The sequence below is a fragment of the Microcystis sp. MC19 genome (genome assembly GCF_003019735.1).
Classification (GTDB): Bacteria; Cyanobacteriota; Cyanobacteriia; order Cyanobacteriales; family Microcystaceae; genus Microcystis.
In genome coordinates, this window is record NZ_CP020664.1 from 1143450 (window position 1) to 1604822 (window position 461373).

General features: G+C 42.5%; 405 protein-coding genes, 2 tRNA genes, 37 pseudogenes and 2 CRISPR repeat arrays (2 of these 446 running past the window's edge). Of the genes and pseudogenes, 239 read left to right on the forward strand and 205 right to left on the reverse strand.

Annotation, left to right across the window (positions count from 1 at the left end; all coding sequences use genetic code 11):
- Both B5D77_RS05905 and B5D77_RS05910 read right to left on the reverse strand, forming a co-directional pair.
- Nucleotides 1–32, reverse strand: partial view of a response regulator transcription factor gene (locus B5D77_RS05905; protein ID WP_008205394.1) — the 5' portion only. 601 nt of this gene lie to the left of the window's left edge; the window shows 32 of its 633 coding nt (coding positions 1–32); the start codon lies at nucleotides 30–32; its stop codon lies off the left edge, out of view.
- Nucleotides 33–159: 127 nt separating this feature from the next.
- On the reverse strand, nucleotides 160–357 hold the full coding sequence (locus B5D77_RS05910; RefSeq protein WP_106908460.1) for a hypothetical protein: 198 nt from the start codon (nucleotides 355–357) through the stop codon (nucleotides 160–162).
- Here B5D77_RS05910 and B5D77_RS05915 point away from each other — a divergent pair.
- From B5D77_RS05915 to B5D77_RS05925, 3 genes are all read left to right on the forward strand, one after another.
- Nucleotides 342–2576: an MASE1 domain-containing protein gene (locus B5D77_RS05915; RefSeq protein WP_106908461.1), complete on the forward strand. Its 2235-nt coding sequence runs from the start codon at nucleotides 342–344 to the stop codon at nucleotides 2574–2576. The two genes, B5D77_RS05910 and B5D77_RS05915, sit on opposite strands and share 16 nt — an antisense overlap.
- A gap of 26 nt (nucleotides 2577–2602) precedes the next feature.
- Entirely contained in the window at nucleotides 2603–4114 is a 1512-nt protein-coding gene (locus B5D77_RS05920; RefSeq protein WP_106908462.1) for a glycosyltransferase family 39 protein, read from the forward strand.
- 549 nt (nucleotides 4115–4663) lie between these two features.
- Nucleotides 4664–5665 carry a pentapeptide repeat-containing protein gene (locus B5D77_RS05925; RefSeq protein WP_008205466.1) on the forward strand — a complete coding sequence of 334 codons (1002 nt, stop codon included), beginning with the start codon at nucleotides 4664–4666 and terminating at the stop codon, nucleotides 5663–5665.
- Between the two features lie 328 nt (nucleotides 5666–5993).
- Here the strand turns inward: B5D77_RS05925 and fabD are convergent, their stop codons facing one another.
- From fabD to plsX, 3 genes are all read right to left on the reverse strand, one after another.
- Nucleotides 5994–6917, reverse strand: coding sequence for an ACP S-malonyltransferase (gene fabD, locus B5D77_RS05930; RefSeq protein WP_106908463.1), 924 nt, complete (start codon nucleotides 6915–6917; stop codon nucleotides 5994–5996).
- A gap of 183 nt (nucleotides 6918–7100) precedes the next feature.
- Nucleotides 7101–8102, reverse strand: a complete 1002-nt coding sequence (locus B5D77_RS05935; protein WP_008205471.1) for a beta-ketoacyl-ACP synthase 3 — start codon at nucleotides 8100–8102, stop codon at nucleotides 7101–7103.
- 623 nt (nucleotides 8103–8725) lie between these two features.
- Nucleotides 8726–9781, reverse strand: coding sequence for a phosphate acyltransferase PlsX (gene plsX, locus B5D77_RS05945; RefSeq protein WP_008205473.1), 1056 nt, complete (start codon nucleotides 9779–9781; stop codon nucleotides 8726–8728).
- A gap of 149 nt (nucleotides 9782–9930) precedes the next feature.
- Between plsX and B5D77_RS05950 the strand changes: the two genes are divergently transcribed.
- A complete protein-coding gene (locus B5D77_RS05950; RefSeq protein ID WP_008205475.1) occupies nucleotides 9931–11223 on the forward strand; it encodes a D-alanyl-D-alanine carboxypeptidase in 1293 nt (430 codons plus the stop codon).
- 181 nt (nucleotides 11224–11404) lie between these two features.
- Here B5D77_RS05950 and B5D77_RS27645 read toward each other — a convergent pair whose 3' ends face one another.
- The 4 genes from B5D77_RS27645 to B5D77_RS05965 all read right to left on the reverse strand — a co-directional run bounded on the left by B5D77_RS27645 (nucleotide 11405) and on the right by B5D77_RS05965 (nucleotide 14213).
- Nucleotides 11405–11527, reverse strand: a complete 123-nt coding sequence (locus B5D77_RS27645) for a hypothetical protein (protein WP_256386916.1) — start codon at nucleotides 11525–11527, stop codon at nucleotides 11405–11407.
- A 10-nt stretch (nucleotides 11528–11537) separates the two neighbouring features.
- Nucleotides 11538–12599, reverse strand: a complete 1062-nt coding sequence (gene argC / locus B5D77_RS05955; RefSeq protein ID WP_106908464.1) for an N-acetyl-gamma-glutamyl-phosphate reductase — start codon at nucleotides 12597–12599, stop codon at nucleotides 11538–11540.
- 274 nt (nucleotides 12600–12873) lie between these two features.
- Nucleotides 12874–13137, reverse strand: coding sequence for a DUF3146 family protein (locus B5D77_RS05960; protein ID WP_008205480.1), 264 nt, complete (start codon nucleotides 13135–13137; stop codon nucleotides 12874–12876).
- An 86-nt stretch (nucleotides 13138–13223) separates the two neighbouring features.
- Nucleotides 13224–14213 carry a DUF389 domain-containing protein gene (locus tag B5D77_RS05965; protein ID WP_008205482.1) on the reverse strand — a complete coding sequence of 330 codons (990 nt, stop codon included), beginning with the start codon at nucleotides 14211–14213 and terminating at the stop codon, nucleotides 13224–13226.
- Between the two features lie 302 nt (nucleotides 14214–14515).
- On the opposite strand from B5D77_RS05965, the gene B5D77_RS27980 reads away from it, so the two are divergent.
- The gene (locus B5D77_RS27980; protein WP_371515158.1) at nucleotides 14516–14836 is read left to right on the forward strand and encodes a hypothetical protein; all 321 of its coding nucleotides are present in this window, start codon (nucleotides 14516–14518) and stop codon (nucleotides 14834–14836) included.
- Here the strand turns inward: B5D77_RS27980 and B5D77_RS27985 are convergent.
- From B5D77_RS27985 to B5D77_RS05990, 5 genes are all read right to left on the reverse strand, one after another.
- Nucleotides 14801–15016, reverse strand: a complete 216-nt coding sequence (locus tag B5D77_RS27985; protein WP_106908465.1) for a hypothetical protein — start codon at nucleotides 15014–15016, stop codon at nucleotides 14801–14803. The genes B5D77_RS27980 and B5D77_RS27985 overlap by 36 nt on opposite strands.
- A 407-nt stretch (nucleotides 15017–15423) precedes the next feature.
- Entirely contained in the window at nucleotides 15424–15981 is a 558-nt protein-coding gene (locus B5D77_RS05980) for a 50S ribosomal protein L25/general stress protein Ctc (protein ID WP_002781534.1), read from the reverse strand.
- Nucleotides 15982–16008: 27 nt separating this feature from the next.
- Nucleotides 16009–17352: an adenylosuccinate synthase gene (locus tag B5D77_RS05985; protein WP_106908466.1), complete on the reverse strand. Its 1344-nt coding sequence runs from the start codon at nucleotides 17350–17352 to the stop codon at nucleotides 16009–16011.
- Nucleotides 17353–17479: 127 nt separating this feature from the next.
- Complete coding sequence (locus tag B5D77_RS26165; protein WP_008205493.1) at nucleotides 17480–17647, reverse strand: hypothetical protein; 168 nt, start codon at nucleotides 17645–17647, stop codon at nucleotides 17480–17482.
- A 61-nt stretch (nucleotides 17648–17708) separates the two neighbouring features.
- Nucleotides 17709–18872: an LptF/LptG family permease gene (locus B5D77_RS05990; protein ID WP_106908467.1), complete on the reverse strand. Its 1164-nt coding sequence runs from the start codon at nucleotides 18870–18872 to the stop codon at nucleotides 17709–17711.
- A 207-nt stretch (nucleotides 18873–19079) separates the two neighbouring features.
- On the opposite strand from B5D77_RS05990, the gene B5D77_RS05995 reads away from it, so the two are divergent.
- From B5D77_RS05995 to B5D77_RS26170, 3 genes are all read left to right on the forward strand, one after another.
- Nucleotides 19080–20132: a dipeptide epimerase gene (locus tag B5D77_RS05995; RefSeq protein WP_106908468.1), complete on the forward strand. Its 1053-nt coding sequence runs from the start codon at nucleotides 19080–19082 to the stop codon at nucleotides 20130–20132.
- Nucleotides 20125–21168, forward strand: coding sequence for a DUF1611 domain-containing protein (locus B5D77_RS06000; RefSeq protein WP_106908469.1), 1044 nt, complete (start codon nucleotides 20125–20127; stop codon nucleotides 21166–21168). The genes B5D77_RS05995 and B5D77_RS06000 overlap by 8 nt, the downstream gene beginning before the upstream one ends.
- Before the next feature lie 100 nt (nucleotides 21169–21268).
- On the forward strand, nucleotides 21269–21442 hold the full coding sequence (locus B5D77_RS26170) for a hypothetical protein (protein WP_173915181.1): 174 nt from the start codon (nucleotides 21269–21271) through the stop codon (nucleotides 21440–21442).
- 243 nt (nucleotides 21443–21685) lie between these two features.
- Here B5D77_RS26170 and B5D77_RS06005 read toward each other — a convergent pair whose 3' ends face one another.
- The 5 genes from B5D77_RS06005 to B5D77_RS25740 form a co-directional block, all read right to left on the reverse strand.
- The gene (locus B5D77_RS06005; protein WP_254053082.1) at nucleotides 21686–23578 is read right to left on the reverse strand and encodes a tetratricopeptide repeat protein; all 1893 of its coding nucleotides are present in this window, start codon (nucleotides 23576–23578) and stop codon (nucleotides 21686–21688) included.
- A 135-nt stretch (nucleotides 23579–23713) separates the two neighbouring features.
- The gene (locus tag B5D77_RS06010) at nucleotides 23714–24106 is read right to left on the reverse strand and encodes a hypothetical protein (protein WP_106909961.1); all 393 of its coding nucleotides are present in this window, start codon (nucleotides 24104–24106) and stop codon (nucleotides 23714–23716) included.
- A gap of 107 nt (nucleotides 24107–24213) precedes the next feature.
- The gene (locus tag B5D77_RS06015; protein ID WP_069475262.1) at nucleotides 24214–26019 is read right to left on the reverse strand and encodes an aspartate kinase; all 1806 of its coding nucleotides are present in this window, start codon (nucleotides 26017–26019) and stop codon (nucleotides 24214–24216) included.
- Between the two features lie 493 nt (nucleotides 26020–26512).
- Nucleotides 26513–28081 (reverse strand): NAD(P)H-hydrate dehydratase, encoded by a 1569-nt coding sequence (locus tag B5D77_RS06025; RefSeq protein ID WP_106908472.1) that lies wholly within the window; start codon nucleotides 28079–28081, stop codon nucleotides 26513–26515.
- A 79-nt stretch (nucleotides 28082–28160) separates the two neighbouring features.
- Complete coding sequence (locus tag B5D77_RS25740) at nucleotides 28161–28301, reverse strand: hypothetical protein (protein ID WP_159036944.1); 141 nt, start codon at nucleotides 28299–28301, stop codon at nucleotides 28161–28163.
- A 242-nt stretch (nucleotides 28302–28543) separates the two neighbouring features.
- On the opposite strand from B5D77_RS25740, the gene B5D77_RS06030 reads away from it, so the two are divergent.
- From B5D77_RS06030 to B5D77_RS06105, 17 genes and pseudogenes are all read left to right on the forward strand, one after another.
- Nucleotides 28544–30547, forward strand: a complete 2004-nt coding sequence (locus B5D77_RS06030) for an N-6 DNA methylase (protein ID WP_106908473.1) — start codon at nucleotides 28544–28546, stop codon at nucleotides 30545–30547.
- A gap of 3 nt (nucleotides 30548–30550) precedes the next feature.
- Nucleotides 30551–30878, forward strand: a pseudogene (locus tag B5D77_RS06035) (DUF6883 domain-containing protein).
- A gap of 3 nt (nucleotides 30879–30881) precedes the next feature.
- The gene (locus tag B5D77_RS06040; RefSeq protein ID WP_002735184.1) at nucleotides 30882–31106 is read left to right on the forward strand and encodes a DUF4926 domain-containing protein; all 225 of its coding nucleotides are present in this window, start codon (nucleotides 30882–30884) and stop codon (nucleotides 31104–31106) included.
- 63 nt (nucleotides 31107–31169) lie between these two features.
- Nucleotides 31170–31454, forward strand: a complete 285-nt coding sequence (locus B5D77_RS06045; RefSeq protein ID WP_106908474.1) for a nucleotidyltransferase family protein — start codon at nucleotides 31170–31172, stop codon at nucleotides 31452–31454.
- 33 nt (nucleotides 31455–31487) lie between these two features.
- Nucleotides 31488–31792, forward strand: a pseudogene (locus B5D77_RS27990) (helicase); the annotation flags it as partial.
- 135 nt (nucleotides 31793–31927) lie between these two features.
- Entirely contained in the window at nucleotides 31928–32155 is a 228-nt protein-coding gene (locus B5D77_RS06055; RefSeq protein WP_002742618.1) for a type II toxin-antitoxin system Phd/YefM family antitoxin, read from the forward strand.
- A 2-nt stretch (nucleotides 32156–32157) separates the two neighbouring features.
- Complete coding sequence (locus B5D77_RS06060) at nucleotides 32158–32544, forward strand: type II toxin-antitoxin system VapC family toxin (RefSeq protein ID WP_002754453.1); 387 nt, start codon at nucleotides 32158–32160, stop codon at nucleotides 32542–32544.
- 17 nt (nucleotides 32545–32561) lie between these two features.
- Nucleotides 32562–33644, forward strand: coding sequence for a type ISP restriction/modification enzyme (locus B5D77_RS06065; protein ID WP_254053042.1), 1083 nt, complete (start codon nucleotides 32562–32564; stop codon nucleotides 33642–33644).
- 19 nt (nucleotides 33645–33663) lie between these two features.
- The gene (locus B5D77_RS06070; RefSeq protein ID WP_106909948.1) at nucleotides 33664–35073 is read left to right on the forward strand and encodes an IS4 family transposase; all 1410 of its coding nucleotides are present in this window, start codon (nucleotides 33664–33666) and stop codon (nucleotides 35071–35073) included.
- Between the two features lie 98 nt (nucleotides 35074–35171).
- Nucleotides 35172–35456: a type ISP restriction/modification enzyme gene (locus tag B5D77_RS06075; RefSeq protein ID WP_254053043.1), complete on the forward strand. Its 285-nt coding sequence runs from the start codon at nucleotides 35172–35174 to the stop codon at nucleotides 35454–35456.
- Between the two features lie 25 nt (nucleotides 35457–35481).
- Nucleotides 35482–35730 carry a hypothetical protein gene (locus tag B5D77_RS06080; protein WP_002737385.1) on the forward strand — a complete coding sequence of 83 codons (249 nt, stop codon included), beginning with the start codon at nucleotides 35482–35484 and terminating at the stop codon, nucleotides 35728–35730.
- The gene (locus B5D77_RS06085) at nucleotides 35723–36133 is read left to right on the forward strand and encodes a type II toxin-antitoxin system VapC family toxin (RefSeq protein ID WP_016516241.1); all 411 of its coding nucleotides are present in this window, start codon (nucleotides 35723–35725) and stop codon (nucleotides 36131–36133) included. Before B5D77_RS06080 ends, B5D77_RS06085 begins: the two co-directional genes overlap by 8 nt.
- 62 nt (nucleotides 36134–36195) lie before the next feature.
- Nucleotides 36196–36384 (forward strand): type ISP restriction/modification enzyme, encoded by a 189-nt coding sequence (locus tag B5D77_RS25745; protein WP_071784033.1) that lies wholly within the window; start codon nucleotides 36196–36198, stop codon nucleotides 36382–36384.
- Nucleotides 36385–36402: 18 nt separating this feature from the next.
- Nucleotides 36403–40632, forward strand: a complete 4230-nt coding sequence (locus B5D77_RS06090) for a helicase-related protein (RefSeq protein ID WP_106908475.1) — start codon at nucleotides 36403–36405, stop codon at nucleotides 40630–40632.
- A gap of 303 nt (nucleotides 40633–40935) precedes the next feature.
- Nucleotides 40936–41529 carry an alpha/beta hydrolase gene (locus B5D77_RS06095; protein WP_306342206.1) on the forward strand — a complete coding sequence of 198 codons (594 nt, stop codon included), beginning with the start codon at nucleotides 40936–40938 and terminating at the stop codon, nucleotides 41527–41529.
- Nucleotides 41526–42866, forward strand: a complete 1341-nt coding sequence (locus B5D77_RS06100) for a 16S rRNA (cytosine(967)-C(5))-methyltransferase (RefSeq protein ID WP_008202146.1) — start codon at nucleotides 41526–41528, stop codon at nucleotides 42864–42866. The genes B5D77_RS06095 and B5D77_RS06100 overlap by 4 nt, the downstream gene beginning before the upstream one ends.
- Nucleotide 42867: 1 nt before the next feature.
- Complete coding sequence (locus B5D77_RS06105; protein ID WP_008202144.1) at nucleotides 42868–43278, forward strand: TerB family tellurite resistance protein; 411 nt, start codon at nucleotides 42868–42870, stop codon at nucleotides 43276–43278.
- Nucleotides 43279–43346: 68 nt separating this feature from the next.
- On the opposite strand, the gene B5D77_RS06110 is transcribed toward B5D77_RS06105, so the two are convergent.
- Together B5D77_RS06110 and pruA are read right to left on the reverse strand one after the other, a co-directional pair.
- Nucleotides 43347–44981, reverse strand: coding sequence for an alpha-D-glucose phosphate-specific phosphoglucomutase (locus B5D77_RS06110; RefSeq protein WP_106908476.1), 1635 nt, complete (start codon nucleotides 44979–44981; stop codon nucleotides 43347–43349).
- A 316-nt stretch (nucleotides 44982–45297) separates the two neighbouring features.
- Nucleotides 45298–48267 (reverse strand): L-glutamate gamma-semialdehyde dehydrogenase, encoded by a 2970-nt coding sequence (pruA, locus tag B5D77_RS06115; protein WP_106908477.1) that lies wholly within the window; start codon nucleotides 48265–48267, stop codon nucleotides 45298–45300.
- Between the two features lie 863 nt (nucleotides 48268–49130).
- Here pruA and B5D77_RS06120 point away from each other — a divergent pair.
- Entirely contained in the window at nucleotides 49131–50315 is a 1185-nt protein-coding gene (locus tag B5D77_RS06120) for an NAD(P)H-quinone oxidoreductase subunit H (protein WP_002754423.1), read from the forward strand.
- Between the two features lie 280 nt (nucleotides 50316–50595).
- Here B5D77_RS06120 and B5D77_RS26175 read toward each other — a convergent pair whose 3' ends face one another.
- Nucleotides 50596–50763 (reverse strand): hypothetical protein, encoded by a 168-nt coding sequence (locus B5D77_RS26175; RefSeq protein ID WP_008202135.1) that lies wholly within the window; start codon nucleotides 50761–50763, stop codon nucleotides 50596–50598.
- Between the two features lie 126 nt (nucleotides 50764–50889).
- On the opposite strand from B5D77_RS26175, the gene B5D77_RS06125 reads away from it, so the two are divergent.
- The 10 genes from B5D77_RS06125 to B5D77_RS06175 all read left to right on the forward strand — a co-directional run bounded on the left by B5D77_RS06125 (nucleotide 50890) and on the right by B5D77_RS06175 (nucleotide 61427).
- Complete coding sequence (locus B5D77_RS06125; protein ID WP_106908478.1) at nucleotides 50890–52269, forward strand: hypothetical protein; 1380 nt, start codon at nucleotides 50890–50892, stop codon at nucleotides 52267–52269.
- Nucleotides 52251–53222 carry a MoxR family ATPase gene (locus B5D77_RS06130; protein WP_106908479.1) on the forward strand — a complete coding sequence of 324 codons (972 nt, stop codon included), beginning with the start codon at nucleotides 52251–52253 and terminating at the stop codon, nucleotides 53220–53222. Before B5D77_RS06125 ends, B5D77_RS06130 begins: the two co-directional genes overlap by 19 nt.
- Nucleotides 53223–53230: 8 nt before the next feature.
- Nucleotides 53231–55948, forward strand: a complete 2718-nt coding sequence (locus B5D77_RS06135; protein WP_106908480.1) for a formylglycine-generating enzyme family protein — start codon at nucleotides 53231–53233, stop codon at nucleotides 55946–55948.
- 478 nt (nucleotides 55949–56426) lie between these two features.
- Complete coding sequence (locus B5D77_RS06140; protein WP_253852119.1) at nucleotides 56427–56642, forward strand: hypothetical protein; 216 nt, start codon at nucleotides 56427–56429, stop codon at nucleotides 56640–56642.
- Nucleotides 56630–56845, forward strand: coding sequence for a DUF2283 domain-containing protein (locus B5D77_RS06145; RefSeq protein WP_002800147.1), 216 nt, complete (start codon nucleotides 56630–56632; stop codon nucleotides 56843–56845). Before B5D77_RS06140 ends, B5D77_RS06145 begins: the two co-directional genes overlap by 13 nt.
- A 106-nt stretch (nucleotides 56846–56951) precedes the next feature.
- Nucleotides 56952–57197, forward strand: coding sequence for a hypothetical protein (locus B5D77_RS06150; protein WP_253852118.1), 246 nt, complete (start codon nucleotides 56952–56954; stop codon nucleotides 57195–57197).
- A complete protein-coding gene (locus B5D77_RS06155) occupies nucleotides 57184–57594 on the forward strand; it encodes a hypothetical protein (RefSeq protein WP_235614777.1) in 411 nt (136 codons plus the stop codon). The genes B5D77_RS06150 and B5D77_RS06155 overlap by 14 nt, the downstream gene beginning before the upstream one ends.
- Before the next feature lie 334 nt (nucleotides 57595–57928).
- Nucleotides 57929–60277: an HD family phosphohydrolase gene (locus B5D77_RS06165; protein ID WP_106908482.1), complete on the forward strand. Its 2349-nt coding sequence runs from the start codon at nucleotides 57929–57931 to the stop codon at nucleotides 60275–60277.
- Nucleotides 60274–60741, forward strand: a complete 468-nt coding sequence (locus tag B5D77_RS06170) for a DUF29 domain-containing protein (protein WP_008201672.1) — start codon at nucleotides 60274–60276, stop codon at nucleotides 60739–60741. The genes B5D77_RS06165 and B5D77_RS06170 overlap by 4 nt, the downstream gene beginning before the upstream one ends.
- 38 nt (nucleotides 60742–60779) lie before the next feature.
- Nucleotides 60780–61427, forward strand: coding sequence for a Uma2 family endonuclease (locus B5D77_RS06175; RefSeq protein ID WP_106908483.1), 648 nt, complete (start codon nucleotides 60780–60782; stop codon nucleotides 61425–61427).
- A 279-nt stretch (nucleotides 61428–61706) separates the two neighbouring features.
- Here B5D77_RS06175 and B5D77_RS06180 read toward each other — a convergent pair.
- From B5D77_RS06180 to B5D77_RS06195, 3 genes and pseudogenes are all read right to left on the reverse strand, one after another.
- Nucleotides 61707–62717: pseudogene (locus B5D77_RS06180) on the reverse strand (ISAs1 family transposase); the annotation flags it as partial.
- A gap of 15 nt (nucleotides 62718–62732) precedes the next feature.
- Nucleotides 62733–63083 (reverse strand): hypothetical protein, encoded by a 351-nt coding sequence (locus B5D77_RS27995; RefSeq protein WP_044034792.1) that lies wholly within the window; start codon nucleotides 63081–63083, stop codon nucleotides 62733–62735.
- 216 nt (nucleotides 63084–63299) lie between these two features.
- Nucleotides 63300–64082 (reverse strand): IS4 family transposase, encoded by a 783-nt coding sequence (locus tag B5D77_RS06195; protein ID WP_254053045.1) that lies wholly within the window; start codon nucleotides 64080–64082, stop codon nucleotides 63300–63302.
- Between the two features lie 371 nt (nucleotides 64083–64453).
- Here B5D77_RS06195 and B5D77_RS06205 point away from each other — a divergent pair, with 371 nt between their 5' ends.
- The gene (locus B5D77_RS06205; protein ID WP_106908486.1) at nucleotides 64454–65101 is read left to right on the forward strand and encodes a Uma2 family endonuclease; all 648 of its coding nucleotides are present in this window, start codon (nucleotides 64454–64456) and stop codon (nucleotides 65099–65101) included.
- A 294-nt stretch (nucleotides 65102–65395) separates the two neighbouring features.
- A complete protein-coding gene (locus tag B5D77_RS06210) occupies nucleotides 65396–67024 on the forward strand; it encodes a sodium:proton antiporter (RefSeq protein WP_106908487.1) in 1629 nt (542 codons plus the stop codon).
- On the opposite strand, the gene B5D77_RS06215 is transcribed toward B5D77_RS06210, so the two are convergent.
- From B5D77_RS06215 to B5D77_RS06230, 4 genes are all read right to left on the reverse strand, one after another.
- Nucleotides 66981–67697 carry a TrkA family potassium uptake protein gene (locus B5D77_RS06215; RefSeq protein WP_008197682.1) on the reverse strand — a complete coding sequence of 239 codons (717 nt, stop codon included), beginning with the start codon at nucleotides 67695–67697 and terminating at the stop codon, nucleotides 66981–66983. The genes B5D77_RS06210 and B5D77_RS06215 overlap by 44 nt on opposite strands.
- A 68-nt stretch (nucleotides 67698–67765) precedes the next feature.
- On the reverse strand, nucleotides 67766–68173 hold the full coding sequence (locus B5D77_RS06220; RefSeq protein WP_002784283.1) for a ferredoxin: 408 nt from the start codon (nucleotides 68171–68173) through the stop codon (nucleotides 67766–67768).
- A complete protein-coding gene (locus B5D77_RS06225; RefSeq protein ID WP_002762644.1) occupies nucleotides 68173–68559 on the reverse strand; it encodes a DUF1257 domain-containing protein in 387 nt (128 codons plus the stop codon). The genes B5D77_RS06220 and B5D77_RS06225 overlap by 1 nt, the downstream gene beginning before the upstream one ends.
- Nucleotides 68560–68603: 44 nt before the next feature.
- Nucleotides 68604–68819: a DUF2997 domain-containing protein gene (locus B5D77_RS06230; protein WP_002752708.1), complete on the reverse strand. Its 216-nt coding sequence runs from the start codon at nucleotides 68817–68819 to the stop codon at nucleotides 68604–68606.
- 310 nt (nucleotides 68820–69129) lie between these two features.
- Here B5D77_RS06230 and B5D77_RS06235 point away from each other — a divergent pair, with 310 nt between their 5' ends.
- Nucleotides 69130–70131 (forward strand): hypothetical protein, encoded by a 1002-nt coding sequence (locus tag B5D77_RS06235; RefSeq protein ID WP_008197692.1) that lies wholly within the window; start codon nucleotides 69130–69132, stop codon nucleotides 70129–70131.
- On the opposite strand, the gene B5D77_RS06240 is transcribed toward B5D77_RS06235, so the two are convergent.
- Both B5D77_RS06240 and B5D77_RS06245 read right to left on the reverse strand, forming a co-directional pair.
- Nucleotides 70128–71054: an RluA family pseudouridine synthase gene (locus B5D77_RS06240; RefSeq protein ID WP_008197695.1), complete on the reverse strand. Its 927-nt coding sequence runs from the start codon at nucleotides 71052–71054 to the stop codon at nucleotides 70128–70130. The two genes, B5D77_RS06235 and B5D77_RS06240, sit on opposite strands and share 4 nt — an antisense overlap.
- Before the next feature lie 301 nt (nucleotides 71055–71355).
- Complete coding sequence (locus tag B5D77_RS06245) at nucleotides 71356–71697, reverse strand: phage holin family protein (protein WP_008197697.1); 342 nt, start codon at nucleotides 71695–71697, stop codon at nucleotides 71356–71358.
- 198 nt (nucleotides 71698–71895) lie between these two features.
- Here B5D77_RS06245 and B5D77_RS06250 point away from each other — a divergent pair, with 198 nt between their 5' ends.
- The 8 genes and pseudogenes from B5D77_RS06250 to B5D77_RS06285 all read left to right on the forward strand — a co-directional run bounded on the left by B5D77_RS06250 (nucleotide 71896) and on the right by B5D77_RS06285 (nucleotide 77146).
- A complete protein-coding gene (locus tag B5D77_RS06250) occupies nucleotides 71896–72063 on the forward strand; it encodes a hypothetical protein (RefSeq protein WP_253257777.1) in 168 nt (55 codons plus the stop codon).
- Nucleotides 72063–73287: pseudogene (locus tag B5D77_RS25750) on the forward strand (RNA-guided endonuclease InsQ/TnpB family protein). The gene B5D77_RS06250 and the pseudogene B5D77_RS25750 overlap by 1 nt, the downstream one beginning before the upstream one ends.
- A gap of 134 nt (nucleotides 73288–73421) precedes the next feature.
- On the forward strand, nucleotides 73422–73811 hold the full coding sequence (locus tag B5D77_RS06265) for a hypothetical protein (RefSeq protein ID WP_008197928.1): 390 nt from the start codon (nucleotides 73422–73424) through the stop codon (nucleotides 73809–73811).
- A 320-nt stretch (nucleotides 73812–74131) separates the two neighbouring features.
- Complete coding sequence (locus B5D77_RS06270; RefSeq protein WP_106908489.1) at nucleotides 74132–74488, forward strand: iron-sulfur cluster assembly accessory protein; 357 nt, start codon at nucleotides 74132–74134, stop codon at nucleotides 74486–74488.
- 50 nt (nucleotides 74489–74538) lie between these two features.
- Nucleotides 74539–74766: a hypothetical protein gene (locus B5D77_RS25755; RefSeq protein ID WP_008197932.1), complete on the forward strand. Its 228-nt coding sequence runs from the start codon at nucleotides 74539–74541 to the stop codon at nucleotides 74764–74766.
- Between the two features lie 267 nt (nucleotides 74767–75033).
- On the forward strand, nucleotides 75034–75219 hold the full coding sequence (locus B5D77_RS06275) for a hypothetical protein (RefSeq protein WP_008197934.1): 186 nt from the start codon (nucleotides 75034–75036) through the stop codon (nucleotides 75217–75219).
- Between the two features lie 257 nt (nucleotides 75220–75476).
- Nucleotides 75477–76079 (forward strand): J domain-containing protein, encoded by a 603-nt coding sequence (locus B5D77_RS06280; protein ID WP_002737920.1) that lies wholly within the window; start codon nucleotides 75477–75479, stop codon nucleotides 76077–76079.
- Between the two features lie 2 nt (nucleotides 76080–76081).
- Complete coding sequence (locus B5D77_RS06285) at nucleotides 76082–77146, forward strand: hypothetical protein (RefSeq protein WP_106908490.1); 1065 nt, start codon at nucleotides 76082–76084, stop codon at nucleotides 77144–77146.
- Here the strand turns inward: B5D77_RS06285 and B5D77_RS26180 are convergent, their stop codons facing one another.
- Nucleotides 77147–77311 (reverse strand): hypothetical protein, encoded by a 165-nt coding sequence (locus B5D77_RS26180; RefSeq protein WP_173915182.1) that lies wholly within the window; start codon nucleotides 77309–77311, stop codon nucleotides 77147–77149.
- Nucleotides 77312–77378: 67 nt separating this feature from the next.
- Between B5D77_RS26180 and B5D77_RS06290 the strand changes: the two genes are divergently transcribed.
- The gene (locus B5D77_RS06290) at nucleotides 77379–78437 is read left to right on the forward strand and encodes a D-alanine--D-alanine ligase family protein (RefSeq protein WP_106908491.1); all 1059 of its coding nucleotides are present in this window, start codon (nucleotides 77379–77381) and stop codon (nucleotides 78435–78437) included.
- 516 nt (nucleotides 78438–78953) lie between these two features.
- Here the strand turns inward: B5D77_RS06290 and B5D77_RS06295 are convergent.
- Both B5D77_RS06295 and B5D77_RS06300 read right to left on the reverse strand, forming a co-directional pair.
- Nucleotides 78954–79436, reverse strand: a pseudogene (locus B5D77_RS06295) (ISAs1 family transposase); the annotation flags it as partial.
- Nucleotides 79437–79610: 174 nt separating this feature from the next.
- A pseudogene (locus B5D77_RS06300) lies at nucleotides 79611–79796 on the reverse strand (transposase); the annotation flags it as partial.
- Between the two features lie 326 nt (nucleotides 79797–80122).
- Here B5D77_RS06300 and argH point away from each other — a divergent pair.
- From argH to B5D77_RS06325, 4 genes are all read left to right on the forward strand, one after another.
- Nucleotides 80123–81538, forward strand: a complete 1416-nt coding sequence (gene argH, locus B5D77_RS06305; protein WP_008198273.1) for an argininosuccinate lyase — start codon at nucleotides 80123–80125, stop codon at nucleotides 81536–81538.
- A gap of 57 nt (nucleotides 81539–81595) precedes the next feature.
- Nucleotides 81596–82834, forward strand: coding sequence for an RNA-guided endonuclease TnpB family protein (locus tag B5D77_RS06310; protein WP_106908492.1), 1239 nt, complete (start codon nucleotides 81596–81598; stop codon nucleotides 82832–82834).
- Nucleotides 82835–82975: 141 nt separating this feature from the next.
- Nucleotides 82976–83431 (forward strand): NUDIX hydrolase, encoded by a 456-nt coding sequence (locus B5D77_RS06320; RefSeq protein WP_106908493.1) that lies wholly within the window; start codon nucleotides 82976–82978, stop codon nucleotides 83429–83431.
- A 349-nt stretch (nucleotides 83432–83780) separates the two neighbouring features.
- Nucleotides 83781–85178 carry an SUMF1/EgtB/PvdO family nonheme iron enzyme gene (locus B5D77_RS06325; RefSeq protein ID WP_106908494.1) on the forward strand — a complete coding sequence of 466 codons (1398 nt, stop codon included), beginning with the start codon at nucleotides 83781–83783 and terminating at the stop codon, nucleotides 85176–85178.
- Between the two features lie 600 nt (nucleotides 85179–85778).
- Here B5D77_RS06325 and B5D77_RS06335 read toward each other — a convergent pair.
- The 4 genes from B5D77_RS06335 to B5D77_RS06355 form a co-directional block, all read right to left on the reverse strand.
- On the reverse strand, nucleotides 85779–86081 hold the full coding sequence (locus B5D77_RS06335) for a hypothetical protein (RefSeq protein ID WP_008198589.1): 303 nt from the start codon (nucleotides 86079–86081) through the stop codon (nucleotides 85779–85781).
- Between the two features lie 293 nt (nucleotides 86082–86374).
- The gene (locus B5D77_RS06340) at nucleotides 86375–88897 is read right to left on the reverse strand and encodes a glycogen/starch/alpha-glucan phosphorylase (RefSeq protein ID WP_106908495.1); all 2523 of its coding nucleotides are present in this window, start codon (nucleotides 88895–88897) and stop codon (nucleotides 86375–86377) included.
- A 198-nt stretch (nucleotides 88898–89095) separates the two neighbouring features.
- Complete coding sequence (locus B5D77_RS06350; protein WP_008198592.1) at nucleotides 89096–89389, reverse strand: RNA-binding protein; 294 nt, start codon at nucleotides 89387–89389, stop codon at nucleotides 89096–89098.
- A 221-nt stretch (nucleotides 89390–89610) separates the two neighbouring features.
- Nucleotides 89611–89865 carry a DUF3493 domain-containing protein gene (locus B5D77_RS06355; RefSeq protein ID WP_008198594.1) on the reverse strand — a complete coding sequence of 85 codons (255 nt, stop codon included), beginning with the start codon at nucleotides 89863–89865 and terminating at the stop codon, nucleotides 89611–89613.
- 59 nt (nucleotides 89866–89924) lie between these two features.
- Between B5D77_RS06355 and B5D77_RS06360 the strand changes: the two genes are divergently transcribed.
- Nucleotides 89925–89996, forward strand: a tRNA-Thr gene (locus B5D77_RS06360).
- Nucleotides 89997–90213: 217 nt separating this feature from the next.
- On the opposite strand, the gene B5D77_RS06365 is transcribed toward B5D77_RS06360, so the two are convergent.
- The 3 genes and pseudogenes from B5D77_RS06365 to B5D77_RS06375 form a co-directional block, all read right to left on the reverse strand.
- The gene (locus B5D77_RS06365; RefSeq protein ID WP_106908496.1) at nucleotides 90214–90717 is read right to left on the reverse strand and encodes a hypothetical protein; all 504 of its coding nucleotides are present in this window, start codon (nucleotides 90715–90717) and stop codon (nucleotides 90214–90216) included.
- A 39-nt stretch (nucleotides 90718–90756) separates the two neighbouring features.
- A pseudogene (locus B5D77_RS06370) lies at nucleotides 90757–91233 on the reverse strand (DUF4351 domain-containing protein); the annotation flags it as partial.
- Nucleotides 91234–91383: 150 nt separating this feature from the next.
- Nucleotides 91384–92376, reverse strand: coding sequence for a DUF4351 domain-containing protein (locus tag B5D77_RS06375; RefSeq protein WP_106908497.1), 993 nt, complete (start codon nucleotides 92374–92376; stop codon nucleotides 91384–91386).
- Nucleotides 92377–92709: 333 nt separating this feature from the next.
- On the opposite strand from B5D77_RS06375, the gene B5D77_RS06380 reads away from it, so the two are divergent.
- Both B5D77_RS06380 and B5D77_RS06385 read left to right on the forward strand, forming a co-directional pair.
- A complete protein-coding gene (locus B5D77_RS06380; protein WP_008198959.1) occupies nucleotides 92710–94215 on the forward strand; it encodes an AAA family ATPase in 1506 nt (501 codons plus the stop codon).
- Nucleotides 94216–94227: 12 nt separating this feature from the next.
- Nucleotides 94228–94737, forward strand: a complete 510-nt coding sequence (locus B5D77_RS06385; protein ID WP_008198962.1) for an SH3 domain-containing protein — start codon at nucleotides 94228–94230, stop codon at nucleotides 94735–94737.
- Between the two features lie 159 nt (nucleotides 94738–94896).
- On the opposite strand, the gene B5D77_RS06390 is transcribed toward B5D77_RS06385, so the two are convergent.
- From B5D77_RS06390 to B5D77_RS06410, 5 genes are all read right to left on the reverse strand, one after another.
- Entirely contained in the window at nucleotides 94897–95370 is a 474-nt protein-coding gene (locus B5D77_RS06390; protein WP_002800917.1) for a phosphate-starvation-inducible PsiE family protein, read from the reverse strand.
- 325 nt (nucleotides 95371–95695) lie between these two features.
- Entirely contained in the window at nucleotides 95696–96535 is an 840-nt protein-coding gene (locus B5D77_RS06395) for a nitrate ABC transporter ATP-binding protein (RefSeq protein WP_106908498.1), read from the reverse strand.
- A 79-nt stretch (nucleotides 96536–96614) separates the two neighbouring features.
- Entirely contained in the window at nucleotides 96615–98633 is a 2019-nt protein-coding gene (locus B5D77_RS06400) for a nitrate ABC transporter ATP-binding protein (RefSeq protein ID WP_106908499.1), read from the reverse strand.
- Between the two features lie 70 nt (nucleotides 98634–98703).
- Nucleotides 98704–99534 (reverse strand): nitrate ABC transporter permease, encoded by an 831-nt coding sequence (gene ntrB, locus B5D77_RS06405; protein WP_106909962.1) that lies wholly within the window; start codon nucleotides 99532–99534, stop codon nucleotides 98704–98706.
- 112 nt (nucleotides 99535–99646) lie between these two features.
- Nucleotides 99647–101005, reverse strand: a complete 1359-nt coding sequence (locus B5D77_RS06410; RefSeq protein ID WP_106908500.1) for a CmpA/NrtA family ABC transporter substrate-binding protein — start codon at nucleotides 101003–101005, stop codon at nucleotides 99647–99649.
- Between the two features lie 456 nt (nucleotides 101006–101461).
- Here B5D77_RS06410 and B5D77_RS06415 point away from each other — a divergent pair, with 456 nt between their 5' ends.
- The 6 genes and pseudogenes from B5D77_RS06415 to B5D77_RS06445 all read left to right on the forward strand — a co-directional run bounded on the left by B5D77_RS06415 (nucleotide 101462) and on the right by B5D77_RS06445 (nucleotide 105899).
- Nucleotides 101462–102544: a molecular chaperone DnaJ gene (locus B5D77_RS06415; protein ID WP_106909963.1), complete on the forward strand. Its 1083-nt coding sequence runs from the start codon at nucleotides 101462–101464 to the stop codon at nucleotides 102542–102544.
- 695 nt (nucleotides 102545–103239) lie between these two features.
- The gene (psbA, locus tag B5D77_RS06420; RefSeq protein ID WP_002731626.1) at nucleotides 103240–104322 is read left to right on the forward strand and encodes a photosystem II q(b) protein; all 1083 of its coding nucleotides are present in this window, start codon (nucleotides 103240–103242) and stop codon (nucleotides 104320–104322) included.
- 135 nt (nucleotides 104323–104457) lie between these two features.
- Nucleotides 104458–104805, forward strand: coding sequence for a DUF433 domain-containing protein (locus tag B5D77_RS06425; RefSeq protein WP_045358164.1), 348 nt, complete (start codon nucleotides 104458–104460; stop codon nucleotides 104803–104805).
- Nucleotides 104783–105142 (forward strand): DUF5615 family PIN-like protein, encoded by a 360-nt coding sequence (locus B5D77_RS06430; protein WP_106908501.1) that lies wholly within the window; start codon nucleotides 104783–104785, stop codon nucleotides 105140–105142. The genes B5D77_RS06425 and B5D77_RS06430 overlap by 23 nt, the downstream gene beginning before the upstream one ends.
- A gap of 47 nt (nucleotides 105143–105189) precedes the next feature.
- Nucleotides 105190–105378 (forward strand): annotated as a pseudogene (locus B5D77_RS28000) (hypothetical protein).
- Nucleotides 105379–105569: 191 nt separating this feature from the next.
- Nucleotides 105570–105899, forward strand: a complete 330-nt coding sequence (locus tag B5D77_RS06445) for a type II toxin-antitoxin system PemK/MazF family toxin (RefSeq protein ID WP_106908502.1) — start codon at nucleotides 105570–105572, stop codon at nucleotides 105897–105899.
- A 397-nt stretch (nucleotides 105900–106296) separates the two neighbouring features.
- Here B5D77_RS06445 and frr read toward each other — a convergent pair whose 3' ends face one another.
- Both frr and pyrH read right to left on the reverse strand, forming a co-directional pair.
- Nucleotides 106297–106818 (reverse strand): ribosome recycling factor, encoded by a 522-nt coding sequence (gene frr / locus B5D77_RS06450; RefSeq protein ID WP_371413461.1) that lies wholly within the window; start codon nucleotides 106816–106818, stop codon nucleotides 106297–106299.
- A 13-nt stretch (nucleotides 106819–106831) separates the two neighbouring features.
- Nucleotides 106832–107554 carry a UMP kinase gene (pyrH, locus tag B5D77_RS06455; RefSeq protein ID WP_002732255.1) on the reverse strand — a complete coding sequence of 241 codons (723 nt, stop codon included), beginning with the start codon at nucleotides 107552–107554 and terminating at the stop codon, nucleotides 106832–106834.
- 205 nt (nucleotides 107555–107759) lie between these two features.
- Between pyrH and B5D77_RS06460 the strand changes: the two genes are divergently transcribed.
- A complete protein-coding gene (locus tag B5D77_RS06460; RefSeq protein WP_008199312.1) occupies nucleotides 107760–108341 on the forward strand; it encodes a hypothetical protein in 582 nt (193 codons plus the stop codon).
- 204 nt (nucleotides 108342–108545) lie between these two features.
- Here the strand turns inward: B5D77_RS06460 and aroQ are convergent, their stop codons facing one another.
- Nucleotides 108546–109001: a type II 3-dehydroquinate dehydratase gene (gene aroQ, locus B5D77_RS06465; protein WP_008199320.1), complete on the reverse strand. Its 456-nt coding sequence runs from the start codon at nucleotides 108999–109001 to the stop codon at nucleotides 108546–108548.
- Between the two features lie 42 nt (nucleotides 109002–109043).
- The gene (locus B5D77_RS06470) at nucleotides 109044–109487 is read right to left on the reverse strand and encodes a hypothetical protein (RefSeq protein ID WP_008199325.1); all 444 of its coding nucleotides are present in this window, start codon (nucleotides 109485–109487) and stop codon (nucleotides 109044–109046) included.
- 193 nt (nucleotides 109488–109680) lie between these two features.
- On the opposite strand from B5D77_RS06470, the gene B5D77_RS06475 reads away from it, so the two are divergent.
- Nucleotides 109681–111060, forward strand: a complete 1380-nt coding sequence (locus B5D77_RS06475) for a Rieske 2Fe-2S domain-containing protein (protein ID WP_008199331.1) — start codon at nucleotides 109681–109683, stop codon at nucleotides 111058–111060.
- A gap of 25 nt (nucleotides 111061–111085) precedes the next feature.
- Here B5D77_RS06475 and B5D77_RS06480 read toward each other — a convergent pair whose 3' ends face one another.
- Nucleotides 111086–113206 (reverse strand): serine/threonine-protein kinase, encoded by a 2121-nt coding sequence (locus tag B5D77_RS06480; RefSeq protein WP_106908504.1) that lies wholly within the window; start codon nucleotides 113204–113206, stop codon nucleotides 111086–111088.
- Between the two features lie 208 nt (nucleotides 113207–113414).
- Here B5D77_RS06480 and B5D77_RS06485 point away from each other — a divergent pair, with 208 nt between their 5' ends.
- From B5D77_RS06485 to B5D77_RS06510, 7 genes are all read left to right on the forward strand, one after another.
- Nucleotides 113415–114083 carry a hypothetical protein gene (locus B5D77_RS06485; protein ID WP_008199333.1) on the forward strand — a complete coding sequence of 223 codons (669 nt, stop codon included), beginning with the start codon at nucleotides 113415–113417 and terminating at the stop codon, nucleotides 114081–114083.
- 273 nt (nucleotides 114084–114356) lie between these two features.
- The gene (locus tag B5D77_RS06490) at nucleotides 114357–115526 is read left to right on the forward strand and encodes an HhoA/HhoB/HtrA family serine endopeptidase (protein ID WP_106908505.1); all 1170 of its coding nucleotides are present in this window, start codon (nucleotides 114357–114359) and stop codon (nucleotides 115524–115526) included.
- Between the two features lie 318 nt (nucleotides 115527–115844).
- Nucleotides 115845–116051, forward strand: a complete 207-nt coding sequence (locus B5D77_RS26975) for a hypothetical protein (protein WP_008199341.1) — start codon at nucleotides 115845–115847, stop codon at nucleotides 116049–116051.
- Nucleotides 116021–116515: a mechanosensitive ion channel family protein gene (locus B5D77_RS26980; RefSeq protein WP_232306150.1), complete on the forward strand. Its 495-nt coding sequence runs from the start codon at nucleotides 116021–116023 to the stop codon at nucleotides 116513–116515. The genes B5D77_RS26975 and B5D77_RS26980 overlap by 31 nt, the downstream gene beginning before the upstream one ends.
- Nucleotides 116516–116980: 465 nt before the next feature.
- On the forward strand, nucleotides 116981–117277 hold the full coding sequence (locus B5D77_RS06500; protein ID WP_253257654.1) for a nucleotidyltransferase domain-containing protein: 297 nt from the start codon (nucleotides 116981–116983) through the stop codon (nucleotides 117275–117277).
- Between the two features lie 43 nt (nucleotides 117278–117320).
- Nucleotides 117321–117554, forward strand: a complete 234-nt coding sequence (locus B5D77_RS26985; protein WP_081504687.1) for a hypothetical protein — start codon at nucleotides 117321–117323, stop codon at nucleotides 117552–117554.
- Nucleotides 117555–117595: 41 nt separating this feature from the next.
- Nucleotides 117596–117748 (forward strand): hypothetical protein, encoded by a 153-nt coding sequence (locus B5D77_RS06510; protein WP_253257657.1) that lies wholly within the window; start codon nucleotides 117596–117598, stop codon nucleotides 117746–117748.
- Here B5D77_RS06510 and B5D77_RS06515 read toward each other — a convergent pair.
- Nucleotides 117689–118014, reverse strand: a pseudogene (locus tag B5D77_RS06515) (IS1 family transposase); the annotation flags it as partial. The gene B5D77_RS06510 and the pseudogene B5D77_RS06515 overlap by 60 nt on opposite strands.
- A 112-nt stretch (nucleotides 118015–118126) precedes the next feature.
- On the opposite strand from B5D77_RS06515, the gene B5D77_RS06520 reads away from it, so the two are divergent.
- Both B5D77_RS06520 and B5D77_RS06525 read left to right on the forward strand, forming a co-directional pair.
- Nucleotides 118127–118399 carry a hypothetical protein gene (locus B5D77_RS06520; RefSeq protein WP_039899771.1) on the forward strand — a complete coding sequence of 91 codons (273 nt, stop codon included), beginning with the start codon at nucleotides 118127–118129 and terminating at the stop codon, nucleotides 118397–118399.
- Nucleotides 118400–118504: 105 nt separating this feature from the next.
- Complete coding sequence (locus B5D77_RS06525; protein WP_008199704.1) at nucleotides 118505–119857, forward strand: TIGR03279 family radical SAM protein; 1353 nt, start codon at nucleotides 118505–118507, stop codon at nucleotides 119855–119857.
- A gap of 486 nt (nucleotides 119858–120343) precedes the next feature.
- On the opposite strand, the gene B5D77_RS25760 is transcribed toward B5D77_RS06525, so the two are convergent.
- The 5 genes and pseudogenes from B5D77_RS25760 to B5D77_RS06545 form a co-directional block, all read right to left on the reverse strand.
- Nucleotides 120344–120514 (reverse strand): hypothetical protein, encoded by a 171-nt coding sequence (locus B5D77_RS25760; RefSeq protein WP_157221736.1) that lies wholly within the window; start codon nucleotides 120512–120514, stop codon nucleotides 120344–120346.
- 61 nt (nucleotides 120515–120575) lie between these two features.
- Nucleotides 120576–120944 carry an STAS/SEC14 domain-containing protein gene (locus B5D77_RS06530; protein WP_008199706.1) on the reverse strand — a complete coding sequence of 123 codons (369 nt, stop codon included), beginning with the start codon at nucleotides 120942–120944 and terminating at the stop codon, nucleotides 120576–120578.
- 240 nt (nucleotides 120945–121184) lie between these two features.
- Nucleotides 121185–121481 (reverse strand): annotated as a pseudogene (locus B5D77_RS06535) (AvaI/BsoBI family type II restriction endonuclease); the annotation flags it as partial.
- A 67-nt stretch (nucleotides 121482–121548) separates the two neighbouring features.
- A complete protein-coding gene (locus B5D77_RS06540) occupies nucleotides 121549–121806 on the reverse strand; it encodes a hypothetical protein (protein ID WP_079209336.1) in 258 nt (85 codons plus the stop codon).
- Nucleotides 121787–122062 (reverse strand): hypothetical protein, encoded by a 276-nt coding sequence (locus B5D77_RS06545; RefSeq protein ID WP_052275984.1) that lies wholly within the window; start codon nucleotides 122060–122062, stop codon nucleotides 121787–121789. Before B5D77_RS06545 ends, B5D77_RS06540 begins: the two co-directional genes overlap by 20 nt.
- A 249-nt stretch (nucleotides 122063–122311) precedes the next feature.
- Between B5D77_RS06545 and B5D77_RS26990 the strand changes: the two genes are divergently transcribed.
- Nucleotides 122312–123160, forward strand: a complete 849-nt coding sequence (locus B5D77_RS26990) for a PEP-CTERM sorting domain-containing protein (protein WP_253882651.1) — start codon at nucleotides 122312–122314, stop codon at nucleotides 123158–123160.
- A gap of 310 nt (nucleotides 123161–123470) precedes the next feature.
- Here B5D77_RS26990 and B5D77_RS06560 read toward each other — a convergent pair whose 3' ends face one another.
- Both B5D77_RS06560 and gltX read right to left on the reverse strand, forming a co-directional pair.
- Complete coding sequence (locus tag B5D77_RS06560; protein ID WP_008199715.1) at nucleotides 123471–124553, reverse strand: ATP-dependent 6-phosphofructokinase; 1083 nt, start codon at nucleotides 124551–124553, stop codon at nucleotides 123471–123473.
- A gap of 247 nt (nucleotides 124554–124800) precedes the next feature.
- Nucleotides 124801–126243 (reverse strand): glutamate--tRNA ligase, encoded by a 1443-nt coding sequence (gltX, locus tag B5D77_RS06565; RefSeq protein ID WP_008199717.1) that lies wholly within the window; start codon nucleotides 126241–126243, stop codon nucleotides 124801–124803.
- Between the two features lie 296 nt (nucleotides 126244–126539).
- Here gltX and B5D77_RS06570 point away from each other — a divergent pair, with 296 nt between their 5' ends.
- The gene (locus B5D77_RS06570) at nucleotides 126540–126827 is read left to right on the forward strand and encodes a hypothetical protein (RefSeq protein ID WP_106908506.1); all 288 of its coding nucleotides are present in this window, start codon (nucleotides 126540–126542) and stop codon (nucleotides 126825–126827) included.
- 146 nt (nucleotides 126828–126973) lie between these two features.
- Here the strand turns inward: B5D77_RS06570 and B5D77_RS06575 are convergent, their stop codons facing one another.
- On the reverse strand, nucleotides 126974–127450 hold the full coding sequence (locus B5D77_RS06575) for an NAD(P)H-quinone oxidoreductase subunit N (RefSeq protein WP_008199720.1): 477 nt from the start codon (nucleotides 127448–127450) through the stop codon (nucleotides 126974–126976).
- A 313-nt stretch (nucleotides 127451–127763) separates the two neighbouring features.
- Here B5D77_RS06575 and B5D77_RS06580 point away from each other — a divergent pair, with 313 nt between their 5' ends.
- Nucleotides 127764–128633 carry an ABC transporter permease gene (locus B5D77_RS06580; protein ID WP_008199722.1) on the forward strand — a complete coding sequence of 290 codons (870 nt, stop codon included), beginning with the start codon at nucleotides 127764–127766 and terminating at the stop codon, nucleotides 128631–128633.
- A 47-nt stretch (nucleotides 128634–128680) separates the two neighbouring features.
- Here the strand turns inward: B5D77_RS06580 and phoU are convergent, their stop codons facing one another.
- From phoU to B5D77_RS06595, 3 genes are all read right to left on the reverse strand, one after another.
- The gene (gene phoU, locus B5D77_RS06585; RefSeq protein ID WP_002776122.1) at nucleotides 128681–129349 is read right to left on the reverse strand and encodes a phosphate signaling complex protein PhoU; all 669 of its coding nucleotides are present in this window, start codon (nucleotides 129347–129349) and stop codon (nucleotides 128681–128683) included.
- A gap of 557 nt (nucleotides 129350–129906) precedes the next feature.
- Nucleotides 129907–131199 (reverse strand): cell wall metabolism sensor histidine kinase WalK, encoded by a 1293-nt coding sequence (locus B5D77_RS06590; protein WP_008199727.1) that lies wholly within the window; start codon nucleotides 131197–131199, stop codon nucleotides 129907–129909.
- 47 nt (nucleotides 131200–131246) lie between these two features.
- Nucleotides 131247–131999, reverse strand: a complete 753-nt coding sequence (locus tag B5D77_RS06595; protein ID WP_008199730.1) for a response regulator transcription factor — start codon at nucleotides 131997–131999, stop codon at nucleotides 131247–131249.
- A gap of 72 nt (nucleotides 132000–132071) precedes the next feature.
- On the opposite strand from B5D77_RS06595, the gene B5D77_RS06600 reads away from it, so the two are divergent.
- Together B5D77_RS06600 and B5D77_RS06605 are read left to right on the forward strand one after the other, a co-directional pair.
- On the forward strand, nucleotides 132072–132794 hold the full coding sequence (locus tag B5D77_RS06600) for a creatininase family protein (RefSeq protein ID WP_106908507.1): 723 nt from the start codon (nucleotides 132072–132074) through the stop codon (nucleotides 132792–132794).
- Nucleotides 132795–133108: 314 nt separating this feature from the next.
- The gene (locus B5D77_RS06605; RefSeq protein ID WP_008199733.1) at nucleotides 133109–133855 is read left to right on the forward strand and encodes a hypothetical protein; all 747 of its coding nucleotides are present in this window, start codon (nucleotides 133109–133111) and stop codon (nucleotides 133853–133855) included.
- Nucleotides 133856–133901: 46 nt separating this feature from the next.
- On the opposite strand, the gene glcD is transcribed toward B5D77_RS06605, so the two are convergent.
- Nucleotides 133902–135368 (reverse strand): glycolate oxidase subunit GlcD, encoded by a 1467-nt coding sequence (glcD, locus tag B5D77_RS06610; protein WP_008199735.1) that lies wholly within the window; start codon nucleotides 135366–135368, stop codon nucleotides 133902–133904.
- A gap of 734 nt (nucleotides 135369–136102) precedes the next feature.
- A complete protein-coding gene (locus tag B5D77_RS06620) occupies nucleotides 136103–136738 on the reverse strand; it encodes a 2'-5' RNA ligase family protein (protein ID WP_253852089.1) in 636 nt (211 codons plus the stop codon).
- 160 nt (nucleotides 136739–136898) lie between these two features.
- On the opposite strand from B5D77_RS06620, the gene B5D77_RS06625 reads away from it, so the two are divergent.
- From B5D77_RS06625 to B5D77_RS27000, 13 genes are all read left to right on the forward strand, one after another.
- Nucleotides 136899–137165, forward strand: a complete 267-nt coding sequence (locus B5D77_RS06625; RefSeq protein WP_002736524.1) for a YciI family protein — start codon at nucleotides 136899–136901, stop codon at nucleotides 137163–137165.
- A gap of 463 nt (nucleotides 137166–137628) precedes the next feature.
- Nucleotides 137629–137859 carry a translation initiation factor IF-1 gene (gene infA / locus B5D77_RS06630; RefSeq protein WP_002737109.1) on the forward strand — a complete coding sequence of 77 codons (231 nt, stop codon included), beginning with the start codon at nucleotides 137629–137631 and terminating at the stop codon, nucleotides 137857–137859.
- A 127-nt stretch (nucleotides 137860–137986) separates the two neighbouring features.
- Complete coding sequence (gene rpmJ, locus B5D77_RS06635; RefSeq protein ID WP_012593611.1) at nucleotides 137987–138100, forward strand: 50S ribosomal protein L36; 114 nt, start codon at nucleotides 137987–137989, stop codon at nucleotides 138098–138100.
- A gap of 93 nt (nucleotides 138101–138193) precedes the next feature.
- Nucleotides 138194–138577: a 30S ribosomal protein S13 gene (gene rpsM, locus B5D77_RS06640; protein ID WP_002735415.1), complete on the forward strand. Its 384-nt coding sequence runs from the start codon at nucleotides 138194–138196 to the stop codon at nucleotides 138575–138577.
- Between the two features lie 39 nt (nucleotides 138578–138616).
- Complete coding sequence (gene rpsK, locus B5D77_RS06645) at nucleotides 138617–139009, forward strand: 30S ribosomal protein S11 (RefSeq protein ID WP_002735413.1); 393 nt, start codon at nucleotides 138617–138619, stop codon at nucleotides 139007–139009.
- 193 nt (nucleotides 139010–139202) lie between these two features.
- Nucleotides 139203–140144, forward strand: a complete 942-nt coding sequence (locus tag B5D77_RS06650; RefSeq protein WP_008199744.1) for a DNA-directed RNA polymerase subunit alpha — start codon at nucleotides 139203–139205, stop codon at nucleotides 140142–140144.
- Nucleotides 140145–140165: 21 nt separating this feature from the next.
- On the forward strand, nucleotides 140166–140516 hold the full coding sequence (gene rplQ, locus B5D77_RS06655; RefSeq protein ID WP_002736334.1) for a 50S ribosomal protein L17: 351 nt from the start codon (nucleotides 140166–140168) through the stop codon (nucleotides 140514–140516).
- A gap of 2 nt (nucleotides 140517–140518) precedes the next feature.
- Nucleotides 140519–141349, forward strand: coding sequence for a tRNA pseudouridine(38-40) synthase TruA (truA, locus tag B5D77_RS06660; RefSeq protein WP_008199747.1), 831 nt, complete (start codon nucleotides 140519–140521; stop codon nucleotides 141347–141349).
- 123 nt (nucleotides 141350–141472) lie between these two features.
- Nucleotides 141473–141928, forward strand: a complete 456-nt coding sequence (rplM, locus tag B5D77_RS06665) for a 50S ribosomal protein L13 (RefSeq protein ID WP_002735375.1) — start codon at nucleotides 141473–141475, stop codon at nucleotides 141926–141928.
- A 4-nt stretch (nucleotides 141929–141932) separates the two neighbouring features.
- Nucleotides 141933–142346, forward strand: a complete 414-nt coding sequence (gene rpsI / locus B5D77_RS06670; protein WP_002737094.1) for a 30S ribosomal protein S9 — start codon at nucleotides 141933–141935, stop codon at nucleotides 142344–142346.
- Nucleotides 142347–142365: 19 nt separating this feature from the next.
- Entirely contained in the window at nucleotides 142366–142599 is a 234-nt protein-coding gene (rpmE, locus tag B5D77_RS06675) for a 50S ribosomal protein L31 (protein ID WP_008199752.1), read from the forward strand.
- A gap of 210 nt (nucleotides 142600–142809) precedes the next feature.
- Complete coding sequence (locus B5D77_RS26995) at nucleotides 142810–143301, forward strand: helix-turn-helix domain-containing protein (RefSeq protein WP_253257658.1); 492 nt, start codon at nucleotides 142810–142812, stop codon at nucleotides 143299–143301.
- A 35-nt stretch (nucleotides 143302–143336) separates the two neighbouring features.
- Nucleotides 143337–143879 (forward strand): IS630 family transposase, encoded by a 543-nt coding sequence (locus B5D77_RS27000; protein WP_254053046.1) that lies wholly within the window; start codon nucleotides 143337–143339, stop codon nucleotides 143877–143879.
- 949 nt (nucleotides 143880–144828) lie between these two features.
- Here B5D77_RS27000 and B5D77_RS06690 read toward each other — a convergent pair.
- The gene (locus B5D77_RS06690) at nucleotides 144829–145440 is read right to left on the reverse strand and encodes a DUF4231 domain-containing protein (protein WP_008200145.1); all 612 of its coding nucleotides are present in this window, start codon (nucleotides 145438–145440) and stop codon (nucleotides 144829–144831) included.
- Nucleotides 145441–145485: 45 nt separating this feature from the next.
- Nucleotides 145486–147663 (reverse strand): TRAFs-binding domain-containing protein, encoded by a 2178-nt coding sequence (locus tag B5D77_RS06695; protein WP_106908508.1) that lies wholly within the window; start codon nucleotides 147661–147663, stop codon nucleotides 145486–145488.
- Nucleotides 147664–148425: 762 nt separating this feature from the next.
- Here B5D77_RS06695 and B5D77_RS27650 point away from each other — a divergent pair.
- Nucleotides 148426–148551, forward strand: coding sequence for a hypothetical protein (locus B5D77_RS27650; RefSeq protein ID WP_256386917.1), 126 nt, complete (start codon nucleotides 148426–148428; stop codon nucleotides 148549–148551).
- 413 nt (nucleotides 148552–148964) lie between these two features.
- Here B5D77_RS27650 and B5D77_RS06705 read toward each other — a convergent pair whose 3' ends face one another.
- Both B5D77_RS06705 and B5D77_RS06710 read right to left on the reverse strand, forming a co-directional pair.
- On the reverse strand, nucleotides 148965–149384 hold the full coding sequence (locus B5D77_RS06705) for a putative toxin-antitoxin system toxin component, PIN family (RefSeq protein ID WP_106908509.1): 420 nt from the start codon (nucleotides 149382–149384) through the stop codon (nucleotides 148965–148967).
- Nucleotides 149381–149749 carry a type II toxin-antitoxin system ParD family antitoxin gene (locus B5D77_RS06710; protein ID WP_002803329.1) on the reverse strand — a complete coding sequence of 123 codons (369 nt, stop codon included), beginning with the start codon at nucleotides 149747–149749 and terminating at the stop codon, nucleotides 149381–149383. The genes B5D77_RS06705 and B5D77_RS06710 overlap by 4 nt, the downstream gene beginning before the upstream one ends.
- 980 nt (nucleotides 149750–150729) lie before the next feature.
- Here B5D77_RS06710 and B5D77_RS25765 point away from each other — a divergent pair.
- The 3 genes from B5D77_RS25765 (at nucleotide 150730) to adhE (ending at nucleotide 157812) form a co-directional block, all read left to right on the forward strand.
- Nucleotides 150730–150897, forward strand: coding sequence for a hypothetical protein (locus tag B5D77_RS25765; RefSeq protein ID WP_159036945.1), 168 nt, complete (start codon nucleotides 150730–150732; stop codon nucleotides 150895–150897).
- 127 nt (nucleotides 150898–151024) lie between these two features.
- Complete coding sequence (locus tag B5D77_RS06730) at nucleotides 151025–154654, forward strand: Eco57I restriction-modification methylase domain-containing protein (protein ID WP_106908511.1); 3630 nt, start codon at nucleotides 151025–151027, stop codon at nucleotides 154652–154654.
- A 491-nt stretch (nucleotides 154655–155145) separates the two neighbouring features.
- On the forward strand, nucleotides 155146–157812 hold the full coding sequence (gene adhE / locus B5D77_RS06735) for a bifunctional acetaldehyde-CoA/alcohol dehydrogenase (RefSeq protein WP_002802302.1): 2667 nt from the start codon (nucleotides 155146–155148) through the stop codon (nucleotides 157810–157812).
- Between the two features lie 125 nt (nucleotides 157813–157937).
- On the opposite strand, the gene gloB is transcribed toward adhE, so the two are convergent.
- A complete protein-coding gene (gene gloB / locus B5D77_RS06740; RefSeq protein ID WP_106908512.1) occupies nucleotides 157938–158711 on the reverse strand; it encodes a hydroxyacylglutathione hydrolase in 774 nt (257 codons plus the stop codon).
- Between the two features lie 163 nt (nucleotides 158712–158874).
- On the opposite strand from gloB, the gene B5D77_RS06745 reads away from it, so the two are divergent.
- On the forward strand, nucleotides 158875–159432 hold the full coding sequence (locus tag B5D77_RS06745) for a Panacea domain-containing protein (protein WP_008200530.1): 558 nt from the start codon (nucleotides 158875–158877) through the stop codon (nucleotides 159430–159432).
- On the forward strand, nucleotides 159425–159814 hold the full coding sequence (locus tag B5D77_RS06750) for a hypothetical protein (protein WP_008200532.1): 390 nt from the start codon (nucleotides 159425–159427) through the stop codon (nucleotides 159812–159814). Before B5D77_RS06745 ends, B5D77_RS06750 begins: the two co-directional genes overlap by 8 nt.
- A gap of 35 nt (nucleotides 159815–159849) precedes the next feature.
- On the opposite strand, the gene B5D77_RS06755 is transcribed toward B5D77_RS06750, so the two are convergent.
- Nucleotides 159850–161700 (reverse strand): polysaccharide deacetylase family protein, encoded by a 1851-nt coding sequence (locus tag B5D77_RS06755; RefSeq protein ID WP_106908513.1) that lies wholly within the window; start codon nucleotides 161698–161700, stop codon nucleotides 159850–159852.
- A gap of 738 nt (nucleotides 161701–162438) precedes the next feature.
- Here B5D77_RS06755 and B5D77_RS06765 point away from each other — a divergent pair.
- Nucleotides 162439–163590, forward strand: a complete 1152-nt coding sequence (locus tag B5D77_RS06765; RefSeq protein WP_106908515.1) for an NAD-dependent epimerase/dehydratase family protein — start codon at nucleotides 162439–162441, stop codon at nucleotides 163588–163590.
- Between the two features lie 104 nt (nucleotides 163591–163694).
- Here B5D77_RS06765 and B5D77_RS06770 read toward each other — a convergent pair whose 3' ends face one another.
- From B5D77_RS06770 to glmM, 9 genes and pseudogenes are all read right to left on the reverse strand, one after another.
- The gene (locus B5D77_RS06770) at nucleotides 163695–164192 is read right to left on the reverse strand and encodes a Spy/CpxP family protein refolding chaperone (RefSeq protein ID WP_106908516.1); all 498 of its coding nucleotides are present in this window, start codon (nucleotides 164190–164192) and stop codon (nucleotides 163695–163697) included.
- A 20-nt stretch (nucleotides 164193–164212) separates the two neighbouring features.
- Nucleotides 164213–164587 (reverse strand): hypothetical protein, encoded by a 375-nt coding sequence (locus tag B5D77_RS06775; protein ID WP_008200540.1) that lies wholly within the window; start codon nucleotides 164585–164587, stop codon nucleotides 164213–164215.
- Nucleotides 164587–165171, reverse strand: coding sequence for a sigma-70 family RNA polymerase sigma factor (locus B5D77_RS06780; protein WP_008200543.1), 585 nt, complete (start codon nucleotides 165169–165171; stop codon nucleotides 164587–164589). Before B5D77_RS06780 ends, B5D77_RS06775 begins: the two co-directional genes overlap by 1 nt.
- 560 nt (nucleotides 165172–165731) lie before the next feature.
- Nucleotides 165732–165962 carry a hypothetical protein gene (locus tag B5D77_RS26500; RefSeq protein ID WP_008200545.1) on the reverse strand — a complete coding sequence of 77 codons (231 nt, stop codon included), beginning with the start codon at nucleotides 165960–165962 and terminating at the stop codon, nucleotides 165732–165734.
- An 87-nt stretch (nucleotides 165963–166049) separates the two neighbouring features.
- Nucleotides 166050–167219, reverse strand: a complete 1170-nt coding sequence (gene hpsO, locus B5D77_RS06790) for a hormogonium polysaccharide biosynthesis glycosyltransferase HpsO (RefSeq protein ID WP_008200546.1) — start codon at nucleotides 167217–167219, stop codon at nucleotides 166050–166052.
- Nucleotides 167216–167416: pseudogene (locus B5D77_RS06795) on the reverse strand (glycosyltransferase family 2 protein); the annotation flags it as partial. The gene hpsO and the pseudogene B5D77_RS06795, both read right to left, overlap by 4 nt.
- Before the next feature lie 292 nt (nucleotides 167417–167708).
- On the reverse strand, nucleotides 167709–169436 hold the full coding sequence (gene hpsL, locus B5D77_RS06800; protein WP_106908517.1) for a hormogonium polysaccharide biosynthesis protein HpsL: 1728 nt from the start codon (nucleotides 169434–169436) through the stop codon (nucleotides 167709–167711).
- Between the two features lie 59 nt (nucleotides 169437–169495).
- A complete protein-coding gene (locus B5D77_RS06805; protein ID WP_106908518.1) occupies nucleotides 169496–170509 on the reverse strand; it encodes an RRXRR domain-containing protein in 1014 nt (337 codons plus the stop codon).
- A gap of 272 nt (nucleotides 170510–170781) precedes the next feature.
- A complete protein-coding gene (gene glmM / locus B5D77_RS06810) occupies nucleotides 170782–172221 on the reverse strand; it encodes a phosphoglucosamine mutase (protein WP_106908519.1) in 1440 nt (479 codons plus the stop codon).
- 543 nt (nucleotides 172222–172764) lie between these two features.
- On the opposite strand from glmM, the gene B5D77_RS06825 reads away from it, so the two are divergent.
- A complete protein-coding gene (locus tag B5D77_RS06825) occupies nucleotides 172765–173706 on the forward strand; it encodes a glycosyltransferase family 2 protein (protein WP_008200556.1) in 942 nt (313 codons plus the stop codon).
- 63 nt (nucleotides 173707–173769) lie between these two features.
- Here B5D77_RS06825 and B5D77_RS25770 read toward each other — a convergent pair whose 3' ends face one another.
- Nucleotides 173770–173916 carry a hypothetical protein gene (locus B5D77_RS25770; protein ID WP_157221738.1) on the reverse strand — a complete coding sequence of 49 codons (147 nt, stop codon included), beginning with the start codon at nucleotides 173914–173916 and terminating at the stop codon, nucleotides 173770–173772.
- Nucleotides 173917–173989: 73 nt separating this feature from the next.
- Between B5D77_RS25770 and B5D77_RS06830 the strand changes: the two genes are divergently transcribed.
- From B5D77_RS06830 to lepB, 8 genes are all read left to right on the forward strand, one after another.
- Nucleotides 173990–175390: a hypothetical protein gene (locus B5D77_RS06830; RefSeq protein WP_008200558.1), complete on the forward strand. Its 1401-nt coding sequence runs from the start codon at nucleotides 173990–173992 to the stop codon at nucleotides 175388–175390.
- Between the two features lie 284 nt (nucleotides 175391–175674).
- A complete protein-coding gene (locus B5D77_RS06835) occupies nucleotides 175675–176337 on the forward strand; it encodes a discoidin domain-containing protein (RefSeq protein ID WP_253882587.1) in 663 nt (220 codons plus the stop codon).
- A gap of 389 nt (nucleotides 176338–176726) precedes the next feature.
- On the forward strand, nucleotides 176727–177248 hold the full coding sequence (locus tag B5D77_RS06840) for a photosystem I assembly protein Ycf3 (RefSeq protein ID WP_002803355.1): 522 nt from the start codon (nucleotides 176727–176729) through the stop codon (nucleotides 177246–177248).
- Nucleotides 177249–177396: 148 nt separating this feature from the next.
- The gene (gene gatC / locus B5D77_RS06845; protein WP_002803357.1) at nucleotides 177397–177693 is read left to right on the forward strand and encodes an Asp-tRNA(Asn)/Glu-tRNA(Gln) amidotransferase subunit GatC; all 297 of its coding nucleotides are present in this window, start codon (nucleotides 177397–177399) and stop codon (nucleotides 177691–177693) included.
- 107 nt (nucleotides 177694–177800) lie between these two features.
- Entirely contained in the window at nucleotides 177801–178202 is a 402-nt protein-coding gene (locus tag B5D77_RS06850; protein WP_002803359.1) for a phosphomannose isomerase type II C-terminal cupin domain, read from the forward strand.
- A 1073-nt stretch (nucleotides 178203–179275) separates the two neighbouring features.
- Nucleotides 179276–179647, forward strand: coding sequence for a hypothetical protein (locus tag B5D77_RS06865; protein ID WP_106908523.1), 372 nt, complete (start codon nucleotides 179276–179278; stop codon nucleotides 179645–179647).
- A gap of 565 nt (nucleotides 179648–180212) precedes the next feature.
- Complete coding sequence (gene mazG / locus B5D77_RS06880; protein WP_106908524.1) at nucleotides 180213–181046, forward strand: nucleoside triphosphate pyrophosphohydrolase; 834 nt, start codon at nucleotides 180213–180215, stop codon at nucleotides 181044–181046.
- A complete protein-coding gene (gene lepB / locus B5D77_RS06885; RefSeq protein ID WP_008200573.1) occupies nucleotides 181046–181621 on the forward strand; it encodes a signal peptidase I in 576 nt (191 codons plus the stop codon). The genes mazG and lepB overlap by 1 nt, the downstream gene beginning before the upstream one ends.
- A gap of 10 nt (nucleotides 181622–181631) precedes the next feature.
- On the opposite strand, the gene B5D77_RS06890 is transcribed toward lepB, so the two are convergent.
- Entirely contained in the window at nucleotides 181632–182120 is a 489-nt protein-coding gene (locus B5D77_RS06890) for a universal stress protein (protein WP_008200576.1), read from the reverse strand.
- Nucleotides 182121–182138: 18 nt separating this feature from the next.
- Between B5D77_RS06890 and B5D77_RS06895 the strand changes: the two genes are divergently transcribed.
- Nucleotides 182139–183056: a ribonuclease D gene (locus B5D77_RS06895; protein ID WP_106909967.1), complete on the forward strand. Its 918-nt coding sequence runs from the start codon at nucleotides 182139–182141 to the stop codon at nucleotides 183054–183056.
- 98 nt (nucleotides 183057–183154) lie between these two features.
- Entirely contained in the window at nucleotides 183155–184009 is an 855-nt protein-coding gene (gene pheA / locus B5D77_RS06900; protein ID WP_008200581.1) for a prephenate dehydratase, read from the forward strand.
- A 49-nt stretch (nucleotides 184010–184058) separates the two neighbouring features.
- Here the strand turns inward: pheA and B5D77_RS06905 are convergent, their stop codons facing one another.
- Nucleotides 184059–185978 carry an ATP-binding protein gene (locus B5D77_RS06905; protein WP_106908525.1) on the reverse strand — a complete coding sequence of 640 codons (1920 nt, stop codon included), beginning with the start codon at nucleotides 185976–185978 and terminating at the stop codon, nucleotides 184059–184061.
- A 91-nt stretch (nucleotides 185979–186069) separates the two neighbouring features.
- Here B5D77_RS06905 and B5D77_RS06910 point away from each other — a divergent pair, with 91 nt between their 5' ends.
- Entirely contained in the window at nucleotides 186070–186750 is a 681-nt protein-coding gene (locus B5D77_RS06910; RefSeq protein WP_008200585.1) for a RibD family protein, read from the forward strand.
- A 36-nt stretch (nucleotides 186751–186786) separates the two neighbouring features.
- Complete coding sequence (locus B5D77_RS06915; protein ID WP_106908526.1) at nucleotides 186787–187977, forward strand: GNAT family N-acetyltransferase; 1191 nt, start codon at nucleotides 186787–186789, stop codon at nucleotides 187975–187977.
- A gap of 152 nt (nucleotides 187978–188129) precedes the next feature.
- On the opposite strand, the gene B5D77_RS06920 is transcribed toward B5D77_RS06915, so the two are convergent.
- Nucleotides 188130–189626 (reverse strand): IS5-like element ISMae6 family transposase, encoded by a 1497-nt coding sequence (locus B5D77_RS06920; RefSeq protein WP_106908527.1) that lies wholly within the window; start codon nucleotides 189624–189626, stop codon nucleotides 188130–188132.
- A 461-nt stretch (nucleotides 189627–190087) separates the two neighbouring features.
- Nucleotides 190088–190672: a tRNA-(ms[2]io[6]A)-hydroxylase gene (locus B5D77_RS06930; protein ID WP_008200590.1), complete on the reverse strand. Its 585-nt coding sequence runs from the start codon at nucleotides 190670–190672 to the stop codon at nucleotides 190088–190090.
- 132 nt (nucleotides 190673–190804) lie between these two features.
- Here B5D77_RS06930 and glyS point away from each other — a divergent pair, with 132 nt between their 5' ends.
- The 8 genes from glyS (at nucleotide 190805) to B5D77_RS06965 (ending at nucleotide 200359) form a co-directional block, all read left to right on the forward strand.
- Nucleotides 190805–192937: a glycine--tRNA ligase subunit beta gene (gene glyS, locus B5D77_RS06935; protein ID WP_008200592.1), complete on the forward strand. Its 2133-nt coding sequence runs from the start codon at nucleotides 190805–190807 to the stop codon at nucleotides 192935–192937.
- Nucleotides 192924–193067 carry a hypothetical protein gene (locus B5D77_RS25775; RefSeq protein WP_159036946.1) on the forward strand — a complete coding sequence of 48 codons (144 nt, stop codon included), beginning with the start codon at nucleotides 192924–192926 and terminating at the stop codon, nucleotides 193065–193067. The genes glyS and B5D77_RS25775 overlap by 14 nt, the downstream gene beginning before the upstream one ends.
- 288 nt (nucleotides 193068–193355) lie before the next feature.
- The gene (locus tag B5D77_RS06940) at nucleotides 193356–193745 is read left to right on the forward strand and encodes a hypothetical protein (RefSeq protein WP_008200595.1); all 390 of its coding nucleotides are present in this window, start codon (nucleotides 193356–193358) and stop codon (nucleotides 193743–193745) included.
- Between the two features lie 80 nt (nucleotides 193746–193825).
- Nucleotides 193826–194899 (forward strand): magnesium chelatase ATPase subunit I, encoded by a 1074-nt coding sequence (gene bchI / locus B5D77_RS06945; RefSeq protein ID WP_008200597.1) that lies wholly within the window; start codon nucleotides 193826–193828, stop codon nucleotides 194897–194899.
- Between the two features lie 70 nt (nucleotides 194900–194969).
- Nucleotides 194970–196394 (forward strand): AAA family ATPase, encoded by a 1425-nt coding sequence (locus B5D77_RS06950; protein WP_232306169.1) that lies wholly within the window; start codon nucleotides 194970–194972, stop codon nucleotides 196392–196394.
- A complete protein-coding gene (locus tag B5D77_RS06955; protein ID WP_002797229.1) occupies nucleotides 196391–197080 on the forward strand; it encodes an HNH endonuclease in 690 nt (229 codons plus the stop codon). The genes B5D77_RS06950 and B5D77_RS06955 overlap by 4 nt, the downstream gene beginning before the upstream one ends.
- A gap of 74 nt (nucleotides 197081–197154) precedes the next feature.
- Complete coding sequence (locus B5D77_RS06960) at nucleotides 197155–198246, forward strand: glycosyl transferase (protein WP_106908528.1); 1092 nt, start codon at nucleotides 197155–197157, stop codon at nucleotides 198244–198246.
- A 121-nt stretch (nucleotides 198247–198367) separates the two neighbouring features.
- Nucleotides 198368–200359: an AarF/ABC1/UbiB kinase family protein gene (locus B5D77_RS06965; protein ID WP_106908529.1), complete on the forward strand. Its 1992-nt coding sequence runs from the start codon at nucleotides 198368–198370 to the stop codon at nucleotides 200357–200359.
- Between the two features lie 89 nt (nucleotides 200360–200448).
- Here the strand turns inward: B5D77_RS06965 and B5D77_RS06970 are convergent, their stop codons facing one another.
- Nucleotides 200449–201753 (reverse strand): cytochrome P450, encoded by a 1305-nt coding sequence (locus B5D77_RS06970; protein WP_106909968.1) that lies wholly within the window; start codon nucleotides 201751–201753, stop codon nucleotides 200449–200451.
- Nucleotides 201754–201962: 209 nt separating this feature from the next.
- Nucleotides 201963–203159 (reverse strand): alanine racemase, encoded by a 1197-nt coding sequence (gene alr, locus B5D77_RS06975; protein WP_106908530.1) that lies wholly within the window; start codon nucleotides 203157–203159, stop codon nucleotides 201963–201965.
- Between the two features lie 744 nt (nucleotides 203160–203903).
- Here alr and ltrA (B5D77_RS06980) point away from each other — a divergent pair.
- The 6 genes and pseudogenes from ltrA (B5D77_RS06980) to B5D77_RS27005 form a co-directional block, all read left to right on the forward strand.
- Nucleotides 203904–205421 (forward strand): group II intron reverse transcriptase/maturase, encoded by a 1518-nt coding sequence (gene ltrA / locus B5D77_RS06980; protein ID WP_371515160.1) that lies wholly within the window; start codon nucleotides 203904–203906, stop codon nucleotides 205419–205421.
- A 739-nt stretch (nucleotides 205422–206160) separates the two neighbouring features.
- Nucleotides 206161–207933: a group II intron reverse transcriptase/maturase gene (gene ltrA, locus B5D77_RS06990; RefSeq protein ID WP_254053083.1), complete on the forward strand. Its 1773-nt coding sequence runs from the start codon at nucleotides 206161–206163 to the stop codon at nucleotides 207931–207933.
- A gap of 77 nt (nucleotides 207934–208010) precedes the next feature.
- Nucleotides 208011–208268, forward strand: a pseudogene (locus B5D77_RS06995) (HNH endonuclease); the annotation flags it as partial.
- Between the two features lie 46 nt (nucleotides 208269–208314).
- Nucleotides 208315–209484: an RNA-guided endonuclease TnpB family protein gene (locus B5D77_RS07000; protein WP_039899900.1), complete on the forward strand. Its 1170-nt coding sequence runs from the start codon at nucleotides 208315–208317 to the stop codon at nucleotides 209482–209484.
- Nucleotides 209485–209915: 431 nt separating this feature from the next.
- Complete coding sequence (locus B5D77_RS07010) at nucleotides 209916–210191, forward strand: polyhydroxyalkanoate biosynthesis repressor PhaR (protein ID WP_106908531.1); 276 nt, start codon at nucleotides 209916–209918, stop codon at nucleotides 210189–210191.
- Nucleotides 210192–210303: 112 nt separating this feature from the next.
- Nucleotides 210304–210609: pseudogene (locus B5D77_RS27005) on the forward strand (polyhydroxyalkanoate biosynthesis repressor PhaR); the annotation flags it as partial.
- Between the two features lie 18 nt (nucleotides 210610–210627).
- Here the strand turns inward: B5D77_RS27005 and B5D77_RS07025 are convergent.
- The 6 genes and pseudogenes from B5D77_RS07025 to B5D77_RS07050 form a co-directional block, all read right to left on the reverse strand.
- Nucleotides 210628–211512, reverse strand: a pseudogene (locus tag B5D77_RS07025) (ISAs1 family transposase).
- Nucleotides 211513–211788: 276 nt separating this feature from the next.
- Nucleotides 211789–212985: a glycosyltransferase gene (locus B5D77_RS07030; protein WP_008200970.1), complete on the reverse strand. Its 1197-nt coding sequence runs from the start codon at nucleotides 212983–212985 to the stop codon at nucleotides 211789–211791.
- Between the two features lie 20 nt (nucleotides 212986–213005).
- A complete protein-coding gene (locus B5D77_RS07035) occupies nucleotides 213006–213536 on the reverse strand; it encodes a hypothetical protein (protein ID WP_008200972.1) in 531 nt (176 codons plus the stop codon).
- A 602-nt stretch (nucleotides 213537–214138) separates the two neighbouring features.
- Entirely contained in the window at nucleotides 214139–214627 is a 489-nt protein-coding gene (locus B5D77_RS07040) for a hypothetical protein (RefSeq protein ID WP_157221745.1), read from the reverse strand.
- A 534-nt stretch (nucleotides 214628–215161) separates the two neighbouring features.
- A complete protein-coding gene (locus B5D77_RS07045; RefSeq protein WP_008201197.1) occupies nucleotides 215162–215491 on the reverse strand; it encodes a BrnT family toxin in 330 nt (109 codons plus the stop codon).
- 30 nt (nucleotides 215492–215521) lie between these two features.
- Entirely contained in the window at nucleotides 215522–216736 is a 1215-nt protein-coding gene (locus B5D77_RS07050) for an aminotransferase class V-fold PLP-dependent enzyme (RefSeq protein ID WP_106908534.1), read from the reverse strand.
- A gap of 10 nt (nucleotides 216737–216746) precedes the next feature.
- Between B5D77_RS07050 and B5D77_RS27655 the strand changes: the two genes are divergently transcribed.
- The 3 genes from B5D77_RS27655 (at nucleotide 216747) to B5D77_RS28005 (ending at nucleotide 219224) form a co-directional block, all read left to right on the forward strand.
- A complete protein-coding gene (locus tag B5D77_RS27655) occupies nucleotides 216747–216869 on the forward strand; it encodes a hypothetical protein (protein WP_256386918.1) in 123 nt (40 codons plus the stop codon).
- Between the two features lie 180 nt (nucleotides 216870–217049).
- A complete protein-coding gene (locus B5D77_RS07055) occupies nucleotides 217050–218486 on the forward strand; it encodes a TM0106 family RecB-like putative nuclease (RefSeq protein ID WP_106909969.1) in 1437 nt (478 codons plus the stop codon).
- Between the two features lie 495 nt (nucleotides 218487–218981).
- Complete coding sequence (locus B5D77_RS28005; RefSeq protein WP_106908535.1) at nucleotides 218982–219224, forward strand: hypothetical protein; 243 nt, start codon at nucleotides 218982–218984, stop codon at nucleotides 219222–219224.
- Between the two features lie 10 nt (nucleotides 219225–219234).
- On the opposite strand, the gene B5D77_RS07070 is transcribed toward B5D77_RS28005, so the two are convergent.
- A complete protein-coding gene (locus tag B5D77_RS07070) occupies nucleotides 219235–219615 on the reverse strand; it encodes a hypothetical protein (RefSeq protein ID WP_008201204.1) in 381 nt (126 codons plus the stop codon).
- A 238-nt stretch (nucleotides 219616–219853) separates the two neighbouring features.
- Between B5D77_RS07070 and mtnB the strand changes: the two genes are divergently transcribed.
- Nucleotides 219854–220462 (forward strand): methylthioribulose 1-phosphate dehydratase, encoded by a 609-nt coding sequence (gene mtnB / locus B5D77_RS07075; protein ID WP_106908536.1) that lies wholly within the window; start codon nucleotides 219854–219856, stop codon nucleotides 220460–220462.
- 313 nt (nucleotides 220463–220775) lie between these two features.
- On the opposite strand, the gene B5D77_RS07080 is transcribed toward mtnB, so the two are convergent.
- A tRNA-Cys gene (locus tag B5D77_RS07080) sits at nucleotides 220776–220846 on the reverse strand.
- Between the two features lie 134 nt (nucleotides 220847–220980).
- On the opposite strand from B5D77_RS07080, the gene B5D77_RS07085 reads away from it, so the two are divergent.
- The 4 genes from B5D77_RS07085 (at nucleotide 220981) to B5D77_RS07100 (ending at nucleotide 224285) form a co-directional block, all read left to right on the forward strand.
- Nucleotides 220981–221316 carry a hypothetical protein gene (locus B5D77_RS07085; protein WP_106909970.1) on the forward strand — a complete coding sequence of 112 codons (336 nt, stop codon included), beginning with the start codon at nucleotides 220981–220983 and terminating at the stop codon, nucleotides 221314–221316.
- A 268-nt stretch (nucleotides 221317–221584) separates the two neighbouring features.
- The gene (locus B5D77_RS07090; protein WP_106908537.1) at nucleotides 221585–222508 is read left to right on the forward strand and encodes a restriction endonuclease; all 924 of its coding nucleotides are present in this window, start codon (nucleotides 221585–221587) and stop codon (nucleotides 222506–222508) included.
- A 240-nt stretch (nucleotides 222509–222748) separates the two neighbouring features.
- The gene (locus B5D77_RS07095; protein WP_002737859.1) at nucleotides 222749–223330 is read left to right on the forward strand and encodes a phycobiliprotein lyase; all 582 of its coding nucleotides are present in this window, start codon (nucleotides 222749–222751) and stop codon (nucleotides 223328–223330) included.
- A 202-nt stretch (nucleotides 223331–223532) separates the two neighbouring features.
- Nucleotides 223533–224285, forward strand: coding sequence for a phycobilisome rod-core linker polypeptide (locus B5D77_RS07100; protein WP_045359953.1), 753 nt, complete (start codon nucleotides 223533–223535; stop codon nucleotides 224283–224285).
- Between the two features lie 89 nt (nucleotides 224286–224374).
- Here B5D77_RS07100 and B5D77_RS07105 read toward each other — a convergent pair.
- From B5D77_RS07105 to B5D77_RS07115, 4 genes and pseudogenes are all read right to left on the reverse strand, one after another.
- Nucleotides 224375–224737, reverse strand: a pseudogene (locus B5D77_RS07105) (aminomethyltransferase beta-barrel domain-containing protein); the annotation flags it as partial.
- A 210-nt stretch (nucleotides 224738–224947) separates the two neighbouring features.
- Entirely contained in the window at nucleotides 224948–225736 is a 789-nt protein-coding gene (locus B5D77_RS27010; protein WP_254053048.1) for a transposase, read from the reverse strand.
- A 198-nt stretch (nucleotides 225737–225934) separates the two neighbouring features.
- Nucleotides 225935–226186, reverse strand: a complete 252-nt coding sequence (locus tag B5D77_RS27015) for a hypothetical protein (RefSeq protein WP_008203365.1) — start codon at nucleotides 226184–226186, stop codon at nucleotides 225935–225937.
- 199 nt (nucleotides 226187–226385) lie between these two features.
- Nucleotides 226386–228203, reverse strand: coding sequence for a tetratricopeptide repeat protein (locus tag B5D77_RS07115; protein ID WP_106908538.1), 1818 nt, complete (start codon nucleotides 228201–228203; stop codon nucleotides 226386–226388).
- 303 nt (nucleotides 228204–228506) lie between these two features.
- Between B5D77_RS07115 and B5D77_RS26195 the strand changes: the two genes are divergently transcribed.
- Together B5D77_RS26195 and B5D77_RS26200 are read left to right on the forward strand one after the other, a co-directional pair.
- Nucleotides 228507–228653 carry a hypothetical protein gene (locus B5D77_RS26195; protein WP_172969728.1) on the forward strand — a complete coding sequence of 49 codons (147 nt, stop codon included), beginning with the start codon at nucleotides 228507–228509 and terminating at the stop codon, nucleotides 228651–228653.
- 2 nt (nucleotides 228654–228655) lie between these two features.
- On the forward strand, nucleotides 228656–228823 hold the full coding sequence (locus B5D77_RS26200) for a hypothetical protein (protein WP_172969729.1): 168 nt from the start codon (nucleotides 228656–228658) through the stop codon (nucleotides 228821–228823).
- Nucleotides 228824–228825: 2 nt separating this feature from the next.
- Here B5D77_RS26200 and B5D77_RS07120 read toward each other — a convergent pair whose 3' ends face one another.
- From B5D77_RS07120 to B5D77_RS07130, 3 genes and pseudogenes are all read right to left on the reverse strand, one after another.
- Nucleotides 228826–229443 carry a COP23 domain-containing protein gene (locus tag B5D77_RS07120; protein ID WP_106908539.1) on the reverse strand — a complete coding sequence of 206 codons (618 nt, stop codon included), beginning with the start codon at nucleotides 229441–229443 and terminating at the stop codon, nucleotides 228826–228828.
- A 46-nt stretch (nucleotides 229444–229489) separates the two neighbouring features.
- On the reverse strand, nucleotides 229490–230479 hold the full coding sequence (locus B5D77_RS07125; RefSeq protein ID WP_106908540.1) for a serine/threonine-protein kinase: 990 nt from the start codon (nucleotides 230477–230479) through the stop codon (nucleotides 229490–229492).
- Between the two features lie 129 nt (nucleotides 230480–230608).
- Nucleotides 230609–230758, reverse strand: a pseudogene (locus tag B5D77_RS07130) (IS630 family transposase); the annotation flags it as partial.
- Nucleotide 230759: 1 nt separating this feature from the next.
- Here B5D77_RS07130 and B5D77_RS27020 point away from each other — a divergent pair.
- A pseudogene (locus B5D77_RS27020) lies at nucleotides 230760–230885 on the forward strand (phycobilisome rod-core linker polypeptide CpcG); the annotation flags it as partial.
- An 89-nt stretch (nucleotides 230886–230974) separates the two neighbouring features.
- Here the strand turns inward: B5D77_RS27020 and mnmA are convergent.
- Nucleotides 230975–232033, reverse strand: a complete 1059-nt coding sequence (gene mnmA / locus B5D77_RS07140; protein ID WP_106908541.1) for a tRNA 2-thiouridine(34) synthase MnmA — start codon at nucleotides 232031–232033, stop codon at nucleotides 230975–230977.
- Nucleotides 232034–232135: 102 nt separating this feature from the next.
- Here mnmA and B5D77_RS07145 point away from each other — a divergent pair, with 102 nt between their 5' ends.
- Complete coding sequence (locus B5D77_RS07145) at nucleotides 232136–232771, forward strand: hypothetical protein (RefSeq protein WP_106908542.1); 636 nt, start codon at nucleotides 232136–232138, stop codon at nucleotides 232769–232771.
- 429 nt (nucleotides 232772–233200) lie between these two features.
- Here B5D77_RS07145 and B5D77_RS07150 read toward each other — a convergent pair whose 3' ends face one another.
- On the reverse strand, nucleotides 233201–234178 hold the full coding sequence (locus tag B5D77_RS07150) for an alpha/beta fold hydrolase (RefSeq protein ID WP_106908543.1): 978 nt from the start codon (nucleotides 234176–234178) through the stop codon (nucleotides 233201–233203).
- A 454-nt stretch (nucleotides 234179–234632) separates the two neighbouring features.
- Here B5D77_RS07150 and B5D77_RS07155 point away from each other — a divergent pair, with 454 nt between their 5' ends.
- Nucleotides 234633–235487 (forward strand): universal stress protein, encoded by an 855-nt coding sequence (locus B5D77_RS07155; protein ID WP_002735121.1) that lies wholly within the window; start codon nucleotides 234633–234635, stop codon nucleotides 235485–235487.
- 3 nt (nucleotides 235488–235490) lie between these two features.
- Here the strand turns inward: B5D77_RS07155 and B5D77_RS07160 are convergent, their stop codons facing one another.
- Nucleotides 235491–235664 carry a hypothetical protein gene (locus B5D77_RS07160; RefSeq protein ID WP_194032337.1) on the reverse strand — a complete coding sequence of 58 codons (174 nt, stop codon included), beginning with the start codon at nucleotides 235662–235664 and terminating at the stop codon, nucleotides 235491–235493.
- Nucleotides 235645–236085 (reverse strand): phage integrase N-terminal SAM-like domain-containing protein, encoded by a 441-nt coding sequence (locus B5D77_RS07165; RefSeq protein ID WP_106908545.1) that lies wholly within the window; start codon nucleotides 236083–236085, stop codon nucleotides 235645–235647. Before B5D77_RS07165 ends, B5D77_RS07160 begins: the two co-directional genes overlap by 20 nt.
- Before the next feature lie 99 nt (nucleotides 236086–236184).
- On the opposite strand from B5D77_RS07165, the gene B5D77_RS07170 reads away from it, so the two are divergent.
- Together B5D77_RS07170 and B5D77_RS07175 are read left to right on the forward strand one after the other, a co-directional pair.
- On the forward strand, nucleotides 236185–237342 hold the full coding sequence (locus B5D77_RS07170) for an IS630 family transposase (protein ID WP_106908546.1): 1158 nt from the start codon (nucleotides 236185–236187) through the stop codon (nucleotides 237340–237342).
- Between the two features lie 280 nt (nucleotides 237343–237622).
- Nucleotides 237623–237889: a hypothetical protein gene (locus B5D77_RS07175; RefSeq protein ID WP_106908547.1), complete on the forward strand. Its 267-nt coding sequence runs from the start codon at nucleotides 237623–237625 to the stop codon at nucleotides 237887–237889.
- A 113-nt stretch (nucleotides 237890–238002) separates the two neighbouring features.
- On the opposite strand, the gene B5D77_RS25780 is transcribed toward B5D77_RS07175, so the two are convergent.
- Nucleotides 238003–239141, reverse strand: a protein-coding gene (locus B5D77_RS25780; protein ID WP_159036943.1) for an IS630-like element ISMae29 family transposase whose coding sequence is annotated in 2 segments (ribosomal slippage) — nucleotides 238003–238709 and nucleotides 238709–239141 — 1140 coding nt in all. Because the reading frame shifts where the segments join, the coding sequence is not laid out codon by codon here.
- 158 nt (nucleotides 239142–239299) lie between these two features.
- Nucleotides 239300–239818: pseudogene (locus B5D77_RS07190) on the reverse strand (tail length tape measure protein); the annotation flags it as partial.
- Between the two features lie 182 nt (nucleotides 239819–240000).
- Here B5D77_RS07190 and B5D77_RS07195 point away from each other — a divergent pair.
- Nucleotides 240001–241219, forward strand: a pseudogene (locus B5D77_RS07195) (ISAs1 family transposase).
- Here B5D77_RS07195 and B5D77_RS27025 read toward each other — a convergent pair.
- From B5D77_RS27025 to B5D77_RS07210, 4 genes and pseudogenes are all read right to left on the reverse strand, one after another.
- Nucleotides 241208–242467, reverse strand: a pseudogene (locus B5D77_RS27025) (IS1634 family transposase); the annotation flags it as partial. The pseudogenes B5D77_RS07195 and B5D77_RS27025 overlap by 12 nt on opposite strands.
- 463 nt (nucleotides 242468–242930) lie before the next feature.
- Nucleotides 242931–245141, reverse strand: coding sequence for an FUSC family protein (locus B5D77_RS07205; protein WP_106908548.1), 2211 nt, complete (start codon nucleotides 245139–245141; stop codon nucleotides 242931–242933).
- A 54-nt stretch (nucleotides 245142–245195) separates the two neighbouring features.
- Entirely contained in the window at nucleotides 245196–245372 is a 177-nt protein-coding gene (locus tag B5D77_RS26205) for a hypothetical protein (protein WP_002735384.1), read from the reverse strand.
- Between the two features lie 64 nt (nucleotides 245373–245436).
- Nucleotides 245437–246969 (reverse strand): NHLP bacteriocin system secretion protein, encoded by a 1533-nt coding sequence (locus B5D77_RS07210; protein ID WP_106908549.1) that lies wholly within the window; start codon nucleotides 246967–246969, stop codon nucleotides 245437–245439.
- A gap of 600 nt (nucleotides 246970–247569) precedes the next feature.
- On the opposite strand from B5D77_RS07210, the gene B5D77_RS07215 reads away from it, so the two are divergent.
- From B5D77_RS07215 to B5D77_RS07275, 12 genes are all read left to right on the forward strand, one after another.
- Nucleotides 247570–248109: a DUF3782 domain-containing protein gene (locus B5D77_RS07215; RefSeq protein WP_008197327.1), complete on the forward strand. Its 540-nt coding sequence runs from the start codon at nucleotides 247570–247572 to the stop codon at nucleotides 248107–248109.
- Between the two features lie 245 nt (nucleotides 248110–248354).
- Nucleotides 248355–248957 (forward strand): DUF3782 domain-containing protein, encoded by a 603-nt coding sequence (locus B5D77_RS07220; RefSeq protein WP_106909971.1) that lies wholly within the window; start codon nucleotides 248355–248357, stop codon nucleotides 248955–248957.
- A gap of 246 nt (nucleotides 248958–249203) precedes the next feature.
- A complete protein-coding gene (locus tag B5D77_RS07225) occupies nucleotides 249204–249785 on the forward strand; it encodes a DUF3782 domain-containing protein (RefSeq protein ID WP_008197328.1) in 582 nt (193 codons plus the stop codon).
- 241 nt (nucleotides 249786–250026) lie between these two features.
- The gene (locus B5D77_RS07235; protein ID WP_002803400.1) at nucleotides 250027–250371 is read left to right on the forward strand and encodes a hypothetical protein; all 345 of its coding nucleotides are present in this window, start codon (nucleotides 250027–250029) and stop codon (nucleotides 250369–250371) included.
- Nucleotides 250372–250426: 55 nt separating this feature from the next.
- Nucleotides 250427–252895 carry a tetratricopeptide repeat protein gene (locus B5D77_RS07240; protein ID WP_254053050.1) on the forward strand — a complete coding sequence of 823 codons (2469 nt, stop codon included), beginning with the start codon at nucleotides 250427–250429 and terminating at the stop codon, nucleotides 252893–252895.
- 72 nt (nucleotides 252896–252967) lie between these two features.
- A complete protein-coding gene (locus B5D77_RS07245) occupies nucleotides 252968–253189 on the forward strand; it encodes a hypothetical protein (RefSeq protein WP_002736659.1) in 222 nt (73 codons plus the stop codon).
- Nucleotides 253167–253424 (forward strand): hypothetical protein, encoded by a 258-nt coding sequence (locus tag B5D77_RS07250; RefSeq protein ID WP_069475699.1) that lies wholly within the window; start codon nucleotides 253167–253169, stop codon nucleotides 253422–253424. The genes B5D77_RS07245 and B5D77_RS07250 overlap by 23 nt, the downstream gene beginning before the upstream one ends.
- A gap of 16 nt (nucleotides 253425–253440) precedes the next feature.
- Nucleotides 253441–253752 carry a tetratricopeptide repeat protein gene (locus B5D77_RS07255; protein WP_106908551.1) on the forward strand — a complete coding sequence of 104 codons (312 nt, stop codon included), beginning with the start codon at nucleotides 253441–253443 and terminating at the stop codon, nucleotides 253750–253752.
- A 93-nt stretch (nucleotides 253753–253845) separates the two neighbouring features.
- Nucleotides 253846–254088, forward strand: a complete 243-nt coding sequence (locus B5D77_RS07260; protein WP_002735297.1) for a hypothetical protein — start codon at nucleotides 253846–253848, stop codon at nucleotides 254086–254088.
- A 2-nt stretch (nucleotides 254089–254090) separates the two neighbouring features.
- A complete protein-coding gene (locus tag B5D77_RS07265) occupies nucleotides 254091–254498 on the forward strand; it encodes a type II toxin-antitoxin system VapC family toxin (RefSeq protein ID WP_008197333.1) in 408 nt (135 codons plus the stop codon).
- Nucleotides 254499–254892: 394 nt separating this feature from the next.
- Nucleotides 254893–255207 (forward strand): nucleotidyltransferase domain-containing protein, encoded by a 315-nt coding sequence (locus tag B5D77_RS07270; protein WP_002737075.1) that lies wholly within the window; start codon nucleotides 254893–254895, stop codon nucleotides 255205–255207.
- A complete protein-coding gene (locus B5D77_RS07275) occupies nucleotides 255204–255602 on the forward strand; it encodes a HEPN domain-containing protein (protein ID WP_002736237.1) in 399 nt (132 codons plus the stop codon). Before B5D77_RS07270 ends, B5D77_RS07275 begins: the two co-directional genes overlap by 4 nt.
- Nucleotides 255603–255897: 295 nt before the next feature.
- Here the strand turns inward: B5D77_RS07275 and B5D77_RS07280 are convergent, their stop codons facing one another.
- Nucleotides 255898–256431 (reverse strand): DUF2062 domain-containing protein, encoded by a 534-nt coding sequence (locus tag B5D77_RS07280; RefSeq protein ID WP_008197338.1) that lies wholly within the window; start codon nucleotides 256429–256431, stop codon nucleotides 255898–255900.
- Between the two features lie 53 nt (nucleotides 256432–256484).
- Here B5D77_RS07280 and mnmE point away from each other — a divergent pair, with 53 nt between their 5' ends.
- From mnmE to B5D77_RS07305, 5 genes and pseudogenes are all read left to right on the forward strand, one after another.
- Nucleotides 256485–257858, forward strand: a complete 1374-nt coding sequence (mnmE, locus tag B5D77_RS07285; RefSeq protein WP_106908552.1) for a tRNA uridine-5-carboxymethylaminomethyl(34) synthesis GTPase MnmE — start codon at nucleotides 256485–256487, stop codon at nucleotides 257856–257858.
- Between the two features lie 280 nt (nucleotides 257859–258138).
- Nucleotides 258139–258461 (forward strand): annotated as a pseudogene (locus tag B5D77_RS27030) (transposase family protein); the annotation flags it as partial.
- A gap of 266 nt (nucleotides 258462–258727) precedes the next feature.
- Complete coding sequence (locus tag B5D77_RS07295) at nucleotides 258728–259114, forward strand: PspA/IM30 family protein (protein WP_253257662.1); 387 nt, start codon at nucleotides 258728–258730, stop codon at nucleotides 259112–259114.
- A 164-nt stretch (nucleotides 259115–259278) separates the two neighbouring features.
- Nucleotides 259279–260535, forward strand: a complete 1257-nt coding sequence (locus B5D77_RS07300) for an ABC transporter substrate-binding protein (protein WP_232306108.1) — start codon at nucleotides 259279–259281, stop codon at nucleotides 260533–260535.
- 262 nt (nucleotides 260536–260797) lie between these two features.
- Nucleotides 260798–261508 carry a response regulator transcription factor gene (locus B5D77_RS07305; protein ID WP_106909972.1) on the forward strand — a complete coding sequence of 237 codons (711 nt, stop codon included), beginning with the start codon at nucleotides 260798–260800 and terminating at the stop codon, nucleotides 261506–261508.
- On the opposite strand, the gene B5D77_RS07310 is transcribed toward B5D77_RS07305, so the two are convergent.
- From B5D77_RS07310 to B5D77_RS07325, 4 genes are all read right to left on the reverse strand, one after another.
- On the reverse strand, nucleotides 261505–263199 hold the full coding sequence (locus B5D77_RS07310; RefSeq protein ID WP_106908553.1) for an iron uptake porin: 1695 nt from the start codon (nucleotides 263197–263199) through the stop codon (nucleotides 261505–261507). The two genes, B5D77_RS07305 and B5D77_RS07310, sit on opposite strands and share 4 nt — an antisense overlap.
- A 383-nt stretch (nucleotides 263200–263582) precedes the next feature.
- Nucleotides 263583–267182, reverse strand: coding sequence for a tubulin-like doman-containing protein (locus tag B5D77_RS07315; RefSeq protein WP_106908554.1), 3600 nt, complete (start codon nucleotides 267180–267182; stop codon nucleotides 263583–263585).
- Nucleotides 267183–267200: 18 nt separating this feature from the next.
- Nucleotides 267201–267884: a VWA domain-containing protein gene (locus B5D77_RS07320; RefSeq protein WP_253860430.1), complete on the reverse strand. Its 684-nt coding sequence runs from the start codon at nucleotides 267882–267884 to the stop codon at nucleotides 267201–267203.
- 204 nt (nucleotides 267885–268088) lie between these two features.
- The gene (locus tag B5D77_RS07325) at nucleotides 268089–269681 is read right to left on the reverse strand and encodes an ABC transporter substrate-binding protein (RefSeq protein ID WP_106908556.1); all 1593 of its coding nucleotides are present in this window, start codon (nucleotides 269679–269681) and stop codon (nucleotides 268089–268091) included.
- A gap of 722 nt (nucleotides 269682–270403) precedes the next feature.
- Here B5D77_RS07325 and gyrB point away from each other — a divergent pair.
- The gene (gyrB, locus tag B5D77_RS07335; RefSeq protein ID WP_008197359.1) at nucleotides 270404–272326 is read left to right on the forward strand and encodes a DNA topoisomerase (ATP-hydrolyzing) subunit B; all 1923 of its coding nucleotides are present in this window, start codon (nucleotides 270404–270406) and stop codon (nucleotides 272324–272326) included.
- A gap of 401 nt (nucleotides 272327–272727) precedes the next feature.
- Here gyrB and B5D77_RS07340 read toward each other — a convergent pair whose 3' ends face one another.
- The 7 genes and pseudogenes from B5D77_RS07340 to ccsB all read right to left on the reverse strand — a co-directional run bounded on the left by B5D77_RS07340 (nucleotide 272728) and on the right by ccsB (nucleotide 280042).
- Nucleotides 272728–272901 (reverse strand): Rpn family recombination-promoting nuclease/putative transposase, encoded by a 174-nt coding sequence (locus B5D77_RS07340; protein ID WP_232306109.1) that lies wholly within the window; start codon nucleotides 272899–272901, stop codon nucleotides 272728–272730.
- Nucleotides 272902–273201: 300 nt separating this feature from the next.
- Nucleotides 273202–274164, reverse strand: a complete 963-nt coding sequence (gene hpsN / locus B5D77_RS07350) for a hormogonium polysaccharide biosynthesis glycosyltransferase HpsN (RefSeq protein ID WP_198285274.1) — start codon at nucleotides 274162–274164, stop codon at nucleotides 273202–273204.
- A 262-nt stretch (nucleotides 274165–274426) separates the two neighbouring features.
- A pseudogene (locus B5D77_RS27035) lies at nucleotides 274427–274738 on the reverse strand (transposase); the annotation flags it as partial.
- Nucleotides 274739–274820: 82 nt separating this feature from the next.
- Nucleotides 274821–276065: an ATP-binding protein gene (locus B5D77_RS07360; protein WP_106908558.1), complete on the reverse strand. Its 1245-nt coding sequence runs from the start codon at nucleotides 276063–276065 to the stop codon at nucleotides 274821–274823.
- Nucleotides 276066–276329: 264 nt separating this feature from the next.
- Nucleotides 276330–277652: a serine/threonine-protein kinase gene (locus B5D77_RS07365; protein WP_008197367.1), complete on the reverse strand. Its 1323-nt coding sequence runs from the start codon at nucleotides 277650–277652 to the stop codon at nucleotides 276330–276332.
- Nucleotides 277653–277922: 270 nt separating this feature from the next.
- Nucleotides 277923–278816: an aspartoacylase gene (locus B5D77_RS07370; RefSeq protein ID WP_008197369.1), complete on the reverse strand. Its 894-nt coding sequence runs from the start codon at nucleotides 278814–278816 to the stop codon at nucleotides 277923–277925.
- A gap of 239 nt (nucleotides 278817–279055) precedes the next feature.
- Nucleotides 279056–280042, reverse strand: a complete 987-nt coding sequence (gene ccsB / locus B5D77_RS07375; protein ID WP_106908559.1) for a c-type cytochrome biogenesis protein CcsB — start codon at nucleotides 280040–280042, stop codon at nucleotides 279056–279058.
- 181 nt (nucleotides 280043–280223) lie between these two features.
- Between ccsB and ftsH the strand changes: the two genes are divergently transcribed.
- The gene (gene ftsH / locus B5D77_RS07380) at nucleotides 280224–282188 is read left to right on the forward strand and encodes an ATP-dependent zinc metalloprotease FtsH (protein WP_106908560.1); all 1965 of its coding nucleotides are present in this window, start codon (nucleotides 280224–280226) and stop codon (nucleotides 282186–282188) included.
- 186 nt (nucleotides 282189–282374) lie between these two features.
- Here the strand turns inward: ftsH and B5D77_RS07385 are convergent, their stop codons facing one another.
- The 3 genes from B5D77_RS07385 to B5D77_RS07395 form a co-directional block, all read right to left on the reverse strand.
- Nucleotides 282375–282794, reverse strand: coding sequence for a hypothetical protein (locus B5D77_RS07385; protein WP_254053051.1), 420 nt, complete (start codon nucleotides 282792–282794; stop codon nucleotides 282375–282377).
- Between the two features lie 177 nt (nucleotides 282795–282971).
- Complete coding sequence (locus B5D77_RS07390; RefSeq protein WP_008197377.1) at nucleotides 282972–283325, reverse strand: hypothetical protein; 354 nt, start codon at nucleotides 283323–283325, stop codon at nucleotides 282972–282974.
- Nucleotides 283326–283675: 350 nt separating this feature from the next.
- Nucleotides 283676–284227 carry a thioredoxin family protein gene (locus B5D77_RS07395; protein WP_106908561.1) on the reverse strand — a complete coding sequence of 184 codons (552 nt, stop codon included), beginning with the start codon at nucleotides 284225–284227 and terminating at the stop codon, nucleotides 283676–283678.
- 36 nt (nucleotides 284228–284263) lie between these two features.
- Between B5D77_RS07395 and B5D77_RS07400 the strand changes: the two genes are divergently transcribed.
- Both B5D77_RS07400 and B5D77_RS07405 read left to right on the forward strand, forming a co-directional pair.
- Complete coding sequence (locus B5D77_RS07400) at nucleotides 284264–284668, forward strand: NIL domain-containing protein (protein ID WP_004163818.1); 405 nt, start codon at nucleotides 284264–284266, stop codon at nucleotides 284666–284668.
- Nucleotides 284669–284903: 235 nt separating this feature from the next.
- Complete coding sequence (locus tag B5D77_RS07405) at nucleotides 284904–286313, forward strand: isochorismate synthase MenF (RefSeq protein ID WP_008197383.1); 1410 nt, start codon at nucleotides 284904–284906, stop codon at nucleotides 286311–286313.
- A gap of 11 nt (nucleotides 286314–286324) precedes the next feature.
- Here B5D77_RS07405 and B5D77_RS07410 read toward each other — a convergent pair whose 3' ends face one another.
- From B5D77_RS07410 to B5D77_RS27660, 15 genes and pseudogenes are all read right to left on the reverse strand, one after another.
- The gene (locus tag B5D77_RS07410) at nucleotides 286325–287701 is read right to left on the reverse strand and encodes an aldehyde dehydrogenase (RefSeq protein WP_008197385.1); all 1377 of its coding nucleotides are present in this window, start codon (nucleotides 287699–287701) and stop codon (nucleotides 286325–286327) included.
- Nucleotides 287702–287731: 30 nt separating this feature from the next.
- Nucleotides 287732–289210, reverse strand: coding sequence for a hypothetical protein (locus B5D77_RS07415; RefSeq protein ID WP_106908562.1), 1479 nt, complete (start codon nucleotides 289208–289210; stop codon nucleotides 287732–287734).
- Nucleotides 289211–289249: 39 nt separating this feature from the next.
- Nucleotides 289250–290041: a TIGR03943 family protein gene (locus tag B5D77_RS07420; protein WP_106908563.1), complete on the reverse strand. Its 792-nt coding sequence runs from the start codon at nucleotides 290039–290041 to the stop codon at nucleotides 289250–289252.
- A gap of 24 nt (nucleotides 290042–290065) precedes the next feature.
- Entirely contained in the window at nucleotides 290066–291076 is a 1011-nt protein-coding gene (locus B5D77_RS07425) for a permease (RefSeq protein ID WP_002780568.1), read from the reverse strand.
- A gap of 444 nt (nucleotides 291077–291520) precedes the next feature.
- Nucleotides 291521–292330, reverse strand: a complete 810-nt coding sequence (gene larE / locus B5D77_RS07430) for an ATP-dependent sacrificial sulfur transferase LarE (protein WP_106909973.1) — start codon at nucleotides 292328–292330, stop codon at nucleotides 291521–291523.
- 215 nt (nucleotides 292331–292545) lie between these two features.
- The gene (locus B5D77_RS07435; protein ID WP_371515164.1) at nucleotides 292546–292830 is read right to left on the reverse strand and encodes a type II toxin-antitoxin system RelE/ParE family toxin; all 285 of its coding nucleotides are present in this window, start codon (nucleotides 292828–292830) and stop codon (nucleotides 292546–292548) included.
- A gap of 94 nt (nucleotides 292831–292924) precedes the next feature.
- Complete coding sequence (locus B5D77_RS07445) at nucleotides 292925–293140, reverse strand: hypothetical protein (RefSeq protein WP_045359291.1); 216 nt, start codon at nucleotides 293138–293140, stop codon at nucleotides 292925–292927.
- A gap of 96 nt (nucleotides 293141–293236) precedes the next feature.
- Nucleotides 293237–293914, reverse strand: a complete 678-nt coding sequence (locus B5D77_RS07450; protein ID WP_106908564.1) for a PEP-CTERM sorting domain-containing protein — start codon at nucleotides 293912–293914, stop codon at nucleotides 293237–293239.
- Nucleotides 293915–294387: 473 nt separating this feature from the next.
- Nucleotides 294388–294774 (reverse strand): hypothetical protein, encoded by a 387-nt coding sequence (locus tag B5D77_RS07455; RefSeq protein ID WP_045359286.1) that lies wholly within the window; start codon nucleotides 294772–294774, stop codon nucleotides 294388–294390.
- Nucleotides 294775–295039: 265 nt separating this feature from the next.
- A protein-coding gene (locus B5D77_RS07460; protein ID WP_106908108.1) for an ISKra4 family transposase occupies nucleotides 295040–296103 on the reverse strand; the annotation gives its coding sequence in 2 pieces (ribosomal slippage) (nucleotides 295040–295947 and nucleotides 295947–296103; 1065 coding nt in all).
- A 57-nt stretch (nucleotides 296104–296160) separates the two neighbouring features.
- Nucleotides 296161–296535, reverse strand: coding sequence for a XisI protein (locus B5D77_RS07465; RefSeq protein ID WP_254053052.1), 375 nt, complete (start codon nucleotides 296533–296535; stop codon nucleotides 296161–296163).
- A gap of 161 nt (nucleotides 296536–296696) precedes the next feature.
- Nucleotides 296697–297058 (reverse strand): annotated as a pseudogene (locus B5D77_RS07475) (XisH family protein).
- A gap of 287 nt (nucleotides 297059–297345) precedes the next feature.
- Nucleotides 297346–298551, reverse strand: coding sequence for an argininosuccinate synthase (locus B5D77_RS07485; protein WP_106908565.1), 1206 nt, complete (start codon nucleotides 298549–298551; stop codon nucleotides 297346–297348).
- 270 nt (nucleotides 298552–298821) lie between these two features.
- Nucleotides 298822–300813 carry a DICT sensory domain-containing protein gene (locus B5D77_RS07490; protein ID WP_106908566.1) on the reverse strand — a complete coding sequence of 664 codons (1992 nt, stop codon included), beginning with the start codon at nucleotides 300811–300813 and terminating at the stop codon, nucleotides 298822–298824.
- Between the two features lie 406 nt (nucleotides 300814–301219).
- A complete protein-coding gene (locus B5D77_RS27660; RefSeq protein ID WP_008197421.1) occupies nucleotides 301220–301354 on the reverse strand; it encodes a hypothetical protein in 135 nt (44 codons plus the stop codon).
- Nucleotides 301355–301436: 82 nt separating this feature from the next.
- Between B5D77_RS27660 and B5D77_RS07495 the strand changes: the two genes are divergently transcribed.
- A complete protein-coding gene (locus tag B5D77_RS07495) occupies nucleotides 301437–302375 on the forward strand; it encodes an SGNH/GDSL hydrolase family protein (protein ID WP_008197422.1) in 939 nt (312 codons plus the stop codon).
- Nucleotides 302376–302707: 332 nt separating this feature from the next.
- On the opposite strand, the gene B5D77_RS07505 is transcribed toward B5D77_RS07495, so the two are convergent.
- Nucleotides 302708–303835 carry a 5-(carboxyamino)imidazole ribonucleotide synthase gene (locus tag B5D77_RS07505; RefSeq protein WP_008197424.1) on the reverse strand — a complete coding sequence of 376 codons (1128 nt, stop codon included), beginning with the start codon at nucleotides 303833–303835 and terminating at the stop codon, nucleotides 302708–302710.
- Nucleotides 303832–304341 (reverse strand): pentapeptide repeat-containing protein, encoded by a 510-nt coding sequence (locus tag B5D77_RS07510; RefSeq protein ID WP_106908567.1) that lies wholly within the window; start codon nucleotides 304339–304341, stop codon nucleotides 303832–303834. Before B5D77_RS07510 ends, B5D77_RS07505 begins: the two co-directional genes overlap by 4 nt.
- A gap of 270 nt (nucleotides 304342–304611) precedes the next feature.
- Here B5D77_RS07510 and B5D77_RS07515 point away from each other — a divergent pair, with 270 nt between their 5' ends.
- On the forward strand, nucleotides 304612–305475 hold the full coding sequence (locus B5D77_RS07515) for a branched-chain amino acid ABC transporter permease (RefSeq protein WP_008197425.1): 864 nt from the start codon (nucleotides 304612–304614) through the stop codon (nucleotides 305473–305475).
- Nucleotides 305476–305610: 135 nt separating this feature from the next.
- Here B5D77_RS07515 and B5D77_RS07520 read toward each other — a convergent pair whose 3' ends face one another.
- From B5D77_RS07520 to B5D77_RS28010, 4 genes and pseudogenes are all read right to left on the reverse strand, one after another.
- The gene (locus B5D77_RS07520) at nucleotides 305611–305994 is read right to left on the reverse strand and encodes a DUF4346 domain-containing protein (protein ID WP_008197426.1); all 384 of its coding nucleotides are present in this window, start codon (nucleotides 305992–305994) and stop codon (nucleotides 305611–305613) included.
- A 527-nt stretch (nucleotides 305995–306521) separates the two neighbouring features.
- Nucleotides 306522–307916, reverse strand: a complete 1395-nt coding sequence (locus B5D77_RS07525; protein WP_008197427.1) for a DUF2252 domain-containing protein — start codon at nucleotides 307914–307916, stop codon at nucleotides 306522–306524.
- Nucleotides 307917–308832: 916 nt separating this feature from the next.
- Nucleotides 308833–310536, reverse strand: a complete 1704-nt coding sequence (locus B5D77_RS07530; RefSeq protein ID WP_106908568.1) for a solute carrier family 26 protein — start codon at nucleotides 310534–310536, stop codon at nucleotides 308833–308835.
- A 359-nt stretch (nucleotides 310537–310895) separates the two neighbouring features.
- Nucleotides 310896–311597, reverse strand: a pseudogene (locus B5D77_RS28010) (RNA-guided endonuclease InsQ/TnpB family protein); the annotation flags it as partial.
- A gap of 554 nt (nucleotides 311598–312151) precedes the next feature.
- Here B5D77_RS28010 and B5D77_RS26515 point away from each other — a divergent pair.
- The 8 genes and pseudogenes from B5D77_RS26515 (at nucleotide 312152) to B5D77_RS07570 (ending at nucleotide 320557) form a co-directional block, all read left to right on the forward strand.
- Nucleotides 312152–313109, forward strand: a pseudogene (locus B5D77_RS26515) (IS110 family transposase).
- Nucleotides 313110–313814: 705 nt separating this feature from the next.
- Entirely contained in the window at nucleotides 313815–314669 is an 855-nt protein-coding gene (locus B5D77_RS07540) for a type 1 glutamine amidotransferase domain-containing protein (RefSeq protein ID WP_008197433.1), read from the forward strand.
- Nucleotides 314670–314708: 39 nt separating this feature from the next.
- Nucleotides 314709–316406, forward strand: coding sequence for a thiamine pyrophosphate-binding protein (locus B5D77_RS07545; RefSeq protein ID WP_106908569.1), 1698 nt, complete (start codon nucleotides 314709–314711; stop codon nucleotides 316404–316406).
- A gap of 25 nt (nucleotides 316407–316431) precedes the next feature.
- Nucleotides 316432–316626, forward strand: a complete 195-nt coding sequence (locus B5D77_RS27050; RefSeq protein ID WP_157221712.1) for an aldo/keto reductase — start codon at nucleotides 316432–316434, stop codon at nucleotides 316624–316626.
- An 82-nt stretch (nucleotides 316627–316708) separates the two neighbouring features.
- A complete protein-coding gene (locus tag B5D77_RS07555) occupies nucleotides 316709–317050 on the forward strand; it encodes a hypothetical protein (protein ID WP_106908571.1) in 342 nt (113 codons plus the stop codon).
- A gap of 11 nt (nucleotides 317051–317061) precedes the next feature.
- A complete protein-coding gene (locus B5D77_RS07560; RefSeq protein ID WP_008197439.1) occupies nucleotides 317062–317373 on the forward strand; it encodes a Nif11-like leader peptide family natural product precursor in 312 nt (103 codons plus the stop codon).
- A 3-nt stretch (nucleotides 317374–317376) separates the two neighbouring features.
- The gene (locus B5D77_RS07565; RefSeq protein ID WP_008197440.1) at nucleotides 317377–318924 is read left to right on the forward strand and encodes a GMC family oxidoreductase; all 1548 of its coding nucleotides are present in this window, start codon (nucleotides 317377–317379) and stop codon (nucleotides 318922–318924) included.
- 52 nt (nucleotides 318925–318976) lie between these two features.
- Nucleotides 318977–320557: a GMC family oxidoreductase gene (locus tag B5D77_RS07570; RefSeq protein ID WP_008197442.1), complete on the forward strand. Its 1581-nt coding sequence runs from the start codon at nucleotides 318977–318979 to the stop codon at nucleotides 320555–320557.
- Between the two features lie 133 nt (nucleotides 320558–320690).
- Here B5D77_RS07570 and B5D77_RS27055 read toward each other — a convergent pair whose 3' ends face one another.
- Complete coding sequence (locus B5D77_RS27055; RefSeq protein ID WP_039899517.1) at nucleotides 320691–320879, reverse strand: hypothetical protein; 189 nt, start codon at nucleotides 320877–320879, stop codon at nucleotides 320691–320693.
- A 371-nt stretch (nucleotides 320880–321250) separates the two neighbouring features.
- On the opposite strand from B5D77_RS27055, the gene B5D77_RS07590 reads away from it, so the two are divergent.
- The 22 genes and pseudogenes from B5D77_RS07590 (at nucleotide 321251) to B5D77_RS07695 (ending at nucleotide 355961) form a co-directional block, all read left to right on the forward strand.
- Entirely contained in the window at nucleotides 321251–321949 is a 699-nt protein-coding gene (locus tag B5D77_RS07590) for an EthD domain-containing protein (protein ID WP_008197446.1), read from the forward strand.
- A gap of 92 nt (nucleotides 321950–322041) precedes the next feature.
- The gene (locus B5D77_RS07595; protein ID WP_106908572.1) at nucleotides 322042–324249 is read left to right on the forward strand and encodes an AGE family epimerase/isomerase; all 2208 of its coding nucleotides are present in this window, start codon (nucleotides 322042–322044) and stop codon (nucleotides 324247–324249) included.
- A gap of 33 nt (nucleotides 324250–324282) precedes the next feature.
- The gene (locus tag B5D77_RS07600) at nucleotides 324283–326649 is read left to right on the forward strand and encodes an isoamylase (RefSeq protein ID WP_081504646.1); all 2367 of its coding nucleotides are present in this window, start codon (nucleotides 324283–324285) and stop codon (nucleotides 326647–326649) included.
- Between the two features lie 104 nt (nucleotides 326650–326753).
- Nucleotides 326754–327398 carry a DJ-1/PfpI family protein gene (locus B5D77_RS07605; protein WP_216362923.1) on the forward strand — a complete coding sequence of 215 codons (645 nt, stop codon included), beginning with the start codon at nucleotides 326754–326756 and terminating at the stop codon, nucleotides 327396–327398.
- An 85-nt stretch (nucleotides 327399–327483) separates the two neighbouring features.
- A complete protein-coding gene (locus B5D77_RS07610; RefSeq protein ID WP_008197454.1) occupies nucleotides 327484–329076 on the forward strand; it encodes an AGE family epimerase/isomerase in 1593 nt (530 codons plus the stop codon).
- A 28-nt stretch (nucleotides 329077–329104) separates the two neighbouring features.
- Nucleotides 329105–330472 (forward strand): alpha-amylase family protein, encoded by a 1368-nt coding sequence (locus tag B5D77_RS07615; protein WP_039899515.1) that lies wholly within the window; start codon nucleotides 329105–329107, stop codon nucleotides 330470–330472.
- A 90-nt stretch (nucleotides 330473–330562) separates the two neighbouring features.
- On the forward strand, nucleotides 330563–332239 hold the full coding sequence (locus B5D77_RS07620) for a hypothetical protein (protein WP_008197457.1): 1677 nt from the start codon (nucleotides 330563–330565) through the stop codon (nucleotides 332237–332239).
- A gap of 123 nt (nucleotides 332240–332362) precedes the next feature.
- Entirely contained in the window at nucleotides 332363–336556 is a 4194-nt protein-coding gene (locus B5D77_RS07625; RefSeq protein ID WP_106908573.1) for a TIR domain-containing protein, read from the forward strand.
- A gap of 22 nt (nucleotides 336557–336578) precedes the next feature.
- Nucleotides 336579–338711 (forward strand): cache domain-containing protein, encoded by a 2133-nt coding sequence (locus B5D77_RS07630; RefSeq protein ID WP_106908574.1) that lies wholly within the window; start codon nucleotides 336579–336581, stop codon nucleotides 338709–338711.
- A gap of 273 nt (nucleotides 338712–338984) precedes the next feature.
- Nucleotides 338985–339416: pseudogene (locus tag B5D77_RS07635) on the forward strand (IS630 family transposase); the annotation flags it as partial.
- Nucleotides 339417–339728: 312 nt separating this feature from the next.
- Entirely contained in the window at nucleotides 339729–342704 is a 2976-nt protein-coding gene (cas10, locus tag B5D77_RS07640; RefSeq protein WP_254053053.1) for a type III-B CRISPR-associated protein Cas10/Cmr2, read from the forward strand.
- A 6-nt stretch (nucleotides 342705–342710) separates the two neighbouring features.
- Nucleotides 342711–343952, forward strand: coding sequence for a type III-B CRISPR module-associated Cmr3 family protein (locus tag B5D77_RS07645; protein ID WP_008197471.1), 1242 nt, complete (start codon nucleotides 342711–342713; stop codon nucleotides 343950–343952).
- Nucleotides 343949–344866 carry a type III-B CRISPR module RAMP protein Cmr4 gene (gene cmr4 / locus B5D77_RS07650; protein WP_008197473.1) on the forward strand — a complete coding sequence of 306 codons (918 nt, stop codon included), beginning with the start codon at nucleotides 343949–343951 and terminating at the stop codon, nucleotides 344864–344866. Before B5D77_RS07645 ends, cmr4 begins: the two co-directional genes overlap by 4 nt.
- Nucleotides 344863–345258, forward strand: a complete 396-nt coding sequence (locus B5D77_RS07655) for a hypothetical protein (RefSeq protein WP_106908576.1) — start codon at nucleotides 344863–344865, stop codon at nucleotides 345256–345258. Before cmr4 ends, B5D77_RS07655 begins: the two co-directional genes overlap by 4 nt.
- Complete coding sequence (locus B5D77_RS07660) at nucleotides 345255–347141, forward strand: RAMP superfamily CRISPR-associated protein (protein WP_106908577.1); 1887 nt, start codon at nucleotides 345255–345257, stop codon at nucleotides 347139–347141. Before B5D77_RS07655 ends, B5D77_RS07660 begins: the two co-directional genes overlap by 4 nt.
- 322 nt (nucleotides 347142–347463) lie before the next feature.
- A CRISPR array of direct repeats spans nucleotides 347464–350646; the repeat unit is 35 nt; unit sequence GTTTCCATTAATTAAACTTGCTAAGAAGTTAAAAG.
- 84 nt (nucleotides 350647–350730) lie between these two features.
- Nucleotides 350731–352073: a CRISPR direct-repeat array (repeat unit 35 nt; unit sequence GTTTCCATTAATTAAACTTGCTAAGAAGTTAAAAG).
- Between the two features lie 612 nt (nucleotides 352074–352685).
- A complete protein-coding gene (locus B5D77_RS07665) occupies nucleotides 352686–353294 on the forward strand; it encodes a hypothetical protein (RefSeq protein WP_106908578.1) in 609 nt (202 codons plus the stop codon).
- The gene (locus B5D77_RS07670; RefSeq protein ID WP_106908579.1) at nucleotides 353291–353587 is read left to right on the forward strand and encodes a hypothetical protein; all 297 of its coding nucleotides are present in this window, start codon (nucleotides 353291–353293) and stop codon (nucleotides 353585–353587) included. Before B5D77_RS07665 ends, B5D77_RS07670 begins: the two co-directional genes overlap by 4 nt.
- 9 nt (nucleotides 353588–353596) lie before the next feature.
- Nucleotides 353597–354178, forward strand: coding sequence for a hypothetical protein (locus B5D77_RS07675; protein ID WP_106908580.1), 582 nt, complete (start codon nucleotides 353597–353599; stop codon nucleotides 354176–354178).
- A 1-nt stretch (nucleotide 354179) separates the two neighbouring features.
- Nucleotides 354180–354827, forward strand: a complete 648-nt coding sequence (locus B5D77_RS07680) for a hypothetical protein (protein WP_106908581.1) — start codon at nucleotides 354180–354182, stop codon at nucleotides 354825–354827.
- Nucleotides 354799–355281 (forward strand): PH domain-containing protein, encoded by a 483-nt coding sequence (locus B5D77_RS07685; protein WP_228021201.1) that lies wholly within the window; start codon nucleotides 354799–354801, stop codon nucleotides 355279–355281. The genes B5D77_RS07680 and B5D77_RS07685 overlap by 29 nt, the downstream gene beginning before the upstream one ends.
- Nucleotides 355282–355311: 30 nt before the next feature.
- On the forward strand, nucleotides 355312–355764 hold the full coding sequence (locus tag B5D77_RS07690) for a hypothetical protein (protein ID WP_106908583.1): 453 nt from the start codon (nucleotides 355312–355314) through the stop codon (nucleotides 355762–355764).
- A complete protein-coding gene (locus tag B5D77_RS07695) occupies nucleotides 355761–355961 on the forward strand; it encodes a hypothetical protein (protein WP_106908584.1) in 201 nt (66 codons plus the stop codon). Before B5D77_RS07690 ends, B5D77_RS07695 begins: the two co-directional genes overlap by 4 nt.
- Nucleotides 355962–356216: 255 nt before the next feature.
- Here the strand turns inward: B5D77_RS07695 and B5D77_RS07700 are convergent, their stop codons facing one another.
- Nucleotides 356217–358661 (reverse strand): WYL domain-containing protein, encoded by a 2445-nt coding sequence (locus tag B5D77_RS07700; RefSeq protein ID WP_106908585.1) that lies wholly within the window; start codon nucleotides 358659–358661, stop codon nucleotides 356217–356219.
- Nucleotides 358662–359014: 353 nt separating this feature from the next.
- Nucleotides 359015–359215: a hypothetical protein gene (locus B5D77_RS07705; protein ID WP_008197491.1), complete on the reverse strand. Its 201-nt coding sequence runs from the start codon at nucleotides 359213–359215 to the stop codon at nucleotides 359015–359017.
- Between the two features lie 424 nt (nucleotides 359216–359639).
- On the opposite strand from B5D77_RS07705, the gene B5D77_RS07710 reads away from it, so the two are divergent.
- Nucleotides 359640–361340 carry a hypothetical protein gene (locus tag B5D77_RS07710; protein WP_106908586.1) on the forward strand — a complete coding sequence of 567 codons (1701 nt, stop codon included), beginning with the start codon at nucleotides 359640–359642 and terminating at the stop codon, nucleotides 361338–361340.
- A gap of 74 nt (nucleotides 361341–361414) precedes the next feature.
- Here B5D77_RS07710 and B5D77_RS07715 read toward each other — a convergent pair whose 3' ends face one another.
- Nucleotides 361415–362377, reverse strand: a complete 963-nt coding sequence (locus B5D77_RS07715) for an NYN domain-containing protein (RefSeq protein ID WP_106908587.1) — start codon at nucleotides 362375–362377, stop codon at nucleotides 361415–361417.
- Between the two features lie 183 nt (nucleotides 362378–362560).
- On the opposite strand from B5D77_RS07715, the gene B5D77_RS07720 reads away from it, so the two are divergent.
- The 4 genes from B5D77_RS07720 (at nucleotide 362561) to psbM (ending at nucleotide 364928) form a co-directional block, all read left to right on the forward strand.
- Nucleotides 362561–363001 carry a hypothetical protein gene (locus tag B5D77_RS07720; protein WP_253852088.1) on the forward strand — a complete coding sequence of 147 codons (441 nt, stop codon included), beginning with the start codon at nucleotides 362561–362563 and terminating at the stop codon, nucleotides 362999–363001.
- A 40-nt stretch (nucleotides 363002–363041) separates the two neighbouring features.
- Nucleotides 363042–363245 carry a hypothetical protein gene (locus B5D77_RS25790; protein ID WP_149979568.1) on the forward strand — a complete coding sequence of 68 codons (204 nt, stop codon included), beginning with the start codon at nucleotides 363042–363044 and terminating at the stop codon, nucleotides 363243–363245.
- Nucleotides 363246–363522: 277 nt separating this feature from the next.
- Nucleotides 363523–364641, forward strand: a complete 1119-nt coding sequence (locus B5D77_RS07730) for a universal stress protein (RefSeq protein WP_106908589.1) — start codon at nucleotides 363523–363525, stop codon at nucleotides 364639–364641.
- Between the two features lie 179 nt (nucleotides 364642–364820).
- Nucleotides 364821–364928, forward strand: coding sequence for a photosystem II reaction center protein PsbM (gene psbM / locus B5D77_RS07735; protein WP_002745897.1), 108 nt, complete (start codon nucleotides 364821–364823; stop codon nucleotides 364926–364928).
- A 276-nt stretch (nucleotides 364929–365204) separates the two neighbouring features.
- On the opposite strand, the gene B5D77_RS07740 is transcribed toward psbM, so the two are convergent.
- From B5D77_RS07740 to prfA, 3 genes are all read right to left on the reverse strand, one after another.
- Nucleotides 365205–366674 (reverse strand): pentapeptide repeat-containing protein, encoded by a 1470-nt coding sequence (locus B5D77_RS07740; protein ID WP_106908590.1) that lies wholly within the window; start codon nucleotides 366672–366674, stop codon nucleotides 365205–365207.
- 485 nt (nucleotides 366675–367159) lie between these two features.
- Nucleotides 367160–368401, reverse strand: a complete 1242-nt coding sequence (gene argJ / locus B5D77_RS07745) for a bifunctional ornithine acetyltransferase/N-acetylglutamate synthase (RefSeq protein WP_002736235.1) — start codon at nucleotides 368399–368401, stop codon at nucleotides 367160–367162.
- A 343-nt stretch (nucleotides 368402–368744) separates the two neighbouring features.
- Nucleotides 368745–369845: a peptide chain release factor 1 gene (prfA, locus tag B5D77_RS07750; RefSeq protein WP_008197495.1), complete on the reverse strand. Its 1101-nt coding sequence runs from the start codon at nucleotides 369843–369845 to the stop codon at nucleotides 368745–368747.
- Between the two features lie 591 nt (nucleotides 369846–370436).
- Here prfA and B5D77_RS07755 point away from each other — a divergent pair.
- Nucleotides 370437–372590, forward strand: a complete 2154-nt coding sequence (locus B5D77_RS07755) for a polyribonucleotide nucleotidyltransferase (protein WP_106908591.1) — start codon at nucleotides 370437–370439, stop codon at nucleotides 372588–372590.
- A 342-nt stretch (nucleotides 372591–372932) separates the two neighbouring features.
- On the opposite strand, the gene rpsN is transcribed toward B5D77_RS07755, so the two are convergent.
- Nucleotides 372933–373235 carry a 30S ribosomal protein S14 gene (rpsN, locus tag B5D77_RS07760; protein WP_002740009.1) on the reverse strand — a complete coding sequence of 101 codons (303 nt, stop codon included), beginning with the start codon at nucleotides 373233–373235 and terminating at the stop codon, nucleotides 372933–372935.
- Between the two features lie 121 nt (nucleotides 373236–373356).
- Here rpsN and B5D77_RS07765 point away from each other — a divergent pair, with 121 nt between their 5' ends.
- The gene (locus tag B5D77_RS07765) at nucleotides 373357–373896 is read left to right on the forward strand and encodes an NUDIX hydrolase (protein ID WP_004268241.1); all 540 of its coding nucleotides are present in this window, start codon (nucleotides 373357–373359) and stop codon (nucleotides 373894–373896) included.
- Here B5D77_RS07765 and B5D77_RS07770 read toward each other — a convergent pair.
- On the reverse strand, nucleotides 373889–374071 hold the full coding sequence (locus B5D77_RS07770) for a hypothetical protein (protein ID WP_002769951.1): 183 nt from the start codon (nucleotides 374069–374071) through the stop codon (nucleotides 373889–373891). The two genes, B5D77_RS07765 and B5D77_RS07770, sit on opposite strands and share 8 nt — an antisense overlap.
- A gap of 186 nt (nucleotides 374072–374257) precedes the next feature.
- On the opposite strand from B5D77_RS07770, the gene B5D77_RS07775 reads away from it, so the two are divergent.
- Entirely contained in the window at nucleotides 374258–376483 is a 2226-nt protein-coding gene (locus B5D77_RS07775) for a glycosyltransferase (protein WP_106908592.1), read from the forward strand.
- A gap of 159 nt (nucleotides 376484–376642) precedes the next feature.
- On the opposite strand, the gene B5D77_RS07780 is transcribed toward B5D77_RS07775, so the two are convergent.
- The 4 genes and pseudogenes from B5D77_RS07780 to B5D77_RS07795 form a co-directional block, all read right to left on the reverse strand.
- Entirely contained in the window at nucleotides 376643–376897 is a 255-nt protein-coding gene (locus B5D77_RS07780) for an IS4 family transposase (protein WP_371515161.1), read from the reverse strand.
- A gap of 120 nt (nucleotides 376898–377017) precedes the next feature.
- Complete coding sequence (locus tag B5D77_RS07785; RefSeq protein WP_371515162.1) at nucleotides 377018–377341, reverse strand: transposase; 324 nt, start codon at nucleotides 377339–377341, stop codon at nucleotides 377018–377020.
- 311 nt (nucleotides 377342–377652) lie between these two features.
- A pseudogene (locus B5D77_RS07790) lies at nucleotides 377653–378901 on the reverse strand (ISNCY family transposase).
- Between the two features lie 262 nt (nucleotides 378902–379163).
- A pseudogene (locus B5D77_RS07795) lies at nucleotides 379164–380039 on the reverse strand (IS4 family transposase); the annotation flags it as partial.
- Between the two features lie 1074 nt (nucleotides 380040–381113).
- Between B5D77_RS07795 and B5D77_RS27060 the strand changes: the two are divergent.
- The 9 genes and pseudogenes from B5D77_RS27060 to B5D77_RS07840 all read left to right on the forward strand — a co-directional run.
- A pseudogene (locus B5D77_RS27060) lies at nucleotides 381114–381447 on the forward strand (RNA-guided endonuclease TnpB family protein); the annotation flags it as partial.
- Nucleotides 381448–381486: 39 nt separating this feature from the next.
- The gene (locus B5D77_RS07805; protein WP_002740183.1) at nucleotides 381487–382080 is read left to right on the forward strand and encodes a DUF3177 family protein; all 594 of its coding nucleotides are present in this window, start codon (nucleotides 381487–381489) and stop codon (nucleotides 382078–382080) included.
- A 32-nt stretch (nucleotides 382081–382112) separates the two neighbouring features.
- Nucleotides 382113–382397 (forward strand): hypothetical protein, encoded by a 285-nt coding sequence (locus tag B5D77_RS07810; RefSeq protein ID WP_008197515.1) that lies wholly within the window; start codon nucleotides 382113–382115, stop codon nucleotides 382395–382397.
- 228 nt (nucleotides 382398–382625) lie between these two features.
- On the forward strand, nucleotides 382626–383636 hold the full coding sequence (gene egtD, locus B5D77_RS07815; protein WP_008197517.1) for an L-histidine N(alpha)-methyltransferase: 1011 nt from the start codon (nucleotides 382626–382628) through the stop codon (nucleotides 383634–383636).
- A gap of 40 nt (nucleotides 383637–383676) precedes the next feature.
- Nucleotides 383677–385032, forward strand: a complete 1356-nt coding sequence (gene ovoA / locus B5D77_RS07820; RefSeq protein ID WP_106908594.1) for a 5-histidylcysteine sulfoxide synthase — start codon at nucleotides 383677–383679, stop codon at nucleotides 385030–385032.
- Nucleotides 385033–385269: 237 nt separating this feature from the next.
- Nucleotides 385270–385704 (forward strand): VOC family protein, encoded by a 435-nt coding sequence (locus B5D77_RS07825; RefSeq protein WP_039899529.1) that lies wholly within the window; start codon nucleotides 385270–385272, stop codon nucleotides 385702–385704.
- 101 nt (nucleotides 385705–385805) lie between these two features.
- Nucleotides 385806–387584: a S8 family peptidase gene (locus B5D77_RS07830; protein WP_008197523.1), complete on the forward strand. Its 1779-nt coding sequence runs from the start codon at nucleotides 385806–385808 to the stop codon at nucleotides 387582–387584.
- 250 nt (nucleotides 387585–387834) lie between these two features.
- Nucleotides 387835–388383, forward strand: coding sequence for a response regulator (locus B5D77_RS07835; RefSeq protein ID WP_039899531.1), 549 nt, complete (start codon nucleotides 387835–387837; stop codon nucleotides 388381–388383).
- Nucleotides 388384–388545: 162 nt separating this feature from the next.
- Entirely contained in the window at nucleotides 388546–389325 is a 780-nt protein-coding gene (locus B5D77_RS07840) for a DUF1350 family protein (protein WP_008197527.1), read from the forward strand.
- On the opposite strand, the gene B5D77_RS07845 is transcribed toward B5D77_RS07840, so the two are convergent.
- The 4 genes from B5D77_RS07845 to B5D77_RS07860 all read right to left on the reverse strand — a co-directional run bounded on the left by B5D77_RS07845 (nucleotide 389322) and on the right by B5D77_RS07860 (nucleotide 392361).
- Nucleotides 389322–390035 carry a Uma2 family endonuclease gene (locus B5D77_RS07845; protein WP_008197529.1) on the reverse strand — a complete coding sequence of 238 codons (714 nt, stop codon included), beginning with the start codon at nucleotides 390033–390035 and terminating at the stop codon, nucleotides 389322–389324. The two genes, B5D77_RS07840 and B5D77_RS07845, sit on opposite strands and share 4 nt — an antisense overlap.
- A gap of 38 nt (nucleotides 390036–390073) precedes the next feature.
- Complete coding sequence (locus B5D77_RS07850; protein WP_106908595.1) at nucleotides 390074–391327, reverse strand: FIST N-terminal domain-containing protein; 1254 nt, start codon at nucleotides 391325–391327, stop codon at nucleotides 390074–390076.
- A gap of 153 nt (nucleotides 391328–391480) precedes the next feature.
- Nucleotides 391481–391735, reverse strand: coding sequence for a SemiSWEET transporter (locus B5D77_RS07855; RefSeq protein WP_008197533.1), 255 nt, complete (start codon nucleotides 391733–391735; stop codon nucleotides 391481–391483).
- A gap of 125 nt (nucleotides 391736–391860) precedes the next feature.
- Nucleotides 391861–392361 carry a L,D-transpeptidase gene (locus B5D77_RS07860; protein WP_008197539.1) on the reverse strand — a complete coding sequence of 167 codons (501 nt, stop codon included), beginning with the start codon at nucleotides 392359–392361 and terminating at the stop codon, nucleotides 391861–391863.
- 164 nt (nucleotides 392362–392525) lie between these two features.
- On the opposite strand from B5D77_RS07860, the gene B5D77_RS07865 reads away from it, so the two are divergent.
- The 5 genes from B5D77_RS07865 (at nucleotide 392526) to B5D77_RS07895 (ending at nucleotide 398458) form a co-directional block, all read left to right on the forward strand.
- Nucleotides 392526–393401, forward strand: a complete 876-nt coding sequence (locus tag B5D77_RS07865; RefSeq protein WP_008197541.1) for an ABC transporter ATP-binding protein — start codon at nucleotides 392526–392528, stop codon at nucleotides 393399–393401.
- 457 nt (nucleotides 393402–393858) lie between these two features.
- Nucleotides 393859–394662 (forward strand): ABC transporter permease, encoded by an 804-nt coding sequence (locus B5D77_RS07870; RefSeq protein ID WP_172969317.1) that lies wholly within the window; start codon nucleotides 393859–393861, stop codon nucleotides 394660–394662.
- On the forward strand, nucleotides 394663–395418 hold the full coding sequence (locus B5D77_RS07875) for an ABC transporter ATP-binding protein (RefSeq protein ID WP_106908597.1): 756 nt from the start codon (nucleotides 394663–394665) through the stop codon (nucleotides 395416–395418).
- Between the two features lie 617 nt (nucleotides 395419–396035).
- On the forward strand, nucleotides 396036–396467 hold the full coding sequence (locus tag B5D77_RS07885; protein WP_008197548.1) for a DUF4278 domain-containing protein: 432 nt from the start codon (nucleotides 396036–396038) through the stop codon (nucleotides 396465–396467).
- A 950-nt stretch (nucleotides 396468–397417) separates the two neighbouring features.
- Nucleotides 397418–398458, forward strand: coding sequence for a fatty acid desaturase (locus B5D77_RS07895; RefSeq protein ID WP_008197550.1), 1041 nt, complete (start codon nucleotides 397418–397420; stop codon nucleotides 398456–398458).
- A gap of 438 nt (nucleotides 398459–398896) precedes the next feature.
- Here B5D77_RS07895 and B5D77_RS07905 read toward each other — a convergent pair whose 3' ends face one another.
- Complete coding sequence (locus B5D77_RS07905; RefSeq protein ID WP_106908599.1) at nucleotides 398897–400483, reverse strand: serine/threonine-protein kinase; 1587 nt, start codon at nucleotides 400481–400483, stop codon at nucleotides 398897–398899.
- 460 nt (nucleotides 400484–400943) lie between these two features.
- Nucleotides 400944–402434 carry a UDP-N-acetylmuramoyl-L-alanyl-D-glutamate--2,6-diaminopimelate ligase gene (locus B5D77_RS07910; RefSeq protein WP_106908600.1) on the reverse strand — a complete coding sequence of 497 codons (1491 nt, stop codon included), beginning with the start codon at nucleotides 402432–402434 and terminating at the stop codon, nucleotides 400944–400946.
- Between the two features lie 759 nt (nucleotides 402435–403193).
- On the opposite strand from B5D77_RS07910, the gene B5D77_RS07920 reads away from it, so the two are divergent.
- The gene (locus B5D77_RS07920) at nucleotides 403194–403940 is read left to right on the forward strand and encodes a DUF4079 domain-containing protein (RefSeq protein ID WP_008197555.1); all 747 of its coding nucleotides are present in this window, start codon (nucleotides 403194–403196) and stop codon (nucleotides 403938–403940) included.
- A gap of 40 nt (nucleotides 403941–403980) precedes the next feature.
- Here B5D77_RS07920 and B5D77_RS07925 read toward each other — a convergent pair whose 3' ends face one another.
- From B5D77_RS07925 to B5D77_RS07935, 3 genes and pseudogenes are all read right to left on the reverse strand, one after another.
- Entirely contained in the window at nucleotides 403981–405399 is a 1419-nt protein-coding gene (locus B5D77_RS07925; protein WP_106908602.1) for a hypothetical protein, read from the reverse strand.
- A 372-nt stretch (nucleotides 405400–405771) separates the two neighbouring features.
- Nucleotides 405772–406096: pseudogene (locus B5D77_RS07930) on the reverse strand (IS4 family transposase); the annotation flags it as partial.
- Nucleotides 406097–406228: 132 nt separating this feature from the next.
- Nucleotides 406229–406435: pseudogene (locus tag B5D77_RS07935) on the reverse strand (transposase); the annotation flags it as partial.
- A 137-nt stretch (nucleotides 406436–406572) separates the two neighbouring features.
- Between B5D77_RS07935 and B5D77_RS07940 the strand changes: the two are divergent.
- The 4 genes and pseudogenes from B5D77_RS07940 to hsdR all read left to right on the forward strand — a co-directional run bounded on the left by B5D77_RS07940 (nucleotide 406573) and on the right by hsdR (nucleotide 409615).
- Nucleotides 406573–406806 (forward strand): hypothetical protein, encoded by a 234-nt coding sequence (locus B5D77_RS07940; protein WP_008197566.1) that lies wholly within the window; start codon nucleotides 406573–406575, stop codon nucleotides 406804–406806.
- A pseudogene (locus B5D77_RS07945) lies at nucleotides 406796–407020 on the forward strand (type II toxin-antitoxin system RelE/ParE family toxin); the annotation flags it as partial. The gene B5D77_RS07940 and the pseudogene B5D77_RS07945, both read left to right, overlap by 11 nt.
- Before the next feature lie 105 nt (nucleotides 407021–407125).
- Nucleotides 407126–407299, forward strand: a complete 174-nt coding sequence (locus tag B5D77_RS25795; protein WP_157221716.1) for a hypothetical protein — start codon at nucleotides 407126–407128, stop codon at nucleotides 407297–407299.
- Nucleotides 407300–407302: 3 nt separating this feature from the next.
- On the forward strand, nucleotides 407303–409615 hold the full coding sequence (gene hsdR / locus B5D77_RS07950) for an EcoAI/FtnUII family type I restriction enzme subunit R (protein ID WP_106908603.1): 2313 nt from the start codon (nucleotides 407303–407305) through the stop codon (nucleotides 409613–409615).
- 35 nt (nucleotides 409616–409650) lie between these two features.
- Here the strand turns inward: hsdR and B5D77_RS28015 are convergent.
- From B5D77_RS28015 to B5D77_RS07960, 3 genes and pseudogenes are all read right to left on the reverse strand, one after another.
- Nucleotides 409651–409752: pseudogene (locus B5D77_RS28015) on the reverse strand (DUF4926 domain-containing protein); the annotation flags it as partial.
- 98 nt (nucleotides 409753–409850) lie between these two features.
- Nucleotides 409851–410076 (reverse strand): annotated as a pseudogene (locus tag B5D77_RS27065) (DUF4926 domain-containing protein); the annotation flags it as partial.
- The gene (locus B5D77_RS07960; RefSeq protein WP_008197578.1) at nucleotides 410073–410423 is read right to left on the reverse strand and encodes a DUF6883 domain-containing protein; all 351 of its coding nucleotides are present in this window, start codon (nucleotides 410421–410423) and stop codon (nucleotides 410073–410075) included. The pseudogene B5D77_RS27065 and the gene B5D77_RS07960, both read right to left, overlap by 4 nt.
- Before the next feature lie 316 nt (nucleotides 410424–410739).
- Between B5D77_RS07960 and B5D77_RS07965 the strand changes: the two genes are divergently transcribed.
- Nucleotides 410740–411186 (forward strand): ubiquitin-like protein, encoded by a 447-nt coding sequence (locus B5D77_RS07965; protein WP_106908604.1) that lies wholly within the window; start codon nucleotides 410740–410742, stop codon nucleotides 411184–411186.
- A gap of 59 nt (nucleotides 411187–411245) precedes the next feature.
- A complete protein-coding gene (locus tag B5D77_RS07970) occupies nucleotides 411246–411953 on the forward strand; it encodes a hypothetical protein (RefSeq protein ID WP_106908605.1) in 708 nt (235 codons plus the stop codon).
- Between the two features lie 297 nt (nucleotides 411954–412250).
- Here B5D77_RS07970 and B5D77_RS27070 read toward each other — a convergent pair.
- The 5 genes and pseudogenes from B5D77_RS27070 to B5D77_RS08005 form a co-directional block, all read right to left on the reverse strand.
- Nucleotides 412251–412352 (reverse strand): annotated as a pseudogene (locus B5D77_RS27070) (transposase); the annotation flags it as partial.
- Nucleotides 412353–412560: 208 nt separating this feature from the next.
- Nucleotides 412561–412785 carry a Calvin cycle protein CP12 gene (locus B5D77_RS07985; protein ID WP_008197591.1) on the reverse strand — a complete coding sequence of 75 codons (225 nt, stop codon included), beginning with the start codon at nucleotides 412783–412785 and terminating at the stop codon, nucleotides 412561–412563.
- Nucleotides 412786–413031: 246 nt separating this feature from the next.
- Nucleotides 413032–413337 (reverse strand): hypothetical protein, encoded by a 306-nt coding sequence (locus B5D77_RS07990; protein WP_008197592.1) that lies wholly within the window; start codon nucleotides 413335–413337, stop codon nucleotides 413032–413034.
- Between the two features lie 291 nt (nucleotides 413338–413628).
- Nucleotides 413629–414042, reverse strand: a pseudogene (locus tag B5D77_RS08000) (RNA-guided endonuclease InsQ/TnpB family protein); the annotation flags it as partial.
- A gap of 344 nt (nucleotides 414043–414386) precedes the next feature.
- A pseudogene (locus B5D77_RS08005) lies at nucleotides 414387–415154 on the reverse strand (RNA-guided endonuclease InsQ/TnpB family protein); the annotation flags it as partial.
- Between the two features lie 152 nt (nucleotides 415155–415306).
- Here B5D77_RS08005 and B5D77_RS08010 point away from each other — a divergent pair.
- Together B5D77_RS08010 and mutL are read left to right on the forward strand one after the other, a co-directional pair.
- Nucleotides 415307–415435, forward strand: a complete 129-nt coding sequence (locus tag B5D77_RS08010) for an element excision factor XisI family protein (RefSeq protein WP_081504647.1) — start codon at nucleotides 415307–415309, stop codon at nucleotides 415433–415435.
- 12 nt (nucleotides 415436–415447) lie between these two features.
- Nucleotides 415448–417100, forward strand: a complete 1653-nt coding sequence (gene mutL, locus B5D77_RS08015; protein ID WP_106908606.1) for a DNA mismatch repair endonuclease MutL — start codon at nucleotides 415448–415450, stop codon at nucleotides 417098–417100.
- Nucleotides 417101–417161: 61 nt separating this feature from the next.
- Here mutL and B5D77_RS08020 read toward each other — a convergent pair whose 3' ends face one another.
- On the reverse strand, nucleotides 417162–418274 hold the full coding sequence (locus B5D77_RS08020; protein WP_008197605.1) for a cell wall metabolism sensor histidine kinase WalK: 1113 nt from the start codon (nucleotides 418272–418274) through the stop codon (nucleotides 417162–417164).
- Between the two features lie 365 nt (nucleotides 418275–418639).
- On the opposite strand from B5D77_RS08020, the gene B5D77_RS08025 reads away from it, so the two are divergent.
- Complete coding sequence (locus tag B5D77_RS08025) at nucleotides 418640–419056, forward strand: DUF1816 domain-containing protein (protein WP_039899537.1); 417 nt, start codon at nucleotides 418640–418642, stop codon at nucleotides 419054–419056.
- A 25-nt stretch (nucleotides 419057–419081) separates the two neighbouring features.
- On the opposite strand, the gene B5D77_RS08030 is transcribed toward B5D77_RS08025, so the two are convergent.
- From B5D77_RS08030 to B5D77_RS08045, 4 genes are all read right to left on the reverse strand, one after another.
- A complete protein-coding gene (locus B5D77_RS08030) occupies nucleotides 419082–419276 on the reverse strand; it encodes a hypothetical protein (RefSeq protein WP_008197609.1) in 195 nt (64 codons plus the stop codon).
- A gap of 762 nt (nucleotides 419277–420038) precedes the next feature.
- The gene (locus B5D77_RS08035) at nucleotides 420039–421700 is read right to left on the reverse strand and encodes an NAD(P)H-quinone oxidoreductase subunit 4 (protein ID WP_008197612.1); all 1662 of its coding nucleotides are present in this window, start codon (nucleotides 421698–421700) and stop codon (nucleotides 420039–420041) included.
- A 124-nt stretch (nucleotides 421701–421824) separates the two neighbouring features.
- Nucleotides 421825–422526 carry an ABC transporter ATP-binding protein gene (locus B5D77_RS08040; protein WP_008197614.1) on the reverse strand — a complete coding sequence of 234 codons (702 nt, stop codon included), beginning with the start codon at nucleotides 422524–422526 and terminating at the stop codon, nucleotides 421825–421827.
- 278 nt (nucleotides 422527–422804) lie between these two features.
- The gene (locus tag B5D77_RS08045; protein ID WP_008197615.1) at nucleotides 422805–423542 is read right to left on the reverse strand and encodes a septal ring lytic transglycosylase RlpA family protein; all 738 of its coding nucleotides are present in this window, start codon (nucleotides 423540–423542) and stop codon (nucleotides 422805–422807) included.
- Nucleotides 423543–424539: 997 nt separating this feature from the next.
- Here B5D77_RS08045 and B5D77_RS08055 point away from each other — a divergent pair.
- Entirely contained in the window at nucleotides 424540–424746 is a 207-nt protein-coding gene (locus B5D77_RS08055; RefSeq protein ID WP_008197619.1) for a type II toxin-antitoxin system HicB family antitoxin, read from the forward strand.
- Between the two features lie 310 nt (nucleotides 424747–425056).
- Here the strand turns inward: B5D77_RS08055 and B5D77_RS08060 are convergent, their stop codons facing one another.
- From B5D77_RS08060 to B5D77_RS27840, 3 genes are all read right to left on the reverse strand, one after another.
- Nucleotides 425057–425389, reverse strand: a complete 333-nt coding sequence (locus B5D77_RS08060; protein ID WP_106908607.1) for a DUF5615 family PIN-like protein — start codon at nucleotides 425387–425389, stop codon at nucleotides 425057–425059.
- Complete coding sequence (locus B5D77_RS08065) at nucleotides 425386–425610, reverse strand: DUF433 domain-containing protein (RefSeq protein ID WP_002745983.1); 225 nt, start codon at nucleotides 425608–425610, stop codon at nucleotides 425386–425388. The genes B5D77_RS08060 and B5D77_RS08065 overlap by 4 nt, the downstream gene beginning before the upstream one ends.
- A gap of 239 nt (nucleotides 425611–425849) precedes the next feature.
- Nucleotides 425850–426392 carry a hemolysin gene (locus tag B5D77_RS27840; RefSeq protein WP_106908608.1) on the reverse strand — a complete coding sequence of 181 codons (543 nt, stop codon included), beginning with the start codon at nucleotides 426390–426392 and terminating at the stop codon, nucleotides 425850–425852.
- 130 nt (nucleotides 426393–426522) lie between these two features.
- On the opposite strand from B5D77_RS27840, the gene B5D77_RS08075 reads away from it, so the two are divergent.
- Nucleotides 426523–427011 (forward strand): helix-turn-helix domain-containing protein, encoded by a 489-nt coding sequence (locus B5D77_RS08075; protein ID WP_106908609.1) that lies wholly within the window; start codon nucleotides 426523–426525, stop codon nucleotides 427009–427011.
- A 66-nt stretch (nucleotides 427012–427077) separates the two neighbouring features.
- Here the strand turns inward: B5D77_RS08075 and B5D77_RS08080 are convergent, their stop codons facing one another.
- From B5D77_RS08080 to B5D77_RS08085, 3 genes are read right to left on the reverse strand one after another with little or no spacing between them, the layout of a single operon-like run.
- A complete protein-coding gene (locus tag B5D77_RS08080; protein ID WP_106908610.1) occupies nucleotides 427078–427509 on the reverse strand; it encodes a DUF29 domain-containing protein in 432 nt (143 codons plus the stop codon).
- Nucleotides 427510–427539: 30 nt separating this feature from the next.
- Nucleotides 427540–427704, reverse strand: coding sequence for a hypothetical protein (locus B5D77_RS25805; protein WP_159036949.1), 165 nt, complete (start codon nucleotides 427702–427704; stop codon nucleotides 427540–427542).
- Nucleotides 427676–428383, reverse strand: coding sequence for a hypothetical protein (locus B5D77_RS08085; RefSeq protein ID WP_002740014.1), 708 nt, complete (start codon nucleotides 428381–428383; stop codon nucleotides 427676–427678). Before B5D77_RS08085 ends, B5D77_RS25805 begins: the two co-directional genes overlap by 29 nt.
- Nucleotides 428384–428754: 371 nt before the next feature.
- Between B5D77_RS08085 and B5D77_RS08090 the strand changes: the two genes are divergently transcribed.
- The 3 genes from B5D77_RS08090 to B5D77_RS08100 all read left to right on the forward strand — a co-directional run bounded on the left by B5D77_RS08090 (nucleotide 428755) and on the right by B5D77_RS08100 (nucleotide 431871).
- Entirely contained in the window at nucleotides 428755–429483 is a 729-nt protein-coding gene (locus B5D77_RS08090; protein WP_051011145.1) for a Uma2 family endonuclease, read from the forward strand.
- A complete protein-coding gene (gene cobJ, locus B5D77_RS08095) occupies nucleotides 429480–430925 on the forward strand; it encodes a precorrin-3B C(17)-methyltransferase (protein WP_106908611.1) in 1446 nt (481 codons plus the stop codon). The genes B5D77_RS08090 and cobJ overlap by 4 nt, the downstream gene beginning before the upstream one ends.
- A gap of 580 nt (nucleotides 430926–431505) precedes the next feature.
- Nucleotides 431506–431871, forward strand: coding sequence for a DUF1815 family protein (locus B5D77_RS08100; RefSeq protein ID WP_008197647.1), 366 nt, complete (start codon nucleotides 431506–431508; stop codon nucleotides 431869–431871).
- Nucleotides 431872–431915: 44 nt separating this feature from the next.
- On the opposite strand, the gene B5D77_RS08105 is transcribed toward B5D77_RS08100, so the two are convergent.
- From B5D77_RS08105 to B5D77_RS08120, 4 genes are all read right to left on the reverse strand, one after another.
- Complete coding sequence (locus tag B5D77_RS08105) at nucleotides 431916–432881, reverse strand: glycosyltransferase family 2 protein (RefSeq protein WP_106908612.1); 966 nt, start codon at nucleotides 432879–432881, stop codon at nucleotides 431916–431918.
- Nucleotides 432878–434536 carry a hypothetical protein gene (locus B5D77_RS08110; protein ID WP_106908613.1) on the reverse strand — a complete coding sequence of 553 codons (1659 nt, stop codon included), beginning with the start codon at nucleotides 434534–434536 and terminating at the stop codon, nucleotides 432878–432880. The genes B5D77_RS08105 and B5D77_RS08110 overlap by 4 nt, the downstream gene beginning before the upstream one ends.
- Nucleotides 434537–434624: 88 nt before the next feature.
- Entirely contained in the window at nucleotides 434625–435911 is a 1287-nt protein-coding gene (locus tag B5D77_RS08115; RefSeq protein ID WP_106908614.1) for a glycosyltransferase, read from the reverse strand.
- 137 nt (nucleotides 435912–436048) lie between these two features.
- Nucleotides 436049–437113, reverse strand: coding sequence for a formylglycine-generating enzyme family protein (locus B5D77_RS08120; protein ID WP_106908615.1), 1065 nt, complete (start codon nucleotides 437111–437113; stop codon nucleotides 436049–436051).
- Nucleotides 437114–437334: 221 nt separating this feature from the next.
- Between B5D77_RS08120 and B5D77_RS08125 the strand changes: the two genes are divergently transcribed.
- The 4 genes from B5D77_RS08125 (at nucleotide 437335) to B5D77_RS08140 (ending at nucleotide 441945) form a co-directional block, all read left to right on the forward strand.
- Nucleotides 437335–438705, forward strand: coding sequence for a glycosyltransferase family 39 protein (locus tag B5D77_RS08125; protein ID WP_106908616.1), 1371 nt, complete (start codon nucleotides 437335–437337; stop codon nucleotides 438703–438705).
- A 39-nt stretch (nucleotides 438706–438744) separates the two neighbouring features.
- Nucleotides 438745–440349 (forward strand): glycosyltransferase 87 family protein, encoded by a 1605-nt coding sequence (locus B5D77_RS08130; protein ID WP_106908617.1) that lies wholly within the window; start codon nucleotides 438745–438747, stop codon nucleotides 440347–440349.
- Between the two features lie 64 nt (nucleotides 440350–440413).
- Nucleotides 440414–441271: a glycosyltransferase gene (locus B5D77_RS08135; RefSeq protein WP_106909974.1), complete on the forward strand. Its 858-nt coding sequence runs from the start codon at nucleotides 440414–440416 to the stop codon at nucleotides 441269–441271.
- A 203-nt stretch (nucleotides 441272–441474) separates the two neighbouring features.
- On the forward strand, nucleotides 441475–441945 hold the full coding sequence (locus B5D77_RS08140) for a DUF4079 domain-containing protein (RefSeq protein WP_008197712.1): 471 nt from the start codon (nucleotides 441475–441477) through the stop codon (nucleotides 441943–441945).
- A gap of 191 nt (nucleotides 441946–442136) precedes the next feature.
- Here B5D77_RS08140 and B5D77_RS08145 read toward each other — a convergent pair whose 3' ends face one another.
- Both B5D77_RS08145 and B5D77_RS08150 read right to left on the reverse strand, forming a co-directional pair.
- Nucleotides 442137–442691, reverse strand: coding sequence for a hypothetical protein (locus B5D77_RS08145; RefSeq protein WP_008197714.1), 555 nt, complete (start codon nucleotides 442689–442691; stop codon nucleotides 442137–442139).
- Nucleotides 442692–442944: 253 nt separating this feature from the next.
- Nucleotides 442945–444213, reverse strand: coding sequence for an IS701 family transposase (locus B5D77_RS08150; RefSeq protein ID WP_106908618.1), 1269 nt, complete (start codon nucleotides 444211–444213; stop codon nucleotides 442945–442947).
- A 79-nt stretch (nucleotides 444214–444292) separates the two neighbouring features.
- Between B5D77_RS08150 and B5D77_RS08155 the strand changes: the two genes are divergently transcribed.
- The 3 genes from B5D77_RS08155 to B5D77_RS08165 all read left to right on the forward strand — a co-directional run bounded on the left by B5D77_RS08155 (nucleotide 444293) and on the right by B5D77_RS08165 (nucleotide 448632).
- Nucleotides 444293–446044: a mechanosensitive ion channel family protein gene (locus tag B5D77_RS08155; RefSeq protein WP_008197726.1), complete on the forward strand. Its 1752-nt coding sequence runs from the start codon at nucleotides 444293–444295 to the stop codon at nucleotides 446042–446044.
- 451 nt (nucleotides 446045–446495) lie between these two features.
- Nucleotides 446496–446600, forward strand: a complete 105-nt coding sequence (locus tag B5D77_RS27080; RefSeq protein WP_253852116.1) for a hypothetical protein — start codon at nucleotides 446496–446498, stop codon at nucleotides 446598–446600.
- Nucleotides 446601–447093: 493 nt separating this feature from the next.
- Nucleotides 447094–448632, forward strand: coding sequence for an SUMF1/EgtB/PvdO family nonheme iron enzyme (locus B5D77_RS08165; RefSeq protein WP_008197728.1), 1539 nt, complete (start codon nucleotides 447094–447096; stop codon nucleotides 448630–448632).
- 828 nt (nucleotides 448633–449460) lie between these two features.
- On the opposite strand, the gene hpsU is transcribed toward B5D77_RS08165, so the two are convergent.
- The 3 genes from hpsU to B5D77_RS08180 all read right to left on the reverse strand — a co-directional run bounded on the left by hpsU (nucleotide 449461) and on the right by B5D77_RS08180 (nucleotide 451822).
- The gene (gene hpsU, locus B5D77_RS08170) at nucleotides 449461–450051 is read right to left on the reverse strand and encodes a hormogonium polysaccharide biosynthesis acetyltransferase HpsU (RefSeq protein ID WP_106908619.1); all 591 of its coding nucleotides are present in this window, start codon (nucleotides 450049–450051) and stop codon (nucleotides 449461–449463) included.
- Nucleotides 450052–450056: 5 nt separating this feature from the next.
- Nucleotides 450057–451007 (reverse strand): glycosyltransferase family 2 protein, encoded by a 951-nt coding sequence (locus tag B5D77_RS08175; RefSeq protein WP_008197739.1) that lies wholly within the window; start codon nucleotides 451005–451007, stop codon nucleotides 450057–450059.
- Nucleotides 451008–451156: 149 nt separating this feature from the next.
- Nucleotides 451157–451822 carry an urease accessory protein UreF gene (locus B5D77_RS08180; RefSeq protein ID WP_106908620.1) on the reverse strand — a complete coding sequence of 222 codons (666 nt, stop codon included), beginning with the start codon at nucleotides 451820–451822 and terminating at the stop codon, nucleotides 451157–451159.
- A gap of 134 nt (nucleotides 451823–451956) precedes the next feature.
- Here B5D77_RS08180 and B5D77_RS08185 point away from each other — a divergent pair, with 134 nt between their 5' ends.
- Nucleotides 451957–452568 (forward strand): hypothetical protein, encoded by a 612-nt coding sequence (locus B5D77_RS08185; protein ID WP_106908621.1) that lies wholly within the window; start codon nucleotides 451957–451959, stop codon nucleotides 452566–452568.
- A 1-nt stretch (nucleotide 452569) separates the two neighbouring features.
- On the opposite strand, the gene B5D77_RS08190 is transcribed toward B5D77_RS08185, so the two are convergent.
- Nucleotides 452570–453073: a molybdenum cofactor biosynthesis protein B gene (locus B5D77_RS08190; protein ID WP_008197752.1), complete on the reverse strand. Its 504-nt coding sequence runs from the start codon at nucleotides 453071–453073 to the stop codon at nucleotides 452570–452572.
- Between the two features lie 476 nt (nucleotides 453074–453549).
- On the opposite strand from B5D77_RS08190, the gene B5D77_RS08195 reads away from it, so the two are divergent.
- On the forward strand, nucleotides 453550–454413 hold the full coding sequence (locus B5D77_RS08195) for a RodZ domain-containing protein (RefSeq protein WP_106908622.1): 864 nt from the start codon (nucleotides 453550–453552) through the stop codon (nucleotides 454411–454413).
- 128 nt (nucleotides 454414–454541) lie between these two features.
- On the opposite strand, the gene B5D77_RS27665 is transcribed toward B5D77_RS08195, so the two are convergent.
- From B5D77_RS27665 to B5D77_RS08220, 6 genes are all read right to left on the reverse strand, one after another.
- Entirely contained in the window at nucleotides 454542–454670 is a 129-nt protein-coding gene (locus tag B5D77_RS27665) for a hypothetical protein (RefSeq protein ID WP_256386921.1), read from the reverse strand.
- Nucleotides 454657–455169: a dihem cytochrome c family protein gene (locus B5D77_RS08200; protein WP_106908623.1), complete on the reverse strand. Its 513-nt coding sequence runs from the start codon at nucleotides 455167–455169 to the stop codon at nucleotides 454657–454659. The genes B5D77_RS27665 and B5D77_RS08200 overlap by 14 nt, the downstream gene beginning before the upstream one ends.
- A gap of 406 nt (nucleotides 455170–455575) precedes the next feature.
- The gene (locus B5D77_RS27085) at nucleotides 455576–458347 is read right to left on the reverse strand and encodes a bluetail domain-containing putative surface protein (protein WP_254053054.1); all 2772 of its coding nucleotides are present in this window, start codon (nucleotides 458345–458347) and stop codon (nucleotides 455576–455578) included.
- 537 nt (nucleotides 458348–458884) lie between these two features.
- Nucleotides 458885–460102, reverse strand: coding sequence for an ATP phosphoribosyltransferase regulatory subunit (locus B5D77_RS08210; RefSeq protein ID WP_106908624.1), 1218 nt, complete (start codon nucleotides 460100–460102; stop codon nucleotides 458885–458887).
- A 37-nt stretch (nucleotides 460103–460139) separates the two neighbouring features.
- A complete protein-coding gene (locus B5D77_RS08215) occupies nucleotides 460140–461081 on the reverse strand; it encodes a J domain-containing protein (RefSeq protein WP_008197777.1) in 942 nt (313 codons plus the stop codon).
- A 53-nt stretch (nucleotides 461082–461134) separates the two neighbouring features.
- Nucleotides 461135–461373, reverse strand: partial view of an inositol monophosphatase family protein gene (locus B5D77_RS08220; protein ID WP_106908625.1) — the 3' portion only. 583 nt of this gene lie beyond the right edge of the window; the window shows 239 of its 822 coding nt (coding positions 584–822); the start codon falls outside the window, past its right edge; it ends in the stop codon at nucleotides 461135–461137.

The window sequence follows — 461373 nt, forward strand, 5'->3', positions numbered from 1 at the left end:
AAAGGATCGTCTTCAACAATTAAAATCCGCATGATCTTTGATTCCTAACGGGAAAATGTACGGTTTTCACCCATCTGCATGAGGCAGAACTACTCCTAGTTTAGGCAATCTGGAGATGGATTAACAGTGATTTAGTGACCCATGACCAGTGACCAGTGATCAGTAAACAGTGACCAGTAACCAGTGACCAGTGACCAGTGACCAGTGAAAGATACTAAATTTATTGAAAATTGAAAACTTAAACCTAATAACTGATAACTGATAACTGATGACTGATAACTGATAACTGATAACTGATAACTGATGACTGATAACTGATAACTGATAACTGATAACTGAAAATGCTACGGATTTCATCAGATCGGTCTAAAATTGTGCTTGTTGCCCTGGTTTATCTGGGTGTTGGTTGGCTAGGCTATCTCTGCTTAAATTTAGGGTCGCGACCTGCCCCAATTTGGATGAGTGCTGGTATTGGCTTGACTGCTGTTTTTTTAGGGGGAAAAAGGCTAGTTTTAGGCGTTTTTATCGGGGATTTGCTTCTTACCTTCCTTTTAGGGGCCAGTTGGCCCATAGCTCTATTTTCGGCAATCGGGAGCAGTTTATCAGCCCTGTTAGGGGCGCAATTCTTGCATTATCTGAGATTTTCCGCCACTTTACAGCGTATTCGCGATATCCTTTTACTGGTATTTTTAGCGGCCCTATTAGCCTCGGCAGTCAATGCCACTATCGATACTTTTGCCCGTAGTTGGCTAAATACTTGGGATTGGCGGCAATTTGGACAGTCTTGGGGCATTATCTGGCTCGGAGATAGTACGGGGATCTTAATGACCACGCCGCTGCTGTTGCGTTTTTGCTTCCAGCGTCACTCCCTGCGGGAACCACGGCAACCCCAACGCCTTGGCGAGGCCTTACTTTGTCTGAGTTTGCTAACGGTGGTGACTTCCGTGGTTTTTGGTGGTCAACAGAATTTTCTTAACCCCGATTGGAGCATGGTGCAGTATCTTGAATATCTCCCTTTTCCCTTTGTGGTTTGGGCTGCTATGCGTTTTCAGACCTGGGGAGCGGTAATAGCCAATTTTTTAGTATCTATTTTAGCTTTGATGGGATTGGCCGGGGGAGTCAGCCCTTTTATCCTACAGGCTCCCGATTATACCAGAGGTGTCTTGATCTTACAAATCTTTTTAGTCATTGTCATGTCAACTTCGCTGTTTTTATCGGCGGCGATTAGCGAAAGACAACAGATCGATCGAGCTTTAAATGAAACTTTAGAACGAGAACATTTACTAACACAAGTTGCTTTAAAAGTCCATCAATCTTTAGATATAGATCAGGTTTTAAATACCATTGTTGAGGAAATCAGAAATTTTCTCGATGCCGATCAAGTCTATATCGGTCACTGTCAAGAGAGGGGGGGGTCTAAGGTAATCGCCGAGTCCCGTCGTCCCCAGATTCCCTCGCTCATGGGTTGGTTTCCCGAACCAGAATTACTGGAAGAATTGGGACAATTATTTTCTTTAGATAAGTTAATTATTGCTGATAATACCGCTAAGGTGCAAACGCTGCCCACTCTCAAGGGTTATTATGAATACCTGCAAGTTAAATCCTCTTTAGTTTTACCTCTAAAGGTTAATCATCAACATTTAGGCGCTTTAGTGGTTCATCAATATTCCCATCCTCGTCATTGGCAAAAAAGCGAGGTCAAATTATTAGAACAGTTAGCCACCCAAGTTTGTATCGCTATCGGCCAAGCGCAACTATATCAGAGGGTGCAAAGCTTGAATAATAATTTAGAACAGCAAGTAGCGGCCAGAACCCTGGAACTGCGGGAAAAAGTTCGGGAAATTCAGCGTTTATACGAAATGAAAACGGTTTTTTTACAGGCAGTATCCCACGATCTTCGCACCTCGATTATGGGATTAGTGATGTTATTAAAAAATTTACAGTGTCGGCAAACAGAAAAAGTAACTATCTCGCGAGCAATGCTCGATCAGGTGGTGCGTAGTTGCGATCGACAATTAACTTTAATTAATGCTTTATCAGAAAATCATTTTGCTGAAGAACGGCCTTTAATCTTGCATCGTCAACCTCTATCTCTAAAAAAACAGGTGGAAATTTGGCTGAAAGATTGGCAAAAAGATTTTGATTTATATCAAGCTACGTTTATTAATCTTCTCCCCGATGACTTACCCGCTATTGATGCCGATCCTTGTCAGCTAAGAAGTGTTTTTGAACAATTATTAAATAATGCCTTAAAACATAATCCTTCACCGATTCAATTAGCTTTAGATGCTCGTATTGACCAAGATATGCTCTACTGCACTTTAAGCGATAATGGCATTGGCATGGATGAGGAACAATGTCAACATCTTTTCCATTTATATGTAAGAAATCTTCATAATCAACACCTAACGGGAATCGGTTTAGGTTCCTACCAATGTCGGCAAATTATCGAGGCTCACTCTGGGAGAATTGGGGTAAAAAGTACCCCGCTGGTTGGCTCACAGTTTTGGTTTACCTTACCCCTTGCCCATCAAAATTCTAGAGTGATTAAGCAGGAGTTAGTCAACAGTAATTAGTGATTTTTAGCAGGATCGAGATAATTATGCTTACCCGTCAATCTGGGGTTATATTTGCTTTCGGTTTATTGATTATTGTCAATATTTTCTATTTTGTCCATCTCGCCTACTATAGCTATGTTTGGCACGATGAATCTTTGGTCTTACTACATCTTTCTGGTAACAGAACCGAACAGTTAATTAACTATCTCTTCGACGGACAAATTAAATCTACAGAACAACTCTGGCAATTTCAAGGGGTTAATTCTGTGAAAGGGTTTCCCGATACCTTAGCCTCTCTTTATACTAGCTCGAATTACGATCTACCTCTCTATTATATTTTCCTCTGGTTTTTAGCAAGATTATTGGGCAATTCTTATCTAGTATTAAGGGGATTTTCGGTAATTATTTGGTTTGGTATTTTATGGAGTTTTTACCATTTAGCTTTGACCTTATTTAAAAATAAAAACGCCGCTTTAATTGCCGCTACACTTATCTTCTTTTCCCCGCGGTTTACCGGTTATGCTCTAGGAATTTGGGAATACGGCCTATATGTTTTCTGTTCGATACTTTCTAGCTGGTTATTTCTCAAAGCTCTTGACTCTTCGCAACCGAAAAAAGATTGGTTTTTCTATAGTTTATCCCTAATCGCTGGTTTATACACCCATGTTTTCTTTATCTTTGTTCTAGTAGTTCATAGCCTATATTTTCTGCTACAGATGAATTCTTTTAACTCTTTAACCAAAAAACACTATAGCATCAGCTTACTTGCTTCCCTGTGCATTTATTCAATTTGGTTAACCCGGATTTTTACCAGTCGATTTACTGTTTTTGGATGGTCAGAAGGCAGTTTACCTCTAGGGGTACTTGGGCAAAGATGGGTAGGAATGATTGCTCGTTTATTTTATAATTTTAGTTTAGCCAATCCCACCATCACCCCGATTATTGAATACTGCCTAATTATCCTTGTCATCATCTCCTTTATTTATCTGGGCAAAAAAGCCGATAAAAAAGTTTTTACCCTGATCATTCTCCTGACAATTATCCCCTTTTTCTCTCTTTTAGCTTGGGATCTAATCCGAGGATTTCGCTACACGGCTGTGGGCAGATTTTACCTACCGAGTTTTCTCGGTGTGCTGCTGGCAGTTACCTTTTTACTAAGCAACGGATTACAGCAGCGCCAAGGCTGGGCAAAAATTCTCTTAATATTCTTGCTAGTTCTCGGATTAATTGCCAAAATTCCCTATCCACCGCCGGCAACTAGATATGTGGGCTATGGTAGCAATATTCCCAATGCTTATACAATGATTAATCGCAGTCAAAAACCTCTAATTATTTCAGAACATTGGTTAGATACCTTGCCCCTGATTCATACCACCGCTGCTAAGACAAAGTATTTATTTGTTCAGTCGGACCCTAGGGTTTCCATCCCATCCTTAAAAAATCAATTTACCGATATTTATCTCCTCAATCCTTCCCCCAGTCTCAGAAAATATTTAGATGACCGGTCTGTACAATTATCCCCTACGGAAAATCAAGCCTTTTGGCGAATTGATTAAAAAGCCATTAACCCCTCTTGCCAAAACGGACCACAACCTGATAGACTCAATAAATCAAGGCTTCGGGGAATAGGATCGGGCAGTTCATCCCTAAGAGGGATTGACTTTTACAAGGGTTTATGCTCGCTCCACTGGAGAGTCCCCGAAATCCGGTGATTAAGAGTTTTAGCCTCTCGGCTACTGGACTGACTAAGCAGACCTAACCAATTCAACTGTATGATACCGAGTCAAGACATCGGCGAGGCAGTAGATTCAGTCAGGAAAACTGACGCACAAGACTTCTCTAATTTAATGCCTAGACCTGGCTGGCAACAAGTGGCGGGTTTAGGTAGAGGCTGTTTGTGGTATTGAACCCCGATTCTTTTCGTTCTTTACCGGTTTTAGTGATTGCCAATAGGGATTTTAAGCCCGTAATTGGTTAAAAATTTCTATTTATTCGCAAAAATCCCCAGTCGCTCCCTGTACTAATCCTAGAGATCGACTTCATAATTAGTAATTTTCCCCAACCCATTCTCTGGAAATGACCTTCCAGAACAATTTAGTTATTTTATGAGTAGCAATGCTTTAACCGATCGTGAACATCTAATCGAACTGTATAATCGAGGTGAACGCAACTTTGCCGAAGTCAGACTTAGCGGAGTCAATTTAAAGAGACAGTGTTTAAACCAGATTAATCTAAGTCATAGTTACTTAAAACGGGCTAATTTAACCGAAGCTTGTTTAATTAACGCTAATTTTAGTGCTGCTTCCCTAGAAGAGGTTAATTTAAGCAAAGCTTGTCTTATCGATGCTAACCTAACCAAAGCCGAGCTTTCTGGGGCAAATTTGCGCCAAACTAACCTAAGCGGCGCAATTTTGAGTAATACCATTCTCAAAAAGGCTGATTTAAGTTCTGCCTGTTTAATTCACAGTAGCTTACTTTTTGCCCAACTATTCAAAGCAAATCTGGAAGCGGCTAATCTCACCTCAGCCACTTTAACCCATGCCATGGCGGTGAAAGTTAACCTAAAACGGGCTATTCTCACTCGTGCTATTCTTAGCTCTGCTAATCTTAGCCATGCTAACTTAAAAGAGGCTAACCTAATTCGAGCCTATCTCTATCAAGCTAATCTGGAAAACTGCCAGCTTCAATACGCCGACCTCAGCTATGCCGATTTGCGCGGAGCGGATTTACGGGGGGCGGATTTACGTTATGCTAACCTGGAAGGGGCTAATCTGACGGGAGCTAACCTCAATTGTAGTGATTTTGAGGGAGCTAACTTAACCGGTGCCGATTTAAGCAAAACTGACGCAAATAAAGCCAATTTTCGCCAGGCTAACTTAACCGGTTGTAATCTGCTCGGTGCTAATTTAGCCTCCGCTAACCTTTACGGTGCTAATCTACACCAAGCGGGATTACTCTTGAGTTATTTAGTGGGAAGCAATCTTAAACGAGCTAATCTCAAACGAGCTAACTTAATTGGGGCGATTTTAACCGAAAATAATCTTCTTTCCGCTTCCCTCGAAGAAACTATTCTTCCTAACGGTAGTCGCGGTAATCTCCTTTCCTAATATAGCAATTTCCATAGTTGTGAGGTACAGAGTCTTAGGTTTTGAGGAGTCAGGAGTTAAGATTTTGGTGTACCTCATGAGATTGGGAAACGCTATATTCCTAGAAAAACCTGGTTGTAGAGACTTTTCTGCCGAGGTTTCTATAACCGTGGGGAGTGGGGAGACCACTTCGTGCGCGTTGCGGGGGGGGAGATGGGAGAATAACTAGGGTCTGCTGAAAAAGTTTTTGCCGCAAACCCTATGATAGTTTTCTAAAAAAATACCTAACCAAATTTTTGGCTAGGTATCTATCAATTTACTTCCTTTGTCGAAAATGTTGCCAGATAATTTAACTAACACCAATTAGTGAAACCTGCAATTTAACATCGCCGCTACCTTTGTATATATCGGCTAATTGACTAATATTTTCTAACTCAATTGGAGCAGTTCGTTTAATTAAACCAGTTAAAACTTTACCCGGTCCCACTTCGATCGCTTTTTCCACACCCACATCTGGCAATTTTAACATGATTTCTCGCCAGCGAACCGAGCTAGTCATCTGCTGAATGAGATAACTTTTTAATTCCTCCGCATCGGTGATCGGTTGGCTAGGATTAACATTAGAAATAACGGGAACTTTTGCAGACCGAAAATTAACCAATTCTAAAATCTGCTGAAATTGAATAGCGGCATTTTCCATCAAGGGAGAGTGAAAAGCACCGGATACTTTTAATGGCATAACCCGCTTAACTTTCACTTGACCTAATACCAAATCCACCGCTTCAGGAGTCCCAGAAATCACCACTTGTTCGGCACTATTATCATTAGCAATAACTACATTTTCCGTCTGATTAACCACTGTCTCTAGACTGGTGCGATCAAATTTCATTAAGGCGGCCATTTTGCCACCTTCGGCCGCATCCATCAAAAGGGAACGGTTTTGAACTAGATGTAATCCTGTTTCAAAATTAAACACCCTGGCCGCATACAAAGCCGAATATTCACCGAGACTATGACCGGCAACTAGATCGGGAAAATGACCTTTTTCTTGCAACAAATCCGCTAAAATACTCTCCACCACAAATAAACAAGGTTGAGTATAAAGAGTACGAGATAGGGTTTCTTCATCCCCTTGACATTTTTCCAAGACCGACCAACCGAGGATTCTTTCTGCTATTTCTAATCTCTCTTGGCCAAGCGCGCTTTCCGCTAAATCTCCAATCATTCCTAACGCTTGCGATCCTTGTCCCGGGAATATCCACGCTGTTTTCATAAGTTCTTAAAATAGATAGATGTGTTTGGGTCAGTTATCAGTTATCAGTTATCAGTTATCAGTTATCAGTTATCAGTTATCAGTTATCAGTTATCAGTTATCAGTTATCAGTTATCAGATGTGAGTTTTTAGTTTACTGTTTACTGGTTACTGGTTACTGTTTACTGTTTACTGTTTACTGAATTAATCTCCCCAACGGAAGATAATCCCACCCCAGGTTAAACCGGCACCAAAGCCAGAAGAAGCAATAATATCACCTTTTTTGATCTTACCACTCCTGACCGCTTGATCGAGAGCTAGAGGAATCGAGGCCGCGGAGGTGTTGCCATACTCGCTGAGATTGCTGATCACTTTTTCTGGAGGCAGTTTCAGGCGCTCGCTCACCGCGTCCATAATTCTTTGATTAGCTTGGTGCAGAACTAACCAATCGATGTCACTGGTGGTTAAATTAGCCCGATAGAGAGCTTTTTCGATGACCTCTGGCACTTTCGCCACGGCAAAACGATAGACTTCCCGTCCGTTCATCCTTAGGGGCTTATAAGTCCCTTTTTGAACGCTTACCCCCTGCTTAAGGAGCAATTCCTCCCCCTGATATGCGAGATTAAGAGAACTATTCTGGCTGCCGTCGCTATGGAGTTCAAAACCGAGAATGTTATCTTTTGTATCATTTGCTTGACAAACCACAGCCCCTGCCCCATCCCCAAAGAGGACACAGGTAGCGCGATCGTTCCAATCCACCCAACGGGAGAGAACATCGGCCCCGATAACCAAGACATTGCGGTAAGTACCGGTACGGATAAACTGGGTGGCGGTGACTAATCCCACCAGAAAACCCGAACAGGCGGCGGTGAGATCAAAAGCGATCGCCCGATTGGCCCCGATCTGACCTTGAACTTGGGCGGCACTACCGAACAGATCATCGGGGGTAGAAGTAGCCAAGAGAATCAGATCGATGTCCCTAGGCGACACCTGAGCCATTTCCAGAGCCTTAATCGCCGCTTGGGCTGCTAATTGGCTCAAAGACACCGATCGATCGGCTAAATAGCGTTTACCGATGCCAGTACGACTTTTAATCCACTCATCGGAAGTCTCGACAATTTGGCTGAGTTCTTCATTACTGAGAAATTGCCCTGGTGTGGCCGATCCACAACCGGTAATGACGACTGCTGCCCCGAATCCGCTCAAAATATTCCCCCCCTTTTCAGTTATCAGTTATCAGTTATCAGTTATCAGTGGGTCAGTTATCAGTGGGTCAGTTATCAGTGACCAGATTTGAGTATTAAGTGAGCAGTATTAAATAGCAGTTTCCCACTGTCTTTTCACTGATTACTGATCACTGATCACTGAAAAGGCTCACAGCTTAATCTTCACTGTTCACCGACAACTTTTTTAATTGATGATGTCAGTTATTAGTTATCAGTTATCAGTGACCAGATTTGAGTATTAAGTGAGCAGTATTAAATAGCAGTTTCCCACTGTCTTTTCACTGATTACTGATCACTGATCACTGAAAAGGCTCACAGCTTAATCTTCACTGTTCACCGACAACTTTTTTAATTGATGATGTCAGTTATTAGTTAAGTAGGTAGGCACAATTATTTGTAGGATGGGTTAGCGGTAGCGTAACCCATGCGGGCGTTGGGTTTCATGCTTCAACCCAACCTACGTTCATTTTATACTTAATTCCACCCACCTACTTATCAGTTATCAGTGACCAGATTTGAGTATTAAGTGAGCAGTATTAAATAGCAGTTTCCCACTGTCTTTTCACTGATTACTGATCACTGATCACTGAAAAGGCTGACAGATTAATCTTCACTGTTCACCGACAACTTTTTTAATTGATGATGGTGGTCATTGTAGGCTTGAATGCGCTCAGAAACGCGATTATCAACGGCATTTTTCGCCTGTCGGATGGCGTTAAAAATTGAAGGCGCTTGGGAACTGCCGTGACTGATCACACAGACCCCATCGACTCCAAATAACAGCGCACCGCCGTGTTCCGCATGATCCATGCGTTGTTTGATCTGTTTCAGATTGGGTTTAATTAAAGCCGTCCCGACTTTACCCTGTATCCCCCTAGGTAATTCCTCTTTGAGAATTTGTAGGATAATTCCCCCCACCGCTTCGGCAAATTTTAACAGGACATTGCCGACAAAACCATCGCAGACGATCACATCAAATTGTCCCGATAGCACATCCCGGCCCTCAGCATTGCCGATAAAGGGTATTTGCTGGTTATTTTCTAACAATTCGTAGGTTTTTAGGGCGAGATCGTTACCTTTGCTGGCTTCTTCGCCGATATTGAGTAAACCGACTTGCGGTTCTTCAACACCCATAACGTATTTACTGTAAATTGTCCCCATTAGGGCAAACTGCTCTAAATATTTGGGTTTACAGTCCACATTCGCCCCGACATCGAGGATAATCACCGATTTACCTGCCAACATCGTCGGCAGCACCGCACCGATCGCCGGGCGATCGATTCCTTTTAAACGACCTAAACGCAGTAACGCTGCCGCCATGGCTGCCCCGGAGTGACCGGCGGACACCACCGCATCGGCGCGATTTTGTTTGACTAAATCCATGGCCACATTAATCGAGGCCGCTGGTTTGCGACGGATAGCGGTGATCGGTTCTTCGTCCATGGCCACCACTTCCTCTGCGTGGACGATGGTGAGATTCTTGGGACGGGGATGATGCTGGAAATAAGCCTCAATCCGTTCAGAATCGCCGACTAATAATACTTCTACATCTAATTCTTCGGAAGCTCGCATCGATCCCGCGATAATCTCGTTGGGAGCGTGGTCACCTCCCATCGCATCTACCGCGATTCTTGCCCGATTTAATGCCGTTTCTGCCATTGAGTCAGTGGGATAGAAATCTTTAATAAGTTGAGCGGCAGCTCTTGACAAAAGCTGGCCGATCGAGGATTAGTGTTTTCTGATCGAGCAATTGTTAAAAATTACCAATCATCTCTATACAATAAGGCATCATTGCGATTAAGGAAAAGATGTTCTCAGTTTTTAATTTGGCAGTTTTCGGCTTTCTCTTCGGTTGGCTGGGGGGGCAATCCCAACCGATCGCCAATATTCCCCTAATTTCTTGGCAAAATCAGCCTATTTTTGACCTTCCCACCGCTCCCGATCCCCGGGTGGCGGCGATCGTGGCCGATTATCTGCAAGACTTGAGGAAAAAAGGTTTAAACTCTGGTCAACAACGGGTCTTAATTGAGACGGAATGGGCTGATTTAGCTGACCATCAGGGTAATCTGCCCGCTTCGGGGGCTTCTTTAACTAAAATCGCCACTACTCTCGCCGCCGTGGAAACTTGGCCCCTCGATCATCGTTTTGCTACTCGTTTTTACAGCACGGGAGAGGTAAAAAACGGGGTGTTAGAGGGAGATTTAATTATTGAAGGGTCAGGGGATCCTCTCTTTGTCTGGGAAGAAGCGATCGCAGTGGGCAATGGCCTTGATCAATTAGGCATCCGTCAGGTCAAAGGCGATCTGATCATTACGGGTAAATTCGCCATGAATTTTCAAACCGATCCCCTCAAAGCGGGAGAATTGCTGATAATTGGGCTTGATCAATCGAAATGGTCAAAAGAAACCGAAAAAGCTTTTCAAAGCCTTCCTAGCGGCACACAAGCCCCACAGGTGAAGATTTTGGGCATGGTTCGAGCGAGTCAAATTCGCCCCGAAAATGCCCGATTATTGTTGGGTCATCAGTCCTTAACTTTAACGGAACTGTTGCGTCAGATGAATATTTATAGTAATAACGTCATGTCAGAAATGTTAGCGGAGTTGCTCGGTGGCCCGGCGGCAGTGGACGCAATTAATACTAAAATCACTGGGGTAGGAGCGGAAGAAATTCAATTAATTAATGGTTCGGGATTGGGGGTAGAAAATCGCTTGTCTCCCCGGGCAGTTATTGAGATTCTTAAAGCATTGGATCGCAAGTTAGCCAATCAACCGATCAAAGTAGCTGATTTATTTCCGGTGGGGGGACGCGATACCAAAGGAACTATGCAGTGGCGGGCCATTCCCAAAGGAGTAGTGATTAAAACTGGCACTTTAGCCCAAGTTAGTGCCTTAGCTGGAGAAATTCCCACCCAAGAAAGGGGTAAAGTTTGGTTTGTAATTATGAATGCTGGTAGTGGCAATATCGAGGGATTCAGAAATCAGCAGGATCGGGTGTTACAAGCTTTAGATCAACACTGGCAAATTCTCCCGGAAGCTACTAAAGGATCGATTCCTGAAAGGGCCTTTTTAGGTGATCCTAGTCGGGTAAGTCAGGGTTTCTAAGGGGTAGATATCAACTTGACAATCAAATTTAGTTTGATGGTGAGGAACTTTAGCAAGGTTTTATAGCGTTTCCTGTTCGCAAGAGGTACATTATCGATGTTGAAAAGCTTAATCAGCAAGGGTTAAACTGTGCCACACAGGTGTGAGAACAGCTATATATTCGCTTTTGCCGATAAACTGACTACTTTTCGGCCATTTTCTCCTTGTCTTTGCTGCCAATCGGTAAACATCGCATCTCAATCATAGTGACAAAATTTTGCCAGTTTTTCCCGAAATTGAGCAAAGGATGCGTGGTTAAACGCATCCAGGAATTTTTAAGGATAAAAACACATTTGCGGTAAACCAAGGGATTCTTCCCAACCCATCATGAGATTGAGACATTGTACCGCTTGTCCCGATTGTCCCTTAACTAAATTATCGATCGCTGACATCACGATCACTCGATCGGTTCTCGGATCCACTTCAATACCGAGATAACATAAATTAGTACCACAGGCCCATTTAGTTTGTGGATAGACTCCCCCGGGTAGGATTTTGACAAAGGGAGAAGCGCGATAAAAAGCATTGTAGATAGTGATTAAATCATCCCGCACCAGATTAGGATCCCGTAAAGTTGCGTAAACTGTGGACAGGATACCCCGAACCATGGGCATTAAATGGGGAGTAAACTGGACGCGCACCTCATGACCGGCTAAATCGCTGCAAATCTGCTCAATTTCGGGAGTATGACGGTGTTTTCCCGCTACATTATAGGCCCCGACCGAACTATCTGCTTCTGCCAATAACATATTAATTTTAGCTTGTCTTCCCCCTCCCGAAGTTCCCGATTTGGCATCGATAATCGTGGTTTCCGGGACAATTAAACCCTGTTTTAACAGGGGAGAAATCGCCATTAAACTAGCGGTAGGATAACATCCGGGGCAACCGATTAAAGAGGCATTTTTAATATCTTCCCGATAAAGTTCCGGTAAACCGTACACAGCCTTTGCTGCGATCGCTTGATCCTGACGTTCCTTGCCATACCATTTACTATAGGTTTCTAGGCTAGTAAAACGATAATCTGCCGACAGGTCTAACACTTTACAGCCTTTAGCGAGCAAAGGAGGGGCTAAATCACAGGCTAAACCATTGGGTAAACCCAAGAAAACCACTTGACAACGGGAGGCAATTGTGTCTAAATCGATCGCCTCCACATTAAGATTAATGCTATGTCCGAGATGGGGATATAAATCACTGTAGGGTTTCCCCGCGCTACTATCGCCCCCCAGATACGCTAATTCGACAAGGGGATGTTCTTTGAGCAAACGTACCAACTGTACGCCACCATATCCGGAAGCGCCGACAATACCCACTGAAACCTTCTGTCCTTGCGTCATTTCCCTTATTCCTAAAAATCCTTACCGTTAATATAACGTTTTGCTCTGGCTGAATTTTAGCCTAACCGACAGGATTTAAATCAAAAAACTTCCTGTAAAAATCTAGTATCTCGGCCGGGTTGTCCATAAACCGTCAATTTCTCTTGATCCCTAGGCGGTTATCTTAATGATGAAGTACAAAGTTTTCCTTTTAGGGAGTCGTTCATCGGCAGATGAGGCCAAATTAGGTTAAACTCCATCTTGAGGAGAAAAGCTCTAATTCAATCCCCCATATTTACAATTTTGATCGCACTGTAAATTGATAATCTCCTCCCGGTTCTAATTGATAATCGTAGCGTTCTAAAAACCGATTCAAGGGTTCAAAAATCAAAGCCCTACCTAGGGACGGTTGTACTAATAACTTACCTTGAAGAAAATGCCATTGAAACCGCCATTGATATTGTTCCGTCCGCACTTCTCCCTCTAATTTCCCCGTTTGCCAAGATTGCTTAATTATCCGCACATAAGCCGTACTTTCTGGTCGATTACCGCCACTCACCTGAATCCTACCTATAGATTAAATATCAAACATTAAGATAGCGAATTAATCCTTGTTTGTCATTACTTGAGCTAATTTTCTCGACTTTATTCTGGGGAAGTGACTTCATTAACCTTAGAAACCAAGACATTTAACTGAAAAGGTCGCCCCATTTCCTTAGTAATGAATTCTTCCAACAATTCCACCTGTCTGGGGGTAATGCTTTCGGCGGTTCTTACTACTAATCTCACCCGGGGAGGTTGCTTGAGCCAATTAATCGAAGATTCCAATAATTCTGCCCGTTGAAAAGTAATTGTTCGTTGTAATAAAGCTTTTTTGAGCAACCTTGCTAAACGAGCTTGATTGGCCAGAGTTGTAAAACTTATTCCTAAGGGAATTAGCAAAACTGCTGTCAGGATAGAAGTTAAAACTATCGCATTACGCGCCCGATGAAAATTAGAATAACCAGCCAGCAAAAAGACCAACAAACAGGAGAGAGCAATGCCTAATAAATTGGTAATATATAACAGAGTCGCCCCCAAACTTAGGACCCAATTGCCTTGGGATAATCCTAACCCGATCGTACAAACTGGCGGCATTAAAGCCACGGCGATTGCTGTTCCCGCTAAAGTACCTGAAATTTTCGGTTCTATTTTGGCATAACCACTGATTGCCCCCGCAGTAATTGCCACTCCTAAATCTAAAAGATTCGGTTGAGAACGAGCTTGAATTTCACTACCAAATTCGGAAATTCCGATCAATAATCCCAGCAACCAAGCTATCACTAAAGCGATGATCGTACCGACTAAAATTGCCAGGGCTGACTTACGAATTAATCGCCAACTGCCAATTAAACCACCAAAAGCTAGACTACGAATCGGCAACATTAAAGGGGCAATAATCATTGCCCCAATAATCACGGCTGCACTATTGGCAACTAAGCCTAAAGTAGCGATCGTACAAGAACTAACAATCAAAGCTAGATAGGGAAAATCGAGGGACGCTTCTGACCATAAATCGCGCCACATAGCCCTGGATTGTTGCCAGGCCAAAGGTTTTCTTGAGAACCACGAGTGGGGCTGTTCTTTTCTCGTCATTGTGCTGAGGAAGATAAACTTTTCTTTTACTTATAACTTTTTTTGTCTAATCAATGTATATTTGTATCATTTTCTTTAACTAATCTTACCATTTTTTTCTTCGCCTCGATCGATGAAACCTCCTGGCCTCTGCCGACCGCCTTCGTTAACGCTACTAGGCCGGGTAGAAGTTAGCCAAGAAATTACCGACGAAACCCGACAGATTGATCTATTTTTTTCGCCTCATCCAGCGGGGCAAATAACTGTCGATAATCTAGGATTATTAGGTCAAATTGCCCTAAATAGCACTCTCCTAGAACCCTGTGGAAATACAAAATATTTTAGAAGAAGAAGATCGAGAGGTGTTTATGATGTTATCGCAAACTTATCTGGAATGGAAAGAAGCAGTGAGACGACAGGCTAGACAAGAAGCTCTTGAAGAAGGTCTTCAAGCAGGTCTTCAAGAGACGCATCGGGGGATGATCGAAAATTTACTACAAGTGCGCTTTGGACAGTTAGATGATTCTTTTAATCTCGTGATTGAGGGATTGTTATCCTTATCCCCGGGCGAATCTAGCCGTTTATTAATCGAATCCGCCCGCGAGGACTTATTTAAGCGTTTTCACGCTATAACTCCCCAGTAGATGGAAGTAGGGGAGATGGGAGATGGGGGATGGGAGAGGGGAGAAAAAAGCTGACACTGATAACTGATGACTGATAACTGATAACTGACTCCTGACTTCTAACCCAATGTTGGACAAAGATAAACAAAAATTATCTATTGACTCCAAAAACTTGAGAATATTTAAATTAACATTTCGCAATATTTACAAATTCTTAAGAATTAATTGAGAAAGATTTTTATTTAACAACGATGTTGTAATGGTTACAGCGATTTGATAGAATTTCATAGTGGGTTATTCTGTGCTTTTTTGGACAGCAATGGTTGAAACCCTTGCTACACCTACAGGGTGATCTAATTAAGACGGGTAAATCGGTCAATTTTACCCACAACGATGATCTTTTTTTTGTGTAGTTTTATTGCAAAGAAAAAGTTTTTTTGACAAAAAGCGCAAAGTATGCAGTAGCAGTTATGGCAGAGTGGGGAAGTGGGGAAGTGGGGAAGTGGGGAAGTGGGGAAGTGGGGAAGTGGGGAAGTGGGGGAATTTCAACTAAAACCCTAAAACCCCAACACCCCAAAACCCTATCACCCGACCACTGATCACTGAATTTACCGTTTAGCGGCAACAATGGCAAAAACGGTGGTATGGGGATCGTCTTTTAAAGTCACCCCTTCCGGCATTTTTAAATCACCCACGAGCAAAGATTGCCCCACACCGATGCCCGACACATCAAATTCGATCACTTCCGGGATATTATCGGCAATACAGGAGACATTAACTTCGTTAACGAACTGTTCGATTAAACCGCCCTGTTTGGTTCCGATCGCTTCTCCAATGGCTTTAATGGGAACAACGATATCGAGCTTACCGTGAGCAGATACCGAGAAGAAACTGAGATGATAGAGATTTCTTTTCCAGGGATGAGATTGCACCTCTTGGATCAAAGCCTTTCCCGTCCAGGGCATTTCGGGAACATTCACATCCACCAGGGTATTATTTACCGAAGCCTTTTTAAGCAGGGTTAAGGCCGCTTTTTCTCCCACCACCAGAGAAACCGATTCCGTGCCGTTGTGGCCGTAGAGAACCGCCGGGATCAAACCCTGACGACGTAGGGCCCTGGGGTTAATATTTTCGGGTCTTTTTTGACATTCAACGCTAACTTGCATAGTTGACTAATCCTCTTTAGCAATGATTTAAAATTCGTAATTATCCCAAGGTGAGCCATTTTCGTCCAAAAGAGCGCGTTTTGGTCCGTGAATGGGATCTTCAACGATAATAGTTTGGTCGCGACTAGCTCCTAGGGAGATAATCGCGATCGGTACTTCCATAATCGCCCCTAGGAATTTTAGATAATCGAGGGCCTGTTTAGGCAGGTCTTCCAGACTGCGACAATCACTGGTGGGTTGTTGCCACCCCGGCATCGTTCGGTAAATCGGTTGACAACGGGCGAATTCCCCGGCACTACTGGGTAAATGGCGACAGGTTTTGCCGTCCAATTGGTAGGCCACACAGACTTTGATTTCCTCTAGGGTATCGAGAACATCCAACTTGGTGATCGCTAGACAGTCTAAACCATTGATTCGCACCGCATAACGACCGATCACCGCGTCAAACCAACCACAGCGACGACGACGGCCGGTGGTGGTCCCGAATTCCGCCCCCCGATCACACAATAACTGCTCGATCTCCCCCTCTAATTCCGTGGGAAATGGCCCTTCCCCCACCCTAGTGGTGTAAGCTTTGGCCACACCGATCACTCGATCGATTACCGTCGGACCGATACCAGAACCCACACAAGCACCCCCAGCGATCGGATTGGAGGAGGTAACGTAGGGATAGGTTCCGTGATCGAGGTCAAGTAGGGTGCCTTGGGCCCCTTCAAAAAGAATATTCTTACGCTTGCGGATTGCTTCGTAGATTTTTAGGGAACTATCGACCACATGGGGACGTAGTTTCTCGGCATATTCTAGATATTCCTCGATCACCGTCTTCGGATCTAAAGGCGGTAAGTTATATAACTTTTCTAAAATGACGTTTTTATAATTGGTCGTCCATTCTAGTTTTTGCCGCAGATTCTCGGTATTCATCAAGTCGATGACTCGAATGCCGATGCGCTCGGATTTGTCGGCATAGGTGGGGCCGATACCCCTTCCCGTGGTGCCGATTTTATATTTACCCCGTTTTTCCTCGGATGCTTGATCGAGCAGCCGGTGATAGGGCATAGTGACATGAGCCGTTTGCGAGATATAGAGATTGTCCGTGGTAACATTGAGGGCGTGTAATTGCGCCATCTCTTTTAGTAACACCGAGGGATCTATGACTGTTCCCGAGCCGATTATACATTCCGTATCCGGGTAGAGAATCCCGGAGGGAATTAGATGGAGTTTGAACGTTTGATCATCGACGACGACGGTATGACCCGCATTTACGCCACCTTGAGAACGCACCACCACATCCGCCGATCGACTCAGCAGATCCGTGATTTTTCCTTTTCCTTCGTCGCCCCATTGAGCGCCGATTACAATAACGTTAGCCAAGGTATTTTAGTCTAGCTAAAGTTCACACAAACTCCTATTATCTCTCTTGGCCAATACAACTGTCAAGTTATCTCTCTTCGCTAATTGCGGGGAGAAGGCGAGGGTAAAACTCGCCTATTTTCAGGGTTTATTGACCTTCCCGACTGATTTGACGCTCGATAGTTTCGATAGCGGCATTTAATCCCGCTAGACGGGTTTCGAGGTCGTCGCGCATCCATTTAAGGAATGTTAACTTACGCTCTTGATATTCTTGGCGGGAAGTGCTGCCACAAGTGTTAAAGAAAAAGGGAAACATAGATCTAAGGGGCCTGCTATAACTCTACGTCTCCTATCTTGACGAAAATTTCCCAAAAAGTCTAACCGTTAAGTCGCCATAATAACCATAGACCCAACCCAAAACCGAAAAAGTTAGGCAGCCAGGCAGCCAGGAAAGGGGAAAGGGTGGCGGTTAGTCCCAAGCTGCCCACTAAGAAGTTTAAAAGATAGTAGAGAAAAACAATAGCGACGCTGAGACCGAAACCGGTTCCCCGACCGATTCTTTGCGGTAGAGAACCCAAGGCACAGCCGATGGTAGCAAAGACGATGCAGACAAAGGGAAAGGCGATTTTTTGCTGGATTCGCACTTGAAAAAATCTGACTCTTTTATCATCGCCACTGAGTTTGAGCAGTTGCACATATTCGATCGCCTGTGGTATGTTCATCTCGTAGGGATCGCGGCTTTGACGAGCAAAATCGAAAGCGGAGCGAGATAAAGCGATTTTTTCGGCTTTAAAGGGGATAACTTGACTATAGGAGGCGTTAGGGGGGGTTAATTCATAGATAATGCCGTTAAAAAAGTCCCAGACGTTATCGACGGCATTCCAACGGGCCGAATCGGCGATAATAATTTGATTTAATTCTTGTTTTAGCCAACGGATAACGGTGACGGTTTTCATTTTTTCGCCGTCAAATTGTTCGGCATAAAATAAACTTCTTAAATTGCGATTAATCGTACCGTTCTCTAGGGTTTTTATTTCATAATCGGGATAATAAAAGTCTTTGTTTTGCCAAAAGCTTGCCTCTTTATTAATTTTCTGTACTAAAATTTCTGTAGCTCGATAATTAGCATTGGGAACCACATATTCATTTAATAAAAATGTCACCACTGTAACTATTAAACTCAGGCAAAAAGTTGGTATAAAAAGACGATAAAGAGTGACTCCACAGCTTTGCAGGGCAACGGTTTCGCTATCACTACTTAAACGTCCGTAGGTGATTAAAGTGGCCAATAAAAGAGAAACTGGCAGGGAATAGGTGACAAATTCTGGCACTTTTAACAGGAGAATTTCTAGGGCGGAAGCGAGGGGTAGATTGGCATCAACTACCTGATTAGCCAAATCGGAAAGATTGCCGATAGCTACTCCCAAAGAGGCAAATAAACCAACACTAAATAAAAATGGGGGTAGTAGTTGGCTGATCAGATAGCGATCAATGAGGGCAATACCTCCATTTACCCAGTAAGAAATCTTTTTCTTAATCATTGATTTTGGTTAACTCACTCCTCTTTTATCCCATTTCCTAACCCGCAGCCGTCTTGCCTATCCCTTCGGTTAGCCTATCATATTTTGTCTTTGACGAAAAACACCGCCGGAAGTTGTATGATTGCGGGGAGAGTGGACAGAAGTAAGGATTTGGGTAAGTGTAGATAATTTTTCTGTTCCTATTCCCCGATCATCCCCAGGTGAATTATGCTGCTAAACTGGCAAACTTTTACTATTCATAAACGAGTACCTTTAACGATTAGTCGCGGCACTACCAGCGAAAATACTAATATATGGCTGCAAATTAGCGAGGAAAATATCGAAGGGTGGGGAGAGGCATCTCCTTTTGATATTACCAGCGAGGAGAAAAAACCCGATAAAATCCTGCAAGAATTAAACTCGATCGCTCCTATTTTACAATCTTTTCACCCCTGTCAACGCCAAGAAATTGAAAAAATTTTATGGCAAAATCAGATATCTTCGGCTACTCGTGCCGCTATTGACACGGCACTGCACGACTGGTTAGGCAAAAAAGCTAATTTACCTCTCTGGCAAATTTTTGGACTCGATCGCTCTTTAATTCCGCCGGTTTCTGTTACTATCGGTTTAAATTCTCCAGAAAATGTGCAGAAAAGGCTGTTAGATTGGCTAGAAATTGGCGATTTTAGCTTATTAAAAATCAAATTAGGCTCACCGGACGGGATAGAAGCCGATCGAGCTATAATTCTGGCTATTAAAGCAATTGTCCCCCATTTGCCCCTAACTGTCGATGCTAATGGTGGTTGGACATTTAGGGATGCGGTGAAAATGTGCCAATGGTTAAAGGAAAAAGGCGTTATTTATGTGGAACAACCCCTATCCGCGGGACAAGAACGAGATTTAATTGATTTATACCAAAAATCGCCCCTACCTATCTTCGTCGATGAAAGCTGTTTTTCTAGTCAAGATATCCCGAAACTGGCCGATCGAGTCCACGGCATTAATATTAAACTAATGAAAGCTGGCGGATTAGCCGAAGTGCAGAGAATGATTCATATTGCCCAAGCTTGCCGACTGCAAATTATGTTCGGATGTTACTCTGATAGCAGTTTAGCCAATACTGCCCTAGCACATCTTGGCCCGCTTGTCAACTATCTTGACCTAGATAGTCATTTAAATTTACGCGATGATCCCTTTACGGGTTTAAGCTTGGAAAGGGGACATTTACAAACAAATAATTTGCCCGGTTTGGGTGTTAGTTTACGGATAAAAGATGACTAATTATTTGACTCCTGACAAGAAAGTAGCGATTCTTCTCCACGAAGGAATCAAAGGAACTCGCGGCAAAACTGGGTTAAGTTATCTGCGTTACGGAAAAGCGCAGGTAGTGGCGATTATTGACGCAGAAAGCGCCGGCAGTACCTTAAAAGAAGTGGCCGGAATCGATCGCCCCTTGCCGATTGTTGCTACTGTTAGGGAAGCTCTAACCTATCATCCCGATACCCTGTTAATTGGTATCGCACCCTCAGGAGGCATTTTACCACCCCATTGGCTAGAAGAAATCAAAGAGGCGGTAAATGCGGGGTTATCCCTCGTTAATGGTCTCCATACACCCCTAAAACCCCTTTTTTCTCAGCTTAAACCAGATCAATGGATTTGGGATATCCGTCTGGAACCCCAAGGCTTAAAAATTGGGCAAGCGCGGGCGAAAAATTTAACCTGTCAGCGTATTCTAACGGTAGGGACGGATATGAGTGTGGGCAAAATGTCCACTAGCATCGAATTACACCGATTTGCCCGAGAAAAAGGGCTAAAATCGCAATTTTTAGCCACTGGACAGGGGGGAATTATGATCGCGGGAAAAGGTGTACCCTTGGATGCAGTGCGCGTCGATTATGCTGCTGGTGCGATCGAGGCTTTGGTGTTAGAATCGGCAGAAAATAATGATATTCTGTTTATTGAGGGTCAAGGCTCCCTTTTACACCCTGGCTCCACCGCTACCTTACCCTTAATGCGTGGCACTCAACCAACGGGGTTAATTCTCGTCCATCGTGCCGGACAAATTCATATCAAAGATTTACCCGATATTCTCATCCCTCCCCTAACGGAAGTGATTAAACTCTACGAAATGACTGCCAGTGCTGGGGGAAGTTTCGGGGAGGTGAAGGTAAAAGGGATTAGTTTAAATACTTTTCATCTTAGTCCGGAGGCGGCAGTTAAAGCTATAGAAACTGTGCAGGAGGAAACGGGGTTATTTTGTACCGATGTTGTCCGTTTTGGCGGTCAAGGGTTATTATCAGTGATCAGTGATCAGTGAGCAGTGATTAATTCAATTATAGTCCATCATTCAATCATTCCAATCACTGTCAATGGTGGTGGTGGACTACTGGACTAGGTAATAGGTGTAGGGGTAATTCATGAATTACCCCTACAATAACGTTTGTCTGGATGTTGTTAAATTTTCTCTTGACAAAGGCGACTTGACAGGATACTATATTCATAATGGAAAATCCGTGCGCCTACAGACCCTATTTTCCAACGCTCTTAACTATGATTGGTTTATTCAAGGCTCTCTTGGATTTGGTGGGTAAAATGTATTCTAAGATACAGTCCTACTGGCGAGGGAATGGAAGGAACCACAAAGGCACAAAGGACACAAAGATCGATTATGTTGTAGGTTAAGCTTATCGCACAGAGTCTGGAAGATTCCTATAATAAGTCTAAGCTGTGATTTGAATGATTGAGTGAATACTATGATTGTGTTGTATTTGGCAAGTCTTTATCAATGATCAATTATAGTCTATCCCATAATCCCATAAATCACAGTTAAGACGCTATCTCCCACGACGAAGGCAGATAGCATAATTTCCTCGAACCGTCATTGTTTTTGGATGCGCTATTCCTAATGATTGTTCACAAATTTGTAATGCTTCAGAATAAAGAGGTTCCGCTTCTGTGTACCTGCCTTGGGATTCGTACAATAGTGCTAAATTGTTGAGGGATTGTGCCACATGGGGATGATTGTCTCCTAAGAGTCGTTTACACAAATCTAATGCTTCTAGATAGAGAGGTTCCGCTTCTGTGTACCTGCCTTGGGAACGGTACAATTCTGCTAAATTGTTGAGGGAAGTTGCCACATCGGGATGATTGTCTCCTAAGAGTCGTTTACACAAATCTAATGCTTCTAGATAGAGAGGTTCCGCTTCTGTGTACCTGCCTTGGGAATAGTACAATCCTGCTAAATTGTTGAGGGAAGTTGCCACATCGGGATGATTGTCTCCTAAGAGTCGTTTTCTCAAATCTAAAGCTTCTAGATAGAGAGGTTCCGCTTCTGTGTACCTGCCTTGGGAACGGTACAATTCTGCTAAATTGTTGAGGGAAGTTGCCACATCGGGATGATTGTCTCCTAAGAGTCGTTTTGTCAAATCTAATGCTTCTAGAAGGAGAGGTTCTGCTTCTGTGTACCTGCCTTGGGAATAGTACAATAGTGCTAAATTGTTGAGGGAAGTTGCCACATGGGGATGATTGTCTCCTAAGTGGGTTCGAGTTGCGGTTAAACAAGCTTGACAGTAAGGTTCAGCAATAGCATACAATCCTTGTCCGTTATAGTACCAAGCTAAACCCGTATAGGACCAAAATAAATCCTCATCAGCGATATATTGGGGATATTCCCCGACAGATGCTTGTAGATGGAGAAGGAAAGGTTTAAATTCTTTAACGATTTCTACAGTCGTATCCTGTGGCATTTCTGCCGATTTTTTGGCCATAATCCCACAATAACGGCGTTTTGCTGGTTCTGCGTGGGGTGATGCTTCTAACTTATCCCGAAAGTAGCGACGCAACAGGGGATGAATTTCATACCAACCATCACGATTATCCTGAACTAAACTCAGGTGAACTAAACTATCGGTTAACCATTCCTCCACTGTATCCCCATCCTCATCGGGAAATAAATCCAGAATCATCCCCTTGGGAAAGGGCGCAAGAGCGAATAAACTGAGGTAAAGTGCCAAAATTTGCGCTTCTGGTTCGCTATGCAACTCCTCCCAACTGAGATTAAAGGCAGCTTTTAACCCTCTTTCCGCAGTCATTTCCCCATGAAACTTGGGATTTTTGTCTAAAATTGGCTCATCTAAGCCTTTTTCGGCTAATTTCTGCCGTATTTTGCTAATTTTCCAATCCTGTCGTCGTACCAGTAACCTTGCCACCAATTCTAACCCTAAGGGTAAATAACCTAAATCCTGACATAATAATTTAGCTGCCTCGATTTGTGTGTCAATTCTGTTGTCTTCAAGGTAGGAACGCAATAAATCAAGTGCATCTTTTTCTTTTAATACTTCTACCCGAAAAGTCTCAATTGTCGCTGATAAATATTCCTTGCGAGTGGTAATTAAAACCTGAAAGCGTTTGTCTTCTTGCGGTGGTAAATAATCCCTAATTTGCTGATAATCCCGCACATCATCAAAAATAATTAGGACATTTCCCGCTAACCAATTTTGCCAACAATAACGAATTTTTACGTCTAATTCTCCCTCATCCGGTAAAGTTAATTTGAGATGTACCCGCGCAAAATCTAAAATAGAAGTACCGATAAAACCGCCGTCACTTTCTGCCACATTTAACCAACATATACCCCCCGGATAGGTTTTTTCCTGCCATTCTTGCCAGCCAAACTGTCTGGCTAGTTCGGTTTTACCTATGCCTCCCATTCCCGTTAAGGTAGATATAGCAAGCTTTTGGGATTGTTGTAATTGCTTTTTTAAGTCAATTAATTCCTGATCCCTACCAACAAATCTAGGGATATTACTATTAGATAAATTGTGAGGATGTTGTTTAACCTGTTCCTGAACAGGCGGCTGCAGTCAGGGTTTATTGATGTTTATAGTTGCTGCTTGATAAACTTCACCACCCTCAACCTTATTCTGGAAATTTGTCCCTCCATAATTAGTCTGGTTTATACTACTATTATCCTGAATTTTCAAGGATTGAATTTCTGTTGCTAAACCCTTGACTTTTTCGGCAAAATCTGCTTCATCATTCATGGCAACCTTTAAATAATCTGCTACTTTTTCTAGATCAGTTTTTGACCCTTTTTCAGCAGCTTGTAAAGCTTTTTCAGCATTAGGATTAGCTTTAAGTTTATTCCAGATGATTTGCCGCAAAGTATTAATTTTTTCTAGAGCAGCTTCGGTAAATTTTTCTACAGTAGTCTGAAATACCAAAGCAACAATTGTCGCCACTGTTATCGGTTCCATAGATAAAATCGGGGTGATGAGGGTTAACTTACTTAACTGGTTTTTGGGGGTTAAGTTGCCAACAATATAAACAACTCTTACCCCCATCATAGAACTTGTAATTTCATTTAGGCGGGTACTTCAATTTTACCCTGTCCGGCTAATCCAAAAGCGGCATGAACCACTTGTAGGGCCCTGACTCCATCTTCCTGATTCACCACACAACTGATTTTTATATCAGAAGTAGCAATCATCAAAATATTAATTTTCTCCTTTGCTAAAGCTTCAAAAAAGCGTGCTGCTACCCCCGGTTGTCCTTCCATTCCCGAACCAACAATGCTCACTTTGGCTACATCATTATTAACCACCACTTCCTGTAAACCCAAACTTTCCGATAGTTCTAAGAGGATTTTTTGGGCTAAATTAGCATCAGCTTGGGGTAAAGTAAAAGCGATATCTCGTCGGGGAATACCATCGACAATGCGACAGCGTTGGGATTGAATAATCATATCAACACTGACATTTTTTGCCGCTAAAACCGAGAAAATTCTCGCCGCCATCCCGGGGCGATCGGGGACGTTACGAATGGCCATTTGGGCCTGATTATTATCTAGGGCCACTCCCCTGACTGGGACTAAATTTTTAGGGATTTCGCAATGAGCAACTTTAGCAGAATACTCCACTTGAAAAGCATCACAAAGGACTTTAATTGCTTTTTCTCCGTCCGCTTCATCGATGACACAACTGACTTTTACTTCAGAAGTGGAGATCATTTCGATATTAATTGCCGCTGCGGCCAAAGTGCTAAATATTTGGGCAGCAATTCCCGGCCGGCCGATCATACCAGCGCCGGTAATGGCGATTTTAGCGGCCCCGGATTCGATGATCACTTCCGCTTCCTCTGTATTAGTGGGATGGGAACGTAAAACCGGCGCGATCGCTTCGGCCACGGATTGGGCTTTTTTTAAGGCATTTCCCATCACCGTAAAGGCGATATCGTTGCTGTCACCCTCGTGAATCGATTGAATAATTAAATCCACGTCCACCTGTTGATGGGCAATTTCCCCGAATAAACGGGCAGCGATACCCGGACGATCCGGAACCCGTAAAAGGGCGATTTTCGCCTGATTGCCCTCAAATTCCACCGCATCCACTGCTTTTGTCAATTCCAATCCTTGCAGGGTGCGCGGTTTCGGTGCCGGGGATGTCACCCAAGTACCCGGATCCTCTGTCCAACTGGAGCGGACAACCAAGGGAACCCCGAAGTTTTTAGCGATTTCCACCGCTCGCGGGTGGAGAACTTTCGCCCCTAAACTGGCTAATTCGAGCATCTCATCGCAGGTAATTTGGTCTAAAAGACGCGCTTCGGGGACTAAACGGGGGTCAGTGGTGAGAATACCGGGTACATCGGTGTAAATTTCGCAAAAATCGGCTTTTAAGGCGGCTGCTAGGGCCACGGCCGAGGTATCGGACCCACCGCGCCCCAAGGTGGTAATCTCTAGTTGATCACTATCGCTGACACCTTGAAAACCGGCGACAACAACTACTTTACCCTCCGATAGATGACGGGAAAGGCGATCGGTTTTAATTTCTAAGATACGGGCCCGACTATGTTCGGATTCCGTGACAATTCCCACCTGAGCGCCGGTTAGGGAGATGGCCGGTTGTCCGATTTCCTCTAGGGCCATACTCATCAAGGCGATTGTCACCTGTTCCCCCGTGGATAATAACATATCCATCTCCCGGCGCGAGGGTTCGGCGGCGATTTGTTTGGCTAAATTGACCAATCCATCGGTGGTTTTACCCATGGCAGAAACGACCACCACCACGGTGTTTCCTGCTATTACCGTATTTTTGACCCGTTGAGCTACCGATTGAATGCGTTCCACGGAACCTACCGATGTACCACCGTATTTTTGGACAATTACAGCCATAGTTGTCAGCGCCAGAGACTTTCTATCTTTGTTCAATCTCCAACTTATCAAAATTCCTAACGATAAGTGGTTTTGGTTAACATTCCTTATGTTTTATCAAATGCCGACTATCTGAATTAATCTTTAAGGAGGCAGTCCGAGCATTTGTACTAAAATGTCAATAGGCAGTTTAAATACAGTACATTTATGCTATTAATAATATTTTGGCTCTCTTAGGTTTGGTGGGTATTATGTATTCTAAGATATAGTCCTGCTGGCGAGTGAATGGAACGAACCACAAAGACACAGAGGACACAAAGATAGAACGCTACTTATTTCTGCGTTTCTTAGGTGGGTATTATGAAAGATATTTGAATGTTAGATACAGTAATAATTATCAATTCTGATCCCCCCGCCTATCGGCACCCCCCTTATCAAGGTGGGCAGGGGGGATCGAATCTAAAATCCATTTTTAATTTAATTATAACCAGCTATTTAGATACAGTAAAAATCATCAATTCTGATCCCCCCGCCTATCGGCACCCCCCTTATCAAGGGGGGCAGGGGGGATCAAATCTTTAAGGGCAGCAAATAAATAATTAGCTAAAGTCACTCCATCTACTCCTAATTCCGTCCTTTCTTTGGCCGCTAAAATGCCGGCTTGAGCGTGTAAATAAGCCGCTAATGCGGTTGCTTCCGGGGCATTATCCGGCATTTGGGTTAAGAATCCGCCGATTAATCCCGTTAAAACATCACCACTACCACCTCGCGCTAAAGCGGAGGTACTTTCGGGGATTATATACATTTTACCTTCCGGGGAGGCGATTATAGTTCTGGCTCCTTTTAATAAGACAATTGCACCACTTTGTTGAGATGCTTCTTGAGTGATATTAATCCTATCTTGAGAATCTGATAAGTTAGGAAATAAGCGTTTAAATTCTCCCCAATGAGGCGTTAAAATTGTCTTATTCTGGCGAGATGATAATTTTTCTATGCCCAGTTGAGCCAAAATATTTAAAGCATCGGCATCGAGTATAATCGGTTTATCACTATCTAAAACCTGTTCGATAATAGCGGGATTTTCTGTGGTTAATCCAGGACCACAGGCGAGGACATGATAATTATTTAATTCTAGGGGAAGTTCGGCAATAGCTCCCGTGGCAGTTTCGGGACAATCGATAATTAATGCTTCTGGTAAATGACTAATTAATAAAGATTTGAGGGCAGCAGGAACAGCAATAGAAAGCATTCCCACACCACTACCTCGCGCTCCTAATCCGGCGAGAATTGCCCCCCCCGCATAACGACGAGAACCACAGATAATTAATAAATGTCCCTGCTGATATTTATGGGTAAGGAGAGGACGGGGTAAGGGTAAATAAGGGCGAATTAGATCGGGATTAACCCTCAGAATTGGCGGTGAATCTTGTAAAATTGTTTCTAGGTCAAGGGGACTAATTCCTATATCAATTAACTCCACTTTACCCAGATAGGGTAAGGCCAAATCTTGGAAAAAAGCTCGCTTCCAGAGTCCCAAACAAAAGGTATGAGTGGCTTTAATTGCCGTGCCTAAAACCTCTCCGGTGTCGGTGTGAATTCCCGAAGCAATATCGATACTAATTATCGGTTTTTGCCAACTATTAATTTTATCGACTAATTCGGCAATCTCTCCCGATAAAGTCCTTTCTAAACCAAAACCGAAAAGACCATCGATAATTAACTGACAATCCCGCAAACATTCTAAAGTTTCCTGAAAAATTAAGCCTAAATGCTTGACATAATTCGCCTGTTGTGCTGTTAAATCCTTGAGTTTGGCGATCGGACAAAAAAGAGATACTTGATAACCAGCGAGATGTAATTCCCTAGCAATTACGAGAGCATCGCCGCCATTGTGACCAGGGCCAACTATAACGCCGATTTTGGGGAAATCAGCCAAAGAATAGGACTTTTTAAACTGTTGTGCCGTTAACAGGGCTGCCTTTTCCATCAAAGCGGCCACAGGCATACCGGAGGCAAAAATCGCCCCTTCAATGCGACGCATCTGCTCGCTATTAACCACGTTTAACCGATAATTGTAGCTCATTCGAGGGATAAATTGCCTGTTAACAGGTCTAGATAACTTTTTTGCCGAAAAACTGCCAATTAGCCCGCATTTTCACCAGCTAAAGGCTGGTTTGGCCAATAATAGCCAGATCATTCTGTCTAGTTTCCGCTTGACGGTGAGCGGGAGCATCCCACTTTTGCAATAAGAAATTGTACTTAGATGCGAAATGCTTAGATGGCAAGCCTTTTCGGGAGTTCATAGATTTTTAACGGTTCTCTAAATTGTGTGATTCAAACCAGAATCGTTACTACAAAAGCCTTCTCCCCCTTCCGAGCATTTATACTCATTACATAATTGGGATGCTCCCCGGTGAGCGGCGGATATATTAATTAATTTTAGTAGTTACTGACCGAAAATTTGGGCTTAAGGTTCCCCGTCATACTCGCGTAGGATCGGGCGATTTTAAGACATAATATTGTCATTTTATAGGATAATTGTCTTATGCCTATCACTACCGCCCAACTAAAAACTATTGTTACTGGCGATGAGTCCGCTAGAGCCGAATCTCTGCGAACGATCCTTAACTATCCCGTACTAGAAAGGGACTCCCAAGGGTCAAGGTTTTGGTATTTGCGTCCGGGGGGCAACCCAGAAGATGCCGCAGAAACTTGTCCTATTGCTGTTGGTTTTTATCAGGAATTAAATCGGGGGACAGACCAAGAAATTAAGCAGTTTCTCACTTCAGAGCCACAGCAACAGGAAATCTATGGTCACTATATTGGCAGAATTGCTGAGGATCAACCTGTCATGTATTTACTTTTCCCATTTTCGCCTTTTGAAGAGGAGTTAGGGGGAATTAAAAATCAAGCTAGAGTAGCTTTTATCTTACCCACTGAGGGGGGATTACGGCAGCGGGGGATTCAAACTTTTGCCTTTGAGGATGAGGATTTAATGGCGAGGTTAGCACGGTTACATTGGGATGAATTAGCAGATAAAATTCTTGAAAAAGCTCTTAATTTAATCCCGCAAGTTGATTGGATTTTCTATAAACCTGCTGAAACTGCTCAGGAGTTAGCCCACGAATTAGCCGCAGTTACCCAACGCATTGAACGGGCGATACCTGATGTTTATAGTCAGGAAAATCAAGGGGGTTATTTACATAAATTATTAGAGAGTTTTCAGAAAGAGTTATTGCCCAATCTCAAGCTAAATTCTGAGGATCAGAAAGATTATAGTTTTAGTGATATTTACGCTCAAACTATTGCTTATGGTTTGTTTACGGCGCGGGTATTTAGTTATGTCAAGAATCCGAAACGAGATTTTAATCGCTACCATACTTGGCAAGAATTACCAGAAACTAACCCTTTTTTAAGGCAGTTATTTAAAGATGTTTCCCAGCGTCCGGCGGCGGAGTTGGGGGATGAGTTAATTGATAGTATCGGTGAGGCGTTTGGCATCCTCAGAGCGGCAAAAATGGAGGCAATCTTAACGGATTTTCGCAATAAGATGAACCGCGAGGATATTGTTATTCGCTTTTATGAGGACTTTTTAGCAGCTTATAAGCCTCAAATGCGGGAGAAAAGGGGGGTTTATTATACTCCTGAACCTGTGGTGTCTTATATAGTGCGTTCCGTTGATGAGTTGATTAAGGATAAGTTTAATAAACCGTTGGGAATTGCGGACCCAGAGGTGATGATTCTTGACCCTGCTTGTGGGACGGGGACGTTTTTATTATGGGTATTTCAGTTGATTCATAAGCGGTTTGAGGAGAACCCAGTCGCGTTGACGGCAGGGTTAGCGAATAAGTCTTGGTCGGGGTATGTTTCGGAAAGGTTATTACCTCGGATTTTTGGCTTTGAATTGTTGATGGCTCCCTATGCAATTTGTCATCTAAAGTTGGGGTTATTTCTGGAGGAGACGGGTTATCAGTTTGCGAGTGGCAAGCGGTTAGGGGTTTATCTGATTAATACTTTAGAGGATATTAAGTTAAGGGAAGAAAAGCAGCAGTTAACTTTAGCTTTACCCCAAATGGAGGAGTTAATAGCAGAGGAAGCAAAAGCAGGTTCTCGGATTAAGAAAAATGAACCGATTATGGTTGTTATTGGCAATCCGCCTTATTCTGGTCATTCGGAAAATAATAATGAGTGGATCAAAAATTTAGTTAATGATTATTACTTTATTGATGGCAAGGGTTTAGGTGAGAAAAATACGAAATGGTTACAGGATGATTATGTTAAATTTATCAGGTTTGCACAGTGGCGAATTGATAAAAGTCAAAAGGGAATTTTAGCTTTTATTAATAATCATGGTTTTTTAGATAATCCTACTTTTCGAGGCATGAGACAACAGTTAATTAATACTTTTGATGAGATTTTTATTTATGATTTACATGGTAACAGTAAGAAAAAAGAAACCGCTTTAGACGGTAGTAAAGATGAAAATGTTTTTGATATTCAGCAGGGGGTTAGTATTGGTATAATGGTAAAAAGCATGGATGTAAGTTAACTCATGGCTTTGCTTGATCCTAAGACGGTTATTTCTCCAGCTAAATTGAAAGATTATCTTTTAGTGTTATTGCCTAAAGATGATAAATCACAATATTTAGCTCAAGCTGGTTATAATCAAGATAATTGGGTACAAGTTAGAAAAAGATTTAAGAGAGCAAATCCTTACTTTAGAAGCAACTCCTACCACTAAAACTAAATATGGTCAAAAATATGAAATTATTGGTAATTTAAGAGGAGTTAATAATAAGATTCTCTCAGTCAAAACCATTTGGATGGTTACACCTACTGAAACAAAATTTGTTACTTTATTTCCGTTTGAAGGAGGTTAGAGCATGAAATTTAGTTTATTTACCCAAGTTCGTTTAATTGAAGATTTACCTGAGTATGGTTTAAGTCAGGGTGATTTGGGTACTATTGTTGAACATTATCCCAATCCTGAAGGAGAAGATGGTTATAGTTTAGAGGGGTTAATTCCTCTAAATACGGTAGAAGTGTCTGAATCTCAAATTGAGTTGGTGTCCATGGGGATAACGAAAAAACAAGCAGTTTCTTTTTAGTGTTATTTTTGTATGACAAGTTCGGTAGAACCCAAATATGTTCTAATATAATGGAGTAAAAATATGAACAGAGAAAGTTTGATAAATTTCCTCAAGGTAAATAGAACAATTATAAAAAGTTATGGTATGACTTACTTAGCATTATTTGGCTCTTTTGCTAGAGATGAAGCAAAAGCAACAAGTGATTTAGATTTATTAGTAGAATTTCAAAGAAAAGTTACCTTTGATAAATATATGGAAGTTTTTTTAGAAGATAATTTGGGTTTGTCTGTAGATTTAGTAACAAAAAAAATGTTAAAAACCCAAGTTATTAACTCTATCAAAGAGGAGGCTATTTATGTCTCGTAGTTTAAAGCTATATTGTGATGATATCTTAATTAGCGGTTGGGGGTTTATTTAATTAACACTCTAGAGGATATTAAGTTAAGGGAAGAAAAGCAGCAGTTAACTTTAGCTTTACCCCAAATGGAGGAGTTAATAATAATCATGGCTTTTTAGATAATCCTACTTTTCGAGGCACGAAACAACAGTTAATTAACACTTTTGATGAGATTTTTATTTATGATTTACATGGTAACAGTAAGAAAAAAGAAATTTGTCCTGATGGTAGTAAGGATGAAAATGTCTTTGATATTCAGCAGGGGGTTAGTATTGGTATAATGGTAAAAAGCTTAATGACACCATGAAGCTACCAAACCCTGAAGGAGCTATACTAGGAGATAAGCTAGAATGTTATTGTTTGAATTTTCAGCATAGCGTAGGCAAGTATAAAGCCTTTCGGTTAAACTAATGTTTGTATTGTTTATCAGTGGGGTACACTAATGAATACAGTTGAATTAAAACAAGCAAAAAATCAATTTAATGATTTATTGGAAGCTGTCCTGAAAGGTGAAGAAATTATTATTACAGAAAATAATCAACCTGTAATTAAATTAAGTCCTGTCAAGTTAGCCAAGAAACCACCGCGTCAACCCGGAAGTGCTGCGGGAAAAGTTTGGATAGCCGATGATTTTGATGCTCCTTTAACTGATTTTGCGGATTATATGTAATTATGCTCAAAGTTTTAATAGATACTCATGTATTTCTTTGGTATGTCACTAATAATAAACAATTGCGAGATAACCATAAAATTATGATTAATGAAAGAGAAAATCTGGTTTATCTTAGTCAAGCTAGTATTTGGGAAATGGCTATCAAATATAGTCTAAGAAAATTAACTTTTGATTCGCCTTTTCGAGAATTTATTGAGTCACAAATTCAGATAAATGATTTTCAGATTTTGCCTCTTAATTTACTACATTTTGAACAAGTAGCTCAATTACCTTTTCAGCATCAAGATCCTTTTGACCGGATGATTATTGCTCAAGCAATAGCCGAAAATGTTCCTGTTATTAGTTATGATCAGGTATTTGATTGTTATATAGTTAAACGTTTATAAAAAGAGGAGGTTTAATCATGGCTAAAATCTATCACGCTCATTTATACGGTTTAAGAGAAGATAAATATCAAATATTAAAAGAAAATACGGTTAACTCTACTGATTTTCAGGAGGTTAACCCTCAATCTCCTTTTTATTTGTTGATTCCTCAAGATACTGATTTATTTGGTGAATATGAACAGTATTTTAAGATTACTGATATTATGCCTATTAATGGTGTAGGAATGACAACAGCTAGAGATCATGTAGTTATTGATTTTGAAAAAGAACCGATTTTAGAGAGAGCAACTATTTTTAGAAATTCTAATAATTCTGATGAGGAAGTTTGCCATCAATTAAATATTCCTTTAAAAAAAGGTTGGAATCTTGAAAAGTCTAGAAAACTAATTAGGAAAGAAGAGGATTTAGAACAATATATTACACCTGTTTTATATCGTCCTTTTGATAATAGATTTATTTTTTATCATGATTCTTTGGTTTGGCGAACTGTTAAAAAAGTTATGAAAAATATGTTGTTGGGAGATAATTTTGGGCTAATCGCACGTCGTCAAATGGTAGGAGATAAAATATCTTATTTTTATGCTAGTCAATATATTATTTCAGATGGAGCAATTAGATCAGATAATAAAGGAAGTGAGTCTTTATTTCCCCTCTACCTCTACCCCGACTCCGATAAAGCTCAAGAACTCCAACAAGAAAAACGTCCCAACTTCTCCCCAGACTTCCTCAAAACCCTAGAAACAAAACTCGGCTACTTACCCACACCAGAAACCATCTTTTACTACATCTACGCCGTCTTTCATTCTCCCACCTATCGCAGCCGTTACGCCGAATTTCTCAAGATAGACTTTCCCAGAGTACCCCTCACCAGCAACGATAACCTATTCCGTCAACTCGCAGAATACGGAGAACAACTGGTACAGCTTCACCTGATGACATCTCCTAAACTTGATCCTCCCTTAGCCCCCTCTTCAAAAAGGGGGGGAGTGGAAGCCCCCCTTATTAAGCTATCCATTAGTCAGATCTTTCTTAACAAAAAGAGAAGAAACTTAAAAAAAGGGGAAACGATTGATAGGTATAGTTTTGAAAGAAGGAATTAAGGTGGAGGTAAGCAAAAAAATGGAGAAATGGGCAGCCCAAGAATTACAGTATGCAGACCTAGGGGACACCAGAAGAAAGAAAAGGTTAATCAGTATCGTAGAAAACTTGGCCAGCCAACCTAGTACAAGTGTGCCACAAGCTTCGGGAAATCTAGCCGCCGCCAGTGCCACCTACGACTTTTGGAATTCCCCCTATTTTCACCCCTCAGATATAATTGCCGCCCAAGCTAAAAGTACAGTAGAAAGAATCAAAGAACATCCAATAGTTTTGGCAGTGCAAGACACAACAAGTTTAGACTTTACGACGCAAAAAGCCAAAAAAGGAATGGGTTATCTAGATTGTAAAACATCCTTTGGTCTCAAAGTTCATACCACCTTAGGAGTCTCAGCGCAAGGAGTACCTTTAGGACTGATTAATCAATATGTCTGGGCAAGAGAAGAAAAGAATTTAGGGATTGCCAAGCAAAGAAAAAAAAGAGAAACTCAAGAAAAAGAAAGTCAAAGATGGTTAGATTCTTTGTCAGAAACACAACAACAAATACCCGAAGAAATTCAAGTAGTAACAATCGGAGATTCTGAGGCAGACATATTTGATTTATTTGCCCAGTCAAGAAATCCTAACTCTCATTTATTAATTCGAGGAACTCATAACCGAAAAGTTAACTATCTCGAAGACAAGCAAAGGTCAGGGCATCCAGAGACTAAATATTTACATCAATCCATCAGAGAAATAAAAGCCTGTGGTAGCCTAGATGTGCAAGTAAAACGCAATCCTAATCACGAGGCTAGACTAGCTAAACTAACAGTTAGATTTGCCAGTTTTGAAATACAAGTACCTAAGCATCACTCGAAAGCGAACCCTCGTCAACCGGTCAAATTACAGGTAATTTTAGCTGAAGAAGAAAATCCGCGTCCTGGAGTTAATCCTATCAGTTGGCTCCTCTTAACTAGCCTAGACATTAGTAGCTTTGAATCAGCGATAACCTGTGTGCGCTGGTATAGTTATCGCTGGTTAATAGAACGCTATCATTTTGTTTTAAAAAGTGGTTGTGGATTAGAAAAACTGCAATTAGAAACGGGTCGGAGAATTGAGATGGCCTTAGCTACCTATTCAATTGTAGCTTGGAGATTACTTTGGTTAACCTATCAAGCACGCTTACACGGAGAGGAGAGTTGTGAAAGTTTTTTGGAAGAACATGAATGGCAATCTTTGTGTGCCACTATTCATAAAAAGAGTCCGCCACCTAAAAAGCCGCCCTCCTTTCGAGAAGCGGTCAGAATGATTGCTTCTCTTGGGGGGTTTTTAGGTAGAAAAGGTGACGGTGAACCAGGTGTTAAAACTATTTGGTTGGGACTGCGAAGGTTACATGATATCAGCGAGACTTGGAAACTGTCTCATCAAATTAGTTCCCCCATAGAACCCCCTTGAGCCATCTGGCACACTTTTCTCTTTTTGTCAAATTTTATGTTAAGAAAGATGTGACTAATGGATAGCTTATTAAGGGGGGTTGGGGGGATCTATCTTTTGTGAGTAAAAGCGATAGAATTGTAGCGGCAGGACATCCCAAATATAGCAAAGGAGAAGTCCACATTAACAAACAAGGAGACTGTTTTAGAGGAGTACCTGAAGCAGTTTGGAACTTCTATATTGGCGGTTATCAAGTTTGTCAGAAATGGTTAAAAGACAGAAAAGGACGCACCCTATCAGATGAGGATATACTGCACTATCATAAGATAGTAGTAGCCCTAGCCGAAACCATCAAATTAATGCAGTTAATCGATGCTGCGATTCCGGGTTTTCCTATTGAGTAAATTTAGATTGATAAAGGATAAAAAAATGACAAAACAATTAACCGTTATTTTTGATGGTAAAGTCTTTCATCCTGAGACAGATATAGACTTAAAATCTAATACCCGTTACCTTATTTCCATCGTCTCAGAAGCAGAAATACCAGAAAAACCTTCAGGAGATGCTTGGGACATTTTAGAAGATATGGCTGGAACTATTGAAGCTCCAGAAGACTGGTCAAAAGAACATGATCATTACCTTTATGGAACACCGAAACGAGAGGTAAATGATGAGTAAAGAAAGACTGTTTATCGACACAGCATTTATTCAAGCAGTTCTGAATAAGCAAGACCAATATCATGCCCAAGCATTAAAATTATTACCTAAGGTTAAAAATGCGTTAGAAGTTTGGACTACTGAGGCAGTTTTAATGGAGGTAGGGAATGCTTTAAGTACATTTAATCGTCAAAAAGCTGCTAATTTTATCAAACAATGTTACCATACACAAAACATGAGAGTTGTCAATATTAGTCCTCAACTTTTTCATCAAGGATTGACTCTTTATGAATCTCGATTAGATAAAAACTGGGGATTAGTTGATTGTATTTCTTTTGTTGTTATGGAGCAACAACATTTAACCGATGCTCTAACGACTGATCGTCATTTTATCCAAGCAGGGTTCCAAGTTTTATTAGTTTAGTAAACCTTTAATAATATTTCACATACCGAGGGAGATAAGGAGACATATCGATAATTTATTAAATCAGATTACCTCTTTTCTCATATCTTGGCGGTTATCAAGTTTGTCAGAAATGGTTAAAAGACAGAAAAGGACGCACCCTATCAGACGAGGATATACTGCACTATCATAAAATAGTAGTAGCCTTAGCCGAAACCATCAAGTTAATGCAGTTAATCGATGCTGCTATATCCAGTTTTCCCATCAAGTAAATATATCCAGCAAGATTTATGCTAGAAACCGTAATCCAAGACTTGATAAAAAAACAACGTCCCTACTACCACCCCGAAGGGGATTACATCAAAGGTGTCAATAATAACTATTGGCTGGTTTTTAAACATCGAGATGCGGAGAACCTCTTGCGAAATATAGTGAGTTTCTTGGGCCTACAAAAACATTCTACTCATAAGCTGTTCCGCATTGAACTCAACACCGCTCACATCTTTGAATATACCCCTAAACGAGAGGGGAATATCCCCAGCATTGCCTTACTCCGCACCAGTAACTTAACCATTATTGAACAATTCTTAAACCTCGAAAATGCCAGCAAAGAAGAAAGCTTAATTCGTGGAACATTTATCGAAATAGAACATAAAAAAAGACGTAGATTTAATTTACCCGAACAGCTAGACAAATACAATCAATTTATTGCCGCCTATTTAGAACGTACTAAAATCTATAGAAGAAGTACCGCCTACTTTAATAGTGGAGTTCTCAAACTTTATGAAGAACCTCTTTTTAATTTAGTCTTAAATGAAGGTCAGATTAAACTCTTAATGGACTGGCAAGGCTTCACCAATAAACGAGACGTTCAAGAATTAGAAAAACTCCACAACCCCGAATATCGTCAACAATATATTACCCGAACTTTAACCGAATGTTTACAAGGACTAGCTGATAAAACCTTTAGCAGTACCACTATTCTAGCGGAATTAGTTAGGTTGGGAATCCTTACCATAAAACTCATCAAAATGCAAGAAACTAGAGGTATTTATCATAAAAAAACAGGGATTTTAACCGATAGTTTAGGTAACTCTATTTTACATGAAGGCTCAGATAACTTCACTGGTGCTGCTCATAGTAGTAACGCCGAGAGTATCACCTTTTTATATTACTCAGACTCCTTAGATTTAGAGACAATTCAACAGTCAATAATCGAATTTGACCAAGAATGGCAAGAGCCAGAATTAAGCTTTGATTTAACTCAAGAATTTTTGCAACAAGTCTTAGCAGAAAAACAGCGCCGACAACAACAAATTCAACCTCAAATAGAGACAATTACTCCTGATGAATTTCCCGCAGGTGAAACGACCAGCCTAGAAATTCAGGGTAAAAACCTAGACAAAATTGAAGAAATTGAGGTTCCCGATAATCCCTTAATCGCAGTAGAAATAGAGGAAAAACAACCCCATCTCCTAACAGGAACTGTCACCGTTGATCCCGAACATCCCTCCACTTCTTTAAAAACTTTTAGAGTCAAAGAGAAACAGGTAACTTATCAGATTACGCCAACTCAAGCCCCAACTATTAAACAAGAAATAACCTTACCTGAATGGGAAGAAATAGCTGGATTTAAACAAGCGATTGAACTAATCCTACAGGGAAAACAGGGAACCCCCGATGATTTTCTCTACTGGTTAGCCCAACAACGCCCCCACCTGCTCAACATTCAATCCAGTAACATTTTAGATCGACTGGTTAATCAAGACATCCTGTTTGAACATCAAAAATCCGGCGCACAACATTGTTTGAGAGTCATGCAGAACTTTGGCGTAGTGGTTTGTGCCGATGCGGTAGGCTTAGGAAAAACCCGCCTTGCTGCTGCGGTAACAAAACTCTACCTAGAAGAAAATCCTCAAACTAAAATTGCCATTATTGCTGCCAAAAAACTCCACCCGAACTGGGAGAGAGAAATGGCAGAATTAGGATTGCTCGCCAAGAAACACTACGAACTCTACAATAAAAACCTAATGAGTCGTGGCGGCGATCGCTTTTATGATGAATTTACCCGCCATGGGGGTGCGGCAGATTTAGTCATCATCGATGAAGCTCATGAAGGCATCCGTAACTATAACAACCGCATCCATAAAACCTGCCTGCAAATTAAAGAACACGATCGCCAGATTGAAAGACAAAGATATTACCTGCTCCTGACGGCAACCCCTTGGAACAACCGCCGTGAAGACATCTATAACATCCTTTCTCCCTTTCTCACCCGTCCCGAAGGCTTCCAAGAATTAGGCTTTCCTCCCGAAGTCAAACAATGGTTTGCCAGCCGAGAAATAGGAATAGAAAACTTTACCGATACCACCAATATTTTCCGGCGCACCTATCGAGAACTCTTCTTACAGCGTACCCGCAAGATGTTGAGAGAAGCCACCCCAGACTTACAACTCTATGCCCAACGCCTTGCCCAATGGCTGCCCGTCCAATTTGAACCAGAAACCGAACAAGCATTAGAACGGATCTTCAGTCAGTTTGAAGATAATCTGTTTATTCCCTTTGCCGACCCGATCCGTTACTTAACCAGCACAGTGGAACAGCGTTCTTTACTGAAAAACCAGCGCCGGATGTTTTTACAACGGGCAGAGTCTAGTATGTATGCTCTAAGACGAACCATTAAAAACTTTAGCGATCGCATTTCCGTACTCAAACAGCAACTCGAACAAGTCACCCCGGATGCCGAAGGGTTAAAACAATTTCTCTTACAACATTACAAATTTCAAGCTGAAAAAACAGGAAGAGAAACCGACTGGTTGGGGATAGAAGAAAATGGGGATGAGGATTATTGGGAAGACGAAGAAGATGAAGAAGAAACTGACAGCAACAAAGGGGAAAAACGTCAACAGTTACGCCGCTCTATTGACCTGGCCACCGATAAACTGAAAAATAATCCCCTAGAAGCTAAAAATATCTATAACCGCATTCTCGCTGACTGTCATAGTGATTTAGAGCAACTACAGCAGATTTCAGTCCTCTTAGCCAATGAATTTGTCACCGACCACAAACGACAGCAAGTTAGCCGGAAAGTCATGGAATTAGTTGCTGATGGTCACAAAGTTTTACTAATTTCTACTTTCTCCGATACCGTCATTGATTACTACCGCTACATGAGCCAAAATCAGGTCATTGCCTCCAAAGGAATTGGCATGGCAATGGGCAGTCACAAACTTTACTACACCGATGAAAAAACCCCAGTTAAGATTGCACCAAACAACGCCCTCAGAGGAAACAATAAGCAAACCGGACTCCAGCGCCAACAATTATTCCGTTTATTTGCCCCCGAAGCCACTTGTAAAAACCCGAACGAACGCCCTTTACCAGAACAGGAAATAGCCGTCCTCATCGGTTCAGAAACCCTCTCCGTCGGTCAAAACCTGCAAGATGCCGACTATCTAATTAACATTGACCTCCCCTGGAATCCCATGGTCTTGGAACAGCGCATCGGCAGAATCGATCGCCCCAAATCCCATCCTTGCCAATATATTTACATCTATTACGCCAACAGTGAAAGTCAGCTACTCAGACAAGCTGGCCGACTGGCTAACCTGAATAAGAAACTAATTGGGGAACTGGCTAAAGATGACAAAATTCCCCATATCAGTAATGTAGAGGAGTTGGGCGCTTCCGTTTATGGCGATACCTACTTTGACGATGAAATTCTCCCCGGTTATATTGACTTCATCCACAGTCTAATTAAAGCCCGACAACTGGAACAAGAAAGTTTTCAAGAACAAACCTATCAAAAACAAGAAACTAGCCGCGACCTCTACAGTCAAAACGAGCTTTTGCATAGTGAAGAATTGCGGAAGCTCTACGAAAGATTAGGGAAAAACTATCAGCCCAATCCCCTAACTATCGGTCAATTTACTACCTGGGAATTGCCCACCAGTTTAGTCGCTTTAACTCTCGATTACTTTGACCCTAATGGTCAACCAATTCCCGAACAAAATCAACTAATTTATTGGAACAATCTAAGCAGAGAAAATGATGGTTTTGGAGTGGCAATCGCCACAGCTTTCAAAACTCCTCAAGCCAGCCAGATTGTCCCCGCTAAACGAATCATTAACCTAGCCCAACAGCTTTATGAACAACTGGTTCAAGTTAAACAACAATTAAGCCAAGACCTAGAAGAAACTGCTATTTTAGAAAATATCAAACTCAATTCAGAACGACTAAGTAGGATTCAAAAACGCATCCAAATTATGTCAGCTTTTCCTGCTGATGTTAACCGAAAAATAGTTAAGAATACCCTAAATAAATTGAGCCAAGCTAAAGAAACGAAGAAAGTGCAAAAACTGCTCAAAGATTACACTGACGGTGAACCAAGCCAACTCGATGATCAAAAATTTATTCTGGGGTTGATTCAGGGTACAGAACAGCTTAATTTACTGACCTTTGATACTGCTAAACCTTCCAGTTTCAAACTTTCTCTTTCAGCCATGTTACTGAGAATTTGAACAGATTAATTTTTCAGCAAACCCTATAGAGGAGCGATCTTTGTGTCCTTTGTGTCTCTGTGGTTCCTTCCACTCGGTCTCGCGTAGCGAGCGCGTTGCGACCGCCAGCAGAACTGTATCTTAGAATACATTTTACCCACCAAACCTAAGAGAGCCATGAGGCAAGGAGCAAGGTTTTCTTTTCACTGATTACTGGTTACTGAAAAGACTCCCCAACAGCCATCTCATCCCGGAGAAAACCGCTATAGAATAGAGAAAAAAGAGAATTGCGAGGAAAAAACCCTGTCTTTTAACCCGATTGTCATTCCCCCTTCCCCAGAAAATCCCGCTCGCTATCTAGTGATCATGCTGCACGGTTGGGGTGCGGATGCCATGGATCTGGCCCCCCTAGCATCGATGCTGGATCTGGCTGATTGTCAATTTTTGTTTCCTAATGCTCCCTTTGATCATCCCCAAGTGCCGGGGGGACGCGCCTGGTATGCGTTAGAAACCTCCGATTATCAAGGTTTAGTCGCTAGTCGTCAACAGTTGCAGGATTGGATTATTTCCCTAGAAGCAACTACCGGCATTCCCCTAGAGCGGACTTTTTTGACCGGTTTTTCCCAAGGAGGAGCGATGACGCTGGATGTGGGTTTATCCTTACCCTTGGCGGGATTGGGTTCCCTGAGTGGTTATCTGCACGGTGAACCCCATCCCCAAGGTCCACAAAATGTCTTAATTGTTCATGGTAAGCAGGATCCCGTCGTTCCTATTGCTGCCGCTCGTCAAGCCAGAGATTTACTGCTTGGTTTGGGGGTTAACGTCGAATATCACGAGTTAAATATGGGCCACGAAATCCCGATTCCGGCGCTGACTATATTACGCCAATTCCTCCGCAATCGTCTAGAAACCGCATGAATAATGCTCGTCAGCTGGCTTTGCTGATTTTACGCGATATCGATCGCTCCTCCGCCTATCCCGATCGCGCTCTTGATCGCCATTTGTCCGCTAGTTCCTTAAATTGTCTTGACAAAGCCTTGACAACGGAGATTGTTTATGGTATAATACGCCGCCAAAGAACTTTGGATGCGCTGCTCGATCGCCTGGGAAAAAAAACCGCGGCCCAGCAACCCCCGGATTTACGGCGAATTCTCCATATTGGTCTTTATCAACTGCGTTATCTCTCCCAGATTCCCCCATCGGCGGCGGTGAATACGGCGGTAGAATTAACTAAAATCAGTCATTTAGGCAAATTAGCGGCGGTGGTTAACGGAATGCTGCGGCAATATCTCCGTTTAACCGCTAATGGCGATGATCCTTTAATTTTGCCAGAAAATACCGCTTCTAGATTGGGTATTCTCCACAGTTTCCCCGATTGGTTGGTGCAATTGTGGTTAGATCGCTTTAGTGTTACGGAAACGGAACAACTGTGTCAATGGTTTAATCGCTCTCCTGACCTCGATATTCGGATTAATCCCCTGAAAACTAGCCGAGAAGCCCTAGAAAATGAGTTAGAATCAGCCAATATAACTTTTAATCATCTTAAATTACCTCTAGCTTGCCGTTTAACCTCTGGTTTAGGCAATATTGAGCGTTTAGAGGGATTTCGAGCCGGAAATTACACCCTACAGGATATTAGCGCCCAATTAGTCACTTATCTCCTCGATCCCCAGCCCGGAGAGACAATTATCGACGCTTGCGCGGCACCGGGGGGAAAAACCACTCATATTGCCGAATTAATGGGCGATCGGGGTAGAATATTAGCCTGTGATCAAACGGCATCCCGTTTACGACAGTTAGAAGCCAATATTAAAAGATTAGACTTAAAAGCGATCGAAATACATCTGGGGGATAGTCGCGATCGTCCCCAGTGGTGCGGCATCGCTGATCGTGTACTAATCGATGCTCCCTGTTCAGGATTGGGAACCCTGCACAAGCGTCCTGATATACGTTGGCGACAAACACCAGAAAATTTACCTGTACTAGCCAAACGACAGGGGGAACTTTTAGCCTCGGCTGCTACTTGGGTAAAACCGAAGGGAATCTTAGTTTATGCCACCTGTACTCTCGATCCGTTAGAAAATGAAAGAGTGATCGAGCAGTTTTTAGCGGCTCATCCCGATTGGAAAATGGCCCCTCCTGACTCTAATTCATCTTTCTCAGAATACTATACAGAAACGGGAGCGATCGAAGTGTTACCCCATCGGCATAATCAAGACGGTTTTTTTATGGCTAAGTTAGTCAAGGAAGTGTGAGATGAAAAATAAACAATTACTGAAAATTCTCATCGGTGTTGCCTGGATTGATGGTGTAATTCAACCATCAGAAAGAAGCTATTTAAGACAGGTAGCTGTGAGGGAAAAACTTGATGATGATCCGGAGATTAAACCACTATTATCCGAACTAAAACCAGTTAAAACTGGTGAATGTTATCGATGGTTAGAGTCCTATTTAGGCGATAATCCTAGTCCAGAAACCTATCAAGATCTAATAACATCGATTAGCACCTTAATCTATAGCGATGACGACGTGGATATACAGGAAGCGAAATTATTAACCAAAGTGCAGAGTCTTGATCCGACTCACGATAGCCATCGATCTATTTTAGATAAATTAGTGACGGGAATTCAAAAATTGTACCACAAAGCAATTACTGAAAGTAATTAAGGAGTAGCTATCAGTGGTCAGCAGGTCAAAAAATTCCCCGATAAAAACTGATAGCCGCTCCCTAGATTTTAGGTAATAACCGTGGGTTGTTCCCGTCCAGTAGATTGACGAATTTGACCGATTTCTTCGGCTAAATCAATTAACGGCTGTAGGGCCTTTTGGGTGTCGATATCGTGTTTACTTGCGTCCGGTTCATAACTTTCTAGATAAACCCGAAGAGTTGCCCCTTTAGTTCCCGTACCCGATAGACGGTAAATAATCCGAGAACCATCGGTAAAACCAATGCGAATGCCTTGATTTTTACTGACACTACCATCCACCGGATCTGTATAGCTAAAATCATCGGCATATTCCACTTCATAGTTACCAAATTGTTTACCCTTAAGGTCTAAAACCAGCTTCTGGAGACGTGCCATCATCTCTTTAGCCGGTTCTAAGGCGACTTCTTCATAGTCATGACGAGAATAGAAATTGCGGCCAAATTCTTGCCAATGACTGCGAACAATTTCCTCTACAGATTCCCCTTTAACTGCCAAAATATTTAACCAGAAAAGAACCGCCCATAAACCATCTTTTTCGCGAATATGATTGGAACCCGTGCCGAAACTTTCCTCACCGCAAAGGGTTGCTTTCCCCGCATCTAACAAATTACCGAAGAATTTCCAACCGGTGGGAGTTTCATAACAGTCAATTCCCAGTTTAGCTGCTACGCGATCGGCCGCCGCACTGGTGGGCATCGATCGCGCCACTCCCGTGATACCATTTTGATAGCCCGGTACTAGATGAGCGTTGGCAGTTAGTACCGCTAAACTATCACTGGGGGTGACAAAAAAATTCTGACCGAGGATCATATTGCGATCGCCATCTCCATCGGAAGCAGCCCCAAAATCCGGGGCCTCTTGACCGAAGAGAATTTCTACCAGATCATGGGCATAGACCAGGTTAGGATCGGGATGACCACCACCAAAGTCCTCTAGGGGAATACCATTTAATACTGTACCTTTGGGCGCGCCTAAACGCTGTTCAAATAGAGCATAAGCGTAGGGACCGGTTACCGCATGGAGAGAATCCATGCACATTTTAAACTTACCAGAAGTGAGTAGGGCTTGAATGCGATCGAAATCAAAAATCTTTTCCATCATTTTGACGTAGGGAGTAACCGCATCGATCACTTCCACATCCATAGTTCCCAGTTTAAAGGAACCGGGGCGATCGAGGTTAATATCGGCCCCTGAGAGGATTTTATAACTGCTAATCACCTTCGTCTCAGCATAAATTGCATCGGTGATATTTTCCGGTGCCGGTCCGCCGTTAGTAATATTGTACTTAATGCCAAAATCCCCCTCTGGACCGCCGGGGTTATGACTAGCAGAGAGAACAATACCGCCAAAAGCGTTATTTTCGCGAATTAACCCAGAAATAGCGGGAGTGGAGACAATACCATCGGTTCCCACGAGGATTCTACCGATACCGTTAGCGGCGGCGATTTTCAGGATAGTTTGAATAGCTTGACGGTTATAATAACGACCATCTCCACCGACAACTAGGGTTTGACCCTCGATACCGTCTAAAGTATTGAAGATAGCTTGAATAAAATTTTCCAGATAATGGGGTTGTTGAAAAACGGGAACGGATTTTCGCAATCCAGAAGTCCCCGGTTTTTGGTCACTAAAGGGTTTTGTGGCAACAGTTTCAATCGTCATAGTCTTTTCTTGATAGGCCGACGCAATTGTAAACTTAAGTATATAGCAGTAGGTTGACAGCCAAGAAATTGGGTAAGAAAGACAACGGTTCTCCCAGGTTTGGTGAGTGAGTGGAAGGAACCACAGAGACACAAAGGACACAGAGATCGATCGCTCCTATATAATTTAAACTGGTCGCAACGCGCTCGCTACGCGAGATCACACAAAGAATAAGAGAGCTAATCTAAGGATAGGGGGTTAAGATGAGTCTTAGCCAATAAATGAACCAGATTTGGGGGTATAAACCCCCAATAATAACCAATTTTAGCTATATCGCTTAATCGGCCCCTTCAATCGGTGCAAATCCCTGACGTTGAATATTCTCGCTGATGTGACGAGGTTCGAGGAATTGCAAGAGATAATCGGGACCCCCTGCTTTGGAACCTACCCCCGACATCTTGAAACCCCCGAAGGGTTGACGGGAGACAATCGCACCGGTGATTCCCCGGTTAATATAGAGGTTTCCCACTTCAAATTCCTGCATAGCTCGGTTAATATGGGCAGGAGTGCGAGAATATAAGCCACCAGTTAAAGCATAGTCGGTTCCGTTAGCTACAGCTAAAGCTTGCTCAAAATTGCTCACTTTGATAATCGCCACCACCGGACCAAAAATCTCCTCCATCGCTATTACCGCATCAGGGGGAACATTTTTAAAGACGGTGGGACTGACGAAGTAACCCACTTCTGGAATTGGCATCTCTAGAGCCAATTCTGCCTCTTTTTTACCAGTTTCGATATATTCCCGAATTCTTGCTTGAGCTTTCTCGTCGATAACCGGTCCTACTTCCGTACTCGGTAAATCCGTCGGCCCGATATTGAGGGACTTGGTAGCCTCAACAAAGCGATCTACAAAGCTATCATAGACGCTTTCCAGAACGATTATCCGCGAACAGGCCGAACATTTCTGGCCGGTGTAGCCAAAAGCGGACTTAACCGCACCGACAACGGCCTGATCTAAATCGGCACTCTCATCGACAATTAGGGCATTTTTGCCGCCCATTTCGGCGATAACTCGTTTTAGGTGTTTTTGACCCTTTTGCACGATAGAGGCATCTGTATAGATGCGACAGCCCACTTCTCGTGAACCGGTGAAGGCGATTAGGTGAACATCGGGATGGCTAACTAAATGCGCCCCCACTTGCGAACCTTTACCCGGGATATATTGGAAGACTCCGGCAGGAATACCCGCTTCTAGGAGAATCTCGGCAAATTTCGCCGTAATCACCGAGGAAGTCTCGGCAGGTTTCAATAGCGTACAGTTACCGGCTACTAAAGCTGCTACTGTCATCCCCACCGCAATGGCTAGGGGGAAATTCCAGGGAGAAATCACTAAAGTAATACCCCGTGGTTGGTAGAAATAACGATTATTCTCGCCTGCTACGTCGAAATTATGCCCTAAATCCAGTCTTTCCATCTCGGAGGCGTAATAACGGCAAAAATCGATCGCTTCTGACACTTCCGGATCCGCCTGTTGGATAACTTTGCCCACTTCCAAACAAATCCAGGCCGATAACTCGTGTCGTCGCGCTTCCATCAAATCTGCCGCTTTTCGCAGTATTTCGGCTCTTTTAGCCACTGGGGTGCGTTTCCAAGCAGGAAAAGCCTGTTTCGCCGCTATGATCGCTTTTTCTGCCTGTTCCACCTCAATTAAGCCCACTTTCCCCACTATTTCCTGCGGGTTACAGGGATTGACGGAATTAATTTGAACATTGGTGGCAACGTATTCGCCGTTAATTAAGGGTAAATAGGTCTTACCAAGGGAATTTTTGACAAAAGTAAGAGCTTGACTCGCTTTATTTCTTAATTGCTCGTTGGCATAATCTGTATCGGGGGCATTAGGAAAACCGGGGATAATCGGGTTATCATTGCCTAAAACCCGGGGGGCTGCGATTAAATCTTCCACGGGACGATCCTCCAAATTTTGCCGTAGGAAGGAACTATTAGCAGTATTTTCTAATAAACGGCGGATTAGGTAGGCCATACCGGGTAAAAGTTGTCCGTAGGGGGAATAAACCCGCACCCGATGACCCCGCTTCACTAAGGCTTTGGCTAATTGGTCGCCCATGCCGTACAATACCTGCATTTCAAAGCGACGACGGGGAATTTCTAAACTTTCTGCGATCGCACAGGCCAAGGCTTGCGATCGCACGTTATGACTACCGATGGCGGCGTATAAATATTGATGATTTTCCAATAATAACCGCGTCATCCGTTCATAATTGGCATCAGTGGCTGATTTTTCGTTATATACCGGCTGTGGCCAGTGATTTTGGCGAGATTTAATTGTTTCCTGATCCCAGTAAGCGCCTTTGACTAGCCGGACAGTAAGGGGATAACCGCGCTTTTTGGCCCAATTAATTAAATCTTGTAAATCTTGGGCAGAATCTCTTAAATATGCCTGTAGGGTGATGCCAATATCGGTACGACTGCGAAATTCTTCTTCTAGGAGTAATTCTTTCAGGATAGCCAGGGTGAGGTTTTTATAAACGTACTGTTCCATATCAAAATGGACTGCCACCCCTAACTCCTGAGCGCGTCGCAATAGTAGTCGAATGCGATCGCAAACTTTCTCCTTACTGCCAATGGGATCCATGGGATCAAACTGAGAATAAAAGGCAGTTAGCTTGACAGAAACCTGCACTTGTGGTAGTAACTCGCCGTCCGCTTCATCAATTTGGCTAACTTTATTCCATTTGCTCGCTTCTTGAGCCAAATGGGTCATTAAATCCAGATAACTTTGTAGATAAACTTGGGTTTCCGCTTCAGTAATTACCGCTTCACCGAGAAGATCTATGGTAAAAGCCATTTTTTCCTTCCGCAGACGGGTGACAGTGCGAGTAATTTGCTCTAGGTCTTCCCCGGCGATATACTTACGAGCTAAGGTTTCTACGGATTTACTGATCAGACTGGCGGCCGTTTGAGCGGGTAGGGAGTTAGGATCACTAAAGTTGAGGATACTTTTCAGCGCACTGGGCAGTTCTACGGAAGCATCACCGAGGTATTGTTGGAGATGATTAGCGATCTCGGCATTACTGCGTAAAGCGGGTAAACAGTCAATAAAACGGAATAATTGTACTCGTAAATTGGGGTTAGACATTGCCCAATCGAGTAATTTATCATCCCAACGCATTTGATCCTGTAAAGCAGACCAAAGACCTTTTTTTTCCCGAGTTTCGGCTAAAAGTTGTCTAGCGATCTCTTGGGTTTTAGTTTCGTAGTTTTGAGTTGATTCGATTTGGATAACCACGGCGATTCAAGTAAAAAAATTATCAACGGGATTCAGCTTTCAGCAAGCTAAGGTCAGCCTTCGGCCTAAAATTCAGTTTTTGAGCTTTTTCAGCTGATTGCCGCTCTTAATGGCTCTTTTCTCTGGTTTATAACTCTTACCGAAGGACTAATCAAAGCTAATAGCCGATCGCTTTTGCTGAACACTCTATTGTACTCGATCGAGCGGGGAGAGGGAATTATGAATTATGAATTATGAATTATGAATTAGGAAATGGGGAGAATAAATAAAAATAATCTCCTGACTTCAAAGAGGGTGTGGGGTGTGGGGTGTGGGGAAGTGGGAAGTATAAATAAAAATAATCTCCTAAATCCTGACTGACTGGAAAACAGAAGCTGAAATAACGCCAATTCGTCGATCATACTAAATCTGTTGAGTATAAGCTACATATCAGCAGAGACACTCCTGCAAGGGGAGTGACTCTCAAATCATTACAGATGTGTCAGCGGCTGCGTGTAAGCATCCCACCGAAAAACTAATGCGCTCCGGGGTTTGGGGGCGGCGCCACGCCCCCAACGGGGGGTTTGGGGGGTAGAACCCCCCAAAAGCTTGGATTGAGTAATCAGATCTCAAGTAATACTAAATCCCTTGAGTATAGGCTACATATCAGGAGAGGCACTCCTGCAAAAGGGGGAATAAATAATCAGTTTTTAATAACTGGATTTAGGATCAGAATATTTTCATGCTTGACAGTGTAACTTGTTGCATCGTGACTGCCTCCTAAATCCTGCCAGCCGCCTCCTGATACCCGATAGTCCTTGTGTATTGTCGAAGCGTTTACCTATAATAACTTTAAAAAGATTTTCGGGATCATCGGTAGCCCTATGGCAAAAATTGAAACGAGAACAGAACCCATGGTTTTAAACATGGGACCCCATCACCCTTCGATGCACGGAGTTTTGCGCTTAATCGTCACCCTTGACGGGGAAGACGTGATTGACTGTGAACCCGTAATCGGTTATCTTCATCGGGGCATGGAAAAAATTGCCGAAAATCGCACTAATGTCATGTACGTTCCCTACGTTAGTCGTTGGGATTACGCCGCAGGGATGTTTAATGAGGCGATTACGGTCAATGCTCCCGAAAAATTAGCCGATATCGCCGTTCCCAAACGAGCGCAATATATCCGGGTGATTATGTTGGAACTCAACCGCATCGCTAACCATTTACTCTGGTTAGGCCCCTTTATGGCGGATGTAGGCGCACAAACTCCCTTTTTCTACATTTTCCGGGAACGGGAGATGATTTATGACCTCTGGGAAGCTGCCACGGGAATGCGGTTAATTAATAACAATTATTTCCGTATTGGTGGCGTGGCGGTGGATTTACCCTACGGATGGGTGGATAAGTGCGAGGATTTCTGTGACTATTTTGACCCCAAAGTGGACGAATACGAGAAATTAATCACTAATAACCCGATTTTCCGCCGTCGTATTGAAGGGATAGGCTGCATTACCAGAGACGAAGCGATTAACTGGGGTTTATCCGGTCCGATGTTGCGCGCTTCCGGGGTGAAATGGGATTTAAGAAAAGTTGACCATTACGAGTGTTACGACGATTTTGACTGGGAAGTGCATTGGGAAACCGCCGGCGATTGTTTTGCTCGTTATCTGGTGCGGATTCGGGAAATGCGCGAATCGGTGAAAATTATCCGGCAAGCACTGAAAGGTTTACCCGGTGGTCCCTACGAAAATCTGGAAGCAAAACGGATGGCAGAAGGGAAAAAATCAGCTTGGAATGATTTTGACTATCAATATATCGCCAAAAAAGTCGCCCCCACTTTTAAGATTCCTAAAGGTGAACATTATGTGCGCTTGGAAAGCGGTAAAGGGGAATTAGGTATCTTTATCGTCGGTAATGATGATGTTTTCCCTTGGCGTTGGAAAATTCGGGCCGCCGATTTTAATAATCTTCAAATTCTGCCTCATATCCTCAAAGGGGTAAAAGTTGCCGATATTATGGCGATTTTAGGCAGTATTGATATTATTATGGGGTCAGTTGATCGCTAAATCTCTTTCAGGGTGGGTTATCTTAACTAACTCACCCTCGTTTTGGTCCAGTCTTATGAAAAAAGCTGTTCGTAATTTAAATTGCCTGTTGAGATGAGGCAAGAGGCAACCCCCCCAACCCCCCCGACATCGGGGGGGCAAGGGGGGAGGAGATTCGGCTAATCTAAGAATAAGCGATTTAAATACGTCTTAAGTAGGGAGGCAAAATTATTTGTAGGATGGGTTAGCGGTAGCGTAACCCATGCAGGAGTTGGGTTTCATGCTTCAACCCAACCTACGTTCATCTGATATTTAATTCCACCTGAACCTCAGGGATAGGGGGAAGAATCTTGCTTTCGGGAATCTTTAACTCCCCCACCTGAACACCCAAACTAGCCAAGGCGGTTAAAGTGGTGATGATGCGGCAAATCACGTCAATGTCCGCTTTATGTTTTTGCCAAAAATTCATAGATTTTGCTCCTGTCGCCTTAGGGCTTGTTTTTTGAGGACAAGTTGATTAAAATGCTTTCAGCAAATGCTGGCAAAAGGGGATCAAAAAGTGGATCAGATCGTAGGTTGACGTTTGACGAGATTTATGTTAAAGTCCGGCGAAATCAGATTATCGGATGAAGATGTAGAAACCCTTCGTAAGGCTAAAGATGCTTATGAGGGAGACTATTCTTGTGCTTCGGAGAAAACAGAGAAAATATTAATAGAAGCAAGTCGATGGTTACTTGAGGCATTTCTCGAAGAATACCGTAGTCGAACAAAAACTTCCAGTTATACCATTCCATTAAATGTCTTGAAAGCTTGGATGACATCATCGCCACAATCTGGAGCAACTAAAGAGGTTTTAGAACCAAAGGGTAAGAAATTGTACTTACAAAATAAATCTGATTTTAAAGGATTTGAAAATAAGAAGAAAAGGGAGTACATTACTCAAAATAAAATAAATACAACCAGAATTGAAGATATTAATGATAATTTAATTCATTTAACCTTTGATGAGGTTCTGAATTTTTTATTAGATTCGTCTATTTTAAAGGTAATTGGCATATCTGGAGATAGTTTGCGGTTTTGTACTGAACAAAAATATGGACTAGGAAAAAAAGGGCGAACCTCTAAACAGTCTTATATTGTTCAAGCTTATTGCGAAGTATTAGTCCTAGATTTTGAAAGCTTACAATGTTGTCAACTTCATCATCAAAACCCAAAAAATCAACAAACAAATAATGAAAAAATTTATCGTGTTTTGACAAAATTTAATTATACTAATCTAGTAAATTTTACCAGTTCAATAGCCGCTAAAACTTTACGAGAAGGCAGTATTTATATTCCGCCTTGTCCTCATCAATATCGTGTTTTGTGTTTGCGTCGTTTAGAAAAAGAAATCTTGATCACTAATAATTTGCCAGTTAAACCTATTGTTTTTAAATTTCAAGGAGATGGTCAGGAAGAATGGGATAGCTATAGTCTTCATGAACATTTTTTCGATAATTCTGGAGGAATTAAAAATTTAAAAGCTAATAATTTTTGTTTGATTTTTGAAGGAATTGATTGTGCAGACTTTTCCCGTTTAAAAGACATTGATTCATTTTGGCAAAACTTAATTACCAACGCTCGTAAAATACAAAATAGTCCCATTAAAGGCTTTTTATTAATGATTTGGTTAGATTATGGAAACAGTAATGATTGGAGAGATAAGGACAAATTATCAGAATTAAGTCCTATTCACCGCTTACAGATTGACTCTTGCTTTGAAAAACGGTCTTTTCAGGAAATTATTCCTACTTTTGCTCAACAACTTCAGTTAGGTTGTGACTTACAGGATGAAACCACAGACTTATTTAAATCTACCTTGCAGCAATTATGGAAAAATAGCGATCAAGGCAAGATAGAAGACACACTGAAAGCTTTTTATCAACAATTTCAAGGACAATTATCGAGGGAACATAGATGGCTAAACTATCCTTAACCTACAGGGGAAAAATTCAACCCAAATCGGATCTTTATTATGAACCGATTCAACAGAAAATTTATCCCTATGACGCAGGTGATGAGTTAATAGAAGTTGTTAACTTGGCTATTGAATTGGGAATGCCTTTGTTACTAGAAGGTGAGCCGGGATGTGGCAAAAGTCGTCTAGCTCATGCCTTAGTTTATGAATTTAATTATCGTCAGGAAAGTAATCCTATAAAATATTATGAGTGGATAGTTCAATCTACAAGTAAAGCGGAAGATAGTCTCTATCAATATGATTATATTGGCCGTTTACAAGCTGCTCAAATTAGCGGAATTTTAAGCCAAAAAGGAGCAGGAGAATCTTCTTCTGAGCAAAAAAATCCAGCTACTTCAAAAGATTGGGTTGATTTACAACCCTTGGGTAAAGCATTTAAACAAAGTCAAGATAAGCAAGAACAATCGGTAGTATTAATTGATGAAATAGATAAAGCGGATCGAGATTTTCCTAATGATTTACTTTTAGCCATTGAATCTCGTCGTTTTTTCATTAAAGAAACAGGAGAATTAATTCAAGCAAATGATCAAGCTTTTCCTCTGATTATAATTACCAGTAATCAAGAAAAAAACTTACCCAATGCTTTTCTGAGACGTTGCATTTATCACTATATTGAGCTACCCAACCAAGAAAGATTAAGAAAAATATTAACCGAACGGTTTACCGACGCTGAACAAGAGGTTATCATCAAAGCAGTGGACCGTTTTCTGGAAGTGAGAACATCACAAGACGAGACTAAATCTGAAGGGGAAAAAAAAGTTAGCACCAGTGAATTAATAGCCTGGTTTAAATCGTTGCTCAAGTACAAAACTGAAGAAATTATCGCCAAATTAAACGAGGACAAATTACCCCACGCTAGTGTTTTACTAAAAAGCCGTACCGATTTACAAGATTATGGAACAAGAGGTTAAAAAAGCCAATGACATCCCCCCTACTTGAGCTATTTTATCAACTCAGAGACGAACAAGGATTTCTGCTGTCTATTGAACAATATTATCGGGTGGAAAATTACCTAATTCAAAAACTCGCCAATGATTCTGATATTGCTATTCAAGAGAATCCCAACTTAGACAATCCTAAAATTAAACTTCTTTGTCAAGCTTTATGGGTTAAATCCCCGAAAGAAAAAGAAAAGTTTGATCAGGCCTGGACAGAGATGCTACAGTTACAACCAGAAATAAATATAGAAATAGCCAAAAAAACACCTATTCGCCATCCAGAAGAATCGATTAGCAAAATCATAAACCCGATGGATGATAGGGAATCTCCCTCATTAGAAATTACCCCTTCTGGGGATACACCAATAGCACCGGAGACTTCATTTCCACAAATTGCCACAGCTATTGAAAAGCGAAAAAAAATCACATCCCTAGATAATCCTGATTATTATCCTATTGGCATCGCTAAGTTACAAGAAAGTTGGCAGCAACTGCGTCCATTACCCCTAGAAAGTCCTCGACAAACTTGGGATCTAAAAGCCACGGTGATGGCAACGGCTAAACGAGGTTTTTTTGATCAAATAATTTACCAAAAGAAACAACTTTATCGCCGAGAAATTATAATTTTTATTGATTGTTCTGACTCGATGATTCCCTTTGCAGGATTTGGGCGAATAATGAAGCAAACTTGGGCAAATGTTCCCCATTTTTACTTTGATAATCTGATTAGAGACGAGGTTTTACGACAAGAAAACGGTTGGGAAAGTCAATCTTTAACCAAAGTTCTCTCTAACTATTCTCCTGAAGTAACCAGTTGTCTAATTCTTAGTGATGCGGGTGCCGCTAGAAAACGTTATGTAGAAGAGCGCTTGAGCGCAACAGAAACCCTTATCCGACGATTTAGCCGAAGATTTAGCCGAGTCGCATGGTTAAACCCCTTACCCTATCATCGATGGTATGGGACAACTGCGATCGATATTGCTGATTTAGCTGAAGATATACCCAATTTTTCCATGTTTGAACTAACCACAGAGGACTGGGAAAACTTGATAACATGGCTAAAAGAAGAAGCTATCCCACCCCGTCATTTTCCATTTAATCCTAATCAATTTCACCAAGGGGATAATTGGGATGAGGATGAAGATTTTTTTAGCGCAAAAAGCCGTTTAAGATTATTTGAAGAAGAAAACGAACCAAACACCAGAGAACTAGCGAAAAGAGCGGCATTTCCCCTTAGTTTATCCCCTAATTTACTTTATTATCTGCGTCAACATCAAGATAAAAATAATCAAGCTCCCTGGTATGCGATCGCTGATATTTTACTCTCCAGTTTAGTCCGCAAAATAGATCGAGAACTTTATGAAATGTCTCCCGATGTTCGTAAACTACTATTAGAAAAATTAACCCCAGAGGAACTTAAATCTCTGGCCTATCAGTTACAAACCTATATTCAGGAACAAATCGGTGATTATTGCTCAAAATCGGTTTATTGGCAAAATCAACAATGGTTAGCTCTTGCCTACCTAAAACCCAGTCAAGCAGTCAATGAAATCAAACAGGTACTAGCAGAAGCTATCAAAAATAATAACCGAGTGCGTCTTGTGAGATTGACAGCTTTATTAAAAAATATATCGGCTGCTTTAGCCGATTATGAACCCTTATTATTGCTTAATGAACCGATTGCCGCCTATTCTAGAGGGGATTTAAACACCGTTGGCAATGTCCTTCAACTTTCCCCAGAAGACGAAGGAACCCTACAAAAACGTTTAATAGACAAAGTAGCCGCTATTGTTCCCTACAATGAAAACCTTTTTACCGCAGAAACGGTATTGGTTAATAAAACAGGCCAAGTTATCGAGAGAAAACCTGTTAAAGCCTATTTTTACGATGAAAAGCTTGCAGAAGTTGGCAACCGGAAAAAAGCTCAAAACTATATCCGCATGATGTATATTCCCCAAGGAGAATTCTGGATGGGAACGGAAGATGAGGAAATCGAAAGACTGGTTAAAAAATTTGATTCGAAAGTATTTACAAGGGAAAGACCACAACACCTAGTCAAAGTCCCCGCTTTCTACATGAGTCAAACCCCGATTACCCAAGCTCAGTGGAGAGCGATTGCCGCAACCGCTAAAATAGACATCGACCTAGAGACAAACCCCTCTAGCTTCATAGGGGATGAGCTACCCGTAGAAAGAGTCAACTGGTATCAAGCAACAGAATTCTGTAAACGACTATCAAGGGAAACAAAACGGGAATACCGACTTCCCAGTGAGGCAGAATGGGAATACGCCTGTAGAGCGGGGACAAAAACACCCTTTCATTTTGGGGAAACCATTACCGGGGAATTGGCTAACTACAATGCTGGCTATACCTACGCAGGGGAAGCGAAGGGAGAATATCGACAACAAACGACTCCCGTGGGACAGTTTCCCCCAAACGCTTTTGGACTGTACGATATGCACGGCAATGTCTGGGAATGGTGCGCCGATACTTGGCACGATAATTATGACGGTGCGCCGACGGATGGCAGTGCTTGGATAGAAAATGGGAATGATAATCGTTCTCCGTTGCGGGGCGTTTCTTGGTACTACTATCCGTATTACTGCCGTTCTGCTTTCCGCGACGGCTACCACCGCCGCGGCAGCTACTACAACTACTACGGTTTTCGGGTGGTGTGCGGTGCTGGGAGGACTGTGTAACCCTTTTTCTCTTTTTTTCCCTTTTTTTTCCCTCATTCCCTTTTCCGGAATTTTTTGGGGCAAGCTATAGAACAAGTGTATTAGTTTAGGAGTTATACTAAATCTGGTTATTTGGGTTCGATCCCCCCTGCTCCCCTTGATAAGGGGGGTGTCGATCCCCCCTGCCCCCATTGATAAGGGGGGTGTCCATGAGTAGAAAACGGGTTTCTCGGAGAAACCCGTTTTCTGTGCTGAAAAAGTACGGGCGAAGCATTCGGATAGAAAATCTACGGTTTCAGCAATAGGTTATTGCCCGAATGCTTCGCCCCTACAGGATGCGGGCCGATGAAGACGCAGGGATAGGTTATACTAAATCCGGTTATTAAAGACTGATTATTTATTCCCCTTTTTGCCTTTTGCCTCTTGCATGAGTGCCTGTCTTCATAAGTAGCCTATACTCAAAGGATTTAGGATTATCACCCAGATAAAACATCCTATAATGAAAGGACAAGAAAAATTAGTCCAAGAAACCCTTAGCCAACCTGATGAAATTCGACGTAGCCGCAGTGACCCTAATGTTTATCTTTTTTATCAACTTCAACGACCAAAACGTTGGCTCTGTGCCATTATCCGAAAACTCAATGGTGATGGCTTCCTAATTACCACTTATCCCACCGATGCAATTAAAGAAGGGGAAATTTTATGGCAGAAGTAAACGTTTATTATGATCCGATGGGCAATACCTTAACCGTGTGGTTTGGCGATCGCTCTTCAGAATATCTCTGCGAAGAAACCGGCGACGAAGTTATTTTAATGAAAAATCAAAAAGGTGAAGTTATTGGTTTTGAAAAACTTAACTATAGGATTTCTGAGAACAGGAATCTTAAAATTTCCCTAGAAACTGCCATCCCTCTTTAAACAATAAAGGCGAAAAATAACACTTAAGTAGCTGGGTTATAATTAAATTAAAAATGGATTTTAAGTTCGATCCCCCCTGCCCCCCTTGATAAGGTAGGGTTGATTCATGAATCAACCCTACCTTATCAAGGGGTGTCTGATAGTTTTTAACGCCTACCTACTTAATCTCTCTATGAAAATCACTTATCAAAAAGTTAACTTAAAAGCTCCCAAAACGGAGACAGCTTATTGGCGTAGTCAATCGTACCAAACGAGACTATCGGCCTTAGAAGAAATTCGTCAAGAATATCATCAATATAAATATAATGCTGAACCAAGACTTCAAAGAGTTTATACAATTGTTAAACGATAATCAAGTGCGTTATCTCGTCTTAGGCGGCTATGCCGTTGCCTTACATGGCTATCCTCGTTATACTAAAGATATTGATATTTGGATAGAAATGAGTTCGTTAAATGCCTATAATCTAATCAAAGCCTTAGAAGGGTTCGGTTTTGGTTCTTTAGGATTAACAATTGATGACTTTTTAACGCCAGATCAAGTGATACAATTAGGTTATCCTCCTAACCGTATTGATTTAATTACAACCCCCGATGGGGTAGAGTTCCAAACTTGTTACTTATCCAGAATTGAGGTTAAAATTGACGATATTATTGTTAACTTTATTGACTTAGAAAATCTTAAAAAAAACAAAAAAGCATCAGGTAGATTACAAGATTTAGCCGATTTAGAAAATCTAGAAATAGATTAGAGCTATTGATAATTTACCTCGTACCTCGTTGCAAGGGTCTCCCTTGCAACGCATTTCTAGAGGTTCTACCTCTTGCTTAACCCATCAGGAAACGGAGAAAGACCCTCCCTTGTGTAGTTCCAAACCCTTGCCTTTTGCCTCTCTCTTCCCCGACCGGCGACCGACTCCTCACCCCACCAACAAACTTTTTCAGCCAACCCTAATCTAGATACCTTTCGAGAAAAAATTTTTTTGTACAGGGAGTCCTTAAAATAGAAGAGGGAACCCAAAACCAAGTTGCTGGTATTCTTCCTCTGGGCATGGTGGCGCAGTTTATAGAATTTAGCTGGAATTTATGAATCATTTTCTGCATTCTTTCACTGTTTTTCCTGATTCTGCCCGAAAATCTCGCTCTTACTCCCTGGGTAAACTGCGACGACCCTTAATCTTCCTGTTTACCGTCGGTTGTCTGACTAGCGTGGTCGGTTATCGTTTCTATAATCAGCCGAAATTGGCCGTCGGGACTATTTCCCCCGTCACGATTATCGCCCCCGAAGATGCCCGTTTTCAAGACCAAGAAACCACCGCCCTCAAACGCCAAAAAATTCGGGCTGGACTGCTTCCCCGGCTGAAAAGAGACCCCCAAACCACCGCCCAGATCGAGCGATCGCTGCAGGACACCTTAGGGCAATTAAGTCAAATTCGCCCAATTTTGCGAAGAAATTCCATTTTAATGGGCAGGACTATTTCCAACGCCACAATGGAAACGCTGCTCACCTTTTCTGCCCCTCAATGGTCAACTCTACAGAGCCGCCTCAACTATGAAGAATCTTTTACAAACCTCTTGACAAAAGAGCAGGAATATGCTGTTAGCGAAATCCAAGCCTATCGTCAGCGCGTGACGAAGGGAAGCTTTGAGCAATTTATCGATCGATTAGGGCAATTACGGCAAATAAAGGAGCAAACCAGCCAAAATTATCGGCATTCCAGCTTAAATAAACTCAAATACGCCGATCTGATCACAGTGGCCCAAATGGGCGATCGAGAGTGGCAAAACCTAGAAAAAGCCATCCTGCAAGCGGGGCGCCGGATTTGGGTGCAAGGCATTCCCCCGGGGATTTCCACCAGTCACCTACAGGATACCATCGCCGTGCAGATTAGCAGCGATCGCCTAACTGGTCGCCAGCAGTCTTTAGCCGAAAATATCCTTCTGGCAGCCCTGGAGGGACAAACGAACCTGATAGAAGATCGGGAGGCAACCAAAGAACAAGCCACTAAAGCGGTGGAAGCGGTAGATATGGTTATGTCTGACGCTCAAGCAGGTCAAATTATCGTTAAAGCAGGCGAAACAATTACTCAAGCTCAGTTTGTTCTCATCGATGGCTTTGGTTTGAGCGAACGGGGCATTAACTGGATGGGTTTAGGGTCAACGGCAATCCTTGTCACCAGCGCGATCGGGACTTTTTGCCTCGTTGCCCAGCGTCTCCATCGGCCTCTGCGTCACCGGGATTTTCTTCTCTTGGGTTTGCTAAGTTTTACCACACCGATCCTAGCGATCGCCAATATTCCCTTTACCAATCTGGCAGCCGTGGGTTTATTAGTCAGCAGTTTCTACGGCCCGACTCTGGCCGTCACCCAGGTCCTCTTAACTGCCGGTCTTTCCCTATTCAGCATCCAAGGTATCAGCGCCGATTTAATCGCCGGGACGATAGGGGGACTATTAGCGGCTATGATAGCGGCAAAATTGCGCTCCAGGGATGAATTATCGCTCCTAGGGATGGGAATCGGAGTCAGTCAAGGGGGTGTTTATCTGCTCACTTACCTAATCGTTAGCGCCACGGCCAGCACGATCATCTATACTCTACTACCCACGGCGCTCGTCTATGGTCTATCGGGAATAGCTTGGACGGTAATCGCCCTAGGATTATCCCCCTATTTGGAACGCTGTTTCGATGTGGTCACTCCCATTCGTCTGGTGGAGTTGTCCAATCCTAATTGTAGTTTGCTCAAACGTTTGGCCACGGAAGCACCGGGGACTTTTCAACATACCCTTTTTGTCGCCTGTTTAGCTGAAGCGGCCGCCCGAAAACTGCACTGTAATGTGGAATTAATTCGCACGGGAACCCTCTATCACGATATCGGGAAAATGCACGATCCTCTCGGTTTTATTGAAAATCAAATGGGTGGCCCGAATAAACACGATGAAATTAATGATCCCTATGTCAGCGCCGAGATTATTAAAAAGCACGTTAGCGAAGGGTTAGTCATGGCCCGCAGACACGGTTTACCGCGAGTCGTCCGCGATTTTATTCCCGAACACCAAGGTAATCTCTTAATTTCCTATTTTTATCAGCAAGCTTTGCAAAAATCCGCCCAAAATGGTCAAGAATTCGTCGATGAGGCGGTCTTTCGCTACGATGGTCCGATTCCCCAATCGCGAGAAACGGCGATCGTTATGTTAGCCGATAGTAGCGAGGCCGCTTTGCGATCGCTGAAGGAGGCATCCCCAGAACAAGCCATGGATATGATCAAAAAGATTTTTCAGGCCCGATGGCGCGATCAACAATTAGTAGATAGTGGTATTCGTCAGGAGGAATTACCAATTATTGCCGAGGTTTTTGTGCAGGTTTGGCAACAATTCCACCATCAACGCATTGCCTACCCGAAAGCAGTTTTAGAAGTCTCCTCAGCCAAAAAAATATGAAAAAAGATACTTGGCTAAATCAGTTACAATTTCTATACGAACAAGATGAACATCTCTGGTTAACTGAAACAATTAAACTTCTCAAGGAAAATCGTCTAGCTGAGTTGGATATTCAACATTTAATCGAGGAGTTGGAGGCTTTGAGCAAACTGGATAAAAATCGAGTTGAGAGTTTTTTAAGACAGATAATTATTCATCTTTTATTGTGGCAATATTGGTCAGAAGAATTTGAATTAAATCATCGCCATTGGCAAGGAGAAATAGCCACTTTTAGAGTTCAGCTAAATGGATATTTAAGCACAAATCTAGAAAAATATCTCCTAGATAACCAAGAAAAAATCTATCAAGATGCCGTTTTTATTGTCGGGCAAAAAACTGAAATATCTCCTCACAATTTCCCTCTAAATTGTCCCTATTCTCTCGAACAAATGCTTGATAGGCATTGGTTGCCAGAGCGAAATTAGTTAAATCCCACAGCTAAAAATCAAGGATAATTACCAAAATGCTCCTAATTACTCTCAACGAAAATACTTTATCTTTATCTCCGGGCAGTCAAGTAATTTTTCCGCATCAGACTTGGGAAGATTACGAAAGATTACTGAGTTTACGTCTCCAAAAAACCTATCCCAAACTCTGTTTTAATCGCAAAACGCAAGAAATTCGGCTTATGTCTCCCTTACCAAGTCATGGCAAACGTATCAATCTTTTAAGTGATTTAGTAAAAATTATCCTTCGTCGTCAAGGCAAAGACTGGGAATGTTTTGATCCGATTACCTTGAAAATTCCGGGGGAAGCAGGAGTAGAGCCAGATACTTGTTTTTATATTGATAATAGAGAGGCAATTTTAGGCAAAGAGAGAATTGATTTAACTGTCGATCCTCCTCCCGATTTAGCCATAGAAGTGGACTTTACTTCCCTGACTGATGTAGAGGCTTATCAATTGCTAAAAATACCCGAATTGTGGGTTTATCGTCGGGAAGAATTAAAAATATATCTGTTCAGAGAAGACGGTTATCAAGAAAGCGAAAATAGTCGTCTCTTTCCCGATATAAATATCAAGAAACTTTTCCCCTATTATGTTGAATTAGGCTGGAATCAAGGTTCTAGTCTTGCCTTACGTCAATTTGAAGCTTTAGAGAATTTTAGTTAAAACACTTTTTGTATAAAAGTGAGCTTAATCCCCCCTTGATCCCTAGGGTTGTTTCATTTAAATTAAGTACAGCTGATTTTGAGTCAATAAATTTGACTGAAAATTCTCAAATTTATCTTTTTCTAATCAAAAGAGTTAGTCACAATAACTAATCTTTAATCCCCTGCCAATATTTATTATGAATAAATTGATAAAGCTTGTTCCCAAGACACTAAAAGCTTATCTCTCTTGAAATTGTCTGAGAGTACATCCTGTTAATTTAGCTAATTTTTCTGCTTCTTACGTCGATAAAACTATCAGTTTTTCCCAACGTTCAGCTAACCACCTCTGTCCCTCTGTTATTGAGAGAAAACCCAAACCTCTGAAAAGATTCAATCCTATGGTTGTGAGAATTGACCAATTGCTGGCCGCTTGAAAATCACTTATCTCGCTTTTATCTTCCTCAAAAATTACATCTTTTACCCAATGTAACTGATTTTCTATTTTCCAGTGTCCTCGAATAATTTTAGCAAATACTTGAGCGGATTCAGTTAGGCTACTGATATAGTAAGCTGTTTCTTCATACGTTTTATCCCCGCGACTACCCCTTCTTTCTACTTTAATAACTCTTCGTAGATTTTCAAACCCTTGTCTTTCATTTTTACTCACTTTAAAAACTTCTATTTTTCTTGATATTTTTCGACCATGACCATTGTCTTGTTCAAGAAAGCAACTTTCTGCCTTTGAGGAATTACTTAGGTCTTGTATTCGCTGATAAAGATTTTTCTGATTTCCTTTAACGGTGATAACATAATCATTTTTACTCTTGGCTATTAAGCTGATTGTTTTTTTCTGACAATGTAAAGCATCGCCAGTAAAAACTTTATTTTGGAGAGAGCAATCTTCAATTATAGCTTGACCTTCCTCGATTTCAGACCCTTTTTTGTTTTCGATTCTTTTTAAGTGTAATACTAAGCCACTTTCTTGACTAAACAATGAAACAAACATAATAAAATTTTGTTGTTCATCATTAGGATTCTTTAGGGTGTTTTTGAGACTTTTTCCATCCATCCCTAGCCAATTTATATCATCTCTTTGTCCATATTCTTCTAATGCCCATTCATTAAACATTTTTAACAAAATCTGCCACTCAACTCCCATCATTACCCTTCTAATTGTTGAATAGGATGGGACTCTTTCTGGAATTATGTTAAATTCTTGACTGAGCCTGTGCCGATTATTTTTAGCAAACTCTCCTAGCTCTCTATAACCTGAGTATCCTAGCATTGTTCCCAGTATTATTACTCTGAGAGGGGGACAAGCGAGCTAGAAGGTAGATAGGGCAAGCGATATCGCTCTTTGTCCTTTGATGTAATCCTTCAACCGATAGCGGCTAATTTGCATTAGCTCTTCTATATTTTTTTGGAACATTTGATGTAGCTGGAGCCAATGATAGAGATGTTGACCCACATAAAAACTGCTGTGTCTGCGTTGACCTTTATATCTTTTTTCAGGTCTTGTGACATATTTTTGGATTCCCATATCCTTAATTTTTTTACCTTGTAGTGTGGCACTTGTATAGGCGATAGCTATAACAATTATCAGCTTTGATAGGTATTGCGGTGCTAATTGAGAACCTTCTAAGCTATAGCCTCCCGACTTAAAATCTCGAAACATCTCCTCAATATCAAATCTTTTTTGATAGGCAATTATTGCCGTCTCTAAATCTCCAAAGTTAGTCAGAATGGTTCTTCGTTACTTGGTATGATTCGATAGGGGGGCATAAATGGACTAAATCCTTATCTGGCAAGAGATTTAATTGATTAGTTCGTTCTAGATCAAAAATAATTGACAAAAATCTCCAAATGTCTTTATATATAATGGTTTCATCCCTTATAACCCCCGTCGATTGCATAAGACAAACCGAAGAACCGTCAGAATATACCAAGGTTCTTTTGTTTTAAAACCCCGATAGGTTTTTTTCCACTTACCAGCTAAGTTAAAGTTAAACTCTCCAAACCCCTGCTCTTTTGTAACATTGACATCATTCAAAAATAGTTTAGTTCCTCGACTTAAACCTAATGCTCTCATTTCTTGATAAATTCCTTCTTTTTTCTTCACATTTGTACTTTGTTTTTGTCTTAAACAAAAGTACAAACTCTCCTTCTGAAGCCACTTTCCAAGACTGACCGAGCAAAATTCTCTATCTCCTAACACCACTATTTTATGACCTGATAGCACCGTCAATATTTTCCCCAATACTCGCTGCTGTTCTTCGAGGTTACTACTTCCTTTTTTATCTAATATCTCCCAATAGATTGGTATGGCTCTCTTGTCATAAATTAGACTCACCATCAAGATATTTATTGCTCCCCAACTCGTCCGGTCTATGGCAATATATACTAATCCTTTTATTGTGAATCTCTCCTGCTGTTTTAACATCTCTTTTAGGCAGACAAACCAGATTTTTTCAATATTCAGAATTTCCAGCTTTAAAAATCTTTTTAGTTTTTTTCTCCGACTCTCAAACAGGATTGGTATTGGTAGTGCTTCTGCTAATATCTCTAACTTGGCTTGCTTTAGTATTTGCCAGGTTCCAACTATCACTAACAACAGTAGATATCTGGCTCGCCCCAGTTCATTCTCTAAGACTTTCTGGTATAGTTCACTTATCATTTTCGTTATCTAGGTTATATTTACTATATATGACTTATCTTTTTTTTGAGTCTGTATCTGTATTCCATGCTACATAAGCTTTTCAGCCTGCTTGTCCCCCTGTCAGATTATTACTACTAATACTATCCATAAAGGGTGTCTTTTTCCTTGATCTTTCCTAAAGTCCTTGACTTGTTTCAGTTTTTGTATTAAGCTCAACATATATTTCAAAAGTTGGCGGTCACTTCTCATTTTACCTGATAGTTATCGCTTTTACTTTTGATATTCTGATGGGAGAATGAAACAGCCCTACCCTTGATCCCCCCTGCCCCCCTTAATAAGGGGGATGCCGATAGGCGGGGGGATCTGACAAACTAAAAATAATTATCAAAATGCTACTAATTACTCTCAACGAAAATACTTTATCTTTATCTCCGGGCAGTCAAGTTATTTTTCCGCATCAGACTTGGGAAGATTACCAAAGATTGCTGAGTTTACGTCTCCAAAAAACCTATCCCAAACTCTATTTTAATCGCAAAACGCAAGAAATTCGGCTTATGTCTCCCCTACCAAGTCATGGCAATCGTGTTGATACATTAAGGGATTTAGTAAAAATTATCCTCCGTCGTCAAGGTAAAGACTGGCAATGTTTTGATCCGATTACCTTGAAAATGCCTGGAGAAGCGGGAGTAGAACCAGATACTTGTTTTTATATTGATAATAGACAGTCAATTTTAGGCAAAGAGAGAATTGATTTAACTGTCGATCCTCCTCCCGATTTAGCTATAGAAGTGGATTTTACTTCTCTGACTGATGTAGAGGCTTATCAATTGCTAAAAATCCCCGAATTGTGGGTTTATCGTCGGGAAGAATTAAAAATATATCTGTTCAGAGAAGACGGTTATCAAGAAAGCGAAAATAGTCGTCTCTTTCCCGATATAAATATCAAGAAACTTTTCCCCTATTATGTAGAATTAGGCTGGAATCAAGGTTCTAGTCTTGCTTTACGTCAGTTTGAAGCTTTAGAGAATTTTAGTTAATAAATATTACCAATTGTAAATTTAAATATTTTTAAGTATTGAAGGTATTTGCATATAAAATACTTATCATTTTGCCCCGATTGCCTCTAACTTTCCCCTCCCCACAGTAATCACCGGGTAAATAGAAAATTTCTCACTCTTTCTCCTAAAGATGAAGTACAAATTAATCCTTACTCATCAAGTATTTTAGCAACAATAACTAACCTCATCTTTCTGAGAAAGGCTCTAACTGCCATAACCTACCTTGTATTATGAACAATAGTCAAGTTCTTATATTCTCGGTAAAATCGTCTTATGAGGGGAGAATTATTAGTAGCCTGGGCAGCACAACAAAAATCCTTCGATAGCAATTCTGCTGTGAACAGCCAAACGGTGGGAGACATTCCTGAACTGGTTCTTGTCTTGATCCTGCTGCTACTGATTGCCACTGCTGTGGCTCTAGTAACCCAGCGATTACGCATTTCCTATGTGGCAGGTTTAGTCTTAGCAGGATTACCGATTACCGATCTGTTATCTCGTCGTATTGGCTTAGATCCGTTTTTAGTGCTTAACCTTTTTCTGCCGATTCTGATTTTTGAAGCGGCGATTAATACCGATATCAGCCGTCTTCGCAGCACCTTTAAACCGATCGCTCTGCTGGCAGGACCCGGCTCGGTTTTTTCTGCGGCGATTATTGCAGTTTTGGTAAAATTCGGGCTGGGGCTAGATTGGATTCCCGCCTTACTGGTGGGAGTGATTCTGGCAAATACCGATACTGTCTCGATGATTGCCGTCTTTAAAGAAATTCGGGTTCCCTCTAGGCTCTCGACTATTGTGGAAGGGGAAACACTATTTAATGATGCAGCCGCACTCGTCACCTTTAATTTGCTCTTGGTGATTTACGCGACTGGAACCATCAGCACCACACAAGTCATCAAGGAAGTGTTGATCGTTGCTCTGGGTGGGGGATTAGTGGGCGCTGTCCTAGGCTACCTGTGTCTGCCTATCTATGTGCGCTTACGGGATCCGCTTAGTAGCCTTTTGCTTACGGTTGCGCTTGCCTTGGGAGCTTTTCAACTCGGGCAGTTTTTGGGTGTATCGGGAGCGGTAGCGGTAGTTATTGCCGGACTTGTCTTTGGTAACTTGGGGCTGCCTCGCAGCGCCTCTGCATCCGATCGCATTACCCTGATCAGTTTTTGGGAATATGCCGGTTTTATCGTCAATACTTTTATTTTTCTGCTGATTGGCATTGAAATCAATCCCTTGACCCTATGGCAAACCTTGCCATCGATTGTGCTGGTCATTTTGGCTTATCAATTGGGGCGTATTCTGTCAGTATATTCGTTACTATCGGTACTTCGCTGGATCGATCGACCAATCCCCTTACGCTGGCAACATATTCTGATTTTGGGCAACATCAAGGGTTCACTCTCCATGGCCCTAGCGGTTGCCATTCCTTTGGCTCTAACAGGGAGGGAATTGATCATCGAGCTAGTCTTTGGCTCTGTGTTATTTTCTCTGGTTATCCAAGGATTAGCCTTACCCTGGTTAATTAAAAAGCTCAATATTAGTCAGGTTTCGGCAGTAACCCAGGAGATTGGCCAGTTGCAGCTGCAGTTGATCGCGTCGAAAGCGGCACAAGATGAGTTAGCCAATTTACTGAAATCTGGCGTTTTACCGAAAGCAGTGTACGAAGAACTGTGGGCATCTTATCAGGCAAAAGTGGCGGTATCGGAACGGGTGCTGCGGGATGCTTATAACCAGTCTCGATCGGGGCAAATGGAGCCTAACTACGGTCAGTTAGATGCCATTCGACGACGATTGTTCCTCGCCGAGAAGGCAGCCCTGGGGGATGCACTTCGCAAACGCATTGTACCAGAAGATTTGGTACAATCCTACGTTAAAGGTTTGGATGAGAAACTTCTATCGTTGGACGATGATTAGTTTGAATGCCGAGGTAATCGATCATAGGTTTGACGAATTCCGGACGAGTAACCACCAGAATAGTTGAGTCTGCTTCTAGGACGGTATTGCCGTTGGGAATCTCTAAACTGGCAGAAGGGTGACACTGATAGCCAATAATGAGCGAACCGGTCGGAAAGTTGGCATCTTGAGCAATTTGGGCAACGGTACGCCCAGCTACATAACAATCCTTGGGGACGGGCAGCTTTAGCACCTCCACTTGTCCCTGTTCAAAGTGCATCATCGATTCTACTTCGGGGTATTCGATCGCATTGGCCATGGTGACAACGGCTAAATCAATCGTGCTGATGATGTGACTAGCTCTAGCAAGACGATAGGCTTCGAGAAATTCGCGATCGCACATTCTCACCACAATATGGGAAATGCCATAACTTCTAGACAAGGTGACTAGGGCTAGATTCATCGCATCGTCCCTCAATGCGGCAACAACCGCCTTAGCTTGTCGAATCCCCGCCTCTAGCAGAACTTTCGTGCTGACAGCGCTCCCCTCAAAGGCCATGACACCAATTTTTTCCCGGGCAAACCGACAAGCTAAAGGGTCCACATCAACGATGGCGACGGTGTGTCCCAAGTCTAAAAGTTGTTGGGCTAAACCTAGCCCCATCATTCCCGCCCCACCAATTAAAACGTACATAGCGGCTCTTTACTTAACAAACTTGACTTCTAGGAAATAATGGATGGATGAGGCTGCACCTATCCACCCTAGATATCTAAATCTGCGGGGCTAAATTTCTTGTGAATCTGAGGAAAACCTAACTGTTTAATCACTTGATGTTTGCGTTCTTCCTCAAGGAATTGCAAATTATTATAATTAACCCAGTGAATACAGTTAACTGGACAAGTCTCGATCGCTTCTTGAATAATTTCTTCTTCGTCACCGTCCTGATTATAGACGCGAGAGCGACCGTATTCGCCTTCAATAAAAAAGGTATTGGGGGCAACGTGGGCGCAGTGTTTACAACCAATACAAGTGACCTCATCGACGTAAACCGCTTTCTGGCGCTGTAAACCACCCAATTCAGGCTCAAAACCAGTGCGATCGGGGGAATCTCTTAGGAATCCCCCTAACTCTGGTTCAAAACCAGAGCGTTCGGGAGAAAAATCAGCCATTAGGCACTCCAACGTTGTACCACTAGACGAATAGAACCATCAGTATTTTTTTCCTGTGCTGCCACCTGAAAACCCTGTTTAGCAGTTTCTGCCAGAATGGTGTGGTAGGCATAACCTTGATTTACTTTTCTTAAAAATCCTTCTACGGTTAGGGGTTGTTGCCAGTATTGCAAATCGGCAACTAACTCGTACTCGTTACCATTCCAGCGAAAACCGATATCGTAATTGTTATCTTGCTCGATTACCACCTCTGCGGTTAAAGTTTGACCTTGATAACCTTTGACGGGGTGGGAACCCTCTTTCCATTCCATCCCCATATCGCTCAGGGCGGCTTTTAGGTAGGATAGATCGCGGATTTTGGTTTTGATATTGCTAAAGTGTGACATGGTTTTTCAGTGGCTTAAATAAAGGGATCGGGAAAGATGAAAAATTACCAGTCGCTAAAAGTGGCCGCGTTGCTGACTTTCTCTGACTGGCTGACGGTTTGATGGTAATAATCCGAGGTTTTCTCTTGAGACATCAGCTGCCCGAGTTGTGCCTCGATCGCCGCCGTCACCTCTTGACAAGATGAACCGACTATGCCTGTCACCTTTTCCATGACGCGACCATCGGGATAGATGATAAACTCTAGGCTTTCCATGCTCATAGGTCTTCTCGGCGTAATCTGGGGTTTGCAAAGCTCCCTATCGTTTTAATTTACGATAGTTTGCTAATCGTAGCAATCTGGTTAAAATTTTAGCAAAACTTTATATTATCTCTACCAACCACTTTCATGTTTTGTAAGTTTCCCGTAACTTTTCTTTACCGTCAAGGGCGAACTTTAACCTAGTGGGCATAATTTAACAAAACTACACAAAAAAGACGACCTGAAGCGATAAATTGAAAATAAAGGAGATGCAACGGCGAACCACGACCGCCGAGATCATAGAATTTTGTCTATAGGAATCAGAAGAGATATGAATAAACAAACAGCCAGCGATCGCCTTCGGATTGGTGTTTTAGGTTTTGGTGGTTTGGGACAGGCTGCCGCTAGAATTCTCGCCCCCAAACAGGAAATGCTTTGGACTGCCGCCGCCGATAAAGCCGGTTTTGCATACCACAAAGACGGTCTAGATGTCAATACCTGTAACAAAATTTATCATGACCGGGGTTCGATCGGTTATCTGGAAAATTACGGCAGTCTCAGCGAGAACAGTATCGAGGAATTAATCAAAACTGCCGACGTAGAGGGCTATTTTCTCGCCTTGCCGAATTTACCTAACAATTTCATGGCCGATATCGCTAAAACTTTCATTCGCTTAGGTTGGCGCGGGGTTTTAGTCGATGCTCTCAAACGTACCAGCGCCATGGCACAAATCTTAGCACTACAAACAGACCTAGAAGCCGCCGGCATCACCTACATGACCGGCTGCGGTGCTACCCCCGGACTGTTAACTGCGGCCGCTGCCCTAGCTGCCCAGAGTTATGCAGAGATTCACAGCGTTAAAATCACCTTTGGCGTGGGAATCGCCAACTGGGAGGCTTATCGTGCCACTATTCGCGAAGATATCGCCCATTTACCCGGTTACGACCCAGAAACAGCCCACCAGATGAGTGACGCGGAAGTGGAAATGCTGTTAAATAAAACCAATGGCATTCTCAGCCTCGAAAATATGGAACACGCCGACGATATTATGCTGGAATTGGCTGGAATCTGTGGACGAGATCGGGTTTCCGTCGGCGGTGTGGTGGATACGCGCAACCCGAAAAAGCCCTTAAGTACCAATGTTAAGGTCACGGGGCGGACTTTTGAAGGCAAAATTTCCACCCATACCTTCACTTTAGGCGATGAAACCAGTATGGCGGCTAATGTCTGCGGGCCGGCTTTCGGTTATCTGAAAGCGGGGGTTTCCCTGCATCGTCGCGGTATCTACGGATTATGGACAGCAGCGGAGATTATGCCGCAATTTGTGCGCTAGGGGTTTCTCTGGCGTAAAATAGCTAAAACTTTCGGGAAAATAGCGGGTAAGGGAGCGATCGCTTCTAGGCTCTCTCCCGTGACCGGATGTATTAAAATTAAACGATGGGCGTGGAGTAATTGCCCGGGTAGATTAATCCCGATGGAACGACCAGAACTATAGAGGGGATCCCCAAGAATCGGATGACCAATGTGGCTGCTATGAACGCGAATTTGATGAGTTCTGCCAGTTTCTAGGCGAAATTCCATTAAGGTGTAGTTGCCTAGTCTTTCCTTGACTTGCCAGTGGGTGACGGCATTTCTACCGCCTTTTTCCACGGCAATAATAGCCATCTTTTGGCGATCGCTGCGGTGACGACCGATCGGCAGATCAATTGTACCTGTTTCGCTTTTGGGGACACCGTGGACGAGGGCCATGTATTCCCGGCGGGCAGTTTTGGTTTTTAATTGTGCCTGTAGGTGTTGATGGGCCTGGTCGGTTTTGGCAACAACGATCGCACCCGTGGTATCCTTATCTAGGCGGTGAACTATGCCGGGCCGTTGAACTCCACCGATTCCGGCTAAATTTGGGCAGTGATGTAGTAAAGCGTTGACCAAGGTTCCCGATTCGTGGCCGGGGGCCGGATGAACCACTAAATCGGCTGGTTTATTGATAATAATCAGATATTCGTCTTCGTAAAGAATATCAAGCTCGATCGCCTCGGCGGTTAATTCGAGGGGTTGACTGTCGGGAATGGTAATCTTTAGGCGATCCCCTTGAGCAACTTTAGTATTTTTATTAGTGCAAATTTGACCGTTTAACTGTATATATCCCTGTTCTATCAGTTTTTGCAGTCTCGATCTCGATAAATCGGGCAATTGTGACCCCATCCAAGCATCTAAACGTTCTTTTTTTCCCGCAACTTCTAAGTTTAATTGCTTCATCGATTTTTAGTGATCAGGGTGTAAGGTTTAGGAGAATCGAGAAAAACTGACTGGAGATTATTTAAACTTAGCTCAACAATTCCAGTTATTTTAACAGTAATTGAACTTGCTCTGGCTGCTTGAGATAGAAATCTTGGGATTAAATTTTCCTGATTTTTAACGACAAAAGCCAAAGCAAATCAGTAGAGATTTACTCATACCCAAAAAAATAGAGAGACGTTGATTATAGCAACGTCTCTAGATCAGAAATTAATCAATCAGAGTAAGCCAAGCTGTTTTAAACAAGCGAATTTTGCCCACTTTAGTCACTGAAAATGCTATTTAAAACTCCTGAAACGATCGAAACCACGATCGAACCGAATAAAGCAGCAAAGAATGATTCTACCTGAAAACCAGGGATAAAATAGGAGGCTAAAGAAAAGGAAATGGCATTAACCACAAAAATAAATAACCCTAGGGTCAAAATAGTTAAAGGCAGGGTAAAAAGAATCAACAGGGGTCTAACAATAGCATTAATTAAACCCAAGACGACAGCAGCTATCAAAGCCACGGTAAAATTTTTAATTTCTATACCTGGTACTATTTGCGCTGTAATCAATAAAGAGACGGCGGTAATCAACCAACGGAGGAAAAAAGATAACATAAGTCCATCCATCTAAGATAGTTCATCCTCATCCATTTTAATCGCCATCGCCCCTTAAAGAGACGGAAGTTTTCAGGAGATGACAACGAAAACCGACATTGACTGCTTCCGCTGCCCGAAAACCAGAGCGGGAACATAGTATTGTAAAGTTTCAATACAAATATAGTCAGATATAGTCAGGCATGGTAATATATAGACATGAAACTATCAGACTATGCAAAAAAAGCAGGAATAAGTTATCGAACGGCTTGGAGATGGTGGAAACAAGGAAATTTAACAGGCTATCAATTGCCTTCTGGTACAATTATCACAACGGATGACAACCCTTCAAAACCCGACGCTGAGTTAAAAGACAACGGACAATAATGTTAGTAGCAGAAAGACACATTATCAAGAAAGGACATCGATTTTGGGCTGAGATAGATAATTTATCTTGGCAGTCTAAAAATCTCTACAACTCAGCCAATTATTTTATCCGACAAAACTTCATTTATGGCCATGGCTATTTGACCTATAATCAGATGGCCTCTCTCATGAAAGAGACAGAACAGTATCAAGCTTTACCCGCTAAAGTTTCCCAACAAGTTTTAAGAGGATTAGACAAAAACTGGCAATCATTTTTTTGCCGCTTCATCGGAGTTTAAAAGTCACCCCGATAAATTTCTAGGAAAACCCAAAATTCCTGGCTATAAAGAGCCAAAAAAAGGAAGAAATCTCTTAGTTTACACGATTCAAGCTATAAGCAAAGTAGGTATTAGGCAAGGGTTAGTCAAACTATCAGGTACTTCAATTGCCTTGCCGACGAGAGTAGCAGAGCGCATAGCAGAAGTCAGAATAGTTCCTAAATGTGATTGTTATGTAATCGAGGTAATTTATGAGAAAACCGAACAGTTCTTAGCTCCTAATGAAAAGATAGCTGCGATAGATTTAGGCATAGATAATTTGATGGCTGTAACTTCAAATTAACCAGATTTTATCCCTTTGTTGATTAATGGCAGACCGTTAAAAAGCCTGAATCAATTTTATAACCAACGTCGAGCTAAGTTACAATCTCTGTTAAAAGGCAATCGTCAGAGTTCCCAGAGGATTCGCCGTTTAACCCGTTGCCGTAATCAGAAGATAGATAATTATCTTCACCGAGCTAGTCGTTATTTAGTCAATCTCTTAGTTGAGCAAGAGATAACAACTTTAGTAATTGGGAAAAATGACGGTTGGAAACAAGAAGTAAACTTAGGAAAAGTCAACAATCAAAAATTTGGGACCATCCCTCATGCTCGATTAATTGAGATGATTATTTATAAATGTCAATTAGAAGGAATCTCTGTGATTCTTCAAGAAGAATCCTATACCTCAGCTTCTAATTTTTTGCATGACGATCCTCTCCCCGTTTATGGACAGATAACTGAAAAGCCAGTGTTTTCAGGAAAAAGAATTTCGCGAGGGTTATATCGTACAGATAAGGGGATTCTGGTTCAATCTGATGTCATGGGTTCCTACAACATTTTGCGAAAAGCATTCCCAAATGCGTTTAACCGCTATGGGATAGAGAGGTGCGTAGTTCACCCAAGGAGAATCAATCTCTCGAAGTAAAAGTGAAGGGAATTTCTGAAATGGAATTCAGTCTGTCTATATTTGACTATACTTTTACTAACTATCGGTTACACTGATGATAAACAGGAAAATTTGCTCAGACTATCACCCCCCGGAAAGAGGCAGCACTAAAGATGATATCTAGAAAAAATTTTAGCCAAAGCCAGCAAGTACCAATCGGTAAAACGAGAATTATTCAGGGAGCAACTGGCACTTTAATGCTAATGACTCTGCTTTCTCTCCTCTTAGTGCCACCCAGTTTAGCATCTCCTGAGCCACCCAATTCGGTCATCGCCGCTACCCGTCAAGATTTGAGTCGGAAAACCAAGATATCCGTTAATCGCTTGCAAATTCAAGCAGCACAACCACAAACCTGGCCCGATGGTTGTTTAGGATTAGCTAAACCGGGAGAATTCTGTACTCAAGCACTGGTGCAAGGATGGCGAATTATTCTGACTGATAACCAAAAAACTTGGGTTTATCGCACCGATAGCAGCGGCACTAATCTCCGCTTAGAAAAGTGAATTTCTTTGGCTCTTTTCCGGCTGCTTTTTCGGCATCCCCAAAGTAGCGTTTTCCTGATTTGATTATCGTCCCCCCAGGGTTGGGTGATGAAAATCGGCTGAGAATGGCTCTAGGGTTTGTTTCAAGAATCTAGTCGTCTCTGGCAACCCTATTTAATTAATAATCCCAGTTTTTTGCTTCTTTTTGCTCTATAACTCCTGCGAGGCTGGAAAAAGTAAACAGTAATCCAGTCATCAGCCCTCAACTATCGTTAAGATGGATAGGAGAAGGTAAAGTTTTATATGTCCCCTTCAACTGCGTTTAGGAGTTCCTGCTAAAGATGACACAAGCTACTCAGATTCAAGGAAAAGGAATTTTACTCAGTGAGGCTGCCCTCAAACACCTTACCATGCTCAAAGAGCAACAGGGCAAGGATTTATGTTTGCGCGTGGGTGTGCGTCAGGGTGGTTGTTCGGGAATGTCCTATATGATGGATTTTGAGCATCCTGGCAATATTGGCCCCCAAGATGAGGTTTTCGATTACGATGGCTTTAAAATCGTCTCTGATAAAAAAAGTCTGCTCTATCTCTACGGTCTCATGTTAGATTACAGCAACGCGATGATCGGCGGTGGTTTCCAATTCACTAATCCCAACGCCAGTCAAACCTGTGGCTGTGGTAAGTCTTTTGGCGTTTAATATTTTCCCGGGGTGATACCTTTCACCCCCGCCTCCCAGAGGCGTTTTTTTTGGCCAAAACCCTTGACAAAATCGGAGACTTGCCTATCCCTCCAATATTTTACGAATGGGCAATTAATTTTGCACGACTACTTAATAATCAGGCGATGATAGTAATTAGTTTCCTGTATCGCCTTTTGTCAATTGTTTTCTATCTAGAACAAGCTCATCAATTATGTCTCTGGCCAGCTAAGGATTTAAAGGATTTAGTCGATTTATGCCCTCCTATCGAACCATAACAAGTAACGAAGAGCCTAAATTTTGAGATCACGGAGTAGGACGTTTAACCTGTTTCCTCTCGTTCTCACGGTCGGAACCACTGACAAGCATTCTAGCATCCAAGCCGTCCTTAAAGGACGGGGTTAAACCCAAATTTCCGGTAAGTTGTGTTGAGAAATGTGTAGAGTTGCCGCCGACCCTTGACTGGAACCTAAGCTCTCGTGATAACTTGTATAGGAGTTATCGACAAGACACCATCAGCTAGACAAGCCCCTTGCAGTTTCTCTATGTTTCACCCCAACCAATCGGAACCCCGTGAAGATATCCGCGAGTATGTAGCTCAACTACAACTTCACATGGCTTTACAAGCTCGTAATCTCGTGCCTAGTCTGACTAATACTAGAGATAGTCGCGAGAAACTGCTGCAGGATACCCAAGCAACCATCGAAAAAATCGTTTCCCGTCATTTCTAGTTGACTGATTTTACCATAGTCATTTGAGCCGCAGGACAGGCAAGACAATTGCCACTGCGGCAAGGGGTTATTGACTTAAATCTATAATATCCCAGCAATTTTTTTTATGATTACCCACTTGATAAAGTGGCCACAGCAGTGGTATTAATTTAAGATAGGAAGTTTTCGGGAGTCAGTCGTCGGTCGTTAATACCAAATTAGCCTACACTTCATCTTGATAAGAAAGGCTAGATTTTTTGCAGCTTCTTAGGGAAATTATGACCACTAATCCTCTTAACTCGCTCATTTTAGAGCAGATTAGTCATATCTGTGAGCAATACTCGATCGAAAGTCGTATTCTCGAAGATTTTGCCGATTTTGTCATCAAAAACCACCGTAAAAAGTCTCCTAAACCATCGTTAACTAAATCAAAAACTACAGCCACCACCACCACAAGCTCAAAAGTTAAACCTTTAACTCTAACGCAACTTAAACAGGCAGTTTATGCCTATTTTGAGGTTAGCAATACCACAGAATTAAAAAAATCGAGTATGTTTCAAATGGCTACTAGAGCCTTTGATAACATCAATTTATCTCAGCGAGAAAGTTGGGAAAAAATTTACAGAGAGTATGTAGGTATTTTACCAGAAGAAGATGGAGAAACTGGTAAGCATTGTATTAATGGTATTAATATATTTAAGTATTTTTATCCCTATCGTGTTTTCGAGCTTGATCCAAAAACTGCCAGCAAGGAAGACATTAAAAATGCCTATTATCGTCTTTCTAAAATCTATCATCCTGATAACCAAGAAACAGGAGACGCAGAAGTTTTTGATTGTTTAACTGTCATGTATAAGTCTATCACCACGGAGATAAAATAATCATGCCTCAGAAAGCAAATACCTTCCTGATCCGAGATACCGAATTAGCTCAATGGTTTTCTATTACTCTTGAAAAACTAGACAAAATTGTTGATATTTTTGATGCTGATCCTAATGATGATTGGGATTTAGTTGAAGGTGTCGATTATCAATTTGTCAACAAAAAAGATAAAGTTAGAGTGTTTTCTTTTGAAGGTGCTTTAAAAATTGCTTCCTATATTGATCAGCATGAAAAGCGAGGAATTATATACAGATTTAGAGAATTTTTTACTAAGCACGATCAAAAAATTCGTCGCTCTTTGGCACGAAAATTAATTTTTAATGAATTGGCTGACTCTGGCGAAATTAAAGTTTATCAAGGAGTGGCTATGATTCATAAACAGAGTTTGCGGCGAATTTTAAAAACTAATGGAGCCAAGCTAAATCAAACATTCAATAATCTTAAACTCCACGAATCTTCATCTTTGAAAGTTGATGATGAAGAACTTGCTAAGGTAATCAAAAATACTAAAACAGAAGTTCGTCCTTTAAAAATAGGAGTAGATTTTTACGAAGATGAAAAAAGAGAGTTTTGGTTCTCTGAAAGTGGAGTTGTTCGCATTTCTAAATCCATGAGTGAAACTTTGACGAATAAATCGCGCCAAGAAATGTGTAAAATGATTGAAATCGAGTTTCCTCTTGCCTTTAAAGAAATTCAGGAAAATCTAGATGACGATACCAAACAAAAAATCGAGATTGAAAAGGCTAAAAAACGAGCTAAAACTAGAGATAAAAACACTTGTCAGGTGACAGGGCAAAAACCGGATAGAAATAATAAATTTAATCTCGCTGTCCATCATCTTTACTCTGCCCAGAAATATCCCCATCTAGCGACATTAGATCTGAATTTGGTGACTATTAAAGAAGAAATTCACCAAGAATTCCACGGTAATTTAGGGGGATTTCATCAACCTTGTACAATCGAGGATTTTATCGAATTCTTGCACGTTTACTATCCCGAACATCATGGTAATTTAGCCTTAAAACTTCAGAAAACTAAGAAAAAACTGGAAAAATTAGCTAAATAATCATTCAATTTCGGGGGGTGAATAGCTCCAAGGTGATTCTCCATTTTTTGAGGGAAAGAACGACCACATCTCATCATGAGCGATAATTAATTTATCGAGAATTTGGGTTAAAACTCCTATCTGACGAGGGACAGCCGCATCTAAATCATTGGCAACTATTGTCAACTCCGCCCATAGTATATATGATAGTTGAACTCTAATTTAGGATCTAGCTGGGTCTAGAGAGGATAATATGGATAAGATCAAGGTAGGATTGTTGTTTGGTGGTCGATCGGGAGAACACGAGGTATCTATCAATTCGGCTCGATCGATCCTGCAAGCTTTTAATTATCCCGAAAATCTTGACAAATACGCCGTTATCCCCTTCTATATCGATAAAAATGGCTGTTGGCATTCGGCAGCAACTGCTAGACAAATTTTAACCTCTGGGCAACCCCTAGCTATTGAGAGTGATATAAAAGTCAATATCTGGCAATTTCCTCCAGAAGTGAGCGAAATTGAGGTTTGGTTTCCAATTCTCCACGGACCGAATGGAGAAGATGGAACTTTGCAAGGATTACTCACTCTCATGCGGGTTGCTTTTGTGGGTAGTGGGGTTCTGGGTTCATGCCTAGGCATGGATAAAATTGCCATGAAAACTGCTTTTGCAGCCGCTGGATTACCCCAAGTTAAGTATAAGGCCATAACCCGCTCGCAAGTGTGGTCAAATGCCTGTGTTTTTCCGCAATTGTGCGATCAAATCGCCGAGGAAATAGGTTATCCTTGTTTTATTAAACCGGCTAATTTAGGTTCTTCGGTGGGTATTAGTAAAGCACGCAACCGGCAAGAATTAGAGGCTGCTTTAGATAGCGCTGCTAGTTATGATCGACGGATTATTGTTGAAGCAGGAGTAACCGCAAGGGAAATCGAATGTGCAGTTTTAGGTAATGATAATCCCCAAGCTTCTTTGGTGGGAGAAATTACTTTTGATAGTGATTTTTATGACTATGAAACTAAATATACTGATGGGCGATCAAGTATGGTGATTCCCGCTAATATTCCTGATAAAATTGCTAATCAAGTGCGAGAAATGGCTGTAGAAGCATTTAAAGCTGTGGATGCTGCGGGATTGTCGCGGGTGGATTTTTTCTATGTGGAGAAGACTGGGGAAGTGTTGCTCAATGAAATTAATACTCTGCCGGGGTTTACTAATTTTAGTATGTATCCCCAACTCTGGAAAGCCACTGGTTTAGAGTTTGATAAATTGGTCGATAAGTTGGTACAATTAGCTTTAGAAAAACAGGAAAAATAAGGTTAATTTAACACCATTTCTAGGATAGTAATTACCTAGTCTAAGTAACTGGTTCTAATTAAGTAGAAGATAAATTTTGTCTTTGATCCCTCCTGCCTCCTAGGGCTGAGGCTCTTCTAGGTTCTGTGTGATAAGTTTAATTGACATAGGATCGATCGATCTTTGTGTCCTTTGTGTCTTTGTGGTTCGTTCCACCCCCTCGCTCTTGAGAAATGTATCTTAGAATACATTTTACCCACCAAACCTGGGAGAGCCGGGCTGATTCATTTAAATTAAGTACAGATGATCTTCAGTCAATAAATTTGACTGAAGATTCTCAAGTTTACCTTTTTCTAACCAAAAGAGTTAGCCACAATAATTAATCTTTAGTCTTCTGCCAATATTTATTATGAATAGATTGATAAAGCTTGTTCTCAAGCTACTAAAAGCCTATCTCTCCTGAAATTGTCTGAGAGTAAATTCTGTTAATTTAGCTAATTTTTCTGCTTCTTACGTCGATAAAACTATCAGTTTTTCCTAACGTTCAGCTAACCACCTCTGTCCCTCCGTTATTGAGAGAAAACCCAAACCTCTGAAAAGATTCAATCCTATAGTTGTGAGAATTGACCAATTGCTTGCTGCTTGAAAATCACTTATCTCGCTTTTATCTTCCTCAAAAATTACATCTTTTACCCAATGTAACTGATTTTCTATTTTCCAATGTCCTCGAATAATTTTAGCAAATACTTGGGCGGATTCGGTTAGGCTACTGATATAGTAAGCTGTTTCTTCATAAGTTTTATCCCCGCGACTACCCCTTCTTTCTACTTTAATAACTCTTCGTAGATTTTCAAACCCTTGTCTTTCATTTTTACTCACTTTAAAAACTTCTATTTTTCTTGATATTTTTCGTCCATGACTATTATCTTGTTCGATAAAGCAACTTTCTGCCTTTGAGGAATTACTTAGGTCTTGTATTCGCTGATAAAGATTTTTCTGATTTCCTTTAACGGTGATAAGCTAAGACGTATTTAGATCGCTTATCCTTAGATGAGCTACATCTCCCCCAATCCCTTTACTGTTACCTCTTGCAAGGGTGCCTATTGCCTCATCTCAACAAGCAATTTAAATACGCAGGCAGCTTATTCTGATGGGAGAATGAAACAGCCCTACCCTATCCATGAGTCACATTAAAGGTTGAAAATAGGGTGAATTCCAAAAGTCGGATGTGGCACTCGCTGCGGCTAGATTTCCCCAAGCTTGCCGAACTTTTGTACTAGATTGGCTGGCCAAGTTTTCCACGATACTGATTAACCTTTTCTTTCTTCTCGTGTCCCCTAGGTCTGCATACTGTAATTCTTGGGTTGCCCATTTCTCCATTTTTTTTGGCTCACCCCAACCTTGATTCCTTCTTTCAAAACTATACCTATCAATCGTTTCCCCTTTTTTTAAGTTTCTTCTCTTTTTGTTAAGAAATATCTGACTAATGGATAGGCAGGGGGGGATCGAAGGCAAAATCGATCTTCTTCATTATTAGCTTTTCGCCTATCGGCATTCAGCCAGAGTGAGCAATTCTTGCTATTCTTATGTTTGTAGGGTTGGAGATTTTTCTAACCTGAAGCGGTAATGCTATCAGCGCTGGATTATTCCCCAAAATTGTCCAGCATATTTTGGTTAACTTTATCCACAATCATCTAACGAAAACAGTGACAGCAAAGAAAACTTGGAGCGATCGCTTTGAAGGTAGCCTCCATCCTACGATCGTAGAATTTAACGCCAGTATTGGCTTTGATATCGAATTAATCGAGTATGATCTCACCGGATCGATCGCTCACGCTAAAATGCTCGCCTATACGGGTATTATCAGCCCCGAAGAAGCAGATAGTCTCGTCTCTGGATTGGAACAAATTCGTCAAGAATACCGCACCGGCAACTTTAACCCCGGCATCGATCAAGAGGACGTGCATTTTGCCGTAGAACGTCGTTTAACCGAGATTGTGGGAGATGTGGGCAAAAAACTGCACACGGCCCGTTCGCGGAATGATCAGGTAGGAACGGATATTCGTCTGTATCTTAGACAACAAATTGATGATATTAGGCAAGAAATTCGCAATTTTCAGCAAGCTTTAGTCAATCACGCCGAAAACCATCTGGAAACCCTGATCCCCGGTTATACCCACCTACAGCGCGCTCAACCGATTAGTTTAGCCCATCATCTCCTCGCTTATTTTCAAATGGCCGAACGGGATCACCAAAGATTAGGGCAAATTCGCGCCAGGACTAATATTTCGCCCCTAGGATGTGGCGCTTTAGCGGGGACGACTTTTCCGATTGATCGTCATTACAGTGCCAATTTACTCGATTTTGAGCAGGTGTATAACAATAGTCTCGATGGAGTTAGCGATCGAGATTTTGCCATTGAATTTATGACGGCCGCTAGTCTGATTATGGTCCACCTGAGCCGTTTGAGCGAAGAAATGATTCTCTGGTCTTCCCAAGAATTTAGTTTTATCACTCTCACCGATAGTTGTGCCACTGGATCCAGCATTATGCCCCAGAAAAAAAATCCCGATGTTCCCGAATTAGTGCGCGGCAAAACAGGGCGGGTTTTTGGGCATTTACAGGCGTTATTGACCTTAATGAAGGGTTTACCCCTGGCCTATAACAAAGACTTGCAGGAGGACAAGGAGGCGTTATTTGATGGCGTTAAAACCGTGCGGATTTGTTTGCAAGCGATGACGGTACTTTTAGCCACTGGGATTCAATTTAAAACTGACCGATTAGCTAATGCGGTGGCGGAAGATTTTTCTAATGCGACGGATGTGGCGGATTATTTAGCCAGTAAGGGAATTCCCTTCCGAGAAGCTTATAATTTAGTCGGGAAAGTCGTTAAAAGCAGTTTGGCAGCGGGTAAGTTATTAAAAGATTTAACCCTGACGGAATGGCAAGAATTACATCCAGCTTTTGAGGCCGATATCTATGACGCGATCGCTCCTCGTCAGGTGGTGGCGGCCCGTAATAGCTATGGTGGCACAGGTTTTGAACAAGTGCGATCGGCTTTAATTCAAGCTAAAGCCATTCTCGATCATCGAAAATTTGGGTCTGAAACCCCGTCGTTCTAGGTTGGCTTTCCTGTGAAATATTAGCGCATTTACACGATATATGCTAGAATGTGAGATATGGAGAAAGCCTATTCGTTTCGATTTTACCCCACACCCGAACAAGAGTCGCTATTGCGGCGCACTTTGGGCTGTGTAAGATTGGTTTACAATAAGGCACTCCATCTCAGAACACAAGCATGGTACGAAAGACAAGAAAGAGTAGGATATACTGAAACTTCTTCAATGCTAACCGATTGGAAAAAACAAGAAGAATTAGACTTTTTAAACGAAGTTAGCTGTGTACCTTTACAACAAGGGTTAAGACACCTACAAACAGCTTTTACTAACTTCTTTGCTGGTCGTACTAAGTATCCTAACTTTAAGAAAAAACATCAGGGAGGAAGTGCCGAATTTACCAAATCTGCTTTTAAGTTCAAAGACAGACAAATCTATTTAGCTAAATGCACAGAACCTTTACCTATTCGATGGTCAAGACAAATACCAGAAGCTTGTGACCCAAGTACAGTAACGGTCAGATTACATCCCTCAGGACGTTGGCATATTTCAATTAGATTTGATGACCCAACGATTAAGCCTCTACCAGTAACAGATAAAGCCATCGGAATTGACTTAGGAATTAGTAGCCTCGTGATTACCAGCGATGGTGACAAAGTGTCTAATCCCAAGCATTTTAAAAAGCATTATCGGAGACTGCGAAAAGCACAAAAAAATCTTTCTAGAAAACAGAAAGGGTCAAAAAATCGGGAAAAAGCAAGAATCAAAGTAGCCAAGATTCACGCTCAAATTAACGATAGTAGAAAAGACCATTTACACAAGCTAACCACTCAATTAGTTCGTGAAAACCAAACGATTGTGGTTGAGAATTTAGCCGTCAAGAATATGGTCAAAAACCCCAAGTTATCTCAGGCAATATCTGATGTAAGCTGCCCCCCCTTGCCCCCCCGACCCCCCCGATGTCGGGGGGGCAGGGGGGGTGGGGGTTGGGGGGGGCGACAATTAGCCTATAAATGCCGTTGGTATGGCAGAAATTACATCGAAATAGATAGATGGTTTCCTAGCTCTAAAAGGTGTAGTAATTGCGGGTATATTGCTGAGAAAATGCCGTTAAATGTTCGAGAATGGGACTGTCCAGACTGTGGGACTCACCATGACCGAGATGTTAACGCTAGTAAAAATATTTTGGCCGCAGGGCTTGCGGTGTCAGTCTGTAGAGCGACCATAAGACCAGAACAGAGTAAATCTGTTAAGGCAGGTGCGAAAAATCCTTCGGGACAGAAGCAGAAACCCAAATCGTGAGGTTTGGGAATCACCGTCCGTTTACGGCGGTGAGGATGTCAAGATTGATATTGTTAGGGGTTTTGGGGTTTTGGGGTATTAGTTAAAATTTCCCTATCTCCCTATCTCCCTATCTTCCTATCTTCCTATCTCCTAATTCCTATGGGTCGTGTTTGGCATTTTATTAAAAGTGTGATGGGAATTATCTTTCGTCATCCTGTAACTGGGGTGACAATGATTCCGCTGCTTGCTGATGGTACAATTGTTTTAATCCGACGCAGAGACACCGGCAAATGGGCCCTACCGGGGGGAATGGTCGATTGGGGGGAAGATATTTTTAATACTGCTCAAAGGGAATTAAAAGAGGAAACAGGATTAAATTTAGTCAGTTTAGGGCGTTTAGTGGGGGTTTATTCCTCTTTTGAGCGTGATCCGCGTATTCACTCCATTTCAGTGTTAATTGAAGTGACAGCTGCGGGTAATTTTCAGATCAAAGATACATTAGAAGTTAGCGAGGTGAGAGCTTTTAGCGTCGAAACTTTACCTCTAGGCAATCTCAGCCACGATAACGATCGCCAACTAGAAGATTATCTCAGGGGTGCCACTGTAGTGGCTTGATTTTTTTCTAGTATCGGCTCTCCCAGGTTTGGTGGGTAAAATGTATTCTAGGATACAGTCCTGCTGGCGAGTGAGTGGAACGAACCACAAAGACACAAAGGACACAAAGATTGATCGATCATATTGTAAGTTAAACTGATCACACAGAACCTAGAAGAGCCAAATAACTGGAAGGTTGATACTTGGCTATGGATTTGGTAGCATGGCGGCGGGAAAAATGTGCTTATTATGGGCAAACCACAAATCTCTATCGGAATTCCCCTAGTTCCTCACCAGACTAAACCTCTAACCCCTAGAATCTGCTAAGTTACCTAGTAAATCAGTAGCGACTACACTGGTAGAAACCAAAGTGAAGAAGAAGTCAGAGATCCAAATTTTCCTAGCTCACGCTAGTGAGGATAAACCAGCAGTTTTGGCACTGTATAACCGCCTCAAGCAAGCGGGGTATAAACCTTGGTTGGATGAAGAAGACCTGATTCCGGGTCAAATTTGGCGAGATGAAATTCCGAAAGCGATTAAAGCTAGTCAGATTTTTCTGGCCTGTCTGTCAGCGAAATCGGCTAAACAGGGATACATCCAACGGGAGTTGAGGATTGCACTTGATACCTTGGGACAGATGCTACCGGGGACAATTTTTTTTATTCCTATGAGGTTAGAAGAATGCGAAATTCCTGATCTGCGAAGTGCAGAAGTTGGCTTGAATCTGCGAGATATTCACCGGCTTGATTATTGGAAAGAAAACGGATTTGAGCAACTAGAAAGAGCAATTACCTATCAGTTCAAGCTTGAACCAGAAGAGCTAAAACAATCGGTAATCGTTCCAAAAGAGCCAAAACAATCGGTAATCGTTCCAGAAGAGCCAAAACAACTGTTATCAGTATTTAACTTTGAGGTGGTGCGAGTAAATGCGAAGGGTGAGCAAATTAGAAAAGAGTCGAAACAGTCCCAATATTTCAGCGAAGATTTGGGCAACGACATCACCTTAGAAATGATTGCCATCCCCGGTGGCACATTCACGATGGGAACGGAAGACGAGGAAATCGAAAGACTGGTGAAAAAATTTAACTGGGACGGATTTAGAAGTGAAAGACCTCAACATCGAGTAACCGTTTCTTCTTTCTACATGGGACGTTATCCCATCACCCAGTCCCAGTGGAAAGCGATCGCCGCAACCGCTAAAATAGACATCGACCTAGAGACAAACCCTTCTAACTTCAAAGGGGATGAGCTACCCGTAGAAAGTGTCAACTGGTATCAAGCAACGGAATTCTGTAAACGACTATCAAGGGAAACAAAACAGGAATACCGACTACCGAGTGAAGCGGAATGGGAATACGCTTGTCGTGCTGGAACTACCACCCCGTTTTACTTTGGGGAAACCATTACGGGGGAATTGGCCAACTACAGGTCCAGGGAAACCTACGCCGATGAATACAAAGGAGAATATCGACAACAAACGACTCCCGTGGGACAATTTCCCCCCAATGCCTTCGGACTGTACGATATGCACGGCAATGTCTGGGAATCGTGCGCCGATACTTGGCATGATAATTATGATGGTGCGCCGACGGATGGCAGTGCTTGGATAGAAAATGGGGATGATAATCGTTCTCATCTGCGGGGCGGTTCTTGGGGCCTCAATCCTTATGTCTGCCGTTCCGCGTTTCGCTACTACGACGTCCGCCGCGTCAGCCGCTACTACAATGTCGGTTTTCGGGTGGTGTGCGGTGCTGGGAGGACTCTGTAACCCTTTTTCCCTTTTTTTCCCTTTTTACCCTCATTCCCTATTTTTTCTTTTTCCTTTTCTTTCCCGCCCTTAGGCGGGTCGATTTTTTTGAGAAAATGGCGTTAATGTTAAATTCTATACTAAATCTGGTTATTAAAGACTGATTATTTATTCCCCTTTTGTCGTTTGCATGAGTAGAAAACGGGTTTCTCCGAGAAACCCGTTTTCTGTGCGTTACTCAAGAATTATCGGTTATCAGTTGGGAAGGTGGTGTTATATTATGGGTAGTAAAGTTGCTCAAAAACTTGAGATTTTTAACGTCTTCTTCTCCTAATTCATTAGAGCTTTTGAGAATTCTCAAACTATATTGATAATCTAACCCCAGAGCTACTGGGGCATTTTTGACTGTCTATCCTAACGATATTTGAGCCAATAACTGCCATCTTCTTGTTTCCACTGAGTCTTGACTGCTTCTGTATCTATCTTTCAGTTCCTCTGAACTTAGATGTTCGGCTAAGTAAGCTTTTTTGGGCATTTTATATCCTCGTCTTTACTGGTTTTATTATAACAGGATTTGGAATGAGACGTTCTGACACTTAGGTTGCGGAATCGGGGTGGCAATTAAGGATTACCCGAAATAACAAACCTACCCACTGCCACTAAAAACCCTCCTACCGCCGTAATTAAAATACCAATTAATGTCCAAATTTGAGCCTGTTGTGAACCTTTAATTGCCTTAACATCTTCCTTAACCGCATTGATCTCTCCTCGGAGGGAATTAATCTCCACCTTTAATACCTGTCTTTCCCCCTTAGCTTCTGTTAACTCAATTTTGATGTCTGTAACATCTTTTTGTAAATTCTCTAATTTGTGATTAATTTGGGCTAAAATTTCCCCTAGGTTTTGTTCAATTATCACCGACATTTGTATTTTTCCTCCTCCCTAAAACGCAAAAGTGTTGACCGAGTTTTTGGATAGCAAAGAATAATAAATTTCATCGTTTTCACAAAGCATTTTTGGGGCGACGGTTCTAGAATTCGGGCTCTTCTGGTTTCTGTGTGGAAACGAGGTCTATACTGATAGAATATCCGCGAAATAGCCCTAAAAGTCTTGCTCGATAAGCATTTCACGACTCCATAAGCAAAAATTATCACACAAAGTCGAGAAGAGCCGAATTCGGGCTAGTCAAGGACTAAACCCGAACTTGACCGAGTTTTTTAATCCTCTAAACTAATCTTGACCGGATTAACTTTCCAAATCTCTTGACAATATTCCCTGATCGTGCGATCACTAGAGAATTTGGCCATACGAACCGAGTTGAGAATCGACATCCGCGTCCACTTGTCCCGATCGCGATAAGCTTCACTTACCTGTTCTTGACAATCAGCGTAGGATTGATAATCAGCTAAAAGCATATACTGGTCATCGTAGAGGAGAGAATCGACGATCGGTCTGAATAATTGCGTGTCACCATGGCTAAAATAACCACTCTTGATTCGATCGATCACTCCCTTCAATTCGCGATTATTTTTGTAATAGCTCATCGGTTCATAACCGTGGGCTTTCTTAGCATAAACTTCTTCTGCTGTCAAGCCAAAAAGGAAGAAATTTTCTGCCCCTGCTTCCTCGCGAATTTCGATATTAGCACCGTCCAGAGTCCCGATGGTGAGGGAGCCATTCATGGCAAACTTCATGTTACCGGTTCCAGAAGCTTCCTTACCCGCCGTGGAAATTTGTTCGGAAAGATCCGCCGCCGGATAGATGCGCTGACCCAAAGAAACGTTAAAGTTAGGCAGGAAAACCACTTTTAAACGACCTCTGACATCAGGATCCTTATTCACAATTTCAGCCACAGCATTAGTTAACTTAATAATTAACTTCGCCATAAAGTAGCCGGGGGCTGCCTTACCACCAAAGATAAAAGTGCGCGGCACAATATCGATCTGAGGGTTCTGTTTAATGCGATTGTAAAGGGCGATAATGTGCAGAACTGCCAGATGTTGGCGTTTGTATTCGTGAATCCGTTTTACCTGTACATCGAAAATCGAATTAACATCCACCTCGATATTGCGGGTTTTCAGCATATAAGCCGCTAAATCAGCCTTATTCGCCTGTTTAATTTCATACCAACGCTGACGAAATGCGGGATCATCAAGGTATTGTTCCAGTTTTCGCAATTCCTTCAGGTCTTTTAACCAATCATCGCCGATTTTTTCGGTAAATAGTGCCGATAATTGGGGATTGCTCAATAAAATCCAGCGGCGCGGGGTGACACCATTGGTTTTATTGTAGAATTTTTCCGGCCAGAGCATGGCAAACTCTTTCAGGGTGTCTTTTTGCAGCAACTCCGTGTGTAAAGCGGCGACTCCATTAATCGAGTGACTACCCACACAGGCTAAATTAGCCATGCGAATTTGTTTATTACCCCAACCAGCTTCTTCAACTATCGACAATTTGCCCAATAATTCCTCGTTATCGGGAAACCAAGTCCGCACATCGTCGAGGAAAAAGTGATTGATCAGATAGATAATTTCTAGATGTCGGGGCAGCAATTTCCCGATCAGATCCGCCGACCAACGTTCTAGGGCTTCTGGCAAGAGGGTATGATTGGTATAAGCGAAGGTTTTTTGGGTAATTGTCCAAGCTTTTGACCATTCTAAGCCGTTTTCATCCACTAACAAACGCATTAACTCAGCGATGGCAATGGCGGGGTGAGTGTCGTTCAGTTGAATAGCGGCCGTTTCGTGGAAGTTTTGCAGATTTTTGTGGTTTTTTAGGTGAATGCGAATTAAATCCTGCAGGGAAGCGGCCACAAAAAAGTATTGTTGGGCGAGACGTAATTCGCGACCGGCGGGGGTGTTATCGTTGGGATAAAGGACTTTAGAAATGGTTTCCGCGTCCATTTTTTCGGCCACGGATTGATCGTATAACCCAGCGTTAAAAGCTTCAAAATTAAAGGATTCACTCGCTTCTGCTTTCCAGAGACGCAAGGCATTAACCGTGTTGGTTTTGTACCCCGGGACCGGGGTATCGTGGGGAATGGCTAAAACCCGACGTTCCGGCAGCCATTGTACCCGTTCCTGTCCCTTATCATCGTGATAGATTTCCGTCCGGCCCCCCAGTTTTACTTCCACACTTTCATCGGGACGGGGTAGTTCCCAAGGATTGCCGAAGCGTAGCCAGTTATCGGGGATTTCCACCTGCCAACCGTCTTGGATGATTTGATGGAAAATGCCAAATTCGTAGCGGATACCGTAACCGATGGCGGGAATTTCTAGGGAAGCGAGGGAATCGAGGAAACAGGCCGCTAAACGCCCTAAACCGCCGTTTCCGAGGCCGGGATCCGGTTCCTGTTCGATAATTTCCTCAAAATCAAGACCTAATTCCTCGATCGTCTCTTTGATTAGGTCGTAAATACCCAAATTAGCGAGATTATTACCTAAATACCGCCCCATGAGAAATTCGGCGGAGAAATAGCAGACGAGTTTAACTTTTTCTTGTTTGTAGGTGTCGGTGGATTTCAGAAAACGACGCAGGAGACGATCGCGAACGGTGTAGGCAAGGGCGACATAGTAATTGTAGGGACTGGCATTGCTGCGGTTAACCCCTTGCAAATAAAATAGATTGTCCAGAAAAGCCCGTTTTAGGGTTTCGGGACTCATGCCCGTGCGATCGTCTTCGACTAAAGTGGGGCATTGAAGTGCTTCAAGCCCATCAGCTAGAGTATAGGTTGTCTCCATGGGTTTTTCTTGTCCATATATTCGGGAGTCGATCGCCGCTCAGATTCTGATGACGATATCCTTTATAGTTTACTTGTTAGCTTTGAGAGAGACCCAGACATTTAGATTTCTATTGGTTTTGAGGGGAACGGTGATCGCAATTGCCGACAAAAAAAGGGTGAACCCTGTCCACCCCCGACAATTATTCACAAAAAAAGCTTAATAGCGTTTTTTTCTGTCACCACCACCACCACTGAAGGGCGCGCGCGCTTCCCGCTCGCGGGCCTCGTTAACTTTAATTGATCGCCCCATCCAGTCAGCACCATCCAGTGCCTCAATTGCGGCGGTTTCCTGGGCTTTATTTTCCATTTCCACGAAGGCGAAACCGCGTTTGCGGCCCGTCTCGCGATCCACGGGAATATGAACCCTTTGAACCGTACCGTACTCCGCAAAGACGTCGGTTAGATCCTCTTGGGAAATCTCGTAAGAGAGATTACCAACAAAAATAGACATAATACTTGAATCCTCGATCAATACTCGAAACGGTGTGGAGACACAAAATTCAGGGAGAAGCCGAACAATACTAAAGTAAAAGACTTACCGAATTAATACTGAAAACGAACTTGAACACCAATCTTGACTCTCCCTCCGATCATAACACAGAAATATTGGAGTTAATGTTAACTTTTATTCTCCGGGGAAAGAGACCGTTTTGGCTATCAGCCGCTACTACCTCAACCGCCAGCTTTTTTTTCCCGACGAAATAACCAAATCATCAGGGCCACCACCCCGATTTGTAGGGCAAAATTGGGTAAGGCGGTGGCTACGTCCCTTGCTGCCGCTAATTGGGCCAGAAAAACCACCGCACCAATAAAACCAGAAGCACCTAAACCGAGATAGATAAACTGCCGCAGTCCTCGGTAGGGATTGGCCGCCTCCGCTTTCAAGCGGGCGTATTTTTGGGGATCGAGTCGAGGGGATTTGCTCATAAAAAAATTTTTCTAGCTGTGTATCTATTCTCCGTGATATAATCGGAAACTGGCAATGTGCCGATGTAGCTCAGTGGTAGAGTAGTTGATTCGTAATCAATTGGTCGTGGGTTCAAATCCCATCATCGGCTTGGGGTTTTACCTCCCGGAAGTTGACTCAGAAATACCAGTACAGTGGTTAAATGCCTTGATTTTGTTGCGGCTATGCCAAAACCCTCCTAGGCTAACGCCTTTGCTAGGGATTTGCTTAAACAGACTATTTTAGCACTAAACAAGAGGTAAAATAGTTAATTGACCGGGACGATCAGTCCCTCTTTCTGTCCAAAGCTGTGGGAAAAGATCAGCTAGTTACTGAAGAAAAGGTTGAATGATTTCTGCGATCGCCTGACGTTGGCAATCGTCATATCCCCAGCGTTCTAGAAAGACTTGATATTCTCCTTGTCCGCTGTTTAAACTGGTGGCTAGTTGTTGTAATTTTTCCCCCAAGGCTGGCGATAATAACTGCTTAATTAGTTGACCAGTTTTTTCTTGGACTTTCTCGGAACCTCGAGCGTTTTCTTCGTCTCCTTGACGGCGATGATAGATGACCATTGCCGTGGACATAGCCAGATTTTTAACTAATAATTCATTTACCAATGTCGGAGAAGTTTTTAAAGCAGTGATTACTTCTAAACTAGGATATTCCCTATAGGATAAATCGCTGGTTAAGTAAGTAACAAAAAATCCTCTAGCTCCATTTTCTGTTGAGACTAGATTGGTAAGTTTTTCAGTGATTGTATCGGTATCTAAAAACTCAATTTTACTTAGTAAATCTTGAGTTTGTTGGATAGCATTTTCAAAAGTTATACCCATAAAAATCAATAGCCTTCTGTGAAGTTTAAGAGAAAAATACTAAGCATCTAAAGCCTTTAACCAATTAGTTAAATCCTCCCCTGTCGAAAAATCAAATAAAGCTTCCCCCAGTCGTTCCATATCATCAATGTTCAAGGTGATAATCCGACTCTCTAGAGCCACATCAATAGCTCCTAGCTTACGTTTAATCAGACGAATAATTAGATTTCTTTCTCTTGCTAAACCCTGTTCTAAACCCTGTTCTAAACCCTGTTCTAAACCCTGTTCTAAACCCTGTTCTAAACCCTGTTCTAAACCCTGTTCTAAACCGCGGCGCATCCAACTGGTGGTAATCTGCATAACTCCCTCCTGTTCGGGTTGAATAAATGTGCTAATCTCCTGTTGAAATTCTATCTCCTCGGACGAGTTGAGATTGAGATAGGTATCGACAAAACCTGAAATCAATTGCATTCTAGCGGCATCTAATCTTAATGTTACCAATAATCTTAGACATTGTGCCTTAACTTTTGCCCTATCCCAAGCGACATCAGTAAGCTTTTGAGTGATTGTATCGACATCTAAAAACTCAATTTGACTTAGTAAATCTTGAGTTTGTTGGATGATAGCATTTGCAAAAGTTATACTCGTAATCATCCCTAGCCTTCTGTGAAGTTTAAGAGAAAAATACTAAGCATCTAAAGCCTTTAACCAATTAGTTAAATCCTCCCCTGTCGAAAAATCAAATAAAGCTTCCCCCAGTCGTTCCAGATCATCAATATTCAAGGTCATAATCCGACTCTCTAGAGCCACATCAATAGCTCCTAGCTTACGTTTAATCAGACGAATAATTAGATTTCTTTCTCTTGCTAAACCCTGTTCTAAACCCTGTTCTAAACCCTGTTCTAAACCCTGTTCTAAACCCTGTTCTAAACCCTGTTCTAAACCCTGTTCTAAACCGCGGCGCATCCAACTGGTGGTAATCTGCATAACTCCCTCCTGTTCGGGTTGAATAAATGTGCTAATCTCCTGTTGAAATTCTATCTCCTCGGACGAGTTGAGATTGAGATAGGTATCGACAAAACCTGAAATCAATTGCATTCTAGCGGCATCTAATCTTAATGTTACCAATAATCTTAGACATTGTGCCTTAACTTTTGCCCTATCCCGAGGGGCAATTTTCATCTTGGCCATCAAAGCGGTGGCGACGGGATTAGCTTGATTGAGAAAATCCCGCCAATTCAAGCGATTTAACTGGACAACTTGATAGTTAAATTCTAACACTTTTAAGTCGGGAAACTGGATTTTATATTGACGAATTGCTTCTTTTTGCGGACGCTCATAGGAAAATATGACAATCGGATAAACTGGCAAGGCAAATTTTTGATGCAGACGAGCAAAATAAGTAAACATTCGCCGATTAAATTCTGGTTGAGAGCTAGACTGTGCTTCTAGATGAATTAAGAAAAATGATGATTGTCCTCGAAATTGAACTTGGGCGACTAAATCACTTTCATACTTTTCTCCTTCCGTGACATCGGTAAAGACTTCTTTATCTAAAAATGTGATCTGATTAGGCTCTAAATAATTAATAATCTCAGGAAAAAACAACTGAATAAATTCAACAAAAAAAGTCGCAATTAATTCCTTAAATAAACGATCATGGTCAATAATATTATTCATACATAAGTAGTCGTGCAAAATTAATTTCCTAGTGAAGATAGGCAAGAGGCAAGAGGCAAGAGGCAAGAGGTGGTTAGATATGTGTAATTAATTTTGCTTAGGTACTTAGCAGTTAACCTAATGGTGAGATAGGAAGTTGTCCTTTGGGGGAGTCGGTCGCCGGTCGTCGATAGCAAAATGAGGCTACACTTCATCTTGAGGATAAATGCGCTAAATTACTGGTTAAGAGGGGGGCGAGGCAGTTCGAGCATTTGTACTAAAATATCCAAGGGACGGCTAACTGCTATATTTTCTGATGACGATATAAATAGCAAAAACTATAGACGAATAGCTATGAGCTTTGGTGAAGAATTTGAATTACTGCTGCGGGCCCGTTATCCTCTCATCTATGTTAGCACCCTAGAAGAAGAACGTCTCGAAAAAGCGATCGCCGATATTGCCAAACAGAGCCATAACCGTGCTGTCTATGTCTGGGATTTCGTGGATGGTTATCAAGATAATCCCAATAATGAGAACTTTGCTCGGCGTAATCCCCTGCAAGCTCTTGAATTCGTCGAAAAGCTGCCGACTAACATCGCCGCCATCATAATCTTACGGGATTTCCAGCGCTTTTTAGAAGATATTGCCATCGCCAGAAAATTGCGAAATCTGGCCCGTTCCCTGAAATCTCAGCCCAAAAACCTAATTATCGTCGCTCCCGAACTGTCTATCCCCTCGGATCTAACCGAAGTAATCACCGTCGTCGATTTTCCCCTTCCCAGTGGCGAAGAAATCAAACAGGAAATCCAGCGATTAATCGCCGCCACCGGACAACCCGTCAAAGAACCACTCCTGGATGAATTAGTGCTTTCTGCTCAAGGATTATCCCTAGAGAGAATTCGTCGGGTTTTAGCCAAATGTTTAGCCAGTCACGGCAAAATTGAGCCAGAGGACGTGGAATTAATTTTGGCAGAAAAACGCCAATCGATTCGTCAAACCCAGATATTGGACTTTTATCCCGCCACAGAGCAGATTTCTGACATCGGGGGCCTAGATAACCTCAAAGATTGGCTGATTCGTCGCGGTGGTGCCTTTAGTGAACGCGCCCGCGCCTACGGTTTACCCAATCCCCGGGGTTTACTATTGGTGGGAATTCAAGGGACGGGTAAATCCCTGACAGCGAAAGCTATTTCCCATCATTGGCACTTACCCCTACTGCGTCTAGACGTGGGGCGTTTATTTGGCGGATTGGTGGGGGAATCGGAATCGCGTACCCGTCAGATGATTAATCTCGCCGAAGCTTTAGCTCCCTGTGTGCTGTGGATAGACGAAATTGATAAAGCTTTCGCCGGAGTGGATGGGAAAGGCGACGGAGGAACCACCGGGCGGGTTTTCGGGACTTTTATCACTTGGTTAGCGGAGAAACAATCGCCCGTTTTTGTCGTCGCTACAGCTAATAACATCCAATCTTTGCCCCCGGAAATGTTGCGAAAAGGACGCTTCGATGAGATATTTTTTGTCGGACTACCTAGCCAAAAGTCCCGCGAGGAGATTTTTAGCGTTCATTTAGGGAAAGTCCGGCCCCATAATCTAAAAAGTTATGATATAAAGCGACTAGCCTACGAAACTCCCGATTTTTCGGGGGCAGAAATCGAACAAACCATCGTGGAAGCGATGCACATCGGTTTTAGTCAAAATCGCGACTTTAGCACCGATGATGTGCTTGAGGCCGCTAGTCAGATTATACCCCTGGCCCGCACTGCCCAAGAACAGATTCAATTTCTACAGGATTGGGCTAAGTCCGGTAAAGCTCGTTTAGCCTCTCGCGATGATCGTTTTAATGTCAATCCTAACAGTTAATTTAGCACCAATATGAAGCGTTTATCTGGTTTATTGCAATTTATGGTCGGTTTTGTCATGGGAGTGGCGATTCTGGTCGGTGGGGCTACTGCTGTCGCCTATATGCTTCTCTCTGGCATGAATTCTAATCCTCCTAAACCTGTCTTTACCGAGGAGAAAAAAGAGGAAACTAAGGAGGAAAAAGCTGCTAAATCCATCCCTACTACTCCCGTCCAAGAACAACCCCAAGCTGAGGTGAAAGAGTCTCCTAATACCCCAACACCAAAAGCTTCCCCGAAACCCAGTCCCGAAGAAACAAAAAGAGAAACCAAATCCGAGGGTTATCAAGCGCGGGTGACATGGCAAAGCGGTTTAAGTTTGCGCTCTGAACCTACCAGTGAATCGACTCGTCTCGGCGGTCTGGATTATAATACTAAAGTCAGTGTGGTGGGAACCAGCAGCGATGGCCAATGGCATCGCGTGCGTCTGTCCGATGGTCGCGAAGGTTGGATTAAAGCGGGTAATATTTCCAGAGTCGAGTAAATATTTATAAGGGTTAGGTTTTCTAAATCTACCCCTTTCCTTAATCAGTAATTGGACAAAGTTAAATTGACACTCTGGCAGGAGAGAACCCCAGAACTGCTCAACTCCAGAAGTAAAAAATATCTGTGATTAATTCTGTCTGGGGACTTAATCACTACTTCAAGAACGATTATCGCGATTAACTTTTCTGATTAACCAATAACTTGCCGCTAAAGCTAAGGTTCCCACGGTGAGGGCAATTAAATCATCTTTACTGTATTTATTGGGGTCGAAAATAATAATTTTTCGAGAGATGGCAATTAAAGCCGTAACTACTACTAATTCAACCTGTACGATGTGTTTTCTTAAGTAAGCAGTGACGTTTTCTAATAACTCTAAGGCAATCAAAATATTGAGAAATAATCCGAATATTTCAATTAAAGTTTTACTAAAAAAACCGACGGGTTCCGTAGTAAATAGGTCTTTGATTAGGATAACTACTAGATCATAAAGAGAAACAATAATAACAACAATTAAGGCTACGGATAAAACCTTAGAAACTATGTTTTCAATGAGATGAATCGACCTCATGAAATCTTCATCGCGCCATTGTTGACCGAAATTGATAAGTAGTTTCCGTATCTGTTTGAGCATGATCGATTAAGTAAAAAGTAAAAATTGTTATTGTATTTGATTGCTAATTGTTCTATTTAGTCAATAAGTAAGTCGATCCCCCCTTGATAAGGGGGTGCTGATCCCCCCTTAATAAGGGGGGTATCTGACAATTTTTAACATCTACCTACTTAGAAATAATCTTACTTGAAGAAGGCTTCCCTAAAAAAAAAATCTAGGTGCGATCGCTTTTTAACATCTACCTACTTAGAAATAATCTTACTTGAAGAAGGCTTCCCTAAAAAAAAAATCTAGGTGCGATCGCTATTAAGTCAACCGCACCCCAAACTAATACAAATGCTCACATCTAGCTAACATCATCGTGAGCGAAACGATTATAGAGGAAGTCGAGGGCATAGTTACGCAGACGATAATATTCCGGATCCTCCATAATTCTCTCTCGATCGCGGGGACGGGAGAAATGAATATTCATCACTTCGCCGATTTTCGCTTCCGGTCCATTGGTCATCATTACCAGCTTATCAGCGAGGAAAAGGGCCTCATCGATATCGTGGGTAATCATCAACACCGTACAGCGTTTATCTTGCCAGATTTTCAGCAATTCTTCCTGTAATTCCTCTTTGGTAATCGCATCCAACGCACCGAAAGGTTCATCAAGAATCAACACTTCCGGACGGATAGAAAGAGCGCGAGCGATCGAAACCCGTTGTTTCATCCCCCCGGAGATTTGGGGAGGGGTTTTATCCATAGCTTCGGTTAAACCCACCATAGCTAAATGATCGCGCACGATCGAGCGTTTTTGTGCCTCTGGAGCATTGGGAGACACCGCATCTACCGCGAGATAGACATTTTCAAAAACACTTAACCAAGGCAATAAAGCATAGTTTTGAAACACTACCATGCGATCGGGCCCGGGTTTAGTAATTTTCTTGCCGTTAACTTTAACAATGCCATCGGTGGGAGAAGAAAAACCCGACACCATATTTAATAGGGTCGATTTACCGCAACCGGAGTGACCGATCACACAGATAAATTCACCTTCATTGATGCTGAGATTAACGTCCTTGAGGACAGTGTAGGGGCCTCTAGGAGTGGGATAAACCTTAGAAACTCCTTCAATGGTAACAAAAGCTTCTTTAGTGGGGGCCTGGGTTGCTCGGTTAACGGTGTCGGTGGTGGTGTACATGATTAGTCTTTGGGGGAAATTAGATAATAGGAGCAATGACCGGGGATAATTGGCTAGGAATTATCCCCTTAGTCGATTTTTAGGCAATTTTGCGAGATTCGCTGGCACTAGGACGAGCATCAATAGCCACTTCGGCCATAGTGACGTTTTGTTTGATCTCTAAACTATTGAGATAACCGATCGGATCCTCGGCATCAAACTCGATACCATCGAATAAAAGGATCGGTGTGCGACGATATTTAATATCCCCTAGACCCAATTCCCGGGCTGCGGTACTGAAGACACCCACCCGACAGACGCGTTCGAGAATTTCTACCCAGTTACGCGGGAAAGGAATGTGGCCCCAGCGTGCCATTTGGGTCATCATCCAGAGGTGTTCGGTACGACTGGGACGATTTACCCCATCTCCATAGAACAGATGGTGTGCATATTCTTTCATCGGTCGATCGAGACTGCACGCGTAGGAGTTGGGATCACCCAGTTGGATATAATCTATATTGGTACTAAGGTACTGACGACTAGCGAGGATTTGACGAATTTCTTCCTGATTCCCTTCCTCGGCACAGTAGCGACAACCTTCCAGCAGTGCTTTGACTAAAGCGACATGGGTATTAGGGTATTTATTGGCCCAATCTTCCCGAACTCCCAGGGCCTTACCTGGGTGGCCCTGCCAGATTTCTAAGTCGGTGGCGACGGTGTAACCGATGCCTTCCATGGCGGCCCGTAGGTTCCAGGGTTCACCGACACAGTAACCGTCAATACTACCGGTTTTCAGGTCGGCCACCATTTGGGCCGGGGGAATAGTTTCGAGGTGAACGTCTTTATCGGGGTCAATTCCCGCTGCCGCTAACCAGTAACGTAGGAGCAAATTGTGCATGGAGGAGGGGTGAACAATGCCAAAAATATGGCGCTGCTCCTTCGATTCCAATAGCATCTGTCTTAAAGCGTTACCGTCAATCACTCCCTCGTCATAGAAGCGTTTAGCGAGGGTGACACCGTTACCGTTACGCGTCATAGTCAGGGCGCTGACAATCGGCAAAGGTTGCTCCTGATAACCACCGACGGTTAACCAGGTGGGCATTCCCGAAGGCATTTGCGCCCCGTCGAGGAATCCCCCTGCGATCCCGTCCACAATGCCTCGCCAACTGGTTTCCCGGACTAAATTCACCTCATCTAGACCATGTTTAGTAAAGAATCCCTTTTCTTTGGCCACTGCTAGGGGCGCGCAAGCGGTGAGGGGAACAAAACCGATTTCTAGATTGACTTTTTCTAAACCGTGACGGGCAATTACTTCGACTTTGCGAGCGCGTAGTTTTTTGATCCGTTTTTGTTGGTTGAGGAAATAGATAATCTCACTCCGGAGACTGTAGTAACTGGGGTGTTCCACCACTTCCATGCGTTTGCGGGGACGGGGGATATCTACTTCCAAAATACCGCCAATTTTTGAGCCGGGACCGTTGGTGAGCATGACGATGCGATCGGATAATAGCACCGCTTCATCCACATCGTGCGTCACCATTACCGAGGTCATTTGGTATTCTTCGCACAGCTGCATTAACTGTTCCTGTAGATTACCTCTAGTCAGGGCATCTAACGCCCCAAAGGGTTCATCTAAAAGTAGGACTTTCGGACGAATGGCTAGGGCGCGAGCGATCGCTACCCGTTGTTTCATCCCCCCCGATAATTCGTTGGGACGTTTATCCACTGCATGACGAAGATTGACCAGATCGATATATTTTTCGACTTCGGCTTTTCTTTCGTCTTCTGACAGTTGGGTGAGAACTTGATCGACGGCCAGAGTGATATTTTCTTTGACGGTTAACCAGGGTAAAAGGGAATAGTTTTGGAAGACTACCATGCGATCTGGTCCTGGTTTTTTAATGCTTTGACCTTGCAAAGTCACCACCCCTTCTGTGGGCAAATCTAAACCAGCGATCATGTTTAAGAGGGTAGATTTTCCACAACCAGAGTGACCGATGAGGGAGATAAATTCCCCTTTTTTGATCTGTAAATCGATCCCTTTTAAGGCCACATATTCACCGCCACCACTGAGGGGGAATACTTTATCGATGTTATCGACAGCGACAAACAAACTCATAGTTTTTTTCTCCTTAAATTTGCTCAATTTTCAGTTATTTAGAAATGGGGAAAGTTTCCCCATTGATTCCCTATTGACGAACGATTTGAGTTTGCAACCAAGCCATAAAGCGATCGAGTAATAAACCCACACCACCGATATAAAACAGCGCAAGAATAATATCGCTGATGTAGTTATTTTGGTAGGCATCCCAGATAAAGAAACCGATACCGACAATACCCGACATAACGATTTCCGCCGCAATAATCGCTAACCAAGCTAAACCGATCGCAATTCTCAAACCAGTGAAGATGTAGGGAAGAGCCGAGGGAATTAATATCTTGAAAAAGAATTTTTTGCTGGACAATTGCAAGACTTGTTTAACGTTGATATAGTCTTGGGGAATTTGTTGGACACCGACGGTAGTATTAATCAAAATCGGCCAAACTGCGGTAATAAAGATAACGAATAAAGCAGCAGGTTGGTTTTGTTGTAAAGCGGCCAAAGATAGGGGAACCCAAGCAAGAGGAGGAACTGTTCTCAGGAATTGGAAAAGGGGATCGAGGGCCTTATTTAAGAAGGAATTTAAACCGACCATAATCCCAACACCAATACCAACCACTGCGGCAAAAGAATAACCGATTAATACCCGTTGCAGACTGGCTAAAGTTTGCCAGAATAGTCCTTTATCAATGCCTCCACGATCAAAGAAAGGATACATTAAATAAGTACGGGTACGCTCATTGGTGATTAGGTCGGATGGGGGGGGTAATTTGATTAATCCCACCATCGAGACTAATTGCCAAACAATCAGAAAACCTAAGATACCGATAATGGGGGGAAGAATGTCATGGGAATGCTTTTTCCAGAATTTACCGAAGTTGAAACCACCTTTACCTGTTCTGCTGACGCTACTTGCCATTTTGCCGTTTTCCTTTGTTGAAGATAAAGTTACTTGATTGGGAAGAGAAGAAAACATTTTTGGGATTGATAGACTAGATATTTTATCCACCTAGCCTATCGTTAAAAGCTCGCTATTTTTTGATCGCCAAACTATCGAGATAAGCTTGGGGATTGGCAGGGTCAAAAGTCTTGCCATCAAAGAATTTTTCGACACCCCGGGAGGTAGTGGTGGGAATATCGGCTGCGGGAACTCCTAATTCTGTAGCTGCCGCTTTCCAAAGATCCTCGCGGTTAACTTTGTCGATTAATGCGGAGGCAGTGGTTAAAGTTTCTTTCGGCAAGAAACCCCAACGAACACTTTCGGTTAAAAACCAGAGATCATGACTCTTGTAGGGATAGGAAACGCTACCGGCGGGATCTTTCCAGTAGAAAACCCCTTTATTTTTGTCGGTGATTTCCGGTTTACTGTCACCCATTTTCTGCATTCCTTTGAGGGGACCGGCGATAATTTCTTCTTTGAGGTTGAAATAAGCCGGTTTAGCGAGAATTGCTGCCGCTTCTGCCCGATTTGCCTCTTGATCGAGCCATTGCTGCGCTTCCATAATTCCTTTTAATAGGGCCTTGGTGGCTTTTGGGTTTTTATCCACCCAATCGGCACGGATAGCGAGGTATTCTTCCGGGTGATAGGGCCAGATTTCTGCGGTTAAAGCTGACATAAAACCGATCTGATCAGCCACAATTCGCGCCGGCCAAGGATCGCCGGTACTAAACGCATCCATGGTTCCCGTTTTCATGTTGGCCACGGTTTGGGCGGCAGGAACCGCAATTAGGTTAATATCCATATCGGGGTTAATACCACCGGCGGCTAACCAGTAACGAATCCAGAAGTCTTGATTAGCTTTCGGGAAAGTATAGGCGGCTTTAAAGGGAGTTCCCGTCGTTTTCATGCCGAGGATGTAATCTTTGGCGGGTTTCAGGTCTAAACCGATATTTTTGCCCTCGTGTTTACCTGCGATCGCAATTCCGTTACCCTGGGTGTTTAACTGCGCTAACACATACATGGGGACTTTAACGTTATTTTTGGTGATTAGTCCCTCGGAAATTAGGTAAGGCATGGGCATTTGCCACTGTCCTCCGTCAATTCCGCCCGCATCTGCCCCAATTTCGACGTTATCTCTAGCAGATCCCCAGTTTGCTTGTTTGGAGACTTCCACATCGGCCATCCCGTATTTAGCGAAAAAGCCTTTTTCCTTGGCAATAATTAAGGGTGCGGCCTCAACGATAGGAATATAACCTAATTTAATTTTGGTGGTTTCAGGAGCTTGTTCCGGGGCGATGGCGACGGGAGAGGCTGCCGGGGAAGCGGGCGCGGTGGTGGTGGTTCCACCCGTACTGTCGGGGGGATTACCCACACAACCTTTGAGGACAACAGCCCCTGCCGCTGAAACCGCCGCCGTGGTTAAAAATTTCCGTCTCGAAAAATTTGACATAGAATCTCCTACCTGCTTGCTAAAGCAAATATGTGTGCTGAATTATGGGTAAAGGAATCCCTCGCTAAACTTCCCTTCTAGCCCGTGCTATAGAAATTTAGCTATGGAATATTGAATCTCGATTGAACTTACTAAATAAGTCTAGCGGAATTTGGAAAAAATAATTAATCTGATCGAGAATTTTATTTACAAAAATTTAATTCGATTGATAAGAATTAATTAAGACCATTGATATATCTAGCTTCTAGCCACTTAAAAAGGTTTCCGTAGGAGCGCCGGCGCAGGGGAGTGGGGAATTATGAATTATGAATTATGAATTATGAATTGGGGAGAGGGGAGAGGGGTGATGGGGAGCAGGGAGGTGGGGAGAAACAACAAAACGAGCCAAGGGTGAGTTTTAGGAATGCGGTTCCTTGCGGCTTGGTAGAATGGACAATATGCTTTCACCCCAAAGTAATGACCAGATCTAAAAAGCCGAAATCACCGAACTCCTCTGATTCGCCTACCTCTCCTGCCTTGGCTCTGTCTTCCCTACATTTTCGTCTCCAAGCTTTAGAGGAGGAGCATCAGTGGCTCCTCAAGCAGATTGGCAGAAAACGCAACGAACTGAAGAAATTCCTCGACCAGATGCGTTCCTTAGCGACGGAGATTTTCCAGAGAGGGCAACCCCTCTATCAAAAACTTACCGACCTCGACCGCGAAATACACGCCCTTTTTGACGAAATCCTCACTGCTAGAAAAATGGGGCAGCAAACAAAAAAAAGGATTCTCGGAATTTACGAGACACTTCAGTTAACGGGGGTGATTAGCCCAAAATTTGAGGATGGAGATGAAGAACTTGACGAACTTTTCGGAGACGAAGAACCAGAAGGAGCATCGGAGCAATCCGCGCAGGATTTCTTCTCTGGGGGAGACTCCTATAACCGTCACGATGATGGAACAGAGCTATCACCTGAAAGCTCGCCTAAATCTCCTGAATCTAGACAAATACGCCGCACTTTCCTGAGAATGGCTGAGATTTTTCACCCCGACAAGGTTACGGATCCCGAAACTCGGATGCGTCACAATGAGATCATGAAGGAGGTCAACCGTGCCTATAAAGAGGGAGATATTGCCAGACTGCTGGAAATCGAACGACAGCATCAAATGGGGGACTCTTTCGCGGTTGAAGGCTCATCGGAAAGCGACCTTAAACGACAGTGCGAGAGGGTTGAAACCAATAACGAACTACTTAAAAAGCAATACGAGAACCTGAAAAGAGAACTGCGCTCGGTGCGAAATACCCCGGAAGGCGAGATGGTGAGGGCCAGCCGCGCTTGTGAGAAGGATGGCATCGACCCGATTGAGCAAATGCTAGAGGAGATGAAATTACAAGTTCAATCCACCGAAAAAATCTATAATTTTGTCCGTGACTTCCGCGATAAAAAGATAACGGTTAAAGAGTTTCTGCGCGGACCGGTCAGGATGGGCAGAAGCCCGGAAGAGATGGAAGACATTCTTGATCAACTTCTGGAGCAACTTCGCGGAATCAGCCGTTAAAGAGAGAAAGTAGGGGCGAAGCATTCGGGCAATAACCTATCGCTGAAACCGTATATTTCCTATCCGAATGCTTCGCCCTTACAGGACGCGGGCCGATGAAGACACAAGGTTTTGAACCACGATTCTCTCAAAATCTTGCACCGGTGGGGGCGAAACAGAACCCTAAAACCCTTACTTCGTCTATATTTCACATTTATTCAGCAAGCCTTAATTATTGCCGGTGGGATAATTATTGCCGGTGGGCGAACGCAGTTCGCCCCTACAAAATCGACCCGCCGTGAGGCGGGAAAGAAAAGAAAGAGAAAAAATAGAGAAAAAGGGTAAAAAGGGAAAAAAAAAGGATTTTAGTGATTGCCTTACCCCCTCAGATGCTTATGGATTGTCACAACATTGACTTTCCCCCGCTAACCGCTCGCGCGGTTAGCGGGGGATTCTCGGTTCTTAGGCTATAGAGCGACGGCATTCTCTGGCTCAAAAGAAAAGGCTCTTTATAGTTTATCATCGGCAAATCGATCACCTTCGGGCGATCGAATTCTGCAAAGAGCCACTACAAACGACCGACTAACAAGCATAAGCCCACCTTATCACCCCAACAAGAAATACTTTTGTCAAACCCCTTTACAAACCGATACAAACTCTCTAAGATAGAGACATCATCAATCGTACCTCGATAACTTAATAGGAATCATAAACCAATGACCACCACCTTACAACAGCGCGAGAGCGCTTCCCTGTGGGAGCAGTTCTGCCAGTGGATCACCAGCACCAACAACCGTCTTTATGTCGGCTGGTTCGGTGTGATCATGATCCCCACCCTGCTCACCGCCACCACCTGCTTCATCATCGCCTTTATCGCCGCTCCTCCTGTAGATATCGACGGTATCCGCGAGCCTGTAGCTGGTTCTCTACTCTACGGAAACAACATCATCTCCGGTGCAGTTGTTCCCTCTTCCAACGCGATTGGACTCCACTTTTACCCCATCTGGGAAGCTGCTTCCTTAGATGAGTGGTTATACAACGGTGGTCCCTACCAGTTAGTCATTTTCCACTTCTTACTAGGTGTCTTCTGCTACCTCGGTCGTCAGTGGGAACTGTCTTTCCGTTTAGGAATGCGTCCTTGGATCTGTGTAGCTTACTCTGCACCCGTATCCGCCGCTACTGCTGTATTCTTAATCTACCCCATCGGACAAGGTTCTTTCTCTGATGGTATGCCTTTAGGAATCTCTGGAACCTTCAACTTTATGTTCGTGTTCCAAGCAGAACATAACATTCTGATGCACCCCTTCCATATGTTAGGTGTTGCTGGTGTGTTCGGCGGTTCTCTTTTCTCCGCGATGCACGGTTCGTTAGTAACTTCCTCCTTAGTGCGTGAAACCACTGAAATCGAATCTCAGAACTACGGTTACAAATTCGGTCAAGAAGAAGAAACCTACAATATCGTTGCCGCTCACGGTTACTTCGGACGCTTAATCTTCCAATACGCTTCTTTCAACAATAGCCGCTCTCTGCACTTCTTCTTGGGTGCTTGGCCGGTAATCGGTATCTGGTTTACGGCAATGGGTGTTAGCACCATGGCGTTTAACCTCAACGGTTTTAACTTCAACCAGTCGATTCTCGATTCTCAAGGTCGTGTAATCGGTACTTGGGCCGATGTGTTAAACCGCGCTGGTATCGGTATGGAAGTAATGCACGAGCGCAATGCTCACAACTTCCCCTTAGACTTAGCTAGTGGTGAACAGGCTCCTGTAGCTCTGACTGCTCCTGCTATCAATGGTTAATTCCTAGTCTGAACGAAAAGGCACTCCCGCAAGGGGGTGCTTTTTTGTTGTTAGAATCATAATATTCAAGGAGAGATTTATTGGCTTGATTGATGATACAAAAAAGTACGAATTTATCAATAGGAGTATTAACCGATGCAACTCGAAGACTACTTTAATTTTTTGACTCCCAATGACATTCGCTTAAAAAACTCCCGCATTGGCATTGAAACTATCTTATATGAATACATTTACCGCGCCCGTACCCCTGAAGAAATCGGGCAAATTTATCCTACCCTTACCCTAGAACAAATCCATGCCACTATTCTCTATTACCTGCACGAAAAAGACCGAGTTAGTCAATATCTGGCAGAATGGCTAGAACATTGTCAAAAAGGAGAACAAGAACAGGATTTGAACCCTCCCGCTTTTGTGGAGAAAATGCGGAAATTCAAGGCGGAAATAGCAGCAGAAAATATCAATGAGTATTCAGTATCTAATTGATGAAAATTTACCGCCGCTGTATCGGGAGCAATTATTGCGCCGTCACTCTGATTTAACGGTTTGGATGATTGGCGAACCTGGTGTTCCGTCGAAAAGCACCTTAGACCCAGAAATTTTAATTTGGTGCGAAGCAAATCACTTTATTTTAGTCACAAATAATCGGACTTATATGCCTGTTCATTTAGCTGATCATCTGGCACAAAGTCGTCATAGTCCAGGGATTTTTGTCTTGCGTCCTAAAGCAACAATCAAAGAGATTATTGAGAATTTAATTCTCATTGCTTTATTAGGCGATGCCCAAGATTATCAAGACCGGATTACTCATATTCCTTTATAAATACTACTTGCTGTTTCTGTTTTATTTTTAGTTGTCTTAGGCGTTGAATCAGGGGAGATGAAGATAAACAATGGTTATTGGAGAAGTTACATCAATAATTAGGATTGAATAATCAAAAAATAACTAAACAGGTATTAATGGATAGTTGGAATGAAGCTTATAGTGATAGATCGGATGAATCAGAAACTTTGATGTTAGAGGGAATACGCCATCATCAACGCCAATTATCTGAGTAAATATGACGATTTTTCAAGGTGATATTTATTGGATTGATTTAGGAGAACCACAAGGTTCTGAACCTGCTTATCTTCGTCCGGCTCTTCTAGGTTCTGTGTGATAAGTTTAATTGACATAGGATCGATCGATCTTTGTGTCCTTTGTGTCCTTTGTGTCTTTGTGGTTCGTTCCACCCCCTCGCTCTTGAGAAATGTATCTTAGAATACATTTTACCCACCAAAGCTGGGAGAGCCTTCGTCCTTGTGTTGTGGTGCAAAATGATGCTCTGAATCAGTCACAAATTGGGACGGTTATTGTGTGTCCATTAACAACCAATTTGAGACGAGCAAAAGCCATTGGTAATGTTTTATTGAATGAGGGTGAAGGGAATTTACCTGAATCCAGTGTTGTTAATGTTTCACAGGTTTTCACGGTTGATAAACGTCTTTTAACGGAGTCTATCGGAAGACTTTCTCAGGAAAAAATCAAATTAATTATTCAGGGAATTAAGTTGGTTATTGAACATCAAGAACTCGAATAATAGGGGGTTATAAAAGGATTTAAAGAATCCATTAACATAAAAAAAGCGTACAGCATCGCCGCTCACGGTTACTTCGGACGTTTAATCTTCCAATAGGCGTTGTCAAATTGAAAGATGATCCGAATCAGCTTGGAACTGAAATTACTTTGATAGCAAGGATTGCATGCCATCTTTCATATTCTGATCTGATACCAAATCCATTTTTAAAAAATGATTATTTATTCCCTCTTTTGCCTATTGCCTATTGCCTGTCCTCATAAATAGCCTATACTCAGCGGATTTAGTATAAAACCCTTACCTCGTCTATATTTCCCATTTATTCAGCAGCCCCTAAATAGGGACAAAAAGCCAAATAGAACAGACAAAAAGCCTGTTCTATCAATTAGGAGAAAAAAACTTAAACGGTCATGATATCTTTTTCTTTTGTCGCTAATAAATCCTCGATTTTGGCGATAAATTTATCGGTGGATTTCTGCACCTGATCCTGTAAATCCCTGGATTCATCCTCAGAAATTTCGTGACTTTTTTCCTGTTTACGGATAGCATCGATCGCATCCCGGCGAATATTGCGGATCGCCACCTTTCCCTCTTCGGCTAATTTCGCCGCTAATTTGACCAAGTCCTTGCGGCGATCGCTAGTGAGGGGAGGGATATTCAAACGAATGGTCTGACCGTCATTACTGGGGGTTAAACCCACGTCCGAGAGAGAAATCGCCTTTTCGATCGCCCCCATACTGGTACGGTCGAAGGGTTGAATGGCGATCGTGGTTGCGTCGGGAGTGCTAATGGTCGCCAGGGACTTGAGGGGAGTTTCCATGCCATAATACTCCACCACGATCCGATCTAAAAGAGAAGCATTTGCCCGGCCAGTACGAATCGTATTAAAAGCTCTCTGGGTTGATTCGACGGTTTTCTGCATATGGTCTTGAACTTCAGCTAACTTCACAGAATCCTCCTACCAATGTTCCAACGGGTTCACCTTTGACAGCGCGAACAATATTACCTGCTACCGACAGATCGAAAACGACTATCGGGATATTATTTTCCTTGCACAGAGCGATCGCAGTTCCGTCCATCACCCGCAGATCATGGGTCAGCACATGACCGTAGGTGAGACTTTGAAAGCGTCGCGCATTAGGGTTGTGAGAGGGATCGGAATCATAAACCCCATCCACTTTCGTCGCTTTAAACACCACTTCCGCATCGATTTCGGCAGCGCGCAGGGCTGCCGTGGTATCGGTGGTAAAGAAAGGATTACCCGATCCCGCACCGAAAACCACCACCCGACCTTTTTCCAGATGACGGATGGCCCGCCGGCGGATGTAGGGTTCAGCTAATTCCTGCATAGCGATCGCCGTTAATACCCTGGTCGGTACTTGCGCTCGTTCTAGGGCATCCTGCAAGGTCATAGCGTTCATGACTGTTGCTATCATACCAATATAATCGGCCGTAGCCCGATCCATGCCGGCCGAGGCGGCTTTCACCCCGCGAAAAATATTGCCCCCACCGACCACGATCGCCAATTGGATGCCTTGGTCAACCACTTCGGAGATTTCCTGGGCGATAGCGGAAACCACCATCGGGTCGATCCCATAGCCGAGATTGCCCATCAGGGCCTCCCCACTCAGTTTTAATAATACCCGCTTGTACGCCATGCCCTTACTACCACTCGCTAAAACAAGATCTAGATAATTTTTGTCTCCCCATAAGATAGCAGGTTTTGGCCTTGATTTAAGCTGACCAGTTTACTCTCCCCCGGGGCCGACAAGTTAAGATTAATAAATCTTTTCCTTGGGAAATTAGTATTTAGTGATACCTTTGTTATTAAGGGAAGCTTAGTTTTATTGAGAATTAATAACCGTGGTCAGCGATCGATTACTATTGGTTAACAAAAACAATCAAAGGGACGCTAAAACCGATACCTTTGATTGGATGTATGAGTTTCAGGATGGAACTCGTCTGATGGGCAAGGTTTGCGGTTACTTAGACCCCGATAGTAATCGTCTTCTTGATCCCGAAAACTGCAGCGCTATCTACCAGAATGCCCAAGGACAAGTGCTTAGTCGTTGGCAAGCTGGAGATTTTATCACTTTTGAACTAACCACCACCGGGGAAGATCTCCTGATCGTGGCTTCTAATGACAATTGTACTGGTAATAGTCTCTGTTTGGTTTCGGGCATTAGTCGCAGCTGCGCTCAAGTTACCGATGAAGGAAAATCCCTTGTCCGGGAGGTTTTTCAATACCCTGCTTGGTCTTTGCAGGGCGATAATAGCATTTCTAAGCCAGCTTTCAGTTGGAATTGTTCCGTATCTCCCTTTTTTCCCTTTGTTTCCCTGCGTTTTAATCTCCAGTCCACCGGCAGCAAAAAGTTCTATCGTTGGACGGTTTCCCCCTATTTTCCCTTTTGTCCCCTCTTAGAAGTGGTAGAATCCCTTGCCTAATTAGGGTTTGCGGCAAAAAGTTTTTCGGTGGGGGCAGGGGGGGTGTAGGGTTTTAGAGATTTTGAGGGGGTCAATTACCTAATTTTCAGGGAAAAAGTCCCTGAATTTTCCACCCGATCACTCCGGGATCTGGTACTTTTTGGAAACCAAAAAGTCTAAAAGTCTTACCCAACAAGGTTTTTAGATTTATTGAGCAAGCCCTAATTAGCCTTCTCTATTCTTTTGCAGATAATCGACTAAGGCCCATAATCCTAGGCGATAACTTTCGGACCCAAAACCGCTAATCTGTCCGATGGCTATATCGGCAATGTAGGAATGATGACGAAAAGACTCACGTTTGTAAATATTGCTTAAGTGTACTTCCACACAGGCCATTTTTGTGCCTAATAGTGCGTCGCGGATGGCGATACTGGTATGAGTATAAGCTCCCGCATTAATCAAAATACCGTGCTGCTGACCCCATGCTTGCTGAATCCAGTCCACTAATTCCCCTTCCTGATTGGACTGATGGGCAGTTAAATTCACCCCTAAACGGGTAGCTTCTTCGCTTAAAAACTGGTTAATCGTCTCTAAATTAACGTTACCGTAGAGATTCGGCTCTCTTTTCCCCAATAGGTTTAAATTCGGTCCGTGCAGAACCAGAATGCTTAGTTTATTCACCAATCTCCCCCATCTAGACCACGAGAATTAATCTTATCTCGATCAGGGACTATTGCCGATCAAGAAAATTTTTGCCGCTACGGTAATCACTGCACCAATAGTAGCACTGAGCGCACCGACAATGATCGGCAGAATCAGACCTCGGAATCCCTGGAGGTCAGAAATAGCTTTAATCATGGTAGCCTGTTCACTTTCCACCTTTTCGAGTCGTTTATCCATCCCTCCGACTTTCTCGGTTAAAGCGACCAATCCTATCGATTTAACTTGTTCGTTTTCCACCTTTTCGAGTCGTTTATCCATCCCTACGACTTTCTCGGTTAAAGTAGCTAATCCTATCTCTACTTTATTTAATCTTTCATCGATTCTGTCAAAGCGCTCATCAATCTTGTCAAATTTTTGATTAACGTCCCTTTGTAGATTATCTATTTTTCCCTCGATCCTGGTCAGAATAGTTTCTAGGGAATAAGTGACGGTTTCTCCGGACATTCTGGTAAACTCCCCTTAGTTTTATCTTGATCCTTCTCCCATTCTCGCTTTATCCATGGGAGACTACCCTTTAATTATCACCCCAAAATGTAGTGCCAGTGTTTGTTTCCCCAGCAGATACCGGCATCTGTCCCCTTTTGTCGATTAAATTTGTTAGATTTTGGAGGAGAAATGTTAACTTATTTTAAAATTTATGCTGACCAGCACTGCTGCCCATCCCGTCGGGGGAACAGATATCGATCGCTTTGATTGTCGTCAAGTTTGGTATCCTATCTACTACGTCAAAGATTTAGACAAAAAGCAGCCCCAACGCTTTACCCTACTAGAAGAGGATTTAGTGATTTGGTGGGACAAAAATCAGCAAGAATGGCGAGTTTTTGAGGATAAATGTCCCCATCGCCTCGCTCCTCTCTCAGAAGGTCGTCTTAACGAAAGCGGACATCTAGAATGTCCCTATCACGGTTGGTCTTTTTCCGGGGGAGGAAACTGTGAATTTATTCCCCAACAACCAGAAAACAGTCAAGCTAACACCTCTCGACGCGCTTGTGTGCGGTCTTTACCCACGGCTATCCGTCAGGGATTATTATTCGTTTATGCGGGTAATCCCGAAAATGCTCCCCTGACTGCGATTCCAATTATTGAACCCCTGGAGGAGGATGCTGATGCTTGGATTTGTTTGGATACCTTCCGAGATCTACCCTACTCGGCCGTCACTTTAATCGAAAATATTATTGATTCTAGTCATGTTCCCTATACCCATCATCTCACCATCGGTAATCGGGCCAATGCCGCTCCTATGGAATTAGAAATTATCGAGTCCAATCGTCAGGGATTTAAGGGAATTTGGCCCGAAGGACCGCGTAAAGGTCAATTAGGTCAGCAATACAGCAATTTTATCGCCCCCGGATTAATTTACCACGATCTCACCTCGGAAAAGTTCGGACGGACTTTAACAGCAGTCTATGCAACCCCCATCCGTCAGGGAGAATGTCGTCTCTTTGCTCGTTTTCCTTTTAAATTTAACTCTAAGCTGCCGAAATTCTTCATTAAGCTTACTCCCACTTGGTATTCCCACATCAATCAAAATGCTATTCTCGAAGATGATCAGATTTTTCTCTACTATCAAGAGCGTTATCTGCAAGCTCGGGGGGATAGTCGGAATTTTAGTCAAGCTTGTTATCTCCCCACCAAAGCGGATTTATTCGTGTTCGAGTATCGCAATTGGGTTAATCAATACCAAGCTGATCCTTTTGCCGGTCAACCTTTCCCCCCCCTACAATCAAAAGAGATTCTCCTGGAACGCTATCACTCCCATACCAAAAATTGTGCTGTTTGTCAAGGGGCTTTAAAAAATATTAATCGTCTCCGGGGGTTAACATTAGCGATCGCCATTATTCTTGGTCTATCTTTACCACTTTTAGCCCTAATTTTCGCTCAATCGGCCCTCCTTCCCGTGACAGTGCTGACAGCATTAACTGTCCTTATGGTGGCAGTTTATTGGCGCTTGGGAGAACTGATAAAACAGTTTTATCAAGGACGGGAATTATTGCCGAGAAATACTGGTAAAAAGTGATAAAGCTGCCGAAAAAGAGCGGAAGTTAGGGAACTGGTTCCTCACTATCCACTTTCGGGGTTTGGTTTTGGAGAGATTGCTGAAGTTCTTGCCAGCGAGTTTCTGCCAGTTGTTTTTGTGTTTGCACTTCTCGGTCATTGGAACGATAACGCAGTGATTCTTGATAAGCTTGAATCGCTCGCTCGTATTGACCGAGTTTAAAGCAACTATTGCCTAAACTTTTCCAGGTTTCGGGGTTATCTTTTTGTCTTTGAATCGCCTGTTGATAGGCGTTTATGGCTTGGGAATAGTCGCCTAAACGATACCAAGCGTTACCGATACCGATAAAAACTTCGGCTTTTTGGGAAGAAATACGGCGAGCTTTTTCGTAGGAGACGATCGCTTCTTGAAATCTTTCCATTTGATGAAGTAATGCCCCTTGATTTAACCAAGCTTGATAATAATTAGAATTGGCCTCAGTTGCTTGCGTAAATGCCTGCAAAGCTTCTGACTTGCGGCCTAATTTTTGCAGAATAATCCCTTGACTATAGTGAGCTTGGGAAAATTGGGGATTAAATTGTCCAGCTTTGCTATAACTTTCTAAGGCATCATTAATTCTATTTAATTGATAGAAACTATTACCTTTTTGATACCAAATTAAGGCATTATCTGGTTCGATCACCAGAGCCTGATCGTAGGCTTTAACTGCCCCTTCATAATCCTCAAGATTCTGTAATGACCAGCCTTTTTTATACCAGATTTTGGCATCATTTTGTTGAAAAGTTAACAATTTTTCCAGAGCTTTTTGGGCGGCGGAATATTGTTGCAGTTCTAGATAGATATCGGCCTTACCTTGCCAAGCTTGACTAGCGGCAGCATTAAGAGATAGGACCCGCTCAAAACTTTCTAAGGCCTCCTGATTTTTGCCTAATTTATCTAAAGCTTCTCCGCGACCGAGCCAAGCTTGCCAAGCGGAATCTGGGTTAATTTGAATAGCTTTCTCGTAGGTATTTAAAGCTTCCGAGTATCTTTGTAAAGCCAATAAAGTATCGGCTTTTCCTTGCCATGCCTCAAGATAATCGGGATTAATTTTTAAGGCTTGACCATAGTAATTGAGGGCATCGGTATAGCGTTTAAGTTGATAAAAAGTCTGACCTTGTTGATAGTAATCAAGAGAATTACGGGAATTTTGCCAATAATTAAAACCTAGATAAGCACCAGCTATTAAGCCAATTGTCCCGGAGACAAACAAGATTTTTGTTAGCCAAGATTTCCCTTGACGAGCAACCTGACCTTGAGGTTTCACATAGGTAGTTTTCGGCTCGAGATGATGAATTTTACCTAATTTTCTCAGATCGATTAATGCTTCACTGGCACTGGTATAACGCTGACGAAAATCATAGCGGATCATGCGCTCGATAACATAACTAAACTCGGCGCTAGTCATGGCCAAATGTTGCCAGAGAATTTCCCCCGTGCGATCATCCAGTGGAATCTCTTCGGGATTTTTAGCGGTTAAAGCTTGTAATCCAATAATACCAGTGGCATAGATATCGCTACTAAAACGCGGATAACCTTGGGCCTGTTCACTGGGGAAATAACCGGGGGTTCCGATAGCGACTGTAGAAACGGTTTTACCTTCTTTAACCACTTGAGTGCTAATTTGTTTGACAGCACCAAAATCAATTAAAACCAATTGATCATCTTGACGGCGACGAATAAGATTGAAGGGATTAACATCGCGATGGATCACCTGTTTCTGATGGACAAATTCGAGAATTGAGAGAATTTCTGTTAATAAAGCCACCACTTTCCCTTCATTTTGCCTATAGACACCGGCAGTAATTTCTCTGGCTAAATCTTCCCCTTCAATGTATTCCTGCACGAGAAAAAATTGCCCATTTTCCTCAAAATAAGCAAATAAACGGGGAATATGACGATGAATGCCCAATTCTTGCAGGATTTTCGCCTCGGTTTCAAAGAGTCGTCTAGCGATGGCTACAGTTTCGGCATCCCGGCACTGGGGTTGAAATTGTTTGATCACACAGCGATTTTGATTGGGTAACTGGCGATCGCAGGCTAAGAAAGTCTGTCCGAATCCCCCTTTTCCCAATTGACGGATAATCTGGTAGCGATGACTAAGGATTTTTCCGGCAGCGAGTTCCATAGACGATGGCAATCCAAGGTTTTTTACTATTCTAGGCTTTTCGGCTTTCTTTTGCGGTCGCTGGACAAAATGCGGCAACTCTCCCATTCTACTTTTTTCCCTATAGAGAGGGAAAAAATTCCCTGTGGAGGGGACTGACATGACAGACAGAAAAAAATAATCTAGAAACAGAGAAGGTTCACTGTTGTTTTTTGAGAGGATAACCGCTATGTCTATCAATCCTGTTACTAGAGCCGGCACAGCTTTACTAATTACCCTGCTCATGGGGTCGATGTCCGGTACTTTTCCCGTCCTCGCTCAAAGTAATGTTAATCGGCCACGTCTGATCGCTCAACAAATCTCGATTCCGGCGGGAACAGTTATCCCTTTGAATTACGAGAAAGCCGATAAAATTTTAGTTTCTAAAAGTGATGTTATTCCTCTGACTTTAACCGTAGCCAGAGATATTCGTGACCGGAATGGGAGTGTGGTGATTGCAGCGGGAAGTGAAGTTAAGGGTACTTTAGAAGCGGCGGGCCGAGGTGTGCGCTTTATTGCCGATGAAATTGCCCTCGATGGGGGTAATCGTACTATTCCCCTCAATGCCACTTCGCGATTAATTACTACCACTGAAACCGTGCGTAAAGGGGCAAAAACTCAAGATATCTTAGCGGGAACCGTCGCCGGTGCGGGGGCAGCCACAGCGATTGCTGCTCTCACAGGCGATCGCAAGATTGAAGTTCTCGATGTCTTAGCGGGGGCAGCCGTGGGAACCCTTGCAGGATGGGGTTTACCGACGGCGGGAATTGTCGGTGGTAGTTCCGCGCAGTTATACTCTGTTAACCCTGATCGAGATTTAAATATTACCCTGCAATCGCCCCTAGTGATCAGAGATTAGTAAACGGCAAACCATCACCAAATCCGCCAGCAGACGGATTTGGTGTCAACTCATTGGTTAAGCTGTTCGTAATTTAAATTGCCTGTTGAGATGAGGCAAGAGGCAACAGTAAAGGGATTGGGGGAGATTCGGCTAATCTAAAAATAAGCGATTTAAATACGTCTTAGCTTATTTCTGGATTTAATCGGAGCGATGGATTTGTTAGATTTTTAATAGTCGGTCTGTCAACCGATAGACAGAAATAGTTAAAACATCAGAATCAGAGATCAAAGTATGAAACTTCCTACAGGGTTACGGCGAACTATTACCCACGCTTTGGCAACTTTTCTGGGAGTTATGCTCGGTTTTAGCAGTTTAGCGGCGGTAAATGCTCAAAATCTGCCCACTGCTGCCACCGATCTGGCCAGAATCCCCCCAGAGATGACGGCGGAAAGTTTTGTCGCTAAGGCAGTGGCCCGCACAGGTGCGGCAGTGGTGCGAATTGACACCGAAGCGATCATTACTCGTCCCAATAGCCCCTTTTTTGATGATCCTTTTTTTCAGCAGTTTTTTGGGGAACAGTTTCGTGTTCCCACCCAGCAGCGAGTGGCGGGCCAGGGATCGGGTTTTATTATCGATGGCAGCGGTTTAATCTTAACTAATGCCCATGTGGTCGATAATGCCGATAAGGTAACGGTAACTTTAAAAGATGGTCGTAGCTTTAAAGGAGAAGTACGCGGTACTGATGAGATCACTGATTTAGCCGTAGTGAAAATTAATCCCCAAGGGGAAAATTTACCTGTAGCCGTCCTCGGCAATTCCTCATCCATACAAGTGGGGGACTGGGCGATCGCAGTAGGCAATCCCGTCGGTCTAGATAATACGGTAACTTTAGGAATTATTAGCACGATCGGGCGCTCGGCGGCTAAGGTGGGTATTCCCGATAAACGCATTGATTTTATCCAAACCGATGCCGCTATTAACCCCGGCAATTCCGGCGGTCCTTTACTCAACGCCCAAGGGGAAGTCATCGGCATCAATACGGCCATTCGTGCTGATGCCATGGGCATCGGTTTTGCCATTCCCATCGACCGGGCCAAGCAGTTACAAGCGACCCTAGAATCAGGTCAAAAGGTGGCCCATCCCTATATCGGTGTGCAGATGGTTAACCTAACTCCCGATTTAGCCCGGGCTAATAATCAAAACCCCAATCCTCCCATGATCGTGCCGGAAGTGTCGGGAATTTTGGTGGTGAAAGTCCTACCCAATACCCCCGCCGAAAAAGCCGGCATCCGTCGCGGGGATGTGATTGTCAAAGCTAATAATCAACCGGTTAGCGATGGCGGTCAGTTACAGGAAATGGTGGAAAAAACTGGAATCGGTCAATCTTTACCCCTCAGAATCAGAAGGGGGGAAAGGGCGATCGATCTCACCGTAATCACCGCCCAAATGTCAAATCAGTAATCAGTTATCAGTAATCAGTAATCAGATGTAAGTTTTCAGTTTATTGTTTACTGTTCACTGAAAAATCCCCCCATCAGCAAATCGGGTTTTTTCCTTGAGATGGTTCTCGGTTTTTGCTCTCGCCCCTATAATCTGTGTGTAAATTAGCTTGATTTCTTTGCGAGGATAATAACTATGGATCCGGCTCAAGTTAGCAATCAAGTGTACTTTATCAGGGATTTAGCGATCAGCTTCGGGGCGAAATTAATCGGGGCGATCCTACTCTGGTTTATCGGTAAATGATTAATTAATCTAGCGATTAATCTGCTCAAAACCAGTTTGGCTAAGGGCAACGTCGATCCTACCATCATTAGATATATCATTTCTTTCATCCTCATTGCCCTGCAAGTTGTCCTGATCGTGGCGATTTTGGGCTTTTTTGGCGTTGAAACCACCTCTTTTGCCGCACTTTTAGCCGCTACTGGTATTGCGATCAGGGCCGCTTGGGGGGGCTGTTGGCCAATTTTGCCGCCGGGGCTTTTCTAGTTATGTTCCGTCCCTTCAAGGTGGGCGATTTTGTCTCTGCGGGAGGTATAACTGGCACGGTGGACGAATTGGGTTTATTTGCCACTACTATTAACACTCCTGACAACATTAAAACTGTAGTCGGCAATAACAGCATTTTTTCTGGGAGTATTCAAAATTTTTCCGCTAATCCCTATCGTCGTGTGGAGTTGACCGCTCAATTAAGTCACGGGGTAAATGTCCCAGAAGCGATCGCTCTGTTAAAGGATAAAATTAGCCGTATCCCCAATGTTTTGACTGATCCCGCTCCCGATGTGGAAATTTTAGAATTTAATCCCTCCGGACTTCTCTTAGCAGTACGTCCCTATTGCAGTAACGATAACTATTGGCAGGTCTATTTTGACACTAATAAGGTTATCTATGAATCCTTCGGTGAAGCGGGCTATCCTATTCCTGCTACCCACACGGTTTTACACAATCGATAGACCGGGTTAAGCGAAGACCAGTTTTGTACAGCTTTTCTGATCAAAATAAAGTATAAACTGATACCAAATCTGTTTTTGTGCGATTAATTCCCAATCCAAGTTTAAAGACCCACTTTCCACTCCCCACTCCCCACTCTCCTATACTTTTTAAACAGGATTTAGTATTTATCCGATTAGTGACGAGAGTAGTCTTCATTCTTCCCTGTCACCCTATTCTATAGCGAGCGGTCAATCGGCTTTGTTGTTCTCTCGCTCATCGGTTCAAAGGTAAAGGGGGTGAGGTGTGGATCTGTTGATGCCGTTTGAGGCTACCAAGAGATGAGTATGTTAAAGTGTACGGACACTTTTTCTGGGATTTAGTTGCTCTTTGCTTCCTCCGCATTTGATAATAAACATAGACAGACGCTAGGGAGATCGATCGATATCTCCATCGGATTCTCGCCATTTTTTTGATAGGAGCTAAATATGAATAGGCTAGTAGAAAAAATTACGGCTATTGTCGAAAAACTACCGAATTTAAAACTATTAATTCTCTTCGGTTCTAGAGCGCGTGGAGAGCATAGACCTGATAGCGATTGGGATTTCGCTGTTTTATACGAGGAAAGAAGCGCTCAAAAGGATATTTCGAGTCTATTGAAAATTTATACACTGCTCGAACAAGCTTTAGAGATTCCCGAGGACAAAATTGATGTGGTTGATTTAAAAGAATGTTCGCCGATCCTCGCTCATTATGTTGCGCGGGATGGTCGAGGGCTCTTCTAGGTTCTGTGTGATCAGCTTAACTTACCATAGGATCGATCGATCTTTGTGTCCTCTGTGTCTGGAGTGGTTCCTTCCACTCCCTCGCCAGCAGGAATGTATCTTAGAATACATTTTACCCACCAAATCCAAGAGAGCCGGTCGAGTTCTATACGAACGGGAAACGGGACTATTCGAGGGATTTAAAGAAAAATTTATCATGAATCCTGAAGAATCGAAAGCGTTATACCGTCAATTACGGAATAATCTAGAGATTTCTCTACGAGAAAAAGGAGTGTAAATGCTATTGAACCTCTGATTGCGATAGACGAATTAAACCTCATGAATCAATACCTCGCCGAACTTAGCGAGTACGGTTCGATCACCTTAGAGGATTATCGTACATTGAGAGAACGTCAATTAGCCATAGAAAGGTTAATTCAGCTTATCGTTCAAACTGGCGGTGGTGATTGGGTAGTAGTGATGGCTGCTTAATCCTTTGCTTTGCTGTGCATTGTAGTCATGGATAAAATACCAAAGGGTTCCCCAACGTGATTCTCCATTTTTTTAGAGAAAGATAGACTCTCTCTCACCAGCCGAGAAATCCTTTGTCGAAAGGTATTATTTAATCTTTCAATATGATTAGTTTGACCAGTTTCTTTTCCGACGGGTCGATGACGTTTACTAGGAATTACTGTCTTATAGGACTCCCAAAAGTCTGTGTAAGCAACCGCGCATTGTCGGTAAACACCTGGTAAACTGGCCCCAAAGTTTTTGGCTCTTCTGGTTTCTGTGTGGAAATGAGGTCTATACTGATGGGTTTTTCCATAAAATAGTCCTAAAAGTGTTGCCTAGTAAGCATTTCACGATTCCATAAGCAAAAATTATCACACAAAGTCGAGAAGAGCCGATAAGGTAGATAAGAGATTTGATAAGATAGAAGAACGGTTGACGAAAGTGGAAATAGGACAAGTCGAACTCAAAGGGGAGATTAAAGCCTTAGATGAGCGACTAACCACAGAAATTAAAGGGTTAACTGCAAGAGTCGCCTATCAGGAATTTACCAATTGGGGGATTCTCATCGCTCTGGTTGTGGCCATTTTAGGAGGGGCTGCTAAACTTTTTGGTTTTTGCCCCAATCCCTAACAGCGATCGCCCTAAGCTGCTGTAGAATTAACTTGACAAATATAAAAACGCAGCCGAAGACTCTCTGGGAAATGCAGTTAAATAATTGGATGGCAACCTAAAAACATGAGTGAATTAACTATTCGTCCAGCTAAAATTAGTGGTGTCATCCCAGATTCGATCGCCGCCGAGGTGGGTTTTGAAATCGGGGATGCGCTCGTCTCTATTAATGGTAATCGTCCCCGGGACTTAATCGATTATCAATTTTTATGTGCCGATGAATTTTTAACCCTAGAAGTGCTTGATAGTCAGGGCAAAACTCACCAAGTAAAAATCGAAAAAGATTATCATGAAGACTTAGGTTTAGAGTTTGAAACTGCCCTTTTTGATGGCTTAATTCAGTGCAATAATAAATGTCCTTTTTGCTTTATTGACCAACAACCAGAGGGCAAAAGAGAAACTTTATACTATAAAGATGATGACTATCGCCTAAGTTTTCTCTATGGCAGTTATTTAACCTTAACTAATCTCACCTCAAAAGAATGGCAACGGATCGAAAAGATGCGAATCTCACCGCTTTTTGTGTCCGTTCATGCCACGGAACCCGATCTGAGGATTCGTCTCTTAAAAAATCCCCGCGCTGGTCAAATTGTAGACCATTTAAAATGGCTACAAGCCAGACAATTACAAATTCACGCCCAAGTGGTAGTTTGTCCCAATATTAATGATGGAATTCATCTCGAAAGAACCCTGTTAGATCTGGTTTCTTTTCATCGGGGAGATATTCCCTGTGTGGAGTCGATTGCCGTAGTTCCCGTGGGATTAACCCGCTTTCGTCCCCAAGAAGATGAATTAATTCCCGTTAGCCAAGAAAAAGCGCGAGAAGTGATCGAACAAGTCCAAACTTTACAGAAAAAATTTCGTCAAGAATTTGGCAGTAATGTGGTCTGGTTAGCCGATGAATGGTTTTTAATTGCCCGAGTCGATTTACCCCCTCAATCTCACTACGAAGACTATCCCCAAATCGGTAACGGGGTTGGCTCGATTCGTCAATTTATTAGGGATTTCCAGAAGACAGCTAAGAAGTTATTACCTGCTCAAATTACCCCCTCTAGACGGTTAATATGGCTAGTGGGCAATGCGGTAGAACAAGCTTTTAAACCCCTAGTTAAACAGTTAAATAAGGTGCGGGGTTTAACCGTGGAATTAGTGGCTTTAAATAGTGATTATTGGGGGCAGGAAATCACGGTTACGGGTTTATTAACCGGGCAAGATATTCTCAAGGGATTACAAGGTAAAAATCTTGGGGATGGGGTTTTATTACCCTCCCTCATGCTCAAGCATGGGGAAGCGGTATTTTTAGATGATATCACCCTAGAAACTGTTATTAATCAGTTAGGAGTCCCTATTTATCCAGTCCTGGGAGTGGAGGAATTAATTAAAACTTGTCTTACTCTCAATCCCTTAAACAAATCCTAATCTTGAGAATAGACAATTATCACTAATCGGTGATCAGATTAGGTGCATCTCCTATCTGTGACTTTCTCTCACATATAGGTGAGCAGCAGAAGTTATTATAGCACTTTTCACGTTACTGAGGTATCGACAAGTTTTGCCAACAAGGGGTTTAAGCCCCTTGCCTATACCTCATTCTGATAAAAACTGCTATATTATACCAAATCCGTTGAGTATAGGCTACTTATAGAGGAGAGGCACTCATGCAACCGGCAAGAGGCAAAAGGGGAAATAAATAATCAGTTTTTAATAACTGGATTTAGTATTAATCATATTTTTTAAGAATTCGCTTTTTATTGCCGTTGAATTTGGCTTTGGCGGGGATTTATGCGGGTTGGATGATTTTTTCTGCTTCGATTTCAAAGCTGGCTTTTTTGCTTTTCTTGGCCGAGCCTGGCCGTTTTCTTTGCCCTTGTGACTTGGGTTTTTTTTCGTTGAGTTGACTGGCCCCTATCTTGGGTCGGCCTGTGGGCTTTTTTGTTTTCTAAGTTCGGCTTCGAGTTGAGCGATTCTTTCTTGCTGCTTTTTTAGCTGTTGAGAGAGTTGGTCAATGGACAGGAGAACCCTTGCTCTTTCTTGATTCCGTTTCTCTCTCCATCGGTCTAAACCTGTATTAGACATCTCCAAAATTCAGGCCAGATTGAGGTTAATTGCTGGAGATGTCTATTATACTGCAAGGGAATCAGGAGCCACCCAAGAGCCATTGGTTCGCCACCTCAGTTTCCCCCCATGGGAACTGCCTGACTTCAGCGGCGACAAAGTGGGAAGCCAGACTTTCAATCAGTTTAACCAGAGTGGAATCAGTCACCACGGCAACTTTACTGACGTACTTGTGATGGTCGCGTATCAGCCGGAAATGAGCAATCAAGGCACCAAAACTCTCCCAGCCGGTGAAAGTAGGTACTTCGATGATTACGCCAGCAAGGCCACCAGTGGCTTCAATGTGGGGATCCACTGCCTCCGCAATCTTGACAAAATCTTCCGCCGCAAGTGCAGATTTAGGTTGCATATAGAGAATGCTATGCGCCGCGTCTAAATTATAATCTATCATAGTTTGCCTCTCCCAAATGGTCGAAGTCTAACTATATGCTATCACAAATAGTGGGACAAAGATTGAGGCAAAATCAATAAGCGATCGCAGAGAATAACCACAAAGACACAAAGACACAAAGACACGAAGATTAGGCTGGTTAATTCTTCTTGCCATCTAATCAGAATTGGGTGGTTTATGCATTGCTAACCAACCCAACTGGACTTTATTTGAGGGGTAATGTTCTAGATGTTAACTAGGTTAAAGATGGCATAGCCAACGCATAATTGAAACCAGTTGATTATCATTGGTTAAGTTAGCGGCATTGGTGAGTTTTTTCGTCTCTAATTGCTGATAAATTTCCCTGGCCATTTTTGTTTCAATAGCAGCGCCGATAAAAAAAGTATAAGGATGCTTAGATATTTTTCTAAAAGCATCATCAATTCTCTGCAAAGCAGTACGAGCAGTTTTCCAATGTTCATCTGCTCGATCGGGATCAATTCCACCTTTTAATTCTCCCAAAGCAATGTATAAATCAGGAGATTGTAAGGTTTGTTTCAATCCCTAAGCTAGGGAGAGGAATGTAAAGATTTATTAAATTGTAGCGTAGGATACTTTGACCCCACTAAACAGTATTGGCTATTCTGCTAGATTGAATTGCACGGAGTTTTTCAACGCAAACCATCTTGATCCAATCCTGACGATTCATGTTCTGCAATTGACACTCTACATCTATGCTTCGTAGTAATTCCGGGGGAAAATCAAGATTAATCTGTTGCTTAACCTGAAAATTACCTGTGAAATGCTCAGAGACATCTTTCCCTAGATGTGCTTGTTGAGCAATTTCCTCAATATCTTTAATTTCAGTTGACTGTTTCCTCATAGCTTTTGCGCTCCTGTTTAGTTGATTTCCAAGCGGTGACAACCCAAATGTAATCACCGACTTCATCGACTCTGTATTCTACGATGAATGTTGTTAACGTTCCGCCCGCAAAGCCAACAATCCGATATTGTTCTGGCTGCTCAGAGCGTTGGTCTTCGATGTAAGGTTTGTAAAGCAGATCGTTTAACCGAGTGAAGTCAATGTCACGTTCTGTTAAAACTCGCTGTCGTTTGGCTTCATCCCATTGAATACGCATGAGATACCCGAAATCAATGGAGAAAAATTGTTTTCACCCACTCTATACTAACCTATCGCTCCCGAAGGCGAGGGACTAGGGGGAGAAGAATGTAAAGATTTATTAAATTGTAGCTTTTAATACAGTTGTGGGGGGGGAGTGTGTATCGTTTTGTCATCTGCCTTTGGTGTTGGGTTGGGCTGTTGCTTGACCTGGCTGCGAGGGGGGCGATCGCAAAATTTAGTTTTAGTTATGGAGTCGTAAAAGTTTATGAAAAAAACTTTGATAACGGTAGCCCTGTTAACCTGTTTTTCTTCTTGGGTTCCAGTTAACGCCGCCATTATACCTGTAGGAACAAAAATTAAATGGGAACGAAACGAAATAAAATCGGAGCAAACAGTTCCTGCTGGGGCAAAATATAAAATAATCAAAGAGGACGGATCGACTTTTGAAGGGGTTACATCTACCGAATTTACATTTAAGAACCAGAAAAAAACTTCAAGTTCTAGTATTGCAACTGTCGTAGTTGTCGTTGGAGATCCTTTGGTAACTATTGAAGGTTATCAGAACCTTAGTGATCTGACTGTTACATATGACTTTACTGGCTTGAACACGGCCATACCTGAATTCACTTGGTATTCAGTTGATGTTTCGTATGAAGGTTTGTTTTCTTTGGATATTGACGTTCCTTCAGATCCACTATCAGGTCCTTCTACCATCACAAGATTTCAATACGACTTTTCTGGATCTTCTAGCCTGCCAATTGCCATCGAGAAATCTTCTGGTCTTGCGGTAACTTTAGGAGATTTTAGAGTTCGTACTTACTCGCCCACACCTTTATCATCATCTGTTAGTTTCTTAGGACCACTTGAAGGCATCTGGGATGTATCATTGCTAGAAGAACTCGTAACCCCAAATTTCCAGATTGCGCCAGATTCAGTGTCCGATCCACAGCCAATCCTTGAAGTAACGGACAAAGACGGTCTCTTCAAGTCTGTACCAGAACCTTCTTCCATCCTGAGTTTCCTCGCTCTCGGCACTTTAGGCGCAGCTTCAACCCTCAAGCGCAAACTGAAGCTATCCAAATCCACCGAAAAAGAAACCACAAAAGTAGGCTAAATTGCTTACAAAAATACCATAAATGCCCCTTCATTCAGTCAGTTGAGGGGGTTTTATGTTTTGCCTGTGCTTCTACTTATTAAATTTTATTAATTAATTGCTCAAAAGTAGTTTCTTGTGGTAGAAAAAGATTTTTTGGATCGATAGCGTAAAATTTAATAGATATTGTAATTCTATGCCATAACGGAAGTTAATTACAGCAGTTACCTTAATGGTGAAATAACTTCTTTATTTGATTGGTAATTTTAATCGGTGGGGAAAGGGCGATACTTAAGGATTAATTCTCGCACCGATTCCCCTAGATTTAATCTCAATCCCCTAGACAAATACCCAAACCCCTGGCGGTTTTGACTAAAGTTTCTTCGGGATCGACGACGCGATAGGTTTTAATCGCCTCCTCAATGGGAACACTGACCACTTGCCGATTTTGCCAGGCCACCATGCGATCGAATTCTTCCCGAGCGATCAAATCCACGGCCGCCACGCCAAAAGCCGCCCCCAGTAAGCGATCGATCGGAGAAGGAATACCCCCCCGTTGAATGTGGCCCAGGAAAGTCACTCTCGTTTCGGCCCCGGTTTCCCTGGCAACTTCTTCCGCTAAATAGCGACCGATACCCCCGAGACGATCTTCCCCTAGGGCTTCCTTTTGCACTAGGCGATTGCCAGTTTCGGTACGCACAGCCTCGGAGACAATAATCAGAGAAAACTGTTTATCCAGACGCTGCCGTTGCCGGATCTTCTCGCAGATCTTCTCTAATCGGTAGGGAATTTCGGGAATGAGAATGATATGAGCCCCCCCCGCAATACCGGCAGCCAGGGCGATATGGCCGGCATCTCTACCCATAACTTCTAGAATCATCACCCGGTTATGACTAGCGGCGGTAAAATGGAGGCGATCGAGGGCTTCTGTGGCGATATTAGTAGCTGTATCGAAGCCAATGGAGACTTCTGTAGCTCCCACATCATTATCGATGGTTTTGGGGATACCGATCAGATTAATGCCTCCCTGTTGGGCAATACGGCGCAAAATCGCCAGACTACCATCGCCACCGATGCCGATCAGGGCATCCAGTCCCAGACTATGATAGCCGTCGATGATGTCCTGAGAGCGATCGATCAGGGTTCCATCCGGCATCGGGAAAGCAAAGGGATCCCCCTTATTGGTAGTACCGAGAATTGTTCCTCCCATCACCAACAGGCGATCGACTCCTTCAATGTCAAAGATAGTGGTTTTGGGGGGACGGTTAACTAATCCGTTCGTTGCTTCTCGAATACCCACCACTTCCCAGCCATAATTGCCACTGGCATGGTGGACAACGGCACGAATGGCGGCATTTAAACCCGCACAGTCGCCACCACTGGTGAGAATTCCAATTCGTTTTTTTTCACCCATAGGTTTTTGTCAGGAGATCAACAAATCTATATTTAGGGAAAAGTTGCGGATAATGCCTGAAAATTAAGAAAGTTTCTAGATCGTCCCTGACAGCTAGGGGAAAAATTCACCCCCGTCCCCTCAGTCCCCCTAGCAGGGTATGCAGGGCGACACGGATCCCCATTATACTAGAAAGTATATAGCAATCTTAGGGCATTTGTCAACCCTAATATACAGAAAATTTTCTGATAACTGATAGCCAATCAATTTAACTATTTACTGCTTGCTGAAGACGGGATAGATCCCAACCTTTTTGATTGAGAAGTAGCCAAGACTGCATTAAATCCGGACCGTGTAACTCCCCCATCAAAGCGGCGCGTAGAGACTTCATCACCAGACCTTTTTTAACCCGATGGGCTTTAGTTGTGGTCTCCACAATTCCCTTAGCAACTTCTCCAGTCAAATCGGGAGTAATAGCGGCGAGAATATCCTTGATAATATCCTTAACTCCCTCTAATTGTAATTGACTTAAAGCCTCCTGATTATAATTAGCCAGAGGGGTTAAAAGTAAGCGACTTTCAGCAACAGCATCGCTTAAACGAGTTAAACTCGGACCGATGAGAGTAGCCAAACCGATCAACCAAGCTCGATCGGTTTCAGCAGCAAAATTATACCCTGCTTCTTGCCAGTAGGGGAGAAGTAAAGGCACTAATTCCTCACCGGTTAAACGATGGAGATATTGACTATTAATCCAATCTAATTTAGTCCAGTCAAATTTTGCCCCCGCTTTATTTACCCGTTCTAAACTAAACACTTCAGCGGCCGCTTCAAGGGTAAAAATTTCTTCAGTGGAATCGGGAGGAGTCCAACCGAGGAGAGTCATGTAATTAACCAAAGCTTGCGGCAAAAAACCCAGTTTTCGGAAATCATCGATCGAAGTGACTCCATCCCGTTTAGATAACTTACGACCCTCCTGATTTAAGATCAAAGGAGTGTGGGCAAACTCAGGCACTTTTGCCCCCAAAGCTTCGTATAAAAGAATTTGTTTAGCCGTATTAGCGATGTGATCTTCCCCACGAATAACATGGGTAATTTCCATATCGATATCATCAACAACTACCGCTAAATTATAGAGAGGCTGACCGAAGTTTTCCTCGGCATTTTCCGAGGTACGAGCGATCACCATATCCCCCCCCAAATCACTACCTTTCCAGATAACTTTTTCCCGGATTAAATCCTGCCAAATAATTTCTCGATCATCGTCAATAATAAAACGAATTACTGCTTTTCTCCCCCCTTGCTCGAATTGAGCTTGTTGTTCGGGGGTGAGATAACGATGACGATTATCGTAACGGGGGGCAAGATTGCGGGCTTTTTGTTCTTCCCGCATTTTTTCCAATTCTTCCGGGGTACAATAACAACGATAGGCTAAACCTCGATCGAGCAGGGTTTGAATAGCCTGACGATAATAATTAAGGCGTTGAGTTTGAAAAAAAGGACCTTCATCCCAATTCAGTCCTAACCATTGTAGGCCCGCTTGAATATTTTCCGTATATTCTGGTCGAGAACGTTCTAAATCTGTATCTTCCACGCGCAAGATAAATTTACCCCGGTGATGATGGGCAAAAAGCCAGTTAAACACGGCTGTGCGTGCGGTTCCAATGTGTAAATTTCCCGTGGGACTGGGGGCAATACGAACTCTAACTGTCACGATTTAACTCCTAGGTTTTTTGCGGCAACGATATCCCATATTATTGCAAATTCACCTAGGCCAACTGGCGAAATTAAGACAGTTTTTAGCCAGGGTTGCCAGCCGCAATTATCAGTTCTTTTGTACCGATTAAGCTCGGAGTGTTAGCCCTGAGTAACCGCACTGGGGAATCGAAGAACAATAAAACATCTTGGGGAATGTAAAAATATATAAAAGTATGTGAAGATTTGCGGAATGTCGGTTATAAACTTTGGAGATATCTATTGGTTTTATCTCTGATGTTGCGATTAATCACAATGTTTGAAACTCTATTATCTTCGATTTTGCTTACCCAGTCTGATTATTTCCATCTGACTCCCACTAATAAGGTGGCAGTGGAGAGAAGAATTGCCGAAAAAAGTTTTGTTTCCGATCCTCAGATTAATCCTAGGGAAATCTCTAGTATTTTGAATCTTCAGCCCCAATGTGGTGCGAATCCTGCTAATTCTCAGATTCAATGCACTTGGAAAGAAGGAAATAGACAGATAAAAGCCTATTGGTTAAAGCCTTGGCGCTTTCAGCGCTGGGAATCTAGGGGATTCTAGCTATATCTTGAGATAATATCAGTTCTAAAAATGAATAGCCACCAAAGGGTGAGAAAGGAACAACAAACTCTCAAGAATTGAAGTTTCCCTCTCTGGGGAGAGGGTTTGAGGATGAGATATTTCAATAACCCTGTTATTTCGGTAATTTAGGCAGCGATTAAAGATTTGCTCAAAGGTTGCCAACGGAAATATCTTTCCCCACCCAATTCGAGGACAAATTTTAACCGGGGTTCCTGTTGACTAAGACTAATTAAGTATTGTTTTTCTTCCGAGGATAAAACAAAACTTTCAATAATCCAAATCACTAAACCTTTAGATTTGGGTGGTAAATTTTCCAATTGATAGGTAGCAATGGGAGGAATAAAATAAACCGGTCCCACGGCTGCTTCCCGACCAATATTTTTTTTACCTAAATGGGGGGGACGGACTCCATGAATGCCGGTAAGATAGGCACTTAAATCCCCCAGACCTCTAGCGGTGATATGCAGGACATTGTAACCAGTGGCCCGCAAACGTCTTTGATAGCGTCCCTCGTAACCCCCTTCTAAGGGTGCGTAAACCCCTAAAGCACCGTATTGTTCCAGATCGCGAATAAATGGTTTTCCTGTGGTCAGTAGTGCCATAGCTAGTAAAAAAATCTTTTTCCCTATAATCGCACGTTTTGTTAAGTTGTGGGTCAGGTGAACAGAGAAAGACTTAAGATCAAAGATAGAGGGGGACAATCGCTACTCTCTCCCGAGGAGGCAATATGTTTCACGATCTCCTTTATCCCAACGGACTGCTTTATATCCTGATTAAACTAACTGTTTTAGCTTTAGCAGTCTTGCTCTGGTTTATGGTCGTTTCGGCCCCAGCTGTCTGAAAAGATGCTGCTCTTGTCTCAGGTTAGCCTTGTCTTCTACAATTAGCGTTCTATGCAATGGCTAAATTTTGCCGATGACTCCTGTTAAATTGCCGATCGCTCCTTTTCTGAAACCCAACCTAACCACTAAACTCCTAGGGGTTGGGTTGGTATTGACAATTATTTTTATCCTGATTGCCCTGTTTTCGCCCCTTCTGCAAGCGATCGGCCTGGTTCAGGATCCAACCGACATTTTAAGCAATTATCCCCTACAAGCCCCCAGTTTTGCCCATTGGTTCGGGACGAATGTGCGCGGTTATGATGTCTTTTCCCGCACCCTATTCGGGGCCCGGGCGGCCTTGTCCGTGGTATTTTTGGCCACAGGATTATCTTTAGTCATCGGGGTTCCTTTAGGGTTAATTAGCGGTTATTTGGGGGGTAAGATCGATCGCGTTCTCCTCTTTCTCATGGATACCCTCTACACCTTGCCGGGGTTATTATTATCGGTGGCTCTCGCTTTCGTTTTGGGTCGTGGTATCGTCAATGTCGCCATCGCTGTTAGCATTGCCTATATTCCCCAATATTTTCGCGTGGTCAGAAATCAAACCGCCAGCGTTAAAAATGAGTTATTTATCGAAGCGGCCCGAGCGATCGGCGCTAGTCCTAGCCGGATACTATCAAAATATCTTTTCTTTAATGTCGTCCAGAGTGTCCCGGTTCTTTTTACCCTCAACGCGGCGGATGCGATCTTGGTTTTAGGCGGTTTAGGCTTTTTAGGCTTAGGATTACCAGAAGAAGTGCCGGAATGGGGTCATGATCTCAAGGAAGCTTTGGCGGATTTATCTACGGGTATCTGGTGGACCACTTTATTTCCCGGATTAGCGATGACCACGATGGTGGTGGGTTTATCTCTCTTGGGAGAGGGGTTAAGTGAAATTTTTAACCCCCTGAGTCGTAAACGCTAAAAGCGCGGGCCAGAGTTCGGGGGAAATCAACTCAGGACCCCGCACCCTCAGCCTCTCTGTCCAGTAACGATGTAGGATACCCTTTGGGCGATATTGGTGGCATGATCGGCCATACGTTCTAGATGACGGATTAGTAAAGCCATCAGCAGGATCGGTTCCACCACACCCTTAATATCTCTTTGATGGGCGAGAGTGTGGTAAAGATAGTCATAGGCTCGATCGACCGTATTATCTAGCTCTTTGACCTTTGGACCAGCTTCTTGATCGAGGTCAGCCAGGGCGACCAGGCTCGTGGCTAACATATACTGAGCATGGTGGGACATGGCCTCGATCTCACTCATACAATCGTGGGGAGTATAGGCGAATAACTTGAGCGCTATTTCGGCTAAATCCTTGGCATAATCGCCGATCCGTTCCAAATCGCGCACTAATTGCATAAAAGCACTTAAAAGCCGCAAATCTTGGGCTACGGGAGCCTGTAGAGTCATGAGAGTGGCACAATCTAACTCGATTTGACGATAGTAGCGATCGATTTCCTTGTCAAGGGGGGGGATTTTTTTCGCCATTTCCAAATCCCTAGCAAAAAGGGATTGATGGCTAAGACGAAAGGATTCTTCGACCAAGGTTCCCATTCTCAGCACATCCTGTTCCAATCGCTGGAGAGAACGAGCGAAATAGGTGCGATCGCGATGATTGGTTTCTTTGGATAGGCTCACGGTCGGATTCGCTTAACATAAAACTACTCTTTCTCTACAGTCATAACAAGAAAATTTTAGATTTTACACGGTTGTCTAGAGAACTTGACAGATTTTTTTCTCCCCTCTCCCCAATTCATAATTCATAATTCATAATTCATAATTCATATCGCTGGAGAGAACGAGCGAAAGGGAGCATCTCACTTACGCGATAAGTAATTATACTTAGCCTAAAAGCCACTCTTAATCGTGTCTTGGAACGAAATAGAGGCTTTTAAAGACTGCGTACATGGAGAATTAAAACAAGAATTACCCTCGAAAAGCCTATTTTTCCACTAAGTATTTATGCTCATTGCAAAGGTGAGATGCTCCCGAGCGAAGAGCGAAATAGGTGCGATCGCGATGATTGGTTTCTTTGGATAGGCTCACGGTCAGATTCGCTTAACATAAAACTACTCTTTCTCTACAGTCATAACAAGAAAATTTTCGATTTTACACGGTTGTCTAGAGAACTTGACAGATTTTTTTCTCCCCTCTCCCCAATTCATAATTCATAATTCATAATTCATAATTCCCACCTAATTTTTTTGACGGGGGAGAGTGACTTGTAGGCGAGCGCCGCCGGTGTTAGGATCATTTTGAGCGACGATCGAACCGCCATGGGCTTGAATAATCTCTTTGGCAATCGATAAACCTAAACCGGTACTATAATCCTTTGTGCCTTGTTTTTGACGGGTGCGGGAAGGATCACCGCGAAAGAGGCGATCAAAAACGTAGGGGAGATCCGCTTCGTTAAATCCTTTCCCGCTGTCGATAACGTCAATTTTCAGCCATTTTTCCCCGATAGTATCGGATATTTCCCGAATTTCTAGGCGAATTTTCCCCTGATCGGGACTATACTTAATGGCATTATCAAAGAGATTCAGGAAAACTTGCAGCAGACGAGAATGATCCACTTCCAGCGTCCAATCCACCGGAGAGGAATAATCTAAGCTAATCTGTTTTTGGGCGGCTATTGGGGTGACAGTCTGCCAAGCAGCGCTGATTAATTCCTCTAGATTAATTATCTGGTATTGTAAAGATCGCCCCGCATCCGCTTGTAATTCACTGATTTCTAGCCAATCGCAGACTAATTGACTCAAACGCTCCACTTCTTTCCCCATTTGTTCTAACCAGCGTCTTTCGGGAGCTTGGAGGCGTTTTTGTAAAGCTTCGGTAAGGAGAGAAATGGAGGTTAAGGGAGTGCGTAACTCGTGAGTTAAGTCAGAGAAAGCTCGCTCGCGATTTTGCGATAATTCCACTAAAGGCTGTCTATTTTCGATAAATACAGCGATTTGACCTTCTGGCAAGGGATAACCGTAACCCTTCAAGGCAATCGATTTAGGAGCAATCACTTGGCGATCGCTAATAGGGGTGACAGGATAATTAGTCGGGTAAAAAGTCCAAGTTTGCACCTGTGGACTCTGTTTTTGGCGAGTTTCTTGAATTAATTGATCTAATTCGTAGGAGCGCACCAATTCTAGCAGCAGACGTACCTGATCTGGCTGCCAGCGATCGAGTTTTAAGAGGGTTATTGCCTGTTGATTGCACCAGAGCAGTTGATTATCGGCATCCACATGAAGATAGGCGATCGGCGCTATTTCTAGCAAGGATTTCTGAATTTCTAAGCTCTTTTCTCGCTCTTGCAGACTTTGGGAGAGAAACTGTAATTCTCGACGCACTAGGGAGGTAACGGGAAAAGAAGCCGACAAATCCGCCGAATCCGAGAGAGCGCTCAGGGTTCGCTTTAACTCTCTATTTAAGCGTGAGACTTGCCAGTAACAAATACTCAAACCTAAAACTACTCCCAAAATAAAAGCGAAAATAGTCATTGTCTGCGCGAGCGGCGATCGCTAATCGGGAAAATATAATCGCTCACCTAGCCAAAACGATAACCGAAACCGCGTACAGTAATCAGGTATTCCGGTTGACTGGGATCGATTTCTAGTTTTTCGCGTAACCAGCGAATGTGAACATCGACGGTTTTGGTGTCTCCTAAAAAATCTGGTCCCCAAATTTGTTCAATTAACTGCTCTCTTGACCAAACTCGGCGCGGATAACTCATAAATAGGTCGAGGAGACGGAATTCTTTAGGAGAAAGGTTAATTTCTTCATCTCGCACTGTCACCCGACATTCTTGGGTATAGAGAAAAACATCGCGGAATTTCCGCACGGGAGCAGCCGCTAGAGAAGTAAATCCTTGACGACGAATGAGAGCGCGACAACGAGCGACTAATTCTCGCATACTAAAAGGTTTAGTCAGATAATCATCAGCACCCACTTCTAAACCCAAAACTCGATCGGTTTCGCTGGCCTTAGCACTTAAGATTAAAATCGGGATAATATTGCCGTGATAGCGCAACAGACGGCAGATATCAAGACCGTTGATTTGGGGTAGCATTAAGTCCAAAACGACCAAATCAAACCGAGACTGACCGTGATTGGATTCCTGACTTTGCAGTAATTCTAGGGCAGCGCGACCATCACTAACACCGAGCGCCTCGTAACCTTCTTCTTCCAAAGCCAAAATAATCATATCCCGAATCACTTCTTCATCTTCAACGATTAAAATCCGATGATTGGGAACGAAATCCGTACTCGCCGACAAGGGGGGGTTGTCAAGGGTTAACATAAAAATACTTGATTATTCATCTTGATTTTATCTCAATTTGTCAACTGGCAATCGTTTTGGGGGTAGAGCCGAATGTTATTACAGTTATCTACCTGGTTAGAGGTGGAATCCTATCTAGAACAATCTCAGGGAATTATTATTCCCATTGGTTCCACGGAACAACACGGGCCGACGGGACTGATTGGTACAGATGCTCTGTGTGCAGAGGCGATCGCTAAAGGAGTAGGGACACGGGTAGGAGCAATGGTAGCACCCACCTTAAATGTGGGTATGGCCCTACATCATACGGCTTTTCCAGGTACGATTAGCCTTCGTCCCAGCACTTTGATTCAAGTCATCCTCGACTATGTGACTTGTTTAGCTAGAGCCGGTTTTCGTCGATTTTTCTTTATTAATGGTCATGGGGGCAATATTGCCACCCTAAAAGCCGCTTTTTCGGCAACCTATTATCATTTGGATTCCCTCAATTTGCCTAACACAAACGAGGTTAAATGTCAAGTGGCCAATTGGTTTATGGTGCGAGAAGTTTATCTTTTAGCCAAAGAATTGCAGGTCGAGCAGGAGGGTTCCCACGCTACACCGAGCGAAGTGGCGTTAACTCAGTATCTTTACCATGAGAGCCTTAAAAACGCCTTTTTATCCGAAAAAGTGGCTTCTGGTCATGATATTTACGGTGCGGCTAATTTTCGCCAAAATTACCCCGATGGTCGTATGGGGTCCAATCCTGCTTTAGCGACTCCCGAACACGGTCAGAGGTTCTATGAATTAGCTGTGAAAGAATTGAGTAATACTTAGGGTTTGCTGAATAAATGTGAAAACCTTGTTGGGTAAAACTTTTAGACCTTTTGCCCATCAAAAAGTGCCGACCCTTGGAGTGATTGGGGGGAAAATTCAGGTACTTTTTCCCTGAAAATTAGATAATTGACCAGATGAAAATCTGTAAAACCCTACACCCTACACCCTACACCCTACACCCTACACCCAGAAAAAACTTTTTGCCGCAAACCCTACTTATCTGGAATGGCTTGATTAGTGACTAGGCCACCGAGACCCGGAATAATTTAGCTGTAGCCCTAAAGATAAAACTTAAATATCCAAGGAGAAAATTCATGACTGCCACGACTGACAATAATTCCAATCAACCTCTCGTTAGTTTGCGGGAAATACAAGAACTTTCCATGGCAATTACCGCCAAAAGCCTCAATCCCGCCATGCTAACGGTTGATTTCCTCAAATATTCGGGAATAGTTCCCCCCGACTGGGAATTAAATGGCCAGCCGGCACTCAATCCTAATTACGCTCAAGTTAATTTTCAAAATGGTATCAGCATCGTCGCCCAACCTCGGAAAATTACCTTTGTGGAGATAATTAACTCTCCCGATAGCCTGAACCTGAAACTGCCAGAAATTGTTGGTTTATATCTAGATAAACTCCCTTTGGCCGAATATCAAGCCCTGAGTATCGCCCCGAAAAGCATTGTTCCTCTCCCTAGTAGCCCCGATGCAGCTAAAAAATATATCACCGAAACCCTTCTGGCCCCCGGTCCCTGGCACAATTTCGGCACAGCCCCCCTACAAGCCAGCATAAATCTACTTTATCAGTTAGAAACCTCTCAGCTATCCGTGGCGATTAACGAGGCAAAATTGCAATTACCCGATGGCAAAACTTTGGGAGCATTGTTATTTGCCGGTAACTTTAACTATAATCTGGCCGAGGGCAGCAATCGATTAAATCTGCTCAAACAATATCTGGGACAATGGCAAAAAGATCTAGAGATTTTCCGAGAATTAGTCACCCAGCGTTTTCTGGAAAGACAAGTCCCAGTTTTCCCCTCTAATATCAATCTGCCCTCATGACCCAAGGTGGACTGTAATCAGTAATCAGTCAATACTTGCCGATAACCTAAAACACATCCACCCCCGCAAAGCCTTGTATTTTGGCATTAGCGGCTTCCCCACAGCTGCGCGGGGTGGGGAATAATTTTCCCGGGTTAGCTAAACCTTTGGGATTAAAACAGTCCCGCACATAGCCCATAGTTTCTAAGTCAATCTCGTTGAACATGGCGGGCATATAACAATTTTTATCGATGCCGATACCGTGTTCCCCCGATAAACTGCCGCCAACCCGCACACAAAGTTTGAGAATTTCACCGCCTAATTCCTCCACTTCTTCCCAGGCACCCTCCACCTTGTTATCGTAGAGAATCAACGGGTGTAAATTGCCATCCCCGGCGTGGAAAACATTGGCGATTTTATAGCCATATTTTTCACTTAAAGCCTTAATTTCCTGAAGAACATAGACCAATTGAGTGCGGGGAATCACCCCATCTTGCACAAAATAATTAGGGCTAATTTTCCCCGCCGCCGCAAAAGCCGCTTTTCTGCCCTTCCAGAGTTTTAAGCGGGTTTCGGCATCATTAGCCGTGGTGATGTTTCTCGCCCCATTTTGACGGCAAATCTCGGCAACCCGATGTTTATTCCTGGCGACTTCTACCCCTAAACCATCCAATTCCACTAATAAAACTGACTCGGCATCCCGGGGATAACAGCCGGTAGCTACCACATCTTCCACGGCGTTGATACTGAGATTATCCATAATCTCCATCCCCGCCGGAATCATTCCCGATTTAATAATATCCGCCACCGCTCGGCCCGCCGCCTCGATACTGGTAAAATCAGCCAGTAAAACACAGATAGATTCCGGAGTTTTCAGGATTCTTAGGGTGATTTCCGTGGCGATGCCTAAAGTTCCCTCGGAACCCACAAATAAACCGGTTAAATCATAGCCCGGTTGTTCCGGTACTGCCCCCCCCACATCGATAATTGAACCATCGGGAAGGACGATTTTTAAGCCCATAACGTGATTGGTAGTGACACCGTATTTTAAACAGTGAACCCCGCCGGAATTTTCCGCCACATTACCGCCGATCGAGCAGATAATTTGACTAGAGGGATCCGGTGCGTAATAAAATCCCGCCCCGCTTACCGCTTGCGTCACCCAATTATTAATCACCCCGGGCTGCACCACCACCCTTTGATTATCTAAATCAACCCCGAGAATCTGATTCATCCGCGCCGTGACGATGAGAATCCCCTCTTCTAAGGGTAACGCCCCTCCCGATAGGCCCGTACCTGCACCCCTTGCTACCCAGGCAATCTCGTTATCGTGACAGAGTTTCACCACCGCCGCAATTTCTGCGGTGCTGCGGGGCAGTACCACAAGAGCGGGTCTTTGTCTGTATCCTGTGATACCATCGCACTCATAGGTTAATAATTCATCTTTGCGACGGATGACTCCATCTTTACCGAGGATCGTTTCTAGCTCTTTGATCAGATTGGGGGAGATTTTCGGGGGATTTTTGAGTAACATAGGTTTCAGGGCGGCGGAGTCGCCATAAAATCGCTCTATAGGTGAAAATATCGCAAAAAAGCCAGAAATGAAGCTTTAAAAACTGCTCTCTCCTATTTTAGCACTATAACCCCTTCCTCTCTAGAAATCGGGTCTATCTCGCGCTTGCAGCAATACCGACAATCAGCAATTATCAGTGACTTTTAAATTATGGTTCTTCGGTTTGTGTTATGTAATGGACGGGGGTTATAAGAGATGGAACCCTTATAGAGAAAGACATTGGACGATTTTTGTCAATTGTTTTTGATCTAGAGCGAGCTAATCAGTTAAATCTTTTGCCAGATAAGGATTTAGTCGATTTATGCCCCCTATCGAACCATAACAAGTAACGAAGAGCCTAAATTATTACAGATATATCAGCAGCTGTCTGTAAGCATCTCACCGAAAAACTAATGCGCTCCGGGGTTTGGGGGCGGCGCCACGCCCCCAACGGGGGGTTTGGGGGGTAGAACCCCCCAAAAGCTTGGATTGAGTGATAAAATCGAAAGTAACGCCCGATTTTAGCAGAGAGTTTCCCCTTAAAAATCCCAACTTAGTAGATTTACAAAAATGATATGCACCCGCAGAAACCCCCAAGGGTCTGGATTATAGAGGAAATTGGGGAGCATCCCACTTTTGCAATAAGAAATTGTACTTAGATGCGAAATGCTTAGATGGCAAGCCTTTTCGGGAGTTCATAGATTTTTAACGGTTCTCTAAATTGTGTGATTCAAACCAGAATCGTTACTACAAAAGCCTTCTCCCCCTTCCGAGCATTTATACTCATTACATAATTGGGATGCTCCCGGAAATTGCCGATAAATTTCCCAGTGCTTACCGTTATGGATTAGGAGGGTAATTTCATCGATTATCACCTCAAAAAATAGCTCTTGATTAGCATATTTTGACCAAGCTTTCCAGAAATTATCTTTAGTTAAATCTCGGAAGCCAACGGTTAAATGAGGCGAAAAAGCTCGGCTTTTTGAGGCATTATCGCTGATGTTCAAGGAAGATTCTAGCTGCTGTAAAAGCCGTTTTTGCAGGGTTAATAATTCTGGGGTTTTCTGGACATTAATATAAATGACTCGCGGTTTAAAGGCGGCAAAATCTCGGAGAATCAGGGGAATAGGAGAGTGCAAGCGGGCAAATTCCTCTAAACATCTTTCTAAATCCGTTAATTGTCCTAAATTCCACCGGAAAGGGGGTTGGAGAGTGACGTGGGGAGGCGATTTCAGGGCGGCGCGACTATTGTAAATTTCTGCAAACTCTAACTTGATTTTTGTGGCAATTTCCTGTACTTCTGGCGGCGGCAAAAGCGCAATAAAAAATAGAGATCCCTGGGGTTGATTCATAGAAACAAGCAAAGCTACAGAAATTAAGCTGTCACATCGATTCTAGCAGTCTTCCACAACTCTAGCTAATTGTATATCTCTGTTATATTGCACCCTCGACGGTCAAGATTAATCGGTATAATTATATGATTGTTAATCAGTCCTAGCCTCCTGAGAATTTATGCCCTGGTTTGTCAAGATAGAAAAAGGCATTGTTGATAAAACTACCTTTGATCGCTATGTCAGCGCCCATAAGGACTATGTGCGTGATTTAATTAGCCAAGGACGAGCAGCAAAAACCGGTTATTGGGCAGAAAGGGGCGGCGGAATGTTATTATTTAAGGCCGATTCCCTTGAGGAAGCCCAAGCAATTATAGTTCGCGATCCTTTAATCGAGAATGGTTGTGTGGAATACGAACTCCATGAATGGCGAATTGTCGTCGAGTAATCCAGCTTTTCAGGGAACAGTAATCAGTAATCAGTGAAAAGACGGCAATGTTAAGCTGTTGATTATCTAAATATTACTCCCTAATACTGCCTAGTAGTGGGGAGATGGGGGTGGAGAGTGGAATCAGGAGACCACTTCGTGCGCGTTGCGGGGGGAGTGGGAAGATGGGGAGCTTTTTTGCTGTGAACTGAAAACTCGCATCTGATCACTGATCACTGATAAGCTATACTGGGGGAACTGTGGTGACAGCACGGTTGCTGCTGCCGAATCGGCTCTCCTACTAGGTTCTGTGTGATAAGTTTAACTTACATAGGATTGATCAATCTTTGTGTCCTTTGTGTCTTTGTGGTTCGTTCCACCCCCCGCTGGGAGGAATGTATCTTAGAATACATTTTAACCACCAAACCCAAGAGAGCCCCGAATCATTAAATAAATTGTCCCCAGTGAATTTGAGGAATTAACTTTGTCTAAACAAGATCTCATCGAAATGGAAGGAACCGTCACGGAATCTTTACCCAACGCCATGTTTAGGGTGGATTTAGATAACGGTTTCAACGTCTTAGCCCATATATCTGGCAAAATCCGCCGTAATTATATCAAAATCCTCCCTGGCGATCGCGTCAAAGTGGAACTGACCCCCTACGACCTAACCAAAGGAAGAATTACCTATCGCCTGAAAAATCAGAAAAAATAGCGATAAAGACGGGCAGAGAAGCCAAAAAGCCTAATAAGCAGCCAAATTTATTTTAAAAAGATAGGTGACACGAGTAAAAGAAATCTGATATAATAATAAGCTTGCAGTGTTGCCAGAATAGTTAGGCATGAAAGTTAGAGCGTCTGTCAAAAAAATGTGCGAAAAGTGCCGCGTCATCCGTCGGCGCGGCCGAGTCATGGTAATTTGTTCTAACCCCAAACACAAGCAGAGACAAGGTTAAACCACCAAAGTCACTGTCTTGGGGCAGAGAATCGTTACCGTTAATTGTAGTCGTTTTTGGAAAAAAAATCGTTCATAGGGAGAAAAAAAAAGCGTGGCAAGGATAGCTGGTGTAGACCTACCTCGCGATAAGCGTGTGGAAATCGCCCTGACCTACCTCTACGGAGTGGGTCTATCGCGTTCCCAAGAAGTCTTATCTGCGACGGGTGTTAACCCTGACACTCGGGTCAAGGATCTCAGCGATGAAGACGTGGCGGCGCTACGGACTTATATCGAGACAAATTATCAAATCGAGGGGGATTTGAGACGCTGGGAGGCGATGAACATCAAACGCCTGGCCGATATCGGCACCTATCGAGGTCGTCGGCATCGGCTAGGATTACCCGTGCGCGGGCAACGGACGCGAACCAATGCGCGCACCCGTCGCGGTCGTCGGGTGACAGTGGCAGGGAAGAAAAAAGCCCCCTCCAAGAAATAATTTTTTATTCATTGCGATATCCCCCAATCAAGAAAAACTATGGCGCGACCAACCAAAAAAACCGGACCGAAAAAACAGAAGAAAAATATTCCTACCGGAGTCGCTCACATTCAATCGACCTTCAACAATACCATTGTCACGATCGCCGATACCAAAGGCGATGTGATCTCTTGGGCATCGGCGGGATCGAGTGGTTTTAAAGGAGCCAAAAAAGGAACCCCCTTCGCCGCCCAAACCGCCGCCGATAACGCCGCCCGCCGAGCAATCGAACAGGGAATGCGTCAACTAGAGGTGATGGTGAGCGGCCCCGGGGCAGGACGGGAAACCGCAATCCGGGCCCTGCAAGGAGCAGGATTAGAAATCACCCTGATCCGGGACGTGACCCCCATCCCCCACAATGGTTGTCGTCCTCCCAAACGCCGGAGAGTGTAAACAGTGAACAGCTTTTTCAGGTGACAGGGAGCTTGAGGCCGACAGCCGTTAGCTTTGCGCGCATCAGCAGCAGCATCGGGTCGTCAAAGACCATCTGCTCAAAAAACTGAACGCCGAACGCTAAAGGCTGAACGCTAAAGAAAACTGAAAACTGATAACTGAAAACTGATAACTGAACAAGGGAGGTCAATCGGTGGCGCAATTTCAAATCGAGTGTGTAGAAGCAAAAACTTACAAGAATCAGAGTCAGTACAGTAAATTTGTACTAGAACCCCTAGAAAGGGGCCAGGGTACAACCGTAGGTAATGCCCTGAGACGGATTCTCATTTCCAATCTGGAAGGGGCGGCCGTGACGGCCCTGCGGATCGCGGGAGTCAATCACGAATTTGCCACCGTCGAGGGGGTACGGGAGGACGTGATGGAACTCATGCTCAACATGAAAGAAATCATCCTCAAAAGTTACACCAATCAAACCCAGATCGGGCGTTTAGTGGCAACTGGACCGGCGACAGTAGTGGCGGCACAATTCGATTTACCCTCGGAAGTCGAGATAGTCGATCGCAATCAGTACGTCGCTACCCTGGCCGAAGGGGCGAAGCTAGAGATGGAATTTCGCGTGGAAAAAGGCAAAGGCTATCGGGCGATCGATCGCAGTAAAGACGAAGCCACTTCGCTAGACTTTCTGCAAATCGACTCGATTTTTATGCCCGTAACCAAAGTCAACTACAGCGTCGAAGATATCCGTTCCGAAAGCGGTCAAGCTAGGGATCGTCTGCTCTTAGAAATTTGGACAAACGGGAGCATTAACCCCAAAGAAGCCCTTTCCCAAGCGGCCGATATGCTGGTTAATCTCTTTAACCCGCTCAAGGATCTCAACGCCCTCGAATCCTCCAGTAACTTTGACGACCAAGAGATCAACCAGGAAAACCAAATTCCGATCGAGGAACTACAATTATCCGTGCGCGCCTACAATTGCCTAAAGCGAGCGCAGATCAACACCGTAGCCGACCTCCTCGATTACAGCCAAGAAGATCTCTTAGAAATCAAAAACTTTGGGCAGAAATCGGCCGAAGAAGTCATTGAAGCCCTACAAAAACGGTTAGGAATCACCCTACCCCAAGAAAAAAGCAAGTAAACCCAATTCCAGGAAAATACCATGAGACATCGGTGTAAAGTGCCTCAATTGGGTCTGCCGGCTGACCAAAGAAAGGCACTGCTGCGCAGCTTAGCCACCCAGCTAATTCGCCACGGTCAGATCACCACCACCCTAGCGAAAGCGAAAGCGGTGCGAGCAGAGGTAGACCACATTATCACCCTAGCTAAAGACGGTTCCCTGAGCGCCCGTCGCCAAGCTATGGGCTACATCTACGATAAACAACTGGTTCATGCCCTCTTTGAAGGAGCCCAGACCCGTTATGGCAGTCGTAACGGCGGTTATACCAGGGTGGTGCGTACCCTGCGCCGTCGCGGGGATAATGCCCCCATGGCGATTATCGAACTGATGTAACGATGACAGCTTGCCCCCAGTCGCGGATCGCCCTAGTTATCCAGTATGTGGGAACTAATTTCCACGGCTGGCAACGGCAACCCCATCACAGGAGCGTGCAGGAAGAAATCGAGAAGGCTCTGGCCGATATTCTCGGTCATGCCGTCACTCTGCACGGGGCCGGACGTACCGATAGCGGTGTTCACGCCGCCGCCCAAGTTGCCCATTTCCAGCAGCAGAGTCCGATCCCACCTGCCCATTGGGCCAAGGTTCTCAATGCTCGGCTAGATGACGATATCGTCATTCGGGCCTCGGCCCGGGTCCCCGATCGCTGGCACGCCCGTTTCTCGGCCCTCTGGCGACGTTATCGTTACACCCTCTATACCGACCCCATCCCCAATCTCTTTGTTAGCCCCTTTAGTTGGCACTACTACCATCGTCCCCTCGATGCCGATTTGATGGCCAGGGCCCTGGCTCCCCTATTGGGTAAGCACCATCTGGCCGCCTTTCACCGTGCTAACTCTAGTCGTGACCATTCTTGGGTAGAAGTACAGGGGGTGGAATGCTACCGTCAAGGGCCGTTTGTACAGATGGAAATTCAAGCCAATGGCTTTTTGTACGGGATGGTGCGCCTATTGGTGGGAATGTTGGTGGAGGTGGGAACTGGTGAGCGATCGCTAGAAAACTTTACCGACATCTGGGTCAATCAGCGCCGAGAATTGGTCAAATACGCCGCACCAGCTAAAGGACTATGTTTACTGCGGGTGGGTTACGCCGATTTTCCCTTTGCCGATAGCGTCTGGTGCGAGACTCAGCCTCTTTATTATTTCCGAGCAGAGGGGATAGGGGAATAGGGAAGTGGGGGAATGGGGAATAGGGAAGTGGGGGAATTTCAACTAAAACCCCAACACCCCAACACCCCAACACCTGGGTCGGCAATAAAAAAAATTATTTTTGTAAACCAAGGCAAACTGACCATGAACAAAACACCTCTACCAAATTTAGAGACTCTAGAGCAGAAATGGTACGTCATCGATGCGGCCGATCAGCGTCTAGGTCGTCTGGCCACCGAAATCGCCATGATTCTACGGGGCAAAAATAAAGCCACCTTCACCCCCCATCTGGATACGGGGGATTTTGTCATTGTTATTAACGCCGAAAAAGTGACGGTGACGGGCAAAAAACGCCAACAGAAAGTTTATCGCCGCGACTCCGGCAGACCGGGTGGGATGAAGGTAGAAAGCTTCGATAAACTGCAAAAACGCATTCCCGAACGGATTATCGAACACGCTGTTAAGGGAATGCTCCCGAAAAATAGCTTAGGTCGGAAATTGTTCACGAAACTGAAAGTTTATGCCGGTGCGGAACATCCCCATCAGGCACAACAACCGGAAGTTTTAGCGATTAATACGATTCCCGCAGGAGGAAATTAAGTCAATGCAAGCCACGGACAGTAAAAATAAGGTAGTTTATTGGGGAACGGGACGACGCAAATCGGCGGTCGCTTCCGTGCGTCTGGTGCCGGGGACGGGGGCAATTACCGTTAACGGTCGCGATGGGGAAACCCATTTTAACCGCATTCCCACCTATATCCAGACGATTAAGGCTCCTCTGGAGACTTTGGGACTGGAAAACGAGTATGATATCATCGTTAAGGCCGAGGGCGGTGGTTTGACCGGCCAAGCGGACGCGGTGAAATTGGGTGTCGCTAGAGCTTTATGTCAATTGGCCCCGGAAAATCGTCCTCCCCTCAAGAGTGAAGGTTATCTGACTCGGGATCCCCGGGCGAAGGAACGGAAAAAATACGGTCTTCACAAAGCGCGCAAGGCGCCTCAATACTCGAAACGTTAGGTTAATAGAGAGGTTTATTATGCCGAAAAAAATTCATCCTACTTGGTATCCGGACGCTAAGGTGATCTGTAATGGTGAACTGGTGATGACGGTGGGTTCGACAAAACCAGAAATTCATGTGGAGGTTTGGTCTGGTAATCATCCTTTTTATACCGGAACCCAGAAGATGATCGATACCGAGGGCCGGGTCGATCGCTTCTTGCGTAAGTACAAAATGGGCGATAAGTCAAGCAAAAAGGCTGATCAGAAATAATTCTTTACTTTTGCCTTTTTGACCCGGTGGGGAAATTTTCCCGCCGGGTTTTTTGCTATTTTTAGGCTGGTAGGGTCATACTAAATCCTGTTTAAAAAGTATAGGATAGTGGGGTGTGGGGTGTGGGGAGAAACAATTCATAATACCAATTCTCCAAAATGTGACTACAGATAGGCTAGAATATCATATTAGTAGAGTTTAAGGAAAAATATGGCAGGAGTTTATAAGATAGAAATATCTGAAAGTGAAGCAGAACTCAAGGAACTGCTTAGAAAAGAAAAAACTGGTTCAGGAAAAGAAAGAATACAGGTATTGTACTTGTTAAAGACAAAAAAGGCAAAAACGGTGACAGAAGCTGCGGAAATGCTAGGAAGAAATAGAGTCACTGTACAAGATTGGTTAGGAAAATATCGTCAAGGAGGACTCGAAAAATTATTGTCTAAAAAAGTCAGTACAGGAAGACCAAGAAAAGTTCCTCAGTGGGCAGAAAAAGCCTTAGAAAAAAGATTAAAAGAAAAGGAAGGATTTGATAGTTATGGGGAAATTTGTGAATGGTTAGAGGAAAAATTAGGGAGAGAAGCCAAGTACAAAACTGTACACAAATTAGTATATTATCGGCTAAAAGCGTCTCCAAAAATAGCCAGACCAAAAAGCCTAGAACAATCAGAAGAAAGGTTAGAGGATTTTAAAAAAAACTTCTAGAAAATTTGGCAATGCTGAGTTGAGTGGCGATAACAATGATGAGTAATACAGGAAAAATTCGCTTTTTATGTGAAGATGAAACTCGTCTGGAACTGAAAACAATCAGCGGGAGAAAAATAACAGCAAAAGGGGTAAAACTTTACGGGAAAGTGCAGGGTCAATTTCAAGCGACCTATATCTATGGGGTGGTAGAGCCGAAGACAGGAGAGCATTTTTTTTACGAATTCACTCATTTAAACAGTCAATGTTTTCAAATATTTTTAGAATTAGTTTCTGAATATTTTGCCGATAGTATTTTGATAATACAGTTAGATAATGGCAGGTTTCATAAGGCAAAAAACCTGAAAATATCTGACAACATTATTCTCATGTTTCAGCCACCACATTGCCCAGAATCTAATCCAATTGAACAGATTTGGCAATATCTAAAAAAAGGATTGAGATGGAAACTACCTAGAGACTTAGAGGAATTACGTTTGTTAATTGGTCAACGACTCGAAGAAATGAACAAAGAGGTAATTGCTTCAATTGTTGGACGAGGTTATATCCTGGATGCTCTATCTGTAGTTGGTATTTAGAGAATTGCTATCAGTATCTAATTCCGCCTCGTGGGTGAGGGAAACAAAAGGGGGTATAGTAGATATAGCCGCTTTTAATTTGGCTGCTGCTGATCGCTCTGGTTGATTGAGGGCTCTTCTAGGTTCTGTGTGATGAGTTTAACTTACATAGGATCGATCTTTGTGTCCTTTGTGTCTTTGTGGTTCGTTCCACCCCCTCGCTAGGAGGAATGTATCTTAGAATACATTTTACCCACCAAACCTGGGAGAGCCGATTGAGTTTAGCTAGAATTTGATTTAATAATTCTAAGATTTGTGGAGAAGCAAGTTGATCGGGTGGTTCTTTGGTAATTGCCGTCAATTCTGTGACAATTTCTGCTACCATTACCTCCGCATCAGGAAAAGATGCTTCTTGACTGTCGCTGGCGATTAAATCCCATTTTTCTCGTTCAAAATCCCAAATTTTTCGGCGTAAATCTTCGCTCTGCTGCTCGATCCTAACTTTTTCTTCCGGTGCGATTGTAACTAAAGTGTTTCGCTTTCCCGCTAATTGTTGTTTTCAACGTTGAATATTGTGTTCGAGGTTTTGTAATTCGTTAGTAGCCATGGAAAAATAAGCTTAAATTAGCCAATTAATTCAATTATGATCTATATATCTAGAAATGTCATTAGACCTCCCGCAAAAGTAATTTCTCGAGACGCTATCGGGTCAAAATATCTCAAACCATTTTTCTAAAGTAATGGCAGAGATGGTTAATTTCCCTCACCCCTAACCCCCCGACATGGGAGGGATCGGGGGGTTGGTGGGCGGGAGAAGGGAGTGGAATGCCTGCCACAAATAAAGAAAAATGATAATTATTCAGCCAGTCCTAGATACAGTCAACGGTACAGCCAATTTTTTCTGGGAGGCCCCCTGGGAATGGGGCTGACTCTATTCTCCACCCCTAATCTCTTTTTGTCGGCCTAGAGCTTACTGAAGTGGTGTTTTAGCTATTTCTGTGGGCTGTTTTGGCTTTTCTTTTTCCTTGACAACCTCGCTGAGATATCCTTCCACATCGCGCTGGATGATGCTTTCTACCCTTTGAGCAAAATCAGGATAGACTTCGGCGTGATTTTGGGCATGGCGATAAGAACCACTCAACTGGAAAAATTGCCAGCCCTCAATTTTCATGGCCTCGGCCGTGTTCCGATAGTGGCGGTAGCGTTCGCCATAATGAAAGAACTCTTCAACGGCAGCACTGATAGCCACCACCTGACTCAAGCCAAAGGCGAGCCAACCGACCAGGACTTGGACATCATTGGCGTTGATGTTCAGACTGACCAAGGCTGGAACGATCACCCCCCCGATAATTGTGATCAGTCGGAGAAAATAGTATTGGTTGCGACTTGTCTGGGCCCGGCCTTCTAGCCAGAGTAATTGCTCGAGCCAGCGGGCTTTCATAAACTGCTTTTGTAAATCTGGCAAGTCAATCTGCTCGATCAAGCCACAGATTTCTTGCTGGAACTGATTGCGATAAGATTGGGACTTTTTTGGCTCTGAGGTTTTCTCTAGGCTTTTGAGTTCTAAGGTGCTATCTGGCATGGTTCTCTTACTCCGTTAGTAGAAAAAAATTTCGGCTCTGGTGGCTCAAGCTTTCCGCTTCCCGATTCCCGCTCCTTGGGCTTTCCAATAATCAAACTTAGTTGTGTCTAGATGCTCGACAATCCCCCCCAATTGACGTACTTGCTTGACCATATCGCCAGTCCCGCCACGTCCATCACCGCCTTTGCCATCCCAGAGGACAATCAACCGCACCCGATCGATTCCGTAGATCAAACTGGAATAGAGCGCCCAACGATTGTTGCGCTCAAAGGAATTGCTTCCTTGCGGGACCGGTCCGATTCTTTCTGGTTGTAGGTTGAGTTCCACCTGGGGATGATTCTTAATTCCATAGAAACGCTCTACCCAATCATCGCCCGCAAAGTCGACCGACTTTTCAATAAATTGGGCTGACTCGAAGGGCAGATAGACCTCCACTTTCATCTGCCGCTCTAAACAGGCTTCTAGAAAGAGGATATCGCCCCCACAGGCTATCCCCGATGTGATCGCCAGAGCCGTGGCATCAGCTTTGAGATTATCGAGTACCTCCTTAATTTTTTGTTGCGCCTCGGTTGCCATGGCTGGGGGAAACCGAGGCCGCGGCCGGTCTGGCTTGTCCATCATGTGGCCGGAGAAGAGGAAAACTTGCGGAGGTTCCTTCACCGTTGGGGATGCGATCGCTGCTTCTTGATGTTCTATTCTCTTCAATTCTGCCTCGAGGACATCGAGGCCTGACTTGACATATTCAAGGCGGAAATTCAGGGATTCTAAAAGTTTCAACTGTTCTAGGGTTGAAAGTAAAGCAAATTTATTGTTCCAGAGCCGGTTGAGCGCCCTTTTATAGGCTCTGGCCACCTGTTGCGGGTTGCTGGCGGTACAGATGGCCAGATCGCCGAGGGAGAGGAAGACCCAAACATCGTTGTTATCCTTGATAGCGGCACTTTCCAGACTAAATTTAACGGCTCCAGACAGCGCCGGCAACTGCTCTTTAATCCCTTTCTCTTCTGGATCGCTATCCTTGCCAGCCAGTGGTGCTAAATGCTTTAGTAGAGACGATAAGGTCAGGGCGTTGATGCCGGAATAGTAATGATTCTGATCGAGGCGGTAGCCTTGCAGGTAAGTCTCAATCGCTTTTTGCAGTAAGTGGGCCGATGCGTAAGCTATTTGGCGGCGCTCTGCTTCATTGGAGATGCCTACCCATCGCTCCTTCCACATTTCTTTGTAAATGCGAGCTAAGTAGGAAAGGGCATCGATATTGGCCGGTTCATCCCGCAGCAGCAACTCCAATTGCACCACTGCCTCATCATATCGCTTCAGTCGGATCAGGTGAAAGGCTTCCTCGCGCCGGAATTCGGCATTTTTCGGCTGCAGTGCCAGTCCGTTGCGATATTGCTGGAGCGCAAGTTGATAATTTCCTAGGTTTCTTAAGGCTTTCCCCGCTTCGGCGATCGCCTCGCATTTGATTAGGGGGTTGCTCACTTCTTCAGTCAACAGCAAAACGTCACCTATGCGATCTTGCCGTTGGGCAATCACTACCCTTTTCCGCCAATTATTGTACTCATCCCAGTAGCCAATGGCTAGGGGGGTTTGCAGCGACCGGCGATCGGGTTCTTCCAAGCCGTCGAGTAAATTGAAAATGGGGCTGTGAATGCGATGAGGATCTGATTCCCAGGTAGCGCGCGCCATTTTAGCGATCGCCTGTTTGTCCTTTTCCAAGTATTGGCGATCGGGCCAGCCATTCTCGTCACAATGATAGGGGAGAGTGCGAACGTTAAAAATATCGAAAGGCATACGACCTCGTCCCGACTGGATATGAATTAGTCCTCGCTTGCGTAGGGCGTGGCGCACTCCTAACTCATAAAAAACGTTGGCATTATCAATGCTGATGTCGGCAATCACCAGATCCGCGAGCAATAGTTCCTGAAACATATCGGTGAGAATATCGCCACTGACGCTTTCTTCATCGGCTCGAAACGGCTCAAATCCGGCTTCGATTAAGGCTGGTTTAATTAAATCCTGATAGATGCTATTAAAATCTATCCAGCGGTCATCTGCCCCTTTTTTCTTACCAAAGGGCATGACGACGAAGGCATGGGGCAATCCCTGGGGGCTGGCAGCGCTATCATGCTCTTGTTTCAGTTGGGAAACTAGCTCTACGTTAGACTCAGAAACTTGTTCGTCGTTGGCGGCAGCATTTTTCTGGTTAATAATTTCTTGACTGGGCATATTAATCTTTCTGACTCAAGCAAGATCGATCATAACTTATTTTAGTTAGATTCAATCCTCGGCAGTTTTTTCAATAAAAAACTAACTGAGTCACTAGCAGTAACAGTGCCAGATTATTCCGTTAATAAAGGAGCTTTGGAATTAAGTTCTTTCTCTAATCAATCCCCTCAAGTTTGATAAGTAGTTGGACAAAGGTAAAGTTAACTGTGGGGTAAGGAGTCGGTCGTCAGTAAGAATTGCGGCAATTTACATTTCTTAAGATAGACAACAGAATTTATGTCCGACTACTTATCAGCAGCGCAGAGAATCGCCAGGGGCATATCCTATTGGCAAAAATCTCCTCTAGACAAGACACCATTAAGATAAACACAACGTCAAAATAGAATAGAAGAAACCTTCTCATTTTTCCCCTGTGCGCCCGAAAGTTTAACAATCATTGTAACTGCTCGGTCTCGCGTAGCGAGCGCGTTGCGACCGCTTCCTTCTCACCTTTCTAACCCTCCCAACTTACTGGCAATTTCCTTCACATCTTGGCCAGTGGGGAGATTTTCTAAAAACCCTTGACAAATGACGAGACTTGCTTTAAACTTTTTATATAGTGGGAATCCGTGCGCCCATATATATAGGGTTTTTGAGCAAAGATAAGAGAGAAAAAAATAGACTCAAAAATCGGGTTGAGTAGGAAGAGGATAAAGGTATGAAGACAGAAAATTTCTCTCCCCGACAAGCATTAAACAAAGCATTCCTGAGTAGGGATAATTCATGAATTATCCCTACGGAATTATCCTTACGGAATTATCCCTACGGAATTATCCCTACGATCTGAATTGTTGTTACGGTGATTATAAAATCGGCTCGATTTTTTTTCTAAAAACCCTTGACAAATGACGAGACTTGCTTTAAACTTTTTATATAGTGGGAATCCGTGCGCCCATATATATAGGGTTTTTGAGCAAAGATAAGAGAGAAAAAAATAGACCCCAAAATCGGGTTGAGTAGGAAGAGGATATAAGGAAGGTATGAAGACAGAAAATTTCTCTCCCCGACAAGCATTAAACAAAGCATTATTCGAGATTCGCGACAGATTGAGGAAAGGGCAGATTTAATTTTAATGTTATGTGGGGATGAATATTATCCAAATACCTCTAATCAGGGGATTATGGCAATTATCGAGGATTTATAGTTCTCCTTTGAAGGTTTTATCTAGGATACTGGGAAACAGTGCGTCTAATTCTTGAATGGCTTTTTTTCTGAGTTGTTTCATCTCGTTGATGACGATTTCTTATTCTAAATCCCCACTTTCACTCATATTCACCCTCACCTATAAACAAATCATAAAACAAAGAAACCGAAATAATAACCGTTTGTTCTAATTCTATCATCTCCTCAAAATCCCGATCACCAGTAATCAAAAAATCCGCCTCACTAACCCTTGCTAAAGCGATAAACTTAGCATCTTTCGGATCCCTTGTAAAGTCAACATTAACATTAACTTCTATTAACTTTGTGCTATTTTCAATTAAAGTTAACCATTCTGCTTTCTTGGTATCACGTAGTTTTAACTTCTTTCGCTGTAAAACTTCTCTATACTCATCTAAAATTTCCTGTGATACTATCCAATCATAATCAGCATGACTAATAATAAAATTAATCACCTTTTCTGGTTTTCCATCAGCAACCGCCGCAGAAATAAGGATATTTGTATCAATAATAACTCTCATTCTCCTCTCCGATAAGCTTCAATTTCTGCCGCAATTTCTTCATCGGTTAACGGATTATCAGCGTGTAAAGCTTGGGTTTCTTGGCATAAACGCTTAAATTCTTCTGCTAACCTTACTTTTTCAGGATCAATCGGTTTGTCCTTATTTTGTTCCCGTTCTTTTCGATACTTCCTAATCTTTTCTTTTAATAAAGCTTTTGCGGATTCTGTCCCTTTAACATAATCGGGTAATATAATTTCATCCTCCTGTTCTTCTAATAGCTGAAACGCTTTAGAGATAACCTCTTGAGGGGTATTATATTTACCAGTTTTCAGTTGTCTTTCTAAAAACTGTTCCTGTTCAGGGGTTAACGTAATTTGTATCATAATTACCAAATAGTTTGAAGATTAGATAAAGCTTGAATATAGCAGAAACGTTAATCTGACCCTGATGCCTAACAACATTTTCTTTATCCTGATTTAAAACCCCCTTAATCTCAGCCATCAACCACCTGATTCTTGCATCCTTTTTCATAATAGCACTCAGTAACTGTTCGGGGGGCAAATGTTCAAAATCTTCCAGGAACTGGGGAAGTGGGGAGATTTTCAGAAAAACCCTTGACAAATGGCGAGACTTGCTTTAGACTTTTTAGATAATGGGAATCCGTGCGCAAATATATATAGGGTTTTTGAGCGAAGATAAGAGAGAAAAAAATAGACTCCAAAACCGGGTTGAGTAGGAATAGGGATAAAGGTATGAAGACGGAAAATTTCTCGGCTCTCTTAGGTTTGGTGGGCAAAATGTATTCTAAGATACATTCTTCCTAGCGAGCGAGTGGAAGGAACCACAAAGACACAAAGGACACAAAGATTGATCGATCCTATATAAGTTAAACTTATCACACAGAACCTAGAAGAGCCAATTTCTCTCCCCGACAAGCATTAAACAAAGCATTTCTGAGAGTCAAACCGAGTCGTAGTCAGGTAGAGAAGTTTCAAACCCACCTGACTGGAAAGAGGGTATGGGGTGTAGGGTGTGGGGTGTAGGGAAGGAAACATCTTTCATCTGTGGGGGTGAAAATTTTTTCATCGGGACTAACTACAATTCTTAGGAAGTATAAACGAGACAGAATCCAAAGCTGACTGCTGATGGATATAAAATCGGCTCGATTTTTTTTCTCAAAACCCTTGACAAATGACGAGACTTGCTTTAGAATTTTTAGATAATGGGAATCCGTGCGCAAATATATATATAGTTTTTGAGCAAAGATAAGAGAGAAAAAAATAGACCCCAAAATCGGGTTGAGTAGGAGTAGGGATAAAGGTATGAAGACGGAAAATTTCACATAATATCGTAGGGATAATTCATGAATTATCCCTACGGAATTATCCCTACGGAATTATCCCTACGGAATTATCCCTACGGAATTATCCCTACGGAATTATCCCTACGGAATTATCCCTACGATCTGAATTGTTGTTACGGTGATTATAAAATCGGCCTGATTTTTTTTCTGAAAACCCTTGACAAATGACGAGACTTGCTTTAGACTTTTTAGATAATGGGAATCCGTGCGCAAATATATATATAGTTTTTGAGCAAAGATAAGAGAGAAAAAAATAGACCCCAAAATCGGGTTGAGTAGGAATAGGGATAAAGGTATGAAGACAGAAAATTTCTCTCCCCGACAAGCATTAAACAAAGCATTCCTAAGAGTCAAACCGAGTCGTAGTCAGGTAGAGAAGTTTCAAACCCACCTAGGACAACTTTTGGGGAGTATAAACGAGACAGAATCGGAGGAGTTCCATAAAAACCTGCTTGCAGACTTTCTCAAACACAGCTACTATAGTCCCCAACATTTCATCAACACCAAGGGAAGGAATGATTTAGTCATCCATAATGGGAAAGAATCGCGGGATTCCGTGGGGGTAATACTGGAAGTCAAGAAACCCAGCAATAAAAGCGAGATGCTGCGGAGAGACAAACTCAACTGTAAAGCATTACAGGAATTACTCCTCTACTTCCTACGGGAAAGGATAACCGAGAAAAACCTAGAGATAAAACACCTGATTGCTACCAATATATATGAGTGGTTTATCTTCGATGGGAATATCTTCGAGAGACTATTCGCACAAAATCAGGAACTTGTCAGACAGTTTAATGACTTTGAGACGGGGAGACTAACGGGAAAAACCACCGACTTCTTCTACAAACAGATAGGGGAACCCTTCCTGAACTCCATACTCGATTCCCTGACATACACCCATTTTGACTTGCGGGAATACTCCCAAACCATCCGGGAGGATGAACATAACCTCATCAGTCTCTATAAAATCTTTTCTCCCGAACACCTCTTAAAACTCCCCTTTGCGAACGATAGCAACAGTCTCGACAAAAACTTTTATAGTGAACTGCTGCATATCATCGGATTGACAGAGATAAAAGAGGGAGGAAAAAAACTCATCCAACGTCTGCAACCAGCAGCGCGACAACCCGGTTCGCTGCTAGAGAACGCTATCAGTCAAGTGGAGAGTTTAGATAAAATCTCTCGTTTACCCAATCCCGAAGAATTTGGGGAGACGGAAGAGGAGAGACTATTGAATATCGGTTTAGAGTTGGGGATAACCTGGATAAATAGAATCCTCTTCCTCAAACTATTGGAAGCGCAGATAATTAGGTATCATCGGGGGGATAAATCCCTAGGGTTTCTCAATTTAAGCAAAATTGCCAACTATGACGACTTAAATCGCTTATTTTTCAGCGTTTTGGCCAAAAAACAGACAGAAAGAAGCAAAGACATCCAGAATACCCATACTCAGGTTCCCTATCTCAACAGTTCCCTATTTGAACCGACAGACTTAGAACAGTCAACCATAGTCATCAGTAACCTGCGTTCGGAGAATATAGAGATTTTTGCAGGAACAGTCTTAAAGGATAGTCAGGGGAAAAAGCGAACAGGAGAAATCAACGCTTTAGCATACCTATTTGAGTTTCTCAATGCCTACGATTTTAGCAGCGAAGGTGGGGAAGCGATACAGGAGGATAATAAGACTCTTATCAATGCGTCAGTGTTGGGATTAATCTTCGAGAAAATCAACGGATATAAGGATGGTTCCTTTTTCACCCCCGGTTTCATCACTATGTATATGTGTCGGGAAACGATTCGACGCGCAGTGATAGAGAAATTTAACCAGAGTCAGGGATGGGATTGTCAGACAATCGAGGATGTGTATAACCGCATCAAAGATAAAACGGCAGCCAATGCTATTATCAATAGTCTCAAAATTTGTGATCCTGCGGTGGGTTCGGGACATTTTCTTGTTTCTGCTTTGAACGAGATAATCGCGATTAAGAGTGAGTTACAGATTTTAGTGGATAAAGAGGGTAAAACTCTCAGGGATTATCGGGTTGAGGTGGTGAACGATGAGTTAATCGTCACCGATGATGACGGTAATCTGTTTGAATATAATCCCCGCAGTCGAGAAAGTCAGCGAGTACAGGAGACTTTATTTCAGGAAAAACAGCGTCTGATTGAGGGGTGTCTCTTTGGAGTTGATATCAATCCCAACTCGGTGAAAATCTGTCGTCTGCGTTTATGGATTGAGTTACTCAAGAATGCTTACTACAAAGCAGATAACGAGTTAGAGACGTTACCGAATATCGATATTAATATCAAGGTTGGCAATTCTCTGATTAGTCGCTTTGGGTTATCCAATGATTTACAAGTCTTTTCCCGCAAAAGTCGTTTAAGTATCGAGAGTTATAAGGATGCGGTGAGAGTCTATCGCAATGCGGAGGATAAATCGCAAAAGCGTGAGATGGAGAGATTGATAAGTGAGATTAAGAGTAGTTTTCGTCAGACTTTACAGTTAGATAATCCTCTGAAAAAGCGCTTGCGGGGTTTGGAAACGGATTTATATAGTCTAGAGAATCAAATTTTGTTATTTGAGGAGTCACCCAAGGAAAAGAAAGCGCGGGAAAGGAAGATTAGTCAGTTAAGGAATGAGATTGATAAGTTACGTCCGCAACTAGAGGAGATTGAAAGCGGTAAGATTTATCATAATGCTTTTGAATGGCGCTTCGAGTTCCCCGAAGTTCTAGACGATAAGGGGAATTTTATCGGTTTTGATGTGGTAATTGGCAATCCTCCTTATGGAGTGAAATTCAAGGAAATGGAAAAGAGTTTTTATAAAACAAAATATCCTATTTCGAGTCAAGGGAAAATCGATTCTTTTAAATTATTTTATGAAAGAGCTTATCAACTTTTAAAATCTCAATACTATCAATGCTATATTGCTCCTAATACATTTCTTTATAACACTCAATCTGAATCTCTAAGAAGTTTTCTTATTCAAAATACACATATTATTAAAGCTATTGAGTTGAGAAAGAATATTTTTGAAGATGCTCCTGATGTAGTCACTGTAATAAATATTTCCCAATATATTAAACCGAAAAAAGACTCAACTACTTCTGCGATGGTTGCCTATCCAGATTATAAATATAATAATCTATATGATGATGAATGGGAAATTATTCAAGAAATACCATACTCAATTTTTATAAATGATAGAGAGAAGAAAATTAATCTCAGAAGAAAACTTATATTAGATGAAATTATAAACAATATGAACAAATTTAGAAAATTAGGCGAGCTTTTTCAACTGAAACAAGGTACAAAACCCTATGGAGATAAGGAAAATAAAAATACTGACCTATTATCTAATAATCAAATAGATCAAAGCTGGGAACCAGCAATTAATGGAAGAAATATTGCTTCCTATAGTATAGTATTTGAAAACTTATACGTTAAGAGAAGCAAAGAATTACATAGTTGTTTGCCAAAAGAAATAGTAGATACTGAAAAAATTTATTTTCAGAGAATGCGAAAAATATCATTATTTCCTAGAATAGTTGCTTGTTATGATAGGGATGGAATTCATGGATTATATACTTGTTCTGTTATTTATAAGAACAATTTAAATACGGTAAATTTAGATTTAAAGTATTTATTGGGAATTTTAAATTCTCATTTAATAAATATTTGGTATAAAAATTTTGATACTGATCTAGAAATAAAGCTTGTCTCGGTAAAAAGTATTCCAGTAAGAGAAATTAGTCAAGAACAACAGCAACCTATAATTGCACTTGTAGATCAAATTCTCACGGCTAAAAAATCTAATCCCAAAGCTGACACCAGCGAGTTAGAAAAAGAGATTAACCAAATAGTGTATGAATTGTATGGATTAAGTGAGGAAGAAATCGGGATAATAGAGGGGGAAATAAAATAAATATAAATGTAGGGTGTGTTAGCGAAGCGTAACGCACCCAAAAGCATCCCAAAGGACTAAAAAAAATTTGCTCCCCCTAAATCCCCCTTAAAAAATTTGCTCCCCCTAAATCCCCCTTAAAAAATTTGATCCCCCTAAATCCCCCTTTTTAAGGGGGACTTAAATTTGATACATTAGTTCTCATGATAAATTCTGTTTTTAATAGTATGATGAACTCCCAATCGAACTTTAAAACCCATCTCCCATCTCCCCACTGAGTAACGCACAGAAAACGGGTTTCTCCGAGAAACCCGTTTTCTACTCATGCACTCATGCAAAAATGGGAATAAATAATCAGTCTTTAATAACCAGATTTAGTATTACCTAGGATTATTAGTATTCTATAATACCAATGCTTAGGAAACTATCAAGAAAATCCCAAGATTGAGCGAATCCCTTGCCAAAAAACGCTATAATAGAATAAAGTGCCTAATTTTTTCGACAAAATTGTTATGATAGTTACCAATAGACAAGAGCTAGAAGAACTGATACAACAGGTAAAAAAAGCTCAACAACAATTTGCCAACTATAACCAAGAACAAGTAGATCTTATCTTCAAAAAAGCCGCATTAGCAGCCAACAACGCGCGCATTCCCCTAGCTAAAATGGCAGTACAAGAGACAGGGATGGGAGTAATAGAAGATAAAGTGATTAAAAACCATTTTGCCTCAGAAATCATCTACAACAAATATAAACACAGCAAAACCTGCGGCATTATCGAAGAAGATAAATCCTTTGGATTGCAAAAAATCGCCGAACCCGTGGGCATTTTAGCGGGGATCGTACCCACCACAAATCCCACCTCCACAGCCATTTTTAAAGCCCTAATTGCCCTGAAAACCCGCAACGGCATCATTTTTTCCCCCCATCCGCGAGCCAAAGACTGCACGATCGCGGCGGCCAAAATAGTCTTAGAAGCGGCCGTGAAAGCGGGCGCACCGGCCGGTATTATTGGTTGGATCGATCAGCCATCGGTGGAACTTTCCCAAGCATTAATGCAACATCCCAGCATTAATTTAATCCTTGCTACCGGCGGTCCTGGTATGGTAAAAGCGGCCTATTCTTCCGGAAGACCTTCCCTAGGAGTCGGTGCCGGCAATACCCCCGCTTTAGTGGACGAAACTGCTCACATAAAAATGGCCGTTTCCTCGATTATTCTCAGTAAAACCTTTGATAACGGCATGATTTGCGCTTCCGAACAATCGGTAATCGTTGTCGATAGCATCTATGAAGAAGTTCGACAGGAATTTATTGCTCGCGGGGCCTATCTTCTTTCCCCCGAAGAAAGGAAAAAAGTCGTCGGGATTCTCCTCAAAGATGGTCATATCAACCCCGATATCGTCGGACAACCGGTAGAAAAATTAGCCACCATGGCCGGAATTTCCGTTCCCGAAGATACCCGCTTACTAATCGGAGAAGTAGAAAATATTGGCTTAGAGGAACCATTTTCCTACGAAAAACTCTCGCCAATTTTAGCCATGTACCGGGCCAAAGACTTTGAAGATGGGGTCAAAAAAGCCGAAAAACTGGTCTTATTTGCCGGTCGAGGTCATACGGCCGTGCTTTATACCGCACCCTCCAATCGGGAACATATTAAGCACTTTCAAGACAACGTACAAACGGCCCGGGTATTAATTAATACCCCTTCCTCCCAGGGTGCAATTGGTGATATCTATAACTTCCGTCTCGATCCTAGTTTAACCCTCGGTTGTGGCACTTGGGGCGGTAATTCCATCAGCGAAAACGTCGAACCTACCCACCTATTAAATATTAAAACCGTAGCCGAGCGCCGGGAAAATATGCTTTGGTTCCGAGTACCACCAAAAGTATATTTTAAATACGGAGCATTACCCGTCGCTATTCGGGAATTAGCCGGCAAAAAACGGGCCTTTATTGTCACCGATAAACCTCTTTTTGACCTAGGAGTTACCGCAGCTTTAGAGGAGGTTTTAGAAGAAATCGGCATCACGATTAATATCTTTTATGATGTGGAACCCGATCCTTCCCTAGAAACCGTCGAACGGGGGTTAAATGTCATTAATACCTTCAATCCCGATGTGATTATCGCTATCGGTGGTGGTTCCCCCATGGATGCCGCTAAAATTATGTGGCTACTCTACGAGCATCCAGAGATAGAATTCGAGAGCTTGGCCATGCGTTTTATGGATATCCGCAAACGAGTCTATGAATTGCCTCCTTTAGGCGAAAAAGCTCTGATGGTTTGTATTCCCACCACTTCGGGAACAGGATCAGAAGTGACTCCCTTCGCCGTCGTGACCGATCGCCGTAATAATATTAAGTATCCTTTGGCAGATTATGCTCTAACTCCCAGCATGGCCATCGTCGATCCGGAATTAGTGCTGAATATGCCGAAAAAATTAACAGCCTACGGCGGAATTGACGCTTTAACTCACGCTCTTGAGGCCTACGTCTCGGTTTTAGCCTCAGAATATACTAATGCTCTTGCTCAAGATGCCATCCGACTGCTGTTTAAATATCTGCCCAGTTCCTATCATAACGGAGCTAAAGACCCGAAAGCGCGGGAAAAAGTCCATTACGCGGCGACAATGGCAGGAATGGCCTTCGCTAATGGCTTTTTAGGCATCTGTCACTCCATGGCCCACCAATTGGGGGCAATTTTCCACATTCCCCACGGTCTAGCCAATGCCTTGATGATTTCCCACGTCATCCTCTATAATGCCACCGATGCCCCCTTTAAACAGGCCACTTTCTCTCAGTACAAATATCCTAACGTGAAGTGGCGCTATGCCAGGATCGCTCATTCCTTGGGATTGGGCGGAGAAAGCGAGACCGAAAGTGTGGAAAGATTGGTATTAGCGATCGAATGTTTAAAACGGGAAATCGGTATTCCGGCCAGTATTAAAGAGGTAATTCCCGAAACTGAAGCCGAATTTATGGCCAAATTAGACCATTTAGCCGAACAAGCTTTCGATGATCAGTGTACCGGAGCCAATCCCCGTTATCCCCTGATTGAGGACTTAAAAACCCTGTTAATCCAAGCTTATCACGGCAATTTGCCCCTAGAGGTGGCGGTAAATGGTCACGGTGATGTCAGTCTTGCCGATTTGAAGTTAGAGCCGCAACCGTTGAGCTTGTAGGGATAGATTTTGCCTTTGATTCCCCCTACCCCCTGTAGGGTTGATTCATGAATCAACCCTACTTCTTGCCTTTTGCCTATTGCCTTTTGCCTTTCTTCACTGGGAAATTTACTTTGCACGACTACTTAAAAATTATCTTTTTTCCCCCGCAGCCGCGCAAACACTTGTACTGGTTCATTGCTATCCATGGTCATGGCCAAAGCGGGACTATCCCAGCGCAAAAAAGGATTAGTCAGCTTTTCCGTCCCCAAAATTGCCGGAATCGTGGGAATATCTTCAGCGCGATGTTTTTCCACTTCCCGATAACGCTGCTGCAAAGCAGCATTATTAGGGTCAACTGTCAAGGCAAACTTTAAATTATTTAACGTATATTCGTGAGCGCACCAAACCCTAGTCTGGTCAGGCAGCGATCGCAATTTGGTTAAAGAAGCCACCATTTGGCCCGGTGTTCCCTCAAATAAACGACCACACCCCCCCGAAAACAGGGTATCACCACAGAATAACTCACCGTAATCTCCGGGGTTAACCGGGGGAAAATAATAGGCAATATGAGCGCGAGTGTGGCCGGGGACAAAGAAAACCTCGGCCCAGCGACCGGCAAATTCCACCCGATCCCCCTCCTCTAAAAACAGCTGCTGGCCCGGAATGCGACCGCGATCCTCCTTTCCCCCATAAACACAAAGATGGGGATAACGATTAATTAAAGCCTGATTAGCCCCCACATGGTCGCCGTGGTGATGAGTATTAAAAATAGCGACTAAATCCACCTGTAAAGCCTCTAATCGCCTGAAAACGGGTTCAGGTTCCGCCGGATCCACCACGGCCGCGATTTTTTGCGCTCGATCGTAGAGGAGGAAAATATAATTATCGGAAAGGGCGTTAAGACGTTCGATCTCCATGGTAGAATTTTGGGCTAAGGTTTAACTCGATCATACCTATAGCAGCATCTTTGAGAAATCAGGCTAGAAACCTCAACCACTGGGACAAAATCTTAAATATGGCCGATGTAGAATAATAACTATAATAAAAGTGTCATAAAAAAGCAGTGAATTTATAGTAGTTATGACGATCAAATTTCGGTTTCATCCAGAGAAAGCAGTTGAAGCCGCTGCTATACTCTTAAAGCTGCACGGCAAACCGATGAAGTATTTAGGGTTGCTGAAAATGCTCTATATAGCTGACCGTCTTGCTTTAAAAACCATGGATCAACCAATTACTGGGGATAGATATGTATCAATGGATTATGGACCGGTTCTCAGTGGTGTTTATGATTTGATTAAAGGACAGCCCGTGGACTCTGCTTTACCCCTGTGGTCGAAATATATTTCTCCCCGGGATTCTAATTATGTTGACCTGCTGCAATATCCCGGCAATGAAGAACTCTGTGAAGAAGAAGAAATGATTCTTAAACAGGTTTACAAGACTTTTGGCCATCTCAATCCCTTTCTTGTAGCCGAATGGACTCACGATTTACCAGAATGGAAGGATCCCCATGGTTCGGCTATTCCAATTTTAGTGGAGGATGTTTTGCGATCTATGGGTAAAACGGAGGAGGAAATCGAAGATATTAGCCAAGAAGCCCAGCGAGAAGCCTATTTAGATGGAGCTTTACATGGCTAGTCTGGTAGTCAAGCTGGGGGATGCCTTTTTAATCGATACACCCCCTAATAAGCAACATCTCTATATTGCGATCGCAAAGACTTCTGAAAATAGATATTTATTTGTCAATGTTACAACTCGAAGAAGCAGTTCGGAAGCTACTTGTGTGCTTTTGCCCGGCCTTGGTGTCCCGAATTTTATCGTCTGTGAATCCGTGATTGCCTATCAATTTGCCCGGGAGATGGATGCCACGGAATTAGCCAGTTTAATCACTGCGGGTAGTCCGATTCCAAAAGGCTCCTGTTCAGCCACAATTCTCGCACAGATTCAGCAAGGTGGTCTAGTTTCTCGACGGCTGAAAAACAAGTACAAAATTGCTCTTAGAGCTTTCTTAGATACATAGCTTCAGCCGTTTTCTGGTTAACAAGTTTTTGTCCCCTAACTCCCCGCAGGACAGGAATCGGCGAAAATTACGCAGGGAATCCCCACATGACTAACGGGAACAATATCGGGTTCTGTGGGGGGAAATAAAGCGACAACGTGGGGAACGGGACGGGGAGTATAATGCACTTGCGATTGACCCTGATAAGCGAGGGAAGTACTTGCTCCTGAATCCAACATCACCGCCTCCCGAAAACCTGCCTGTACTAATAATTCTCCCAAAGCCATGGAATCGATCGGCTCTCTGGAAACCCCGATTACTGGCTGTCCTGCCTGATTAATCCCCCAAAAAGCCCGGTGACGCAGGGCATCAAAACCGTAAAGTGTACCAAAGGACTCTCGCGATTGTGGTTGTCCATCTTTGACTAACCAAGCGGCCGCGACAAAAGCATCCGTCACCTTGAGATCATCTCCAGCCTCCGCTGCGATTCCTTCTAGGGTATTATGACGGACAGGATCGAAGGGAAGATAACGCACCCATCGCTCGGTAATGATTACTAAAGGACGACCCTCTAACTTGCCGATTTCTCCCTCATATCCCGGGATAAAGCCGCCATTTTCGCTTAAAACCGGCCCGATCATCTGATTTGAGTCCAATTCCTTGAGGGAGAAAAAACCGCCATCTACAGCCGCGACTGCTTCTGTACCGGCGATAATTTCCTCCACTTGATAGCGACTATCAGCGTGGATGGTTTTGGGAATCCCGCCACTAATTAATACAAGTGTATTAGTTGGGAATTCCACTTCCCGTTTTTGGATGGTGGTGGCAAAGTTAAAACCGCCATCGGTACGGGGTAAGGGATCACCTCCCCAAGCTTGCGGGACAACTTCTCGCGTGCGCGATTGCCCAAAGCGTCCAATAGTGAGTAAATCGGGGGATTGTCCAGCAAAATGCTCATCGAGGTCATTCATCGATAAAGCCGCCCGATAACCCGCTTTTTTGACGAATTCCTTCACTCGATCGTCCGCCTTCCCTTCCGGATAGGTGAAATAATTAATCGGAATGCCCAATTCTTTTTCTAAGATTTGTTTCGATTGCTTGACTTCTTGCTCCAAATCTGCATCGGATAATAACCTTAAATCCCGGGGATGACTAACACTATGGGAGACAATTTGTACTAGAGGATCGGCGGCCATTTCCTGGAGTTGTTGCCAAGTGACACTGGTTCTGCCGGTTTTTTGAGTCATTTTATTGATATAAATCGAGAAAACGGCGGGATAGTTATATTTTCTCAATAAAGGATAGACATACTGGTAATGTCCCCCATAACCATCATCAAAAGTTAATAAAACCGGTTTAGCGGGAAGGGGGATACCTGTCCGCAGATGGGAAATTAACCAATCGATACTGATAGGAGTTGCCCCGATTTCCTGCAAAAATTGAAAATGTGCCTCTAATTCGCCTGGAGTAACGTCAAAGAATACCTCTTTTTCTGGTAAAATGTCGTGATACATTAAAATAGGTACTTTTGTCTCTTGCGCGCGGGGATGAATTGCCGGCCAGGGGGCCAAATCGATCGCCGTTGCCGAGTTATTTTGCCAATTATCGAGACTAATATCGTTTTTTTGGAGAGATAGGGAAACAATCACGCGATCGGAGAGGTTTTTATAGGTTTTACAGTCAAAAACTCTCGATATATCCTTAAAAGAACTATTTTCTAGAACATAATCCGCGCATTCCGGTTGAAACTCCCTAAAAGGTGCGGGGAGAGAATCACCCCCCACCAGAGCATTAGAACGAGGATAGAGAGAACTTGCCCAAATAATCAGACAAACGACGATAAATGCCAAAAATCCGTATAGGGGAAGGAAAGAAAAGGAAGATTTTTGCCGAGCTTGCCAACGCATAAGATCAAGTAATAAAGTAAAAAGTAAAAAGTAAAAAAGCAGATAGTCCTTGAGTTACCGAAAAAACTGCCTTTTATCTAGATTTTTGGCTTTTGTTTTCTCGTCAGCAAAGCCCACTGATTACAAGCTGAGTTTCTCCATAATTCGTTCCCTTGTCAAGTTTTCTAGAACACCCTCATCAGTTATCAGTTATCAGTTATCAGTTATCAGTTATCAGTTATCAGTGAGCAGTGAGCAGTGGACAGTGGTAATCAGTGAGCAGTTGTCAATAGACTACCTTTATTGATTCTCCCATCTCCCTTCTCCCCACTCCCCTCTCCCCAAGCTGAGTTTCTCCATAATTCGTTCCCTTGTCAAGTTTTCTAGAACACCCTCATCAGTTATCAGTTATCAGTTATCAGTTATCAGTTATCAGTGAGCAGTGAGCAGTGGACAGTGGTAATCAGTGAGCAGTTGTCAATAGACTACCTTTATTGATTCTCCCATCTCCCTTCTCCCCACTCCCCTCTCCCCAATTCATAATTTATAATTCATAATTTATAATTTCCCATTCCCCCCACTGATAACTGGTTACTGTTTACTGGACGGCTACGCCGTGCCTTTGGCAACACTGAAAAACCCCACACCCCACACCCCACACCCCACACCCCGCTATATTCACGGGGATTAAACTGGTAAAGCGTGACACAAAACTGCTAGAGTTACCAAAGACGAGTATATAAACTTTACAGATATTGTATGAGAGTTTTGGTTATTGGCGGAGACGGCTATTGTGGTTGGGCAACGGCACTCCATCTATCAAATAGAGGTTACGAAGTAGGCATACTTGATAGTTTAGTTCGTCGCTATTGGGACTTACAATTAGGCTGCGATACCTTAACACCGATCGCACCCATATCTCATCGGATTGAACGCTGGCAAGATCTAACGGGAAAATCGATCGATCTTTTTGTCGGGGATATCAATAACTACGACTTTTTGATTCAATCCCTGCGACAGTTTCAACCGGATGCGATTGTTCACTTCGGAGAACAGAGATCTGCACCCTTCTCCATGATCGATCGCGAACACGCGGTTTTAACCCAAGTTAATAACGTTGTTGGCAATTTAAACATCCTCTACGCGATGAAAGAGGAATTTCCCGACGCACACCTAGTGAAACTGGGAACTATGGGTGAGTATGGGACACCGAATATAGATATTGAAGAAGGCTACATCACGATCGAACATAACGGTCGTAAGGATACTTTACCCTATCCCAAACAGCCCGGTAGTATGTACCATCTCAGCAAAGTCCACGATAGCCATAATATCCATTTTGCCTGTCGGATGTGGGGTTTAAAAGCCACGGATCTCAATCAAGGGGTGGTTTATGGAGTCCTCACCGAAGAAACGGGAATGGATGAGATGTTGATTAACCGTCTCGATTACGATGGGGTTTTTGGTACTGCTTTAAACCGTTTTTGTATTCAAGCGGCGATCGGTCATCCCCTGACAGTGTACGGTAAAGGTGGTCAAACGCGAGGATTTTTAGATATCCGCGATACCGTGCGTTGTTTGGAATTAGCGATCGCCAATCCCGCTCAATCGGGGGAATTCCGCGTTTTTAACCAATTTACAGAACTATTCAGCGTCGGTGACTTGGCACTGATGGTTAAAAAAGCTGGTTCCGCATTAGGGTTAAATGTGGAGATTAACCATCTTGACAACCCGCGCATCGAGTTAGAGGAACATTATTTTAAGGCTAAAAACACGAAATTACTCGATCTAGGCCTACAACCTCACTATCTCTCCGATTCTCTCCTCGATTCCCTCCTAAACTTCGCCACCAAGTATAAAAATCGGGTAGATATGAATCATATCCTACCAAAAGTCACTTGGAAACGATAATTTATTAGTAAATGATCAGTTGAGGATGGGGTATTAACCCATCCTTTGCGTTTTTCTAATGTATCGGCATCAAACTCGCTCTTAATCCGCACTGATGGGAATTATTATCGTCTGCAATTGCGGGAATTAGGGCAACGTTCCTGCATTAACTGGGAAAATTCGGTTCTTTGAGCAGGAGTTAGGACTTGGCGAATTTCCAAAAAACTTTCAAATTGCAGGTTACTGATTTCTTGGCGATTCCGGGAGATTTGCTGATGTTTAGCACGGATATCTCGATCGGAGGCATTATTCGATAATAAACTATTCAATTCTTGTTCGTTGCTTCTCAGGGTTTCTCGCAACTTTTTGGTTTTTTCCTGATATTTCTGACGAATAGCGGCAACTTTTGACTTTTGGTCATCGCTAAGGTTCAATTGTTCGATTAGTCTTTCTCTAGAATTATCCATCCCACGGGGACGATTTTCAGGCCGCTGGGGAGAGCTAGTTTGAGCAATAAATAGACCATCTTGGGGATAGGATAGCACAGTGGCACTTGGGGCCAAGTTAGCGGCCAGAGTTAAAACCATGGTCGTGCCAAGAATCGAGACAGTAGAAAGGGACATAATTGACCTCGACAAAGAAATTAAGGATTATAGGTAGAATAGGTGAGTTGAGGCTCGTTTAAGGTCATCCAAGGGGAACTATAAACGCTAGGAGCAGCAATCGGTGGAGCGATGCTATGGTTCCAACTCTCCACTAAAAAAGCTTCTAACTCCTCGTCGGAAATTTGGCCCAGTTGTGGATGAGGATGAGACCAACGAGAGGAAGCAAAAATCAGGGCCGATAAGGCAGTAATACCAGTTATCCACCCCAATAAAGGCAGCAATTTTGGGCAAGTTACCGGCCTTTCTCCCCTAATCATTTGCATTAACTGCTCTTCTTCATCTATCGGTCGAGGTGGCAGCGATGGACGATAGCGACGCAGAAAATTAACCACTTTGTCATCTTCTGGGGACATTAGAGAACTCCTTGTTTTTGCAAAAATTGACCCATGGTTTTACGCGCATAATGAAGACGTGATTTCACCGTACCGAGGGGAATTTCTAAGATTTGGGCGATTTCCTTTTGGGGTAAGTCCTCTAGATCGTGAAGGACAAGGACACCGCGATGTTCTAAACTGAGAATTTCCAACCCTTGTCGGACCACCTCCTCATAATGCAGTTGCATCAAATCAGGACTATCTTGGGGACGGGATTCGTGATCAAGGGAGTTTTCCTGATCAGTGCTTTTGGTGATCCTCATTTGTCTTTTGGCTAATTGTCGCCGACCATCGATCGCCACATTCCAGGTGATCCGATAAACCCAAGTGGAAAAGTATTCAGGGGAACGCAATTTCGGCAACCCGCGCCACACTCTTAAAAATACCTCTTGGACAAAATCCTCTAGGAATTCCTGTCCACAGAGTTGATAGAGAGTAGAGCGGATTTTTGGTTGATAAAGACGGTAAAGGTGACGAAAAGCACCCCGATCACCCCTTTGACATTTTAAGATTAACTCTCGATCGCTCACACTTGTTTGCTTATCGGTTATCACCTCGATCATTCCCCTTACCCCTAGCTACTTGTTCGTTTAGACTAGGGGGTGTCAACAATGGTTCATAACCAGTTATCAGTTATCAGTGAGCAGTTATCAGTGATTCAATTATAGCGGTTTTCACAGAGGTGAGTCCCGATTGAAACGCTGAAACGCATATCTATCAAGGGATTTACTATACCTCATTAGACTGAAAACCGTTATAGCGCACCTAAATGAAATGTAAAAACCCTCCGTTTGCCGTCGTGCTACACTTGACTTCTAGAGCCTACCCGTTCACAAATCAATTAGGCGCACTATATATAATTCATAATTCATAATTCAGGTTCTTCCGAACTTACACTGTAGAAAATTCCTCAAGCTCCCTCTCTGCCGGCTCTTCTAGGTTCTGTGTGATAAGTTTAATTGACATAGGATCGATCGATCTTTGTGTCCTTTGTGTCTTTGTGGTTCGTTCCACCCCCTCGCTCTTGAGAAATGTATCTTAGAATACATTTTACCCACCAAAGCTGGGAGAGCCCTCTGCCCAGCAATGCTCTAAAGTTGATAAATATCAATCTAACAAAAACTCAAAGCCCTGCTATACAAGCTTTACAAGCATGAGTTGTTGATAGTTTTGCATGACAGGTTCGGTAGAGCCATAATTCATAATTCAGGTTCTTCGTTACTTGGTATGGTTCGATCAGGGGGCATAAATCGGCTAAATCCTTATCTGGCAAGGGACTTAATTGATTAGCTCGTTCTAGATTGAAAACAATTGGCAAAAATCGCAGCCATGTCTTTCTATATAAGGGTTTCACCCCTTATAACTCCCGTCCATTGCATAACACAAACCGAAGAACTATAATTCATAATTCATAATTCATAATTCATAATTGCCACTTCCATCACCGAGGGAGTAATTGTTGATAGAAATCCAATTGTTTTTGAGCGAGCGCTTTATTAGTATAATTGTTCATTACTCTCTGATAACCCCTCTGGCCTAATTCTTGAGCGAAGCTGGGATTATCCAAGAGAGTTTGTATAGATTTAGCCAGTGCCTCCCCATCTTTTTCGGGAAAAATTAACCCCGTATCGGCAATAACAAAGGGAATTTCTCCCGAATCGGAACCAATAACAGGAATCTGACAGGCCATGGCTTCAATTAAAACATGACCGAATTGTTCTTTCCAACCGACGGCCGTTAAAGTTTTGACCCGATAGGTGATTTCTGAAGGCAAAACTAAAGTGTTCATCAGGTTAATATAATTAACTACTTGATCGTGGGGAACACTTTCTGCAATAATCAAGCGATCTCTTATTCCTGCGGCGGCAGCTTCGCTGACTATTTTATCTTTCAGGATGCCCCGACCTAACAGTAATAATCTCCAGTTACCTGTTAACTTAGCTACAGCTTTAATCAGCGTCAAAATGCCTTTCTCTTCCACAAAACGACCGACAAAACCAATCACAAATTCATCGGTTTCAATGCCTAAAGAGCGGGCTAAATCGGGTTGCTTGCTGGGGGAAAAAAGAACTTCATCCACGCCTAATTGTGGTAAAACGGTGTACTTACCCCTGTAACCCCGTTCTTTTAAAACATCTACCCCGTCCTGATTACCAGCGATTAAACCATCGGTATTTTTCAGGTTATAAGCTTCTAACCAAGAGATGGGAAATTTAAGATTATAGGGAAGATTCCACCAAGTAAAAAATACATTTTTAGCCCGGAGATTTAAGAGGCGATTCAGAGTAATAAATTGTGCATAAGCGAGAGATTTAGAACCCTGTTCTACTTGAATAATATCGGGTCTAAATTTTTGCAGCAAAGGAATTATATCAGTGCCAAAAGTTAATAAAGCTTGGTTATTCTGGCTAAAATTAGAGATAGGAATGACTCGGAAATTGTCGGCTATTTTCGGTTGACTTTCAATGATTTTATTTTGGACTCCTCCCGGTTGCCAACGTTGGGGAACAACAATAGTAACTTCCAGATTGGGATGTAATCTTGTCAGGGCGCGCAGTTTCTCACAGTTGAGATCAACTATATATGTATGACTAGCGACTAAAATTCTCATAGATTATCTAGTTTTGTATAAATTTGGCCATCATTCCAGAGGGAATTAACTTGAGTTTTCAGAGCATCCAGAAAACCTAAACTATAAAAAACTCCCCTAGAAAGGATTTTAATCGGGAAACCACCTTTATTACAGGGAGGATTACCAAGAACCTGACAATCAAATAATTTAGCATAGAGTCGCAATTTCGGGGTAATCTTGTTTGAGCAGGTCATCGAGGGTATCTTTAAGGGGTTCTTTGCCTCGATAGGTGGCTCTTCTGGTTTCTGTGTGGAAACGAGGTCTATACTGATAGAATATCCGCAAAATAGTCCTAAAAGTTTTGCCCAATAAGCACTTCAGGGTTCCATAAGCAAAAATTATCACACAAAGTTGAGAAGAGCCGATAGGTGGGTATGATGACGGAAATCGAGGGAAAATTCATAGCAGGGAATGGGGGAATTTCCACTAAAACCCTAAAACCCAATCCCTATAGCCCGATTCCATATTTCAAGCGAGAGAAACACCTTTGCGTTTAAATTTTAAGCCCTTTTTGGAGGATTTTGTGGCGGTTTCCCCCGCCAGAATTTTGGCTTCTTTTTCCTGTTTTTCGATCACTGGTAATTTAAAAATTACCCCCGCGAATATCCAGTAATAAACGCCCACAGGATCCGTATCGAGGGCATACCAATAGGGAAGATAGGCAACAAAGAGCAGGAAAACCCAATAACTACCGGCAAAACCTCGCAGAGTCGGGTCTTTGAGGGAACGATAGATGCGAAAGCTCAGATAAACCAGATGGGTCATAAATATCATGTACAAGGCAAAACCGATGTATCCCAACTCGAATAAAACTTTACTGTGATAGGTTTCCACAAAGGAAATATCACCGAAAACCCTAGCAGAAGCTGTGGCCACACCAAGTCCACGACCTAAAATACCGCCCTGATTACGGATAGCAAAATCCAACTGTTCTTGAATAAAAGCGGTGGGGGGAGCCTGTTGCCAACGACTGACAGCACTATCGTAGCGTTGTTGGACAAAATCGGGGTTAAGGAAAGAAAAACCGATAGCTATAAGTAAAGTGGCGGCAAAAATGATCGGCAAAAATCGTTTTAAGTTAGCGATTTGTCCCGTAATAACCGTCATCAGACCAACAATCATCGGTACAGCAAAGAAAGCTAATCTTTGCCCGGAGATCACTGCATTAATAAAAACTAGGGTTAAACCCACTAGGGCTGCTAGTCGCCATTTTTGGGAAGTTTCACTAAAGGCGCTGGCATAACAAATTACGGCACCAGAGACTAAAAACCAAGCCCAGTGCCAGGGAGAAACAAAGGTACCAGGTAGGCGGATCATATTTACTTCTGGACTATAGGCCAATGCCCCGCCGACAAAACACCTTGCCTCTAAGGTGGCTTGGAAAAGTGCATCAGCCACGTAGCCTCTAGTTCCCACACAACGGCCTGTTTTCAGCATCCAGTATTGCATTAACCCTAGAACACAACAAATAATTACTAAAGTCACTAAAAGACGACCAAAAAATAATAGGGTGGGTTTGTCTTTTATTAAGTAATAAGTGCAGAAGATCAAGGGGACATAACCTAGCAAAACTTTAAATCCTAATAGTCCTTGCAGAAAAGTCTCACTTTCCCGACAGGGAACCCAAACCAAAACGCCATCTCTGAAAACTCTCACTTCTTCTACAGATGTACAAGTAGGCAGAAATTGTCTGTGTAAATTGACGGCTAATAGACAGACTACACAGAAAACAAAGATTAATAATAGGGTTGTACCTAATTGTTTCGGGACAATGATCGGTAATCGCTTTTTTCGACATTCTAAAACTAAGGCGATTAAAGCGGGTAGATAAAAGATATCTTTACTAAGCTGGAGGATTTGATTACCTCCCAACCAATAGATAATAGTGCCAGTGAAGGGGACATAGATAATAAATGCCCAAAGAGCCGCGCGAGGATAGCTAAAGGAGAAAACTCCTAAAATTAAGGCTAAACTTACTGCAGACCCTATCTTGGGATCAAATAATAAGCTGAGGGGTAATCCGAGCAAAATTGCTACACAAATGGCAAAAATAATCAACCCCGTTAACTTTTGTTTCTTTTGCCTTTCTTCTTTTTTGAGGGCAAGTTTCTCTTTGATGTTAAGCGGGGGACTATCAGCTTTTGTTTGGCCTTGTTTATGCTTTTTTTTCTGGCGATCAATACTTAGTCCGGTCATCGAAAAACTGGGTCTGAAACCCCGCCCTTTAGCGATAGCGGAGGGCGGCTTTATATAAGTTAGCGAGAAACAATTAAACCGTTAGAACGACGAATTAACTGAATCTTGCTAACAGCTATCTGTCCCAATCGTTGACCATTGGTATCGCTTACAGATAGCTGTTTTTCGGTATCTCCACTGACATAACCAATTCCTTTGGGAGAAGAAACTAAATCTCCTTTACGGAACCCATGTCTTGTGGTCGAGCCACCATATTTACGTCGTTTACCACCGTTAGAAAAAACCATCAGGTGAAGTTGACGACGACTAATAGGAGGACGTTTGATGACAGCAAAGGGAGCGTTTGTTACTTTAACATAACCCTTCCAATCATATCCATGACTATTAGAATTGTGGAATGGCAAATAGTCTAAAAACTGAAAACAGGCAAGAGCAATTCCATCGTTAGCATGGCTTTCTGGTGATTGTTCTGCTTTATTTTTGGACTTTTCTAGTCGCAAATGTTTTCTGAGATTAGAGGTTTGCCAACCAAAGCGAGTATGGACTGTTGCCAATTTAGACAGTTGCTCAATAGTCCATTTTTGTCCAACCATGACCGACGAGAAACCTTTTCCAGACTTAGCCCCTTTTCTACCAGAAGTTAAATCAACATCGGCTTTGATGTACTCAAAGTAAATATCGGTAATTGGATAGATTTTGGTTAGTTCGGAAACGACTCGAAGTTCAAGTTGACGATTAGCTTTGATTGAGGGAGCTAATTTTCCTTGTTTTCTATTTGAGAATCGTTTTTGTCGATGCGCTCTTAGATTAAAAGGAAGTTCTAAGTGAGTCTTCCAAAGAGTAAAAAGAGAGGATTGAACGCCAATTCCAGAGAATAATTTACCTGGGTCAATACCAATAGCAATCGGTTGGGTTTTGTTATCGGAAGGTTCATCGGTTAGCTGGACATAGAAAATATCTAAGTCGTTGAATTTACCGATAGCTTTTCCTTCCTTAATCCACCGCCTGGCCCGACTGGGTTTAGTGGGCATCAACGGTTTTCCGTCTTTTGAGATAACAGGAACTCTTGCCATGGAGATAATCCTTAAGAGTAAAGTTAAAGTCCCTTTCCGCAACACAATCCAGATGTCTTGTCTAACAACGCTTTACCAATAAAGCTGAGAGGTAATCCGAACTAGGGAAGTATTCGGAAGTCTGGGCCAGATTGCGTCTCGATGCGGTAGTCTCTACTTGCGTCGCCTAAATTGGTTTAGGCAAGCCCCGTCGCTTTTAGGGCGGGGTTAGTGACAATTATCCCTTGCTACGCCAGACTAAGAGCATTATAATCCCTATCTCGCTCGATCGACTACAAAAGATAGCTTCGCACCGCTGCTACTAGCCTTTCTGTCCAAAAATTGGCTAATTCTAGGGTTTCTGCTTCCACCATCACCCGAATTAACGGTTCTGTCCCGGAAGCTCGTACCAAAATCCTGCCTTTTTCTGCCATAGCTGTCTCCGCTTGGCGGATCTCTCGGTGCAAAGGTTCACATTGCTGCCAATTACGTCGCACTTCTCTATCCTCCACCCGCACATTGCGTAAAATCTGCGGATAGGTGACAAAGCTATGGTCGACTAGATTAGCCAAGGAAACCCCCGATTTCCGCACTAAAGCCGCTAAATGTAGGGCGGTTTGCATTCCATCCCCAGAAACCCCGTAATGATGGCAGAGGATATGACCGGATTGTTCACCCCCTAGCATGGCTCCAGTTTCCCACATCTGCGCCTGAACGTGCTGATCGCCCACGGCAGTACGCAAGAATTGCCCCCCCAGTTTTTGCCAAGCGCGTTCAAAGCCTAAATTAGCCATCACCGTTGCCACTAATAACCCATCCGGTAGCCGTCCGGCTTCTAAGAGGGAACGACCCCAAAAATAGAGGATATAATCGCCATCTACCACTCTACCTTGACTATCCACGGCCAGGACCCGATCGGCATCGCCATCGAAGGCAAACCCCAAATCCGCTTGCTGATTGATTACCGCCGCCTGTAGGCTTTCTAAATGGGTAGAACCACAATTAACGTTAATGCGATCGCCATCGGCTCGCTCGTGTAGGCAGATAACTTCCGCCCCCAAAGCTTGGAATACTAAAGGTGCTAGGTTAACAGCTGCCCCCCAAGCTAGATCTAAAACTATTTTTAATCCCGATAGGTTAATATCCGTCCCGACGGAATCAATGACAGCTTGATAATACTTTTGGATTAATTCGGGACAAAAAGTCGCTTTTCCCCAATTTTCCGGTTTATCCGCTAATTCTAAATTGCCCCTTAAACCCGCTTCTATCTGTGCCGCTAAAGTGCCGGATAATTTTAAACCGCTACTGTCAAAAAATTTAATGCCGTTATCTTCGGGAGGATTATGACTGGCAGAAATCATTATCCCCCCCATCGCTTCGCTTTCTCTGGTTAAATAGGCGACGCAGGGAGTGGGACATAATCCCAGTTGCCAGACTTCTATTCCCGCCCAAGTTAACCCCGCAGTGATAGCATTGGCTAACATATCACTGGAATTACGCGAATCTTGACCGATAATTACCGGTTTGGTGACACCAGCCTGATTTTTTAATACCTGTCCCGCCCAAAATCCGATTTGTAGCGCTAGGGGGGCAGTTAATAATTCTCCCACCTGGCCGCGAATTCCGTCCGTGCCAAACAGGGGGGATGGCGGCAATTCGATCAAACCCCCTAAGGATAACAGAGGATGCGATCGAGTTTTTTGTCCATTTTGATACGATAGAGACGCTACCATGGCCGATTCTTTTCCTCACACAACACAATCAGAGGATAACATGATCACCGATTTTTTAAAATTAATGTTCCCAGTTGACCTTAATCCTCCTCCCGGAGTTCCTGACACTGTAGGGTGTGGGGTGTGGGAATTATAAATTATGAATTATGAATTATGAATTATGGCTCTACCGAACCTGTCATGCAAAACTATCAACAACTCATGCTTGTAAAGCTTGTATAGCAGGGCTTTGAGTTTTTGTTAGATTGATATTTATCAACTTTAGAGCATTGCTGGGCAGAGAGGGTGCTTGAGGAATTTTCTACAGTGTAAGTTCGGAAGAACCTGAATTATGAATTATGAATTGGGGTGTGGGGAAGTGGGGAAGCTGTCTCATCACCCTATCACCCCAAAACCCTATCACCCCAAAACCCTATCACCCCAAAACCCTATCTCCTATCTCCTGTCTCCTGAATCCTGAATCAAGATTGTGGATTTTTGCCGGAGGTCTAAGCAAGGAACCGAGGTTATTTGGTAAGCTAAAACGGTAATCTTGACCCCCGAATGCCCGTGCTGATCAGTGTTGTCATCCCTACCTACAATCGCCAAGCAATCTTAAAAAAATGTTTACTCGCCCTAGAAAATCAGCGTTTAACCGATAATAAGGTGGAAAACTACGAAATAGTCCTTGTCGATGATGGTTCTAGCGATGGGACGCTCGCCTGGCTAGAAAGTCAGAAAGCCAATTTACCCCATCTGCAACTGTGGCCACAGGATCACGGCGGACCAGCGATCGCTAGGAATCTGGGGGTAGAAAAAGCTCGCGGTGATACGATTATTTTTATCGATAGCGATCTGGTAGTGACAGAAAATTTTTTGCAAGCCCACGCCGACGCTTTAACCGCCGGGGCAGCCAGTCTCGGCAGCGATCGCTTATTTACCTACGGCAGCGTCATTAATACCTGTAACTTCGAGCATCCCACCAGTGAACCCTATAAAATCACCGACTTCTCCGCCGCCTATTTTGCCACGGGCAACGTGGCGATCGCCAAAAAATGGTTATTAGCGGCGGGATTATTCGATACGCAGTTTCAACTCTACGGTTGGGAAGACTTGGAATTAGGGGTGAGATTGAAGCAATTAGGACTAAAATTAATCAAATGTCCGGAAGCGGTCGGTTATCATTGGCATCCCCCCTTTAATCTCGCCCAAATTCCCAATCTCATCGATAAGGAAATTCAACGGGGACGGATGGGAGTGCTTTTTTATCAAAAACATCCCACCTGGGAAGTGCGGATGATGATTCAAATGACTTGGATTCACCGACTTTTGTGGGGTTTACTTTCCCTAGGCGGAACCCTGAATGAACGCAGCCTCTCCCCGCTGTTACAATGGTTAATCGATCGAGGTAAACCGCAATTAGCCCTAGAAATTGCCCGCATTTTTCTCAATTGGTACAACGTGCGCGGCGTTTATCAAGCTTATCGGGAAATGCAGCCTCAGTGAAATGTCTTGCCAAACACCGATGCGGTGTGACAGCATTTAGCATTGACAACCGACCCCCTAAAACTAGAGACTTTGTACCTCACCATCAAGATAACTGCCGTAAAGGTGAACATTGGCTGATAAAAAAGTTAATATTGGCTTTCTTTTTCCGATAATTGCTGCCACAATCAAAAGCAATCGCCATAGAGAGCGGCGGAAAATACCGACCACATTTGCCCCTTGTGAATTATCCTCTGAGATTGGGCATATTAGAAGTAAATTTTCCTAGAGGAGGAATCCCATCATGAATATCTTCGATATTTTAATCGGTTTTGTCGGTGGCGGTGCGATCGGGGGTGGGGCTTTATATGCCCTGCAAGAGGGAAAAATCAGGGAAGCACTGCAAAAATATGAGAAAATTCGGGCGGCTTTAGGTGAAACCGAAGCAGAGTTAAAAGACAGCAAAGGACAGTTTGGCAATATCGAAGCCACCTATAGAGAAGAATTGGCTAAATTGCAAAAAGAGTTAGAAGATAGCCAAGGACGTTTAGCAGAGGCAGCCAGCGCAACTGCCGCTCCAGCCGTGGAAACTGCCCATACAACCGAAATTCAGGAACTTCAACGGCAATACGAAGCTAGAATCGAGGAATTGCGCCAAAGCTATCAAAGTCAAATAGAAGGGATTATAGAAGGCAAGCAAGCGGAAATAGAAGCCCTGCGTCAAAGTCAACAGGAGCAGATTCTAGAATTAGAAAATGGCTATCAGTGGCAAATTCAACAACTAGAACAGGGTTATCAAAGTCAACTGTTAGAACTAGAAAACGCCCGCCAAACCGTATTGGATGAGCGAACCCCTGAAATTGTCGAACCCTGGGATGATTTCCCCGATAACCCCAGTGCCGAAGAAATCAATCCTTTTGAGGGTTTTATCACGGAAGAAACCCTAGGATTAGAACCAGAATTTGCCCCCGAAACACCCCTAGAAACGCCCGTTTCCCCCTCAGAATTCACTGGGGAAATGAATCCCTTTGATGGTTTTATCACGGAAGAAACCCTGGGATTAGAACCGGAATTTGCCCCCGAAACACCCCTAGAAACGCCCGTTTCCCCCTCAGAATTCGCCCCAGTAATGGAGACATTTGAGGGTTTAAACAGCAGGGAAGAAACCTTAGTTTCTCCAGAAATGACCGAGAGCGAAGATTTTCCCGTCATGGAAGAACCAGCAATCTCTAGCTGGGAAATGTCCGCTGCTGAGATAGAATTTTTCAACAGTCTAACATTAGAGGAAGAAACTAGAACGATCGCTAGTCTAGAAGAATTATCGGGTAATTACGATCAGAGCTTCAGTCAAGAAACCGTTAGCAGTAACACCAGTTACTCCGATTTATTAGCCACCGACCCAGACAAATTCGCCGATAACCAAAATTTTCTAGATGACTTATTTGCCGATACTGCTGACGGCAATGGACTCGAATTCTTCGATTCTTTTGCCGAAGAAACCCCTACAGTTGCATCTAAGGGACGAAATGTTGCTTCTGTTGCGAGTGACCAAGAAGAACTAGATTTCTTCAGTATGTTGGATAATGAAGAAATTGGCAATCTAGAATCCCTTGAGGAAGAACTGTCCCTTGATGATCTATTTAGCGATGATTTATTCTCCGATGGGGACAATAGCAAAACCACGACGCTAGAATCTCATCAGTAGGCCGATTGCCCGCTATGAAGGCAGAAGACAGAATTTCTTCTCCACCCGATTTCTGGCTTCTGACTTTCTCAATATGTGGGCGATGTCCCCCTGTCCACCTATTCCTCTAACATAAAAAAATAAAAAAATTGTATCAAAAGTAACAGAAGCTGGCAAAAAAAACAAATAGGATAGAAAAGGGTGCTATGCGCCCACTTGACTCTAGCTAAATCTTATTTTAAGGAGATTTCCCTGTGAAACTCGCTATTACACATCTTGTTTTATCCACCGCCACTTTCGGCCTAATGTTGGCTGTGCCGCAGAACGCCCAAGCCGCAGGCCTGATCCGTAATGTCACTGCCACACAATCATTTATGGGGAGTGGACAGGGTGACATAAATTTTACTACCAACGGAAAAGGGCTGGTAGGTCCGCCAGCTAACACCCCAAGTCTGACGGGAAATCACTCATCGACGATCATTGATACGCTTACTCCTGCTAACTCTAATGCTTGGCGGTCAGCTTCGGGAGTCTCTGGTACTCCTCTTTCATCACTTAGGATCAACTTTGCTTTTGGTCGTGTCTATAATCTCGCTGGGTTTAGTTTCTGGAACTTTGGCGGTAGTACAACAACAGCCGGTCAGGGGATTAACGCCGTGAGGATTGAATACTCCAGCGACGGTGGAACAAATTGGACTCCTCTGACTGGCCTTGGCGTTCCAACTTCCTTCGCCCAAGGACCTTCAGGCGCGGGTTCTACTATAGCCGTGCAGCAGTTCAGTTTTAGCCCAGTCTTGGCGACTAATGTTAGATTTAGTAACATGACTATCCATTCAGGCGCTGACACTGGCTCTAACGCTCGTGTTGGTTTCAATGAGATTCAGTTTAGATCAATCCCCGAACCTTCCACCACCCTGGCTCTGTTAGCCTTCGGTTTAGCGGCTGTTGGTCTGAGAAAAAGAATTTAATTTTTGGATGGTAGGTGGGGTTATGGGATAACACTGGGTAACCAATCTACTCACTTAGAGCAACCAACAGGGAGAAATCTAAATCTTAGGTAAAGTTGCGTCAATGGTGGTTGGAGCAACAAGGGTGTCAGGAAAGTTCTAGGAACTGTCGCTCGTCCCTAGCAGATTTGACATTTTTCCAATCGGGACGCAAAGGATAAAGATTAGTAAGCCCCATAGTTGCCCCTTGCTAGGGGAATTTTTTTGCTGGAAAATAACGTTCGCCCCCAGCCCAGCCGAGGACCTCTACATGGCACCCATGGTCGAGAAAAATTAGAAAAACAGCCCTAGAGTTTCTGGCGAGTGCTATAAAGGTAAATAGTCATTTTGATCGCCTACTTGTCCTAACTATGCCGCGCACCCAACGTAACGATAACTTTATTGATAAATCTTTTACCGTCATGGCGGATATCATTTTAAAGATACTGCCCGCCAATAAAAAAGCCAAGGAAGCCTTTGTTTATTACCGTGATGGGATGTCTGCCCAAGCTGACGGCGAATACGCCGAAGCCCTAGATAACTACTATGAAGCGTTAACCTTAGAAGAGGATCCTAACGATCGCAGTTATATCCTCTACAATATCGGCATTATCCACGCTAGTAACGGCGAGCATGAAAAGGCTCTGGAATACTACGAAGAAGCTATCCAACTTAATCCTAGAATGCCCTCCGCCTTGAATAATATCGCTGTTATTTACCATTTTCAAGGGGAAAAAGCCAGAGAAGACGGCCGACAAGCGGAAGCAGAAGCACTCTACGACAAAGCGGCAGAATACTGGAAACAAGCCATCCGATTAGCCCCCAATAACTACATTGAAGCCCAAAACTGGCTGAAGATCACCGGGCGATCGGAAATTGATGTGTTCTTCTAAATTGAGGAGACAGGATTCAGGAGTCAGGAGTCAGGAAATTGCTTTTATTTATTCTCCCCAATTGATAATTCATAATTGATAATTCATAATTTCCACTCCCTCACCCCCCAATTGATCATTCATAATTCATCATTACCCCATTTCCCCCATGATCGATCGAGCAACAGTTGAAAAAATCGCCCATTTAGCCCGTTTAGAGATTGATAGCGGCGAAGAAGAACAATTTGCGGCGCAATTAAGCGGAATACTGGATTATTTCGAGCAGTTAAGCGAATTAGACACGGAAAATGTGCCACCCACCACGCGAGCGATCGAAATTCAAAATATCACTCGCGCCGATAGTAATAGACTTTATCCCGATCACGAGGTCTTAGTGCAAGAATCGCCGGCCCCAGAAGGGGATTATTTCCGCGTTCCCCGTATTCTCAACACCGACGAAGAGTAAATCAGTGACCACTATTTACTGTTTACTGATCACTGATTTAGATGCCATCTAGGGTTTTTGCTGCTATCTTGGACTAAGATCAGACCTAGCAATGGAGACATAATATAATGATCGCATCCCAAGATGTGGCACCATTTCAGCTTATTTCGACCGTAGAATCGGCAGCAACAGAATTTAGGCCTTGGGGTTCTTTCACCACCCTAGAAGAAGGTCCCGGTTATAAAATCAAGCGGATTGAAGTAAATCCGGGTCATCGTCTCAGTTTACAGATGCACTACCATCGCAGTGAACACTGGATTGTGGTTTCGGGGACGGCAAAAGTCACCTGTGGAGATAACGAGGAAATTCTCGGTGCTAATCAGTCCACCTATGTGCCGCAGTGTACCGCTCACCGTCTGGAAAACCCCGGGGTGATCAAATTGGTGTTAATTGAAGTGCAAAATGGGGAATATTTAGGAGAGGATGATATAGTCCGTTTTCAGGATGATTATGCTCGCCATCAGAGCTAAGACAGTGTTTAGGGGGACAGAAGGGCAAGAAACTATATTTTCGCCCCAAAAACCTGTTTAGGTCAGTCTGCCTGACTGTCTTCCCTGTTGTCAAGGCTACTCAAGTTATAGAAAAATTTTCTTTTCCGGCCGGGTAGCGGTTTTCCTCCATGGCAGAAAAATAAACTCCCCCTAGACCCTGTGTGGGAAGCTTGAGGAAAGCTGGGCTAGGGGAAATAATTTATTCCTTTGCTGGATTAACTCTAGCATATAACTCTGATTTGTCAGGACTATAACAGCCAGATGTCAATTCTATGACAAAGAAAAGCCGCTCATAAGCTGCCCCCGCATCTAAATTGCTGGTTGAGATGAGGCACTCTTGCACTCTTGCAACAGGAAAGGGATTGGGGGAGATTCAGCTAATCTCAGGATAGGCCGTTAAAATGCGTCTTAGCTTATTCAGGAGATTATTTTTATTTGTTCTCCGCTCTCCCCTCTCCCCACCTGCCAATTCGTAATTTATGGTTCTTCGGTTTGTCTTATGCAACGTACAGGATTATAAGGAATGAAACTCTTATAGAGAAAGACATTTGGCGATTTTTGTCAATTGTTTTTGATCTAGAGCGAACTAATCAATTAAGTCTCTTGCCAGATAAGGATTTAGTCGATTTATGCTCCCCTATCGAACCATACCAAGTAACGAAGAGCCTAATTTATAATTCATAATTCATAATTCATAATTTCCACTCCCGTCCACCTATTTTCTGAGAATTCTAGAAGTAATTGTAAATATTTGTTACAAGGAGACGCTGAAAAATCTGAGGACAGGGACAGAAGAAAGGATTATCGACGGGGATCAAGGATTTCAGCAGGAAACTGGATTGGGGATCAAGGGAAACTGATTGTAAAGTTTTCGATACCTCTGGCCGATTCTTGTAATAGTTCGATACATATAACATAGATGATCGGCGATGATTGTAAATTTATATTGCGAATAGCTCATCTTCTTCGGTGTTTTCCCTATACTGGTTTTCATCAACTTTGAGCCGACGTGCAGAAAAGTTAGACCACCAAGTTTGTAAGAGGTCAGGAAGATGCAATTAACCGCAAGAAATAACTGGGGCTACGTTTCTTTAGCAATGCTAAAAAGCTTTCTTCTCTGGAGTTTCGTCCTCACTGTCTGTTTATTAGTAGTGGGATTTCCTTTAGTAGTATTAATGATGACAGTGGGAGCATTGTCGGCGATTATCTTACAGTCAGTTTTACCGATTAGTTCCGTGCTTTTAGTGGCGGGAATGATTATTGGTATCAATATTTTGGCTATCCTAATTAGTGCCGCTTTATTAACAGCAAAAGGTGTTCATCCCCATGAAGTTAGCTGGTTGCACTGGTTACACGGTGAGGTAAAAACCTCTCATCAAGCTGTTTATGCTTCTTGTCCCCTAACTTGCGGGGTAGTTCATTAAATCTGATTTTCTTACAGTGGAATTACTTACCTTTTTTCTATTTAGATTTATTTAAGTTTTCAACTGCTTGATTGGTTGACTATACACAATCCAAGCTAGTGCAACCCGGTTTTACCGGGTTTTTTCATCATTATTGAGCTAAAGCAGTGGCTCTCCCCGATTTGGTGGGTAAAATGTATTCTAAGATACATTTTTGCGGGCAAGTGAGTGGAAGGGGAACCACAGAGACACAAAGGACACAGAGATCGATCACTACTATATAAGTTAAACTGGTCGCAACGCGCTCGCTACGCGAGATCACACAAAGAATAAGAGAGCCAAGCAGTTATCTGAATAATGGGGAGTCGGTCTTCGCTCAAATTAGGTTAAACTTCATCTATTATCAGAAAGGCTGTAACTGAATATTAGAAGACAGGGAGATGAGAGCTTTTGATAACTGATAACTGATAACTGATAACTGATAACTGATAACTGATAACTGATCACTGATAACTGATCACTGATAACTGATCACTGATCACTGATAACTAACCGGTATAATGGGCGAGAAAACCAGAAAAAATCGATGTCTAGCCCTCCAGAAACCGACAATCCCAGCTACAAGGCCATCTTAGCGGCATTAAACCATTTAATCAGCGTTGTTGCCCGTTTACGAGACCCAGAAAGCGGCTGTCCTTGGGATTTAGCCCAAACCCCGGAAACCCTAATTCCCTACGTTATCGAAGAAGCTTATGAGGTGGTAGCGGCGATTAAAAGCGGTGATAAAACTGCCATTGCCGAGGAATTAGGCGATTTACTGCTACAGGTGGTTTTACAAGCCCAAATTGCCAGCGATGAGGGTAATTTTAGCCTAGAAGAAGTGGCTAGAGGCATCACCGATAAATTAATTCGTCGTCATCCCCACGTTTTCGGGGAGCTATCCCTAGAAAATCCCGAACAGGTGCGTCAAAATTGGGAGAAAATCAAGGCTGAGGAAAAAAATGACCCGACTGTTAGCGGCAAATTAACCCGTTATGCCCAAACTTTGCCACCCTTGATGGGAGCGATGAAAATTTCTCGGCAAGCGGCGCGGGTCGGTTTTGACTGGGAAAATATCGCAGGAGTGTGGGAAAAATTCGGCGAAGAGTTGGCAGAATGGCAAGAGTCCCTAGAATCCTGCGATAAAGAGCATCAACAGGCCGAATTAGGCGATTTACTCTTTACTATTGTCAATCTTGCTCGCTGGTATAATTTAGACCCCAGCATCGCTTTACAAGAGACTAATCTGCGTTTTATTCAACGTTTTTCCCTGGTGGAATCCGTGGCGGAAAAGCCTCTCCATGACTATACACTAGAGGAATTAACAGTTTTTTGGCAGCAAGCGAAAGCTAAGTTACACCAACCATCATCTGGGCAATAATGCAAGAGCAAGAAATTAATAAAGACAAATCTAAAAGTTTTTGGGCTTCTATTCGAGAAAATCTGCAAATTATCGCTATAGCTTTAGTTTTAGCCCTACTAATCCGCACTTTTGTGGCGGAACCTCGTTTTATCCCCTCTGATTCTATGTTACCCACTTTAGAACAGGGCGATCGCTTAGTGGTGGAAAAACTTTCCTACGATTTCCATCCTCCTCGACGGGGGGATATCGTCGTCTTTGAACCGCCAGCACAATTACAATTACAGGGATATCAAAAGAACCAAGCTTTTATTAAAAGGGTGATTGCCACCGCAGGGGATGTGATTGCTGTTAAGGAGGGCAAAATTTACCTGAATAATCAACCCTTGGCAGAGGATTATATTCTCGAACCCCCCCAATATAATTTCATGCCTTTGCTCGTGCCGGAAAATAACTTATTTGTCATGGGAGATAATCGCAATAATAGCAATGACTCCCATATCTGGGGGTTTTTACCGGAAAATAACGTGATTGGTAGGGCGGTTTTTCGCTTTTTTCCTTTTAATCGTTTGGGGATTTTAGGGGGGAATAGCTAATCAGCAATTTTTAGTCCTGAGGATGTTGAACAATTAAGACGGAACAGGGGGCATGATGGAGAACATAATTACTCACACTACCTAAGAATAACTCTCCTAGACCCGATCGCCCACGCCGACCGATGACAATTAAATCAATATTTTCCTCTCGCGCCACTTTACAGATAGTTTTGGCGGCATGACCGTAAATTTGCTGGTATTCTCCCTTTACACCCATTTCTCCCGCCTGATTAGCTCTTTTTTGCAACATTTCTACCCCTTTCTGCTCGAATTCTTCCCATTGTTGCCGCCAAAAATCGAGAGTGAGATCATTACCCTGGGCGGGGTAAATATCGGCTAAATTGGGCGGAATCGGTAAAGGGCTATAATCTTCTTCAGGGGAAAGGACGTGCAGTAGTAGCAGGTTAGCTTCGTACTTACTGGCTAAGGATACAGCCTCCTTAAAGACACTCTCCCCCATCTCTGATAAATCTATTGCTATCAAGATTTTTTGATACATTTTTCCACCTCTGCAACCATGCCTTATTTAACGGAATCCGACGCTATTAGGAATGCGATCGATCACTTTTGCCATTTTCCCATTCTTTGGTTAGATACGGAAGTAGCCGATTACGATAGCAAGACCCCCCGTTTGTCTCTGATTCAAATTCTTGCCGATTCCACGGACTTAACGGGTGAGCGGGTGACAATTTTGGATGTTCTCGATCGACCCGATCTTACTAACTATTTTATCACTAAAATCATGCTGGTTGACCGGATAGAAAAGGTTTTTCACAATGCTAGTTATGATTGTAAATTTTTGGGCGGTAAGGGACAAGTTAAAAAAATTACCTGTACCCTAGAGTTAGCTAAAAAGGTTCCCTACTATATTGCTCCCTTACCCAATTATCAACTGAAAACCCTGGCTGAATGTCTTTGTCATTTTCCCCCTATTGATAAGACTGAACAGGGGGGGAATTGGGGCAAAAGACCTTTAACTGCGGCCCAGCTAGAATATGCACAAAAAGACCCTGTATATACGGCCCAAATCCATCATCGTCTTTTGCAGCTTTCCCATTTAATTACTCCCGATCCCGCTGGTGAGAATCTGGAAAGATTAACTAATCGTTATTGGGAAATTTACCAGCAATGGAAGATTTTAGACACAGAGATGGAACATCTCAAGGAACGTTTAAAGTCGGCAATGATTGAGCAAGAAGCTGCAGAGATTAACGGGTTTTCGGTCAGTTACCAAAATCGCACCAGCAAAAAAGTTAAACTGGCCGAATTAGCCAAGGTTGTCTATTTATCGGGCCAGGATAGCCAAATATCTCTTTCCTTAACTAATGATCTGCTCAAGGGATTGGGGGATTTAGCCCAAGGGTTAACCATCGAGGAAACTCGCCAAAAAATCAGTCAATTGACCATCCAAGAAAGTGAAGCTGACTTGAGATGATTATAGCAGAATAGGAGTCAATACCAAATTAGGTTATACTTGATATTTATGAAAAAGGCTGTAATAGCTAGAAAAAATTGCTTGCGGGGATAATTTCAATGACTGTAAAGATCGCTTATCTGGGGCCGGTGGGAACCTATTCAGAAACAGCCGCTTTAGCATTTGCTAACAGTTTACCACCCCAGCCTCGTCAATTAATACCCTATCCTAGCATTGCCCTGGCCCTGCGATCGGTTGTCCAAAATCAGGCCGATTTAGCAGTAGTCCCGGTGGAAAATTCCACCGAGGGAAGTGTGGTAATGACGCTTGATGCTTTATGGCAATTACCCGGGTTACAGATTCAACAAGAATTAGTTTTACCGATTTCCCATGCACTGCTATCTCCCAGTCAATCGCTAACAGAAATTAAAACCGTTTATTCCCATCCCCAAGCTTTAGCCCAATGTCAAAAATGGCTAGAAAATAATTTGCCTACCGTGCCGATTATTCCTACTAATTCTACCACAGAAGCGATTCAAATTCTCGATCGAGAGACTAATTCGGCTGCGATTGCTTCTCCCCGGGCGGCCAAACTCTATCATGTGCCAATATTAATACAACCAATTAATGATTATCCCGATAATTGTACCCGTTTTTGGGTAATGGCTTTAACTTCCCATCCCCAAGGGGAGCGAATGTCCCTCGCTTTTCAAGTTTTAGATCAACCCGGTGCTTTAGTCAAACCCTTAGAAGTTTTTGCCAAACGTCAGCTTAATTTATCTCGGATCGAATCGCGACCAACGAAACGATCTTTAGGGGAATACATATTTTTTATTGATCTAGAAATTAATCCAGAGCAACAGCATTTAATCGCAGAAACTTTAGAAGAATTAACCAATTATACCGATGCGATCGAGGTTTTTGGTGCTTATCAGGTGGTTAATTTACCTGTAGAAAGTTTAGAGGAATTATAAACTAAATTCACTGGAAATTACAGAAGTTAAATAGAGATATTTTTGGGTTTTAAGACAAGGGAAGAATCGGCAAAGATGAGTTTTCCTCTGGGGTAGAATCAAGCTTTTTTTCCCCCCCTAGGGGAAGAATAATTTCCACAGTTGTTCCTAAACCTTGACCTTGACTAGAGATAGTAATATCTCCCCCCATCATTTTCATCAAATTCTTAGAAATAGCTAATCCTAAACCCGTACCGCTAAATTTTCTAGTTGTGGAACCATCAATCATCACAAAAGGGCGAAATAATTTTGATTGCTGCTGGGGGTCTATACCGATTCCTGTATCGATTACAGTAATAATAGCCTGTGGATGTTCTAGGTGAGTTATCAGAGAAATAGTTCCCGTCTCGGTAAATTTAATTGAGTTAGAAATAACATTCAAAATTACCTGTTTTAATTTAGTGGGATCAGCATAGACTATCGGATTTTCTGGACAGAAAAGCAAATTTAATTTTAAGCACTTACGTTGTAGCGATGCTGTTTGTAAATTAATAACTTCATTGATAATTTGGTGTAAATCTACTGGTTCAGGATTAACGGAAACTTTGCCCGATTCTATTTTAGCAATACTGAGAATATCATCAATAATTTCCAAAAGATGTATGGCGGCATTATCCGCTTGTTGCAGATATTCTTTTTCCTCCTCCTCACTATTACAAAATCCATCCATAACACAACGAATTGAGCCAATAATACCATTGAGAGGGGTGCGTAATTCGTGGGAAGTATTGGCCAAAAATTGGTTTTTTAATTGATTAGCATTTTCCGCTTCTTGCCGACTCTTAACTATTTCTTCTCCCCAAAGGCGTAAGCGTTCGAGCATTTCCTCTAAGGCCGAGGCTAACTGATTAATTTCTCGAATATTAAAGTTTTCTGGTCTAATCTTTTGGGAAGGAATTTGCTGAATATTTAAGGCATAATCTCGCAGTTTTTCTAAAGGTATGGCCAAATCCCTAGCGATCAGTGCAATAGCTACTAAATAAGCTAATAATAAACCAGAAATCAGATAAAAAATTGCCTCCCAAATTTGTTGTAGAGGAACTAGAGCTTGGGAGAGGGAACTAATGGCTAGAACTACCCATTTTTGGGATGATTCTCCCGTAACTGGACTGGGGAGAGAACTATAACCAGCGACTAATTCTTGGCCATCTTTCTCGAAAGAAAATAAATGGAGAAATCTCTGCCGACCTTTAACAGCATTACTGATGATTATCTTGAGGCGTTCAGCATCAGCTTCTTGACTGATATGGCTACCAATGCGATCAAAATAGGGATGAGCGAGAATAATGCCATTTTCAGAAATAACCACGGGATAACCTGACAAAGAACCGGGTAAAACCTTCTCACTGTAAAGTAGAGAAGCTTGCAGAATTAGACTAGATTGTAATTGTCCTTGATTATCGTAGATGGGAACGGCAAAAACTAACTCTAATTGACGATTATTATCGGGAGATTTGGTCAAAAGTTCTCGGGGTAAACTTCTAACTAAGATATTTTCGATATTTCTGGCAAAGCTAGTCCGTTTTTCTGGACATCTTTCCAGAGGCAAAACCTTGATAATTTCTGGTTTACAGGCTCGATTTAATAAAGGTTTCTTGGTTTTAATATCAATTAATTCCACACAGTTAATCTCATGGGGAAGCTGCGCCGTGAATTGTTGTAAAAAAGCTTCTTTTTCGGCTAAGGTTCCCTGTTTTAAAACCAGACTTTCCCCCGCAGTGATCAGATTAGCCTGCAAAAATTGAATTGATTGATTAATATTATCTGCTTTTCTGATAGCACTTTCGGTGAGATTTTGACGGGCCGTTTCCAAAAAAGCCGATCTCGCTTTACGATAGGTGATATAAACTCCCATCAGTAGTACAGGTACACTGATTAGGAGTAAGCGAGAGAGCAGAATACGACGAAAAGAGGATTGACCGATAGACATAGGCAGAAATTGGTTTGATTCTTGCTATCAAACTCCAGACTATACTAGCCTATTAACCAATCGGACCGGGTGATATCCCCGAGCATTTGCCATGAATCGTCCTCACACCACCGTTATTTTAGCCATGAGTGCCGATGGTAAAATTGCCGACGCCTACCAGTCAGCGGCCAGATTTGCCTCTGCTACCGATAAAATGCGTCTAGAACAACATTTATCGCGCATGGATGCCGCTTTATTCGGTGCTAACACCCTACGCGCTTATCACACCAGTCTTCCTATCCGTCATCCCGATTTTCTCGCATACCGTCAACAACGGGGATTATCCCCGCAACCGATACAGATCGTTTGTTCTTATTCAGGCCAGCTTGATCCCCGGATGAAATTTTTTCAGCAGCCTTTCCCGCGCTGGTTAATCACGGCAGCGGAAAAAGTGGCGGCATGGGAAAATCGGGGTTTATTTGAGATTGTCTTAGTCTGCGGCGATTGGAAGGCTATTTTTAGACAATTTACCGCCCTAGGTATCAAAAAGCTGGCGATTCTGGGAGGAGGTGAATTAATTGCCTCTCTTTTAGCTGAAGATTTAATCGATGAAATCTATCTAACTATTTGTCCGTTGCTGTTAGGAGGCAATAAAGCGGCAACTCCCCTGGGAGGAACTGGATTTCTGGCTGATTCTGCCAGAAAATTACAACTTTTGAGCGTGGAAACCGTGGAAGCAGAAATTTTCCTACATTATTCCCTGGAACGGCAGTCCCATAAATCTCAAAACTAGATTACCTTAAATAAAAAGGTTGACTTATCTTGTCCCATGGTAGAACAGCTTAAACCCCAATACTCTGTGGCTTGGATTGATAAAATGAGTGAGATTCCCCAACAAAAATGGGATGCTCTCGCTCAACCCCTAACTACTCCCTTTCTAGAGTGGGAATGGTTACATAATATCGAAACTTCCGGCAGCGCCACAGGACGCACGGGGTGGCAACCTGCTCATCTCACAGTTTGGCGCGGTACTGAGTTAATTGCCGCCGCTCCTTTGTATATTAAAAGTCATAGTTACGGTGAATTTGTCTTTGACCACCAATGGGCCGATCTTTCCCGTCGTTTGGGGATTAGATACTATCCAAAACTGTTAGGAATGACCCCTTTTACTCCAGCAGTGGGTTATCGTTTTTTAATTGCTCCGGGGGAAAATGAACCAGAGATTACTGCTTTAATGATAGGGGCGATTGATCATTTTTGTGATCAAAATAATCTGTCGGGTTGTCATTTTCTTTTTGTCGATCCCCAATGGCGAATTTTAATGGAAAATTTTGGCTTTACTCCCTGGTTACATCATAGTTATATTTGGAATAACAAGGGTTTTCAAAGTTTTGAAGATTATCTGACGGTTTTTAATGCTAATCAACGGCGCAATATTAAACGGGAACGGAAAGCGGTGACTAATGCGGGGTTAATTATTAAAACTCTGGCCGCCGAAGAAATTCCCCATCATTTATTCCCGTTAATTTATCGGTTTTATAGCAGTACCTGTGATAAATTTTACTGGGGAAGTAAATATCTGACACAGAAATTTTTTGAACAATTATATCCGAATTATCGTCAGCGAGTGGTTTTGATTACTGCCTACCAAAATGAAAAGGATACTAAACCGGTGGGTTTATCTTTTTGTATTCGCAAAGATACTAATCTTTATGGTCGTTACTGGGGCAGTTTTCAAGAGTACGACTGTTTACATTTTGAAGCTTGTTACTATCAACCGATCGATTGGGCAATTAGTCAAGGTATTACCATGTTTGACCCCGGTGCGGGAGGACAACATAAAAAAAGACGGGGTTTTCCCGCTACTGCTAATCACAGTTTACACCGTTTTTATCATGGGAAAATGACTCAAATTCTCCGCAATTATATCCAGGAAATTAATCAAATGGAACAGGAAGAAATTGATGCAATCAATCAAGATTTACCCTTTTCTAAGAGAGAAATTGAGTTCAATGAGTAATTTATAGCGGTTCTCGCATCTGTGCGGCACACTTAAACCTTTGCTGATTAAGCTGTTCAGGATCAGGAATGTACCTCTTGTGAATCAGAAACGCTATAGATAGGGTCTGCTGAAAAAGTCATTGAAAAGTACAGGTCTCTTAATCAATGATTTCACTTAGCTACAAGCATAAGCTTTAGTTGTTGATTAATTTTTAAGTTATAACTTATCCTAATCATTGACCGAGAAAAAGTGCTGTTTTTCCATTTCAGACATAAAAAAGCCCAAAAAACCTGCCTCAACAGGTTAGAAAGATTCATGACTAAAAAAGTAATAGCAATCGCTGAAAAGGAAGTATGAGGAAGTTTAGCCATCACTTTACCTAAGCTAAATCTTCTTTTCCCCTGTCCAAATTTGCCCTCTATACAATTCCGAATCCTCTCATCATCGGTAGCTTGTTTCTTTTGTTCTTTACTAACATTTTTGGCTGGTCTTCCTAATGGGGGACCACTGATTCTGATTCCCCTTTCTTTACACCAAGCTCGGTTTTCTCTGGTTCGATAAATTTTGTCCACATGAACTGATTCTGGATAGTATCCTGTATAGTCATAATAAGCTTCTATTTGTGCTTTTAAATCTCCCGATTCATTAAAGTTATCCCAACTAATCCGGTCTAAAAATATGTAACCATCTATACAGCTTGCTGAGAATTTAGCCCCAAATTCTACGGGTTTTCCAGCTTTTCCTCTGACTATCGGACGGATATGGGGTTGAGTTAAGCTGACAATTCTGTCTTCAATACTCTGTTTGTTATTTTGGTACATCCAGAGTTGTTGGCGATAAACTTCTGTGACTACTAATAACAGCTTATAGTCTCTTTTTTTCAAGCTTTGTAGCGAGGCTCCTTCTGCTAAAAGTTGTTCAATATGGTCGAGATTTCTTTTTAGATATTGCAGTTGTCTTTTCAGAGCTTTTCGTCTTTGTTTGACGGTAGGTTTTCTTTTTTTTGCTACTTCTAAATAACTTTTTCTGGCTAGGAGACGATAGGTTCTCGGTTTTTGAACAAGTTTTCCTTTTAAAGTTTCATAGAGAATATCAATAATTTTTTCGGTTTGTTTTCTTCCTTGATTTAACAGGTTTAAATCCGTAGGATAACTAATATCTGCGGGCGCACAACTGGCATCTAAAATTAATTTACCTCGATTTTCTGGTTGACTTTGGGTTTCGCTCTCTAACTTTTTTTCGGTGTTTTCTTCTTCTTTTATTTCTCTCGAATTTTTGACCATAAAGCGATTCACTTTATTAATTAGTTCCAGAGTAATTCTTTCTCGAAAGTGAACCAACATTGACGCTTCAAACCGGGGTTCATTGCTGTAGGATGAAAACCCCAAGAAGTATTGTAAATAAGGATTTTCTTTGATTTGTTCTACCGTTTCTCTATCGCTTGTTCCTAATTTTTCTTTAATAATTAATGCTCCGAGTGCTGTCCTGAATGTTTTGGCGGGTGTGCCCATTTCTTCTGAAAAAAGTGATGCGTATTCCGCTTCAAATTCTGACCAGGGAATGAGGTTGGCCATAATTACCCAACGATTGTCTTGGGATAATTTCCCCTCAAAGGGCAGCTCGAATTTTTCTGGTGGGGTTGAGGGTAACTCGCTTTTACGGTACATTAGCACTAATTAGAGAAGATGCAAGGGTGATGCAAGGGTGATGCAAGGGTTTTAAGAGATTCTAGCAGATTTAAGTGCATTTGGGAAGCTCTCAATCAAGCTAAAAGCCCTTTCCTGTAAGGTTTTTACCATTATTCAGCAAACCCTAGATAGGGTTTGTCCCTGGGTGCATCTGATTTTTGTAAATCTACTAAGTTGGGATTTTTACGGGGAAACTATCTTCTAAAATTGGTCATTACTTCCGATTTGATCACTCAATCCAAGCTTTTGGGGGGTTCTACCCCCCAAACCCCCCGTTGGGGACGCAAGCGCCGTCCCCAAACCCCTCGCGCATTAGTTTTTTGGTGGGATGCTTACAGGCAGCTGCTGATATATTTGTAATAATTTAAGAGTCACTGATAATTGCTAATTGTCCGTATTTCTGCAAATGTGAGCTGCAGCCATTGTCTCTATTAGTGCAATCAACTATGAATACGAGGTTCCGGGTGCAGATTGGCTAAAATCTCACTTTCGATCGCCGCTAGGGTTTCTAAGCGTTCCTCGATCACTGTCCGTTCAAAATAATCCGCTGCTAATAGCCAATAAATACCATAATGACGGGCTTCGGAAGCCATTAAACCGCGATAAAATTGACCTAATTGAGGATCGGGACAATATTCTGCCAATAAACCCAATCTTTCGTGGGAACGCGCCTCAATTAAAGCTGATATTAACAGAGAATCCAAAAGGCGATCGGGTTCTTGGTGACGAATCTGGGCCTTTAATTTAGCACCATAGGGGGGAGAATTTAAGGGAGCGAGGGGAATTCCCCATTTATCTAACCATTGATTGACCTGTTCAAAATGTTCTAATTCCTCTTGTGCGATCGCTGTTAATTTCCGCACGAGGGAAGCGTAGGAAGGATAACGAAACATGAGATTTAAGGCCACTCCTGCCGCTTTTCGCTCACAATGGGAATGATCGAGCAGAATAATCTCTAAATTATTAATTGCCTGTTCTATCCAATCCTCAGAGGTGGCACTGACTAATAAATTAATCTTTCCCATCGTCGCTGATTCCAATTTGCTGCCTCTTTCACCCTAACCCAAAAAGTCGAACAACACCAGTCAAAAACTAAGGACACGGCTTCTGTGATAGCCTAGATGATTGGTGAAGCATAAACACGGCCAATCAATCAGATGGATTTTTTACTGGAAGTCGGTACAGAAGAACTACCCGCAGATTTTGTCGATAGCGCGATCGCACAATTGCAGGAAAGAGTTAGCAAGAGTTTAGAGACGGAATCTCTGGACGCGACTGCTATTCAAGTTTACGCAACCCCGCGCCGTTTGGCCGTGTTAATCACAGGATTACCGAGGGAGCAAGAAGCGCGCAGCGAGGAGATCAAAGGACCGCCAGTTAGTGCCGCCTACAAAAATGGCCAAATTACCGCCGCAGGTGAGGGTTTTGCTCGAAAACAGGGAGTTAGCACCGCTGCTTTCTCCATTCGTGCCACGGACAAAGGACAATTTGTCTATGTTGAAAAAACGATTCCGGGTCGTCCAACAGCCGAGATTTTAACTGAATTAATTCCCCAATGGATTACCCGTTTAGAAGGAAGACGTTTTATGCGTTGGGGAGATGGCGATTTAAGATTTCCCCGGCCAATTCGTTGGTTATTAACTTTAGTGGATGGGGAAGTTTTACCCCTAGAATTAATTAATGGCTCCACCACTTTAACCAGCGATCGCTTAACTTTTGGTCATCGCATTCTACACCCGCAATCCTTAGCCATTAGTCACCCCCAAGCATATTTAACCAGTTTGCGATCAATTTTTGTGGAAGCGGATCCGCAAGTGCGTCAACAGATAATTACTGATCAGATTACCACCCTGGCCAAAAAACTCCAGGGAGTGGCAGAAATTCCCGCCGATTTATTAGCAGAAGTGACTAACTTAGTCGAATATCCCACGGCAATTGTCGGTAAATTTGACGATGAATTTCTGGAATTACCCCCAGAAGTAATTATTACCGTGATGGTGACACATCAGCGTTATTTCCCAGTGAAAACTCCCCAGGGTTTGTCACCCTATTTTATCACTATTTCCAATGGCGATCCCCAAAAATCTGAGATTATCTCCGCAGGAAATGAAAGGGTTATCCGCGCACGGTTAGCTGATGCCAGATTTTTCTATACTGCCGATTGTGATGAACCCTTAGATAGTTTCCTTCCCCAACTGGAAACCGTCACTTTTCAAGAAGAATTGGGAACCATGCGCGATAAAGTCGATCGGATTATGGAAATTGCCCAGATGATCGTCGAACAGTTAAATCTCGATGAACAAAGTCGCAGTGATATAGAATCCACTGCCATGCTTTGTAAAGCGGATTTAGTTACCCAAATGGTCTATGAATTTCCAGAATTACAGGGAGTAATGGCCGAAAAATATGCTTTAATTAGTGGTGAATCGGCCGTAGTTGCCCGGGGCATTTTTGAACATTATCTGCCTCGCAATGCTGGGGATTTACTCCCGGAAACAATCACCGGTCAAGTGGTGGGACTTGCCGACAGATTGGATACTTTGGTCGGTATTTTTGGACTGGGAATGCTGCCCACTGGTTCCTCAGATCCCTTCGCTCTCCGTCGGGCTGCCAATGCAATAATTAGTATTATCTGGTCGGCCGATTTTAATATCAATCTTTTGGCATTAATTGAGCAAATAGCTGAGGATTTTGTCACCAGTCATCCCGATAAACCCAACCCAGCCAATCTGATTAAAGATTTCTTTTTACAACGTCTGCAAACTCTCCTAATTGATGATTTGAGGATAGATTACGATCTCGTTAATGCAGTTTTGGGGGAAAACGATCTGGAGTATAAGTCTCGCGCTTTAGAAAATTTATTAGATACCCGTGAACGCGCCCGCTTTTTATGCCAAATTCGTCAGGATGGTCAGTTAGCCAACATCTATGAAACCGTCAATCGCTCCACCCGTTTAGCACAAAAAGGAGATTTAGATACAACTACCCTAGAAGCCAAGGCAATCATCAATACGGAGTTATTTGAACAATCCTCGGAACAGGCATTTTATGACGCTTTAATTGCCCTAATTCCCGAAACTATCAGTGCCAGAGAGCAAAGAGATTATCAGCGTCTTGTCACCGCTTTAACGGCAATTTCTCCCGTGGTGGCTGACTTTTTTGATGGCGAAAATAGTGTGTTAGTCATGGCAGAAAAAGAATCTGTCCGTCGCAATCGTTTAAATCTGTTGGGTTTACTGCGAAATCACGCCCGAGTCCTAGCAGATTTTGGGGCAATTGTCAAGGGATAATTCAGTTATCAGTTATCAGTTATCAGTTATCAGTTATCAGTTATCAGTTATCAGTTATCAGTTATCAGTTATCAGTTATCAGTTATCAGTTATCAGATTTGAGTTTTCAGTGGACAGTGGTAATCAGTGAGCAGTTGTCAATAGACTACCTTTATGGCTCTCCCAGGTTTGGTGGGTAAAATGTATTCTAGGATACAGTCCTGCTGGCGAGTGAGTGGAACGAACCACAAAGACACAAAGGACACAAAGATTGATCGATCATATTGTAAGTTAAACTGATCACACAGAACCTAGAAGAGCCCCTTTATTGATTCTCCCCATCACCCCACACCCTACACCCCACACCCTACACCCTACACCCCACACCCCACACCCCACACCCCACACCTCCACTGATTACTGCTCACTGATAACTAAAATGGCCGATTTTGAACTACAGCAACAGGTCAAAAGATTACATCGACTGACGGTATGGGGTCGTTGGTTGTTCGTGTTGGGTTGTTGGTTAGGGATTGGTTCGGCTAGTTTATGGGTTTTACGCGATGATATAGCCTTAATACGGCAGTATTTTACTTGGACAGCCCTAAGATACGCTTTAGCTTTCAATTACTGGCCCTCTATCGGTCTAGCCTTTTGTGTTGCCATGACAGGAGCAGTGCTAGTCTGGCAAAGTCGCAACATTATTTTAGGACTTTCCCCCAGAGAAAAACTGCGCTTAGAACAACGGGTGCAGAAAATCCGGGACAAAGGGCCAGGTCATCCCCTCTGGTGCTGGATCTTAAAAAGCAGAAAAAAAGACTTACAATAAAGCTTTGCTGAAAGCTGACGACTAGAATCCCCACTAGATATAATTCTTAACGCAAAAACTATTGACTTTTGAATCCACCTATGACCGTGACTCCCCAAGCTCCTCCGAAAACTCGCCGCGTGGTTTTTCCCTTCACCGCTATTGTCGGCCAGGAAGAAATGAAATTGGCCCTAATGCTCAACGTCATCGACCCCAAAATTGGCGGGGTGATGATTATGGGAGATCGAGGTACGGGAAAATCGACCACCATTAGGGCTTTAGCCGACCTTTTACCAGAAATTGACGTAGTTGCTAACGATCCCTTTAATTCTGACCCCAATGATCCCGATTTAATGAGCGATGAGGTGCGGCAAAGGGTGGACGAGGCCATCCCCTTGACCATTGCCAAGAAAAAAGTCACTATGGTAGATCTGCCCCTCGGTGCGACGGAGGATCGGGTCTGTGGCACGATTGACATCGAAAAAGCCCTGTCAGAAGGGGTAAAAGCTTTTGAACCAGGATTGCTGGCCAAAGCTAACCGCGGCATTCTCTATGTGGATGAAGTCAATTTACTTGACGATCACCTCGTCGATGTGCTATTGGATTCGGCCGCTAGTGGTTGGAATACGGTGGAACGGGAAGGAATTTCCATCCGTCACCCGGCCCGGTTTGTTTTGGTGGGATCGGGCAACCCAGAAGAGGGAGAATTGCGCCCACAACTGCTCGATCGCTTCGGAATGCACGCCGAGATACACACCGTCAAAGAACCACCTCTACGGGTCAAAATCGTGGAACAGCGTGCGGAATTTGATGGCAATCCCCTCTCGTTTTTAGAGAAATATAACTTAGAACAGGAAGAACTGCAAAGAAAGCTAGTGGAGGCCCAGAATCTTTTGCCTTCCGTGGAGCTTGATTATGATCTGCGGGTGAAAATTTCCGAGGTTTGTTCCGAGTTAGACGTGGACGGATTGCGCGGCGATATCGTTACCAATCGCGCCGCCAAAGCTCTGGCCGCTTTAGAAGGACGGACAACTGTGACGGTAGATGATATCCGTCGGGTAATTGTTCTCTGTTTACGTCACCGTTTGCGGAAAGATCCGCTAGAATCGATCGATTCTGGTTATAAAGTCTTGAAAGCTTTTAATCGCGTCTTTGGATTAGAAGAAAATTCCTAAATCTAATTCACCCTCTCTGCGAAGAGAGGGTTTTTGACTGGATTTAGAGATGAAGGCCAAAAAGGGCTAGATGTGGCCAAATAAGCTAGAATTTTATCGATCGCTGTTATTCTCTGGGGGAATGTCCATGTGGGTTGAAAGTATAAAACTCGAAAACATTAAATGCTTCCAGAATCAAGAGATTAAATTTATTAGTAATCCCGATAATAAACGTCGTCAGGATGCTAAACCTTGTCGTTGGATCACTTTATTGGGAGAAAATGGAGTAGGAAAAAGCACGATTTTACAGGCTTTAGCTTTGCTGCTCGCCGGACCAGAAGCAGCCAAAGAATTATTACCACGTCCGACTGGTTGGATATGTAATCCCAAGACACCGGGTAAATTAACCGCAGTGCTTCATCAAGAAGATGGGGATGCGGGAAAATTTGGTACGGATAAAACTCGAAAAACTTTTGCTTATTCCTATTTTGTTACAGGCAAGGAAAGGTTAGAGTTAGGAGGCAGTAAGGACAAACAAACCTATACAGAACCAGCATTAATCGAAGAAAATACTAAAATTTTGAGTTGGTTGCGAGCCAATGCTTTTGCCTCCGATAATCATGGTTGGTTTGCCGTCGGTTATGGAGCTTTCCGTCGTTTGACACGAGTGAGTCAAGTGATTATTCCTAGTCTTGAACCTCCGAAACGCTCTAGCAACTTTTTCAGCCAATTTAATGAGGATACATCTTTAAGTTCTTTTGAGAGATGGATGGTGTATTTAGATTATCGAATAGCCAAAAATCCCACAGATATTCAAGCCAAACAAATGAAAAAAATCGGTGAAGAAGCAATTACTAAACTGTTACCTGGTAATGTAGAAATTGCTGAAGTAACTGCCGATGGCTTGATTCAGTTTCTAGTTAACGGCCAAAAAGTTCCAACCATTAGTTTATCCGATGGTTTTCGGAGTATGATTGCTTTAGCTGGGGATTTAATTTGGCGATTATTACAATCCTTCCCCGATCTAGATAACCCCACAGAGGCTTCTGGAGTCGTCTTAATCGATGAGTTAGATATTCATTTACATCCTTCTTGGCAAAGGGAAATTGCTGGATGGTTACAGGAAGTTTTTCCCAAGCTTCAATTCTTTGTCGCTACTCATAGTCCTTTAATCGCTGCCGGTGCGGGGCCAAATTCTTTAACCCTACGAATCGATCTGGTAGCGTGTGAATTAGAGATTGTAGAAATTCATTATAAAGAATTAGCGGCTAATGTTGATCGTACTTTAACAAGTTCTGCTTTTGGTCTGAAATCAACCTATCCCACTGATACAGAAAATAAAATTAAGCGTTACCACCAACTAAATCGTAAAAAGAAAAATCTGGCGGCAGCAGAAAAGCAAGAATATGAACAACTGTCATTATTTGTTGGAGAAGTTAAACCCTTTGGCGAAATCAGTCAACCTAATAGTTTAGAATCCCGAATTGATGCCTTACTAGAGGAGCGTTTATCTTGATTGCTGTCACCAGAATATCAGAGCCACCCGTATTAGCTAAAAATGCCGCTCGTTGGCTAGAGGCTTTAGAATCAATAAAATCAAACAACAAGGCAACTAAAGCTCAAATTAACCAAGCACAAAATAAATACAGTCATCCGCAAGTTAAAGACGCATTAGTTAAAATGTTTAATGGGAAATGCGCTTACTGTGAAAGTAAGATTATAGTGGTAACTTACGGAGCGATCGAACATTTTTATCCAAAAAGCCAGTATCCTGATCTGACTTTTACTTGGGAGAATTTACTGCTTTCTTGTGATAAATGTAATGATGCCAATCACAAAGGCACAAATTTTCCTCTCGATGATATCACAGGAAATCCTCTGTTAATAGACCCCACGGATGGAGTAACCGATCCGAATACACATCTTGAATTTGTTTGGGATGAAATGGCAAAATTGGCCAGTGTTTATGGTCGGGATCGACGTGGTCAAATTGTTGAAGATTTGTTCGATCTCAATGGTATGCGTGGACGAAAAGAATTAATTAACTATCGTAGTCAATATATTAAAAGGTTGTTAGCATTATTACGTTTCGCAAAACAAGGAGACTCGGAGGCTTTATCTTTACTGCAAGAAGCTTGTCAATCGGGAGCGGAATATTATGCTTTTGCTAGTATTTATATACTGCCTCATTTGCCTCCCTAAAATCAGGGGTAATTATTATCTACAGTCTGAAAAACAAAATTTCTTGCTTATTATTCTCACCCTACTTGATATTTATGTCTCGTCCTGTTGTTTATTTTGCCGTTACTAATCATGGTTTTGGCCATGCCGTCCGCAGTGCTTCGGTAGTAGCTAATATTATTGAACTTAATCCCGAAATTTTGCCGATATTAGTCACCACTGCTCCGCGCTGGTTATTAGATTCCTATATATCCGGAGAATATATTCAAAGACATCGGGGGTTTGATGTGGGAGTAATCCAATCGGATAGTTTAACGATGGATAAATTAGCTACCAAAGAAAAATTAGAACAAATAATTGCTCAATCTAGGTCAATTATTGCCAGTGAAGTTAATTTTATTAAAACTAATCGTGTGGGTTTAGTTGTGGCCGATTTACCGCCCTTAGCGGCACTAATTGCCAAAAGTGCGGGGCTTCCTTGTTGGATGATCGGTAACTTTGGCTGGGATTTTATCTATCGTGATTGGGGTGAAGAATTTGCCAGTATTAGTGATTGGATTAGTCGTTGTTATAATCAATGTGATCGCTTGTTTAAACTGCCTTTAGCGGAAGCAATGACAGCATTTCCTCACGTTACAGAAGCGAATTTAACCGGGGGGACACCTCGCTACAGTGAAGAACAATTACGACAGGAATTTAAGCTAAATGCCCCTAAAGAAAAAACTATTTTATTGAGTTTTGGTGGGTTAGGATTAGAAGCAATTCCATATAATAATCTCGCCAGTTTTCCCGATTGGCAATTTATCACTTTTGAAAAAAACGCGCCCGAATTGCCCAATTTAATCCGCCTACAGGATAAACCAGATCGGAGCTATCGTCCTGTGGATTTTATGCCCCTATGCGATCGAATTATTTCCAAACCGGGATATAGTACCTTTGCCGAGGCTTTAAAATTAGAGGTTCCGATTGTTTCCCTGATGCGAGAAGGTTTCGCCGAATCAGCGATTTTATTGGCTGGAATCCAAGATTATAGTTATCATCAAATTATTAGCAGTGAAGAATTTTTTCAAGGTAATTGGGACTTTTTACGCCAAGCTCCCCAACCGCCCAGATTAAAGGTTAAACTGGCTAAAGATGGTGCAGAATCGATAGCGAGAGCTATCGTAGAATACTTTGAGAGGCAATAACCCTCCCGGGGAAAGTTGACGGCCAACCTGAACCTAGAACTAGGGAGACAGAAACAAGATCGGGCAGAAAGCCGATACTTGTTACAATAGTTTACAAATCACCCTGCCCCGTCACCGAACTATGTCCGAACAGATGATCTCCCCGGAGACGCAAACCCCAGAAGCGATTACTGTTGAAGTGCAGCCGGTCCATATTCCCGAAGAACATCGGGAAGATACCGGCCCCATGGATGACAACGTAGCCGAGAGTTGGCGCTACAATCCCCAAGTTATTAACGACTATTACCGTCGGCGACCTCTAGAAGTTGTGGGGAGATTAATCGAAATTGCCCTGCCGGTTTTATCTTTTGTCATCGCTATCTGGTGGGATAAACTGCGGGGAAAATCGCCGAAAAATGAAATTAGACGGGCTGTACAATTGCGGGAAATCTTGACCAAATTGGGACCCACCTATATTAAGATCGGTCAAGCTCTCTCTACCCGGCCCGATTTAGTACCACCTTTATATTTAGAAGAATTAACCACTCTCCAGGATCAAATTCCCTCTTTTCCTAACGAAATTGCCTATCGTTTTATCGAAGAAGAATTAGGTTATTCTCCCGAAGAAATTTATGCAGAATTATCCCCCAATCCCATAGCGGCCGCTTCCCTAGGACAAGTTTATAAAGGTAAATTAAAAACCGGAGAGAAAGTCGCCGTTAAAGTACAGCGTCCCGATTTGATTCGCTGTATAACTTTAGATGTGTATATCATGCGTAGTTTGGCGACTTGGGTGAAAGGTAATATTAAAAGACTTCGCTCCGATTTAGTGGCAATTACCGACGAATTAGCCGCTCGTATTTTTGAAGAAATTAATTATCTTCACGAAGGACAAAACGCCGAAAAATTCGCTCAACTTTATGGTCACATTGCCGAAATTTACATCCCCAAAATCTACTGGAAATATACCGGGAGACGGGTTTTAACCATGGAGTGGGTGGACGGCACAAAATTAACTAATATCAAAGAAATTCAAGCTCAGGGTATTGATGCCACCCACTTAGTTAATGTGGGGGTGCAGTGTTCTTTGCGTCAATTACTTGAACACGGATTTTTCCATGCAGATCCCCATCCGGGTAATTTATTAGCGACTCCCGACGGTAAATTAGCTTATCTTGATTTCGGCATGATGAGCAATATTGAACCCTATCAACGCTACGGTTTAATCGAAGCGGTGGTGCATTTAGTCAACCGGGATTTTGAGTCTTTGGCCAAGGATTACGTTAAGTTAGACTTCCTGTCACCAACTACCAATTTAGAGCCAATTGTTCCCGCTTTTTCGGAAGTTTTCGGTAATGCTTTAGGGGCGAGTGTGGCAGAATTAAACTTTAAAAGTATCACCGATAAAATGTCGGCGATGATGTATGAGTTTCCCTTTCGAGTTCCTGCCTATTATGCCCTGATTATTCGCTCAATGGTGACTTTAGAGGGAATAGCGATTGGCATCGATCCTAATTTTAAGGTACTGAGTAAAGCCTATCCTTACATTGCTAAACGTCTGCTCACCGATCCTTCCACGGAGTTGCGAGATTCCCTGCGGGATTTATTATTTAAAGATGGTACTTTTCGCTGGAATCGTTTAGAAAATCTCTTGCGTAATGCTAAAGATTCTAATGATTTTAACTTCGAGAAAGTCACCGATCAAGCGTTAGATTTTCTCCTTTCAGACAGGGGTATATTTATCCGCGAAAAATTAGTTAATGAGTTAGTCAATGCGCTCGATAACTTCGGTCGTCGAACTTGGTTTAATCTCACGGTTAATTTCCGGGAACAGGTGGGTTTAGCGGTGCAAGAAACTCCCCCAGAATTATTAGGTGATGCCAAGACTTTTGAGCATCTTCGCAACATCTTTAGTATTTTACAGGAAACAAAAGGATTCGATGCCATGGCTATGGTGCCAGTGATGACTAAACTAATCGCTAAACCGGAAACCCAACAGATGGGACAAAAAATTGCTGAAGGTTTACTGCAAAAATCCCTAGCGCGTTTGATTCGTTACCTAGTTCTCGAATTCGATACACCAAATCATCAGCAAAATGGAGAATTACCGAAAGCTTTACCCGCTGCCGATTAACCTCTGTTCGGTCAATAAATGCCGTGAAATAAATTTCACGGCTACGAGAAGAACGCTAAACTTTTTTAAAGTTTTTTTATCCTAGCCGGTTAACGGGGTTTAAAGGTAACTTGTAAACCGTCCCGGGGGTGGGGAGTGGGGATAGAGGTGAGGGTCAGATCTTGATTGGGGAGTAATTGCCAATCGTATTTTTCTACTAAACGGACGGCTAAAATTTTCATCTCTAAACGAGCGAATTCCTTGCCGATACATTCGCGCAATCCCGCACCAAAGGGGATATATCCGTAGGATTTTTCCTCGGTTAAAAAGCGATCGGGATCGAAGGTTTCAGGATGGGAATAAATATTATTATCTTTATGGGTATTGGTGATTTGATACTGCACTACCCATCCTTTCGGCAAATGATAACCGTTAAATTGACAGTCTTCTATTACCCGACGGAATCCTCCTCCCACGGGTGGAGTAAAACGTAAAGCTTCCTTTAAAACGCGATCTAAATAGGTCATCTGTTTGAGGGTATCGACGCTTAAAGGAGTGGATAGATCAAAATTAGTTATTTCCTCAAGGACAAGCTGAAAAATATCGGGATGCAGTGCCATTTGTAGGCAGAAAGTGGCGATAGCAGAGGTTAAAGTTTCATGACCAGCAAAGAGTAATAATAGCACTTGATCCTTTAATTCCGCTAGGGATAAACTTTGACCGTTTTCGTCTTTAGCTTGTAAAAGGATAGCCAGAGCATCCTGGCCAGGGTCATCATTTTTTTGTCTTTCTAAAATGATAGTTTCTATGGCTTCTAGTAATTCTTCTCGACAGCGTAATGCTTTGCCGAAAGCTGTCCAGGGAAGGGGAAGAGGAAGGGTAAATAGTCCCGCGCACCAAGTATCAAAAGCTTCTCCTAATTTGGTAGCAGAACCCTGGTCAAGACCGACAAATAATTTACAGGCGATATCGAGAGTATAGTTTCTTAATTCAGGATACCATGACAGGGTTGTTGCGGTTTGCCAACGCTCTAAATAGTGAGCGGTAATTGTTTCTACCGTAGGGATATAACTTGCTAGGGACCGGGGTTGAAAAGCTTGATAGATTAAACGACGACGGGAAGCGTGAACATCTCCCGTATGCACCGCTAAAGATGCGCTACCTAGGAGAGTTTTGGTACTTTTAGGCCAAGTTGCCGCAAAGTATTTATTCTCGTTGCTGAGGAGAAACCGGTTAGCTTCGGCACCGGATAAAATAATCGTGGGACTGCCAAAAATATGAGTGCGGAAAAGTTGACCATATTTATTATGACGTTTACTGGCAAAATCCCCATCGGTCAAAAAAGCGATTGTTTCTCCTAATAGGGGTAATCCGAAACTGCCGGGGGGTAAGGGTAAATCTTTGCTTATAGTCATCGCTGCCTCTAGGGTAAAACTAATCATTTGCCGTCGATTAACCCCGTTTATTTTAACCTAAAGCACCGGAGAATTCATCCCCTCATCTAGCCTGGCGATCAGCGATCGCACTTAACAACGGTAAGTACCTAAGCAAAATTAATTACAGATATCACCAGTCAACAGTGATAATTGCCGCCAATTGACATTTTTTAAGATCACCTCCATAATCACCCATTGCTAATAGTAATTCGCGGCAAACGATGCTTAAACCCGCAGAGAATTTCCCAGGATATTGTACCTAAATCCCGCGCCCAATCGTCGGCGGTAATGCACTGTGGACCGTCTTTACCGATAAGTGTGACGATTTCCCCTGTTTTTACCTCTGGAATCTCGCTCACGTCAATCATTAACTGATCCATGGTTATCGCGCCGATTTGGGGTACTAAACGTCCTCTCAGGGATACTTTTAAACGATTGGAGAGATTGCGGGGAATTCCATCGGCGTAACCGATACCGACCACAGCAATACGGGTGTCTTTTGCCGCTATGTACTGATGACCATAACTCACTCCGGAGCCGGCGGCAATGGTTTTGACTTGAGCAATGCGCGCTTTTACTTGTAGGACGGGTTGCAAAGGGACTTTATCGGTGAGATGATCGGCGGGATAAAGACCGTAGAGAGCTAATCCGACTCTAACTCGATCGTAGTGCAGAGATCGATCGCTTAGGGTAGCGGCAGAGTTGGCTAAATGCAGACAGGGAGGATGATAACCTTTTGATCTTAACTCGGCGATCGCTTGTTGGAATCTTTGCCGTTGTAACTGCATGATCTCGGGATTGGGATCGTCAGCCGTGGCAAAATGCGAGTATATACTGGCAATTTTCAGGTTAGGAGCCTCTAAAACCTGTTCGACGAATTTGGTGCCGTTTTGCCATGGTGTGCCTAAGCGAGACATTCCCGTATCTAGTTTGATATGAACCGGCAGCCGCTGCTCTAAGCGTCTCATCACGCTGGCAAAAATTTGTACCTGTTCGATTTGCACCAGGGTGGGTTGCAATTGCCAATGGGCTAAGGCTGCCACTTCTTCTGGGGTATTGACTGCCCCTAAAATCATAATTGGGGCAACGATTCCCGCTTCCCGTAGTTCGATACCTTCCCCGATAGTCGCGATGGCTAAAGATTGCGCTCCAGCTTCTAAAACGCTGTTAGCCACCTTAACTGCCCCGTGTCCGTAAGCATCGGCTTTAATTACCGCCATTAATTCCGTTTTTGGGGCTAATAAGGCCTTGACTTTTCGCACGTTTTGTTGTAATGCCGAGCGATCAATCTCTACCCAAGCACGATAGCGAATTGCTTCCGACAATTGATAATCATGACGGTTTTTGGGCGGATTGATAATTTTTGGTTCGATGCTAAACACCACTCGCTCACTCCTTTGCACACATAACCCAATTTATCACAGATGTCGGGGTGAAGACCCTCGTACTGACAGGATGAAACCCCGACCAATATAAAACAGCGAAGCACGATTAAATCCTTGACAATTTAGCCTTGCATAGCTTACCATAGTAAATTTAGTTTGGTAAACAAGATATTAAAAGCGTTTAAGTACAGAATCTATCGTGCGACTCGTTCCTACCAAAAGTCTAACAGACGTGGGTAGGACAAGGTTGAGAACCTTGATAACTCAATAACCGTGAAGGTGAAAGTCCTTTCCTCCAGATGATGGAGTGACAGCATAACCCCTTCCTGTGGAGAACGGTCATCAAAATGGGAAAAGCGGGGTTAAATGGCAGTAAAGATGAGTCTGACATCAAAACCTGTCTAGCATCTAACTATGTGTATGAATAAGAACTTCCGTCAGAAGTATCGTCACTGAAACCTAGCCTACACAGATTATTGGCTGGCAACAAAATGTTAACAAGCTAACGTACTGGGAAAAGATAGAGTTCAACCAGAATCATCTACACAGCTTCGGTATAGAGGAAGACACTAAAGTTAGGAATACGGTTGTTGGGAACGAAGTAATCCTTATGAATCTCTTAGATAGGTCGAAATCTAAGTAGTAACCAGCGTAAGACTCATATAGGAAAGGATTGTGTAAGAAGCCAACGCCTATCTGTAATAGATAAGGATATGCTGACGTACACACTGTTCAATGGAATGAATGGTCTTAAGTAGTAATGAAAAAGTTATGAACACGGCAACAAAACCGATGTATGAATGGAAGGACATCAACTGGCGAAAAGCTGAAAGATGTGTTTTTAAGTTATCAAAAAGAATATTCAAAGCCAGTCAACGGGGTGATGTCAAATTAGTCCACAAATTACAAAGGCTACTCCTAAAAAGCTGGTACGCCAAACTGATAGCCGTCAGACGGGTTAGCCAAGATAATCAAGGCAAGAAAACCGCAGGGGTAGATGGGATAAAATCCTTAACACCCAAACAAAGAATGGCACTTGTCAATAATCTAAAACCTGGCAATAAATCAAAACCAACTCGTAGAGTATGGATACCAAAACCCAATACGGATGAAAAGCGACCTCTAGGGATTCCCACCATGTACGAACGGGCATTACAAGCTTTAGTAAAACTGGCATTAGAACCCGAATGGGAAGCAAAATTTGAACCTAACAGTTATGGATTTAGACCAGCACGTTCAGCCCATGACGCAATCGGAGCAATCTACATAAGCATCAACAAAAAGCCCAAATATGTGCTAGATGCGGACATAAGTAAATGCTTTGATAAAATAAACCACCAGAAACTACTGACAAAACTTCAAACTTACCCCAAGCTAAGACAACAAATCAAAGCATGGCTAAAGAGTGGAGTCATGGATGGAAAAAACCTATTCCCTACCAATGAAGGCACACCACAGGGAGGTGTAATCTCCCCTTTACTAGCTAACATAGCCTTACACGGCATGGAAGAAAGAGTTAAGCAATATGCAAGAACTCTGAAAGGCAATAAATCCAAAAATGAACAAGCCTTAACCCTAATCAGATATGCAGATGATTTTGTTATCCTGCACGAAGATTTAAAGGTAATAAAGGAATGTCAAGAAATCATTAAACAATGGTTAGCAGAAATGGGGCTAGAACTGAAGCCTAGTAAAACAAGAATATCCCATACTCTTGAAACTTATGATGATTACGTTGGATTTGATTTTCTCGGATTCAACATCAGGCAATACCAAGTCGGAAAACATCACGGGGCAAAAAGTAGTAAAGGAGTCAAACTAGGTTTTAAAACCCTAATCAAGCCTAGTGCTGAAAAAGTCAAGTCCCATCTAAAGAAATTGGGAGAAGTAGTAAATAGTCAGAAGTCATCCCCACAGGATGCCTTAATCAAACGACTCAATCCAATCATTAGAGGATGGAGCAATTACTATTCATCAGTAGTAAGCTCAAAAACATTCACAGATTGTGATTACTACTTCTTTGAAAAACTCAAGAGATGGGCATACAGACGACACCCAATGAAAAACAAAACTTGGATAATGCGTAAATATTGGCATACTGAGGGAAAAGATAATTGGGTATTCAGCACAAGAGGAGGTAAAAACCCCTTCAAACTGGCAAGACACCTAGATACAAAAATCGTAAGATACGTCAAGGTGAAAGGGGATAAAAGTCCCTATGATGGGGATTTAATATACTGGAGTAGTGTGCGAAACGTTTAGGCATGAAATAAGGCTGAAATGCCTGAAATAACCGCCTAGTAAGGTCTTCAGTCCCCCGACTGAATCTAAGAGGTCAACCACGACCAACCTTATAACTGTTTATATGTCCCGACGTTTAGTATCACCCGATACCAAACTAGGCAAAGGGACTCAAGGTCAATACACTTGTAATAAATCTTTACAAGGTGAGAGTAACGGCGATAGCCACCCCCAGATTCAGAAGTCACAACTCTGGGACTGAAGCGGGGAACGGAAGGCTCCGAGGTGTAACCTAACACCAGAATCGAAACCACTGCCAACCATCCATGATTAGGCGTAAGCCAAATGTCTGACGTGAACCATCGTAATTGTATAGCAGTGAAATAGGTTGACACACTGCGTTCAAAAGAATAAGGGGAATAGTGAGGAAATATTACTTTCACTTACACAGACCTTTAAAGTACCCCGGTGGAGAGGACAAATCTAAAGATGGAACGCCCATATAAACGGAACGTGATAAACCCTTTTAGGCTCTGAGTATTGGTCGAAATACCCAGTAGCGATAAGTGTAAGCGCAAGCCTCTAAGGGTGTGTGATGTAACCAAAAGCCAACGCTTGACTGTAATAGTCAGGATATGCTAACGGGTTACGGTTTGATTGTAAGGATAGAGTCTAGTAGGAGTCTATATGACGAAACCCTTGAGAAAGTAAAGGATTCGGGAAACCGAAAACCACTAAGACTACGAATGTATGGAAAGCTATCAATTGGGGGAAAATCCAAAGATACGTTTTCAAGCTCCAAAAGAGGATATACCAAGCGGCTAAATCGGGACAGGATGCAAAGGTTAGAAAGTTACAACGTCTATTGGTGAAATCGTACTACGCTCGGCTATTAGCGGTTCGTAAAGTAACCCAAGATAATCAAGGAAAGAAAACAGCGGGAGTTGATGGGAAGATAGTAATATCCCCAGAACAAAGGCTAAATCTAACCGAAGAAATCAAGGGAACACTGAAGGCAAAACCGCTAAGAAGGGTATGGATTCCTAAACCCGGCAGGGACGAGAAACGCCCACTAGGAATACCGACCATCAAAGACAGAGCTAGACAAGCGTTGATTAAATCGGCACTTGAACCAGAATGGGAAGCAAAAATGGAAGGAACCAGCTATGGTTTCCGACCCGGAAGGTCTGCCCATGACGCAATATCAAGAATATACATCACCATTAATCGAGGTAGCTACTTTGTATTAGATGCTGATATTGCCAAATGTTTTGACCGAATTAATCATGACTCCTTACTGTCTAAAATTCATTGTCCAAGTTCCCTGAAAAGAGACATAAAACAATGGCTCAAAGCAGGAGTATTGGATAACGGCGTATTTGAAGAAACAGAAACAGGGACACCACAAGGAGGGGTAATAAGTCCACTACTTGCTAACATCGCACTGGATGGAATGGCAAGGTTGATTGAAACACTATTCCCCAAAAAGAGTGATAAAACAAATCAAGCTGTATTAATAAGATACGCAGATGACTTCGTAGTGATTTCACCTTCACTCGAAATCATTGAACAGTGCAAAACTGCTATTTCCGAATGGTTAAAACCGATAGGATTAGAACTCAAACCAGAAAAAACCAGAGTGTGTCATACACTCAAACCCATTGAATATAATGGAAAAACGGAAGAACCCGGCTTTGATTTTCTAGGATTCAATATCAGACAATACCCAGCCGGAAAATACAAAGCAGGTAAAATAGCCAAAGGAATACCTAAAACATTCCTAACTCACATTAAACCTAGCCAAAAAGCAGTTAAAGCCCACACAGAAGCGATAAAAGGTGTAATTAAAAAACACAGAACAGCACCTCAAGCAGCCCTGATTAGTCAACTAAATCCAGTCATTAGAGGTTGGGCAAACTACTATTCAGGAGTAGTATCTATGGATACCTTCAAAAAACTAGATAATACAATCTGGTTAATGTTAAGGGCATGGACAGTATCAAGATGCGGTAAAGCGGATTACGAAAAACTGAGAAACTACTTTAAACCGGGTACAGTTAAACTCAGTAATGGGAAAGAAAGACAAGAATCTTGGTTATTCCAAACCAAAGACGGTCATCAATTATGGAAACATAATTGGACACCCATTGTCAGACATACCCTAGTACGCGCCGACGCTTCACCCTACGACGGAAATTGGACTTACTGGGCGACCAGACGAGGACAAGCAATCGACACACCTACAAGAGTAGCCAAACTACTTAAGAAGCAACAAGGCAAGTGTAGCCGATGCGGGCAATACTTTACCCCGTCAGATTTAATTGAAGTTGACCACATTCACCCTATCAGCTTAGGTGGAAAGGATGAATATAAAAACCTTCAATTACTACACCGCCACTGTCACGATGATAAATCGGCATCTGATGGAAGCCTAAAATCATCTAATTCGACATCACCCGATGTTAATGTAGATAATATAAGGTCAACCAAAAGAAGTCAAGCTGTACCCTTAACAAGGGAACAGTCAAACTAGGAGCCGTGTGAGGTGAAAGTCTCATGCACGGTTCTGAATGGGAGGGGAGGTCGGCGACGACCTTCTCGACCCCTAAACGAATGGGTAAACACCCAGAAATGCCACCAGAAAAAGCTGTTCTACTCAAAAGACAGCAAGGACGTTGTGCATATTGTGGACTATATTTCCAAGATGGAGACATACTCGAAACCGACCACATTATCCCTAAATCAAAAGGGGGTAAAAACAATCGAGATAATAAACAGTTACTCCATCGACATTGCCACGATTCTAAAACTGCATTAGATAAAACTGGTACTCATGACAAAGAGCCATTGGAGAGAGGAGCGGTGTGAGGTGAAAGTCTCACGCACCGTTTTGAAGCCGAGCCAGAATGGTGACATATCTGGCTTAGGGCAACCGACAAGCGAGCAATCAGTTTTGCTTGCCAAGTCGTTTGGCTGTGCTAGATGGTTTTACAATTACGCCCTAAACTTGACATCTGAAACTTACAAGCAAACTGGAAAAGGATTAAGCAGAGACGAAATAATTAAGCTGCTGCCTTCCCTAAAAAAAGAGCATGAGTGGTTAAGCGAAGTACCATCGCAGGTATTACAGCAAGCCGCTTTAAATCTTTCTAGTGCTTTCCTTAATTTCTTTGAAGGTAGAGCTAAATATCCTAACTTCAAGAAAAAGCAAAATAGGCAGTCGATTAGATTTCCTCAACACTGTAAGTTAAAAAATGATGTTCTGGTATTGCCTAAAATTGGTGAAGTCTATTGCCAAGTTTCACGGCAACCAGAGGGAGACTTAAAGTCTGTTACGGTTTCAGTTAATCCATCAGGAGAATATTTCGCATCTTGTCTTTATGATGATGGTCAGGATTTACCCCAAAAATCATCAGAAGGAAAAGCTATCGGGATAGATGTTGGACTAACCCATTTTGCTATTACATCAGATGGGACTCAACATGGGAATCCTCAATACTATCGTAAGTACGAACAAAGATTAGCGAGGAGACAAAAGAAACTAAGCCGCAAGCAAAAAGGCTCTAACAACCGAAATAAAGCTAGAGTTAAAGTGGCTAAAGTTCACTCTAAAATCGTTCGTTGTCGTGAAGACTTCCTCCACAAACTAAGTCGTAAATTAGTTGACGAAAACCAAGTCATAGTGGTAGAAAATCTGGCAGTCAGAAACATGGTCAAAAACCCTAAACTAGCAAAATCAATTAGTGATGCTAGTTGGGGTCAATTCTGTACTATGTTAAAATACAAGGCTGAATGGGAAGGAAAAATCTATATAGAAGTAGATAGATTCTTTCCTAGCTCTAAGACTTGTAGTAACTGTTTAAATCCTGTTGATAGTTTGAGTTTAGATATTCGTAGTTGGCAATGTCCTAAGTGTGGAGAAACCCACGATAGAGATATCAATGCCGCTAAGAATATTCGGGATGAAGGTTTACGAATTTTGGCGGTAGGGCATACCGCTACTGCTTCTGGAGGGAGAGTAAGACCAAGTAAAGGCACTGCTTTTGCAAGGCATCTCCCCGTGAACGAAGAATCCCTCGCATGAGTGCGATGGGAGTGTCAAACCAAAAGAAAACCGAGAGGGCTAGGAAAAAAGCCGGAAACTCCTCTGGATTTCCTCCTTTTTCCAGGCGGAATCTGGGTTTTAAGATGAATGGGATGTTAGGAAGTTCCCGAAAAAATTGGCAGTTAGGGTTATCGGTGTTAGGGGTTAGGGTTTTTTCGTAGAGAATGAACAGTAACGGGTAATCAGTGACAAGAAAGTAGCAAAGTTTTCACCTAACACTGTCTCCCTTGGACAAAAGTGAAGTTAACTATAGGGTAGAGACTGGATAGCCTCTCTTCCTCGCTTTCGCAACTGGAGAGAAACTAAACGGTTTTGTCAGCTTGCCAGTGAGACTTGAAGGAAAATGTTTTTACAGCCTAGACTTTAAGATAAAATTATATCCAACTGGATGCAGTATAGGAGTTTACCCAATGTCTAACGAAACTGTTACTTATTCCCTAGAAGCTGTCCTCACAAGGATTGAGGGAAAGATCGATAAGATTGATGAGCGCTTGACAAAAGTAGAAATAGGATTAACCGATCTCAAAGGGGATATTAAAGTGTTAGACGAGAAAATCGAAGGCATGGACAATCGGCTAATATCAGTAGAGGGAACCCAAAAAAATCAGGTCTGGACATTGATTATCCTTTTGGGGAGTGCCATTTTTACGGCCGCTTGGAAAGTATTTTTTTCCAGCAATATCTGAGTTCTTCAATTCTCAACAAGACTACAGTTAACCGCTCCTGAAAGAAAATGTTTTCAAAGCCTAGACTAACATAAAATTATATCCAAACGGATGCAGTATAGGAGTTTACCCAATGTCTAACGAAACTGTTACTTATTCCCTAGAAGCTGTCCTCACAAGGATTGAGGGAAAGATCGACTCGCTTGAGAAGCGGGTTAACGAAAGATTTGATAAGGTAGAAGACCGGTAAACCAAAGTAGAAATAGGATTAACCGATCTCAAAGGGGATATTAAAGTGTTAGACGAGAAAATCGAAGGCATGGACAATCGGCTAATATCGGTAGAGGGAACCCAAAAAAATCAGGTCTGGACATTGATTATCCTTTTGGGGAGTGCCATTTTTACGGCCGGTTGGAAAGTATTTTTTTCCAGTAATATCAGGGTAAGACCATCTCAATTAGGCTTGACAAAAGGCTTTCAGCACAGCGATCATATAGTTATTATCCATGGCCGCCCGTTTACTTTTTTGTGCCAGACTACGTCGGTAAGTCGATTCTTGGTTAAGAGCGTTAAGTGCTAGTCGTCTCAAGAAGGCTCCCATTACGAGGGCTGTGGCCGGAGCGAATCCGACATTGATCCTCATGAAAAGTAACATCTAAAATCCAATGAGACTGATTTTCAATGCCTCAATGTTTACGAATAGCATTACCTATTTTTTGAGCATCAGCAGCAAGATAACTGAGATAAAATTGGACTTCATAAGTGGTTTTATGACTGGGATGACGAACTCGTTTAACCATGATAATACTTTGAATTACTAGCGATTGAGCTTGTTGATAAAGACCGCCGAAAGCTTCTAAGGAGACAGCCGAACACCAACGTTTTTCGAGGCGATGATGACCTTTTTCCAGACGGTAATCATAAATAAATTGAATACCATCAAATTGATGTGCTTGAGCTTGCTCAAACCAGTTTTTGACCTGAGTATAAAGAGTCGGATGATTAGCTTTAAGGGCGATAACGTAGTCAGCTTTTTTGGCTTGAATATGATTAATAATCGCCGTTTGAGTTCCCATAGCATCTAGGGTGATAATTGCCCCTTGAAGAGCTAACAGTTCCAGTAAAGCGGGAATAGCGGTAATCTCATTTGCTGCTATAACTGCTAAAATAGCAATGACTAAAATATCGGTTAATAAATGTTTTTGGTTTCGGGACACTATCGAGTCAGGAATATCTTGAAGATAAGTCAATAAACTAGCTTGAATGTCATTGATTGATGTTAAAGGAAGCTCAGGTTTTAGTTGAGCTTTATTTCCGGTGGGGAGGCAAAACCTTTACCCATGAGCTATTTCCTCATTAATTTTCATGAACAACAGTGAGACTAAGGCTAATGATAAATTATACTACATCTGGTTATTAAAAACTGATTATTTATTTCCCCTTTTGCCTTAAGTAGCCTATACTCAACGGATTTAGTATTATACAGAGGTAGCAGCGGCTAAGTCTGGGTACTGGCAGTGCGGGACGGTGCTACAGTGATTTCAGTACCCTATTCAGCAATCTTTGTCAAGTACAATTTATACCACATTAGATGAGCTTACCCTGTGGAGTAATATTTTTAAAGTGAAGCTAAAGGCTTATTATCAATGATATCTTGATAGATAATACTTAATTCTTTTGCTATAACATCCCAGTCATATTTCGTCCTAGCTAAAAGCCTACCATTTTCTCCCATTTCCGTTCGTAGTTCTTCTGAGATCAATAATTTCTCAATTGCCTGTACCCAAGCTTCCAGTTTTCCTGAGACGACAATTCCTGTCTTATTAGCCTCAATCTCTGGAGAAATTTGCACCTCTGGGGTAACAATTACAGGCAGCCCATATGCCATTGCTTCTGCCACCGTTATCGCAAAGTTTTCTCCGTAAGATGGGAGAACAAAAATGTCTGCTCCTTGTAGTAATAAGGTTTTGTTCTCTCCATGAACGAAGCCCGAAAAAGTAGTAACCTCGTTAAGATTTAAAGATAAAACTAAATTGAAGATATACTGCTCGTACTCTGGATTTCCTGAACCAGCCAGAATAAGATGAAAATTGTGTCGCTTGGCTAAATTGTGGGCAGCATATAAAAGTAATTCCATGTGTTTTTTGGGATGAAAACGCGACATAAATAAAACAATAGGAATGTTAGAAGCAATATGATAAATTGTGCGTATGTTAATTTTCGCATCAGGTAAATCAACTAGCGGTGTCACGCCGAGAGGAAGTATAAAAGTAGGAGATTTGATTCCAAAATTTTTGACATCTTGAGCTTCTTGGTTAGTTGTACAGTAAATTGCAGAAGCATTTTCCAAATTTTGTTGCTCAAGTAGAGTATAATAAACCATTTTTTTTATTTTTTTTTGGTTGATAACCCAGGAATCTAGCTGACCGTGAGGAGAGATGATATACTTAACCTTTTTAAGACGAGCTATAATTGCTCCCAAAGTGCAGAGATAGGAAAAGAATGAATGAATGTGTACTAGATCATAGTTTTCTATATTGTTCCACAGCCAATTATGATAATCTAAGGCTAGGGTATATTCTGAGATAAATTTTATCCCTGTATAGATTTTAGAAAAAAATAAAACAGGAAGTCCCTGATCGTATTCAATCCACCTATTTACAGGAACGTCTAGGACAGTACCAAAATTGTCATTAGTGGTGACGATTTCCGCATCAATACTGGCAATTCTGAGTGCTTTAACAATGTTGATAGCGGCTACATTACTGCCGCCTCCCAATAAAGTAATAGATGGAATTATATGCAATATTTTCATTATTTTATGTTCCCGATATTCTATTGGCTGTCGTTTTTGAGGTAAAAACACTTAATGTAGTCAACCCGCCCGCTATTTTTTTGAAAAATAGCTGTTTGATAAAGCTCAAGATCAGAAGCAATCATTTTGTCGGCAGTACAGTACTGGGCATTGAAAATTGCCTTCTGTTTAAGGAATTTGAGTATAGGGAGACAAGCAGCTATTGTTTCTGCTGCCTCTTCAGGGTTAGTTGGATTGATGTAGATAGCGGCCTCTCCTCCTACCTCAGTCATCGGAGGGCGTTTAGATGTGATTACAGGACAACCACAGGGAATGTCCGGCCAAGACAATTCTTGTGGGAGTATGTGGGCGAAAAGAAGATATTTATCAATATAGCTTAACCATTTTCCTAAACCTTTTAAAGATAGCTGAAGACGACCTATGCACGGCTGAGAACGGATTAAACGGACTTGATGACCTAATTCGGTCAAGCCAGTTTCAAGTATTTGAGCAAACCTGTTGATACTTTGTCTTTGATCCGGAAGATGGTTCGCTAGTAATAAGATTTTCATTCTATTTAGGTCTTCCTAATGGCAATACACATTAGAGGCATAGCCGCTTCTGGAGAATTTAGGTTGATACCGGAGAGTCGCCATAACAAACGCCCGCGAAACTTAGCTCGACCCTAGTTTCCTTGCAAAGCCCCAGCCCCAACGTTGTGGTTGTGAGGATAGAGGTTAACCTCAAACCGCTTTGGCTCAAGTATGTTGAACTTGGTGATCGCTTAAGGAATGGTGGTCAAGACAATTCCATCATACACCGCAAGCGCCAGGGAATTCAACCCGAAGAACTGACGGGGTGACAAAGAAGCCTGAAATCCCTATGATAAGCGAAGTGTAGCAAAATATTGCTAAAAAAAGAACTTGCCATGATAGCAACTTCAGAAGAATTAACCAAATGTGAGCAGAAAGTTATCAAAATCATCTAGTCACACAAGTCCATAAAGCCCACTACCATTGGGCGATCGAGTTGCCCCCCGGCGAGAATTTATCGAAACCCACGGATCACGTTTAAATCTTACGGATTTGGACATTTAAACGGTAACTTTGGGCTGTGTTAGTCTAGGCTAATACAGCCCCCGATAAAATCCCCAAATCCAGTTACTAAAGATTGATTATCGATCTTTTCTCGCTCGTTTTAGAAAAGTGGCGATCCCCGCAACTGCGCTGATCGCCACTAGAGCGGAAGGTTCAGAAGTTCTCACCGGGGGAGGGGTCGTACTTCTTTGAGAAAATTGAATGTTATCCAAGCCAATATTATCTGAATCACTACCGAGATTAGCGGCGTCAAAACGGATCGTTAGTGTTGAAGCGGCGAGGGAACCGAGATTCGAGGTATTGAAACTGGTTCGCGTGGTTCCACTGATGAATACATTACTTTGACTAAACACAGAAGTGCCACCGCTCAGGACTTGTACGGAGTTAATCGTGTAGTCTCCGCGCCAACCCGCGAGATCGAAAGAATCTAGCACCACCTCAAACCCTGGATCGGCGGTTAGGGTGACATCAAGAATACTGGTTCCAGACTCCTCGGCATAGATAACATTGGTAAGATTTCCATATTCCAATGACCACCATAACGTCCGGTTGTTCGGATAGTCCACGACCACGTTCGGTGTCAAGCCCCCAGCGCTACCGTAACTGAAAATACCATTCGTGAAGCTGGTAATACGATCACCGTATCCCGCAAAGGAAGGGGAGTTTAGAGAGTCAAAGTTATTGATTCCCGTAATATCGAAGGTTAGTACCGCTGCGGATGCGGAATGAGCAAAGGAGGTTGCGAGGAGAGTTCCAGTAGCAAGGATAACAGCAGTTTTGCCGTTCTACGGCAAAACTGCTGTTTTTTGATTTTTTTTCAGCATAGATTTAGGGTGAATCGGGTAGATTTTTGAAAGCTGACTGAACATTAGGGACTTGCGTAGGAATAATATCCCTGCCAGACAATCGCTCTGTAGAAGAATCAGACTAGCCCTAAACAGTACATTATCAAAGCGCAAGTCGCTTAGATGATATAATAGCTTATGAATTTTAGAAAATCAAATTAACCGCACTCGCTTTTATCGAAAAAATCAGCCGGCAGCGGTGGATTATCGGGGTCTTCTAGGGCGTTTTTTTCAATTTCCGCCTCACTCATCCCTTTAACTTTCTCCCAGTTCGTTTTGCCTTTCAACTTCGCCCACTGTTCGCGGGTGACTCTGGTAATATGTTCTTCGTTCACGGTTGTTAGCCCTCCTAGCACTAATTATTCGACGAACCGAGCCACGCCATGTATAAACCACCACCAAAACGATATTATCGATTGTACCCACTAGAATCACTCGAATTTCGCCGTAATTCTGACGGTTATCCACGCGCTCGATTATCGGCCCGCTAAAAATCGCTTCCAGGTCGGCGAAATCTATGCGGTGTTTTTCTATATTGGCCTGACGCTTATTTTCATCCCACTCGAAAAGTTGCGGGGTCGTCATTATCGATAGTCGATCGCCTATAATCCGATTTTAAACTAACTTTTGGATAGCTGCTACTAACTGCTCGATTTCTGATGGCAAAGTGAAATAATGGACACAGGCACGCACACAGAGGGGGTCGAGGAGAGTTCGCAGTAAAAACCCTTGTTTTTCTAGCTGTTGCACTAAATTTTGTGGGCTGATGGCCGAGTCAATTTGAAAGGAAACTAAACCGGATTCCGGCGGAGAATTTTTTAAACATTTCACCCCTTTAATCGTCTTTAATTCTTCCCAGAGATAAGCCGCTAATTGACAGATTTTTTCGTATCTTTGTCCCCCATCACCCCAGGCGTTATGTACCGCAATAGTTGCCCTTAAACCCTCAAATTGAGGATAGGCAGAAGTGGCCACTTCAAAGCGTCTGGCATCCGGTTTCCAACCGATAGGCTGTCCTCGGTTATCTGTTTCAATACCGCGCCAACCGATAAAAGTGGGCTGTAAACTAGGGAAAATTTCGGGACGAATATACAATCCTCCCACACCAGCTGGTCCACACCACCATTTATGACCCGTAAAAGCATAACAATCGGCGGCAGTAGCGCTTAAATCCAAGGGCAAACAACCCACGGATTGGGCAGCATCCACCACCACTAAAACGGGTTTTTCGGTGACAGAATTATCATGACAAAGCTGCGAGATTTCCTTGAGGGGTAAAACCTGTCCGGTATTCCAGAGAACGTGACTAACCACCAAAACCCTAGTTTTTGGACGTAAATGACCGGAAATCACTTCTATCGGGTTGCCACCGTTTAAAGTTTCCCGAATAGGACAAGTGGAAATTTCCAGATGATAACGACGGGCAATTTCCCGAACTGTGGCCATAATTCCGGGGTGTTCACAATCGGTTAGTAAAATATGTTCCCCCGCTTGCCAATCAACCCCCCAGAGGGCGATATTACAGCCCACAGTGACATCCTCGGTGATAGAGAGATTACTGGGGCTAATTCCCAACTCCTGAGCCATTTCTTGCCTGAGAAGTTCCGTTTTTCCGGTAATCCAATCGTTTACCCGTCCTGAAAAAGGACCCTGTTGTTGGAGAAAATTATGGGCATCGATAATCGCTTCTAATCCGGCCTTGGGCAAGGTTCCCTGACCACCGAAATTAAAGTAAACTTTATTGCTAAGTCCCCGAAATTCCTGTCTTTGTTCGGCTAAATCCGGTTTACTAACGGCGCAATCGAGGCTATTTTCGTCTAAATTCTGCATAAGCGAGGAGATGGGGGGTCAGTTATCAGTTATCAGTTATCAGTTATCAGTTATCAGTTATCAGTTATCAGTTATCAGTTATCAGTTATCAGTTAGAAGGTGTTGGGTTTTGGGGTTTTCGGGTTTTAGTTGAATTCCCCACTTCCTGACGACCGACGACCGAAGGCTGAATTCTATCGACGGATTAAGTCACAATTGTCACAATAGTATTAAAGTAGAGGAAACATACTTGGGAATGTTTTCTTTTTTTAAGTTTATTATTTTTTACTTTACCTCACAGGTCCAGGAAAGCTTAACTTTTCTCCTTGATAGAATGCTACTGACCGATGATCTACTTCTAGACTACCAACGTTGTCAACGCCGTGCGTTTTTAAATCTCTACGGCAATAGCCAAGAAAAAGACCCTGAGCGAGATTTTTTGCTTAAATTGCGCCAAGAGAGTCAAAGTCACGTTAAAAAAGTCCTGCAAGACTCCTATCCCGATTATTATTCCCTGACTACTCCCACCAGCGATATTTTAGCCGCCGCTAGGGAAACGGAAGCTTTGATGCGTCAGGGGGTATCCTGTATTTATCACGGAGTCCTGTTACAATCTGGCTATCCCGTCTCTTTAACTGGTTCCCCGCATTTATTGATTAAAAAGGCAGGAGAGTCTAAATTTGGCGATTGGGTTTATTATCCCCTCAATATTCAACTCGGTCGCCGTCCTAAGCCTGAATATAAGCTGCTGGCTACTTTTTACGCCTATTTATTAGCCAGTATGCAGGGAGTTTTTCCCAGTTATGCGGAAATTGTCCTACGTCGTCATAATCGCTATCGGGTGGAATTGAATCTCTGGTTAACTAAACTAGAGGAAATAATCAAAAAGTTCGGCGAAATGGTGATTAATCGCCAAGAACCAGAAGTTTTTATCTCGCGTCAGCGTTGCAGTTTATGTCATTGGTATAGTCACTGTTATGATATCGCCCAAGCGAGTCAACATCTTTCTTTAGTTCCGGGGGTGACTCCCAGTCGTTACCAATTTTTACAGTCTTTGGGAGTTTTCACCATGGAATCCCTGGCGCTTACCTGTCCTACCCGTATGGGGGAGGGGATGGGGGTAGAGGTGGCTAATCAGTTACAACTACAGGCCCAAGCAATTATTGAAAATCGGGCCTTTCGCAAAAGCAACGGCAAAACTGCCTATTTGCCCCCCCTACCGAGGGCCGAGATTGAATTTTATTTTGACATCGAAGCGGAACCAGAACAGAATTTAGATTATCTTTTGGGGGTTTTACGGGTTGACCATCGAGTTAATACCCAGCAATTTTATCCCTTTTTGGCAGAAAAGCCAGAAGATGAAGGCAGGATTTGGCAGGAATTCTTAACCTTAGTCATGCAGGATTATCAAGCACCAATTTTTCACTTTTCTGAGTACGAAGTGGAAACAATTAAGCGATTAGGTTATCTTTATAAAACCCCTTCTTCTTTGATTAATCAGTTAGTTTCTCGCTGTTTTGATCTGCACTATCATGTAGTTAACTCGGTAACTTTTCCCGTGGAAAGTTATTCTTTAAAATCCCTCGCTAACTGGATTGGCTTTCAATGGCGCGATCGAGGAGTAAGCGGGGATCAATGCGTTTGGTGGTATGACCAGTGGTTAAAAACAGGAGATCGGACTTTATTGGCGGCTATTTTACGTTACAATGAGGATGATTGTCGCGCCACCTTTATACTAAAAGATTGGCTTTTGACATACCCCACGCCGTAAACGGACGTGGATTCTTCTAGCATCACTGCTGAGAATTTCTGGCTCAACGAGTCCACTTGAATTAGATTCCTGGCGAAATCCCACCCAGAGGTGGTTCTCTCCTCAGACTTTCGCTCCCTTACAGAAGCCTGTTTTCGTATGCCCTACGATACAGTTCAAAACCTCTAAAATAATTGGTTTCTCTGGTACTTGACGCTTAGAGCTTTTACCTATAGGAGCATTCCCCTATAGAACCCCATAACTCTAGTTTTCAAGGTGCGTTCATCCTGCGATGACTGGGTTTTTTAAGCGGTTGCTTACCCGGCCCGCTATTCTTAATATCATAGATCATATAAAGTCGCCCTAAAAGGGCGAGGCTTTAAACCCAATTTTTCGGTCAACTTTTTAATTTAATTCTAAAGATTTATGACAAATAGGGGGGTATGTAGCCGCTGCTACGCATAACTGCAAAGGGAAAATGATAGGCTATGGATGTGAAGACAGTCCCCTCACCCAATGGTGATCCCCATGTTCTCCCCACTTTTTCCGCTTCTACTCCTACTGATTTCCTTCCTTAGTCTTCTCTGGTATCAAAAGACCGATAATGATATTTTTAAAGCTCTTGCCGTTAGTAGTTTGATTTTTGCAATTATTTGGGGCTTAATTCTCGTTCATTGGTCAATTCACCTGTTGGGACTGCTGTTATTGTTAAAATTCAGAACCCCCGCTTTCAGTTTGGTGCGCGTGCCTAGATGGTGATGGTTTGACTCTAATCTTCCAACTGTCCGGTAGGTACTTCGATCGCTTGGACATCGATCGTACCGGGAGGGGTGAGAATAATAAACTTACCCCCTTCCACTTTTAACGGTTCACCACAGTTAGGACATTGGCATTCCATGCGGTTAAAACCCGTAAATTCGTAGCTACAGACGGGACAGCTATCTTCAACTAAATTGCGTCGCAACCACCAGCGAAAAATTCCCCAAGCAATGACGGGGGAAATGATTAGAAATGCGACGAGAATTAAAAAACCATTGACTAACCAACCCAGTCCGATCGAGCCTAACAACAATCCGACTAAAATCAAAGATAAGAAACAACCCAAACCAGAATCATTGACAGAATAGCTGCGGAAAAAGTTGTTATTCACGGCTCAACCCTCGATTCATCAAAGCTGCAATTATCTTTAACCTAACACATTCCTAACACATTGCCACGATTAAATCTTCCTTTTTGCTCACCGGTTCCTCGCTCTCTTCTACCTTGGGTTTAGTTTTGAGCGAGATGATCTTGACTGACATCCTCAGCAAATCTGCTGGGGAGTGGATCGTCTGCGGGCTTCAACTTGTTATAATGGTTATTTCCTATCCACCATATCTCTAAAAACCATGAGCGATCCTCGTCCATCTCTAGTGGCAGCTGCCCGAAGATTTTATCAACTGGGTTGGATGCTTGGCACGGCAGGTAATTTATCCGCTAAAGTTGATGATCATAGTTTTTGGATTACTGCCAGTGGCAAAAGTAAAGGTAAACTCACAGAAGAGGATTTTGTGCGCGTAGATCTGACGGGAAAAGTCAGAGAATTAGCTCATCGGGATAATCGTCCTTCGGCAGAAACTAGCATTCATCAGGTGATTTATCGTCTCTTTCCCCAAGCGCAAGCTTGTTATCATGTTCACTCGGTGGAAGCGAATTTAGTTTGCCGTTTTGCTCCTATGGGTAAGTTATCGTTACCTCCCTTAGAAATGTTGAAAGGTTTAGGTATTTGGGTAGAAAATCCTCAAGTATTTATGCCAGTTTTTGATAACTATCTCGATGTGCCGAAAATTGCCGCAGAAATAGAAAGTAGATTCTCAACTTTCCCCCCAGAAATTCCCGCTTTACTGATTTCTGACCATGGCGTGACGGTGTGGGGTGAGTCTCTAGAAACTACCGAGAATTATTTAGAGATAGTTGAGTATATTTTTCGTTATATTAGCAACAGATGGTCTGTTTAGGACGCTTTCAATTTTCAAACTCTTATCGGTCAAGGGTTTCAGCGATTGATTGTCCTAACCACCCCGATCTTTGCTAATAGTGTTAAGAGAGATTTAAACCGCTTATTCTTAGATTAGCCGAACTTCCCCCAATCCCTTTACTGTTGCCTTTTGCCTCTTGCCTTTTGCCTCGTCTCAACAACCAATTTAAATTACGAACAGCTTCGCTATCTAGTGGCAGCCTATCAGTTGACACTGTCGTGCTTCGCTGTTCTATGCTGGCGGAACCTTTCATTTAGACAAGGCAATAAAAGAAAGATGCCGATATTTTCCAAGGCGCCACCCAGATTCGAACTGGGGGTAAAGGTTTTGCAGACCTCTGCCTTACCACTTGGCGATGGCGCCGATCAAGCAGTATTTATCGTAGCATAACAGTTGACAGTTTGCCAAGAGTGGAACCCAAGAGTCAAGCGATCGATCTATAATTTATGGAGCGGTTCTCTAATCTAGTGGGGGATTTTAGGCTTAAAAAAGCGATTATGATCGGAAATCAAAGATATTTACTAACTTTTATCGGTTTATTAGCTTTATCCTTGCCAGTACAGGCTAATAATGCCGTGTACCTTAGCCAAAGTTCTAATATTGCCACGACTTTCGACAGTTATCGTCAAGAATGTTTACAAAGAGCGCGTGCGGAGGGGTTAGCTGCTGATGTGGCAAAAGATCTATGCGACTGCACGATTAAAAAATTCCAAGCTCGTTACAATCTACAGCAATTCCGCGCCCTCGTGCAGAAGTCGAAAACCGATAAAGCTGCCGCTAGGACTTTAGCGAGTGTGGGAGAAGCTTGTTTTGATGAGATTTTGTATGAATAGCAGGGATAGGGGGTTTTTTAGCTATCACCAAAAAAGCTCTCCCTGCTCCGCAGCTCTGGCGCTCATAGACAGTCTTAACAAGTAATTTAGATAGTCAACAGCTTATTTTTGAGTATCAAGACGATTATCAATGGCGATAATTTCTCTCTCAAATTCTTTAGGAATGCCTCTCGATTATTCATAATTTTATGTGTATTATTATCTATCTAAATTCTTGGAGATTGTTGCTGTATAATCGGAATGACTGACCCCGCTTTTCATCTGAACTATGCCCATTCCCGATTTTCAATCGATTATGTTGCCGCTATTAAAAATACTTGCAGATGGCAAAGTTTATAAATATCGAGAAATTTTTGAAGCCTTGGTCAGAGAGTTTCAAGTCACGGAAGCGGAAAGAAAAGAAATGCTTCCCAGTGGACAACAAGAAATTTTTGCTAATCGAGTCGGTTGGGCAAAAACCTATTTAAAGAAAGCGGGATTAATTGACTCACCCCAAAGGGCAACTTTTGTAATTTCTGAGAAAGGAAAAGAAATCTTATCTCAAAATCCTACTCGAATTGATACCAAATTTCTCAGGCAATTTCCTGAGTTTCAAGAATTTACTAGAGTCAATAAGCAAAATGAAACTATTACTCTTGAAAGCAATTTATCAACTTCTGATCAAGAACAAAACCCAGAGGAATTACTAGAAAACTCCTATCAAGAAATTCGTCAAGCATTAGCGACAGACTTACTTTCTATTCTGCGAAAATTATCCCCAGATGCTTTTGAAAAATTAGTAGTAGAATTACTGGTAAAAATGGGTTATGGTGGCTCGATTAGAGATGCTGGCAAAGCAGTGGGTAAGAGCGGGGATCAAGGGATTGATGGGATAATAAAAGAAGATAGACTCGGTTTAGATATAATCTATATTCAAGCCAAAAGATGGGCTGATAATAATGCCGTTGGTCGTCCAGAAATCCAGAAATTTGTCGGGGCATTAGCGGGACAAGGAGCCAAAAAAGGTATTTTTATCACTACTTCCTATTTTACCAAAGAAGCTTTAGAATATGCCCCCAGAAATGAGATAAAAATAGTGCTGATTGATGGGGAAGAATTAGGTCAATTGATGATTGATTATAATTTAGGTGTATCGACCCAAAAAATCTATGAAATCAAGAGAATTGATCATGATTATTTTGGGGATGAATAATAACGTAGGTTGGGTTGAAGCATGAAACCCAACGCCCGCATAGTTTACGCTACCGCTAACTCATCCTACAAATAATTGTGCCTCCCTACTTATAACTTAGGTGTATCGACAAAAGAAATCTATGAAATCAAGAGAATTGATCATGATTATTTTGGGGATGAATGAGAGAGAGAGGGGGACAAGGGTTACAGGAAACGGCCATGGCGTTAAAATAGATAGGGAAAACAGAGGATAAAAACTATGGACGGGATGACCTTTTTTCAGAAAAGTGCGGGACAGTGGAAATCTCAGCGCACCACCCATCATTTACCCTTTCGACGAGCAGAAACCGGCGATTCCGAGATTTATGTGGAAGCTTTAAGCGCCGATAACCCGAAAATTATCGCTATCTGTGAAATGCACGAAGTCGATCCCGCTAAGACTGTGGGGGGTGCCTTTGTCAGTTGGGATGGTTCGATGCAGTGGGACAAAGAAAACGAAAATCATCAAGGAACCACCGTTTTTGCGCTAATTCCCGACGAAGATAATCCCCAAGCGGGTGTTCTCCTGCGGGAGCGAGGTTATGCGGAAATCATTCCCGTGGCGGGCCGTTATCACATTGATGAACAGGAAGGTTTAGTCTTAATTACAGAATACGAAACTATGACCTCGATCGAGCGTTTTTGGTTTGCCGATGCCGATTTACGTCTCCGCACTAGCACAGTTCAACGTTTTGGCGGTTTTAATACGGCCACTTTTTGTGCTGAATCCCGCAATCAGTCATCGGAGTCAGTCTCTAGTGATTCCCCCGAACCATCATCCTATTCGATTAGTGGCTGGTAAATTCAGTTATCAGTTATCAGTTATCAGTCATCAGCTTTTTTCTCCCCTCTCCCTGCTCCGGCGCTCCCCAACACCCCGGATGGTAAGCAAGTTTTCTTAACAATTGTAAGAATTTTTAATATTTCTTTTCTAGTTGGCACCTACTCCCTTATCATTAGGAGGAAAGTTTTTTAAGCATTTCTAAGGATACGGAGGTTTACCCTTGGCCATTCCTCTTTTAAATTACGCCCCCAAGTCCCAAAACGTGCGGGTAGCTGGTTATGATGTCGGTGGAGACGAAAAACCGAGAGTTTACACGACGGAAAATGTCCTCTCCCCTAGCGACCTGGACGATTTAATCGAAGCCGCTTACCGTCAGATTTTCTTCCATGCCTTTAAATGGGATCGGGAACCCTTCCTCGAATCCCAATTACGCAATGGACAATTATCGGTGCGGGATTTCATTCGTGGTTTACTGTTATCGAAAACCTTCTATAACAGCTTCTACGAGAAAAACAGCAACTATCGCTTTGTCGAACAGGTAGTACAAAGAGTTCTCGGTCGCGATGTCTATAGCGAAAGAGAAAAAATTGCTTGGTCGATTGTCGTTGCCACCAAAGGCATTCAAGGTTTTGTCGATCAACTTCTCAACAGTGACGAGTATCTGCAAAGCTTTGGTTATGATACCGTTCCCTACCAACGTCGTCGCACCCTGGCGAGCCGCGAAATCGGTGAACGTCCATTCAACATCACCTCGCCTCGCTACGATGGCTACTATCGTGGTATTTTGGGCTTCCCCCAAATCGTTTGGCAGAATGCTGTCCGTCGCTATGTTCCCCAAGAGCAAAAACCCAAAGCCGGCGATCCTTCCAGCTTCTTGGCTATGGCCCGGGGTCTCGGTAGCGCCAAAGGCAATCCTGTACCAAGAGTCTCCGCTATGAATATTAACATCGAGGCTTCTGTACCCCGTCGTTAATTTTTAGCTAAATCTGCTGGGGAGAGTCCCTAATTGGCAGAATGACCCCCGAACCATAATCAGGTTATTTTGTGAATTGGTGGCTCTCCCTATGGGGTTGCTCCTGAGATAATCCCCCCACCGAGGACAATCTCCCCTTCATAAATCACGGCTGCTTGGCCCGGGGTGATGCTAAATTGTGGTTCATCGAAAACCAGCTTCACTTGATTATTTTCTAGGGGAATAACATTGACGGGAACAGCCGGAGAACGATAACGTACCTGTACCTGCGCGCGGATAGGGGTGGTAGGTTCAGCAATAGAAACCCAGTTCATCCGTCCGACAAGACAAGCGGCACTAACGGCACTTTCGCGATTACCGACGATAACCCGATTCATGACGGGATCGAGTTTTACCACATAGAGAGGTTCGGCGGCGGCGATGCCGATGCCTTTGCGTTGTCCGATTAAGTGAAAGATAGGAAAAGGTAGTGTTGGGTTTCGTTGCCTCAACCCAACCGACAAGATCGGTGTACTGCTACGCAGTGCCTTCGGCATCGCACTATACAATTTGTGTTAATCTTCTTTTTGTACCAGATCTAAAACATTGCGTTTGGAGAAACCGCTCAACTAAACTTACTCAAACTTACTTAAAAGCCTGAAAGCTTAGTCATTCGTAGTGGGTCAAGCACGGAGCGGATTAAACGGCAAACCCTTTATTCCCTGGTCAATGACATCAGGAATTACTTTTCTAATGATGTTAAATGATCCATTGACATCGGCATTTAACAACTGATTTGTTCCCATTTTATAAAGTCCCCTAGCTAACCTTTTTCCCTTAAATAATGGTTTTTCTTCACCATATTTAGGTAACTCATCCCTATCTAAAGCACTGGATTGTGAGGTATAGGATTCTTCAGTTATTATGACTTTTATTCCTTTTAATTGAGCTTTGTAGGTTAACATTTCTATTAATCTATAATGGGGAATATTAACAAATTGTTGATTATTCCTTTTTCCTAGATTAAGAGATTGTTTCATCCGCTCATTATGCCCAATTATTAACGTCCCTATTTCATGAAGAATACACCAATCTATTACTCTTTTACTGGCTGTGTGTAGATAATTTTCTACTCGACAGTTTCGTTTATGGGTTAGGAATATCAATCTCTTAGATGAGGGTTGATTATTTCTGGTTTTCAGTTGAGATTGTAAGCGGGAACGTTGTTTGTTGTAGAAGGTGTTAATTGCTTTTAACGGTCTGCCATTTACCAAAAGAGGTGCTACACCTGTTTGATTTGTAGTTACAGCCATTAAGTTATTAACTCCTAAATCTATCCCAGCTATCTCTTGTTTATCTGTGGTTTCCGACCGTCTTTCATAGACTATTTCAATGACATAACAGCTACTTTTGGGGACAATTCTCACTTCAATTATTTCTCTTCGGGAAGTGGTCAATTTTACGTCGCTCATAGACAAGTGACACCCCCCCTTGCCCCCCCGACGTCGGGGGGGTTGGGGGGGTCTTCTTTTAAAGGTTTTTTATAAATTGATTCCTGAGAATATATTAGCAGGTTTCTTCCTTTGGTTTTGTCCTTATACTTAATAATTTTAGGTTTTCCTAAAAATTTTTCAGGGTGTTTTTTCCAAGCTCTAAAAGCGGCAAAATAACTAATCCAAGCCTGATCTAATCTTCTGATTATCTGCGTGCTTCGGTTTCGTGGGTAAAGCTAAATAATCTGAGGTTTTAGATACCAGATGATAGAGTTGATTAAAACTCAGTTTTTGGGAGTTTTCAAAGAAATATTGGCGATAATGGTAGTTAGCTAGATTGAACAAATTTTTTGACAAGAAGGCATAATGGTCGATTTCTGACCATAAGGGATGGTTTTGACTGATAATATGACGTTCAACTAGCTTCATATCTTGATTATACCTGATAACGTTCTTAAAATCTATCGGTGGCCAAAGTTACTTATTTTAGCTATCTAGCTACAGAAATGAGTAGCTTTAAAAAGCTTTAGGTAGGTTTTTGGTTTCTGTGGTTAACCCCAGACAAAAATAAGAGCGATCGCACTAATCATATCATATTCCAAGGCTCTGTCTTGGAACAAGGATATGGTTATTGATTTCTTTTTGCTTCCTCCGCTAACTTTTTGTTATTAGAAGCATAAGGATTTTGAGGATTAATTTCAATGGCTTTGTTATAATCTTTAATAGCTTTATCATATTCTTTTAAATTATAGTAAACATTCCCTCGACCATTGTAAGCATTATCATATTGAGGATTAATTTCAATGGCTTTATTATAATCTTTAATAGCTTTATCATATTCTTTTAAATCAGAGTAAACAATCCCTCGATTATTGTAAGCATAAGCATATTGAGGATTAATTTCAATGGCTTTATTATAATCTGCCATTGCTTTCTCATATTCTTTTAATTCACGGTAAACAATCCCTCGATTATTGTAAGCATCAGCATCTTGAGGATTAATTTCAATGGCTTTATTATAATCTGCCATTGCTTTCTCATATTCTTTTAAATCAGAGTAAACAATCCCTCGCTTATTGTAAACATCAGCATATTGAGGATTAATTTCCAGAGCTTTGTTATAATCTTTAATAGCTTTATCATATTCTTTTAAATTATAGTAAAAACTCCCTCGATTACCGTAAGCTTGAAATAATTGAGGATTAATTTCAATGGCTTTGTTATAATCTTTAATAGCTTTATCATATTCTTTTAAATTATAGTAAACATTCCCTCGATTAAAGTAAGCTTGAAATAATTGAGGATTAATTTCAATGGCTTTATTATAATCTGCCATTGCTTTCTCATATTCTTTTAATTCACGGTAAACATTCCCTCGATTATTGTAAGCATTAGAATATTGAGGATTAATTTCAATGGCTTTATTGTTATCTGCCATTGCTTTATCATAGTCTTTTAAATCAAGGTAAACAATCCCTCGATTCTTGTAAGCTTCGGCATATTGAGGATTAATTTCAATGGCCTTAGTATATGCCGCAATCGCTTTATCATATTGATTATTATTACGGTAGTCTTCCCCTTGCTTAAAATAGGTTTCAGCAGTGGTAGAATTAGGTTGAGATGATTGCGCTACCGTAACAGGATTAAAAGAAAAATCCCCCACCAAAGAGGAAGACTCCCAAGGAACTTGCTTATTTTGAGTAGCTTGTACAACATCCTCCCGTACCCGTTTAAACATCAACTCCACATCTAAATTCGGTGTTTTCAGATGCTTTAATAAAAAAGACGTATATAACCCATTTTCTCCCTCTCCATCAGCAGCAACCCCTCCTGGTTCCGTCGCAAAAGCAATCAAGGCACCCCTAGCTGATTGTATCGGAGCCAAACCCCGTTGACTAGAGCGCCATTTTCGAGCAAAGGGATTATTGCGACAAGCATCAAGAATGACAATATTCATCTGATTTGCCGCATCTTCCATCCTAGCTAAGACTTTTCCTACCGGAATCGCCTCATAGCGCACATCTTCTGCCACATCCAGCTTCGCATTTACCGGAATAAGATAATTTTCGCCATCCACTTGTGTACCATGTCCCGCATAATAAAATAATCCCACTCCTCCTGCCTTAAGTTGGTGGTGAAATGTGTCAATAGCATTTTCAATCTGCTTTAAATCAGCATTTTCCAGCAAAATTACGTCAAAACCAACATCTTTAAGCGCATTCGCCATCGCTTCTGCATCATTAATCGAGTTTTTGAGAGGATTATCCTGATAACTCGCATTTCCAATGACTAAGGCTGTGCGTCGTTGTTTTTGTTGACTTTGTGACTGATTTGTGGTAATAGTAATTCCACGATCTTGAGTTTGCTGGTTTTGACAGGATACGAGGGAGAAAATTAGGGGAAATAGGGATAAAATTAGGCAAAGTTTCAATAATTGCGGTTTCATGGCAATTCAGATAAGCATTGGAGGATAATAATGGGATTGAACTGATTAGGGAAAGGATAAAATTCTTTCCCGACAATATCATATCTATTCAAATATTTGCTATACTTAACAATTATTTATTATTTGCTGACAACACTAGACGGCGGATGCAAGCAACTGTCCAGTATATTACTATGGAGGATGAGTTATCTTATGAAGATATTCAAGAAGCAGGGGAGGATTTCTCAGAGCAGTTAAGTAGGTAGGCACAATTATTTGTAGGATGGGTTAGCGGTAGCGTAACCCATGCGGGCGTTGGGTTTCATGCTTCAACCCAACCTACGTTCTATGGAGGATGAGTTATCTTATGAAGATATTCAAGAAGCAGGGGAGGATTTCTCAGAGCAGTTAGGTCGAGTTTTAGAAGCTAAAATAGTAGTCAATGGAATTAGAATCCGATTGGAGAATTAACGATGAATTCAAAACCGGTTACTGAACAGGAATTAGCAGAAATCTTAAAAATCGCTCAGCAAGGAGAAAATAAACTCAGAGAAATGAGCGATTATGCCACAATTCTAGCAGAAAAATGGAGAAGCAAAACCCAAAACACTCCTAATCCCGTAAACAAAGGTATATTTTGAGTCTAAAACGCTGCACCATTGTTTGGATTAGATTGCTGTTTTGGGGATTTTTCTACTTTCAAAACCTCAGATAAATCATAAAAAACTTGCTGCTTTTTACCAGAATTTTTAGAATCATTTACTCCTCTAGTTAAGGGTGTATTGTTATCAGGTGCTTGACGAATTTCCATAAGATCATCTAATACTGCATAAGGCTCATCCTTAGTTTCCAAAGTAAAGAGTAAATCATCTTGATCACAAGTAGCACTTTTGGATTTTACTCCACAGACAACGGGAACTTCTCGATCATTAATCCAACTTGCTACCGTAGCCGTGACATACTGTAGTCCATCCCGATCATAAATATCTTGGAATCGTCTAGAAACTTGATCACATCGTTTTCGAGGATTCCATTGATTACCAAAATAATAATTATCTGGTTTCCAAATAATTATAGTAAAATCTCTGTCTGAATTTGGATTATGGACAATAGTAGCTGGCACATTTTTACCTAAATATTGAGCATTTCCACAAAAAAACTTAGATTTTGTTGCAGCATTAGAATTTCCTTGACATCCTGAGGTCAGCATTAGCAAACCAAATAAAAGTGAGACTGCTATTCCCGAAGTCTGACGCTTCATAAATCTTACTTACTCCTGTTAAACTTGTTCCTATTACCTTTATAGCTTAAAAAGCAGGTTGATGTTGTGTCTCATTGTTTTGTTGTCTCTCAGATAAATTGATCACCCCAATACCAATTACTCCTCCTAAAAGTAACATTAAAATTAGGGGAATAACGGTCATTTTACCCCCTTTATTTTGTATAGATGAAGAATGAGACATAGAAACTGTTGGCGCCATGGTAGGGGAGACTCCCTGTAAACCTTGAATTGCTTGCAAAGCTTCTGTAGCTGAGGGATAGCGTTGTTGAAAATCTGGATGACTCATTTTAACTAAAATATCAGTAAATTTAGGTGTTATTTTGACTTTATTTTGCCAATGTATTTCTCCTGTTTGACTATCAACTAATTGGGTAGGATAATATCCCGTTAACATCTGAATAGCAATCATTCCCACAGAATAAATATCACTGCTAAAGGTAGGTTTTCCTAGATTTTGTTCATTTGACATATATCCTGGTGTTCCTATTCCAATTGTCTTAGGTTGGTTTTGAGGATTACTTAAATTAATAATCTGTTTTACCGCACCAAAATCAATTAAAATAATTTTATTATCTCGTTTGCGTCTAATTAAGTTATCAGGTTTAATATCCCGATGAATAACGTTATGCTGATGTACAAAAGCTAAAGTTGATAATACATCTTCTAAAAATTCAATTACTGCTATTTCTTCCCATTGTTTCCCTAGTATAGTTTCCTCACCTAAAGGATGTCCCTTAATATATTCTTGAACGAGATAAAATTGATTATTTTCAGAAAAATGGGCAAATAATTGGGGGATTTGAGCGTGTTTTCCCAATTGATAAAGACTTCTTGCTTCTGTATCAAATAAACGCATTGCTATTTGCCAAGATTGGGGATCAGATTGGGGTTTAAGTTGCTTGACAACACACCAAGGATGATCTGGTAATTGGGTATCTTTAGCTAGAAAAGTTTCACCAAATGCACCAGAAGCAAGCGATCGCACAATTTGATAACGATGGACTAATAAATTCACCCTTATCTTACCTGCTGATAAATAGCGGTTATTATAGCATTGATTGATCCCCCCTAGTCCCCCTTAAAAAGGGGGGAACCGGATTCAAAGTCCCCCTTTTTAAGGGCGATCGCAGATCTTGTATATACTTTAGACGTTCATAATCTGAGATTTATTAAACTTCTGAAATCGTAGAGTGAGCAAGGAATCCAGTTCTTTTTTATGTTTCAGATGGACATCATTCAGACATTCATAAATAGCTGAAGAAAAGTCAGAAAAGTTTTCATAATATTTACCATAACCCAAAGCTGGCGATCCTTCCAGCTTCTTGGCTATGGCCCGGGGTCTCGGTAGCGCCAAAGGCAATCCTGTACCAAGAGTCTCCGCTATGAATATTAACATCGAGGCTTCTGTACCCCGTCGTTAATTTTTAGCTCAACCTGCTGGGGAGAGTCCCTAATTGGCAGAATGACCCCCGAACCATAATCAGGTTATTCTGTGAATTGGTGGCTCTCCCTATGGGGTGGCTCCTGAAATAATCCCCCCACCGAGGACAATCTCCCCTTCATAAATCACGGCTGCTTGGCCCGGGGTGATGCTAAATTGTGGTTGATCAAAAACCAGCTTCACTTGCTCATTTTCTAGGGGAATAACATTGACGGGAACGGCCGGAGAACGATAACGTACCTGTACTTGCGCGCGGATAGGGGTGGTGGGTTCGGCAATAGAAACCCAGTTCATCCGTCCGACAAGACAAGCGGCACTAACGGCACTTTCGCGATTACCGACGATAACCCGATTCATGACGGGATCCAGTTTTACCACATACAGGGGTTCGGCGGCGGCGATGCCGATGCCTTTGCGTTGTCCGATCGTATAATGATGGATACCGCTATGTTTACCCAAAACTTTGCCATCGAGATCGACGATATCGCCCTCACTAACCGCGATATACTTATCCAAGAACGATCGCATCGTTCCGTGAGCTTCAATCAAGCATAAATCCTGACTATCGGGTTTATCTGCTGTTTTTAAGCCGAATTCCTGGGCAATCCTGCGGGTTTCTGCCTTGGTTTGTTCTCCCAAGGGAAATAAAGTCCCACGCAGTACATCTTGAGTTAGATCATAGAGAAAATAGGATTGATCTTTATTTTTATCGACGGCGCGCAGCAGTTGATAACGGTTATTTTCAGGAGAAAAACGAATTCTAGCGTAGTGACCAGTGGCAATAGTGTCCGTTTGCAAGGTTTCCCTAGCATAATGCAGCATCGGGCCAAATTTTACCGCTTTATTGCACTGAGAACAGGGCAGCGGTGTGATTCCCGCTTCGTAACCGGAAACTAGATAATCAATAATTTCCTTTTGGAAAAGCTCGCGACTATCGACGATATGATGGGGAACCCCCAACTGCTCACAAATAAAGGCCGCATCCACCATTCCCTCGGAGCAGCATTGACCTTTACCCTTCATTAACCACAGGGTCAAGCCAATAACATCATAACCTTGAGCGTGTAAGGCGGCAGCGGCGACAGAGCTATCTACTCCCCCCGATAGACCGACAACAACTTTCCCCATAAACTTTGTAATGATTTTTAACCAATATACTTTCTAGACTAGCATCTCCTCCTTTAAAATTTGGACATGGTGTACCCAAATTTCGTGTGAGGACAAACCAGCATGATGAGAACAAATCTACTGTTTTTCTCGGCTTTATTTTGGTTAAAAGTCGGGATAATCGCTCAAGCAACGCTACTGCTAAAAGCAAACTTATCTTTTGCCCAGAATCTTTATCCCGGTCGTCGTTTGCCCCCACCGCCGGCGGTGAGACAACCAACTAAACGTTCAGACAGTCCCAGTGCTGTTAATTGTTCCCAATGTCCACCCTTAAATTTACCCCCAGTTAATTCTCCTTCAGTTCGTCCTCTGGTGGCGGACCCAGTTTCTGGTAATCAACCCCTGAGAGAATACGTTTTTCAAGCTCCCGCTACCGTGCGTCCTGCCGATGCTACGGTGATTAATAATCATCGTCAAACTGTCAATCCACCAGCACCCAGACCTCAAAATCGCGCCAATAAACCCCCCGCACCACAGCAGCGGGTTATTGCCGCTAATCAACTCTTTCGCGTTGAAGTTAGGACTAATAGTGCGGAAGCGTTGGCAAAAATTAAAGAAATTGAACCCCTCGCATTTATCCGTACGGGAGAAAATGTTATTCAAGTGGGGTTATTTCAGCAACAATACCAAGCAAAGCAAAGAGTACAAGAGTTAACTAAACAGGGTTTTAGCGCTCAGATTATTACCCTCAATAATTAGTAAAGTTAGGGTTGAAAATATTAATAATAATCCGGGTTCAGGTCTGGGAATTATCCCTAATTCTCCTTAACCCTTGCCCTGCTGCGGGTTAATAAAACCGCTTGTAATACTAAATCCTGTTTAAAAGGTATAGGAGAGTGGGGAGACACAATATTAATTAAAATTATCAAAAATTAATTTTGAGGGGAAGTTCTTAAGTAGCTAGACACAATTAATTACACATAAGTAGCTGGTTATAATTAAATTAAAAATGGATTTTAGGTTCGATCCCCCCTGCTCCCCTTGATAAGGTAGGGTTGATTCATGAATCAACCCTACCCTTGATAAGGGTGGTGTCTGATAATTTTTAACGCCTACCTACTTATCTAACTATCTCTTGCCTGTTGCCTCTTGCCTATCCTCACCAAGAAGTTAATTTTGCCCTATTACTTAGCACACAGAGTTAATTTTGTCAAGCAAAATTCTGACCGCATCGATCATAACATCCGGTTGATCCATCCAGACAAAATGGCCACTTTTATCCGCTTGTATTTCCCTAAAATCTCTGGATAATTTGCCTAATTCTAGGTGCATCTCCTCCCGGAGTTGGTTGGCACTTTTGAGGGGAATAAAGCGAGTCCAAAGGGAAGGTTTAAAAAAAGAATTAGCTTTAATACTAACTATCGGTAAATTACCGAAATTGTTAGCCTCACTCAGCTGACGAGCGCTTTGGTCGAGATTAAACATTTCTCTACTCATCGTCATCCAGTGTTTAGCGCGACAGAAAGAACGCTTAACTCGATCACAAGAATCTGGGGAAAAGCGACGTAATTCTGGTTTTAATAATTCAAAAACTCCTAGAACTCTCAAAACTCGGATAATGCCTAAAATTGAGCCGATAATCGACATCCAAAATCCAGAGATGAAAAATAATTTTAATGCCTTTAATGCTGGCGACATTTTCAGCATTCCTTTGTCGTGTAAACCATCGGTGAGTACCAAACCTACTACTTTTTCTGGGAACAGATGAGCATACAGTCGAACATTATAACTGCCAAAAGAATCACCAACTAAAATATAAGGTGGTTCTATTTTTGCCTGGGTTAGTAATTGATCTAATTCCTGAACAATTTGGTAGCTAGTTCGTGGATGGGGACTAGGATCACTCCAACCATAACCGGCTCGATCATAAATACAAACCCTAGCCAATTGTGACAATTCTTCTATCAAAAAATATCCCTCAATTCCCCCTAAACTATGGTCAATAATAATAGTGGGACTAGCCGATCCCGCTAGACAAAAATGTAGGCGATATTTACCTAGATTAATCAAATTACCCGGCGGTGCTTTTTGTTCTTCTATCCAAACAGATAACGTCTGATAAACTGTGGTCGCTACTAGGAGAATTACTCGAATTGATAAAGACATAACTAGACCTCTTGTAAAAATCAAAAATTCTTGTGGTTGCTGGAGAATTAACCATGAATAATCATCAATGAAATGGTCGATTTAATGGTGAGCAGCGGCAGTGATACTAAATCCGTTTATTAAAGACTGATTATCTATACCCCCTTTTGCCTCTTGCCTGTCCTTATAAGTAGCCTATGCTCAACGGATTTAGTATGATTAAAAGAGAGCGCCAGCATTGCAGCCAAAATATAATACAAATGAACGCTTTACCCGATGATTTTGAGCCAAGTATTTCTAATCAATTAAGCATAAATACTTAAAATACCCTCAAATGCGAGCTGCTACGCAGTGCCTTCGGCATCGCATTTACCGAAGAAAAAGCGCTTAATAAGTTGTTAAATTTCGAGAACAACATTAGCAGTATGCTGAAAATTGGCTAAAACTATTAAGATCATAGACCGAGTTTAATCTTATGCTAGAGAAAATACTATACGCTGATTCCGGCGCAGGTCAAACCCAAGAAATGCTACAAGCATTGATGGATCTCCCCGCTATCCGGAAAGCGTCGATTACCATTCTCCGGGTTGTTCCCCCTCAGATTACCACCGAAGCTCTGGCCAGTAAATGGGAAGAGGGGACCCAAATGCTGACTAAAATCCTGCAAGAAGTCAAAATTGAACCCAGCAAAGTTTCCACGATTCTGCGTCAAGGAGATCCCAAAGATACCGTCTGTCAAGTTGCCGACGAAATCGGTGCAGACTTGATCCTGATGGGTTCCCGAGGACTGAAGCGACTGGAGGCAATTCTAGAAAATTCCGTCAGTCAATACGTCTTTCAACTGACTAATCACCCGATGTTATTGGTAAAAGACGATATTTACGTCAAAAAAATCAAAAAGGTGATGGTAGCTCTCGATAAGTCTAGCTCGGCTGATTTAGCTCTCGATCTGGCCATTTATCTCCTGCGAGACTATCCTTCAGCAGAGTTAATTCTGGCCCGCGTCAACCCCGACTTAAAGCCAGAATTTGCCCCCACTTCCCCCAAAGAAATGGAAGAAAACCCGATTATAGGGCCGGCAGTGGCAAAAGCGAAACGGATGAATATACCCTATCGCTGCGTGGTGACGGGGGGTAAACCGGGAGAACAACTCTGCAAACTCGTCGATGATTATGGTGTCGATCTCTTACTGTTGGGGTCGCCCGATCGCCGTCCTTCCGTGGCTAAGAGTTTACCAGATCTCGATCGCCTTCTCGGTACTTCCCTCTCGGATTATGTGCGGGTTAATGTCAATTGTCCCGTCCTTTTAGCTAGAAAAGAAGGGATTTAGCCCCTATTGGGTGTAGGCAGCTAAGTCTTGACTCATTTGATTTAAGTTGCTGGCAATGGCTTTCATCGTCATAAAAGCCGAGCTAAAGGCGATTAGCTCATTTAAGGGATAACTTCGACTCTCAACCCGCAAGCTCAGTAACTGCTTCTCAAGAGATTCAATTTCTTCGATGAGCAATCCTAACTTTGGTGGGTTGAGAATGACCTGGGCAGCGATCGCATCTTGTTGTGCGATCGCTAAAATCATCAGCCATTTTTACTTCTTTGGTGAGGACGGTGGGCAGGCGTTTGGAGCGTTTTGCCCGTAAATATGCACCGATATTTTCCAGTTCAATTTTAAGAACTTCTCGATAAAGGAAGAGGATGGCGTTGAGGGCTTGGTTTTGGGTGGCGGTGGCAACGTTTTTATCAACGGCAAGATGGCTCAAAAAGGACTTGATCTCTTCTTTTCCCATCTCACGGGGATGTTTTTTCTGATGGAAGAGCAGATAACGCTTAATCCAGTCCAGATATGTTTGTTCGGTGCGGTAGGAGTAGTGTTTGAGGCGAATGGTTTCACGCACTACGTCTAGGAGTTTTCGGGGTGGGGGAGGGTTCATCACAGAGTAAGCTAATCGGCATAACACGCTTATCGTAATAAGCTAAAACGCACTTAAACCACCTAAAATAGAAATAGTAACTTGAGAAAATTCCTACTTATGCCAGCCAAAGATTTCCTAGACTTAGAAGAAAAGAAAAACTTACAAAAAGCTCTTAAAGAAGAAGAAAGAGCAGAGGTTAGGGAAAGAATTTTAATGTTTCTCTTGCTAAACGACGGAAAAACTCAACGAGAAATAGCTGAGTTTATTGGCTGTTCACTCAAAACAGTCGCCCATTGGTGTGTTCAGGGCGATCCTAACAATATAGAAAGTCTAGAAGATGGGAGAAAAAATGGAAATCATAAAAAAGCCACAGAGGAATATATTAATTTACTATTGAAAATAGTTGATGAAGACCCGAAGGAATTGGGATATGAATTCGGGAGATGGACAGCGGCAAGATTAGCAGAGCATCTAGAAAAGGAAACAGGAATTAAACTGAGTGGCTCGCAAGTGAGAAGAATATTGAGAAGAAAAAAGTATGTGTATATCTGGGCAAAATATAGTCTAGAAGATAAGCAAGACAAGAAATTAAGAAAAGCATTTAAAGAAAAATTAGATGAATATTTAAAGTTAGCGAAAGAAAAGCCAGAGTCAATCCAGGTATGGTTTTGGGACGGGGCTTTCAAGGTGGCGACGCAGGTTCGCCACACAGCCCCTCATGAATGTGGATTTAGTTTGAGAGTAATAAGAAGGAGAGCTTGGACAAAAAAAGGAAAGCGAAAAAAAGTGAATGGGCAAAGAAAAAGAGGAAGGGTGAATGTGATGGGAGCCTTAAGATATAATGATAAAAAAAGAGTCTGTTTTATGATCAAAAAAGGAAATTCAGAAACTTTCCATGAACAATTAAAGAAACTTCATGAAGAGATTCGTCAAGAATGGATAAACTTGGGAAATCTGCCCGAAGATTTTCGAGAAAAGGGGACGAAGATTATCATTATATTAGACAATGCTAGTTATCACAAAAAGAAAGATGTTATTGAGCAGGTGGAAAAAGAGTTGCCCAATATTAGGCTAGAGTTTTTACCAGCTTATAGTCCAGATTACAACCTAATAGAATTAGTGTGGCATTCCGCTAAAGAATACATAGCTAATCGAGAATTTGAAAATAAAGAAGAACTGGAAAAAGTAGTCAATCAGCTTTTAAATGAAGGGGGATTGATTATTAAATGGAGTAGAAAACTTAAAAATAAGGGTAATGCTGTCAATGTAACTTAAATGCGTAAAAGCTTATTATACGGAAAACTTCTTGCGATCACTCCATTTGAGCGTAATATACGGAAAGATTCTTAAAAAAATGCGTATTTGGCGTGATATACGGAAAATTTCCGCATAATATATATATAGTTAGCCCTCTAGGTTTTAGGTTGGGGCGTGTACTAAATTTGTTGGCTAAAGGCGAAAAGTAGATTATTACAAGACCACCGGTAAAGCATCGCATTAAAGCCATTAGTAATGTGTTGATTGGAATAATGTTAATCAATAGAGGTAGACCACTATGGAAATTCAGGGTATTCAAAATCAATTTGCTTATCTACATCAATGGTTGAAGGAAAAATACAAGTTAACTGAACCTACATTATCTCAAGTTGCAGCAAGTTTGGTTCAATCTCATGTAGTAGCAAGTGGTATGCCAATCACGATCAAAACAGGTGATCCTCTAGAAATTGGCTTTATTAGTTCTGCGGCAGATGGTGAGTTGCACGGATCTTTGAATGTAAATTTAGCATTTGATACTTCTCTAACTCTTGAATCTGAGGAATAGGAGTGCGATCGCCGATCTGGTAGGGTGCGTTAATGAAATGTAACGCACCTTATCTAATGTTCAAAATCCGTGCGTTACGCTTTACGCTAACGCTAACACAGGCTACTAGTCTGTCAAGTTTGAATTGAGGGATAGAGTTTTTTTAATTTAATACGAGCATCAGCATTAGTAAATCTCCAGTCAACTGAATTTGACTTTTCATTTCGATTTTCTTCCCATGCCTTAATTTCTTGTTTTAAACTATCCATGTCTGGGATACGACGATCGAGACATTGACGATTCAAAACGCTCAACTCAATTTCTGCCATATTTAACCAGCTGCCATGTTTGGGAGTGTAATGAAATTCGAGTTTATCTAAAATTCTCTTGGCCTCTTCCGGTTCAAAGGCTTTATATAATGAGGCTTTTACATGAGTATTTAAGTTGTCTTGAATTACTCTAATTTTCTGGGCATCCGGATAACGCTCATCAACCAAATATTTCATTTGGTGTGCATAATCGCTCGCCGTCCTTTGTTGTGTAACTTCTACATGTCGCCAACCTTGTAATGGTTCAAAAAACATAAACATATTGGCTACACCATTACGCTCATATTGATAGTCATACCTTTCTGGTTCTCTCGGTTCGGCTGGTATTTTCTCTTTTGTTTCTTTGACTAATTGTTTACAACTCTCATCAAAACACAGCCAGGGATTTTGCTGGTCATACTCACTATGATAAATATCCAAGACATCTTCCATGGCACAGACAAACTCCGCTGATTCTTTTGGGGGAATGACCCATGATTGATTCAGCCATGGTTTCAATTCATTTTTTTTAAGGTTTTTCTGATGGTTTCTCGTGATATTTTTTCCACATATTCAAGTTCGACCATTTTATCTGCCAGCATTTGAAGTGTCCATTTTGCTCGTCCCGTTGGTGTTTCACTACAAGCGATGGCAATCAGATCTGCTTCCTTTTCCCCATCGATAATTTTGGCACGGCGATGTTCTTGCTTTTTTCGAGTTAATGATGATTCAATTCCTGACTCGACAAATCTTTGTCGTACTCTCTCAATGGTGGCTTGAGCAACATTTAAGGCTTCACTAATTTTCGAGTCAGTCCAACCACCTTCCTGTTGATTGACGTCTGCTAAAAGCAGTATTCTGGCATGGTTCATTTTGTAAGCTGCTATTTTTCCTTTCTTGGTTAGCTGCTCGAGTTCAGTTCTTTCGGAGTCTGTTAGATCTACAATATATTTTTTCTTCGGCATTTTTTTGTCTGAAGTTGGATAACTTCTTCCAGATTAGCTCTTTTTTTATCCCTCAAAACAAAATTGATGCTCTACTACATCATATTTCTGGACTTCCCCGTTGACAAAAAGCCATAAGCTGTGCTGTAGAAGGGATTAAGAGAATTTACGCCGCCCCGTTACTGGGTACAAATCAGGGAAACTCCCAATAAATCTAACGCTTTTTGTTGCAGTTGGGTCGGTCGAGTTATCTTAGAAAAACGATAACTTCCCTCTCTAATCGTACATTCCACTGTATTCAAGCAAATTGTCCCCAAGTCTTCCAACAAAGTCCGAAAACTATGCACAGGAAAGTTCTCTTGATTCCGTTTTTTTCTCTCCTTAGATTGCACCGATTCACTCCGACTCGCCTTAATCACATTCAGAGAACCATCATCAATTTCTTCATCCTCAAATAATAAAGGAGCCAAGCACTGTTTTAAATGCCATTCCACATAATAAGCCAACATACATAAAAAGATATGAGCTTTGACTCTATCACCCTTATAATGATAGATAGGACGTACCTTTAAATCAATTGACTTATAACAGCGAAATGCCTCCTCCACTTGAGATAAACTTTTATAAGCTTTAACCGTCGTCGCTGCATCCATCAAGGTTGACTCCAGAGAAGTTCTTAACACATACACACCATCCACAGGGTAAGCTCATCTAATTTGGTATAAATTGTACTTGACAAAGATTTCTGAATAGGGTAATCAAATCGCCATAGCACCGTCCCGCACTGCCAGTACCCAGACTTAGCCGCTGCTACCTCTGTATAATTTATAATTAGCCTTAGTCTCACTGTTGTTGATGAAAATTAATGAGGAAATAGCTCATGGGTAAAGGTTTTGCTCCCGTTCTCCCCACCGGAAATAAAGCTCAACTAAAACCTGAGCTTCCTTTAACATCAATAAATGAAATTCAAGCTAGTTTATTGACTTATCTTCAAGATATTCCTGACCCAAGAGCGTCCCGAACCCAAAAACATTTATTAACTGATATTTTAGTCATTGCTGTTTTAGCAGTTATAGCAGGAGCCAAAGGTTGGGAAGACATGGAAAATTATGGACTCAGTAAGCAGTCTTGGTTATCTGAGTTTTTAGAATTACCTAATGGCATTCCTTCTGATGACACTTTTCGGCGGGTTTTTGAACGGATTAACCCGGAAGTTTTGGACAAAGTTTTGTCTCAATGGCTGCCCCATTTAATCGGTTCTCTTTCGGGGGAAATAGTTCCCATAGACGGGAAAAGTCTCAGAGGTTCTTACGACCGTAATCAAGGAATTAAAGCCTTGCATTTAGTGACGGCTTGGGCGGGGGAGCAGAAATTAGTTTTAGGACAAGTCAAGGTGGAAGATAAATCCAATGAGATTACTGCTATTCCCGCTTTACTAGAACTGTTAGACCTTCAAGGGGCAATTATCACCCTAGATGCTATGGGAACTCAAACGGCGATTATTAATCATATTCAAGCCAAAAAAGCTGACTACGTTGTCGCCCTTAAAGCTAATCATCCGACTCTTTATACTCAGGTCAAAAACTGGTTTGAGCAAGCTCAAGCACATCAATTTGATGGTATTCAATTTAGTTATGATTACCGTCTGGAAAAAGGTCATCATCGCCTCGAAAAACGTTGGTGTTGGGCTGTACCTTTAGAAGCTTTCGGCGGTCTTTATCAACAGGCTCAATGGCAAGGACTTCAAAGTATTATCATGGTTAAACGAGTTCGTCATCTTTGGAATAAAACCACTTGTGAAGTCCAATTTTATCTCAGTTCTCTCCCTGCTGATGCTCAAAAAATAGGTAATGCTATTCGTAAACATTGGGGCATTGAAAATCAGGCTCATTGGATTTTAGATGTTACTTTTAATGAGGATCAATGTCGGATTCGCTCTGGTCACAGCCCTCGTAATGGGAGCCTTCTTGAGACGAGTAGCACTTAACGCTCTTAACCAGGAATCCACTTACCGACGTAGTCTGGCACAAAAAAGTAAACGGGCGGCCATGGATAATAACTATATGATGGCTGTGCTGAAAGCCTTTTGTCAAGCCTAATTGAGATGCTCTTACCCTGACACCATCCAAGGCCGTTTCTTGAGCGATTAATTCCCGCTTACGCTGATAAGAAAAGCCTTCTTCTGTTATCTCTAGGTTATAGTATTTATTGACCTTAAACTGATTAAGAACCTTGCCCACTCTCAAAGCTATCTTATCTTGGCCCTTTAAAGCTCTTTTCTCCCTTTGAGTCGCCTGAACAATCAAATCTAGTTCCTTCTCTACCGCTTCTAATAATGCCTCTCTTTGTAGTTGATTTTTCTGGGCAATGAAGGGATTACGACAAGCAATTAATCTTTCTTCGGGATAATCTTCACTCTCAAATTCCACCAAGTTTACCTGATCAAATAATCCTAATTGAATCACTTCCACCTCAGCCAGTTTCCGAATTTGAGGCTTAGTTAAACCAGTAATATAGTCTAATCCTTCTATCGGTTTTACTAATTCCTTGATTTTCGAGTTAGTTAAAATTCCTCTATCACTTACCCAGACCACATTCTCAATCTCCCAACCCTTTCTGACTTTCTCAATTTGTCCGCTTAAAGTAGCACCATCTGAAGTGTTTCCTTCAAATACTTCTACCGCTATCGGACAACCCTTAGCTGAACAGAGCAAACCAAACACTATCTGAGTTTTCCCCTTCTTTTTATCTCGATTATACCCATATTTTCCCAGTTCACAACCATTTCCTTCTAGGTAGGTAGAAGTGACATCATACAAGACTAATGTTCCTGATTCTAAGTGTTTAATTGCTAGGTGCTTCTCAATTTTCTCTTGTTTTTCTAATAACCAATCTAAGGCGTTATATAATTCGTCTTCATCGCCTTTCTCTAAGTCTAACAATTGTCCTAAACTCTGACTACAAGTCTCACTATTAAACCCTCTCGCTGTGGCTAGTTTCGATTTAGGATTGATGATTCTTGCCACAATCATCGCCACCACTAAGTTTCTGATTCGTGAGGATTTTTCACTGATTATTTTATCTAAACCCAATTTTTTAATCGTCTCTAAAATAGCCATTACATGACCATGAGGAAGACTTCTAATCACTTCAAAATGATTGGGAATGCCTTCATTCATGGACAGTGTTGCTCCTTTAAGAGCCAGTTTCAGATTTTCGATAATATCATCGGGTAATTTTGAGAGATTGGCAAGGGTTCTTTTTTTGACTTGATCTCCTTCTCGGTAGGATTCTCGAAGAAGAACAGCGGGGGGAGAATTACGGTTAGGAACTTTTTCTATATACATGGCTATTATTTTAGCAAATGGAGAGAATTCTTGTCCATTAAGAAATGTTACAAATTACATGGGTACATTAAGAAAAGTTAAGGGGGTGCATCCATTGATGGATAAGGGTTTTCGGCTATTATAGTATATATGTATGGGGGAAGTTCAGGTATAACAAGTCGCTGCACCAGAACGCCGTCACTTGGTTGAGTGCGATGCCAAAGGCACTGCGTAGCAGCACGCCGATCTTGTAGGGTGCGTTACGGCGAATTATTAATTTTAGTTTTTTGACTAAATTGATAGCCGCCTAACGCACCCTACTGGACTGTTTCAGCTAATTTGGTGTATTAGAAAAATGCTATAAATTCTATAATCTAAGACTTTAAGCCGAAATCTATTGCCCTATTTTAGCTGAAACAATCCACTACTGAATATACAGCCCTGAGAGCAGAGATCCTTCAGGCTGATAATATTTGCCTATTACCTATTGGGTGTAGGCAGGTAAGTCTTGACTCATTTGATTTAAGTTGCTGGCAATGGCTTTCATCGTCATAAAAGCCGAGCTAAAGGCGATTAGCTCATTTAAGGGATAACTTCGACTCTCAACCCGCAAGCTCAGTAATTGCTTCTCAAGAGATTCAATTTCTTGGATGAGCAATCCTAACTTTGGTGGGTTGAGAATTACCTGGGCAGCGATCGCCTCAGCCATTTGATCAAAAGCGATCGCAGTCTGTTGTGCGATCGCTTGTAATTCAGGTAAAAACTTTTGTCGTATCGGTTCAGGAAGCGGTTGCTGTAGCACATCTTGTAAAGCATCCAGTTGAGCCCAGAGTTTTTGTTCGTAGCCGATGGAGAAATTCCAAAAATTTTGGTGTTTGGTTGCTAAAACTGTGGAAATTTGTTCGAGACTGGCAATCTTAACCGAGGCTGGATGTTGAGCGATCGCCACTGTGATGGCCTGCTTCAGTTGGGCGATATCTGACGGTGGTATCGTATCCTGAAAATAGCCTGACAGCAGTTTTTGATATAGCTGTCCCATTTTCTTAAAAGTCACAGAAAAATCTGTTTCCAGTTGGTTTGTAGCCGATTTTGTCATAAATACAGTGGTCAGCAACACCCCCAGAAACGCACCTACGGGAACTGAAATCAGTGCGGCCCAAATTCCTTGCTCGAAAAAAGGAAAAATATCCTTCCCGATGGCATCGGCTGCTACAATCGCACCGATGCGAGCGATTGGCGTAAACCCCAGCCAAGCACAACTGAAGTAGGCGAAAAAATAAGCCAGACTGCTACTAAAAGGATTATAACCAAAGGACTTGACCAACAGGTAAATACAGAGAATCGTCAAACTCAACGAAACAGTTGCCGCCCAACCGATCGCGATCGCTCGCCCCCTTGTCGGTTGAATGACAGTGACCACTGCACCTATGATCACAATATCTGCCACTTTTTCGTAAGCAGAAGGATAGGGAAACTCGATGTGACGAATAATAGCCAGTAACAAACCAATAACCACGCCAAGACTGACAATTTCTCTCAGGCGTTTTAGGGATATAGGGGCCCATTTGGGAAAGGTAATCAGGTGTCTTCGCCTGAAAGTTGCAGTTACTTTGGTTTTATCGATTATCCTGCCTCCTAATCCCTCGCATTGTTGGATAAATCGAGATACAAGTTGAATAAATTGATAAAACTGTAGTGATTCTTGAACATCATACCGATCAATCTCTCCACTTGTTCGGAGATGATCAAGTTTACCCCCAATATTCGCTAAATCTTCTTCTAATTCTGTCAGGTAAGGGGTAGCTAAGATTTTTTTGCCGTTACTCAGATCCCTCAAGCTATCAAAGCTGTCGGTAAGATGAGTCGCCAATTGGTGAAATTCCGCCCTGAACTGACCCACTAAATTTTGTTCATGCTTTTCGCCCTTAAAAGCCATCAGATCAGCTAATTGTCGAGTCAATTGGTTCTGAATTGCCAAGATTTCACTCCAATTTTCTGCCACCAATATCTCACTACCGAATTCATGGGTTGCTTTTGTGAGTGTTGAAAGGCTAGTTTGTGTTGATTTTTTAATCTGATTGAGTAAGTTAAGCTCGTTCTGCTCAATAGAAAGAGAATAATCCCGCTCCTCGACCTCAGTTTTTAAGTGGCGATCGAGGATTTTTTGGAACAAGTGCGGTATATCTTGAAGGATTCCCATCAAGTTCCGGTTGAGATCGGATCGAGTATTCTGGGGCCAAAATAGTAAAGCGACAGCAACTCCCACAGCGATTCCGATCCAGTTATCGATGAGGCGCGATCGCAAATAAAGCCAGATATCTTGTTGTGCTGATGTTCCTACCACTCTCATGGCAATTAAAGCGCCCAAGAGTGTGGCTTGGGAATAAGCGGCTTGCCATCGGTAAGTTTCACAGATCAGGGCGGCTAAAATGTAGGTGAGAGAGGGAATGACAAAAAAACTTGAGCCTTGGATTCCGTAGGCGTTCACCAGGATAGCCGCAATGATTCCCCCCAAAGCACTTCCCCCCAAACGCCCCAAACCTGCGGCGATCGCACCTCCCATGGATGGCTCAATCAGTACAGATACATACCCAAAGACGGGATAGACAAAGTTGTCTAATACATTTCCCCGGTGCCAAAAGAAACTCGTTAAGAGAGCAGCACCCAGGGAAAACTTCAATCCCTGTCTGATCATTAGCCCGTTTTTACTGTCCAAGGTATCTCTATATCCTTTTTCGACTACTCATTGTTACCCATTAATCGCTCGCTCAATCCCATATAAAATTAGTGCCAAAAACGTCACCAACCAAAACCAAAGCTGAGGAGGCTCACTATGGATCAAGATTACTAAGACAAACGCTGCGGCGATAATCCACCACTTAAACCACCAAGTCCACCATTGAGAACGTCTTTTCGGATTTTCCATATTAGGTTTAACCGTTTATTCTAGTCGTTGTTTCTTTCAGCTACTTACGCTCGCAAGATTGTGGTTAACGATCGTACACCCCTGTAATCCAGCGAAAAGCAGGGGTTATGTAACTCACTAAAGAACGCTCTTCTACCACAGCATGGACATCTGCGGTAGTCCCGTTGGTAATTCTTTGGGGCGCTCCCTTGGCTTGAGTCCAGTAAAAACCACTGGGTGTATTGCGATCGACCTTCAGCGCTAAAGTGGCTTTGATAACACTTGCATTGACGGGTATAGGCTTATCGCGATCGTCTTCATCTCTACCCAGAAACAGCTTGCTGGCGAGTTCATGACTTCCCACTATATTTGCCAGTTCTGCCACAGTTACTGGCTGCTGATCGACGGTAATTACCTTAGCAACGATACCCCCATAGCGTTCGCGATCATAGAGATCGGGAACGACTTCTACTTCCTTGCCCGGTTCTAATCGTTTGGCATCACCACTCTTAAACAATGCCACCACGTTGGTCTTGGCCTTTAGATTGGAGACTTCTAACGTACCTATGCGCCCCCCCGGAGCCAGGACTTCCCCCGGATTAACAGATAAGTCTAAAATCTGGCCGTTGTACAGACTCACTACATTTTTGTTGGCTTGAATAGTGGTTCTTAACGTATTAATCTCTCGTTGCTGGTCAGCGATCGCATTGTAACGAAGAATATCACTGGCTGTATCTTGGAGGTCTATTTGCCGTTTTTCTGTGTTTAGTATATTATTCTGGGCCGTCAATGCGTTCATCTGCGCTCGCAGGCTTTCATCAACCCCCTTCAGGCGATCAAGTTCTATTTGGACGCGATTGATACTATTAGAAGCCTCTAGATTATTGAACTGAAACAAATAGGAGGGAAAATCTAGCTTGGCGACAGCCCCCTCTTCGATAAGTTTATCGTAGGCGGCTAGTCTTTCATCCGTTGAGTTCTGGAAATTTTTAAGGTATCGAGCATGGGAGAGATAGGCTTCTCGCTGTTTTTGATTACTGGATAATTGAACTTGAAGTGCTTTAATCTGAAGCTGATTCGCCTTTTGCTGGCGATCTATTGAGGCTGCATTCAATTGGCGACGACTCACTTCAATAGAGTCAACTCTTTTATCCTGCTGCTTGAGATCTGCTAGTCTATCCTTTTTATCCTTTAATTCTGTTTCTAATTCAGGAAACTCTAAAGTTGCCAGTAACTGCCCTTTTTTGACAGAATCTCCCGGTTGAATCAGGAGGGTTAACACCCGCCCACCTTGACGGGGTTCGATATTAACAATAGAACGAGGAATCAAAATGACCGCTCGTCCTTGAACAGGAGTCGGAATCTTACCAACTATCGCCCAATAACTCAGTCCTCCGAGCAAAAGACCCACCGGCATTAAGCGCAGGATTATCTCCCCTAATCTTCCTGTTGGCTCCGAATATTTAAACGGTTTTTCCGAATCAATTTTAGGAGCAATTCCCGTTTTTATTTGATTATCATCCTGACCTTCTATCCTAGCCTGCGTTGTTTTCTTCGCACCCATATCTGGCTGCTGATGATTCTGATCAGACATAGATTCGGCTTGATTCTTTGCCATTGTACTGAAATGAGTAAAAATCACTTAATTTGTAACATGATAAACATTCAGAGGATATTACTTTAGACTAGGAAAATCCTCTGAAAAAATCGCTCAAGCTATTTTTGACATAAGATAACTAGGCTACCTCGAAAGATTTACCGAAGGCTCAAACCTTTAAAATTTCCTGTAAGAAACCTAATAAAGTATTACTCTTGATGTGACCTAAAACAACCTAATTAGGGATCAAGTGTTTGAGTCCAACGCTCCGACTAGAGAGATAATCTATCGAACGAGTTTACACTATTCCAACTTCTAACTTACATAAGGCGTATAGTCTCATTGTAACCGTTCAGGGGGGGGGATGTCAAGCCGCCAGTGGCATTGACTCAGTGGAAGGACTCTCCTGGGGCAGCACCGAGATGGATACTACTCTTTCACAGTAGCCGCTCTTTTCTAAGTCTTTTTAGATTACTAGATTTTGTCCCCCCCTGAACTAGGGTTGATTCATTGTAGGGTTGATTCATGAATCAACCCTACCCCCTGAACGGTTACTTCAAGGGAGAAAAAGCGATCGGGCTATAATAAAGAAAATTTCATTTTAACCTGAGAAAATTCATTATGACAGCCACTATTGAAGAGATTCGGGCAATACTAAAGCAATTAGCTCAATCCCAACAAGAGTTATCCCAAGCTCAAAAAGAAACAGATAAGCAAATTAACAGAGTTAGTAAGCAGATTGGGGAGTTGGGCAATCGTTTAGGAGAGTTTGTCGAGTGGCAAGTACGTCCTGCGGTGGTGCGTCTGTTTCAGGAGCGGGGTATTGATGTCCATGAGTTTCACCCCGGTATTTCGGTAAAACGGGATAATGAGGGTTTAGAGATTGATCTATTGGTAGTGAATGATACGGATGCCATTTTAGTGGAGGTCAAAAGTAAGTTAACTCAAAGGGATGTGGATGAGCATTTACAACGTTTGGCTAAGTTTAAGCGGTTAATGCCTCGTTTTCGAGATGTAAAGGCTTTGGGAGCGGTGGCAGCGATGATTGTTCCCAATGAGGTGGCGAGTTACGCTTGTCGTCAGGGTTTATTTGTGTTGGTGCAGTCAGGGGAAAATGTAATAATTTTGAATGATGCAGAGTTTACGCCCCGGGTTTGGTAGGTTTAGCTTTTTCTCGAAATTTTATAGGTTCTGTGTGATCAGTTTAACTTACATTATGAGCGATCTTTGTGTCCTTTGTGTCTCTGTGGTTCGTTCCACTCCCTCGCTAGGAGAGATGTATCTTAGAATACATTTTACCCACCAAATCCAAGAGAGCCGATTCCATTCCTGCCAATAATCAACGCTAAAATTATACTAAATCCCTTGAGTATAGGCTACATCACTTTAACCTGAGAAAATTCATTATGACAGCCACTATTGAAGAGATTCGGGCAATACTAAAGCAATTAGCTCAATCCCAACAAGAGTTATCCCAATCCCAACAAGAGTTATCCCAAGCTCAAAAAGAGTTATCCCAAGCTCAAAAAGAAACGGATAAACAAATCAAGGAAACAGATAAGCAAATTAACAGGGTTAGTAAGCAGATTGGGGAGTTGGGCAATCGTTTAGGAGAGTTTGTCGAGTGGCAAGTACGTCCTGCGGTGGTGCGTCTGTTTCAAGAGCGGGGTATTGATGTCCATGAGTTTCACCCCGGTATTTCGGTAAAACGGGATAATGAGGGTTTAGAGATTGATCTATTGGTAGTGAATGATACGGATGCCATTTTAGTGGAGGTCAAAAGTAAGTTAACTCAAAGGGATGTGGATGAGCATTTACAACGTTTGGCTAAGTTTAAGCGGTTAATGCCTCGTTTTCGAGATGTAAAGGCTTTGGGAGCGGTGGCAGCGATGATTGTTCCCAATGAGGTGGCGAGTTACGCTTGTCGTCAGGGTTTATTTGTGTTGGTGCAGTCAGGGGAAAATGTAATAATTTTAAATGATGCAGAGTTTACGCCCCGGGTTTGGTAGGTTTAGCTTTTTCTCGAAATCTTCTAGGTTCTGTGTGATCAGTTTAACTTACATAGGATCGATCTTTGTGTCCTTTGTGTCTGTAGTGGTTCCTTCCACCCCCTCGCTCTTGAGAAATATATCTTAAAATACATTTTACCCACCAAATCCAAGAGAGCCGATTCCATTCCTGCCAATAATCAACGCTAAAATTATACTAAATCCCTTGAGTATAGGCTACATCACTTTAACCTGAGAAAATTCATTATGACAGCCACTATTGAAGAGATTCGGGCAATACTAAAGCAATTAGCTCAATCCCAACAAGAGTTATCCCAATCCCAACAAGAGTTATCCCAAGCTCAAAAAGAAACGGATAAACAAATCAAGGAAACAGATAAGCAAATTAACAGGGTTAGTAAGCAGATTGGGGAGTTGGGCAATCGTTTAGGAGAGTTTGTCGAGTGGCAAGTACGTCCTGCGGTGGTGCGTCTTTTTCAGGAGCGGGGTATTGATGTGCATGAGTTTCACCCCGGTATTTCGGTAAAACGGGATAATGAGGGTTTAGAGATTGATCTATTGGTAGTGAATGATACGGATGCCATTTTAGTGGAGGTCAAAAGTAAGTTAACTCAAAGGGATGTGGATGAGCATTTACAACGTTTGGCTAAGTTTAAGCGGTTAATGCCTCGTTTTCGAGATGTAAAGGCTTTGGGAGCGGTGGCAGCGATGATTGTTCCCAATGAGGTGGCGAGTTACGCTTGTCGTCAGGGTTTATTTGTGTTGGTGCAGTCAGGGGAAAATGTAATAATTTTAAATGATGCAGAGTTTACGCCCCGGGTTTGGTAGGTTTAGCTTTTTCTCGAAATCTTCTAGGTTCTGTGTAATCAGTTTAACTTACATAGGGTCGATCTTTGTGTCCTCTGTGTCTTTGTGGTTCGTTCCACCCCCTCGCTAGGAGAAATTTATCTTAGAATACATTTTACCCACCAAATCCAAGAGAGCCATTTTTGCTACGATATCCTGAACAGAAATCTGAAAAGATTGGCGATGAAATTGTCCCTCGTTTTAATCGGTGAGAGTATGAGCTATGCCTGATTCACCAGAAGTACAACAGAACTTTAATGCAACCGTTTACGGAGTAGCCGGAAAAGTTGCCGGAGACCAAATTATCTACCCCTCTTCTCAGAAGCAAGATTTAGCCGAAGCTGCCGCAGAAATTCAGCGATTGCTCAAACAACTGGAAGAGACAAATCCCACTGCGACGGAAAAACAAAAGGAAGCTTACATCAATGCGGCGGTGTCAACTCCTGTCAGAAAGCGATTACTAGGCGCGGTGACATCAGGGGGAAAAGCTGCCCTTGAGGAATTTCTAGATAATCCTTACCTCAATGTAACAATGGCTTTAATTGAAGGTTGGAAAACAGCAGAGTGATATTGGGATGGGTTACGAACTCATCCTACAATGTGGCAAAGGAGGCATCCGAGCAATGGCAGAAGAGTCCAAGATTGAGCAAAACTTCAACGCAGCCTATGGAGTTGCTGGAGTTGTACAGGGCGACCAAATTATCAATCCTCCTCAAACTCCCCAAGCGGAAAAACCAGCAGAATCGCCGAATAATCTCAATCGAGCGCGTACTGGGGCGGTTAATTTCGTGGGGCGTGAAGATGCAATGGTACAAATGCACCACCAGTTACAGCAACAAGAAAGAATTGCGATTACCGCCGTCGTTACGGGAATGGCAGGAGTCGGCAAGACAGAATTAGCACTCCAGTATGCCCTATATCATAAGAAAAAATCGACTTATCCCGGCGGTATTTGCTGGGTAGGGGTACAAGGGGAAACAGTGGGGGTACAACTATTAAATTTTGCTAAGTCGCTGTTGGGTTTGTTTCCCCCTGAAGATTTGAATTTGCGGGGGCAATTGGATTATTGTTGGGCGAGATGGCAACCGCCGGGGGATGTACTGCTAATTTTAGATGATGTGCATCAGTATGAGGAAATTCAAGATTATTTGCCTCCCCAAGAACAACGATTTAAGGTATTGATTACGACGAGGCAACATTGGCTGGCGGCATCTTTTGAGCAGTTGCGCTTACCAGTTTTAAGCGAATCAGCCGCCCTTGCTTTACTGGAATCTCTGATTGGTGCGTCGCGTCTGCAAGCTGAATTAGAGGTAGGGAAGGGGTTATGTGCGTGGTTGGGTTATTTGCCTTTAGGGTTGGAATTGGTGGGGCGTTTCCTCAAGCGGCGTAATAATTGGACATTGGCAAGGATGCAGCAGCAGTTGATAGATAAGGGTTTACAGTTGTCTGCTTTGCAGAATCCTTCGGGAGATATGACGGCGCAAAGAGGGGTAGAGGCAGCTTTTGAGGTGAGTTGGGAGGCGTTGAATCAGCCAGCGCGAGATTTAGGCTGTTTTCTCAGTCTCTTTGCTTTGGCTCCTATTCCTTGGCGGTTGGTGATAGAGCGGTGTTTGTCTGCTGAGGATGAGGAGGAGTTGGAAGATATTAGGGAGGAGCAATTACTCAATCTTCATCTGTTGCAAGCGGTAGAGGGAGAAGTTTATCAGTTTCATCCGTTGGTGCGACAGTTTTTTCAAGCTAAGTTAGCACTGCGAGAGGATGGGGATGAGTTGAAACGCCTGTTTTGTCGGGGTATGGTTGAGGAGGCAAAGACTATTCCTGAGACTCCCACCAAGGAGCAAGTGGAAGCTGTTGCTTTATCTATTCCCCATATTGCGGAGTCAGCGACGGAGTTGGAACAATGGCTGGAGGAGGAGGATTTAACCTCGCCCTTTGGAGGATTATGGAAGTTTTATGAAGGACAAGGATTATACGAACAAGCTGAACCTTGGCATGAGCAATGTCGAGAAGTAACTCGCCGCCGCTTAGGAGACAATCATCCCGATGTGGCAACTTCCCTCAACAATTTAGCAGCATTGTACAATTTTCAAGGCAGGTACAAAGAAGCGGAACCTCTCTATCTAGAAGCTTTAGATTTGTGTAAACGACTCTTAGGAGACAATCATCCCGATGTGGCAACTTCCCTCAACAATTTAGCAGCATTGTACAATTCCCAAGGCAGGTACAAAGAAGCGGAACCTCTCTATCTAGAAGCTTTAGATTTGAGAAAACGACTCTTAGGAGACAATCATCCCGATGTGGCACAATCCCTCAACAATTTAGCAGTATTGTACCGTTCCCAAGGCAGGTACAAAGAAGCGGAACCTCTCTATCTAGAAGCATTGGATTTGAAAAAAAGACTCTTAGGAGACAATCATCCCAATGTGGCAAATTCCCTCAACAATTTAGCACTATTGTACAATTCCCAAGGCAGGTACAAAGAAGCAGAACCTCTCCTTCTAGAAGCATTAGATTTGAGAAAACGACTCTTAGGAGACAATCATCCCCATGTGGCACAATCCCTCAACAATTTAGCAGGATTGTACGAATCCCAAGGCAGGTACAAAGAAGCAGAACCTCTCCTTCTAGAAGCATTAGATTTGAGAAAACGACTCTTAGGAGACAATCATCCCGATGTGGCACAATCCCTCAACAATTTAGCAGGATTGTACGAATCCCAAGGCAGGTACACAGAAGCAGAACCCCTCTATCTAGAAGCATTAGAATTGTTTAAACGACTATTAGGAGACAATCATCCCGATGTGGCACGATCCCTCAACAATTTAGCAGGATTGTACGAATCCCAAGGCAGGTACACAGAAGCAGAACCCCTCTATCTAGAAGCATTAGAATTGTTTAAACGACTATTAGGAGACAATCATCCCGATGTGGCACGATCCCTCAACAATTTAGCAAGATTGTACAATTCCCAAGGAAAGTACGAAGAAGCTGAACCCCTCTATCTAGAAGCTTTAGCAATTGCCGAGCAAGCTTTAGGGGAGAATCATCCTACTACTGTTAGGATTCGGGAAAACTTAGAGTCGCTCCCGTAGGATGGGTTATTAACCCATCCGATAATACAACAATATAAAATAATACAATCACCTTCAATCAACCAAACAATCATGACTACACTCAAAGATATTGAATCCGCGATTCTCCAGTTGCCTGACGAAGAAATCCATCAATTATCAGCTTGGTTACAAGACTATCTTGATGATAGTTGGGACAAACAGATAAAAAACGATCTCGAATCAGGGAAACTCGATCGACTATTACAAAAAGTCAACAATGATATCAGTAACAATCAAGTTAAGCCTTTAGATGAAATCCTTAACAACTCCTGATTTTTGGCAATGTTATGCCAACTTATCTCCCTACATTAAGCAACAGGCAAAAAAAGCCTATCGTCTCTGGATTAGTAATGTTTTCCATCGATCATTACATTTCAAGAAAGTAGGGAAAAATGTTTGGTCAGTCCGAATAACTGAGAATTATAGAGCTTTAGCATTGAAAAAAGGTGAAGATTATTACTGGTTTTGGATTGGTTCTCATGATGAGTATGAAGAGTTAATTAAATAGAAGGAGAAAATTAACCATGCTAGATCCTAAAGAATTTCGCAATATTATCCACCAATATTTTACTGAAGTTACCTCACAGGAATTTCTGGCAAATCAAAAAAAATACTGTCCAGAAATTTTTGAAGGCGATAACTATCCCAATATCACTAAAAATCTTAATAATTTAGCAAAACTCTACCACTCTCAAGGAAGATACGAAGAAACTGAACCACTCTTAATACAAGCTTTAGAATTGAGAAAACGACTATTAGGGGAGAATCATCCTACTACTGTTAAGATTCGGGAAAACTTACAAACGCTGCGACAACAGCAACATCCATCGTCTTAACTGTGATTGATGGGATTATGGGATGGACTATAATTGAATTAATCACTGATAACTGATATAGGCTATAGTTGAAGAACTTACAAAGGTAAAATTATGACCATTAAAGAACAACTAATTCATGAAATTGAAACAGTATCCGATGAGGTAATAGAAGAAGTTTTTGACTTTTTATTGTTAGCCAAAATCAAACATCATCGATCGCAAGAACAATCTAAACCTTTCGCGCGATTTATCGAAGAACTCACTGCTGATATTCCTCAAGAAGTTTTAGATACCTTACCAACCGATAGTGCAGAGCAACATGATCATTACATCTACGGTACTCCTAAACATTAACCATGAAGCAAATTTTTGCCGACACCTTTTATTGGATCGCTTTACTCAACCCCAAAGATGACTGGCATCAAATCGCACTCAACTATGCTCATAATTGTATCAATGATCAACTAATAACAACGGATGGCATTATTGATGAGATACTGAACTATGCTTCATGTAGAGGAACTATTATGAGACAGAAAGCACTCTTAATGTGTACGCAAATGCTACGGGAAAAAACAATACAAGTTATTTCCTATACACCAGAATTACGTCAATTAGGTTTTGAATTATATAAACAACGGTCAGACAAAGGTTATAGTATTACAGACTGCATATCAATGATAATTATGCAACAAATGGATATTTTTGAAGTGCTTACCCATGACAAGCACTTTACCCAAGAAGGTTTTATTATTCTTTTTTAAACAATAGAACTACTATAAAATGGAGTCAACGACTATTAGGAAAAATCACTCTACTACTGTTAAGATTCGGGAAAAGTTTACAAATGATGCGACAACAGCAATATCCATCGTCTTAACTGTGATTTATGGGATTATGGGATGGACTATAATTGATCATTGATGAAGACTTGCTGAATACAACACAATCATAGTATTCATTCAATCATTTCAATCATAGTTTGGACTTATTATGGGATTATGGGATGGACTATAATTGATCATTGATGAAGACTTGCTGAATACAACACAATCATAGTATTCATTCAATCAAATAACAGTTTAGACTTATTATGGGATTATGGGATGGACTATATTGTTAATATTGTTTTGCAGTACAAAAAGGTCATAAAAAATCATGGACAAACAACTATTACTCAATAAAATTAAACAAGCAGTACAAGCGATCGAACCACAAGCGCAAATATTTCTTTATGGTTCACGGGCGCGAAACGATGCTCAACCAGACTCTGATTGGGATATATTAGTATTAGTTGATGGGATCACTAACCCTACTCGCACATCTCAAATCCGTCGTCAAATTTATGAAATCGAATGGGAAACAGAAGAAGTTATTTGTACCATTGTTCGCAGCAAAAATCAATGGGAACATCCCTTATTACAAACTACTCCTTTCTGGCAATCAGTTAACAAAGAAGCTATTATGCTATGAGTAAAAATTCCCCTCACGATCAACTAATTAGGTATCGTTTAAATCGTGCAGAGGAAGCTTATCAAGATGCTTGTTCTCTTGCTGATGGTGCAAGATGGAATAGTTGTATCAATCGTCTGTACTATAGTTGCTTTTATGCTGTTACGGCTTTACTTGCTTATGATAATCTCTCATCTCCAAAACATACAGGTGTCCGTAGTCTCTTCAACAAAAACTACATCCGTAGCGAAATTATTTCAAAAGACTTTGGTGCAGTTTATAACGAATTGTTTGAATACCGTCTCGAAGCAGATTATACAGACTTTGCAGATTTTGATGAATTACAAGTTCTTCCTTTTATTGCAAAAGTGAGAGATTTTTTAAATATAATTTCAGATCTGCTTCCTACTGATTAAATGACAAAAGTATTGTATGGCAATACATTAAGTAAAGAGCATCTCAATACACAAATGATTCGTAATAATTTACAAATGATGCGACAGTCACATCCATCGTCTTAACTGTGATTGATGGGATTATGGGATGGACTATAATTGATCATTGATGAAGACTTGCTGAATACAACACAATCATAGTATTCATTCAATCATTCAAATAACAGTTTAGACTTATTATGGGATTACCGTAGGTGCTTCTCATCGATGCCTCTTAGATTACCAGATTTTGTCCCCCCCGAACGGTGACAATTTATCAGCGTTTTCTCCTTGTTTGTCGCCGGTGATGCCATTGACTGAGGAGACGATAACTAACAAAATAAGTGATAATGCTCGCCAACAGACCTGTAATCAAACTACCAAAAAATAGCGTTAATAAAAATTCACCGCTCAAACTTGCCCAATTTTCCGCCCAACTTTGGTTAGAGGCAAAAATACGACTATCGATCGCTTGATTTCCTTGACCTAAAAATAATTCTCCCAATTTATAATTAAACAAAAACAGGGGAATATAGGTAAAAGGATTACTCACCCAAGTGGCTGCCGCTGCCGCAATTTTATTGCCCCGCACACAGAAAGCTAAAAAAATCGCAATAATGATCTGTAATCCCATCCAAGGAAAAGCCCCAGAAAACACCCCCACCGCTAACCCGCGAGCGATTTCGATCGGATGTCCCTGCAATCGCACCAAGCGAACCCACCAGTAGCGACAGGAGCGCGTCAGACGATTAATTAGGCTATTTTCTTTATTTTTCGCTTTTAATGACCGTGAGCGCATATTTTCGGGCATAAATGCTGACAAAATTGATACCAACTTCAATTTTAGCAAGGAGTGATTAAGAGATGTTAAACACAGGGGATACGATCGCCGCCATCGCTACGGCGATCGTTCCAGAACAGGGTAGCATCGGTATTGTCCGTTTATCCGGTAGTCAGGCAGTGGCGATCGCTCGTCGGCTGTTCCATACCCGCAATCGTCAACCCTGGGAAAGTCATCGTCTTCTCTACGGTTATATCCGGCATCCCCAAAGTCAAGCAATTATCGATGAAGCTTTGCTGCTGCTCATGTTGGCTCCCCGCTCTTTCACCCGCGAGGATGTGGTGGAATTTCACTGTCATGGCGGCATTATGCCCGTACAACAGGTGTTACAGTTATGTCTAGAAAATGGGGCGCGTTTGGCCCAAGCGGGGGAATTTAGCCTGCGTGCCTTTCTTAACGGCAGAATTGACCTAACTCAAGCCGAAAGCGTCGTCGATCTCGTTGGGGCGCGTTCTCCCCAAGCGGCACAATTTGCCCTCGCTGGTTTACAGGGAAAACTCGCGCAACCGATTCGGCATTTGCGTGCCACCTGTCTCGATATTTTGGCTGAAATTGAGGCCCGTATTGACTTTGAAGAGGATTTACCGCCCTTGGATCATGAGGCGGTTCTCCATAGCATAGAACAGGTTTTTTGTCAAGTAAATTTAATTTTAGCTACTGCCGAGCGCGGGGAATTGCTGCGTAGTGGTCTGAAAGTGGCGATCGTGGGACGGCCGAATGTGGGGAAATCCAGTTTGTTAAATGCTTGGAGTCGGAGCGATCGAGCGATTGTCACCGATTTACCCGGCACTACCCGCGATATCGTCGAATCTCAGCTAGTTGTGGCGGGAATCCCCGTACAAGTCCTCGATACGGCAGGAATTCGCTCGGCCAGCGATCGAGTCGAACAAATTGGGGTGGAACGTTCCCGCCAAACGGCCCGGTCTGCTGATTTAGTTCTCTTAACCGTCTCCGCAGAGTCAGGATGGACCGAGGAAGACGAGGAAATTTACCGCTCTGTCAGCGATCGCCGATTAATTTTAGTGATTAATAAAATTGATTTAGCTCATCCCGAAACGGTAATTTATCCAGCAGAAATTGAGCGAGTTGTCAAGCTTTCCGCCGCCCAAAATCAGGGTATTGAAGACTTAGAAAAAACTATTATTAATACTGTCCAAAATCAAGAAATACAGGCGGCTAATTTGGATTTAGCCATTAATCAACGACAGGCGGCCGCTTTAACTAGGGCGAAAATTGCTTTGCAACAGGTAAAAAAAACAATTGACGAAAATTTGCCTTTTGATTTTTGGTCGATCGATCTGCGTACTGCCATTCAAGCTTTAGGAGAAATTACCGGCGAAGAAGTGACTGAATCGGTACTTGATCGCATTTTTAGCCGTTTTTGTATTGGGAAATAAGCAATGAGGAAATCCGGTTAACCAGAAACAAGGTTTTATCCTTTTGTGTTCGGTTAACTGTCAGGGTAAGCGCATCTAAAAATGTAGCAAATTATACCAAGGTAAGCTCATCTAATTTGGTATAAATTGTACTTGACAAAGATTTCTAAATAGGGTGTGGAACTCGCTGTAGCACCGTCCCGCGCTGCCAGTACCCAGACTTAGTCGCTGCTACCTCTGTATAATTTATCATTAGCCTTAGTCTCACTGTTGTTGATGAAAATTAATCAGGAAATAGCTCATGGGTAAAGGTTTTGCCCCCGTTCTCCCCACTGGAAATAAAGCTCAACTAAAACCTGAGCTTCCTTTAACATCAATCAATGAAATTCAAGCTAGTTTATTGACTTATCTTCAAGAGTGTCCCGAACCCAAAAACATTTATTAACCGATATTTTAGTCATTGCTATTTTAGCAGTTATAGCCGGAGCCGAAGGTTGGGAAGACATCGAAAATTGTGGACTCAGTAAGCAGCCTTGGTTATCTGAGTTTTTAGAATTACCTAATGGCATTCCTTCTGATGATACTTTTTGTCGGGTTTTTGAACGGATTAACCCGATCGACTTACCGACATAGTCTGGCACAAAAAAGTAAACGGGCGGGCATGGATAATAACTATATGATGGGGAGCATCTCACTTACGCGATAAGTAATTATACTTAGCCTAAAAGCCACTCTTAATCGTGTCTTGGAACGAAATAGAGGCTTTTAAAGACTGCGTACATGGAGAATTAAAACAAGAATTACCCTCGAAAAGCCTATTTTTCCACTAAGTATTTATGCTCATTGCAAAGGTGAGATGCTCCCTATATGATGGCTGTGCTGAGAACCTTTTGTCAAGCCTAGCTGTCACCGCTCAAAAAAAAGGACTTCAAGAAGCGGCAAGACAAGCTATGGTTAAGGTTATCTCCCTAGAAAAAATTCTACCCGCCATGAAAGATCGTGTCGATAATGCCGAAAAAGTGGTCATTGCTGCTAAGGAAAAACTTCGCCAAGAGCAGGAAAAAATCGAGCATTATAAATTAGAAATGAGCAACTTAAAAGCGCTTAGTTCCATGAATGAGGCTTTAGGCAAAATAAACGAATTTGATAGTAGTCTCAACCTCAATAACTCCCGCGATCGCTTTGAGGATGCCAATGGAGCGATTAACGACCGTTATCGAAAAGAAAACGCTTATAGTGAATTAAGCGAGAACCATAGCGAGAAATTAGCTCAATAAATCGATTTCTTAAGCCTTGATGACGAAATTAACCGCTGTTTAGCTGAATTCAATCAGCAAAGTTAAGGAGTAAAGCGATGACAAAGACCAGCAAAAAAGCGGGTTTACCGCCAATTTCCTAGGTTTTACTGGGATTGATCGGTTGGTTTCTTTTTCCGCAAATATTGGCAATATTTGCCCCAAAAGCCGATAATAATCCCAGCATCAGTTACGGCAATCATCTCCTGATCAAAACTAATTCTAACACCGCCAAAGAATCAGCGATCGCTGCCATTGCTCAAGGTGATCACCAAGAAGCAGAGCAACTCCTGCAAAAATCCCTCGCTCAACGTCCCAACGATCCCGAAAGCGTAATTTATCTCAGCAACCTGCAAACTGGCTCAAATCCCTTTAAAATCGCCGTTGTTGTGCCAGCAACAACTAATCCCAACGTCGCTCAGGAAATATTGCGAGGAGTCGCCAGCGCACAAACCCAGATCAATCAACAGGGAGGGATCAACGGCAGAAAACTGATGGTTATCGTGGTTAATGACGATAATCAGCCGCAGATATCGAAAGAGGTAGCCAGTGAATTAGTCAAAAATCCCGATATTATCGCTGTTATCGGTCATAATGCCCCCGATGCCAGTGCCGCTCCTATCTACGAAAAAGGCGGTTTGCTGATGATTTCTTCCACCTCCCCGGCCAATAATCTCTCCAGTGCGGGAAATTATATCTTTCGTCTGGTGGCTTCTAAGAGCAACATTACGGAAAAATTAGCAAATTACATAGTAAATACTGCTAAAGTCCAGAAAATTGCTTTTTGCTACGATTCTCAAGCTCCTGATAATGTTTCCTTTAAAGATGAGTTGATGGCTAATGTGGCGAAAAAAGGCGGTCAAATTGTGCCGATTGTCTGTGATCTAAGTGTCCCCAATTTTAAGGCCGATCAAGCCCTTAATCAGGCGATTTCTGGGGGTGCTAACGGCCTATTTGTCGTCGCTCATGTTGATCGTCTCGATCCCGTTTTTGAGGTTATTCGCTTCAATCGTCAGCGTTTACCTCTGTTTAGTAGTCCCACCTTCTACAATATTCGCATCCTCGAAGATGGCGGCAAAAACGTCCAAGGTTTAACCGTTGCCGTACCCTGGCACCCATCGCTTAACCAGACTTTTGCCAATCTTATGCAGGAACAGTGGCGCAGTCCGGTTAGTTGGCGCACAGTCACCAGTTTTGACGCTACACGGGTGATTATTGCCGGTTTAAGGGAAAATCCTCAGCGTCATGGCCTACAATTCAGGCTGCGTTCTGGCAATTTTCATCGAACAGAGGCCACCGGAAAAATTAGCTTTGATCCTAATACTGGCGATCGCATTGGTCAGCCGGTCTTAATTCAAGTGCGATCAACTCCCTCCGGTGAGCAGTTTGTCCCTTTACCTTGAAAAGTCCCCAGTCCACCAAAGTCGGGAGAGTTGCCAACTCTCCCCCCAAAAAATGAGCAAAAATTACAATTATTTCAATGTTCAACCTTGAGCGAGAAATGAATGACTAATATGTTAAAATATGCCTAAGTAGGTAGGTTTTAAAAATTGTCAGATGCCCCCATGCCCCCTTATTAAGGGGGCATCTGCACCACCCTTATTAAGGGGGGCTGGGGGGATCAAAGGCAAAATCTATCTTCAATTAAATTATAACTACTTACTTATGGATATCGTTATTATCGAAGATGAAATTGAAATCGCCCATTTGATTCAGCAAACTTTAGAGCGGGAGTCCTTTACTTGTCATCTGGCTTATAATGGTAGGGTAGGACTAGAACTATTTTATCAAAAGCAACCAGAATTAGTGATTTTAGATTTAATGTTACCGGAATTAGACGGACTAGAATTGTGTGCTAGAATCCGCCAAAAACCGGGGACAAAAGACCCCTATATCTTAATGTTAACCGCTAGGGGAGAAGAAATTGATCGCATTATCGGTCTATCTACGGGAGCCGACGATTATATGGTCAAACCCTTTAGTCCCCGGGAATTAACCGCGCGGGTAAGGGCATTATTAAGACGTAGTTTAAGACACGATAGTCAACCCCAACAACTCCATCGCAGCCGTCATTTTATTATCGACTTAGATCAACATTCTGCTGTTCGTAAATTGGAGGGAATGCCAGAGGAAACCCTCGATTTAACCACCTTAGAATTTAATCTACTCGCTACCTTTGTCAGTTATCCCAATCGCGTCTGGAGTCGCACCCAATTAATCGATAATCTCTGGGGAAATGATTTTTTTGGCGATGAAAGGGTAGTAGATACCCATATCCGACGCTTACGCAAAAAAGTAGAACCCGATCCTGCTAATCCTATCTTTATCAAAACTGTGGTCGGTGTCGGTTATAAATTTGAGGATGACAGTGTTTAAAACCGAAAAGTTGTCCGAATTACCCCCACCCAGATATTACCATTTTCACTAAAATTATTAGGGTCAAAAATAACGTAAAACCCCGGAGTTAGCAAAATATAGCGACTAATGGGATAGGAATATTCCACTTCTAAAATGTGAGAAGTATCTCGATCTGCTGTAAACCCCTCCACATAACTGACCCTGGGTAACTGTCCACCAGCAATGGTAAAAGTTGCCCCTTCTTTAACAAAATCTCTAATAGAAAAATTGCCTTGCCATGTCCATAAATCCGCCGAAGAATCTATCCCTTGAGCGTAAGCTTTAGCGTAACCTATCCAACCACCTAAGCTAAAAGTATCATTAATATTCCAATGACTTTGTAAACCGACACTATCACGGGTAGCAGCCCCTAAATTGTTAAACGGATCGCGGGTAATAGGACTGCCTGTACTTCCCGATAAATTCACCGAACCTTGAGTAAAATAAGCGTGAAGATAGGTGACAGCAAAATGTAAGTTAGGAACAGGTTTAACATTAAATTGTAGCCCTGTACTGTAATTACCATTAAACAAACCATTACCAGAATTAGGATTACTGACAGTATCTTGTTCTGCTAAATACAAAGCTGTCACCGCTAACTGAGATGAAAAATTATATCTCACTCCTAAACCCGCCCCTTCTGGACCGCGATAAACCAAAGGATTACGACGATTAAAACGAGATAAAGCACCTGTAGCACTACTTTCTAGGAAAGGATTAACCACATCAAAAACATCATCAAGGTCTAATCCTCTTGCTCCCATCCAGACTTTAACTCGATCAATATTGCTAATATAATATAAGTCGTCAAGAGCAATATTGTTATTATCGTAGAGAGAACCCGCATCAAAAGAAAGACGCGCCATATCGCTACCTGTTGCCCTAGCTAAATTCGGAATACTACTAGCTTGCAGACGCATTCGCAGTAAATCTTTGCCAGTCAAACTGGTATTTAAATTTAGTCTAACTCGATCACTAAAAGTAGTTTGATTACCGATGGGACGATTTCTTAAACTCTCCTGTTGACTCGGTGATAAATTGGGAAAATTACTATCGACAGCAAAATCATCCGACCAAGCATTACTGAGAGCAAAAATAACTTCCCCTTGCAGTTTTGTCGTGATTGAAAAACTATGATCTTCGATAAAAGCTGTTCTCTGTTCTAAGTTATCAATTCTTGTGCCTAAAGTGGCTAATTCTGTCCGGAAATCTTGGGCAAGTTTTTTGATTGTTTCTAAATCCGCTTGGGTAATTTTAATTCCCTCTTGCAGCAATTTTTCCATACTATTGAGACAAGCATTTAAACCGACGGCAAACTCCCAACGAGTCAAAGCTTGAGCGCCCTTGAAAGTCCGGTCAGGATAACCTACAATACAACCATAACGCTCCACAAGGCTTCTTAATGCCTCATAAGCCCAAGCGGTGGGAGATACGTCCCGCAGTTGGTTAACGCTAGTCACCTGGGACATGGAACCCTGATCAACACTCCTATTAATCTGCTGACTATTTTGGGCGCGCTGAATGCGATCGAGTTGTTGTGGCGCCGCTGGATCAATTTTAAGTTGAGGCGTACTGGGCATGGTTTGAGCCACTGCACCGCCAGCAGCCGCCACAGAAGCACCTAATACTAAAGGAGTTACCTTTACTAAGTTCTTGAATAGTTTTGACATGGGGTCAATCCTCACACCTTATTTGATGGATTGAATGGAATATGGATACAAACAGACTATGTACTCAGCCTGAATTATAATCACATTCTATTCCAACGTGCTTCTTGGCTAGGTTAAGTTTATTTTATGATATGACAGAAAATTTTCTGTCTCATCTTAAGGTTTTGTTAAAATCTCAGCCGTCAGCTATCAGGAGTCAGTATTCAGGAGTCAGGGGGCAGCCCCGATAAAAAAATTTTTACCATCACAGATGAAAGAGGTTTCTTTCCCGACACCCCACACCCCACACTCCACTTCCCTAACCCTCACCCCCCAACCCCAATAAAAAATTCTCCCTAAGGGCATTTAAGCAGTCTGATGCAATAATCTGAGTAAAACAAGGGTTAGCTCAAAAACCTATTTCGGATGGCATCTGCTTTTTGTGAATCCAACCCTAAAGCAGATGCTTTGGCTTCCGCAGAACTCATAAAAGCCTCTGGGGGAACATTCAGATTTGATAAGTCACCGAGATATTTTTCATATTCGACTTCTTGAGGAGTGAGAGGAGGCGGAGATGGGTTGATAAACTTATTCCAGATAGCCTCTGCTTTTTGCCCATCTAGCTGTAATTCAGAAGCTTTGGAGCGAGCGGCACTGATAAATGCGTCCAGAGGTACTTTGAGATTCCATAGTTGAGCGAGATATTGTTCGTATTTTTCGTAGCCAGAGTCAATCTCAAAACCTAGAACTGGATTAGATGAAGAGGTACTCTCTTGTTGACGTTCAGTTTTAGTAGGCGATTGAGCATCAGAAGAAGGAGAGGGTTTCAATCGATTAGCGGTACTGAATTCACGAATAATATTTCTTTCTCGTAAATATCTGGGATTATCTTCTGCTCCCTGTCTGCGAAAATCAGACAACCGTTTTTGAAGATATGATTCTAATTTTTCTTGGATTTGCTGCTTTTGGGCTGGTGTTTCCGCTGCATAGATTAATTCATCAAGTTGGCGTTTTAATTCCTCTTTATCATTGCGACAATCAGGAAGTTGTAAAACCTGAACTGCATCTTCCCAATTAGCAGCCAGGGTCACTTTTTCTTGTTCTCCGTGAACTTCTATTGTGTAACGAATAACACGCTGATTGTTACTCTGGTTAATCTCATCGAGCAAAATTTCTAAAGCTCGATAAATTACTACTAATTCTTCTATTTGAGAGTCGGGGGGGATAAAGTCCCAAAAAACGAGATCCTTTTGAATATGAACCGAAGGAGGAAGATCAGCCCTTTGCCCTCGTAGTCTTTTTCGTTCGGCTTCAATACGTTGCCCTCGCCAGAGTTGATATGACTCGCGCATTTTATCCATTCCTTGAATACACCGCAGGGAAAATCCTCCCACTTCATGAATGGCTAAAATTTTGTGGCGTTCTTTTTCTGTCAGGGGTGCGATCGCTTGCTGCTCATTAAAATATATCCTTAAAATATCAGCTTGTTTTCTTGCTCCTGGCTCTTGGGGATTATCACCTCCTAGCAAACCAGCTTTTGCAAAATTAATATAGTCAAATCCAGAGTTTTGAGGAATATTTTGGTCTAATCTTACTAGAGGTTTCGATTGTTCAAACAACTCCTGAATCTTGGCTTTCTGCTCTAATTCGTCGGGATAATCTTGCATAAAGTAAGTACAAGCATCCATATTTTGGACAAGCCTTGTATTATTCCCAGCATTTTTGATAGTAGTCTGCGTCTGCTGATAAACAATTTGAGAAAAATCAGGATATTGAATGTCTTTAATTTTCTCAATATCAAAAAGACGGAAATAAGCGTTAGCAGGTCTATCTTCTACCCATAAAGAACTGCTGTTTGCCAGAACTATTTCTGTCAATCTTTCGCACAATACATTTAAACCTTTTTGCGCCGCAACCTTGAGGTTTATCTCGTTTGTATTGACTACGTTAGCGAGAAAATCTTCGTACCATTCGTTGAGTTCCTGACGTTTAAACAATTTAATTCCAACAATTTCTAAAGCATCTGCTTGGTTCATAAAATTTTTAGCTTGAGTGTCAGATTCAATTTTTAACCGTTCGATCCGAGTTTGCCATTTATTAAACTGTCTTTCGAGTTGATTAATATATTCTTTCATGCGACGGAGAACTTCAACTGCTAAAATTCTTGATTTTCTTTCCAAGAAAGCATTTAAATTCTGTCCTAAGTATTTTAAAATATCGTCACATTCTTTATTCATTTGCGATTCTTTTTGCAATCCCCAACGATCTCTCAATTCGTTCATTCGAGATAAACTAGCCTCATACTGCTTACGAGCCTCTTCCTCGATGACTAGCCAATTCTTCTCTGCTTCTTTGGAAAGTCTTTCAATATCAGCATCAAAGCTGCGCTTAATTTCCTCAATTTTTAGCTGAACAAATTTGGGTCCTAAATTACGATCTGCTAAGTTGGCGTATATTTGTTCTCGAAGTTCAGTTTCGGCTTTTTTAATTACCATTGCTTGATTATCATACATCACGCGCAAGTAATCACCATGAGTCCTTGCATCGGGTGATGAATCATCAAAATGGCGCTTGTAATCCTCAACTTGAGGACGGAGATATTGATCAATAAAGTTAACAATCTTACCTTTTTCCTTAGAAAAGAAACCAACAATTCCTTCCTGGGAACATTGCAATTGGTTATTAGTAATGATGTCTTGACGTAATTGACTAAGCCAAGTTTGTACAACTGCTTGATAAGGAAAAGATTGATCTTTAGCGCGTAAAATTGCTTTACGAAGTTCATCTCTTAAAAGATTAATTTCTCGCAATTGCGAAGTAATCACTGTTTCAGGTTGTGCTGGCAATTTAATTTCAGAATTTTGCCACCACTTGTATAAATCAGTTGCTAGTCGAGAAGCTAGATAGGAGCGAATATGATGAATAGGAACTTCAATGCTGGCTAAACCAAAACTCATGAAATTACGAGGATAGCTACGTCCAATTGGAGGTTTATCGTTGCTCCCCGAAGCTGCTCGTTTGATATTATCTCGAATTGAGCGTTTATAAGGTGAAAAATCTGAAACTAAATCTAAAAAGATGTTTTGAGCCATCACTTCTCTGACTTGATCTAAGCTCAGATTCACGCCAGATCCATTAGTTGAACCTATCAGATAAGTATAATCATAGGGAGCTTGATCGTTTTCAATACGAGAACCTTCATTTGGTGCGTAACGAACACTAAATCTGGTTTTTGGATCGTCGCCTCGATCAGAAAAATAGTTTAATTCTGCTAAAGCAGCATAACCGTTACAGTGAACTTTGTCATTAGAATTGACATTACTAAAAGCATCAGGAGTGCAAATAATTGCTGTCAGGTCTCCTTTTTCTCCTTGTTCTTTTTCTTTTCTACCAAATAACCAGTTTTGCAGAGAATATCCCAGATCGATTAACATTCCACTGCCTGTTCCTCCAGCAATTGAACAAGCTACAAAAACATTTAGTTCAGACTTAACTTTTAATTGATAGTTTTCTTGCATGAATGATATATGTTCACTTTTGCGAATCTCTTTTTTTAGTCTTTGACAAGCGGCTCCAATCTTGTCACGATTAAAAAAGAAGGAAAAGCGCCCACAAGCTCGAATCTGCCCAGCACCTTCTTGCGAGGCTAATAACTGGGGATTACTTATGAGTTCAGGAGGCAGCCACTCATGATACCAGTCCCATCCACTGGGATCTTGGACAATTGTTTGAACTTGTGGAAGCGTAACTTTTGAATAGTATTTTTCTCCTTCTTCTAAAGGAGGACCAATCATCAGAGGATTTGAAGGTTTATAACCCGAATCAGTATCAATATATAAAAATTCAACAATGGGAAAATTTTTTAAACTGCCATAGGATTCAGTAATTAAACGACGAACTCGCAAAATTACTTCTAATCCGGTTCCCCCTACTCCAATAACTAAAGTAGGAACAATATCTTTTCTATCTGTTTGGGTAACGCTATACATAATGTTCTCCGTCATTAATAAAAGTTGGTAACTCTAACATTCACTCCAGAAAGGAAAGCCTATCCTCAAAAGGATAAAAACTGTCCAAAATAGGGCATTGCATAAGGCAATTCTTCCCGTCCAATCAAAAGGCATTTTTCTATAGTTTTGCAGAAATCGATCTAGAGGTAGTACCAACATCCACATCAAGGAAATGAAAGCTGCTCCCAGAAAAAAATTGACTTGCTTGGAATTAGAACTAAATTTTTTACGAAAATCTTCGCTGACTAACTTTTGGATATTAGAAACGTTAGCAAGTAAAGCAATACCGCCAGTTTTTGAGGAAATATCTGCTAAATTGGTGGGAATGTTTTGCCCTATAATCAGAAAATTAAGCCGAACATCATTATTGACAGTTTGAGAAATCAAGTTTTCCTCCAATTCAGTCTGACCGTCGGTAATAATTAACATTTCTTTGCATCTTCCAACTTGGAGTTTGAGCGATTCTAGTCCTTTTTCTACAGCTATATTTAAGTTCGTTCCACCTCCAATCAGAGAAGCTATACTAGGTTGCACGACTCGATCTAAAGACTGCTCGATTTCTCTGGGGTTATTAGAGAAGTTTTGGGTAATAGGAATTACTTGATCGGCAAACCCATACAAAGATAGCAGAATAGGGTTTTCTGCTCTAGCATTTTGGCGAGCGTACTCTTTAACCGCTTCGATTTCTGCAGCCATAATTGTTCCTGTTCCTCGAAAAATATTCGTTGATTGATAGGTGCTTGAACTCAGATCGAGCATTATTTGTACTGATACACTTGGAGGAAACCATTTAAGAGAGCTAGTTAATAAAGCAAGAATCAGAAACAATCCTGTCAAAATGGCTGGGATTTGAAAATAGGGATAACGCCAAACAGGTTGAGGAGTGTGTAAAATCATTTGTTATTGAATTAATTGAAATCCGTAATCAACATTTGGAGGACGATTAGGAGCCCCTTTGGTGACTTTGACTAACATTGATTCTTCTTGTCGTTCTCCTTGAGCATTAAATTGAAGCTGCTGTCCAGAGGTTTCTGAAGCTGGTAGATTAGTTGCTTTTAAGTCTTGTAAGACACTAGCGCGAGTCGGATTTTCAGACAAGGCTTTAAGCAGTGCGATAGTCGCATCAAAACTACTTGCTGTTCGCCAGTTAATAGCTCCACCCCAACGCTGATATGCAGCTTGGGCATAGGGTTGATTATTGGCAACCCAAGGAACCGCTATGATTAGACCCTCTATAGCATTTCCCCCACTTGTGAGGATATCAGAACCATACAGTGAATTTCCTCCCAAAAGCTGAAACTTCGTTCCAGGGACTTGAGCATTAGCTTGGGCGAGAGAAATAGCATTGGAAATGTTACTAGGGTCTGGAAACAAGATGATCGCAGTGACTTGATTGCGAAGGGATTGTATTTCTTGCTTAACATCTAAATTTTGTCGAGTTAGATCGATCGCCGTGTAGACTTCACCTCCTAATTGCTTAAAGGCGTTTTCAAAAACCTCAAATAAGTTCTTGCTAAATGGGCTATTGGGATCGTAGAAAACTGCTATCTTTTGAACCGACAGTTTATTTTTAGCGTACTCTGCTAGTATTTTTACGCTCTCTCCGTCTGAAGGCACCGTTCTCAAGAAAACATTACCCGATAGATAATCACTGGTACTGGTTGGTGAAATCATGGCTAGTCCTACCTTTTCGTATTCAGGAAGGGCTGCTTGACTTGCTTTGCTAGAGTTATGCCCAATCACTCCTAAGACATTCGGGTTATTAGCCAGATTTTGAGCAATCATTTGCGCTCTTGCCGGTTCATTACCATCATTAGCGATCATTATCTCGACTAAACGCCCCCCTGCTCCTCCTGCGTCGTTAAAGCGAGTTTGAGCATCAGCCATTCCGCGTAACATATCTTGGGCAATATTCAATCGATTATCGATAGGAACGACAGTTGCCACAACTAAAGGAGAGCCTTTAAGACGTGCTTTGGCATTGTTGAGGTAAATTTGTACTTCTGGATCGTTGCGATTTCCTAAAACTGCTTTCTCGAACTGAGTAACTGCCTCAGCAAAATTCCCTGCTATAAATGCTTCTACGCCTCGATCTCGAAAGGGATTGGCTTGTGTTCTATTTAAGGTGCGCTCACCAGCACTGATCCAAGTGGGGTCAAAGCTAGTTGGAGTAGAGGAAGGAGAAATGCTAGGGGTTGGAGATGAAATACTAGGGGTAGGGATAGGGTTAGATCCCCCACCACCAGTAATTATATCTTTTAAAAAAACTACACCCACACCCAATGCGCTTAACAATAATAATGCTGCCCCTATTATGATAGGGTTGACTGGTATAGTAGGTGTTGGTTTCTGGGGTAAAGTTGCTTTTCCGTCTTGCCCACGAACCATTGGACATCCAGGGAAAGAGCAGGTATCTCCCCAATTCTCGATTTCATCGTGTGTTTTACCTGAATGTCCTGTACAAGTCCAAGATTGTGGAGAAGTATTTGTCATGATGAAGTTGCTACCCCCTGATCTCAAGGTGATTAGTTTGGCAACATTGCTTGGTAGTGTATGTAATTCTGTTAAAGTGGGCAAGGTAAAATCAGAAAAAAGGACTGAAGACCTTGGGGAGACCACGGTTAAGCCTCGTCCTGCCCAACCCACGATTCAACTTCATCTGTACACATACTGCTACCGTAATTGTACAGGAGAGCATCCCATAATTACAATAAGCAGAAGTGCTTAGAACGCTTAGAACTAACGGTTCGCTCATTTTCTACCGATAGTGTTCTTTAGGTGATTTCTGAGAAGGAAGGTACCGCTCCGTGAGATATGTTTGTCTTCTGAGAAACGAATTCAGATTGGCGATACATTTATTCTAGACAAAGAGGTGCAACAGGTTCCCACCCATCTTAGCGGTTTTTAGCCTCTTCAAATGATCTTTTTTCTAAAGCTGAATATGGCTGTAACTTTTATTCAATCAGGCATCGGAAATTCCGATTTATGCAAGAGGTCTAATGACAGGGAAGAAAGACACGGTATTGAATTTCCTCTCCTTGCTGCCTTCCAGTGGTTTAGCTTGTAACAAAAATGTCTCCCTATGTCCTATCCCTAATAAAAAATTCTCTCTAAAGGCATTTAAGCAGTCTTTAACCCTTATGTGCTACAATTTTTGAAGATTTTGCCATTCATTTAGGTTCAATCAGGGATCACAGCCTTTTCAGGGAAATTTTATGACAAGTAACTACGGCGCGGAACAGATACAAGTTCTCGAAGGGTTAGAACCAGTCAGGAAGCGGCCGGGGATGTATATCGGTACGACCGGGCCGCGGGGACTACATCATTTAGTCTATGAAGTGGTGGACAACTCGATCGATGAGGCCCTAGCGGGTTACTGTACTCATATCGAAGTGGATATCAAGGCCGATGGTTCCGTCAGCGTCACTGACGATGGCCGGGGTATTCCCACCGATGTTCACCCCACCACGGGTAAATCTGCCCTCGAAACCGTTCTCACTATACTTCATGCCGGCGGTAAATTTGGCAGTGGTGGTTATAAAGTGTCGGGAGGGTTACACGGAGTCGGAATTTCCGTCGTTAATGCTCTTTCTGCATGGGTCGATGTCACCGTCTGGCGCGATCATAAAGTACATACCCAACGCTACGAAAGAGGTATCCCCGTCACAGAATTGGTCAGCAGTCCCAGTCAAGAGGAAAAAACGGGAACTAGGGTTAATTTCCTGCCGGATACCGAAATTTTTAGCCAAGGCATCGAATTTGATTACAGTACCCTCTCCGGACGTTTACGAGAACTAGCCTACTTAAATGCCGGTGTTAAAATCACCTTTAGCGATTACCGTCCCGAAGAACCCCACATCGAAACCTATTGTTATGAGGGGGGTATTAAAGAATACGTCGCCTATATGTGTCGGGAAAAAGAAACCCTGCACAAAGATATTATCTATGTATCGGGGGAAAAGAACGGAATTAATATCGAAGTGGCGTTTCAGTGGTGTATAGATGCCTATAGCGACAATATTCTCGGTTTTGCTAATAATATCCGCACCATTGACGGGGGAACCCATCTAGAAGGATTAAAGGCAGTCCTAACTCGTACTTTAAATAATGTTGCTCGTAAACGCAATAAAATTAAAGAAAACGAGCCTAATCTAGCGGGGGAAAACGTCCGTGAGGGTTTAACCGCCGTTATTTCCGTAAAAGTCCCCGAACCGGAATTTGAGGGACAAACCAAGACCAAATTAGGTAACACTGAAGTCCGGGGTATCGTCGATTCCCTGGTGGGGGAAACTCTCAACGAATACCTAGAACAAAATCCCCAAGTGGCCGACACGATTATCGAAAAAGCAGTACAAGCGTACAAAGCGGCGGAAGCAGCCCGACGGGCCCGGGACTTAGTACGACGGAAATCGGTCTTGGAATCCTCACCTTTACCGGGTAAATTGGCTGATTGTAGCGAAAGAGACCCAGAAAAGTCAGAAATTTACATCGTCGAAGGGGACAGCGCTGGCGGAAGTGCCAAACAGGGGCGCGATCGTCGTTTTCAAGCGATTCTACCTCTGCGGGGAAAAATCCTCAATATCGAAAAAACCGATGATGCCAAAATCTACAAAAATACGGAAATTCAATCCTTAATTACAGCCCTCGGTTTAGGAATTAAAGGAGAAGATTTCGATCCCTCACAATTGCGCTATCATCGCATTGTTTTAATGACTGACGCTGATGTGGATGGCGCGCACATCCGAACTTTGTTGTTAACTTTCTTCTATCGTTATCAGAAGAATTTAATTGATCAAGGTTATGTATATATCGCCTGTCCTCCTCTCTATAAATTGGAACGCGGTAAAAATCATTCCTACTGCTATAGCGATCGAGAATTACAGCAAAAGATAGCGGAATTTCCCTCTAATGCTAACTACACAATCCAACGTTTTAAAGGGTTAGGAGAAATGATGCCCCAACAACTTTGGGATACTACCATGAATCCTGAAACGCGCACTTTAAAACGGGTGGAAATCGAAGATGCAGCCAAAGCTGAGGAATTATTTACCATTCTTATGGGCGATCGAGTTGCCCCCCGGCGAGAATTTATCGAAACCCACGGATCGCGTTTAAATCTTACGGATTTGGACATTTAAACCGTAACTTTGGGTTGTGTTACTCAGGCTAATACCCCGATTAGCTCCCTAATTTTCTAGCAGTAAGTCTTGCCAATAACCGGTTAGTTTTAGCTAATCTAAACAAAATAGGGTTTCTCGGCAAGAACCAGATCAAGCTAATAGCTTACTGCTAGATTATATTAATGGTTTTCTTGTATTGATCGCCACTTAAGTGCAAGGCTTGAGTCATTTGTCCTACAGTTAAACCTAAAGCCAATAAACGTGCCACATCTCCCAGAGATTCCAGTTTATCTTCCAGTTTACCTTCTTCTCGTTCGACTCAGACTTAGTAATTTATATATAGCGTTTTTCAGTTTGCTGAGGCACAAAAGTTATGGGTTTTAGGCAAAAGGGAAGAAAAATAGGTGTACCTCACTAGCTTAGGAAACGCTATAAATAAGGATCGTTTCTATTAATTGTAGGAGGTTTCGCGGTTGGGTAAAGTCAGTTCTCACTCGTTGAATGAGTTGTTTGGCTGTTGCCATCGCTTGATTTTCTTTGGCAATAATTAATTTTATGGTGGCAAGAGCCAGGGAATCTTGCATTAATATCATCGAAAAAATTTCAGTGGCGATGGTTTTTCTCAGTTTATAGCTGAAAGGAAACCACATAGGGAAAAGGATGCTCCCCATCAACAAATTTGGGGAGCTATTCCCTGAAGTTGACAACAATGCCTGGCACGGCAATAATAACCAATCATTACCATTCAATAAAATCACAATAATAGGATATAATAAAACAAATAGTAACTCAAAAAAACGGAGAAACTACCCTTGGAAATACCTTCAAAAATATCCGAAACAAACTAAAAGACTATTAGGGATTAACTACTGGTGAATGTGTTTCTTAAAAGTTTATTCATTGTAGATTTGACCATCGCTCCAGATAGATTGAACGAGGGTCACTAAAGCACTGAAAAATCCCAGCATATATAATACTCCTCTGACAAAAATCTTGGGAAGAGAACCGCTTTTATGACAAGGAGGATTTCCTAAAACATGACAGTCAAATAAACGCATAAAAAGTCTTAGAGATTCGGAAAAGGTCAGATTTTTAAAGGCCATCCAAAAGTGGTTATGATAGTGTGTAATTTGATATTCTAGAGTTCGTGTGCTAATGTCATGACAGCCTCCTGTCGGTTCTTCCAAATGAACCAACACTGCCTCTGGGTCATACCAAATCTTATAGCCTGTCTGCCGAATACGCAGACAAAGATCGGATTCTTCTCGCACGGCACTCCCTCGAAACCGCTCATCAAACCATAGTAGGTACTTGTTAAAGATCTCGCTACGAAAAGACATATTGCAACCCCTTGATGTTATGACTTGCTGAGGCTTTACCGTATGAGTTAAATCAATGTAGTACCAAGCAATTCCCGGATCCATGGCTTCAGTGGGAAGGTATTCAATGGTCAATATTTTATCTCCTTCTTCTAGGCTTTTTGGGTTGAGAACCCGACCCGCTACCGCCCCGACATCAGGTCGTTCTAAGTAATTACGAGCATGAGCCTTTAAAAACTCCTCGGTTAGCCGCACGTCATCATCGATGAATAAAATGATCTCACCTGTAGCCCGACGCACTCCGTAATTGCGCGCTCTTGGCAGACTAGCCCAATTAACCCGAAACCAGCGAAATTTAGCTTGGGTTTTTAATTCTTCTAGATAGGCTTGGGTTTCAGGAGTATGTAGGGGAGTTTGGTCGATAACCAAAACTTCAAAACTAGGGTAGTCCTGCTTGATTACGTCTGCCAAAGTATCTTGCAGAGTTTTCTCGCGACCGTATGTCGGAATAATCACAGAAATCAAAGGAAAATTGATGTTTTTCATAATCTAAGGATAAAGCAGGTAATTTTCGCTCTTTGTTACTCTTTATGCTAAATTAACATACAAAATGCCAAGACAACATACTTCTAATACTAAATCCTGTTTAAAAAGTATAGAATAGTGGGGTGTGGGCTTCCGCCGTGAGCTCAGCGTTCGACAAAAGCTCACGCCGCGGTTCGACAGGCTCACCGTCCGCTCGACTGATCTCACCGAACGTCCGAGGTCCGAACGGGTGTGGGGTGTGGGGAGAAACAATTCATAACTTGAGAGTTAATCGCACTATTAAAAACGGATTTGGTATAACCAAAAAATCCTGAAAGTTTCTCAACCCATAGCCGCTCCCTTTTATTAGTTTAAGTTTATTGTTGATTCCCTCGACCACTCCATTCTTTGTCCTTCCCTCGAAATAGCTAATGATTTCTCCAAACCAGTTTCGGATTGTTTGACAACTTTTGGTTAATATGAGAATACTATTATGATTGATGCTTCCCCCCGTCATCTCGATAATTTTACCAGCGTGATATTCGTGTTTAACCTCGGCAATGGTTTCTAAATCACGATATGCTTCTAAGCTGAGGGTTTTAGGAAGAGATGAAGTCAACATTTTTCTAGATTAGAGCCTCTTTTATTCAATCATAACACAATTAATGCTAACTATTTAATTCTAATTCCCCTTGGAGAAAATCAATAAATTGTCTGGCAGTTCTTCCCGATCGCCCATTATGTTGGGTTGCCCATTGTTTGGCACGAAATTCCAAGTCTTCTAGGCTAATTTCTAATTTAGCTAAAGCGGCCAAATGACGAACTATTTCCAAATATTTTTCTTGATTAGCTGGTTCAAAAGTTAGGGTTAAACCAAAGCGATCACTAAAGGATAATTTTTCTTGTACTGTGTCCCAATTATGCACTTCATCCCCATCTTTTGGTTGGGGTCGATCGGCAAAAAATTCTCTGACTAAATGTCGGCGGTTAGAAGTGGCATAAACTACGACATTTTTCGGTCTAGCGGTGACACTTCCCTCTAAAATAACCTTTAAAGCTTTAAAAGCTTCATCGTCTTCTTCAAAGGATAAATCATCGACAAAGATAATAAATTTTTGCGGTAAATCTCGCAGAATTTCCATAATTAATGGTAGGTCTTTTAATTGGGATTTGGCCACTTCAATTAAGCGCAATCCTTGACTATGGTATTTTTGCAATAATCCCTTGACTAGAGAGGATTTTCCTGAACCACGGCTGCCATAGAGTAGGACATTTAAAGCGGGATAACCTGCTAATAAAAACTCGGTGTTTTTAATCAAGGTTTCCTTGGGCATTTCATAACCGACTATTTCTTGAATCTGCACAGGATCGGGATGAGTAATTCCCTGTAATCGGCCTTCTTGCCACCTTAAAGCTTGATAACGGGCAAAAATTCCTGTACCACATTGGCGATAATAATCGGCTAAATCTTCGACTAATTCCGTCCAATCTAAACCGGAATGTAGAAAACTTTCTAATTTATTATCCACTTCCCAAGCGGGGAAACTGAGAAATTTAATTTGTTCAAAAACTGTCGAATTACTTAAGGTATAAATGCTAGAATTATAGAGAGATTGCAGGATAGATAAATCCTGTTTCACGCCATTAATTAAAGATTCGGGTAACTCCCAAACACTTTTTTTCTGTACCTGTTGACTAAAGGGATTATCATCTAATAAAATTTGTTCGACTAGAAAATCATTCCAACTGATATTTTTAGATGCTAAAGCTTGAAACCATTGACCATAGGCTTTGAGAAAATCGGCAACATTATCCGTAGATAATAGGGTAATAAATGCCTTGCCAATAGCATTATCAAAAACTCCTTGATACAAAACTAACAAACTGACTTTTTGGTAAATTTCAGAGATCATTTTTTATTCCCCACTAATAACTAACATTTCACAGCCGCCTTTTTGCCATTCCTAATCCGATTTAATAATTGCCGTCTTCTAGCTGAGGAAATGTAAATCAGTTATTATTCTATCAAGATAGGGTAATCTCTGCAAGATTAAGGTTAAAAAAGGAAAAATGCCCACCGACTAATTCCTAGGATTTCTTCAATTGATTCTCAGTTATCTTGATGATGAGGTACAAGGTTTTCGTTTTGGGGAGTCGGGAGAAGATACCCTGTCAGGCTACACTTCCTCTTGATGAGAAACGTTATATTTAATAAAATTTAACCAATCTTGGATTTCCTGTCCTAACCAGAGACATTCATCCTCCCGGAGATTCTGACCGATAAGATAGTAATTTTTAGCCGTCCGCAGACGAATCTGATAGTTACCTTCTGTGCCGTTGCTATGGAGAAAAATACCCCATAAATCTTGAGTTTTGAAAGCAAATTTTTTATAGATAAAATTGAAGAGTTTATATTTAATTAAAACTTCTTGAGGGGTAAAAATTAATTGCATCTCCCGCAAACAAATAAAACCAATTAGAGCTATAATAAAAGTAAGAATCGGGGAGATAAAGATACTGACAGTAAGGACAATCGCCAAAGACCAGAGAGTAGGCCCATCAGAAGGTAGCTTAATTTTGGGGGGTAAATTAATCTCGAAATTATCCCGGTGTTTAGCGATACGGATGGAACTGTGGGGAGGTTTTGGTAATTTCTTAGGATCGATTAAACTTGAGGCTTGGCGATGGTAGGGATGTTGGAGAAATTTCAGAGATTCTCTGGCACTTTTAAACCGCTTTTCTACTGCCATATCGGTCATAGTTTCTAACCAATCGATTAAATCATCATCGATTGTCACCAGTTGACGAAATTGAATTTTAGACTCGCGGTGGGGCAATTCTATCGGCACAATTCCCGTCAATAAATGAATTAAAGTCATACCCAAGGCATATAAATCAGAACCCGGAACTGCTCGGCCCCAAAATTGTTCTAGGGGTGCATAACCACTCGTCCCCACCACGGTAAAAGTAACTCCTGTCACTGCACCCCTGGACTGGACTGCGCCAAAATCTACTAAATAAACGTTATTTTCCGAGTTAATAATTAAATTACTAGGTTTAATATCTCGATGTAATACTGGGGGCGATAATTCATGCAAATAGATGAGAATTTCGAGAACTTCTTGGGCAATAGTCCGAATTACCGTAGGGGTGAAACGTTGCCCCCTTTCTAAGCGATCGCTTAGGGATTCTCCCGGTATATAATCTTGTACGAGTACAAACCAAGGAATCCCGTCACCTTGATTTTTATCGAGGGAAAAATAATCGCGATAGCGGGGAATACGGGGATGATGGAGAGAAGCTAAGACGGCTGCCTCTCTTTCAAATAATTTTAATTCTTCCCACTCCATCTGGGGACTAAAAGCGAGGAGTTTAATAATTACCGATTCTTGGGATAATATATCGGTAGCTAACCAAGTTTGACGACCGATAGCGGTATTGCCTAGACGTTGTTGCAGTTGGTAACGTTCAGCTAAAAGAGAATCAGAAGTAAAGGTCATAGTGGCTTTTCCCTTATTTAGGGTCTGCTGAAAAAGTTTTTCGTGGGGACAGGGTGTGGGAAGTGGGGTATAGGAATTATAAATTATGAATTATGAATTGGGGTGTGGGGTGTGGGAAGTGGGAAGTGGGAAGTGGGAAGTGGGAAGTGGGGGAATTTCAACTAAAACCCTAAAACCCTAAAACCCTAACACCCTAAACCCCTATCACCCTGCCTCCTGACGACCGGCTACTGACTCCTAACCCCACCAACAAACTTTTTGCCGCAAACCCTAATTAACATCGATTTGTTTTTTTGCTGTCCAACAAAGGGCGATTCCTTTTTCTTTATAGGAAGATTCTCCAACAAAGATAGGATATAATGTAGATTCCCCACGATAGATAATTTCTTGACCATCAAATGTTAGAAAAATCGGTTGATTGGGTTGAATTGCCTGATAATCTCGTTGGAGAATCTGAGGATGTAACATGGCTTTAATTTCACCCTGTTTATCCCTAGGATAATCGATCGAGCCTAAACGTTGGTAAACTGTTAGGGATTCGCCGAAAGTATCGAGACGGGCAGCCAGATAATTTTCCTGTTCGATATAGTCTAGGATTTGATAGATGAGTGTTTCGGTTTGACGAAAAAGATAGGGACAGATGACACCGTGGTTAACCGGACCGATTTCTAGGGTAAAAGCTAGGGGACAAATTCCTTTAAGAAAATGATTTTCTTCCTCGCTGACGGGATGATAAATTAAGCGCACATCAGGGTTAATTTTAGTTAGATAGGTAAAGAGTTTTAATAGCCAAGGATGGGGGTTAGAATAAATAATCGCCAGCATCATGTTAGATGTGGTGCTGTGAATATCGATTAATAAATCAATGGATTTTTCTCGGATTTGTTGATAGATATCTTTCGCTATTAGTTGCTCGTATTGCTGATAATTAGGATTGGCTAAATCTGCTCGGTTAAAACAACGATTTAAATCCGTATCGACATATCTAACCCGTTGCTTTAGGGCCAAGGGGTTAGCGATGAGAGTGTGGGATTGAAAACTGCTGCGGGCCAGGAGATTAGCTGAGTTTTGCAGGTATTTAACCAGATAAGCGGGAGTTAGTTCATTGCCATGCACACCGGCAATTAAAGCCAGATTTTTAATAGTAGTTTTCTGCTCGATCATTTTTTATAAGTTTTGAGAAGTGGTAATTATTTATGGTTTGCGGCAAAAAGTTTGTTGGTGGGGTTAAGAGACAGTTATCAGTTATCAGTTATCAGTTATCAGTTATCAGTTCACTGAGAAAACTCCCCACACCCCACACCCCAATTCATAATTCATAATTCATAATTCATAATTTATAATTCCTACACCCTCTTTCAAGTCAGGAGGGGCAGGTTTACCAACCCACCCCTATAACCGATTTAGAAAAACCAGCCGTAGGAATGAAGACCTTTACCTAAAAGATTCACCCCTAAATAACATACCCAAACCACAACAAAACCGCTGGCTGCTAGAATAGCCGGTTTTCTTCCCTGCCATCCCCGGGTAATGCGGGCATGGAGATAAGCGGCAAAAACTAACCAAGTAATTAGCGCCCAAGTTTCTTTCGGATCCCAACTCCAATAGGAACCCCAAGCTTCATTGGCCCAAACTGCGCCGGCGATGATACCGATAGTGAGAAGGGGAAAACCGAGACCGATGACCCGATAACTGATATTATCGAGGGTTTCCGCCAAGCTGAGACGTTGGGGCGAAAGAGTTGCCATGGCTGTTAAGGTGGGAGTTAAAAGGGCGGTTGGGCCACCGTTAGCCGTTTCCATGAAAATTGGGGCCGAAAGGGTGGTAGATAACTTATTTTGGAGACGATAGGCCCCCGTACCCACGGAACTGCCTTTTAACTCGATATTTTGACCTCTAGTGACGATCAGAAAAGCGATCGCCATCAGGGAACCCACCATCAAAGCAGCATAACTTAACATCATGACGCTAACGTGCATCATCAACCAATTCGATTTTAAAGCCGGAACCAAGGGCGCCGAAGTTTGCATTTCTCCAGGTAAGGACAAAGTGGCAAAAGCGGTAATCCCCATGGCCACAGGAGTCGTCACCACCCCCACCAGGCGACTGCGGCTAGTGTACTCAGCAATTAAATGAACCGCAGTTACACCCCAAGCGAGAAAGAATAAAGATTCGTAAAGATTGCTAATGGGGAAATAACCCGCTTCTAACCAGCGCGCCCCCAATAAAGCGGCGATACAGAGGTTTGCGATGGCCACTCCCGTGCTGCCCAGGCCCTGCAACAAAGGTATGCTGGGAAAGGCTGCCCCGGCCCAATAAACCAGCATGGTTAAAAACAGGACTAAAAAAGAAGTGTTATCGAGAAAGTTCTCTAAGCTAACTAAATTCATGGGATTTCTCTCGTTTGTCGCTCGCTACCAAGTATTCCATCCTCTATCCTATCCCATCGGTAAGGCGATCAAGACAGGGAATTGTTAGTATGAACTTTGTATTTTCACTCTCACCTACCCTAAAAATTAGGTAATTATTGGTATCAACTTTGTATTTTCACTGTGACCTACCCTAAAAATTATGGCTAATCAAGAAGATAATAAATTTTCCTGGTCGCGGTTGCCGCGGTTAGGCAAAATTCTGCTTATTTGTTCCGGTGTTGCCGCTTTAGGCTATTTTCTTATCCCTCGTCCCTCAGAATTATCCAATATTCCCCTCGAACCCTACAGCGAATTTATCAGTAGAGTGGAACGGGGCGACATCAGTAGGGTCAGAATTGGCAATCAAGTCATCTATTATCAATTAAAAAATCCTTTAGAATCCCTGCCTATTCCGGGTAATCCCCCCGTTAATCCCCCGGAATCAAGTAACCCCCTTTACGGTGATTCTGGTTCTCTGGACAACAAACCAAGCAGTAATCTAGTCCCCGCACGAGTTTTTGCCACGATTCCAGTCTATAACCCCCAATTACCCCAACTATTACAGCAAAAAGGCGTAATCTTCGAGGCGATTCCCGTGGCCGAAAACAGTTGGATCAGCACTCTCCTCGCTTGGGTGGTTCCTCCCTTAATTTTAGTCGCCGCCATGCAGTTTCTGTTGTATCGCAACGATGACACGCGTAAATCGCTGCTTTTTAACAAAAATCTCGCTAAAGTTTACGGAGACAACGAAAAATATCCGATTACCTTCACTGATGTGGCCGGGGCCGAGGAAGCAAAAACCGAGTTAAAGGAAATTGTCGAATTTCTCAAGGATGCCGAGCGCTTTAATAAAATTGGGGCGCGTATTCCTAAGGGTGTTCTCTTAGTCGGACCGCCTGGGACGGGGAAAACTCTCTTAGCAAAAGCGGTCGCGGGAGAAGCGGGAGTGACTTTTTTTAGCATTTCGGCCTCGGAATTCGTGGAGTTATTTGTCGGGACCGGGGCAGCCCGGGTGCGGGATCTATTTGCCCAAGCGAAGAAAAATGCCCCTAGCATCATTTTTATTGATGAATTGGACGCGATCGGTAAATCGAGAAGTTCGGGATCGGGAACTAGCGGCAGTAATGATGAGCGCGAGCAGACTTTAAACCAACTTTTGACAGAAATGGACGGTTTTAGTCCCAAAGAAGCCGTAGTCATCGTTTTAGCCGCCACCAATCGCCCAGAGACTCTTGATGCCGCTTTATTGCGTCCGGGGCGCTTTGATCGCCAAGTTCTGGTGGATCGTCCCGATTTAGCGGGACGATTGGCAATTTTGCAAATATACGCCCAACGAGTCCAGATGGGTGAAGATGTTAACCTCAAAGCGATCGCCACCCAAACCCCCGGTTTTGCCGGGGCCGATTTAGCCAACCTCGTCAATGAGGCTGCTCTCTTGGCTGCCCGTAATAATCGGGAAAAAGTCAGTCAAATTGATTTTAAAGAAGCGATCGAAAGAGTTATCGCTGGCTTAGAAAAGAAAAGTCGCGTTTTATCGGAAAAAGAAAAGAAAATCGTCGCTTATCACGAGGTCGGCCATGCTTTAGTCGGTGCTGTCATGCCGGGAGGTGGTCGGGTGGAGAAAATTTCGATCGTTCCCCGGGGTTTATCCGCTTTGGGTTATACCCTGAAAATTCCCACGGAAGACCGTTTTTTGATGACAGAAACCGAATTTAAAGAACAAATTACTATGTTATTGGGCGGTCGGGCTGCTGAAGAATTAATCTTTGGCAGTGTCACTAATGGCGCTTCCGATGATTTACAAAGGGCGACGGATATTGCGGAAAGAATGGTGACAATTTATGGTATGAGTAAATCCCTAGGACCCCTAGCCTACGATAAAACAGGACAGGCTAATTTTTTAGGTAATAATCAGGGTAGTCCCCGCCGTTCGATCGGGGAAAATACGGCCAAAGTGATCGATGAAGAAGTTAAACAAATTATCGACGCTAGTTACCAAAAAGCCCTAGCAATTCTCAGTCACAACCGCAATTTATTAGAGTCCATTACCGCTAATCTTTTGACCACCGAAGTAATCGAAGGAGAAGAATTGCAAGAATTCTTAAATCAAGCGCAAATGGTCTGATCAATCCCCATAAATAGGGTCTGCTGAAAAAGTTTTTCGTGGGGAAGTGGGGAAGTGGGGAAGTGGGGAGAACAAAGCTGCCTTTTGCCTTTTGCCTTTTGCCTTTTGCCTTTTGCCTTTTGCCTTTTGCCTTTTGCCTCTCCTCATAACTAGGGTTTGCTGAATAAATAGTCGAGAAGAACTAACTTAAGGAGAGGATAGGATCAAAGCATTGGAAAACTGGTATTTCCCTGCTTTGACGGTTAATTTGCCCTTTTTCCAACCCAAAGAAACAGGAGAGTTATCTCGACTTAAACTGTTATAAAGGGCGAAATTTTTTGACCAATCGTGCTTTTGACCGTTACGAATTAAAATCGGCAGTAGATTGATTTGATTATAGGTAAATTGTAAACTCTGCCCTTGACTGCCTTTAAATAAGAGGCTGCCTTGCTTAATTTGAGTTAAATTTACTTGACTTTTTTGCTTAAATATGCTCTTGAAATTCTCATAACTACCCTGGGTTGCCGCTTCCCCCACTTCCAGAGCAAAACCCGCATAATTGTTACCTGTGGGTAAAGCTTGGTAGGTATTATCATCGGGATAAGGGGAATTAGGAATCTCGATCATTTCAGGAGAAGAAAGATTAATTAATCTCAGGGCTAACCAAGTTTTTTCTGATTGAATAAACCAGATATTATCATCTTTTTCTAAGAAGTAGCGATCGAGTTTTGAGAAACCGAATAGAGGGAATTAAAGCCAATAGTAAATAGGGCAATTATTCCCGCTAAAATTAGGTATTTAATTTTAGATCCAATCGTCATCTTCGGCAAATTCATCGATGTTTCCTTGATTTTCCGGGGACTGAGGTTGATGCTCTTTATCTAATTGTAAAGGTATTGGTTCGGGGGGGATAATTTCTGGTAATAATTCTTCGGGTTTTTGACCATCTACCTCCACCACAATCATTTCTGTGACGGGAAACCAAAGTATGCGGCCTTGATCGTCACAAACCGTCAGCGTTCGAGATTTATCTGCATCCTCCATTGCAAAGAAATCTCCTAACATTTTGGTGGGTAAAATATTCTTACTTTCACCCCCACTAACTCCTAGGAATATATATTCGTTACCTGTGGTCAAATGTTGGACAATAATCGCCATAGTTAAAATAATTCAGTCAATGAAATGTACTTATAGCAGTTTTCATCAGAATGAGGCATGGGCAAGGTACTTAAACCCTTTGTTGGCAAAACTTGTCGATACCTCAGTAACGTGAAAAGCGCTATATTGATAGTTAACTTTTGAATGATAGCTTTCAGCCCTAAGCTTTGCACTGATAACTGATTACTGATTACTGATTACGGCTCTCCCAGCTTTGGTGGGTAAAATGTATTCTAAGATACATTTCTCAAGAGCGAGGGGGTGGAACGAACCACAAAGACACAAAGGACACAAAGATTGATCGATCCTATGTCAATTAAACTTATCACACAGAACCTAGAAGAGCCTGATTACTGCTTAACTTGACTGCCGTGACTGCGGGGATCGGTTTGACTAGCACCCGCAAGGACATTAAAATCAGAAGTCTGTCCCGTAGTGGTGGCATAGGGTAGGGTAGAATTAGTTAAAAGTGCCTCTAAATTAGCAGTTAAAATTGATTTTGGTTGTTCTCCGATCGCTTGGGCAACCGGTTGTCCTTGATTATTTAAAAAGACAAAATGGGGAATACCATCCACACGATAACGGAGAATTTCTGGCAACCATTTATTATTATCAACGTTGAGCATAACAAAATTAATGGCATTACCGTATTGTTTTTTAATTTCAGCAATTTCAGGGGCCATCGCCTGACAACTGCTACACCAATTAGCATAAAATTCTGTCAGGGTGGGTTTACCATTGCTGAGGGCAAGCTCGAAAGGTGTCGCTTTTTCCGCTTGCGCTTCCAAAGATACGGAACTAGCGGTGGTTTGAAACCCCAAGAAAATCGCTACACTAAGGATAACTGCCGTTACTGCCAGCAGCAGATTTCTGATTTTATTGGTGGGTGTGGTGGCTGTCATGGATAGTCTCTCAAAAATTATTCCTATCCTATCCTAATGAAAAAACGCGTTACTCTCACTTTTCCCAAAAAAGCCGTCCATATGCCCGTTACCTATCGACTGGCAAAGGATTTTAACGTCGCCGCTAATATTATCCGCGCCCAAGTTGCCCCCAATCAAGTGGGAACATTAGTATTAGAATTATCGGGAGATATCGATGAGTTAGAAGCGGCGATCGAATGGTTACAATTACAAAATATTGGCGTTTCCCAAGTTAGTCGCGAAATCGTTATTGATGAAGAAAAATGCGTCGATTGTGGCTTATGTACGGGAGTTTGTCCCACGGAAGCTTTAACCCTTGATCCGGAAAGTTTTCGTCTTAAGTTTTTGCGTTCCCGTTGTGTGGTTTGTGAACAATGTATCCCCACTTGTCCCGTGGCGGCAATTTCCACAAACTTGTAAAGTAGCAGTTATTAAATTAATTTTTTTGCCCATTTAAATAATAGCCATCGCTGGAGATTTTAAGCCTTGATTTGTCGCCAAGGCGGTTAATCGTCATAAATATCTCGCTCCCTTTCTGCCTAAAGACCCTTTCTCCGATACCATAGTTAAAAAGAGCTCCTTGACTCTGGCCACATCTGTGGGGATTACATACCATTAATCATGGTTTTTTTGCAAAAAATACAAAAAACTTGACATGACTTCTGCCGTTCCTCGCCTTTCCTATCCTGATAGTCCGATTGCTGATCTTCGCGGCCTCTATAACTTTATCCTCAACCCGCAACTGTTAGCCGCAGAAAAGGGAAATCCGTCGATCATCAGTTTTTGTCAAAAAATTTCCCCCCTTGATCCCCTAGAAATTCTCTCTCGGATTGCCCCTAGCTATCCCACCCATTATTATTGGGAAAATCCCGAACGAGAAACCGCTTTTCTCGGCTACGGCATCGCCTTTACTACCACTTTCCACGGCAAACAACGTTTTTTAAAAGCTCAAAAATTTATCGAAAACTGTCAACAAAGAATTATTAAAATTGATAACTATAGCGAGATTACTCCCCGTATCTTTTGCAGTTTCACTTTTTTCGACTCGGCAACAGCTACCCCCTTTCCCTCAGCTACCCTAACCCTGCCTAAGTTTCAAATTATCAAAAAACAGTCGGAATATTTTTTCCTGACCAATCTCTTAATCACTGGCGAAAAAGAAATAGAAAACTCCCTCGAAGAAACTCTTAATAACCTCAAAATTGTTCAAAATAACTCCGGCAATTGCCGACAAAATCCCCACCAGGATCCCTGTAGTTATTATATTCATCCTACCTATAATTTTCAAGCAGCTGTTGCCGATGCACTCGAATGGATACAGGCTCAAAATTTTAGTAAAATTGTCCTCGCTCACGCTCTTGACGTGATTTCTCCCCGTCCCTTTCATCTGGTAAACTGTCTTGATAATTTGCGTCAGCGTCATCCCGATTGCTACACTTTTTCCCTCGGTAATGGACGGGGAGATCATTTTATCGGCGCCAGTCCCGAACGCTTGTTAACCGTCCATCAGGGGCAATTAATCACCGATGCTTTAGCGGGATCCGCTCCCCGGGGAGAAAATGCGCTCGAAGATGCTCTTTTAGCCAATAAACTCCTAGCTAGTGAAAAAGAACAACGGGAACATCGGGCTGTTAGTGACTTTATTAACCAAAAACTGCGACAAATTGGCTTAAATCCTCAAAAATCTCCCTCTAGATTGTTAAAACTCTCCAATATTCAACATCTCTGGACTCCTATCCATGCTAAACTAAAACCCTCCATCCATCCCCTCGAAATTGTTGCCCAACTACACCCCACTCCTGCTGTTGCGGGGGTTCCCACCGAGATCGCTTTAGCACAAATTCGTCATTATGAAACCTTTGATCGCTCTCTTTATGCCGCTCCTTTGGGTTGGATTGATTGTCACAATAATAGTGAGTTTATTGTTGGTATTCGTTCGGCATTAATTAAAGGTGATCAAGCGCGATTATACGCCGGTGCGGGTATTGTTGCCGGTTCCGATCCAGAAAAAGAACTAGCAGAAATTCAGCTTAAATTTCAAGCTCTCTTAAAAGCTTTAACTTAAACTATAGCTTTTCACCGAACCAATAACTTAAATAAGCCTAATTTACCCTTAAAAGGCGGATATTTTAAAGCGGGATTGAACCAAAGAGGTGTTTTCATAATCGCTTTTTGGTGACTAAAATTCTCAAAGGAAAAACGACCATGATAGCTACCAATACCGCTATTTCCCCGACCACCAAAGGGTAAACTAGGATTAGTAAAATGAAAACTATTGTTGTTAATACAACCTCCCCCAAACTGAACTGATTCTAACCATTTATTTTCGGTTTTTGCCTTGGTAGTAAACAGATAAAAAGCTAGAGGGTTAGGGTTTTTAGCAATAATTGCTAAAGCTTCCTCAAAAGTGCTAAAGGCAATGATCGGTAAAATTGGTCCGAATATTTCCCCTTGCATAATAGGAGCATCGAGGGAAACGTTAATTAATAAAGTTGGTTGAATATATAAATTTTCTCGATCGGTTTTGCCTCCAAAAACAATCTCACCATCTTGGAGAAATTCAATCAAGCGATCAAATTGTTTCTCATTAACTATCCTACCATAATCAGGACTTAATCTGGCATCTTTACCGAAAAAATTAACAATAGTATTAGCTAATTCTCTGATCAAATTCTCCTGCTGCGATTGGTGTACTAAAACATAATCAGCTGCGATACACATTTGACCACAATTAGAGAATTTTGTCACGGCAATGCGACGGGTTGCCACGGAAATATTAGCATCAGCTTCGATAACACAGGGACTTTTTCCCCCTAATTCTAGAGTAACGGGAATTAACTTTGCTGCCGCTAGTTGATAAATAATTTTTCCTACCCTGGTACTGCCAGTAAAAAATATATGATCAAAGGTAAAATTGTCTAAGATATTCGGAATTACTTCCGCACCATCTCCCGAGACAATTAACACATATTCTTCAGGGAATATTTCCTGAATTATTTTAACTACCAATTTTTCCGTCGCTGAGGCAAATTCACTCGGTTTTAATACCGCGCAGTTACCGGCAGCAATAGCACCAACTAAAGGCACTAATAACAATTGGAGGGGATAATTCCAAGCACCAATAATTAAAACCACTCCTAAAGGTTCCTGAATAATCTGACTGGAGGAGGGAAAATTTAAGAGATTAGTTTTAACAGTTTTGGGTTGCATCCATGAGCGCAAATTTTTTAAAGCGGTATTAATTTCCACCAAAAGGAAACCATTTTCAGTAATCCAACAATCTTCGGGACTTTTCTTTAAATCGCTATATAAAGCTTCATAGATCTCCGCTTCATATTTAATGATTGCCTGTTTTAACTTCTCTAACTGCTGACGACGGAATTGATAGGAACGAGTGGCACCACTAACAAAATACTGACGCAATTTGGCTAATTTTTCTGAGTTTGACAGCATCGAAATAATTCCTAACTTAATGATGAAATTCTATGGCATCCACTGGGGACGAATTCCCGCTAGAGGTAATTCAATTAAATCAGATTTACTTGCTTTTACTCCATCTTGTAGGGGAGGAATTAACATCCACAAACGACCACCGATAATTGTTTCTCCTGAATCGGTAGTTAGGGGATTAGTCGTATTAGTATCATAACTGGTGAGAAGTTGATCAAAAATAATTGCTAAACTATCGGGAGATAAACTAATGTGAATATCACGATAATCGGCTAATTCCAGTAGGGGAGTCACTTGACCGGTCTTCACATCTATTTTAGCAAAATAGGGTTTTTCTTTGTACTCTTGACTGTTAGTAACTAACTCAGTTAACAAACAATATAAATCACTACCAGTGGCATTAAATTGACAATCTATAATCGAACCTTGTAGATTGAGTAAGCGTTTTTGTAATCCTTGATTATTGACATAAAAAAGCGATCGAATATAACGCATTTTGGCATTATCAGTATTAAAATTAACCATTGCTGCGGCCGTACCATCAGCAGAAAAATTCAAAATTCGCCCAAATTTTGGTAAAAAATCTAGGGGTTTTGTTTCGGTTTTTAAAGGCAAAAGGGCGATTCCTTCCCCCTGGGTGACAGCCAAAGTTTTACTATCAGGTGCAATCAAAAATTCCCCGCCTTGGATGTTTAATTGTTGGGGTTTTTCTTCAGATTTAACTGCCCATAAATCGAAGTTAATCGGATTGCGGCGCTCAATTCTCTGCACGACAATGGTTTTCCCATCTTTAGCTAAATCAAAATGATTATTTTGATAATCTTTATTGTCTAGCACTAACTCAATTTTTGCTGGCGATTGACTGCTATCAACTTGATAAAGCTGCAGTTCACGAATTCCCTCTATCCCCTGATTTTTCGCCACGGCCGAAAAGAGAATTTTTTTACCATCAGGGTAAAATTCAAAAGCCATAACGGTCAAATTTGCAGGGGTTAAGAGGGTTTTTTTCTCCTCGGTCAAGTTATAAAAAATTAATCTTCCCTGTTCTTCCCCATTAGTGCCAATATAGGCAAAAGCACGATCCCGACTTTTAAATTCTCTCTCAAAAATTGCCAGGGTTTGTCCTAATCGATTACCGCTGGGAAATTGTTCCCGCGCACCCTCAATTTGCAGATGATATTTTTCTCCGTAGGGAATGGGAGAAGTAAGGGTATAAGCTAATCGTCTTCCGGCCCAACTAAACTTACCCGGCAGCGCAGGATCGATCACGAGATTTTTTTCTACACTAGCATGATCCATGGGGCGATCAAAAGTGATAATAAATGCTTGATCTTCCGCACCAATTTCTCGATTTTCCCAGCTAAATTCCTTGACTCTTGGACCAGTTTGTAAAAGACATTGATTACCACAGCTATTACCCAACCAAATTAAGCCACCAATTACTAAAGTTAGGGATACAATTAATGTTATCGCTAATTTATCAATCGGTTGTAGTTGTAAGGTCTTGATCATTATAGTAGATGGTTAGAAACAACTGATAACAGTTAACTGTTAATATCCGTAGGGATTCACAGGAGTGGGTATAGATTTCACCGATTTAGCCTTAATTACTAATTGTCTTCTGGTGGTTGATTTTCCCACCTCTACGGGTAAGGATTCCGTGGTCATTTCTCCAGTGATTTCTAACCAAGTGTCATTGGGATATTGACTGCGACTTCCTGATAGTTTCACCGGCAAACCCACGGGATAAGCATCCACGGCACAACAGGTAAGAATAAAGCGACTAATTAATAAATAATTATCGGGTAGTTGTGGTAATTGTACCACAAAACCTGTGACTTTTACCGGTTGTCCTGTGTAGGCATCAGGTTCGGGGTAAGCATTCAAAGTTCTTACCCATTCAATTAAACTTTTTTCCTCTGGTTTAACGGTAGTGCCAAAGGATTGAGTTTGCACGCGAGTTAGGGGTAAAGATTCACTAATTCCCCTCTGTAATGCGATTTGACTACTGAGGGGCTGCGGGGCGATAAATAGGCCTAAAATGGCAGTTATTACTAATAAACCTGAGCCAAAATGTTGGGGAAGAATGGTAATATGCGATCGATTATCGTTACTATCTAAATTAATCTTTTTTTGCCACTGCTTTAATAATGTCCAAAGCTTGACTATTCCCAGAATAAATAAAGCGATGCTGGTGATGAGAACCAGAAAAAAATAATTAGGATGGATCAGTAAATTTAATTGTCCAGTTATCCAGTATTTAAATAGTAACGAACCCCAACCGATGAGGGCAATAATATCGATAAATTGCGGGGCGATTATTTTTAGACGTGATGAATTCATGGGAAAAAATGTCAAGGAACTGACCTAAAATAAATAACTGTGAGCCAAGGTGAGTAAAAAAGTCATTTGCGCTGCTAAAGCAAAGAGATAAATTAACATTCTCGGTTTAAAAATAGACAACATTAAACCAATCCCTTTCAGGTCAATCATCGGACCGAACACTAGAAAAGCCAGCAGGGAACTACTGGTAAAACTAGAGGCAAAGGAGAGGGCAAAAAAAGAATCAACCGTGGAACAAATCGAAACAATGACAGCTAACAGCATCATGGCCAAGATCGAAGTAATCGGATCCTGACCCAAATTAAGCACAAATTCCCGGGGAACAAACACCTGTAAACCGGCCGCTATAGCACTTCCTAAGATTAACACTCCTCCTAATTCGCGTAATTCCATCACCACGTTTTCCAGAAAAGTTAACCAGCGCCTTTTCATCGGGATAGCTTGCACCGCCGGTAGGACAGCAGTAGCGGCAAAACTTTCGTCTAAGCGCAAAGTTTTGCCAGAATTACCGATCAGAAAAGAACCGGATTGTAGTAGTAGTGGGATAGATTCTTTTTCCGGTGTTTCCGGTTGCCAATTGAGGCTTTTTGCCAAAGAGGTTTGGAGGAGTGGTCGGGGATCTTTTTGGATACTAAAGATAATCCCGATAACCGTAGCGATGAACAAGGAAAAGATAACTCGATAGAAAACAATTTCCGGTTGATCGCGAAAAGCTACCCAAGTGGACCAGATAACAATCGGGTTAATTGTTGGCGCTGCTAAGAGAAAACTAACCGCTACTGCATTCGGCATTCCTTGCACAAGTAAACGTCGCGCCACTGGCACATTGCCACACTCGCAGACGGGGAACAAAAACCCAATACATCCCCCCACAAATGCTCCTAAAACAGCATTTCGAGGCATCAAGGCAACTAGGCGACGTTCATCGACAAATATTAAAAGAATACTAGAGAGAATCACCCCTAGCAGTAAGAAAGGCATCGCTTCCACCAACAGGCTCAGGAATAGGGTAAAGGCATTTTGTAGTTGACTCATCTATCCTCGCCTTGGCAATTAGAGGTTTAAGGGTAAAGACTTAGGAACCCTAGAAAAAGGTTCATCAGTCCGCTCCCCGGCTTTTTAACATTTTTTTAATATATCCGATCGAGTGACCGGTTATCAGTTATCAGTGACCAGTTATCAGTTATCAGTGACCAGTTATCCGTTATCCGTTATCCGTTACAGCCTTTCTCGTCAAGATGAAGTATAACTCAATTTGGTATTGACGACCAGCGACCGGCTCCCCAAAAGGAAAACTTCGTACCTCACCATTAAGATAACTGTTAGAGCAGATTTGAGAACGTAGGTTGGGTTGAAGCATGAAACCCAACGCTGTTAGAGCAGATTTGAGAACGTAGGTTGGGTTGAAGCATGAAACCCAACGCTGTTAGAGCAGATTTGAGTTTTCAGTCCACTGATTACTGTTTACTGATCACTGAACTAGAGGACTCGATTAAGCTTGCCGCTTTGATAACCTTCTAGATCGAGGGTGACATAGATAAAGCCTAATTTTTGCAGATCAGCGACTAATTCGCTTAAATTTGTCCGATTAATAAAGTCGGGGATTTCTGCTGCTGGTAATTCAATCCGTGCCGTATCGCCGCTCGATCGCACCCGTAATTGACGATAACCTAATTTTCGCAGATAAATCTCCGCCCGTCCGACTCTTTGCAATTTCTCCAGGTTAATTTCCTCCCCGTAGGGAAAACGGGAACTTAAACAGGGTTGCGCTGGTTTATCCCACCAAGGTAAATTTAAGTAACGAGATAGTTGACGAACTTCGCTTTTTGTGATAGCAATTTCCGCCAAAGGTGAACGAGCGCCGCGCTCCCTAGCGGCTTGGATCCCGGGACGATAATCCCTTAAATCATCAGCATTAACGCCATCGATGACGTAGGAATAACCACGAGCGAGAGCGAGGGGTTTAAGGGTGTCGTGTAGCTCACTTTTGCAGAAATAACAGCGATTAACGGGATTACTGGTGTAATTGGGGTTATTCATTTCCTCGGTTTCCACCAATTCATGTCGAATACCGATATAATCGGCCTGAGCGATCGCTTCTTCCAATTCTTCCGGCAGTAGGGAAGGGGAAACCGCCGTAATTGCCAATGCTTGACTCCCTAGCAAATCATAGGCCACTTTTGCCACTAGGGTACTATCCACGCCCCCAGAATAGGCAATCAGAGCTTTTTCGCTGGTTTTTAAGAGGTTTTGTAATTGTCCGAGTTTATCGAGTAATTGACTGTCCATGGCGGCGATTTTGGCAACTGGTTTAGGGAGACCGTTTTTCATTATATGCCGTGCCGTAATTAATCAGGGCTACCCCTCGATTTATGCTGCCATAATTTTGTCAATAATTGGGCTATTTTTGGCAATTTTTACTAGAAAATAATCTCGCTATTCTAAGGATAGGCGTTTAAAATGTATCTTAGCTTATTGCTGATCCCAATTATTTTAGTAGGTATTTAGTCATAAACTTCACTTCTATGACCTACTCTAACAATAATAATTATCCTACTCTCTCGATCAAATTCATAAATAACCCGATAATCTCCTACTCTTAATTTGTAAAACCCTGACCATTCTCTCGTAAGAGGTAGGGGAGTTATCTGTTCAAAGTTGATAGCTAACCATTTAATTTTATTAAGAATCCTCAGTCTGATAAGTAGGTAGGTATTAAAAACTTTCAGATCCCCCCGCCTATCGGCACCCCCCTTATCAAGGGGGGCAGGGGGGATCGAACCTAAAATCCATTTTTAATTTAATTATAACCAGCTACTTAAAATCTGTGATCAAATCTAAATCAGTTATCGACTCTGGTTCAAAAGTAACAGAATAGCTCATTTAAGGTTCTATCCCATATCTTTTATCCACCTCAGCTGCGGGAATAGTCGCTCTTCCTTGTAGTCTTTTTTGTCGGATTTCTAATAACTTTTCTTTAAAAGATTCCTTAACTTGTTTTCCCTCATCTGGATCACCAAAGTATTCATCTAGAGTATCATCTACTGTATTACGGATTAAACTTTGTAACTCTTGGGGAGTCATGTCTTTTATCTGCATATTTGCCCCTATTCAGAAAAGATAATTGACCTATCACTCCCGATTATATCAAGATATCGGGGCAACCCCTCTGTAGTTGCCCCTGCCAAGGATAATTTATCCCCGACGACGAAGGGAAGCAGCACCCAACGCACCAACAGCGATTAAACTCACTATACCACTAGGTTCCGGGGTTGAAACCGTTGGAGTAGGAGTAATATCCCCATTAAGAGCCACAAACCCACCACCGGTAACATTAGCGGAGTTTTCACCAATGAACCAGACACCAGCTCCAGAAGCATTCAGTCCATAGAGACGGAACTGCACTGGTCCGGTTTGGGGTGCTAAACTGCTTAGGTCAAAGCTGTAGGTATTATAGCTAGTTGTTAGGCTAACTTGTGTCCCTAAATCACTGGTGAACCCATCAACACTAGAGCGCAAGACCAAATCTAGCCGCGCGTCATCCTGCTTCGCATTGAGTTGCAAGTTAGTAAAATCGACTTGAAAACCTGCACCGGGTTGCACGGCAAATTCCACGTATTGGTTGGTATTAACAGTGCTACCTGTATTCCACAGAGCCAACGCGAAATTAGAAGTAGTCACCTGAATTAACCCAGCAGTATCTAACCCAGTGCTGGTTATATTCGCACCTACATTATCCGCCGCTTTGGGATAGGTTGCCGTAGAAGCATCAAATTGATTCCAACCAGCTACTATTGCCGCTTGAGCAGGAGTAACCCCAGCTACTAACCCCATCAGAGTCAAGGGGGTTAAAATTGTCAGTAATTTTTTCATGGATTCGATGACAGTAATAGGACAGAACTATGGTCATATTTAACGCTAGTTTTGCGCCAATATCCCACAGCAAAAAATATCACAAGGGGGGGGGGAAGTCAAGGGTTATTTAATCATAATTTTTTATTGATTTTTATATTTAAGATAGTTTTGGGTTATATAAATATTTTTGACTGGTTGCAAGGTTATAGCTGGCAACGCAGATAAGCGAGGTTCTACCTCTACTTAGTTTCTTTGACCGAAATGATCACCTTCGCTCCTAGGTTCCCCCGCAATAAATTGACCTGGTGCATCTCACATTTGCAGGAATACCGACAATCAGCAATTATACTAAATCCGTTGAGTATAGGCTACTTATAAAGGAGAGAACCTCATGCAAAAGGGGGAATAAATAATCAGTTTTTAATAACCAGATTTAGTATTAGCTTGTTGGCGAATTTTATCTTTAATATAGTCGGGAATAGGGACAGGATTCATGCTTCTAATGGTGAAATTAATCCTCTTTTAACCGCTTCATTTAATCCTTGAGACTTCTTTAACAAGTTTATTTGATAAATTTGCATCAATGACCAAAGTTCCCTATTTTCAAAGGTTGATAAATCCCTCTCTTGTTGTTGATTGAGCAACTCGCTTAATCTTTGATCCTGTTCTGATGCCATTTGTAATTGAGTTAATTTGATAATTTCTTCATCTGATAATGAATTTAGGGATGAGATTTTTTCGCCTTGATAATTGGGACTAATAGAAAAAGCGATCGCTTCTACTAATATATCATTAAGATCACGGTTAATTGAATGGGCTAAGGATTGAGCTAGATTAAAAATCTCATCAGGTAGGGTTAAAGTAATTGAAATAGCCATAAGCCTTTTTTATGTGGGGTTATAGAGATATTATGATTATAGCTCAAATTCTTGTTACCCATAGGGATAAACTGGTTCAAAAGTAACAAAATAGCTCCTTTAAGCTTCTTTTATCAACCTCATATTTCCAGGCAAGATTTACCGATAACTTAACTCACAGCAAACCCAGTTAACTTACGAGTTTCCAGATCGTAAAAAGCTAAAACTATAGGGAGCATCTCACCTTTGCAATAAGTAGAAATGCTTAATGAGATCAATAAAAAAGTTAAAAAAGGCAACCATTTAGATAAGCACAGCGATGACGAAGGACTTGCGGTACATTACAAGATTGCCAACTTGCACCAGTAATTTTAAGACGATGAGCAATTTGTTTAATTTTTGATTCGACGGAGCCAGAGCCAATGGAAATCCCCTCTGCCTGCAAATAACCATAATTGACAATTCGATGTTTATGCTTGTTTAAATAAGTAATAAAATTCTCAACTTGCGGCTCTGACCATCCTTCACAACAAGAGATAGCGGCGTCCACGTCCCCCTTCCATAGAAAACATTTTACCTCCTCAATTCGCTGGAATGACCCGCCAACTTTATAGAGGTTTTCGATTAAATGATACCAATCCAATATTTCAATTCTTTCCTGTTTCTCTCCGATCTCACGAAATAAATTCCAGATACCATCATGTCCATCTCCTAAACAAATTAAAGGCTTGGCCAAAACTTGAGAATTAACCAAATCTAATAAAGCTGAGTTATCTTGAAAAAAAGCCGCTACCCCCAGTTGATGAAAACTCACTGCTTTATAATCACGCCAAATTAAGGCTTTTCCCTTGGCAGTTCTTAGTCGTACCTTACCGCCATCTAGGCTCATTTCTTCCACTTCCACTTCTGGGTTAGACGGTAATTCTTCAAAAGCATATCGATGTACGAGGCGTTGTTGGGTACTGTGAGAAACAGCAATCCCTGTCAATGATTTGATTTTCTGCGCCGATTTTTCGTAGGATTCATCGCCACTTAATAGCAAACAGTTCTTCTCTAACATTGGACTCATCTGAGTCCGAGACTTTATTTCTAATTTTTTCGCTTGTTTTTCTGTAATTGGTAATTCCCCCAAAATACTTTTCACTTTTCTCGTCCGACCGGCAGTTTCTTCTGTGCTTGTTTTGACAAAAAAATACCGATTTCTGGGTTAACATAATGAATCATTAAATCTCTGACTGTCTCCTCTATCTCTCCCAAGTTATTAAATTTCTTAATTTGGGATTGCTCATAGAGACATTGCCCTAACTCTTGACATAACTCTTTAATTCTTTTTTCATTTTCTGATAACATTGAATTATTCCTCCCATCGAGAGCTATTCTGAATTGTAAGTTATAACTATTATAATCTCATTTCTCTTTGTGATCAAGTTGAAGATTTTCTAGTTTTTGACTGCTATAAGTATTAATACTCATTGCATAAGTGAGATGCTCCCAAACTATATCTTCTTTAGAAATACCCTCCCTTAATAATTCCGTAGCGATACCTTCCTCTGTCCAATCCTCCTCAATATAAATCTTCTCATTTTTAATCCTAATATGGACTTGAATATTCCTGATTTTTTTCTTGCCTTCCCAACCCATAAAAAGCCAAAAATACTGATCATGTATCTCGTCAAAAACCAGACAACTTTCTTGATCTAAATTAGCAGAACCAGAAACCCATTCGTGATATTCTGTTAATACTTTTTTAATGGCATTGCGATATTTTTCTAGTCTATCCATTGTAAAATTTTCTCCTTTTCCATCTCAACAACCAGCAAAAGTAATTGATTTAAGTAGGTGGGTGGAATTAAATATAAAATGAACGTAGGTTGGGTTGAAGCATGAAACCCAACGCCCGCATGGGTTACGCTACCGCTAACCCATCCTACAAATAATTGTGCCTACCTACTTATTTTCACAATATCCTGAATTGATTCTCGTTGGAAAAAATTTTCATAAATGCTGTCTTTAATGGCTAGATAAATTTGATATTCTGGTTCGGTAAGACTGATTAAATTTCGATATAAAATATCTTGTCCTAAAGCTATTTCAAAATATCTCATAGGTGAGGGACTTAAAAAGCTTTTGATTTCCACAACAATTTTACGTCCATTTCTTTCAGCAGCCAAAGGTTTTTCTGCTGCTAAATCAGCAAAAATTCAACATCTTTATATTTAATTTTATAAGGATCAGCTAAAATACTCCAACCGTCTTTAATTAAGGCATTTTTCACGGCTTCATGGTAAATATCTTTTGCTGGCATGGTTCTAAAAAAGTAATTTCATTAGTTATATTTAATTTTATTAACAATCCTAAGTCTGATAAAATCGGTGATCAAATTTAAATCAGTTATCGAGTCTGGTTGAAATTTAATTTTTGTTGATTCCCCCCTTAATAAGGGTGCTGATCCCTCCTTATTAAGGTAGGGTTAATTCATGAATTAACCCTACCTTGGGGGGTGCTGATCCCCCCTTCCCCCCTTGATAAGGGGGGTGTTGATCGCTGGGAGGATCTGAATTAAAAACCACTTACTTAGGGGAGAATTGTTGATTACTTACCTCTAGTTTTTTCAGCCCAAACTTTGCTGGGTAATCCCCAAACATAGATGAAACCTTCGGCAGCTTTATGATCAAATTGATCCTCGGCTCCGTAGGTAGCTAAATCGGGAGAATAGATAGAATTGACTGACTGACGACCGACCACTTTAGCGTTACCTTTAAACAGTTTCACTCGCACCGATCCCGTTACCTGTTCTTGAGTTTTGATGATAAAAGCATCGATCGCTTCCTTTAAGGGACTGTACCACAATCCTTTATAAATTAACTGTCCGTAGGTCTCTTCAATTCCCCGTTTATATTGGGTAACATCTCCAGTTAAAGTCAAACTTTCTAAGTCCCGGTGAGCATCAATTAAAACTAATAAAGCCGGGGCCTCGTAAATTTCTCGCGATTTAATTCCCACTACCCGGTTTTCGATCATATCTAACCGACCAACACCGTGTTTACCCACTAGGTCATTTAATTGACTAATTAGCGTGACGGGAGCGAGATTTTCTCCGTTTAAACTGACGGGAATTCCCTGATTAAAACCGATATCGACGTATTCCGGCTCGTTGGGAGTATCGGCGATCGCTTTGGTCATGAGATAGATTTCTTCCGGGGGTTCCGTCATCGGATCTTCCAAGGGACCGGCTTCAATACTGCGGCCCAACAGGTTACGATCGATACTAAAAGGCGAAGATTTTTTCACGGGGGACTCGATCCCGAATTTTTCCCCGTAGGCGATGGTTTCTTCCCGGCTCATGCCCCATTCCCTGGCGGGAGCGAGAACTTTTAAACTAGGATTGAGGGCCATAATGCCCACATCAAAACGCACTTGATCATTACCTTTGCCGGTGCAACCGTGAGCGACGGCATCGGCCCCGTATTTCTCGGCGGCCTCTACTAATAATTTAGCGATTAAAGGACGAGCCAGGGCGGTAGAAAGGGGATAACGATTTTCATAGAGAGCATTAGCTTGAATTGAGGGAAAAGCGTATTCTTTGACGAATTCTTCCTGAGCATTGACGACTAAGGATTCGATCGCTCCGCAGCGCAGGGCCTTTTCTTGAATTGGTCCTAACTCGTCTCCCTGTCCTAAATCGGCGGCTAGGGTAATCACTTCTTCCACTCCCCATTCCTGTTTGAGATAGGGAATACAAACGGAAGTATCGACTCCTCCGGAATAAGCTAAAACCACTCTCTTGGCGCGTCCCATAATTTTTTCACCTAAAAACGACTAATTGATTACTCTTTTAAGTTTATTATATATCTTGGGGATTTGATGCTTCTTTTTTAATGCTTTTTTATTTATTTTTTGATGAAGAAAAGGAATAGGAAGTCATACTAAATCCGTTAAGTATATGCTACATATCAGGACAGGCAAAAGGCAAGAGGCAAGAGGCAAAAGGGGGAATACATAATCAGTTTTTAATAACTGGATTTAGTATCACGAGCAAAGAGCCAAAACTAAACGGGCAACTGGCCGCTATTTACGTTTACTAGCAGGACGACGGGAGGATTTTTTCGGAGCGGTATTTGGGGGATTATCGTTAGTTTTATCTTTAAATATTGGAATAGTAAAATGAAACTGACTGCCGTTATTTTTGCCCCTCGATTCTGCCCAAATTTCGCCGCCCCAACCATTAACGATCTGACGACAGATAGCCAGTCCTAAACCGGTTCCCCCGGCACTGCGTCGCAGGGCCCCTTCCTCTTGGTAAAAGCGATCAAAAACCTGTTCTAAAAGATTGGGTTCGATGCCCCGTCCGGTGTCAGAAATGGTTACTTCTAGGGTTTTTGGTTTTCCCGAAGCGACTTCGATCGAGACATTTCCCTCCCGGCCGGTAAACTTACAGGCATTATCGAGAAGTTTGGAGAGTAATTCCACTAACCACTCGCCATCGGCTAAAACAAAGGGCAGATTAGGGGGGACAAGATTGATAATTTTTGGGTTTTCGTTGTCGAGATTGCGGGAGTGAACGTGACTGATGGCTAATTCCACACATTCCGATAGGGATAAAGCCTCAGGATTCCAATTAACCCGGCCACTTTCTAACCTGGACAGAGTTAAAAAATCTTGGATTAATTTACGCATTCGTTCCGCATCTTTCAGGGCAGTATCAAGCATAATTTGGCGCATTTCCGCCGGCATATCCGGTTCCGAGGCCAAACTTTCTAGACAGACTTGAATGGTGGAGAGGGGGGTGCGTAATTCGTGGCCGGTAATGGCGACTAAATTAGAACGAGTGCGATCGAGGGCGGCTAATTGTTCATTTAAATCCTGTAAATTAGCGTAGGCTTCTGCTTGAATGAGGGCGACTCCGATTTGAGTGGCCACCGCGTCCACCAGGGCGACATCCTCGCTTTTCCAAGTGGTGGTATCGGGTCCACAGTGATGCAGTTCCAACATTCCCAGGAGACGACTTTGGTAAAAAATCGGCACTAATAACCAGGAATAGATGGAACATTCCCGCACGAGATTTTGAATGGAATCGCCGGGGAGACGGGGATCGTGAATAGCGTCTTCGATTTTCAGGGATTCTCTCAATTCCAGCACTTCCTGAAAAAGAGGATTATTTTTCAGGGGCCATTTTTGTCCTTTGATGGAACTAATGCCGGAGTTTAAAAATTCGTGTTCGATGGTGGCGTTAATGTCGGCTTCCTTACAACGATAGACCACGCAGCGACAGACCCCCAATCCTTCGCCCAATTTCCGCACTGCCACCTGGAGGATATCTTCCGGATCGAGGGAACGACGGATCGCCGCTGTCACCGAGTTGATCAGTCTTTCCTTGTGTTCTTTCGATGCCAAGGAACGATTGGCTTTCAGCAGTTTATACTGTCCCGCTTGCAAATAAGTGACCAATCGCTGGACAAAGGGATCTGGTTCCTCTTGATGGTCCCTGTCCGTCAGTTCACAGACTAGGTATTCTTCTTGGGCGCGCCTAATTTTGTCCGCCAGTTCGGGACGATAATCGAGAATATGATTTAAAAGAATTTGGGCCGCCTGTTGACTTACATGGCGATCGCTCGTCCAAATCCCCTCAAAACGGCGATTATTATCCATAGCTGCCCTATTTTCCCCTTCGGCTACCAGATGGGTTCGTTCCCGACAGATCAAACAACTAGCATAATGGCGACCGATAACCACTAGATGCCATTCTTGGGCTAAACTGTCCTCCGGTTGAAAAGCGATCGTCTCGTAAATGTTGGAACTATGCTTAAAATCGGTTTCCGGGGCCGACAAAACATAAACTTGCCCGCTTTTGTGGGCAATGCGTCGATAGCGATGGGCCTCTTGACGATAAAAGCGCTCACGCTGAAAACTGGCAATCACTAACGGTTGATCGTCTTCCGCTAAAACCTGATCCTCCATGGCGTGGGATAGCGCGGTCAGGGATGCTTTGAAGTACATCTGCGATCGCCATTGGGGGAGTAACTGCAACAGTTCTGTTAAAACAGAAGTTGATCTGCTCATCGATGATCTGTTTCGAGTCGGGTGTAACTAGCAGGTGCGATAGAGGGAACTAGCAATTTTTCCCTTGACCCTATCCTACAGGCTCAAGGGGACAATGAGGTGAGATCGTGATGGCAAGAAACTGAAACCGAGTGATGCCAAAAGTGAGCGAAATTAATCTAGTTAACTAGATGTTGCTGAATAAATCTAAACCTTGTTGGGTAAGACTTTTAGACTTTTGGGAAATCAAAAAGTACCCGCGATTGGAGGGATCGGGGGGAAAATTTAGGGACTTTTTCCCTGAAAATTAGGTAATTTACCAGATGAAAATGGGTAAAACCCTACACCCCACCTGCCCCCCCGATGTCGGGGGGGTTGGGGGGGCCACACCCTGCCCCCACGAGAAACTTTTTGCCGCAAACCCTAACTAGGTGTAGGCGACTTTCATGGCCCAAAGGATCAGAGCAATAATACTGCCGATAACAATAATCGACGATATCGCCACTACTGCCGGTTTATCGGCTCCCTCAAATTTCATAATGCCACGATTTAAGTCTGACATTGCCCTTAACTCCTTTTCATGAGATGGATGTGGAAAGTATGAGACACTTTAGGATCATAAATTAGCTAACTCTCATCTATCCGTGTTATTAGAAATTGGTATCATTCGGCTGTCTTTAATCATTCTAGGCGTTCTTTTCGTTCTTGGCCTTCTCCTTGAGGCTATTTTAAGAATTGTCTTCGGCTTCGGTAATCCGCTTATTTACAAAGCTGATGCCGAAATTGGCTATCTTTTGGCTCCTAATCAACAAACGCGCCGTTTTTCCAATTTTATCGCCGTTAATCAGTATTCGATGCGGAGCGATCCGATTACACCCCAACGGCCTCCAGAGACGACGAGAATCATGTTAATCGGTGATTCGATCGCTAATGGCTCCTGGTGGACAGATCAAAAAGAGACCATTGCTGCTTTAATCACCAAAAATTTAGGCCAAAATCTGACGGATTCGGTGCAAGTTCTCAATGCTTCGGCTAATTCTTGGGGACCGCGCAATCAATTGGCCTATCTGCGACGTTTCGGCACCTTTGAATCTCAGGTGATTGTGTTATTAATGAACACCGATGATCTGTTCGCTTTAGCTCCTAGTTCGGCGGTGGTGGGACGAGAAATTAATTATCCCGCTCGCCGGCCTGCTTTAGCTTTAATCGAATTGTACGATCGATATTTTAAGCGTTATCCTCCCCTGCCACCGGTGCGAGAAGGAGGCGATCGAGTGGGCAATAATTTAACCGCTCTTGCCCAAATTCAAGCCCTTGCTCAGGCTCATCAAGCCCGTTTAATTATCGCTATTACCCCCCTCATTCGCGAAGCTCAAAAACAGGGACGAGATTATGAATCGAAAGCCCGTCAAAGACTAGCGGATTTCACCAGCAACCAGCAGATTTTTTATCTAGATTTTCTGCCCATTTTTCAGGCCAATCCTAATCCTGATTCTCTCTATCGCGATAATATTCATCTCAGTGGAGACGGTAACGAGTTAATTAGTCAAAAACTGGCCGAGGCAATCAAAAAGGTCTTTTAATTAGGGCTTACTGAATCAGTTATCAGTTCACATCCTTATAAGTAAACAGTTATCGGTTCACTGTTTACTGTTCACTGTTTACTGAAAATACTCCCCACTCCCCAATTCATGGCTCTTCGTTACTTGCTATGGTTCGATAGGGGGGCATAAATCGACTCAATCCTTATCTGGCAAGAGATTTAATTGATTAGTTCTCTCTAGAGCGAAAACAGTTGACAAAAATAGCAGCAATGTCTGTCTCTATAAGGGTTTCATTCCTTATAATCCCGTCCATTGCATAACAAAAACCGAAGAGCCCAATTCATAATTCATAATTCATAATTCATAATTCCCTAACAACCATACCAAAGCTTTTCTATCTGCCTTGCCAGATCCGATAACTCAGAGCGATCGCTTGTATCCCTTAACAGGGTGACATGGCCTAATTTTCGACCGGGACGGGACTTTTTACCATACCAAAAAACGTGAGCGCCGGGGATTGCCGCTAAAACTGCTCTTTTTTCCCCATAATCGCCGTCACTATCCTCAAAACCCAATAAATTAACCATGACTGCCCCAGCAGATTTTAAGTCCGTGGCTCCGAGGGGCAAATTAGCCACTGCTTGCAGTTGTAGGGCAAATTGGGAGGTAAGACAGGCAGAGAGGCTGTAATGACCAGAATTATGGGTACGGGGAGCGATTTCATTAATCAATACCTCTCCCTGGGGAGTGACAAATAACTCCATCCCGAAAACACCCACCGCCGACAAACTACTTAACAGATGATGGGCGATAGATTCGGTTTGAGCCTGTAATGATTGGTTAAGAGCGGCGGGAGCAATCACCCAGTGACAGACTTGCTCCTCTTGATAGGTTTCCACCACGGGATAGGTGACGATTTCCCCGGTTAATCCCCTAGCGGCAACGATGGCTAATTCTCGCTCGTAGGGAATATAAGCTTCTAACATCAAGTCAAGACGCTCTAATTGCGGCTTTTTGGCGTTTAATTCTTCAGGAGTGCGGATAATAAAGGTTCCTTGACCATCATAACCGTGTCGTCGCGCTTTCAGCACTAGCGGAAAAGGATAATTTTCTAGTTGGGATAAATTATCTATCGCCCAAAAATCAGGCACAGGCAACCCTAGGGAGCGTAAATAACATCTTTGCTCGTATTTATCCAATAGGGGGCGCAGATTTGCCAAACTAGGATAGAATTTAACTCCTGTGGCCGCTAATTCTTCTAGGGCATCTAAATTAACAAACTCATTTTCAAAAGTGATCAGATCACAATGTTGAGCTAGTTTTTTTGTGCCTTCCACGTCAGCTATTTCCGCAAAGACAACCCCGTCAGCTAAAGCAACGGCGGGATCATCGGGGTGTGGTGTTTGTACAATTAGAGAAATGCCTAATTTCTTGGCTTCCTGTGCCATCATCCAAGCTAATTGTCCACCACCAATAACACCAACCCTTGTTTGCATCATTGATCACATCCTAAAGATTCCGGGGTAGAGACGCCGGTTTTTGAGTTGACACCCTCGGCTCTTTCACAGAGATTTTTGATTTGTTGAGCGTCAAGCACGGCAAAACTAAAATCAGCACCGTTGATATTGACTCCCTCGAAAATGGTGCGCAGCATGATCGCTTCGGCAAAAATGGCATCGCTTAAATCGGAATTTTTAAAGGTACTCAGATAGGCTAATCCATTGGTTAAGTCCGCCCCATGAAAGTTGCCTTCGATGATAGAGGCTCCGTTAAACACTGCCCCGCGCAAATCGGCAGAGCTAAAGTTAGAATCTTGCAGATTAACGTTAGTAAATTGGGCAGATTGCAAATTTTGTCCTGAAAAATCCTTTCCTGTCAGATTCTGGTTTTCATAACTGGCATTGGCTCCTGTGACAGCAGCAGAACTGGCAGCTAAGGCATTGACAGGAGATAGGATAAATAGTGTGGCAAAAAAAGCGATCGCTAGTCGAAAGATAGTCTTCATTGGCGGAAAATTCCATCAGTGGGCATTCTTGATTTTATAGCAGTAAGTCATCAGCCGTCAGCTTTTCACCGGCCGCGAGAAATTGCTGGCACACAAACCTTTATAATGGCTGTCTAGGCTTATACTGCCATGCAATTTGGTCTAAACAAAAATATTTAAGCCACAGGCCCTCAGCTTTCAGTTAAATAAAGTAAAAGACAAAAGTTAATTAATTTTCTCTCTCCTGACTCCTATTTCTAAGGACAATTTTTGATTTATACAAGAGGTTTGATGGATACACCACAACTTTTATTCAATGGTTTAGCCGTCGGCAGTATTATTGCTCTGGCTGCCGTCGGGTTAACCCTTACCTGTGGCATTTTGCGTCTGTCTAATTTTGCCCACGGCGATTTTATGACTTTGGGTGCTTACATAACTTGGGTGGTAAATGCTCAAGGGATTAATCTCTGGTTAGCGATGCTGGTGGGGGCAGCAGTGACAGCTATTGCCATGCTCATTGCCGAGAGATTATTATGGAAACCTATGCGCGATCGACGGGCCGATTCTACCACTTTAATTATTATTTCGATCGGTTTGGCTTTATTTCTTCGCAATGGTATTTTAATGATCTGGGGCGGCAGTAATCAACGCTACGATCTGCCTGTGATGACCGCTACAGAAATTTTTGGGATTAAAGTAGCTTTCGATCGCTTGTTAGTCATTGGTTTGGCAATTATAGTTATTATTGCCCTCCATTTGTTATTACAAAAAACCAAAATCGGTAAGGCGATGCGCGCCGTAGCTGACAGCACCGATTTAGCTAGAGTAACCGGAATTAACGTCGAATGGGTTGTTTTCTGGACATGGATAATTACGGGAGTTTTAACTGCTTTAGCCGGAGGGATGTTCGGGTTAATTACTGGGGGAGTGCGTCCCAATATGGGCTGGTTTTTAATCTTACCCATGTTTGCGTCCGTGATTTTAGGTGGTATTGGTAATCCCTACGGAGCGATTGCTGGGGCTTTAATTATTGGTTTTGCCCAAGAAATTAGTGTCCCCTTAATTGGTTCCAATTATAAATTAGGCGTGGCTTTATTAATTATGATCTTGCTGTTATTATTCCGTCCTCAAGGTTTATTTAAAGGCACGGTTTAACAGTTATCAGTTATCAGTTATCAGTTATCAGATGTAAGTTTTAAGTTATTTATTTATTTATCTTCATCTTTATCCCTGTTTACTGTTTACTGGACGGCTACGCCGTACCTTTGGCAACACTGAAAAGCCCAATCTTTAATCCTGAATATATTCTTCCCCGGTGATTAAAGCGTATTCAGCGCGGGTAAATTCTCGACCTAAATAAGCAGCATGATCGAACATAGTAATCGGACAAGGTTGGGTTTCTTCGATCACTTTGACGGCTAATTCTTTGGCAGTCCTGGCGGTGTAAATAGTCTCAGGATTGCGATCAAGTTTTTGCCTAACACCGATAACTTTTCCCGTTTCTGGATCGACGGCTAAACCTTTTTCGTTGATAATATTGCTGTAATGTTTGGCACAGATTAACCCTGCTTCTCGGTCTAGATAAATAATAAAATATCCTGCGGGATCGAGAGCGATCGGACGTTTGGAAAGTTGATTATCAATAGCTGTGATTTGGGATTTTAATTCGCTCATTTTCTTGACAAAATTACTTAAATATGTAGTTGAAAGCAAGAGCAAATTATATCACATACCATCATCCTTGTTCTAGAGTATTTTGTCGAGATAAGCACTATTTTCTGTGAGCAAATCTGACCTACTGAGCAATAATACTAAATCCTGTTTAAAAAGTATAGGATAGTGGGGAGCGGAGGCAAGAGGAAAGAGACAATAGAGGCAATAGATAATCAGTATTTAATAAACGGATTTAGGTTTGGACTATTGAGTAATACCATTTCTCTAAATGAAAACTACACATCGAATTTAAGTACCCCTTAAAAAGGGGGATTTAGGGGGATTAAACTTCTGTAGTCAGACTTTGGAGAATTGGTATAACGCACAGAAAACGGGTTTCTCGGAGAAACCCGTTTTCTACTCAGAAAATAAGTAATCAGTTTTTGATAAACGGATTTAGTATCACACCAGCTGCCATCTGGGGGCGCAAAGCTCGCGCCCCTAATCTAAGGTCGAAAAATAACAGGCTGATAGCTGAGAGGTTAACCCTATAAATTTTCTTCCACCAAAGCCTCGACCCGTCCTGTTTTGACTGCTTCCACCAAAGCGGCGTGATCTTGTTCTGTCTGCTCGGCATAAGCGATCGCAAATTCGCCCAGGGCTAGATCGAACTGATCTCCTTTTCCTAAATAACCGCTAATGGTGGCTGCGTCTCCAGATTTGGCGTGGGCGCGGGCCAAGGTCCAGCCGCAGAACTCGGCGTAGCGTTGCAGTTGGACGGCCGATACTCCCTCAATGGGTAGGGAAAACTTCATATCCCGCAGTTGCCGTAAATAGAAGTTATTGCCCCGTCTTCCCTGGGTCCAGCCTAAAAATATGTCGCTAGAGGATTGCATCAATCTCTGGCCTGTAACCACCCGTTGTCCCTGATTTTCATACTGGCCCTTGGCGGTATAGGGTTCCAGAACCGAAGGGCAAGCCTCCTTAACTTGTAGGATGAGGGGATGGTTATCTTCCGAGAACAATAGGGCGATATAACATCTGGTGCCGACACTGCCAATGCCCACCACTTTCAGGGCAAAGTCCTCTAACTGGTAGCGATCGAACAGGACCCGGCGTTCCTCCGGCAGGGATTGGCGATAATCTTCCAGACCCTCGCGCACGAGAGTCTCCCAATCCGGTTCGTTGACATGGTAGAGAATGGGCGGCTGATCGACAAAGCGATTGCGTCCCCCGCTTTGGGTGACGATCTTGGGGTAGAGATGTTCGATGATGCGCTCGCGGGCCTTTGTCATCATCTGTTCCCGTATCTTGCGCGTCTTTTCGTCGGGAGCCATCTCGAGCACCTGTTCCACTCCTATGCGCGTGTACCATACCTCTAAGGGACTGAGGCGAGAATATTCCCGCAGGTGTTCCCGATAGGAACGAGTGCAATCGATCGCCGCTGCTTTCGATTCTCGATCGGATAGATCGCTATCCCTGCCGGCGATGACAAAGCTGACCACCAGACGCTTGAGATCCCATTCCCAAGGTGCGGGCAGGGTTTCGTCGAAATCGTTAATATCGAAGACTAAATTGCGTTCGGGGGTGGCAAAAAATCCGAAGTTCAACAGGTGGCAATCTCCGCAGGCCTGCACGATAATGTCAGTTTTGGGAGTGGTGGCCAGATCGTAGGCCATCAAAGCAGCGGAACCGCGCAGAAAGGTAAAGGGACTCCGCAACATTCGCCCGTAGCGGATGGGAATCAATTCCTGTAATCGCCCTCGATTTGATGCTTCGATGATCTCGATCGGCTCTCGACCAGCTGCGGGGGGTTGCCAGATAGCGTGGCGAGAACGCGGCAATCGCTCCCGCAGGGATTTACCCATCTGGATGCGTTCTTCCCGTGAACGGAATCGAGCTTGAGAGGGTGACCGGATAGGGGTTTCTATTTGGTGGTTCATAACGACTTTTTCCCCTGAATGAGATTACATCCCTTGCTGTTAGATGACTAAATGAATACAAGCAATAGGAAATAGATAAGTCAATAGTGATGGTTCCCCTTCTGGGATAACTTTCTAACATTTCCCCCTTTAGAGATAGCTTCTGATGCTCGGTTCAACAATTAATCTTCACTCGTTTCTTATCTGGGGAAGATCAACATCATCGATGATCGATTTTTTCTGAAATGGCTATCTCTTAAATTTGCTTAACTTTTAGCCCAATGGCAGCCCTACTATCTCGATTATATCTTGCTCAAAAATTGCCAGTGGAATAATCGTAACAAAATTTTATCTAATGGTCAGCCTTCAGCCAGGAGCTAAAATCTGGCTCTTTTGTCGGGAAAAGGGGTCTTATTCTGGGTTAAAGGTGAAAATTTTCTCCTTGGCCCAGTTCTGTAGGAAGTTTTCTGTTTATTTTTTTGGGTGATGATTTGGTAGTATTAGTTTAGGTCTGTGAACCGAGAATTTACCCCTAGATTGTCTAGAAATGAGCGATGAAAGTGTCAATCTTGAGCAGGGGATGATGGGGGTGGGTTACGATGTTGACATCCTCGCCGCCCTAAAAGTGCGGCGATTCCTAAACCTCACGATTTAAGTTTCTGCTTCCACCACCGTCGCATACCACAGTTAAAAAACCATGTACTGTCTTACACAGAGTCCACAGACTTTCGCCCCATTTCAGAAGCCCGATTCCGTGTGTCCCACGGTACGTTGACCGCCTATAGCTTCTTGTACTTGTTGCGCGCGACTTTTTACCCGGCCAAGCTTTTCTGGTCGGAACCCCCTAAGCCGAGTTTTCAAGGTGCTGCGCCGTCCACTTGGTTTTCGAGACTGGCCTTTTAATTCTAACGTAAAGCCAACCTAGAACGGCGGGGTTTCAGACCCAAAATTTCCGATGAAACGCCTCGATCGCTTCCTCTAGGGTTGCATAAATACGTTCGGTCGAGATCGTCTCGGATAGGTCTCCTTTTTTTAATTGCTGATATAAATCTTGCTTCACCCGCGCCATGGCAAAAGTAATACCACGGCCGATTAATTCTCGATGTAATTCTTTCAACATATCGACCGCCGTAATATCGATATCTAGAATTGCTTCGGCATTGAGAACGAACCACTCGACGGGGACTTTCTCCGCTTCGATCGCCGCTATTGCCCGTTTGCGAAAATTCTCGGCGTTGGCGAAACAGAGGGGCGCGTCGTAACGGTAGAGAACCAATCCGGGGATCGTCGTCGCGCCCTGCCAATCCTCGATGTCGTGCAGGCCCGCCAGATTCGGCACTTCCCCCAAAACCGCATCGTGTGGTCGCATCAGCCGTGCGAACAGATCGACCACCGATAACCCCACGGCAACGCCCACCCCGACGAGGATATCGGTGGCCAGGACACCGAACATGGTGACGAGCGCCAATCGGAACTCACTGGTTTTGAAACAACGCAGACGGTTGAACTCCGAGATCTCGATCAGACGGAGTGCGGCATAAATCACGATCGCCCCCAGGGCCGCTTTCGGAAACAGGGATAGCATCGGTCGCAAGAACAAGAGTACCAAAATTACGATCAGAAAAGCCACCAGGGAAAACAGTTGCGAGCGACTGCCCAGGGAATCGCCGATCGCCGTGCGACTGCCGCTACTGCTGACGGGAAAGCCCTGCATGATGCCGTTACCGATATTCAGCGCTCCCAGGGCGAGTAATTCCTGATTGCCATCGATGCGATAGTCGTTTTTCGCCCCGAAGGCCCGCGCGGTCAAGACGTTATCGGAATAGCCGACGAGGGCGATACCGATGGCCGAGGAGAGTAAATAGACGAACTGCTGGGGAGAAAAGCCGATCGGTACTTTCAAACTCGGTAAACCGGCGGGAATTTCCCCGATCACGGCGATGCCTCGCTCGTTCAGATGAAACAAATATACTGCCGATGTGGCCAGTAGAACCGCCAGTAAAGGACCGGGGGCATTGGGAAAGCGACGTTGTACCACTAGCAGAAAAATTAAAACACCGGCGGCAAGAATCAGAGTTGGTGGGTGAATCTCCGATAAATGTCGGGAAAATTCCCCGATCTGTCCGAAAAGCGATTCCGCTTTCAGTGACATCCCGCTAATTTTTCCCAACTGACCGACGATCATGATCACCGCTACCCCGGCCATGTAGCCGACGAGGATCGGTTTGGAAAGGAGATCGGCGAGAAACCCCAACCGGGCGAAAGCGGCGACGCAGCAGACGCTCCCCACGAGTAGGGCTAATAGACTACAGAGACTGGCGTAGTTGCTACTATCCCCGGCGACGAGGGGCATGATAGCGGCGGCGGTCATTACTGCCGTCGTCGATTCTGGCCCGACGGAGAGTTGTGGTGAGGAACCGAGCAGCGCATAGATAAGCAGCGGCGGTAGGATCGCCCATAATCCGGCGATCGGTTGTACTCCGGCCAGTTCCGCGTAGGCCAGACATTGGGGAACGAGATAGGCCGCCACGGTGATCCCCGCAATGATATCTCCCCGCAACCAGGCCGAGCGATAGGACCGCAGACGCTTTAACCCGGGTAGGGAAAACCGCTCGCTAGAAAAATTTAATCGAGTCGCCATCCTCATCTCTTCTCCTGTCATCGCAAATGTCCCGAAAATCTCGCCACCGGCTCAACTAGCGGTAGGAATACTTTTTCGCCAGTTTAACCAGGCTCTTTCTAGTTTATTTTGCTTGCATCCGAACCGGGACATTTATCCGCCCAGGTCTTAATCTTGACACAGTCTATAGCAAGGGATAGTTCGGAATTTTGGCTCTTCTAGAGTAGTCATGATATTTTAGCAGAAAATAATCCACGCAAGTCTTGCCAAGTAAGGCTCACTAGAATTCAAAAAAACAATTTTAATAAAAAAAGCTTTTTGCTTTGTTGGATTCTAGGCTATGTAAGGGATTAGGCTCATTGAAACTACTAATTTGCTATAACCAGTCTAGGAACACTGGAATTTTTAACCATTCCCGATGTATTTAAATACTCCAAAATTATCCTCTGGTTTTCACGAACAATTTTATTGAATAGTTTCTGCCAGAAATCAGCCTGAGTATCTTTAATCTTAGCGTGGATTTTAACTACTCGTTTTCTGGCTTTCTCTCTTCTCTTGCTCCCTTTTTTCTTTCTACAAAGATTTCTTTGGGCTTTCTTTAATCGTTTTAATCGTTTCTTTAAAGGTTTTGGTGCGTCTATCTTTTCTCCTGTTGAGAGAGTTGCAAATCTGGCAATCCTTAAGTCAATCCCTAGAAATCGCCCATTGTCGGCAAGTTTTCGGGTTGAATCTCAACAACAAAACTTATAAAATAGCAGTCCGTTGCGTCTTTAATTACCGTGACCGACCCAGGTTCCGATGGTAAAGGACGACTCTAAACTACTTTTAATTTATCAATTTTTGTACATTTTGCTGATTGTCTATATTTCCGCTTTTTAAAACGAGAAAGTTTAACCTTCCCAGGTTCCGATGGTAAAGGACGACTCTAAACTACTTTTAATTTATCAATTTTTGTAAATTTTGCTGATTGTCTATATTTCCGCTTTACAGGCGGCAAAAAATTTAGAGTAGGCTGGTTCTAAGTCTCTTAAAGATTGTTGTCAGGGAATAGCTGAGACTTCCCCTAACCATTCTTTTTCTTTTCAAGAATTTTGCCAATCCCTATTGTTTTGGTATTTTGTACCAAAACTCTTTTGCCCCTTGTTGAGTAAATCTGAAAGCATAGCCTTCCTCTCCCAGTGCTAATGTCACCCAATTGCTCCCGGGAGATCATAACTGGCTTTTCATAATAGAGCATCCTCTCTGAGACGGAAGATGAACCTCTCTTTAATGAAGATTTTGAAACGATTGAAGAAAGGTCAGAAATTCCGATAACCCTTTGTCACTAAGTAGGTAGGCACAATTATTTGTAGGATGGGTTAGCGGTAGCGTAACCCATGCGGGCGTTGGGTTTCATGCTTCAACCCAACCTTGTATATTGAGAGAGGTGGTAGACCGTCCCAACCTTGGTCGGAAAAGACCGCTTCGTAGCAAGGGTCACCACCATAATCTCCCTGACAAAACTCGAACAGTCGCCGGGGTCGTGGCGAAAACAATCAATTGTTAAGCTAAGAGACCGTATCGGGCAAGGATGAGTAAAATCAAGGGGATGCTCTCCAAAAGAACCATTAATCCCGCCAATTTCTCAGGTTTAATCATGGAAAATATCTCTCAATGGGTAGGCATTGACATTAGTAAAGCGACCCTAGATGTTTACCTTCGTCCCCTCAGTAAAGCGATGAAAGTTGCTAACACAAAGGAGGACATATCTAAACTGGTCGAAACCCTAAAATCCTACACTGTCAACCTCATCGTTCTGGAAGCAACAGGAGGTTTAGAAACTGAACTGGTGATTCAATTACAAGAAGCGGATTTACCTGTAGCCTTAATCAATCCCCGTCAAGGAAGAGACTTTGCTAAAGCCACTGGTAAATTAGCCAAAACCGATGCCATTGACGCTCAAATTTTAGCTCATTTTGGCGAAGCAATGCAACCGCAAATATTAGCGGTTGAGTCGGAAGAATCTCGTCAATTGGGCGACTTAATTAGTCGTCGCCGGCAACTTGTCGAGATGCGGACTGCCGAAAAAAACCGACGGGAACGCGCTCGCGGTAAAGCTTTGGTCGATATCGAAGCCCATCTTGAGTATCTCGATAACTGCCTCGAAAAACTCAATCAAGAAATTGAGGAATTGACCCAAGCTAACCAACAATGGCTCGAGAAAGTTAATTTACTCAAAACCGTGCCGGGGATTGGTCAAGTAATTTCTACTACTCTCGTCTCCGACTTACCAGAACTCGGTCAATTAATCGCCAAACAAATCTCTCGCTTAGTCGGTGTCGCACCGATTAATCCTGATAGTGGTCAACATAAAGGTAAGCGAATGATTCAGGGAGGTCGCGCTCAGATTCGGGCGACTCTTTACATGGGAGCGGTGGTAGCTATGCGTCATAATCCGGTGATTAAAACCTTTTACAAACACCTAGTCGGACGAGGTAAATCAAAAAAAACTGGCTCTGACTGCTTGTGTGCGGAAAATCTTAGTTATTCTTAATGCAATGGTTCGCCAAAATCAGCCTTGGCAGCTTGCTGACAATTTACCACCTTGTTCCTAGAGATTCACACTTTTTGTTATCTCTGATCAAGGGTTGCGCTTGCTTTGGTTTAACCTGAGCGACTTAGTTTTTGCTGCGCTTTTTTTCTGGCTTGAGATTTTAGGTTCGACAGCAACTCCTTGATTGTTTTTTGAGTTACCCCTTGACAATCAAGACAGTCGCTACGTTTATTTTATATTTAATTCCACCCACCTACTTATCTCGGAACGATGACTAATGAAATTAAAAAGTTGACTAACTGTGCTTGGCTAACTTATGATTGATTATTATGGTTCTTCGTTACTTGGTATGGTTCGATAGGGTAACATAAATCGACTCAATCCTTATCTGGCAATAGATTTAATTGATTAGTTCGCTCTAGATCGAAAACAGTTGACAAAAATCGCAGCAACGCCTGTCTCTATAAGGGTTTCATTCCTTATAACCCCCTCCATTGCATAGGACAAACCGAAGAACCATTGTTATCAGCTTTTCAAAACAAGATTTAGTATAACTTAACGGTTATTTATTAAAGTTCATAGACAGGTTACAAAAATTTACCTAAACTCTCTACGCTTCCTCGGTTCTCTGTGTTAGTCTGAGTCCATAAATTAGTTTATCTAGACCTGAAGCTCACAGGAATGATCGCTACCCCTTGTCTAGCCAAGGCTACATCGGGTTGTGGCTTTTATCAGTTCCCTCGTCGGCAGAAAAGGAGAAAAATTCATGTCAAAAAAAGTTCTAGTTATCCTCTCCGAATGGGGATATTGGGGTGAAGAATTGGTCGGTCCCTATGATGTATTGAACGAAGCTGGTTACATCATCGACTTTGCCACCCCCAAAGGGCGCAAACCTGTGGCCTTACCCCCCAGTATGGATGAAACTTTTATCGATCCCCCCTTGGATAAGTATGTCACGAGTGCTCACTACGCCAAACGGACAAGAGAAATTGAACAGTCGGATTTGTTGGCAAAGCCGATCGATCTTTCTAACTGGTTTCCGGCAATGCCCTATTTCAACAGCCCCAATTTTGGGCATGAGCTAGAAGCTTACTATAATAAACGGGAGCAGTGTTGGAAAGAATTAGAACAGTACGACGCACTGGTGATGGTGGGTGGGTCTGGCCCGATGGTCGATATGGTGAACAATGAGAGAGTACATGACGTGATTCTCGGATTTCTCTCTCAGGGTAAGTTAATCACCGCCGAATGTTACGCTGTGACTTGTTTAGCCTTCGCTCGCGATTGGACGGAAAGAAAAAGCATTATTTGGGGTAAACACGTTACGGGTCATGCTCGTGAATACGACTATAAAGACAGTACAGGATTTGCCCAGATGTATGGCTTCGATGGAAAGCCGATGAATACCTCCGCTAATTTTGGACCTCCCTTCTATCCCCTAGAATATATTCTCCGAGATGCGGTTGGACCAGAGGGACAGTATCACGGAGGGGTTGGGCATACTCTTTCAACAATCCTTGATTACCCATTTTTAACCGGTCGCTCTACCCAGGATTCAAAACTCGTAGGAGAACTAATTATCCAGGTTCTGGAGCATGGTCTAAGGCGTTACGGTTGGTAATCATCTACCTGATAACTCAAAACAGACTTGGAGAAAATCATGGCAGGGAAAACAGGGCGTTTCGCCATACTAGAACAATTTCTGGCAGATGGATTCACTTATATGTTTGGTAATCCGGGTACATCGGAAGAAGGGTTTCTCGATGCCCTTGGCGATTATCCAGACCTCAAATATATCCTCACTTTGCAAGAATCCGTAGCGGTCATGACGGCCGATGGTTATGCAAGGGCAACAGGAAAACCTGCCCTAGTGCAAATTCACAGTACACCAGGTTTGGGAAATGCGATCGGCGCCTTATATCAAGCCAAACGGGGGCATTCTCCCCTAGTGGTTATTGGTGGGGATGCAGGAATTAAATATCAGGCAATGGATGCCCAAATGGCAGGGGATTTATTAGCCTTTGCCGAACCTGTCACCAAATGGTCAACCCTAGTGATGGAACCCTCCTCTCTATTGCGGGTACTGCGAAGAGCGGTCAAAATTGCCACCACTCCCCCCATGGGGCCGGTGTATGTCTGCCTTCCCGTAGATATTTTAGACGCACCTACAGTGGAACCGGTCAGACCGACTTCTTTACCCTCGACCCGGGTAATCCCCGATGAGGTTTTGGTCAAAGAAATGGCGGAGATTTTGGCCTCAAGCCAAAAACCGATGATTTTTGTCGGAGATGGGGTGTCTTTTTCGGAGGCACAGGCTGAACTTACCCAAGTGGCTGAACTCTTAGGATCCGAAGTCTGGGGGGCTGATATTGGCGACTTAAACATGAGTTATACTCATCCCCTTTATCAAGGTTCTACTGGCCATATGTTTGGCTATTCCAGTAAACCTATTACTACGAAGGGTGATGTCAACTTAGTTGTTGGCACTTATATGTTGCCCGAAGTCTTTCCTGACTTAGGCGATATCTTTGCACCTGGAGCCAAAGTTCTGCACATTGATCTCAATGCTTACGAAATTGCCAAGAACCACCCTGTAGATATAGGGGTAGTTAGTGATCCCAAATTGACCTTGGCTAAATTGGCAATCATGTTAGAGTCAATACTCAACCCAGAACAGAAAGCGGCAGCCAAAGCGAGAACAGAAGCTATCGGCCAAGCTAAAGCCCAAAACCATCAACGCCAATTAGACGCTGATCGCCAAATTCGAGATCATGTCCCCTTACATCTATCTCGCTTTATGGAAGAGTTAGCCGCCAAACTTCCCGAAGATGCAGTCATCTTTGATGAAGCAATTACTAACTCCCCTGCTATAACCCGTTATTTCCCACCTACCAAACCAAGACACTACTTTGTCACCCGTGGGGGATCATTGGGAGTCGGCATTCCGGGGGCGATTGGGGCTAAATTAGCTCATCCCGATAAAACCGTGATTGGATTTGCCGGGGATGGGGGAGCCATGTACACCATTCAGGCACTCTGGACGGCCGCCCGTCATAACATTGATGTCAAGTTTGTGATCTGCAATAACCGCTCTTATCGCATTTTACAGGAGAACATAGACGCTTACTGGCAGGAAAGAAATATTCCAGAGCGAGACTATCCCTTGAGTTTCGACTTATCTAAGCCAGATATTCACTTTGCCTCTATCGCCCAATCTCTGGGAGTACCGGGGGTTCGAGTCGAAAAACCTGCTGATATAGCTAGTGCTATTGAACAGATGTTAAACCATCCAGGACCGTTTCTGATAGATGTGGTTTTAGAAGCAAATGTCCATCCTGAAAAAATTGGGGTCAAATAGGTTCAAGCTCTGGCTGGGTACGTCAATGCCCTTCATAAGCTCTGTCATCATTGGAGCTAATAACATGAAGCAATTAGAGGACAATTTGAAGTCCGTTGAGGTTAACCTGACAGCAGAAGAGGTAGTGGCGATTGATGAAATGACGACACATTCTCCTATCTATCCTGGATGGATGCAGGGGATGGGGAATGACCCTAAAATCACTGATGCTCTAAGTTAAAGTCACGCCAAGGAGACTAGGTATTGAGATTAACTTTGGGTAACAACAAAGAACAATCAAATTTTATCGATAGGGAGTATTTATGTCTCAGGAAAATGTAGCCTCCTTTTTGAACTTACTACTCAACGATTCTGAATTGAGAGAAAAGTTTAAGACAAGAAATTTAGCAGAATTGCTGTTTCATGCTGAAAATATCGGACAAAGGTTTACGTTTGAGCAATTGTCTCAGGTGATAGCGGCAATGGAAATAAAGATAATTAGAGAGAAATTAGGAGAAGACTTTGGCCCCTATAGTAGTTTATGGGTAAAAATGTGGGGTAAATATCGTTTAGAATACATAATAGACAATCTTCTTAGTGGCTTAAGTGAGGAAGAATTAGAGCAGTTAATTCAACCTATTGATCATACAATTGTTATTGATTAAGGAGTTAATCTATGTCTAAAAGAGAAGTTTGCAACTTTTTAAAAGCTCTTGCTGAAGATTCTTTGTTAAAAAATGAGTTGAAGGTAAAAGAAAAAGACGAAGTGATGAGGTATGCCCAGCAAAGATATGATTTTACTCAAAGAGAGTTTGATGATTTTGTGTGGGTTCTGGAAAACTTACTCGCAGATAAACGAGGAGAAAAGTTTGACTTAGCTTTTAGCTTGTGGGAAACTATGTGGGGTAAATATTATCTGGAATTTGTGGTTGATAATGTGATTGGTAGTTTATCTGACCAAGATCTGGAAAAAGTGATAGGGAGCTAAAAAATGAACTTTGAAAAGGCCTTTGATTATATTATTGTCGGTGCTGGGGCATCTGGATGTGTGATTGCCAATCGACTTATTGAAAACCTTGATTGTCACGTTCTACTATTAGAAGCAGGAGATGCTGATAATAACCCTACTATCCATAACACAGATATTCAGTCAATGACTTCCCTGTGGAGTGGCACAACAGACTGGGGATACTCAACAGAAGAAGAACCCTATTTGAATAATCGTAAAATCTCTATTGCTCAGGGAAAAGTTCTTGGCGGTGGTACATCAGTTAATGCCATGATGTACATCAGGGGAAATCGTCGTAACTATGATCACTGGAATGGTTTGGGCAATGAAAACTGGAGTTATCAAGATGTCTTACCCTACTTCAAAAAGTCAGAAAATTATCAAGGTGGATCACCAGAATATAGGGGCAGTGGTGGCGTATTAAACGTGATCGATTATGCCAATCCTTCCCCCGTTTCTCAGGCTTTTGTCGCCGCAGCAGTGGAACTAGGTTATCAGGGTAACGGATGGGACTGTAATGGTCAACAACAGGAAAACGGAGCATTTTTCTATCAATCCACCCGAACCAAAGATAATCAACGTTGTAGCACTGCTGTAGCTTTTATTACCCCAATTTTAGGGAACCCCAATTTAACCGTAGAAACAAAAGCTTTAGTCACTCGGATTTTAATATCGGCAAATAAAGCGATCGGGCTTGAATACTTGCAAGAGGGGAAACTTCATCAAGTTAAAGCCCAATCAGAAATCATTATTAGTAGTGGTTCTTTCGAGTCTCCTAAACTATTAATGCTCTCTGGAATCGGCCCGGCTGAACACTTAAAAGCCCATCACATCCCAGTCATTGTCGATTTACCTGGAGTCGGACAAAATTTACAAGATCATCTTTTATTAGGAGTTGGATATGAATGTAAACAAGAACAACCTTTACCGAACCTACTTTCTGAAGCTGGTTTGTTTACTTGGACTCGGAGTGGAATCACTTCCGCTTCACCAGATCTTCAGTTCTTTTTCGGTCCAGTTCAATTTATCGAACCAGAATATCGCACAGACGGGCCTGGATTTACCTTTGCTCCCATTGTTGCCCAACCCCAAAGTCGAGGCACTATCTCTTTGAGGTCTAATAATCCTCAAGACTTAGCAGTTATTCAGGCCAATTATTTACAATGTGAAACAGATATCAATGTTTTCATTAGAGGAATACAACTAGCCCGAGAATTAGTTGATACTTCTCCCTTTAATGAGTTTCGAGGACGAGAATTAGCCCCCGGACCATCGGTGACAAGTTCCTCAGATTTGAGCGCATATATTCGGCGAGTTTGCTCAACAGTTTGGCATCCAGTTGGAACCTGTAAAATGGGTAGGGATCACTTAGCGGTAGTCAATCCTCAATTGCAAGTTTATGGAATAGAAGGACTAAGAGTTGCTGATGCTTCAATTATGCCAACTATTACCAGTGGAAATACTAACGCTCCTGTCATTATGATTGGAGAAAAAGCTGCTGATATGATTATTACTCTTCAGAAGCAGTAATCAAAATAAATATTAAATCTCAAAAAAATCTCAAGATACAAGGAATAAATTTATGGCAGATAGTTTTGATTTCATTATTGTCGGTTCAGGGACAGCAGGTTCCACCATTGCCTATCGTTTAAGCGAAATTGCTGATGCCACCGTCTTAATTCTTGAAGCTGGAGGAACTAAAATTATAGAAGCCGTTGACATTCCCTATCGTTGGAATGAACTCTTGCTCACAGAAATAGACTGGGCTTATATGAGTGTTCCTCAGCCTGGTCTGAATAACAGACAAGTTTATTGTGCATCAGGGAAACTCATCGGCGGCAGCTCTAACATTTATCACATGATCCATACCAGAGGCAGACCTCAAGATTACGATAACTGGGCTTATAATGGTTGTGCTGGTTGGTCTTTTAAAGATGTCTTGCCCTATCTGCAAAAACTAGAAAATCAACAAGATAACACCAATCCAACGGCGGGAAAACAGGGACCCATTAATGTTATCAATGCCCAAGTTGAAGGCAACCCAGTCTCACAAACTTTTATTGATGCCTGTGTAGAAATGGGTTATCCATTAGTGGAAGATTTTAATGTCCAGGAATTTGGCGCAGGTTGGCATCATATAGACATCAAGGATGGCAAGCGCTGTGGAGCGAGAAATGCTTATCTAGAGCCAGCCTTAATACGCTCCAATGTCACCCTAAGTGCTAATTCCCAAACCACAAGGCTATTAATCGAAAATAATCGTTGTGTTGGGGTTGAATATTGGCAAGATGGCATCCTAAAGACCGCTAGAGCTAATCAAGAAGTGATTGTCTGTGCTGGAGCGATTCAATCACCTAAACTGCTAATGCTTTCGGGAATTGGCCAACCTGAGCATCTAGCTCAATTTAACATTCCAGTGGTCGTAGATTTACCCGGTGTAGGGGAAAACTTTCATGATCATCCTCTGATGATTGGACCGATGGGAATGATGGCAGAACCTGGCTCAGATCCCCAAGAAAATATGACAGAAGCAGCTCTTTTCTGGGGATCTCAACCCGATTTAATTGTGCCTGACTTGGAGATCTGTATTGTTCACCGGGCCCCCTTTGGAGAAGGATTTTTTCAAAATGTTATTGAAAGGGTTCAAACAAATCAACCCGTTCCCTCAGTGGCTCAATTAGTTGATCCAAGGATCATTTTAGCCTTGCCTGGGTTAGTTTCTCCCTTATCTCGTGGGTGGATTCGTCTAGCCAGTAGTGATCCTTTAGTAAATCCTTTAGTTAATCCCAACTATGGAGCGGAAAGAGCAGATATTGATCGGATTGTGACTATGGTTAAAATTGCCCGGGATATTTACCAAACCCAAGCCTTTGCCAAATTAGGACTCACAGAAATCAATCCAGGTCGGGATGTGCGAACCGATGAAGAATTGAGAACTTGGATCATTAATAATCTCGGTTCTTACTATCACTTTGTTGGTTCTTGCAAAATGGGAATCGACAATATGTCCGTTGTTGATCCTTGTTTAAAGGTCTATGGAGTAGAAGGTTTACGAGTAGCAGATGGTTCGATTATCCCTACCGTTCCATCCGCTAACCCTCACACCTCCATCATCATGATTGGGGAAAAAGCAGCAGATTTAATCAAACAACAAATTCACTAACTGACAATAAGTAAAAACATGACAGAGCAAAAATCCCTGGAAATCTTTGATTTAGGAGACTTCCGCCTAATCAGTGGACTGACACTTCCTAACGCTAAACTCGCCTATAGAACTCATGGGACGTTAAACGAAGCTAAGGATAATGCTGGCTCTTCGTTACTTGGTATGGTTCGATAGGGGAGCATAAATCGACTAAATCCTTATCTGGCAAGAGACTTAATTGATTAGTTCGCTCTAGATCAAAAACAATTGACAAAAATCGCCAAATGTCTTTCTCTATAAGAGTTTCATTCCTTATAATCCTGTACGTTGCATAAGACAAACCGAAGAACCATAATGCTATTCTTTTTCCCCATTTTTTGGCGGGTTCTCCAGACTCTTTAGAGATGTATATTGGCGAAAATCGTCCTCTTGACCCGCGTAAATACTTTATTATCTTGCCAGCACTATTTGCAGGCGGACTAATGATCCTGATAAGGGGGCAGACCTTATTGTCCAAGTTCTGAAATCTGATCATTCTCCTCTACACTTACCATTAGGTGGTGATGCCATCGGTGTGATGCGGGGTAAAATCGCCAAACTGCAAGAGGATATTGCCGCTTGGGAGAATCTGGCCGGAAAAACAGCCTATGAATGAATGCTAACCCTCACCTACTTTTCCAACTTTTTGTCCTGTACTATGAGAATAGGAATATGATTCATCAACTGATCTTTGCTCATCCCAAGCCCGGTATGAGTGAAAAGGAATTTCAAAACTACTGGGTTAATTTCCACGCAGTTTATTACGCCAGCAAAATCCCTCAAATCAGGCGTTATATGGTCGATACTCGTATTCCTTTTGGTTCGGAACCAGAAGAGCCGCTCTTTAGTGGTGTTGCTGAAATTTGGCTAGAGAACGAACAAGAACAACTCGCATCTCTCCAGTCAAAAGAGTTCTTAGCAGGAGCCCGACTAGATGAACCCAACTGGGCTGCCTTCTGGCGTACCGTAGGATTAGATACTAATACTCACGTCTTGATGGAGGGGCCGCCTTTACAAAAGGAATCCACGATGGTAAAACTCTTGATACTCGTTAAACGCAAAGCGGGAATGCCTTTAGAAGAATTTCGCCAGAAAATGCTAGGAAGTCATAGCGCCAAAGTCATGAAAATTCCAGGGCTTCGCCGTTATTTTCAATGCCATGTCAGGGATAGTTTTTATGGGATTGGAGAATCCTTACTAGATTGTGTTTCAATGCTCTGGTTTGATGACATTCAAAAACTGGAAAAAGCCTATAAATCCACCGAGTATGAACAGAAAATCTTGCCCGACTTTGCCGATCTTTTTGAATCTAAATACATCCACACAATGGTGACTGATGAACACTGGATTATCGGACCTGAATTTCGCTGATCAAGAATATAGCGGTATTTGGTAAATCATGAGATCCTTCACCGCCTATCAATTTATCAATTATCCACCCTCTATTTTTAGGAGCAATCACCATGGCTAACGCTGTTGATTTTACCTTCTCAGACCTGATCGCTGGCTACATTACCAGCTATGACAAAACCACCGATTCCTTTGGTCTGAAAACTTCCGATGATCGCGAATATACCATCTATCTGACCTCGAATACCTACTCGCAACTGATTCGCAATCTTGGACAAGCCTATCAGGATGCAACGGGGGCGATGCGAGACCTGATTGAATCAGGCCAACCCAAGCAACAAGGTCAGCGGGGGCGGTTTATTTTTGCTTATGGGATCTTTTATCCCCTCGATAACCATCAGTATCGGTTTGAGGCCAAACAGATCAACTTTATTGGACGCTCCGATGACTATAGCAATGACTATGTCTTTGAACAACCAAACTGGTGGATCACTCAAATCAAGCAATTAGGAGACTTTTATCTCAAGTCTCAGTTTGGCACTCCTGACGGCAAGCTTAATATTGACTATTCTCTCTACCGCACTAATTTAGGGGTTACGGGAGAAAAACAAAAAAGTGGCCGACAAGAAACCGATACAATTTCTCGCCTCGTCTATGGTTTTGCCACAGCCTTTTTAATGACGGGGGACGATCGCTATCTGGAAGCCGCTAACAAGGGAACTGAATACCTGCGGGATCACCTGCGGTTTGAAGATAAAAATGCCGGTATTGTTTACTGGTATCATGCCGTTGATCGCCAAGCGAACGGACGGGAGGATAAAGTCTTTGCCTCGGAGTTTTGGCAAGATTTTGATGCCATTCCTTGCTATGAGCAGATTTATGCCTTAGCAGGTCCTGTTCAGACTTACCGAGTCACGGGCGATCCGAAAATCCTCGCCGATGCTCAAGCAACGGTTAAGTTATTTAAGGATTACTTCCGAGATCCCAAACTAGGGGGCTACTATTCCCATATCGATCCCATTACCCTTAAGCCCTACGGCCAGATCTTAAAAGCGCGCAACAATGAAGCCAAGAAGAATTGGAACTCTGTGGGCGACCACGCTCCCGCTTATTTAATTAACCTCTGGCTGGGAACTGGCAAAGAAGAATACGCGGAGTTTCTCGAAGAAACCTTTGATACTATAACCGAGCATTTTCAAGATTACCAGAACAGTCCCTTTGTGCAAGAAAAATTCAATGATGACTGGTCGCCAGATTACAGTAAGCAAGAGCAGCCAAACAAAGGCGTTATTGGTCACAACCTCAAGATTGCTTGGAATTTAACCCGGATGTACGGACTAAAAAACAAGCAAGAATATAAAGACTTTGCTAACAAGATTGCCACCAGCATTGCTGAAGTCGGCTCTGACCGTCAACGGGGCGGTTGGTACGATATGCAGGATCGGCAAGAAAAAGCGGGCAATTTCTATAAATACTTCTGGCACGATCGCAAAGCTTGGTGGCAAATGGAACAGGGCATTTTAGCCTATTACATTTTGTCGGGAGTCTATCGGGAAAATGCCGAATTTTTACGCTATGCCCGGGAAGGAACAGCCTTCTATAATGCCTACTTCCTCGATCACGAAGCGGGAGGAGTCTATTTCAATGTCTTGGCTAATGGAATCCCGTATTTGCTGGGAACAGAATGGGGCAAAGGCAGCCACTCCATGTCCGGCTATCACTCCTTTGAATTGTGCTATTTAGCGGCCGTCTATACCAATTTGCTGCTGTTCAAAGAGCCGATGGATTTCTACTTCAAGCCCGTCCCCGGCGGCTTCCCCGATCGCATTCTGCGGGTAGCTCCCGATATCCTGCCTCCCGACAGTATTTATATTAAACAAGTCTGGATTGAGGGGGCGCGCTATGATGACTTTGATGCCAAAGCATTGACTGTCAAGCTTCCGAGCAACTACGACAACAAGAAAATCCGGGTGCTGATCTATCCGACAGGTATTACTTTTGAAGCGGCTCTGTTAGACTTCAGCGAGGGCGTTGCCAAAGTGGATTTAACCGGAGAAATCGATCAAGGAGACTCGTGGGCAATCGGCGAACTGGAACAAGAGTTTAACCGCCTAGAAATCCAACAGGCACAAAAAGTAGTTCTCGTCGCCTCAAGTTTGACATCCATCTCTGACGAAGCCCTGCGCTACTTAACCTATTACATTCGTCGGCGTACTCGTGAAACAGGCGGCAGCTTTACCCTCTCCGTCGAGGGAGCTAACGAGCAGGTGAAAAAGGCTTTCCTAGACGCTAATGTCGTTGAGCCAGACCAAATCTCTTAGGCGTTGAAAAAGATTAGCTCGAGGTGGAAAAACATGAATTACGCTCGACTCTCATTGGCATGGCATCCTCACTCAAATAACAGAGGGAAATTTTCCTCCCCCAAGCATTGGCTCTTAGCAGCACTGTTATCCCTGGTGTTAAGTTTTGCCATCCCCTCTCTCATCGAACCGGCTCTAGCAGTGGGAGCTAACAACCTGGGGGCGACTTTCGACGCGACCCAAAATAATGTCACCTTTCGCGTCTATTCTAATGCCGCCACTCACCTGGAAGTTTGGCTCTACGACCAGAATTTGGGCGCAGCGGAAAAATTTAAACTTCCTTTAACCCAAGATAGCAGTAGCAAAATTTGGTCTGTTAGCGTACCCGTATCAACCCTGAAAGCCAACGGGATAACAGATACCATCTACTACGGCTATCGCGCTTGGGGTCCGAATTGGACTTACGATCCCTCTTGGACTCAAGGATCGACCGTTGGGTTTGTGCGGGATGTGGACGGTCAAGGAAACCGCTTTAACCCGAATAAACTCCTCTTAGATCCTTATGCAGTGGAGGTAAGCCACGATCGCCTAATTCCCACCGCCACCGGGCAGACCAATGGGGGGATTTATGTCTCAGGTCCAGAATACCGGGCCTTTGACACGGGAAGCCAAGCACCGAAAGGGATTGTCCTGCCGCTCGCTCAAGCTGACATCGGCAATAAACCGACTCGTCCCTTCAAAGATGAGATTATCTATGAAGTTCACCTGCGGGGGTTAACGGAAAACGATCCGGACATTCCCGAAAACCTGCGGGGAACTTATGCCGGAGCGGCACTCAAGGCCAAATATCTCAAAGATTTAGGGGTGACAGCCGTGGAGTTTCTGCCCCTGCAATCGATGCAAAATGACACCAATGATGTGATCGCTTCTACGGCTGGAGATAATTACTGGGGATATGACCCCTATAACTACTTTGCCGCGGATCGCCGCTATGCTGCCGATAAAACTCCGGGGGGGCCGACCCAAGAATTTCAGCAGATGACTAAAGCCTTCCACGAACAGGGACTGAAAGTCTATGTGGATGTAGTCTATAACCATACAGGGGAAGAAGGCGTAGATTCAACGGGAAATATTTCCCCCATTTTCACGATGCGAGGTTTAGACAACCCCACCTATTACGAACTCAGCAACGACGTGCGTTACTACTACAGTGATAACGGGGTCGGGCCGAATTTGAACACGGGCAATCCTGTGGTGCGGGATTTGATTATTGATTCCCTGGCCTACTGGAAAGATACTCTGGGAGTAGATGGATTCCGATTTGACCTCGCGCCGGTGATTGGCAACGACTGCCAGCGGGGATGTTTTCAATTTAACAAATTCAACCCGGAAAATGCCCTCAATCGCATGGTTAAGGAATTGCCGGTACGTCCTGCCAATGGAGGAAATGGGGCGGACTTGATTGCAGAACCTTGGGCCGTCACTAACTACCAGATGGGGAACTTCCCTAGTGGTTGGGCAGAATGGAATGATAAGTTCCGCGATAGTTTCCGTAAAGTCCAAAACCGCTTAGGAGTTGAAAACGTTCCCCCTAACGAATTGGCAACCCGTTTTGCCGGCTCGAGGGATCTATTTCAGGATGATGGTCGTAAGCCTTGGCATTCGGTCAACTTTATCGTCGCCCATGATGGATTTACCTTGCGGGATGTCTATAACTGTAACCAGAAAACCAACAGCCAACTAACTTGGGATCAGGGACCATCTGACGGAGGAACCGATAATAATTTGTCCTGGGATCAGGGAGGAGATCCCTCACTTCAGCGACAAGCCACTCGCACTGCTCTCGCCCTTGAGATGCTTTCGGCAGGTGTTCCAATGATGACGGGAGGAGATGAGATGTATCGTACCCAGTACTGCAATAACAATATGTACAACGTCGATTCTGCCGCCAATTGGCTCGACTATGACAATATCAAGGAGTATCCCCATTTCTTTAACTACAGTCAGAAGTTACTGGCTTTTCGCAATGCCCATCCGGCTTTACGTCCCGCCGATTTCTTTCGAGGGACAGATAATAATGGCAATGGCTTAAAAGACCTCACTTGGTTGCGAAGTGATGGAAATGAACCGGATAGCAATTATTTCTCGGATCCGAACCAGCATTTTCTGGCCTATCGTTTGGATGGCTCGGAATTGGGAGACGGCGGACAATCTATTTATGTCGCCTACAATAGTTGGTCGGGGAATATCCAGGCAACACTGCCCCCGAATCTTCCGGGTAAGCAATGGTATCGAGTCGCCGATACCGCCGGCTTTATGGAAAGTCAGGACAATTTTAATGCTCCCGGTGCGGAAGAATTACTGACAGGTTCAACCTATGATGTCAATGGGCGTTCCCTAGTTTTATTAATTGAGAAGTAGGAGCATTCTATCGACATTGAGTGGCTAGGTCTTGTCGGAAAATGTTTGACAGTGGCCTAGCCCACTCCGCTAAATGTGAATCAACCCTTAGCCAGAAAATAGCTGTGAATAAACCTTTAGCCGGAAAAAAAGTCGCTGTCCTTCTTGAGACAGAGTATATTGCCGCCGAGATTGAGTATTATCAAAGGGAGTTCTCGCAGCTGGGGGCAGAAGTTGAGCTACTGTCCTATTTATGGGGAGCAAAAAGCAGACAGTTAGTTTGTGATATCGATAGTCCAGAGCGTCCGGTTAAAGATATTCATACTCTAGTAGTAGATGTTGATGTCGCAGATCGGGAGGCGAATAATTACGATATTGTGGTTATGGCGGCAAATTATTGCAGTGTGAGATTGCGAGAAATTCCGCCAATGGGCAGTTTAGGAAGTCCGGATTTACTTGCTACTCCCCCGGCAGTGGATTTTTTTGCCAAGGCCATGTTAAATAAAAAAATCGTCAAAGGTGCTTTGTGTCATGCTTTATGGATTTTAACTCCCATTCCAGCCTTATTAAAGGGGCGTAAGGTTATTTGTCATACGGTGGTTTTGGCAGATGTTCATAATGCTGGGGCGATTTTTGTTCCGGCTCCCGAAAAAGTTGTCATTGATGATGATTTAATAACTGGACGCTCTTTTGCTGATATAGAAGCTTATTTTCAGGCCATCGTACAAACAGCGATCAAGAAAGATACTAACTGCAATTTGATTAAATAAATCCTCAACCACCGAGGGGGTGTGATTCCTGAAACATTTAATCTAGGCATCCTGCCTGTTGTCAACATTTATTGAGGCAATAATCATGTTAGCTCAAACTCAGTCATGGCCAACACAAATCACGGGAAAAAGGATCGCTATTATTGTTTTAGCTTTCCTCTTTAGTTGCGGAATTTTAGTTGCTTATCCCTCTCAGGTATTAGCTGATAAAAACGTTAATACAGTTAATGTAGAACAATTGCTGAAGCTGTTACCCAATGGTGATCGCTGGAAGAAACACATGACGGAAGAGCTGCTACCTTTCTGGGAAATGGAGACAGCTTTAGGTCAACCGCTGGGGAATTTTCCGACTTATCGCTGTAATGATGGTTCCTTATATAACTCTCAGTCACCTTGTCCAGAATTAAAATATGCCGCACCTGGTATTGTTTGGGTTGAGCCGGATTATCGAGACTATGTCCGCGCCAAATCTCGACAAGTTTATGCCTATGGAGTAGCTTTCCATGTAACCGGTGATGAGACTTATTTAAACTATGCTCGAGCCGGAGCCAATTATCTGCGAAAATATGCTTTAGATTCCCAAAATGGGGGGGCCTATAGCTATTGGCATGAACCCGAACATTTACCCGGACCAGAAAAACTACAAAGAACCAGTCAAGATTTAGCTTATGCTCTGAGTGGGATGGGATTTTACTATTATCTCACCCGCGATGCTGCTGTTTTAAAGGACATCATCCAGGTTAAAAACTACATTTTTGACACCTATTACGAGCCGACTCTGGATCTGATTAATTGGGTCAAAGAACCTTCTCCGGATGGAGATCAAGCCAACCAAAAAGAATTAGTCTCCCAACTGGATCAAATTTATGGTTATATGTTGTGGTTAACCCCGACATTAGCTGAACCAGATCAAACTCAATGGAAGCAAGATCTGAATCATTTAGCCCACATTATCATCAATCAGTTTTATAGTCCTCAACAAAATCTGTTTTGGGGTGCTGTTACCAATAGTAACATCAAACATTTAGGGACACCGCATACAGATTTTGGCCATTCCGTTAAAACTATGTGGTTAATTTATCAAATCGGTAAGCTAACCGATGATTTAGAATTAACCTTGTTTGGGGAGAATCATGCCGCAGAAATTCTGGAAACAGCTTACTTGAAAAAAACTGGCTCTTGGGCCAGGGGGTTTGATGAAAATGGCAAAATAGATCCAGATAAAGAATGGTGGAGTTTAGCAGAATTGGATCAGGTGAGTGCAACTTTAGGGTTAGTCGATCCAAGCTATGCAGTTTACTTGCCGAAAACCTATAACTATTGGTTTAATTATATGGTCGATCCAGAAAATAAGGAAATCTGGCACATGGTAAGTGCTAAGACGAATAAACCTTATCCTTGTCTGGCCACTCAACCATTAAACGAGTCTAAATGTTTTCCGAAACAGCATTCTTGGAAAAATGCCCTCCATTCATTTGAACACGCTTTAGTAGGATATATCACCATGCAGCAAATTCATAATCAACCCGTCCAGCTTTATTATGCCTTTAAAGAGAAACCAGAGGATAAATTCATCTATCCTTATTTTTATGAGGGCAAGGTTAGCCAGATCATTAATCACTCAACTCAAGACAATTCTAGTTCTATCCAAGAAGTAATCTTCACCGATATCCGTTGAAAATTTCTAAAATCATGGAGCAAAAATAATGACTAATTCCCTCTCTATAGGGTTGAAAACGTTACTCACTGTCATCATGGCCTTTTTTGTCGTGTTTGTTAACCCAGTGAGGGCCGATGTGATCTATCATGCCTTTAATGTTCCTTTTCGGGAGATTGAAAGGGAACTTCCTGAACTTAAAGCAGATGGCTTTACCTACATTCAAATTTCACCCCCTCAATTGAGTAACCCTTCCCCTGAATGGTGGGGCAGATATCAACCGATTGATTTTACTGTGATTGATAGTCCTTTAGGCAATGAAAATGAGCTAAAAGAACTTATTGACACGGCCCATCAACAGGGAGAAAAAATTATTGTCGATGTGGTGCTTAATCACATGGCCAACTATGAAAATTATCCCAATACCCTGCAATATCCACGCTTTTCTCCTCAAGATTTTCACGGCAGGGCTTGCATTCAAAACTATGATGATTCCTATCAAGCTACTCACGGATGGTTAGGACTAGACTGTGCTAGTGGTCAAGGGGGACTGCCTGATTTAAACACTGAATCTTCCTATGTCCGTCAAGAGGCGAAAAATTACATTAATAAGCTTTTAGACCTTGGTGCTGATGGGTTCCGTTTTGATGCGCTTAAACATATTGAACCGGGCTTTTTCCAAGAAGTGCTTGCGGGAGTAGCCGCCGATGTCTATCTCTATGGGGAAATTGTCGAAGATAGTCCAAGAATGGCTTTTTCCTATACTTCTATTCACGATCTTGATGTTACGGATTACCCCCTATTAAATACTCTTAAAAGGGCTTTTAGTCTGGGGGGTGATTTGCGTATTCTCAAAGATCCCAGAAGTGGAAATGGAGCTTTACCCGGTCCCAATGCTGTCACCTTTGCTAAAACCCATGATACCGTTCCGGGCAGCCTGCTTTATGGGGGTTATGGATTAGATTCAAGGGATAGTATCTTAGCTAATGCTTTCGTGCTTTCCCGTGCCGATGGATTACCTTTAATTTATGGGGAGGATGCTTCAGATCCCATTGTTAAAGCGGGGGTGGGATTCCATGAGCAAATGATGGGACAACCTCAGTCTTTCCCGAATGGTAATGAGATTGCCACAGGGGGAGATAGCCCAAATTTACTCTTTATTGAAAGAGGCGATTTAGGTATTGCCATGATCAATAAATCTGGCAATCCATTTGATGTTGCCGATGCTAGAATGCCTGGTTTAGACGTAGGTTGCTATCAAGAACTGCACTACAATTTCCCCATGTCTGTCAGTGTTGGTGGGGATGGACAGAAACAGATAACTCGCTGGGGTAATAACGAAAGAGGGGGCATTTCAATTCAACCTAGAGATGCCATGTTTTTTGTCAAAACTTCCGATAACATCTGTGTTCGATGATGCTAATGGGAGTTCTCTACTTTAAATCATGGAGAAAAAATGATGACGAATTCACTCTCTGTAGGGCTGAAAACATTGCTAACCCTTATCATGGCCTTTTTTGTGGTGTTTGTTAACCCAGTTAAGGCTGATGTGAGCAATCAGGTTTTTTCTACTCCAATTGTCAATCAAAAAACCGAGGGAATGGCGATTCCAGTGCTGTGTAACCCGGACATTTCTCAATGTCCCGCCAGTGCCCAGTTACTGGGAACGGTTAACAACAACCGAGGACACTGGAATCCCTTTTTACCAGAAAACAACATGATTGAAGACGGCCCGCTCTATTACAAGGAATTAGAACTCAAGGCGAATGGAGGCCGCCACGGTAACGGAATCTATGCTTTCCGTTTTGTTACTAATCAAAACTTGCAACAGACCTTCAAGGCCGATCACAACCGAACGGATAGTACAGGTAAACCTAAATTGGTGGCAGGAGAACTCGCTCACCAAGCCCAGAATATTATCATCAAAGTTGACCGTGACGATGTTTATAAAATTAGCTTTAACCCTTCAAACTTAACCTTTGATGTCACGCCTCATCCCACCTACCTAACAAAAATTGAATCGGTACAACTAAATGGATTTGTCTGGGATGACGAAGATATGTTCCAGAAATTTGATGAAACCCGTGCCAACCACGAAATCACAAAAAACGGGGATTGGTGGGAGAAAACAATCCCCCTCAAGGCGAATGGGGGTATTGATTTTAGAGCCGATGGAGTCTATCAATTTTTATTCTCTGCCAACCACAACGAGGACTGGGGATTTGGCGCCTATAATAACGGCAAAAATACTCTCACCGGAGGAACTGGCTTTGGCAGCAGCGGGGGACAGAGCCGGCACTCCGCAATCACGATTCAAGTCTTTGAAGATGGTAATTACACCCTCCAGATGAATCCCTTGGAATATAAGTTTCAAGTCAAAGCTCCTGAGGGGGTAAGACCTGTTAAAATCTGGAACGACGTAAACTCCTTTCAATTACTCGGCACCTTTTATCCCGATGTTCAATTCGATCCCACCAAGGCAGAACACAATATGGAACCTGTTGGTGACAAGATCTGGACGAAAACTTTGCAATTAAAACCGGGTATTTACGGGGCAAATTTTGCCATTTCTGGGGAGCTTTTTTTGGATACAATGGCCCTCGGTGCTTGGCTGGAATCCGATCACCCCAACAAACTGATTGGTCGCGGCTGGCATGGCAAGCCTAACGAGCCTAATATTTTCTTTGAAGTCAAAGAAACTGGAGCCTACCGATTCACCTACGACGGCGCTCAAGATCAATTCTCAATTGAATCCTTAAGCAATGCCCCTTTGCAACCGCCGGCCGTGATTGAAACCTTACAGTTAGTGGGGAATTTCCCTGAACCTCTGCAAGCTTGGGAGCCAACCAGTACCGCCAACAATATGCAACAAATTGGCCCGCACATCTTTAGCAAAGATGTCCAGCTGGAAGCCAATCGCAAGTATGAGTATAAGTACAATGCCAATAATTGGGGTTGGCTCTGGGTATTTGCCGATTACGAATTGGACGGCTACGGACGGGACTTTCTGGGAAGAAACCCCGACCCCGCTCATGCCCGAATTGAAGACTTGAAAGTGTACGGACAGCTTACCACTCACGGCAATCCTCCCCCTCTCCAATTCACTCCTACAGCCAGTGGTTGGTACACATTTACTGTCAACTTGGAAACGGGGGCCTACTCGGTGCAACCCAGTAAAAAATAAAATTAGGTTTGTAGTTGGGCTTTAGTCCTGACCAGATAGGGCCTTTGTCCGACTACTTACTCCGCGCGCGCGCGCGGAGGCAAATAACTTTTCTTTTTCTCTAAAGTCCACAGGGAGAGTAAAATGAAAAATTTCTTTGATGTCTTTATCTCCTATGGACGTGCTGATAGTAAAGCTTTTGCTATCAAACTTAATCAAAGGTTGGCAGCAGAAGGCTTAAACGTCTGGTTCGACCAAGAAGATATTCCCTTGGCTGTGGACTATCAAGAACAGATTAATGATGGCATCGAGAGGACACATAACTTTATTTTTATCATCGCCCCTCATTCAGTTAATTCCCCATATTGCCTGAAAGAAATTAATCTAGCGATTAAGTACAACAAGCGCATTATTCCGCTGCTTCATGTTGAACAAATTAGCCAAGAAACTTGGCGGCAAAGAAATACAGATAAAACTGAAGCTGACTGGCAAGAATATCAAGCTGAGGGAAGGCATTCTAGTTTTCCGAATATGCACCCAGTGATCGGCAAAATTAACTGGATCTATTTCCGAGAAGAAATTGATGATTTTGAAAGTTCTTTTGCTGGCTTGATTAGCGCAATTTATCAGCAACAACATTATGTGGAAAACCACAGTATTCTTTTGGTTAAAGCCTTAAATTGGTTGAGGAATCAGCAGCAAACTAATTATCTGTTAATTGGCGAAGAGAGACAGGCAGCAGAAAAGTGGTTAAAACATAGATTTACTGAGGAACAGCCGCCCTGTCTGCCTACAGATTTACACTGCGAATTTATTAGCGAAAGCAGTAAAAATGCTAATAATTTGATGACACAGGTTTTCCTGTCATCGTCAGAAAAAGATAATGTCATCAAGGAGAAAATTGGCAAGGCTTTGATGCGAGAAGGCTTTACCATCTGGACTAATCAGACAGATATTAAAACGGGAACTGCCTTTCAGGAGCAAATTAATAAAGGTATTGAAGGGGCGGATAACTTTGTTTATTTAATATCTCCAGAAGCCCTGCAATCATCATACTGTAATCTCGAACTTGCTCACGCTTTTGCTACCAACAAACGCATTATTCCTTTGCTGATTGAAAAGACCGATATTGAGTTAATACCATCCCAGCTACAGAAATTACAATTTATTGACTTAACTGAACATGAAGATCGGGACAAATATCGCAGTAGTATCGATAAATTGTTGAGGGAATTAAACAGTGATGTTGCTTATTATGAAAGTCATAAAGTGCTGTTAGTCAAAGCCTTGAAATGGCAGCAGCAAACCCACAACCCTAGTGTCCTATTCCGGGGCTATAATCTCCAACATTTTGAAGCTTGGCTGAAGGTAGCTAAACAGCGAAAAGAATCCCCTCCCTTACCGATACAGGAAGAATTTATTATCGCTAGTCTCAATCAACATAAACCATCTTCTTTAGAAGTTTTTATCTCTTATTCTCGTGCCGATTCAGATTTAGCAAGAAGATTAAATGAGGCTCTGTCTTCACTCGGTAAGCTCACTTGGTTCGATCAAGAAAGTATAGCTTCTGGAGAAGATTTTCGGCGAGAAATTTATCAAGGCATTGAAATTTCCGACAACTTTGTATTTATCATTTCTCCCCAATCAATCAATTCACCTTATTGTTCTGATGAGGTGGAATATGCCCAAAAATTAAATAAGCGAATTATCCCGATCTTACACCAAAAAGTTGCAGCCAAAGATTTGCCCGCTGCCTTAGCTAGTATTCAGTGGCTTGATTTTAGTCAGCATGGTGGGGACTTTCTGACCAATTTTACTCAGTTAGTTAGAACCATACATACAGACAGAGATCACGTTCATAACCATAGCAAATGGTTACAGAGAGCAAAAGAATGGGAAAATAGCCAAGAAAATGCTGACTTACTACTCCGGGGCAGTGAATTTGTCCTCGCTCAAACTTGGTTAAAGAAAATTGAGGAACAAAATAAACAACCCCCGGCAACCGAGTTACATAAGGAATTTATTCAAGCTAGTCAGACAGCCATTGAAGCGGCGGAAACAGCAGAAAAAGAACGACAACAACATTTACTCAAGCTTCAGCAAGAACGAACCCAAGAGGTAGAAAAACGCCTAGAACAAGAGAAAAAAAATGCCAGACGGCAAAAGCAATTGCTAATCGTAGTAAGTTTGCTTGGGGGAGTGGCGACTTGCTTGGGTTTTTTTGCCGCCAAGGAGTATCGCCAAGCAGCCATTAGCGAGATTGTCGCGGTCGGTCGAACCAGTCAAGCTTCCTTTGCCTTAAATGAACAATTGGAAGCGTTGACAGCAGCCATCAAAGCCAAGCGGCTAGAAATAGATTTAGAGTCAAGACCTTTCGTTAATCTACCGCCCAAGCTAAAAAACAATCTGAAAGATATCCTAAAGATAGCCCTCTATGGCATCAAACAAGCTAATATCTTCTCAGGACATTATGGCGATGTTTTAGGAGTCAAATTTAGCCCCGATGGTGAGATGATTGCCTCCGCTAGTGCAGACAATACGCTCAAACTCTGGAAAAGAGACGGAAGTTTATTAGCCACTCTTGATGAAAAGCGTGGTGGACACAAAGGTTCAGTAAATGCAGTGGCTTTCAGCCCCGATGGTCAGTTGATCGCCTCCGCTAGTACAGACAAGACAATCAAACTTTGGAAAACAGACGGGACCCTATTAAAGACACTGAAGGGACATCGGGATAGAGTTAACGCAGTGGCTTTCAGCCCGGATGGTCAGTTGATTGCCTCTGCTGGTAACGATACCACTGTTAAACTCTGGAAACGAGACGGGACCTTATTGAAGACACTGAAAGGTAATCAGAATTGGAGTTATGTTTATACAGTCGCTTTCAGCCCCGATGGTCAGTTGATTGCCTCAGGTCATAGGGACAAAATAATCCGAATCTGGAGGCGAGACGGGACCTTGTTGAAGACGCTGGAAGAACACGAGGGACCGGTAAACCTAGTGGTTTTCAGCCCTGACGGTCAGTGGATTGCTTCAGGAAGTTATGACAAAACGCTCAAACTCTGGAAGCTAGACGGTACCTCGCCGACTATCACCTTTTACGGCCAGGAAGATCCTATTTATGGGCTTACCTTCACCCCAGATGGTGAGCAAATCGTTTCGGGAAGTGATGACAAAACGGTCAGACTCTGGAAACTTGACGGCACTTTATTGATGACTCTCCGGGGACATAGCGATGCAGTTAATACGGTTGATGTCCATAACGACGGTAAAAATCTGCAAATTGCCTCGGGGAGTGACGACAACGAGGTTAGACTCTGGAAACCTTACAATGAATTAGCAACGACTCTTTTTGGCCATAGCGATGTGGTGTCGGCTATAGATTGGAATGCTGATCTAATTGTCTCAGGAAGTTGGGATAAAACACTCAAACTCTGGAAACGCGATGGCACCCTGAGTACCCTACTAGGACATAAAGGTTCAGTTAGCTCTGTCAAGATTAGTCCTAATGGTCAATTTATTGTTTCAGGAAGTCCAGACGGAAAGGTGAACATCTGGCGGCGAGATGGTAAATTGCTCAATAGCCTGAAAGGAGGCACTGGTGGTATTAACGACCTCGTAATTAGCCCCGACAGTAAGTTTATTGTCTCAGGGAATTGGGACAAAACACTGAAAATCTGGCGGCGAGATGGTAAATTGCTCAATACCCTGAGAGGACACACTGAGGTGGTTGAGACAGTGGCGATTAGCCCAGATGGTAAGTTTATTGCTTCTGGAAGTGCCGATAATAGGATCAAAATCTGGCGGCTAGATGGCCATGGCACTTTGATAAGTATTCTCACTCTTAAAGAACATCTAAGTCCCATTTTAGCGATTGATTTCAGCCCAGACGGTAGAATGCTCGTTTCTGGAAGTGGCGACAATACTATTAAACTCTGGAAGACTGATGAAAAGGGACAATGGCTTCCTTCCTCTGTTAAAACCATCGAAGGACATTCTAATTCGGTGTTGGACGTTAAATTTAGCCCCGACGGACAACAAATTGCTTCGGCTAGTAGTGATGATACCATTAAAATTTGGCAACTTGACGGTACTTTAGTGAATATGCTGCCGGGGTTTGGGGCTGATGTTAACGCCATCCATTTTAGTCAAGACGGTAAAACTCTTGTCTCCGGGAGCAGCAACAAAACAATAATTATTTGGGATTTGGCTCGCCATGTAACACCTAAAGATATCCAAAGATACGCTTGCAAGTGGTTAAAGGATTATTTACAGCATAACTCTGAGGTGACAGAGAGCGATCGCCGTCTTTGTGATCGGATTCTCGACAAAGATTATTGAAATAAAATAAGGTTAAGTCAAAATGCAAACTCAAACCAATCCTTGGCAAAAACGAATCTTTAGACTGTCCCTGTCTCTCTGCGTCATCAGTTTCTTGTTGGCAACCTTCACCATTTATGCTTACTGGCGGGAGAAAAATCAAACCAGAGAAACAGCGAAAAATAATGCCCGACAAGAAGCTGTCCGCGCCGCTAAAGAAATCGATACCCAGCTTCGTAAACTCCAGAATAGTGCCAATTCTATCGCCCACGATATCAGTAAAGGAAAACTTAAAGATCAACAGTTGCTTGAGCGATTAAAAAGCACGATAGAACAAAATCCCAATTGGTTCGGTGTCGGTGCGGCTTATACTCCCTATACTTACAATTCCCAGATGCGTCTGTATGCTCCCTACTACATCAGAAAACAGGGTAAACTGCAATTACTGCAACTGGAATCTTTTTACGATTATACTCAACCCGGAAAGGGGGATCGGTATATCCAGTCCTTAGCCTCCGGTTCAGTTTGGCTAGAACCTTATTTTGGAGCGGCAACTAACACTTTCCTCGCAGAATTTGGCACTCCTTTTTATCGCCTTAATCCAAAAACAAAAAAAAAGATTCCCTCTGGGGTAGTCTTCGCCAACTATTCCCTAGATGGGTTGAAAAACTTAATGAACTCGCTCAAACTAGGTAAGACTGGCTACGGATTTATCCTATCTAAAAAAGGAACTTTGATCTATAGTCCTAGAGAAGATTGGGTTAAAGAGCAAAAAACTATCTTTCAAATAATTTCTCAAGGGTATAAACCCGAAAAATTGCGAGTTCCAGCCGAAAAAGCTCTCAAAGGATCTAAGATTGAAATGGATTTTGAAAATCCCTTAACGGGACAATCTAGCTGGATATTTTTTGAACCTATTCCTACTACAGGTTGGACATTAGCTGCTGTCTTCATTCAAGATGAAATTTTAGTAAACACCAAGAGCTTACATAATAAACTTATCCTGATTAACTTACAAATAATTAGCTTTTTCTTTTTTCTATTTATCCTACTATTTCGCGCTTATAAAGGCAGTGTTCGCAGTCTTTGGGCTGTCTCTTCTTCCACTTCTGTTGTCTTGCTGGCGGGAATCGGATTTATTTGGTATCTCCAAATCTCTGAACATAAAATCGAACAGAAAAACAATATAGTGCTTCTGAAAAAAGCGGGTTTAAATAAATTCCTGCGATCTCGTAAATCCGAAAACCCTAAAGACTCCCCCCTCTATATTCCCACAGGAGTTTTTGTGCAGTCTCTAGAATTTGAAGATGCTAATGATGTGTTTATCACGGGCTATATTTGGCAAAAGTATGATAAGAATATCCCTCAAAGCGTCAGTCGGGGTTTTATCCTTCCCGAAGCAGTTGATCCCAATGTGACTGAAATTTATCGTCATCAAGACCAAAATTTTGAAGTGATCCTCTGGTATTTTGAAGCTAAACTCCGGGAAAACTTTGATTATTCTAAGTATCCCTTTGATGTTAAAGATGTCTGGATTCGCCTCTGGCCTAAAGACTTCTACAAAAATATCATCCTCACTCCAGATTTTGATGCCTACGATTTGATGATTCCTACTTCCCTACCCGGTTTAGCAGAGAATTTTGTTTTGCCTGGTTGGGATATTAAGAGTAGTTTTTTCCAGTACAAACTCAATAACTATAATACCAATTTTGGCATTAACAGCTATATCGGCCAGGACAATTTTCCCGAACTCTATTTTACGGTTATTGTCCAACGAAATTTTATCAATGTACTGATCAGCAATATGATGATAATTATTGTTGTCCTATTACTGCTTTTTTGTATTCAAATACTGATCATCAAACATAAAGAGAGTGGTGAAAATCAAGATTTTACCGCTTTAGAGATCGTTTCTGCTTGTGGGGCTTTTCTTTTTATTATCATTATCGACCAGATTAATCTCAGACAAAAAATTGTCACAGCAGGTATTATTTATTTAGATTATTTCTATTTCATACTATATATAATGATCATTTTAGTGGCAATTAATGCCATCCTTTTTGCTTCTAACATCAAACTTGATTGGATTCATTATAAAAACAACTTAATCCCAAAGCTACTTTATTGGCCGACTAATCTGGCACTGTTACTGCTAGTGACTCTGTTAGTTTTTTAGGCTCTTCCGTTTTTACATAAGCTAAAACGCACTTAAACCACCTAAAATAGAAATAGTAACGGTTCTTCGGTTTGTGTTATGTAATGGACGGGGGTTATAAGAGATGGAACCCTTATAGAGAAAGACATTGGACGATTTTTGTCAATTGTTTTTGATCTAGAGCGAGCTAATCAGTTAAATCTTTTGCCAGATAAGGATTTAGTCGATTTATGTCCCCCTATCGAACCATAACAAGTAACGAAGAGCCATAGTAACTTGAGAAAATTCCTACTTATGCCAGCCAAAGATTTCCTAGACTTAGAAGAAAAGAAAAACTTACAAAAAGCTCTTAAAGAAGAAGAAAGAGCAGAGGTTAGGGAAAGAATTTTAAGGTTTCTCTTGCTAAACGACGGAAAAACTCAACGAGAAATAGCTGAGTTTATTGGCTGTTCACTCAAAACAGTCGCCCATTGGTGTGTTCATGGCGATCCTAACAATATAGAAAGTCTAGAAGATGGGAGAAAAAATGGAAATCATAAAAAAGCCACAGAGGAATATATTAATTTACTATTGAAAATAGTTGATGAAGACCCGAAGGAATTGGGATATGAATTCGGGAGATGGACAGCGGCAAGATTAGCAGAGCATCTAGAAAAGGAAACAGGAATTAAACTGAGTGGCTCGCAAGTGAGAAGAATATTGAGAAGAAAAAAGTATGTGTATATCTGCTAACAGGGGGACAAGAAAGCTAAAATTCATATATCGTAAGCTTTTCATGGTTTTAGCTCGAAAAAGTTCGCCGCACCATCTCTCACTTATTAATAATAATTCCTAGTAAGCTCGCTCCTATCCCTAATTCTTTCGTTAGTTTTTTGCCTAGAATCGCTCGATCTATTTCTAGCGAGAGAAGCCAGAAGCCTTTGTTGGCAAGTTTTCTAGCTCGCTTGTCCCCCTGTCAGTATAGTTAATCAATTATTTTGCTTAACTATCTTTGTTTTCGTGATAAAGTTTAAAGAGAGGCCTTAGCAATTTATGATTATGCCAGAATCAGAGTCCCCTATTAATTCAAAAAATTTCTATTCTCGTAAACTTTGTGCCTTGCTAGAAGACAAATCTATTTTGCAACAATTACAGTCTATTCACCCAGAAGAGTTACCCCTGCAAATAGCTAGTTCATCTGATCGCGTTAATCTAGGAGAGGCTCAAGGCACTAATATTAATAGCGTGAAACATCCCATCAGTGGACAAACTCGAAATATTACTTCACAAGACTTAAGACCAGAAATTCCCGCAGAAATTACCTCAGAAACGGATATAGAAAAACTATTTTGGTGGTTTTGGCGATTTTATCCCGAACTCATCCGACAAAACCAGAATGATTTTTTCCTCTATCCTGCTCACAGCATCCTTCCTGATTGTCCCCTACATAGCTACAAAAGTACAGTTTCCGCTCTAGTTGGGGCGATGTATCCCGAACATTGGCAAGAAGGAGGTAAATCCCAACATCCTTATCTTTTTCTCTTTACCTTCTCCCCAGTACAAGAATTTATCAAAGCATCCCGAAAATTTGTCGATTTTTGGGCAGGTTCCTATCTACTGCACTATCTCAGTGTTAAACTCTGTTGGTATATTGCCGAAACTTATGGGTCTGATGCTGTGATTACTCCTTCTCTTTGGAGTCAAGAAATTATCGATGCTTTAATTATTAAAAAATATCCAGATTTTGCGGCTAATTTTGCTTCTTTTCAAGACGGAACATCTCCAGTTGGTAGATTTGATAATGGCATCTCTACAAGTTTAAGTACGGCTGGATTTCCTAATGTGATTATGGCTTTAGTTCCTGGTAAAGAAGCAGCTAGAGAATTGGGAGAGAAATTAAAAAAATGTTTAATAAAAGAATGGTCAGAGATTGCCAAAAAAGTTAGGGAAGATATCAAAAAACGAACCCTAGAGTTTCTTAAAGATACTAAAAATCAGCAGAAAATAGATGAAATATTATTAAAGGAGTTTTTAAGCGAACAAGAAATATGTAAACGAGATTTAAAAAAATGGCAGATAGGACATCATGGTAGTTGTTGGGAGTGGAATAAACTCTGGGAAGCACAAATAGACAAAACTTGGGAAACTTACTGGACTGCAATGCCTCTAGGCAATCCAGAGCAGCCATTAACTATTAATCCCACAGAGGAAAATTATCAGCAATGGAAACAAGCTCAAAATGCGATCGCCCCTCCTCATTTAGCTGAATCTCTACCTACAACAGCCGAAGAAAACCTTTACGAACAGATAAATACTGGTACTTGGTGGGGGGCATTACAAGCTCGTTTGGGACAGTCTACTCAAGCCGTAAAAAATACTCGCACTTGGGCAATTCCTACAGCACCTGGGGAACGTTCCACTTTATCGGGTCAGTTTAGCGCAGTTCATCCCCAATTACATTATCATGGGCAGTTTAAAAATGGAGGTGGACTTTCGGCTCGATCAATGGGTCTATTTTGGCGATTAATGGCTGAAGTTTATCCAGGGTTATTTAATGGTTCAGAAAAATTGAATGCGATCGAATTAACAAAACGCATGGCTTGGCGATATGGGGGAGTTGCTGAATCTTTGGGAATTAATCTAGGGCAAGAAGATGATACTAACTATGATAATTTAATTCGGTTTCCCAATTTAAGTTCTATTGCTGCTGCAAGATTTGCTTACGAAGATTTTAAAAAAGGAGGACAAAAAACACGCAACTATTGGAATTGTCTTAACACACTTATTAACCAACAATTACCTAACAAAGCAGACACTTTTGCCTCCCGTACTCGTGGTCGTCCTTATCAGATATCAAAAGTTGATCGGCAAATTAATCCAGAAAATAGGAATGGACAGAATTTTAATGGAGTCATGTTTTCCAGTAAATGGTTAGCTGATGACATGAATTGTAACGCTCAAGAAACAGCAACATTAAGAAGTTTAGTTGAAGAAGCGCATAAAAAAGCAAAATTTGGCGAAGGAAGTCCAGCCGATTGGTGGGTAATTGTCCTCGGTGATGGGGATGGGATGGGGAAATATGTCTCTGGGTCAAAATTAAAGAAATACAAAGAGTATTTAATCACAGATGCGATCGCAGAAAATGTCAAAAATCATCAAGATTATCCAGATTTACTAGCAACGCAAAAACGCATGGGGCCAGCAACCCATGTCGGGTTAAATCGCGCCTTATTAGACTTTTCTAATCGCTTAGTACCCTACCTTACGGAAGAACGTTATTGTGGTAAAGTCGTCTATAGTGGCGGTGATGATGTGATGGCAGTGTTACCTCTAGCAGATTTACCGGGATATTTGCGATCGCTTCGTGCTGCTTGGTGTGCTGACCCAGATCCAGAAAGAGAATTCAGCACAGAGGGGGGTTACTGGACTCCTAAACAATCTCTGCAAGGATTACAAAAACGTCCCTATTTTACGATGGGAGATGGGGCAACCATGAGTCTAGGCATTGTTATCGCTCATAAAAGTGTACCTCTTCCTACCGTATTAGAAAGCCTGTGGACGGCTGAAAAAGACCGTGCTAAAAAGTTATATGGAAAAGATGGACTCTGTTTTCGGGTGATTTATGGTTCGGGTAACACTTTAGAAGCCTTGATGAAAGGGGAGTTATTAGACTTATGGTGGAATTTTATGCAGTATGATCAGCAAGATTTGAGTGCGTTGTTCTATCGATTAGCCGAAGAATTACCCCGTCATGCTTGTGTTACTGAAAGCGATCGCTTATTGAGAAAAGCCGCACAAGTGATCATCAACCGTCGAGATCAAACACTAGAGTCTCATATTCAAGAAAACTTGCTAAATTGGTTGGATCAGTGGGAAAACTGGGCTTATCAAACCTATAATCAAGTAAATAAAAATAAAACTGAAAAAGAAGTCCCTTTAGGTACGACCGAAAAGGATTTAGCTAATCTTTTGCGGTTTAGTGCTTTCTGGAATAACAAAAGGATGCAACAAATGAAATGGGGAGAAACTGAGTAATAAACTATGGGTGAACAGCAAATGTATTGGTATGAGATCGCTCCTTTAGATGTATTGTTATTTCGGGAAGCTAAACCTTTTAGTCCAGGGGAGAGTGCTTGGGCAAAAGGACTATTTCCCCCGTTTCCCAGTACAGTTTTTCAAGCATTGCGCTCGACTTTATCCAAAGATGTCAAAGATTTAGATTTTATAGGCCCATTTCTCTTAAGTCCCCAAGATAGATTATGTTTTCCCACTCCTAAGGATTTAGTTGCAGTGAGTTGGAGCAAAAAGAGTCAGCCAAAAGATGAGGAAACAAAAGAAGAGGAAAGAGAAGAAGATAATTTAGAAAAGCAAGCCCCCGAATGGCATCGAACTTTACGTCTTCAACCTGTTGATCGAACAGATAAAGCTTGGGAACATTTGTTGTTCGACGAGGCGGGATTAGCTCCAATGGTAGCTCCTTTTAGAGAGCTAGTTGAAGAAGAGAACAGAAGAGAATTTTTCTGTCGTCCCTATCCTTGGATTACAGCAGAAGCTTTAAGCGAATATCTACAAGGAAAAGAACTTAAAGATCCTACACAATTTCAGGATGATCCTTGGAATGTGCAGATTATGCCTCATATTCAAATGCAAGCGGATAAGCGACAAGTAAAAGATGAAGATGGCTATTTTACTGAAGTAGCGATTCGTCTTAAACCAGGTTGGCGATTAGTAGCGGGAATTAGTATAAAGTTAGGGGAAACAGTAGTACGGTTGGGAGGAGAAGGACATCGGGCGATTGTCATCCCATTTACTTTGTCCGATGCTGATCAAACACTGCTTAATCCTAAGACCAATACAACAGGTGATTTTGCTTATTTACTCACCCCCGGACTAGCGGTTAAGGAGGAAGCCGTTTATGGGGTTTATCCCTGTGATTGGCAACCCATCTTAGCAGGATGTGTTAGCGATCGTCCTTTATTGTGGGGTGGTGTTTCTCAAATTAGGCGCAAGTTAGTTATTTCCTTTGGTAAAGAGAATCAGGAGCGCACAGCTTCGCAGATTTCTTCGGGATCATCATCCCCTAACTCAGAAGCAAAAGGAGATGAGGAATTTGCTTTATTGCCACAACGAGCCTTTGTTCCACCTGGGACTGTCTATATCTTTAACCAGATTCCATCTGAAACTGAGGCACTCTTACCTAAACCTGAATCGACGGGGAATTGGTTAACCAGTTTTCAAAAACTCAACTATGGTAAATTATTATGGGGTAATACACCATTATGAATACTTATTTAACATATCTATATCTGCTGACCCCTTTACACACGGGCGGAAGTGCTGATGAGGGCAATTTAATGGGAATCGCCCGCGAAGTCCATACCGAGTTTCCCTATCTTCCTGCTTCCTCCTTGAGAGGTAAAATTCGCTCTGCCTTAGAACCGAGCAATCCTCAAAGTGAAGAAGAAAAAGCATTAGCAAAAGAAGTCTCTCAGTTTTTCGGTCAAAAAATCAAAGATGGACAACAACCCACAGAAGGAGAAGTTTGGTTTGCTGAGGCAACTCTCCTGTTTTTTCCGATCGCATCCTTAAGTCATCACTTAGTCTGGATTACCTGTCCTCTCTGGCTAGAACGTTGGAATCGTTGGTTGAAAAATTCCCCTTTAACTCAATTAATTCAAAACTGTCGAGAGCAAATTACAGAAGCAAGACCAGCTTTAGTTAGCTTTACACCCGAACCCCTTTACTTGCAAACTGCAATTCTGCAACAAAATGCCCTAGGGCAACTAAATACTAATGATTCTAATAGCCTCTCACAATCTCTTCAAAATCTTACTAATGCTAATGGGATGATTAATCAGCTTCTGAAAAAGCTAGTCATTGTGGATGATGAAGACTGTATTGCTTTGGTAGAAACGGGATTGCAGCGAGAAGTGCGCGTTGCTCTTAATGAAGGCGAAAAAACTGTTAAAGGTGGTTCTTTTCGCTCGGAAGAAGCCATTCCCCCTGAAACTGTACTTTTCTTTCCTTGGGGAATGAAACCTGTCAAACAAACCGAAAATACTCAGAATATTCGAGCAAAAACTAGCGAATTACTTAAAAATAAACTACAATTTGGAGGTCTAGAAGGATTAGGTCGCGGTTGGTGCGATCTAAAAACAATTGAAACTACTGAAACTACTACAGGAAGCCAAAAATGAAATTAGATTCGCGTCAATTTAGCAAACAAGCACATAACGCTTTAGTTGAAATAAAAAGTGAGTTAGCAGTAAATTACCACAAAAAAGCTAGTGGATTAGTTCAAGGATTAAGCACTTATATATCTACTTGGGGATTGCATCGACTTAGTGGAGATATGCAAAAATTTCTCGGTGGAACTGCCGAAGATACACGCTATAAAGGGAAAGTTTATCAAAAATTTCTTACTAAGCTCAAAGAGTTTAGCGAGGCAGATTTTGATGTTAATGATCAAGGCACATTAATTCATATGCCTTTAAGAAAATATACCGCCCTCAATCACTTGGCAATTAAATTAGCAAAAGAGTGGTCTTTTTGGTCGCCAGCAGTCTTAGGAGAGGCAGAACAATCATGACGGCACAACAAGAATGGCAGAAATTTTTGAAAAAACTCCAAAAAGATAAAAATCCTCTTTATGACTTGTATAAAGATAGTCAGTTAGAAATAGGTACAGAAATAACTATTTATTTTTCTGACGAAGAAGCGAAAAAAAAAGCAAGTGCTAAATGGCAGAAATTACAAGCCAAGTTTCCGCCACACTGGAAAAATCAAAAGATTAATTTCAAAGTTGGACAGTTAGCCCCTTCCTCCATTACTGCAATGACAAGATCGACAGCAAGAACAAATAATCCAACCAGTCGGAAATTAACCAGTCCTCTACAAGCACTGAATCATCGATTATTTAATAATAATGACACAGCTAAACCAGTTCTAATAGAAGCGGCGGCGGCGGATAAAACTTGTCAGTCTTTATACCAACAATTAACTGAGAAAACTAAACGATTAGCTGATGAAACTCTGACTGTTGAATTCATCTGGAGGCTGCGTGTAGGAGGAATGCGCGGTTTTCAGGAGTTACTTCTTCCTGTATTTCATCCAGTCTATGGTGTACCTTATATCCCTTCTAGTAGTTTAAAAGGTGTAGTAAGAGCTTGGGCAAGACAACATCGACCAGAAGCTGAGGTAAATCGACTTCTGGGGACACTAGAGGATGGTATCGGTTGCGTTCAATTTCTTGATGCTTTTCCCACTGCACCTTGTTTGACTGTAGATATCGCTAATCCTCAATGGAGTTGGGAAAATAACCGAGTATGCTATCAACCTGTCCCCCATTATCTGTTGTCAATGGAAGAACCTGAGATTTTAATTGGGTTGACTCGTACCAGCAGAGGTAAATTAGAAGATGTCAGCACAGTCAAAGATTGGTTACAACTAGCTTTATCAGCAGGAATTGGTTCGCGGGTTAGTGCGGGGTATGGTAGAACATCTGTTGCTTCTAGTTTGTCTCATCACTCTTCCCATGCTTTTAAATTATGGACGCAAGGGATATATGGCGCAAATCCTCCCGCTAAAGATAATCAATATCAGGGAAATAATGAATTTCGTCCCGTAGCAGTGCGAGGGATGCTGCGTTATTGGTTTCGTGCAGTAGGATTAAGTATTTATTCACCGCAGCAATGTAAAGATTTAGAAGGTAGGTTATTTGGTACTATTGAACCGCAAGCTCAAGAAGGACTAATTCGTATTTCTGTAGATTGGAAAGAGGAAAAAGGTGATCGCAATCGTCCTTATTTTTGTGAAGGTAATATTCTACTAGAAGCTAAAAATCAGGATGCTCTCAACTTAGCAGAAAAGTTATTGCAATTATCTTCTCATTTAGCAGGAATTGGGAGAGGATCGAGACGATCGTTGCATTGGAATAATACAATAGGATTAAGGGGATGCCATTGGGAAATTGACACTAAAAAACTACCTCGTAATCAAGAACTATGGCAGCAGTTTCTTAGAGAGGTAAGAGATTCTTTGCTTGCCCTACAGTCTGCCATAGGAAATCCTGCTAATTGTCCTCCCGGAAATCCTGGCAATCGCTCTCAAGACGTTTTGAATAGTCAGACTCAAATTTATTTAATTTCTTGTCCTAGTTTAAAATATCCTGGAACTGTCAATAATTGGCAAAACGAAGGATTGGGGTTAAAAGTACGGGGAGAAGGTTTAGATTTCCTTTATAGTAGTGGCTTTAAAGGTGTCAATCAAGAAGGAAATGGAAATGCTAATGTTGGCGGACGAATCAGCCAACGAGGAGAAACTGCTTCTACACCTTCTTATGTGTTAATTAAATCTAATTTTCCCCCACAACAGAAACCTTATCAAACAGTAACAATTTTTGGAGTTAACCAGCGCGATCGCGCTACATTTATTCAACAATTAAACTCATTAAACCCTATGCAAATTCAGTAAATTGGCCCGATGCCAACCAACTCAGAGATTTTTTAAAAATTAAACTTGCTAAGAAGTTAAAAGTCTGGAGGGTTCCTAAAGCTAACAATTGGTTAGCAAAAACGTTTCCATTAATTAGGGCTGGCTGAATAAATGTGAAATGTAGGCATGGTAAGGGTTTTGTGGCTTTTCTTGCTCCCACAGGTGCAAGATTTTGAGAGAATCGTGCTTCAAAACCTGGCGTCTTCATCGGCCCGCGTCCTGTAGGGGCGAAGCATTCGGATAGAAAATCTCCGGTTTCACCGATAGGTTATTGCCCGAATGCTTCGCCCCTACTTTTTCAGCAGACCCTAATTAAACTTGCTAAGAAGTTAAAAGAGTTTACACAATAAAAAAAGGAGAAAATTATGCGCCTTACTGACGTTTCCATTAATTAAACTTGCTAAGAAGTTAAAAGTCGTGACTATGCGACAGGTGAATGGGTTGCATTGACGTTTCCATTAATTAAACTTGCTAAGAAGTTAAAAGAAGAAATAGAATTCTTGGCGCAAGTTAAGGAAGTCATCGTTTCCATTAATTAAACTTGCTAAGAAGTTAAAAGGCTGTGCCTTCGGTCCCATTGGAGTGATTTACCTTTGGTTTCCATTAATTAAACTTGCTAAGAAGTTAAAAGTAAACGTACAGGGGGAATTTGTGCATTTCGCATGAGTTTAAGTTTCCATTAATTAAACTTGCTAAGAAGTTAAAAGAAAAAACTACTCGAAACCTTCGCTCAATGGTTCGAGTTTCCATTAATTAAACTTGCTAAGAAGTTAAAAGCGTAACCCAAAAAGAACAAACCGTAAAAGTATTTGACATCAAGCGGTTTCCATTAATTAAACTTGCTAAGAAGTTAAAAGACAAATGCAGTCAATGCAGTCATAGAAATTTATGTCGTTTCCATTAATTAAACTTGCTAAGAAGTTAAAAGATTTTAAAAAAAATGTCTAAAATGTCTAAACCGCCTATTGAGCGTTTCCATTAATTAAACTTGCTAAGAAGTTAAAAGGATGTCTCTCAAGTTGCTGGCTTGGCACACCGACCCAGCTGATCTTCCGTTTCCATTAATTAAACTTGCTAAGAAGTTAAAAGAATATTCTGCGGAAAAGACGCCACAAACCTACCAAAGTTTCCATTAATTAAACTTGCTAAGAAGTTAAAAGTTTCTCGCAGAAACCTTATACCGTCTGAAATCAGACGTTTCCATTAATTAAACTTGCTAAGAAGTTAAAAGTTACGGGCATTAGTTGTCCCAAGAGAGGGGCTTTGGGTTTCCATTAATTAAACTTGCTAAGAAGTTAAAAGATTAACCTGGATCTTTTCAGTGGTGTTCGGGGCATCCGTTTCCATTAATTAAACTTGCTAAGAAGTTAAAAGAAGGAGGTTACAGGGGTATGCATCGTAGGGGAGGAATGTTTCCATTAATTAAACTTGCTAAGAAGTTAAAAGCCCTCGGCTTTCGAGATCTCCTTCCCTGCCGCTGACTCCAGTGTTTCCATTAATTAAACTTGCTAAGAAGTTAAAAGATTTAAAAATGCCGCAGGTGATTCGGCCTCTGACGTTGTTTCCATTAATTAAACTTGCTAAGAAGTTAAAAGCAGAGGGATTATCACGGTGAGTAGTAAGGATGAGGTTTCCATTAATTAAACTTGCTAAGAAGTTAAAAGGCTTGTGAGACAATACAAAAAGTACTGACACCGTGTTTCCATTAATTAAACTTGCTAAGAAGTTAAAAGAAGCTACCTTACGACGATTATTGAGGACTACCTAGCGTTTCCATTAATTAAACTTGCTAAGAAGTTAAAAGGCGGAGGTGGATCGCCTCCGAGATGAAGTGGCCACAAAAGTTTCCATTAATTAAACTTGCTAAGAAGTTAAAAGATTGCTAGAGGAGTTTTTAGAGCTCCTACAAGTCCGTTTCCATTAATTAAACTTGCTAAGAAGTTAAAAGAAATGTTGTTATTCTTCAAGGATAGCAACATCACCGTTTCCATTAATTAAACTTGCTAAGAAGTTAAAAGAAGCGCCAAGCTCAAAGAAATCGCCACTGTTCTGCACGAATTGTTTCCATTAATTAAACTTGCTAAGAAGTTAAAAGAAAAGAAAGAAGCGCGTGCTGCTTTCTACTTTGTGAGTTGTTTCCATTAATTAAACTTGCTAAGAAGTTAAAAGATAGTTTCAATCCGTTCCGTGAGTTACAACGCGCTCGAATCCTGGGTTTCCATTAATTAAACTTGCTAAGAAGTTAAAAGATGGGATTGTTCGCCTGCGAACAGCAGACCCCAAAAGAGTTTCCATTAATTAAACTTGCTAAGAAGTTAAAAGTTGTGCACCCCTTCTTGGTGCTTGCGAGGAGCCTCGTTTCCATTAATTAAACTTGCTAAGAAGTTAAAAGAAAAGCCCAGCTCCGCGCTGAGGAAGTATTCTGCCTAAAGCGTTTCCATTAATTAAACTTGCTAAGAAGTTAAAAGAAAGTGCATTGGAAACGTTAGCTTTACAAACTGTCTCGAGGTTTCCATTAATTAAACTTGCTAAGAAGTTAAAAGATGATCATTTCAAAGAGTAAAGCCACGGTGGCGATCTCTCCAGGGTTTCCATTAATTAAACTTGCTAAGAAGTTAAAAGTGGAGTATTTTTTGGGTTTCTATTCTGGGTAGACTTCTCCGTTTCCATTAATTAAACTTGCTAAGAAGTTAAAAGAGGTTTGCAACAGCCTTGACTTCCATGATGGTGTTTTGTTTCCATTAATTAAACTTGCTAAGAAGTTAAAAGAAACATCCTTCTCCAAGAGGAGTTGGAAAAGAAGAAGTTTCCATTAATTAAACTTGCTAAGAAGTTAAAAGTTGTCCCCGAGGGCAAGATCCTTTTGCGTCACTATATGATGTTTCCATTAATTAAACTTGCTAAGAAGTTAAAAGCCTTGAACGAAGCTCCCCAGCTTCTGGGTGACGTCCCGTTTCCATTAATTAAACTTGCTAAGAAGTTAAAAGTGGATCATCAGGCCGCCCATGCTGGTGACCATGTGACGTTTCCATTAATTAAACTTGCTAAGAAGTTAAAAGAGATGGCAAGTCCGTGAAGGTTTCGGGAGACTCTGTCGTTTCCATTAATTAAACTTGCTAAGAAGTTAAAAGTTATTTGACAAGCCCACCATAGCCTGTGCACTTCGCGTTTCCATTAATTAAACTTGCTAAGAAGTTAAAAGGGGGAAATCTAATAGACTACCTCGTAGTGGTCTATGGTTTCCATTAATTAAACTTGCTAAGAAGTTAAAAGTTGGCACAAACCATCCTTTACGCCGGCCAACTGCGTTTCCATTAATTAAACTTGCTAAGAAGTTAAAAGTTTCGAGTGAAATTGTGCTGTTGCGTAAAGTGCTGGTGTTTCCATTAATTAAACTTGCTAAGAAGTTAAAAGCTTAAAATGCGTAACCTTTTCCCCGAGGCTACACCGTTTCCATTAATTAAACTTGCTAAGAAGTTAAAAGATGAATTTTTTGTTTGTCAAAAACTTTTTTTGATAAACTCAGCCCCAACACCCCTAAAAAGGTGCGACGGCGATACATCAGAAGGTTTCCATTAATTAAACTTGCTAAGAAGTTAAAAGCTGAAATTCAGATCAAAATCATCGCCGCGATTGTTGTTTCCATTAATTAAACTTGCTAAGAAGTTAAAAGGCTTGAGTTTGTGGGTATCCCTTTTTCTGGGTACTTGCGGCGTTTCCATTAATTAAACTTGCTAAGAAGTTAAAAGAAGAACAACATCTCAATCTCATCGAGATGTTGGACATGAAGGGGTTTCCATTAATTAAACTTGCTAAGAAGTTAAAAGGGTGTGGCAAAGCGATGGTTTGATTGGCGTGCTGAAACTGTTTCCATTAATTAAACTTGCTAAGAAGTTAAAAGTTTTATGAGGAGGGCCGAACAAATCCTAAAATCCTTTTGGTTTCCATTAATTAAACTTGCTAAGAAGTTAAAAGATGACATTAAAGTCATAGCAAAAGGGGTGAAGTACGAGGTTTCCATTAATTAAACTTGCTAAGAAGTTAAAAGAAAAACACGATTGGGACTATTTGATCTTCTGGATCAAGTTTCCATTAATTAAACTTGCTAAGAAGTTAAAAGTGTTCACCACTCGTCTCGATTGCGACTCTGTCGCTGTTTCCATTAATTAAACTTGCTAAGAAGTTAAAAGGAGCATTCAAATTATGGCAACAGCAGAGATCCGCGTTTCCATTAATTAAACTTGCTAAGAAGTTAAAAGACTTTCGGGGAATAACCCCCCCCTTTAAAAAGCAAAGTTTCCATTAATTAAACTTGCTAAGAAGTTAAAAGAGCAACGGTAGCCATCTATCAAAATGACTATCGAGTTTCCATTAATTAAACTTGCTAAGAAGTTAAAAGAATCAAAGAAGCCTTTGAAGAAGGCGATTTTGACTGTTTCCATTAATTAAACTTGCTAAGAAGTTAAAAGATGCGTGCAAACAAATCATATGCGGCGAGCAGTGTGGTATTTACGTTTCCATTAATTAAACTTGCTAAGAAGTTAAAAGGTGGCTCGGTTGATGACAGGGGGTACTTACATGGTTTCCATTAATTAAACTTGCTAAGAAGTTAAAAGCCGAGTTGGGTGAAAACCTCGCTGGCTCCTGGCGTTTCCATTAATTAAACTTGCTAAGAAGTTAAAAGCAAGAAAAGCCCTGCCTCTGTAATCCAGCGGGAGGGTGGTTTCCATTAATTAAACTTGCTAAGAAGTTAAAAGTCATTTCCAGCTTCGTGACTGGGGACTGCGTGAGTTGGACTATGTTTCCATTAATTAAACTTGCTAAGAAGTTAAAAGATGAAATCGTTAAATCTTTGGAGGAATTTTTATGCCTCCAAGTTTCCATTAATTAAACTTGCTAAGAAGTTAAAAGACTAGCTTGGCAAAACTAGGCTGTATAAGGATTGTACAGCAATTTTTCGTGGGATATTGAAAAGCATAGACATTATTAATAATAATTCTCAATAGTTACCTCAGTCATAAGGCTCAAAGTCTTGCTGGCCAAGGCATCGACGCACCTCAACGAAAACTCTAGATTTTCAGGCATTGTGTCTAACCCGCGAAAAATGTTGAGAACCCCCCCATTCCATCGGCATAAAACAATAGAATTTGTTCCACGTTAATGCCTATGCGATCGGGAGCATCTCACCTTTATAACCCCTAAATCTTTATGTCAAGCTATTTTGAAAGCCTTGCTAGAAATCAGTGTTAGGACAAGTATAATTACTCACTTGCATAAATGAGATGCTCCCGATATTTTAGTTGCTTTACCTTAATAGCAGCAGACTCTGGTAGCTCTGTATTTGTTGCTCAGGGTTGATCTCTCATCATCCTTTCGGTGTTCGCATCAGCACTCCGATTTTTCTTCAGATAGGTTCTAGAATCGAAATCAAGACGCAGGGGAAGATAGAGTTCCCTGAGTCTGAAAAGTGTACTACCGTGTAATTTTATGAAAAATAGTTTGAAACGATCGTTTCTTCGATTTATGACTGTCTCCATACTTATCGTTTTGCCATCTTGTTCACAAAAGAATCCGATCGCTCTTGTTCTCTTAAAAGACACATCTATAAGCGGACAAAATAACGAAGAGTTTAAGACGACAACCAAGAAAGCCTGTAAGGGTATAACAGAATCCATTTCGCGTGGTGATGAATTGAAAGTTATTCAAGTCAATGGCGAGCAGGACTTTTTTGAACAGCTTACCCCCACCAATCCAACTGATGCGAAAAAACAGTGTGGAGCCGTAAGAACCACCCAAAAACAGGGAACTTTGGCCTGTCCAGCTGTTCGCACAGCCCATAAAATTTTTCAGTCATCAAAAAAACCTGGTGTATTGTTAGTCCTTATAGAGACCAACGAGCGGGAATCACCTTGCCCTCAAGATTGGAGAACTACCGTTAAAAATGTCATTGAAAAAGGTGGCTCTGTAGTCATTTTGAATGCTACAAACAACGGCGGCGAATCATTTCGCTTAGAGCTAGAGACTGCATTGGAAGGCCTTCCCGTGAAATATGCTCATACTGACGTCGAATTTGCCATTAAAAACGCAATCGAAGAGGCCAGAAAACAAGTCAGAGTCGAGGCAAAATTATGAAAAAATCAGATAGTTTCCCTCACTTTGAGGGCAACGGTTGGAATAGTTCCCATGTATCTAATGCCAGTGGCCACACCGAACGAGAATCAGAATCTAACCCGTGGCCAGAGTCGGAAGCAAGAGTCAATATCAATCAATCAAAGGAATGTCATCGGCTAATTGCTGAGGATCTTCATCCCCAAGACCAGGAAGATCTCTTACAACGCTTCCCCTGCTATGCAATCGCACAGAGGAGAGTTGCTGCTGCGGAGTTTTGTCGATCTCAACTTATTAAAATTGATGAATTGTACTAAAGGAGTATTATGGATAGAGGTACTTTCTCTTCTTTGAAAGATAATTTCTTTTCTTTGTTTGCCACGACCATCATCGCATTTTTAAATTTTAACACGGCTATGGTTTTAGTGCCGGGGGATTGGGACGATATAAAAATATGGTTTGCCATTCCAGTTTCCTTGATAGCCTGTATTCTTTTCGACAACAAAGTTAGCGAGGAGTATATGCGTGAACGCCTCAAAGGATTTGCGAAAGCGACCTTAAATTGGATTAATATTCAGAGAGAAAGACTGACTCAAACTCGATTAGGGTCAATTAGACTGGAAACATATATCTATCTGTTTCAACTTTTTGAAGCACCTTTCTTAGAAACATCAGTCATCTCAATTATTAATCGTCTTGGCTGTATCATTTACTTAATCACTGAGTTTATTGTGAGTGCTTATTTATTACTAGAACGAGAGGATTTGCCCTGGTTCATGTCTATTGCTCCCATTCTAGCAGGATTATTGAACTTAGCAACGGGAATCCTCAAAGGACGTCTTATTGTGTACCCAAAAGCGCTTACACAACTTAGAAAAAAATATCAGCAGTACTATGAGGAGGTATAAAATGACTATTAGATTGATAAATATTAACGAGATGAATTCTCAGGATTTAAACGAACTGACGACTATTTATGTCTCAGATGCAAGTCTGTCACCATCTAAAATGGTTGAAATCCTTCAGCAAAGAGTCGCTTGCCGCTCTCTCCATAAATCCATAAAATTAATTCAGGAAGACCACCGACGGTCTTTTGAAAACTGTTTATCAGAGAGAGATAAAAAGCTTGAAGAAATTCGGAAACAAGCAGAATCTCTACACAGTTATCCCCGGGCTGTTAACGCTCCAAATCCCTCCTATTTCTTGGCAATAAATACAGTTAAAGAAGACTTAGAATTTGCTGAAGCTCAAGTCAGAAATCATGAAAAATCCATCAGCAGATTAAATAACTTAGAATTGGAATTCAAATCAGTACTAAGAACATCATCATATTGGTCAGGTTCATTAGCCGATAGCAATAAAATTGAAGAAATACTGAATGAAATGGGAGTAAAAGAGCTAATGCACGATTTAGAGCAAAGACTGAGAGAATTGCAGGAACAGGTTAAAAAATTTAGCCTTGAATTAACCAAGTTCTCCATCGTTACTGTCTACGGCGAATCAAGAGTAGAAGATTTTCAATATCAAAATGGAGCTGCTCACCATGACATTGAATGAATACCCTTTTGCAGCGAGCTATGCTCCTCGTCCGGAAAAACCAATCGTGGCCTTGAAACCTAAAGCTTGGTCAGTATTTTTGAGTTGGAAAAACCTCCGTGGAATAATTTTCATAATTCCTCTTTTTTCTATAGCCTGGCAGTACCTAACTCTACAACGAACCGAATATATGTTTACAACTCAACGGTTTAGGACTATTACGGGACTTTTTAACCAAGAAATTGACGAAGTTTGGCTATTTCGTGTGACAGATTTACGCATTTTAAAGCCATTTCTTTATCGTTTATTTGGAATAGCAAATCTTTACATTTACTCTACAGATAGAAATAACAAACTCGTGGTTATTCAGGCAATTTCGCTTACAGATGCCTTGAAGCTGCATGAAATTCTTCAACAGCAAGTCAACATTGAGCGACATAGAAATCGACCTGATATTCCAGGCTCTTGGCAGTAATCAATCATCTCAAAAAAAGGAAATAGTAATATGGCTGACCAAAACACATCTACTAACGGTGAGACTAATACTTCTTGTCCCAGCACAATAGATAGTCCAGAACTACAAGATAAAGATATATGGAGTTCTTATGACAATCCCTTTGGCAAATACGCATTTCACGGGGGAATGGAGGGATACTTAGAAAATAAAGACCCTTCTCCTGAAAGTCCACAACAAGAGTGTTTCTACGATGATTCAGGTAATCTAATCGACGAAAACCATCAATACGCAGGAATGAGAGGAACCGCCAATGAATACGATGGACATAAGGGCGATAGTTCAGAACTATGGAACCATTTCTATAACGATAGTGGGGGAATCTGGCAAAACGGTGGAGAAGCCTTTGCTACCTCTGTGGAATCCTACTATGACTCTGTTGAAGATTATGTTTCTGATGTCTATGACTCTGTGGAAGATTATGTTGATGATGCCTTTGAATGAAGTCAAAGTCAAAAGCTCTTGAACGTCCTCAAAGCTCAACCGCCAAGCGTTTTTATCTCCTCTATTCTAACCCGCGCCAAAAAGCCAGAAAAACTAAAAAACTTCGCCAACAACAAATGGTTAATAAACAGCCAAAACCAGTCATTCTTCAGCAAAATAATGCTACTACAACAATAAATAATTTGGTCAATAGCTGAACTAAAACAGTTGTAAAAAATAAAGTCTAATTTTGGCTTTAAAATCAATTAAGGGATTGCACAGTTTTCTTGATTGCCAATCCCTTTTTTCTATTAATTCTGCATGGTATAGCCTAAATGATTGCCCACCATCAATTTTTTTATCGTTTCAGCACAGTAATATTAAAACATAATGATATTATGTCCCTACAATTAGGAATTTATTAACCTTTGTAGGGATTTAACACTGTTAAATCTTTATCTATTGACGGTGATCTAAAGATAATTTAATGATATTCTTAAGTTAGTTAATTCAGTATCTTGCTTTAACTCTCTATAGATAGTGATCGCCACTTCACTAGCAAGGTTAATTCCTGAATGGGAGTAGATCAAAAACCGCAAACCATCCACTATTTTTGAAGCTTTTTTCTTTTTTTTGATGAAAGCCACTGTTTTTTTAATATCTTCCTGATTGAATTGAGTTATATCATTTATTATAAAGGGGTGAATATGCCCAGGATTCATGTTAAGTTCAGATTGAACAGATTGAGGTTCAGCATTGCCATTAGGGGTTTTAATTGAAATAAATCGATAGTTGCTTCCCTCCTTATTTTTAACTAAGTCATTGACTTTTTCTAAGTCACAACAAATCAGTTCAATATCTTGATAAATATTAGTAATTCCCTCTCCAATACTATAAATTCTGTCAACTAATGATTGAGGTTCAATCACCTTAACTTCTTTTCCCCAACCCGAAATCCAACGAATGAGATCAATGTCCATTAAAGACCATTCGGGTACAGTAACTTTAATAGTATATTGATAGGGAGGAATATTTTGGTCTAACTTAAAAATTCCACGATCTCGCGTAGCGAGCGCTTTGCGTTCATAACTCGTTCCTTTTAACCAATCAGGTAAAGACATTTCTATTTTCTGAAATCTTTGATTTCCTTCACAAATAAATTTAAACGCAAGTTCTGTGGCGTAGAGAATGACAGTAACATTTAATTTCTTTCCTTGTTGGGAATCTAAATACTGACGCTGTTTTGCAACATCATCGCCTAAATAAATTCCTGCACTTGCATCATAAAGTTTATGGAGCTTATCTAATGCTTTCTTTTGCTCATTTATATCTCTCTGAGTATTTACTTGTTGAAATCGAATTCTATCAATTCTTGCGAAAGCAAATAAACCTTTTTTGTCTCCTTCACCTATTTCATACCCTAAATACCATGCAATATTATGAAAAACAATTTGTAAAGGATAAGCGGTAAAGTGTGGTTGATCTTTTGGCCATTTAGCACTTCCTTGAATATGACTAAATTTCAAAAGCTCTCCTTTTTTTATCGCTTCTTCTAACTGTTCAAATTGTTGTTGATATTTCTCCACATCAACAATGGATTTTGTGCCAATTAAGCGAGTAGAATAAGGAGCTTCTTCTTCTAAAAGTTTGGAATTCACTAATCGTTGTTCAAATATATCATAAATTTCGGCAGCAAGAGGATCTTTAAAATATTTCTCTACTGAATGGGATCGGAGAGATTGATAGAGCTTATTTAACTCATATTGAGATAAAATACCTGTTCCTGCAAAGTAGCCTTTTTTCATAGAAATCTCTGGGAGAATTTGATAAGGATTTAGTACAAATTCGATGTCTTTTCTGAGTATATATAAGTTATATTTATTTTCGTCAAATAACCCTAATTTAAGCATATTTTCAATAAAGAATTTTTGGGTTCCCTTAATAGGACTATTAAGAAAAGGACGATGAACAATAAAACGAATGGTTTTGATTAATCGCTCAAATTGTTCTAAGTTAGAATAGCGATGAGTCATTACATCAGGAACTTGAATGGTTTCAATATCAACTAAATCAGCCGCTATATCTCCTCTGGCTAAAATCCCATTCTTTTCTAACCAATATAAGTCTTTTTCTATTGCTTCAGGATGGGCATAAATAGCATGATACTTTTTAGTAATTACTGCACAAATTTCCTCAATTGAAGTGCTAAACTGAGGTAATTCTTCGACTTCTAAAATTTCTTTCAGGTTTTCTGGTTCAGTTTCCGCTAAATTCCCAATCCCTGGGTAGTTAATAATGACGGACATTAAGTGCATTAATCGTTCAAAGTCTAATAAACGAGAATATGGGTGAAAAACTTTATTCTTATTCAAGTTAGCTATGTTAGCTAAAAGACGCTTGAATCCTGTGAGAATTGTACAAATTTCGTCAAGATCAAAGTTATTGTCTTTAACAGGAACAGGATAGATTTTTAACAGTCCTTCGTTAGACTCTGGGGGATTTTCTTGTAAATTAGCGTTCATCTTATCAATCACTTCGTCAGGAACTTGGCGATCACGTTGTTGATTTCTTTGTTTACATTTTTCCACAGAAGTCTGTAGATGCCATCCTATCCATTGAATATTAAATAAATTAACCGTTTTATACAGAAAATCAAGTCGCCACGGGCGCATGACATTAGTGGCATCATAAATGACAGGTTGATCTTTTTCAACGGCGGTTTTAATTTGATCTAAGACTTCTACCTCAATATCCGCCCAAATTCCTTGATTTGCAGCATCTCCGTAAAGTTGCGCCCGAATTTCATCGGTTGAAACCACGACAGCATTAATTTCTTCTGCCAAAACTTGAGCAAACGTTGATTTACCGCTTGCAGGAAGTCCAATCAAAAAGTGACAAATTACAAGCTTTTTCATCATTAGTTTGAAAGGCCGTAAAATAACGGTGTAATTGTTCAATTTGAGTCAAAGAATTGATTGATTCGTTACTATGGGTAAGTTCAGTTTGTCCAATCGCTCCCTTTTCTGATTCAGGAAGTTGATATTCTAGGGAGCATCTGTAACTCCTAAATTAAGCTTTATGTCAAGCTATTTTGAAAGCCTTACCAGAAGCAAGTTTTAGCGACAAGTATAATTACTCGCTTGCATAAATGAGATGCTCCCATATTCTGGTTGAATCTGTGACTCGTTCTGGACTCATCTAAACCTCCACAGCAGAAGAATAAAGAATTAAAGTATATCTATCTGAGTCAATCCTATCATATAAGTACGTTCTATCGCCGTACATTTTCTAGCCATTTAAGATCGCTCAGTAAAATAGCAATCACCTGTGTTTTAACCGCAGAATAGATATAGTATTGATCGGTGTTAATAAACTGTTCTTTATAGTCTCTCCTCAATTGCAATAAAGGATGATTGAGAATAATGTTTAAGATGTCTGGAATTGTCTTATGTACAGGGTGAGAGCATCTCAAAAGCTATTGACAATTGGTCAATTTTGTGATCCGCATGGGCTTTCAGCCGATACCAGCCAATCAGAATAGTTACCAAATTGACCAAATGGGTCGATTTTTGCTTAACAATTGAGATGGCAAATTCTCCTCAAATATGCCTGAATCGTGGGTAAGCAACCCCCACAAAGTCCCTTTTGTCAAGGATTGTTAAGATGGGCTTGCCCTGATATAATAGACGGTGGGCTAATGTCCTGAATTAAGCTTAATAATCCCTAACGAGAAATAATGACCATTTCATGCGAACTCCCACCCCTTGCTGAAATTTTTCAATATGGAGTTTCTTAACTCAACCCAGAGAAGATATCGGTGTTCGCACCAAATACACTCTCATAAGCTTTAATTTAGGGTAACGTCGTCATTAGCCATTAATTTACAGTTAACAAATATGACTATTCTTCTTGCGAACCTTGGGACTTCTGACTTATCTATTAAAGTAACAGTAGATAGCAAGAATTATTATCTTCCTATTGATTTTCTCTCGAATGAATCTAATCTAAATAAAAAACTTAAAGACTTAGATAATGATCGTCGAACTATTTGGGACAATATGTATCAAGGTTTTAACTATGTTCCTAATAGTCAAGTTTACCAAGATTTAGGATTGCCTAACCAAAAACAACCAGTTCGTGAATTAACCAAAGCTCTACAATCAAGCTATCAAAAAGAGTCCCCTAAATGGCATTCTCTTATTCGACCAACTCGAATTGGAAGTGTAATCCAAAAAGCAGTAGCAATGGGAGCATCTAAAGCCTATATTTTCGTCACCAATCAACCGACTTCACACCCTCAAGATACCATTTATTTGTTCCAGATTATTCAACAGTGGGTACAACAGGAATATCCTGATTTTGAATTAATTCAAAAAGAGCTACAACTTAATTTAGATCCGCAAAATCCTAACCTTGAAGATTTAGTTCTTGAATACTACTATAATCAGTTGAATGAGATTTATTTAGAAGAAAATTTATCCCAAGAATCAACTATTTTAGTCAATGTTAAAGGGGGAACATTGCACCAAAAAACTGCACTCAAAATTCAAGCAATTGCCAGTGATTTTAAAAATATTCTGTTCATTGACCCCATTTTAGACCTTAATCAACTTTTAGAGGGCAAAAACTCTGAATGTCAACTAACTTCTTATTGGCTTTATCAACGGAATCAAAAATATCAAACCGTTAAGTTACTGTTACAAAAAAGATGGGATTTTGACGGAGCAAGAGTGATTGTTAAAGATTGGCAAGAAACTTTGATTTATTTAGCAAAACAAGTTTCTGCAATAGCCAGTGACACCCAAAAAGAGCAAGAAAAGTTAACAGAAATTCTCACAAGACTTGATTTTGCCGTTAGCTGTTTTAACCTTGATAAAAATGCCGTGAGAGATAATGATAAAATGGAGCATAACTTTTGGTTAAATCTTTATACTCAATGTCGGATTTATTGGGAACTAGATGAAATCGCTAACTTTCTAATCCGATTAAGTTCTTTTTATGAAGTCACTTTAAATGAATTAATTATGGGCTTACGCGGACAAAAATACTTGAGAAATAATAATCAAAATCAAGATTGGGCATTTGCCAGAAACAAAGCATCTCAAGAATTTTATAATAAGTTTCAGGAATTAGAACAGGATTTTGAAAGGAGGGATTTCTACAAATTAGGAAATCGTTATAGTAAGAGAAATTTTGTTCAAACCTTAATAGAAATTGATCATCCTGAACGCAAAGCGCTCGCTACGCGAGATCGCCTTGAATTATGGCAACAGATTCTAGCCTCTTTGGTAAAATTAGATTATTGGTTTGATAATCGAAATGCACTCATTCATAGTGGCAGAGGAGTATCAGTACAAACGATGATTGATCAATTGCAAGAAGACAAACGAAATTGGACTGACGACAAAGATAAATATAAAGCTAATCCCCATAAAGCTTGTCATCCTAACAATATTTTAGGGGAAGTTCTCAATATTGCTGTCCACACTTATCAGTTACTTGGACAAAAATCATCTCCTTATGTCGGTTGGGATAAAAACACTCCCTATTATCTCTATAGCGAATTACGAGATGAAATTTGTCAACAATTGATTTAACCCTTGAATCCCCGCAAAGGCGGGGACAAGACTAATTTCAAGACCAGCTTTAGAAGCGGTGGAAGATGTGACTTTTAAGCGGTTAGTCTCTTAAGTTTAACAATCTGGTCACTGATAGATTCTAGGGGGATAAAGTCCTGTTTTAGTAATGCTTGTAAGCGAGAATTAGTGTTTACAGAAGCACCAACCACATTGACATCAACGTTGCGTGCTTGTAGTCTCTCAATCAAGGGAATGAAATCTCCATCACTAGTGACTAAGATAACGCGATCACCTGGTTTAACCGCCTCTATTAAATCCAACCCCATCGCTAAATCATCGCCAAGAGTTTTCCATCCGTTTTCCCGTTGTGATAAAGGGAAGGTGATTACCTCGTAGTTAAGTTGTTTTAAGTGATGAAGCCATTGTTTTTGATTCGGAGAAAGATGCTCATGGAGTCCAGTATAATACTTTAAAGTAAAAGTATCTGTCTGTTTTGCTGGTTCCACCAGAGCAATTTTTAAGGCTTTCCAGTCAATTTCTAAGCCTAGTGTTTCGGTCGTTTTGCTGAAATTGTTACCATCGATGTAGATGTGAGTCACCGTCTGTCTTTTTTGGGGTAGGGGAATGACTCGCTTCTCAGTTTCTATCTCTGGGGTTGGCTTCTCTTGGGGAGTAAGTTGATTTAACTGTTGTTGTTGCTGATTTAGAGTTGCAGTCGTTAGCTTTTGTTGATGTTGAACTTTTTGGGTTGCGCCTACCAGTAAACGGCTATTGGTTTTCAGGGTTCTGACTTCTTTAGCCACTTTTTCTGTTGTGTGTGTGACAGCTTTAACCTCTTTTTCGATTTTTTCGATCCCCTTAATCATAGTTTGGGAGTTAGTCAGACTTCCTTCAATCAGAGTCTTGATTTTCTTTTTTTCTTTAGTAACAATGATCGCAGAGGTAGAAGTGGCGGTCGCGAGCGCTGTTCCTACTATCATCAGATCCAGTTGACCCGAAGAAACGATCGCACTAACGAACAGAGAAGAAGCTACTTGAATGAAGGTTTTCATCATTTTTTCTTCTTTTGAGTATAGTGTGTACGGATAAATGAGTTCCACCTAGCTCCATTAGGCGGCCTTAACTAGGTGTGAACAATTTTTATCGTAATAGGGTTTTTAACGGGGTTCAAGCCATGTCATGCGAACGCCCATCTTCTGATTTTATCAAGTAAAGCAGCCGCAAGAATCCAAGGGGAAGTGAGGTCAAGAGAAGATTTTATCGCCGATATTAATACTTGGCGAATTGATGTCCTCGATCTCAGGAAGAGAGGTATTTTTCTCATTACTCAGGAAAAGAGTTTATACACCTTAATTTCTTCGTACAAGCAGGGAATTAAGGGAATTATCGCTCAAATTACCACCATTGATCGGCATGAGGGCGATTCCCCTGAAATTCATTATCTCAAATCCGAGAATAGGAGTCTGGTAAGCTCCATGAATAACATGAAGAATTTAATCGCTAAATTAGATCAGTACAATGCGGTTGATAACGAAAGATTTGCAGAAATAATTAATCAGACTCCCTTTAAATATTTATCTTACCGTACCCCGACCGAATGTTACCAAAATCTCTTGAATCAATCGAAGGGAGTACAATACAAAGGTCATGTTTTAATCTGTGGAAGCCCGTTTAAATAGCATACCTGATTGTCCATCACGTCAAATGTTTTCCCTCTAGATGCTGTTTGACCTCGTTCGTCGTCATTCCCCGACCGTCGAGCGTCTGCGACCCCGTTTTCTGACAACGGGACGTTGTCGGGATGTCAAACATGATAATCTAGGTAGCGTAAATCTACATTGTCATCACCTAAAACTGCCAAACTCGCTACTGAACGCCTGTAACGATCACTACCACTGTATGGACAAACAACTGAAAGGCTAGTATTTTCAGGAAACTGAATTTTACGAGGGTTATATCGTATAGATAGAGGATTTCTTTGCCAATCTGATGTCATGGGTTCCTACAATATTTTACGAAAAGCATTCCCAAATGCGTTTAACCGCTATGGGATAGAAAGATGCGTAGTTCACCCAAGGAGAATCAATCTCTCGAAGTAAAAGTGAAGGGAATTTCTGAAATGGAATTCAGTCTGTCTATATTTGACTATACTTTTACTAACTATTAATCTACAGGGGAAGTTGCCAAAAAGGAGACGACCGTGCGACGGGGAAGACATAAAATTTTTATCGGGATGGCCCCGGGGGTCGGGAAAACCTACAAGATGCTGGAGGAGGGCCATAGCCTCAGAAAGCAGGGAACCGACGTGGTGATTGGACTGCTCGAAACCCACGGCCGGAAAGAGACCGCCGCAAAAGCCGAGGGGTTGGAAATCGTACCGAGAAAAATCCTAGAGAAAGAGGGGTTTACTCTCTCGGAAATGGATACAGAAGCGATTATCGCCCGCTCACCCCAGCTGTGTCTGATCGATGAATTAGCCCACACGAATGCACCAGGTTCCGAGCGAGAGAAACGTTTTCAGGATGTAGAGATAATTTTATCCCAGGGAATCGATGTTTACTCGACCGTGAATATCCAGCATATTGAGAGTTTAAACGATCTGGTTGCCCGAATCACTGGGGTGGTGGTGCGAGAGCGAATACCCGATCGAATTTTGGAGGAAGCTGATGAAGTGATCGTGGTAGATGTTACTCCCGAAACCCTAGAGGAAAGATTATTAGCGGGAAAAATCTACGCTCCCGAAAAGATCCAACCATCTTTAAATAATTTCTTTCAATGGCGTAATTTAATCGCCCTCCGGGAACTCGCCCTGCGCGAAGTGGCCGATACGGTGGAAGAAGAAGCGAGTAATTCAACAAAATTTATCGGTCAATCCTGTCCCGTTCACGAACGGGTATTAGTCTGTATTTCCACCTATCCCAACTCTTTACGATTATTACGTCGGGGAGCGCGGATAGCGGGGTATATGAACGCGGAATTTTTCGTGATTTTCGTCGATAAACCCGAGCGCTTTCTCACGAAAGAGGAGGCTTTACATATCGAAACCTGCGAACGTTTATGTCGGGAATTCGAGGGTAAATTCTTAAGGATTAAAAGCTATCAGGTGGCCGCAGCGATCGCCGAAGTGGCCGAGCGCGAACGAATCACCCAGATTGTGATCGGGGAGAGCCTTCAATCGCGCTGGAAGAATTTCATCAAAGGTTCTTTCACCCAAAAACTCATGCGCCTGATCTGGCAGAAAAATATCGATCTTCACATCATCGCCACCGATCCAAAAGTACCAATTAAAGACGCGCGAGCCAAGGGGGTGAAAAGATAACCACCTTTCTCCCACTCCCCCACTTCCCCACTTCCCCACTTCCCCACCTCCCAATTCCCAATTCATAATTCATAATTCATAATTCCCACTTCCCCTCTCAAATCAGCAACGCCCTCTGGGATGATATTCTAGGAGTTAATCTTTAATGCAAATCCGTTGTCACTTAAGGGAGTTAACTCATGCAGGTAAATAATCTCGGCTTTATCGCTAGTATTCTATTCGTCCTAGTCCCCACTGTTTTCCTCTTGATTCTGTTTATCCAAACCAGAGAGGAAACCGAGGGTTAAATTCCTTTTTTATCTCTCAATCCAAGCTTTTGGGGGGTTCTACCCCCCAAACCCCCCGTTGGGGGCGTGGCGCCGCCCCCAAACCCCCCGCGCATTAGTTTTTCGGTGGGATGCTTACACGCAGCTGCCAATACATCTGTCATAATTTAACAGTCACTCCCCTTGCAGAAGTGCCTCTCCTGATATGTAGCCTATACTCAGCGGATTTAGTATAACCTATCGGTGAAACCGGAGATTTTCTATCCGAATGCTTCGCCCGTACTTTTTCAGCAGACCCTATTTAGTATTACAATCGATCGGATTTCGCGGATCTGAGTTTTTGTCCCTTTTGAGTTTCTCGATTTCTCGTTGATTGGCTTCCCGGTCAGCAGCCACCCATAATTCTGTATCTTCATCCCACTTGGGTTCCGTGTATATTGCTTTTTCCCAAAAGCAGGCCGATTTAATTTGTTCTGGATAAAGATCCTCGGCTCCGTAGAGGTTGGCTCCCTTGAGGTTGGCTCCCTTGAGGTTGGCTCGGTAGAGGTTGGCTTCGATGAGGATGGCTCCGTTGAGGTTGGCTCCGTTGAGGTTGGCTCCGTTGAGGTTGGCTCTGTAGAGGATGGCTCCGATGAGGATGGCTCCGTTGAGGTTGGCTCCGTTGAGGTTGGCTCCGTTGAGGTTGGCTCTGTAGAGGATGGCTCCGATGAGTTCGGCTCTGATGAGTTCGGCTCCGTTGAGGTAGGCTCCGTTGAGGTAGGCTCCGTTGAGGTAGGCTACCCAGAGGTCGGCTCCCTTGAGGTTGGCTCCGTTGAGGTTGGCTCCGTTGAGGTTGGCTCCGTAGAGGTTGGCTCCGTCGAGGTTGGCTCCGTCGAGGTTGGCTCCGTTGAGGTTGGCTCGGTTGAGGTTGGCTCCGTCGAGGTTGGCTCCGTTGAGGTTGGCTCCCCTCAAATTTGTCCGACTTAAATCAAGAATTTTAATTTTATTAGGGTCAGTTGTTTCAGCCAAATTATCCCCAGCTTGGTCATTCTCAACTTTACGCCGGCCGATTACCGTTAAAGCGGCCTGAACTAGAATACTCACGGAAGGGAGCTTTTCTAGGGCTTTCTGTCTTTCCTCTGGCTCCAGTTGTTCAATATTCGAGGGAATGGGGGAATTTTTACGAATGTAGGAAGTCAGGACTTCCATAATTGTCCATTGATCCTTGGGAGAATCTTTGGCAATTCGCTCTAGGGAGTAAATGCCGCCAATTACCACCTCCTCTTTAGTATTACCGATTTGCTCGACAGCTTTCGAGAAGCGCTCAGTGATGAGACGTTCCTGAATCAGTTGTATTTCCGCTTGAGAATTGCGATAATTGACAAAAAGTCCGATTCCTGCCGAAAGGGTAGCAATTAATCCCAGGGCAGAAATAATCGTTTTGACCACATCAATGGCAAAGGTGCGGCTGTCTTTGTCTTCACGGGCAAAAAGCCCCGGTATTTGCTGAAATAGCCAGAAGGGAAAGATTAGCAGTTTCCAAGCAACTCTGACAAGAGACTGGAGCGATAGCAACAATCTTTTAATTAGCCTTTTTCCCCCGCGATAGGGCATCTTTAGATTCCAAGCAAGAATCGCTCTGGGATGTTGGCTCAAATATTCTTTCGCTTGCTGCCAGTCATCTATCTCATTGCCTTCTTTACCCGATGCCAGCCGTTTTTGATAAAACTCGTGAGCTTTGATCTGGTGCAATTCTAAAGGAATTCGTGGTGATTTTTTCGGAACCATGCAGCGTTTTCCCCACCAATAGATGGATTTTGCCAAGAAACTGAGGGACTGACAAAACTGTTTTCGAGGTTGGTTGAAATTCAGTAAAATCCAACCATTAAAGTTTATCTGTTAATCGAGTAATCGGCTCTCTTGGCTGCTGTGTAATCAACAGGATCGATCATCGAGATTGTCGGTATAGACTAGAGCCTAACGTCAACCTTTGATCAAGCTGTTGCGATACAATCCAGCAAGGACAAGAGAGCCTATTTACAGAATCGATCGCTTTAAGTAGGGCTTGCTGAATAAATCTAAAAACCTTGTTGGATCAGACTTTTAGACTTTTTTTCCCTCAAAAAGTGCCGACCTTTGGAGTGATTGGGGGAAAAATTCAGGTACTTTTTCCCTGAAAATTAGCTAATTGACCTCCTGAAAATCGGTAAAACCCCACACCCCATACCCCACACCCCACACCCTGCCCCTAGGAAAAGCTTTTTCAGCAAACCCTAAGTGGTGTACTCGGCGTTAATTTTGACGTAATCGTAACTAAGATCGCAACCCCAGGCCGTACCTGTTCCCGAACCGTTACCGATACAGATAGACATTAAAACGGTATCTTCTCGTAAATAAGCCCCGCTTGCTGCCGCTTTCAGGTAATTACTGGCACTAGCTCGATCGAACGCCAGAGGTTGACCATTTTCCATCATCACGAAGTCGCCTAACTTGATTTGCAGGTCTTCTTGATGGAAGACAACCCCGGCCCGGCCCGCGGCCGCCGCAATTCGTCCCCAGTTGGGATCTCGACCGAAAACCGCCGATTTTACCAAGGAAGAGCCGGCAATGGTGCGAGCAATCTGACGAGCGGACTGATCATCGGCCGCCCCCGAAACCCGCACTTCTATTAAACAGGTGGCCCCTTCCCCATCCCGGGCGATCGCTTTAGCCAAGTATTGACAAACTTCCGTTAACATGGCCTCTAACTTTTGGGCATCCCGGCCCATTTCTGTGATCGCCGTGGTGCGCGATTGACCATTAGCCAAGGCGATCAGACTGTCATTGGTACTGGTGTCCCCATCCACCGTAATCTGATTAAAACTTTTATTAGCCGCCCGACTTAACATACTTTGCCAGAGAACCGTCGATACTGCGGCATCACAGGTGATAAAGGAGAGCATCGTCGCCATATTCGGGTGAATCATCCCCGATCCCTTGGCAATTCCCCCAATTGTGACCGGACGACCATCGATGGTGGTTTGCAAGGCGATCGATTTGGGGACTAGATCCGTGGTCATAATCGCCCGGGCCGTGCTTTCGCCACCATTTTCCGACAATAAACCCGCTAAGGTCGGTAAAGCGGCGGTTAACGCATCCATGCGAATCCGTTGCCCGATCACTCCCGTAGATGCCAGCAAAATTGCATCGGCGGGAATCCCTAAAACTTGGCTCAAGGCGGCGGCACTATCGAGAGCGTCTTGCCATCCGGCTTCCCCCGTGGCGGCGTTTGCTTGGCCAGCATTACACAAAATCGCCCTGGCGCTGGCTTTAGTTTGGAGGCGTTGACGGCAATAATCGACGCAAGCGGCGCGCACTTGACTGGTGGTAAAGACGCCTGCGGCGATCGCTTCTGTTTCCGAGACAATGAGGGCTAAATCGGGCAAACCGGACGGTTTTAGCCCCGCGGCCATCCCTGCGGATTTAAATCCTTTTGGGGCCGTGATCCCCCCCTCTATTTCCTGCCAATCGGCCATTTTCTCCCGTCTCCTACTCAAATTCGACACTCGATTATAGCAAGTAAAAAACACCTGTTGTAAAAATCAAAAATCTTCGGTTAGGTGAGGAGTCAGGAGTCAGTAGTCAGTAGTCAGGAGAATTAAGAATGAATAATTCACAGATTCTAGGCAATTTAATCCTTATTTTTGCCGTTTTTGAATCCTCAAAAATTAATTATGCAAGAGGTTTAATGAATAATAATCAATTTTGAACTGCGAAAAATTAATCATGCACGGGGTTTGACCGTTGCGGGTTGGGGAGAGGGGAGCGGGGAGCATAAATAAAAATAATCCAGGAGTCTCGGAGTCTCCTGTGTCCTAATTAAGCTGTCTCTTGGGCAGCGGCTAATTCCGCCAGTTTTCCCTGTTGATCCCTGGCGATACAGGATTGGATCACCTCTTCGATATCGCCGTCTAAAATGCGCTCGAGGGAAAAATTCTGATTTAAGCGATGATCGGTGAGACGATTATCCTTATAGTTATAGGTGCGAATTTTTTCCGAACGGGAACCGGTTCCCACCTGAGAGCGTCGCATGGAACTGACCGCTTCCTGTTGTTCCTGTAACTTCATATCGTACAGTTTCGCCCGGAGAATCTGCATGGCCCGTTCCCGGTTTTGCAATTGCGATCGCTCTTCGGTGCAGAAAACCCGGATTCCCGTGGGTTTATGGATTAAATCGACCGCAGTTTCCACTTTATTGACATTTTGACCGCCTGCTCCCCCAGATCTAGCCGTGGTTAACTCAATATCCTTGGGATCGATATGCACTTCCACATCGTCCACTTCTGGCATAATCGCCACGGTAGCGGTGGAAGTGTGGACGCGACCACTTGCTTCCGTCAGAGGAACCCGCTGCACCCGATGGACTCCTGCCTCAAATTTCAGCTTACTATAGACGTTATCGCCTTTAATCTCTAAAATTGCCTCTTTAAATCCTCCCATATCCGCCGGAGATTCACTCAAAAGGCTAACTTTCCATTTTTGAGTTTCGGCATATTTTGAGTACAAGCGAACTAAATCCCCCGCCCAAATACTGGCCTCATCACCTCCAGTCCCGGCGCGAATTTCCAGCATGATATTCTTTTCATCGAGGGGATCCCGGGGCAGCAGCAGAATTGTTAATTGGTCTTCCAAAGTGGCGATTTTTGCCTCTAATTCTGCCACTTCTAGGGCGGCGATTTCGCGTAATTCGGGATCGCTGGCGGATTCTTTGAAGATTTGTTTCGCCCCGATTAAATCCTCTTGACTTTTTTGCCAAATTTCGTAAGTGTTGACCGTTTCCTCTAGGGAAGCGCGGGATTTGGCCAGACGATGCAATTCACCCGGATTACTGGTGACATCGGGATCCGCTAGACGACGGGTTAATTCTTTGTACGTCTGTTCTACAGATTGCAGTTTGTTTAATAAATAACTTTCAGCCATGATCGATAATAAATAGGGTTAAACGGGGTTAATTTGAAGATAACCCGCAAATTCACTGGATTAGAAGCGTCTGACAGATAATAGAGACGCAATCCTTTTAATTGTCTTAATTTTCTTTGTCTGGGGTTCTTTGAGCTAGGAAAAATCCCGCTCAACTGCTGAGAGTCAGTCAGTTTTGCTAATACTTAGAAATATTTTTAGGCCAGCAAGCGGCAAGGGAAGACATTTTTTTTCTTAACCAGATTATTCCTATATCTGAAAGTATCATTTTTTGGCCGGTTTGAGCAAGTAATCTTAAATCCTGTTTAAAAGCAGGAATTGGGGTGTGGGGTAGTGGGGTAGTGGGGTAGTGGGGAATTGGGGTGTGGGGTAGTGGGGTAGTGGGGTGTGGGAAATTGGGGAAGTGGGGAGATGGGAGATGGAAGCAGGGAGAAAAAAGCTGATAACCGATAACTGATCACTGATCAGTGATCACTGATAACTGATCAGTGATCACTGATCACTGAATATTAAACCTGTCGGAAAGGGGGACAAAAAATGCTAGGATGGCGACAGCACAGAGAAAAGTGAAAGAAAGGAATATAGCTTTACATGGAAGAGTTTGATAAGTCAATATCCTTTGATGGCAGGGATATTCGACTAAAAATAGGGCTTTTAGCCCCCCAAGCTGGCGGTAGCGTTCTGATCCAATCGGGAGAAACGGCAGTTTTAGTGACAGCAACCACAGCCAAGGCCAGAGAAGGAGTAGATTTCCTGCCCTTAACCGTTGATTACGAAGAAAGATTATACGCCGCCGGGCGCATCCCGGGAGGATTTTTGCGTCGTGAAGGTCGTCCCCCGGAAAAAGCAATTCTGACCGGTCGTTTGATTGATCGCCCCCTGCGGCCTCTATTCCCCAGTTGGCTACGGGATGATATTCAGGTGGTCGCTACGACCCTCTCGATGGATGAGGAAGTACCCCCGGATGTTTTGGCCGTTACCGGAGCCTCCGTGGCGGTTCTGTTGGCAGGGATTCCCTTCCAAGGACCGATGGCAGCGGTGCGCGTCGGTTTACTGGGGGATGAATTTATCATCAATCCCACCTACAAGGAAATCCATAACGGAGAATTGGATCTAGTGGTGGCCGGTAGTCCCGAAGGGGTGGTGATGATCGAAGCGGGAGCTAATCAGTTACCAGAACGGGATATTATTGAGGCGATCGATTTTGGTTATGAAGCGGTCCGCGACCTGATCACCGCTCAACGGGAATTGATCGATCAGTTGGGTATTCCCCTCGTCACCCGAGAAGCGCCGGTAGTAAACGAAACCGTGCATAATTTCCTGAAAGAACAAGCTAAAGAGGAAATTAAACAGATTCTCTCTCAGTTTACCCTCAGCAAAACCGAACGGGATGAGAAATTAGCGGCGATCGAAAATCGGCTCAAGGAAACTATAACCGCTCTCCCCGATGAAGATCCCTTAAAAGCTCCAACGCTGGAAGAACCCAAGTTAATCGGTAATCTCTTCAAGGATCTGACCAAAAAACTGATGCGCGCCCAAATTATTGAGGATGGGGTGCGGGTTGATGGTCGCCAACTGGACGAAGTACGCCCGATTTCTTGCCGGGTGGGAGTTTTACCCCGCCGGGTTCATGGTAGCGGCCTGTTTAATCGCGGTTTAACCCAAGTGCTTTCGATCGCCACCCTGGGCACCCCCGGTGATGCTCAGGATTTAGGGGACGATCTCCATCCCGAAGATGAAAAGCGCTATCTTCATCACTACAATTTTCCACCCTTTTCCGTCGGTGAAACCCGTCCCATGCGTTCTCCCGGCCGTCGAGAAATTGGTCACGGTGCTTTAGCGGAAAGAGCGATCGTACCTGTCCTTCCCCCCCAGGAGGAATTTCCCTATGTGCTGCGGGTAGTGTCGGAAGTCCTCTCTTCTAATGGTTCCACCTCCATGGGTTCCGTGTGCGGTTCCACCCTGGCGCTGATGGATGCCGGTGTTCCCCTGAAAAAACCCGTTAGCGGTGCGGCCATGGGTTTAATTAAAGAAGGGGAAGAAGTGCGGATTTTGACCGATATCCAGGGTATCGAGGATTTTCTGGGAGATATGGACTTTAAGGTGGCTGGCACTGATTCCGGCATCACCGCTCTTCAGATGGATATGAAAATCCCCGGTTTAAGCATGGAAGTGGTGGCCAAGGCGATCGAACAAGCTTTACCGGCCCGCAAACATATCCTCGAGAAGATGTTAGCAACCCTAGAAAAACCCCGCACGGAATTATCTCCCCACGCACCCCGGTTATTGACGATCAAGATCGATCCGGATCTGATCGGGTTAGTAATCGGGCCAGGTGGTAAGACGGTGAAAGGGATTACTGAACAGACCGGCACGAAAATCGATATCGATGACGATGGTACTGTCACCATTTCCTCTACCGATGGGGAACAGGCCGAAAAAGCTAAACGACTGATCTACAATATGACCCGCAAACTCAATGAGGGTGAGGTTTATCTCGGTCGCGTGACTCGCATTATCCAAATCGGCGCTTTTGTGGAAGTTTTGCCGGGGAAAGAGGGAATGATCCATATTTCCCAATTGGCCGAGGGACGCGTCGGTAAGGTGGAGGATGAAGTGGCCGTCGGGGATGAGGTGTTAGTTAAGGTACGGGAGATCGACAGTAAAGGTCGTCTCAATCTTACCCGTCTCGGTATTCATCCCGATGAGGCCGCCGCTGCCCGTAAGGCTGCTACTGTAGTCTAGGTGAATTTTTTGTTCATGGTTAACTCTTGATCGCTCGATCAAGAGTTTTTGTTTAGGGCTTGCTGAATAAATGTGAAATGTAGGCAAGGTAAGGGTTTTGTGGCTTTTCTGGCGAAACAGGTGCAAGATTTTGAGAGAATCGTGCTTCAAAACCTGGCATCTTGAGCGGCGATCGCGTCCTGTAGGGGCGAAGCATTCGGGCAATAACCTATCGGTGAAACCGTAGATTTTCTATCCGAATGCTTCGCCCGTACTTTTTGCCGCAAACCCTACCTAAAAACGGCAATAGAGACGCAAAAACCACGCCTCTATCCCGGTATTTTCCCTAGATATTGTTTCTGACTACCAGCTAGACTTGACCACACCGGGTAAAAGACCTTGGTGGGCCCATTCGCGTAAAACGTTGCGGGATAAACCAAAATCGCGATAGTATCCTCTCGGTCTGCCGGTCGTTAAGCAACGGTTGCGGTGACGACTGGGGGCGCTATTGCGGGGTAATTCCTGTAATTTTTGGTGAATTGCCAGTTTTTCTTCAAAATCTTCGGCGGTGCGGAATTGTTCTTTTAGTTCCGCCCGTTTAGCTTCGTATTTTTGTCTGAGACGAGCGCGTTTTTTCTCGCGTTCTACCATCGATTTTTTTGCCATGGGGGTTTCTCGAAAAAGATTTAACCTGTAAAGACAGCATTTTCTATTATAACCTGAAACACCGGTGACAAAGGTGACATTTGTTGATATTAATTCTTAAAGTCCTAGTTGCAAATTTTCTATGTCTGAACCGCCTCAATTTCTCCAACAACGTCTTTTTTATCAGGGTCGCGTCTTTCAATTTGAAGTCTCGAAACTGCGTTTACCTAACGGTGTCGAAGGAGAATGGGAATGTGTGCGTCATCCGGGGGGCGCTTTAGCAGTTCCAATCACCAAGGAAGGTCAATTGGTTTTAGTACGTCAGTATCGATTTAGTTTGCAAGCTCGCATTCTGGAATTTCCCGCCGGGACGATTGATGAAGGAGAAGACCCTGCTACAACGGTAAAACGAGAATTAGAGGAAGAAGCGGGCTATCGGGCCCACAATTGGCAATCTTTGGGTAAATTTGCCCTGGCACCGGGTTATTCCGATGAATATATCTATGCTTTTCTGGCCCGGGATCTGGAAAAATTAAGCTTGCCCCCCGCTCAAGATGCCGATGAAGATCTAGAAGTGGTTTTTATGAGTTTTGAGGAAATGGAATCGGCGATCGCCAAGGGAGAATCGATCGATGCTAAAACTATTACTAGCTTCTATCTGGCCCGTTTAGCCCTTAATTAATCTTTTCAATCACCGCTTGTCCCAGTTGAATCAACTCAAAACCGATAAAAAGGCTTAAAATCACGGTGACAGCCTGATTAAGTAGGGGTATATTGCCTTTACCTAGAACAGAAGCGACGAATTTGACCACAACTAAAACGAGAGCGCTAACAACGGCGATTTTGACGGCTATCATAGATTAATTTTTCCTCACGGTTAACCAGAGTATACTATTTCTAGACTTTTTCTTGCTAGTTTCATCTTCGGCTTGATACAAAATGTAGCATTTTGGTGGAGAGCGCTCCTGTCATTGCCAAAAATGCCCGGGTTTTTGTTAAGAATTGTAAAATGTAGTTAGATTTATTTACTCAGAAGGGGATTTATGTCTAACCGAGAATCGATTTTTCCGTTCCCTCAAAAACCAGCATATTCCTCCGTATTCAAATCCATTTTAGCGATAATATCGGTTCTTTTAATTATTTTGGCAGTGATCGGCGGGCTAATGATGGTCAGTTTCTCATTATCTTGGCCAGAAGACAGTATTTATCGATTAATCCTTGGCTTAGTAGAAGAATTTTTTAACCCATTTGCTTGGATTAAAGTTCCCACGGTTGCTCATAGCTATCAATTATTATTACCCACGGTTATCCTGCTAATTTTTACGCAGTTAATCATTTTCTTGTCTCCGCGTCCGCAAGTTTGGTCAAGATTAGTTATTATTTCCATCACTCTCGCTATCACCCTGCGCTATCTAGTCTGGAGGATTCTGGAAACCTTAAATCTTTCCACCCCTATTAATGGCTTTTTTAGTTTACTACTTTTAGGCCTTGAGATGATGGTTTTAAGTAGTAGCGTGATTCAGTTAGTTTTAGTCTTAACCACGAAGGATAGACACAAAGAAGCTGATTTTTATAGCCAAGGGGTAATCGATAAACAGTATTTACCGACGGTAGATATTCTGATTCCCACCTATAATGAGCCAGCCTTCATCTTAAAAAGAACTATTATCGGTTGTCAAGCCCTTAATTATCCCCATAAAAATATTTATATTCTCGATGACACCCAGAGGTCAGAAATTCATCAATTGGCAGAAAAATTAAATTGTCATTATCTGACTCGTGAGGATAGAAAAAACGCTAAAGCAGGTAATTTAAACAATGCTCTCAGACAAACACAAGGGGAATTAGTGGTAGTTTTTGATGCGGATTTTATCCCTTGTCGGAACTTTCTAGAAAGAACTGTTGGCTGGTTTCAAAACCCCAAAATTGCCCTAGTGCAAACGCCCCAAAGCTTTTATAATGCCGATCCTATCGCCCATAACTTAGGTTTAGAAAATATCGTTACTCCCGACGAAGAATTATTTTATCGTCATATCCAACCAGCTAAAGATGGGGTGGGTAGTCCTGTCTGTGCTGGCACTTCTTTTATTGTCAGAAGAAAGGCCTTAGAAGAAGTGGGCTACTTTAATATAGAATCTATTAGTGAAGACTATTTTACTGGAATTGCTATCTCTGCCCAAGGTTATGAAGTTATTTACTTAAATGAAAAACTCAGCGCTGGTTTATCTGCCGAAAGTTTATCAGCTTATTTGCGGCAAAGATTGCGCTGGGCAAGGGGAACTTTACAGGCATTTTTTATCAAAGCTAATCCCCTAAAAATTGCGGGACTAACCCTACCCCAAAGATTGGCACACTTAGAAGGACTTTTATCTTGGTTTTCTCCCTTAGCTCGTTTATTTTCTCTGCTGATTCCTCTCCTTTATACCTTTGGTTATATCGTACCTTTGAACATTACTATCGATGAGACAATCTATATATTTTTACCCTACATGATGCTGCAGTTAGCCACTTATCACTGGTTAAATTGTCGCTCGCGCTCGATTATTTTTTCTGAGGTACTATCGATGATTATTTGTATACCTACAGCCCTAACAGTTCTCCATATTCTTTGGAAACCCTTTGACAAAGGATTTCAGGTGACACCGAAGGGAATTGCTCGCCAAAATTATCAATATAATTGGCACTTATCCTACCCATTGCTGTTTTTTCTCACCATTACTTTAATTAGTATTTTCTTTAATTTACACCATCACAATTATCAAGAAAATCCCCTAAATTTTGGCTTGATTTTGGCTATATATAATGTGGTTATTATCATGACTGCTTTAGTGGCTTTATTGGAAGCTCCCCTCGCCCTAGAAACTCAATACCAAGCACTGGAATCTCCTGTTAAATTGATCACAGAATCGGATATAATTATACAGGGCAATCTGAAAAAACTTTCGGAAATAGGAGCAGAAATTCACCTGAAGGAACCCATCTACTCAGAACAATTACTCCTAGATATTTTAGGCGAATATTTGTGCTTATCGGCCCATCTAGTCAATCTAGAAAAACGAGGAAAAATCTGGCAAGCGACCCTTAAATTTCAGCCACTTAGCCTATCAGACCAGAGAAAGATAATTACTTTTTTATTCTGTCGTCCCCAGTGCTGGCAACCGAAAAATACGGCAGGAGAATTACAATCACTTTGGTTGTTAATTATCAGCTTTTTTCGGGGAATAGGCTTGATTTGGCGGGCATTTTTGAATCGAAAAACAGCCCTTTAGTTTAGTCAAAAGTCGAAAATACTTAAGTAGCTGGTTATAATTAAATTAAAAATGGATTTTAGGTTCGATCCCCCCTTAATTCCCCCTTGATAAGCTATCCATTAGTCACATCTTTCTTAACATAAAATTTGACAAAAAGAGAAAAGTGTGCCAGATGGCTCAAGGGGGTTCTATGGGGGAACTAATTTGATGAGATAGTTTCCAAGTCTGGCTGATATCATGTAACCTTCGCAGTCCCAACCAAATAGTTTTAACACCTGGTTCACCGCCACCTTTTCTACCTAAAAACCCCCCAAGAGAAGCAATCATTCTGACCGCTTCTGGCCAAGGAGGGCGGCTTTTTAGGTGGCGGACTCTTTTTATGAATAGTGGCACACAAAGATTGCCATTCATGTTCTTCCAAAAAACTTTCACAACTCTCCTCTCCGTGTAAGCGTGCTTGATAGGTTAACCAGAGTAATCTCCAAGCTACAATAGACCTCTTGCATAAATCCGAAAACAAACGATAGAAACAATAATGGGAGGGACTTTCAGTTAATTATTTATTAGTAGTTGATAATCTTCAAAAATGTTGCTGTACAAGGATCGACTTAAGACTTTTGCAAGAGGTCTAATTGAATAGGTAGCTAAGGCCATCTCAATTCTCCGACCCGTTTCTAATTGCAGTTTTTCTAATCCACAACCACTTTTTAAAACAAAATGATAGCGTTCTATTAACCAGCGATAACTATACCAGCGCACACAGGTTATCGCTGATTCAAAGCTACTAATGTCTAGGCTAGTTAAGAGGAGCCAACTGATAGGATTAACTCCAGGACGCGGATTTTCTTCTTCAGCTAAAATTACAGCAATTCTCATTTTGAAAACAAAAGAAGATAAAGTTCTCTATGTGAACAAGAGAACTTCTGTCTAATTATCATTTTTTTTCAAGATAATCATCATAATTAGCTTCAAGAGACAGTTTTAAAATATCTGCCCATAAAAAACTTATCTCAACTCATAAATTTAGCTGAAATTCTGACCTAATTTCTGGTTTTTTCAATGAATAAAATAATCTTTCCTTCTCTCGAAAAATTGACATTTTTAACTAGAATTTATTTTTTTGAGCGGGACATATTCGGTAAGAATAAACAAGAAAAACTCTGACCAATTCTTAAACCAAAAATATTTTAATAAAGTACGAATATCATTAAAAAAACTGGTGCGAGTAACTAATAACTCACGAATCTTTTGATAAGTATGATTAACTAAATCTAAAACGGTATGAAATAAAAAAGCTAGTAAATTTAAAGACAACAAGAACTCGCATAAATGACTTTGACCATGACCAAAATTATGTTCTAAATTATAACCGTGATTTTTAAGAACGTTATTTCCTTCATTCTCAACTTTCCATCTGCTGCGTCCAGCTTTGACAATTTTTTCAACATTATTTTCAGTAATTTCATGATTGGTAATCCAATTATTTTGATAGATAATTTTCTGTGTTTTTTCATTAATGACCGTGACTTCACACCAATTAACTTCGAGACTTGACTCGACCTCTCTCAGAGGAACTCTAGAAACATAACGATAACGATAAATGAGATTCTTTCCTCCATCCCATTGTTTCTTTTCTACGGCTTTAACTTCTCCACTTTTTTTTAAAAATTCTAGCCATTCATATAAGGTTTTATGAGAAGTTTCAAGACAAACAAAAATAAAATTATAACCTTGTTTTAGAGCTAACTCACAGATAGGTTGGCGAGAGTATAAGTCATCTCCTAACAGGGTTACAGGATAACCATACTTCTTTTGATGATTCTTATCTAACCATCTTTTAACAGCCGCATTTTCACAATCTTGTTTTTGCTGCCCATCTTGTTTTTTAATAAATTCTGGTTCTAAATTAATCACTTGTTTTTGCTCAGGAGAAACCACAATTGGCGTGACGCAACCATGAAAATAAGTTGTCGTTCCATTACGAGCATTGCGGCAATTACAATGGGGACAACTAATTTTCTTTGAAGAAAAATATTCCGTACCATCTAAAGCTATTAAAATTTCCTCATCTAAGTAGAAAAATTTTTTAATAACTCCCTGTTTTTTTAACCATTGATAGACTTGTTGAAAAGAGCCAAATATTGTGGCAGCTGGGATAGGATCTAACAGGTTTCTGATTTGATTATCACAAGGTATTTTTTTGATACCAAATAAACTTGAAGCATTATCTTTTCCCTTACTACTTTTCATCAAACGTTGATGCTCTAAAAAAGAAGGTGACTGAGTAAAAAAAACCGAAAAAGCCGCCTTAACTGCATCTTCTACCTGATATTTGGTATTGTTTCCTGGTTTTCTGTCATCGGGTAAGTCATGTAATTCTTGAACTAAAAATTGTATTAATTCAGGAATTTCTAAAGTCACAGCCTTTTTCGTCATCGCAGAACAGTTTGATTAATTAATATTTCCAACTTAATAATTTTACCTCAACAGACAACAATCATCAATTTTTATTTGGTTCTCTTTCTGATGTAGAGAACTTTTGTTCTAGATTTCTCCCATCTTTCAAATATTTTGAGTATAAATACTCTATATACTCACTTCTCTGCGATGCAGTCGCACTCGCGGGAGCGCATTTTGTAGCTTGCTTAAAGCTTTGTTTCTGTCTGTATCACTTGTTACTTTTTAAAATGAGAATTGCTGCTAAAATTACCTGTAATTTGACCGGTTGACGAGGGTTCGCTTTCGAGTGATGCTTAGGTACTTGTATTTCAAAACTGGCAAATCTAACTGTTAGTTTAGCTAGTCTAGCCTCGTGATTAGGATTGCGTTTTACTTGCACATCTAGGCTACCACAGGCTTTTATTTCTCTGATGGATTGATGTAAATATTTAGTCTCTGGATGCCCTGACCTTTGCTTGTCTTCGAGATAGTTAACTTTTCGGTTATGAGTTCCTCGAATTAATAAATGAGAGTTAGGATTTCTTGACTGGGCAAATAAATCAAATATGTCTGCCTCAGAATCTCCGATTGTTACTACTTGAATTTCTTCGGGTATTTGTTGTTGTGTTTCTGACAAAGAATCTAACCATCTTTGACTTTCTTTTTCTTGAGTTTCTCTTTTTTTTCTTTGCTTGGCAATCCCTAAATTCTTTTCTTCTCTTGCCCAGACATATTGATTAATCAGTCCTAAAGGTACTCCTTGCGCTGAGACTCCTAAGGTGGTATGAACTTTGAGACCAAAGGATGTTTTACAATCTAGATAACCCATTCCTTTTTTGGCTTTTTGCGTCGTAAAGTCTAAACTTGTTGTGTCTTGCACTGCCAAAACTATTGGATGTTCTTTGATTCTTTCTACTGTACTTTTGGCTTGGGCGGCAATTAGATCTGAGGGGTGAAAATAGGGGGAATTCCAAAAGTCGTAGGTGGCACTGGCGGCGGCTAGATTTCCCGAAGCTTGTGGCACACTTGTACTAGGTTGACTGGCCAAGTTTTCTACGATACTGATTAACCTTTTCTTTCTTCTGGTGTCCCCTAGGTCTGCATACTGTAATTCTTGGGCTGCCCATTTCTCCATTTTTTTGCTTACCTCCACCTTAATTCCTTCTTTCAAAACTATACCTATCAATCGTTTCCCCTTTTTTTAAGTTTCTTCTCTTTTTGTTAAGAAAGATCTGACTAATGGATAGCCCCCTTGATAAGGGGGGTGTCTGATAACTTTTAACGCCTACCTACTTAAATCCTGTTTAAAAAGTATAGGATAGTGGGGGGGTCACTGCGTACGCGACGTTCGGCGACGCTCAGTCGAGCCGTTGCGGGGGGAAGTGGGGAGAAACAATTGATAACTTGAGAGTTAATCACACTATTAAAAACGGATTTAGTCTTATAAATTTTTTGGTTACAGCCTTTCTCATCAACATAAAGTACAACTTCATTAGACCTCTTGCATAATTAATTTTTGAGGGTTCAAAAACGGCAAAAACAAGAATTAAACTGCCTGAAATCTGTCAATAGACCATTTAGTTAACTATTATTCATTCTTAATTCTCCTGACTACTGACTACTGACTCCTGACTCCTAACCCTAACAACAATTTTTGATTTTTACAAGAGGTCTTATGAATACACTAGCTATTAGGCAAACTGTGGGGCTTATTTAGGGGTTAGCTTGCGATCGCTGATTGTCTTTCAATCCCTAATAGGGATTTCATGCTCAATCTGGTTATTAAAAAGTGATTTTTTATTCTCCGTTTTGCCTTTTTTCCCTCGATGACTGCGGGTCTAGTTCTGGCTTGCGCTAATCCAGAGCGCCACTTAGAATCTAGGAAACCTGACGGTTATAGCGAGGATGGATGGGCCGCTTTCTCTGAAACGCGATCGCCAAATAAGTACAAATTAACTGTCAACTCAAAGCGGCACCACCGCTTCGATAGTCAAGTAGTTCTAAACCCGATAGCGATCATAACAATCCACTTCTGGTTCCCGGTCATGCCAGGGTAAAGAGGGATTGAAGATGTGATATTGTCATTACTATTTCTTTGGCGCTAAAATGTTGACAATCGGTCAGGCATTGTCAAAATGTTTGTCCTTGAATACAAAGTTAAGCCAACACCTAATCAGATAGAAGCCATTAATGAAGGAATTTAATTAGAAACACTTATTTAGTCTATGCAGGCTTAAATCTTAGAGGCATGGTCAAAAATCGTCATTTAGCCAAGTCAATAACAGCTGCAGGATGGTCTGTTTTTAGGCAATGGCTGGAGTATTTGGGGGATAAATATGGCAAGCTAACTGTAGCTGTCTTGTCGGGACGGGAATGCCCCTGTAAACATTCTGCAAAAGGGATTAAGTAGCCTGGGGCGCGCGCACCCCCCTTGCCCCCCCGACGTCGGGGGGGCAAGGGGGGGGAGGGATTCCCTCTCGGCTAGTTGGAGAAATCTGCCAGCTAACGGAAACTCAATCGATAAAAAATCCCTGTCTCTTTAGAGCGGAGATCGTCAAATTGTCATTATGTCTAAATAATTTATGAATCAGCTTTGGTTTCGTCCTCTCGTTTGGATAGATTATCGTTTAGCCGTGCTATTTACGGTGATTATCCCGGCAATTTTGTTGATTTGGTCTTTATTTGCAAAAATCGAATCATTGCAGAAATTGTTGATTATCTATTGGCGAGTGGCTAGTCTTTTATTAATTACCGTATATTTAATGATCGCTTCCTGGCCGATTGGTTTTGTCACCAGTTTTTTGGCGAAGATTTTAATCCCGATTTCCCTCTGGTTTTGGGTGGATATTAACGATGAAATTAAAGATTTACCCGCCAGTCCGATTAAATTTGTCACCACTGCTTGGCGTTGGGCAGTAACTATCTATTCTCCTTTGGGTGCGATTTCTACCTTACCTTTTCTCTCCTGTGCTATGTCAGGGGAATTGCTAAATTCTCCCTATTGCCAGGTTTGGCAAGAAGCCCCCTGGCAGTTTCGCGAGATTTTTCATTCAGAAGCTACTGCTAACGTTTTGGGCTTTTTTGGTTTGGTTGGTCTCTCTTTTTATACTCTCTATTTTGCCCATTTTCTTCTTATTCGCCTCGGCAAACAGGGCCGTTCAGCTTTACAACAATAAGTTTTTAGCTATCGATAATTAGCCATTTTTCTATGAATATTGGTAAACAACTCGAACAATACACCCTCAAAAATCCCCAGGAGGTTTTATTGGTGACTATTACTGTGGATGGGGAGGAGGAAGAAATCTCTATTTTTAAAGGTTTTTCTAGTTCCCTTACCCGCAGCACCCCCTACGATCCCGATATTCCGATTATTCCTGAAACGGCGACAATTATTAGGATAGATCGTCTTGCCAGTCCCTATCATCCCCTTAACCCTCGCTATATTCAAGAAAATCTTACTTTAGAGGAAATACAGTCTTTACTGATTACTTAAATTGGTAATTTTGCTTAGATAACATCAACTTACTAGGGATCAATTTAACAGCTTTTATTGACCATCCATAAACTTTGTCTATCTAGACAAAAGGTAAATTTGCGGCGTTTTAGTGGTAAAATTACCAGGGAACGATAATCCCTGCCAGTATTCAAGCTGTCAAAGTGGATTTTCTCCCCGGCATTGATCGAGAACAATTAAAAAACTGGAGAGTAATCTGGAGAATCTATGCAACTTAACCCATCTAACCAAGAACTATTACAAATTGAGTATTTAGCTACCGCTGCCACTGGTCAAAATATGGTTAAACATCAGGGAAAAGATGTGATTGAAGGATTAACTAAAACCCCCAAAAGTTTACCATCTAAATATTTTTATGATCAGCAAGGTTCCCAACTTTTTGAAGCAATCTGTCAATTGCCAGAATACTATCCCACTAGGACAGAAGCGGCTATTCTCCAAGAATATGCTCAAGAAATTGTCGCCTATACAGGGGCTTGCGAATTGATCGAATTAGGTAGTGGTAGTTCCACTAAAACTCGTCTGTTATTGGATGCTTATTATCACCAGCAAAAATCCTCTAAATATCTACCTATTGATGTTAGTGAAACTATTCTCAAAGCTAGTGCCATAGAATTACAAAAAGAATATCCTAATTTACCCATTCAGGGGTTAATTGGAACCTATGAACAGGCCCTAGCCTATTGTCAAAACCCTTCCTATAAGACCAGAATGATTTTTTTCTTAGGAAGTTCGATCGGTAATTTTTCTGCGGCTGAATGTGATAAATTCTTAGAAAAAATTGCTACTGTTTTAAAAGCTGGAGATTATTTTTTATTGGGGATTGATCTGCAAAAACCAGTGGCAATTTTAGAAGCAGCTTATAATGATGCTCAAGGGGTGACAGCCGCTTTTAATTTAAATATGCTTTCCCATTTAAATTGGCGTTTTCAAGCTGATTTTAATCTTGATTTATTTAGTCATCAAGCTATCTATAATCAAGATCAATCTCAAATTGAAATGTATTTAATTTGTCAAAAAACTCACTCTGTTCATCTTAAAAAACTCGATTTAACGGTTAATTTTCAAGCGTCGGAAAGTATTTTAACGGAAATTTCCCGTAAATTTAACCTAGAAACTATGGAAAAAGACCTAGAATCAAAGGGATTAAAACCCCTCAAGGTTTTCAGTGATACTGAAAATTTCTTCGGTTTAATTCTCTGTCAATTATCTCTGTAAATCATGAAAACATTGTGGTCAGCAATAAAGGCATAAAAACATGGAAAAGATGCAAGCACAGGCTCCTATCTCTCTAAACAACTGTAGTCGAGAAAATATACTAGACTATTTTGAAAATGCTTGGCAATTAGAAGATATGCTGTTAAAAAGCATCATCAAAGAAGAAGCTTTTTACTGTAACCCTGACGATTTAAGAAATCCCCTCATTTTTTATTTAGGTCATGCTGCCGCTTTTTATCTGAATAAATTGCAGCTGGTTAACCTATTAAAAAAAAGCCCTAATCCTGACTACGAATTATTGTTTGGAGTGGGAGTAGATCCAGCAACTCCTGAAGAATTAAACTCTGCTATCGCCCAAATTCAGTGGCCTGGGGTGGCTAAGGTTTGGGAATATCGGCAACAAGTCTCGGAAATTGTGGTCGAAATAATTAAAAATATCCCCCTTAATCTTCCTATTCATCCTCGGCATTCTCTCTGGGCATTAATGATGGGAATTGAGCATCAGCGTGTTCACTTTGAAACATCTTCAATGTTACTCAGACAACTGCCCTTAGATTGTCTGCAACGTCCTCCAGGTTGGCATTATGCTCCTTCTTTTGGTCAAGCTTATCCTAATCAAATGGTGGAGGTTTCTGGGGGAATGGTAGAAATTGGTAAACCCCAAAATTCTCCTATTTATGGTTGGGATAACGAGTATGGTTATCGTCAAGTTCAAGTTAACAATTTTCTGGTGAGTAAATATATGATTACCAACGGAGAATTTAAAGAATTTGTCCATGATGGTGGCTACGAAAATCCCTGCTATTGGGATGAGGAAGCTTGGCAATGGAAAAATCATTATCAAGTCAAATATCCTAAATTTTGGCTGGTAGATGAGGGAGGAAATTATCAATATCGAGCCATGTTTGATGTTTTCGATTTACCTCTGGATTGGCCAGTAGAAGTTAACTATTATGAAGCAATAGCCTACTGTCGTTTTCAAGGTCAAGGAATACGTTTAATGACCGAAGCTGAGTGGAATTTAGTCACCTATGGCAGTCAAAAAAATCGAGATTACACCCTAGAAAAGGATAACTTTGAGGACTATAACCTCAATTTAAAATTCTGTTCTCCCACTCCCGTAGGAATGTTAAAAAATGCTGGTAATAACTCAGAAATTTATGATTTACGCGGTAACGTCTGGGAATGGCTAGAAGATGATTTTAATCCCTTAACTGACTTTCAACCCCATTACCTATATGCTGACAATTCCACTCCTTTCTTTAATAGTCAACATAAAATGATGTTAGGAGGAGCTTGGGTGACTAACGGCACAGAAATCCTACCCTACTATCGCAATTGGTTTCGCCGGAATTTTTATCAACACGCTGGTTTTAGAATCGCGCAAAGTCTTTAGGTGGGGTGTGGGGTGTGGGGTGTGGGGTTTTACCCATTTTCAGGGGGTCAATTACCTAATTTTCAGGGAAAAAGTGCCTAATTTCCCCCCCCGATTACTGCAAAGGCCAGCACTTTTTGATGTCTTGAGATTTATTCGGCCAATCCTAGGTAATTGCCAATTAAAAAAAATTCCTGGAAGAGTCGCCCCTCGATCGCTACAATGGAACCTATTAGAATGCCGATAAACTCGATCGCCATGAATCAACCTGCAATTTTTCATCTCGCTATTCCGATCACCGATGTGTCCACCGCTAAAAGCTTTTACTGTGATGGTTTAGGTTGTTTAGCGGGAAGGGAAACCGAGAAAGCGATAATCTTAAATTTCTATGGTCATCAGGTAGTCGCTCACGTCACTGAAATGCCTCTTACTCGCCAAAATAGCATTTATCCTCGCCATTTTGGTCTAATTCTGCCGGATGCCAGGGATTGGGACAATCTTCTCGCACAAGCACGAGTCAAGCAACTAAAATTTTATCTAGAACCAAAAACTCGCTTTCATGGGGAGATAACCGAACATAAAACCTTCTTTCTGGAGGATCCCTTCTATAACCTCCTCGAATTTAAACATTATCGCCACTATGAAGCTATTTTTGCCAGTCGGCAATTAACAGCGATCGGCGATCGAGCTTAAAATAAACAACAGGGGACTTTTTTGTCAGGGGAACTTCCCTCAGATTCTCTCATCAAAACCCCAAAAACCTTGGCTGGCAATGCTCAATTCTTAGGAAATCTATGAAAAAACTTTTATTGTTAACCCTATTCATTATCGGTCTAGGATTTGCTCTCTTTAACTTTACTGGATTAGCCAATCGGGGCGAATATCAATCAATTTTAATCGACTTTAAGGACGATGTACCCGTCAGCGTCCTCGATGAGCAGTTAAATGCTATCAACAAAAAAGCGGGAAAAACCACCAGTTTAAATAGTATTTTTTCCATCGATGAACATCTTTACACCGTGGAAGGAGATAGCAAACTTCTGAAAACTCTCCGCAATTCCGACCTAAAAAAATACACCGAATCGATCGAACCCGATTATATTTATCATGCTTTTATCGCCCCTAACGACCCCAACTATAGCAAACAGTGGAACCTAAGGGGGATAAACATCGAACGCGCTTGGGAAGAAAATCAGGGACAGGGGATCACCGTCGCCGTTATTGATACAGGTGTATCAAAAGTTCCCGATCTGCGAGAAACCGAGTTTGTGGAAGGCTACGACTTCGTCAACGATCGCAGCAATGCCGAGGACGATAACGGTCACGGAACCCATGTAGCGGGAACAATTGCTCAATCGACCAATAATAACTACGGGGTGGCTGGCATCGCCTACAAAGCCAAAATTATGCCCCTCAAGGTGCTTTCCGGGACGGGTGGGGGAACCGTGGCAGATATCGCCGAAGCGATCCGTTTTGCCGTCGATAATAAAGCCGATGTCATCAATATGAGTTTAGGGGGTGGAGGGGAAACCCAAGTAATGAAAGAGGCGATCGAATATGCCTATAGTAAAGGTGTGGTAATCGTCGCCGCCGCCGGTAATGCCGATGATAATTCCGCCGCCTATCCTGCCCGTTTTCCCCACGTTATCGGCGTTTCTGCGGTAGATGCCTCCGGAAATAAAGCCCCCTATTCTAATTTCGGGGCCGGAGTCGATATTGCTGCCCCAGGCGGCTCCGATACGGGTAAAATTATCCAAGAAACCATCGATCCCGCTAACGGGGGGGAACCGGCGTTCCTCGGTTTTCAGGGAACCAGCATGGCAGCCCCTCACGTTGCTGGGGTGGTAGCTTTAATCAAAGCTGCGGGAATTAAAGAACCCAGTGCAGTTTTAGAGGTTTTGCAACAGTCAGCCCGTAAGATCAATGATGATCCCTTTAATCATTTTGGGGCCGGACAATTAGACGCGGGCAATGCCCTACAATTGGCCCTCAAAGGACAGATTACTTTCCGGGATTTTTGGCGTTGGTTGCGCGATAACGGTTATCTCAATCCCCGTTTCTGGATTGATGGCGGTGCGGTGGCGGTTTTGCCCAAAATGGCCATGGTTTTGGGTTCTTATCTCCTCGCTTGGTGGCTGAGAAATTATTTTCCCTTCTCCTGGAACGGATTTTTGAATGCTGGTCTAATTTTTGGTAGTTCTGGCTTATTTTTCCTCAGAGGTCTTTATATCTTCGATTTACCCCAATGGCCTTTCCGAGTCATGGGGAGTTCTCTTTCTGACCTAGGAGGCGTTATTCAGGGCAGTTCTGCCCTTAATCCGCTTTTTGCCAGTGTTATCCTGCCTTTTGTCCTGATTGCCCTGCTTTTAGGTCATACTCAAGCAAAATGGTTAGCGGTGGGGGTAAGTTTAGCCATGGCGGTGACTTTAGGGATCAGCGCCGTTATCGATCCTACTCTGGTCTGGTTAGGTTCTGGTAGGATCGCCCAGGCATTTTTGGGCGTAAATGCGCTTTTATGTCTCGGTTTAGGTTATTTAGCCCTAAAAAGTGCTAGTTCATCCCGATACGCTTAAACAGGGGTTACAATGGGACAACAAAGGTGATCTACCGATGAAAACCTCTTTGGTTTTGGTATCTTCCTTTTGTTTTGCATTGAGTTCTCCTACAACAGCAGCCTCGGACATTAACCGAGGTTTTTTCTTTATGGTGTATCTTAGTTTCTAAGGGTTTTTGGGGAATCCTCAATCCCTATCCCGAAAGTTTCCCCCAATATCCCCTCGAATCATCGAGTTTATCCATTGTCTCTTTTCTATGGTGTCTATCGTGTCAAATCATAAAATTCTCGTTATCGATGACAGTAAAGTGATCAGGATGCACGTTCGCGATATGTTACCGGAGGGTAACTTTGAATTCCTCGAAGCGAAAGACGGATTAGATGGCTATCATCTCATCCGCACCGAAAACCCGAATTTGATTATTTTGGACTTCCTTCTCCCAAAAATGAGCGGTTGGGAGGTGTTTCAGCAAATCCAAACCGAAGATAATCTCAAAAGTATCCCCCTAGTGTTGATGTCGGGACGGAAAGAGGAGGTAGTAGAGAAAATCCCCGAACCTTTCCAGCATTTTGCCTTTATTGAGAAGCCTTTCGACCAAAAACAATTGCTACAAGCGATTAAAGAAGCGATGGCCAAGGCCAAACAATATTCTCCCAAACCAACAGTTTCTAACCCGAAACTAGAGGAACTCACCGGGGATTATAGCACCGATATTCAGACTCTCCAGTCCCAAATTGCCCAAATGCAAACAGAAATGGAAACTATCAAAAAACAAATGTCTCAATTAGTGGCTTTTATTAAGAAAAAACTGGCCTAGAACTATTCATCCCGATCTTTGATGACTTGGGCAAGCAGTTATCCTTATCCAGCCGGGCCAATCTCTGGCTAATCTCCTATCCCTTTTCCACAGGATTTACTATAATATGAAGTGGTGTTTATTTGGTGAGTGACTAATTTATTAATTCACTGATAACTAATTATGAATTGGCAAGAAATAGCGGGTAATTGGGTTTTTCTCCCCCGTCGTCCCCGGGGTATCATTCACTTTTTAGGGGGGGCATTTGTAGCGGCAGCCCCCAATATTACCTATCGTTGGTTATTAGAAAGTCTTGGGAATTCAGGATATGCTATTGTTGCCACTCCCTTTGTTAATACCCTCGATCACAAATCGATCGCCCGCACAGTTTTAAACCGTTTTGATAATATTATTGAACGTCTGCGCTGGAATCATAGTCTGCCCCAAGGTTATCTCCCCATCTACGGATTGGGTCACAGTATGGGGTGTAAACTGCATTTATTAATCGGTAGTCTCTACGAAGTGGAACGGGAAGGAAATATCCTCATTTCCTTTAATAATTATCCGATTCGTCGGGCTATTCCCTTTATCGAACCTTTGCAAATTGACACCACTTTTAACCTTGAATTTACCCCTTCCCCCGAAGAAACAAACGAGTTAATTTTCCAAGATTATGCCATTCGTCGCAATCTTTTAATCCGTTTTCAAGACGACACGATCGATCAATCTCTGGTATTAAATCCCCTGCTAAAAAAACGCTTTAATGATTTAATTGCCCTGCGAACTCTCCCGGGTAATCATCTCACTCCCTTGAGTCAAGATGTCAGTTGGCAAACCGGAGAAGTATTTACTCCCCTTGATGCGATCGGCCAATGGTTAAAACAGGGACTTGCCCGGGATAATTCCCGTCTCAAAGATGAGATTCTCCACTGGTTAAATCCCGTCCTTCCCACCTCTCGTTAGCTTTCCTCTAGATTAATCCCTATTGCCCGTAATTGCGCCTCTATGCGGGCTAATTTTGCCTCAGCTTCCCGGGCCCGTTGCCGTTCCTGTTGGGCTTGCTGTTCGGCGGTCCTAGCCCTTTGTTCGGCTAATTCCGCTTTTTGCTTGATTTCTAGGGTGGTCAAAAACCGCGAGCCATCGGGATAAAAAATAGCTAACTGGGGACTCTCCAGTTGAAAACGAATCTGTAGAAGCGGACTCTGCCAATTATCGATCGCGGCAATCATCTCCAATTGATCACCCCTGCGCCACCAACCCTGTAGATCATTAGCATCGGGATCGTAGAGATAATATTCTTCTACGCCAAAACGCTGATAAAATTGCCATTTTCGGCGCATTTCCGCTTTTGTGTTGCCCGGAGAGAGAATTTCAAAGACCACCTGCGGCGCAATCTCGTCCTCTAACCATTGCTTATAGGAACCTCGATCGCCCTTGGGTCTGCCAAACACCACCATAGCATCCGGCGCTTGACAGGTTTTATTATCCCCCTCGACGGGATACCACAACAGATCGCCGGCGATAAACACATGGTCATTGTCTGCGAATAAACATTCGAGATTTTCCTTAATCGTCACAATCCAGCGAAACTGTTTGGTATTATCGGCCATCGGTTTACCATCACTATCGGGATAGATAATCTCCGACTCAGAGAAAGATATCGCCTTTATCATCGTTCTACTCCCTAGCGTACTAAATATTTAGTATAGCATTAAATTCCCTGACGAAAGAGGGCAAAAGCCGAGGTATAACCGTGTAAAAAAGTGCGACCGGCCACCGGCCCGATTTCTCCGTTGCAAAAGAAGCCAGCGAGGGGAACATTGGCGAAATAACGCTGAAAAAGACCCGAATCAAAGTCCGGTTTTTCGTAGAGATTTTCCCCGCGGCCGAGACAGGAAAAGATTAAAGCACCTAGTACCTCTGAACTGTCGGTTTTTTCTCGGGGAAAAGCTTGCAGAAGTAATTCTAAATCTAGAGCGGAAGTGTCGGCATCGCGCAGGTGAAATTGTACCCGCTGCCCCGGACGCACTCGATCGCCAATTGCGATCGCACCTTGGCGAGGATCTACTCCCAAAACATTGCGAATTAAGAAATCCCCGGCCCGCAACTGCATTTTAAACTCATCCCTAGCAATACCGATAAAAAGGGAGTGTTGCGCTAATTCTCGGTCTTTTTCGCTCAAGGAGGCAATTAAATCCCGCAGTAGATTTAAAGGTGGTTGGGGAGTCCCATCGGCCCCTTTACCGGTCATGGAGATGATAATATTGCGTTCTCCCTCACTTACCTGATAAATCGGTCCAATGGGACGACAACCCTGGGCGACGATAGTTTCGACGATAATATTGCCAGAAAGGGCAATTCCTACGGTTCCCTGACGATAGAGATAGCTATTACGGGGTTTTTGTTGATCGTGGTAGAATAGACCCCCAGAACGTTCGATCATGCCGCCACTGACTAAACCGCCGATTTTGGCCGAACCGGGGTAGGCAAAATCCAAACCCTCTAACAGATCATTGATGCGACTGGAAAAAGGATCGGCTAAAAGGATAAATTGGGGATTTTTGGCCGCTTCTACCCCTAATAATTCTGTCCAACTAGAGGGGGAACTGTCGAGATCGGGCATTTCCGCCGCTTCGATATAAAAGGGCTGCACTTCCACATCCGGCAAATGGGCGACGGTGAGACTTAAAGCCGGACTCGCTTCGATTTCTCGCGCTTTTTCCCTCTCACCCATGCCGACAATCCCCGCCCCACCGCAGCCGATCAGCACAGGAACGGGGAGTTTATCCAAGATTAAGGGAACTAAACGGGGATAGTCGCTGGCATAGGCAGAAGAAATAAAAATTATGGCTAGATCTGCCGATCCAACTAGCTTATCTTGCACTTTTTCTACTACCTCCGTCACCGCCGCTTCTAGGGAGGGACGGGTTGATAGGGCATTAATCCACTCGATGCGATTGCTCATGTTTCTTGACCCCAAATTTGGTCTCAATGGTCAAAGATGATTATCTTAACAATAAATTAACCTAAAAATCCTATCCGCGCCCCTAGATGGCCCAATAAATTGTAGAATTGTCATGACGTGAGCCAATAGGGCCGCAAGGGATTGTCAGTTATTTTAATCATATTTAATCTTAAAATAGAGAATTGTCCCCGCTAAGATAAAAGTCACAAAATTAGCGATAATAATCGGTTTACTGCTCATATAAAGACCGTAGATGAGCCAAAGAAAAACCCCCAGACAAAAGCAAATAAACATAGTTAGGGACAAGTCCTTAGCCGAACGATAACGCCAAGTTTTAATCACTTGGGGTAAAAAGGAGACAGTGGTTAATATTCCCGCCACGATCCCGATTAGTTCAATAATATTCACCGATTATCCTCTTTGCTCAGTTTCTCTCATTTTAAACTGTTGACTATCTAAATTACTGGTTAAGACGGCTCTCTCCACATCATCGGGTAAAGTGTTGGTGAATGGGAAAAAATTTCCCATTGTTTCTATTGAGCGACTACTATCACCGAAGTGCCGATTTGTACCTTTTCAAATAAAGCCTTTATATCTCGATCGCGCATCCTAACGCAACCGTGGGAGACGGCCCGGCCGATGAGATTTTCTTGGGGTGTACCGTGAAAACCGATAAAATTGGCACCATCAGTCCAAAATCCGATCCAACGCGCCCCTAAGGGGTTGTTTTTTCCCGATGGGACCAGTTGCCCGGTGAAAGGATGTTCCCAGACCGGTTCCCGCACCATCTGAATCACCCTAAATTGTCCCGTCGGGGTTTCCCAACCCGGACGACCGATCGCCACTGGGTAAGATGCAATTATTTTCTGTCCTTGGTAAACAAAAACCCGTCTTTTTTTTAAATTCAGCAGCAAACGGGTTTCCGTTCGGATTACCGTGGTTGCGGGGGGGGAATTACCGAGACTAATGGGGGGATTGAGGAAAAATTCCCCTATTCCTAGACATAAACAGAGAATTGGCAGAAAAACTCCCATCGGATACCGGCAAAGTCAAGATTTTTCATTCGTATTCTAATCTGATTGTGAAGATGTCAAACCAAAGTCGATAGGATGAACCCGAGGGGGGAGGATAAAATCGCCGTCGAGTTAGACTAATTCGGTTACACTAATCCATAGCTGGAATATTAACTTTTGTAACTATGACCGCCGCTATTGCTCTCGATCGCGTTTCTAAAATCTATAACAATCTGCCAGTAGTTAACGAGCTTTCCTTTGCCATCGAAAAAGGGGAAATCTTTGGTTTACTCGGTCCCAACGGTGCGGGAAAATCGACGACAATCCGCATGATTATCACCCTAACCGAAGCAAGTCAAGGAGAAATCGAAGTGGCGGGGTATAATGTGAAAAAATACCGCGATCAGGTGAAAAGAAATATAGGGGTAGTCTTGCAACAGATTAGCGTTGATGGGGAATTAACCGTCTGGGAAAATCTGGAATTTCACGGCCGGATGCACCATATCCCCAATCCCCAGAGACAGGAATTAATCGATCGCTATTTAGATTATGTCAGTTTAAGCGATCGAAAATCTGCCCTGGCCAAAACTCTGTCCGGAGGGATGAAACGACGTTTACAGATTGCTCGCGCCCTTCTTCACGAACCAAAAATCCTCTTTCTCGATGAACCAACTGTGGGTTTAGATCCCCAAAATCGTCGTCGTTTGTGGGAAGTAATTCGCGATTTAAACCAGCAAGGAATGACAATTTTGTTAACCACTCACTACATGGAAGAAGTGGAATTTCTCTGTCAGGATAACGCCGCAGGAAAACCAGGCAGAATTGGCATTATGGATGGGGGCAAATTAATCGAATTAGGAACTCTAGCGGATTTTCGTGCTAAGTATGGCGAGGGTTTAGTTATCAAACAAGTTGGCGATAAAATCGATTATAAATTCTTCCCCACTGTGGCCGATGCTAACTCTTATCTGGACACTTTGAGTGATAAAACTGGAGTAATGTGCCGCCCTTCCAACCTCGAAGATATCTTTGTGGAACTGACGGGACATCAATTAGATTAAATTCTGGTTTTAGCTGTTGGGAAATTATTCGGCGTTCGGTTTTTGACTGCGGTTTTTCGGAGATTAGCTGTGTTTAAATTGGCATTTATTGACTTTTAAGCTAAGACGCATTTAAACCGCTTATTCTTAGATTATCCGAACCTCCCCCAATCGCTTTACTGTTGCCTTTTGCCTCTTGCCTCGTCTCAACAAGCAATTTAAATACTTAACAACTTAGAGTCTAGGTCAATTAGCTGAGGCTGTGCCTAAAAACCGAATTCAACCCTAAAAAAAGAGGCTTTTAGCGGTTTTTAAGCTTTTTGAGCCAGATAAATGACCTAGTGGGGGAACTTTTTTCCTAGAGGGAGAGTCGTCGGAAACTGGATAAAAACTAGAGTCCCCCGTTGATCGATAGACAAAATTGACGGTAATCGTTTAGAATGAGGCACTGAATACTGACGAGATGACAATTATCCCTATGACCGATCTCCAAGCAAAAACTAGATGGTCAACAGCGCGGCGATATTACGAATTGCTTAGTGTTTTAGTGGAACGTAATCTCAAGGGACGCTATCGGGGTTCTTTTCTGGGGGTTTACTGGTCCTTGTTAAATCCCCTGATTATGACTGCACTATACACGGCAATTTTCGGCACGGTTTTCGCCTCTTATTTTGATAATTCTCTAGTTAACTATGTCCTAGCGGCTTTCACTGGTTTAGTAGTAATAAATTTCTTTAATGCTTCCACTAACCAAGCTTTACCTAGCATCGTTAGTAATGGCAGTATTTTAAATAAAATTCGTCTGCCGGTTAGCATTTTTCCCCTTTCCATGGTAGTGGCAAATATTTTTCAATTTGCTATTAGTATCTTTCCCCTTTTGGCTATAGTGACTCTCTGGAAATCTCAAAGTTTAATTAATGTAATTGCTCTGATTTTTCCTGTGATCGGTCTTTCTCTGGTTTGCACGGGAGTGGGTTTCTTTGTCAGTACCCTCTACGTTTTCTTCAGAGATTTACCCTATTTTTACGAAATTGTTTGTTTTGTCGCTTGGATTAGCAGCCCGATTTTCTATCCCCCGGAAATTATTCCTCCTTCCGTACAACCATTTCTGCTATTAAACCCATTATTACCGGTAATTGAAAGTATTCGCCAATTGTCCCTTTCTCCCGGATTACCAGATTTTGGTTTGATATTTCAATCTCTACTCGGTGGGATCATCATCTTAGGAATTGGTTGGACTTGCTTCCGACTCTGGCGACATTTATTTATGGATTTATTATAAATGACAGAAGTAATTCGACTCGATCAAGTGTCTCTCCAAAGACGCACTCAAGAAGAATTTTCCTACGATCTAAAAAGGACAATCTTCTCTATTCTTGAAGGTAAATATCGTCAACCGGCCAAAAAATTAGTGCTAGATGATATAGATTTAGTCATTAATTCTGGAGCAAAGTTAGGTATCATTGGAGCTAATGGCGCAGGAAAATCTACTCTCTTAAAAGTTATTTGTGGTATTCTGGAACCGACAAAGGGACAGGTGAGAGTTAGGGGACAAATTGCTTCTCTAATTGAATTAGGAGCGGGTTTCGATCCAGATCTACCAGTAAAAGATAATATTATTCTCTATGGGGTAATGCTGGGATTTTCTCGTCAGGAAATGAAGGAAAAAACCAAAGATATCCTCGACTTTGCTGAATTAGAAGAATACATGGGAGCGCCGGTGAAATCTCTTTCTTCCGGGATGGTGGCTCGTTTAGGATTTGCGATCGCAACAGAGGTTCACCCCGATATTCTTATTCTTGATGAAGTCCTTTCCGTCGGGGATGAAAGTTTTAAAAATAAGTGTAAACGACGTTTAAAAAAATTCTGGAATTCTAACGCTACTATTTTAGTAGTTTCCCACGATTTGACTTTAATTCAAGAGTCCTGTAACCAAGCAATTTGGCTGAATAAAGGCCAGTTGCAATGTCAGGGTGCATCGGAAGATGTAATCAAGTTTTATTTGGATTCCGTGCATCAAAATGAAGTTAATTTTTAATTAAGTAGGTAATCTCAATTAATTTATCTACGTTTGGCTCTCTTGGGTTTGGTGGGTAAAATGTATTATAGGGTACATTCCTGCTGGCGGTCGCAACGCGCTCGCTACGCGAGACCAACTGGAACGAACCACAAAGACCCAAAGGACACAAAGATTGATCGCTTCTAGATAATCTAAACTTATCACACAAAGAATAAGAGAGCCTACGTTTTACTTAGTCGAAAACGCCGTAACAAAATAAAAAACCTCGGTGTCCAGCCGAGGTAGCGCTAAGTTATGTAGGAGAACTCAAGCAAATCTGTCAATGGGGCAAACCCAAACCCCGAAAACTTTTTTAAGCTAGTAGGCCAAGTTTTTTACCGTTGTCTCGGACTCAAGGAATCATATTCTGTCCGATACTCCTCGAGACAATCTGAACTGGCTTGCTGTCTTGGCTGTTTTGCTTTAACTTTTAGTTCATGTAAATAAATGTAACAATATTTTTACAAATTGTAAAGAAGGATTGACAAAATAAAACTTATATGTTGCATAAGCTGAGTTAATATTTTTCGCCGATCGAAGCTAGGGAGGTAATATATAGGGAGATTGGTTCACTAGCGTGACAAGGTGTATCCAGAATGTCCTATTTGTTTTTATTACCACTGTTCACCGCTGCCTTGGCTGCCTATTTCTGGCAGAAGTCCAGCGATGAGATCGCTTATCTCGCCAGTGCCGCCACGGTAATTAGTTTAGTGTTGAGTCTGGTTTTAGCCCCTTGGCAGATTCAGCTATTAATTCTCTTGACAGTTGTGATTGTCGTCACATTTTTATGGCAAGGACGAGAAGAGCAAAAAAATGTCCTCGTCTCCACTCCAGAAACCGCCGGCGAGAAAAAGTACCGTGGCGCCACCTATAGGGAGCCAACAGTCGCCGAGGCTCCTGTCAAGGAGCGAGGGGGTAAATATCGCGGTGCGGAGGTTAAAATCACCAATAATCCCAGGGTAGCTAACCCAATTCGCTCCTCATCTCTCAAATATCGCGGCGCTGGTTCAGGAAACAAAGACCAGTAATCAGTTATCAGTAATCAGCCATCAGATCAGGTGAGAGAACATTAGTCATAAGTAGGGGCTGCTGAAAAAGTTTTTCAGCAGCCCCTACTTAGCTTAGCTGCCCAGTATTGCCGTCTGAGTGCGCGTCGGGGCAAAAACCTGCTGCCGTTGCTGTCGCTCATTCTATCCTGGTGATTGCTTATCATACTAAATCCTTTGAGTATAGGCTACATATCAGGACAGGCACTCATGCAAGAGGCACTCATGCAAAACGGAGAATAAATAAGTAGTCGTGCAAAATTAATTTCCTAGTGAAGATAGGCACTCATGCAAGAGGCAAGAGGTGTTTAGATATGTGTAATTAATTTTGCTTAGGTACTTAATCAGTTTTTAATAACCAGATTTAGTATCATCTTATCTCTCGTCAAGAACCTTCCCTAGATTTAGGGGCTGATTATTTTGACCAATAACGACCCGAAAGTGCGAAAAAACGTCTGGTTAAAAGTTTGGAGAAGCTTGGTTATCAAGTTACTCTTGAGTCTTTGGCGGTTGTTTCTTAAATTGGTCTAAAATACGGGTAAATCTGGCTGTTATCCTTGAAGACAGCGGCCAAATCGTTCATAACGCTTTTTAGTTGCGTTATCATTTTCTAGTCAGTCCCGATGAAAAAATTTTCACCCCCACAGAGGAAAGAGATTTCCTTCCCTACACCCGACACCCCACACCCTACACCCTCTTTCCAGTCAGGAGGCAAAAGGCAAGAGGCAAGAGGCAAAAGTCAAATTTTGCCAAAACAGAAAATCTCCTCTTATGGTATATAAAGTAAAGGATTATTAAGCTTCGCAGAAGTTTATTAATTAAAGTTCAAAATATATTGACAAAAAAATTGGCTTGTGGTATGGAGCAGAATTTAGCCAAACCTCCTAGCTGATTTCTTGTCAAAGGTTCACCTAAGTGTAATTGGAGATTTCATGACGGCAACGACGGATAAATTGCCTGGGGAGTTGATCACCTCGATCGAGCCAGACTTTAAACTGAAAGATATTATTAAAAGCATTCCCAAAGAATATTTCCAGAAAGACCCTGTTAAGGCTTGGTTGGGAGTGATTATGAATATTTTGGCGGTAATTGCGGGTTATGCGATGCTAGTTTATTCTCCCTGGTATTTACTGCCTTTAGCTTGGATTTTCACTGGTACAGCCTTAACGGGATTTTTTGTGATCGCGCATGATTGCGGTCATCGGTCTTTTTCTAATCGACGCTGGGTTAATGATCTTGTCGGTCATATTTTCCTGTTACCGCTTATCTATCCCTTCCACTGCTGGCGTTTCCTGCACGATCGCCATCATGCTAAAACTAACATGGTAACTATAGATAATGCTTGGGATCCGTGGGAATTAGAAGCTTTTAACTCGGCCAATCCCCTAGTGCGTCTCTTTTATCGCGGCATTCGCGGACGTTTCTGGTGGCTCGGTTCGATCGCCCACTGGGCTATTCTACACTTCAATATCGAACAATTCAAGGAGAACGAACGGGAAAAAGCGCGCTTTTCGATGATTGTAGTTCTGGTTTTTGGCGCTATTTTTTTCCCAACCCTCATTTTCTACACTGGTGTCTGGGGATTGGTTAAATTTTGGGTGGTGCCTTGGTTTGTCTATCATTTTTGGATGAGTACCTTTACCCTTGTCCATCACACGGATCCCGATATTCAATTTTTCCATCCCGAGGACTGGAATCAAGCTTTAGCGCAACTAGAAGGAACGGTTCACTGTAGCTATCCCCGTTGGGTAGAAATTCTCTGTCACGATATTAATGTCCATATCCCCCATCATATCTCGACGGCGATTCCTTCCTATAACCTCCGCAAAGTTCACGCTAGTCTCCAAGAAAATTGGGGTAGTCACCTAAAAGAAACTGAGTTTTCTTGGCCATTAATGAAACGAATTGTTGATTATTGCCATATTTTCGACTCCGAAACCGCCTACAAAACCTTTAAGGAAAGCCGCGGTTAAATCAGTTATCAGTTATCAGTTATCAGTTATCAGTTATCAGTTATCAGTGGGTAAGTTGTCAGTGATCAGATTTGAGTTTTAAGTGACAGTATTAAATATCAGTTATCAGTTATCAGTTATCAGTGATCAGATTTGAGTTTTAAGTGACAGTATTAAATATCAGTTATCAGTTATCATACTAAATTCGGTTATTAAAAACTGATTATTTATTCCCCCTTTTGCCTCTTGCCTTCTGCCTCTTGCCTCTCCTGATATGTAGCATATACTCAACGGATTTAGTATCAGTTGTCAGTGATCAGATTTGAGTTTTAAGTGACAGTATTAAATAGAAGTTTCCTCCTGTCTTTTCACTGATTACTGTTGACTGAGCACTGAAAAAAGCTCCCTGCTCCCCAATTTATAATTCATAATTCATAATTCATAATTCATAAGGAAAGATTACCAGGAACTGCGTTTACCATTGGGCATAACTGTTAACCAATTGGTTTTTGCTAGGGCGATTTGTTCTGGAGTTACTTGGGCATCAGAGAGATTAGCACCGCAAAGATTAGCGTTTTTGAGATGAGCATAGCGAAGATTGGCTCCGATAAGATTCGCCCCGCGTAAATCGGCTCCTTCGAGGTCTGCATAACCGAGATAGGCATTATTTAAATTGGTACTTTTGAGAATAGCTTGACTGAGATTAGCCCGGCCTAGATCCGCCTTGGACAGATCTGCCCCTTGTAAATTAGCTCCTGTTAATTTGGATTGACAGAAATTTACGCCCAAAAGTTTTGCTTTGGCAAGATTGAGATTCGGTAATTCCTCTTGGGCGAAATTGCGCCGGCCGTTATTGTAAGCATCGAGAATCGCTTTTTCATCTAAGCGACGTTTTTTCTTCAGTAAGGTTATATCTGTGCTGCTGCGGGCTTGACCCCTGGATAATACATTTGTATTAATTATTTGAAGAGCCATCTGTCCGTCCAGCATATTATTTGGAGAGGCCTCCCGATTTTTATTTTTGGGGCGAAATTTAGAATTGAGAGGGGCAGAAACGGAGAAATTACCCATCGGACTTGAATCTTCTGGAGGTTTCAGGGGAGTCCCCACTGGAGCAGCGATTAAACTTTGGGCTAGACTATCGGCATAAGCGGTCATGTCTAAAGCATCCATTACCTCTTGGGCGGATTTGTAGCGATGACGGACAGAGACTTCCAGCATTCTTTTCAGGACTTTAGCAAACTGGGGACTCACCTGGACTAATTTTTCCCAGAGTAATTCACCTGTATTAACATCAACTTCGATCGCTTTAGGGGATTTGCCCGTGAGTAGATAGAGACAGGTAACTCCCACTGCGTAGATATCACTAGCATAGACGGGACGCATAGCCATCTGTTCGGGAGGGGCAAAACCTTGGGTCCCCACGGCAAAATTAGTCAAAGCGGTTTGAGAATCGGCATTGGCAATGACGGTATTAACTTGATTTTTGACGGCCCCAAAGTCAATCAGAACCAATTTTCGGTCTGTTTGCCGACGAATTAGGTTAGCGGGTTTGATATCCCGATGAATTACCTTTCGCTCGTGGACATATTGCAAAATTGGCAACAGTTCACTTAAAAACTGTTTGACTCCCGCTTCGCTAAACGGTCCGCGTTTTTTTACCTCTTGGTGCAGGTTATGACCTTTAACGTATTCTTGAACTAGATAAAACTGTTGATTATCTTCAAAATAGTCCAATAATCGGGGAATCTGCGGATGAACGCCCAGTTTTGCCAAGGTTTCGGCTTCTCGGTCAAAAAGTTCCCTGGCCATGGCAAAAACATTAGGATCGTCAGTGGAAGGTCGCAGTTGTTTGACCACACATAGGGGTTTACCCGGTAGGGACAAATCCGATGAGACAAAAGTTGTCCCAAACCCTCCTTTCGCCAAAATGCCTAGGGTTTGATAGCGGTCGTGCAGAAGAAGTTTTGAGCCGCAACTCTCGCAGATTAACGCTGTCGGGTCGTTTTTCGGTTGAGAACAGTTGGGATTAAGGCAGTAGGTCATCGAGAGTCACCAATTGACCGATACTTTTTGGCTAACAGATAAGCTGTTCGTAATTTAAATTGCTTGTTGAGACGAGGCAAGAGGCAACAGGCAAGAGGCAACAGTAAAGGGATTGAGGGAGATTCGGCTAATCTTAAGAATAAGCACTTTAAATGCGTCTTAGCTTACTAACAATGCACTTTTAGGAGATTCTCATTCTCCTCGAGAGGGGGCATCTCCCAAAGTCTCAAACCAGAGGACTGAGACAATCAAAGCGCTTGTGTCGTTTTGGTTATCGACTAAAACAGCGCCTTTTTTGTGTCATTGCTTAGTTAACGCAGGGGCAACTTATCAAGACAGGGGTTGCTCCTTAACTGGGATTCTTACCTAATCCTCCCCAGTTTATCACAGATTTTAAAATTGGCTACTGGTGTCAATTGTCAACTAATGTTAGCTTTTGTTGATAATTCATCACCGCTAATCACCTTTTCACTTTCATCAAAGCGGCCCGGGCCTGTTCGCGGTCATCGAAATGGATTTTTTCCGTCCCCAAAATTTGATAATCTTCATGACCTTTACCCGCAATAATTACCCCGTCTCCCGGTTGTGCTGCTTGAATCGCCGTGTCAATGGCCAAAGCGCGATCGCTAATTACCTGCACGGTAATTTCTGGGGGAATGCCAGCGATAATATCCTCAAGGATTCGTTCGGGAGACTCTGTGCGGGGATTATCGGAGGTAACTATGGCTAAATCTGCTAATTCTGCCGCTATTTTCCCCATTAACGGTCGTTTTGTCCGATCTCGATCGCCGCCACAACCAAAAACACAAATCATCCGACCGGAAATAAAAGGCCGGGAAGCTTTTAAAACATTCTCTAAACTGTCGGGAGTATGGGCATAATCGACAATGACGCTGATATCTTGGTCAGGCGCGATGCTAACCCGTTCCATCCGCCCCGGTACTCCTGAAAACTGGGGAATTTGGGCGATTACTGTCTCTAAATCTACACCACATTCTAACACTGCCGCCACCGCCGCTAAGAGGTTAGCTAGATTATATTGACCCACCAGAGGGGAAGCAAAGGCTATTTCTCCTTGGGGAGTCACCATCACCCCTTCCACTCCCGTGGGTTGATAGTGTAAATCCTTAGTATAAAAATCGGCACTAGCATCGGACACACTATAGGTTAAAACCTGTTGGGGAGACAGGGAGGCCGCTAAACGTTGACCATATTCATCATCAAGGTTAATAATCGCCTTACCTTGCAGATAATCGGGACTAAATAATTTAGCTTTAGCGGCAAAATAATCCTCCATGTCGAGGTGATAATCGAGATGGTCCCGGGTGAGATTAGTAAATACCGTCACGGGAAAAGTACAACCCTGTACCCGTCCCTGGGCCAGTGCATGGGAACTAACTTCCATGACGGCGATTTCATTGCCGGCGCTCACCGCTTTGGCTAAACTAGCTTGTAACTCGTTAGCGAAAGGGGTGGTATGATTGGCGGTTTCTTGGAATCCTTGCCAACGGGTGTAAAGAGTCCCGAATAACGCGGTGGCAATCCCCGCTTGGCTGAGAAAATATTCAATTAAATGGGTGGTGGTGGTTTTGCCGTTGGTTCCCGTCACACCGATTAATTTTAGGGTAAGGGCCGGATAATGATAGAATTTAGCAGCGATCGCAGCAGTAGCAGTAACTAAATCTGCCACAACGATTACGCAAGCATCCTCCGGGGGGGGAAATTTAGCAGCGGCTGCCGGGGAGATAAGCGCCGCTACGGCCCCGCTTTCCAAAGCAGAACGCCAAAATTCGCCGCCATCGACGCGAGTACCGGGTAAACCGATAAATAAATCTCCCGGTTGACAAGCATGGGAATTGGTAGAAATTCCTGTAATCTCGGTAATAGAAGCGATAGGAGAAGAAATCGGGGAAACCAGAGGGATAGTTGTTAAAAGTTCTTGTAGTTTCATAGTCAGGATTGAATCTAGGGATTGCTGCTTTTAGATTAGCCGATTATCAAAGAGGTTCCTAGTCCGAAATGGGGAAGTGGGGTAGTGGGGTAGTGGGGAGATGGGAATTATGAATTATGAATTATGAATTATGAATTGGGGAGAAGGGAGTGGGAAGTGGGGTAGTGGGGAAGTGGGGTAGTGGGGAAGTGGGGAGATGGGAATTATGAATTATGAATTATGAATTATGAATTATGAATTGGGGAGAAGGGAGTGGGAAGTGGGGAAGTGGGGAGATGGGAATTATGAATTATGAATTATGAATTGGGGAGAAGGGAGTGGGAAGTGGGGAGATGGGGAAGTGGGGTAGTGGGGAAATGGGGTAGTGGGGAGATGGGAATTATGAATTATGAATTATGAATTATGAATTGGGGAGAAGGGAGTGGGAAGTGGGGAGATGGGGAAGTGGGGTAGTGGGGTAGTGGGGTAGTGGGGAAATGGGAATTATGAATTATGAATTATGAATTGGGGAGAAGGGAGTGGGAAGTGGGGAGATGGGGAAGTGGGGAAATGGGGAAGTGGGGAAGCTGTCCCATCACCCTATCACCCCAAAACCCTATCACCCTATCACCCCAAAACCCTATCACCCTATCACCCCAAAACCCTATCACCCTATCACCCTATCTCCTGCCTCCTGATATCTGCGATAAGCTAAAAAAAACAAGGCTATAGCTTGTCAACTGTTGACGATTTTCTGCTGACGATTTTCGGGATACTTATATGCAATTCGTCGATTTTCTGGCTCTCATTCATCCTATCCTAGCGATAGTGGTCGTTTTCCCTATTATCGGCCTCGTAGTTAACTTTGCTTGGCAAACCCGTCAACGTCGCCTAGAAACCAACGCGGGAAATAAAAGTAAAATTCCCCCAATGGTCGGGCCAGAACATCTACGCTTAGGCCGCTGGTTAACGGGTACAGTGGTAGGGGTTAACCTGTTAGCACTAGCTTACTCGGTCGTTTACGGTTTTAATGGTTTTGTCGATAAACAAAAAGACGGAAAATTAGACTCCTTTCAGGTCATTTTTGTGATTTTGATGTTTTTTGTCACCATTGCCTCTTTGGTCTGTCTCTACCGCGCTAGACAAGCTCTCTGGCGCGGAATTTTTGCCACCTTGACTGGCATCGGTTTAATTATTATCGGTTCTCAGGATGGGGTCTGGCGACTCTCGGACCAATGGTACTGGTCTCACTACTATATCGGCATGGCGGCATCATTACTGATGATTTTCTCTCTGGCCATTGTCGAAGATATCTATAAAGACCGTTCCCATCGTTGGCGCATCGCCCATACAATTCTCAATTGTATCGCTCTGGCTCTCTTTCTGGGACAAGCCATGACTGGTTCGAGGGATTTGCTGGAAATTCCCCTCAGTTGGCAAAAACCGGCAATTTATCGCTGTGATTTCACCAATAAAACCTGTCCTGAACCGAAATCCTCAACCCCCCCCATCAACCCGATAAGTTAAACTTTTTTAGGGACTGGGAGAGGGTGAAGGAGTCGGGAAATTAATCACACTCAGATTCATCCGGAGCGGTATCGATGGGTTCCTCACACCAATTGGCAATCTTATCAAGTTGGGGAAATTGGGGTTTCAAGTCTTGGATTAAGTCAGTCCATTCTACCCCTTGGGTAACAGCCACAGCACCGATACTTGAGGGACAGTCTGTAATTTCGCCCCAATTTTTACCCCAGGCAGCACCGATGAAAGTACCAGTACCGGTTTTACCGAGGGAATAGTCAGGAGCAAAGATAAACGCTTGTAGTGTTTGGTCTCCTCTCAGACAAATTTGCGGCGCAGCGGAACCTAATCCATTATCGGCATAAATTTGTAGATTGCCCGGTTTACAGCCAGTCACACTACCACAGTCGTGTCCGATGGCACCGTTAATATTACCTCTAACATAAAAAACTACCCGTTGCCCCGGAGTAATGGTAATCTGACCGCTACTCAAGTTGATATTATTAACGATATACTCGTACACTCCGCTGGGAGATGCTGTGTCTCCCGTTCTGGGAAAAGTTTCAGAACTGGTAAGTGCCAGGTTTTTCTGCTCATCGCGAAGGCCAGTGGGAATCGGCGGTAAATTGGGGAAAAACACACCGACAAATTGTGGTTGTGCCGTGTAGGGGGGATTGAGTGCGGGTGTGGGCTGTTGAATCTTATCTTGTTCAGCCTCACATTCTGGACTCACCACCTCCTCCACCACATCCCCTTGAAATCTACTAGCACCATCGTCCGCCGTTCCCTCACTTATCCATAAAGCTGGGACCGTGCTGCGGTTAAATGCGCGGGTAGGGGCATCAAGAATAGGGATAGTTACCACCACGCGGTTACGGGAGGCGGCATTATCGTCACTATCTATATCCGGACCAGTGTTAGTTAGGTCTGTTGCGGTACTGATGCGAGAACGTCCTTCGAGGGTGAGAACTCCCTTACCAGGACCAGTACTATAATCGTATCCAACCACGCGATAATAACGATTATTACCGAGCTCAAACCATGTATTTGCGCTCAAACCTCTTAATTCATTGATTTTTGCCGTCAAGGTATCAGCATCGTTGGGATTACTGCAGGAGGAAGCGGCGTCGACTAATTTTTTTAAATGTCTTTGTAAATTGGTACTGGGATTAGCAACCACTTCGGCGTTCTGCCAACAATCGCCACCGGAAGTACAATTACTATCAACCGTCGCCATAACTCGCACGCTATTAAGTAAATCCTGTACGCGAGCCACTCCAGTTTCGGAACTTGTTAAAGCATCAGCCCGGACTTTTTGGGCAATTACTTTCGATTGGTCCCCTTGGGCGCGCATGATCATAGTCATTCCTGTCACCATCAGGATAAGTCCAATTAACACGGCAAGGGGCAAGGCAAACCCTTTTTCCCTATTAGCCATCAGGTGAAGGCATAAACGATTGTTCATAAGCCAGTCCATCTAAGAATGGTTACCTTTATTATACTAACAAGTAGCTGGTTATAATTAAATTGAAGATGTATCCTCCCTGCCTCCCTTGATAACGGGGGTGCAGATTCTCCCTTATTAAGCGCGGTATCTGACAGTTTTTAACACCTAACTACTGATCAAGTTTTGGTCAAGTGACAACTGTGATAATACAGGGATAACACTGTGAGTAAAATCACAGACAAAAGCCAGTTGATACGATAATCAGCCAATAATTTTTCGATAAGTATGTAGGCGTTAAAAATTATCAGATGCCCCCCTTGATAACCTATCCATTAGTCACATCTTTCTTAACATAAAATTTGACAAAAAGAGAAAAGTGTGCCAGATGGCTCAAGGGGGTTCTATGGGGGGACTAATTTGATGAGATAGTTTCCAAGTCTGGCTGATATCATGTAACCTTCGCAGTCCCAACCAAATAGTTTTAACACCTGGTTCACCGTCACCTTTTCTACCTAAAAACCCCCCAAGAGAAGCAATCATTCTGACCGCTTCTGGCCAAGGAGGGCGGCTTTTCAGGTGGCGGACTCTTTTTATGAATAGTGGCACACAAAGATTGCCATTCATGTTCTTCCAAAAAACTTTCACAACTCTCCTCTCCGTGTAAGCGTGCTTGATAGGTTAACCAGAGTAATCTCCAAGCTACAATAGACCTCTTGCATAAATCCGAAAACAAACGATAGAAACAATAATGGGAGGGACTTTCAGTTAATTATTTATTAGTAGTTGATAATCTTCAAAAATGTTGCTGTACAAGGATCGACTTAAGACTTTTGCAAGAGGTCTGGTAGTAATCGTATACCGTTGACCACGGTGGTAGATCGTGGGGCATGGCTCGCCACTTGATCCCGTTATCGACCCAATAGAAAATCGCGTTGAGAATTTCTCGAATATTTACGGTGCGCGGACGACCGACTCCTTGATGCTCGGGAATCAAGGGTTTAAGGATTTCCCACTCATCATCAGTCAGGTCGGATGGATAGGGTTGTCTTTCCATTTACTTGTACTCTCCTTGTCTCTATTTCTTGCTTACAACCTCTTTTTCGATTCTGTCCACCTTTTTTACATTAATTTACGAACGCTCTCTTAGCCAGTAGAACCGTTAAAATGTAAATAGCGTCTTCCCGTAGCTCCATGATCATCCAAAAAATCATCGACGAACTCCACGAAATCCCTGAAGACCACCTGACTCAGATTTACGAGATCGTTCGATCCTTTCGCCTTGAATTAGAACGGGAACGATCGCACAACCCAGACGACACCCCAGACGAGGAAATCGTTGCCAACCTTAAACAAGGAATGCAAGAAGCCCTAGCGGGAAATACCATCCCCCTAGATCGAATGTGGGAAGACATTGATGTCGATTAACGAAAACCCCATCGAAATTAGACTCACCCCCCGCTTTCAAAAAGATCTCAAAATCCTCGCCAAACGCTATCGATCCATCCGCCAAGACTTACAACCCCTACTTCAGACCCTTCAGACAGGACAAACCCCCGGCGATCGCATTCAAGGATTCAATTTCCCCGTTTTCAAAGTTCGCCTCAAAAACAGTGATATTAAAAAGGGGAAAAGCGGCGGCTCTCCCAGCTTTGGTGGGTAAAATGTATTCTAAGATACATTTCTCAAGAGCGAGGGGGTGGAACGAACCACAAAGACACAAAGGACACAAAGATTGATCGATCCTATGTCAATTAAACTTATCACACAGAACCTAGAAGAGCCAAGCGGCGGTTATCGAGTTATCTACTACCTGCAAACCCAGACCGCCATCGTCCTCATCACCCTCTACTCCAAAACCGACCAAACCGACATAACCGATCGAGCGATGGCGGAAGCCATCAGCCAACTTGATTTCTAGCCCATGAACGAAGCCGAAACCAGAGCCGAACTGGTTGACCCTGCCCTCAAAGCCGCCGGATGGGGAGTCATTCCCGACAGTAAAATTCGTCGCGAGGTTATTGCCCCCGGTCGTCTAATCGGTTCCGGCCGGCGCAGTTCATCGAAAACCTGCGATTATGTCTTAGTCTATCGCGGTCACAAACTCGCCACCTTGGAAGCCAAAAAACGCGACGCGCACCCCACCGAGGGACTTGGGCAGGCCAAGGACTACGCCGAGCGCCTGCAAACCCCCTTCGCCCTCTGTAGCAACGGCCTCCGCATTTATCAAGTGGATACCCGCGCCGGAAAAGAAGGCTATATCGATCGCTACCCCACCCCGGAAGAACTCTGGGCGGCCACCTACCCCGATTCCAACCACTGGCGCGACCGTTTCGCCACCGTCCCCCCCGATAATAAAAGCGGGATGCGGGAGGCCCGCTACTACCAACACAACGCCATCCAGGCGTTTCTAGGAGCGATCGCAGCTGGTCAAAAACGGATGCTCCTGACCATGGCTACCGGCACCGGCAAAACAACGATCGCCCTTCAAATCGCATGGAAACTCTTTTATAGTAGTTGGAACCTCACTGGTGAACCGACCCACCGGCCCTGTATTCTCTTCCTTACGGATCGGAATATTCTGGCTAATCAAGCTTTAACCGAGTTTACCGCCTTCCCCGAAGATGCGCTCGTTAGGATCGAACCGAAGGAAATCCAGAAAACAAAGAAAGTCCCTAAAAACGGCAGTGTCTTTTTTTCGATCTTTCAAACCTTTATGACCCAAAACGGCGAGGAACTGGCCCCTAACTTCCTCGAATACGCTCCCGACTTTTTCGACTTGGTGATCGTGGATGAATGTCATCGGGGCGGGGCCAACGACGAAAGCACTTGGCGAAAAATCCTCGAATACTTCGCCCCTGCTGTACAACTGGGATTAACCGCCACCCCGAAACGGGATCTCAACGGCGACACCTACAAATATTTCGGCGAACCCCTCTACACCTATTTCCTGAAAGAAGGCATTAACGAGGGCTACCTAACCCCCTTTAAGGTGGTTGAATTCACCACCAGCCTCGACGAGTACCAATATGATCCCGCCGATGAACTGATCGAGGGCGATATCGACGAAAACAAGGTTTATACTGAATCCGACTTTAACCGGATTATCGAGATCGAGGAACGGGAGCGCCAAAGGGTAAAAATTTTTATGGAGGCGATCAACCAAAACGAGAAAACCCTGGTTTTCTGCGCCAATCAAGACCACGCCCTAGCCATTCGCGATCTGATCAATCAAATGGCCATCAGCAGCGATCCTAACTACTGCGCTCGCGTTACCGCCAACGATGGCAGCTTGGGAGACACCCACTTAAAAAAGTTTCAAGATAACGAGAAAAGGCTCCCCACCATCCTCACCACCTCTCGCAAACTCTCCACCGGGGTGGATGCTAGAAACCTGAGAAATATCGTTCTACTGCGTCCGGTCAAATCGATGATCGAGTTCAAACAGATTATCGGCCGGGGGACGCGCCTTTTCGATAATAAGGACTATTTCACTATCTACGATTTTGTTAAAGCCCATGAAAACTTTAACGATCCCGAATGGGACGGGGAACCGCAGGAACCCGTGGTCATCGATCCGAGGCCGCGCCCCGAACCACCTGACGCGATCGAAGCTCCTCTCGACGAGCCGGATCCTCTGCCGATACGCCAGAAAATTAAAATCAAACTGGCCGACGGCAAGGAACGAGAACTGGAACACACCCAGAAAACAACTTTCTGGAACGCTGACGGAAACCTGATCTCGGCCGAGGAGTTTATCCAGCAGCTTTTCGGGGATATTCCCGATCTTTTTCAAGATGAAGCGGAATTACGCCTTCTCTGGGGCCGACCCGACACCCGCAAATCCCTGCTAACTGGACTCGCGGAAAAAGGCTACGGCGAGGAGCATCTACAGGCGATCGCCCGTATCACCAACACGGAAAACAGTGATATTTACGACGTGCTGACCTATATCGCCTACGCAGCCAGACCCCTGACCAGAGAAGAGCGGGTAATCAAGCACAAAGATTTAATTTTCTCGAAATACACGGGAAAACAAGGGGAGTTTCTCGACTTTATCCTTGATCAGTATATTCGCTCTGGCGTTGGCGAGCTTGACCGGGAGAAATTGCCAAAACTGATCGAGATTAAATATCACACCATTAACGAGGCGATCTCCCAATTGGGAGACATTCAAGAAATTAGCGGGGTATTTATCAGTTTTCAGCCTTATCTCTACTTAGAAGACGCGGCCTAATCCCCCCTGCCACCCCATAGCGGATACACCACAGTTTAGGGTCTTTTGTCAACCGGAAAGTCCAGTAAAGAGCGAGTGAAATCTAAAATTTTTTGTTGCTTTTCCTTGGGTAATTTATTAATTAAAGCTGTTAGCTGTTAAGTAAGTAGTTATAATTAAATTGAAGATAGATTTTGCCTCTGATCCCCCCTGCCCCCTTGATAAGGGCGGTGTCTGACAACTTTTAACACCTAACTAATTAAAGATAACCACGTTTTGCTCTTAGCTTTCCAGATGACAATAAATTGCTGCATTGGCAGAGGACAAAGAGCTATAGTTTCCCCTCGATCATTACTAAATTCAATTTCGTAACAACCATCATTGTAGTCTTCAACGATTGTCCCTTGTTCTCCCATTATTAAGTTATATTCAGGCAAGTCAACTAATAATTCAACAAGGTCAAATAATTCTGGTTTAATCATGGTCTTTTTCTCACATATAAAGTTACTAATCTAGCTGTATCACTATCATGCTCAACAATCCATCCAGTCCTGACTATTTCTTTTTGTCCCGGTTCAATTCCTGTAATTTCTAGATCGACTTGATAACGTTGTCCATGGTTATCTGTACTTTGATAAACAGCGTTTGCTTCAAGAGCTTTGTCGGCAATTTGTTGTAGGAGTGGCTCATGATTATCTTGAGTATATCCTAAGTGCCGTTGAAACATGAGGGCTTTATTTAATCCTTTTGGATTGTCTAAATTAAGAGTATATTGAGTTAATTTCCTAGAATCTATTTTGACTTTGTTGACAATATCTTTTAATTTCATTTATAATCACTACTACCGCTATTAAAGCTTAAAACTCCTTTCCTTATCATTCAATTGCTGCCATTTTTCATCTGCTTTTGAATCGGGGTTAAGCTGTTGACTATATAAATTACTCGTTAAGATTGTCGGGGAGCGCCGGAGCTGCGGAGCAGGGAGAAGCAGTTCGAGCATTTGTACTAAAATTTTCCCTACCCAGTTTAAATTCAGTACAGCTTATCAGGTTTCAAGGATTGTCTTTGTCAATAAGGCTCCCTTGTTGCGTTGAATAATTATGAGAGATATTGTACAGTATTGAAAAATACCCGAGAGAATATCAATGCTTAAAAAATCTAAGAGTACAATTGTTATTTTGTTAACCATTACCTTTTTAGCTTTAGGAGCTACATCAGCAATAGCGATGCAAATTTTTGTCAAAACGATAACTGGCAAAACCATAACTTTAGAGGTTGAGCCATCTGATACAATTGACAATATAAAAGATAAGATTCAAGACAAAGAAGGTATTCTCCCAGAGCAGCAAACTTTGATATTTGCTGGTAAGGTTTTAGAAGAGTGGCGAACTTTAGCTGATTATAATATCCAAAAAGAAAGCACATTACATCTAATCCAAAATTCACCTGTAACTATTTTTGAACCTTCGGTAACAACCGCTCTAATTTTTCTAGGGTTAGGAGCTATAATAGTAAAATCGACGAATCTTGATCAACATCGCAAAAAACCAGACCAAAATGCTTTAAAATCGGCTAAAATAGTTCATAAATGAACTTCCCATAAATAGGGTGGCTGGGGTGATGATTAGTTTAGCATTAGTGAAAATTTGGAATGGTCGTGATTATGATGAAATTATTAGGATGTGTAGTCATTTTTACAAGTTTAGTGAATGTTACACCAGGAATGGCAAATTATTTCCCCCGACAAATTGCCCAAGCGTCTAGAACTTCTTCGATTCAAGGTTATTGTTTTTCGGTCGCTAATGATGATCTGGATTCTACCGCAAGGATTTATATTCAGGGAAATCAAGTCACGGGTCGGGTAGAAGCTACAATTCATAATGAACAAGCATCTTATTATACTTCCTATACTCAAACCTTACAAGGAACAAAAAAGGGAAATCAGTTAAACTTAAATATCACGACAAAAATTGAGTTAGACACCCAAAAAACTCGAGAAATCTGGACGTTAACCGCAGATTCTTTGAATACGGGACGAGAAGTTTATCGAAAAGAACCTTGTTTAGTGTCTCAAATCCGGTTTGCACCAGGAACTAATAGCGCCACCGTTAATCAATCGGTTGTTCGAGGGAGTAGAGATATTTATTTATTAAGAGCGAATCAAGGACAGAGAATGGATCTGAAAATTACATCGTTAGAAAATAATGCCGTATTTGATGTGATTGCACCGAATGGGGAAATATTGAAAACAGAAGCCACCCAATCTAGTTTAAAATTACCAGCCACTGGAAATTATGAAATAATTGTAGGGGGAACTCGCGGCAATGCCAGCTATAAATTAAATGTCAAAATTCAATAAATAGTTTTACTAGGATAAAACTGCTCGATGCAATGGTTCGAGAGAAACCCAACATTCTTAAAGACATCGGTGCGGTGTTCCATCAAGATAAAAGTCCTCTTCTTTTGACCAGTCTTCTGGGACTTGAATAGTTCCAGCCATATCTTCTAAAATGTCCCGAGCATCTCCTCAAGGTTTTTCTGGTATTTCTGCTTCTGAGACGATGGAAATCAGGTAACGGGTATGAGATTTTGCCTGTCTCAGAATGAAAGACTTTACCATCAAAAATAACGGTTAATTGTTTTTATTATTATTTTGTCGTTCTACAGCAGTCTGGCAAGTATGGGAATGTAAATGATCAACAAATTTAAACTCTTTTCTTAGTGCTGTGGTGTAGGGAAATAACTCTGTTTTGCTAAGTACCTAAGCAAAATTAATTACACATATCTAACCACCTCTTGCCTCCTGCCTTTTGCCTCTTGCCTATCTTCACTAGGAAATTAATTTTGCACGACTACTTAACACCACGATTATTCATCTAGCAACGAGGGGCGATCTCTTTATAGTTGAGATCGCCCTAAAGCTAGGATTCTACTGTCAGGAGAGAAAAAACCGCTGCCCGACTCCATTAATCGTCATAAACGCGACACTCGGCGGCATCGGGATTATCATCACAATACTGTTCGAAGTAGGTTTTTTGGGGGTGGTCTTGACGTTGGTGAGCGGCTTCTGCTTGTAATTCTTCCACCGCATCCCAAGCGGCGGCGCATTCGCCAGAGGTGGCACCTTCCGTACTACAGACGGCTCTGGCGTTTTTTCGCTCTTCTTGAATTTTATCTTGGATATTGCTCATGATTCCTCTGGAATTTATCTATTGACACTCTAACAATTATACAGTCACGTTTTCAAACCACAGGATCGGTTATCCCAATCGATCGCCTCTCCTGTGCTATTAAGCCGATCCTAGCGCAATTTTTGGGGAATTTAAGATCAAGATTTCCTGACCGGGCCAATTTTTAGCCCAGATTTCGCACTGGAGAAACGCCAGAGGGATTTCTCCCCGGGATAGACAGCGAGCAGAACCATATACCGACTTATTCTAGGGACTGTGGAAAAAGACTGTTTTGCCGGCAATAGTCAGCATTCCTGTCACCAAAATGCCGACAATGCTAAGGAATCCAATGGTGGTAATGTTGACTTGTGCGTTGAGATCGTCAACCCGCTTTTCTAGTCCCGTAACTTTGGCATGCAAGGCCTTAATATCTCCTTTAATTTCTCCTAGTGGACTGTTTTTGATCGCCTTCTGTCCATTTTCTCGGTTTGTCAGTCGGGATTCGATCGCTTTCTGTCCGCTAACGATTAAATCTTCTAACCTTTTCAGATCATTTTCGGTAACTGCTGTCATCAGTGAAAATCCTCTTAAAGTTGAATTTTTCCTGGTCTCCTCATCAATACTCTATCAATATTTTCTCGGTCGCGCACTCTTACCAACAGTAATTCACAAAAATCAGATTCCCTACTGAGAGCGCCTAGTGATCCCGTCAAAACTGAAACAGTTTTTGATACCGAACCGGCTCTTTATCTCTTGGTTCATCTGGGTTGCAGGGACAGCATCACGCGCATTTATGGCTGTATAATTCAGGTTGATATTATTAATATTGACACTCCCGTCGCGCTTATGCGAGGGATTCTTGGTTCATCGAGTTTCCTTAATCTGACAGGACGTATCCAACCAAACCAGAGGGAATCTCTCCCCAAGCGTATTAGTTTCGGTATGCCCTACCGTACTTAGTCCCTTTTTGAGAATGTTGATAGCGGCGTTAATGTCTCTATCTTCTACATAGCCACAATCGGGACCAATATGGGTTCTTGTAGATAGAGATTTAGAGACTTTTTGACCACAATTAGAACAGTTTTGACTCGTGTTATGGGGGGCTACTGCTACCGTAGCCTTACCATATTTAAACCCAAAATATTCTAACCATTGCCGAAAAGTTGACCAAGCCACATCATTAATAGATTTAGCTAGTTTAGAGTTTTTTCCCATGCCTTGAATATTTAAGTTTTCGTAAGCGATGAAATCGTTAGATTTAATGACGCGCAATGCCTCTTGGGAGCATCCCACTTTTGCAATAAGAAATTGTACTTAGATGCGAAATGCTTAGATGGCAAGCCTTTTCGGGAGTTCATAGATTTTTAACGGTTCTCTAAATTGTGTGATTCAAACCAGAATCGTTACTACAAAAGCCTTCTCCCCCTTCCGAGCATTTATACTCATTACATAATTGGGATGCTCCCATGCCTCTTTTTCAACAAAGCCTTTACGTTGCCTACTTACTCTTAAGTAGGTGGGTGGAATTAAATATAAAATAAACGTAGGTTGGGTTGAAGCATGAAACCCAACGCCCGCATGGGTTACGCTACCGCTAACCCATCCTACAAATAATTGTGCCTACTTACTCTTAAATGCTTTCTAGCATATCTCTTTCTAGCCTTTTGGTAGTTGTTTGATTGAGGTTGACCTTTTCTAAACTTTTTGGATTTTTTCCGATTCAAACGGTTTAATCTTTTTTCCGCTTTGCGATAGTATTGCGGTATCTCTACCGTTTCCCCATCACTGTTAGCGTAGAAAACTTTTAAACCTACATCCAATCCCACACATCTTTTAGTCGGTTCTAGTGGTTTTGCGTATTCCCGAATATCAACGCTAAGGCAGAATTGGACATAATAACCATCCGCTCGTTTAACAATCCTAACTCGTTTAATTTGGTCAATAGGATAAAAGTTTAGGTCTCTAGTTCCTTTCAGTTTAATCGTGCCAATATTTTTCTTATCTGTGAAAGTAATTTTCTTTCTATCATCCGATAGTTTCCATCCACAGTTTTTATATTCCACAGAACGATTATTTTTCTGAAACTTGGGATAACCCTTTTTACCTTTTATTTTTTTCTTACAATTGTCATAGAAATGGGCAATAGCTGACCAGGCCCGTTCGGCCGATGCTTGTCTAGCCATAGAATTTAGAGTATCGACAAACTTGAACTGTTTGGCGAGAACTGCACAATATTTATTGAGAGAATATTTATCGATTTTGTCTTCCCTCTTGGCATCCATCCAAAGCCTTAAAGCCTTATTACGGATGAATTGTACTGTACGAATAGCTTCATCAATGGCAGAACACTGACTTGGTTTGACCACGGCTTTCATTTCTAAGACAATCATTGCTTATCGACCTCAAACAACTTATTTTGTCTTAACCTATACAGCATAGATTGTCAAGATTTTAGTCGTGCTTCGCTGTTTTATATTGGTCGGGGTTTCATCCCGTCGCTAAGCGCGAGGGTCTTCACCCCGACATTTGAGATAAAATCTGAGTGCAGCAGGACGGCACGGCAGCAGCGATCGCTGATAAATTGGTAGCGAGGGGAGTCCCCAAACAAAACATCGTTTTAGCTTACCATGGGCCCCATGTGCGACAATATACCGAGTTTGCCCTTGGCTAAAACCATTAATTGATGACTTTGCCCATAGAAGTTTTACCCCAAGACGTAATCGATTTAATTGCCGCAGGAGAGGTAATCGACTCTTTAGGCGCTGTGGTGCGAGAATTAGTCGAAAATGCCATTGATGCGGGGGCGGATAGGATTAACATCGATATATCTCCCCAAAACTGGCGAATACAAGTATCGGATAACGGGAGGGGAATGTCTAGAGAGGATTTGCAACTGTGTAGCTATGCCCACAGTACCAGCAAAATCCGCCAACGGGACGATCTTTGGCAGATTACCAGTCTCGGATTCCGTGGTGAAGCTTTGCACAGTATCGCACAGGTGGCGCGTCTGCGGGTTGCCAGTCGCCATGATGATGATTTAGGTTGTTATTGTCTTTACAATCACCAAGGCGAGCCGGATAATTTAGAAACGATTCCTATAGCTATCGGCACTATCGTCACGGTAGAGAATCTCTTTGGTAACTTTCCTGTGCGTCGTCAAGCTTTACCGTCAATTAGCAAACAATTAAAGGATATACAGACTTTAATTCATAATTTTGCTCTCTGTCATCCTCAAATTACTTGGCAGGTTTTCCAAGATCATCAAGATTGGTTACGCATTAGTCCTGGTAAGGATGCCAGTCAAATATTACCCCAATTAGTTAAATCTCTGCATTTTAACGATTTAGCATCGCTAAAACTTGACTTAACGACTCCTGACGCAGAATCGGCTCAAATTGAATTAGTCATTGGGTTGCCCGATCGCATTTCTCGCCATCAACCGGATTGGGTTAGAATTGCTGTTAATGGGCGAATGGTGCGCTCATCGGAGTTAGAACAGGCAATATTTAAAGCTTTCGCTCGCACAGTCCCTAAAGATCGCTATCCCGTTTGTTTTCTCCATCTACATCTTAACCCCCGTTCGATCGATTGGAATCGTCACCCAGCTAAAGCGGAAATATACCTGCATAACCTCATTTTTTGGCAAGAACAGATAATTTCAGCCATAGACAAGGCGTTAGGACTAAATCCCGAACATATACCTGAAAAAGCGCAAAATCAGCGCATCAGTCAAATTCTCAAGGCTGCCGAGGAAAAAAGCACCTATACAATAGGGGAAAAATCCTCGAAAAATCGGCTGGAATTAAAGGCATTGGCCCAAATTCACCAAACTTACATAGTTGCCGAACATCCTAACGGATTATGGTTAGTGGAACAACATATTGCCCATGAGCGGGTTTTGTACGAACGTTTAGAGGATAACTGGGAAATTGTGCCGTTAGATACTCCGATCATCTTAAATCAGTTAACTACTCGACAAATCGAACAATTACAACGTTTAGGATTAGAAATTGCCAGTTTTGGCGATCGCTCTTGGGCAATTCGTAGTATTCCTGTTCTACTCAAAGAACGCGAGGATCGGGCTGATGCTTTACTAGAATTAAGTTTAGGAGGCGATTTACAAACTGCTCAGGTTGCTACCGCTTGCCGGAGTGCTATCCGCAACGGTACAGCTTTAAGTTTAGAAGAAATGCAGAATTTACTCGATGATTGGCAAAATACCCGTAATCCCCGCACCTGTCCCCACGGAAGACCGATTTACTTATCCTTAGAAGAAACTTCCCTCGCTCGCTTCTTCCGTCGTCATTGGGTAATCGGCAAAAGTCACGGCATTTAATCAGTGATCAGTTATCAGATGTGAGTTTTCAGTTTACTGATTACTGATTACTGTTCACTGTTCACTGAAAATTGGCAGATATGGTGAGGGAAAAACGAAAAGTGCTGCCTTTACCTAATGCACTTTCCACCTCGATTTGACTTTGGTGTAATTCCACTAAACGACGGGTAATCGCTAAACCGATACCACTACCCCCAGAATAACGGGAACGAGAGCGATCAGCCCGCCAAAAGCGCTCGAAAATAAAGGGTAAATCCGCTGCTGCAATGCCGATTCCCGTATCGATAACGGCAATTTGTAGGCGATTTTTGTCCCTTGTCACTTGCAGGGTAATTGTGCCATTATCAGTGTAACGAATGGCATTACCGAGCAGATTAACTAGGATTTGTTCGAGGCGATCGGGATCGGCCATGACAGCTGGTAAATTGGGGGGACAATCTAACTGTAAAGTCGGTCCATCTTCTAATAGTTGATCGGCAAATTTTTCGATGAGAGAATTTAACAAAGGTAATAAATTAACAGGTTGCAGTTTAATCGAAAGATAACCAGATTCCGCTCGTGATAGTTCCTGTAGATCGTGGGTTAAACGTTCTAACCTGCGGGTTTCTTTCACTAATTTCTGATAAAGTTCTGGATTAGGTTCGATCGCACCATCGGCTAATTCTTCTAAATATCCCCGTACCACAGTTAAAGGGGTGCGTAATTCGTGGGTAAGATCACCGATTAATTCCTGTCGCCTTTTTTCCACATCGGCTAAACTAATCGCCATCTGATTAAAACTAATGGCTAATTGATTTAATTCCGGTATTTCGCTTTCTGGAACTCTCGCCGATAAATCCCCTTCGGCAAAATTTTTAGTGATTTGTTTTATTTGTTTTACCGGTTTTATAATGCGTTGAGAAACCAAAAAACTAAGATAACCAGCCGCACTTCCTCCCGCAATGAATGACCAAATGGCACTACTATCCCAAGCTGTCTCAAAACCCCTAACCAAGAAAGTTCTCGCTGATCGCACGGTAAAAAATCCCTGCCTTTCTAACTGTTCCAAACGCAAAACAAACATTCGCGGAGAAGATAATTTAGCAATGATAATAAAGCTACTCAATCCCACCACCATAACGAGGAGATGGGATAAAAATAATCTGGTTCCTAAGCTTAATTTTGGTGGCTGCATATTTGTTAAAAAACTCTATTAGTCGTCAATGTTATTGACAGGGTTTATCATAAAGATGAAGTATAAGAGGGTTTGGCATCGACAACCGATTCCAACAAACGAAAACTTTGTACTTCACCATTAAGATAACTGCTATATATTCGGCTACAGCATCTTGAATAAAGGACTCGATCAGGTTCTTGCTGTGGAAGCATCTCCTGTCAAGCTATGCCGTGAGGGGAGAGTAGGTCAAAACCTAACTTTTTGCCGCTCTATGCTATGGTATCAAGATGCGCTACTCTGTTAGGAGATGATTTTGCTTGAGTCATCTGCTCAAAGTAGCGTCTGTTTTTTTAACCCTTACCCCAAAAGAGAATCTTTTCTGTATGCTAGAGGCTAATAATCAGGGAGAGAATCAAATATTTCTCTATGAAGTTGTTTTTTCGGGTTCTTCTGGCTCTTTGCCTCAACGCTTCTCCCAGACAGTCCTGCGAGTACCTAAAAGCCGCATGAGTCAAGAAACACAGCGCCTCCTGCGCCAAGGTGCCAAGATTCTCAGTATAAGGCCTCTGGACCTGGAAACTGTCTCGATCAAGCCTAGTTTACCACCTCAACCCTGGTGGATAGAGATCACCACCAGTCAGCCGAAATGTCTCTATTATTTCGGTCCTTTTGAGAGTTTTTCGGAAGCTTTATCCCATCAATCCGGTTATATCGAAGACCTCCAATCGGAATCTGCCCTGGGAATTAACAGCGAAATTAAACAATGTCAGCCAGAGGTTTTAACCCAAGAAGATTGTTAGTTTATGTATCTAATTTTACAGATTTTTAGGAATAGTTAGCCTCCTCTTGTTTTCGTTTAATAATGCCTTCACCTTCACAGAATTTACAGGGGACGGATTCATTCTCCGTCTCTAGATAGATTCTTCTCTTGCCTTGGCAGTGGGTACAGATAACCTGTTCTTCCCACCAATAATCCTCTAAAAAAGCCTCATCGGTAATATAGGTAAAATCTTCAAACATGGGCTTGTCCTCTTATCGTTCAGATAGCTTAATCTGGATTCATCTTTCCACCTGAGAAATTGAAAATCACTTTTACCCCCATCCTAAAAAAGATCGGGTTCATTCTTCTTGAAACTTAAATTACTTCATATTTATTTATATTTATTAATATATAATGAGTGTTCACTATCAAGCTGGTGTATCTCATATTTGTGACTTTCTGTCACTCATGATGATCAGCAGAAGTTATACTAAATCCGTTTTTAATAGCGTGATTAACACTCCTATAAATTGTTTCTCCCCGCTACCCACTCTCCTATACCTTTTAACGCGGTCCTGCAATTTACTTGGATTACCCGCAGGGAAGACAAAGAACAGGGAATTTTTATCTGCACTTTCAGGAAACGACTGGAATCTTTTCTCTATTAAATTTGGCAAGAATCCTCTTTCAGTGCCTACAAAAATACCGCTTAATTAGGGTTTGCTGAAAAAGTTTGTTGGTGGGGTTAAGGAGTCGGTCGTCAGTAGCCGGTCGTCGAGAGTTTCAGGCTTTGTTGCCCTCTCTTTTTATACCAATTTATGTACTACAAGAGGTCTAATGCAAGGTTTTTGAGAGTCCCAATCCGATTTTCTGGGACTAACATCGGATTTTAACAGGTCAAAAGCCTTATTTTAAAAGGGTTTTACCATTATTCAGCAAACCCTAATTAATTATCTCCTCGAAAAAAAAATCAGGAGCAGAATTTCTACTCCCGATAACCTATTCACTTTAGACTTGCCAATTTATTGGAAGATACTGGCAACTTTGGCGCTTACGTCCGGTTGAGTTTCAGCGTAGATATTTTGACGAGTAGCGGCGATTTCTGTGTAAGCTTGACGCACTTCCGAGTTAACTGCCACCGTTTTCACATCGTAGATACGGGTAGCCAGTTGGGGATAGAAACCGATAGCGACAATCAAAGCGAGGAAAGAGACAGCGATAAAGATTTCTCTGGGTTTAGCGTCAATATATTCTGATTCGTCAGGAAGGACACAGCTAGTACCGAAACAAACTGCTTGTTCGTTACTTTTGTTGGGGAGAATGTTAGTAATATCGCAGGAAGAACCATCTCCGTAGAAAACTTGACGAAGCATGGAGAGTAGATAAATCGGGGTGAGGATTAAACCAACGGAAGCGAGGAAAACAGTCACAACCCGGAAGGTTTGGCTATAAACGTCACTGCTAGTGACACCGATGAATACGGTAATTTCGCTGGCAAAACCGCTCATTCCAGGCAACGCTAGGGAAGCCATGGCCCCGGCAGTAAAGAGAGCGAAGACTTTCGGCATCGCTTGAGCAATCCCACCCATCTCGTTTAAAGCTAAGGTATGGGTGCGGTCATAGGTGACACCAGCAAGGAAGAATAGGACGGCGGCAATTAAACCGTGGGAGAGCATTTGTAACATAGCGCCGCTAATACCCACATCGGTAAAGGAAGCAATCCCTAAAAGGACGAATCCCATGTGTGAAACCGAGGAATAAGCGAGACGGCGTTTCATGTTTTGTTGACCGAAGGAAGCGAAAGCACCGTAGATAATATTGACGACACCGAGAATCGCTAGAATCGGGGCAAAGTAGATGTGTGCATCGGGGAGAAGCTCCATATTAAGGCGTATTAAACCATAACCACCCATTTTGAGGAGAACACCAGCAAGAATCATCGATACAGGTGCAGAAGCTTCACCGTGAGCATCGGGGAGCCAAGTATGGAGGGGGAAGATGGCCAGTTTGACTCCGAAAGCGATTAATAAACCAGCGTAAAGGACTAATTCTAAAGCGAGGGGATAATCTTTAAATCCTAATTCCGCCATATCAAAGGTCATTGCACCACCACCGTAAAGGGCCATGGCTAGACCGGCAACGAGGATGAAGATAGAAGCGGCGGCGGTGTAGAGTAAGAATTTAGTGGCGGCATAACGACGTTTTTGACCACCCCAGATGGAAACGAGTAGATAAACGGGAATTAACTCGATTTCCCACATTAAGAAAAATAATAATAAGTCTTGGGCGACGAAAACACCAATCTGAGCGGCGTAGAGCAACAGCATCAGGAAGTAGAATAAACGGGGTTTGCGGTCCACTTGCCATGCGGCCAAGATAGAAAGGGTTGTCACTAATCCTGCTAATAAAACTAACGGTGCCGAGATACCATCTACCGACACCGCCCAACTTAAACCTATTTGGGGAACCCAATCGATTTTTTCTACTAATTGTAGGTTGGGGTTGCTTAAATCATATTTTTGTAAAAAGACGTAGCACATTAATATAAAGTCTGCTAGTCCGACTCCAAGAGCGAACCAACGAACGGTTTTTCCTTCCTTGTCGGGGATTACAGGGATTAGGAAAGAGGCAAGCAAGGGGAGCAAAATGATGGCAGTGAGCCAGGGGAAGTTAGCCGTTAGCATGGCAGTAAGAAAAAATACCTATTTCGTTATGTGTTCATTTTATGCGACTTTGTAAAATTTTGTAAATATTTTTTCTCCTACCTTTACCATAGGATTTTATCTATAGTTGCCGCATCATCATCGATTAACCCAAATAAGCTTGTTTGACCCGCTCATCCCTGAGTAAATCCCCGGCTTCTCCCGCGATAGTCAAGCGTCCCGCTGCCAAAACATAGCCGCGATTGGCAGTTTCTAGGGCTAAATGGGCGTTTTGTTCCACTAACAGGATAGTTACTCCCGATTCGTTTAATTGACGGATAATACTGAAGATTTCTCTCACTATCTGCGGCGCTAGTCCTAAACTGGGTTCGTCTAGTAACAATAACTTGGGACGACTCATTAAAGCTCTGGCGATCGCCAGCATCTGTTGTTCCCCACCGCTTAGGGTTCCCGCTAACTGCTCTCGGCGCTCCGATAGTCGGGGAAAAAGTTGCCACTGCTCTTCGATATCGCTTTTTACTGCTAGGCGATCGCTTCTGGTATAAGCACCTAACTGCAAATTTGTCAAGACTGTTTGACGCGCTAAGATTCTTCTCCCTTCCGGACTATGGGCAATTCCCCGCTTAACGATTTCATGGGGCGGTAAATGGGTAATATCTTGACCCTGATAGATTATTCGCCCCGTCTTTGCCGTTAAAAGCCGAGATATTGTCTTTAGAGTCGTCGTTTTTCCCGCTCCGTTCGCTCCAATCAGGGTGACAATTTCCCCCGTTTCTACCCTTAGGCTAACCTGCTGTAATGCCTTTATTCCGCCATAATTAACCGATAAATCGTTAATTTCTAACATAAACCCCGTCAAATCCCAATAGGATCACTATAGCAGTGATCCGTTACCAGTTATCAGTGATCAGTTACCAGTGATCAGTTACCAGTGATCAGTTATCAGTTACCAGTTACCAGTGATCAGATGTGAGTTTTTAGTCAGGGATAAGGAGGAAGCCTGAACATTTGTACTGAATTTTCCAAGACGCATTATTGAGTGAGGGGTATTGAGTAGCATTAACAGTGCTGTCTTTTCACTGCTTACTGTTTACTGATAACTGTTTACTGATAACTGTTTACTGATTATCTGCCTAAAACTTCCAAGACCACCGGGGCAACTCCCGATTGGAAGACACCGATAATCGCTGCCGCACCTCTGGATAGGTCGATGACGCGACCACCAGTAAACGGACCGCGATCGTTAATTCGCACCACCACCGAGCGCCCATTACGCAGATTAGTTACCCTAACCCTAGTGCCGAAAGGTAGATAGCGATGAGCGGCAGTTAAACCACCAGAGTTAAAAGTCTCACCACTAGCGGTGCGACGACCGTGGAAACCAGGACCATACCAAGAGGCCATTCCCTGTTTACGAGGCCGGCTGCTGGTTTTTGTCCCTTGGGTTGTTTTTGGCTTCTCTGGCGGTGTGACTGAGGCAGGATTGCTGGCCGGAACCGGTTTGACTTGATTGGGTTGTGATTGGGGTTGTATCGTCGAAGGAATGGCCTCTTGGGGCCGGGGTGTAACGCTTGCAGGGACGGTATTTTCTTTGTCCACTAGGGACTCCAAAGTTTTTAGAATTTCGTTAGCATTATTTTGAGGCGAACGTGATACTTTGATATCTGAATCGAATGTTCGACTATTGGAAAAAGCGGACAGAACGGTTTGAGAAGTGGACTCGATGACAGTTTGACGATCTATGCTAATGTCCGTCAGGCTGTTGCTGAGTCCCGCTGTCTGGGAACAAATTATCGACGCTGTAGTCCCCACTACGGTGAGGGCGGTTATAGCTTGTAGTTTGTTCAATTGTTGTTTGTTCATAGACTTTCTTATTGTGCGTTAGCAAGTTCCCAATGCAAAGCTGAAGGAATTTGCTAACATTCCTTTGAGTTTGCAGAGCTAACTTGGTTGCGTTCTGTTCAACCGTATCACGGAAAATTGGTTGGTCATTACGAGAATTTATATCGTTATCGGGCAAGAGAATCAAAAATTTAAATAAAGGGTTGACGTGCGCTAAAAACCAGGTTAGGATAAAAGGTTTTTAATTTTTTGTGTCCTAGAGGGGGTCAAGGTTAGGAAAACTTGGGGAATTAGTGAAATTTTGAGGGGGAATAATGCTAGTATTGACAAGGGTTTCAAGGATTATCAGCCCCCCGCGATTTCCCTCTATAGCAGCAGATAATGGTTAATAAAACTGTTTTCTTCGATACAAAAAACTAAATTTTTAAGATCAATGTTAAATCAGACCAAGGATCAGAGATTAAAAATTATAATAGGGGCTTGACAGGCAACTAAAAATAAGCTGTTATTAGCCAAACTTAACTATAGAATCAGAAATGCTGATACAGGCTAATAATAAATCCTGTTTAAAAGGGATAGGGAAGTGGGGAAGTGGGGAAGTGGGGAGTATTTTGCTGTGAACAGTGAACTGAAAACCCGCATCTGAATACTGAATACTCACTCCTAACCCCACGAAACGCTTTTTCGGCAAACCCTATATATATAGATGGCCGAGGTCCGAACGGGTGTGGGGTGTAGGGAAAGAAACCTCTTTCATCTGTGGTGGTGAAAATTTTTTCGTTGGGACTGACTGGAAAGAGGGTGTAGGGTGTAGGGTGTGGGGTGTAGGGAAAGAAACCTCTTTCATCTGTGGTGGTGAAAATTTTTTCGTTGGGACTGACTCCTAACCCCACGAAAAGCTTTTTCGGCAAACCCTATCTAATGTATGTTGGGTTTCCTTGGGTCAATCCAACCGACAAGAGCGGCTATAAAATCTAATATAATCAAGACAGCAGGTCATCCCATAGGTAATTCTCAAATGAATTATAAGATTGAAATAGAACAAGAAGAAGATGGACGATATATTGCTGAAATCGTCGAACTTCCGGGAGTTTTAGTCTATGGCAATAGTCAACAGGAAGCTATTGCTAAAGTTCAAGCACTTGCTTTGCGTGTCTTAGCCGATCAACTTGAACAGGGAGAACTTCCAGAAAATCACCTAAATTTATCATTTGTTGCTCTATGAGTCAATGGTCAGCAACGAAAGCCAAACAAGTTTTAAAAGCATTAAAAAGCATAGGTTGGAAAATTAAACGCAGTGGACTGTTTCAGCTAAAATAGGGCAATAGATTTCGGCTTAAAGTCTTAAATTATAGAATTTATAGCATTTTTCTAATACACCAAATTAACTGAAACAATCCAGTAGGGTGTGTTAGCGATAGCGTAACACACCAATTTAATAATAAATTTGCTGCGTGGGGAGCGGATTATTGATTTTGGTTTTTTAACAGAATTAGTAACCGCAAACACACACCCTACAAGATCAGCGATCACACTCAACTTAATATCAACAGACTTTCTGTTTCACTATCAAAAAATTCAACAATAATTAAAAAATAAACTCTTAAAATTTCGATAATCTTTGCAGTTGGACTATTGCCAATACGAAGATAGATAAATTTGGGTGGATGACCATATAATAGACTGCGCTGATGAAAATCGGCATCTTTAGAGACAATTACAAAATCGTTGAATTTGGCAAATTCCCAGATAAGTGCATCATCAGTATTGATCAGTCCTAAAGTCTTGACGTGCTGAGAATCAGAATATAAATCAATTATTTTATCAATAATCCGATCTAACAAATTTTCATCTAATAACAGTTTCATAAAGAGGTGATAAATAATTTTTTCTCTCGATCAGCAGCAAAAGCCAAACAAGCTTTGATATCCTCGGAAGTTAATTCTGAAAAATCCTCAAGAATTTCTGCTTCTGTCATTCCTGCTGCTAAATATTCTAGAATATCGTACACAGTTATACGCATTCCTCGAATGCAGGGTTTTCCGCTTCGTTTTCCAGGTTCAATGGTAATAATGTTTTGGTAACTCATAATGCTTTAATTATTTGGACTTTCCCAATTATATCTTATTCGATGACAGAGATCGCACTCCACCCCACCGACAAGAACGATCACCCTTCAACTTCGTACCACTCTTAGGGTGTAAAGTGCGAAAGCGTAACGCACCAATTTAATAATAAATTTGGTGCGTGGGGCGCGGATTATTGATTTTGGTTTTTGATCAGAATTGGTAGCCGCAAACACGCACCCTACAAAATCTGATAGTTGCATTAAACAAAGTTAAAATAACTACTATTTAATTGTAAACTACTATTATCTTGAACAACTGCTATCAAATCTGTACCATTATAAATAAGTGTATCTGAAGCACCTCCTCCAACCATATTTTGTTTTTTAAGAGTAATACCAGTTACTGCAGATACTCCACTTCGTTTAACTTGAATGCGATCAACAAAAGAGGTAAAATCAGCTATTACTGCATAACCTGGTCCCATATTAAGATTACCTCGATTATTCCCAATTACAAATGTATCACGACCCGCACCTCCAACTAAAGTATCATATTCTGGGACAGTTAGACCGGGGATGCCGTAGTAATAATTAAGAGTGTCCGATCCTTGCAAAATATCGTCACCATCGCCTCCATCAAGATAGTCATTTCCTTCACCTCCCGCAAGAGTATCATTTCCACGACCGCCATATAATTTATCATCCCCACCAGCCCCAAAAATATAATCATTTTGAGCAGATCCGTAGATTCTATCGCCATTTTTAGTACCAGTATAACTGGTAGGAAGAGTATAACTAGGCATATTTAATTACCTCAATTAAAAAGTGGTTGTTTACTAATCATTTACAATAAGTTATAGTTCTACATCATTCAATTAGTCAACACTAGGAATTATGCTAGAATCTGACTAGGAAATTTTTAGGCAAAAATTTATGGATACCAATAATGACCCTTTTTCCCGAGCTATGAGTCAGTGGGACTTAGAAACTCTTTATCTTGATCTTGCTTCTGTTAAGGGAAAGCGACTGACTCCTACTGAAAAAAAACATTTACAAGGATTACTCTGCGGTTATAGTCCCACAGAAATTGCTGAAAAACTCAATAAGAGTCGTAAAGGAGTTGAGGTAGATTTATGTACTACGCTCTATCAATACGTTAAAGAACTGGTTGGTAATAATAATGGCAAGGTAGAGAATTGGCGTAATATTGCTGAATGGTTAGAGGATGCTGGTTATAAAAAAGATTTTTCTCTTGAATACGATGCCAGTGATTCTATTTCTGCTTTCATTGTTGTGAAAAGAGCGAATATAAAGATTGAAAAAAATCAATTGATGATTGATGTCAATATTCGTTTAGCAACTCCTTTGCCTTCAGAAATGTCAGCAATAAATATTGAAAATAGAGAAGAAGAAAATCACTAGGGGTTTCGGCTGGTTTTGGTAGGCACAATGTATTCTAAGATACAGTCGTTAGGTGAGGAGATTCGTCTATCGTTCCGACAAATGAAGAGAACGATTTAAAATATCCTCAATACCGTAGGGACAAACGGGGGGAAACTCTAATCCCGTCTCTCTAAAGGCATCGGAACAAGCAACAGCATAGAGTTTAAATAGGCTTTCATCGGTTAAATATCGCTTTAAACTGGGGCTATCGTCCAAATAAAGCCTAATATTAGCTCTTTCTCGCTGAATAGTTCCCAACCAACCCCTGGATCGCCGTTGAGGTTGATAGTCCCACTTTAATAAATGATGCAAAATTAATCTGAGACTAGCAAGTAAGCGATCGCGCTCCCGTTTCGACAAATCCCGCACCTCTTCGACTAAATTCTCAATATCTAACTCGGAAAACCGACCGGAAGCTAATAAATCGGCCATTTGTTCGGCCCAAAGTCCAAAGTCTTGCTCATAGGATGCCGTCATCAATTTATCTCCTTCTAAGCTTAATTAACATTATATTAAACCTCTTGCATAATTAATTTTTGATGGTTCAAAAACAGCAAAAACAAGGATTAAATTAGCCAAAATCTGTAAATTATTATTCATTGATGACTGAGAAACTGGTATCTTTTCAAAGATCGCCGAACCATTAACGGGTTTTGCGTCTTCGGATGACATTATTAGAATAACGAGAAGGTTTTGGCCGGGGTTCTTTTCCCCCTCCCAATTCGCGACTAACTTGCTGAAAAATATCCCGTCGCAGCACAGGATATTCCCCTATCCACTGGTCGAGTTGGGGAAGATGGACATCAGAAAGCTGATTGATATCCCCTAAATCGGGGTCTCGAGACATTAACAAAGCTTCGGCCACCATCCCGGGACGGATCGATTTATGGATGCGTTTGAGGGGAGCGCGAACGATCGCCGAAAAGCCAGTTTGATCACCGATTTCTAGATTAATACAGCGTTGGCGATTTTCGATAATCTCTAATTCCCCGCGTTTATTGACCCTTTCTTCTTCCCCGATTAATTCCTCGGTGACAAAAGCATCGAAAACGCGACCGCGCCAAAACCCCCCGTAGGGAAGACGACGATAGGTATTATTGCGAACACTGGCCCAATAAACCGGACCCCAGAGCCAATATAAACCGGCGATAATGTCGAAAATCAGTTTAATTGTTAAACCACCGGGACCGAATAAATTACCGATTAACCAAGCTGCGGTGAGAGCGATGATAGAAATGAATAAACGGCGCAGAAAATCAGACCATTTACCCCAATAGTGAGCGTACTGGGGACCTGTGGCGATAATCGGGACAATTTGCTCGATCGATTGACGGGTAAGGGGAACCAACATTATCAGTTATCGATTATCAGTTATTAGTTATAGTGTGCCTAATTGACTCGTGAATGGGTAGGCTCTAGAAGAGGACGTTTACATTTCATTTAGGTGCGCTATATCAGTTATGACAGCGTTTCTCATAACTAGATGAAGTGTAACCTAATTTGGTATCGACTACCGACTTCCCAAAAGGAAAATTTTGTACCTCATCACTAAGATAAATGGTATAGTTTTGAGTAATTGTCTATCTGTTGGTCGCCATTCATTCCATCGCTAAAAGCTCAGGAATTCCGGGAAAATTTCAGTTAAAAATTAAATCCCTCAAGAAGTCCAATGAAACAATCTATAATAAAATCAATGCTGTTTTGTTCCCAAAGACTGCCACCATGACTTCTTCTCCGGTTAAATCCTTAACTTCTCAGATTGTAACCACTCAACATTTACCCCCGTTAGAAAATGGGGATCGCTTAATTCGTCCCGAATTCGAGCGCCGTTATCAAGCTATGCCAGGATTAAAAAAAGCCGAACTGATCGAAGGAGTTGTATATATGGCATCCCCATTAAGGTTTAAATTTCATGCTGAACCCCATGGCAATCTTGTGGGTTGGCTATGGACATACAAAGTTGCTACCCCCCAAGTACAAATGGGTATTGAGCCAACAGTCCGCTTGGATATCGACAACGAACTACAGCCGGATGGGGTGTTATTAATTAGTCAAGAAAGCGGGGGAAAATCAACCCTAACTGTAGAGGGATACCTAGAAGGAGCGCCGGAATTAGTGGTAGAAATTGCCGCTAGTAGTGCCGCCATAGATTTAGGGGATAAAAAACGTGCTTATCGTCGCAGTGGCATTCAAGAATACCTTATTTGGCAGGTATTTGATCAAAAGATTGATTGGTTTAGTTTAGAAAATGGCGATTATATTTCTTTGTTACCCAACCAAGAAGGGGTGATTTGCTCTCTAGTATTTCCGGGTTTGTGGTTAGATATTTCAGCCATGCTCAACGGCAATATGTCACGGGTGTTGGACATCTTAAAGGCTGGAATTAACTCGGTAGAGCATCAAGAATTTATCCAAAAGTTAACTGCAACGCAGTCAGGGGAAGCCAAATGAAACCTCCAGCTATTCTCATTTTAGGAGAAACCAGTATTCCCGTGGCTCGTCAAGTGCAAATGGCCCTACCGGAAGCAGTGGTTTATGGGTTAATAAATCGTACCCATTCGGCAGATTTTACCTATACTAATTTTGGTGAAACGGTGCGAGAATTTTTCCAGACGGGAACGCCAATTATTGGCATTTGTGCGGCGGGTATTTTGATTCGCACTTTAGCACCTTTATTAACTAATAAATGGCAAGAACCGCCTGTATTAGCAATCGCAGAAGATGGCAGCGCCGTAGTGCCTTTGTTGGGGGGTTTACAAGGGGTTAATGATCTCGCTCGTCAAATTGCCTCGGTTTTGCAAATTTCCCCCGCAATTACCACCACTGGTGATATTAGATTTAAAACGACTTTATTATCGCCACCACCGGGTTATCAGTTAGTTAATCCCGATGATTCTAAGAAGTTTCTTGCCGATTTATTGGCTGGTGAAAAAGTAAAATTAATCGGTGAAGCGGACTGGTTAAAAAATAGTAATTTACCGATTTCATCAGATGCAAAACTGAGCATTGAGATTACCGATAAAAATAACTTAAACTTAGCAAAACCTAGCAGTGACTGTTTAGTTTATCTCTGGGAAGAAAGCCAGGAAATTAAGGAAAAATCTGGTTTACTACTGGGGGATTTAGACCTGGAAAGTCAAGGTAAATTAGCCATAGTTGGAACTGGACCGGGTGCGCTAAATTGGATGTCGCCAGAAGTTCGAGAAGTGTTGGAAAAAGCCACGGATTGGGTGGGTTATAAAACTTATTTGGATTTGGTAGAATCCCTGAGAAAACCAGAAATTGTCCGCCATGAATCGGATAATCGGGTGGAACTCGATCGAGCGGAAATTGCCCTAGATTTAGCGGCTAAGGGGCGATCGGTTGTCTTAGTTTCCTCTGGAGATCCCGGCATTTATGCCATGGCCGCGGCCGTGTTTGAGGTATTAGAAAAAAAAGCAAAACCAGCATGGCAGCAGGTGGCCATTCAGGTCTGTCCAGGGATTTCGGCCATGCAAGCGGCGGCTGCTAGGGTTGGCGCGCCTTTAGGCCATGATTTTTGTGCGATTTCCCTATCAGATATTCTCAAATCTTGGCAGGTGATTTCTCAGCGCATTGAGTTAGCAGCCCGAGCAGATTTAGCGATCGCATTTTATAATCCTGTGTCTCAAGAGCGCACTTGGCAATTGGAGAAGGCAAAAGAGATTTTATTACAATGGCGATCGCCGCAAACTCCCGTGGTATTAGCGCGTAATTTAGGGCGAAAAGGGGAAACAGTGACGGTAAAATTCCTAGAGGATATGACTATTAACGATGGGGATATGCGAACCATAATTTTGATCGGATCGAGTAAAACTCGCCTGATTGAGCAGGGTAAAACCAAGCAGTGGGTTTATACTCCACGTCACTATTAAGTAGGGTTTGCGGCAAAAAGTTTTTCGGTGGGTGTAGGGTGTAGGGTGTAGGGTTTTAGCGATTTTGAGGGGGTCAATTACCTAATTTTCAGGGAAAAAGTACCTGAATTTTCCCCCCGATCACTCCGGGATCTGGTACTTTTTGGTTGACAAAAAGTCTAAAAGTCTTACCCCACAAGGTTTTTAGATTTATTCAGCCAACCCTAATTACCGGTTACTGTTTACCGATCGCTGAAACAAGCTCCCATCTCCCTCCCTATCTGCAATAGAGCCATAGCTTTATGTAATTGTCAATATAGATTTACGAACTTTTTTGTCGAAACCGGATCTTAAACTTTAAAAATAGGCATGATGGGAATAGTTGGGATCGAGGGGGTGGAAAGACGGATAAACTGGTGGCTTTGTAGTTATATATACTTGGCGAACTCAGGAATTCACGCTACCCTAGGCCTCGGGTTCTTTACATTTTGTTACTTAACATCCGTAAAAAAACTTGGTTCACATACCTTATTTTCTCAAGCAAGAATCTTAAAAAAGTATTAAGGTTTTATAATTGAGGAGTGTTATCAGGAGGAAAATTGTGTTTAAACGACTTGCAGAACAGCATCGCCAACTGGTCAAAGACTTAGTCATGGATTTACAGGCCTTAGCGATCGCACTAGAAAATCAAGGTTATCTAGCATCTTGCTACACCTGTGGCGGTCAAATGAACAGCGCATCCTTTATGGTGGGATTGGGGGAAACCCATCTAATTCGGTTTCTCGTGTCTGATTACGGCATCACCTGGACAGAAATGCGCGACGATCGAGAGTTAATGAAACTCGAAGGTGCGGAAGCCATCAGCCAACTAGAGGAATTAGCCAATCTGATTAAATATCAAATTTCGCCAGCGGAATTTATTGGCAAAAAACCCGCCTCCGTGCTGCAACGGTTGGAGACGGTTTAAACGGAGATGTGACCTAGACTTGTATGTTTAGGGAGCTTTTTTCCCTAAGCTTTCAGCCAACTGTTAGCTAGATAAGCCATTCGTTTCATCTCTTTTCGTCCCCGGGAGACGGAATCGAGGATCATGCCACAGGTCAAACCTAAAAAGGCTAAAAGCATGATCGAGGCCGATAAAATAGCGGTGGGAAAACGTGGTACTAAGCCAGTTTCGAGGTATTCAAACAGGACGGGGATCGCTAACAAGAGGGCAATAACCGCCAAAATCAGCGAAACAAGGCTAAAAAAGAGAAAAGGACGAATTTCTTTAAATAGTAGGATAGCGGTTCCCAATACCCGCCAGCCATCTTGAAAGGTTTTTAACTTACTTTGGGAACCCTCGGGACGTTCCCCGTAGAGGGTTGGTTCTTCAGCGAAGGGAATTTTTAATTCTAAAGCGTGGATAGTTAACTCGGTTTCAATCTCGAAACCATTGGACAAAGCGGGAAAAGATTTGACGAAACGACGAGAAAAGATGCGATAACCGGAGAGCATATCGATTAAACGCGCTCCAAACAGAAATTTCACGAATCCCGTTAAAAATAGATTACCGGCGCGATGACCCCGGCGATAAGCCTGGGAGGATTTTGCCGCTTCCCGACGCGCACCGACCACCATATCTAACTGTTCTCGCAGCATTCGTTCAATTAAGCGTCGTACTGCCGCAATTTCGTAGGTATCATCACCATCGATAAGAATATAGATATCGGCCTCGATATCAGCAAACATTCGCCGGACAACATTGCCTTTCCCCGGTTGGGTTTCCTGACGCACGATCGCCCCGGCTTTGAGTGCCTCCGTCACGGTATCATCGCTAGAGCGGTTGTTATAGACATAAATTGCCGCTTCTGGCAAAAAAGTTTGGAATTGGGAGACAACTTTAGCGATCGTTAGTTCTTCATTGTGACAGGGAATGATGGCGGCGATACGGTAGTTTTTCAGGGAAATCGGCGGAATAGCAGTCATTTCGATCATGGCTGACGACAATGTTTAATGATAGTTAGGGGGGTTTCTTGGCGTTGGACGGCATGAACAAGGGTACAATGGGGGAAAGCCTGGAAGTAATCGTATCGGGATATAGCTAGATAATAATCGGGGTCGGCGGCCTTTCCCCAAGCAAAGTCATCTCGATAGATCATTGTCAAGTTTCGTTGCTGATCCTCTACCATTTCCGCCGCAAACATCGGACCGGCAACGACGATGGTAGAGTTAGCGGCGGCATTTTGATTAAGCCATTCCATCCCCTCTTTGAGACTTAATCCCCAGTAATCGGTTTCCTGTTGACCGTGAGCAGCTTTTAAGCCCCCGTAGGCGCGGTTATAGTAGGTGTATTCGTAGGGATGCAGACTGATCATGTCATAGACGATGACGCTAAAGTTGAGGATTAGCAGGGTCGTTAGAAAGATTTTTATTGACTTTCGCTTGAGTTTATGGTGTGTCCAAATAATAGCCGTAGTTGCGATCGCTGCTAGGGCGGGAATGACAAATAAAAAGTGACGGATGCCGTCGTAGAGGGTAGATTGACGCAGGATAGCAACGGTAGGCAGTAAAAAAGCTTGGAGTACGGTGATTAGGGCGCATGCACGCTGGGTTGGCGTTAATTTGGTCATTTTTGTCAAAATACCCATGACACCGACCAGGACGGCGATTTGCAGGAGGACGGGGGTGGTGAGGGAAAATAGCCGGGGTAGATAGTACCAAGGCAGGGAACGACCGGGGATATTTTGACCGTCAAAGAGAACCGTATTATCCCAGATGTTATACTTGGACATGAGGGTTATCGCTTCGATAAACCAAGTAATCGGGTCTCTCCAAGCGGCGGGGTGGACAATATAGGTGGTTATTGCCCAAAAAAATATAATAACTGCGTATAAGGGCAGAAAACGCCAGAGGGTTTTGGGGAGGGTTTTGAGATCCCATCGGGCCACCAGATGGGCGAAGATGAGATAAAAGAGGATAAAAAAGCCACCGATGCGAATTCCAGTGATTAAACCAACGATAATCCCGTAGAGACAAGAATAAACGGTTAAACGGTTAAATCCTAGTTTAATAGCCTGATTTTCGGACTGAAAATATTGATCCAGCAATAGGGAACCTGTGAAGGTTCCGAGGGTGAACATGGCGGCAAAGGGGATATCTTTGGGATTAAAGAAGCTATGGCCCCAAAAAGCGGGAAATAGGGCTAAAATTAGCGCACCTAACCAAGCAGATTCGATTCCTGCTAGGATAGCGACGATTCCCACCACCGATAGATAGGTAATCAGGGAAAAAAGAAAGGTGACGACGTGCTTAACCCGGGTTATTTGCCAGATCCTCGATAGCCATTCATCCTTATCGGTGGGATTGGGGGGAAGATTGGCAGTAGCGGGGAAAAATTTTTCTTTGGTTTCGTAGATAAGTTGGGATATGTAGTTAAAATAAAAGCCGTAATGACGTGACATTTCTGATATGGGCTTGTTTTCTCGGATATGTTCGAGATTATGATTGACCATATCCACTTCGATCGGTTCGTCCCAAGTGATGCCGTAGTTACCGACAACCGCCAGACCGATGGTAGCAATAGAGAAGATAGTGGCGATAATTTTTAGATAATCTCTAGGGATAGAAAATCTGTGACCTAGGAATTTCATTATCGGGATAAGGTAGGGTAAAAATTTTACAATTTAGTATACAAGAATTAGGAAAAAATCAAGAACGGGGAATAATAGTATTAACCAGTTATTTTTCGGGGGGGGGGTCTAATTTTACCTCGGTTACTCGCCAACTAAGTTTGAGATTGATCCAGAAATTCCAGATTGTCACCATGGCGATCGCAATTAAGTTAGCAATATAACGATTGATATGTAAGACATTAAAGAAAAAGTTTAACAGCAGCACATTGAGGAGCAAACCAGCTAAACAGATCAGATTAAATTTCAGAAAACGTTTCAGACGTTGCTGCCACTGATTTTGACCGGTGGACAAATCGCCGAAAGTCCAACGGTCGTTCCAGAGAAAATTATTAATAATGGCCACCTCGGCGGCGATAATCTTACTGCGAGTTACTCCCCAAGCGAGGGTGCTGGGATCGCTCAGGAGATAGAAAATAGCCATATCGACGAATACCCCGCTCAATCCCACCACACAGAAGCGCAGAAAGCGATCGAGGGGGAATTGCCCTTCCAGACGAACGAAACCACCTTTAGAGCGTAATTTTAGCAGATGTAGGACGTATTCGATGTATTGTTTCCAAGTTACTTTGCTTTCCCCTTGCTGACGTTCTTGGAAAACGTAGCCAACCTCAGCAATTGTCCTGATCTGACCGCGGCCGATGACTTCTAGCAGAATTTTATAACCCATCGGGTTGAGGACGGGTCCAGCGATCGCTGATCGTCGAACCATAAAATAACCACTCATCGGGTCCGATACCCGGCCAACCACACTAGGAAGAATTAATAATCCCAAAAGTTGCGCGCCCCTGGAGAGAAAACGTCGGGTGAGACTCCACTCGCTGACTCCCCCACCAGCCAGATGACGACTAGCGACGGCGAGGTCGGCTCCTGCTTGGATTTGCCCGAGGAGTTGCAGCAAAATTTCGGGGGGATGCTGCAGATCTGCATCGATGACACCGAGGATTTCCCCCTCGGCCAGCTGCCAACCCCTTACCACTGCCGAGGAGAGTCCTTTTTCCCCTTGCCGGCGCATAACCCGTAGTCGGGGATAGTGAGTCATCAAAGTGGCGGCGATTTCCCAGGTGCGATCGGGGCTATCATCATCAACAAGGATTAATTGATAATCTTCGGGGAGAGTTTGAGCGAGCAAATCGTCTAGGATAGCGATTAGGGAAATAATATTCGGCTTTTCGTTATAGGTGGGGATGATCAGAGACAGGGAGAGGGGACGGGGGAGAGAATTCTCCAGACGACCATCCTCCTGACCGTTTGTTTCCCCAAATGGGGTGGAAAAAGGTACTTGCAGAGGACCGTTCGGGCAGGGGAGAAGGGAGGGGATTTGTGGGATGGTCATGAAAAATCTTTTGACTCGCTCACATAGAGAATTAATCTTTGGATAGGCTGCCTAGGAGAAAAGTTTCTAGATCATTGGGGATAAGTGAGACTTCTTCCCATTAAATCACACAGGGTTGTAATTCCTTCACTGCTGCTTTACTGGCTAATCTCGGCCATGACGCGGAACCCCAAGACGCTGTAACGTTTTTCCGGCAAACAGAAGGTTCGGTTAGCGCTGCGACAGTGATTGGCTTCATCACCCCAACTGCCCCCGCGCACAAGACGGGCTTTTTGATGACGGGGATGGATTCTCTCATCGAGAGTCAGCCAAGGTTGACCATCGAGGGGGGGATTCCGATTATAGTTTCGGTGCCAAACATCGGCGCACCATTCTGCAACATTGCCGTGAATATCGTAGAGACCGAAGGCGTTGGGTGGATAACTGCCCACAGGGGTAGTGCGAGTTATGTAATTACCCGGCGGTTCGTCGGCGTAGGGATTGAAGGCGGCATAATAGTTAGCTTGGGCGGCGGTTAAGGTTTCGCCCCCATAAAAGGGGGTGGTAGTTCCAGCGCGACAGGCGTATTCCCAGCGCGACTCGCTCGGTAGACGATAATCTCTGCCAGTAGCTCTAGAAAGGCGTTGACAGAATTCGATCGCTTCGTACCAAGATACCCTTTCAATGGGATGATTTGAGCCAGTGAAAAAAGCGGGATCGGGATTGATGTCTATATTAACAGGCGGTAAAGATGCGATCGCCAGCCATTGGGCTTGAGTGATTGGGTATTTTGACAGTAAAAAGGCTTTGTTTGTCACTGAACGCTGGGGTTTTTCGCTGCCGGTGCGATCTCCTCTTTCTTCTGGAGGCGAACCTTGTAGGAAACTGCCGCCCGGAATATACACCATTTCTAGGTCGATGCCAGGAGCGAGGGGTTGGCGAGTAGAGCGAGCAGTGTGGAGAGAGCGAGAGTTAATTTCACCATTACGAGCTATTGTTACGGTTTCAAACGAATATTCGCTAAATTCTAGGCTCTTGGCTTCGATGGCAACACTCTCGGTTAAAAACCGAGCGAGATTGGCTTGATCTGCCTGCGTCAGGGAATTAGTGCGTCGAGGGGCTAAGATGGTGGCAATACCCACTCCTCCTGTGGCTAGGACGGTTAATTTGAGAAAACGCCGTCTTGGTAACGATCGAGGCTGATGGTACTCTAAGTTTTTCATGATTTTTTGCGCTATTCTTTCCCACGATAGCCGATCGACTAGGGTAACGACTTTCCCCCTTTACCAAAAATGTCGGCGATCGGGTTCTATCTCAGTCTAGAGTGGTGCTATCTGGGGCGACAATCTTTGTATTTAAGTGAGGGCTGTTTTTCGAGAGGCTCCCTCATTGACCATGCTACAATGGCACTGGTTAAGTACAAACAACAAAAAGATACAAGATAATGACCCGACAAGAGTTTTTATTAAAAAGTTTTAGCAAGTTTAATTTTCGTCTCTGTCTGGGTCTCTTAATTACTGGATTAGGTTTAATCTTAAGATATTATCAGTATGATTCCTTGCCTCCCTATAACTGGACTCAAGATGAATTTGCTTTTGCTTGGAGTGGCATGAGTTTGATTCAAGATGGAGTTCCTACCAGTTGGTCTTTCCTCAGTCCCACGGATGATTTTTTGGTGACAGTTTGGGAAAAAACTGCTGTTCGTTATCGTTTTGTTACCCCTTGGTTCGATCATCCTCCCTTGTTTGGATTAATTGTGGGTATGACGGCTATTTTATCGGGAGCAAAGGAATTTTTTGACTGTAGTTTAACAGTAATTAGGATTCCTTCTTTGGTTTTTGGCACTCTCTCTATTTTCTTACTTTATTTATTAGCTTTACGTTTGACTAATACCGGGGTGGCGATTATAACTTCTTTAATTTTTGCCACTAACCCCAATACGGTTTTTTTATCTCGTTTAGCAGTTAGTGAAAATTTATTATTATGTCTAAGTTTAGCGGTAGCACTTTTATTCCTTCAGTACCATGAAAAGTCTCAAAACAAGTATCTATATTTGGCTATAGTTCTAGGTGGTTTAGCACCTTTAGTTAAGGTGACAGGATTATATATTCTAGCTTCTCTAGTCGCTTTACTATTATTCCAAAAAAATTGGCGAGATAGCTTAATCGCTTCTCTGACGGCAGTTTTATCCCTAGGTTTGTATTACCTTTACGGTTGGTTTTATGATTTTAGTTGGTTTTTAACTACTCTCCAAGAACATAAAAATCGCTTTACGGATTTTGCTATGTTAAAAAATCTAGTTTTACCTACAGTTTTTTTTGAGGATGGTTGGTTAATTTTTAGTTGGATTACTCTACTGTTAGTTGCCAGATTTCCTTTAAAAATATCTAAAATACGATTAGTTATTTTTCCTATATTAATCTATACAATTCTTCTTATTTTTTCTGGCGCTCAAAGCCATTACTATGCTTGGTATGTAATTCCTTACTATGGATTTCTCTTGCTAGTGCTTGGTATATTCTTAGACGATTTTCGTAAAAACTCTGATTTTATCGGTGCTGCCACTATCTTTATTTTTCTTGTCGTTTGGTCGGTGAATTTAAATATTAAGGATTGGGTTTTTAGTTCTCCTTACGGTAGATATTACTTTATTATCGGAACGGCAATTATTTTAGGGGGATTTTTCTTTAATGATTTAACTGAGAAAAAATCGAAAATTTTAACTAATTTTGTCAAGATAATCATGCTGATCGTCTTTTTGGGATTGTTACTAGGTAATCTTAATCTTATCCTTAACTATAAATTGCCAAGTTAAGCGAGTAAAACTAAACAAATAAATCTTGAATTTTCAATTATGACAAACCTCAAACGTTTTCCACTTTCTCATCCCTTATTTTGGGCAATTACCTACTTTATTGCTTTGGGGATTATCTCGGTTATTTTAGGTCAAGATGTTAGTTGGGATTTACGCAATTATCATTTCTATAATCCCTATATGTTATTGACAGGAAGGTTCAAGTATGATGTCCTACCCGCGCAGATACAAACTTTTTTTAATCCCCTGGTTGATGTTCCCTTTTTCGTCGCTGTTTATTATCTGAAACTGCCTCCGATTGTCGTGGGGTTTTTAATGGGAGGATTTCACGGGTTAAATCAATGCTTAGTTCACCTAATTACCTATCATTCCCTCGATAAAGTTTCCGAAAGATACAAGATAACTCTAAGCATAGCGGCAGCGATTACCAGTATTTTTGGGGCAGCCTATATCTCGGAGTTAGGAACCAGTATTGGTGATAATACCACCAGTGTTTTTGTTCTGGGAGGATTATTTTTTATAGTTAGTAGTTTAGGGAAAAATCTGCCAATTCCCTCTAAAAATACTCTTTTAGCTGGATTCTTACTAGGATTAGCAACGGGGTTGAAATTAACCAATGCTTTATATAGTATTAGCTTTTTGGTAGCTATTAATTTTTTACCTAATTCTTGGTCTGATAAATTGCGTAACCTCCTGTTATCAATTCTCTCAATGGCCGTGGGTTTTAGTCTCACTGCTGGTTATTGGATAATCTTAATGTGGACAAAGTTTGCTAATCCTCTTTTTCCCTTCTATAATAAAATATTTCAATCTCCTTATATTGAGACCGACTACAATTTTAAAGGGATACAATATTTGCCTAAAGATATCTGGCAATGGTTGTTTTATCCTGTTTATTTTATCCATAGACAAACTCTTGTCTCTGAGGTTCCTTTCCAAGATAGCCGATTAGCTATCACCTATTTATTGATAATTTTACTAATATTAGTAATTATTTTTTGTGCTATTTCTAAGCGCAATCTATCCTCTGAACCTGACTTAATCTACGGTGCAGTTTTAGGTTTTTTACTACCTTTTTATCTGACCGCTTACTCTATTTGGTTAGTGGGATTTTCTATCTATCGTTATCTGATGCCATTAGAATTAATCAGTCCCACTTTAATTATCTTGATTATTGCCTATCTTTATCCTCGCAAGAAACCTTTATTAATCATAAATCTGCTAATATTTTCCTTAATTGTCACTACGGTTAAACCGATGGATTGGTGGAGAATGGGATGGTCAGATAATTATTTTGGTATCGATAGTCAAGCATTAAAACCCTACGAAAATTCCACGATTGTTATCTGGGGAGATGAAGGAACATCTTTTATCGTCCCTTATTTTCCCGCTTCGACTCGTTTTGTGAGACTCAAAGGCAATACTGGAGTCAGTGAGGGAACTTTAATGCGAAAAAATGCCGAGACATTTATTGCTAATACTCCCCCAGAATCTCTCTACATTCTCCAGACGGACTTTAATAAAAAATCTCCTGATATAGTGGGGGATTTAGCGAAGGAAAATCTCGTTATTGATTTCCAAAGTTGTCAACCCTTTCCCACCAAAATCGAAAAATTTAATCTCTGTCGTCTTCAGAAAAAGTAATCCTCACGGGAAAGCTATGCTCTAACAATTGTTAATTGCCAGTGACTCCTACCTTTTATCTGTAATGATTTATATATTAACTGTTAACTACAATTGCGCGGAATTAATTAAGCGTTTAATCGCTTCCCTCGACGATGACTTATCTGCTACTCTCATCATTGTTAACAATTCCACTGAAGATAAAAATATCCAATCTTTAGCAGCGCAAAGAGTCAAGATTATTGAAGCGGGGGAAAATTTAGGATTTGGGAAAGGATGTAATCTGGGACTTGATTGGATTTATCAACAAGACAGAGAAGCTATCGTTTGGTTAGTTAATCCTGACGCTTACTTATTACCCGACTCTCTGGAGAAAGCAAGCAAATTTTTTCAGCAATATCCGGAAGTTGCCATCGCTGGTACAGAAATTTACGAACCGGATGGTAAAATCTGGTTTGGTTGGGGAAAATTTAATGCCAAAATCGGCACAATTAACGTGGTGGAGGAATCCTTAGACTATGGAGATAAACCCTATCTTATTCCTGACTGGGTGACGGGATGCAGTTTATTAATTAATTTCTCGAATTTTTCCACTTGTCCCCATTTTGATCCCGATTACTTTCTCTACTACGAAGACTTTGATTTTTCCCGAAGATACGCAAATCAAGGCTATTTAGTTGTTGTTACCAATCAGATTAAAATTATTCATGAACCATCTTCTATCACCCGTCGCTATGGTTATCTAAGACTAACTCATAATATCTATAGTTATCTTCTCAGTCTCGAAAAACATACAACTTTAACTATCCTTGTTTATCGCTTGCTGCGGATGAGTTTTATGTCTTTACTGATCCTTCCTATTAAACCAAAATTCTCCCTAGCTAAGTTAGAAGGAATTCAACTCTATTGTCAAAGAATTATCACTAAACCGCGTCTAGGTTGAAACCCTTAGTTTTGCCGCTTCTGGCATTATTCTTACTAAATCCTGTTTAAAAGCTATAGGAGAGGGGGAAGTGGCGCGTAGTGGTGATGGTGAGCTATGTTGCTGATCTAGTCTGACAAGTCTAATGACCCGAAAAATAAGGAAGAGTGAGCGATTCATGTTAATTTTTATTAAGAAGAGATCTTTGATGAGAACAGACAACTATGAACTTCGAGATTCCCAGTGCCGTAAAAACTTGGTCACAATTTGGCCATCCCATTCTCATGTGGGTTTTATTAGGATTAACTATCTATGCCCTCTATTCGGGGCTACAATGGCGACGGACGCGTACAGCAGATAAGGACCTAAAAAAACAATTATTGCCCAAGGATTTTCGCACTAAACACTATCAAATTGGCTCCCTAATCCTCGCTTTAATGGTCTTGGGGACGATCGGGGGTATGGCGGTGACTTATATTAATAACGGTAAATTATTTGTCGGTCCCCATCTGCTGGCCGGTTTAGGGATGGTGGGTTTAATCTCGATCAGTGCCGCTTTAGTACCTTTAATGCAAAAAGGGAATGAATTGGCCAGAATCACTCATATTACCCTTAATGTCGTCATTTTAGGTCTTTTTGGCTGGCAAGCCTTCACGGGAATGGATATAGTCCAGCGTATTCTCAGCAAAATGTAAGAAACTCTGAACAGATAGGATGCGTCATCAGACGCATCTAACTCTAAAAAGTGCTTTCAAAATTAATCACAAGTTATAGAATCTTTCTGACGGGTAGAAACAAAAACCAAAAAATCAAAATAAAGAGATATGGAGTTTCTCATAAAGATGAAGTGTAACCTAATGTAGTCGTACAAAATAAAATGAGATGACTATTGAGGAGAAGACAAGTCGCGGAAAATCTGGCTGGCGATGGCTGCACTGCGGCGAATTTGTTCAATTTCGGAAAGACTTTGCCAATTTTCGGTTTCGATAGTGGTTTCGCTCTGGCCATTACGCATAGTATAGGCGTAGGGACGGGCAAAAACCTCTAAATCTTCTGGAGACCATTGGGGAAAAAGCTCGCTAAGACAAACAACAAGGCGCTCAAATTTATCTAGTTGACTATTAACTAGATTTTCAGCACTTTCTATTAGACGATTTAAATGTTCGGCCGGCAGTAAAGAGGCAAATTTATCAAAGATATTAGACTGGGGTGAAACGGAAACAGTCGGGAATTTTTGCTGTAAACTGCTAAAGAATCGATGAGCTTGTGCTTCAAGCACCGTCGCTTCTAGTCCTTCACACAGAGAAAAAGGCGTTTCTGTCACGTCTAAGGGATGATTACTCTCCACATCGGTTACATCCCAGGGATAGGTGACTTCTTCTTCAATCAGGATTGCCAGAAGTTCCCAGGTAATCTGTTCAGATAGGGATAAATGACTCATAAATAACACTCCATATTTTAGCCTTTGTGGTGTTCAATGAGTAACTACATCTCGGTTTTGACAATTCCCGAAGCTATCAATAGACTTCTGCTGCAAGTCAGACAAAAGGCACTCTTGCCATAGTAGCAATAATCAACCCTTGTATATTATTATTAACTATTTTTTCAGTTTTGCCAGGGGTTGATCGGAAAAGTGGCATACTACCATTTTTCTAAAGTAATGGCAGAGATAGTTAATGGGACTTAAACAAATTTCAAGCCCAAACAAAGCCTAAACTGGCTTTGTAAGCGGCAAACACATCCCGATTCTCGGTCAGCCACTCAAAGAAACGGAAAGACATCGCTGTCCGAAAAGCTGCCAAGGCTTCCACAAAAGTGTTTAAAGGTCGATTCGCCCACCGCCTTTGCAATCCCCCAGTTAACTGATGCCACAGGATAAATGTATAGGCACAAAACACCAAGATAAAATGACGAAGTAAGCTTCGTTTATCCCTGACTTGGTATTCCCTTAACCCTAACCATCCTTTGGCTTCTCTGTAGAATACTTCCAACCAATTTCTTTCGGTGTAAGTCTTGACTATCCACGACGCTGTTACTGTATCTGCCTCGACTACATTGGTGATGAAATAGTCCACCTCTGTTGCTTTTTCAATTGAACTTGCATTCATGACGATAGCCAAGTTCCTTTCTCCTTCTAGTTGAGATATTTTCGCTCTGAATACCACTACCCAAACCGTTTTTTCTTGATCTAGATTTAGGGTGATTTTCTCCCAATCCTTTTCTGATAGGCTTTTTGCTAGTTGCTCAAGCTGGATTGTTTCTTCCACACCCCCTTCTTTTTCAATAATTACTTTTCGATTTTTTGCCAATCCTCCTAAGTATTTTAGCTTTCTTTCTTCCAGGGCTTTTAGAAAATTTGTCTTGTTGCCATAACCAGCATCTATTAACACGATTTTCGGTCGATAGCCTCTGGTTAAGCTCCAGTCAATTAAATCTATCGCTATCTCCGGTTTCTTCTTAAATTCTTTGTCTTCTTTCCCCTCGGCTAAGGAACTAGCTGGTTGATAAATTTCAATGTCTAGGGGTACACTTTTTTTGCCGTCGTAGAGATGAGTAGTGACGGCGACTATTCCGTTGTCTGTCTTGCCAATTTCTCCCAAGTACTGCCTCTCAACTCCGGCGGTCAGATTGCCACTTTTTCGATGTCCTGAGTCATCGACAATCAGGGAAAATCCTCGGGGTATTTGCGTCCGGCGGCATTGGTTCATCACTTGCAACCGACATTCATTCACCTGACGGTCTGACCAAGGAGATTCGGTCAAAAAGTGATGTAATCGGTTATAAACTACTCCGACGGCATTATTGGCGATTTGAGTGAGGTTTTTCCTCTCACTTTCCCCTAATAATCCTCCTAAATATTGTCTGAAGCCGTTTTTTTGCGCTTCGTTTTTGAAGCAATTGTCAAACCGCCGACACCATCGGTCAAAGCAGGGAGGCATCGCAGCTGGGGTTGTCTCTTTCATCGCTGATCTTTCAACGTAAAGTGCTTACTCTTTAACGATTATACTCTATTATACTCTTGTTGATCGTTTAAGTCCCACTATGCAATTTGTACCAGTTGTCGATATTAATCAAAGATATTTAATGCTAACTACAGCATCTAGAGCTAGAGGATGGATGAAAAAAATTGGGGATACTCTGCTAATATTTGCTGTAGTTTTACTACTGACTCTTACCTCCCCTCTTTTGGGAATAGCTCAAAATCCGACACAACTGGAAAACAAAATTGACGGCTTTCCAGTTATGTTAGATGGAAAACCCCTCTTTTTTATCCGACGGGGAGTTTCTTCATTTTCGGCGGAGGAGAGAGCTAACGCTATTACCCGGAGAATTGAAAGAATTGCTCACAATGATTCTATTCCTGTTGAGAACCTGACAATTAAGCAGATTCCTGATGATAACTCACTTTATTTAAGTGTAGATCAAGAAGTAATTCTAACGGTGACTGAGGGAGACGCAAAAGCCTATCGTTCAACGCCGGAGGTTTTAGCTCAACAAGCTTTACAAAAAATTCAGGTCGCTATCGCTCAATATCGCCAAGATCGAAAACCAGAACAACTACTTAAGAACGTCATTTATACGGTTATAGCTACCTTTGTTTTCTTGATTATTAGCTTTGCAGTTATCAAAATTTCAGGGAAGCTATTTCCCTTTATTCGACGTTTGATTGAATCCTTGACACCAGGCATTCAAATCGGGAATGTTGAGATCATATCTTCCTCTAAGATCAGCTTTTTGGGGCTGCGATTTCTGCGTATAATTCGCTTACTTGTTCTCTTTTTATTATTATTTAATTATACTACATTTGTACTCCGTTTATTTCCCTGGACAAGAGTTTTTGGCGAGAGTATTTTAGTTTATTTTTCTCAATCATTAGAACTGGTTTTATCCTCTATTGGTAAATATCTTCCCAATGCCTTTATTATTGCCATAATCATTTTTATAACCTACTACTTAATCCGGCTAATCAAGCCATTTTTTACAGCAATAGAAAGAGGAAATCTGATTATTCCTGGTTTTTATACTGATTGGGCTAAACCTACTTACAATCTCCTATTAGTCATAATTATTGCCTTAGCGGCAATAATGGCTTTTCCCTATTTGCCCGGTTTTGATTCCCCTGCTTTCCGCGGTGTTTCTGTTTTTCTTGGTCTTCTTTTATCCCTTGGTTCTACTTCAGCGATCGCCAATGTCATCGGGGGAATTATTCTTATCTATACCCGGGCATTTCGCATCGGAGATCACATTCAAGTGGGAGATGTAATTGGCGATCTAATTGAAAAAAACTTCCTAGTAATTCGCATTTGCACTCCCACTAATAAAATCATTACTATTCCTAACTCATCTTTATTAAGTAGTAATGTGATTAACTTTAGTATTTCCTCGCGGGAATTAAACAGAAATCTAATTATTCAGACAACGATTACCCTAGGGTACGATCTGCCTTGGCGAAAAGCCCACAAAACCTTAATTGAAGCTGCTCTAGAAACTGTGCATATTCTCAAAGAACCCGCACCTTTTGTCCTGCAAACTAGCCTAGATAATTTTTACATCAGTTATCAATTAAACGCTTACACTAACCAACCCAATTTGATGGTAATAATTTATTCAGAACTCCATCAAAATATTCAAGATAAGTGTAATGAAGCTGGGATTGAGATTCTCTCTCCCAGTTACACTTCCCTACGAGATGGAAATACAACAACCATTCCCGAAAATTATTTACCTTCCGATTATGTTGCGCCTCCCTTTCGTGTTCAATCTTCAGACAATCAAGAAAACAACACATTTTGACACCAAATCCGTTTTTAAGCACTCACTGTTGACGGATTATTAATAGACCTCTGGTAAAAATCAAAAGTTGTTGTTAGGAGTAAGTAGCCAGTAGTCAGGAGAATTAAGAATGAATAATAATTAATTCCATAATCTCTTGACAGATTTTAGGCAATTTAATCCTTATTTTTGCCGTTTTTGAACTATCAAAAGTTAATTGTGCAAGAGGTTTAATATAACATCGCCGATGCCGCATTATTAGGATTAGAAAACAGCGAATTAATCACTCTGAGTGCTTGCCAAACCACCAAAGAAGCCAAGGCTGATAGCAGAGAAATATCGGGACTGGCTTACATCATCAGTAATTACCAGTCTTTGTCCCGCGGCCGATGACAAAGAATTAGCAGACAAATTCCCTGAGATAATTACTTTAATTATGATGGCTAAATTCTATCGAAATCTCCAGACAGAAATGAACAAAAGCCCAGGGATGAGAGAGGCAAAACTAAGCCTGATCAAAAAATATCCCCATCCTTATTGTTGGTCGTCTTTTATCCTGATTGGGGCTGCCAATTAAGCAGCCGATAAGAACTATAGCTCCCATTCTTGATAGCAATGAAGGCGCACTCATGCCCGTCGCTTAAATTCACTAAACAGGAGGATTCAGATATGGTCATGAATCAAGAAGCCTTGAATTATCTGGCTCTACCGAACCTGTCATGTAAAACTATCAACAACTCATGCTTGTAAAGTTTATATACTAAGGCTTTGAGTTTTTGTCAGATTGATATTTATCAACTTTAGAGCATTGCTGTGCAGAGAGGGAGCTTGAGGAATTTTCTACAGTGTAAGTTTGGAAGAACCAATTATCTTAAGTTTATCCCGCTTATTAAAGAGGTGCCAAAACGTCCTTTTTGACAAGCGGTACATTTGGGCGGATTGGGTGTTGTTATTGGTTGGTTGCTTATAAGGTATGGGCCGGATGAGTTAAGCTTTTGCATTGGCTGATTAAAACTTGGCAATCAGAGTAAAATAGAAGCAAAAGTGTTGCCAAAGCGGGAGTATTACAGATGCCTGAGTCGTCAGAGTTCCATGTCTTCCTCTGTCACAACAGCCAGGACAAGCCTGAAGTTATCAAGATTGCCCAAACCCTGAAACAACAAGGATTAAACCCTTGGCTGGATGTCTGGGAATTGCGCCCCGGATTGCCTTGGCAGCGGGAATTGGAACGGCAAATTGAACACATCAACGCAGCGGCGGTTTTTGTCGGTGAAAATGGGATTGGTCCTTGGCAAGAGATGGAAATTGAAGCCTATTTGCGACGGTTTGTGAACAAACGCAGTCCAGTAATTCCAGTTTTATTGCCTAATGCGCCTCAAAAACCTGAATTGCCAATTTTTCTTGAAGGAATGACTTGGGTAGATTTTCGCGGCTCTCAGGCTGACCCAATAGGACAATTAATTTGGGGAATTACTGGCAGCAAACTAAGTGTTAAACCGTCTTCCTCTTCTCAATCGCAGCAAGTTAAACTTGAAGAAGAAATATCAAATTTACCTAGAGAAACAAAACCTTACACAGTATCTACTCCGGTTATTCTTGCTCCAAAATCACCTCGTATTCCGCCTTTATCAGTAGCAATAAATCGGCGAAAATTGTTGCAATTGATCGGTTGGACAGGTGCAGGTTTCGGCGCAACAATAATCGGAAGATCGGTTTATCAATTAGCAACGCAACCAAGCTTCAGTAAATTTGAGTTTGAGACCTTAACAGTAAACAGCAAAGGAGAAGAAATTAGCCGTAGTCGCAAGCAAGCTGAATACTTTACTGAAGACTTGGGCAATGGGGTAAAATTCCAGATGGTAGCCATTCCTGGCGGGACTTTCATGATGGGTGCGCCAGCGACAGAAGAAGGAAGTAGCGATGAGGAACGCCCCCAACATCAAGTGACTATTCCTGCTTTCTCTATGGGCAAATTTCCAGTTACCCAAAAACTCTGGATAGCTGTTGCTTCTCTCCCGAAAATTGAGCGCCCACTCAGATTAGAGCCATCGCGTTTTAAGGGGGATGATCGACCGGTCGAAAGTATCACTTGGTACGAGGCGATCGAATTTTGTCAGCGACTGTCGAAGAAGACGGGACGGGAGTATCGCTTGCCCAGCGAATCGGAGTGGGAATATGCTTGTAGAGCAGTTACCAGTAAAGAAGCAAGTCAAAACCTTCCCTATCCACCTTTTTACTTCGGGGAAACCATTACGACAGATTTAGTAAATTTTAACGGCAACTCTACTTACGGCAATGCAGCAAAAGGGCAATTTCGCAAAGAAACAACTCCAGTCGGGACATTTCCCCCCAATGCTTTTGGTCTCTATGATATGCACGGAAATATTATGGAATGGTGTGCCGACCATTGGCACTACAGTTACAACGGTGCGCCAACGGATGGCAGTGCTTGGCTGAGTCAATATGAGAATGATTATCGGCTGCTGCGCGGTGGGTCTTGGGACTTTAATCCGGGGAACTGCCGTTCGGCATCCCGCTATAGCAACAGTCCAGTCCTCGACTTCTACGATGTCGGTCTGCGGTTGGTGTGCGGCGTGGCGAGGACTTAATTTACCCTTCGCTGCTGTTCATTTAACTTGGTTTTTCTTCCTCTTCCTTTTTGATTATAATACAAAATTAAATTGTATTCAGTGCAGATAGAGCATCAAGGATGAAGGGAAATCCCGTGAGAGAAGCAACCCTCTGGGGCTGACGGGGTGACGATGTGGCTAGACAGCTTGCTGTATAATAGCCATCGCTCGTTGACCTCTCTGGTAAAAGGGGAGCTTGTTGCTATTAATTCTTATTCAATCCTACACCCAATCCCTGACAAAATTATAAGTTGCTCCCCAATTACTACCGTACAAACCTATCAAAAAATTACTATTTTGGCTCTCCCAGCTTTGGTGGGTAAAATGTATTCTAAGATACATTTCTCAAGAGCGAGGGGGTGGAACGAACCACAAAGACACAAAGGACACAAAGATCGATCGATCCTATGTCAATTAAACTTATCACACAGAACCTAGAAGAGCCCTATTTTTATTGGCCTTCTGCTTAACTTTTCTCTTGCGTCCGATATATTCATTGCGATCGCTGATTGGGGCGGGTGCCTTAGGCGGCTACCAATTCTGTTAAAAAACCCCAATCAACAATCGGCGCGCCACGCACTAACTTGATCATTACAGCGTTTCTCAGATAGATGAGGTTCGTTCTTGCGTCTAAAACACTTGATTAGCAAGGATTACTGTATGCTTCACCTTTACCAGAAAGGCTGTAGACCTCTCCAATAATTGCCAAAATAAGGGCTGAAGCGCTTACTACAAGCCTAGCAAAAATGTTTTCTGGAGAGGTCTATTAAATTGGTGCGCTATGATTATAATAAAATGACTCTTAGCTTAACTGCTATAAGGATTCATCTTTCTATCGTATTGAGGACGACAGGGACTGCCCCAAGCAACCTTTTGAGCGGGAATATCGGCAAATACGCTACTTCTTGCCCCAATAACAACATTAGAGCCAATTTTTACCCCCGGAGCCAAAAAACAATCGGCTGCGATCCATGTACCATTACCAATGAGGATGGGAGTGGTTTTTAAGCCAAAAGAGCGATCACCGGGATCGTGACTGCCAGTGCAAAGATAGCATTTTTGAGAAATCACACAATGACTGCCGATGGTAACGTTATCTAAACTATAAATCACCACATCATCGCCGATCCAAGTATAATCGCCGATCGCCACTTTCCAAGGATAAGTAACCCTTGCCGTCGGGCGAATTTTCACCCCAAGGCCGATTTTAGCCCCGAATAGCCGCAAAACAGCGCAGCGAAAGCTATCCATCTGATGTAAACTGAGGGGAAAAAGAATTCCTTGTACTAACCACCAAAGTAGGATAATCGGATTAGAACGACCGCGATCAAACCAAGATTGATCGTAGGTACGCAGATCTAGCCACGCTTCCTCATCGGTGCGGATTTCTGGGGACATAGGACTTATTTAATCATTTCTGCGGGTTGAGGTTCCGAGGGTTTAACCGCGGGATTAACATGGGCATTAACGTTTAATTTACCGCCAAATCGCCGTAGTTCGTACAATTTAACCCCAATTTGGTATTCGTACTGACTCAAAAGACGACCGTAAATATAACCAGCTTTGCCATCTAAGAAACCGAGACGGATAAAATAAAAGAGAATAAAGCGCAGCAGCGGCTTAAAGGGCAATTTTACCCAAATTTTCTTTAAAAAACGTTTTCTCTGCACCGCATCACCGAAGAAGTTCCCTCCGATCGTGCCGCTTTCGTCATTACCCGTGAGAATATTGTAATAAACCCGCGCCTCCCAGTTGGAATAACGATTATGTCTTTCTAACCAATGATAGATATCGCGGAAATCGATGTGTAGCATATCATTTTTCAGATAGCCCACCTTGCCATTAAGGATAACGTGTTCGTGAACCTCGTTATCTCCCGTGTTGGGTATATCTTCCGTGTTTAAATTCTCGTATCTGCCAGACTTATGTTTAAATAAACGCAGATTCCAGTCGGGATACTTGCCGCCATAACGAATCCATTGTCCGAGGAAGAAGACGCGACGATTGAGATAATAACCGTTATAGTTGGCATCTTGGATGACGGTGGCGATTTCGTCCCATAGTTCGGGGGTGATTCTCTCATCACAATCGACGATTAATACCCATTCATTGCGAAAGGGCAGGTTATCGAGGGACCAGTTTTTCTTTTTCGGCCAACGACCATTAAAATGAAATTGGACTACATTAGCACCATAGTTGGTAGATATTTCGATCGAGCGATCGCTACTTTGGGAATCGACGACAAACACTTCATCAGCCCTAGCAACACTCTCTAAACAGGCGGGAAGGTTAGATTCCTCGTTTTTGGCGGGAATTAACACCGAAACGGGAATTTTTTCTGATTGACTAAACATTGGTACACTGTGGCTAGGTAGAGTGTTCGCACCTTTCCTTAAAACCCTTAGTTACTCAGAAAGGGAGAACTAGGGCTTAAGATTTTTTTCAATCATACTATACCTTATCTGCTTTTTTCCGTCATTTTCCTGCTCTTCTCTCTAAATTTCTAACTGCGAAATAGACGACTATACTGGGTTTCGTGGTTCATACTGGCAAAACCTAGCCCCCAACTCCAACTGCTCAGGTTTTCATCGGCTAAACTGATAATATCTGCTGTTGCTGTTAATAAACTGGGCTGTAAACCGATCAGAAGCGATTGTCCTAGGGTTTGCCCAAGGGGAATTAAACGCAGTCCTGCATTGATTAAATTACTTGCCCAACTGTGTAAATAGCCTAAAACCGCTAATTCTTCTCCAATTTGCCAATGACTTGCCCCGATCGCAAAGGCGGTGGCATAATTAGCCTGTTCCGGTAGATTATCTCTGTCGGCTGCTAACTCCCGCAATAGGTTTAACAGCGATCGCCCCATTTGCCAGCTTTGTTGTCTTAATTCGGCCGTTTCTCGCGTTGCCGATAACCAATTGTCCCAATAATTAAGTTTTGTAAAATCCTCTTGACAAAAACAACGATATACTCTTAGCAAAACGGCCGTTTCTAAGCGAATCGAGCCTTGACCAAGCGATCGCTCTAACCAATCATTTAAGCTGGCACTATTGGAGATAATCCCCTTTTCGACGAGGGTTTCTAGCCCTTCGGAATAACTATAGGCCCCGACGGGTAAAATCGGACTAGCCAATTGTAATAAACACAAAAGTTCTTTTTGAGCGAGCATAGAAAACCGAGAAAATTGTCCTTAACACAATTAGGGAAATGCTTGGTGCTTCGGTATGTAGATCGAGCCAATAAAAAGCGGCACTCTCTCAATTATACCGTGATTAATAGCCACAATTATAAACTGCCCTACTTATGTCCTCACGAGCACAGCATTTGCTGAAAATAAATCTTGTCGTTCTTCTCTTGGTTTTAGCTTTGATTGCCGGGGTTGATCGGGCAAAATTACCCGCTAGTCTTTTATTTTATCCCCCCGCTACTCCCCCAAGTCCGATCGCTGGTTTATTAACCCATTCTTTTCAATTGCTTTGTTGTTTACCCCCGATTGTTTGCCTTTTTAGTTATGCTTTATTGTCCCGGAAGGCAAGTTTCCGTAATTCTCGCCATTTTTTACTTGTTTCTGCTATAATAACGGGACTTTTTGCCATCAATGAAATCTTCAGAATTCATATCATTCTCCTCTATTTTGATATTCCCAAATTCTTGACTATCTCTGTTTATGCTTTGGTAATTCTGATTTATGGTTTAGTATTTTGGCGGCAAATAAGACAAACTTATTACCAAATCTTAATCATCGCTTTAGCACTTTTAACTTTGGCGATTACTATCGATTTTCTCCCGATTAAAAATCGAGGTTTTGCCAGTCTAAGTGAAGGAATTCCCAAACTGTTAAGCGCCGTGAATCTAGCTGGCTATTTTTGGGATGTATGTTTTCAAGAAATTGCCGCCAAGCTCAAATTCCAATAAATTATCCATTCAACTGTTTAACCAGATGTGAGATTTCGGGAAGAATCAGTTTTTCTAGGGCTAATTTAACGGCATTAGTGGAACCGGGGAGAGAAAAGACCAATAAGTTTTGATAAACCCCAGCTATTGCCCTTGATGCCATGGCACGGGAGCCAATTTCCTGATAGCTGAGATAACGAAATAATTCGCCAAAACTGGGCAAAGTAATCCTTAATAAAGGCACTAAAGCATCATAGGTGGTGTCTCTGGGAGCAATACCCGTACCCCCATTGAGAATTAAGACTTTTATCCGATTTTGATGGCTAATCTCTGGTAAGATTGCTTGAATTTGTAAGGGTTCATCGGGGATAATTAAGTATAGGCCGATATCATGACCCGATCGAGTTAGTAACTCTTGAATTATTTGGCCACTCCTATCCGTCTCTGGGGTACGAGTATCGCTCACCGTGACTACGGCACAGGTAAGGTGAAGGGGGGTGGTGTCGGGATGGGGAATAAAGGTCATAATTAGGGTTTGCGGCAAAAAGTTTTTCCTGGGGGCAGGGTGTGGCCCCCCCAACCCCCCCGACATCGGGGGGGTGGGGTGTGGGGTGTGGGGTTTTACCAGTTTTGAGGTGGCCAATTACCTAATTTTCAGGGAAAAAGTGCCTAAATTTCCCCCCGATCACTCCCATATCCAGTACTTTTTGATTGACAAAAGGTCTAAAAGTCTTACCCAACAAGGTTTTTAGATTTATTTAGCCAGCCCTAATTAGGGATAAGCTGAGAGTTGGAGAAAAACAAGCATTGAGAACAAATGTATGTATTGGCTGGTCAGTGCAGTCACCCTAGAATAAAAAACTTAACTTTGGCAAATATTGCCGATTTTTGCCAGTTTTTGGCACTTTTTCGCTGGTAATGACGACAAAGTAAAAGGAGCTTCTAGAGAACAGATTATCCCAAAATAACAAAATCGAGATTATCATCTAATTGGTATAGATTATGACTGGAATTATGAGTCAACTCAGTCCCCTACAAGCCGAACAAATCAAGGAAATCGGGACTTATTTACGTCAAAAACGAGAAGAAAGCTGCCTGAGCATAGAAGATATCGCCGCCCTGACGATGATTAGAGTACCAATGCTAGAAGCGTTGGAAACGGGGAATTGGGAGAAATTACCAGAATTAATTTATGTCAAGGGATTTATCAAACGCTACGGTGATGCCCTAAAAATTGATGGTAAAGCTTTAGCTGATCGCTTGTCTCCTAGTGCGGAACAATTAGCCCAAGAGGTAACTATCCCGAAAACACTGCCCACAAAAGTTACCCCTCTCCCCAAGGCTGAACCCGCTGCCCCAAAAGTGGAACGGGTGAAACCAGAAAAACCAGCCCCAGAAACTAGCCCCCAACCAACTAAATCAACCTTTTTCGGAATTTATCTCTGGCTAGGCTTGCTGGCGGGTATATTTTGCGGTATTGGCTATCTTTTTCTTCGTCCCCCTCTCTCTAACCCCCCTGCCGTTACTCCCTCTCCTTCCCCCATGGGTTCCCTCGCACCGGTAGTCTCTCCTGCGCTGGTAGCCTCTCCTTCCCTTTCTCCTCAGCCAAAAGTTCCTCTCTCAGCCGAAGTAACTATTGAACAGGCCGCTTGGGTAAGGGTAATTGCCGATGGCAAAAAAGTCCATGAAGGCAATCTCCAACCCGGGACCAAACGAACTTGGACAGCCCAAAAGAGTTTAACTATTCGATCGGGCAATGCTGGTGCTGTTAAAATCTCTCTTAACGAAAACCCTGCCCAATTAATGGGTAAAGCTGGCCAAATCGGCGAAATCACCCTAACTGCACCCCCTCTCAGTGATCAGTAAACAGTAATCAGTAATCAGTGAACTAAAAACTCACATCTGAAAACAAGGGCCGAATCTAAGACCTAATTGGTTAAGCTAAAAGCTTTGATGTGCTTAGTTTCTAACCTTCTTTTTAGGTAGGAGAATTGTCAGATTCTGTCTTTTGCCTCTTGCCTGTTGCCCCTTGCCTTCAGAAGCTGAAAACTGAAAACTGAAAACTGATAACTGATAACTGATAACTGATAACTGATAACTGATAACTGATTAGGCTGCATCATCCCAGATGGGGGTAAGGGTTTGATAATCGTAGCGGGAAGCGTTGGGATGACAGGTGACACAGGTGGTGTGACCGAGAGGAGTGGGTAAATTGACCCTAGGATGCAAAACCTTTACATAGCTGGACTGTTCAATTAGGAGGGGAACAAAAGTAGTCTCCCTAAGAGGGCGGGAAGAATAACTGAGATAATCCCAGATAAGACGCTGAGTAATGCCGACAATTGGTTTTAAACGGATACCATAGTGAGAATTAGGATTTTCTAGGATTTTTTTCCAAGTTTGACTCGGTAGGATACTGGGAGCAATGGCAATATGGCAGCTGGCACAATTTTCTAGATAGGTTTGCTGTCCAATTTGATAACGATTCAGCACTGTATCCGAGGAAGTAGATTGGGCGATCGCTGGTTGTTGAAGTAGCGAAGCCAGTAGAATACCCCCTAGAATACTGAGGAGAAAGAGGATAAGAAAAAAAATCGATTTCACTTGACCGCTGGAAGGCATAACTGGGATAACGGGTAATTGAACACAATTTTGACACTCTCGCCATCACACAGCTTTGCGGTGTGATGGGAGATTCTTGCTTCACAGAAACCTGCTTTTTGAGACGAATCCCAACGAGTCTTACAGTCTCTCCACAAGCTTAAACTCCTGACTGCCCATCAGTATTTGGGCTCTTCTGGTTTATGTGTGGAAACGAGGTCTATACTGATATTTTCTAGTTTCTTCTGCGGCTCGACTGAGCGTCGCCGAACGTCAAAATAGCCCTAAAAGTCTTGCTTGATAGGTATTTCACGGTTTCATAAGCAAAAATCATAACACAAAGTCGAGAAGAGCCTCTTAACTTTTTTTATATCAAAATTACTTGAACGGGAGCATGAAAAGGGGAGAATTAATCCCCCCCATCAATTTAGACAAAGAAACTATTGACCGCAATAGTGCCGAGCGCCGGTAAACTACCCGTTAACCCAGTAAGATTAATCACCAAATCATTAGCACTTTGGAAACCCCCCGTACCGTCGTTGATAATTAGGTAAGTAGAAGAACTATTGTCCCGTACTAAAACAGCACTGTTAATTCCGAGAGCTTGATTTCCGGCTGTTGCCCCATTAGCATCAATGAAGACGTTAGTAACAATAGTGTTAATATTGGTCGTGGTGCTATCTGTTGCCCGGGTAAAAGCGAGAGGGGCATTAATTGCCGCACCAGCTTGACTAAGCAGGTCAATCTTATCAGTACCGATAGCAAAATCCGTAACTCGGTCTAGGGCTGCTGCGGTGGACTGACTAAATTGGAAAATGAAGATGTCTGTCCCCGTCCCACCGGTTAAAGTATCGGTTCCAGCAGCACCATTGAGGGTATCGTTACCAGCGCCACCCACTAGAATATCATTACCTAAGCCACCAACTAGACTACTTGGGGAGGGATTACCAATCTGATTATCACCGTTAAAGTCTTGTTGAAAGTTGGTTTCTTGGCTGAATGCTGGCGTTGAGTTTAATCCCCACCCTCCAGTGGAAGATTGCCAATTCCAATTGCTATCTAAATTCCATATATATAGAAGGTTTTGTGATGTATTCCTCAGGAGGACTTGGTTAATTCCATTAACGGTTTCTGCGGCTAATATTTGCCAACCAGGGTAGGTATTTGTGGCAATATGAGTGGCACCATTTTTGATGGCGATGGGGTTATTATTGCCAATTTGTGCGTAAAGTTTATTAGTTGTGTCTTGGACTAATTTGGTGTTACCAAAGGCTTCAATTGGGGTGAAGGGTTGACCGATGAATCCATCACCGTTAAAGTCTTGTTGGAAGTTGGTTTCTTGGCTGAAAGCTTGGGTTGAGTTTAATCCCCACCCTCCAGTGGAAGATTGCCAATTCCAATTGCTATCTAAATTCCATATATATAGAAGGTTTTGTGATGTATTCCTCAGGAGGACTTGGTTAATTCCATTAACGGTTTCTGCGGCTAAGATTTGCCAACCTGGGTAGGTATTTGTGGCAATATGAGTGGCACCATTTTTGATGGCGATGGGGTTATTATTGCCAATTTGTGCGTAAAGTTTATTAGTTGTGTCTTGGACTAATTTGGTGTTACCGAAGGCTTCGATTGGGGTGGAGGGTTGACCGATGATTCCATCACCGTTAAAGTCTTGTTGGAAGTTGGTTTCTTGGCTGAAAGCTTGGGTTGAGTTTAATCCCCACCCTCCCTGGGAAGATTGCCAACTCCAATTGCTATCTAAATTCCATATATATAGAAGGTTTTGTGATGTATTCCTCAAGAGGACTTGGTTAATTCCATTAACGGTTTCTGCGGCTAAGATTTGCCAACCAGGGTAGGTATTTGTGGCAATATGAGTGGCACCATTTTTGATGGCGATGGGGTTATTATTGCCAATTTGTGCGTAAAGTTTATTAGTTGTGTCTTGGACTAATTTGGTGTTACCGAAGGCTTCGATTGGGGTGACACTGATATCATCATTTTCAATGGTTCCCGTGGCAGTAGCGGTGGTGATAGTAGCGCCGTTGGTGGCATTGGAGAGGGTGACGGTAAAGTTTTCGTTCAGTTCTACCGTTGTATCCCCCTGAACGTTAACAGTAATTACTTGACTGGTTTCCCCCACCGCAAAACTCAAGGTTCCTGAGGGTAAGACTCCTCCGACAAAATCAGTGGCATTGGCAGGATTGGTTCCAGTGCCGGTAACTGCCCAACTGACGTTATTGGTTCCCGTGGTATTAACCGAACGAGTGACGGTGAAAGTAAAGGCTTTACTGCCACTGTTGCCCTCGGTTTGATTGGCACTGGTGGCGGCAATGGCGAGGGTGGGAACTGCTACATCATCATTTTCAATGGTTCCCGTGGCAGTAGCGGTGGTGATAGTAGCGCCGTTGGTGGCATTGGAGAGGGTGACGGTAAAGTTTTCGTTCAGTTCTACCGTTGTATCTCCCTGAACGTCAACAGTAATTACTTTTGAGGTTTCCCCGGCGGCAAAACTCAAGGTTCCTGACGGGAACACTCCTCCGACAAAATCAGTGGCATTGGCAGGATTGGTTCCCGTACCGGTAACTGCCCAGTCAACGTTATTGCTTCCGGTGGTATTAACCGCACGAGTGACGGTGAAAGTAAAGGCTTTACTGCCACTGTTGCCCTCGGTTTGACTGGCATTGGTGGCCGCAATAGCGAGGGTGGCAGGAGGAGGAGACGGATAATTAGGCGTATTATCAAACAGATTGAGGGACAGAGTATAGGTTCCTGTCCTAACGGCATTATCAATACTGCGAGGGAACAGGTTGGGATTAACATCAGCAAACGTCCCAGAAAATGGACGCCCCAGTCCTCCCCATACGGCTAGGTAGTACAGTCCATTAGCCGGCAAAATAAACGCATAGGTACCCGAACCACTCTGGGAAGAATTTTGTATTCTATTGCCATTAGCATTGTATAAAACTCCACCAAAAACCAAATCTGCTAAGTACCAAGGAAAGCCATCGGCTGTAATCTTCCATTCGATGCGATCTCCCGCTCCTCCCTGAAAGCGATAAAAATCCATATCATCTCTCAGATCGGCGAGAAAGTAGTTATCTCCAATGGATCCTGTCAGTGATACGCTGGCATTTCCTTGAGAATTGATTCCCGTGTTGATCGCATTAGCTAGAGTGTCATTATGCTGTTGTTCTGTCATTTTAGTACATTTAAACTGCTGTGTGTGAAAGATTGTCAAGTATTCTGGTTTAAGGCGAAAAACAAGTTCTACAGTACAATTATTTGTAGGATGGGTTAGCGGTAGCGTAACCCATGCGGGCGTTAGGTTTCATTCTTCAATCCAACCTAAGTTCACCTCTGGTATAGATTAGAATCGATTATTAACATTGATTTTTGCTTATGATTTATTATGGTTTCAGTGGGTATTAATGGGGGTTATTATAAACAAACCAATCAATATTATTTATAAAGTTTTTTGAACGGCTCTTCTGGTTTATGTTTGGAAACGAGGTCTATTCTTGCGAAACAGGTGCAAGATTTTCAGAGAATCGTGCTTCAAAACCTTGCGTCTTTATCGGCCCGCGTCCTGTAGTGGCGAAGCATTCGGATAAAAAATCTACGGTTTCACCGATAGGTTATTGCCCGAATGCTTCGCCCGTACTTTTTGCCGCAAACCCTAGATAGAGTTCTATAGCAGCGGGCAGAAAGCAGTATTTTCGCTGCTTTTGCCCCCTTTTTAGAGAGATTCTTCCCTCACGGAACCATCTTCTTGCACCCAGGCGAGATTTTTAATCATCCGATCGCGGGCATAGGTACGAAGTTGTGCCTCGCTGCGACCCCCTAAATCGATCGCCACTCTCAGATTCGGATCACCGGTGCGAAGGGAGCGAGCCTTAGCAAAAGTCGCTATCTGGGCGTTATTACCCAAAGGGATAAGCAACCAGTCGAGGGGGGGAGCTTGACTGGGTAAAGTCTCGCCTGATAATAAACTGTCGTGGAGTTCTTCGATATTCAGGGAAAAACCGATACCCGGAGCCGATTGCCCCTGGGGATGAAAAACGCCCAATAATTGATCGTAGCGTCCGCCCTGGCCTAAAACACTGAGATTTTGCCGGTGATAACTAACGGCTTTAAAAACGATGCCGGTGTAGTAATCAAAGGTTTGAATCAGACTTAAATCGAGAATTAGGGGAAAGGGTTCAGAGCGATCGGCATTAAGCAGCTCTACTAGGGATTTAAGGTTATTAACGGCTTTTTGGGCTGATTCTTCCTGGGCTAATACGGCCACTTGTGCGAGGACATCCTCGGGATTACCGCGCAGGTGAAATAATTGTCGGGCTTGCTGCCGGAGGGTTTCGTTAGGATAGGGAAGATTTTCGAGGCTAACGTAGTCGAGGAGGGCTAAACAGCGTTTCACCTGTTCGCGTAAGGGATCCGGAAAGGGGGAAAGTAGGGAACGAGTCAAACCGGCTTCTCCTAAAATAATCTGCCAGTTAGGGACGGCCAAACTATCGAAACAGTCGGCCAGGAGCAGTAGAATCTCGGCATCAGCTAGTAAACCGCCAGAAAAGAGCAGTTCTACCCCCGCTTGATAGAATTCCACTTGACGACCGTGATAACCGGCGCTAGGGCGACGAAAAACGTTAGCCCGATAACAGAGACGTTGGGGATAGGACTCCCCACTCATGCGGGTGACGGCACTACGGGCAATGGAAGCGGTTAATTCGGGGCGTAATCCCGATAGTCCTTGACTATCCCCGTGCAGTTGGATCACGGCGCTGGGATCGATCGCACCGCCTGCGGTGAGGGTATCGAGCCATTCAATGGTGGAGGTGACGATCCTTTGATAGCCCCAACGCTGAAAGACAGACTGAAGGCGATCGTTAATCCAGCCTTTTTGGGTAACTTCTAGGGGTAATAAATCCCTTGTCCCCGCCGGGGGTTGATGAATCATGGGAGTTTGCTAATCAAAATCGGTGGCACTGGTAGTCCTATTTATTCTTTTTACCACCAAATAGAGACCAAAAACCGCCCTTGCGCTCCCCTTCCTTTTTTTGTCCCTTCTGATCTTGCCTTTCAGTGTTAGGATTAACCACTTTATCTAGTTCCCGTTTGCACCTAATCACCGTCGCATCTTTGGGGCTGGCTTTCCATGCCCGATTGATATGAACCCGGGCCATGGAGAGTTGATTTTGTTGCAGGTAGGCCAAACCGAGCAGGGCGTGACAGATGCTATTATCCGGTTCTTGCCGCAGGGCATCGCGCAATTCTCGCACAGCTTGGGCGGGATTATTTTGGTCAAGAGAGGCTTGAGCGCGGCGAATATAAGCTTCTAGGGGCGATTCGTTGGCTTTAGCCTGGGCTGCCGTGGTGGCAGCAGCTGCCCCTAACTCGGACTGGTTAGAATTGCCCTGGGAGATAAAGACTTTCGGGGTGGCTTTCTTGTTGCCCCGACCTTCGGTTAAGATCAGATAAACCAGATTGAGTTCACTGAGTTGGGCGATTTTCTCATAGGCATTTTCTAGGGCGGTATATTGATCGATCGCCAAAGATTGCAGGATTTTTTGATAGGCTAATTGATAGTTAGCACTAGATTGGGCTAGTTTTCTAGCCGGTTCGCTATTGATGGTGATTTTACTCAAATCTCTCGCCATTGCCTTGCCCATTTGTGCTAAAACCAGCCGGAATTCTTCCCGAGATAGGTCGCGGCCCAGATGTTCGTAGGCCGGGTTAACTAATTTTGCCAGTAACTGATTAGCCTGTTCCCTGGCGGCGGGGGTGTGAATGCGACAGGTATCGGGATGGAGTTTATAGGCGATTTTTAAGTAACGCTCGCGAATCTCCTCCTGTTCGGCATCGATCGAGACTCCTAAAATAGCGAAGTGATCGATTAAATCAAATTGAAATAAACCCCTGGAAATTGGAAAAGGCATACGGAAGATCTTATCTCCAATCAAAATGATAATCGCAATCAATGTTAAAATAATTAAAACTGAAAGCTCCAAGAAGCCGCTTTTTGCAGAGCTTGGCTTAAGGGGGTGTGAATCTGTCCATTAGTGGCTAGGATTCGCCCCGTTTCTATCAGAAAAGGACTCTCATCGTAGGCGGTAATTTTACCCCCAGCTTCTTCGATCAGAATAACTCCCGCGGCCAGATCCCAGGGATTAATCCCTCGTTCCCAATAACCATCTAAGCGCCCACAGGCCACATCGGTTAAGTCTTTGG

What these genes read in the sequence shown, in the direction of transcription:
- B5D77_RS05915 (WP_106908461.1), top strand. Translation starts at nt 342, where the DNA reads ATGCTACGGATTTCATCAGATCGGTCTAAAATTGTGCTTGTTGCCCTG.
- B5D77_RS05910 (WP_106908460.1), bottom strand. Translation starts at nt 357, where the DNA reads ATGAAATCCGTAGCATTTTCAGTTATCAGTTATCAGTTATCAGTTATC.
- B5D77_RS05920 (WP_106908462.1), top strand. Translation starts at nt 2,603, where the DNA reads ATGCTTACCCGTCAATCTGGGGTTATATTTGCTTTCGGTTTATTGATT.
- B5D77_RS05925 (WP_008205466.1), top strand. Translation starts at nt 4,664, where the DNA reads ATGAGTAGCAATGCTTTAACCGATCGTGAACATCTAATCGAACTGTAT.
- fabD (WP_106908463.1), bottom strand. Translation starts at nt 6,917, where the DNA reads ATGAAAACAGCGTGGATATTCCCGGGACAAGGATCGCAAGCGTTAGGA.
- plsX (WP_008205473.1), bottom strand. Translation starts at nt 9,781, where the DNA reads ATGGCAGAAACGGCATTAAATCGGGCAAGAATCGCGGTAGATGCGATG.
- B5D77_RS05950 (WP_008205475.1), top strand. Translation starts at nt 9,931, where the DNA reads ATGTTCTCAGTTTTTAATTTGGCAGTTTTCGGCTTTCTCTTCGGTTGG.
- B5D77_RS27645 (WP_256386916.1), bottom strand. Translation starts at nt 11,527, where the DNA reads ATGCGTTTAACCACGCATCCTTTGCTCAATTTCGGGAAAAACTGGCAA.
- argC (WP_106908464.1), bottom strand. Translation starts at nt 12,599, where the DNA reads ATGACGCAAGGACAGAAGGTTTCAGTGGGTATTGTCGGCGCTTCCGGA.
- B5D77_RS05965 (WP_008205482.1), bottom strand. Translation starts at nt 14,213, where the DNA reads ATGACGAGAAAAGAACAGCCCCACTCGTGGTTCTCAAGAAAACCTTTG.
- B5D77_RS05980 (WP_002781534.1), bottom strand. Translation starts at nt 15,981, where the DNA reads ATGCAAGTTAGCGTTGAATGTCAAAAAAGACCCGAAAATATTAACCCC.
- B5D77_RS26165 (WP_008205493.1), bottom strand. Translation starts at nt 17,647, where the DNA reads ATGTTTCCCTTTTTCTTTAACACTTGTGGCAGCACTTCCCGCCAAGAA.
- B5D77_RS05990 (WP_106908467.1), bottom strand. Translation starts at nt 18,872, where the DNA reads ATGATTAAGAAAAAGATTTCTTACTGGGTAAATGGAGGTATTGCCCTC.
- B5D77_RS05995 (WP_106908468.1), top strand. Translation starts at nt 19,080, where the DNA reads ATGCTGCTAAACTGGCAAACTTTTACTATTCATAAACGAGTACCTTTA.
- B5D77_RS06000 (WP_106908469.1), top strand. Translation starts at nt 20,125, where the DNA reads ATGACTAATTATTTGACTCCTGACAAGAAAGTAGCGATTCTTCTCCAC.
- B5D77_RS26170 (WP_173915181.1), top strand. Translation starts at nt 21,269, where the DNA reads ATGAATTACCCCTACAATAACGTTTGTCTGGATGTTGTTAAATTTTCT.
- B5D77_RS06010 (WP_106909961.1), bottom strand. Translation starts at nt 24,106, where the DNA reads ATGGAACCGATAACAGTGGCGACAATTGTTGCTTTGGTATTTCAGACT.
- B5D77_RS06015 (WP_069475262.1), bottom strand. Translation starts at nt 26,019, where the DNA reads ATGGCTGTAATTGTCCAAAAATACGGTGGTACATCGGTAGGTTCCGTG.
- B5D77_RS06025 (WP_106908472.1), bottom strand. Translation starts at nt 28,081, where the DNA reads ATGAGCTACAATTATCGGTTAAACGTGGTTAATAGCGAGCAGATGCGT.
- B5D77_RS25740 (WP_159036944.1), bottom strand. Translation starts at nt 28,301, where the DNA reads ATGAACTCCCGAAAAGGCTTGCCATCTAAGCATTTCGCATCTAAGTAC.
- B5D77_RS06030 (WP_106908473.1), top strand. Translation starts at nt 28,544, where the DNA reads ATGCCTATCACTACCGCCCAACTAAAAACTATTGTTACTGGCGATGAG.
- B5D77_RS06040 (WP_002735184.1), top strand. Translation starts at nt 30,882, where the DNA reads ATGAAATTTAGTTTATTTACCCAAGTTCGTTTAATTGAAGATTTACCT.
- B5D77_RS06045 (WP_106908474.1), top strand. Translation starts at nt 31,170, where the DNA reads ATGAACAGAGAAAGTTTGATAAATTTCCTCAAGGTAAATAGAACAATT.
- B5D77_RS06055 (WP_002742618.1), top strand. Translation starts at nt 31,928, where the DNA reads ATGAATACAGTTGAATTAAAACAAGCAAAAAATCAATTTAATGATTTA.
- B5D77_RS06060 (WP_002754453.1), top strand. Translation starts at nt 32,158, where the DNA reads ATGCTCAAAGTTTTAATAGATACTCATGTATTTCTTTGGTATGTCACT.
- B5D77_RS06065 (WP_254053042.1), top strand. Translation starts at nt 32,562, where the DNA reads ATGGCTAAAATCTATCACGCTCATTTATACGGTTTAAGAGAAGATAAA.
- B5D77_RS06070 (WP_106909948.1), top strand. Translation starts at nt 33,664, where the DNA reads ATGGAGAAATGGGCAGCCCAAGAATTACAGTATGCAGACCTAGGGGAC.
- B5D77_RS06080 (WP_002737385.1), top strand. Translation starts at nt 35,482, where the DNA reads ATGACAAAACAATTAACCGTTATTTTTGATGGTAAAGTCTTTCATCCT.
- B5D77_RS06085 (WP_016516241.1), top strand. Translation starts at nt 35,723, where the DNA reads ATGAGTAAAGAAAGACTGTTTATCGACACAGCATTTATTCAAGCAGTT.
- B5D77_RS06090 (WP_106908475.1), top strand. Translation starts at nt 36,403, where the DNA reads ATGCTAGAAACCGTAATCCAAGACTTGATAAAAAAACAACGTCCCTAC.
- B5D77_RS06100 (WP_008202146.1), top strand. Translation starts at nt 41,526, where the DNA reads ATGAATAATGCTCGTCAGCTGGCTTTGCTGATTTTACGCGATATCGAT.
- B5D77_RS06105 (WP_008202144.1), top strand. Translation starts at nt 42,868, where the DNA reads ATGAAAAATAAACAATTACTGAAAATTCTCATCGGTGTTGCCTGGATT.
- B5D77_RS06110 (WP_106908476.1), bottom strand. Translation starts at nt 44,981, where the DNA reads ATGACGATTGAAACTGTTGCCACAAAACCCTTTAGTGACCAAAAACCG.
- B5D77_RS06120 (WP_002754423.1), top strand. Translation starts at nt 49,131, where the DNA reads ATGGCAAAAATTGAAACGAGAACAGAACCCATGGTTTTAAACATGGGA.
- B5D77_RS26175 (WP_008202135.1), bottom strand. Translation starts at nt 50,763, where the DNA reads ATGAATTTTTGGCAAAAACATAAAGCGGACATTGACGTGATTTGCCGC.
- B5D77_RS06125 (WP_106908478.1), top strand. Translation starts at nt 50,890, where the DNA reads ATGTTAAAGTCCGGCGAAATCAGATTATCGGATGAAGATGTAGAAACC.
- B5D77_RS06130 (WP_106908479.1), top strand. Translation starts at nt 52,251, where the DNA reads ATGGCTAAACTATCCTTAACCTACAGGGGAAAAATTCAACCCAAATCG.
- B5D77_RS06135 (WP_106908480.1), top strand. Translation starts at nt 53,231, where the DNA reads ATGACATCCCCCCTACTTGAGCTATTTTATCAACTCAGAGACGAACAA.
- B5D77_RS06140 (WP_253852119.1), top strand. Translation starts at nt 56,427, where the DNA reads ATGAAAGGACAAGAAAAATTAGTCCAAGAAACCCTTAGCCAACCTGAT.
- B5D77_RS06145 (WP_002800147.1), top strand. Translation starts at nt 56,630, where the DNA reads ATGGCAGAAGTAAACGTTTATTATGATCCGATGGGCAATACCTTAACC.
- B5D77_RS06150 (WP_253852118.1), top strand. Translation starts at nt 56,952, where the DNA reads ATGAATCAACCCTACCTTATCAAGGGGTGTCTGATAGTTTTTAACGCC.
- B5D77_RS06165 (WP_106908482.1), top strand. Translation starts at nt 57,929, where the DNA reads ATGAATCATTTTCTGCATTCTTTCACTGTTTTTCCTGATTCTGCCCGA.
- B5D77_RS06170 (WP_008201672.1), top strand. Translation starts at nt 60,274, where the DNA reads ATGAAAAAAGATACTTGGCTAAATCAGTTACAATTTCTATACGAACAA.
- B5D77_RS06175 (WP_106908483.1), top strand. Translation starts at nt 60,780, where the DNA reads ATGCTCCTAATTACTCTCAACGAAAATACTTTATCTTTATCTCCGGGC.
- B5D77_RS27995 (WP_044034792.1), bottom strand. Translation starts at nt 63,083, where the DNA reads ATGTTTCGAGATTTTAAGTCGGGAGGCTATAGCTTAGAAGGTTCTCAA.
- B5D77_RS06195 (WP_254053045.1), bottom strand. Translation starts at nt 64,082, where the DNA reads ATGATAAGTGAACTATACCAGAAAGTCTTAGAGAATGAACTGGGGCGA.
- B5D77_RS06205 (WP_106908486.1), top strand. Translation starts at nt 64,454, where the DNA reads ATGCTACTAATTACTCTCAACGAAAATACTTTATCTTTATCTCCGGGC.
- B5D77_RS06210 (WP_106908487.1), top strand. Translation starts at nt 65,396, where the DNA reads ATGAGGGGAGAATTATTAGTAGCCTGGGCAGCACAACAAAAATCCTTC.
- B5D77_RS06215 (WP_008197682.1), bottom strand. Translation starts at nt 67,697, where the DNA reads ATGTACGTTTTAATTGGTGGGGCGGGAATGATGGGGCTAGGTTTAGCC.
- B5D77_RS06220 (WP_002784283.1), bottom strand. Translation starts at nt 68,173, where the DNA reads ATGGCTGATTTTTCTCCCGAACGCTCTGGTTTTGAACCAGAGTTAGGG.
- B5D77_RS06225 (WP_002762644.1), bottom strand. Translation starts at nt 68,559, where the DNA reads ATGTCACACTTTAGCAATATCAAAACCAAAATCCGCGATCTATCCTAC.
- B5D77_RS06230 (WP_002752708.1), bottom strand. Translation starts at nt 68,819, where the DNA reads ATGAGCATGGAAAGCCTAGAGTTTATCATCTATCCCGATGGTCGCGTC.
- B5D77_RS06235 (WP_008197692.1), top strand. Translation starts at nt 69,130, where the DNA reads ATGAATAAACAAACAGCCAGCGATCGCCTTCGGATTGGTGTTTTAGGT.
- B5D77_RS06240 (WP_008197695.1), bottom strand. Translation starts at nt 71,054, where the DNA reads ATGAAGCAATTAAACTTAGAAGTTGCGGGAAAAAAAGAACGTTTAGAT.
- B5D77_RS06245 (WP_008197697.1), bottom strand. Translation starts at nt 71,697, where the DNA reads ATGTTATCTTTTTTCCTCCGTTGGTTGATTACCGCCGTCTCTTTATTG.
- B5D77_RS06250 (WP_253257777.1), top strand. Translation starts at nt 71,896, where the DNA reads ATGAAACTATCAGACTATGCAAAAAAAGCAGGAATAAGTTATCGAACG.
- B5D77_RS06265 (WP_008197928.1), top strand. Translation starts at nt 73,422, where the DNA reads ATGATATCTAGAAAAAATTTTAGCCAAAGCCAGCAAGTACCAATCGGT.
- B5D77_RS06270 (WP_106908489.1), top strand. Translation starts at nt 74,132, where the DNA reads ATGACACAAGCTACTCAGATTCAAGGAAAAGGAATTTTACTCAGTGAG.
- B5D77_RS06275 (WP_008197934.1), top strand. Translation starts at nt 75,034, where the DNA reads ATGTTTCACCCCAACCAATCGGAACCCCGTGAAGATATCCGCGAGTAT.
- B5D77_RS06280 (WP_002737920.1), top strand. Translation starts at nt 75,477, where the DNA reads ATGACCACTAATCCTCTTAACTCGCTCATTTTAGAGCAGATTAGTCAT.
- B5D77_RS06285 (WP_106908490.1), top strand. Translation starts at nt 76,082, where the DNA reads ATGCCTCAGAAAGCAAATACCTTCCTGATCCGAGATACCGAATTAGCT.
- B5D77_RS06290 (WP_106908491.1), top strand. Translation starts at nt 77,379, where the DNA reads ATGGATAAGATCAAGGTAGGATTGTTGTTTGGTGGTCGATCGGGAGAA.
- B5D77_RS06310 (WP_106908492.1), top strand. Translation starts at nt 81,596, where the DNA reads ATGGAGAAAGCCTATTCGTTTCGATTTTACCCCACACCCGAACAAGAG.
- B5D77_RS06320 (WP_106908493.1), top strand. Translation starts at nt 82,976, where the DNA reads ATGGGTCGTGTTTGGCATTTTATTAAAAGTGTGATGGGAATTATCTTT.
- B5D77_RS06335 (WP_008198589.1), bottom strand. Translation starts at nt 86,081, where the DNA reads ATGTCGGTGATAATTGAACAAAACCTAGGGGAAATTTTAGCCCAAATT.
- B5D77_RS06340 (WP_106908495.1), bottom strand. Translation starts at nt 88,897, where the DNA reads ATGGAGACAACCTATACTCTAGCTGATGGGCTTGAAGCACTTCAATGC.
- B5D77_RS06350 (WP_008198592.1), bottom strand. Translation starts at nt 89,389, where the DNA reads ATGTCTATTTTTGTTGGTAATCTCTCTTACGAGATTTCCCAAGAGGAT.
- B5D77_RS06355 (WP_008198594.1), bottom strand. Translation starts at nt 89,865, where the DNA reads ATGAGCAAATCCCCTCGACTCGATCCCCAAAAATACGCCCGCTTGAAA.
- B5D77_RS06365 (WP_106908496.1), bottom strand. Translation starts at nt 90,717, where the DNA reads ATGGGTATAACTTTTGAAAATGCTATCCAACAAACTCAAGATTTACTA.
- B5D77_RS06375 (WP_106908497.1), bottom strand. Translation starts at nt 92,376, where the DNA reads ATGAATAATATTATTGACCATGATCGTTTATTTAAGGAATTAATTGCG.
- B5D77_RS06380 (WP_008198959.1), top strand. Translation starts at nt 92,710, where the DNA reads ATGAGCTTTGGTGAAGAATTTGAATTACTGCTGCGGGCCCGTTATCCT.
- B5D77_RS06385 (WP_008198962.1), top strand. Translation starts at nt 94,228, where the DNA reads ATGAAGCGTTTATCTGGTTTATTGCAATTTATGGTCGGTTTTGTCATG.
- B5D77_RS06390 (WP_002800917.1), bottom strand. Translation starts at nt 95,370, where the DNA reads ATGCTCAAACAGATACGGAAACTACTTATCAATTTCGGTCAACAATGG.
- B5D77_RS06395 (WP_106908498.1), bottom strand. Translation starts at nt 96,535, where the DNA reads ATGTACACCACCACCGACACCGTTAACCGAGCAACCCAGGCCCCCACT.
- B5D77_RS06400 (WP_106908499.1), bottom strand. Translation starts at nt 98,633, where the DNA reads ATGAGTTTGTTTGTCGCTGTCGATAACATCGATAAAGTATTCCCCCTC.
- ntrB (WP_106909962.1), bottom strand. Translation starts at nt 99,534, where the DNA reads ATGGCAAGTAGCGTCAGCAGAACAGGTAAAGGTGGTTTCAACTTCGGT.
- B5D77_RS06410 (WP_106908500.1), bottom strand. Translation starts at nt 101,005, where the DNA reads ATGTCAAATTTTTCGAGACGGAAATTTTTAACCACGGCGGCGGTTTCA.
- B5D77_RS06415 (WP_106909963.1), top strand. Translation starts at nt 101,462, where the DNA reads ATGACCAGATCTAAAAAGCCGAAATCACCGAACTCCTCTGATTCGCCT.
- psbA (WP_002731626.1), top strand. Translation starts at nt 103,240, where the DNA reads ATGACCACCACCTTACAACAGCGCGAGAGCGCTTCCCTGTGGGAGCAG.
- B5D77_RS06425 (WP_045358164.1), top strand. Translation starts at nt 104,458, where the DNA reads ATGCAACTCGAAGACTACTTTAATTTTTTGACTCCCAATGACATTCGC.
- B5D77_RS06430 (WP_106908501.1), top strand. Translation starts at nt 104,783, where the DNA reads ATGAGTATTCAGTATCTAATTGATGAAAATTTACCGCCGCTGTATCGG.
- B5D77_RS06445 (WP_106908502.1), top strand. Translation starts at nt 105,570, where the DNA reads ATGTATCTTAGAATACATTTTACCCACCAAAGCTGGGAGAGCCTTCGT.
- frr (WP_371413461.1), bottom strand. Translation starts at nt 106,818, where the DNA reads ATGCAGAAAACCGTCGAATCAACCCAGAGAGCTTTTAATACGATTCGT.
- pyrH (WP_002732255.1), bottom strand. Translation starts at nt 107,554, where the DNA reads ATGGCGTACAAGCGGGTATTATTAAAACTGAGTGGGGAGGCCCTGATG.
- B5D77_RS06470 (WP_008199325.1), bottom strand. Translation starts at nt 109,487, where the DNA reads ATGTCCGGAGAAACCGTCACTTATTCCCTAGAAACTATTCTGACCAGG.
- B5D77_RS06475 (WP_008199331.1), top strand. Translation starts at nt 109,681, where the DNA reads ATGCTGACCAGCACTGCTGCCCATCCCGTCGGGGGAACAGATATCGAT.
- B5D77_RS06480 (WP_106908504.1), bottom strand. Translation starts at nt 113,206, where the DNA reads ATGGAACTCGCTGCCGGAAAAATCCTTAGTCATCGCTACCAGATTATC.
- B5D77_RS06485 (WP_008199333.1), top strand. Translation starts at nt 113,415, where the DNA reads ATGTCTATCAATCCTGTTACTAGAGCCGGCACAGCTTTACTAATTACC.
- B5D77_RS06490 (WP_106908505.1), top strand. Translation starts at nt 114,357, where the DNA reads ATGAAACTTCCTACAGGGTTACGGCGAACTATTACCCACGCTTTGGCA.
- B5D77_RS06500 (WP_253257654.1), top strand. Translation starts at nt 116,981, where the DNA reads ATGAATAGGCTAGTAGAAAAAATTACGGCTATTGTCGAAAAACTACCG.
- B5D77_RS06510 (WP_253257657.1), top strand. Translation starts at nt 117,596, where the DNA reads ATGAATCAATACCTCGCCGAACTTAGCGAGTACGGTTCGATCACCTTA.
- B5D77_RS06525 (WP_008199704.1), top strand. Translation starts at nt 118,505, where the DNA reads ATGAGTGAATTAACTATTCGTCCAGCTAAAATTAGTGGTGTCATCCCA.
- B5D77_RS25760 (WP_157221736.1), bottom strand. Translation starts at nt 120,514, where the DNA reads ATGTCTAATACAGGTTTAGACCGATGGAGAGAGAAACGGAATCAAGAA.
- B5D77_RS06530 (WP_008199706.1), bottom strand. Translation starts at nt 120,944, where the DNA reads ATGATAGATTATAATTTAGACGCGGCGCATAGCATTCTCTATATGCAA.
- B5D77_RS06540 (WP_079209336.1), bottom strand. Translation starts at nt 121,806, where the DNA reads ATGAGGAAACAGTCAACTGAAATTAAAGATATTGAGGAAATTGCTCAA.
- B5D77_RS06545 (WP_052275984.1), bottom strand. Translation starts at nt 122,062, where the DNA reads ATGCGTATTCAATGGGATGAAGCCAAACGACAGCGAGTTTTAACAGAA.
- B5D77_RS26990 (WP_253882651.1), top strand. Translation starts at nt 122,312, where the DNA reads ATGAAAAAAACTTTGATAACGGTAGCCCTGTTAACCTGTTTTTCTTCT.
- B5D77_RS06560 (WP_008199715.1), bottom strand. Translation starts at nt 124,553, where the DNA reads ATGGGTGAAAAAAAACGAATTGGAATTCTCACCAGTGGTGGCGACTGT.
- B5D77_RS06570 (WP_106908506.1), top strand. Translation starts at nt 126,540, where the DNA reads ATGTTTGAAACTCTATTATCTTCGATTTTGCTTACCCAGTCTGATTAT.
- B5D77_RS06575 (WP_008199720.1), bottom strand. Translation starts at nt 127,450, where the DNA reads ATGGCACTACTGACCACAGGAAAACCATTTATTCGCGATCTGGAACAA.
- B5D77_RS06580 (WP_008199722.1), top strand. Translation starts at nt 127,764, where the DNA reads ATGACTCCTGTTAAATTGCCGATCGCTCCTTTTCTGAAACCCAACCTA.
- B5D77_RS06590 (WP_008199727.1), bottom strand. Translation starts at nt 131,199, where the DNA reads ATGACTATTTTCGCTTTTATTTTGGGAGTAGTTTTAGGTTTGAGTATT.
- B5D77_RS06595 (WP_008199730.1), bottom strand. Translation starts at nt 131,999, where the DNA reads ATGTTAACCCTTGACAACCCCCCCTTGTCGGCGAGTACGGATTTCGTT.
- B5D77_RS06600 (WP_106908507.1), top strand. Translation starts at nt 132,072, where the DNA reads ATGTTATTACAGTTATCTACCTGGTTAGAGGTGGAATCCTATCTAGAA.
- B5D77_RS06605 (WP_008199733.1), top strand. Translation starts at nt 133,109, where the DNA reads ATGACTGCCACGACTGACAATAATTCCAATCAACCTCTCGTTAGTTTG.
- glcD (WP_008199735.1), bottom strand. Translation starts at nt 135,368, where the DNA reads ATGTTACTCAAAAATCCCCCGAAAATCTCCCCCAATCTGATCAAAGAG.
- B5D77_RS06620 (WP_253852089.1), bottom strand. Translation starts at nt 136,738, where the DNA reads ATGAATCAACCCCAGGGATCTCTATTTTTTATTGCGCTTTTGCCGCCG.
- B5D77_RS06625 (WP_002736524.1), top strand. Translation starts at nt 136,899, where the DNA reads ATGCCCTGGTTTGTCAAGATAGAAAAAGGCATTGTTGATAAAACTACC.
- rpmJ (WP_012593611.1), top strand. Translation starts at nt 137,987, where the DNA reads ATGAAAGTTAGAGCGTCTGTCAAAAAAATGTGCGAAAAGTGCCGCGTC.
- rpsK (WP_002735413.1), top strand. Translation starts at nt 138,617, where the DNA reads ATGGCGCGACCAACCAAAAAAACCGGACCGAAAAAACAGAAGAAAAAT.
- rplQ (WP_002736334.1), top strand. Translation starts at nt 140,166, where the DNA reads ATGAGACATCGGTGTAAAGTGCCTCAATTGGGTCTGCCGGCTGACCAA.
- truA (WP_008199747.1), top strand. Translation starts at nt 140,519, where the DNA reads ATGACAGCTTGCCCCCAGTCGCGGATCGCCCTAGTTATCCAGTATGTG.
- rplM (WP_002735375.1), top strand. Translation starts at nt 141,473, where the DNA reads ATGAACAAAACACCTCTACCAAATTTAGAGACTCTAGAGCAGAAATGG.
- rpsI (WP_002737094.1), top strand. Translation starts at nt 141,933, where the DNA reads ATGCAAGCCACGGACAGTAAAAATAAGGTAGTTTATTGGGGAACGGGA.
- rpmE (WP_008199752.1), top strand. Translation starts at nt 142,366, where the DNA reads ATGCCGAAAAAAATTCATCCTACTTGGTATCCGGACGCTAAGGTGATC.
- B5D77_RS26995 (WP_253257658.1), top strand. Translation starts at nt 142,810, where the DNA reads ATGGCAGGAGTTTATAAGATAGAAATATCTGAAAGTGAAGCAGAACTC.
- B5D77_RS27000 (WP_254053046.1), top strand. Translation starts at nt 143,337, where the DNA reads ATGATGAGTAATACAGGAAAAATTCGCTTTTTATGTGAAGATGAAACT.
- B5D77_RS06690 (WP_008200145.1), bottom strand. Translation starts at nt 145,440, where the DNA reads ATGCCAGATAGCACCTTAGAACTCAAAAGCCTAGAGAAAACCTCAGAG.
- B5D77_RS06695 (WP_106908508.1), bottom strand. Translation starts at nt 147,663, where the DNA reads ATGCCCAGTCAAGAAATTATTAACCAGAAAAATGCTGCCGCCAACGAC.
- B5D77_RS27650 (WP_256386917.1), top strand. Translation starts at nt 148,426, where the DNA reads ATGAATTATCCCTACGGAATTATCCTTACGGAATTATCCCTACGGAAT.
- B5D77_RS06705 (WP_106908509.1), bottom strand. Translation starts at nt 149,384, where the DNA reads ATGAGAGTTATTATTGATACAAATATCCTTATTTCTGCGGCGGTTGCT.
- B5D77_RS06710 (WP_002803329.1), bottom strand. Translation starts at nt 149,749, where the DNA reads ATGATACAAATTACGTTAACCCCTGAACAGGAACAGTTTTTAGAAAGA.
- B5D77_RS25765 (WP_159036945.1), top strand. Translation starts at nt 150,730, where the DNA reads ATGAATTATCCCTACGGAATTATCCCTACGGAATTATCCCTACGGAAT.
- B5D77_RS06730 (WP_106908511.1), top strand. Translation starts at nt 151,025, where the DNA reads ATGAAGACAGAAAATTTCTCTCCCCGACAAGCATTAAACAAAGCATTC.
- adhE (WP_002802302.1), top strand. Translation starts at nt 155,146, where the DNA reads ATGATAGTTACCAATAGACAAGAGCTAGAAGAACTGATACAACAGGTA.
- gloB (WP_106908512.1), bottom strand. Translation starts at nt 158,711, where the DNA reads ATGGAGATCGAACGTCTTAACGCCCTTTCCGATAATTATATTTTCCTC.
- B5D77_RS06745 (WP_008200530.1), top strand. Translation starts at nt 158,875, where the DNA reads ATGACGATCAAATTTCGGTTTCATCCAGAGAAAGCAGTTGAAGCCGCT.
- B5D77_RS06750 (WP_008200532.1), top strand. Translation starts at nt 159,425, where the DNA reads ATGGCTAGTCTGGTAGTCAAGCTGGGGGATGCCTTTTTAATCGATACA.
- B5D77_RS06755 (WP_106908513.1), bottom strand. Translation starts at nt 161,700, where the DNA reads ATGCGTTGGCAAGCTCGGCAAAAATCTTCCTTTTCTTTCCTTCCCCTA.
- B5D77_RS06765 (WP_106908515.1), top strand. Translation starts at nt 162,439, where the DNA reads ATGAGAGTTTTGGTTATTGGCGGAGACGGCTATTGTGGTTGGGCAACG.
- B5D77_RS06770 (WP_106908516.1), bottom strand. Translation starts at nt 164,192, where the DNA reads ATGTCCCTTTCTACTGTCTCGATTCTTGGCACGACCATGGTTTTAACT.
- B5D77_RS06775 (WP_008200540.1), bottom strand. Translation starts at nt 164,587, where the DNA reads ATGTCCCCAGAAGATGACAAAGTGGTTAATTTTCTGCGTCGCTATCGT.
- B5D77_RS06780 (WP_008200543.1), bottom strand. Translation starts at nt 165,171, where the DNA reads ATGATCGAGGTGATAACCGATAAGCAAACAAGTGTGAGCGATCGAGAG.
- hpsO (WP_008200546.1), bottom strand. Translation starts at nt 167,219, where the DNA reads ATGAGAATTTTAGTCGCTAGTCATACATATATAGTTGATCTCAACTGT.
- hpsL (WP_106908517.1), bottom strand. Translation starts at nt 169,436, where the DNA reads ATGACCGGACTAAGTATTGATCGCCAGAAAAAAAAGCATAAACAAGGC.
- B5D77_RS06805 (WP_106908518.1), bottom strand. Translation starts at nt 170,509, where the DNA reads ATGGCAAGAGTTCCTGTTATCTCAAAAGACGGAAAACCGTTGATGCCC.
- glmM (WP_106908519.1), bottom strand. Translation starts at nt 172,221, where the DNA reads ATGGTAGCGTCTCTATCGTATCAAAATGGACAAAAAACTCGATCGCAT.
- B5D77_RS06825 (WP_008200556.1), top strand. Translation starts at nt 172,765, where the DNA reads ATGCCCGTGCTGATCAGTGTTGTCATCCCTACCTACAATCGCCAAGCA.
- B5D77_RS06830 (WP_008200558.1), top strand. Translation starts at nt 173,990, where the DNA reads ATGAATATCTTCGATATTTTAATCGGTTTTGTCGGTGGCGGTGCGATC.
- B5D77_RS06835 (WP_253882587.1), top strand. Translation starts at nt 175,675, where the DNA reads ATGTTGGCTGTGCCGCAGAACGCCCAAGCCGCAGGCCTGATCCGTAAT.
- B5D77_RS06840 (WP_002803355.1), top strand. Translation starts at nt 176,727, where the DNA reads ATGCCGCGCACCCAACGTAACGATAACTTTATTGATAAATCTTTTACC.
- gatC (WP_002803357.1), top strand. Translation starts at nt 177,397, where the DNA reads ATGATCGATCGAGCAACAGTTGAAAAAATCGCCCATTTAGCCCGTTTA.
- B5D77_RS06850 (WP_002803359.1), top strand. Translation starts at nt 177,801, where the DNA reads ATGATCGCATCCCAAGATGTGGCACCATTTCAGCTTATTTCGACCGTA.
- B5D77_RS06865 (WP_106908523.1), top strand. Translation starts at nt 179,276, where the DNA reads ATGCAATTAACCGCAAGAAATAACTGGGGCTACGTTTCTTTAGCAATG.
- mazG (WP_106908524.1), top strand. Translation starts at nt 180,213, where the DNA reads ATGTCTAGCCCTCCAGAAACCGACAATCCCAGCTACAAGGCCATCTTA.
- lepB (WP_008200573.1), top strand. Translation starts at nt 181,046, where the DNA reads ATGCAAGAGCAAGAAATTAATAAAGACAAATCTAAAAGTTTTTGGGCT.
- B5D77_RS06890 (WP_008200576.1), bottom strand. Translation starts at nt 182,120, where the DNA reads ATGTATCAAAAAATCTTGATAGCAATAGATTTATCAGAGATGGGGGAG.
- B5D77_RS06895 (WP_106909967.1), top strand. Translation starts at nt 182,139, where the DNA reads ATGCCTTATTTAACGGAATCCGACGCTATTAGGAATGCGATCGATCAC.
- pheA (WP_008200581.1), top strand. Translation starts at nt 183,155, where the DNA reads ATGACTGTAAAGATCGCTTATCTGGGGCCGGTGGGAACCTATTCAGAA.
- B5D77_RS06905 (WP_106908525.1), bottom strand. Translation starts at nt 185,978, where the DNA reads ATGTCTATCGGTCAATCCTCTTTTCGTCGTATTCTGCTCTCTCGCTTA.
- B5D77_RS06910 (WP_008200585.1), top strand. Translation starts at nt 186,070, where the DNA reads ATGAATCGTCCTCACACCACCGTTATTTTAGCCATGAGTGCCGATGGT.
- B5D77_RS06915 (WP_106908526.1), top strand. Translation starts at nt 186,787, where the DNA reads ATGGTAGAACAGCTTAAACCCCAATACTCTGTGGCTTGGATTGATAAA.
- B5D77_RS06920 (WP_106908527.1), bottom strand. Translation starts at nt 189,626, where the DNA reads ATGTACCGTAAAAGCGAGTTACCCTCAACCCCACCAGAAAAATTCGAG.
- B5D77_RS06930 (WP_008200590.1), bottom strand. Translation starts at nt 190,672, where the DNA reads ATGGGAAAGATTAATTTATTAGTCAGTGCCACCTCTGAGGATTGGATA.
- glyS (WP_008200592.1), top strand. Translation starts at nt 190,805, where the DNA reads ATGGATTTTTTACTGGAAGTCGGTACAGAAGAACTACCCGCAGATTTT.
- B5D77_RS06940 (WP_008200595.1), top strand. Translation starts at nt 193,356, where the DNA reads ATGGCCGATTTTGAACTACAGCAACAGGTCAAAAGATTACATCGACTG.
- bchI (WP_008200597.1), top strand. Translation starts at nt 193,826, where the DNA reads ATGACCGTGACTCCCCAAGCTCCTCCGAAAACTCGCCGCGTGGTTTTT.
- B5D77_RS06950 (WP_232306169.1), top strand. Translation starts at nt 194,970, where the DNA reads ATGTGGCCAAATAAGCTAGAATTTTATCGATCGCTGTTATTCTCTGGG.
- B5D77_RS06960 (WP_106908528.1), top strand. Translation starts at nt 197,155, where the DNA reads ATGTCTCGTCCTGTTGTTTATTTTGCCGTTACTAATCATGGTTTTGGC.
- B5D77_RS06965 (WP_106908529.1), top strand. Translation starts at nt 198,368, where the DNA reads ATGTCCGAACAGATGATCTCCCCGGAGACGCAAACCCCAGAAGCGATT.
- B5D77_RS06970 (WP_106909968.1), bottom strand. Translation starts at nt 201,753, where the DNA reads ATGACTATAAGCAAAGATTTACCCTTACCCCCCGGCAGTTTCGGATTA.
- ltrA (WP_371515160.1), top strand. Translation starts at nt 203,904, where the DNA reads ATGGTCTTAAGTAGTAATGAAAAAGTTATGAACACGGCAACAAAACCG.
- B5D77_RS07010 (WP_106908531.1), top strand. Translation starts at nt 209,916, where the DNA reads ATGTCTAACGAAACTGTTACTTATTCCCTAGAAGCTGTCCTCACAAGG.
- B5D77_RS07030 (WP_008200970.1), bottom strand. Translation starts at nt 212,985, where the DNA reads ATGAAAATATTGCATATAATTCCATCTATTACTTTATTGGGAGGCGGC.
- B5D77_RS07035 (WP_008200972.1), bottom strand. Translation starts at nt 213,536, where the DNA reads ATGAAAATCTTATTACTAGCGAACCATCTTCCGGATCAAAGACAAAGT.
- B5D77_RS07045 (WP_008201197.1), bottom strand. Translation starts at nt 215,491, where the DNA reads ATGACGACCCCGCAACTTTTCGAGTGGGATGAAAATAAGCGTCAGGCC.
- B5D77_RS07050 (WP_106908534.1), bottom strand. Translation starts at nt 216,736, where the DNA reads ATGCAGAATTTAGACGAAAATAGCCTCGATTGCGCCGTTAGTAAACCG.
- B5D77_RS27655 (WP_256386918.1), top strand. Translation starts at nt 216,747, where the DNA reads ATGGGGGGTCAGTTATCAGTTATCAGTTATCAGTTATCAGTTATCAGT.
- B5D77_RS07055 (WP_106909969.1), top strand. Translation starts at nt 217,050, where the DNA reads ATGCTACTGACCGATGATCTACTTCTAGACTACCAACGTTGTCAACGC.
- B5D77_RS28005 (WP_106908535.1), top strand. Translation starts at nt 218,982, where the DNA reads ATGGTGATCCCCATGTTCTCCCCACTTTTTCCGCTTCTACTCCTACTG.
- mtnB (WP_106908536.1), top strand. Translation starts at nt 219,854, where the DNA reads ATGAGCGATCCTCGTCCATCTCTAGTGGCAGCTGCCCGAAGATTTTAT.
- B5D77_RS07085 (WP_106909970.1), top strand. Translation starts at nt 220,981, where the DNA reads ATGATCGGAAATCAAAGATATTTACTAACTTTTATCGGTTTATTAGCT.
- B5D77_RS07090 (WP_106908537.1), top strand. Translation starts at nt 221,585, where the DNA reads ATGCCCATTCCCGATTTTCAATCGATTATGTTGCCGCTATTAAAAATA.
- B5D77_RS07095 (WP_002737859.1), top strand. Translation starts at nt 222,749, where the DNA reads ATGGACGGGATGACCTTTTTTCAGAAAAGTGCGGGACAGTGGAAATCT.
- B5D77_RS27010 (WP_254053048.1), bottom strand. Translation starts at nt 225,736, where the DNA reads ATGAGCGACGTAAAATTGACCACTTCCCGAAGAGAAATAATTGAAGTG.
- B5D77_RS27015 (WP_008203365.1), bottom strand. Translation starts at nt 226,186, where the DNA reads ATGAAGCTAGTTGAACGTCATATTATCAGTCAAAACCATCCCTTATGG.
- B5D77_RS07115 (WP_106908538.1), bottom strand. Translation starts at nt 228,203, where the DNA reads ATGAAACCGCAATTATTGAAACTTTGCCTAATTTTATCCCTATTTCCC.
- B5D77_RS26195 (WP_172969728.1), top strand. Translation starts at nt 228,507, where the DNA reads ATGCTTCAACCCAACCTACGTTCTATGGAGGATGAGTTATCTTATGAA.
- B5D77_RS26200 (WP_172969729.1), top strand. Translation starts at nt 228,656, where the DNA reads ATGAATTCAAAACCGGTTACTGAACAGGAATTAGCAGAAATCTTAAAA.
- B5D77_RS07120 (WP_106908539.1), bottom strand. Translation starts at nt 229,443, where the DNA reads ATGAAGCGTCAGACTTCGGGAATAGCAGTCTCACTTTTATTTGGTTTG.
- mnmA (WP_106908541.1), bottom strand. Translation starts at nt 232,033, where the DNA reads ATGGGGAAAGTTGTTGTCGGTCTATCGGGGGGAGTAGATAGCTCTGTC.
- B5D77_RS07145 (WP_106908542.1), top strand. Translation starts at nt 232,136, where the DNA reads ATGATGAGAACAAATCTACTGTTTTTCTCGGCTTTATTTTGGTTAAAA.
- B5D77_RS07150 (WP_106908543.1), bottom strand. Translation starts at nt 234,178, where the DNA reads ATGTCTTTATCAATTCGAGTAATTCTCCTAGTAGCGACCACAGTTTAT.
- B5D77_RS07155 (WP_002735121.1), top strand. Translation starts at nt 234,633, where the DNA reads ATGCTAGAGAAAATACTATACGCTGATTCCGGCGCAGGTCAAACCCAA.
- B5D77_RS07165 (WP_106908545.1), bottom strand. Translation starts at nt 236,085, where the DNA reads ATGAACCCTCCCCCACCCCGAAAACTCCTAGACGTAGTGCGTGAAACC.
- B5D77_RS07170 (WP_106908546.1), top strand. Translation starts at nt 236,185, where the DNA reads ATGCCAGCCAAAGATTTCCTAGACTTAGAAGAAAAGAAAAACTTACAA.
- B5D77_RS07175 (WP_106908547.1), top strand. Translation starts at nt 237,623, where the DNA reads ATGGAAATTCAGGGTATTCAAAATCAATTTGCTTATCTACATCAATGG.
- B5D77_RS07205 (WP_106908548.1), bottom strand. Translation starts at nt 245,141, where the DNA reads ATGATCAGACAGGGATTGAAGTTTTCCCTGGGTGCTGCTCTCTTAACG.
- B5D77_RS26205 (WP_002735384.1), bottom strand. Translation starts at nt 245,372, where the DNA reads ATGGAAAATCCGAAAAGACGTTCTCAATGGTGGACTTGGTGGTTTAAG.
- B5D77_RS07210 (WP_106908549.1), bottom strand. Translation starts at nt 246,969, where the DNA reads ATGGCAAAGAATCAAGCCGAATCTATGTCTGATCAGAATCATCAGCAG.
- B5D77_RS07215 (WP_008197327.1), top strand. Translation starts at nt 247,570, where the DNA reads ATGACAGCCACTATTGAAGAGATTCGGGCAATACTAAAGCAATTAGCT.
- B5D77_RS07220 (WP_106909971.1), top strand. Translation starts at nt 248,355, where the DNA reads ATGACAGCCACTATTGAAGAGATTCGGGCAATACTAAAGCAATTAGCT.
- B5D77_RS07225 (WP_008197328.1), top strand. Translation starts at nt 249,204, where the DNA reads ATGACAGCCACTATTGAAGAGATTCGGGCAATACTAAAGCAATTAGCT.
- B5D77_RS07235 (WP_002803400.1), top strand. Translation starts at nt 250,027, where the DNA reads ATGCCTGATTCACCAGAAGTACAACAGAACTTTAATGCAACCGTTTAC.
- B5D77_RS07240 (WP_254053050.1), top strand. Translation starts at nt 250,427, where the DNA reads ATGGCAGAAGAGTCCAAGATTGAGCAAAACTTCAACGCAGCCTATGGA.
- B5D77_RS07245 (WP_002736659.1), top strand. Translation starts at nt 252,968, where the DNA reads ATGACTACACTCAAAGATATTGAATCCGCGATTCTCCAGTTGCCTGAC.
- B5D77_RS07250 (WP_069475699.1), top strand. Translation starts at nt 253,167, where the DNA reads ATGAAATCCTTAACAACTCCTGATTTTTGGCAATGTTATGCCAACTTA.
- B5D77_RS07255 (WP_106908551.1), top strand. Translation starts at nt 253,441, where the DNA reads ATGCTAGATCCTAAAGAATTTCGCAATATTATCCACCAATATTTTACT.
- B5D77_RS07260 (WP_002735297.1), top strand. Translation starts at nt 253,846, where the DNA reads ATGACCATTAAAGAACAACTAATTCATGAAATTGAAACAGTATCCGAT.
- B5D77_RS07265 (WP_008197333.1), top strand. Translation starts at nt 254,091, where the DNA reads ATGAAGCAAATTTTTGCCGACACCTTTTATTGGATCGCTTTACTCAAC.
- B5D77_RS07270 (WP_002737075.1), top strand. Translation starts at nt 254,893, where the DNA reads ATGGACAAACAACTATTACTCAATAAAATTAAACAAGCAGTACAAGCG.
- B5D77_RS07275 (WP_002736237.1), top strand. Translation starts at nt 255,204, where the DNA reads ATGAGTAAAAATTCCCCTCACGATCAACTAATTAGGTATCGTTTAAAT.
- B5D77_RS07280 (WP_008197338.1), bottom strand. Translation starts at nt 256,431, where the DNA reads ATGCCCGAAAATATGCGCTCACGGTCATTAAAAGCGAAAAATAAAGAA.
- mnmE (WP_106908552.1), top strand. Translation starts at nt 256,485, where the DNA reads ATGTTAAACACAGGGGATACGATCGCCGCCATCGCTACGGCGATCGTT.
- B5D77_RS07305 (WP_106909972.1), top strand. Translation starts at nt 260,798, where the DNA reads ATGGATATCGTTATTATCGAAGATGAAATTGAAATCGCCCATTTGATT.
- B5D77_RS07310 (WP_106908553.1), bottom strand. Translation starts at nt 263,199, where the DNA reads ATGTCAAAACTATTCAAGAACTTAGTAAAGGTAACTCCTTTAGTATTA.
- B5D77_RS07315 (WP_106908554.1), bottom strand. Translation starts at nt 267,182, where the DNA reads ATGACGGAGAACATTATGTATAGCGTTACCCAAACAGATAGAAAAGAT.
- B5D77_RS07320 (WP_253860430.1), bottom strand. Translation starts at nt 267,884, where the DNA reads ATGGCTGCAGAAATCGAAGCGGTTAAAGAGTACGCTCGCCAAAATGCT.
- B5D77_RS07325 (WP_106908556.1), bottom strand. Translation starts at nt 269,681, where the DNA reads ATGACAAATACTTCTCCACAATCTTGGACTTGTACAGGACATTCAGGT.
- gyrB (WP_008197359.1), top strand. Translation starts at nt 270,404, where the DNA reads ATGACAAGTAACTACGGCGCGGAACAGATACAAGTTCTCGAAGGGTTA.
- B5D77_RS07340 (WP_232306109.1), bottom strand. Translation starts at nt 272,901, where the DNA reads ATGATATTAATGCAAGATTCCCTGGCTCTTGCCACCATAAAATTAATT.
- B5D77_RS07360 (WP_106908558.1), bottom strand. Translation starts at nt 276,065, where the DNA reads ATGATCTCTGAAATTTACCAAAAAGTCAGTTTGTTAGTTTTGTATCAA.
- B5D77_RS07365 (WP_008197367.1), bottom strand. Translation starts at nt 277,652, where the DNA reads ATGACCTTTACTTCTGATTCTCTTTTAGCTGAACGTTACCAACTGCAA.
- B5D77_RS07370 (WP_008197369.1), bottom strand. Translation starts at nt 278,816, where the DNA reads ATGATCGAGCAGAAAACTACTATTAAAAATCTGGCTTTAATTGCCGGT.
- ccsB (WP_106908559.1), bottom strand. Translation starts at nt 280,042, where the DNA reads ATGAATTTAGTTAGCTTAGAGAACTTTCTCGATAACACTTCTTTTTTA.
- ftsH (WP_106908560.1), top strand. Translation starts at nt 280,224, where the DNA reads ATGGCTAATCAAGAAGATAATAAATTTTCCTGGTCGCGGTTGCCGCGG.
- B5D77_RS07385 (WP_254053051.1), bottom strand. Translation starts at nt 282,794, where the DNA reads ATGATCGAGATTCCTAATTCCCCTTATCCCGATGATAATACCTACCAA.
- B5D77_RS07390 (WP_008197377.1), bottom strand. Translation starts at nt 283,325, where the DNA reads ATGGCGATTATTGTCCAACATTTGACCACAGGTAACGAATATATATTC.
- B5D77_RS07395 (WP_106908561.1), bottom strand. Translation starts at nt 284,227, where the DNA reads ATGACAGCCACCACACCCACCAATAAAATCAGAAATCTGCTGCTGGCA.
- B5D77_RS07400 (WP_004163818.1), top strand. Translation starts at nt 284,264, where the DNA reads ATGAAAAAACGCGTTACTCTCACTTTTCCCAAAAAAGCCGTCCATATG.
- B5D77_RS07405 (WP_008197383.1), top strand. Translation starts at nt 284,904, where the DNA reads ATGACTTCTGCCGTTCCTCGCCTTTCCTATCCTGATAGTCCGATTGCT.
- B5D77_RS07410 (WP_008197385.1), bottom strand. Translation starts at nt 287,701, where the DNA reads ATGCTGTCAAACTCAGAAAAATTAGCCAAATTGCGTCAGTATTTTGTT.
- B5D77_RS07415 (WP_106908562.1), bottom strand. Translation starts at nt 289,210, where the DNA reads ATGATCAAGACCTTACAACTACAACCGATTGATAAATTAGCGATAACA.
- B5D77_RS07420 (WP_106908563.1), bottom strand. Translation starts at nt 290,041, where the DNA reads ATGAATTCATCACGTCTAAAAATAATCGCCCCGCAATTTATCGATATT.
- B5D77_RS07425 (WP_002780568.1), bottom strand. Translation starts at nt 291,076, where the DNA reads ATGAGTCAACTACAAAATGCCTTTACCCTATTCCTGAGCCTGTTGGTG.
- larE (WP_106909973.1), bottom strand. Translation starts at nt 292,330, where the DNA reads ATGGACAGTCAATTACTCGATAAACTCGGACAATTACAAAACCTCTTA.
- B5D77_RS07445 (WP_045359291.1), bottom strand. Translation starts at nt 293,140, where the DNA reads ATGCAGATAAAAGACATGACTCCCCAAGAGTTACAAAGTTTAATCCGT.
- B5D77_RS07450 (WP_106908564.1), bottom strand. Translation starts at nt 293,914, where the DNA reads ATGAAAAAATTACTGACAATTTTAACCCCCTTGACTCTGATGGGGTTA.
- B5D77_RS07455 (WP_045359286.1), bottom strand. Translation starts at nt 294,774, where the DNA reads ATGGCTATTTCAATTACTTTAACCCTACCTGATGAGATTTTTAATCTA.
- B5D77_RS07465 (WP_254053052.1), bottom strand. Translation starts at nt 296,535, where the DNA reads ATGGATAGACTAGAAAAATATCGCAATGCCATTAAAAAAGTATTAACA.
- B5D77_RS07485 (WP_106908565.1), bottom strand. Translation starts at nt 298,551, where the DNA reads ATGGGACGCGCCAAGAGAGTGGTTTTAGCTTATTCCGGAGGAGTCGAT.
- B5D77_RS07490 (WP_106908566.1), bottom strand. Translation starts at nt 300,813, where the DNA reads ATGAGCAGATCAACTTCTGTTTTAACAGAACTGTTGCAGTTACTCCCC.
- B5D77_RS27660 (WP_008197421.1), bottom strand. Translation starts at nt 301,354, where the DNA reads ATGTCAGACTTAAATCGTGGCATTATGAAATTTGAGGGAGCCGATAAA.
- B5D77_RS07505 (WP_008197424.1), bottom strand. Translation starts at nt 303,835, where the DNA reads ATGATGCAAACAAGGGTTGGTGTTATTGGTGGTGGACAATTAGCTTGG.
- B5D77_RS07510 (WP_106908567.1), bottom strand. Translation starts at nt 304,341, where the DNA reads ATGAAGACTATCTTTCGACTAGCGATCGCTTTTTTTGCCACACTATTT.
- B5D77_RS07515 (WP_008197425.1), top strand. Translation starts at nt 304,612, where the DNA reads ATGGATACACCACAACTTTTATTCAATGGTTTAGCCGTCGGCAGTATT.
- B5D77_RS07520 (WP_008197426.1), bottom strand. Translation starts at nt 305,994, where the DNA reads ATGAGCGAATTAAAATCCCAAATCACAGCTATTGATAATCAACTTTCC.
- B5D77_RS07525 (WP_008197427.1), bottom strand. Translation starts at nt 307,916, where the DNA reads ATGAACCACCAAATAGAAACCCCTATCCGGTCACCCTCTCAAGCTCGA.
- B5D77_RS07530 (WP_106908568.1), bottom strand. Translation starts at nt 310,536, where the DNA reads ATGGCGACTCGATTAAATTTTTCTAGCGAGCGGTTTTCCCTACCCGGG.
- B5D77_RS07540 (WP_008197433.1), top strand. Translation starts at nt 313,815, where the DNA reads ATGTCAAAAAAAGTTCTAGTTATCCTCTCCGAATGGGGATATTGGGGT.
- B5D77_RS07545 (WP_106908569.1), top strand. Translation starts at nt 314,709, where the DNA reads ATGGCAGGGAAAACAGGGCGTTTCGCCATACTAGAACAATTTCTGGCA.
- B5D77_RS27050 (WP_157221712.1), top strand. Translation starts at nt 316,432, where the DNA reads ATGCCCTTCATAAGCTCTGTCATCATTGGAGCTAATAACATGAAGCAA.
- B5D77_RS07555 (WP_106908571.1), top strand. Translation starts at nt 316,709, where the DNA reads ATGTCTCAGGAAAATGTAGCCTCCTTTTTGAACTTACTACTCAACGAT.
- B5D77_RS07560 (WP_008197439.1), top strand. Translation starts at nt 317,062, where the DNA reads ATGTCTAAAAGAGAAGTTTGCAACTTTTTAAAAGCTCTTGCTGAAGAT.
- B5D77_RS07565 (WP_008197440.1), top strand. Translation starts at nt 317,377, where the DNA reads ATGAACTTTGAAAAGGCCTTTGATTATATTATTGTCGGTGCTGGGGCA.
- B5D77_RS07570 (WP_008197442.1), top strand. Translation starts at nt 318,977, where the DNA reads ATGGCAGATAGTTTTGATTTCATTATTGTCGGTTCAGGGACAGCAGGT.
- B5D77_RS07590 (WP_008197446.1), top strand. Translation starts at nt 321,251, where the DNA reads ATGATTCATCAACTGATCTTTGCTCATCCCAAGCCCGGTATGAGTGAA.
- B5D77_RS07595 (WP_106908572.1), top strand. Translation starts at nt 322,042, where the DNA reads ATGGCTAACGCTGTTGATTTTACCTTCTCAGACCTGATCGCTGGCTAC.
- B5D77_RS07600 (WP_081504646.1), top strand. Translation starts at nt 324,283, where the DNA reads ATGAATTACGCTCGACTCTCATTGGCATGGCATCCTCACTCAAATAAC.
- B5D77_RS07610 (WP_008197454.1), top strand. Translation starts at nt 327,484, where the DNA reads ATGTTAGCTCAAACTCAGTCATGGCCAACACAAATCACGGGAAAAAGG.
- B5D77_RS07615 (WP_039899515.1), top strand. Translation starts at nt 329,105, where the DNA reads ATGACTAATTCCCTCTCTATAGGGTTGAAAACGTTACTCACTGTCATC.
- B5D77_RS07620 (WP_008197457.1), top strand. Translation starts at nt 330,563, where the DNA reads ATGGCCTTTTTTGTGGTGTTTGTTAACCCAGTTAAGGCTGATGTGAGC.
- B5D77_RS07625 (WP_106908573.1), top strand. Translation starts at nt 332,363, where the DNA reads ATGAAAAATTTCTTTGATGTCTTTATCTCCTATGGACGTGCTGATAGT.
- B5D77_RS07630 (WP_106908574.1), top strand. Translation starts at nt 336,579, where the DNA reads ATGCAAACTCAAACCAATCCTTGGCAAAAACGAATCTTTAGACTGTCC.
- cas10 (WP_254053053.1), top strand. Translation starts at nt 339,729, where the DNA reads ATGCCAGAATCAGAGTCCCCTATTAATTCAAAAAATTTCTATTCTCGT.
- B5D77_RS07645 (WP_008197471.1), top strand. Translation starts at nt 342,711, where the DNA reads ATGGGTGAACAGCAAATGTATTGGTATGAGATCGCTCCTTTAGATGTA.
- cmr4 (WP_008197473.1), top strand. Translation starts at nt 343,949, where the DNA reads ATGAATACTTATTTAACATATCTATATCTGCTGACCCCTTTACACACG.
- B5D77_RS07655 (WP_106908576.1), top strand. Translation starts at nt 344,863, where the DNA reads ATGAAATTAGATTCGCGTCAATTTAGCAAACAAGCACATAACGCTTTA.
- B5D77_RS07660 (WP_106908577.1), top strand. Translation starts at nt 345,255, where the DNA reads ATGACGGCACAACAAGAATGGCAGAAATTTTTGAAAAAACTCCAAAAA.
- B5D77_RS07665 (WP_106908578.1), top strand. Translation starts at nt 352,686, where the DNA reads ATGACTGTCTCCATACTTATCGTTTTGCCATCTTGTTCACAAAAGAAT.
- B5D77_RS07670 (WP_106908579.1), top strand. Translation starts at nt 353,291, where the DNA reads ATGAAAAAATCAGATAGTTTCCCTCACTTTGAGGGCAACGGTTGGAAT.
- B5D77_RS07675 (WP_106908580.1), top strand. Translation starts at nt 353,597, where the DNA reads ATGGATAGAGGTACTTTCTCTTCTTTGAAAGATAATTTCTTTTCTTTG.
- B5D77_RS07680 (WP_106908581.1), top strand. Translation starts at nt 354,180, where the DNA reads ATGACTATTAGATTGATAAATATTAACGAGATGAATTCTCAGGATTTA.
- B5D77_RS07685 (WP_228021201.1), top strand. Translation starts at nt 354,799, where the DNA reads ATGGAGCTGCTCACCATGACATTGAATGAATACCCTTTTGCAGCGAGC.
- B5D77_RS07690 (WP_106908583.1), top strand. Translation starts at nt 355,312, where the DNA reads ATGGCTGACCAAAACACATCTACTAACGGTGAGACTAATACTTCTTGT.
- B5D77_RS07695 (WP_106908584.1), top strand. Translation starts at nt 355,761, where the DNA reads ATGAAGTCAAAGTCAAAAGCTCTTGAACGTCCTCAAAGCTCAACCGCC.
- B5D77_RS07700 (WP_106908585.1), bottom strand. Translation starts at nt 358,661, where the DNA reads ATGATGAAAAAGCTTGTAATTTGTCACTTTTTGATTGGACTTCCTGCA.
- B5D77_RS07710 (WP_106908586.1), top strand. Translation starts at nt 359,640, where the DNA reads ATGACTATTCTTCTTGCGAACCTTGGGACTTCTGACTTATCTATTAAA.
- B5D77_RS07715 (WP_106908587.1), bottom strand. Translation starts at nt 362,377, where the DNA reads ATGATGAAAACCTTCATTCAAGTAGCTTCTTCTCTGTTCGTTAGTGCG.
- B5D77_RS25790 (WP_149979568.1), top strand. Translation starts at nt 363,042, where the DNA reads ATGCTGTTTGACCTCGTTCGTCGTCATTCCCCGACCGTCGAGCGTCTG.
- psbM (WP_002745897.1), top strand. Translation starts at nt 364,821, where the DNA reads ATGCAGGTAAATAATCTCGGCTTTATCGCTAGTATTCTATTCGTCCTA.
- B5D77_RS07740 (WP_106908590.1), bottom strand. Translation starts at nt 366,674, where the DNA reads ATGGTTCCGAAAAAATCACCACGAATTCCTTTAGAATTGCACCAGATC.
- argJ (WP_002736235.1), bottom strand. Translation starts at nt 368,401, where the DNA reads ATGGCCGATTGGCAGGAAATAGAGGGGGGGATCACGGCCCCAAAAGGA.
- prfA (WP_008197495.1), bottom strand. Translation starts at nt 369,845, where the DNA reads ATGGCTGAAAGTTATTTATTAAACAAACTGCAATCTGTAGAACAGACG.
- B5D77_RS07755 (WP_106908591.1), top strand. Translation starts at nt 370,437, where the DNA reads ATGGAAGAGTTTGATAAGTCAATATCCTTTGATGGCAGGGATATTCGA.
- rpsN (WP_002740009.1), bottom strand. Translation starts at nt 373,235, where the DNA reads ATGGCAAAAAAATCGATGGTAGAACGCGAGAAAAAACGCGCTCGTCTC.
- B5D77_RS07765 (WP_004268241.1), top strand. Translation starts at nt 373,357, where the DNA reads ATGTCTGAACCGCCTCAATTTCTCCAACAACGTCTTTTTTATCAGGGT.
- B5D77_RS07770 (WP_002769951.1), bottom strand. Translation starts at nt 374,071, where the DNA reads ATGATAGCCGTCAAAATCGCCGTTGTTAGCGCTCTCGTTTTAGTTGTG.
- B5D77_RS07775 (WP_106908592.1), top strand. Translation starts at nt 374,258, where the DNA reads ATGTCTAACCGAGAATCGATTTTTCCGTTCCCTCAAAAACCAGCATAT.
- B5D77_RS07785 (WP_371515162.1), bottom strand. Translation starts at nt 377,341, where the DNA reads ATGAGAATTGCTGTAATTTTAGCTGAAGAAGAAAATCCGCGTCCTGGA.
- B5D77_RS07805 (WP_002740183.1), top strand. Translation starts at nt 381,487, where the DNA reads ATGAATCAGCTTTGGTTTCGTCCTCTCGTTTGGATAGATTATCGTTTA.
- B5D77_RS07810 (WP_008197515.1), top strand. Translation starts at nt 382,113, where the DNA reads ATGAATATTGGTAAACAACTCGAACAATACACCCTCAAAAATCCCCAG.
- egtD (WP_008197517.1), top strand. Translation starts at nt 382,626, where the DNA reads ATGCAACTTAACCCATCTAACCAAGAACTATTACAAATTGAGTATTTA.
- ovoA (WP_106908594.1), top strand. Translation starts at nt 383,677, where the DNA reads ATGGAAAAGATGCAAGCACAGGCTCCTATCTCTCTAAACAACTGTAGT.
- B5D77_RS07825 (WP_039899529.1), top strand. Translation starts at nt 385,270, where the DNA reads ATGAATCAACCTGCAATTTTTCATCTCGCTATTCCGATCACCGATGTG.
- B5D77_RS07830 (WP_008197523.1), top strand. Translation starts at nt 385,806, where the DNA reads ATGAAAAAACTTTTATTGTTAACCCTATTCATTATCGGTCTAGGATTT.
- B5D77_RS07840 (WP_008197527.1), top strand. Translation starts at nt 388,546, where the DNA reads ATGAATTGGCAAGAAATAGCGGGTAATTGGGTTTTTCTCCCCCGTCGT.
- B5D77_RS07845 (WP_008197529.1), bottom strand. Translation starts at nt 390,035, where the DNA reads ATGATAAAGGCGATATCTTTCTCTGAGTCGGAGATTATCTATCCCGAT.
- B5D77_RS07850 (WP_106908595.1), bottom strand. Translation starts at nt 391,327, where the DNA reads ATGAGCAATCGCATCGAGTGGATTAATGCCCTATCAACCCGTCCCTCC.
- B5D77_RS07860 (WP_008197539.1), bottom strand. Translation starts at nt 392,361, where the DNA reads ATGGGAGTTTTTCTGCCAATTCTCTGTTTATGTCTAGGAATAGGGGAA.
- B5D77_RS07865 (WP_008197541.1), top strand. Translation starts at nt 392,526, where the DNA reads ATGACCGCCGCTATTGCTCTCGATCGCGTTTCTAAAATCTATAACAAT.
- B5D77_RS07870 (WP_172969317.1), top strand. Translation starts at nt 393,859, where the DNA reads ATGACCGATCTCCAAGCAAAAACTAGATGGTCAACAGCGCGGCGATAT.
- B5D77_RS07875 (WP_106908597.1), top strand. Translation starts at nt 394,663, where the DNA reads ATGACAGAAGTAATTCGACTCGATCAAGTGTCTCTCCAAAGACGCACT.
- B5D77_RS07885 (WP_008197548.1), top strand. Translation starts at nt 396,036, where the DNA reads ATGTCCTATTTGTTTTTATTACCACTGTTCACCGCTGCCTTGGCTGCC.
- B5D77_RS07895 (WP_008197550.1), top strand. Translation starts at nt 397,418, where the DNA reads ATGACGGCAACGACGGATAAATTGCCTGGGGAGTTGATCACCTCGATC.
- B5D77_RS07905 (WP_106908599.1), bottom strand. Translation starts at nt 400,483, where the DNA reads ATGACCTACTGCCTTAATCCCAACTGTTCTCAACCGAAAAACGACCCG.
- B5D77_RS07910 (WP_106908600.1), bottom strand. Translation starts at nt 402,434, where the DNA reads ATGAAACTACAAGAACTTTTAACAACTATCCCTCTGGTTTCCCCGATT.
- B5D77_RS07920 (WP_008197555.1), top strand. Translation starts at nt 403,194, where the DNA reads ATGCAATTCGTCGATTTTCTGGCTCTCATTCATCCTATCCTAGCGATA.
- B5D77_RS07925 (WP_106908602.1), bottom strand. Translation starts at nt 405,399, where the DNA reads ATGAACAATCGTTTATGCCTTCACCTGATGGCTAATAGGGAAAAAGGG.
- B5D77_RS07940 (WP_008197566.1), top strand. Translation starts at nt 406,573, where the DNA reads ATGATCATCCAAAAAATCATCGACGAACTCCACGAAATCCCTGAAGAC.
- B5D77_RS25795 (WP_157221716.1), top strand. Translation starts at nt 407,126, where the DNA reads ATGTCAATTAAACTTATCACACAGAACCTAGAAGAGCCAAGCGGCGGT.
- hsdR (WP_106908603.1), top strand. Translation starts at nt 407,303, where the DNA reads ATGAACGAAGCCGAAACCAGAGCCGAACTGGTTGACCCTGCCCTCAAA.
- B5D77_RS07960 (WP_008197578.1), bottom strand. Translation starts at nt 410,423, where the DNA reads ATGAAATTAAAAGATATTGTCAACAAAGTCAAAATAGATTCTAGGAAA.
- B5D77_RS07965 (WP_106908604.1), top strand. Translation starts at nt 410,740, where the DNA reads ATGCTTAAAAAATCTAAGAGTACAATTGTTATTTTGTTAACCATTACC.
- B5D77_RS07970 (WP_106908605.1), top strand. Translation starts at nt 411,246, where the DNA reads ATGGTCGTGATTATGATGAAATTATTAGGATGTGTAGTCATTTTTACA.
- B5D77_RS07985 (WP_008197591.1), bottom strand. Translation starts at nt 412,785, where the DNA reads ATGAGCAATATCCAAGATAAAATTCAAGAAGAGCGAAAAAACGCCAGA.
- B5D77_RS07990 (WP_008197592.1), bottom strand. Translation starts at nt 413,337, where the DNA reads ATGACAGCAGTTACCGAAAATGATCTGAAAAGGTTAGAAGATTTAATC.
- mutL (WP_106908606.1), top strand. Translation starts at nt 415,448, where the DNA reads ATGACTTTGCCCATAGAAGTTTTACCCCAAGACGTAATCGATTTAATT.
- B5D77_RS08020 (WP_008197605.1), bottom strand. Translation starts at nt 418,274, where the DNA reads ATGCAGCCACCAAAATTAAGCTTAGGAACCAGATTATTTTTATCCCAT.
- B5D77_RS08025 (WP_039899537.1), top strand. Translation starts at nt 418,640, where the DNA reads ATGCTAGAGGCTAATAATCAGGGAGAGAATCAAATATTTCTCTATGAA.
- B5D77_RS08030 (WP_008197609.1), bottom strand. Translation starts at nt 419,276, where the DNA reads ATGTTTGAAGATTTTACCTATATTACCGATGAGGCTTTTTTAGAGGAT.
- B5D77_RS08035 (WP_008197612.1), bottom strand. Translation starts at nt 421,700, where the DNA reads ATGCTAACGGCTAACTTCCCCTGGCTCACTGCCATCATTTTGCTCCCC.
- B5D77_RS08040 (WP_008197614.1), bottom strand. Translation starts at nt 422,526, where the DNA reads ATGTTAGAAATTAACGATTTATCGGTTAATTATGGCGGAATAAAGGCA.
- B5D77_RS08045 (WP_008197615.1), bottom strand. Translation starts at nt 423,542, where the DNA reads ATGAACAAACAACAATTGAACAAACTACAAGCTATAACCGCCCTCACC.
- B5D77_RS08055 (WP_008197619.1), top strand. Translation starts at nt 424,540, where the DNA reads ATGAATTATAAGATTGAAATAGAACAAGAAGAAGATGGACGATATATT.
- B5D77_RS08060 (WP_106908607.1), bottom strand. Translation starts at nt 425,389, where the DNA reads ATGAAACTGTTATTAGATGAAAATTTGTTAGATCGGATTATTGATAAA.
- B5D77_RS08065 (WP_002745983.1), bottom strand. Translation starts at nt 425,610, where the DNA reads ATGAGTTACCAAAACATTATTACCATTGAACCTGGAAAACGAAGCGGA.
- B5D77_RS27840 (WP_106908608.1), bottom strand. Translation starts at nt 426,392, where the DNA reads ATGCCTAGTTATACTCTTCCTACCAGTTATACTGGTACTAAAAATGGC.
- B5D77_RS08075 (WP_106908609.1), top strand. Translation starts at nt 426,523, where the DNA reads ATGGATACCAATAATGACCCTTTTTCCCGAGCTATGAGTCAGTGGGAC.
- B5D77_RS08080 (WP_106908610.1), bottom strand. Translation starts at nt 427,509, where the DNA reads ATGACGGCATCCTATGAGCAAGACTTTGGACTTTGGGCCGAACAAATG.
- B5D77_RS25805 (WP_159036949.1), bottom strand. Translation starts at nt 427,704, where the DNA reads ATGTCATCCGAAGACGCAAAACCCGTTAATGGTTCGGCGATCTTTGAA.
- B5D77_RS08085 (WP_002740014.1), bottom strand. Translation starts at nt 428,383, where the DNA reads ATGTTGGTTCCCCTTACCCGTCAATCGATCGAGCAAATTGTCCCGATT.
- B5D77_RS08090 (WP_051011145.1), top strand. Translation starts at nt 428,755, where the DNA reads ATGACTTCTTCTCCGGTTAAATCCTTAACTTCTCAGATTGTAACCACT.
- cobJ (WP_106908611.1), top strand. Translation starts at nt 429,480, where the DNA reads ATGAAACCTCCAGCTATTCTCATTTTAGGAGAAACCAGTATTCCCGTG.
- B5D77_RS08105 (WP_106908612.1), bottom strand. Translation starts at nt 432,881, where the DNA reads ATGATCGAAATGACTGCTATTCCGCCGATTTCCCTGAAAAACTACCGT.
- B5D77_RS08110 (WP_106908613.1), bottom strand. Translation starts at nt 434,536, where the DNA reads ATGAAATTCCTAGGTCACAGATTTTCTATCCCTAGAGATTATCTAAAA.
- B5D77_RS08115 (WP_106908614.1), bottom strand. Translation starts at nt 435,911, where the DNA reads ATGACCATCCCACAAATCCCCTCCCTTCTCCCCTGCCCGAACGGTCCT.
- B5D77_RS08120 (WP_106908615.1), bottom strand. Translation starts at nt 437,113, where the DNA reads ATGAAAAACTTAGAGTACCATCAGCCTCGATCGTTACCAAGACGGCGT.
- B5D77_RS08125 (WP_106908616.1), top strand. Translation starts at nt 437,335, where the DNA reads ATGACCCGACAAGAGTTTTTATTAAAAAGTTTTAGCAAGTTTAATTTT.
- B5D77_RS08130 (WP_106908617.1), top strand. Translation starts at nt 438,745, where the DNA reads ATGACAAACCTCAAACGTTTTCCACTTTCTCATCCCTTATTTTGGGCA.
- B5D77_RS08135 (WP_106909974.1), top strand. Translation starts at nt 440,414, where the DNA reads ATGATTTATATATTAACTGTTAACTACAATTGCGCGGAATTAATTAAG.
- B5D77_RS08140 (WP_008197712.1), top strand. Translation starts at nt 441,475, where the DNA reads ATGAACTTCGAGATTCCCAGTGCCGTAAAAACTTGGTCACAATTTGGC.
- B5D77_RS08145 (WP_008197714.1), bottom strand. Translation starts at nt 442,691, where the DNA reads ATGAGTCATTTATCCCTATCTGAACAGATTACCTGGGAACTTCTGGCA.
- B5D77_RS08150 (WP_106908618.1), bottom strand. Translation starts at nt 444,213, where the DNA reads ATGAAAGAGACAACCCCAGCTGCGATGCCTCCCTGCTTTGACCGATGG.
- B5D77_RS08155 (WP_008197726.1), top strand. Translation starts at nt 444,293, where the DNA reads ATGCAATTTGTACCAGTTGTCGATATTAATCAAAGATATTTAATGCTA.
- B5D77_RS27080 (WP_253852116.1), top strand. Translation starts at nt 446,496, where the DNA reads ATGAACAAAAGCCCAGGGATGAGAGAGGCAAAACTAAGCCTGATCAAA.
- B5D77_RS08165 (WP_008197728.1), top strand. Translation starts at nt 447,094, where the DNA reads ATGCCTGAGTCGTCAGAGTTCCATGTCTTCCTCTGTCACAACAGCCAG.
- hpsU (WP_106908619.1), bottom strand. Translation starts at nt 450,051, where the DNA reads ATGTCCCCAGAAATCCGCACCGATGAGGAAGCGTGGCTAGATCTGCGT.
- B5D77_RS08175 (WP_008197739.1), bottom strand. Translation starts at nt 451,007, where the DNA reads ATGTTTAGTCAATCAGAAAAAATTCCCGTTTCGGTGTTAATTCCCGCC.
- B5D77_RS08180 (WP_106908620.1), bottom strand. Translation starts at nt 451,822, where the DNA reads ATGCTCGCTCAAAAAGAACTTTTGTGTTTATTACAATTGGCTAGTCCG.
- B5D77_RS08185 (WP_106908621.1), top strand. Translation starts at nt 451,957, where the DNA reads ATGTCCTCACGAGCACAGCATTTGCTGAAAATAAATCTTGTCGTTCTT.
- B5D77_RS08190 (WP_008197752.1), bottom strand. Translation starts at nt 453,073, where the DNA reads ATGACCTTTATTCCCCATCCCGACACCACCCCCCTTCACCTTACCTGT.
- B5D77_RS08195 (WP_106908622.1), top strand. Translation starts at nt 453,550, where the DNA reads ATGACTGGAATTATGAGTCAACTCAGTCCCCTACAAGCCGAACAAATC.
- B5D77_RS27665 (WP_256386921.1), bottom strand. Translation starts at nt 454,670, where the DNA reads ATGATGCAGCCTAATCAGTTATCAGTTATCAGTTATCAGTTATCAGTT.
- B5D77_RS08200 (WP_106908623.1), bottom strand. Translation starts at nt 455,169, where the DNA reads ATGCCTTCCAGCGGTCAAGTGAAATCGATTTTTTTTCTTATCCTCTTT.
- B5D77_RS27085 (WP_254053054.1), bottom strand. Translation starts at nt 458,347, where the DNA reads ATGACAGAACAACAGCATAATGACACTCTAGCTAATGCGATCAACACG.
- B5D77_RS08210 (WP_106908624.1), bottom strand. Translation starts at nt 460,102, where the DNA reads ATGATTCATCAACCCCCGGCGGGGACAAGGGATTTATTACCCCTAGAA.
- B5D77_RS08215 (WP_008197777.1), bottom strand. Translation starts at nt 461,081, where the DNA reads ATGCCTTTTCCAATTTCCAGGGGTTTATTTCAATTTGATTTAATCGAT.